The organism is Marivirga tractuosa DSM 4126, assembly GCF_000183425.1.
GTDB classification, from domain to species: Bacteria; Bacteroidota; Bacteroidia; order Cytophagales; family Cyclobacteriaceae; genus Marivirga; species Marivirga tractuosa.
Genome location: NC_014759.1, coordinates 1,441,781 through 1,903,153 on the forward strand (window position 1 = coordinate 1,441,781; position 461,373 = coordinate 1,903,153).

A 461,373-nucleotide genomic window follows, 5' to 3' on the forward strand; every position below is an offset into this window, starting at 1 on the left:
ATTTCCAAATCCCAATCCATTCATATTAAAATAAGGCTGAAATCTTGGATAACTAGTATAGCCAGAAAATGAGGATGCAATACTAAAATTATATTTTAGAGGTTTGTAATATGCTACTAAAGCCTGTGCGGATCCTTGATCTATGTCGTTAAATACCCCTAATCCTATTTTAGATAGCCTAGCGTCAATCAAGAAACCTTTTAAAGGATAATTATTTCTATCTCGGAAATCCCTCCTAAAAATGTAAGTCAGTCCAATAAAATCTTGTTCCATGTCTCTGTTTTGTCCTAAATAATCTTCATTGAACTGTAGCACTTCCTCAAGAATGGTGGTTCTTGAATAAGTCAGTCGCATGGTATGCGTATTATAATAGGACTCTCGATAATTGAAAAAAACATTGCTTGTTAATGTATTTGAAATTATTTTTCTACTATTATCATCTCCAAAAATACTATCAGCATCAATAAATAATCTTTTGTTCTCAACATTGGTGAAGTCTATTTGATCAAGTTCACTGTACGAAAAACTAAGCCCCATCCCGAAGGTTTGTTCTTTATTTAGATATGGAATGTTGTATCCAAATGCAAAACGTCTTTTAAATCCAAACTGAGCCATAGCGGATAGTTTTTCATTAAGCCCCCTTACATTAAATTGATCAAACTTAAAGCCATATTCAAAGCGATCAGTTGCGCCATCCTGATTAAAAAGCCAGTCACTAAAATTCCTGTCTGCCAGTTTAAAAATCACACTTGGCCATATATACCATCTTTCTTCCACAAAGAAGATCACATTCACACTGTTATCAGATTTGTCTGCAAATTCTATTTCAGCTTTTACGGTATTAAACAGGCCTGTATTAAATATTTTATTTTCATCTAATTTGATGAGCTCTTGTAATTCCTTAAACGTATAACTAACATTGGTTTCTAAATCGATTTCTCTGGTAATAATTCTTTTTTTAGTTTTTTTATTACCCTTGATTTGAATATTTTCCAAGAAAAGAATTCGATTTTGCAGACTATCAGCAGGACTGTTAATAACTTCTATTTTTCCTAAATCTTTGTCAATAGAAACCTGACTATAGGCACCAAACGTAGCAAACAGAAAAAAAAGAATACAAATAGCCATACTAAATGACGTATTTCTATTTATCCTGTGATTTATGACGCTATATCTGTTAAGATTTCTGATTTTATGAATAATTTTAAATACTAAAAAATCTATTTTGAAAAGACTCAATAAAGAAAAACTTACAAAAACCATACGAAAAGTTGCCATCTGGCCCGTATTATTTTATCAGTATGGTATTTCACCTCTCTTCCCAGCTTCATGCCGATTCACCCCTACCTGTTCAGAATATACCAAACAGGCAATTTTAAAATATGGTTTGCTAAAAGGTTCGAAATTATCAGCTAAACGGATTTCTAAATGTCATCCTTGGGGTGGATCGGGCTATGATCCAGTTCCTTAAATTCTTTTCTCAGCCCTAATTGACTGAACGATAAAATAAATACCTGCCAACACTAATGGGATGCTTAGCCACTGCCCCATATTTAATGCTAGTCCGTCTTCAAAAGCAACCTGATTTTCTTTTATGAACTCATATAGAAACCTTAAACCAAAACATGCGATCAGGAAGATACCAAAAAGTCTACCATCTGCCAATCCACTTCTATTTTTATTCCACAAATAAAACAAAAGCAAAAATATAAAAACACACGAAATTGCTTCGTATAATTGAGCAGCGTGTCTTGGAACACCATTTCCATAGGTTGTGGCATAAATAAAGCCACCTTTTTCGTTATATTCAAATTTGGTATTGCTTGAAAACTCAATATGCTGACTAATGGTTGATTCTTGCAATTTACTCAGCATTTGCGTTTCTGTAAATCTCTTAACATCTTCCAATTTGTTCTTATCATTAAAAGATACAGTCAACTTAACAGGATATTCAAAGTCACCTTCAGGCATACTTTCTAACGTAGCAGAAGATTTCGCTCTTTCCACCTCTACCTCTTCTATTGCAGTAGTTAGGTAGTTTAATCGAAGCTCTACCTCACGACCAAACACGACACCATAGGCTTTATCGGTTGGTTCTCCTATAATTTCTGAATTCATGAAATTACCAGTTCTAATTAAAGCACCCGTAATTGCCACCACAATCACTATTCTATCCAATATCCATAAATAACTTATGTCATTATATTTTTTTGCAAATAAATAAAGTGCTATAAGAATTCCAGCAGCCCCACCATGACTAGCTAGCCCGCCTTCCCAAACTTTTAAAATATCGATAGGATTGCTGAGGTATCGTGCTGGTTCATAAAATAAAACATGACCTAATCTGGCCCCTATAATTACAGCCAACACCATGTACAAGGTTAGCACCTCAACCTGTCTCTCTTTTTTACCTTCTTTTTTGAAGATGTGAAACATCACCTGCTGTGAGATGATGAAGCCCAAGGCAAAAAGTAAACCGTACCACCTTAATTCAGTAAATCCCAAATCCACAATATAAGGTTTGGGTGACCACACTATATAGCTAAGCATATTCAATTTTCGTTTTGCACAAAATTAGGGTAAAAACAATAATCTCAATGATTTATTCTGTTTTTTCCAATTCTTCCAGTTCTTCCTTGAATGATGATGACAAGATTGGGAATCTACACCAGGTTTTTGGATCGACATTATAATCATCTAAATGAAAAGAAACCGCAATTCTTTCCCTTTTCCATTGATTTCGAGACCAAAGTTTAAAAAATTTATGAATGGAAGGCTTTAATATATTCTGATTTTCTTCCCATGAAGTTTTTAGCTCATTATAAATCTCTACTGGAGAAAATCTTTCTCTGATGGCTAATTCCTCAATTTTTTGCAATAAAGGATAAGGCATTAAATCGGTTTCATCTGATTGAGCCTGATCTTCAGGTCTTAACTCTGCAGTAGGTTGCAGGCTATTGACATAACTTAAACTTTTATATCCCAAGTTATTTTCAGCCCATCTAAGCCATTGAATAATAAAAGGTTTGTCAATGGCCGCTATCGGGGCTATACTTCCACTAGTATCACCATCCATTGTGGTATAACCAACACTACCTTCACTTCTATTCGAAGTAGTGAGCAGCAAAGCATTTTTGATGTTAGCCAATATCCAAATAATGGGAGAACGTGCTCTCGCTTGTATATTTTGGAGAGCAATATCATCTTGATCCCAATTTAACTTTCTACCTATATTTTCTGATACCTTCTGAGTGTATCCTTTTACTTCGTCATCAATATTCCAATGGTAGAATATTGCTCCAATTTCGTTTGCTAGTTTCTTAGCGGACTCAAAGGTAGAATAACCAGAGTTTTCTGTACTTTGATAAGCAGTAGTTAGAAGACGATTGGCAATGGTCTTCCGGCAATCTTGCTCAGTTTTCAACGTTTCAAACCAGTCTGCTTTATTAATTTTTTTGAGAAATTGCTCCAAACCTAATTCCTCAATTCCCAAACGAATCATTTCAGCCACTAAAACAGCTGAAGTGGATGAATCTGCACCTCCGCTTAATGAAAGTATAAAACCATTACTATAGCTTTTCCTTAAATAATCAAATAAAGCTAAACTTACGGCCTTTCTAAATTCTTGGTTTGGTTTGGATTCAAAACTTTCTGCAATTTTTGAATGTTCTTTTTGAGTATCCCAAATACCTAACTGATAATTTCTAAAGGATAATAATTCATTTCTGAATTTTAGTTCTCCATTTTTAGCAATAATCAATTCGCCATCGTAGATCATTCTACCAGCCTCATTCCCCAGTAAATTGGCATAAATGTAAGTACAGTCATAGTTTTGCGAGCTGCTAACGACCAAATCTTGCCTACTTAACGATTTATCGATAGCAAAATGGCTTGCAGATGGATTCAAAATTAAATTCACCCCTCTTTTGCACAATCTATTAGCGGGACGGTCTTCTCTCCAAGCATCTTCACAAATTTCAAAACCAATTTTATACTCTTCAAAGTCAATTACATAATCCCCAATCAGAATATTAGTACCCTTAATATTAATTTCAGATTTCTTTCCAACCTCCCAAGCGGTAAACCACCGTGGCTCATAATGAACGCCATCATTAGCTAAATTTTGTTTAGGAATGATGTATTGAATTTCTCTGTTTTTGCAAAATGCGACACAGTTATACATCTTACCTTCAAACTTTACCGGCAAGCCAGCAGTAAAAGCAAATTTAGGTGCGAAAGGAAGAATCTTTTCTGTTAAAGTTTTAAAAGCTTTTTGCCACATCCACTCACTTAAAAACACATCCTCGCAACCATAGCCACAAATGCTCAACTCCGGAAAGCACAGTAGTTCAACACCCATTTCATCAGCATCATGTAATGCTTGTAAAACATTATGAGCATTTCCAGCCCAATCCATTGGGATCTGATTAAGAGTTGCACCTGCAATTTTCATGTGTATAAGTAAATTTTAAATTCGTGAACTCAATTATAAGTGGTAACTACGAATTTTTCTTTTCATTGTATTGAATGAATAGCTATTATTTTGCAATTAATTAAATCAGATTCAATTTACGGCAAGCTTTAAAGGCAGCATTTTGTTCTGCTTTCTTTTTGTTCAACCCAGCACCTTTCGAAATTTTTTCACTATTCACAAAAATAGCGGCTCTAAATTCTTTTTTGCTTCCTTCTTGCTTTTGGTCTTCGATATCAAACCTGATTGATTTATTCTCTTTCTGAGACCACTCAATTAAAATACTTTTATAATTGGTATTGTTTTCAATGATTTCATCTAAATCAAAATGAGGTATTAATAATTTATTGATAATGAACTTCTGGCAATATTTATATCCTCGATCAATATAAACAGCTCCAATAAAAGCTTCCATCATATCCCCGTATATAGATTTGAAATGATAACGGCTTCTGGAAAAATCAGATTCCAGCATTTGACTAATTCCGATTTTTTTAGCTAAAAGACTTAAAGATTCCCTATTGACAATTCGCGAACGAATTTCCGTCAGAAATCCTTCATCTTTGAAAGGATATTTTTTGAAAAGGTAATCAGCTACAACGGCACCAAGAATTGCATCTCCCAGATATTCTAATCTTTCGTTTGAAGCCCTAAATCCATTAGGGAGGGTCTTAGCCACACTAGAATGTTGTGTAACTAATCGAAATAATTCTAAACGAAAAGGCTTGTAGCCCACAATAGATTTAACTGCAGCTACAAGCCTTTTGTCTTTATTTGATAATTTTTTGAAGGAAGTGAAAAATCGCCTAACCAAAGTCGGAAATTAATCTAACTTTTTTAAAATAATCGAAGTATTGTGTCCACCAAAACCAAAGGTGTTACTCAATACAGTTTTCACTTCTCTTTGTTGTGCTTTATTAAATGTGAAATTCAATTTTGAATCAAATCTCTCATCATCCGTAAAATGGTTAATTGTGGGAGGAACCATTTGCTTTTCAAGAGCGAAAATACATGCTAAAGCTTCAATCGCACCAGCAGCACCTAATAAGTGCCCCGTCATAGATTTAGTTGAGCTAATATTCAGATTGTAAGCATGTTCTCCAAATACCTTTTTGATAGCCGTAGATTCACTTAAATCACCTAATGGAGTTGAAGTTCCATGTACATTGATGTAATCAACCTCTGAAGGATCAATTTCAGCGTCTTCTATTGCATATTTCATCACATTGGTAGCTCCCAAACCTTCTGGATGTGGGGCTGTCATGTGGTGAGCATCTGCAGACATTCCGCCTCCTATTACTTCAGCGTAAATTTTTGCTCCACGAGCTACTGCATGCTCATACTCTTCTAGAATTAAAGCTGCTCCACCTTCACCCAATACAAAACCATCCCTGTCCTTATCAAAAGGACGTGATGCTGTTTTAGGGTCATCATTTCTTTCAGACAAGGCCTTCATAGCATTAAATCCACCAATTCCAGATTCTGTAACAGAGGCTTCGGAACCACCAGAAATGAAGACATCAGCCTTTCCTAAACGAATGTAGTTATAAGCGTCAATTAATGCATTCGTGGCAGAAGCACATGCTGAAACCGTAACAAAGTTCGGTCCTCTAAATCCATATTTAATGGAAATTAGTCCTGCACAAATGTCAGAAATCATTTTAGGGATGAAAAATGGATTAAAACGAGGATTTCTATCGTTTGTAACGAAATTATCAACCTCTTCTTGAAAAGTTTTTATGCCTCCAATTCCTGAACCCCATATTACCCCAGCTCTATCTAAATCAATTTTAGATAAATCAAGCTTTGAATCTTGGATTGCTTGCTCAGCGGTAATCATACCGTACTGAGTAAACGGATCCATTTTTCTAGCTTCTTTACGGTCGAGATAATCTTCAGCCTGAAAGTTTTTTACTTCGCAAGCGAATTGCGTTTTAAACTTGGACGCATCAAATTTAGTAATGGGACCGGCTCCGCTTGTACCCAAAGCAAGGTTCTCCCAATATTCTTCGACAGAATTTCCAATAGGCGTCAAAGCACCCAGTCCCGTTACAACTACCCTTTTTAAATTCATAAATGAATTTTGAGCTATTAAATTATTTTACGTTTTCTTCTAAGTAAGAAATGGCCTGTCCAACAGTACCAATGTTTTCGGCTTGATCATCCGGAATAGAAATATTGAATTCCTTTTCAAACTCCATGATCAACTCCACTGTGTCCAGTGAATCTGCTCCTAAATCATTGGTGAAACTTGCTTCTGCAGTCACTTCTGACTCTTCTACTCCTAGTTTGTCAATGATAATTGCCTTTACTTTCTGTGCTATTTCAGACATTATTTTAGAATTTTAGTTTTAAATACTCCGCAAAGAAATGTATTTCCCTCATTAATGTCAAACTATTTTTTTCCTTTCGTTCAAGTATTTTGCTTTCTCGCCTAACTTTACCCCACAAGTTTTAGATTAAATTGAAATATTTATAACTTAAAACTATGAAATACGCATAAATTTCAAAATCCTCGTTACAGCAGTCGAAGGCTTTTAAAATTTATCGAATTCTTTGCGACAAAATAAGCAAACAAGAACGCACTCAAATGAACAAACAACTTTGGCAAGATACTTTCAGTGTAGATTTTCAATTATTGGCCATTTCTTCTCCTTTAGCTGATTTTCAAATGGCATGGCACATAAACGAACATGCTAAATTTTCTTTAGTAAGAGCTAAAGACCACTTTATAGAATTGAAAAAAGGACACTTTCTCAATACATCTTGCTTTCAACATCAAACTGAGAACATTTCCATAAAATTACTGAAAAATAAATTAAATGAAAGTGAAGGACCGCAAGCTTTCCTTATTCCAGAAATGAAAAACATCGACTATTTCCTTTTAATCCAAGATGATACAGAAGAATTAGAAATACTTAATGTAAAAAGTACACTAAGTAAAATAAAAAATGTAATTTTGGTTCAAATTTTGGATGCCAACCGACTAAAATCGGTTGTAAACTTAATGACTTAAATAGAGCCTATTGGGCAATTACTTGAGAAATTGTATTGATTTTCTGATAGATAGAATCAAAGTTCAAGCTCTTATTTAATTAATAGAATCAACTTAAAAGAATTTTAATAATGAAAAGAGAAAACATCAAATTCAACAAATCAAAAATTGTGGCAACAGTTGGCCCAGCTTCCAACACCAAAGAAATGCTGCAAAAATTAGTGAAAGCAGGAGCCGATGTTTTTAGACTCAACTTCTCTCACGGTGATCACAAGATTCACCAGCAAACTTTACAATATATTGAGGAAATCAATAAAGAATGGGGTACTAACATCAGTATACTTCAAGATTTGCAAGGCCCTAAAATTAGATGTGGGGAAATAAAAGACGGAAGTGTTGATATAAAGGAGGGAGATGAATTTATCATCACCACAAAAGAAATGGTGGGAGATGCCAAGAAGGTCTCCACTACTTACCAGGGCTTACCTTCAGATGTTAAAAAAGGTGATATCATTTTGATTGATGATGGAAATATTCAATTGGAAGTGATCTCGTCTGATAAATCGGAAGTAAAAACAAAAATCATTTACGGTGGAGAATTAAAGTCTAAAAAGGGAATAAATCTACCCAACACAAATGTTTCAGCACCAAGCTTAACCGAAAAGGACCTAGAAGATTTAAAATTCGGTTTAAAAAATGAAGTTGATTGGATAGCATTGTCATTTGTTCGTTCGGCAGCTGATGTTCTGGATTTGAAAAACCGAATCAGGTATAACGGAAAAGAATGTAAAGTAGTAGCAAAAATCGAGAAGCCAGAGGCTTTAAAAGATATCGATAATATTATTGCTGCAACCGATGCAGTAATGGTAGCACGTGGTGATCTAGGAGTTGAAATCCCAATGGAAGATGTTCCATTAGCTCAAAAAATGATCATCAGAAAGTGTAATGAGGCTTGCAAACCTGTAATTGTAGCAACTCAAATGATGGAAAGCATGATTGAAAATCCGCGTCCCACTAGAGCAGAAACCAATGATGTGGCTAATGCGATTTTAGATGGAGGGGATGCAGTAATGCTTTCAGCAGAATCTGCAGCGGGACAATATCCGGTAGAGTCAGTATTGAGTATGTCTAATACCATTGCAAGTATTGAAAAACATGATTCTATCTATCACAAATATGGACATGTATCGCGAAATTCCGATACTTTCAACAGTGATAATCTGGTTCAAACAGCCTGTAAACTAGCACAAGAAACGAATGCAAAAGCTATTGTTGGCATGACTAAATCAGGTTATACAGCATACAGATTAGCCAGCCATAGACCTAAAGCGGGAATTTTCATTTTTACTCCGAACCATGACCTACTAGAAACCATCAATTTGGTATGGGGCGTGAGAGGATATATTTATGAAAACTATGAAAGCACTGATAAAACCTTTGCTGACATTGAAAAAACCTTAAAAAAGGATAATCATGTTCAGAGTGGGGACATAATAATTTTAATGGCTAGCATGCCTATAAAAGACAAAAACCGTACTAACATGTTGAAGGTAACGGAAGTAAAATAATAGCTATCTAATCAAAAAAATAGCTGTTGAATTATTATTACAACAGCTATTTTTTTTTATCATATTCCAGAATGCCTATGAATATTGGTTTCGGTAAGATCTAGTTAAACTTACTCTTTAAATTTTGAAAAGCATTTTTTAAGCCGTCCAATTCGTTATCGGCTTTTGACTTCAATTCTGCCAAATCTTCCTCATTTGCATTTTCTACTTTCTCAATAAACGCTTTAGCTTTGTCCATTTTTGATTCCAAATCTTTTGCTTCTTGGCTACCTTCCAGCTGACCTTCTGCATAAGCGCCTTTAGTTTCGGCTTTCAATTTGTCAAAGTCTGCTTTCCATTCTTCATATTGCGAAACAAGCTTTTGCTTTAAAGCATCTTTAGTATCCATAATGTGTTATTATTAATTAAAAAAATATACAATATTTAACCCTTTAGATTAAATATTGTTACGTTCACATATTTCTATGGCTCAATTTCAGTTGATTTAACTTTCTTCTTAATGGGAATCTCCACAAAGACTAAAGTTCCTTCCTTTGATTCTATAGTCATTTTTCCCGAAAGACTTTCAGTTCTTTTGTTCATGTTAAACAAACCAAAACTTTTATCAGAATTAAGTTTTTCATCTACATCAAAGCCTTTTCCATTATCTTCAATTGTCAGCTGCAAAATGTTATCATGATAGGTTAATTGGACAAAAACTTCTGTTGCCTCTGCATACTTTATAATATTATTCAATGATTCCTGTGTGATTCTAAAAAGATTGTATTCGATATTTAGATCTGCGATTCTTTGTTCCAGATTCGTGTAAAAATTAAATTCAGTATGATCAATAGAGCTATTCAATTCCTCAATTAATTCCTTCAAAGTAACAACGAAGCCAAAGTCTTCAACTGATTTTGGTATTAATTCATAAGCAATATTTCTCGTCTCGTGAAGCCCCTTCCTTAAAAACCTAACCCCGCTTCGAAATTTCTCAAGTTCTTTTTCAGTAATTTTAATGGAGCCCTCATCCAATGACTCAAAATTCATGAGTGAAATGGTAAGTGTTTGTTGCAAGCCATCATGAATATCACGTGCAATCTTGCTTTTTTGCCTATCTTCAGCTTCAATTACAGCTGACATGATCATTTCTTCACGGTTTACCCTATCCGTTATGTCTTGGCTTACCATTAAAAACCCACTTTGCTCATTTTTTGAATGTAGTGGTCCAATTACTGTCGAAAACCATTGAAAATTCTCATAAAAATTAAAAGCCCGGGTTATAATGTTGTGACTCTTTTTTGTCCTAACCACTTTAGCCATGGTTTGAAAGAGTTTTTTCAATTCATCTTCAGGTAAAAAATTGGAGATGTTTTTGCCAACGCTTTCCACTGTAAGTGCGCTACTATCTTGATTCACTTCTAGAATATTACCATCCAAATCTGTATGAATAATTTGAGCTGGAACATTATCTGAAATGATTTTTAACTTTTCGGAGGTCTCTTGCAATTCCTTATAATAATAATCCTTCTGCCTCAAGGCATTTACCATTTGATATGCTTTATCAATATCAAATTTTAATCCTCCGAAATCATCGGACTTTTCATGAAACCGATAGATATTGACCTTATTTATAGCTTTTAGCATCACATCTTGATTTACTACACCAGTCAATAGAATTCGAGCAACCTCTGGCTGAATATTTTCGATTGCCTGCAAAAATTCAATGCCATCCATTTTGGGCATGATTTGATCCGTCAAAATCACGTCTACTTGAATCTCTTTGAGAAAATCAATTGCTTTATTAGGATCCGTAAAACCAAATATTTCGTAATATTCTTCTAAATTAGCCTCAAGAATGGCAAGATTGATTTCATCATCATCAAGATATAATATTTTTGGCTTATGATTATTTTTGTCTTCCATCGTTTATTTTTTACAGTTGTATAAAGTTATTATTATATTTCGAAATGATAAAAGTTTTGTTAGTTGATGACCACCGGTTGATTCGAGACGGAATCAGATTTTACCTTGAAAAAGATGGACATGACATCTCAATCGTTGGCGAGGCAAATGATGGCAAGCAAGCTTTAATTTTTTTAGAAAAAAATCCTGGTGAAGTAGATATCATGCTTACTGATATCAGTATGCCAGAAATGAATGGTGTTGAATTGGCAACTGAAGTAAACAAAAGCTTTCCGTCAGTCAAAATCATTGCCCTCACCATGATTAAAGATAGTCAGTATGTGAAGCAAATGCTACAAGCAGGTGCATCTGGATACCTATTAAAAAATGCTAGAGAAAAAGAAATAGTGGATGCGGTGAAAACGGTCTATAATGGTGAATCTTACTACGCTCAAGAAGCAACAAAAGCCATCATGGATTTTATGAGCAAGAAAAAGCAAGATTCTGATGTGGTAGCTATCTCAAAAAGAGAAAAAGAAGTCTTACGACTCATAATTGATGAATTAAGTAATCAAGAAATTGCCGATAAATTATTTATTAGCATTAGGACAGTAGAAGCACATAAAAGAAACCTAATGGAAAAAACAGGTTCTAAAACCTTGGCTGGATTGGTAAAATATGCCATCAATAATTTCTTATTTGAAGATTTATGATTTAGTCACTAAAGAGGAAATGAGATTTTCATGAAGAAACACTTAGATTCAATAATTTATTCATTTCCCTTTCAATTGGTTCTTAACCATTTTAAAAAGAATCAATTACTTCTACTATGCTGGGTGCTCTTGTTTTCAGTCATCAATGGTGGCTTTGCAAAAAGCTTAGGTATCCCTTTTCTATTTCTTTCACCAGAATATTTAAATGAAGTAAGTTTTCAGAGTTACTTCATTGTGGGGTTAACCCTGGGTGGTTTAATTGTAGCTTTTAACATAGCTTCTTATATATTAGATGGTTATAAATTTCATTTTATAGGCACTATTACTAAGCCATTCTCTAAATTCTCACTGAATAATGCTATTATCCCATTAGCCTTTTTAATAAACTACATCATTCAAATCATTAATTACCAGATGGTGTATGAATTTATGAGTTTCTGGCATGCTTCAGTTTTAGCTTCAGCTCTACCTGTAGGGGTTTTTGTCTCAATTTTCATTTTACAACTCTACTTTTGGTTTACAAATAAGGATTTTCGTGAGGTTTTAGCAGAGCGAGTAGAAAAGAGAATTAAAAAACTTAAAATAGGGCGAATTGCTGCTGTAAAATATCATCAAGATTTAAAGAGTAAACAAGCCGAGGTTGATGGATATTTTGATCTTAAATTTCGATGGATTAGAGTAAGTAAAAAAAGCAACCACAAGGTGTTCAGTGTTATAAAAGGCATATTCGATCAAAATCATTTAAATACAGTAATTGCCGAGCTTTTTATTTTTATAATCATTTTAATACTTGGGGCTTTCCGGGATTACCCTGCCTTTCAAATTCCTGCTGCAGCAAGTGCAGTGCTGTTTTTAAGCATCATTTTAATGGCTATAGGAGCTATAACTTTTTGGTTTAGATCTTGGGCTATTACAGGCGCCATACTAATCTTTTTCTTAATAAATTACCTTACCACCATCGATTTTTTAAGTAAAACGCATTATGCACATGGTCTTAATTATAAGACAAAAGCTGTAAATTATACTCAAACAACCATTGATGAACATGCGAGCCCTAAGGCTATAGCAGATGACAGAACCACTACATTAAAAATACTTGAGAATTGGAAAAGTCAATTTAAAGAAAAACCTAAAATGATCTTGCTTACGGCTAGTGGTGGCGGCCAAAGAGCAGCGTATTGGACTATGAATGCCTTGCAAAAAGCCGATAGTATTACAAATGGGCGTCTATTTAAACATACGGTGAGCATTTCCGGTGCTTCGGGCGGATTAATAGGAGCAGCATACTTTAGGGAATTGAAATACCTGCAGAAGAAGGATCGATCACTCAATGTTTATAGTCCAACGTATCTCTCTAATATTGGTAAAGAAGCCCTCAATCCTATCATTTTCAGCTTATTGACTAACGATATCTTTATTCGATATCAATCATTTGATTATGGTGGATACAGCTATCCAAAAGATCGAGGTTACGCATTTGAACAAAAACTAAATAAAAACTTAGAAGGTGTTCTTAATAAAAAACTCATCGATTATAAAAAAGCAGAACTAAATGCTGACATCCCAATGTTGTTCTTGGCTCCTACAAGTGTGAATGACGGAAGAAAGCTTTATATCACTCCCAATAGCAGCACCTATATGTCCAGTAAATCTATCCTAGATGATTCTCTGAATGCCCTAATGGAGAATAGAAGTATTGATTTTTTGAGGATGTTCAAAAATCAGGATGCTGAAAATTTAAGCTTTTTAACGGCACTCAGAATGAGCGCCTCTTTTCCTTATATCACACCGAACGTAAATCTTCCAAGTGAACCCAGTCTAGAAATAATGGATGCAGGCTTAGCCGATAATTTTGGAGTGAGTGATGCCGTTCTATTTTTATATAATTTCAAGGATTGGATAGCAAAAAATACTTCGGGTGTAATCATTCTAACCATTCGAGATTCTAAAAAAGCTGCTATTATTGAGAAAAAACAAAATTTGTCCCTTTTAGAGAAACTCTCAACCCCCATAAGCAATATTTATAATAACTGGTCAAATGTTCAGGATACTAGAAATGATCTACTCATCGAATATGCTGCAGAATGGTTTCAAGGAAATTTGAGTCATAGCATGCTTACTTATGATGCTGGAGTTGCCTTTTCAGAAGACCGTCTGGATAAAATGAAACATATAGAAGAAAGAGCTTCTTTAAACTGGAGATTAACAGGCAGAGAAAAATATAACATAAGAAATGCTATCCACAGCATAGAAAATCAAAAAACACTATCTTGGCTCAATCAATCATTAAGCTCAGATGATTGATCCATTACCAATCTGGTTTTGGGTAATGCATTAGGATATTTTTCTTGAATAAACACTAGCATTTTCTCTCTAACCAAACATCTCAAATCCCAGGCGGTTGGTGAATCTTTTGCTGACATCAACATCCTAATTTGCATAGTTTTTTCAGTGCAATCTGTAATCTGTAATACCTGAGCATTTTTATTCCAGAGATTCGTGGAAGCCAATATTGATTCAAATTCTTTTCTTAATGCATCAATTGGGATCGTATAATCAGTAAATAAAAAAACACTTCCAATGATATCAGCAGAATTTCTTGTCCAATTTTGGAAGGTTTGTTCCGTAAAATACGTAATGGGTAAAACCAATCTTCTTTGATCCCATATTTTCACTACAACATACGTCAAATTTATTTCTTCTATCCAACCCCATTCTTTTTCAACAAAGACTGCATCCCCAATTTTAATCGGCTGTGTAAAAGCAATTTGTATTCCAGCCAGTAGATTTCCAATCGTTTTCTGGGCTGCCAAACCAATAATAATACCTGCCACTCCTGCTGAAGTTAAGAAAGTGGCGCCATATTTTCTCACTCCGTCAAATTGTAATAGAAACAAGCTTAAACCTATCATCACAATCAAGAAAATAATGACTTTTCTTATAAAAGTAACTTGAGTCAAAACTTGTCTTTCTTTAATATTATCAGCTCTGTCAACCTTAAATTTACTATTCAATACATCCTGCAAAAAATAGACTACCCTTATGGCGATAATAGTAAATGAGGCTATAATTAAGGACTCTGAAATTAGCAACAGCCATTCAGTAAAGCTTGCACTAAGTTCAAAGCTAGGAATGAGATTATGCATTATGAGCATAGGAATAAAAAGAAATATACTTCCACTAAAGCGCTTTTCAAGAAGCTTTACCAGCTCCTTTTCCTCCTTTTTATTCAGAACGAATAAAGTTTTAAAGAATACAAATCGAACCAAAACCCCTACTAGTATAGAAAGTATCGTAAATAATACTAAGCGAACATAGGGTTGTTGTAAACCAAGTGAATCTAAAAAATCAATCATTTATATTTTTTAATATGTTATATTCCATGTCATTTCAACCTAATTAAGGTTAAAGTTTTTTGACACCAAAAACATGTTCTTAATCAAGAAAGTAAAAATTGAATATACGTGAAGATATATTAAAAATGTATATTTGGGCTACTTAGATGGGATAAAAGAAGCCGAGTAAAACCCGGCTTCCAAATCTATTTCAACTTATCTTTTGTCTGGTTTATGATATCTTTAAAAGCTTCTGTTGAAGAAAAAAATGCATCACTAAGCTCTTGAGCTGCTATATCACCAAAATTTTCGACTCTGGTATATTTTTCCTCTAGCTCATTTTGAAGTTTCTCTAACTTCTCTAGATTTTCTAAAATCTCTTCTTTTCGATCTGCTTGAGCATTTCTAGCCTCTGCTTTTAATAGTTCAAATTCAGTTTTTAATTCATTTATTTTCTCTGTAGAAGAGTTCTTGAATTCATCAAATTTTTCCATTAATCCGTTTGATTTAAATTTAAAAATTTATTCAAATGCTGGGATACCTGTAATCTCTTTTCCTAATATCAACAAATGAATATCATGTGTACCTTCATACGTTACAACAGACTCTAGGTTGGCCATATGGCGCATCATTGGGTAGTCTCCCGTGATTCCCATGCCGCCATGAATCTGTCTGGCTTCACGTGCTATATTAAGTGCTATTTCTACTGCATTACGTTTTGCCATAGAAATTTGAGGAGTAGATGCCTTGCCTTCATCCATCAATTGCGCAAGCCTATAATTCAATAATTGAGACTTGGTAATTTCCGTCAACATTTCAGATAACTTCTTCTGCGTCAGCTGAAAAGAGGCAATAGGTTTCCCAAATTGAATGCGCTCTAACGAATATCTTCTAGCTGAATCATAGCAGTCCATAGCAGCACCAATAGCACCCCATGCAATGCCAAATCTTGCAGAATCCAAACACTTCATTGGTGCACCCAAGCCAGATTTTCCTTCCAATAAATTTTCTTTAGGAACCTTTACATTATCAAAAACCAATTCACCAGTAGTACTCGCTCTTAAAGACCATTTACCATGAGTTTCAGGGGTAGTAAATCCTTCCATGCCTCGCTCTACAATCAGTCCATGAATTCTTCCTTCTTCATTCTTTGCCCATACTACTGCTACATCACATTTAGGTGAATTAGAAATCCACATTTTTGCACCATTCAAAAGGTAATGATCACCCTTATCTTTAAAGTTGGTAGTCATTCCGCTCGGATTAGAACCATGATCCGGCTCTGTTAACCCAAAACTACCTAGCCATTCTCCAGACGCTAATTTTGGTAAGTATTTTTTACGTTGTGCCTCGTTTCCAAATGCATAGATTGGGTACATCACCAATGAACCTTGAACAGAAGCAGTTGATCTCATACCTGAATCACCTCTTTCTATTTCTTGCATGATGAGCCCATAGGAAATATAATCTAAACCTCCTCCTCCATATTCTTGTGGTATTGTTGGGCCAAATGCCCCTACATCACCAAATTTCTTTACGATTTCATAAGGGAAATGAGCATTTTGTGCCCATTCTTCTATATTTGGACTGATTTCTTTTTTTACAAAATCCCTAACAGACTGCCTAATAAGTTTATGCTCTTCTGTAAGTAATCCGTCTAAGGCATAAAAATCAGGAGACTCAAATTGGTCGGTTGATTGATTATTCATAAGTATTAGTCGTTTTTATTTTTTGTAGCTTTGTAAGCTCATTTGAATAGTGCAAATTTAAAAGTATTTTCAAGAAACCTTCAAAAAAGGTGAAAATTGCACAGAACATTATTTTTTAACCTATGAACAAAGACCAAATCAACGGAAGTCTGGAAAAGTTAAATCTTAAATACCAGTCCATGGGGCAAGATTTATCAGCATATCTAGATGGATTGCTTTTATCTAATTATATCACCTATTGGGATTACATTAATGTTGATACATTATTGACTTTGCAAAAGCCCAAAACTGATTTCCCTGATGAAGAAATATTCATCATGTATCATCAAATCACCGAGCTTTATTTTAAAATGTGCTTAAATGAAATGGTGCAAATAGCCAATAACGGACAGATTATTGGTGAAAATGGAGAAGATTTAGGCTGGCATAAAGCATTAGATGTTGATTTCTTCATTAGAAGGCTTAATCGAATAAACCGTTATTTCGAGACTTTAACCCAATCTTTTGACATCATGGTAGATGGAATGGAAAAAGAACAATTTCAAAGGTTCAGAATGGCACTTTTACCAGCAAGTGGTTTCCAATCTGCTCAATACAGGCTGATAGAATTTGCCTCCACTCCTCTAATACAATTAGTCAGGAAGGAAAAGAAAAATGACTGTAAAGATGCTTCAATCGAAGAAAAATACGAACATATCTATTGGAAGCAAGGAGCAACTGAAATAGAAACAGGTCAGAAAACCTTAACTTTAGAGCAGTTTGAAAAAAAATATAAAAATGAATTTATCAATTGGATAAAACGTTTTGAGCAAAAAAATATCTATCAAAAATATTTATCAATGGATCAGGAATCCAAAAACAATGCCGATCTAAAAGAAGCTCTTAGGAATTTCGATATGAATGTAAATGTTTTTTGGCCCTTAGTCCACTATAAATCAGCAGTTAGGTATTTACAGGAAAAAAATAAAGATGTGGCTGCTACAGGCGGTACAAATTGGCAGCAATACTTGCCCCCAAGATTTCAAAAACGTATATTTTTTCCTGAATTATGGTCGGAAAAGGAAAAAGAAGAGTGGGGAAAAGGTTGGGTTATAAAACAAATTTTTGGAGAAGAATGAAATGAAATTCATTTTAAGCATCATACTAATAATATTTCCAACATTGCTTTTTGCGCAAAGCAAAGAAGTAAAGCTTTACTATGATGACGATCGTGAGCATTTAAAAGAACGCTATTTCGTTAAAGATTTGGATCCCAGCGTCCTCTATGGAACCTACGAATCCTATTACATTTCAGGTGAGCTTAAAAGTAAAGGACAATACATTGATGATGAGACTTATGGTCAATGGAGATACTATTACGAGACCGGAAAATTGAAAATGCAAGGGCAGTTAAAGGATAATTCTAACCATGGATTGTGGTCATACTATTTCGAGAATGGTGAACTTAGAATGACAGGAGAAATTTATGAAGGCTTGCGACAGGGAGAATGGAAATACTACTATGAAACTGGTGTCTTAAAAAGTGAAGGCGAATATGTTGATGATGTCAAGAATGGGTTATGGACCTACTATTCTGAAAACGGAAATTTAAAGGGTAAAGCAATTTACAAGAATGGCGATGGCGTATATAAAGAATTTTACCCTAATGGAAGTCTAAGATCTGAAGGATTTATAAAAGATGAAAAAAGTGATAGTCTGTGGAAAAACTACTATAAATCTGGGAGTTTAAAATCAAAAGGAAAATATGCTGAAGGAGCTAAAGAAGGCAAATGGACTTATTTCTATGAGGACGGTACTGTTTCTGGAGAAGGAGATTATATTAATAATCTAAATCATGGAAAATGGGTTTATTATCACCCAAATGGACAAGTAAGTGCTGAAGGTGCTGAAAGAGAAGGTAAAAAAGAAGGATACTGGAAACTGTATTTTGAAGATGGGGGGTTAAAAGGCGAAGGAGTGTATGATGCCGGCAGTGGAGAATATAAAGAGTTTTATGAAAGTGGCAAATTAAAGCTAAAAGGTGCAGTTGTAGATGGGAAAAGTGAAGGCAAGTGGAAGTATTTTTATGAATCTGGTGAAAAAGAGGGTGAAGCGACTTTTGAAAATGGGAAAGGTGAATATATCGGATACTATCGCAATGGTGATAAAAAAATGATTGGTGTAATTGAAGAAGGGGTAAAAGTTGGGACTTGGGAGCTATATGATCATAAAGGTGAGTTAGCAGGATATTACAAGCCTATTTATGAGGACTATGAACCATTATTAAGAACGGCCAAAAACAAGAATAACTTGTCAGAAGAAGGCCCAAAGTATACAAAACCTGACTATCGCTACAAATCTAAAGGGAGTTCTTATTTTAAATCTCGAAACAATGATTTCCCAACTGTAATACTTCAAGTAAATCCATTTAACATGCTTTTTGGTGATTTACAAGTTTCTTTAGAACACAACATTCAACAAAGGATTGGATACGAGCTTTTATATCACACTTTTAGAAATCCATTCTTTGCTAATTCTTTAAATTTAAGAGCTGGTGATGATTTTTTCGAAGGCTTTGGCTTTAGTTTTCGTCAAAGATTTTATCATAAAGATACCAAATTAGGAATGCCCTACTTCGGCCACTCAATATCCTACACAAATGTTGACAGATTTAAATACTATGAAGATGAAGCTCAAAGTGATGTGGTTTCGGCTGAAATGAATGCTCAAGGCATACGCTACGGACTTCTAATAGGAAGTAGAATTTTACAAAACCTAAATGATAATGGTTTTACATTTGATATTAATTTAGGTATCAATTTCAATTACTATTTCTTTGGAGAAGTGAAAAACGAAGGGCCAAGAGATCAAATATTTGACGACACCCTCAATCAACCATTTATGATTCAGCCGATTGTAGGGCTTTCATTTGGATATGTATTCAAGCTAAAAAATGTAAAAACCTTGAATCCATAACCTAGATTAACATTATCAAGATAATAATATTGAGCGAATAGATCACTTGGTGTTTTTATCATTATTAAAGTTTTAGAATCCATCTAAAAATATGATAGAAAAAGAAGTAGTTTTAAAGCCAGAAGAGGCTTTCAACGAAGAAGAGGTTTTGGCAATTATCCAAAAAAAACTTGGTTTGAGATCCAGCCAGGATTTTAGGATTGCAAAACGCTCCATTGACGCTCGGTCCAAGGAAGTTAAGGTGCGCATTAAAATAGATATTGCTGACAAAGGAACTCTCCCAGCTAGAATAAATTATAAACTTGAAGACTTACCGCTTGTCCATAATGCATCTCAATCTGCTGTAATAATTGGAGCAGGTCCAGCAGGATTATTTGCGGCACTTCGATTGATAGAGCTGGGCTGGAAACCCATTATTCTCGAAAGAGGAAAAGACGTTCGAGCAAGAAGAAGGGATTTAGCGGACATTAATAAAAAGCATATCGTAAATCCAGAAAGCAACTACTGTTTTGGAGAAGGCGGTGCTGGAACTTATTCAGATGGTAAGCTTTATACAAGATCCAAGAAAAGAGGTGACATTTACCGGATTTTGGAAATATTAGTGGCTCACGGTGCTAAGGAAGACATCATGATCGATGCTCATCCTCACATTGGCACGAACAAACTTCCCAAAATCATCCAAAGTATCAGAGAAAGCATTTTAGCACATGGAGGCGAAGTCAATTTTGATACTAAAGTCACAGGATTTAGGGTAGAAGATCAAGAACTTAAATCTGCTTCTACTGCCAAAGGAATAGAATTTAAGGCAGACGCTTTCATTTTGGCTACAGGTCACTCAGCCAGAGATATATTTTATTTATTGCACGAAAATAAAATCTTAATCGAAGCTAAGCCTTTCGCTTTAGGCGTCAGAGTAGAACATCCACAAAAAGTCATAGATCAAATTCAATATAAGTGCGAAGACAGAGGATCCTACTTACCCGCCTCCTCTTATGCCTTAGTCCATCAAACCTATTTCAACGACAAGCAGAGAGGAGTATTCTCATTTTGCATGTGTCCTGGAGGATTTATCGTTCCTGCAGCTACAGAAAGTGGTGAAATAGTTGTTAATGGAATGAGTCCATCCAGAAGAGACTCTAGATTTGCAAATTCAGGAATAGTGGCTGCCATTGAATTAGAAGACATGAAAGATTTCGAAGAATTTGGTCCTCTAAAAGGATTAGAATTACAAAAATCTATTGAACAGAATGCATGCAGAATAGCAGGGAATACACAAAGTGCTCCCGCGCAGAGGCTGATTGATTTCACTCAAGGAAAATTCAGCAAGGACTTGCCAGACACCTCTTATCAACCTGGCTTACATTCAGCTCGAATGGATGAAGTATTACCACCATTTATTGCTGAGAGGCTTAAAACAGCATTCAAAGCTTTTGGGAACAAAATGAAAGGCTACTTTACAAATGATGCTATCATTGTAGGAGTGGAAAGTAGAACCTCCTCCCCTGTTCGTATCCCAAGAGACAAAGAATCGTTAGAACATCCAAAAACTAAAAGACTTTTTCCTTGCGGTGAAGGTGCTGGCTATGCAGGTGGTATTGTTTCTGCTGCCATGGATGGCGAAAGATGTGCTGAAAAAGTAGTAGAAATTTATAAAAAATCTCATGAATAAAAAGACAGTTATCATCGGAGCAACTACAAACCCCTCTAGATATGCCTATTTCGCTGCAGATAGGCTGACTAATGCAGGACATGAAATTGTACCAGTGGGTATTAAGAAAGGAGAAGTTTTTGGCGAACAAATTTTAGATATTCGGAAATCCCCCAAAGTTGATAATGTAGATACTGTCACCCTCTATTTGGGAGCCAGACATCAGCCAGAGTACTACGACTATTTACTCAGCCTTAATCCAAAACGAATCATATTTAATCCCGGAACTGAAAACCCTGAATTGGTAAATTTAGCTAAGGAAAAGGGAATCGAAACAGAATATGCATGTACGCTAGTGATGTTGGGAAGTGGTGTATATTAAATAAATTAAAGCATGATAATTTTGCACTTTATATAGTAAATTAAATTTTTAATAATTTTATTTACTAATCGTAATTAAAGCGTAATAAAGCCTTTTTTTATCCTTAACAGCCTTCCTCTTTCCTGACCCTATCTTCGTATCAAAATTGATTACAATGAAGATAAGAGACCTCGCTATTCGGAAAAAATTCATCCTTTCCTTTTCTATTTTACTATTTATGATGCTTGCAGGAGGATTAGTAGTTGGGTATTTATGGAATCAAGTTGACGACTATCAACAAATAAAGTCCGATGTGGCTGAAACCATGATGCGTTTTGACAATGCTCAAAAAATAGAACAAGACTTTCTTATATTTGGATGGAAAGAAATTGACTTTTTAGAAGATGGCAAAAGTAACTTCACACAACAATTTTTTACTGAAGTTGAAACAGTAGAAATTTCATTAGAGCAAAAGTCTAATTCTGACTTTGTTAAAAGTAAAGGGCTAGAAGACGAATTTCGTTCAATTTTAATTTCAGTTAACCGCTACAAGTCAGCTTTTGACGACTTAAGAAAATTACTTTATACCAGAGGCTTCAAAGATCATGGTTTGGAAGGAGAAATGAGAAGCTATGTTCATGATCTTCAAAATTGCGAATCAGCTGAAGAAAAAGTTTTTGCCTTTAGCCTAAGAAGACATGAAAAGGATTTTGCCCTGAGGAAAGACATGAGTTATACTAGTAAATTACATGATACAGCAGATCAATTTATAGAATTTGTTAAAGAGGCTAGCATTGAAGAATTCCCTCACATGACCGACCGATATAAAAGCAAAACTATTGATGCTATTAGAACCTACAAGAATCATTTTGACAAAATCGTTCAAACTGAAATTGCCATTGGGCTCAATGAAAAGGCTGGACAATTTCTTCAGCTCAATAGAAATAAAAAGGAAACAGAACCGAAAATCTCCTTGCTATACCAAAAAATAAATAAACAAAATAGCTCTTTGAGGCAAACCGCTTCTTTAGTGATCGGATTTACATTAATTGTCTTGTTGTTGACAGTTTTTGCTCTGGTTTATTATCTCAGAAAAACCGTCTCAAAACCTATCATAAAACTAGATAATATTGTGAAAAAAGTATTATCTGGAGACGGCACTGCAGGCAAAGAATTGAATCATGATGGAAAGGATGAAATCGGAAGTTTAAACCGTAATTTCAGCTTGATGTTGGACAATCTGCGTGAAAATTTAAAATTAATTAAGGATAAGAACGAATCGCTGGAACTAAAGGCAAAACAAGATGAAATTAGAAGCTGGAATATTGAAGGTTTGAGCCACTTTTCTGATTTAATGAAGATAAATAGCAACAATTTAAGTGAATTCGCTAACTCTATAGTTAGTGAAATTGTCAAATATCTAAAAGCCAATCAAGGTGCTTTCTTTATTCTTAATGATGAAATGCAAGAGCCTATAATGGAACTAAAAGCTTGCTATGCCTTCAATAAAAAGAAATATGTGCATAAAAAAATTGAAAAAGGTGAAGGCCTAGTGGGACAAACTTGGCTAGAAGGCGAAACAATCTACATGACGGAAATACCATCTTCCTATATCAAAATCACTTCAGGATTAGGAGACGCACCTCCACGATCGATCATGATTGTACCGCTTAAAACCGAAAAACAAATTATAGGTGTTTTGGAAATTGCTTCTTTTCATAAGTTTGAAAAGCATGAGCAGGAATTGCTAAACGAACTAGCCAATAGATTGGGAAGCGTAATCGAATCCATAAAAATGCAAGAAAAAACTCAAAAATTGCTAGAGCAGTCACAGGAAATGACAGAACAAATGCAGGCTCAAGAAGAGGAAATGCGTCAAAACATGGAAGAATTACAAGCTACTCAGGAGGAAATGAATAGAAACCAACACTCATTGAATGAGGCTATCAATTTTAAAGATTTACAGATCAATATGATGAGCAACCTATTAGGTAAAGTCTATGAAGGAATTATATTCATCAATACAGACTATCAAATAGTGGCTTCCAATAATTACTTACTAGATGATCTTCATTACAACGAATTTGATTTAGTGGGCAATCACCCAGAACTCGTCTTCAAGACTTCCTTAAAAAAGAGAATAGAAGCACTTCAGAACGACCCCAACTTCATCTTAACGGGTGTATCTGAGAGGCAGGAAGCTAAGATCATGGATAAATTCAGTAATATTTTCGATTCCAGATTTGTGATTACTAAAATAGAGCATAAAGGAGAAATCTTTCATGCTGTCTTGTTCAATAAAAAAGATGCAGAATATGGGAAAACTGTATTAAAACATCTTTTCAATAGTAAATAATTCTAAATTTTATTAGCTATGAACTCACTGGAATTTAAGACTTCTATTTCGCTGAAATAGAAGTCTTCCTTATTTTCAGTAAGAATCACACTGCAATCTACCCGCTCGGCTGCGTAGTACTCAAAACCGTCTTCTAAATCGTTAATTTTTTTGTTGGATAATGCTTTTTCAACGCCCCTTTGATCAGCATCTGCTATACTAACATGCTTGCATAGCAAAAATATTTTTTCTTTGGCCTTTGACTCACTCACCTTCTTTGAGGCAAAATAAAAAGCAATCGCAAGACAAATGGGCGAAGTATAAAAATGGAAATGAGACTGACCTGCTAAACTTAGAATCCTGGCTGTGTGATTAAAAAGAGGAAATTCTTTATTCAGTACGGACACTAGAATATTGGCATCCAAAAATACTTTCATTTCTTGGACGATAAATATTCTGCCTTCATATCCTTTCTTTTACGGGCTTTCGTATGATACTCAGCTTTACCTTCTGCTACTTGATTCACCCAATCAGCAACGGGCAATTCATCTAATGATTTATATTCGCCAGTAGTGATTTGCTTATAAAGAAATTCCGTAAGACGAGACAAACTGATATTGTTTTGCTCAGCAAATTGCTTAGCCTTTCCAATAATCTCATCGTTGAATGATAAAGTTACTTTAGTGTCCATATACACTTTATTTTATTATACTACCAAGATATAATTCTTATACGTACAATACAAATTATTGTTAGAATCTCTTAGCATACTCTTCAGTTTCCTGAGCATAGAAAAGAATTGAGTAGATTTTACCGTCTTATACATGGGCTTAAAACCTGATAGGACTTTTTTCCTTGTTTACAAAGCTCCTTTAGTTGAAGGCAAATCATTCAATCGACTTTCATCACGGCTTACCGCCATTTTAATTGCTCTAGCCCAACCTTTAAAAATCGCTTCAATTTTATGATGTTCATTATTACCACTCACCTGAATATCTAAATTACATTGTGCTGCATCTGAAAAAGATTTAAAGAAATGGAAAAACATTTCAGTAGGCATATCCCCTACCATTTCTCTTTTGAATTCAGCTTTCCAGTTGATCCATGGACGACCACCGAAATCAATGGCAACTTGAGCTAAAGCATCATCCATAGGCAATAAAAATCCATAGCGATAGATTCCTTTCTTATTACCTAAAGCTTGCTTAAAAGCTTCTCCTAGAGCCAAGGCAGTATCTTCTATTGTATGATGCTCATCTACTTCTAAATCACCATTTACATGAATGGATAAATCTAAGCCTCCATGTTTTCCTAATTGATCCAGCATATGATCAAAAAATTTCAAGCCTGTTGCGTTTTTAGCTTTCCCGCTTCCGTCAAGGTCTAAATCGATTTTAATATCTGTTTCATTGGTTTTTCGAGAAATCGTAGCAGTTCTGGATGGCATGACCAAATATCTAGCAATTTCTCTCCAATCTTTAGAAGATAGAGTAGCTTCTGCTAATTCTTCTCCAATGAAAATTGACTTAGCTCCTAAATTCTCCGCTAACTGAACATCCGTTTTCCGGTCTCCAATTACAAAACTATTCTCAAGATCATAATCATCTGAAAAATACTTTTGCAACAGACCAGTACCAGGTTTACGTGTATCCTTACCTTCATGCTCGAAGGTTTTATCAATATGCTGCTCAACAAAGGTAATGCCTTCTATCTCTAATTGCTTTAGCATTTTATTATGGGCTGGCCAGAAAGTATCCTCTGGATAGGAGTCGGTTCCCAAACCGTCCTGATTGGTGACCATCACCAATTCATAATCTGAATTTTGCGCAATAAACTGAAGTGCACTAATAGCATATGGTAAAAACTCCAGTTTTTCTAATGAATCTACTTGATAATCAGTTGGCGGTTCCTGAATAATGGTTCCGTCTCTATCTATAAATAATACCTTCTTCTTCTTCATTTCTAAAATATTGTAAACTCAAAATTAGGGATTTGAAATTGATTTTAAACAGAATAACTAAAATGATATGAGGATAAACATAGCAAGTAGTACCAAATGTTTGATTTATAGATAAATTTCAAATTTTTATCGAATTATTCATAATCATTAACCAGAAGTAAGTTTTTTACCATATATTCAAGATTTGAAGAAAGAACAACTAAACCTATATGCAACTAAAACTATTAACAGGAATATTTTTAAGTACATTTTTTCTATATCAATCACAATCTGCATTATCTCAAGAAATCACACTCCACCAAGTCAATAAAGAATATCAAATAGGGAAATCTCTCCAAATTATAGTTGATGAGAATAAAAATATCACTTTTGAAGAAATCAAGTCAGGGAAATTTGATGACAAATTTGTAAAGAGCGAAGTTGATGTACCAAATTACGCTTATTTAGATGCGAATTTTTGGTTCAAAATCAAGCTCGATGATCAATCATCTAATGACAGTCGTTGGTATTTGGAAAGCTCAAGAACCCAAATAGACACTATCAAAGTCTATTTCGAAAAGGAAGATGGTTCCTTCATGGAATATGCCTCTGGAGATTTATATCCTTATGACAGCAGGATAATCAAACATAAGGATTTTGTATTTCCTATTCCTAAAACTGAAAATGGAAAACAAACCATATATGTTTGGTGCAAGGGAAACTTCTCAAAACAATTTCCATTCACCATAATCGAAGAAAGAACTTTTGCCGAAGCCTCGCATAAAACCGATCTTACTATGGGGATTCTTTTTGGGGTTTTCATTGCTATGGTAATTTACAACCTACTTCTATTCTTCAGCCTTCGTAGTCTTACTTACTTATATTACGTCCTTTACATGGGCAGTTTTCTGCTTGCGATGATGGCCTTAACGGGCTATGGATACGAAATGCTATTTAATTATTGGCTACGTTTTGCGAATATCAGCAATATGTTCTTCATTGCCCTGACGGTGCTTTTTGCAAGTCAATTTACTAGAAGGTTCTTAGCAGTTAAAAAGCATTCCAAGATTTTTCACTACGCCCTTTTTGCCCCTGAAGTATACAGTGTTTTTTTAATTGTAGTTAGTTTAACTGGTATTTGGATAGATGGATTTGTTTTATTTGCCAGTAAATCCGCAGCTTATTGCGGAATGATAGGTGTTTTAGTTTTCCTCCCAACAGGTATTGGCATATATAGAAAAGGATCAAGACCAGCCTATTTCTATTTGATCGCATGGACAGCACTTTTTGTTGGGGTCATTATTTATGTGCTGAAAAATAATGCCATTCTCCCTCAAAATACCTTTACAGATATGAGTATTATAATTGGGGCGGTGGCTGAAGCAATTCTACTATCATTGGGTATGGCTGATCGAATAAAAACTCTCGACAAAGAGCAGCGACAAGCACGGGATAAAATGATTAGTACACTTCAGGAAAATGAAGATTTAATTAAAAATCAGAATCAAATACTGGAAAAGAAAGTAGCAGAACGCACAAGTGAGATAATGGAGAAGAACGTGGAAATAGAGCAGCAGCTAGAGGAAATAGCAGCTCAGCGAGATATGCTCTCTGCTACAAAACTGGAACTTGAGCGACAAAATGATAATGTCACTTCCAGTATTAATTATGCGCAGCGCATTCAAAAAGCAATGCTTCCTCAAGAAGATCGTATCCATCATGTTTTTAGGGAAAGCTTTATCATGTTCAGACCTAGAGATATTGTGAGTGGTGATTTTTATTGGTACACAGAAATTGAAGGTAAGAAAATATTCACGGTGGCTGATTGTACTGGCCATGGAGTTCCTGGAGCGTTCATGAGTATGATAGGAATTAACCTTCTAAACGAAATTATTAATGTTCGAAATGTAACCGACTCGGGAAGTATCTTATACAAATTGAATGAAGGTGTTCAAAAATCCTTAAGCCAGGAATCCTCCAGCAACAAGGACGGTATGGACATGACTTTAATCGTACTAGATGAAGAAAAGAAAACACTCCAATTCTCGGGAGCAAAAAATCCTTTAGTATACATAATTAACGGGGAATTCAACATCATTAAAGGAAACAACAACCCTATTGGTGGAATTTCTAAAAATGGCAACAGAGATTATGATACGCATACAATTCCATATGAAAAGGATATGATGATTTATATGTTTTCTGATGGCTACCAAGATCAGTTTGGCGGACCAAATGATCGAAAATTTATGGTAAAAAGATTTAAGAAATTACTTCATGAAATTGCCAATAAACCATCTGAAAAACAACTTGCAATTTTGAATCAGGAAATGGATTGCTGGATGAAAAACACCAGACAATTAGATGATATTTTAGTTGCTGGAATCAGGTTATAATACTCTTTCGCTCTTGAATACTAATTAAACAAAAAACGCCAGTTCAATTGAATTTGAACTGGCGTTGTCGTTAAAACCTATATTCTTTAAGAGATGTTGTAGTCACAACAAATTCAAAAAAAATAAAATGAATTAACAGTAATGAAACGTAGATACTTCTTTGACTTCAACTATTAAATGCCTCAATCCATCAACATCACACCTGAAGCTACAAATTTATAATCCATTCTTGGTTCAGTGATCTTTGCTATCTCTTCTGCTGACTCTCCTCCGTCTTCAGCAAAATGCTTTAAGGTTTCTACATCCGTTTCCTCTATCTTTGCTACACCACTCATTTTAACTGATTTTCCAGATAAGTCTTTCGGCATAAAGAAACCATAATCCTTAAAAGTAACTCTCATAGATTCACCATTTGGTAAATCAACTTTCATCCAACATCCTTTAGCCTGGCAAACCTCTGTTACTTTAGCTTCCACAATTGCCATTACAGAATCATTTGAATTCATTTCACTAATCAAACTAGTCAACTGAATTTCATTTTCAACATCAAAAGATGCACCTAGGAAATCACTTTCAGCTTCAGCTGTAACATTTGGTGTTTCTTTAACTTCTTCAGATTGTTCTGAACTCTCTTTTTGCTGACAAGCATTGAATGCTATGGTCAATACCAGAATTGATAAAAATATTTTTTTCATAAGTTATTTGATTTTGAATACGAAGGTAAGTTCTAACACGTTAATAAAAAAGAAAAAAAATGAATGCAACTTTTTAGGGTTTGGCATAATCATTGTAAAAGAAAGATCATAAATAGGATGAAATGGAAAAAAGCAAAAATGTGAACCGAAACGTTTTCTTAGCTATTGGAATAATAGTGGGGTTATTGATTTTCTTTTTAGGTTCTCAGCTCAATGCCAATTTAAGTCATGCTCAAAAACATGAGTTCAAAAACGAACAATTGAAAGAGCCAAATCCTATTATCAAGAAGTTTTTTAGTTAGTTTTAGTTTAGTGATTAGTTGGTTAATGATTAAAGGTGCTTTCGAGCACCTTTTTTTATGCATTTTTAGAAAAGATTAGCTTAATCTATTCCTTCCCAATTCAAAAGCCTTAATTTTGCACTTTCAATAAAAATTAGAATCTTCAAAAGATTAACATATAAAGTATTATGTCAGAATATCAGTTCAGAGAAACCGAAAAGAAATGGCAAGCCTACTGGGAGAAAAACCAGATTTTCAAAGCAGAAGATGACTTCACTAAACCAAAATATTATACATTAGACATGTTCCCCTATCCTTCAGGAGCAGGTCTGCATGTAGGTCATCCATTAGGCTATATTGCTTCAGATATTGTGGCTCGCTATAAAAAGCAGCAAGGTTTCAATGTACTTCATCCAATGGGTTTTGATTCATTCGGACTTCCTGCCGAGCAATATGCAATTCAAACCGGACAACATCCCGCTATTACTACCGAGGAAAATATCAATCGGTACATTGAGCAATTGAAAAATATTGGTTTTGCCTACGATTGGGAAAGAGAAGTCCGCACTAGTGACCCATCATTCTATAAATGGACACAATGGATCTTTTCGCTTCTATTTAACAGCTGGTACGATCAAGTAGATAATAGAGCACGACATATATTAGTTTTAGAAGAACATTTCGAAAAGACAGGTAATCAACTGGTAAAAGCAGCTTGTGACGAGGACATAGAGCCCTTTACAGCCGAAGACTGGTTCAATTATTCTGAAGAAGAAAAACAAAAAATCTTATTAAAATACCGAATCGCTTATTTATCGGAAGCAGTAGTAAACTGGTGTCCGGCTTTGGGCACCGTACTGTCCAATGATGAAGTAAAGGATGGGTATAGCGAAAGAGGTGGGCATCCTGTTGAGCGCAAAAAAATGATGCAGTGGAGCATGAGGATTTCAGCTTTTGCCGATCGCCTATTAAGAGGATTAGAAGATTTGGACTGGCCAGAACCAGTGAAAGAAATGCAGCGCAACTGGATTGGAAAGTCGGTTGGAGCTCAATTAGCATTTCAATTAGCCGAAAACGAAGAGAAGATTGAAGTTTTCACCACTAGAATAGATACAATTTACGGTGTAACCTTTATGGTATTGGCACCAGAGCATGAGTTAGTGGAAAAAATCACAACTGACGCTCAAAGACAAGCCGTTGAGGAGTATGTAAATGTTGCAAAAAACAGATCTGAACGCGAAAGAATGACTGAAGTAAAACGCGTATCAGGAGTTTTCACTGGAGCTTATGCTGTTCATCCTTTCACAGAAGAAAAGATCCCGGTTTGGATTGGCGATTATGTTTTGGCAGGTTACGGGACAGGTGCGGTAATGGCCGTTCCTTCTGATGATGATAGGGATAAAGCATTTGCAGAGCATTTTGAATTGCCAATTGTAGAGGTAGTGGATGAGCATGAAAAGATTATCAACTCTGATTTCTTGACTGGTTTGAGTATTAAAGATGCTCAAATGAAAGCTATTGACTTTATGAAGGATAAAGGAATTGGCTATGCGAAAATCAATTATCGAATGAGAGATGCCATTTTTAGCCGTCAGCGTTACTGGGGTGAGCCCGTTCCAGTATATTTCAAAAATGAAATTCCTTATTTATTAGAAGAAGAGCAATTGCCATTGGAATTACCTGAAGTAGATAAATATTTACCAACTGAAGATGGAGAACCACCTTTGGCTAGAGCTAAAAATTGGAAAACGGAAGATGGCTATGAATTGGAGAAAAGCACTATGCCGGGCTGGGCAGGTTCAAGCTGGTATATGTTCCGCTATATGGATGCTCAGAATAAGGATGTTTTTGTTGATGAAGAAAAGCAACAATATTGGCAAAATGTAGATCTCTACATTGGAGGATCAGAACATGCTACAGGACACTTATTATATTCAAGATTCTGGACAAAATTCCTATATGATTTAGGCTATATCAGTGTGGATGAACCCTTCCAAAAGATGATTAATCAGGGGATGATTCAGGGAAGGAGTAATTTCGTGTATCGAATCGAAGGCGAAAATAAATTTGTGTCACATGGATTAAAGGATCAATATAAAACTCAAAGCCTGCATGTTGATGTCAATATTGTGCATAATGATGTTTTAGATTTAGAAGTTTTCAAAAAATGGCGTCCTGAACATGCTGATGCAGAATTCATTCTAGAAGACGGAAAATACATCTGCGGAGCGGAAGTGGAAAAAATGTCCAAATCCAAGTATAATGTGGTCAATCCGGATGACGTGATTGAAAAGTACGGAGCAGATACTTTGAGACTTTATGAAATGTTCTTAGGTCCTTTGGAGCAATTTAAACCTTGGAATACCAATGGAATTGATGGGACGGCAAAGTTTTTGAAAAAATTATGGAGACTATTCCACGATACGAACGGAAATTTCAAAGTAGAAGAAGGCGAAGCAGACAAAAAAGCCTTAAAAGCATTGCATCAAGCTATACAAAAAGCGGAATATGATATTGAGAATTTTTCATTCAATACGTCAGTTTCCACCTTCATGATTTGTGTAAATACTTTAACTGAATTGAAATGCAATAACAAAGCGGTATTAAGTGATTTAGTGAGAATTATAGCACCTTATGCACCTCATATTTGTGAGGAATTATGGTCATTATTGGGTAATGAAGGAAGTATTTCAGAAGCAGGCTGGCCAACATTCAATCCCGATTTTGTGAAAGAAGATGAGCATACCTATCCTGTTTCAGTAAATGGAAAACACAGGGATAATATGACTTTTGCATTGGATGCACCAAAAGAGGAAATAGAAAAGGCTGTTTTAGAAAATCCTAAAGTGCAGAAGTGGATTGAAGATAAGCCCATTAAGAAAATGATTATTGTACCTAAGAAAATTGTGAATATTGTAGTTTAAATGGTCCAAGCGAGACGCTTGAACCAGTATAAGCTTTGTTCGGTCTGACGCCTAATGCGTCTGACGGTTAATAGGTAGCGAAAAAAGAAGGATTTACCAAGAATTAGCATCACAGTTGGCGCACGCGTGTCGCGTGTGCCATGTGCCTTCAAAACATAAATCAGTTCAGTTTTTACTAAAGAAGTTATGAAAAGCAGCGCAGTAGTTCACGAATACTATAAAAGAGTTTTTGATGATTATATTGTTTTGGTGCAAGTCAATCCAATTGATTATAGTGGATTGGAATTAATAGTCCATCCCGACAAAAAACTTGAAAAGACCAAAATGCAATTTGATGAGGACATCAAAGAAGACTTGGAAGTAGATGAATTTAAACCCATTACATCTTTAGAATTTAATTTGTATTTGAAGGGCTTGGTTTAATTAAAGTTAGACAAAAGGTTCAAGCGGATGCTTGAACCAGTAATATACAGCTTTCTTTTACTGCAATAACAAATAACAGCTAGCGTAAGCATCTCGTCTGTGCACGTGCTAAAAGAAAAATGAGAACTTACAACCCAATCAGAAACCCAACCTGATTGGGACCTAATTGCACATGAGTTAAAAAATCTGAGATCTGGCTGCTTTGTTTGCTATGGATAGTGTGCAAAATGATATCAAAAACAAATAGGAAACTACCTTGCAAAATCACAGATTTACCATAACCTTTTAATCTTTCAGGTCTATTAGTAGTGCTTTTAGCTCTTTCCATTAAATAAAATCCACCAGCTATATAAGCCAAATCTAAGCCCGCATTGAATAGTAAAGTTTTTTGAAAGCTAACTTGATCATTCAACAAGGCAGAGGCGTTTTCTGGCATTTCACCAGTTGCAGTGAAATAATATCCTGCTCCAGCTATCCCTAAATTTACCACATTCCAAATCAGATTCATTTCATGAAAATAAGCTGTTTGTCCACTAGATTGACTTCTTCCAATAGCTCCTGTTATCATATTTCCAACCGCCCATGTACCCAAAATAGCCATTCCGGTTTTTCTGATTTTTACATCCTGTTTATAGGCTTCGGCAATAGATGAATTTTGAGCAAATGTGTCAAAAGTGAATAGAAATAAGACAAGGATAAGGGTTAGAAATAGTTTTTGCATAACAATTAATGATAATGTTCAATAGCGTGGTAAAACAGCCTAAATGAAAATAATATAAGTGCTACACCCACTATTTTGTTCATAATATTTAGCCTCTTTGGTGTCACCCAAGCTCTCAATCGATGAGAAAGTGCTACTTTTGAAAAATCAGTAATTAATAAAGTCCCGATTATTGCCGAGAAAAACACAATGACTTCATAATCATCATAAACATAGCTTTTTGTAACTAGGGTCATTACACCTAACCAATAAAGCAAAACAAAAGGATTTATCCCATTTAAAATAAACCCTTTGGCAAACTGCTTAAAGAAATTAGATTTTTGTGTGTTTACATTCTGTTCTTCCTGCTTTACACTCTTTTTTCGCAGACTCAAAATTCCTGTAACCAATATAATCAGACCGCCTATAGCACCCATCCAAACTGAAACGGTATCATTATTTTCGAAAAGCCTTACGCTGAAATACATCAAGAAAATATAGGCAGTATCTGCTACTGCAATACCTAAAGCCATATAAATCCCGGCCTTAAAACCTTTAATTATGCTATTTTGAATAAGCGCAAAAAATACTGGCCCTAACATTACAGCCAGCAGCAATCCAAACAATACACCTTTGGTGATAACTGCAAACATACTTTATTTGATACTTTTTTCAGCTAGATAATCCAACCACGCTTTTTGTTTATCTCCTTTCAATACTCTTGGAAACTTGTTTTGCCCTCCGACTTTTCCATTTTGCTCCATGAATTCAATAAACACATTATTAGGCAAAACTTTCACTGTAATATCTTTCAAAGCAGCAATCCTCTCTACTCTATAATCATCATTAAGCTCTTTTAATCTATTGTCCAACTTTTCTCTTAAAATGGTTTCATCAACAGATGCACTATCAGTTCCTACATACCAATCATGGCCAAATAAAGAGCCATGCTTTACACCCAAAACTGTAAATTCCTTTAAATCAAAACCCATTTCGGTAGAAACATCCAGAAGTGCATGATTCATATTATCTACAGAAAGGTGTTCTCCACAAAGACTTAGGAAATGCTTTGTCCTTCCTGTAATAACAATTTCAGAATCGGCTTTCGAAACAAATCTAATTGTATCACCTATTAAATAACGCCATGCACCTGAACAAGTAGAAATCAATAATGCATACTCTACATTTTCCTCGACTTCATCTATCATTAAAGTCTTAGGGTCTTCCACCATGTTCCCCTCATCGTCAAAATTTTTATCCGTAAATGGAATAAATTCATAGAAAATACCATTGTTCAGCACCAATCTCATGCTATCAACTCCCTGGTTAGCCTGAAAGGCAATAAATCCCTCTGAAGCTAAATAGGTTTCAATGTAATTAATATCCCTGCCAAGCAGTTTTTGAAAACCCTTCTTATAGGGTTCAAATGCCACCCCTCCATGAACGTAAATTTCAAAATTTGGCCATATTTCATGAATATTGTTAAGATTATAATGCTTTATAATTTTTTCTATTAAAATGGTGATCCATGCAGGCACTCCAGCAATGATGGTGATGTTCCAATCCTTAGCTTTTAAGGTCATTTGTTCCAGCTTATCTTCCCAATCCTTTTTTCTGGAAATAGCTTTGCCAGGTTTGTAAAAACGCTGAAACCAAAAAGGGATTCGTGAAGTGGTAATTCCGCTTAAATCTCCTTCGGCATAATTGCCATTATCCTGTAAATCAGTACTTCCCCCTACCATGAGAGTTCCGCCCTCAAAAACGGAAGAAGGTAAACCTTCATACCTTGAAAGTGATAATATTTGCCGAACACTGGTTTTCTGAATGGCTTTTACCATCTCTAAAGAGACAGGTATATGTTTTGAAGAAGCACCAGATGTACCCGAGCTTAATGCAAAATATTTAATGGCACCATGCCAGGTGACATCTTTTTCCCCTTCAAGACACTTGTGCCACCAGTTTTCATACATTTTATTGTAATCATGAACTGGAACCTGCGATTTAAAATCTTGATAAAAACTATTGTTATCATGCTTTTTTAAAGAATGTAGAATACCAGAGAAACTATAGGCCTTTCCAAATTGTGTATTACGGGCAGAAATAATCAATTTGCGAAATTCAGTTTTTTGCAATTCAAAAGGGGGCGTGAAATCCTGATCCAAACTCTCTCGAATTCGTATTCCCTGTTTAATGAGGTTTCCTAAAAGTGTCATTTATAATGTGGTTGATACTTAAAAGTTGAAAATTTAATCAATGTAAAAACTTAAACTTTTACCTTTGATATTAATTATTTATAATAGTCCAATAGACAAATATATAACATTCAAAATACATAAAAATAACTTTATCATAAAGTCACTATTAATTATTTATTGATTAAAAATCATAAAAGAAATTCAATGAGTATAGCGGGAAATTTATCGGCAGTAAAAGAATCTTTAGGAAAATGCCATTTAGTGGCCGTAAGCAAGACAAAGCCAAATGAAGATTTAATGGCAGCATATGATGCTGGTCAAAGAGCACTAGGTGAAAATAAAGTGCAAGAAATGACCGATAAGGCTGAAGTATTACCCAAAGATATTGAATGGCACATGATAGGTCATTTACAAAGAAATAAAGTGAAATATATCGCACCCTTTGTTCATTTAATCCATTCTGTAGATAGTGTTCGCTTACTTAAGGAAATCAATAAACAAGGTAAAAAAATCGACAGAGTGATTCCTGTTTTACTTCAAATCCACATTGCTGAGGAAGAAAATAAGTACGGCCTAGACGAGGATGAATTGCATGAACTACTATCTTCAGAAGCCTTTAAAGAAATGAATCATGTGGCAGTGCAAGGCTTGATGGGGATGGCTACTTTTACAGATGATACTGAAAAAATAAGAAGGGAATTTAAAAGTTTGAAAAAGCTGTTTGATAAAACTGCAGAACAATATAATGATGAAAAGCTCAATTTGAAGGAATTATCCATGGGTATGAGTGGAGATTACGAAATAGCTATAGAAGAAGGTAGCACAATGGTAAGGATTGGGAGTAAGATATTTGGGGAAAGAAATTGAATGAGTTGGAAGTATGAAGTTGGAAGCTCGAGGTTTTTCTAGTTCCTTTAAACTTAAAACTTATTGCTTATAACCTAATACTAATAAATTTAAAAAACATGACAAGTAAATTAATAATCATAATTGGAAGTATTTCAGGAGCTATTTCAGTGGTTTTAGGCGCTTTTGGAGCTCATGCTTTGAAAGATAGCTTAACTGCTTCAGGAAGATTGGAAACTTATGAAACAGCTGTTAAATATCAGATGTACCACAGTTTGGCAATGATTCTCTTAGGGATATTGATGATTCATTTTCAGCATAGATTTTTAAATTATGCATCTTATTCGTTTTTGATAGGCACTATTATTTTTTCCGGTAGCTTATATGTGCTTTGCGCAACAGGAATTACAAAATTAGGAGCTATCACTCCTATTGGTGGTTTATTTCTGATTGCTGCTTGGGTTCTTTTGGCAATTGGCGTAGGAAAAGCTGCATAAGATTTTAATAAAGTAAGAATAGAAAATCTAAATCTAATTTTGTTTATCAGGCATTTTAGTCTCCTTTAATTTATCGTTGAAATAAATTTCCGTTTTCAGCAATTCGCCTTCCTTATCAAAGTATTTCCATTCTTCAACCTTCTTACTACCAGCGTACTTAGCATTTAATGCCACTTCTCCATTTTCATGGTATTTAAAATGCTCGCCATGCGCTTTACCGAATTTAAAGATGGTAGTTTCTTTCTCTTGTCCATTTGGGTAATATAAAATCTCTAATCCAGACTTTTTACCTGCCTGATAATTTACTTCATATTTCAAATCTCCATCTGGAAAATATTCTGAGTATGGACCATGAAGTTGTCCATTACTATAATTTTCAATTTTTATCAATCCTCCATTTTCATTATAAAACTCCCACTCTCCAAAAGGCTGGTCACCTTTAAAATATTTCTTTGATTTTACCTCTCCATTTCCCCAATGCGCCTCCACTTCCCTATCCTTAGCTTCATTTGAATAGATAGTTTTAGTTTTTAGCTTCCCGTCTTGATTATATTCCTTGAATTCCCCGGATAAAAAACCTTCTTTATAGTTTCGTTCAATTTTCACATCTCCATTAGGATAATAAGAAGTATTTTCACCCTCTAATTTCCCCTCTTTATAAAAACCAATTAAAATTAAGTTACCTTCTCGATCATAAGTTCTAAACTCTCCGGTTTTTACGCCTTTCTGATTTTCAAAAACTGTCTCCAACTGTCCATTTTCAAAAAAGGTTTTAAATTCACCACTTAGCTTACCATCAACATAATGTTCCTCCGTTTTCATTTTCCCGTTAGGGTAATAACTTTCAGTTAAGCCATTAGGCTCACCACTTTTATATCTAATTCTTTGCGCTAAAGCACCATCCTCAAAATACTCCAAGACCTCTCCATCAGGTTTACCATCTTTAAAATCACTTTCGCTTTTCAATTGACCAGTTGGATAGTACAGTTTTAGTTTACCATTTAATGTGTCATCTTCAAAATAGGCCTCTTGGAGAATATTTCCTTCTTTACCATAAACCACAGTCTTTCCTGTTCGGCTCCCATCAGCAAATTCAGTGGTGCGCATCAGCTCTCCATCTGGATAAAACATTTCAAAAAGACCTTCCTCTTGACCGTCTTCAAAAGAGCCTTTTGCCATGAGTTCACCACTTTCGTAATATTTTTTATAATCCCCTTCTATTTGGCTACTATCTCCATTGGCTATGAAGTAAACTTCTTTAGTCTTCTTGTTTTCAACACTATCATAATAGTTAGTTATTTTTTGTAAATTCTGTGCATTAGCAGCAAAGCATGATAAGAAAACAAGAGAAAAAATCAGAAAATAGGATCGCATGTACAAATTTAAAATAGGGTTAATGAAAAACAGCTTGTAAAGATAACTTACAAGCTGTTGAAATATTATAGGATGACTAAAAAGTCGATTAAATTCTTGAATTCTTAGATGACAGAAAGATCACTAAGCAAGAATTTTTGATTTACATTTTCTCAATTACAATAGCAGAAGCACCGCCACCGCCATTGCAAATACCAGCTACTCCGATTTTACCATTTTTCTGGTTTAATACAGAATATAAAGTTGTCATGATTCTGGCACCAGAAGCTCCTAGTGGATGACCCAGCGCAACAGCTCCACCAAATACATTCACTTTTTCTGGATCTAAGCCTAATTCCATATTATTAGCAATAGCTACCGCAGAGAAAGCCTCATTGATTTCATAAAAATCCACTTCTTCTTTGCTTACCCCTGCCCTTTTCATAGCAATAGGAATAGCTAAAGAAGGCGCAGTAGTAAACCAAAGTGGATCTTGAGCAGCATCACCAAATCCTCTGATCTTAGCAATTGGCTTAATGCCTAAAGCATCAGCTTTTTCTTTGCTCATCAATACCAATGCAGACGCTCCATCATTAATAGTAGATGCATTTGCTGCCGTTACAGTTCCATCCTTTGCAAACACGGGTCTTAAAGAAGGGATTTTTTCAAATCTTACATTTTTGTATTCTTCATCTTCAGAGATCACTAATGGATCACCTTTTCTTTGAGGAACCTCAACTGGGACTATTTCTTCCTTGAAACTTCCGTCTTCGGTTGCTTTGGCTACTCTTTTATAAGAATTGATAGCATATTCATCCTGTTGCTCTCGAGTAATTTTCATCTCTTTGGCGGTATTGTCAGCACAATTTCCCATTGGAAATTTGTTATATACTTCCCAAAGACCATCGTTCAATAATCCGTCTATCAATTGACCATTACCATATTTATAGCCGTAGCGAGCTTTTGGAATATAGTAGGGAATATTAGACATACTTTCCATTCCTCCTGCTACGATAGTATCTGCATGACCTAGCATGATGCTTTGGGCACCAAACATAACAGATTTCATACCTGATGAACATACTTTGTTAACGGTTGTACAAGGAACGTTAAACCCAATTCCAGCAGCTATAGCAGCTTGCCTAGCTGGAGCTTGACCTAAATTAGCAGATACTACATTACCCATGAATACTTCATTCACTTCCTTAGCATCTACATTGGCTTTGGATAAAGCACCTTTAATTGCTGCAGAGCCTAAATCTATAGCGCTCAAGCTAGCTAAACTTCCTCCAAAACTTCCGATGGGTGTCCTTACCGCAGACACAATATATACTTCTTGCATTATTATTTTATTTTAGTCGTTTCAATGTAAAATTAATTAAAAAAAGCCTTAGATAAAACCAGAATACAGATTACCAATCTGGTTTTCCTGAATCTTGCTTTTTGGTAGCCTTTTTTCTTAGTTGTTGAAAATATTGAGATTCCTTATTTCTTAAAGCTTCCAAAATCATTTGTGCTTTTTCCTCTGAAATATTCATCTCTTCCAATTTCTGTTTGGTGCTAGGGCTCATTTCCTGTTCTTCTCCCTCTTTTTGCTCTTCACCTTCTTTTTGCTTTTGCTGCTCTTGCTCTTTTCCTTTTTCCTGATCGTTTTGTTCTCCATCCTGTTTTTCAGCATTTTCCTTTTGCTGCTGATCTTCAGCTTTCTGATCTTCCTGACTTTTCTCCTGATTCTCTCCTTTTTTCTGGTTTTCAGAATCTTGTTTTTCTTTATTCTGCTGATCTTTATTTTTCTGATCCTGTTTTTCTTGATCTTTTTGGTCTTGATTTTGATCCTTATTCTGATCCTGGTTCTGCTTTTCTTGCTCCTGCATTTTCTTTTTCAATAACTCATAATTGTAGCGTGCTTTATCATTAGTAGGATCCGCTTTTAAAGCTTCCTTAAAAAAAGAAAGTGCACTTTCATACTCTTTTTGCATTTCAGAAAGATTCCCCATTTGCAACATCGCTTTTGATTTTAACTGAGGATTTGAAGCATCCGCAACCCTTCTGTAAGCATCAAAAGCATTAACTGTATCCTTCAATTGAAAATAAGCATGTGCCCTGTTTAATTCTGCCGCAGGGCTCTCTCATAATTCAATGAATCCAAAAGGTAGGTGTAATGCTCTACTACCTTCTCAAAGTTGCCTATAGAAAATGCTTCTTCGGCTCTCTCCTTTGCTGCGTTTGCCTTGGCTATTTTCCCAACAGGGTCAACAGCTGATACTTGAAAAGAAGTTAATACCCCAATAAATATGATTACAATATTTTTCATATCTTAATGATTTTAAGTGTGGTCACTAAATCTAAGAGTAATAAGATGATAGCAGCCATCAAGAAATAAAAATACTTGTTGGCTGATACATCAACAGTTTTGGCATCTTTTAATTCCCCTTCAATGGCATTAATTGTTGAAATCAACCTACCCACTTCATTCTTATTTTTATTGATTTCAAAATATTCACCATCCGTTTGGTCAGCCAAATTCTCTAATGAACGAGAATCCAGCTTGGTAACAATATCATTTCCGCTCTTATCTTTTCTATAACCTCTTCTAGTTCTAATTTTACTACCTTGTTCTGTACCTACTCCTAGGGAGAATAAACGGATTCCTGAATCATTGATTTTAGATACAGCACCCTCAGTATCATCTCCAAAATCTTCACCATCACTGATTAATATAATGATTTTAGATTTTTGTTGACTTGAGGGCGCCGCTTCCGAAGTCAATTTTTCGTGTGCCATATTTAACGCACTACCAAAATCTGTACTGCTACCAGGCACCAAACCAGTATTCAGCGTTTCTATAAATAAATTCAACGCATTTTGGTCGTACGTGAGTGGACACTGCACAAACGCTTCAGAAGAAAATATAATTAAACCTATTCTATCAGAATTGAAAGCATCCACAATATTTTTCAATTCATACTTTATTTTTTCTAGTCTGGAAGGTGCTACATCATTAGCATCCATGGAAGCGGATAAATCAACGGATATCATAATATCCTTCCCCACGGCTTTAATTTCTTTCTTGTCGTCTCCAAAGGAAGGTCCTAGAAGCGCAACAATCAAGAGCGTGAAAATAGCTGATCTTAAAAGAAATTTCGGTAAGATATTAGAATAGGCCTGTCCAACCCTTCTGGCTACCGTGAAAACCCTATAGGTATAAGCCAAATAGAGCACTAAAAAAATGATGATAAAAATAATCTCTTCCGCCCCGAGGGAGTGAATCCAAGTCATAGATTTTAATTTTTACAAAAATATAAAAGCAATCGTAAAGGGCAACATTGAATTACTTCTAAGATTTTTAAAACGGAATAAAGATGGCCTTGTTATATATTTTCTGGATTAATATAGTTTTCTGAGAATACCATAAGAAATTCAGTGCTATTCCTGTATCTAAGCTAGATTGAACTGATATTGAGAAATGGAGTTGAAAATATTGAGGAATTAATTTACTGGCTTACAGTAGGATGAAAACTATCTCTAAAAAAAGTTAGATTTATTTTGATTCTGATTTGGTAGAGACGGAAAACTTCCTTTATATTTGCATCACTTTTCGGAAACGAGGAGGGGATTTGAGTTAAAAACCCGGAGAGGTGGGTGAGTGGCTGAAACCACATGTTTGCTAAACATGCGTACGTGTTAAAGCGTACCGGGGGTTCGAATCCCCCTCTCTCCGCAAGAGTTCTTAATAGAATTAGGAGATTAACAAAAAATCTCGGGGTGTAGCGTAGCCCGGTATCGCGCCTCGTTTGGGACGAGGAGGTCGTAGGTTCGAATCCTGCCACCCCGACTATTAGAGTTTAAACACTCACAAAAACCCCTTAAATTCAGTTTTAAGGGGTTTTTTATTTTATTTGTTTTCAAATAATACCAAATAAAAGCATTTGCCGAGTGAACAATTCGGTGAACACCAAAATTTGGCTGGTGAACACTTTTATTTTAAGTTTACTGTTGTTGTCTGCTGCTAATACTATTTAGTTGCTTTTGTGTCAGTGCTCATTTTGAGCAATAGGTAATGTTTAACCTAAAATTACTGACATGCAAAGTACATTTAACATCTCGTTTCTAATCAGAAAAGCAAGAGGTTCTAAAGAAAACAGAACCATCTATGTTCGTATTAATGTAAATGGAAAAAGAGCTGAGTTTTCCTCTCAACAGTCCATCCATGAGAAACATTGGGATTCAAAAAAATGCTTTCCAAAGAGCAACACAATCGAACTCAAAAGAATATGTAATCACCTAGACAGAATAAAATTCAATCTGTCTGAAATCTATCGTGAACATATTATTCAAAACCCTTCCATCTCTTCAAAGGATATCAAAAACCTGTTTTTAGGAAATGGTCCTTCAGAGGACAACTATCTTTCAGATATTCTCGCTTACCACGAAGAAAAAATGAAAAATACCTTGGCTCCAGGTACCTTGAAAAACTATGGTGCAACAGAAAATTATTTAAAACGATTTTTAGCAGCCAAGCATAAAACGGATGACATCAAATTAAAAGACATCACCAGTAAATTCGTTTTTGATTTCGAATATTACTTGAGAACATCCAAGCCCATTGACCATCACAACCCACTTTCTAACAATGGAGTGATGAAACACATGGAGCGCTTTAAAAAGCTGATCAATCTCGCATTGAAAATTGAGTGGATTGAGAAGAATCCATTTAGAAATTTCACTCCAAAATTCGACAGAGTTGAAAGAGAATTCTTAACCGAAGCAGAATTAACCAAAATTAAAGAAAAGGATTTTGGAAGAAGGTTAGAGCAAGTACGGGATATTTTTGTGTTCAGCTGTTATACAGGATTATCCTTTATAGATGTAGCCAACTTATCCGAGGAAAATATCATAATTGGAATGGATGGCGAGAAATGGATCTCAACCCACCGACAGAAAACTTTTAACAAAGTATTTCTTCCATTACTACCTCAAGCCGAAGCAATATTGGAGAAGTATAAAGACAATCCGCAAGCTCAACACAGAGGTATTCTACTTCCAGCAGCTTCCAACCAAAAAACAAACGCCTATCTAAAAGAGATTGCTGACCTATGCGAAATCAAGAAAAAGCTAACATTCCATATCGCTCGTCATACCTTCGCTACAACGGTGACTTTAACCAATGGCGTTCCTATTGAAACGGTGAGCAAGATGCTTGGCCATACAAAACTGGCCAATACTCAAATTTATGCCAAGGTAGTTGAGAATAAAATTGGAACTGATATGGCGGCACTTAAGAAAAGGCTTAGCACCAATAAATTAGTAAAAAAGGCAGATTGATCTGCCTTTTTTTGATTTAAGAGCACAATAAATATAATATTAAATATTTTAATTTATTGTTATTTAACTACTATCGTATATTTTTGAATTGTGATTTAACATAAATACATACAAACGAACCAATATTTCAGTCAAACAGAACCATTACTCCCCACTTTTGAACAAAACTATTTAAAACTATAACCTTAGTGAAAAGTGAGATATGAATTACAATTGTTTGATTATATTGTATCAAATTATATCAATCCTGTAAATAAGGGCAGCTGTCTTTCAAAATCTGAATTCGATCAGTGGCAAATAGATCTAGATAAAGAACTGGAGAGAATACAGCAAGCACTCATGATGCTAGTATTCAGCGACCACAAAGATAAGATCATAGAACGCCAGATTCAGCTGTACCAAAACAAGCTGATCCTCCTCTCGAATGAAATCTCACAATTAATTGGTCATCATCATGTAGAAGGCCAAGCTGAGATAGAGGGAAATGACCTCACTAAAAATCTGTCCATTCATACGTTAAAGTGTATAATGAGATTGCTGACCTTTATTGAGAAACACTTTAAGGATTATTTCAATCAAGATAATACAATCCCTGCCGCTTATTTCCTCAGCTTCCAGGCCACTCTTCAGCATAAACTTCTTAAGTTTAAAGAAATTGGTGCTAATAAGAATTTAGATCCAAACCTTGTCAGTATTATCAAGGATCATATAAAAACTTACCTTAACTCTCCCAAGGATTCTACCTACCGTCAATTAATCTATTGCAAAACATTCATTGATGAAATTTATCTTGTTGTCTCGTCTCAAGTGACCGGTCTAAAGCTCGAGAAACAAATTATTAACATCTTGATCTATCTTAACTTCAACGCCTTGGACATGTACCAATATCTGGCAATACGAATAAAAAAGCAATATCAATCAAAATCAAACTACCATGAGCAATTACTTACACTCAAATTATTCAAAAAGCTTATCAATCAATCGCAGATCAAACCTGGGTTCGCATTCAAGCAAGGCACTCAAACTTTAAAAGAAGGTCTAGGTCTTTGGATTGAAGAGGAACTACACTATTTCAAAGAGCGAAAACAGTTAGCCATTCACTTTGAAAATCGAATTAAAATAAATCAGTACCATCAAAAAAATCACAACAAAATTTACAGCGCTCTTTCTGTCGCACAACTTGCCTACCTCATGAAACTCATGGCTAAATCTAATATTATCGCTCCACAAGATACTGGTAAGCTTGTAGACTTCATTTGCGAAAATTTCTCCACGGAAACCCAACGAGACATTTCTAAAAAAAGCTTGAGAAACAAAATCTATTCTCCTGAAAATACCACCATTGAAAATGTTCAGGAAATAATGGAAACCCTGGTAGAAAAAGCCGAAAAAGATAAATCTTTAAATTAATTTAAATTTTTTTTCTGCTAAAATCGCTATTTCAAGCAAATTGAAGGGGGTTGCAGGGGGTTGCACAACCCCTTTGCAACTGTTTTTGCATTCCTTCTTTTTGCAGCTTTGCCGTGACAACAAAAACAACTAAAATTTATGGCAGCAGAAGTTATCACAACAGACGACTTAAGAGAATTCAAACTTGAACTCGTGGACGAGTTCAAAAAGCTCCTTTCAGAGCAAAAAGGAGTTTCAACCAAAAAATGGTTGAAATCAGATGAGGTTAGAAAACTCTTGGGCATTAGTCCAGGAACACTTCAAAACCTCAGGGTAAACGGCACCTTGCCCTTCACTAAAATGGGTGGGGTTTTATACTACGATTCTCAGGACATTCACAGCATTTTGGAACAAAACAAAATAAACTGATGGATACTCATGAAAAATCAACAAAGGAACCGGTGAATTTTATTCACCAGTTCCTCCTCGCAATCGACAAAATTCAAGAGACAGATGACATGAATCCTACTCATGTAAGCCTGTATTTTGGACTTTTCACCATGTGGAATTTGAATCACTTCAATAATCCCATTTCAATCAACAGAGATCAAGTAATGGAAGTGTCAAAAATAGGCTCTAAACGCACCTATTTAAAGTGCATAAGAGATCTGGAAAAGATGGGGTTTATTGAATACAAACCATCGAAAAATCCGGTGCGAGGCAGCTTGGTTAACATGTGCAATTTAGGGCCAAGTAGTGACCCTAGTACTGCACCAGTTAAGCAAAATAAGAGGTGCAAAAGTGAGCCTAGTAGTGGGTCAAGTACTGAGCCAAGTAGTGGGCCAAGTAGTGCACCCTTCATTAAACAATACAAACTATATAAACAGTATAAACAATATATATAATGAGCAAGAAATTTTTAAAGAAGAAAAAAAAGGAAAAATTAAAAGCAGCACAAATTCAAGAACTTCAGCTCCAGTCTCGGATTCTGGCAAAAACGCATCATCAAAAGATTCGCGTTTCACACCACCATCAAAAGAAGAATTAAAACCCTTCTTTGAGCAGCAAACTGAAGAGTATTCAATACCGCTTCGCTTCGCTCCCGTGGAGGTCGAGAAATTTTACAATTACTATTCCGCCAAAGGCTGGAAAGTGGGTTCAAAATCACCCATGAAAGATTGGAAAGCAGCAGTCCGAAACTGGCTCTTGAATTTTAAAAAATTCAACAACATCCAAGAAGAAAAAAACGCAGCCGGCAAACTCCACAACGATGAAAATAAAAGCTATGATGTGCCATTGTGAAAATTGATTAATAAAACTGAAAACTAAGGCACTTGCTTAGCATTTGCGCACTACCCCAGAGCGGGCAGGACTGTTAAAATGGCGGGCCTGCTTGTGCAGACAAGCCAGAGTTGGCCTTGTGGGTAGTAGCATCTTTTCACCATGCCTTTTGCTCCTCGTCCGACCACTGGCGGATACTTTTTATCAAGAAAAAGTATGAGGAAGAAAGCACAACAAAAAGATTTAAAAGATGAAAATAGAATTAGTTATTAAAAATGGACAATCAACCTAAAAACTACTCCTCCACCAAATTCCAATTCGAAAAATGCCTTGAATTCCTCCTCAAAGCAGGCCAATCAGAATTCGGTAACCACTTTCAAATCAGTGAGGCCGATCATGAAACCATCTTCAAAATACTAGCCTATTTCTATGAAGACGAAGAGATCTGCAAAAACTACAAAATCTCAACAAGAAAAGGATTACTCCTTACAGGACCAGTAGGCTGCGGCAAAACAACCCTCATGATGCTATTCCGACATTTCCTCCACTCAGTCCATAAATACCCGGTCAAATCAACCAGAGAAATTTCTTACGAATTTCTCGATCATGGCTTTTCCCTAATCAATAAATACTCAAAAGCCCACTTCCAACGCTACCAAGACCAAATGGTGCCTCGCACCCTTTGTCTTGATGATCTAGGCCTAGAATCCACCATCAAACATTTTGGAAATGAAACCAACACAATAGCCGAAATCCTCCTCAACCGTTACAGTCTTTTCACAACCAGAGGAATGATTACACATGCTACAACCAACTTAAATCCTGATGAATTGGAGAATCTCTATGGAAACAGAGTAAGGTCACGAATGAGAGAAATGTTTAATCTCATCTCGTTTAATTCAAAAGACAAAAGAATGTAGCATTGCACAATATACATATCTCTACTCCCTTAAAGCATCATTTTAATCCAATGACATTATTAGGAAGCCTTACTTTCTATTTTTACTTTATCAATAATATCTAGAATATCTTTTTCAATTGGCATGGATTGCAACGGAGGAACATTAGCTCCCCCTGTATTCCCCACAGGAATCCTTCCCACAAAAGATTTCACACCCCCTACAAGTAATCTAGGTATCTGCCCAATAATTTCTTTAGTGCTTTTTATTCTTATGCCAAATTTTAACATCAACCAATGAACTTCGGAATGTTGAAAAGGATAGGGCTGGCCTAAGACATGAGCCCGTTCTAACTGTTGCCAGGCTTTTGGCAATTCTTTTTTATTTAAGTATTCCCTATATAATTCCAATTCTTTGCAGTAATAAATTTTGAGTCTTTCAGGCATTAATGTATTGAAATTCATATCAAAATATTTTTTGAACGAAAATACAGGATAATTCAATGCAGTGGAATTGCAATTATTGGAAAGTAAAAATGCTTTATATTATTTCTTCAAATTGCTCTATGAACAAGTCTAGGCATACGGCCAAAAGTATAATTAAAGTTTGAAATTTTTCAAGCTTACCCACTATTAACAATCCATTTACAACTCAACTAGCGCATTTCCCGCAAATACCCTTTACTACCAAATTCGCCTCTTCTGATATGAATTTTTGTGGTAAACTAATCTCTGGGATTTTATATTTAGGTAGGCAAATGGTCTCATTACATTCCTTGCAATGAAAATGGACATGTAAGTCTCGCTCTAATTCACATTTGCAACCATCTTCACATAATGCATATTTGGGTGCACCTGTACCGTCATCAATGCTATGGACTAGCCCATTTTCCTGAAATGTTTTAAGCGTGCGAAATAAGGTCACTCTATCAGATTTTTCCACCTCCTTTTCCAAATCAGTCAAACTAATGGCAATTTCTTGATCTAGCAAGGCTTCTAAGACCAACAGACGCATAGCCGTTGGTCTAATATTCTTTTCCTGTAAATTCTTTTCCAGTTCCCTTATTTTCATTTCTTGATCTTTAACAATCATCTAACTCACAATTTTCCTCCATGCTTTCAGTTTCAATCGTAATATGATTAACAGATTCATCCTTTAATTCATTACGAGCTTTTTTCTTGATCTCTGAAAGCTCCGATAATCTAAAATCTTCTTTCAATCTTATGTGAATACTCATAATATGATAATTTCCGTCCAAAGACCACACATGGCAATCGTGCACATCTTTAATCTCATCAATCACTTCCAATTTCTTCCGTATTTTATCAATTGATACATCAGAAGGAATTCCTTGCATTACAACGAGCAAACTCTTTTTTAGATTCTTATAGACATTGTATAGCACGAATAAGGATATTAATACAGAAAGTAATGGGTCAATAAATGGAGCATCAAAATACATCATGATAATACTTCCTATAAACACGGCAACCCATCCTAATACATCCTCCAGTAGGTGCAATGAGACTACTTTTTCATTCAGAGATTCACCCTTTCTCAGTTTAAAGACAGCTGCTCCATTCACGATAATGCCCAGTATAGAAAGGTACAGCATTCCTTCCACATTGGTTTCTTCAGGATTGAAAAGACCGGGAATTGCCTTAGTTAAGATAAATATAGAGCCTGCCACTAATACTATGGAATTTATTATAGCACCTAATAGGGAAAATCGTTTATATCCAAACGAAAAGGTCATTGTTCTGCCTTTTTTGGACAATTTTTGAAAATACCAGGATAGGCCCAAGCTCAAGCTATCTCCCAAATCATGTAAGGCATCAGATAAAATAGCCAAACTATTGGTGTACAGCCCACCAATAATTTCAATTATCGTAAATGCGAGGTTGAGGAAGAAGGCTACTTTTACATTGCCTTCAGAATGATCGTGTGAATGTTCGTTATTATTTCCCATAATTATTTTGAAAGATTTAAGATTCTTATTGCGCCTCGAATCACAAAGGTGAAAACTATTCCACCAATTACTAAATCTGGCCATTTACTCTCTAATAAATACACCAGTACACCCGCCAAAATCACACCGCCATTCACAATTATATCATTAGAGGTAAAAATGCTACTCGCTTGCATGTGAGCCTCATTACTTTTTGCTTTATTGATTAGCCAAAGTGTCACTAAATTTCCTGCTAGGGCTAGGATTGAAATTATAATCATCCAGTGAAACAAAGGTGTTCCACTTTCAGTAAAAAATCTTCTCAATACCTCCAAAAAACCTAAAAGAGCCAAGCCCATTTGAAAATAGCCACTTATTTTTGCCACTTTCTTTTTCCTAGCAACAGCAGCACCAACTGCCAATAAACTAAGCCCATAAACAATAGAGTCTGCTAGCATGTCCAAGGAATCAGCAACTAAGCCCATAGAGCTTGAAATCCAGCCTGTAGTCATCTCAATTACAAAAAAGACTAAATTTATTCCTAACACCCACCAAAGTACTTTTCTCTGCTGCGTATGATCAATAATTTCTGGCAAGTCTGCTTCTTGGGTGTTTACTAATTTTTCATTCAGTTGAAGTTCGGCTAGGGCGTTTTGAATGCCATCAATTTCAGCACTATGATATACCTGCAATTGTCGATGGGGAATATCAAATTCAAGCTGCTTAACCTCTTCTAAACTTTCTAGCTTCATTCGAATCATCTGTTCCTCAGAGGCGCAATCCATTTTATGTATTTTAAAAGTGCTCTTATTCATATTTTGTTAAATATTAACTGATACAAAACCGCATGTTCTGAAAATTTTGAAATTCAATCTAATGTCCATGAGAAGCCTTACTTTTATTCATCTCTGAAATCAAATAGTAAGCATCACTCCATGCGACTAGCGCCCCTGCTGGAAGTGGCTCCAGAAGTTTTATCTCAACCCATCCATCTGCCTTCAACCCAGTTCGTATTTCCACAGCTTGAAAAGTCCATTCTGTTTCACCGTCTTTTTGAAGCTTTTCTGCAAGGAAAATATAAGGCTTTCCATCTTCTTCAATAATGGCTTCCTCTGGTAATGCTATGGCTTGCTTATTACTAGTTTCAATTCTAGCATTAATATACATACCGGGGATTAAAAAATTTTCCTTCTGCTCAATTTCTGCATGAACATGTACCGCTTTTGGGTTCTGCTCAAATTTCTTACCCACAGAATAAATTTTAGCAGTCAAATTTGCACCTGGCACTGAAGCAACCGAGAATTTCATTTGTTGGCCTACCTCCACTTTATGAACATCCTTTTCAAACACCATCAAATCCGCATGAACATGTTCTGTATTCACAATCATGAACATTTCAGTTTGAGGCTCAACATATTGGCCGATCTGAACTTTGACTTTTTCTATGTACCCATTTATTGGACTGACAAGAGGTACATATTGATAAATCTCACCCTCCTTTATGCTTTCTATATTTAAACTCAATTGCTTTAATTGAGCTTCATAGCCCTTTATTTCTCCTTTCACAGCTTGATAATTAGCCAAGGTCTGCTGATAATCCTTTCCTGAGCCTACTTCCTCCTCATAAAGGCGCTTTTGTCTTTGCATCTCTTTCTCAAGATACTGGAATTGACTATAAGCTTGTATATAGTTACTTTGAAGATTGCTGAGATTAGGGTGTGACAAGAAAGCCAATACTTCACCTTTTTTAACCTTATCTCCTTCAATCACTTTTATACTTGTTACATTGGCTCCTAATATGCCAGTAACGGTAGCTTCATGCTGTGGAGGAACTTCTAAATGTCCATTTGCCTCTACAATTCCAGATAGGTTGCGGCTAGGCATGGAATCCACCTTTATCTCAAGGCTTTCAAACTTAAGATTGGAAAGATGTAAAACAGACATTCCCGCTTCTTTTTGTCCAGCCTCTTCTGCTGATTTATCCTTTGTTTTATTTTCTATTCCAGTTGATTTACTGCCACAAGCTGTAATTGCTGTTCCGAAAAAGAAGAATACCAGAATATATATAATTTGATTTTTCATTGCTTTATGTTTTATAAATCTGATGATTTTATGACTTATTTTGATGTTTTTAAATAATATTCTAATTGATAGCGACTCTCCAGGTATTTACCGAAAGCATTCCATGAATCCACTTCTATACTTATCGCATCTTTTATATTTTGTAGAAAAGAAACATAGTCAATAGCTCCTTCTCTGTAGGCTGCAATAGCACCTTTTCGCTGTTCAGTAGCAAGAGGCAATGCTTCCTCATTATAATAATTCCATGAATTATACCACTTCAGGTATTGCGATCGAACACGATTATATTCATTATTCAATTCCAACTCAGCCTGCCGGTAATTTTGCTCAGCAATATCCTTTTGAATTTTGGCAGATTGAGATCTACCCAGTTCTGGCCCAAAAAATAATGGGATATTTATCCCTACCTGATAGGTATAAAATCCAGACTGGCCACCAATTTCTTGCCTACCATATTGTCCTTGTAATTTAGGCAGAAACTGTGAGCGCCTCTCTCTTATGACTGCATTTGCAACTTCCACTTCTTGTGCTGAAATATCCAATAATGGATGACTTCTTACTGAATCGGCTACAAAATTGAGTGGCTCGGCTAATCGCTCTGTCGGGATATCGGCAACGGTAAATAGGCTGTCATTAGCAAACCACAAATTCAATCGTTGCAGTGCACTTAAGTAATCTCTGTAGGCTTGCTCTCTTTCAATATGTACTTTGTTGGCCTGATTGGCTGTTGCTAGAAATTCTAACTTAGAAGTAGCTTCTGTTTCCAATCTGATTTTAGCCGCTCTCTCTATATCCCTAAAAACAGAATCAAGTTTATCGTAAACTTCAAACTTATTTTTTGCTACATAAAGCATTCCCCAGGCAGTACTTACTTCGCGCTCCAGCTCAATAATGGATAGCCCAAGTGCTTTTTCTGCTAATACCACCTGTTCCTTTTGAAGGTTTCGCTTAGAGGCCACACCAAAAACATCAATATTTTGCTGTTGAAACCCAATGCTTGTATACACTCCATTGGAACCATTGCCCGCTTCTTCTCTTCCTGTGAAAATCTGAGTATTCCCCAAATCCCAAGCTGTTTTCTTTAGTACTAGTTGCTTTTCAATTTCCAGTTTTGCCGATTTGATTTTAGGATAATTCTCGACCGCCTTTTTCTTAGCCTCATCTAAAGTGATTTCATTAAACGAATCTTGCTGAACACCTTGTGCATGGCCTGAGCTTGACAAACCAAATAATCCTCCACAAATGATAAGTATAATAATAACATTGACACTTGGTGATCTTAGTCCTTTTTTCCTGTCAATTCTTCCTTCAACAAAAGTGTAAAGCACTGGCAATACTACCAGCGTAAGCATCGTGGCAGTAAGCATCCCTCCAATGACTACTGTGGCCAAAGGCCGCTGTACTTCAGCTCCTGCGGAGGCAGAAAATGCCATCGGTAAAAATCCAAAAATATCGGTTGTTGCAGTAAGCATAATTGGTCTGATTCGTTCTTTGGTTCCTGTTAAAATTCGTTCTCTAATACTTGTAACACCTTCTTCTTTCAATGAATTGAACCGATTGATTAATACCAACCCATTCAAAACGGCTACCCCAAATAGTACGATAAAGCCTACCCCTGCTGAAATACTGAAGGGCATATCTCGCAGCCAAAGAGCAAAAACACCCCCAATTGCAGCTAGTGGAATAGCGATATAAATCATAATGGATTGCGAGAAGGATTTTAAGGCAAAGTATAACAGTACAAATATTAAGAAAAGCGCTATTGGGACAACAATCATCAAACGACTTTTTGCCCGCTCCAGATTTTCAAATTCACCGCCATAGCTTATATAATACCCGGGAGGTAAGTCAAGCTCGGCATCCAGCTTAGCTTGAATGTCTTTCACTACAGATTCAACATCTCTGCCTCTTGTATTGACGCCCACATAAGTTCTCCTATAAGTGTCATCGCGTGAAATCTGCATGGGTCCTGGCACATAACTAATGTCTGCTACCTCTTTAATGGGTACTTGCGTACCGTCTGGCAAATCTATATACAGGGTCTGCAAATCCTCTATACTTTGCCTGTAGGCTTCATCAAATCGAATGACTAAATCGAAACGCTTTTCTCCTTCAAAAATCACCCCCGCTACTCCTCCAGCAAAGGCTGAGCTTACATATTCATTCAGCTTTTGAATGTCCAATCCATATTGCGCAATCTTATCGCGATTATAGCGCACTGTCATTTGAGGTAAGCCTGATGTCCGTTCAGGATTAACATCTCCAGCACCAGGCACTGTCTCAATAATTTCAGCCATTTCCTGTACCTTCTTAGCAAGAATATCTAAATCATCACCATATAATTTAACGGCAATATCTTCCCGTACCCCCTCTAGTAATTCGTTGAATCGCAGCTCTACCGGCTGTGTAAAAACAAAATTCACACCTGTAAGATGCGTTTCGAGCTTTTCCTTGATTTTCGCTATCAATTCATTTTTTGTCTTAGCGGAAACCCATTGATCTTTATCTTTTTCCAATATTAAATACATATCAGCTATGTCCATTGGCATGGGGTCTGTTGGTATATCTGCCACACCAATTCGAGCAGTAACGGTTTTAATCTCAGGGAAATTTTCGAGCAAAAGTTCCTCGATTTTAATTGAAACCTTCTTCGATTCGCTAAGCGAACTCCCGGGGCGAACTAATGCCTGCATGGCAATATCCCCTTCGTCCAACTGAGGTACAAATTCGCCTCCCATTTTGGAAAATGTATAACCTGCCACCCCCAGTAAAGCAACGGCAAAGATGATAACCAGCATTTTGAAGCGTAAAGCTCCATTCAATAAAGGGAGGTAAGCATTATGAAAGGCGCTTATGATTTTATCGCTCACCTTTTCTAAGCCTCGCTCAAATCTGCCAAACCAATTCTTTTTATTCTGAATGGGTTTCATTAATAATGCCGACATCATAGGTACGTAAGTCAAGCATAGTAGAATAGCACCCATCATGGCAAAGCCAAAGGTATAAGCCATTGGCTGGAACATTTTACCCTCTACTCCTGTGAGAAATAAAATGGGAGCAAATACAATTAGAATGATGATTTGACCAAAAAATGCTGAGCCCATCATGGTGCTACCAGCATCATAAGCCAAATCATCCATCACGCCCTGATTAAATTTTACTTTACCAGACCTAATCCGCTTTTGTACTTCATAAACAGTTCCTTCAATAATGATGACAGCTCCATCTATGATAATTCCAAAGTCAATGGCTCCCAAACTCATAAGGTTGGCCCAAACACCAAATTGCTTCATCAGAATAAAAGCAAATAGAAGCGAAAGCGGAATAGTAGTGGCGGTGATTATTCCACCTCGTAAACTACCTAACAAGAGCACCAGTGCGAAAATAACGATTAAAGCCCCCTCTATTAAATTGGTTTTAACCGTATCGGTGGTTCTTGAAATCAAATCACTTCTGTCAATAATCGTATTGATGCTTAAACCTTCAGGAAGCGATTTCTCCACTTCTGCCATACGGTCTTTCACATCCTGAATTACCTTATTTGGGTTAGCTCCTTTCAACATCATGATAATTCCACCAACCGCTTCTTTTCCATCCTGCGTGAAAGCACCATAGCGCACTTGGTTTCCGAAATGCACTTTTTCCGCTACATCACCAATAGTGATAGGAATACCGTTTTCCGTCTTCACCGATATCTTACGGATATCATCTAATGATCTAATTAAACCTTCTCCTCGTATGAAGTTAGACATGTGGTTTTTCTCTATGTAGGCACCTCCCGTATTAACATTATTTCTAGCCAGTGCCTCATAAACTTGAGAAATACTTACGTTCATGGCATTAAGCTTTTCAGGATTAATGGCTACTTCATATTGCTTGATATACCCGCCAAAAGAGTTAATATCAACTACTCCCTTCAGTAAGGTTAATTGCCTTTTTACGATCCAATCTTGAATACTTCGAAGCTCCATTGGGGAATATACCGAGTCATAGCCCTCCTCTGGCTGAATGGTATATTCGTAAATTTGACCCAAGCCTGTTGTTATCGGCCCCATACTTGGGCTTCCAAATTTATCAGGGATGGTTTCCTGTAAGTCGTTGAGCTTTTCCTGTACTAATTGCCTAGGCAAATAAGTACCCATCTCATCTTCAAAAACGATGGTTACAACTGAGAGGCCAAACCGTGAAACTGACCTAATTTCATTGACTCCCGGCAAGTTACCCATAGCCAATTCCACAGGGTAAGTCACAAACTGTTCTATATCCTCCGTGGCTAGATTAGGCGAAACGGTCATCACTTGCACCTGATTATTGGTAATATCAGGTACAGAACCCAAATTGACCGTGTACATGGAGTATGTTCCAACTCCTATGAGTGCCATAGTGAGCAGACCCACAATAAATTTATTCTTTATAGAAAAAGAAATGATTTTATTAATCATAAGACTTTTAATTAGTTATTTAAAAAGAGGAAAATGGACACAATCTAATTTGAATGGTCATCTTAGAGACCAACTCAATAGACATCACCAATCCCTATTTAAAGCTTGATGAGGTGTTTATTTCCTTCAATTTTTAATGAATCATTTAGATTTTCCTCAGGCTGAAAGAATAAAAGAATCTTCCAGCTGTTAAGGCTTCTTGGAATTGATCATTCAATCAGTATAGTAGTACTCCTTGGCAATTTCTAAATGCCAATCATTATCAAAAGGGCGCACCTGTCCTGTTGAATAAAGCTTTATAGACGAGGAGGTTTTAGGAAGTCGAAGATTTCAATAGTTCTGAAATCCTGATAATAGAGAGAATAAGAACCTGATAATAGATCAGGATGTGAAAATGGAATTTCTGTTATAGGAAAGAAATGGAGATGGCAGCAATGACATACACAGAGCGGTGAACAAGCATCTTCTTCCTGATTATGCTCATGGCTTTGATTTTCATTTACTAAATCACGATAAGAAGTGATTTCTTGATCATTATTTATTGATTTAGCATCAGAGCAGGGTATCCCGCAAAGCGCAATCAAATAAAAACTCAATATGTAGCATAAAACTTTCACTAAAACAAAGGTAGAGATTAAATCCATGCAAGGCTATTGCATTTATGCAACTAGGCAAATCAAAAATATTTGTAAACCGAAATCAAAGCCGTTTTTGATAAATCACTCTTAACATATTAAAAATTTAACTTCTCCTAATCGAGCTTCCTGCGAAACAAAACGCATTGGTAAATTTTAAACTGAACTTTTAATCTCCTCTGGAACAAGCTCTCTAACTTCTATATAATCAATTCTCAAAATATCCCTTAAAGTGGGGGATAAACTCACACCCCTTACTCAGTCTCCTCCTCGGGAGAAAGATTAAGTATAGATTTCCAGCCATTAGATGCGAGCTAGTCCAATAGCCGAAATCCATCTCAATCGGTACCATTAACTTGAACATTCTTCAATTCTAACGAATAAATGGCGTGCAAAAACAATGATGTCTGATTTAATGTTGATTACCTGTGATTTTCTGATAACACCTTAAATTACCTAGCTTTTGCTTAGTAGCCTACAAAATAATTCGCAAGAAAATGGAGCAATTAGTTAAAGACGAAAAACTTGAATTAAAATATCAACCAGGAAAAGGCGCTTGGACTTACCATATTCAAATTCCGAACACAAAACACATAGTGGGGAAGTGGGGCTCTATGAAGGTTTCAGGGACAATTGACGACTATAAAATAGAGAGTCATAACTTAGCAAAAATAGGAGATCAGGATAAACTCATTTCTATAAATAGCACCATTAGAAAAGCAATCAATAAAAGCGGTGGCGACACGGTAACAGTAACTCTCTATTTACAAACTTCCAATGAGCAAATTACAGAAAAGGAAGTTTTAGAAACTTTCAAAGATTCAGGTGTATTGACAGCATTTAAAAAAATGCCAGAAGAAGAAAGAAATGAAATTATCGGGAAAATAATTCCTTTGAAATCAGAAGACAAGCAAGTAAAAATGATTTTGAAATATATTGACCAACTGAGTAAAAATAATAATTAAGCAGACTCCATTTGATTTGCTTTAATAGGATATTTAAGTACCTAAATCAAATTCATAATCCCTCATTTTACAACCTCCACCTCCTCCAAAACATCCAAACCCTCCAACAACCCGTTAATCTTCCGAACATGATTCTCTACAACCCCTTTATAAAACGCTAATTGCTCTTTATCATCATCAATATTTTCATACTGCTTTTTGAGTCTTTCTAACGCCTCAAACGCTTTTAAAACGGCAGGATCACTAGTCAACTCCTCCACATGAATTTGCCCATATTTAGAAACCAAAAATGTAGGGTAAAACATATTAACAGCAAGATATTCTTTTGGATCAGTGGTAAATAATTCATGAGCGCTTTTAGCACCATGTGCTTTTAAGATTTCAATAGCCTCCAAAAATGATTCCTCCTTCTGTCCAAAAACTTCATAGGCAGAATAATGAAGTGATTCGAGATCATCCAAAACAGTCTCAAAAGTCTCTGGTGTAATGGTATTAGGATTAGCACCCAATTCCAGAAATAATTTTAACCGCTCAGGATCTTCACTTATTGCCAGGGAATACAAACTGGTAACATACTCATCATCATGCTCATTAATATCTGCTCCGGCTTCATTCACCAAATAACGTACTACATCATGATCCAATTTACTATAATAACTTACAGTAGATTGAAAGATAGTTTCCTTATCTGAATTCCGGGCATTAATATCAGCTCCTTGGGCAATCAAAGGTTTTATCCTTTCCATAAAGCCTGGACCTATCTTTAAATTCTCATAGAGCTCATCATTCAGGGCTGAACCAAAGTCATATTGCGGTGATTTGCTTTCTTGATTTTCGAAGATGAATTGATTTAGTTTTAATACTTTATTGACTTGTACAAACTTATACAATTATCAACACTAAGACTAAACCTAAACGTTTAGCCTTCATATAAAATTCATATATTTGAAATCAGTAATTTCAGGATTTAGTCATATCAATCAATTTTTAAATGCCAACACTCAATTGAAAATAAGAGATAAAATCAATGAAAGCTTCAAACTCAAAAAGCAATTCGAACACCTTTTAGAAGTAGCTAAAAAAGCAGTAGAAATGGCAATAGAACAAGATGAAAATGCAGCCTCAGCTTGGATTAACGACCAAACGAAAGACCTTGAATTAAATTAAAAATGAGCAACAACCTTAACCCAAACCAAAGTGAATTCCTCCTCTACGTTTCTCAGGCGGGAGAAGTAAAGGTAGATGTCTTATTACAAGATGAAACCGTTTGGCTTACCCAAAAAGGTATGCAAGAGCTATTCGAAAAAGCCAAATCTACAATATCGGAGCATATTAGTAATGTATTTGAAGAAGGTGAACTGGATGAGAAAGTGGTAGTTCGGGATTTCCGAACTACCAGTCCGCATGGCGCTATCAAAGGGAAAACACAAGAAAACACCGTAAGGTATTATAACTTGGATGTCATCATTTCTGTGGGTTACCGAGTAAAGTCACAGCGTGGTACACAATTCCGTATTTGGGCAACCAAAGTTTTACGTGAATTCATTATCAAAGGCTTTGCTATGGATGACGAACGTTTAAAACAAGGTTCTGCCCAATTTGGTAAAGATTACTTCGATGAGCTGCTAGAACGGATTCGGGAGATTCGAGCAAGTGAAAGAAGATTCTACCAAAAAATCACCGATATCTATGCTCAATGTAGCATTGATTACGATCCTAAAGCAGAAATCTCGCAGACATTCTTCAAAACAGTGCAAAACAAACTCCATTGGGCTATTACGGGTCATACCGCAGCTGAAATTATTAAAGAAAGAGCGGATGCTAAAAAACCGCATATGGGCTTAACCACCTGGAAAAGCGCACCAAAAGGAAAAGTACTTAAAACCGATATAGTAGTAGCCAAGAATTACTTAGAAGAAAAAGAACTCAAAGACCTCAACCGTATAGTCACCATGTATTTAGATTTTGCTGAGCTTCAGGCAGAAAGACAAAACCCTATGAAAATGAGCGATTGGATAAGCAAACTGGATGGCTTTTTACAATTTAATGATTACAAAGTTTTAAAGGATGCCGGTAAAATCTCAGCACAGATAGCCAAACAACTAGCAGAAAAAGAATACCAGAAATTCAGAGTAGACCAAGATAAAAATTTCGAATCTGACTTCGATAAAGAGGTAAAACGCATCACCAAAAAACGGAATAAATAGCATGTAAAACACCTGAGGAAATGCAAAATATTCGAATCAAATCATCCCTTCAAGATTTCAATGAATCAATAGCACCTGTGATTGACCATTTAAAGGAGTTATACAAAAAGGAAATTAGAAGTGACCGGGGATTAAGAAATGCTATCGAGAAAAGAAATACTTTAGATGAACAATTGCAGACTATTTTTACCAAATCATTTTCTGATCCGGATAGTTGGTTATGGAATAATTATGAATCTTATGGCATTGACAAATTTATAGGGTGGCACTATATAGGCAAAGAAGATACTTTTCAAGATAAATGTAATAACATCAATAGAACCTTAAATAACAGGATAGAATTTTTAGATCAATTCTCATCGATACTTCCTCACTTAGATGTCATTCTGAAAAGAGAGCCTTTAATTGACATTGAAAACCCTAATATTGAAGATATTCTTTATCTGATACTTTTCAAATTAAATAATCTAAAAGGAAATAATCTAAATTCTGTCCAGTGGATTTTAGCAGGAAATGGAATTACTCTCCCTAGAGGTGATGATGAATTAAAAGAAATTATTCAAGAGCTTTTAAAGTCTTCTTTCATAACAAACGATTATAAATCATACCAAATTACCATTAAAGGAGAATTGCAACTAGGTAGATGGCAACGATCCAGAGAAAGAAAAACAGTTAAGCAAAGTAAAAATTCCATTGATGAAGTAATAAAAGAACTCAAAATACTGGGCCTTGGTCAAGAAATACTATTTAATGAATTAGAAGAACTCAATGCACTAAGTAAGACCTTAAACCAGAAAAATTGGAAGCAATTGGTGAAAGGAAAAATATTTGATCTCACCTTATCAGAAATCATCAATAAGGAAACAGCTTCTTTCATAGTTTCTAAAATCTTACCAAATGAAGATTTTAAATACTTATTATCAAAAGGCAGTGAGAACTTATGATTTATCAAGTTCAAAGTAAAAAACAAACTGAAGCTCCCAACTAGTACCGGTTACCTATTCAAAATAGTATAATCTAAATTCCACGTTTACCGTTAAGCACAGTTTAGTCAAGAAGGCAACCTTGTCCGCTTGTGCCCATCATTTCAAAAACCTGTAAATTACCCAGGGTGGTAAAAAATTAAATCAAACGCACCAGCCTTTCAATCTCCTTACCTTTTGGGGAAGGATTAAGGAAGGGGCTTTTTGAGATAGAACTAACAATGGAACACCATCAATTTTAAATAGTATTTTTATGCATTCATTATCGCTTTTCAATACTTTTTGCATAAAATCACTAAAGCGTTCTATCATTAAATTGATGCAGAAATCAACTCAATTCCCTCCCTTGGCAAGCGTGGTGATTGTGCCCAAACTACCTTAATTCGGTCAATAATATTGAATAGCTACAATATGCCTTATATCAAAATACTGTATTTAAGTATTTGCTTAAATAATGAACTTCATTAACTTGCATGCGTTATGGAAGTACAAATAAAGTAACCATGGATAAAAATCAATCATGTATAAGGGTATTGGCTGATGAAGTACAAATTCAGCAATGCAAAGAAAATCTCGAAGAAAACAAAGAATCATTCGGTAAGCTGAGTAGCATCCTGAATTTAGCCGGTAATGAGGTCAGACTGAAAATACTTTACCTTTTAGAACAAGAAGGCCAATTATGCCCCTGTGATCTTTCCGATATTTTGGGAATGAGTATTCCTGCAATATCTCAGCACATCCGAAAAATGAAAGACCGGAATATCATCACAGGAAAACGAAGCGGTCAAACCATTTTTTATGCAATTAATGAAGAACATTTAGAGCTTCTAAAACCCTTGTTTCAGGAAATCACAGTTGGTGACAAAAAAGAAATGATATGACTACGCAGGAAAACTCAAATATTGAATCCAATAATAACAAAAAACTTTTAGGGGCAGGATTAGTATCTGCAATTGCAGCATCAATATGCTGTATCACCCCGGTTTTAGCCCTGGTTTCAGGTGCATCTGGGATTGCTTCCACATTTTCGTGGTTAGATCCTTTGAGACCATATCTAATAGCAGTGACCATACTGGTTTTAGCTTTTGCCTGGTATCAAAAATTGAAACCCAGAACGGAAGAGGAAATAGCTTGTGCTTGTGAGGAGGACGAAAAACCCAATTTTTGGCAAAGCAAGAAGTTTCTGGGAATTGTAACGGTTTTTGTCGTGGTGATGATGGCTTTCCCTTTATATGCCGAGATGTTTTATCCTTCTCAAGATCAAAAACAGAACATAGTGATGGAAAGTGATAATTTAGAAACTGCTACTTTCGAAATTAAAGGGATGACCTGTAATGGCTGTGCTTCTCACGTAGAAAATGATGTTAATAAACTGAACGGTATAGTGGAGGTAGATGCAAGATACGAAGATGCTGATGCTACGGTAAGATATGATCAATCAAAAGTAACTAGTGAGGAGATTAAAGCTGCGATAAACGGCACAGGCTATAAAGTAATCAGTCAGAAATAATTATGAAGAAATACGATTTATTTGTGATTGGCTCGGGCATGGCTGGGATGAATATCGCCAATCGCTGTGCGTCAAAAGGATTGAAAGTAGGCATAACAGATGAACTGCCTTATGGAGGTACTTGCGCTTTGAGGGGTTGCGATCCCAAGAAAATTATGCTGGCAGCTACGGAATTAAGGCATTTCGCAACCAATTTGGAGGATAGAAACATCTCTGATATTCCGGAAATTTCATGGAAAGCTGCCATGAAAAGCAAACAGGAATTTGTGGAAATTATGCCTGCAAAATTAGAAAAAGGCTATGAGAAAAATGGGGTGGAGACCTTTCATTCTTCTGCCCGCTTCATAAAGGAAAATCAACTGAAGGTAGGAGATGAGATTATAGAAGCAGCTAAGATTGTGATTGCCACTGGAGCGAAAGCCCGTCATCTTGATTTTCCCGGTGGAGACTTAACACTCACAAGTACCGACTTTTTAAACTTCGAAAACCTTCCTAAATCTCTCATATTTATAGGTGGTGGCTATATAGCTTTTGAATTTGCCCACATGGCTGCTCGCTATGGCAGTAAAGTGACTATTATTCACCGGGGAGAGAGACCTCTAGAGAATTTTGATCCTTTTATTGTGGAACAAATCACTAAAGCCACGGAAGAATTAGATATAGAGTTAATACTTAACACAGATGTCAGCAAAATCGAAAAATCGGAAGCTGGATATAAAGTCACTGCAAATCCTGATGGTATTGAAAAGAACTGGGAAGCTGAAGTGGTAATTAATTCAGCAGGAAGGCTGCCTGCTATTTTTGACCTTGATTTAGTTAAAGGCAATGTGAAGTTCACTCAAAAAGGAATAGTCGCAAATGAATATCTGCAAAGTACATCAAACCCAAATGTATATGTTGCCGGAGATGCCGCTGCTACTGATGGCAAGCCTCTTACTCCTGTGGCCGTGATGGAGGGTCATATTGTGGCGTCCAACATTTTAAAAGAAAATAGCAAAAAGCCTGATTATCGTGCTATACCAACTGTGGTCTTTACCTCACCAGCAATGGCATCAGTAGGACTATCTGAAGAGGAGGCCAACCAAATGGGATTGAATATCATTGTTAAAAAGAATAGTGTTCCTAATTGGTTTACAGCCAAAAGGCTCAATGAAAAGACCTATGCTTATAAAACACTAATAGAAAAAGACAGCGGTAAAATTTTAGGTGCACATCTTATCGGGCCACATGCAGAAGAAGTTATTAATCTTTTTGCCATGGCCATTAAAGGAGGCCTGACTTCAAAAGACATAAAAACCATGATCCTTACCTATCCCTCAGCAAGTTCAGATATAGTGTACATGGTCTAAATATTAAAATCATAAAAATAGAATTCGAATGGAAGTAATACTAAAATCAACAATAAAATGTCCCAACTGCGGGCACGAAAAAACAGAAGAAATGCCAACAGATGCTTGTCAATTCTTCTATGAGTGTGAAAATTGTAAAACAGTTTTGAAACCACAAGCTGGTGACTGCTGTGTCTATTGTAGTTACGGAACAGTAGCATGTCCACCGATCCAACAAAACAAAAGCTGCTGTTAGTAAAGCTCCAAAAAACGAACGCATCAATAAACATAATACGTTCGTTTTTCCTTATTCCCATTTAAAGCTTTCTCTAAATGAATTATTAGGCAAAGACCATGCGCCTTGCCTAATTTCCCTACATCCCTTTCACTGTCCTAAAAATTAGCCAAAGCCCATGTCTCCCTCAGCCGAAAGCCTTTAATTTCCCTAAAGGGTAAATCAAACGCCCTCGGCTAACCAACCGCACTTACCCGCACAATCCTTCCCTCAAAGCTTTTGCTTTTTTTTCTGTTAAGCAGATAAAGTGGTAAAAAAGCAAAAGGAAGTGGTCTTTTTGGCTCCCAAGCCAAAAAGTTGTTGTTTGATATACCAGCCGCACGGCCAGGCACTATGGTGTGCTGCACTTGGGCTGCGGCAAAGGGCCTCGCCAGCATTGGCTTCAGGCTTTAAATAAGTATTAATTTATAAGGTATTTAAAGCCAAAAGCCAACCCCTTCGGGGCAAGTGCTGTCATGCCCCTTGCAGCTTAGCCCAAGTGCATCACGGCAACCTACCTGGTCTGTTCCTTTAAAATTCCGTAAACTCCATTTAAAAGCAACAGCACCCGGTTGCCCGAGTTAGGCTCGCCTGCGGGCGCCCCCGGGCTGCGGCTTGTCATGGTTTTTAAAAAAAGCTGTTAGAGTTTATGATTAAAACGGTTACAACTTTTTTTAACTAAAAACCACGCCAAGCCTTGCTCGCTCCGTTACTCTCCGCTCATAGCTAGCCCCCGTTTCCTTCGGTCACTCTCGGTCTACCACCCGGGGTCGCACTCGCAGACGGCTCGACACACAGCGGATTGCAAACCATTCCGTAAACTCCATTATTTGCAACCGCTCTTCCTGCGTTCACCTTCCCGCATCTTCCCGCATTAGTGCCTTGATCAAACTGTAGTGCCAATACGATAGGACAGTATTCCACATCCTTTCCCAAATTCCCCACCACCCATTTAAGGTGCGGCTATAGCCGCGTGGAATTAGCCCCAGGAATTTGGATTGAGGCTTTTAATAAGTATCGCAGGTAAATATTTCTTCAAAAATTAAATAAAAGAGGAAAGCAAATTAGGGATGAATTGCTTTTCGGCCGCAAGTCCAAGCCCTTTGGGTTTTTTGAAAAATCTCCTCCGCTCACCAGCGGAAGTATTTTTCAAAAAAGACTTGCCCCCGAAGCAATTCCCCCTGAAAGAAAAGCTTTCTCTTTTCTTTTTTTTGTTTTTTTTTCTTTTCTCTTTTGAAAATATTTCCCTGTAGTGTGTAGGTTATTTGATAGGTATTTTTCCATAGCTTACTTTACCGTAAATTCATTTACTATAGTCTACAAATATGAAAAGAAGCAATATCTTGAAAAGTCGACTCTAGATTTATAGTATTAAAGAATGTTTTAAAATCTATGCCTCTACCGACTAGCACACTTTCCAAAAACAAATTGACAGTTTTATTAAAATCATAAAATTTGCAGGATACTGAAAGTTGGGAAAAGTAACAAGTTGAAATTTTCGGACTTAATTTTTTATATCTTCGTTGACAGCTAACAGACCACGGTACAATGAAAAAAATATGGAAATTCATTAATGGAGTATTTAACAACAATGGATTGTTTTTTACACTCTTGATCGTAATCATCGGATGTGTAATTTTAGTATATTTCAATGATTACTTTATTAATAAATATAAAGTGCAAGAAATTATTCCACTCTATTCATTCGATAAAATCAATAAGACATTAAATTATGCTTTATCGGTGTTGACTGTAATGTTATTATATCTGAATTTCAAATTGCAGCAAGATGAATTTAGAAACATTCGTAATGCTAATGAGGAAATGGTCAAAGCCAATCAGTCTATGGTAAAAACCAATGAGAAGACCAATGAAATCCAAATTGTTTTAAGTGAAAAAGGTAAAATCGATGAATATATAACCGAGGACTTTGATAAAATCTCTACATCATTATTCGAAGCATTTAATGAATATAATTTTTTTCAGGTAACATCTGGCTACGATTTAGTTATGATGGGAAGAATTATAAATGAAATTAATGAAAAAGAGCTGAAGAAATTTTTAGAATCCTGTAAAATAATCGAAAGAAGAATTCAAACTCTTACAAAAATCATAGAAGACGAATTCAATTTAAAAATTATTACAAGTAGTTTTCATAATGATTTTATAAATCTTTTTGAAAGAGTAGAAGACAAAAAATTTGAAGATACAACTTTTAAGTTTCACTTAGCGAGTAATTTTAATGATGTTCATTTCAGGGAGAGTATTAGTAAAAAAATGCTAGATACTCATAAAATACTAATTAATTTAAATCACATTAAGAAGCTAATACATAGTGTATAATACTAAAAAAGCTCAATTTAAGGCATGCGATATTTTGCATTAAATTTTCATGATAGGCCATTCTCTATCTGTAGCCCTAATACTATAGAGAAACATTTTCAGAATTCTCTTGATTTCATTTATGGTAGGCCTAAAGTCAGAAATCTTAACCCCAGTCATTTGAATGAATGGTTTTTAAACATGCAAAATTCAATACACATTCCTTTAAAATATTTTATTTAAGGGGTAGGTATTCACGGAATAAAATTTTATTCCAAGTTGCCCACTTTCCCAAAAAACTTCGAGCCAGCTTCTCTGCAACTCGACAGTGAAAAAATCAATCCAAACATAGTGAAATTTACAGGCATGCGGATGAGAAAGATGACAAGAGTTCGCGTTGCCGGCTACAAAAATAATCTCCAGCATCCTTCCCGACTTCCAAACCCTTCATGCTCGTATTTTTTGTTGTGCCGCTCTTGCATCTATCTCACCGTTCCTGTGTGGAAGCGCACTATGTTTAAATTAATTTTTAGAGTGCGCATCGCCAGCCGGTGGTTGGTGGCGTACGTTCGTCTTCGTCCAGCGTTTAGTTTAACGCGGTTTCGTGTTCAGTCTGAAGGTTATTATTTCCTTCGGTTTTTGTGGTTTGAGATTAATTTCTCGCCATTGCCGTTTTAGTTTTATTTCCTGGTAGGTTTTGCCTGCCAGGTTTTTATTTTTTTGATAATTTCCCTGCGGTTTGGACATAAAAAAACCGTAGCTATGAACTACGGCCTTTCTTCCTGATTTTCTTGACCACCCATTTCATGGCCAAGGACATACAAAAACTGACTAATGCTCCGACAGCTGCTAAAATGCAAGTCTTGACAATATCCGCTGTTTGCAGATTGACCAGCACGGTGAGCAATGTTCCCCCAGCTGTGCCTGCCTTACCGTGGACTTGCATCTCCCTTGTTTTTGACCTCAGGCAGTGGAGGAATTTTGACCTCATTATCCACTGTCACCTGACTTACTGCAGTCAGGACACTGGCTCCAACCGTCAGATATCCTGCAACTGTAATCAAGCCAGCTGGCAATGTGATAGGCGCTCCTAAAATAGCACCCCCTGCAGCAGCCAATACCAAACCGATTGTCCGCAATTTTCTAAACAACTTTGGAGTGGGCTTTTTTACCCTTTCTAAAATATTGATAGCTGATTTCTCTTTAATTGTGATGTAAATATGATTCTGCTTCTCTTGAGCCTCTTCAAAGATTTCCAAAAGCTTTTCTAAAGCATCCCGAGAGTTGATTCCTTTTCCGATGCCTGTTAGCTCCGAGACTGGTGCAATACAGCCTTCCAATTCTGTCCTAGCATCATTCGCAGGATGGATTAAAATCCAACTCCTTCCCGGAACACTTTTCAATATCAGGTGAAATCCTCTTTCATGGGTAATCCTCTTTTCCAAAAGGTATCTCCCTTCAGGAATGCAGCTGAAAAAAGGTTGATTGTCCTTCCACGGAAGTTCAATAGTATGGCAGATTTTTTCACTGCCATACCTCAAGCTCCCATTGGTTCCGCCTGACCTATAATTTCGAATAAGTTCAAAACTCATTTCCAAATTCTATAAAGGTCCAGGAATAGTATTGTCAATCTCTACCAATGCAAGAGCATTGTACGCACCGTTTTTAAGCGGGTACATAGTTCCATTTACTTCCTGCAGGAATTCCACCCCAAAAAGTAAAAAGATTGGAAAATCTCCTGTTGTAGGAACCGTAGCGGTCAAGTTGATAGCTGATTCCGATTGAGGACCAATTGCAATATCACTGCTTTCATCAGTGTCCAAGTCGAAAGCTTCCCCTTCAAAGTCCACTTTACTTGCCGCTACAATCAAACGCATATGGGTAGCCCCTCCGGGAGCAGCAAAAGTATTCTGAGGAATAAACCCTGGAATGTTAACTGTTGCCTCACCACTTGCTCGATCAATGGCAGCCGAAAAAGGCGCATACATAGTTGCATTAAGCTTTCCGTTTTGATTAAACTCAAAACCTTTCAGCAACAAAACATCCCCTTCAGTGACCTTTCTTTCCCCTCTATTGTTAGAGGTATCGCTTTTCACGACCTTCACCATTTCTCGGGTCATTCGACTGGTCATCCGACTATCTGCAGCTTTCAAAAGCAATGGTCGAACAGAGGTTCTCAAAAGCCTTCCAGCCTTACCCGCTCTTCCAAATTCAGAACCATTTTCTCTGGTTCTCTGAAAGGCTGGATCATTTTTAATGGTTTCTTTTGAAACTCCTTCGGATTTCCTTGCCAAGTAGCCGTCCTTAGATTTGTAAAAGGACACTCCGCCCATTCTACCTGTAAAATTGATAATTCCATTTTGTCTTGCCATAATTGAAAAATTTATTTGATGAACCACCAAAGTATTTCTCAAATTAGCGTTTGTCAAAAACTGGCTTCCGTTAAAGGTCGTGTTGTCTTAATTGGCAAGTATTGTCGTTTTAGCTTCCAAGAAATTGGCTATATTAGTGTATAGCATCCTTATGGATAAAGTATAGATAAAGTATAAGCTTATGATATTGAAAAGAACCGTTATCTATCCAAAGGACATTCAGCGCATTACAGGAAAAAGCGAACGCACCGGAAGAAGATTATTAGAGAAGATTCGAGAAAGAAGAGGAAAAGAAAAACACCAAATGATCACCGTTTCGGAGTTCGCAGATTACACTGGAATCGATGCTGAAACAGTCCAGGAATACCTCACAGATTAAGCCGAATTATTAGGTTCTAATCCAGAAATTTCCCGCCTTTTCTTCATAAAATTTGCCCTTTTTTGCGTATATTTAACATATCAAAGAAAGGGTCTTTGATAACTGTTGCTTAATGAATCACTGATATAAAATCGACCATTTGAGACTAAAATAGTTGTGAACAATTAGGTGAACAGCAAATATTGAAAAAACTTAACTAACTGAATTATAGAGGTTAATATCATAGGGTCGCAATCCTGCCACCCCGACTAAGCCAGTAGGTATATTTCTACTGGCTTTTTTTATGCTTGTGTACTCCCAATCCCAAAATACAAGAAGATGTATCCTGCATTAAGCGATAATTCTGAAAATTTAGGATTGAGGTCTTTGCGACACCCACCATCTCACCGATGTCTTTACCAACACTCTCCTTTTCCCGTGATCTCTAAAACGCTGAGAATAAAAATCGCACCAGCAATGCTGTAATTACACTAAGCAGCAAGCCTTTAGTGTATAAAGAATAAAACACCTTTATGATCACATTGGTGATTTGTTATCTGGTCCAACACTCTAAAATCAACCCTCTCCAACTTTTAAACAAAGTAAAAACGACTTTTAAACAAACTTACTTCTTTTGTTTCTTCTGACCTTTGTTTCATATTAATTGAAGCTACTGACGTGTATCTCTCAGTAGGTTTTGAGAATCTATCTCATTTTTCATCTACATTTAAAAAAGCATTTGGAGTCAGTCCACGAAACATTAATTAAAAGATCAACAGATTTTAAAAAATACAACAATGGAAATTTTAAAAATTGCCCAGGAATGGGCCAGATCGGAGGTTTTCTCCACACGATTCTTCATCATTTTCGCCATTCTATTTTTAGCAGGAAGCGCAGGTTTTTGGCAGCTCGGAAAAACCGAATTGGCCAAGGCGTATATCATCCCCTTACTGGTAGCAGGTGTTTTGTTAATGACCATTGGACTTGGATTATTTTTTACCAACAAAGCCAGAATCACTCAATTTGAAAAGGCATATAATCAAGATACCACTACCTTTGCAGTATCCGAAGTGGAGCGTGCGGAAAGTACCTTAAAAGAATATATCACTGTTTTCAAGGTGGTTCCCATGATTATTATTGTAGCCGCTTTGATCATTATATTTGTCAATGCCCCTACATGGCGAGCTATTGGCGTTACCACTATTGCCATGATGATGGTAATTTTATTGGTTGATGGCCTCGCGCATGCCAGAATTGAAGCTTACCATAAGCAATTAATTATTTTGGTGAAGCAAAACGGTAATTAAGTAACCTGAGTCTGTACATTGAAATATAAAGTTCTTGACTATTCATAATCTCAGTCAATTCTAAGAACTCTCATAATAGCCCGTAACTATGAGGCTTTATGCTAAAAACATTATTAGGGTATCCAGTAGTTTTTGTTTTGTATTTTCCTTCCATCATAGAATAATTCCATTCACAGCTTATTAAATGAAGTTGATTTACAAAAATCCCAAAAAATAGACCTTTTGAAAACAAGAAAGGCACCCTGATGGGGTGCCTTTACTATAAGTAATACTATTAATTTAAAATTTCAAGACCTTAAATTCTGTCCGTCTATTTAATTGATGTTCTTCTTCGCTACAATTAACACCATTCCCACAGTCATTGATCAATTGTGTTTCACCATATCCTTTTCCACTAATCCTATCTTCATCAATTCCTTGAGATACAATGTATGCTGCCGAGGCTTTAGCTCTTTTATCTGATAACCTCAAATTGAAGGCGTCACTTCCTCTGGCATCAGTATGTGAACCTAATTCTATGACCATTTTAGGGTTTGCCTTCATCACTTCCACTATTTTATCTAATTCTTTCGCTGCATCTTTTCTTATTTCAGATTTACCCAAATCAAAATAAATTGGCTGAATATCAATTAATTTGCCAATATCCGCTCCTACTTCTATTTTGTCTAGAGCCAAATCCAAATTTTCAGACAAATCAAGGATTCCCGGTTTGTCCAGTTCCCGGTTGAAGGTCAATGTTTTAGATAAGAAACCCTCTTTTTCAATTTTAATCTGAAAGCTTACCCTATCATTAAGTTTTTTATCATTTAAACTCAAATAAAATTCTCCTGCTTTGCTTGTTATTGTATCAAGGACAACTTTTCCAGTAAAATTATCAATAAAGTGTACGCTAACGGAGTCTAATGGCCTATCCTGGTCACTTTCGACAATTACTCCTTTCAAGCCAAAATCGTATACCTTTAACAATTCAAATTTAACAACCCATTTATTACTATCGTTTTTTTGCGATATAAGCTCCTTGCTTTTAGATATATATCCTTTTCTTGAAACTTCAAGTAGATAAGTTTTATTTGGCTTAATCGAAAACTGGTATTGTCCAGCATCATTAGTGCTTACGCTAGATTTACTATTAGTGTCACCTGATAAAGTTACAGTTGAATTAGATAATGGAAAATGCTCCTCAGAATCAATAACTGAACCCACTAGCTTATAATCGGCAATTAAGCTTACGCTAGAATTAAATTTATAAATATCATCTTGATTTTTGCTTCCTTCTCTATTGCTAGATAAAAAACCTGCCGTACCAGTTTCATCAACAATTAAGCTAAAGTCATCCAAAGAACTATTTATGGGTACTCCTAAATTTACTGGAACCGATGCTTCACTATCTTGTAATTTTAAGCCAAAAATATCCAAGCCTCCTAATCCACCATGGCCATTACTTGCAAAATATAGATATTGGTCTTGCCAAACAAAGGGAAACATTTCATTAGCTGCGGTATTGATAGATTCACCTAAATTAATAGGCTGGCCCCAAGATCCAGTCGAATCAATTTTACTCTTGTAAATATCTGTACCGCCATAACCTCCAGGCATATCTGAAACAAAGTAAAGCGTTTTACCATCACCACTAATTGCCGGATGTCCTATGGAATATTCAGTACTATTTAGATTAATAGGTTGAGGTTCACTCCATTTGTCATCCAAATATCTACTGTGAAACAGTTGGAGCTTTGTAATTCCATCAGTGCTTTTCTTAAGTTTTTTCTTGTAATAATTATTTCGAGTCAATAGAAGCTCAGTATCATTATTATAAATCACCACTGGGCCTTCATGATATTTGGTGTTGATATGTTTAAAGAAACGACTTACAGAACCATTCGCTGAATTATATTCAAACAAATCCAAATAGTCCGATTCATCCCAATTGAAGTCACCATTAATCAACCGACTTTTTTTCCTTGATGAAACGAATAGAAGCAAACTGTCTCTATAAAAAGCTGGAGCAAAATCCATATTCGAGGCATTAAAGTCTGCTTTTTTGATATTCACTTGACCTACCTTATCGTAAAACCCTGATTGATTTTCTAAAGCCTTTAACTGAGCGGATGCAACTTCATCCCCTTCCTTCAATTCATCATACCACCGGTAGTAAATCTTAGCGTCTGCATATCGCTCTACAGCACTTAAGGCTTGAGCATAATGTAAAAAATATAGGGCTGAATCAGACTCTTGGCTTGTTAAAACTTTAGCATACCACTCCACAGCCTGTTCTGGATCATTTAACTTTCTATAACTCTCTGCAATTTTGAGACTGACGTAATTTTGTACGCTATCTTTATTAATATTTTCAAAAGCCACTTTGTATTTCTCTAAAGCTTTTGAATAAGAGAAATTGTCAAAGTACCTTTCGGCCTGATCCAAATTCGATTCCCATATAGCACTTAAATCTTGTGCGACAGACACAGTACTTATAAATGAAATTACTATAAAAATGTAAGTACTAATTTTTTTCATCTGATACTTATTTATAAATCTAAATTATCAATAATATAACTTGATACAATCTTGGATCATTAAGCTAAAAATACCTTGGGGTTACGACCTTATTCTTAGAAAAATCGAATCGATAATTTAACATTAACTCATGTGACCCCACATTTACTCTACTTAGATCTGTGGTGGTATAAAAATCATAGGCATATCCAATCTGGATCTTGTTGGAGACTTGCAATTGCAAAATGGCATCAATAGAATCAAAGGATCGCCAGGATACTCCCAACCATACCACTTCCTGAAATAAAACAGAGGCATTCACATCAAACTCTACAGGTGCACCTTCAACGTATTTAACTAAAAGATGCGGTTTTAATTTCAGAAAATGGTTTATATCCATCACATATCCTACAGATGCGAAATAATGACGAAGAAGTTTTGAATCAGAATCTTCATTATTTTTATCGAAAGTAGTTTCAAGCACTTGAGGTGTAGATATTCCAGCAAAAAACCGATCGGTATAATAGTATAACCCTAGCCCCACATTGGGTTGAAATTCCTTGATGTCTCCGCTTTGAAAACTGGGATCAACACTCGAAACCTCGCTAAATGCAGCATCGAAATAAGTAAACCCTCCTGATATACCCATGGATAAGGTACTGTTATCGTTAAAGTTAATCTTATAGGAATAACTTCCATAGGCGCCTGTTTGAGAAGTTACACCCACCTCATCATTTAAAAACAACAAACCTACTCCTATTCTTTTGCTTTTAATGGGAGCATGAGCACTAAAAGTTTGGGTGCTCGGAGCTCCATCAATTCCTATCCATTGTTCTCTTGCTAAAGCTGTAAGACTCAAGGTCTCGTGACTACCAGCATAAGCTGGATTGATAGCTAGACCATTAAACATATACTGGGTATACATTACTTGCTGCTGCGCATAAGCAAAACTAATATTCAGCATCAAAAACAATATCAGTTTGCTTACTCTTTTTGTAAAGCTTCTATTTTTCATTTTCAGAATCATTATCTCTTAATAGTTATGTACCCTGATAATGGCTTGCTACCATTACCTAAATCAATAAGGTAAAAATAAGTGCCATCAGGGACTGTATTTCCAGAAACAACTAGTCTGGCTTCCACTTCTCCTGCCCAACCATTATCGGTGTTATTATAAGCAGTAGTGCCAAATACTTCATTTCCCCATCTGTTAAATACTTTTACCGTATTGTTAGGATAATTCTCAATCCCTTTAATCTGCCAAACGTCATTTACCCCGTCTCCGTCAGGCGAGAACCCTTTAGTCACTTCAAATTCACCTGTAACTTCAATAGTTATCAGTTCACTCAAGTTATTTTCAAGATTTGGGTCGGCTTCATTACCTTCTATTTCAGCTTCATTCTGGATAATTCCAGTATTGTCTATTTGAGTTGTGATCAATAGGGTATCCGCCTGCCCATCAAGCATTTCACCAATCAGCCATATCCCACTTGCCTCGTTATAATTCCCGGTAGTTGATTCGGAGGCCAAGAAAATTAGATCCATAGAAAGCATATCAAATACTTCAACACCGGTGGCGTCTCCATCGCCATTATTTTTAGCAATTAGCATGTAAACCACATTTTCCCCTCTCAAGTACGGCCCTTCACTCACAGTCTTTTGGATTTCAAGATCAATAGAACTTTCTCTGTCATCTGTTGGATCCAAATAGTCTGGCACACCGTCTCCATCTGTGTCGTCATTTGTTGGGTCGCCATCTCCATCAGCATCCTCTTCTAAGGTTGGAATGCCATCACCATCATCATCTTCATCTAAGTAGTCTGGAATACCATCCCCATCAGTATCATCATTCGTTGGATCTCCATCACCGTCTATATCTTCATCTTCATTTGAAACCCCGTCTCCATCTGCATCCTGATCACATACATCACCTAAACCATCTCCATCAACATCTGACTGATCCGGGTTTGCGGTATCAGGACAGTTATCATTCTCATCGGTAATACCATCTCCATCAGTATCGTTGTCGATATCACATCCATCCTCTGCATCAAGATAGTTAGCGATTCCGTCCTCATCACAATCGTCATTGGTCGGATCTCCGTCTCCATCAGTGTCCTCTTCTAGCGTTGGAATACCATCGCCATCATCATCTTCATCTAAATAATCTGGGATACCGTCCCCATCTGTATCATCATTCGTTGGATCACCGTCTCCGTCACCGCCTATATCTTCATCTTCATTTGAAACTCCGTCTCCATCTGCATCCTGATCACATACATCACCTAAACCATCTCCATCAACATCTAACTGATCCGGGTTTGCTGTATTAGGACAGTTATCATTCTCATCGGTAATACCATCTCCATCAGTATCGTTGTTGGTATCGCATCCATCCTCTGCATCAAGATAGTTAGCGATTCCGTCCTCATCACAATCGTCATTGGTCGGATCTCCGTCTCCATCAGTGTCCTCTTCTAGCGTTGGAATACCATCTCCATCATCGTCCTCATCCAAATAATCTGGTATACCATCCCCATCTGTATCATCATTTGTTGGGTCTCCGTCACCGTCAATATCTTCAAATACGTCAGGCACTCCGTCACCATCGGAATCAATAAGGGTGTTATTTACAATCAATTCGTTACTTGTAGAATCTGTTATAGTAATTGTACCGTCTGTTGTGCTGACCACTACATCATAAGTTCCATTTGTTAATGGTGCAGCTAATCCGCTTAAATCTAGTGTCCAGTTGCCTGAGCCATCAGTTGTCAATTCTGAATCCACACCCAATACATAGGTTACCCCATCCACTGTTACTTCTAGCTCAGTAGCATTTACTTCGTCCCAGGTTCCCGTAATTACTGGGAGACCATCGGTGCTCGTTAAAGTATTGACCGTTGGCGTAGCAAGGGACGAACTATCTACTGTTAATTCATTCGTACTTGTATCTGAAGCACTATTGCCTGCTACATCTGATGTACTCACTACTACATCATAACTACCATCACTTAATGGTGATGCTAATCCGCTTAAATCTAGTGTCCAGTTACCTGAACCATCAGTGGTCAGTTCTGCATCTGTGCCTAATACATAGGTCACTCCATCTACCGTTACTTCTAACTCAGTAGCATTTGCTTCGTCCCAGGTTCCGGTAATTACTGGTAGACCATCGGTGCTCGTTAAAGTATTGACCGTTGGCGTAGCAAGGGACGAACTATCTACTGTTAATTCATTCGTACTTGCATCTGAAGCACCATTGCCCGCAGCATCGGATGTATTCACTGCCACATCATAACTGCCATCGCTTAATGGTGTAGCTAATCCGCTTAAATCTAGTGTCCAGTTGCCTGAGCCATCAGTCGTCAATTCTGAATCTACACCCAACACATAGGTTACCCCATTCACAGTTACTTCTAACTCAGTGGCATTTGCTTCATCCCAGGTTCCGGTAATTACTGGTAGACCATCCGTACTTGTTGTTGGATCTACTGTCGGAGTCGCTGGTGGTGTACTGTCTACGATTAACTGATTGCTGGTCGCATCTGATGAACTATTGCCTGCCGCATCTGATGTATTCACAACTACATCATAGCTGCCATCACCTAATGGTGTCGCTAATCCGCTTAAATCTAGTGTCCAGTTGCCCGAGCCATCAGTAGTCAATTCTGAATCTACACCCAACACATAGGTCACTCCATTCACAGTTACTTCTAACTCAGTTGCATTTGCTTCATCCCAGGTTCCGGTAATTATTGGTAGGCCATCCGTACTTGTTGTTGGATCAACTGTCGGAGTCGCTGGTGGCGTATTATCAAAGGTAGTTGTCGCTTGTGTGGCTGCTGTATTGTTATTGCCTGCTGCATCTTGTGCTACATTAGCTGCTACATCTACCGTGATATCGCCTGCTCCACTTGGCGTAATGTCTACTGTGTAAGTATTGCCATCAACAGCTACAAAGTTTGAAGCCGAGCCATTTCCTACTGTAATGTCTCCTACTACAAAGCCTGATACATCTTCACTGAACTCGATTGTAACATTATAAGCTGCTGTGCTGTTTACAATTGTTGGTTCTCCCTGTATGTCTACTGTTGGTGCAGTAGCATCAAAGCTAGTTACTGCTTGAGTGGCTGCTGTATTGTTATTGCCTGCTGCATCTTGTGCTACATTGGCCGTTACATCTACCGTGATATCACCTGCTCCACTTGGAGTAATGTCTACTGTGTAAGTATTGCCGTCAACAGCTACAAAGTTTGAAGCTGAGCCATTCCCTACTGTAATGTCTCCTACTACAAAGCCTGTTACATCTTCACTGAACTCGATTGTAACATTATAAGCTGCTGTGCTATTTACAATTGTTGGTTCTCCCTGTATGTCTACTGTCGGTGCGCTAGCATCAAAGGTAGTTACCGCTTGTGTCGCTGCTGTATTGTTATTGCCTGCTGCATCTTGTGCCACATTGGCCGCTACATCTACCGTGATATTGCCTGCTCCACTTGGAGTAATGTCTACAGTATAAGTATTGCCGTCAACAGCTACAAAGTTTGAAGCTGACCCATTTCCTACTGTTATATCACCCACCACAAATCCTGTTACATCTTCACTGAACTCGATCGTTACATTGTAGGCTGCTGTGCTATTTACTATTGTTGGCTCTCCCTGAATATCTACTGTTGGTGCAGTAGCATCAAAGGTAGTTGTCGCTTGAGTGGCTGCTGTATTGTTATTGCCTGCTGCATCTTGTGCTACATTAGCTGCTACATCAAGGGTGATATCGCCTGCTCCACTTGGAGTGATGTCTACGGTATAAGTATTAGCATCTACACTCACAAAATTTGAAGCTGAGCCATTCCCTACTGTAATGTCTCCTACTACAAAGCTTGTTACATCTTCACTGAACTCGACTGTTACAGTGTAGGCTGCTGTGCTATTTACACTTGCTGGTTCACCCTGAATGTCTACATCAGGAGGCGTTGTATCAGCTGCTGTAACAGTAATTGTAATAGCACTGCTGCCACTTACACAAGTCGTTGAGCTATTACTAACTGATAATGTAGCATTATATGTAGCTTCAGCGGCTGCTGCTGGAACAGTGATTGTGATTGGGCTAGCAGTTAATGCTGCATTAACAACATCTACGAAGCCTTGACCTTCAGCTGTGGCATCAAAATCAATACTATACTGATCAGGAGCAACTGTAGTAGCAGAATATGTTAAATCCGCAGTTGTTGTTCCTTGTGTAACACTTGGGTTAGCACCGAGCGAAATTGTTGGGTTTGCAGGATCAGTGAGTGTAAATGGTCCGTTTAATACATTCGACCCACATCCGTTTCTAATTACACTTATATTGGTATATGAACCTTCATCAAGATTTGGGATTACTAAATTTCCTAATCCATCACTGACAATTGAAAATGGACCAACACCAACACCGTCATCTGTGTAGCTAACAATATATATAATTGAATTAGCAAGATTTCTAATAGTAATAGAGCCTTCATTTCCCCCGCAAGTTGTTGGATTACTACTCGCATCAAAAATGATTGCTGGTGTTTCATTAACTGTAATCGAAATACTGTAGTTTGTACTTACACAGCCCGTACCACTGTTTTTTACAGTTAATATTCCGTTATAAGTCGCTGCTGATGCACTCCCAGGTACTGTTAAACTAATAGGGCTTGCTGGAATTGCGGCATCAAATACATCAGTAAAACCAGCTGCTTCTGCTGATGCATCATAATCAATACTATATTGATCAGGAGAGTTTGTTGTTGCACTATATGCTAAATTCGCTGATGTTGCACCAGAACAGATTGTTGGAGAACTCCCTAAGGTAATTGATGGCGCAGATGAATTTGTTAAAGTTATTGGACCTGAGATTGTATTAGAAGTACAAGAAGAAGCATCTGCCACTCTAATATTTGTATATTCACCTTGATCAAGAGAAACAATCTCTAATACCCCTGAGGCATCAGAATTCAAACTTTGCGAAACAGCTGCCCCGTCTAAAAGATAGTCTACTGTATAAGTTGTAGAAGCAGCTAAGCCTGTAAGTTGAATAATCCCATCGGGGCTTGCGCAATTAGTGGGTTGTACATGAGTACCCTCGGCAATTGTTGCACTTCCGGGATCTGTAAGGGATATAGGTCCGCTGATTATATTGGATTGACAACCAGATTCAGTAACTCTAATATCTGCGTATGACCCAGCGCTAAGATTATTAATCAATAAATTACCGCTCCCATCAGAACTAATTGTTCTTGTACCAACCGCAACACCATTTTCATCATAATCAACAGAATATGAAATAGAAGGTGTCAAGCCTGTTAATTGAATTGAGCCATCTGTCCCACCGCAACTACTTGGGTCTAAAATTGTACCCGATGCTATTTCAGGACTATTAATAACAATATTTATAGCAGTTGCAGTACCAATACATCCAGTCGTGCTGTTTTTAATAAATAAATTAGCATTATATATATCATTGGATGCTGCAGCAGGAACCACCACATCAATAGGACTCAAAGGAAATGTAGCGTCCACAACATCCACAAAACCTTGTGCTTCAGCAGCAGCATCAAAATCAATACTATACAAGTCAGGTGAATTAGTTGTAGCACTGTACGGAATTGATGCAGAGGTTTCTCCCTGACATAAATCTGTTATTGTTCCCACAGTAATAGTAGGCAATGGATTTACTGTAATGGGGGTTGTGCCAAATGTATTTTCACAAGTTATTCCAATCCTTAAAGCTTTAACGGATATTGAGGTCATGCTTGGTGTAAGCGAACCAGTATTGAGTGTTGTTGGAAAACCTGTACCAAGAAACGAGGATCCTGTATTATTCCCATCCTGATCCACTAGCTGATAAACCACCAAGTTTTCAGTATTGGTTAGGTCAAATGAAATAAATTCAGTTTCACAATCTTCAGTTGACCCTGAAGCAGATACAGTTTGCACAATTGGTGGCTGACATGCAATTATCTGCCCAGCTGACTCATTACTTTCACATAATGCACCATTCTTCGCAGTAACTGTTACTTCGCCACCCGCATACAGCACATCATATCCAGCTGAAGTTTCATCAAGTCCAGAAATTGTCCACACTCCACCAGAAACTGTAGCAGAAAATCCATCAATAGCTGTCCCATCTATATATAGCTGAATTACATTTCCGTTAGTACCGGTACCCGAAACACTTCCATCACCTGCTGTAATCGGACTGGTAGTAATTGTTAAAGAACCGTCTACAGTTTGGGATAAGATTTCAACTTCGTTCGATAAACTACTTTCTAAATCTCCTGTATCTTGAGCAGATGCTGCTATAAAAGTCCCGGTAGTAAGACTCAAACCTGTAACTGTCCAGCTACCATTGGCAGAAACCGTGGTGGTGCCTTCTACTGTAGAAGAGCTTGTTACCGGTGAAGTTGTATTAGAATAAAGCGTTATTGTACTTCCTGCTGGAGCCGATGATATTCCACTGATATTACCTATAGTAGCATTGGTACAATAGGTTCCTTTTATAATGGGGGACGTTGTTTGGGTTTGAACGGTAACAGGGGCCGATTCCGTGGGGCAATTACCTGGCTCCGCAGAAACCACACTTATAGCTTGTCCAACTTGTAAACCTGAAATACCTGTTATTGTAAAAGACCCTCCTGCAGCGGTTGCAGAAAAAGCAGATTTAACATCATCTATATATAGCGTTACTGTTGCGCCTGTTGTAGCAGTACCAGCTATTGAATTTGAAGTGGTTACTACTGGGGACGTGCTTATTGTTGGAACCGTTGAAGCTGCAGTAGTTCCAATACAAATAAATGGAGAAGGGTCTGAAGCACATTTCCCTGGCTCTTGAACCGTATAGTAATATATTCCATTTAAAGGCGTTCCACAATTGCCTCCTTGATTACAATTCGCAGTATTGAAGTTGCCATTACAACTATAAGCGTAGTTCCCCGCACCGTCCGCAGTTGCAAAGCCTACTGAACCTGCACCTACTTTATAAAATTCAACAGTTGCTCCAACAGGAAGGCCTCCTACCACAATTCTTCTGTCTGTATCAGAGCAGATAACATTTGCTGCTGTGGGTGCTTCTGTACAAATAGCACCAACATTAATTATACTGCAATTTGCAATAGAAGTGGATTCATTAGTAGCTTTTGCAGTTGCCGTAATTTCATCATTATCAACAAAAGCTGGCAAACCAGAAATACTCCATGCCCCTGCACTTACACTTGAAGTACCTGCAGAAATTCCATTTACAAAAACTTCAATAACTGTTCCATCCGCCTCGGTTGAAGTTCCCGATACTGATGTAGCTCCTACTGCTACTGGACCTGTTATGCTGGGACAGTCAGATCTTGGTTCAATTGTACCTCCCCCCGAAATATCATCACCCGAAGTTGGCGGGAAAATATCTATCAAATCTCCCCATAAGTCATCTGTAATCCCTGATGCATCATCTATTCCACCCAAATCGGAAATCCCATTATTACCTAGTGCAGGATTTGGATTTATAACAGTATTTCCTACCATTCGTACTTTTGTTGTACTGTTATACGGTAAGTCTACATAAGGAATGTAAAAATCATAAAAATAATCAGGATCTCCACATATTTCAGTTAGGGCGATAGATTTTTGAGCAAAATCATCATATGGTCTATCACCTGTAGCTGAGCCTATTTCTGTACCTGATGTAGTTCCGTCTACATCATATATTCCTACTCCAAAATTAGTCCTAAGTATAATTTCTATCTCAAATCCCGGATTCCCTTGTACTGCATTAGGATCCGCATTTGGACCCGTAAAGCCAAATTTCTCGTCTGTATCTACTAAAATACTGTAGCCTTTTGAGTTTGGAGCCGTTCCACCTAATCTAAACCTAAAAAACAGATTTGTGCCATTGCTATAAGTATAGATTGTTTCATTACCAGGTGATCTTACCAGGTCAGTGAATCCACAATCAGGACCAGGGCCCAAATCACTATCTGGTTCAGGATTAACAATAGGAAGCGGCACGTAAGGGATCTCGCTTTCATCTTGATCGTTAGAAGAAAACCCAAAATTAGTTGCTGAGCTGTAACCATCACCATTAGGATCCAATACAACTTGTCCTGCGCCAGCAGGTTTGTAAATTAAGCCTGGGGTTTGAGCTTGAACACTATTAAAATTAAGATAGGTAACCAGGCAAACCAATGTAAAAAATAGATATTTCTTTGTCATAATTTCTGTAAAACTCAACTATTTATAGCTTCTATTACTATACAAAATAATTAACAAAAATACGGATTAATGTCCACAACGTACTGAAATGTACCTATTTAGCGCACTTTACACTTAAGCCGCACAATTACCAGAAAAAAGATTTTATGACATTCAAATTTGGTCTTGCAAATGATAGTCTTCATCGTAAATATCCTTTAGGTAATCTTTATTGATGATTTACGAAGAAGCTCAGATTAATTAGAATCAGTTTTGAATTTGTACTGTAGCCATGTAAGGAAAACTTGAAACATCAAACTTTTAAAAAGTTGTTTGTTCATTAAATCTTACAAACACTAATTAAATCCCTTAGTGTAACCTACACTACATGTCATTTTTTTATATATTACTACTTATTCAACATATCTCAGTAGTTGTACTTTAAGCAGTTTGCATCATTTAAATAATTAAAATAACGTCACTTGATAACGTTCGAACCAACATTTATTAGTATCTTCTGAATGATAACATCATTTGACATTTTGTAATGGGGGAACTTTATAAAAAACTAATAAACCTAGGCTTATCACCTGGGCTTGGCCGACTAGAAGTTAATCGTATAAGATTAATCAATTCATTAGCCTTTTTTGCTACAACGCTCTGCATTGTAATGTCAATTGTGACAGTAATAGAGCAGCTTTATATCCAATCGCTTTATATTTTCATAAGTGGATTACTTTTTGCCTCTACCTTTATTTTTAATTACCATAAAAAACATGCTCTCGGCCGTAGCTATTATGTTGCCGTTGGTGGGCTATTGATAATTGGCCTTTCTCTTTATGCATATTCGCAAGCGCTTTATACAGATACTGAAAATATTTTGTTTGCATTTATGGCTATTTCAGTATTGATTTTTAAAGGAGCTGCAAGACATTATAGATTCTGGACAATATTTGCAATCGTCATTGTACTGAAATTTTACAGGCTGGAGTTCATGGGAGTGCAACCGAATTTTTCCTTTTATATCCTTATACAAAATACTACAATCCTTGCCGTTTTAATGTATTTCTTTCTTCTTTACTTTTACCGGGCGCTGGAAAATTCAGTTCAAGAAACTAAAAATTCTGAGAAAACCCTTTATAACCTAATCGATAACATATCCATATTTATTGCCCTATTCAATGCTGATGGTACTTATAAAATTGTTAATCGACATTACGAAAAAGCTCTAAAATTAAAACGAAGACAAATAATTGGAAAAAGCGCCCATGAGGTTTTTGATGAAAATATAGCCGACTGGCAAAATGAGATTGTCGAACAAGCGATCAATAAAAAGGAATCGGCTCGAACCAAAAAGATTTCCACCTTAAAAGACGGTAGCCCTTTCGTAGGCTATGGTCGAGCTAATCCAATACTGGATAAGCATGGTAACGTTATTGCTGTCGCAGGTTATATTGACAATATCACTGAATTAGAATTAGTAAAACAAAAACTAGATCAGGCAAACGAATCTAAAGACAAAGTGCTATCCATTTTGACCCACGACTTAAGAAGTCCTCTCAATACCTTTGAATCCATACTTAACTCAACCCAATATCAGATTATTACCTCTGATAATTTTGAGGAATTCATAGAACGCCTTAAAAATGAATTTCAACCTGTCAAAGAAACTATAAATGACTTGCTATATTGGGCAAAGTCGAATATGCAAGATCTTCATACTAATTTTACCACATTCCACTGTGACAAGATTATAAAAGAAATTATAGAAAGCAGTCGACTAATAGCCAGTCAAAAAGATATTGAAATTATAGTCCAAGGAGTCGATCAACAAATATCGATGGATTTAGACCACTTTAAAATGGCACTACGCAACCTAATTCAAAATGCCATTAAATTCTCTAATGAGGGTGGAGTTATCAAGATTAAGCTAGCTAAGAAAGACAAGAATATAAGCCTTTCCGTTCAGGACTCGGGAATTGGCATCTCTTCAGATAAAATTGAAGAAATATTACGAGGTGAAATAACAAAACCAGGTTTAGGAACCGCAGGTGAAAAAGGTTCGGGTATTGGACTGTCCATGGTGGTTGCCTTATTGCAAAAGAATAATTGCAACTTAGATATCCAAAGTACAGAAGGTAAAGGTTCTACTTTCACCTTACGTTGGGCTATTTGAGAAAATATTTCCCACCTTTTCTTGCGGTATCGAGTATTTCTAAAATAAATAAATAATGATTTTAAACTAACATATTACATTTTTCTCTTGTTTTAAGTATTTTAGGGACAATCTAAAAATGTGGAAATTCGCTTATATAATCTATTTAATCCCATCCATTTTTCTTTTTCCCATCCTGCCAGTTCGATCATGAGTACCTGTTAAGCGAGGAATAATTTTATCCAACACTTGATCAAATTTTTCCATTTGACCTTCATCACATAGCGATTTCATACCTTTTAAATGAAGGTAAGTTATCTGCAGTTTCTTAGATTTCACTTCCCTAATCTCTTGAAAAATCATATCCTGTTTATCCGCATCTTCAGTGCCTTCGCTGGATGACTTCAATTGACTGAAGTAGGATTCAGTTAGCTTACGTTCTTGATCATTTAGTGCCCTTATAGCAGTCCTATGCTTTCCCACCATATCTTCAAAAGCTGCTAATTGATCTTCGGTTAAATCAAGCTGTTCTGCTATTTTTTCCTTGAACCCATTTTCAGACCTAGATCTGTCTGGTTTTATGATAAATAGAATCACCACTGTCAGGTTAATCACTAAGAGCGCGAAAAAGCCAAACTTATAAAATTTAGTATTCATCTTCGTATAAATTATAGTCTGTTGTTATCTGTGAATAGGTTGAATTGCCAGAGTTCATATTATCACTACTTAAATAATTAGAAACTGCCCAAATATTAAAACTTAAAATGATGGCTATCATAGCTGCCAATTTGTAGATAGCCGTTCCAGTAGTTCTACTTGAATTCATCCCAGCATTCTTTTGAGCGGCAATTTTTTCTTGAATTCTACTAAATCCATCTTCAGGAGCTTTCGCTCTTTCCATTCCACTTAAGCTATTTAAAGCTTTATTTATTCTATCTTCAGCCTTCATATTCATTTTGACGTAATTTTCTATTTTTTCCCTCGCTCTGGAAAGAATTTTTTTAGCTCAACTTTTAAATTTGCTTTAGCTCTCTGCACTAAAGATTCTACCGACTTCCTACTTTGACTCATAATTTCTGCCACTTTATTCTGTGGAAGGCCTTCAATCTGAGTCAAAATAAATGCGGTTTTTTGCTTTTCTGGAAGTACCTCTAGTGCACCAAATAAAAAGCCCGCATCTTCCTTATTTTCCATTTGTATGCCCGGATGCACAAATTCAACGGAATCATATTTCATTTCACCTGATTCCTTCGAATATAGAGAAGTAAAACTACCAAAACGCTTTTTACTTTTTCTCTTTCGAATAAAATCCAATGCTTTATTAACAGCTATACGGTAAATCCATGTACTAACAGCAGAGTTATGCTCAAAATTGCCTGCAGAATTGTAAAGGGTCACAAAGACATCCTGGAGCAATTCTTCAGCATCTTCCGAATTTTTGGTATAGCTAATTAAAGTATTGTAAACCCGATCAGCATACTCATTATATAACTGTTCCAAAGCTTCTTCACTTCCGTTTGTAATAGCTTCTAAACAGTTTTTTTCGTTAATCATAGATTTAGAAAGTCCATCTTATGGAATTATAATTTATAAGCATTAGCCCAATATTTTTACAATAAAGCATCATTTTTTTAATCATTAACCTTCAAAACTATCTTTCCGTCAAAGCTTGAAATTCTCGACCAGTTTTTGCGCTTCTGCTACCAGTTCTAATTTCATAATTTTTCCGATAAGTGGTTTTATTTTTTACATTCTTTATCACATTGATTGTCATCTAAAATTTCGAAGTTGATAGGTAAATGTTAGCATAAAATAGCGTTGAAGAACTTGTGTTTGGCTTTCTTCCAGATATTGCGAAGTCACTTCTTGATTAAAACTTTGGTTTTGACCTAGTAAATCAAAAACAGATAATTCTAATTCACCTCTGTCATCTTTTAAAAATTTCTTGGCGAGGCCCATATTCCACAGTGTGTATTTTGTGTCAAAGCTATTATTTATTCCAGTGTATTTCTGGTAAGAAGCTTCATTTCGAAATACAAATCCCTTTGGAAATATCAAATTGACCGTTGAACCGACAGTCTGTGTGTAATATTGATTGTTTGTTTTGGATTGTAGGGAGTTTAGAACACGACTTCCTGCGACCTGATAATAGACATTATAATCTATATTTTCACTAATATTACTCACTAATCCCACCTTTAAATCAGCAGAATACGTCTCAGCTGTATTGCTTACCCCATTGGTCAGTCCTGGTAAATTAACATATCCAAGCCCTGCTGATAGATTCAAGTTATTTTTGATGGGAGATATTGGCACTCCATAGCTTGTATTATTTCGGACGGACCAATATCCATCGAAGTTGGTTGGACTTGTAATCTGAGCACCTTTTGTCAAAACAACTCCTCCAGCAGTGACAGAATCTTCTTCAATAATGGCTGTACTATTTCCAATATAATTATTGCTGGTTTTTATACTCGTTCTATTTGATAGCGTGGCATTTATGTCAAAATAATTCTTTTGAAGTCGGAAATCTAAATTATGATTGTAAGATAAATCTAGATTAGGATTACCCGCTGATAAGAACAAAGGATTACTATTATCTACCACGGTCTGAAGTTGGCTAGCACTTGGAACTGTGGTAGTGGCGGCATATCTTAGAAAGAAGTTACCTTCCTCACCTAATTGAAAGCGGGTAAGCAATGAAGGTAAAAAGTTACCAAAAGCTTGATTTGAACGCTCATTAGTTAGCGACAATAAGTTGCTATTTTTTAAAGCAGCATATTGATAGGAAAGCCCGACATCAAAGATATTACCATATTTATTATTTGAATAGTTAATACCTGGTAAATGGGTTTGGTAAACGCTCTCAATCGTATTCGACAATTCATTACTAAACACTTTGGCTGAAGCGTTCTCTTCTAAAAAGAAAGTCTCGGTTTCAATATTCCTGACTGAATTATTAAAAGTGTAGCTGGCTGCTACTTGACCAGTTAGACCCACAGGCTCAGTATAAGTGACCGTAGCTCCTGTTGACAGTTCATATTCTTCAGTCTTATAATCAATCAGTGAATCAAGTACTAAATCCTCAAATAAACTTTCACGTGTGGTCGGTTGATATTTAGTATTTAGATCAAGGGATACCGTTCTACCTACCTTTTCGAATTTATGTTGAAAGATCAGGTTATTGCTGAAGTTCAACGAATTGTTAAAGCTGTTATAGCTATTGGATGTTTCATTGATTGGCTCCTCCTCATCGTTTAATGTCTGGCCAAAGGTAGTTTCACTGCTTTCATTATCCTGATAGCTAATTGCGGATCTAAGCAATAAACTATTATTTTCATTAATTTCATGGTTAAGCCTCAAATTCAATCGATGATTGGTGTTATTAGTTGTCGTTTGTTGCTCTTCAGAATAAAATTGAGAGCCATTAGAAAGAAAAGTTTCTCGATTCAATAGTGCGTCATTATTATTGATGGAGTTATTAAAAAAGTAACTTCCTTCGAAAGTTGTTTTTGCCGATAATTCATCACTAAAATTTACGCCAGATGAATGAGTCGAAGTTATTCCATCTTGTGTCCCAGTAATGAAGGTCTGATCTCCTCCTCTTCGAGCACCACCTCTTCCTCCACCAGCACTAACTCCAATAAGATCTTCACTACCAAAATTCTGCTGATTGATATTATTTGACATTCCCAAGAAAGTTATTCGTTGATCTCCATCGAAGAAATTAAGAGTCGCTCCCGCTTTATATAATCCATTTTCTCCGTATCCAGCATATAGTTTTCCAAATTGACCATTTCTCTTGTCCTCTTTGGTGACCACATTCATTGTTTTGGTGGTATTACCATCGTCAAAACCCGCCAATCTAGCCTGATCACTTTCCTCATCATACACTTGTATTTTATCCACTATATCAGCTGGAATAGTATTAAGAGAGAGTAAAGGGTCTTGTCCAAAAAACCTCTTTCCATCCAATAAAACTTGCTCTACACTTTCTCCATTTGCCGTCACTCCTTCGCTGCTAACCACTATACCTGGCATTTTGCTCACCAGGTCTTTTGCTGAAGCATCAGGATTTGTTTTATAGGCAAGCGCATTGTACTGGGTGGTATCCCCAAGTTGCTGCACGGCAATTACATCTCCTTTAACAATAACTTCCTTCAAGGAGGCTACATCAGGCTCTAATTTGATGAGTCCCAAGTCTGTCTCCGCCAAAGTTATTCTTATGATTTTTGTGAAGGTTTTATATCCAACGTAAGAAATTCTTACTTTATAGAAAGCTTGTTCCACTTCATTTAATTGGAACTTACCCTCTGCATCAGCTACTGAATATTTTGAACGTGCTGAATCTTTCACATTAACCATTAATACCGTAGCTCCTACAAGAGGCAATCCATCTGAATTATCCTTTAAAATGCCAAAAACGGTCGATTTCTGTACTTGACTTTGTGCATTTAATTCTATGCAACTAATCCCTACTAAAAGTACCATTATCAAAGAGAACTTTTTCATTAGTCGATAGAATTTTGACCAGATTCCTGCTCCTTTCTTCTGGCTCTTGGTTTAGATATACTTTCATAGATCGCATATTGATCCTCATTTAAGACATCCCTAATTAATGCATCCTTTTCTGCTCTTAGAGTTTCCATCTTTTCCCTCATACCTTCTCTGGTGCCTGAACTTCTTAGCTCCTTCATTGTCTCCTCTAGTGTTACTTGAAACTCTTCATAAATCCCATCTAAAAGAAGCTTCTGATCACTATTCAGGTCTTCCACTTTTTCATATAAAGCTTGCTTTTCTCTTTTAATCATCTCCTCAGGTCCGCCCCCTGCTCTCCTTCCACCAGGACCTTGTGAAAAGGCGCTAAAAGAAAGTCCTAGAAATGCTATTACTGCTAAAAATTGGATCTTCTTCATCTTGTCTTTTTTTTTGATTCAGAGGTTAGACGGTAAAATCGAAAACATCCCTCGCAACCTTTGAAAAAAAATGATTGGAATAAAAAATTAGTAATTCAAGGGAAAAAGAAAAGGCGGACCTTCTACAGATCAAAAACATGACTATATGAAAAATTTACACTGTAGGTATTATATCAATTAGGGGAATGCAAGGGTTTCCTTGCTCGCTGTTTGCAAAAAAGGTGAGAGTAGTGCCATCAATAAACTAAGTTGGAAAATCCCAGCTAGCGCCAACTTATAGGTTTGTGCTCAATCCTTTTATCAGAAAACTTGTCACTTGTGACCAAACACCAAACCGTTCTAGAAAAAATAAACTTTAATTTCTAAAAATTTGAACTTCAAAAAATAGAATTTTAATCGAAATTTTCTGTTCAATCCCACTTCCAATATTATATTTTAATTATGTTTATAAGTAAAAGTATATTAAGCTACAAAACTATAGTTTTACTGAATGCACCAAAAGGTGCATTTAGCAATTCAATAGCAATATCCGATAAAATAGTCCACGATGGCAATAGCTAAGCCTTACAACTAATGGAAAAAGTCTTACTTTTTACAACAATATTCTTTAAAGCAAATCCTCATGAAAATGAAAAGTAGTTCATATGAATAAACTGAATCCATCTATCAAATACCACTTACTTGTAGGTGTATTCTTCGCCCTATGGGGTTTTCTTTTCATGTATATGGTAAAACCTTTTAGTGATCACACGACTGGTTTTTATTTTTGGATCCGATCCAGTATAGGTTTCAATCTGATTGCCTTCTTAGCCTATGGACTGATAGCCATTATCCAAAAAGCAATATTTGACAAAATCCAGAGGTGGTCTGTTGGCCTTGAAGTCAGTGTTCTCCTATTATTTTACATCATTCATACTATTGGCACATTTGTGTTTTATAAAAGCCCAGTAATTAATGGTGGTTACACTTTTCTTGAATGGAACACTGAAATCATGTTGAGGGCAGCAATTGTCAACCTCACTATTTTGGCCATTGCCAGAAGCTATCTCATTAAATTAATACCTGTCAAGGAAGACATCCTGATCATCAAGGGAGATAACAAACTCGATATATTAAAAATTAAGAAGGCGGAATTGATTTGTGTATCCAACGCTCAAAATTATGTTGAGATCTTTTTCACTCAAAGCAATACCCTTCATTCCAAACTCATTCGCACCTCATTAAAAAACATAAAAGCAGAATTTGATTTCTTATTGCAAGTACACCGTTCACATCTCATCAATCCTACTCATTTCAAATCGTGGAAAGACTCAAGTACCGTTTACCTGACCGAAATGGAGATTCCCGTTTCCAAAACTTTCAATAAGGAACTTCTGGCTGCATAGTTTTTTATACCTGTAAGGAGGCATTTCGTACCAGTGAATTTTTGGGTAAAATCTTCATACCTAAATATGGCGCTTTTATACCTAAACATCCTTAAAGTGTAAATTGACAAAGTTTTTGATCCACCTTTGTTTCAAATCAAAAACAAACGACTATGAAAAAAATTACCGTACGCCAAATATTAATTCCATTACTTACTGTTTCTATCATCTGCTTTTTATGGTTTGGGCCCATGGAAAGAATGATCATAGAGAATATCATTATTTCGATAATAATCATCATAGCTAATTCTATTGAATATAAAGGAAAGCCATTTTCAGCCCTTGGCTTTAAACGTGAAAATTTCACTTTCAAAAACATTTTCGTGAAGGCTCCAATAGTTGCTTTAGGGCTCTTTGCATTGTATGCCTTTATATTAGTTCCTGGCTACACAATACTTACTGGAGCTCCAATAGATTATTCAAATTTCGATCAATTGGAAGGAAATCTTATAGCCTGTTTAATTGCTTTACCTGTAGTATGGCTTACTGCTGGCTTTGGAGAAGAAATCATCTTTCGCGGCTACTTCATGCGGCAATTCGTGAAATTCTTTGGGGATAGCAAACTCAGTATTCTACTTAACATCATACTATTTGCTTGCTTTTTTGGCTTTATGCATAGCCAGCAAGGGATTACAGGGCAACTAGTTACAGGCACAGTAGGAGCTCTACTGGCCTTGATTTTCTACTTGCGAAAATACGACTTGTGGTTCGTAATTGCGGTCCATGGTTTTTTTGACACGATCGCTCTAATTTGCATTTACTTTGGTTTGGCATAATAGATGTTGGCAATAAATGGCTGATACAAAGCAATTGCCATCAAACACAATCATCTCTGAGCATAATGAGCTTTTTGTGAAGGCTGTCTCTATCGGATCCGTCCTAGAGATAGCTGCTGACTTTTTTATGCTTAGTCTTTTATATAAATTTGAATAAATTGTAAAAATGCCAACAATACAGAAAACCTTCAAGTTAAGGGCCTATTCTAGGGGCTTTCATTTAATAGAAAGAGAAATTGAAGAAAATATGCCTGATCTAAGGGATATAAAAGCTGGGATTGCCCACATTTTTATCCACCATACTTCCGCTGGACTTACTTTGAATGAAAATGCAGACCCTACAGTAAGAGGAGATTTTGAAAGACACTTTAACAAAATGGTACCGGAAAACATGGATTATTACCAACATACCCAAGAAGGGCCAGATGATATGCCCGCACATATTAAAGCTTCTCTGCTAGGCAGCTCGGTGAGTGTTCCAATTCAAAACGGTAAACTACTGACTGGGACTTGGCAAGGTGTTTATCTTTGTGAGCATAGAAACCATGCAGGTGGTAGAATAATCACGATTACGGTGATGGGTGATTAAATGTCACCTTCAATGATTTACCTACTATCAACCCTAAATTAAGTTATTTTGAATTTTAGGATTAAGTTCACTTAAATCTTTTGAAAAGGAAATTTTGTCCTTTGGTGAAATGATTACTCTTCCAAAGTCCCCATGTTTGATTTCAATCCTATCAAAAGATGGTGCTGGTGAAGACAGAATGCTACTTGTATTAGAAATCTTTTTTATCTCATTTATATTAATTACTCTAAAAGCAAAGAACCCCATCTTGATTTTCAACTGCCCATTTTCAACGGTGTAGACCGTCTGAAAAAACAAATATAAAATGAAACCATATAAAGCAAGTAACCCTACCAATACAATTGAAACCAAATGACCCAATCCGTTATTAAGAAGGTCAAATATAAATGGAGCAAAAAAGATCACGAATATAAATACTAACAATCCGTAGGATACTTTAGCGGGATGTTTTTTAGTCATTTTAGTAGTAATTGCAAACAATAACCTATTGAATTATCTACAAGATAGAAAATTCTGATTTAATTCAATGAAATTATTGGTCCACAATAGTCCGAAAGGTAAGGTTCACCCTTGGTGAGTGAATTTTCTTAGTCGGAGGCAGACGATGGAGCCAGTGAGATTGTGTTACATCTTTCATCACTAACAAACTTCCATTTTCCAACCAGGTTTCTACTTTTTCTTTAGATTCTTTATGCTTAAATGCGAATTTTCGTTCTGCGCCAAAACTGACCGAAGCTATGGCTCCATTTTTTCTTAAATCTTTTTCTCCATCACTATGCCAGGCCATCCCTTCTTCACCTGAATGATATAAATTCAATAAGCAAGAATTATAGGTTTCTCCTGACTGAAGCTCTACTTCCTTCTTTATCTGCTTAAGCGCCTCAGTCCATGGTTTCGCATATTTGGTCACTTTAGAGTAGGTGTAAGAAAATGGTTTTTCACCATACCAGGCCACTTTACGTTTAGTAATTATTTCCTTGCCAAACATGATGGCTTTATCATGCTCCCATTCTATTTCATTAAAAAGATTATTGTAGAAATGGAAAGTCTCTTTATCCTTGAAGATTCTTCCATAGTAATGTACAGTGCCTTCATAAGGCAATAGGTTTTTGTCAGGATTAAAGGGGTGGTCAAATAATTTCATCTTAAAAATTTCAGGCAATGAAGAGATAGATTTACTGAGATGTGGGTTTAGTAATAAATCTATTTGTCCTTAGGCAACTCAATCACAATCTCGTTTTTACGATTGAAAACTTCATATGGAGCATTATAACCAAAGAAATAAAATCTATTGGTATAGATGATGCCTTCTTCCTCTAATGCAGCTATTAGTTTTTCTTTGTATTTCTGAATCTTTTCATCATCGGCCCATCCTCCAAACGAAATAGCTGCCATCTTTTTTTCAGGCTCTTCTTTGAATTCTATATTTGATTCATTCGGATTTGGCAAGTCCTCCTTATTGTACTTTTTCGGCACCAGAAACATCATCGTCATAGAATCTTCTAAAGACATGCTGACAGGAGAAGTCATAGCTATTTTTTCATTGCTCTCATTACCACCGAAGATATAACCTGCTAACATAGAAAACCCCTTGCTAGACATCTTCTTATAATTATTACTCGGAAGTCTCACAGAAGTGAAAAGACTTGCTTCATAGCTACGAATTTCAAAATCTTTAAATTTCTTTTCAACCTTATATGGATAGGTTTCAATATCATTTTGACTGTTCATAGCAAATAATTGTACGACCACAAAGGCAAGTAATAGAACCCCCGATATAATTAGAAATATTTTCATTAATTATGTTACTTAAATTATTGTATAATTAACGAAGCATTAGGATAAGCGTTGTAGTTGTAAAATATACTTAAATATATGACATTCAGTAATTTCTCTAATCTAATGGAACCAAGAGCAGAGGTATTTTAGACCTCTTAATTATCCCAGCAGAAACGCTTTCCATAAATGCTTTATACAAAAAATTATGGTCATGATGCCCCGCAATAATCAAATCTGCCTTAAGCTTCTGAGCTTCTTTGATAACCATTTCCACGGTTGCCCCTTGCACCAATAAACCCTCGGACTCTACTCCTTTTGAAACTAACTTCTCGGTGTACTTTTGTAGTAACTGATGCTCCTCATGTAATTCAGATGCCCTCATGGCTCTCACGTATTGCGGACCTACACCGTAACCAACAAAATCGGGTTCAGGCGCTGCAATGTGAACTAGCCATACCTTAGCATCAAAGGCTTTACCTAGCTCAAAAGCCTTGTCCAACAAAAGCTTCTCTTGCTCATTGAAATCGATAGAAACCAGTATATTTTTCATAGCATTCAAGTTTATGATTTTACAACACTCCTCTATTAAAATATACGATTTATTGAAGGAAAAGATAGAATTTAGGCTTCAATCTACAACTAGCTCAATACTAAGTGCACCATATTCTTCATTAGGACTGTCGGTATGAATTTCATAAGTATAGTTACCGTTTTTCAATGGAGTTTCTCCCACATAATCTATAGGTTGTATTCTGAAAATATTTCCATTAATTTCTAGCTTAACATAAGCATAGCGATATGCAGTTTCAAATACTTTATAATCTGAAATGCTTCCAGACTTTAAGTCTCCAAAATTAACATCACCAGTAGTGGTATTGATAATAATATTTTCATAATCATAGATACTGGTATTAGCTAATCGTATGTTAACAGCTGATTTATTGACATCACTTTCTGAACAGCTCAAAAAGATTGTAATAAGGGTGAGTAATATCATCATGTTTTTCATACTTTGAAGACACCTAATTCATTTTTATGGTTGCAACAAGAATCAGCTTAAGCAGAAAAATCATATCAAATGCTAAACAAAAAAAGCCGGCTAAACCGGCTCTTCTATATTAATTTATGTTCTATTCTAATTAATTCAACTCACCCACTCTTTAACATCTTCCGGGCTTACACTCGGAATATCCAATTTCATTTTCTTTTTCAAGCCTGAAATCTGGTGATGCAATTTAGTATGTTTGGTTTCTTTTAATTCTTCTACCGTTTTGATGCCAGCTTCCATCACTACAGGTGCCCATTCTTTTGGCACTCCTGCTTCTACGAAATCGGCTTCTGTGGCAACTTTGGCTTTTTTCTCTGGCTTCATTTGCGGGAAGAACAAAACATCTTGTATGGAATTACTATTAGTCATAATCATGCTCAAACGATCAATTCCAATACCCAAACCTGCTGTTGGCGGCATTCCGTATTCCAAAGCACGCAAGAAATCTTCATCCAATACCATGGCTTCATCATCTCCTCTTTTGCCTAATTCCAATTGCTCTTCAAATCGTTGACGTTGATCAATCGGGTCGTTCAACTCAGAGAATGCATTACAGATTTCTTTTCCGTTACAAATAGCTTCAAATCTTTCTACCAAACCTTCTTTGGTTGGGTGCTTTTTCGCTAATGGAGACATTTCAATTGGATAATCCGTGATGAAAGTCGGCTGAATCAATTGCGCTTCACATTTTTCACCAAAAATCTCATCGATCAATTTTCCTTTTCCCATAGAATCATCTACAGGAACATGAAGTTTTTGAGCAGTTTTTCTTAACTCCTCCTCATTCATTTCTGAAATATCAATACCTGTAAAATGCTCAATGGCTTCGTACATCGTATAGCGTTTCCAAGGTCGTTGGAAATTAATGATATTTTCACCCACTTTTACTTCGGTAGTTCCGTGGATGTCCATTGCAACTTTTTCTACCATTTCCTCCACTAAATTCATCATCCATTCGTAGTCTTTATATGCTACATAAAGCTCGACTTGCGTAAATTCAGGATTATGAAATCTTGACATCCCTTCATTTCTGAAATCTTTAGCAAATTCAAAAACACCATCATAACCACCTACAATCAGTCTTTTTAGATATAATTCATTAGCAATTCTTAGATATAAAGTCATATCCAAGGTATTGTGATGCGTTTTGAATGGTCGAGCAGCAGCTCCACCATAAAGCGGCTGAAGAATAGGCGTTTCCACCTCTAGGTAACCTCTATCACCTAAGAAAGTACGCATTGAATTTACCAACTGTGTTCTTTTCCTGAAAGTCTCACGTACCTCAGGATTTACTATCATATCAACATAACGTTGACGATATCTTTGCTCTGAATCCGTGAAGGCATCATGTCTTTTCACGTTTCCTTGCTCATCAGTAGTTTCTTTAGTAATCGGTAATGGACGTAAAGACTTACTCAATACAAAAAGTTCTTTTACGTGTATGGAAATCTCTCCTACCTGCGTAGTAAAAACGTATCCCTTAATACCTATAATATCACCGATATCCAGCAATTTCTTAAAGACAGTATTGTAGAGCGTTTTATCCTCATCGGGACAGATTTCATCTCTATTCACATACACCTGAATTCTACCCGTGCTATCTTGAATTTCAGCAAAAGACGCTTTTCCCATGATTCTTTTGCTCATGAGACGTCCAGCAATGCTAATATTCTTATAATTTAGCTTATCACTATCGTAATTTTGTTTGATATCTTTAGCGCTAACATTGATATCAAATGTTTCTGCGGGATAAGGATTGATCCCCAGTTTCTGTAGTTCTTCCCGACCTTTTCTTCTTTCAATTTCCTGTTCGCTTAAATGCATCATTATTTGCTAAAATTTGTATTTTTTGTACAAAGTATTAGGTACAAAGTACAAAGATATGGTAAGTCTGTTTAAATTAGATATTTCTGACAAAGAATCTGCTTAAATGTCTTTGTAGAATGATAAAAGGTAGCATTAACATTTTGCATATCATCATCTGTCTGCTTTAGAGCTTTGAATTACCCTTGGTCTGACCTTCGGTACTGACCTTAGTGCAATAAACCTACACCCATCATCCTTCGACATGCCAACTTGAAAACTTGTCAACTTTAATCAACTTTTCTTCCGCTCTTCTCTTCTCCTCTGCATCTCTTCTTTAATCATAGAAAATTCTCTACTACTTTGTCCTGCCACCGAAGTATTTTCCTCGGCTCTTCTAAATAAATAAGGCATTACAGCTTTCACGGGACCATAAGGAACATATTTAGCTACATTATAGCCTTTGTCAGCCAAATTAAATGAAATATTATCGCTCATTCCATATAACTGAGCAAATGATATTCTACTATCATTTGGCTTAATCCCATGTTTATCCATCATATAGGCCAAGAAATAGTTGCTGTACTGATTATGCGTTCCATTGAACACATATATCCTTTCCAAATTTTCAACACAATACTCCAAAGCAGAATTATAATCGATATCTGTTCTTTCCTTTGATATTTGGATAGGATTTGGATAACCCATTTCTTCTGCTCTATCTGCCTCTTTCTCCATATAAGCACCTCTTACTAATTTAGCACCGATATAATAACCCTTTTCCAAAGCTCTCTTATGCGCTTTCTTAAGATTATCAAACATATCAGCCCTATACATTTGATAGGTATTATAAATAATGGCTGTTTCTTTGTTATACTTCTCCATCATTTGATAAACTATTTCATCAATCGGATCTTGTAACCAACTTTCTTCAGCATCAATCAATACTCTAACATTATTGTCATAAGCTGCTTTGCAAATTTTCTCTATTCTTTCTTTATCTCTTTGGTGAATTGCTTTTTCTTTTTCAGTTAGCTCTTTACCTGCCTGAATTTTCGTGAAAATTTTTCCTAGCGATACACCGGAAGGTTTAAAAACACAGAATGGTAGATTATCATCATTGGCTGCACGATCTATCGTTCTTAGAACTTCATTCATGGTTTTATCGAATCCCTTTTCATTTTTGGCACCTTCAACAGAGTAATCCAAAATGGTTCCTATTCCATGCGAAGCCAATTCATCAATCGTTCCTTGGCTATCTTTAATTGTTACACCTCCACAAAATTGATCATAAACTGTCCAATAAATTATTTTGCTGATTGGCAAATGCAAGGCAAATCCTAATTTCACAAAAAATTTACCTATAGCCACTAACCATCCCTTACCCATTAAGGTAAATAGCCAATAGGCTTTCCTTAATTGTCGATCCGACTTACTGGTAAATGCAATGGATACATCATCAAAAATTGGGTTTGTAGTTACTTCCATAAAATTCTTTTAAGTCCGCAAATATAAGGAAAACGAAGTCACGTCCTTTTTGTTAAATTCATTAAATTGCATCTTTTTACAAAAAATTTCATGAAGATTAAAAATTGGTATTCAGACGGCAAACCTTGGATAATAGCAGGACCTTGTAGCGTAGAAACAGAAGAACAGTTATTGGAAACGGTTGATGGATTGGTAAAAGATGGGATCACCACCATTAGAGCTGGGGTTTGGAAACCAAGAACCCGTCCCAACAGCTTTGAAGGCGTAGGGAAAATTGCATTTCCATGGATTAAAAAAGCTAAATCACTTCACCCCCATATTCAGTTTGCCATTGAAGTGGCTTCTGCTGAGCATGTGGAATTGGCTTTAAAAAATGATATTGATATTTTATGGGTAGGCGCTCGTACCACTGTCAATCCTTTTAATGTGCAAGAAATAGCTGAGGCAGTAAGAGGTGTAAAAGACATTCCCATTTTAGTGAAAAACCCGATCAATCCTGATTTGGCATTATGGATAGGTGCTTTGGAAAGATTTTATGCAGTAGGCATAGAAAAACTTGGAGCGATTCATAGAGGTTTTTCTACTTATCAGGAAAGTATTTATAGAAATATTCCATTGTGGCAGATTCCGATTGAATTGAAATCACGCTACCCTGAGTTGCTCTTGATAAACGATCCAAGTCACATTGCAGGAAAAAGGGATCTGCTTTTTGAAATTGCTCAAAAAGCCATGGATTTGCAATATGACGGGTTGATCATTGAATCTCATAGATCGCCAGATGAGGCCTGGAGTGATTCAGCACAGCAACTGACCCCTGATGCTTTGAAGGAAATGCTCAGCTATATTAAAATCAGAGAAAAAAACTTTCCCAATAAAGATTTTAAAAATGAATTAGAAGGCATAAGAGATCAAATTGATGAAACGGATAAAGAATTATTGGAAGTTCTATCGAGACGATTAGAATTGGTTAAAAAAGTAGGGCAATATAAAAAGGATAAAAATGTTGCTATATTTCAGTTGGAGCGTTGGAACAAAATAATAGAAAACCGTCCATTATGGGGCGAAAAACTGAATTTGAATGCTGATTTTGTGAAATCCATTTATCAGGACATCCATGACGAATCCATCAGAATTCAAACTGATATTTATAATAATGAAGAATAAAAAGAAAGTATATACGCTGGGACCCAAAGGTTCATTTCACCATCTAGCATGTGTTGAATATTTAGGCGGACAACAGGAAATTGAGTTCTGTGAAAGTTTCGCAGGCGTTTTTGAAGCCGTTAGAGCTGGACATTTGGGGTGGATTGCATTGTATAACAGTTTGGCAGGAGTGGTAGAAAATCATGAAACTGAGATTGAAAAAAATTTCACTTTGTTGGATGAAATGGATTATGAAGTGAAATTATGTATTTGTGCAGCACCAAAGACTAAATTGAAGGAATTAACAAAACTCTATTCCCACGAAAAAGCTTTTGGGGAAAGCAAGCGGTTTACATCCGAAAAATTACCTAAAGTCGAATTCATCAAATGTCCAAGCACTTCACATGCTGCACAGAAAGTAGCTCAAGAAAAAGAGGAAAATTCCGCTGCGATATGCCATGCAGAAACTGCTAAGTTTTATGGATTGGAAATTTTAGCTAATATCCCAAATAAGAGGAAGAATGAGACTAGTTTTGGGTTGTTTGCAGGTTAAAAACTTATTATGAATATTAGAGACTAATTTGAAATATAATCTGTATTCATCCTTCTTTGATATAAATTTTTACCTACTCTACTTATATGGTCAAGAAGTTCTGGATTCTTAATTTTATGATAAATTGATAGATCAATCTTATAGGGTAACATTAAATCATCTAAATCAAACTCAACTTGATTTATTAAGCTCAAGTCAATTTCATCGCCAATTAAAGAAATATCAATGTCGGATGCGGGTTTATAATTACCCATAGCTCTTGAGCCATAAAGCAGTGCTTCTTCAATTTGAGGGTAATTTGAAAAAACAGACCTTATGTTAAAAATATCATCTTTTGTTAAACCTGAATTTTCCATTTAAAACATTTTTCCTTGTTCCCCACTTCTTTTAGATTCCATATTTTTTTGGAATTCCAAAAATGCTGGATAATAATCATTTAATATCCTTTGATAAATTTCATCGGCAATATCTTCATCATAGGTATGTGAAGTTTTATTTCGGCTACCAATCATATCCATCCAAATTTTACCATCTGAAACAAGATTCAACTGAAATGCCTCTCTAGTAGCATCTCTACTCCCACCAACTTCAAAGTTCCCTTGATATTTGGCATAATCCTTCATTACATTCCAAGCTAATTCATGGGTATATTCAAAACGTTGAATTAAGCCTTCTTTTATCATTTCATCCAAAACATCATTCAAATCATTTTCATCAAGCGATTCTTCTTTATCCAAAACATTTTGTTTGATATATTGGATGGCTTGCGTAAGCTTTTTTAACGCTTTCACATAATTTGAAAATCGCTTCTCCCACCTGATATCTTGTTCCATATTATTTAAGATCAATATTAGACAAATTTTGAGTATAACAATGAAATCTAAAGTTTAATTGTTATAAAATAAAATTACAACCTAAATCAAAGTAATAATAATGACTTCCTAAATAATATGACATTACCTACTTATTCGAGTGAAAAGCAATCCTATTCCCCTCTGTATCCATACATATGCTACAAAAACCGTGTTCTCCAATTGGCTCTTTTTGTTGAATCACTTTACCACCAGCACTTTCCACTCTTGAAGCTTCTATTCCACAATCCTCACTTGTAAAATAAACTAATGTACCACCAGGTCCTGGTTTGATTTCCTTAGTTTTACACAGCGCTCCGCTGATATTACTACCATCTTCTGCCCATGGAAAGCTCACCATCTGCAAATCACCAAATCCTCCTGGCATTTGCATCGGTGTCATTTCAAATTGCAATACTTCTTCGTAAAATTTTTGAGCTCTGCTCATGTCTTCTACATAAATTTCTACCCAAGTAAATGGGTTCTTTGATTTAGATGCCATATAGATATATTTTTAATTTTATAATCAAATCATTTCGATCTTATCAGCTGTTCACTAAGTCTTTGGTCTCTTCTTGTTTCAATCCTGTAGCATGTAAAGTAATGCCATGTTCCAAAAATGCTTTTAAATTGGTCAACCAAAATGTCCAGCCTGTGCTACAGCCAACGTAAATTTCCATCTTGCTTTTTTCATCATTAGGTATGTCGCTTTGAGTTAATGTGACCTCTGTCATTCCATTGATTTCAGTCAGTTTTACATTTACCTTCCCTCCAGATCCAAATGTAAAGGATATAAAATCTTTCCCATTCGCTTCTAGGACTTCCCCTTTCTCTGTGAAGTTCCAATTGTTCCATTTCCAATTAAATCTATCTCCCTTCTGCACCAGCTCTTCAGGTTTTCTCTTTTCGCTACCCTGATAATAAGATGCTTCTTCAAGAAACCATTTTTCAATTTGATCTTGTGTTGCCCAGCATTCATATACAGTTTTAACAGCGTGATCAATTACTATCCTCATAGAAAAGGTATTCCAATTTTTCATGTCAAGTAATTTAGTGGCTTAGTGCAATTATGACTCTAATATCTTTTTCAATTCCTGTAAACCATACTCAAAATCTGCCCCTAACATTGCATCAAAATCCATGGTCAATAACATTAAATTCATGGGGTAATCCATTTTCCCTTTGAAGCCCCAAATAACTCTGGTCTGGTTTTCGCCAACAGATTCAAGCTCTATGTAAGCCTTTTCAGAGGATTCGAATGGCTCGAAAAATCTCAGCGCATAATCGATCCTTTTATCTTCTTCAATATTCAATATTTCCTGCTCCCCCACTCCCACATCACTATTATCACTTGTCCAGGACGAAATAAATCCAACAGTACCGTCCACACCCTTAAATTCCTTTTTCATATCAGGGTCCATGGAACTCCATTTACTAAAGTAATCTTGATTCTTTAAATACTTCACATAATCGAATACTTCTGATTTACTTCGATCAATTACAATATCACGTTCAACGGCATACTCTTTTTCAGTAAAAGCACCGACAATTAATACCAATAGGACGAATCCCAGAATGGCAAATCCAATAATCTTTAAAACCTTCATAGTTCAATAGTTTAAAAAGTGTTACCGAAAATAAAAATAATAATTGAACGGCTAGAAAATATTGAACAAATAAATACAACTGTAAATTGAAGTGCTATCAAATTTCAGAAGCATTAAACATCATTAAAATTAGCTTAGAAGCATTTTCTCATACATTATTCTGCTCTACAATCTTATACCAAATAAATAAAGCTAACGAACGTTAGATAAGTTCTTTTTCATGTATTTTGGAAAAATTTTCAGAATTTTATTTTGTTTTAAAAAATCAGTGCTCTACATTTGAAGCATGAAATACACACAAGGACGATTTTATTTTTACTTTTATTTTATCCCGCTCAGGCGAGTCGGTCCTTGTTATGCTATGTAATTACTAAACTAAATCATACTACAAGCCCGATTCGCAAGAGTCGGGCTTTTTTTTGTCCAAAATCTAAAAGCAGTAGAATTATGAATACTTTAAAAATGAAAGATTGGGGCTTAGGCCTTGGAAAACATGTAGTCATCGCAGGGCCTTGTTCGGTAGAAACAGAAAAGCAAATTGATGACCTATGCAACAGCTTTGAGCATGAACCGCAAATAGGTATGTTCCGCGGGGGAATTTGGAAACCTCGTACCCGACCAGGAAATTTCGAAGGATTAGGAGAAGAAGCTTTACCTTGGCTGCAAAAAGTGAAAAGTAGATTACATATTCCAGTTTGTGTGGAGGTGGCCAATACCAGTCATGTAGAAGCCGCTTTAAAGCATGATATTGATGTGCTTTGGATTGGAGCCAGAACCACTGTAAATCCATTCTCTGTGCAAGAAATTGCAGATTCGTTGAGAGGGGTTGATATCCCCGTAATGGTAAAAAACCCGATCAATCCGGATCTAGCATTATGGGTTGGCGCTTTAGAAAGAATGCATGATGTGGGCATTAATAAACTAGCCGCAATACACAGAGGGTTTGCTGACCCTTACGATAAAATTTACAGGAACAAGCCAAACTGGAATTTGGCAATGCAACTGAAACTGGAATTGCCTGAAATTGAAATCATTAATGACCCTAGCCATATTTCAGGGAAGTGGGAAATGGTGCAGTCTGTAGCCCAAAGAGCTCTTAATTTCGGAATCGATGGCTTGATGATAGAAACACATCCAACCCCTGCTGAAGCCTGGTCAGATGCCCGTCAGCAGTTAAATCCTGAGCAATTATTGACTTTACTAAAAGAAATCTCCTTCCGTGAACGGATTGATTTTGAAAATCAAATTCCTGAAAATTTGAAAGAAATGCGTAATTCAATCGATCATATTGATCAAAAACTAATAGATTTACTTTCTGATCGCTTCCATTTGATAGACAAAGTTGGAGCTTACAAAAAAGCCCATGAATTATCAGTTTATCAAGGAGGAAGATGGAAAGACGTATTGGAAAGCAGAATTAAGTTAGGTACTGAAAAAGATATGAGCGAAAAGTTTATGAAAAACTTGTTGATCGCTATACATGACGAATCCATTAAAAGACAGGAAAAGCAAATCGCCAATAAGGATGTTGAACCTTTAACCATTATATGAGCAAAGTATATTTTGAAGAATTAAGTTATATAGAAGAGCTCTTAGCTTCAATTGAACATTCGCAATTATTTGTTCTTGCGGATGAAAACAGCAAAGAACACTGCTATCCTCTGCTAAAGAATCACTTGGAACATCATCAAGTGATAGAAATCGCTTCTGGTGAAAAACATAAAACCTTGGATAGCTGCAATTTGATTTGGAATGCCTTGACTAATGCTACTGCAGATCGAAAAGCATTGCTGGTTAATTTAGGCGGTGGTGTAATCACGGATATAGGGGGCTTCTGTGCAGGCACCTACAAACGTGGTATTCGATTTATTAATATCCCCACTACCTTGCTCTCGCAAGTTGATGCAAGCGTGGGTGCCAAAACAGGTATAGACTATAATGAATATAAAAACCATATCGGACTATTTTGTGAAGCTGAAGCAGTATTAGTTAATCCAATATTTCATAAAACTTTACCTAAAGAGCAATTGGTATCAGGCTATGCCGAAATGCTAAAACATGGTTTGATTGCAGATGAAAAGCATTGGCAAGATTGTCTTGAAAATGGATCTGAAAAGTTCAGCAATGAATTGATTCAACAATCAGTAAAAATCAAAGAAGATGTGGTGAAGTCTGATCCTACCGAGAAGGGATTAAGAAAGATTTTGAATTTTGGACATACGATAGGGCACGCCATTGAAACTCATTTATTAAATACTGAAAATGAATTATTGCACGGTGAAGCAATAGGATTAGGAATGATAGCGGAAGCTTATATTAGTAAATCAAAAGGATTATTAAGCGAGCAAGAATACAAATTAATAGTAGAAGAATTATGGAAAATTTACAAAAGCCCTAAAATAGAAAAAGCCTCTTACGCTGAGATAAAAAGGCTTTGTAAACAAGATAAAAAGAATCAAAATGGTGAACTCAACATGAGCTTGCTCAAAAATATCGGACAAGCAATCTATGATATTCCTGTTGAAGAGGAACTGATAGATCAAGCGTTAAATGAAATACTATAATTTCATTTTCTCACGAAATGATTTTGCACTGTGAATGGCTGAATCACTCAAATCATTTAGCCAGTCTGAATCTAAACTTTCTTCAGTATGTCTTTTGATATTTCTTAACCGATCCGCTACAGTTCTTGTAACTTTTTTACCATTTTTACTTTTCAAAAGGGCTCCAGCTGCTACTACTGTAGCAGCACCTGCTAAAAATGAAAAAATTGATTTACTTGTCGTGCTCATTGTATTAAAATTTAAAGTTGATAGCTTGATAACGCTTAACTTATAAAAACAGTTTAAACTAATAAAGAATATTTTGAATTATTTTATAAAACAATATAAAAATTCTACCAATAACGGAATTTGTTCTATCAATCTTCCTAGCTCAAAAAGTGAATCGAATCGTTTATTGGTTATGAATGCACTTTCTGATGGAAAAATTGATCTTAACAACCTTTCTAGTGCAAGAGACACACAAACGTTGATCAAGCTTTTAGAAAATGAAAATGAATTAAATACATTTGATGTCTTGGATGCTGGAACTGCCATGCGTTTTCTGACCGCTTACTTTGCAGTTGCCACGAAAAACGAAGTAGCTTTAACTGGAACAGAGAGGATGAAAAAGCGTCCAATTAGAATTCTGGTAAATGCTTTAAGATCAATTGGGGCAGAAATTAGCTATAACAATGAAGAAGGATTTCCACCTTTGAAAATTAAGCCATTTCAAAAGCAAATAAGTTCAAAAATATCAATTCCTGGAAATATAAGTAGTCAATACATCTCCGCCTTATTGATGATAGCTCCTTCCCTACCTCATGGGCTAGAAATCAAAATTGAACCACCAGTTTTTAGCAAGCCCTATATCAACATGACTTTGGGTTTGATGGAATTATCTGGGATTCAGTATTCTCAAAATAAAAATACTATTTCTATACAGTATCAAAAATATCAAGAAAGCTCCCAAGGTGTAGAATCAGATTGGTCAGCCTCCAGTTATTGGTTTTCAATTATTGCACAATCAGAAATTGGCAAAAAGGTGTTTCTGGAAGGGTTGAAAAGTAAAAGCTTTCAAGGAGACAATGACATAAAAGAAATAGTTGGCAACTTTGGTGTAAGTTACAAATTTGAAAAAACTGGTATACTACTAGAGAAAATTAGTTCTGCAAAAAATAGTCTGTTAAAGTTAGACTTTAAAAAATGTCCTGATTTAGCTCAGACCGTTTTACCTTGCGCTGCTTCTTTAAATGTGGATTTGGAAATGACAGGTTTGGAGAGCTTAAGAATTAAGGAAACAGACAGAATTTCGGCTTTGCAAAACGAATTATCAAAATTCAATTGTAAACTTACAGAACCAGAAAAAGGCATTTGGAAGCTCGATAGCTCAAATTTCAAAGCGAAAGAAGGTATAATAATTGAAACCTATGAAGACCACAGAATGGCAATGGGCTTTGCACCATTGGCCTTAAAAACAGGAATCCAAATTAAAGATATTGAGGTAGTGAATAAATCTTATCCCAGTTTTTGGGAGGATTTAGAATTATTCGGTTTTGAGTTGGTCGAGCAATGAGTTGAAATACTGAGGAGCTTTTAACATTCTGCTACCGTACCAGCTGAACATTTCACCATCAACCATAATAAAATCCGCACGAGGAAACTCCTTTCTTAGCTCTTCTATATGTTTTGGCTCAAATGGAAAAGGCTCTGATGAAAGGAATATATAGTCAGGATGCTGCTTGACAATTTCATCCATCCCCTTTGCAGGATATCGATCCTTTTCCACTATATTTTTAAAACCTGAAAATTGCAGCATCTCAGAAATAAAAGTGTCTTTACCAGCCCACATCCAAGGGCTTTTCCAAATGCAATAAGCTACATTAATACTTGAAAGGGGTTTCTTTATGGAATCAAATTCCTGTATAATGCTATGTGTAATTTCTTCTGCCTTTTTAGATCTGTCTGTCAATTCTCCTATATCTTCCATCATTTCCAGAGCGGTTTCAAAACCATCAACATCTGAAACATAGACCGGACAGACTCTTGAAAGTTTCTCTACGTACTGTTTTACATTTTCCTCTTTACTTGCAATAATCAAGTCTGGCTGTAGGGATCTTATCTTATCTAAATGCTGTTGTTTAGTACCGCCAATGATTACCTTTTCTTCTATAAAGTTTTTAGGGTGAACACAAAACTTTGTAATACCCACAATCTCTTCACTTAAACCCAAATCATACAAATACTCTGTTATTGAAGGCACTAGGCTTACTATTCTTTTCGGATAGGAGTCTAATTGAACTAGGTTATTAATTTGGTCTTTTAAACTAGGCATAGAATAACTTATAATATTTTAGACATAAAAAAAGCTTCATCTTTTGGACGAAGCTCTACACGATAAGTTTTTAAAAAATTTAAATAGTAATTCCCATATTAACTAATTGACTAGATACTTTCAGATTACTATTCGTAAATGTAGCTTGGTTAATTTCAAATTTCAATTTCCCTCCAACTTCTCTGAAATTAATAGAAGATCCTTTTTTACCTAATCCTGATTTGTCAGTAATAATTAAAGTTGGCTTGGTATCGTATTTTTCTAAAATAGTCTCGAAATCTCTACTCTTATCAGCAGCCAAATAAATTATATGTGCAGTTTTTAACTCCGCAACATCTGAGATATTTACAATTTCAGCATTTTGTCCTTTCACCTGTCTTTGCCCATATAATTTGGACAATTGATCATAAACATCATCATCTCCATAAACTGCAATTATAAAGTCACCTGACTTGGAATCATCTGGCCACTCGATATATTTAATAAAATTAAAAATCAGCATCGAATGGATTTCATGCATAGGTCTTTGCGCATTTGCATCAAAGGAGTTGACAACAAAAGAAACAAAGAATACAAAAATGAATATTTTAAAAGTAAATTTCATAATTCAAGAATTTCGATTCCACTTAACAGCCAAAATTAACACTATTCTTTAGAAATTTATATTCAATTAAAGAAATAAGCCAATTTTAACAGCAAAAGATAAAATAAATACAACTATTACTGCTAATATTTTTATTTGAAGTAAAAAAACCCTAACTACAAGATTTCTATAACCTTCAGCTAGGGTAAAAAACTAAACTAAATCACTATGTCTTCTTAGATTAAAATCCCCATGCTGGTTAATTGATTTGAAATCTTCAAATTACTTCCCTTGATGGACTCCTGATTAATCTCAAATCTCAATTTTCCGTTAATCTCTTGAAAATTGATACAACTTCCTTTCTTACCAAGACCATTTTTGTCAGTAATCGTCAAAGTTGATTTTCCTGCAAACTTCTCTTGAGCTGCTTCAAACTCTCTACTTTTATTGCTTGATAAGTAAAGGACATGTGCATTATTTACTGCACTTACGTTATCAACATTAACAACTTTAACACTTTGACCTTTTACAGTTCTCTTAGCGTAAAAGTTTTGAATTGTACTTGCAACATTTTCATCACCTACCACAGCAATAACAAAATTTCCTGATTTGGTCTCTGTAGGCCATTCTACATATTTAATAAAATTAAACATTAACATTGAATGGATCTCGTGCATTGGTCTTTCTCCTGATTTAAGGTTAAAACCAATTACCATTAGTGCAATTACGATTAATACTCTACTGATTCTTTTCATTTTATAATTATTGATAATTTACACTACAAAGGTAGAACCATGATTTTTATCAGTAAATCGAAAAAGCACCAATAGCTTTCAGAAGTAATATTTTAAGGAATTAAGACAATTTGTATCTAAAATTATGCTTGTCCTTGAGGTTTACAACAAATGAATATAATAAATCAATAACAGATTGAACATCACTGCTGTGTACCATTTCTACAGTCGTATGCATGTACTTGAGCGGAAGCGATACTAAAGCCGATGGAACGCCCTCGTTGCTGTACGCAAATGCATCAGTATCAGTACCGGTAGCTCTACTAGCAGCCGATCTTTGAAAGGGTATTTTACCTTTTTCTGCCAATTCTATCAGCATTTTCAACAAATTATTTTGAACCGCAGGCCCATAAGTTAAAACTGGTCCTTTTCCTGATTTTTGATCCCCACTTTCTACTTTATTATAAAGAGGAGAATGCGTATCATGGCAAACATCAGTAATAACCGCTACATCTGGTTTGATTTGATGCGCTATCATTTGCGCCCCTTTCAATCCAACCTCTTCTTGCACAGCATTCACTATATATAATGCAAATGGAATTTGATCTTTGTTTTCATGGATCTTACGAGCTACCTCTGCAATCATAAATCCACCAATTCTATTATCCAAGGCTCTTCCTACAATATAATCTTTATCTTTAAGATACATTAATTCATCATCAAACGTGATCACACAGCCTACATGTATGCCCATTTTCTCCACTTCCTCTTTATTATTGGCCCCAACATCAATAAAAATATTCTTTAACTCGGGCTTGATGTCATTCTCTTTATTTCTCACATGAATTGCAGGCCAGCCAAAAATTCCTTTTACTATGCCCTTATCAGTATGAATATTGACTCTTTTCGATGGAGCAATCTGATGATCTGAACCACCATTTCTAACTACATATATATATCCATCATCAGAAATATAATTCACAAACCAAGAAATTTCATCGGCATGCGCTTCGATTACAACCTTATAAGGAGCATCTTTATTTATAATTGCTGCTACTGTACCGTAATTATCTTGAATAAATTCATCCGTATACGGTTTGATATATTCTAACCAAAGTTTTTGTCCACTGGTCTCGAATCCTGTTGGAGCTGCATTATTTAAATATTTAAAAAGAAAATCTTCTGCTATCTTATCCATAATTAAATTGTATGTTAATTAAATGTCAATGCTAAGATAAGCGTTGCTGATAGCAAAATGTTACTCAATCCTAATAAAATCTGAGAAATAGGACATTAATTCCTACCTGCTATTAAGAATGGGAGAAGAAATATTGCACCAACCGTAGCAAAAGATAAATTAATTGCGAAGCCCAATATTCTAAAGGGTAATAATAGCAACCAAATTAAAGGGTAAAGAAATAAGGCTAAAATTGCTAGCGGCCAACAAATAACCAAAAGAATACACCAAAGTAAGAATCTTATCATGACTGTTGTTTTTTTACTTTAGCTTTTTCAATTGATGTGCCAATATTTAAAATGCACTTTTTAATAGGTTGGACAAACACCAAGCTTTGGTGTGCATTAGAAATGAACAGTAAACTGTCCGAATTTGCACAGTATCAATGAAGTTTTTTTTGAACAAACGAAGAGGAATACTAAACTGAAAAGCCCTTAAATTTTTTGAGGCTTTAACGGCTTTTCCAAATGAGAAGCTTTTTTATTGATTTTTGTATACTACACCCTTTTTCATAACAAAATCAACCGACTCCATCGTCTTAATGTTTTCTGTTGGATCATCACTTACCGCAATAATATCTGCCATTTTACCCTCTGATATTGAACCATACTTATCATAAACCTTCAATAATTTTGCTGGAGTTACAGTAGCCGAAATGATTGATTCCATAGGTTTCATTCCTGCTTCCACCATATAACCAAATTCCTTTCCATTATCTCCGTGTTTAAAAACACCAGCATCAGTACCAAAAGCAATATTCACTCCCTTTTTATACGCTTTTCCAAATGTATCTTGAATTTTAGGACCGATAGCTTTAGCTTTAGGAACCACCACTTCAGGATAATATCCTTCAATTTCGGCCAGTTCTGCCACACTTTTACCTGCTGTAATAGTGGGCACATAATAAGCATCATATTCTTTCATCAGTTCCATTGTTTCTTCAGACATCAAAGTACCGTGCTCAATGGTTTTGATTCCCGCCCTGATTGCGCGCTGCATTCCTTCATCGCCATGTGCATGTGCTGCGGTTAGCATCCCATAATCATTAGCTGTTTCCACTATGGCTTTCAATTCATCTTCAAAAAACTGTGGGTTCTGACCATTTTTCGCCATACTTAAAACACCAGCTGTAGCCGTAATTTTAATAACATCAGCTCCATTTTTATAACGCTGACGAACTGCTTTTCTAGCTTCTTCAGGGCTATTCACTACACCTTCTGCTGGCCCAGGATTTCCCATCAAATCGTCTTTATAGCCATTGGTAGGATCGGCATGACCACCTGTAGTAGCAATAGATTTTCCTGCAGAATAAATGGTAGGGCCATCTACATAACCTTTATTGATAGCATCTCTTAAACTACTATTTACCCCACTTCCACCTAAATCACGAACTGATGTAAAACCAGCCATCAAAGTCTTTTTGGCATAGACAGTAGATTGAAAAGCCACATCCGCATCATTTAATGTAAATCGTTTGATATAACCATCTTTGGATGTTTCGCTCTCTAAGTGGACATGCATATCGAATAAACCAGGCATTACTGTTTTCGATTTCAAATCAATAGCTTTAGCATTTTCAGGAACATCCGAATAGCCCTTTTCGACCGACTTGATTTTATCTCCTTCTATAATAATGGTCATTTCTGTTAAGACTTTTGATTTCTCAACATCTATTACTTTACCGCAATGCAAATAAGTGGTTTGAGCTATTACGTTGAAGCTCACAGAAACCATAAATAAAAATAGATAAAGCTTTTTCATATATTTTTGTATTTTTTATTGTTATACTTTTCTGAAATTTTAAAGTAAATCATCAGGATTATTGATGTAGAGTCCTAATTCTTCATCGCTTAATTCTGGCTGTTTCTGTTCGTCCTTTGCTGTTACAATTGAATTAGTCATACTTCCAACTAATCCTCTGTCTAGCCCCATTCTTTCAGCTATTAAGGCACACATTTGAGCTTCTCTCTCATCTAGTTTATTATCAACCAGCATCATTTGGATATACTCATAGAGAAAAATTATTTTTTCTTTAAGGGTGTCAGGTTCATGAAATTTGACTTCTGATCCCTCATCAATAATCTCATCCACTTCTTTTTCTGCTACTCCATTTTTTCTACCCAAGGCATAGAGATATCTTTTTTCTTCCTTAACAAATCTATTATCAATTTTAGCAAGCTGATATAAATGAATAAGATGGGAATATATTTTTTCAGTTGTCAATTCAAGCTCAAATTTCATTTTTAAAATTCATCACATTAATAAGCAATATACAATTTGTTGCGGAATATTCCACCAAATTAACCTATATTGAAAGTCATGAATTTTTTGGCACACATATATCTTTCAGGTGAATCCAATGAATTAAAAATCGGAAATTTTATAGGTGATTTTGTGAAAGCTTCGGATATGGAGCACTACAATGATACAATCAACCACGGTATCAGAATGCATTGGGCAATTGATGAGTTTACTGACCAGCATCCAATTGTTCAGAAAAGTAAAGATAGATTAAGACCAAAATATGGTCATTATGCAGGAGTGATCGTAGATATCTATTATGATCACTTTTTAGCTAGGAACTGGAAAGAGTATCATGCCGAAAATTTAAGGCAATATGTTGATCAACAATATAAAATGTTAGAGAATCATATCAGCATCCTACCAAAAAAAGTGGTACATATGCTTCCTTATATGATAAAATATGATTGGCTATTTAATTATCAATACTTTGATGGCATAGACAGGGTCATGCATGGAATGGCGAATCGTTCCAACTTTAACTCGAGAATGGATGAATCTGTGGTGGAATTAAAGAAATATCATATGGAATTTGAGGAAGAGTTTGAAGAATTTTTCACTGAACTTCAGGCATTTTGTAATGATTTTTTGAAGAAGAAGTAAATTTTAGTAAAAGTGGTTTTCATATGCAATCATTTATATTTTAGGCAGGGCTAAAATCATTGGATTCCTGCCTGCGCAGGAATGAACGCACAGAACAAATCATATGCATTAATTCTATTCTTTTTCCCTTCCTTTGAATGATTTCCTCCTGTTTTCATTATAAGTCGATTTATTGTCAACTTATTTCAGGACGGGACACATTCACAAAAAAAAGCCAGCTCAATCTTTGGAGCTAGCTTTTATCTAATATGGAATTGTCAAATTTAGTTCTTCACCAATTTCTTCATCGCTCTTCCTTTGGAGTTGGTAATTTCCAGAAAGTACATATTGCTATGAAGCTCACTGATATTGAGTTTCAAATTATCAGTAAAGTTTTCTTCCTTTAATACTGTACCATTCATGTCAATAATTCTAGCAACTGCCTTACCTGGAATTTCAATATTCACGAAATCACGCACTGGGTTAGGATAAACGGCCACTTCGATTTCGTTTTCGATACCAAGTCCAAGTACCACTTCTTCTATATTGAATACAACGCCTTCCTCACTTACAGCTGCGGAGATTATCAATTCTGAGCCCTCTTCATCCATGGTGAAGGTAGAACCTTCCAGGTTTATATCTATGCCCACTACATCGAGTAAAAGTTGATACTCTCCCGCAGGGATACGTGTGATTTCAAAGTCTCCATTTGCGTCTGTCTCCACCTGCGTAAGAATTTCTTCATCTGATGTTCTTACTAAAAAAACCGTCACACCTTCCAATCCTTCTCCATCTAGAATTGCACCTTGCACAATTCTACCAGTTCCTGTTCCAGCGTCTACAACTCTTCCATTAACTATACCATTTCCAGTAAGTTGATTGGGATCAGATTTCTCAATCATCTGAATTTCAATATCTGAAACAGAACTAAGCACATGTCTACTCAATGTGGATCGATTGGCATCACCATAATAGGTTTTCGCATAACCCTGCTCAGCTTCGTTTGGCTCAATTATAATAGAATGAATACCCAATGGGATGTCTAAAGAGAAAGTACCTTCATTAGTAAGTTCTGCAGAAGCTCTTGTAATTATTGTTCCAAGGAAATTGAAGTTTGCTTTTACTGTTCCATTTGTGAATGGCTCGCCTTCTTTATTTATGGCTTTTCCAGCTATTGTGAATGGAGTTGCATTATCAAACTGCCATTTTAGAACGGGATGAAAACCAACACCTGCATGCGACCAAATATTATCTAAATCCCACCCTTCATTTACATAGGATTCTCGCTTGCGCATTTCAGAGGTAATAAGACCGTTACCTCCAATTATATTGGTATCTGTACCAGAAAGTTCAGTGTCCCAAAACGTATTAGTAAATTGAATAGCCTGAAATCGCGCCCATCCAAGTAAGCCACCACCATTTGCTCCAACCTTACCATTACTATAACAATTGGTAATCAAGGCTACATTATTAACAAAATTATCCACCTCTCCAATCAACCCACCATGATAATCATCGGATGAAACATTACCGATATTATAACTATTAGTAAGGTTAGTTGTATAGCGATCCATCTTACCAACTACCCCCCCTGCAAACTTGCTAGAATGAAGAGTTCCAGAATTAAAAGAACTCTCTATCACAGAAGTTCTATTTTCTGTTCCCGCGGCAAGACCTATTAAACCACCAACTAACTCACCATTTAAACTGCCATAATTTGCTGATCTTCTAATTAAAATAACCCCGAGCTGATAACCAACTAATCCACCTACAGTTACTTGGGAACCTGTTGGGCTATTCTGTGTAGCGGAAATAGATAAATCATTTGTACAATCTTCTATCAATAAATCCCCTCTTACAAATCCAACTATCCCACCATTTTGGAGGCCATCTTCAAATAATACATCGGGTCCCGAAACATGAACATTTGAAATTGTAAAATCAAATTCATTCGTTACTTCGAAACTACTAGCACTAGCAGCAAGAGCCGCATTAATTGACCCTCCTGATAAAAATTCAACTTCTAAAAGACTAAGATTACTTATCTCGGCATTCTGTTTTAGTTCATAAAACATAGCGCAATACGCATCACAATTTCCTATTTTCATCCCACTTATGAAATGATTATCTCCTTCATAAATACCATCAAAACCTTTTGGTTCCGCGGATTCAGAAAAACCTATTGGCGTAAATGCTTCGCTACCCATCTGAATATCCGAAATCTGAAGAAAATGGCTACTTAAATCTTCCGAAATAGAAGCAAAGTAACTGATTTGCCTTAAATCATCCTCATTCGCAATCAAGTAAGGATCGTCTTCCGTACCAGAACCTCCACTATATTTGAAATTAAGGATGGCGCTTGCAATAGTAGCTGTTTCATTAAAACTACCGGCCAAGTCTTCAAAAGCATCCGCTTCAATGGTAATAGTTATAGTGGCGCCTTTTTCTAATTCTTCATCAGCTGCTATACTAGCAGTAGCTGTTTGTTCATTAACCATCACAAAACCTGTTATGCTAGCATTATTGACTTGAACATCTGACAGCTCAAAACCAGTAATAGGCTCACTAAAGCTAAAAGTTACCTCAACTGGATCAAAACCGATTTCAGTAGGCAAGTTTTCGATAGTTACAGTTGGAGCAGAAGTATTATACAACAATCCTTCAATTATATTTGAAGAGGCTTCATTTCTAGCTGAATCTACTGCTCGTGCTGATAAATCATATATCCCTTCGCTTAAGTTTTCAAGGGTCAAGCTCCATGCACCATTACCTATATTCTCTTGTGGTATTATGTAATCGGTTGCTCCAACCCCTATAATTAAACTATCAAGATTTGTTTCTTCGATGGTGCCATTTAAAGTGATAGGGCCTGATTCAGTTACTGTTTGCTCATTTATTGATACTACAGGAACTGTATCATCATATTTAATCACATATACCTCAGAAGCTGCATTACTATTGCCAAATTTATCTTGGGCTATATTTGCAGGGAAGCTAACAAGAACATTATCTGCTCCACTCGGGCGTAACAATAAGCCCACGGCAAAATCAGATGGTAGCGTAACAAAATCTATTACTTCTGCATTATCAATATTATAGGATGATACCGGAACTCCCGCGTTTAAGTCTTCGCTCACTACAAAATCTACCTGAAAATCATTACTATTGGTGAATGCAGGTACATTTTCAAGGAATAATTCTGGTGGCGTATTATCAAACTGTGTTATTTGCTTATTACTTGCAGTATTAAAATTACCAGCTGCGTCTTGTACCCGATTCTCCGCAACTTCTAAAGTAACTTCTCCATCTGCTGAAGGATTAATTGTTACAGTAAAGCTAATACTATCCGGAGTTGTTAAGGCACCGATTGTTCCATTGCCAACAGTTATATCAGTTATGTCAAAACCAGAAACCACCTCGCTAAATGAAATGCTAGCATCAAAAGAAGTTGTATTTCCTACTGAGTCTGGAGCAGTAATAGCAACCGTAGGTTTTGTAGTATCTATATAAAAGATGGAATCAATTACTGTCTGATTATCTGCTGAATCCAGAGCAGTTACTTCTATGGTGTGCATGCCCTCAGTGAAAGTATCACCTCCGAAACTATTTGTAAACCAGACTGTGTCACTTATACCTGTTTGATATACGGTTGAACCACCGTCAATTCTTAAACTCACACTTTTTGGAAATGTATCTTTAATTGAACCAAACAAAAGAGGTGTAGTGCTATTGAATAATGTATCAGATAAAGAAATTATTGGCGCAGTGACATCATACTTTAGTATTAAGTCACTTTCTGAAGCTAAATTCGCATTACCCGCTAAATCATTGGCTACACCAGCAGCAACACTTACATTGATAACTCCATCTGCAGTTGGGGTAATCTCAATATCAAATACAATATTGTCAGAGGTTGAGAAATTGGATACTGTTCCGTTATTTACTGTTAAATCAGTGGACTCAAAACCGGCCACTTCTTCGCTAAAAGTAACGGTTACCAGTAATGGTGCGGTAGTTTCAAACTCAGGCTCTGATGTAGCAAAAGAAACTGTTGGTGCTTCTGTATCCGGTATAGGTGGCCCATATACTTTGACTTGTCCGGCAGTTTCTCCACCTGCCCCATTTAAAGGAGCTCCCACCACGAATTGCTCACCGGTGGTAGTGGCCGCCACTGATGTTCCAAAAATATCGCCCGAAGCATCTCCTACAATGGAATCTAATAAGTTCCAATCGGATGTAGCATACTCGTAAATATTAACATAACCATTGGGGCTGTCAGGATCAACAAAACCAGGCGCACCAACAATTAATCTTGCACCATCTCTAGAGAGGGAAAGACTTCTACTGAATTCGTCATTGAAGGTATTGGTTGTAACTCTACTTCCCAATAATTGCCATGAAGTGGTATATTCGAATACCTCAAAATAAGTATTGATAGGGCTAAAAAGGCTGACCATGGTTCCTACAGCTAACCTACTGCCATCATCAGAAAGTGAAACATCATTACCAAATAAAGCACCTAAATCACCTGTGAAAGAATCCATTAAAGACCATGCGCTACCATCAAAATTATATATTCTTACTTGCCCACTATCATCAAAATCACCTTCGACAGAAGAATAGCTGGGAGCGCCCACCGCTAAAACTGTATCAGTAGCGGTTACAGCAATATCTATACTGTTTCCGAAAAGTTCATTATCCTGAACTCCGTTAAGGTCACTACCAAATTGCAAATAATCATTACCCGATCTTTCATAAACCCTTACAGCACCTCTTTCGGATCCACCACCCGCTGCAAAGGGAGCAGTAACTGCTAAAATATCCCCATTCGCTGAAATGGATATAGCATCTCCAAAGGATTCACCAGAAGCTGAAGCATCTAAAGTAGCAATTTGAATGTAACTACTGCCAACCCATTCATAAACATAAATCCGGCCTGAATTGGAAAAATCACCAAAACTAGCCTGATTAGAAGGAGCTCCTATGGCGAGAATACTTCCATCTGCACTCATGCTTAAGCCTTTTCCAAAATTATCGGAATCTGCTTCTCCCTGCAAGGTAGCACCTCTTTGTACCAGGCTATTTCCTGATAGCTCGTAAACCTTCACTTCCCCGCGGAGAAATTCGGTTGGGCCACTAGCGGCAATGATATTTCCATCTGCCGAACTTGCTACTGTATTTCCAAAATTATCAGCTGGTGCACCTGTAAGGTCACTTCCTAATTGTTCATAGGTTTGGGCATTGACTATCATGCCAAGCAACGATAAGCTGATGATGAGTAGAATTCTATATTTCATATAGTTTTAAGTTTTTCAAAAACTAAAATTACATGAAACCTTGAGTTCATCATAAAATTTCATCGAATATAAATATACTGATCAGATGCTTTTTAGGCTTTAAAATGGCTTATAGACAACTTTAGCTTAAAATCTATAGAAATTTGTCGAATGAAAGACTTTATTAAGAGGAGAAATAAAAAAGCCAGTTGAAAATAATATAACTGGCTAAAATATAATCGATCGGTATTTTATAAAGGAATACTACTGAATCACAATAGCTACCTTATTCAATTTTTTAGCCTCAAGGGTATCCGTTTGAACACCTAAATTATTATTATTCATTTTACCTTTTTCAGCATGGACATGATAAACTTTAGGCTCTAAATCTTTAAAAGTTACTCTTCCTTTTTTGTCTGTCACTTGAGCATCTGCAACAGGATTTTCACTTTTTCTGTAGTCGTCTTTGTTTCCATAAAGGGTAACAGTTGCACCTTCCTGAATATTCCCTAAATCATCCTGAATGACAATTCTTAAGTTGGTTTTAAATAATTGAGCATCTTCAGATTTTGGAGTAAACTGAAAGAACATAAAAGCTGATACAATTAATAAACTTAATGCTAACGTTAATTTTTTCATAGTTTTTGATATTTGGGTGTTCTTACGTTGAATGAAATGAAATTGTTATTTTACTTAAAAAACAAAAAAAGCAACAAACCTCTCGATCTGTTGCTTTCTAATCTATTATTTAATCAATTAAGCTGTTTGCCCAATTAATTTTAAATGTCTTGTATGAGACCCCATAGCGGCTAACATTGATGGGAATTCATTGTAAGCTATATTGAATTGCTCACAAGTTTCTTTCACTAATTTATTGATTGCAGGATAATGAACATGACTTATCCTTGGGAATAAATGGTGTTCAACTTGGAAATTCAATCCTCCTGTGTACCAATTCAATATTTTACTTTTTGTACCAAAATTAGCCGTAGTTCTGATTTGGTGAATTGCCCATTCTGTAGGGATAATTTTCTCTCCTTCAACAGGTGCATCATGGAAGTCAGTAGACTCTACCACATGAGCTAATTGAAATACCACCCCAATTGTCCAGCCTGTTACAACAGACACAACTAAGTAACCCAAAATCGTTGCTAAAACACCTTTCATTAAAATAGGTAAAATGAAAAAGGTAGTAATGTAAGCGAATTTAGTAGCCCAAAAGATAATATGTTCTTTGACGCTCATTTTCGCCAATTCAGTATTCGCTACTTTTCTAGTGAAATACTTTTTAAAATCTTGAAAGAAAACCCAAAATGCATAAGAGGTAGCATATAAAGGATAAGCATAAACATGCTGAAATTTATGATACCATCTTTTCTTTTGGTGAGTAGAAACTCTGATAAAAGGACCGATATTAATGTCATCATCCATTCCTTCAATATTAGTGAAAGAGTGGTGATTTTTATTGTGCTTATTCTTCCAGATGAAAACTACCCCACCCATAAGGTTTAAGGTCAATCCCATCATATAATTTACATGCTTATTATTAGAGAAACTTCCATGAGCTCCATCGTGCATAACGTTAAAACCGATAGCGGCTAAATTCAATCCGAAAATTCCACATAAGGTTAAAGAAAGCCAAACTGGCATACTAACAAATACAATTAGACTGTATAGGGTAGCAAATGAAACCAATAAAATAGTGGCTTTAGTGTATAATTTTTTATTACCCCAAGTTTTCAAGTCGTTTTGTTTGAAATAGGCGTCAACTTTCTTTTTCAGTGTAGGGAAAAAGTTGTTGTCAGTGATTTTTGTTGCTGATACTTCTTGCATAGTTAATTCAATAATTGACTTGCTCAACGAGCAAAGCTAATGTTTCGTTCATAAAATTAGAAGTAATTCATAAGTACTCATAGAAATTAAGAAATAATTCGACAAATGTGGAAAAATAAATCAATTTGTTCAGTAATTTCTTTGGATACTTCTACATTTTTTAAACAAACACCAAATATTAATCATCAATATTTAAGCTTATCCCAATACTTTGAAGTGATATTAAAATCAATAATCTTTACTATAATTGGCAAAACTTCTATTTATTAATAACTTAGAATCGTAGCTTAATTGAAACAATTACAATTGTTTCATGTTCTTCAAGAACAATAAATCCCAGATTAATGAAAAGTCGTAGATGTGACAACACCTTTTAAAAATTAGAAGTAATTTTGTTATCCATTGGAATACAATAAAGACATAGCGCTCATATTCTTCAGTAGAACTTCCGTTGATGAAGCGAAGTATAAATTTTGGTTTAAGGGAAAGACGAAAAACCTTCATGCAGCATCTTTATTAATTAATAAAGCAGAAAGTTCCATTCAAAAATCTGGTATTCCTGTCTACCATTTTCATGAACAAAATCAAAAAGGAGATACTTTCGGAGAAAGAATAGCTAATGCCTATCAAGAGGTGTTTGACATGGGTTATGAGCAGGTGATCTCCGTTGGAAATGATTGTCCTGACTTAGAACATATTAACTGGAAGCAAATCTCCATAAATTTATCCAAAGGGAAATCAGTTCTGGGCCCTGACGCCAGAGGAGGAGCTTACCTTATTGGAATTCAGCGAAAATATTTTGATAAAAGTAAATTCGAAACCCTTAGCTGGCAAAAAAACATTCTGTACCAAGAACTCTCTTTGCTGTGTGAGCAATGCACTGATCTTGTCGAATTAAATCAATATAGAGATATCAATACTTTTTATGATATCCAATTGTTATACAAAGAAAAAATAGTTGATGGCAAATTCTTAAAATTGATTGCTCAACTTCTTCAATCATATAAGGGATTTTCGCGTAATCTGAGCATTACAGCACACGACTTTTTTATCTTCAAAGATTCTCCCTTAAGAGCACCCCCAATACAATAATTTCTCAAACCTTTTTACAGCCTTACCCAAGATGACATAGATTACTATGCATTTGTGGGGCGACTATTGCTTTATTTTCTACTAAAATCGTGATAAACCATTACTATGCAAAAATTCACTTCCTTTTTGCTGCTAGCTATTGCTGTTCTCTTAATGAGTTGCACAAAGCAAGAAGAATCAAAAAACTGGAAAACAGCTTCGTGGGACGAAATTACTCAAGAGGCAACTGGCACGTCAGTCAATTTTATGATGTGGCAAGGAAGTCCGGTCATCAATGATTACATCAACAATTATGTAAAACCTACTTTAAAGAAAAACTATAACATCACACTTAACATAAGCAGTGGTCAAGGTCCGGAGATTGTACAATTGATGATGGGTGAAAAGCAAGCCAATTCTAAAGAGGGCCAAGTCGATATGGTATGGATAAATGGAGAAACATTCTTTCAACTCCGGAAAATAGAAGCTCTTTGGGGCCCTTTCACCGAGAAACTTCCGAACTCAAAATACATAGATTTTAAAGATCCATTCATTGGTATTGATTTTCAGCAAGCAATTAACGGTATGGAATGTCCTTGGGGAATAAGTCAATTTGCCTTCGTATATGACACTGCAAAAACTCCTGCCCCACCCAAAACACTAGCTGAATTGGAAATCTTTGTAAAAACTCATCCTGGCACCTTTACGATTTCGAATGATTTCTCAGGTATGACCGTTTTAAAGTGCTTCATGGCTGAATTGAGTGGTAAGCCTGATGGATTAGATGGCGAATTTAATCAGCAAAAATACGACACGCTTTCAACGAAATTATGGGATTACATCAATCGTAATAGAAAATATTTCTGGAAAGAGGGGCAAACCTTTCCCAAAGAACATAGCAAAATGGATCAGATGTTTGCATCTGGAGAAATCCTTCTTTCCTACGGTTTTAGCGAAGGAGGAATTGAAGATAAAGTGTCACAAGGGCTGTTTCCAAAAAGTACTAAGGGCTATGCTTGGGAAAACGGAACAGTTTTAAATTCAAATTATTTAGGCATAACCTATAACGCAAAAAATAAAGCTGGGGCTATGCAGGTCATCAATTTCTTAATTTCACCAGAAGCACAATTGAAAAGGGCAGAGCCCTCGGGAATGAATGCTAACCCTGTATTGGATATTGCAAAGCTTCCTGAAGAGTATAAAACCCAATTTGAAAAAATTACCGCCAGACAATTCGCACCTTCTTTGGATGAATTATCTGAAAATGCCATAAAGGAGCCTGCTCCAGAATACATGCTTAATATTTACGAAGATTTTAGAACCTACGTCATTGAAAAATAAGGAGAAACATATAGGATTTATACTGTTCGTAGTATTTGCAATACTACCATTTACGCTAGCTTTTGGCTATGCTATACTCTATTCTTTTGGGATCATTGGAGTAGTTAATGAAGGCATTACTTTATCTTTTTGGAAAGAGGTTTTTACTTCAGATACACTTGGTATATCCTTTTTATATAGCAGTATAATTGCTGCAGTAGGTGTTTTTCTATCCGTTAGTTTAGCACTGTGGATAGTTTTGAAATTCAAAGAAAGCTTCAACAACAAGTACTTATCTTTTATTATTTATATGCCGTTGGCAGTTCCAGGCATTGTTTCAGCCTTCTTCACTTATCAACTTTTTGCACAGTCAGGATTTTTTGCTAGGCTAAGCTATCAACTTAATTGGATTGAAACTGCACAGCAGTTTCCAGATTTAGTAAACGATAATTGGGCTATTGGCATCATCATAACCTTCATAAGTTTACTTACTCCTTTCTTCATTTTGCTTTATTTAAATATTTATAAAGATGAAAGAATAGAAGAATTAAGCCAATTATCTAGAGCGCTAGGAGCAAACAAAACTCAAATCGCAGTCAAGGTGAGCTTGCCAATCATGCTCAAAAAATCATGGATTTTAATTGTACTTTACTTCATATTCTTATTAGGAGCTTATGAAGTGCCGCTAATTTTAGGGCAGGAATCTCCACAAATGCTATCGGTTCTAATTCTAAGGGAATTAAAACAATTTGACTTAACGAAAATATCAGAAGGCTACGTAATGGCGGTGGTCTACACAGTAGTCATCATGTCAGCGACTGTATTCATTTTTTCACGAAAAAAATTGAGAAACAATGCGTATTAGTCTAAAGCCGTTCTTTCTGTCCATCATGGTCTTACTGATACTCTTTCCATTTGTGTATCTACTATGGCTGTCTCTTTCTGCAGATTGGTCTTTTCCAAAAGTGATACCTGAGTATTTCGGTTTGAAAAATTGGAAAGCATTATTGATTTCCGAAACAGGCTTATTGTTGAGCTTTTTGCAATCGATTATTATTTCAGTTTCGGTGGGTTTTACCGCTACTTTAAGTGGGTTTGTCATCAGCCGAAATATCGCTTATCACCCGAAGAAGAATACATTAACGCTACTAAGTTATTTTCCCTACATCATTTCACCAGTTGTTTTTGGAGCATGCTTAAGTTACTTCTTTTTAAAACTGGGGATTTTTGGACAAATGACGGGAGTGATTGTTGCTCAATTCATGATCAGCTTTCCTTATGCGCTCATTTTCTTCAATAGTTTCTGGGGACAAAAGACTAAAAACATGGAAGATTTAGTCTCTACATTAGGTGGAAATCGACTGTACAGCTTTACAAAGGTTTTATTGCCACTTGCCAAAGGAATGCTGTTGGTCTGTTTTTTTCAGACTTTCCTCATTTCATGGTTTGAATATGGATTAACATCGGTAATTGGCGTTGGCAAAGTGCAAACCCTTACCATCAAAGTATTTTTATTCATACGTGAGGCCAATTACTTCTATGGTGCTTTAAGCTGTTGCTTATTGATTTTACCGCCTTTGGTGCTGATGTATATCAACAAGAAATATGTATTTAACAAACTGACCTGATGTTCTTAGAAATTCAACATATAAATAAAAGCTTTGCAAAAGAGCAGATCGTGCAAAATCTAAATTTTTCACTTGAAGCACACAAAACCCTTAGCATTTTGGGTAAATCCGGTTGCGGGAAAACTAGTATGTTAAAAATACTTGGGGGCTTACTAAAACCTGATACTGGGAAAATCATCCTTGATGGTCAGGATATCAGCAATCTGGACGCTGAAAAAAGAAATATTGTTTACCTCTACCAGGAAGATTTACTATTCCCTCACTTGAATGTATTCGAAAATATTGCTTTCGGACTACGAATAAAAAAACAGAAAGAAGAACATATTCAAAGTAAGGTGAAAGAGATGCTGGAACTTTTAGAATTGGAAAATCATGGGCAGAAAATGCCACATCAACTTTCAGGGGGCCAAAGGCAAAGGGTTTCTTTTGGCAGAGCCATCATCATCAATCCTGCTTTGCTCTTATTAGATGAACCATTCGGCAGCTTGGATGCCGGTACCCGACAGAGAATGCAACAGTTATTTAAAGACATTGCTCATAAATTTAAAATCACTTCGCTTTTTGTAACGCATGATTTGAAAGAAGCGATTCTGATGGGTGACGAAATCGCATTTATGGACAGAGGCAAACTAAAAGTATATAAAAATACAGAAGAATTTATAGCAGACCCCTCAACTGGAGTGCAAAGCGAGATTGGATTTTGGGAAAAGCTAATTCCAACAGCACAAAACATAATTTAAATCAATAAATAATGGAAACGAAACATATTTGGATTGATACTGACCTCTCCGTAGGTATGAAAAGACATAAGAGAGAAGGCTATTGCGATGTGGATGATGGCTATGCTATGTTACAATTATTCAAAGCGAAAAATGTCGAAATAATAGGTATAAGTGCTGTTTTCGGTAATACAAGAATTGATGATGCCTTCCGCCTGTGTCAAGAAATGAGTACAAAATTTGCAAAAAATCAAATCCCCGTTTACAAAGGAGCAGGCTCAGCTATTGATTTAAGCAAGGTAGAAACAAATAATGCTGTGGAAGCTTTGGCTAGTGCGCTCAAAGAAACTCAATTGACTATTTTGGCAATAGGTCCTGCTACCAACATTGGTATTTTACTTTTAAAATATCCTGAACTACAAACTCAAATCAAAGAAGTGGTTTTGGTTGCAGGCAGAAGAAAACCTACCGACTATTTTAAAATCGGGAACCAAGGAAATCACGCCAGGGATTTAAATTTCGATTTAGATAATCAAGCTTTCAACATCATGTTTGAAGTAGGTATTCCTGTTACATTATGCCCTTTTGAAATCTCAAGTAAAGTGTGGATTGGCGCTGATGATTTAAAAAAACTAGATAATGGGGAGGCCGGAAATAAATGGCTAGCAGAGCATTCTCTGCCATGGTTAGCACAATGGATCAATCAAGGAGCTACTGGTTTTAATCCTTTCGATGTTTTGGCTAGCCACTACATTATTGCTCCTGAAGATATTATCAGCGAAGATCTAAAGGCACAATTAGAAATTCACCCAGACGATACTGTCAAAGACAATAATAAGGAGGTATTTAAGAATTACCTGCTCTGTAGCAATGAAGGAACATTTCCTGTAAAATACTGCCACGATGTAGTATCAGACTACCATGAAAAATTAATGGAATCTTTAATCAAAAAAAGCTAAGCACAATGATTAAACTAGACAATCAACTAGAAACCATCAATAACTATTTACAGAATCAAAAATGGTTGGATGATAACGAAAAAGTCGAGTCTGTTGAAAAGCCGGGGGACGGTAATATGAACTTCACGCTTAGGTGCAAAACTTCCAATAACCGCACTTTCATAATAAAACAAAGTCGAGATTTTGTGGAAAAATTCCCTCAAGTGCCAGCTCCAGAAGAACGAGTTTTGAGAGAAGCAGAATTCTATGAAATCATTAAAAAGAACCCTGATTTAAGCAATAGGACTCCGGAAATTCTGGCAGTGGATGAAGAAAATAACATCATCCTCATGGAAGATTTGGGCGAGAGTAGCGACTATACTTTTTTATATCAGGAAGGTGAAAATTTATCTGAAGCTGAGCTTAAAGAAATCATGCATTTCATAGCCGATTTGCACACCCATTTCACTACCGAAACATGCTCAAAAATCATCTATAATAATGAGATGAGAAAACTTAATCACGAGCACATCTTCAAATTCCCTTTCATGAAAGACAATGGGATGAATTTGGATGATGTTATGCCTGGTTTGGAAGCCGTTAAGCAGGACATTATCAGCAATGATGCGCTCCAATTAGCTCTTAAACATTTAGGGGATCTGTATTTAGCGAATGGCAAACACCTGCTTCATGGAGACTACTTTCTGGGAAGCTGGCTCAATACAAAATCGGGCTTAAAGATTATCGATCCGGAATTTTGCTTTTTCGGCCCTAAAGAATTTGAAATCGGAGTATGCATGGCGCATTTGTACTTAGCTCAGCAACCATATCCTATCATTCAAAAAGCAATGGATTTTTATAAAGAAAAAGCGCCATTTGACGATGTGTTGATGATGAAATTTATGGCTGTCGAAATGATGAGACGAATTTTAGGTCTTGCACAACTACCGATCAATCAAACGCTGGAAGAGAGAAAGGCTCTAGTAGAAAGAGGCGTGATGATGCTTACTAAATATTAAAAAATAAATAATTTCAAATGAAAAAATCAATACTAATTTTGTGCTATCTACTGAGCTTTAATCTATTAGCTCAAGATAGCAAAACCTATTCATCAGTAGTCGTTGACTCAAAAGGAGAGCCCGTTCCAGGGGCAGTTGTCAATGAAATGGGAACCGATCAATTTGCTATCACATTAAATGATGGAAGTTTCAAGCTAAAAACCTCCACTAAAAATTTCACTTTAAGCATTCGATCGTTAGGTTTTAAAGATTTCAAGCTAGAAATCAGAAATGGAGCAATGCCACCTCAAATTATGCTAACCGAAGATTTAGAGCAGTTAGATGAAGTAGTGGTGACTGCACTCGGTATAGAACGGGAGAAGCAATCGCTCGCTTCCTCTATTGGGAAAATTGAGAATAGGCAACTTACTGATGTTCCTATGACAAATGTAGTTAACAGCATGGCGGGCCAAGTGGCAGGTGTTCAAATAACAAATGGTTCTTCAGGTGTGGGTTCATCATCCAGAATCATAGTTAGGGGTGAAAACTCTTTAACAGGAACAAATCAACCCTTATTTGTAGTAGATGGAGTCCCGATTAGTAATGAGCAAATAACTAGCGAGCTGGTCAATAACGGATCCTTGCAAGAAGTAGACTACGGTAATGGAGGTGCTGAAATTGACCCTGATAATATCGCTTCTATTTTTATTTTAAAAGGTGCTGGCTCAGCTGCTCTTTACGGATCGAGGGCTGCAAATGGAGTAGTATTAATTACAACTAAACGAGGTAGAGGAGCACAAAAAGGAATTGGCGTTACAACAAGTAGCTCTCTTACTTTTGAAACGCTTTTAACGCTGCCAGATTACCAAAATGAATATGGCGGTGGAATTGGTGATTTTGCATTTAACACTGGTTTAGGAGCCTTAGATGGCACCGCTGGGATTTTCAGTTATGGCCCAAAATTGGATCAAGGGACTTTAGTTCCTCAATTTGACGGCCCTTCAACAGATGTGAACGGAAACCCAGTTCGCGGAGGAGACGTGAAAGCTAGAACCCGGGCTGACGGTAGCTTGACTGATATTACCGCCACCCCTTGGGTATCTCGACCTGACAATATTCGAAACTTCTTTGAGACCGGACGTACAGCACAAAACAGCGTTTCTGTAAATTCTACTAGCGATAAAGGTAGCATCAGACTGGCCTATAACAATTTACGAAATAAAGGCATCTTACCTAATACTGATTTAAACAGAGATGGCTTAGCTATTAGCTTAGATCAACAATTGACCAATAAATTAAGTGTAAATTCCTACTTAAATTATATTAATACTCGCAGTAATAATCGTCCGAACTTAGGTTATGGCTACGAGAATGTCATGTATGGTTTCAACTGGACTCAAAGACAGGTAAATTTTGAACCATTGAAAAATTACTGGCAGGCGGGTCAGGAAGGAATTGAACAATTCAATTACAATTACGCCTGGGTTAATAATCCATACTTCACTTTATTTGAAAACACCAATAGTTTTGACAAACACAGAGTTTTAGGGAATTCGGCTGTAAACTATGATTTTACAGATAAACTCACTCTGACAGTAAGAACTGGTGTTGATATCTATAATGACAACAGGGCTTTTCGAAGGGCGTTAAGCACAAATGCCAATCCAACTGGAAGCTATAGAGAAGACGAAGTTTTTTATAAAGAGATAAATACGGATTTCTTACTCTCCTATAAAGACAGAATTAATGAAGACTTTACGTATGACCTGTCATTAGGGGCGAACAGATTTGACCAAACCATAAAATACAAATATACCGAGGCCTCTCAATTAGCATTGCCTAATATATACACTTTAGCCAATTCAAACGCCCCCTTAACTGGCAATAATGAGATTTACGAAAAACGCATCAATAGTATATACGGAACTGGAAATATCGGGTACAGGAATACCCTTTACCTTGATTTAACCCTTCGAAATGACTGGAGCAGTACTCTCCCTATTGACAATAATTCTTTTGCCTATTATTCAACGGGTTTAAGTTATGTTCTGTCTAATATGGTTGAGCTACCAGAAGTCCTAAGCTTTGTCAAGCTAAGGGCTAGTGCGGCTAGTGTGGGAAATGATACAGAGCCTTATCAATTACGCAACACATTCGCCTTTAATCAAAACTATGGAGAAAACCTTCGGGTAACGAATCAAAGTACACTAAAGAATCTTAATTTAAGACCGGAAAGATTAACTGCATATGAAACAGGTGCTGAAATTTGGCTCTTAAATGATAGAATTCAAACGGACATAACTATTTACCAGAATACCAGTACAGACCAAATTATTGCTCGCCCAATTTCACTAACAACGGGCTTTTCAAATAAATTGGAAAATGGAGGGAAGGTGCAAACAAGAGGACTTGAAGCCTCAATTAGTGCTTTAGCCATCAATCAAAGCGAATTTAAATGGAAAGTATCAGCAAATTATTCGACCTATAGAAGTAAAGTGCTGGAATTACCAGAGGGTGTTGATCAATTTGTAACAGGTAATGCCGCCTTTTTTGGAGGTGCTGGAGGGTCTAACTCACTTTTCTATATCGCCAAAGAGGGTGGTCTAGTGGGCGATATGTACGGCACCGGATTCAAAAAGGTAAATGGAAGAACAGTTTACGATAGCAATGGAGCCCCTATTACTGATGGAACCCTCAGACTATTAGGAAACTACAATCCTGATTTCTCTATTGGTCTTAACAATGAATTTTCCTACAAGCGAATTGTTATGAATGTTCTTTTTGACTTAAGATATGGTGGCATTATTTCTTCTAGAACAAGATCTTTAGGAAATACATCTGGTGTTTTAAAAGAAACTTTGGCTGGAAGAGAAGACGGCATTATTGGAGATGGAATCGTTAATATCGTTACAGAGGAGAATCCTAATTATGTAGAAAATACTACCACAGTTTCTGCTATATCTTACTACAATGCCATTTATTCGAGAGGTAATGAAGAAAGTTCAATTTACGATGCTTCTTACATAAAATTAAGACAACTAGGATTGTACTATAGCCTAGACAGTAAACTTAGCCAACGAATTGGTTTCCAAAGTGTTAAATTTGGTTTTATTGGAAGTAATTTGTTATTGTTTACTGAAAACCCTCATGTTGACCCTGAATTAAATGCCTTTCAAGGTAGAAACATCGTGCATGGGGTAGATGACATGTCATTACCTTCAACCAGAAGCTTTGGATTTAGCATAAAGACACAATTTTAAGAAAGAAAAAATGAAAATATTTAAATATACATTCACACTACTGCTTGCTGCAATTCTTCTGTCAGCATGCACTGATAATTTCGAGGAAATAAATAAGAATCCTAACGCCCCGGAAAGCGTTGAACCACAATTTTTGTTGACCAACATTATTTCTGTAGCCATTGATCAGAACACCTATTATCAAGGATTTGATCAATCTAATTATTTCGCGCAGTTTGTGGCCGCTATAGATTTCGGGTTTTTAGACCGCTACATCATCGGATCAAACTCTACCTATTGGGGCGTTATCAATAAATTGCTGACAGATATCAATTCAATGAAAGCTTCCCCTTCATCTAATGAAGCTTATGAAGCTGTAGGCGATATCATGCGTTGTTTCCTATTTTCACAAATGACAGACATGTGGAATGATGTGCCTTATACTGAAGCAAATCGGCTTGAAGAAGGATTTGATAAACCAAAGTTCGATACGCAGGAAAGTATTTACACAGATCCTGAAACAGGCATTTTAGCGGTTCTGGAAAGATCAGCAAATACCTTGGAAAACACAAATCAGGTCATTAGTGGCGATGTGATGTTTAATAATGATTTAGATAAATGGGTAAGGTTCGCTAATTCTCTTCGGGTTCGTTATATCATGAGAATCAGCAAAAGATTGACAGATTTTTCTGACCTATCTGCATTAGCAAACTCTGGTAAATTAATGCAATCAAATGCTGACAACGCAGTATTGCCTTATTTAGCCACAGCACCAAATCAGTTTCCATTTTTCCTATCATCAGTGGGTGGATTGGTGGAGCATGTAATGAGTAAAACTGCAGATTCCGTTCTTAGCCTGTGGGACGACCCAAGAATAGGAGTACTCTATCAACCTGTGGCAGCTGGGCTAGCAAATGATACTGTCTATTATAGAGGTATTCAAAACGGTCAAACTAACGAGAGGGTTCAACAACAAGGACTCGGAGTCAATGACTTATCAGTTGTAGGATCTATTTTTAGAGATGTACCTGATGGGGCGGATGCGCAATTCATGCAATATGCTGAAGTACAATTTGCTTTAGCGGAAGCTGTCCAAAGAAACTATATTTCTGGAGATGCTCAGCAATATTACCAAAATGGCGTGAGAGCTAGTTTCGATTACTATGGAGTAGAGGTTCCTGAAGATTATTTTACAAGGGAAGCCATTGCATTAAACGGAACAGATAATATTACCAAAATTATGACACAAAAGTGGTTGAGTTTAATCAATATCGGCCATGAGGCATGGTTTAATATAAGAAGAGCCGGTATACCATCTATTAAAGCTGGTCCTGATGCGGTGAATGAAGGCAGGTATCCTGTTCGTTATTTATATCCGGAATCAGAACAGGCCAGCAATGCTTCCAATTACCAGGAAGCAGTAGAAAGAATTGGTGGCGATAATATTAACAGTAAAGGCTGGTGGGAACGCGATTAATTTAACTAATAATTAGTAATTAATCGATTAGTATTTTTTTTGCAAAGACCTGTCAGGTTTTGGAAGTTCGCATATATTGTAAGTTCAATTATTATGCCCTTAGAAAAAGACAAACCTGACAGGTCTTATCTTTATTGAAAACTTATCACAATTAAAAAATTCGTAATTAAAAATATGGAATTAATATTTGTTTATAATGCAAATTCAGGCAAATGGAATGGCTATATGGATATCATGCATAAAATATTCTCGCCTAAAACCTATCCCTGCAGTTTATGTGATATCACTTATGGGACTTTTAAAATCCGTGAAGAGTGGGCTGAATTCAAAAACACTCTGGACATTCCTTTAACATTCTTGCATAAAGACGAATGGCTCGAGCAGTACGGAATAAAAGATAAATTGCCTGCAGTTTTTATAAAAGAGGATAATAAAATTAAAAATTGGATACCAGCAGAAACACTGGATCAGCAGGAATTAGGATCATTGAAAAATCTTATAAAAGAGAAATTGGAGATGATTAAAAAATAGAAACAGGCTGTTCTTGTTTCTATTTTTTAATTATTTATTACAATACATCATTCGCCAAATTAGCTAATTCAGATCTCTCTCCCTTTTCCAGCGTAACATGTGCATATAATTCATGTCCTTTTACCCTGTCAATAAGATAGCTGAGTCCATTAGATTGGGAATCCAAATAAGGCGTATCAATTTGATTTACATCTCCAGTGAACACAATTTTGGTGTTCTCCCCTGCCCTGGTGATGATGGTTTTCACCTCATGTGGCGTTAGGTTTTGCGCTTCATCCACGATGAAATATATATTGGATAAACTTCTTCCTCTAATATAAGCCAAAGGCTGAATGGTTAATTTTTCCTTGTTGACCATATCGGTGATATTCAAAAATTCTCTTTCATGCTCCTGAAATTGGTGCTGAATATATTTAAGATTATCCCAAAGTGGTTCCATATAAGGATTCAATTTGGATTTTATATCTCCAGGTAGATAGCCAATATCTTTATTGGATAATGGTACAATAGGTCTGGCTAAAAATATCTGTTTGAAATCTTTACGCTGTTCCAATGCAGAAGCTAGAGCAATTAAAGTCTTTCCAGTTCCTGCAACTCCTTGCAAAGTCATCAATTTTATTTCAGGATTTAGTAGAACATGAATGGCAAAAGCCTGTTCTGCATTTTTGGGCATAATGCCATAAGCAGATTTCTTCTCTACTTTATCAACTTGATTAGTAATGGCATTATAAAAGCCCAAAGCCGAATTTTTATTGCTTTTCAGTATATAGAAAGTATTATTCATGGGCTTTTTCTTGCCCATAATATCTGCTACCTCACAATGATAGGTATCATAAAGTTTATTGATAGTTTCCGTAGTAACGGTCTCTAGTTGTAGTTTACCAGAATGTAAATCACTGACATTCTTGACCTTACCCGTTTGATAATCCTCCGACCTCAATCCACAACTTTTAGCTTTTAGCCTTAAATTAATATCCTTGGTAACTAATATAACGGTTTTATCTTTCAACTCTTTCTGAAGTTGAACCGCACTCCCCAATATTTTATGATCAGGAATATCCTCTAAAAAAATATGGTCTGACTCAACAGATTCTTTGCTAGGCATCAAGACTTTAAAAACCCCTTTGGATTTACCATTAAGTGGGATCCATTCGCTTAAAGATCGTCCTTCAGCCAATTTATCTATCATTCTGATAAACTCACGTGCTTCAAAATTTTTGGTATCATTTCCTTTTTTGAACTGATCCAATTCTTCCAAAACTGTGATAGGAATAGCCACATCGTGCTCTGCAAAGTTCATGATGGAATCATGAGAATAAATTATAACTGAAGTGTCGAGTACAAATACTTTCTTTTCTTTCTTAGCCTTCGCCATATATAGTAAAGTTGATATGATTTTAGAATCAATTTAAAAAATTATTGGTATTGTCAACTAAAATTCAGCTAGTAAATATTTGAAAAATATATAAGTAACAGATAATCAATTGACTATAATTATAAAAATAATGATTTGGTAATGTACAAATAGGAGTTACCTAAAACATACCATAAAAATTGTAAAGAAAGCTGCGTTAAAAACTTTAACCAAAAAAGGTATGATTACAACTTAAACCCAAAATCAAAACCGATCCAATGAGTTCGGTTTTGAGTCTCTTTCATTATTAAAGGCAAATTCAATTGTGCTTCTTCATTAGAGAAATAGCCAATATTGTAGGACACCCCTACTAATAAAGGAGGAGCATATTTCTTAAATACATCATAACTCAAATTCAAAGAAATCCTACTGGTGGGCAGGCCTTGGGTCCACTTTTCCTCTCTTTGCATCAAATACAGTAAGTCGTGCGATAGGGAAACAGAATTATAGTGCTTGTTTTTATAATACTTTAATTCCAATCCATAGCCTGCTGTCCAATTGATATTTTTATTCCAACTATAATTATAACCTACAATTAAGCGGTTGAGCAAATACTTACTGCCATTGGAAACCGTTAAATAAGTATTCATAATCTCATTAGCGGCTAAGTTTCCTTCTCCATGACTAGTGTTAGTATTAATTAATCCGACAGGAATTCCTTTATTATCTTTACTCAAATTAATCAAACCAATTTGCCAACCATGATTCTCATTGGTGATATTCACCAGGCCTAGTTGAAAATGATCGCGCATAAAGAAGAATCCCTTTTCATACATTAAGCCTGCGTCAAATGAATAATTAAACAAGCCAATTTGAGCCATCGAGTTCCTTTTAGGAGCATAATTAATAAGTCCTCCAAGCTGTAGCCCCAACGCTCCTCTCTGAATGGCATTCATCATTCCAATTTGAACACCCTGAAAAGTTTTACTTACCCTATTGTAACTCCCTACTTGTAAACCTTTTCCATCACCTTCTACTTTATTGATCAAAGTTCCTATTTGTGCACCACGAAATTCAAAATCCAATTGTTTTTCAGGTCTGAATGCCAAATTTCCTGTCACATTTGAAAAAGCCGATAATTGTAATCCATTGGTATATAGAAAAGAGCGGTTGCTGATCCCACTGATTTGAAAACCTTGAATAGCCCCAGAATATCCGGATAGCAGATGTAAGGACAGATTGGATAGAATATAGTGGCTATGTTGGGAATTATCAGCACCTGAACTGATGCCTAATTGCACCTTCTGACGGACTAATTTTTTAACTTGGCAATGAAGATTGAAAAGCGGTAAAATCAGAAAACTTAAGAGTAAATAATAACGCATAATTTGTTTGTTGATAGTGAAACATAATGCGCCTGTGCTTCTACCTAATATGGTAAAGACAAAGAAATTCCAGCTCGGTTCAAGCCCGAAATTTATAAATGGAATTGGTTTTGCTAATTTGAAATAAAAGAAAGCTCAATATCCATACACCCATAAAATGCACTCACTTTTTGAAATGCATACAAACACAAACACAGTTTGAAAATAGATGGATTAAAAGTAAAAACCAAAAAACCATTAAGTAAAATAGAAATAGCAAAGAAAATCAGTACCTAAAATCCAATGACATCCGTATATCAAAATAACTGCCTAACAATCGGTAGGAAAAACAAAGAATTCCTTATTTTTGAGTTCAGGAAACGAAAAACAGATTAAAGCATGAGTGTCAAGACGGCTAAGAAAAATAAAACCACCCTATCAAACGAAATTTTAGAAAAGGCATATCGCTTAATGCATACTGCCAAGAGAATGGCTGAAATTTTCGATGAAAACAAAGCCATTGCCTCAAAATATGTGCATAGTACTTCTCGCGGACATGAAGCTATCCAGTTGGCTGCATCTATGCAATTAAAACCTATCGATTACCTAGCGCCTTATTACAGAGATGAAAGCATTTTGTTGGGTATCGGAATGGAACCTTATGAATTAATGCTTCAACTGATGGCAAAAAAAGATGATCCTTTTTCAGGGGGTCGCTCGTATTATAATCACCCTTCTTTGAAAAGAGAAGGCATGCCAACAATCCCACATCAAAGTTCTGCCACAGGTATGCAGGTTATACCGGCAACGGGTATGGCTCATGGACTAAAATTCAAAGAAGAACATGGATTGGGAAGTGAAGGTGAAAAACCAGTAGTCGTCTGCTCCTTGGGAGATGGATCTGTTACAGAAGGTGAAGTAGCGGAAGCTTTCCAGATGGCAGTACTGAAGAATTTGCCAATCATTTATTTGGTTCAGGATAATGATTGGGGAATTTCAGCCACAGGCAAAGAAATGCGTGCCATGGACGCTTATGAATATGCTGCAGGTTTTAAAGGCTTGAAAAGAATGCAGGCCAATGGCACTGATTTTGAGGATTCTTATACGAAAATGGGAGAAGCCATAAAACATGTTAGAAATCGTAAAGGTCCCGTTTTATTGCATGCTAATTGCCCACTTTTAGGACACCATACATCTGGGGTACGAAAAGAATGGTATAGAAGTGCAGATGATTTAGAACTGCATACTTTAGGTGATCCAATCCCTAAATTTCATAAGTACTTATTAACTAATAATTTTTCAGAAGAAGAATTAAACAAGCTTGAAAAAGAAGCTATAAAAACAGCCAATGAAGCTTATGAAAAAGCCTTAGATGCAGATGAGGTTGATGCCTCAGAAGTTGAATTACATGAATTTGCAGAAACACCTATCACCGAAGAAAAAGGACAACGCAAACCAAAAGGAGCCGAAAAATCTGTCATGGTAGATGCGGCTTTACATGCTGTGGATAATATTCTTCAAAATAATCCTGAAGCACTTTTCTACGGACAAGATGTGGGTGGAACATTAGGTGGAGTATTTCGTGAAGCAGCCAACTTAGCCAAGAAATACGGAGATGGAAGAGTGTTTAATACGCCAATTCAGGAAGCGTACATTATTGGAAGTACAGCTGGAATGTCAGCGGTTGGCGCCAAACCAATTGTGGAAATCCAATTTGCTGACTATATATGGCCGGGCATGAACCAGCTAGTAGAAGAACTTTCAAAATCTTGCTATTTATCATATGGAAAATTCCCAATTCAATCTCTTATTCGAGTCCCAATAGGTGCTTATGGGGGCGGTGGTCCATATCACTCAGGCTCGGTTGAATCAACACTCCTTACAATCCGAGGAATCAAAGTAGTTTACCCATCTAATGCTGCGGATATGAAAGGCTTAATGAAAGCCGCTTTTCATGATCCGAATCCTGTGGTGATGTTGGAGCATAAAGGTTTGTACTGGTCGAAAGTTCCGGGAACTGACGGAGCAAAAAACCATGAGCCGGATGATGAATACATTATTCCATTAGGTAAAGCCAGAATAGAGCAAGAAGCTGAACAGGAAATGATAGACAATGGAGAAAGTATGACCATTATCACTTATGGAATGGGAATCTATTGGGCAAAAGCAGCTTCTAAAAAATATAAAGGTCAAGTTGAAATTGTTGACTTGAGGACTTTGAATCCATTAGATTGGGAAACTGTAAAAAGCAGCGTAGAAAAACATGGCAGAGCCTTAGTTTTAACTGAAGAGCCATTAATGAATTCCTTTGCTGAATCATTAGCTGGAAGGTTAAACCAGCACTGCTTCGAATATTTGGATGCGCCTGTTAAATCTTACGGAGCATTGAATTTGCCAGCAATAGGCTTAAATGTAGAATGGGAAAAAGCCATGTTGCCAAACGCTGATAAAGTAGAGAAGCAAATTGGGGATTTGTTGGGGTATTAGCCCCCTTCCCCGCCAGCTGGCGAGGAAGACGCACGAAATATAGTTTGGAGTTGGATGAAGGGTGTGCTGCGGCAAGAAATGTCAGTACCGAAGGTCGGACATTGGAGCGTTGGAGTGAAAGTGGGAAGCGAGGTATTGGATTTAAATGATTGCATCAGCTATCCCTGTACTCTGTACCCTGTACTTAAAACTTATAATCTAAAACTTACTACTGTTATACAAAAAAAGCACCCACATTACTGCAAGTGCTCTTTATAAAAGAAATCTAAACTTATTTATTCTTCATCTGCAGCCAATCGAACCATGATGCCATCCATATCTGGATGTAGTCTGAGTTGGCAAGCTAAACGACTATTATGTTCAGCATTGGGTAATATATCCAATTGATCCATTTCTTGATCGCCCGGCTCATCTAAATCATCAAATCTTTCCTCCACTTTCACATGGCAAGTGGCGCATAAAGCCATTCCACCACAAGTAGCTAAAATAGGATATTCATTGGCTTTCAAAAACTCCATTAGGCTCAAGCCCATATCGGTTGGTGCCTCTAATTCTTGCACATCGCCTGAATAATCTTGTACTTTAATTTTTATATCACTCATAATTTATTGATTGCAGATTTTGCTTAACAGACCGCAAAGATAAATTAATTAGAAAGATTCGATACCGTTTACAGTAGTATATTTGAAACTTAAGTGCTTATCTGGATAGATATGCTTAAAAGCCGATTGTGCCATTAAAGCCGCTTCGTGGAATCCACATAAAATCAATTTTAATTTTCCTGGATAAGTATTGATATCTCCAATTGCATAAATTCCCGGCACATTAGTAGAATAATCTGTGGTATTAACTTCAATCTGGTTTTTATGAATACTCAATCCCCAATCAGCTATTGGTCCTAATTTCGGGCTTAATCCAAATAATGGAATTAAATAATCAGCTTCCAACTCTATTTCAGACTTATCAGCACCTTTCACTTTAACAGAGTTCAATTTACCGTTACCTGAAAGTGAAGCTAAATTACTTTTCAGTAATAAATTGATCTTCCCTTCTTTAGCTAATTCAAAAACTTTATCAGCAGAATCAGGTGCTCCACGGAAAGTCTCATTTCTATGAACTAAAGTGATCTTCTTAGCAATTTTGGAAAGCTCAATTGTCCAGTCCAAAGCAGAGTCTCCCCCACCCGCTAGAATTACATTTTTATCTCTAAATTGCTCAGGGTCTTTCACCATATAAGAAACTCCTTTGCCCTCGAACTCTGCAATTTCTTTCATAGGTGGTTTACGTGGCTCGAAACAACCTAATCCACCTGCAATAACAACCACTTTGCAATCGATTTCAGTACCATCAGAAGTCTTCAAATTGAAACCGGTAGCTGTTTTTTCTACTTTATCTAATCTTTCGCCTAAAGTATAAGTCGGATTAAATGGTTTTATTTGCTCAGTCAAATTATCTACTAATTCCTGTGCCTTAATGGTAGGGAAACCGGGAATATCATAGATAGGCTTTTGCGGATAAATTTCCGAAAGCTGTCCTCCAACTTGTGGAAGAGCATCAACCAAATGGCAACGCAACTTCAATAATCCTGCTTCAAATACTGCAAATTGACCTACAGGCCCTGCTCCGATAATGCAAATGTCAGTTTGTATCATTGTTTTAGTAAGTTATTATAGGTATAACTTCATTTCGCTGACAAAGTTCGTATAAAAATAGTTGTTTTACTAACTATATTGAAAAATCTTGATAAAGTGCTTTTTGCTAGGATTCTAATCACCTCAACATTTAAAGTATTTAAGATTTGTATTCAAGTCATTGAATTTTTAAAAAAGAACTAGTAAATAGATTTATTTAAGCTTTCCTTGAGTCAAGTAGAGTCATTTTAAATGCTAAAAAGTAAGTTAGCAAAGCTTTACAGTTAAAATTAGGTCAATTTATAACGTTAATTTCCGTTTATTTACGCTCCTGTACTTTTGCTTCCTAACTTATTTATTATTGCCTTAATTTGATTCATCAATGACAAACACTTTAGACATAGCGCAGAATAAAAGCAACTCTCTTTATTGGAAGTGTCAGTTTTTTGGATGGGGATTGGTGTCCCTTTTCTGGTTTTACATTGCTTTGTTCAGGGATGGTTTTGAATTATCTGATGCGATTATCAACTATATTTTTGATGTGGCTATTTGTATTGCCATCACACATGCATACAGAACCATAGCAGTAAAAAGAAAGTGGAACCAATTGAACATTAAAGATTTAATCTGGAAACTCATTCCAGCCCTTCTCATACTCTCCATTATGTTCATGATCATTATGAACATCAAAACGTCAATCTATATATATCTAGCAGATAGACAAAACGATTCAATTAAAGAACTCTTCGTTTGGAACCCATTTTTTGTATGGAATCCTGTATTAATAACAGGTTTGAGACATATGAGCATCTGGCTACTTGCCTATCATTTGTACCACTTTTACCAAAGAGAAGTACAATCAACAAAGATGAATGCGCAACTATCTTTAATAGCTAAGCAGGCACAGTTTGATAATTTATCGGCTCAATTAAATCCTCACTTCCTATTTAACTCACTCAATTCAATCAAATCGTTGATTATAGAGAATCCTAAAACTGCCAGACGGGCAGTAGACTTATTGTCGGATATTCTACGGTCATCTCTTTATGAAACGCAAGATTCAACAGTTTCATTGGAAGAAGAAATGGAATTAGTAAAAGACTATGTAGAGCTTGAAAAATTGCGATTTGAAGAACGTCTAAAAGTTAATCTGGAGGTAGATGAGTGCCTGAATCATATTCGAATCCTGCCCTTAAGTATTCAATTATTAGTTGAAAATGCACTTAAGCATGGTATCGATAAGCAATTAGATGGTGGAACACTTGAGCTATCTATTAAAAAGGAAGGTGATAAAGCAGTTATAAAGGTAGTAAACCCTGGTACATTAAATATTGAGGGTGATAATAGAATAGGGTTAAATAACCTAAAAAATCGTCTTCAACTGAAATATAAAGGAGCAGCACAATTTGAAATAAATCAGATAGAGAATGAATCTGTTCTAGCAAAATTAACAATCCCAATTATTGAATAATGGATACTTACAAAACTATAATCATTGATGATGAACGCCTGGCTAGAGAAGAGGTGAAAAGGGCACTTGAGAACTATCCTGAATTTGAAATAATTGGAGAAGCAAGTAATGTAGATAAAGCTAAAGCATTGATTGAAAGTACGCATCCAGACATTATTTTTCTTGACATACATATGCCCAAAAAGTCTGGATTTGATCTTTTGGAAGAATTGGGTACCGTGCCTGAGGTAGTTTTTACTACAGCTTATGACCAGTATGCAGTAAAAGCATTTGAGGTAAACGCTTTGGATTATATCGTAAAACCCATTAGAGAGGAAAGATTTGCCAAAGCGATTGAGAAGATAAAGAAAGGATTTAGCAAAAGAGAAGAAGAATCACCAGCACCATTTTTATTACATAAAAAGATTTTCATTAAAGATGGTGAAAGCTGCTACTTTATCCCTCTCTCAAGCATTAGCCTGATTGAGTCGGTGGAAAATTATGCAAAGCTACACTTTGATGGAAAAACGGTTTTAATCAAAAGGTCTTTAAATCTTCTAGAAGAGAAAATGGATCCAAGTTTGTTTTTCCGGATCAATAGAAGTCAAATTATTAATACTGAATACATAACAGAAATAAATCCCTATTTTAATAATAAGCTGCAAATCACCTTGGCAACTGGCGAGAAGTTAGACGTATCTAATCGACAGTCTGCAAAATTCAAAAAGTGGAACAGCCTGTAATAGTATAAACCTTAACAAATCTGAACATGAAAAAATATAGCGTAATATTTATTACCATGGCATTACTATATGCCTGTAATACAGCCCCTAAAGAAGAAAAAGAAAGTATAATTGCACAAAAACCTAGTTTAGAAGACTATCACATTGGAGAACAATGGACCTGGATGGAAAAAAGTGTTGCTGGCGAAAAAATCCGATGGGAAGGCCAAGACAAACGGGAAGTTGTTGCCTTTGAAGGAAGCCTAGGCTTTTGGAATGGTACTGACACAGTACTGATTTCCAATACCATCAAGGAAGAGACAAGCAACACTCCTTTTCGCGATTGGCCTTTGGAGGTAGGTAAAAAGTGGACTTTTGAAAGTAAGTGGGAAAATGCTGAAGGTACAGCTATGATCACCAATCAAGAGGTAGAAGTAGTTTCTTATGAAGAAGTAGTGGTTCTTGCTGGAAGATTTATGGCCTACAAGATTGAGCATAAAGGGACTTTCACCAATACAAAAGCAGGAAGTGGCAAAATGAATGATACCTACTGGTACGCACCGGCTTTGAAAACAAGCATCAAACACGCTCAAGATGATGGCTATGGTTCCTATATGTTTGAACTATACGATTATAAAAGCGGAAAATAATTAGGATGAAAAATTTACTAATTATACTGTTTTTAATAAGTATCAGCATGAGTGCTTTTAGTCAAAATCTGGATTTTGAGAAAAGAGCAATAAATGATACAGCTGCGCTTGATCTGGCAATGAATAATTTGGCCAATCGTTATTTGGAATACACTAAAGCTGAAGGCCTAAACATTGGCGATCGGGAGCTATTGAGATATGAAATGATTGCTGGCCACAATGAAGATGCTATCCAAACCATTAGAAATATTAGAGCTGGAAATACTTCGGAAGGTCATCTTACTTACTCGCAATACGAATTGTATCTTAAAGCGAAGATAAAGCAAAATAAGTCAGGCGAGAATTTTAACGATTCTTATCGGTTTGTCTTCTCTCAATATGTAAAAAACTGTACTGATATTATGGCCTCCACTATAACGGTTAATTTCACTACCTATGATGGAGTGGCTCAATTTACTGATGACTTTCAAGCTAAATACGATAGTGCTCCGGAGGAAAAATTAACAGCTGATGAAGCAAAGGGCATCCTAAATGCATATTTTCTCTATCATGTGTATTCCCTTACTGAACCTATCATTTTTGAGGAAACAGAAAGAGATGAGAATGATAGGTATTTAATTGAAGAATCACTAATCATCTCGGCAAGGGATAGTGCTGAAATTTCGGTCATCACCGTTCGAAAAAGAAAGATAGCAGCATTACCTGCTATTTTAATCTTCACTATTTACGCAGATAATTCCAATAAAAACCAGGCAATGATCGCAGCGTCAAAGGGATATGTTGGCGTGATTGCCAACTCTCGTGGCAAGCGAAAAAGCACCAATGCCATCGAGCCGTATAAACACGAATACAAAGATGTTTATGAGACTATAGATTGGATCAGTAAACAATCTTGGTGTAATGGAAAGGTAGCTATGTATGGGGGAAGCTATAATGGGTTTAGCCAGTGGGCTTCCATGAAAGAAAAGGTGCATCCCGCTTTAAAAACCATTATTCCTTCGGTTTCTGCAGCACCGGGGCTTGATGTACCCATGGAGAACAATGTCTTTCACAACTTTCCTTATAAATGGATTCCTTTTGTAACCAACAACAAGCTATTGGATAATGGTGCAAATTTTGATGCTGCCCGTTGGAATAGAATGCAAAATACCTGGTACACCAACGGTCTAGCTTACAGTAAGATGGATTCCATTGATGGTGTACCTAGTCCCTTATTTCAAGAGTGGATCAGCCACCCTACATACGATAGTTATTGGCAAGGCTTTATACCTTATCAAGAGGAATTTGCTCATATTGATATCCCTATTCTAACAACCACAGGTTATTATGATGATGGTCAGCGTGGCGCGATGTATTATTATTTGGAGCATTTAAAATATAATCCAACTGCTGAACATTATTTATTACTCGGGCCTTATGATCATTTTGGTGCCCAGACTGAATCGAGCGCCAATTTACGGGGCTATGAAATTGATAGTGTAGCCAACCTTAAAATTCAAACTGGGCTAGCTTTTGAGTGGTTCGATTATATCTTAAAAGGAAAGAAAAAACCTCGCTTACTGAAAGACAAGGTAAACTTTCAAGTCATGGGTGAGAATAAGTGGTTGCATAGGCCAACGCTTGCTGAAATGAGTAACGATTCTTTAGTATTCTATTTAAGTTCTAATGAAAAGGATTCGTCCTTTCAGCTTGCAAAGAAAATGAACAGGGAAGTTGAACCTATTCAGCTTAGCATAGACTTAGCAGATCGGTCAACACCCAACAATGCAGATTATTACCCTTGGCCAATTATAAAAGATAATATAAACTTGAAGGACGGTTTAGTTTTCAAAACCAATGCTTTTCAAGAGGAAGTGGTAATCAATGGCTCATTTACAGGAGAGTTTAAGGTATCAACCAATAAACAAGATTTTGATTATTCCATCAACCTCTATGAATTACTGGCCGATGGAAGTTATTTTCATTTAAGCTATATTATAGGCAGAGCTAGTCATGCTAAAAGCATAGAGGAGAGAGAATTATTAACTCCAAATAAGGTAACAACCCTTACTTTCAACAATACCCGTATTATTAGTAAAAAAATAGCTGTTGGCAGTAGACTGATAGCGGTCATAAACGGAAATAAAAATCCCTATTCACAGATTAATTATGGATCAGGAAAAGATGTAAGTTTAGAAAAATTAGAGGATGCTGATGAACCTATAATTATCAATTTTCACCCTGAAAGCAAATTAAGAATTCCTTTATGGCGAGAGCAATAAGGGAATTCTTCCTTAAGACATTATTACTGATTTATTAAAAATATTTAAATCGTATAAAATGAAAGAACTAAGTTCAACACAGCATCAATTAACTATAAAGCGAGGAATTTTGGCTATAGTTGCCATGTACGCATGTCAGCTTTTGGCAGGAATTTTCATTTCTTATGCCTTTAAATTGACCCCGACAAATAACACTCCAATTGAAATTATAGGATTATCTTCTACCCTGCTGAGTGGCATCATGATTTTACTGCTATTCTGGTGGGATTTGAGAAGATCGGGAGACTCTTTTTACTCTCAGATAGGTTTGCAAGCCAGTAAGATCAAAAATTGTAAAGCGGTTTTATTGGTAGTAGCTGTATTAGCATTAACTCATTTTTTAGCATGGATATACAGATCAGTGATTCTTCCAGCCTATGACTATGGCGGGATTATCGGAGGCGGCTCCAAGATGTTTAGCTTTATTCAGGAGAATGGAGGTGCACTTGAAATGAGCGGCTTTTTACTTTTGGCTCTAATTGTTGGCCCAATCATGGAAGAAGTTGTTTTTAGAGGATATCTGCAATCCTCCATTGCTAAGAAATTACCTGCTTGGGCAGCCATTTTGATTACCTCAGTTGTTTTCACAGCTGGCCACAGCCCAATGATTTTGTGGCCTATGTACTTCCTTTTTAGTATTAGTTGGGGATGGATCTATTTGCGAACCGGCTCTTTAAAAATGGCTATACTTATTCATATTTTAAGTAATTTATTTTATGCTATTGTAGGTTTTGCCGGTTGGAAGCTTTTAGCATAACTTTAATCACTCTCAAAAACATGGACGCTCTAATAGAAAAAGTAAATAAAAGTAATTACCTAGAAATAGTAGAAGTCTGGGAGGCTTCTGTAAGGGCAACACATCACTTCTTGAAAGAAGCTGATATTGCCTACAGAGCATAGAAGTGGATCATTCAACTATTCACCAAGAAACACAAAGCATATTGAAGTGGAAGGGAATTTAATACAGGACAAAATTATTTGTCTTAAAGTGCTGTAGCACAGGTAATAGCAAACAAAATCAAAAGTCAAGCAACTGTTGATTAAAGCTTAACATCAGCATAAGCGAATTGACAAGATAGATTAGCGAATTGAACTATTAGTCTTCGATTACTTATTGCATTTGCCCATATCAAGTAGTGTGGTTTTATTGAAATTGTCAAAACTACATTCGAACAATATCTTTATCGACAAGCATTTTTTTAATTTCTTCATGATTCTCCCAAAATTTGGTTCGGATTTTCTGTACTGTATTCTGAAAATCAGGGTGATTTTTCATTTTTAATAGAATCGGATCCTTATCAAGAAATAGAACGAACCAATATTGATAATTATCCTGTTTAGAAAATGCCTTTAAGCCGTTTATGCCTTTTTCGATATCCCCTTTGGCTGCATAATAGGCAGCCATAGTCAATTCTTGATAAATAGATTTATCCTTTTCTGCAAAAGCTAAGTAGCTCTCATAAAAGCTCTTGGCCTCCTGTTTCCTTCCAAGTTGTTCCAAAACAAATGCCATATTGAGATCATAATTATGATAAATATCTAATTTCAATGCAGACCTGATGGAAATAAGCTTTTCATAATAAAACCAAGCCTCTTGGTACTCTTCTAAGGTATAACAGACTTTAGCGACTTCGCTGATCACATCAATTTTAGTCGTGTCCTGATTAAAGATTTCGATCAGCGCAAATTTAGTTTGTCTCAAATCATTATGCTGGCCAAGCTTAATATATTCATGGAGGTATTTTGAATAATGATTTTGAGGATTATAGGCCTTCGATTTCTTAATATATTTCTCCGCTTCATCAACAAAACCTGATTGTACCAAAGCATTACTTAAATGTAAGTAGGTGATGCTTGCAGATACAGAATCTTTGTCTGAAATAGCTACTTCGATCCCTTGCAATGCATGGATCAAATATTTTTTAGTATTGGGAAGCATATAGGCGTAGATATCTGACAAGAAATTGTGAATCCACGCAACATTAGGATAATATTCCAAAACTTCTAATAAGGCTTCCTCTGCTTTACGGAAATCCTTGATTTGCATAAAATATAAAGAATTTGCAATCAGACTCTCACCCAAGTCAGCATCTAAAAGCATTGCCTTGTCAGCATAATTCTTAACTTCTTCTGTGTGCTGTTTTTCCTCTCGAAAAAGGTCTAAATAATAATATGAGATTGCGATATAGGCGTAGGCATTGGCAAATTCTCCATCTTCTTGAATCGCTTTCTTAAATTGAGTAATTCCTTCTTTCAGGCCATTGCCAGTATCATCATTTAATAAGGTCAATCCTTTTAAATAGTAGTCATAGGCCACTAAATTATTGGTCGGAATTTTGTCAATTCGCTCTTCTTCTTTTGGTGTGATTACGGCATTGATTTCTGCCGCAATGCTTTTAGCTACATCAGCTTGGAGCGCGAAAACATCATTTAGCTCTCGTTTGTATCGCTTCGACCAAAGATGTTTATCGCTTGGTCCCTCAATCAATTGGATAGTTAATACAATTTCATCCCCGATTTTTTGCCCGCTGCCTTCAACGAAATAATTGACATTTAACTCCCTTGAAAGCTCTGGTATTGACTTTAAATCATTTCTATACTTTTCAGATGTGGTTCTACTGGTTACTTTTAGGTCTTCTATTTTCTGAAAATTGTCTAATATTGCCTCCATTAATCCATTCATGAAATAGACATTAGTACTGTCGGCACTATCATTTTTAAATGGCAGAACAGCCACCGACTTGGCTAATTGTTTTGAAGGGGTATTATTCTTTTGATAGTAAATTACTAAAAGTGCTATTGCTACAATGGAGAGAATACCTATTCCGACCAGAATAGGTCGTTTTGATCTTAAACTTTTCTGTGAATCAGGATTGCTAGTTTCGCTTAGGTCTCTTTCAATATTTATTTTTGATGTATCTCCAGGAGTATGTCCATATAATTCCCTAAAGCATTTCGTAAAATAAGAGGTACTACTGAAACCTACTCGAAATGATATCTCAGAAACTGTGAGTTCACTTTCTTTTAATAATTGAAGAGCATTTTGTAATCTAACATTTCTAATAAATACACTGACTGATTCCCCTGTTTCCTGTTTGACTTTGCGAAGTAAGTTAGATCTGCTCATGTTCAAAGCTTCTGCCAGCTCGGTTACACCAAAGTGTTCATTGCCCAAATTGTCTTGAATTATAGCTACTACCTTTTGTAAAAAGGGGCTTTGATGGTTTAGATAGTCTAACATGAGAGTGCTGTGCTGATATGCAATATTCGGCAATTAAAATACCATTTACAACTGCTTATTTGACGGGTTTGCGTCATAGTTTATAGCCCTTCTCCATAGTTTGTATACAAAATGCATGACTTATATCTATTGAAGCATGCTTGCTAACTGTCATTCTTGTTTCCTGCAGACCTTTGTGTAAATCAAAAATTTATTAACACTAAAAATTAAAATCATGAAAAGAATTCAATTAAAAACATCGAAAGTACTTTGTGTATTAGCTATCACAGTTGCATTAAGCTCAACGGTAGCTTGCCAACAAAGCGAGGAAAAAAGTACTAAATCTGAGCAAGCAGAAAAACCAAGTACACCTATTCAAGAAGCAGCATTTTTCGGGAATGTAAAAGTTATTAAACAACATGTAGCGGCAAAATCAGACTTGAATGAAAAAGATGATTATGGTTCAACTCCCTTACATATTGCAGCCACTTTTGGAAAAACAGAAGCAGCCAAGCTACTTATAGAAAGTGGTGCTGATTTAAACGCAAAAAGTGCGGATGGCTCAACTCCTTTGCATACAGCGTCATTCTACGGTAGAGTTGAAATTGTCAAGGCTTTGCTTGAAAAAGGTGCAGAGACTTCAACAAAAAACTCGTATGATGCAACTGCTTTTGAATCCGTTTCGGCTCCATTTGAGGTGTTGAAACCAACCTATGATCAAATCAGCAAAGATCTTGGGCCTTTGGGTTTAAAATTAGATTATGAGCAACTAAAAGAAAACAGGAAGCATATCGCGGACATGATTAAGAATCATCAATAATCTGAAAAAATGCTAAGCGAAAGAAGATATGATATCGATTGGTTAAGGGTCATTGCTATTGGTTTATTGTTAATTTACCATATAGCAATTGGCTTTCAGCCATGGGGCGTATTTATTGGTTTTATTCAGAATGACAAATCATTAGAATGGATTTGGACTCCTATGTCCATGCTTAATGTATGGAGAATTCCTTTGTTATTTTTTGTCTCGGGAATGGGCGTCTATTTTGCCATTCAAAGACGAAGTTGGAAAGGATTACTGTTAGAAAGATCAAAGCGAATTTTGCTACCTTTTGTTTTCGGAATGTTAGTAATTGTGCCTTTGCATGTTTGGCTATGGCAATACTATTATCATCAGGACTTATCTTTTATGCTAAATCCTGCACATCTATGGTTTTTGGGTAACATATTTATATATGTCCTGATTTTTACACCATTGTTCTTTTACCTGAAGAGCAAACAGCAGAGCAAGCTATTGTCAGTCTTGAATAAATTCATGGCTAAACCAATAGCGCTCTTAGTTTTAATGATTCCGTTTATTACAGAAGGGTTATTGGTGCAACCTGAAAACTTCGAACTCTACGCTATGACACCTCATGGTTTTTGGTTGGGAATGCTTGCTTTTTTGACGGGGTTTTCATGTGTTTATTCTGGGCAAAATTTCTGGCAGAATGTTACAAAACTACGATGGGCAACACTTGCGATTGCTTTTACTTTATATCTTTTGCGGATACAAGGAGTCACTAGTGATCTGTTGAATTACTTCATCCCTGTGGAATCTATTTTATGGATATTTACGGTCTTCGGGTTTGGTCACAAATATTTAAATCACCCAAGCAAAGCACTAACCTATTTAAGTAAAGCTGCCTATCCGATCTACATAATTCATATGTTTTTTCTGTATCTTGCCTCTTTGGTAATCTTCCCATTAGGTATTCAGCCTTTTGCGAAATTAGTAGCAGTCATCTTAGCTACTTTTGCAGGATGCTTTATAAGCTATGAGTTTCTAATAAGAAGGATTAGTTGGATTAGACCACTTTTTGGCTTGAAAGAAAAGTTAAGCTCTAGTAAAAATTCAGTTACCCAAAAGAATGAATTGAAATTAGGAAGTTATGAATAATCCACACCTAAAAGTATTGATTGGTCTCATTTTAGGGCTCACTACTGTCGCTGTTTTTCTATGCGGATGTTCAAAGGATCTTTTTTACATACCAGGATCAATAGAGGAGGAAATGCAAAAAGCCGTTGAAGGCAAGTTTGATGGCATGATTGTTTATGTAAATCAATCAGGGAAGTCGTCATTTTACAGTGCGGGATTCAATAATAGAGAAAAACAAATACCAGCGGATCCGCATGATTTATTCAAAATCGGGAGTATCAGTAAGCTTTACATTGCTGCAGCATGCACAAAGTTAATAGCTTCCGGAGCATTAGATCTCGAGCAAAAATTGATTGATCTTATCCCAGAAGTGGTCACACATATTGAATATGCTGAGCAAATAACCCTACGAATGATGATTTCGCACCGTAGTGGAATTCCAGAATACATTTATGAGCCAGAATTCAAAGAAGGCACGACTGAAAGCTATTTGACCACAGCCAAATTGATCTATGATAAAGCTGCGGATTTTAAACCCAATAAAAAATATGCCTACTCCAATACAAATTATCTTTTGCTGGGAGAAATTCTTGACAGAACCCTTGGGTATTCTCATCATCAATTTATTCAGAATGAGATTCTTATTCCACTCGATCTAGATGATACATATAGCCTCTATAGTGAGGTTGATTCCAATCAGGTCATGAGTGGATACTTAAAAGGCTGGGAACCCGACCTAAAGTCTTGGGATCATACCAGGCCTGGAGGCTCCATGATTGCAACAGCCGAAGACGTGGGTACATTCCTTAGAGCCTTAATTGATGGAAGTTTATTTAGCGATGAGGAACAAGCTATTTATTCGTCTGTGTATGAATATGAACATACTGGTTGGCTTCCAGGATACACCAGTATTGCTCGTTACCACAGCGATATTGATACGATAGTTATTCAATTCGTGAATACAAGTGATAAGGAGTGGTTCTGGCTTGAACTTGAATGTGTATACAGCAGAATTTTGAAATCCATCGAAAAAGGACTTTAAGAAAAACAAATAATGAAATACTTTATCCTTTTTACGCTGATTAACTTAATGTCATTTGTAACGAATGCACAGTCAAGTGACTCCAAAGGAAGTTTTGGAGTTGCTTTGAACTCTAGTGTAAATGGTGAACTATATCCAATTCGGATTGTACCTAGCCTGACCTATATCAAAGAAAAAAATCAACTCGAATTGGGTTTAGGATTCAACCCTTTTAGCCGAACATCTCAAAAACTGTTGAGTACTGAATTTAACTATAAGTACTTTCCAAATGGAACCGAGAATAAATTCAATATGTACCTGATAGCTCGTTTTTCATACATCAAAAGTGCTCGAGACACCTACTACCCTACCGATTACAATTACCTGTTTTTAAACGGGGGCTATGGCATTGAAATCAAGGCATTTAAAAAAGTGTATCTTGGCACGAATATCAGCACTGGCATATACTCCTATAGTAAGAAGTCCGATATTCCATATGCGGCATTTGCTAGTCAAAAGCTGTTTGATACGTTTAGATTTAACCTTGCTTTTCAATTCAATTTAGGATACAGGTTCTAGCCATATGTCAATATTAGATAAGAGAATAAAAAAACAAGAACAGCTAAAAACGGATTATCTGTTGATTGAAAATTTTATCCTAAGGACATCCACGGTACAATTCCTTTTCCTTCAGTTACGGGCAGCATAATTTCAATTTTTGAATGGTATCAAATGGCAAATACAGATAAAATAAAATCATTTGACACTCCTAAAGGAGACCTTTTTATCATCATTAAATAGAGAGAAAAAGAACTTAAAGAAGCTATAACCTCGATACAAAAGAAAAAGAATAAAACCATTACACAGAATCGCTGAATATACAATAGCGATTTGAGTGCTAACTCAAGACATTTTTCAGTAAATTAATGTACATTGTAAGCTGAAAAGTAGTCGATTAAAATCCGATACCGCTCATATACAAGAACGTTATAGCTAATTAAAAGAAAATCATAAATAACCAATGGCAATTAGCAGAAGCCAGATAAAGTATCGAAGGAGATGAACGACCAGCTGTCCATATCATCATCCAATAAGTCCATTGTGGTTCTGCCTTTTGTTAATATGAGTGCTGACCCAGAAAACGAATACTTTAGCGATGGCATTACAGAAGAAATAATCAACGCCCTAACCAACGTTAAAGGCCTGAAGGTCATTGCCCGCACATCCTCCTTTGCATTTAAGAATAAAAATATAGACGTACGAACCATTGGTGATCAGTTAGGAGTAAGTACCGTTTTGGAGGGTAGCGTACGGAAAGCCAAAAACAGAGTTCGCATTACAGCGCAGTTGATCAGTACTGATGACGGGACTCACTTGTGGTCAAAAAATTTCGACCGGGATTTAGAGGACATATTCGCAGTACAAGATGAAATCAGCTTAAGCATTGCTGACCAGATCCGTGAAAACTTTGGTCACCTGAACATTCAAGAACATTTAATTGAAGCACCAACTAAAAATATGGAGGCCTATGACCTTTATCTTAAAGGTCGTCATCAGCATTTAATGTGGGATGGGCCTGGAATCACAAATGCTATAGAACTCTATGAAAAATGTATAGCGATAGACCCCACATTTGCTTTGCCTTACTTTGGTTTGTCTTATTGTTATACCATGGCTGGATCCTGGGGAAATAATGAAGGCTTATTACAGCTGTCAGAAGTGAACCTTAACAAAGGCTTTAAACTGGATAATCAATCCTATGTAGGGTACTTTAGTAAAGGAGAGTTGTCCTTTTGGGGGCATTGGGATTTCATCAATGCCCATAAGTCTTTTCATAAAGCAATAGAGCTTAATCCATCTTATACAGAAGCAGAAGAATGTTTAAGCGAATTGTATACAGCAGTTGGTTATTTCGATAAAGCACTAAGGCATACCAATAATATTCTAAGAATAAACCCTCTGTCTCCGAATCATTATTTCACCAAAGCGAATATTCATTATTTAAAAGAGGATTACACAAAAGCACTGGAATGTATAGAGACCTCATTGAGCATCAACCCAAATTTTACACATGCCATTGCACTAAAACAACTTTGCTTAATTCTTACAAAAGATCACCAAAAACTATATGACTTCTTAGATAAAACTCCTCTGGTAGAGAAACCGGAAGAATGCAGAGTATTATACAAATTGGTCAATCCGGAGGATAAGATCGATACTAATATCAGCATGGTCAGCTCAATGATAAAAGAGGATTCTGGGGGAGCACTTTTCCCCTGGCAACTTTTTCTGTTGGTCCATTTAGGAAAACACGAAATGGCATTAGACTTTTTGGAAGAAAACATCAGAATGCGTTCCGGTCAAATCATAAACTTTATGAATATTCCGCTGCTTAAACCATTACACCAATATCAGCGATTTCAGGATTTAGTAGAAGCGGCTTTCCGAGCAGAATTATTACCACCTAATCCCGAAATACAAATTGCCTCTCCTGCCTCCAACGCCTTAATGTCAGACGCTGAGATCGGTACGGTCTTAGAAGTTTTTGAAAAAGGAATGAAGCAAGAAAAGTGGTTTCTGAATACCTCTCTATCTTTACGTTCGCTTGCCGAAAACCTGAATATTAGCAGTAACAAGCTTTCTTGGTTGCTGAATGAACGAATTGGCCAAAACTTCAACGAATACATCAATAGTTTACGTTTGGAGCACTTCAAAGTGCTTGTTCTAGATCCTGAAAATAGCCACTTTACCCTGTTAGCTCTAGCCTACGACAGCGGCTTTAATTCTAAATCGGTATTCAATACCTTCTTTAAAAATAAGGAAGGAATGTCACCAAAAGCCTGGCTAAAGGCTAATCAAAATTAAGCCTATTTAAAGCAGGTTTAAATATCACTTTTAAGTTCGGAATTACATTTCAGGACGATTCGTCTTCCTTTTCAATCCATCTTTGTATTATAAATTCGATAAAGCAGAGTTGATAATCATAAAAGGAAGTGCTTTACAGAAATCGAATTTCTAAAAAATGCACATGAAAAAAGCATTATTAACCTTGACTTTGCGCGGACTATTTTTGCTCGCCAAATCTCAAGACACAAGTGTTGAATAATCAACGTTCGGAGTACAAACCGGAGTTTTAGGAATCTGATTTTATAATGAAGTAAAACTGCCAAAAAACATTAGTGATATAAGTGATATAGCAGAAATTCTGTTATCCTGATGTTAAGTGCAAGCAGGAAGAAAAAACCATAATAAGAAAAACTGAATGAGTAAAATACATATTGTTTTTGGACCTCAAGGGGCAGGAAAATCAACATATTCAAAGAAATTAGCAGACGAAGTTAAAGGAATTCATTTGGGAATAGATAATTGGATGTGGAAATTGTATGGAGATGATCTTCCTAAATCAATGAATCTAAAATGGATTATGGAAAGAGTTGAAAGATGCGAAAAGCTAATATGGGAATTATCAGAAGATATATCTAATCGAGGATGTGATGTGATACTTGATCTTGGATTTACTAAGCAAGAGAAAAGGAAATTATTCAAGCAATTAGCCGAAGAAAATGGTAAAGAGATTCAATTACACTATGTTTCTGCTAAACATCCAATTAGACGAAAACGAGTATTAGATAGAAACGTGAATAGAGGTAAAACTTTCTCATTCGAAGTAACACCGGGAATGTTTGATTTTATGGAAGGGGAATTTCATAAACCAACAGAAAGCGAATTAATGAATGCCGTAATAATAGATACCAACCCTAAAGAATAAGAGACAGTACGTAACATTAGAGAACTCAGAATGAAAGAAGCTGAAGAAATTTGTCCAAGTAGTAGAGAAGAGTGGAGAGACTGGCTCGAATTGAATCATAAAGAAAAGGATGCCGTTTGGTTGGTTTTTTATAAAAAAAGCACTCCTAATTTCAATCTCAGTTGGAGTGATTCTGTTGACGAATCTCTTTGCTTTGGTTGGATTGACAGCACTAAAAAGACAATAGATGATGAGCGATTCATACAATATTTTAGTAAAAGAAGGCCGAAAAGTAATTGGTCAAAAGTGAATAAGGATAAAGTAAAAAACTTAATTGACCAGGGACTTATGAAAGATGCTGGCTTTAAAAGCATTGAAGTCGCAAAAAAAAATGGCTCGTGGACAATTCTAGATACTGTTGAAAGGCTAGAGATACCTGAAGACCTAGAACGAGAACTAAGAAGAAAGAAAGGAGCACTGCAATACTTTGAAAGTCTAAATAAGTCTTCTAAAAAGGGATTTCTATACTGGGTTGCTTCGGCTAAGAGAGATAACACAAGAAATAAACGAATTTCGGAAATCGTTGAAAACGCGAGTGTACAGATGAAACCAAAACAGTTTAGATAAAACGGCTTACAATAATAAGCATACGAAATACTCTTTTAGCCACCGCGCTTGAGACTAACCTGTGATGAAATTTTAATGAAATAAAAAAATGAGGATAAATATGAAACCAGCAGTTGTAAAAAGCCTTTCTGAAACAAAGGTTGAGGTAATAAGAAGATTTGATTCATCAGTAGAATCTGTCTGGAAACCTTTCACCAATTCAAGCTTGGTTAGTCAATGGATGCTTGGCCCTCCTGGATGGTCAATGCCGGTTTGCGAAATAGATTTTCGAATCGGTGGTAATTATAGGAACGTTTTTCGAAATGAAGTAGAAGGCTTAGAAATCGACATTACAGGTGCCTTTCGTAAAATCGCAACACATCAAAAGATAGTTCAAGACGAGCAGCATAAGATTGGAAGTTCGAAAGGAGGAATCACAAAAAGTACTGTAGTCACCTTAACTTTTGAATCAGTAAACGAAGGTACCAACGTTAGAACATTGATTGAATATGGTTCCAAAAAGGAACGTGATGAAGCCTTAGCAACTGGGACGGGTGCTGCAATGGAAATGGGTTACTGTCGCATCGATGAGCTCTTGCTTAATTAATATTGTCAACAAAAAATATCAAAATGAATAAAATAAAAACGGCATAAAACGGGGTGTATAGTGGATAGTCCCCTGCGGGATGCTAGGACACCATGTACTAAACGTTGTGTGCCATCAGTGCAAAACTGCAACGAGTACCTTATTACATCTTCAGAATTAGTATAAAACATTGAAAACAAATAATTTATGGTAGGAAATACAGAACAAAAACAATTGATTAAAACTGCAAGGATAACTGGTGCTTGGTATTTAATGATGGCTATTTCAGGGATTTTAGGTTTTATGGTCTTTCATTCTCAAATATTTGTGTCTGGTAACCCTGAACAAACGCTAACGAATTTAATAGAGTTAGAATCTACTGTAAGAATTAGGCTGCTTTTAGAGTTTGCCATTGTAATATCTCAAGCCCTTACCGCTATTTGGTTTTATAAATTATTTAAAGATAGTTATGAATGGGAAGCTTGGACTCTAGGTATATGGGGAATGGTGAATGCTTTAGCCATTATGATAAGTGCAATTTCAATCGCCTCTGCTTTAGGTGTTGCTAATTCTGACATAGGTGCTATGGAAGACAAAGTTTTACTAATTCAGGGCTTTCAAAATATAATTTCAAATGCTTGGGGTATTGGTGGTCTATTCTTTGGACTTTGGCTATTTCCTATGGGATGCATAGTCATCAAATCAAAAAGAATGCCTGTCTGGTTAGGAAGAATTATTGTTTTAGGTGGTATTGGCTATCTAATTAGCACCCTTATCCACTACGCAGGAATTGATTTTAGCTTCAATAATTTTCTAACTCTACCCGCAACCATTGGAGAATTTTGGATGATAGGTTATTTACTAATTTTTGGCATAAGACCTATGAACGAGTAAAAGTTAATTAAAACGGCACAGAACAAAACCTATACGCAATGCCCTTCGGGACAGTGCGAATATCTAAACCGTTGAAAGATATAGAATGAAAATAATGAACACAAAAATAGTAATGATTTCAAGTTGTTTTTTTTTAGGTGCTCTAGGAATCACTTTCACGTTTATACCTGATGAAATTATCTCAAGTCTGAGCGCAACACCAAACCCAATATCAATTTTGTCACTACAATTATTAGGTGCACTTTATCTCGGATTCACAATGTTGAATTGGATGGCAAAAGGATCTCTAATTGGCGGCATTTACAATAGGCCTATCGCTATTGGGAATTTCATGCATTTTGCAGTTGGAGCATTAGCTCTAATTAAAATAATTACTAAAATTCATACCCATTCAGAAATAGTTATTTCGTTAACTGCAGTCTATTTCGTTTTCGCAATACTGTTTGGTTATGTCTTTATAAATAATCCATCCAGAATAGATAAGAAATCTTAAAAATTATGACACTAAAAAACGCAATTAACTTTTTTGAAAGTTTAGAAGCTGAGACAAATCGTAAATCTGAGAAAAAGGTTTACCAAGAATTTGTTCAAATTATAACTAGTTTACAAAAGAAAGATTTACCTGAAAGTGATATTCAATCTATAGAAACAGAATTAGATAATTTTAATCTAAAATCAAACTCTGTAAACAGAAAAAATATTATAAAAAAGCGATTAATGATTTTAAAAAATATTTAAAAGACGCATTTTCCTTAACTACAAAAGGGTATTACACAACTTTATATGGTGGCCTAGGATTAGTATTTGGTTTACTATTTGGAGTTGCGATTTTATCTAATTTAGAACGCTCAATAGGAGTTTCTCTAGGTTTAATTGGTGGAATGGTCATTGGTTCACTTATGGGGCGAGGCAAAGATGCTCAAGCTAAAATCTCTGGAAAGATGCTCTAACTTATAGATGAATACACAACCTAAGTTACGGAAGTCTGAACAAAACGGCAGGCTTCCGCCCTCTGACGGATTCGTTCAACAATGTATTCTATGTAAAGCCATAATAGTTCCAGCCAGCCATCAAGGGAGGATTTGTCCGAAGTCATAGAAAGTCAAAAAACAGAAACCTTGATCACCCTCACAAGAAAACTGAGGAAGAAAATACAAGCTTATGTGAAATCATAGCGACCGTACCCCTACCCTTCTCTTACTTTACATGCTATAGCCTAGCAAGTAGCTATCCACCCTAATCAGCATTCATGTATATTGAATGAATCTATTAGCAACAACTTCAACAAGTTTATCAATAAAAAGCGCATTGAACATTTCAAAAGCTAGTCTTGGATTCGGACAATTCACACATTTGCTTGATTGGGTTGGCCTACGTAAGTGGTTTTAACCCTAAGAGAGTCTTCAATACTACATTCAAAAAAACCAAGCAATGACACCCAGAGCCTGGGTGAAGACCAATCAAACTTAAGCCAGTTTAAAAAGTACCAAATATCACTTTTAAGTTCGGAATTTCATTTTAGGACGATTCAGCTTCCTTTTCACTCCATCTTTACATTATCAAATCGATAAAGCAAAGTGAAGAATCATTAGATGATTCATTTCCCCTTTAAAAAAATGGACTAATAATAAGGGGAGATACTTTGTGAAAATAGGAATTTAAAAAATGAAATTATGAAAAGGACATTATTAATCTTGACATTGTGCGGACTAACTTTAATTGCCAAGTCTCAAAATACTAGCGTTGAACAATCAACATTCGGACTACAAACTGGAGTTTTAGGAATCTGGGCATATAATGAAGTGAAACTTTCAAATAGCATTGCACTGAGAACAGAGCTTGGATTTGATTTTGGTATCTGGGAAACTACTTATTATGATGATTATAACTCTCCGTTTATCCTCACCCCTGTAATAGTTGTTGAGCCAAGGTTTTATTACAATCTCAAAAAACGCTCAAAGAATTCGAAAAGAATTGATGGAAACAGTGGCAATTTTATTGCCTTAAAAACTAGTTATCATCCCGATTTAGCCCTGTTCAATACTGACGATGCTCCGGTAGTAAGTGATTTCGCTATTATACCTACATGGGGAATTAGAAGAAATTTAGGGGAGCATTTCAATTATGAAGCAGGTATCGGAATAGGATACAGTTTCACATTTGCTAAGCGCGCAGGTTATTCTGAAGACAAAGGTGGACTAGAACCAAATATGCATTTGCGCATAGGGTATAAATTCTAACATAAGCAACAGTGATTCTCAATACTTACTGCCTAAAGTAGGGAGAGATTTATAACAAACAATATACACATGAAATTTAGAATTTTAATTTTGATACTTTTCTGCACATCCCAATTACATGCCCAGATATATACTATCAGTGGCTATGTAAAGGATCTTAGTTCGGGAGAAGTATTGATAGGAGCAACAGTGGTTGATAAGAACCAGCCTAGTATAGGAATGGCTGCCAATATATACGGTTATTATTCCTTTGAATTACCTAAAGGAGAGTATACGCTGAAAGCAAGCTATGTTGGGTATGCAATGAAAGAAGTAACTGTAAACCTAACAGAAGATATTTCAATAAATTTTAGTTTGGAAGAGGAAGCTTCAACATTGGAAGAAGTAGTAGTTTCTGCAACGCGAAGTGATGAAAATGTCAGTTCAGTAAAAATGAGCACTGAAAAACTTCAAATTCAAAGGATTAAATCAATACCTGCTCTTCTTGGTGAAGTCGATATCATTAAAAGTTTACAATTATTACCGGGCATTTCTACCTCTGGGGAAGGTACTTCCGGCATGTTTGTAAGAGGAGGCAGTGCTGACCAAAATCTAATATTGCTAGACGAAGCTACCATATATAATGCCAGCCACTTGCTTGGCTTCTTTTCTGTTTTCAATCCCGATGCAATAAAGAATGTAGAGATTTATAAAGGTGGAATCCCTGCGAAATATGGAGGTCGAATTTCTTCCATATTAGACATTCAAATGAGAGAAGGAAATAATAAAAAATTCCAAGCATCTGGAGGGATTGGTAGTATCAGCAGCAGATTGACAGCTGAAATTCCTGTTGTAAAAGATAAGTCTTCTTTGCTTTTATCGGGAAGAAGAACTTATGCCGATATATTCCTAAATTTTCACCCAGATAAAGACGTGAGTACTAGCACGCTCTATTTCTATGATTTCAATACGAAATTTAACTACAGGTTCAGCGATAAGGATAAAATTTTCGTTTCTGGTTATTTTGGTCGCGATAAATTGGGTCTCGGAGATTTATTCGGTTTTGACTGGGGTAATACCACTTTTTCTACCCGTTGGAATCATCTTTTCAATGAAAAATTATTTCTAAATACTACTTTACTCTACAGTGATTTCGACTATGGGTTCGACATAAGTTCTGCGGGTTCAGGCTTCAATTGGAATTCAGGCTTAAAAGAGTACAACCTAAAACTTGACTTCGATTATTTTCTAAATAATAATAACACATTGTTTTTTGGTGCTAATGTTATAAACCATGTATTTGCTCCTGCTGAAATCAAATCGGAAGATTTCAATGTTCAGGACTTCAGTCTCCAAAATGATTATGCATTAGAAACAGCACTTTATGTGAGTAATCAGCACACGATCAATGATAAATTGAGTCTGGAATATGGTGTTCGGTATTCCTCATTTGCAAAAATTGGCCCCGATTCGGTATCTATTTATGAAGAAGGTCTAAGAAAGAGTGCTGAGAATCAAATAGGAACTGAGGTTTTTGACGAAGGTCAGCTCGTTCAACATTATGGTGGATTTGAGCCGAGATTAGGAATTAGGTATATGGTTAATTCCAAGTCTAGTTTGAAAGCTTCTTACAATAGAATGCGTCAATATTTGCAAGTGGCAACAAACGCAACTGCCGGTTTTCCCACCGATCGATGGATCCCTGCTGATTATCATATCAAACCTGTAATTGGCGATCAAGTCGCGGTGGGTTATTTCAGAAATCTCAAAAATAATAAATGGGAAATCTCAGTGGAAGGTTACTATAAATGGCTTCAAAATGTGGTAGATTTTCTTCCTGGAGAAGACGTTTTACTAAATGACAGAATAGAGACCGCAGTAGCAGATGGAATTGCTTGGTCCTATGGAGCGGAGTTCATGTTGAAGAAAAATGTCGGTAAAACAACAGGCTGGCTAAGTTATACTCTTTCAAGAACTCAAAGACAAATTGAAGGTGTTGCAAGCGGAGACCCTTATTTAGCTCGCTACGATAAGCCGCACGATATTTCATTAGTTCTATCGCATAAGTTTTCTGAGCGCTTATCTTTCTCTGGAAATTGGATATATGCAACAGGTGCTGCTGTTTCATTTCCAGAGGGAAGATACAACATGAATGGACAGAGCATTCCTTTTTATGATGATAGTAAAAGAAATACTAGTAGGATGCCTGACTTTCACCGCATGGATTTAGGGCTAACATATCAATTGAATAGCAGGTGGAAGCATTACAATCATGAGCTTACATTTTCATTTTATAATGTGTATAACCACCAAAACCCCTTTTCAATAGAATTTAGAGAAGTCACTAATGAAAATCCAAGGTTTGATCCAACGCAAGATGGACCGGTAACCAGTACTAGACCAGCCGCAGTGAGAACTTCATTATTTGGAATTATTCCTTCCGTAACCTATAATTTTTCTTTTAACTAATGAGAGCAAATAGAAATAAAATATTGAGTGTACTTTTTGCAGTTCTACTTAATTGGAGCTGCCAAAACATTATTGATTTGGACTTAGAGCAATCTGACACCAGGTTAGTAATTGAAGGCGAAATCCTTGATAAAAACACGATTAAGCGAATCAGAGTATCGCAAAGTTTAAATTATTATGATACTGGTAGAATGAGCCCAGTTACAGATGCTGATATCAGTTTGCTAGATGAAAATGATAATCTGATTAGTAGCTTTTTTTATAATAGCCAGGATAGCATCTATCAAACACCCGATTCCTTGACTTTGGATGTTGGATCAGCGTATAAAATTCAAATAGAAGCGAATGAAGAATTACTGGAAGCAACAGGAAAAATCTTAGAAAACCCCACTGTAGACTCAATTTATTATTTGTCTGATCAAGAGCTGATGGAATTGGGACAGCCAGTATTCGAAGAGGGTTATTTTCTGTTTGTAAATGGTAAACTGAATAATGAGGGTGTGGAGTATTTTAAATTAGATATTTCGGTAAATGATACACTTCAAAACTCAAGAGACGATATTTCGAATTCAATTTTGTCTTCTGAGTTATTTGGAAAGGAATTTCAAGGACTGCCCATTCCTGGTTCTTTTGAAGAAGAAGATGAAATCTTTTTAGAATTTTACGCCATAGAAGAAGATGTTTACCAATACTATTTAGAATTCACCAATCTACTTTTTAATGACGGGGGCGTATTCAGTGCACCACCGGTGAATCCTTCAACGAATATTAATAATCTCACAAATCCTGAAAATAAACCATTGGGCTTTATTCAGTTTAGTTCAGTACAAACGAGAAGTATTATGATTAAGAAAGTGGAGTAAATGCATTTTAGTTTAATACATACCAATCGAGTAGAAAAATACTGATTAAAATGAATAGAAAAGTAGGTTGCAATAAATAATTCAGAATAATTACAGTTTTTTTAGCTCAATTGATTTGAATTATCAGCATACTAAACTAAAAAACAACTAGTCAATAGTAAACAATAAATAAACAAAAATTAAACATGAAAAATCGATCAATTCTATTTAGCTCAGTAGCTTTGTTGTTCATCCTTAGCTCGTGCGGTGTCAGTCATTCCTTTATGCTGAACCAGAACCAAAACACTACCCAGGTACATCTTGGCAGTAATAATTTCAGTGTGGTAGAAAAAGTAAGCGGTACCTCTGAAGTATCATATGTTCTGGCCTTTGGAGGGCTTAACAAAAGGCGACTGTACCAAGATGCTTACAGTGCGATGGTAAAGGATGCTAATTTGACTGGCTCGAAGGCCTTAATAAATATTGTGACCGAAGAACATATTGGTGGGTTTCCTCCATTTTTCACGAAACGAACACTCACTGTAAGTGCCAACGTGGTTGAATTTACAGATTGACGACTAAACAGATAATGTCTCAGCTTGAAAGTATAACTATTATAGCTATCAGTAATTGCTTGTTCTCGCCTTGTTTGGAAATCCTTGCAGAATTTTCAACTGGGTGTGTACTTGCAGATTTAAGTACAAAACCACGCTACTGCTCATAGCAGAGATCGGTAGCAGGCAAATAGGTTAATGACTTATATTAATTCAAAAACAACCTTCTAAAAAAGTGAAATAGCGGTAGACCTAGTCGATGAAGTACTTGTGGTTAATGTTTATATTACATTTACTAACTTGTTAGCCTTCATTATAAACAACTAATAACCAATATAATTTTTATTTTAACGTATGTATTTAGTCCTATTTAAATTCAAAAGAAATTAATGAAACATTACATCTACTTATTAGTACTTATCGGATCGATTTTAATGGTCAATCAACCTGCAATTGCACAAACAACTGAGTCCCAAACAGAGCAATTTCAAAATCGAATAGTGGATTCCATATTTTCTAAAACTTTAGGTGAAAGTCGTGACTTTTGGGTAAGATTACCAGATAATTTTCAGCCAGATAATGATGAAAAATACGCCGTGATTTATCTAATGGATGGATTTTCACTAGAAAGCACTTTGGAAGCTGTTTATGGTAATTATTGGGGGCATTACCTACCACATATGATACTTGTTGGGGTTTCTAATCGCAAGAACCGAACAAGAGATTTAACTACTTCGCAGATAAAAATGAGACGCGGCAGTGCATTTGATTATGAAACTGGAGGTGCAGAAACCTTTACTAAATTTATGGAAGAGGAACTCATCCCATATATTGATAGTAAGTATCCAACTATAGCCTACCGTACATTAATTGGTCATTCCCATGCAGGGCAGTTTACCATAAATATGTTGGTTAACCATGCACATCTCTTTGAAAATTATATAGCCATAGATCCAACTTTGGATTGGGACAACCAAAAATTATTAAAGCAAGCTAAAGAAAAATTTAAAATGGAAGATTACAATGGGAAATCGCTTTTTGTTTCACTTGCTGCAGAGATGTTACATATACAAAATGAAAGTATAACTATTGATAATGTAATGAGTGACACTTCAGAATTCTCATTGCCTGCACGTTCTATAATAGAATTCTCCCAACTTGCGAAGAGCCAAAATCAATTAAACTTTTCAAGGAAGGTTTATCATGAGGATTTACATGGTACTGTGCCTCTACCAACAATAAGAGATGGGCTGATTTTTCTTTTTCAATGGTATCAGTTCAAATCTCCTCAAAAATTTAATAATCCAGAGACACCTATAGAAGAATTGGTTTCGCTATTGAAGGAGCAGGAACAAATCTATACCGAACATTTTGGTGTTCCCACTGCACCAATGGTAGACGAAATGTTAAATGGTTACGGCTATATGAATATGCAAATGGGACAGCCTGAAAAAGCTTTCATGTTTTTTGAAATGAACATTAAACAAAATCCAAATAGTGCAAATGCCTATGATTCGATGGCTGAGTATTATGAATCTCAAAACGACAAAGAGAATGCCTTAAAATACTTAAACAAGGCCTTTGAATTAAGTGGTAAAGATTACTATAAAGAAAGAATTGAAGCACTAAATAAAAAATAACGAAAGGCTAACAACGTATATAAAAATAGTAGTTTATTCGCTTAAATAAATGAATATCAATAAATTATAGGTCATTTAAAACTGAAAAAATAGTGCGTAAAACCCGCTACTTTTCATATACAAGAACATTAGGCCAAAAGAGCACTGCGCTTATATCTAATAACTAGAGGTTAAAGGCAATAATTGCGTTTATTCAATTGTTAGCAAACATTAAGCAAAATGCAGTAGCAAAATAGTTTCTGAATTTTTTTACTCAAAAAACAAAAAATATGAATGAAAAAGAACTACAAAAAATAGGTGGGGCTTGCGCAATTTTTGAGGGACTTATATATATCGTTGCCTTTATTATTTACGGAGCTATACTAGTATATCCAGATGCTACTGCCAGTGCAAATGAAAGACTTAACTTCCTAACAGAGAATCACCTGACTTTTTCATTATTGACTTTTACCAGCTATATTTTATTTGGGATAGTATTGGTAGTATTGGTTATTGCAATCCACCATCGATTAAAAACTTATTCACTAATTAGTTCACAACTAACATCTGTTTTTGGTGTAATTTGGGCTGGGTTGGTTATTGCAGGTGGGATGATAGATAATATAAGTCTCAACGCTATCATTGAAATGGGAAGTAAAGAGCCTGAAAATGCAATGTTAGTTTTTTCCGCTACTAATATCATTACAGAAGGGCTTGGTGGTGGAAATGAAATAGTTGGAGGAATTTGGGTATTATTATTAAGTCTAGCTGCCTTGAAAGGGCATTTGTTTTCTAAACCACTAATTTTTTTGGGTATTCTAGTTGGAGTAGCAGGAATATTAACAATTTATCCATTAGATATTTTTACAGAGGTTTTTGGAATTGGTCAAATATTTTGGTTTTTATGGATTGGAATATTTATGATACGAAATCCATTGATAGAAAAGACTAATTAAAACGTTTGCTATCACTATATATGAAATCATGGCTCCCTTTCGGTCGTTACGCTTCATATACTCACCGTTGGCATTTATTAAAACGAACTATGAGAATCAGTTTAATATTATTTGTATCATCCATTTTATTAAGCTGTTCTAGTGAAGCTCAAATTTATCCAGACATAAATTGGGCAACTCATCAAAATCCGGTGGAAGCAGGTTGGGGTGATGCAGATAGTAGAACTTTCACTCGCTATATAATTGATAGCACCTATATTACTGGACTGGTCATTATTCATAAAGGACAGGTTGTACTTGAATTCGGGGATTTAGAAGAAAACAGCTATATCGCATCATGTAGAAAAAGTGTATTGGCTATTCTTTATGGGAAATATGTGGAAAATGGAGTCATTGACCTTGATAAGTCACTTAAAGAATTGAAAATTGAAGACCATACTCCATTTCTTGAACTTGAACAATCAGCAACTATCAAAGACTTAATATCAGCACGTTCAGGAGTTTTCTTACCTGGCTCAAATGGTGGTGATTTCAGAAGACTTGCACCTGAAAGAGGATCTGTTAAACCCGGTAGTTATTGGCTATACAGTAATTGGGATTTTAATTTGGCCGGATATATTTTCGAACAAGAAACGAATCGAAATATCTATGATGAAATAGAGGCACAGTTAGTAGAACCTCTTGAAATGCAAGACTGGGATAGATCTTTGCAAATAAAAAATGGAAATCTGGAAGTGTCGAAGTTTCCAGCCTATCATATATGGTTATCGACAAGAGATATGGCTCGTTTAGGTTTGTTGATGTTGAGAAAAGGTAAGTGGAAAGAAAAGCAAGTTGTACCACAGAATTGGGTAGAGGAAATGATTACTCAAAGAACCTCCCATCTTGAAGCCCAGAAAAATGCCCCTGTTCTAAAAGAAGACGGCCTTGATCTTGGATATGGGTATATGTGGTGGTTAATAGAAAACACAGAAGACTCTAGGCTAAAAAATGCTTATTCAGCTCAAGGTGCATTAGGACAAAACATTACTGTATATCCAGAAATAGATGTTGTTCTAGCTTTTAAAACAAAAAGCGATTATAGACGGAGAAATAGCATTCAAACACAAATGAATGTGATAAGAAAGGCGGTTGAAATCTACAATCCTAATTAAAAAATAACCCTAAGACTATTATGAAAATAGTAAATTACATAATCATTTTAAGCATATTTATACTAGCCTCTTGTAATCAACCAAAAAGCAAAATAGTGATTTTACGAAAGCTGCTAAAAAGGCCGAGATTGATACAGAGGAACTAATGGCCATGCTGGATACCATTTGGAGGACTGAACAGGAACCTATTCGACTGAGGGATTCTCTGGGCAAAGTATATGGTTATGAATCAGAAGAATTTCTGAAGCAAAATGAAATATACCATAGAAACCATGATATAAACGAAAAGAAAATACTTTAACTTTTGTAAAGTATGTGCCTTTACAATCATATAAAAATAAACAAAATGAATAAAAATATCATTGCAGTACTACTTTTACTAATAGGTATTAATCAGGTAAAATCACAAGATGCTGGACAAATTGTAATCGGCACAAAACATTCACTTAGGTCTAATATCTTGAATGAAGATAGAGCGTATTGGGTTAGTATTCCTGATTCATACCATGATAAAGCATCATCCCACAAGAGATACCCAGTGATTATTGTACTTGATGGAAACTCGCACTTTAAGCCCATAGCAGGAATCGTAAACTACATGAGTTCTGATGCGTATAGAAGCTTGACAATTCCAGAAATGATTGTGGTGGGTATTCAAAATGTTGATAGAAGAAGAGACTACACGCCAGACAAAGTCATTACAGTTAGAAAGAATAATACAGGTGGCGGAGATAGCTTTCTGAGTTTTTTGGAAGAGGAACTTATACCTGAACTAGATCAAAAGTTTAGGACTAGTCCATATAGAATGCTTTTTGGACATTCCTTAGGAGGTTTGTTGGCCACTCATACCTATATGAAAGAAAAGACAGTTTTCAATTCATTTATTGCAGTTGACCCAAGTTTTGGGACGTGGGATTCAGAAACCATGGACAAAAAATTAGATTCAATGACAGAACGACCATTTGAAAGATTTATCTACATTGCTACTGCTAATTGGGGTAAAAGGAATATCAGAAATCGTGATCGGCATGTACGGTTATATGAAGCATTGAATAGCAAATGCAAAGGCGAATTGCCTGCAAAATTAGAATACTTTGATAATGAAGACCATAGCTCAGTTCCAATCATTGCTTTTCATAATGGAATCTCTGCAATTTTTAAAGGCTATGGGATTTCCTATCGTGATGTGAAAGATAAAGATCAACTAACTAGGCATTTTCAAACACTTTCTAAGCGACTTTCATGGGACTTCCAACCTCCTGAATATCTTGTAAACCAATTAGGTTACAGAATGATACGAAGTGGAAATGATGAAGACAAAGCCAAGGCATTAGAATTCTTCACATTGAATGTAGAAAACTACCCTAAATCATCTAATTCCTATGATAGTCTGGGAGAAGCTTATGAAATATTAGGTGATACTCAAAAAGCCATCGCAAATTATGAAAAATCTCTTGAGCTAAACCCTAGTAATGAACACGCCAGAGTGAAAATAAAAGAATTAAGCAAGATAAAATAAATACGATTGGTAACATCCGCTTTAGCAAATGCGGGATAACGTGTGAAAGTAATTGCAAAAAAAACAAACTAACCAGAAAAATAAATGCTAGAAAATTTATCGGAACGTAAAGAAGCCTGGAAAACGATCTTTCTATTTCTCGCTCTCGTATTTGCGCTTACTTCACCTTTCCATTATGCCATTGTAAAATTATATCCATCGCGGATATATGTTGGAGCAATCATGTGGTGTCCTGCTATTGCTGCATTTATTACCTTAAAAATAAAAGGGCGTAAAATTTCATCTTTAAATTGGAATTGGGGAAATTGGAAATATATCCGATGGTCTTATTTCATTCCTGCCATATATGGCTTAATCACTTATATACTAATCTGGAGTTTCGGATTTGGAAGTTTAGCCAATGAAGAAGTAATTATAGACTGGGGAAAAGAACTTGGTTTGTTTGGAATAGGAACATTAAATCCAACGGCAATAACAATAATAGCCATTATTTTAATAGGTACTGTAGAAGTAATAAGAGCCTCAGCAACAACTTTAGGAGAAGAAATTGGGTGGAGAGGTTTTTTTATCTATGAATTGAGAAAGGTACTTTCATTTACTGGTGTATCTATTTTTAGTGGATTTATTTGGGCTGCTTGGCACTGGCCGCTGCTTGTTTACTATAGTAATAATGTGCTATTGGAATTTATAACATTCTTTATAGTAATTATTTCTATGTCATTTATTATGACATACTACACTTTTAAATCTAAAAGCCTATGGCCAGCAGTAATTTTTCACGCAGTAAGCAATGTGTATATTCAAAAATTATTACCACCTCTAACAATGAAAACTGTTGGAACTGAACATTGGCTTGGTGAAAACGGAATTATGTTTGCAATTGTGACTTGCGTTTTTGCAATTTACTTTTGGAGAAAAGCAATTAAAGATAAATTGTAAATATAAAACATAGCGCATTAAAACGCGCAATACATCAAACCGTTAATCGGCAAGCTGAGGATGACATAAAACCTAAGAAAAATTGTTTTAAACATTATTAAATAAGGATTCGGAATGAACTCATGAAAAAGAAATTTGTAGACTATTTTTCAAGAGGACTTCCACTTTCAAAAGAAAAGGCAGAGGCCATTGCCGAGAGTATGCAGACAAAGCAATTCAAAAAATCTGAGTTCTTGGTACAAGCAGGACAATTTAAGGAAGCATTGTAGGCTTTCTATTATCTGTTCTGAAATGAAACACGATTTAGCTCGCTTACACAGTTATAATCACATTCCCTCGTTTATGTCCCATTTCCACATATTCATGTGCTTCCGCTATTTTATCCAAGGGATAAACTCGGTCAATGACAGCTGTGATCTTGTCTTGCTCCGCCAAGGATTTTAAATTCATGAATGCCTCTTCAGGAGTTAATGGCGTTCCATGATCGATGGAGATGTATTTTCCTTCAGATGTCACTGCTTTTTTACTTGCTTCTTTGAGTGCCGAAGACTTATTGTTACCTACGGCATCAATAACATATTTGTATGTTGAAAGTTGCGATTCGGCATTATCTACCCTATAGTCAATCACTTCATCGCTACCCAAAGACTTCACTAAATCAAAGTTTTTGCTGCTGCAAACACTTGTGACGTGCGCCCCAGCATGCTTTGCCAATTGAATCGCCATGGTTCCAATACTACCCGAAGCGCCATATATCAGTACTTTGTCTCCATTTTTAATGGAAGTCTTCTTCAATAAATGAGAAGCAAGTAATCCACCATAAGGAATGGCTGCTGATTCTTGAAAACTTTTGTTCTTTGGTTTGTGTGCAATGTTCCAGTCCTGAGGCAAGCAGATGTACTCTGCATAAGAACCAAAATGACGTTTTGTTGGTGAAACTGAACCATATGCAAAGACCTCATCGCCTACATTAAACTTGCTTACTTCCTTCCCCTTGGCTTCAATAATACCCGAAGACACCATTCCCAAAATTGGGTTTCTTGGTTTACCGAAACCAAAAATCATCTGCAGAATAAATCTCGGAACGGCTGGTTCATTCAGTCTTCGAATAAGAACATCGCTGGTTGTTACCGAGGTAGCTTTGATTTTTATAAGTACTTCATTATCCTTTGGTGTTGGCTTCTCAAATTCCGTTAATACTAAGTTTTCAGGACCCCCATACTTTAAACATTCAATTGCTCTCATAATTTTGCTTTTTAGTGTATCAATATGGCAACAAAGTTATTAATGGTGCATTTCAATTTCATTGATTTGGGTTAAGAAGTGCAAGACTTTGATCTAACTCTCCCCGACCTAGAGAACATGTACTTGTATTTTCTTAGAAAAACTTTTTCTTTTAGGACGCCCTCATTGATTAACGGGGTGGCCTGAAAGAAAAAATTACCTCTTTTGAACACTTATCTTCGATGCTTGAATGCCTTATTTCCTCATTATAGTATTGGAAACTGACCAGGTCAAAGCGAACCTGCTTCTTGCGCCACCTTGGTTTAAACTTGCTTGTAAACCTGTCTGTCGGCAAACAGATTTTCTACATGTCAGACAGCTATTTTAATAGTCTTTAAAACTAAACTTACTGTCCAGTTTTTTGGGGAGATATCAGCCTGTCTTTAGAGAAGGACGGAAAATTGATAAAGTAACACTAGACAGATTTAATGAGAAAGTAAGTGGCAGGTCTAATGTGAAAGCCTCAGCTTTGAGATCTGCTAAAAATCTTTGAATAGAAAAATAGCGAATCATACCTCGCTTGACTAAACTGATGGTTTTTAAATATTAGCATTATCCATTTTCGAATTCGAAATTAATGACTAGGTTGCTTTGAATTTACAATTCAAAGAAAAGTTTAAGTATTTTGCTTATAACTTGACTTATAGCAGCACCAATTAATGACCGATAGCGTAATAGATTATTTTAAAAAGATTACTAATCTTTCATCTGAGGAAAGTAAAATTCTTTCAGAAAGCATGTTGCTTAAAACTTTTGAGAAAGGGAGCTTCTTAATCAAAGAGGGACAATACGAAAACGAGAGTTTTCTTGTCATGAAAGGGCTGGTTAGACAATATAAAAATGTTGATGGCAATGACGTTACCACTAATTTCTTTACCGAAGAACAATGGATCATCAATTTTGAAACGGTGGAAGGTAAATCAATTTCCAAGTATAACTTGTTGTGTGTGGAAGATACCACAGTAGTCATAGGTGATGAGAAAAAAGCCGTTAAATTATTTCAACAGTTTCCGAAATTCGAAAGGGTTTCTCGTCAAATAATGGAGACTGTCTTTAAGGAGCAACAAGAACAGATGGTCTCTCATCTTACTGATAAGCCAGAAAACCGATACTTAAAGCTTTTGGCTGCAAGACCAGATATTTTCCAAAGAGTAGCACAATACGATATTGCCTCATATATTGGTGTTAAGCCTGAATCTCTTAGTAGGATAAGAAAAAAATTAGCGCAAAAGTCTTAAAAATATCTAGTCACTTAAGTTTTTACATGACTATTTAGAAAGTGGGATAAAAATAGAGAGTAAAAAACTATTTATCAGAAATACAGAAACCGTTTAGATTAAGTCAGATTTTATGACTGGAAAGTTATCAGAAAACGACTGCACAACACTGAAATAAAGAGATTCAATTCTTACTATGAACCTTTATTAATTAATCATTTGCCAAGAAATATTTAATTCACGCTTTCTACAAGTCAATATGATTAATGGACAAACTTTATTCGAAATACTGGGACAAACTTTATTCAAACCCCACATTTAATTAAGCGCATTCAAAACTTCTCTCATTTGCATTCTAAATTCTTCTTCCTGTAATATTGCCAGTTCAAAAGCATTCATACTCATCTGCAATTGTACAGTCTCAAGAGCGGACAAATCACTTAAACAGTAACTCAAATTAATTCTATTTCCTTCCTTATCGGTTGCATACAATGCCTTTGTCAATAATGAGGCAGTCGAACCCCCTTTGGATCCTGAATGCTTAAGCCACTCTTGATTAAGTGGGTTTTCCATGACAAATTCTAAAATCGGATCAAGGTGTTGATGCACTTCTTTAGGCAAAACTGATTTAGTATTGAGCTTCTCCATTAATTTCCTGTATTCTTTAGCGGTTGAAGCAGGTAAGCGATCAGACCATACTTTCTGAACAGCCAATCCGAAATCGTTAAGACTATCATTTTCGAAAGTCCCATTTTTTAGCTTTTTATGGATTTGCGTGCTTGCTTTTCGATACTCTCCATCACTTAAATCTCTAATGCTTTCAATGGCCTCAATAGTACTTTTTTCAGGAAACAGATAGTCTCTTATAAACAGAGAGGAAACCAAATAATAAATAGAATCATGTTTTTCTATTCCCAGAAGCTTGATTCGGCTATTGATATTTTCTAACCCTAGTAAATCAATCAAGTATTCGGTATTAGCGTTAGAGCTATAATTGATCATACCCTTCGCTATTTCCCACAATGAAACACTGCTATCTTTTTCTAGTTCAAGATTGTTAAGCCAGGCTCTATGAGCACCGCCATCTGTCGCTGGATAATGATACTTTTTCAAATCTGAAACTGAGAGTTTTTGATCGGGATTCAATTTTCCCTCCGCAGCTTGATAGGCATATTCTATTGCAATAATTATTTTCACAGTGCTGGCAAGCGGCAGCATTTTAATTTCATTATGCTCTGCCAGCACCTTTTCGTTTTGACTTAAACTGATCGAAATTCGGTCTGGATTTCCTCTAATGAAATCTACAATCCGCTCTTTATCAGGCTTTACCATAAAGAACGCTACTCCAAAACCTGCAGAAAGGATTAAAATAATAGCACTACCTATTATTAGTGTTTTTTTAAGCATGTTCTTTTACTTTTCAGATGTTCCTAATTCTCTTTCAATTTTTTCAATGTCCACAATCACGGGCATCAAATCCTTAGCAATCGCTTTCATATTGAGTTTGTAGATATAAAAATAAAGCGCAGTTAAGAAGATAATATAAACAAGGTGACCGTAAATGTTTTCCGACAGCAAGCCTTGCAGAAAGCTATTTTCCCAATGAATATCACGGTGAAAATAGGCACTTGAAATCATAAGGAGTAAACCCGTATAAGGAGGCAACAAATACCAGTATAAAACACTTTTCAGAAGTTTTACCTCTTCCTCTACATATCTTTTTTGTTTATTCAATTGATGTTTCAGTGATGCATTGGTACCAAAATCAGTCTTTAATCCTCTTGTCTTTTTAAGTTTGTAGATCACGTATAAGAACCAAACTGCCATCAGAAGAACTCCTGACTTAAAGAGATAATAAGGCACTTCACAAAAAAGGTAAAGGGCGATGGGCAAGAGCAAAATGGCCAATCCTATCTCCAACTGATTCCTTTTTCGAATACTCTTATCCAACTGATTTGCTTTTCTTTTCAATTCATTAGCCAAATCATCATAGTTGAGGTTCAACTGAATATTTCGACTTGATCCCTTCCAAATGTTTATTAAATTTTGATCATTCATAATGTTCTAATTTAGGTGTAAGACAAGCATGCAAAATTTCACGAATTCGCTTCATTTTAACCGCCACATAGTTCTCACTAATCCCAATAGTTTCACTGATTTCTCTGTATGATAATTCTTCTAAAAAGAGCACAATTACTGCTTGATCAGCTTTATTTAGTTGATTGATGCAAGCCTGCAAGGCTTCATATCTGCTATTTTCATCTTGAAAATTTGAGTCAGCAAATTCCTCAACTTTTATAGCGTCAAGGCTAGTAATTTTATCGCTTGACTTTTTATGTTTCAAGATAGATTTATAGCAAACATTGAGTGCGATCCTGTAAATCCAAGTACTAACTTTGGATGTCCCTTTAAAAGATGGAAATGATTTCCATACTTGAAAAACTACCTCCTGAAACAAGTCTTCTGATTCAAAGGAATCGCTAGCATACAGTTTGCAAACTCTGTAAATGCTATGCTTATTTTTTTCAATGATGTCTGCATATTTCTCTTCAGTCATTAATCTATCTTTATCAAAAGTCCTCTTTTTGGGTTTCTACATAGTTGGTTCTTGATGGTCTGAAAATATGACAAAAAATATTAATAATTTTTGAAAAAAATTATTAAGAGGGTTTTGTGAGCGGTAGATAGGGCTGTTTTCTGTAGCAGAATATTGAAGTGTAATTCTTCCGGGTGGAAAAGACAGTAATACAAAGTAAAATAGAATTACGAAAATTGTTTCAAACGTATTTATTCTAATTACTCAATAGTTAATTTCACTTTAATAGCCGTTTTGTTTTATAAAAAATAATCTGCTCCGCTATTTCATGACGAGTAGTATCCCCTTCAGGATAATACATATCATAGTATAAATCTAAACGATGCTTTCCCGTATTGAGCTTGGAGACATCCACGATGGTTAGCAAGCCATCCTGACCAGTTAAGGAGTTGCGTTGGTAAATAAAATCATCTTGCAAAAGCTTTCCATCTAAAGCCACTCCATAAAAATTTTCAAGACAGGCCATTCGTAAAGAGTCGTAAGAAACGCCTTCTTTTTCCTTGGCATTATCGTAATCACAAGCGACCATAATACGTTCTTGCTCGAATTCAGGAGTATGGACAATAAACAATTCTAAATATTCCTCATCAATAACGTAGTCGCTAATATGCATTCTTTTCGAATAAAACCCGTCTGTAACTTTTGAGCGATATTTTGACTCATCTAACCGATATTCATTTGCTCCGTATGGTGCCAATGCAATAGTACGTCCAAATATAAAACCATCAGATCTTAAAAAAAGAACAGATACTACCGTAAATAAACCAAACAGAAATAAAATAAGGCTGACTTTCCATTTTTTATGATTAGAAATGACACCATAATAGATATTTCGGTACAAAAATGCTAATGTCAACCATCCAGCTAACCTATGTATGGGATAATAGACTTTGTTGATAAAAGGTATTTTTCTTAGACCACCCAAGCTAACAAAATCTGTGAAAACTAGAATGAGAAATATTGTAAGAACATTATTAAAAATTGTGTAGTCGTAGTTTCCTGGAAAAACTGACTGAAATATACTAATTGCACCCGCTATTATGGCTACAAACACAGCAAGGCCAGCCACCCACATAAACACCAAAAAGCTAATCGCAAAAATCACACTACAGATTTTCTCTAACTTTATAATTTGCTGCTGGTAATCACCTGATTTTCGAATTGTCCGCAGATATTTATCAGGATAGTTTAAATCTTCGTATTTAACTCCTGATTTATAGATATAAGATAAACCAACAAAGGCTGCCCAAACGGATCGAAATAAAATGTGAGATAGAAAACCGATGAGAAGAATAATATTGGCAAACTTTAAAATGGCAGTAAGCGCTTCATTTACAGTACCATCGGAGAAAATGGATGCCGAATTCATTTCCAAAAAGTAATTGAACTCTTCAATCAGTGGATAGATTTTAAACAATCCAAAAAGGACAATCCCAGATATTAATATTTCAGGCTCCCAGCTGCCTTCTTGAACTCTTTTTAACCATGCAGGTGTTTCATATGCACCTTTGTCTTTATCGCTATCGTTGCTACTCATTTTTCCTAGGTTCGTTTCTGTTATCCATATCAGCTGTGATCATCCATTTGCCATCTTCTTTTCTTAAAGTCAAAATATATTTACCCATAGCTGGCAAGCTCTCTTGCCCTTTATATCCTCCAATGATATAGCCAGTTGTGCCATCTATTGAATAATCGTATGCTTCTAATACTAATCTTCCGCCTGCACTTTGGTAGGCTTCTTCAATATTGGATCTGCCTTTGGTAATGGGTTTATTGGGCCGTAAAATGTACCCATCTTCAGTAAAAAGGCTAGCTAGTTGAGCTGCATCAGAATTTTGCCAATGTGTCTCATAATCGCGAAGTACTCGGTCTAATTCTTTGGGTAAGTCAATTGCTTTAGGATTTTCTTGTGCAGCTGCATTGCTCAATGCCACTGATAAATGTAATAATCCAATGAGCAATAAGTATTTTAAGTTGGATAGTTTTCTCATATCATTAGATATATAAACTTAAAAATAAATTGAATGATAAGGAATCACAAGCTAGCTAGTGTTTTTTTAGAATGTTTAATAAATCTACAAATCAAACACTTAAATAGTAACCACGCTCAACAACACTCTAGAAGATAATCAGTTGTGACTATAATAAAAGGAAAAACAACTACAATTATGGCAAGATATGCAATCAGTGATATACATGGATGTTATCATACCTTCAAAGAGCTATTAAACACCATTGGGCTGAACAAAAGTGATGAATTAATCCTTCTGGGCGATTACATAAATCGGGGGAATTATAGTAAAGAGGTTGTTGATTTCATTATGCAATTGGAAAGTGAAAAATACAATATTCACTGTTTAAAGGGTAATCATGAGGAGATGATATTTGACTCAATTATTTATGATGACAATCCCAATAGTGAGGATGTTACTCTAAAAAGCTTTGGAATAACTAACTGGAAAGAGATACCCAAAAAGTATATCAATTGGTTTCTTAAACTCAAGCCTTACCACATCTCAAGCAATTATATTCTGGTGCATGCAGGCTTGGATTTCAGCAAAGAATCCTATTTGCAGGAATATAGGAACATGTATTGGATAAGAGATTGGTATAAAGACATTGATTATAATCGCCTCGGGAATAAAAAAATCATACATGGACATCAATCCATCACCAAAAATGACATAATCAAAATGCGAGATGAGCTTGAAGATAGTCAGGTGCTAGGGATTGATAATGGTTGCTACAAGACAGACCAGTACGGATTAGGGAAACTTTGCTGCTTTAATTTGGATACCAAAGAGCTCTATTTTGAAGTAAATAAAGATTGAGGCACTATCATTGAAATTCTTCTCATTAAATTTAATTAAATCATGAGACTTCTGAAAAAGAACTTAATCATAATTTTAGCTTAGTTTTCTCTCTGTCCAAAAACTCCCGAAAATTAATCGGTTTCCGCTTTAAAAAATGCTCTACCTCTTTTGAAGTTTCAGGCGACTCCTTGAATCTAGGAAAATAATGCAGCATGATCAACACAAAAATATAGGTAAAACTGTGTCCCTCTTTCAGCTTTCTAACTATAAATGCTAACAAATTAGGCGAAATAAATTTCACTTCTTTATCAACGACTTCACTTATTTGTTCTGCAAATTCCGAGAAACTCAGTAACTCACTATTAGTCAATTCATATGCTTGATTTTGATGATCAGAAGCATTTAAGAGAATTTCAGCCGCTACTGCTCCTACATCTTTCACATCGACTACAGTGAATTTCGCATCACCTGCAGGTAAGTAAATCATTCCTTTACCCACTATATCCTTTCTTAAAGTAGTAATGAAATTTTGCATAAAATACGCAGGGCGCAAAAAGGTATATGGAATCTCACTTTCCACTATCAACTTCTCAATCTTATGGTGCGGAATATAAGATTGTTTTTCCGCTCCTTGTACTGATAGAAATACTATGTGCTTTACATTTGCTTCTTTTGCCGCAACAATTAGTGGTTTGAAAACGGCTTTCACATCTGCAATATTAGGAGGTCGAAGCAAGAACAAAACATCTATGCCATCTAAATACCTTGAAAATTTTTCCGTTTTTCCAAAATCAAATTCTTGTTTCAGAAAAGGAGGTGGAAGTTTCTCTTGCTCCTTGAGATCATCTGGATTCCGAATCCCAGCTATAATCTTTGCTTCAAAATTACCTATCAAAAATGATGATAAAATTGCTTGCCCCACATTTCCGGTAGCACCTGTTATCAGTATAGTCATATCTCAATTTTTATTCGCTTACAAATGGCATTTGATGAACAAATTCATCGGATTCGATTTGCTTCAATATGAAGTCAGCTAAATCTGCACGGCTAATTTTGGTCGAAGCATTCACTCCTACCCAACCCACCCTATACTCATTTTTGGGTTTTTCATTGGTCAGTCTTGGTCCGCGAACTATCATCCAATCCAAGTTACTTTTCCGCAAGATTGCTGCATGAAGTACAGCATCCTTTAAGATTTTGGGTACAGCAACTTTCATAATAAAGCGGATCATTTTATCCGCTAATTTTGGCTTATCCTTGTCAGGAACCGGGAGCCCTCCCCCTGAAAGTGAAATGATTTTTTTTACTCCTGCTTCCTTCATCGCTTCTACAATATTTTCAGTCCCATTAGTTTGTAACCATTGAGGTGATCCCTTCACATGACCAAACAAACTGAGTACAACATCAGCATTTTCTACTGTTCTTATCACATCATCTGCACTCAGAACATCTCCTTCTATAACTTCGAGCTTGGAATTTGCCAGTTCAACTTTTTTTGGGCTCCTTACTAATGCCTTAACTTTATAGCCTTCTTTCAATGCTGTTTCCAAAACTAGTTTCCCTGTCTGTCCAGTGCCACCGAATATCGCTAGTGTCTTCATAATAATCTATCCTTTTAACTAAATTAACGTAAAAATAGATAGTCTGATAGTAGATTTCATTTGAAAAGACACTTACCTTTTTGTTAGTAAAAGGCTAAAACAAACTTATTACATTTAACCCAGATGATTGATCACAAAATACAAATAACAGCACGATGCCCAATCCGAACAACCATGGAATTGTTAGGAGGAAAATGGAAGTTACTGATTATCCAGCAACTCAAAAGTGGCAAGAAAAGAAGTCATGAAATAAAAGAACTGCTCCCAGATATAAGTGAAAAAATGCTTTTTCAAGAATTAAAATCACTCTTGGAATCAGGTCTTATCAGTAAAGAAACAGAAAGCAAAAACCACTGAAGGTTGTTTACTCCATTACTGCAATAGGTGAAAAAACTTATCCACTTCTGAAGAGCATGCGAGATTTCGCTGTAGAATACGAAGAATTTATTAGCAAGAATAACTAAACGAATCCCTTCATAATAATTCTTTGAGTATGGTATTCTTGGTTTTCCTTCAATCCTAAAATTTTATTTATATTAATGTTTTATAACCTATAATTGCAAATGAAAAAGCTTCAAATCTTCTCTATTCTTCTATTTCTAAATATTTCAGTAGGATTTTCCCAAAACCATTATGGCAAAAATGGAATGGTAGCTAGCGCTTCCACTTACGCTTCCCAAGCTGGCTTAGAAATCCTAAAAGATGGGGGAAATGCAGTAGATGCTTCCATAGCCACAGCTTTCACATTGGCAGTTACTTGGCCCTTTGCAGGAAATATTGGGGGTGGCGGATTTATGGTCATTCATACAGAGGATGGCAATGTGACCACTTTTGATTTTAGGGAAAAAGCTCCTTTGGCCTCCACAAAAGATATGTTTTTGGATGAAAATGGAAAGTTAAAATCAGGCAGTAATCATAATACTGCACTTGCGATTGGTGTACCAGGCACCATTGCGGGTTTATATGACGCTCATCAAAAATATGGCGAAATAGAATGGGAAAAGCTTTTAGAACGAGCTATTCAGTTAGCTGAATATGGTTTTCCATTACCGCAATCCTTAGCGAAGGATTTCTTTTATTTTGCTGAAAACCCTGATCAATTTCCCGAAATGCAATCATTCATCACAAGAGATGGAAAAGTAGTGGGGTTTGGTGAATTCTGGAAGCAACCCGCTCTTGCTGAAACATTAAAAAAGATTCAAGATGAAGGAAAAAAAGCATTTTATGAAGGGGAAACAGCACAAACTTTAGTGGATTACATTCAATCTCAAGATGGTATTATCACCACGGAAGATCTTGCTGCATATGAAGCCATAGAACGACAACCCATTCATTCCACTTTTAAAGACTATGATTTATATGGTATGCCTTTGCCAAGTTCAGGAGGTGTGGCCGTCACTCAAATGATGAATATGTGGGAGCAATTGGATGAAGTTCCTGAAATGGGGTCAGTCGAATATTATCACACACTAGCAGAGATCATGAGGAAAGCATTTAAAGACAGAGCACAATATCTGGGCGATAATGATTTTATTGAAATTCCAGATTTAGAAAGATTGCTATCTAAGAACTATGCTCGAGATCTGTTAAAAGAAATTGATTTTGAGCAAGTCGGCAAAAGCGATAGTACGGCTATTCAAATAATTTCGGAAGGTCAAGAAACTACGCACTTGTCTGTGATGGACGAGACAGGAATGGCCGTATCGATGACCACTACGCTTGAACAAGGTTATGGTGTTAAGATGCAATCTCCCGAATTGGGCTTTCTATTGAATAATGAAATGGGAGATTTTAATGCTGTCCCTGGCGAAACCAATAATTCAGGACAAATTGGAACGCCTGCCAACACCATAGAACCCGGCAAAAGAATGCTTTCCAGTATGAGTCCATTCATAGTAAAGAAAAACAATCAACCTTTCCTGGTAATCGGAAGTCCTGGAGGAAGAACGATTATCAACACGGTTTTTCAAACTATTCTTGCGACCACGGTTTACGAATACCCCATGAATCAAGCAATAGAAGCACCCAAAATCCATCATCAATGGTTACCGGATAGAATCGTTTACGAAGAATACAAAATGGCTCCTGAAACATTAGAAGCTCTAGAGGCAATGGGACATGAAATCCACATGCGAAGTTTTTTAGGCAGGTTAATGGGGATTAAATATAATGCAGAAACTGGCTTTATGGAGGGTGCTGCAGATAGCGGAAGTCCTGATGGAGAGGTGGCTTCTTATTAATCCATTGTTTCTATCTCCTCATCTAACATAACCCTATATATCTTGTCTTCTGGAAAAATATAACCGTCATCTACAACATAGCCTTTGTTATAAAGAGCCAAAGCTTTCTGAAATTCTATTTTAGCCAACTGCAAATCATTTTCAGATTTCAAAACTTGTGCCATATAGAAATGATTTTCTGCAAGATCATTATATTCTTGTTGCTTTTGAAAATTTTCTTTTGCTTTCTCTAAATCTCCAAGCTCCATATACAATACTCCAAGATGAATGTAATCGTATATCCCTATTAAATAGTCTTCCGTTTTCATCTGCTTCTCCATAATCTCAATTGCTTTCTGATTTCTACCTAATGCTTTATAGCAAAGTGCTCTTATTACCTCTAGATGGTGATTTCCATTAGCCGAATGTCCTATATCCCCAACAAAAATTTCTTTCAAGTATTCAATATCAGTAATTGCGCCAGCATAATCACGGAAGAATTGATATCTACAGGAAGCCCTATAACCCAAATTTCCCAGGGGATCATATTTAACTGCTAAATCAATAAGTCTTTTCCATTCTATAAAATCACCACTTTTAAGATACGCTACTGATTTTGCTCTGTATGGATAGGCAAAAGTAGAGTCTATTGCAATAGCTGCATCCATAGCCATTTGGAACTCTTTGCTAAATTGATAGTGACCAGCAGCATTTTCGGTTTGCATACAAGCCTCATATTTCAGACTATCTCCAGTATGTATAAAATAGTTGCAATTAGGTTGAGAAATAGACAGGTGAGAAAAGAATAAAAAGCTGATGATTAAATAATATTTCATAAGTTTAAGGGCAAGGTTAAGGCATTATTTCAATGATTTCACCTCTGTCAATCTTGAAAATTAAGTATTGATAATAATCTAGGGTCATATTATCCATCTCTTCCATTTCAATTGGAAGCCAACCCTCCATCTTTTTGGTCAGCTCAAGGATTTGATCACTAATTTTAGCATCAAACTCCATCTCTTGGTATTCAGCATTCATTCCTTTCAAACGAAATCTGCCGGTATCACCATGACAATTTACAATGAATCGAATACGTAAAAGACCACTTTGATCTGAATCAACGTTTTGGTAATTTTCCTTGAAATACTGAATGATAGCAGGTTTTTCACCTCTATATTGCACTCCTTTGCTGAAATTAAAATACTGCCTGACTTCATCATCCGTATAGCATAATTTAAAATGAGGGTCATCAATTTCCTCGTCAAATTGGATATCACCAACCCAACGTAAATAGGGTTCTTTTACTACTTCCTTATTTTCACTACATGAAAACATGCCAACTGTAAAACACAAGAAGGTTAAAAATACTTTATTCAAAATAATAAATTAAGGTTGATAGTTAATAATAATGAATGCAATCTTGGGTGCTATTCTTCACAAGTTACATCCTGTAAATCTTCATTCCAGCAATGGAAGTTACTGTCTCCAAAGTGATTTGTACTCTTCACCCTGCCAAATTTTAATTCACTATTCCATTCTATTTGAATTAAATCATTCGACTGTGTATTAGAAATTTCCACTGAACGATTGTAATCGCTATCTTCATCTCTACTGTAGTCAATATAGCTTCCTAGTAATTCACCTTCTTTTTCAATAGTAAAGAGTGCGTTAGCTTCTGTTTGAGCTTCATTTCTCGACCATTGAGTACTTATCCAAGGAGACGGATTAGCTGGGCTTTCGATAAGCGTCCAACTTCCGCTGTTTCCGTCTACCGTTGATTGTCCTTCAAACCACAGAAAATTTTCAGGAGGTGTAAAAGAGGAAGTTGAAGGTGTTCCTGTTGAAGTGATATAACCTTTCCAATCCACATTACCATCAGCAACATCCGCAGTTAACCTAATTGTATAATCATTGGAATGGGCAGAAAATGAGCTCTCCCAGGTCCAAACTCCAGCATCAGTATCAAAAAATGGCTCTTGGCTTATGGTTACTTTAAAAGCCGTCACAGGAATCGCAAGACTCCCTTTCAAAATGGCTGAATAAACTCCTACATTCACAGCTGAATAAAACCAATTTTCAATTGTTTGATTACGCTGATTTCCATCAGTCTGAAAATCATCAAAATCGGGCGCCATACTATATTCAGGCGGCATCACTGGTTTTGGGTCTTGATTATTTTCATCATCAGGATTACAAGACACGAATAGCACCATTAAACTTAACAATAGACTCAGTAACTTTTTCATAATTTTCTTCTTTAAAACTCTTTCCAATAAATAATAGAAACGAAATTCTTGAAATTAGTTGGAATTTGATAACTCAAACGTTACAAAAGTTTTTAAATTGTATGAGTAAAAAATCAAATCTCAGCCCTATTAACTTAAGCAAATAAATTCGTTCCAACGGGAAAGACTTGTCGATACTACCCTGAAAATGTCTAATCTATGACTTATATACTGTTCATAAACGTACAAATTATAATAAATATTGACCTCTCCCGTACAAATTCGACCCTGTAGCTTCTATGATTTCTTGCTTTCAAAAATTTAATATAGCCTCCTATAGAGTGCTTAAAGGTGGTTTTCATGAATATATACATAATCAATGATCTTCCCAATTTGTAACTGGTACGCATCTTGGCATAGTGTATTGAGAATTGGCATAGCAGCCATAATTAATAATCATTAAAGGAAAATTTTATGATAGCAGAAAAGATAAAAGCACAATTGCGGACTGGGGTTCTGGAATATTGTGTGATGCAGATTTTGAGAAGAGGCGAAGTTTATGCCTCTGACATCATTGACGAACTTTTGGAAGAAGACCTAATAAAAGTAGAAGGAATTATTTACCCACTTTTGATGAGGTTGAAACATGAAAATTTAGTTCAATATGAATGGAGTGAAGCGCAAAACGGACTGCCTAAAAAACACTATCAATTAACTGATAGTGGACAGAATACTATAAAGGCATTGGATCAAACTTGGATTGAGATTAATAAATCAGCCAAAAAAATCAAAAAAAAGACTGATGAGCAATTAAAAACAGCCAAGGAAACTAATGAGGAAAAGTAAATGGCTGGTAATTTCTCATACAAATTAATCTAAAAATCTTAATTTTAAAGCAATGAAAAAGAATATAAGTATAAATATAGGAGGCATAATATTCCATATAGAAGAAGATGGCTTTGACAAGCTTAAAAACTATTTGGATGCCATTAACCGCTATTTTTCTGATTTCAAAGACAGTCAGGAAATTATAAATGACATTGAAAATCGGATAGCTGAAATCTTCTTAGCTAAATTAAAAGATGACAAGCAAGTCATTGAATTAGAGGACGTAAATGCGCTAATGGTTACATTAGGAAGCATAGAGGACTTTAAAAAAGCAGAAGAAACAGATGAAGCTTTTGAAGAGAATACATCTGAAAAAGCAGAAAGCCAAGAACCAACTGGCACCAAAAAACTATATAGAGACACCAAAAGATACATTTTTGGAGGTGTAGCAGCTGGTATCGCACATTATTTTAATATAGATGTTCTGTGGATCAGGTTACTTTTCATACTTGGATTTTTAGGACTATTCCCTTTCCATCCGACTTCAGCAATTATTTTATTAGCGTATATCGTCATGTGGATTTTCTTACCTGCAAATCCTGATTTAAAGGAAGATGAAAAGGTAAAGAAACTCTATCGTAGTCAAGAGAACAAAGTAATTGGTGGTGTAGCTCGAGGTTTAGCTTCCTATTTCGGAACTGATGTGGCTGTCATTAGGATATTATTTGTCTTGCTACTGATTCCTGGTGGAGCTGGTTTAATAATTTACCTAGTACTATGGTTTATCACTCCATCTGCTAAAACGGTTACAGAAAAAATGCAAATGGAAGGAACACCCATAACGCTAAGTAATATTGAAAAAAATATTAAAAGTAGCTTGAAAGTTGAAAATGGAGAAGAAACAACCTTAGTAAAAATCTTATTATTCCCGTTCCGATTAATTGCTATTATCTTAAATGGATTAGCAAAAGCTTTAGGACCAGTTTTGAATTTTATAGTCGAAGCTGCAAGAATTGTTCTGGGAATCATATTGAGTTTATTTGGTTTAGGATTAGGAGTTACATTTATCATACTTCTTTTTGTATCACAAGGAATATGGATTGAATCATCTAATATCAACTTTTTTGATATTCCGAATGAGTTGATCGCTAATACTTTTTCATTGGAATTAGTACTGATTAGTTTCTTGTTTTTGATCATTCCAGCCCTGTTCATCATGATTGCAGGAATTAGTGTAATGGCTCGTAAATGGTTAATGAACAGAACAGTATCATTTTCACTTTTAGCTGTTTGGTTTGTAAGTCTGATAGGTGCTGCCATCATAATTCCAACAACGGCTTTGAATTTCAGAAATGACGGAGAAGTTTACGAGACCTATGAATATGATCTTGAAGATAGAGTTGCGGTATTAAAATTAAAAGAAGTTGGTTTTGAAGATTACGATGTTACGAATCTAAAGATCAGAGGCTATGATGGCGATAAACTAAAACTTGAGAAAAGATATAGAGCGCAAGGTAGTAGTAGAATTGATGCTGAGCAAAATGCAAAAATGACTTACCACAACGTAGAATTAAAAGATGATAGCATTTTATGGTTTGATTCTAACATACGATTCTTGGAAGATGCAGCATTTAGAGGGCAAAGTTTAAATATGATTTTGTATGTTCCTTATGGACAAGAATTTGAGATGAATAGAAAACTGCGCCATATTTTACGTAATACTATCTACATCAATGGATATACGGTAAGTCAAATCCATAACAACCGATGGGTTTTTGAAGAAAACGAGGGGTTAAACTGCATAACTTGTAAAGTGAATAAGACTAAAAGTAGTATAACTTATTCTCAAGATATCGATTCAGATAATTTCTTCACTACACCCTTCAATTTCTCAAGTGATGCCTATGTTAGAACTTATGACATTGCTGATTTTAGTAAAATTTCATCAGCCACTGGCATATTTGTTGAAGTTAGACAAGGAAACGGTTACGACTTCCAAGTAATGGCCGAGGATCAAGAAGACCTCGAAGATTTTAGATTTGAGGTGAAAAATGAAAGACTAAAAGTGTATATAGAAAAGGAGGATTTCGACTGGAATATTTTCTCTAGCGATTCATGGAATTGGAAAGGGAACGTACCGCAAATACAATGCACCATAACTGTACCGGATCTAAAACATTTAGAACTTTCATCAGCTTCTCAATTGAATTTATATGGTTTTAAAGGAGATAAGCTTAAAGTAGATATAAGTTCAGCAGCTAAACTTATTGCTGATGTAACTTACAATAATCTAAACATGGATATTTCAAGTGCCTCAAAAGTTAAAATGAGAGGAGATGTAGAGAGTATGGATTTAGACATAAGTAGTGCTGCTAAAATGGAAGGCTTTGACTTAATTGTGAAAAATGCTGATGTTGATGCTTCCAGTGCGTCCAAAGCTGAGGTTCATGTAACCGGATACTTGGATGCAAGTGCAAGCAGTGCATCAAAAATAACGTACCAAGGACGTCCTCGATTAGAAAGCAGTAGCAGCAGTGGGGCAAAAGTCTCAGCTGATTAAAAAACCATTCATGCCATGATTCCTGGTCATGGCATGAATTTATTCTAGTTTCTTTCTATAAATAGCTCTACCGTTTTCTGAATCCAGTGAAAAGAGATTGTAAAGGTAATTATCGTAAACCCTTGATTTGCTAAATATAATATTTCCATTAATAATAATTTTTTCAAATTGAAATGTATTTCCTTGCCCAGTAATTTGGTATAAATCCTTATGGAAAATTAAATACATATTATCATTGACCGGATCTTTTCTTAGTCTTGCATCACTTAAATAAGTGGTAGTATTTTTTTCTTCAAATTGAGAAAAATCCACCTCATAAAGCTTATTTCCGTCAAAATCAAAAGCTAAAAATTTATGGTTGAAATTATCAACCAACAAAATTCGGCTCTCTAAAAACTCTATCTCTATGCGATCAGCATTATTTGAATAGGATAAATAATCGCTCTTAATTTTGGCTACATATAATGTGGAAAGGTTTTTTTCATCTTTGCCATACTGAATTTCTGTTTTTTGAAAGCCATTTTCTCTATCTAAACTGGCAAAGCTGTAAAAAGTATAATCCCTATAATGCAAATACTTATTAAAAAATTCACCCTTTCTCCGTTTGTTCCAGTTTAAAAGCCGATTCTTTTTCTTAAGTCTTTCCTTTTCAGGTATAATCCTACATTCAAATTTTTGCATTGGAGCAAAAGCTATATTTTTCTGATCAATATATAACTTTGGAAGACCAGGTATATGATTATTTCCTTTTATGCTTTTTGATTTCTCAATCAATCTACTTTCATTCAAAAAATGGATCTTGTAGTTCTCTCCCACACGCTCTGCTATAACCAAATCTCCATTTTGAATTACATAATCGTAAAACTCTATATTGTCACTTCCATAATATAATTCCCAACCATTATTCCTGAAAAATTCCTTTTTATCATCATCAATAAAATTTAAAATAGAATCTTGGGCAGTCACGCATAATGTATTAATTAAATAAAATAATATGCCGATAAATAATCTTTGCATTTTGTCTTAGTTCTCAGTTAAAATTGATAGTTTGCTTTAAATCCTTAAAACAATAGGAATTTTTTAGAAAATATGAATGTAAGAGTAAAATTTTTAGGAGGTGCACAATCGGTCACAGGTTCAAAATTCTTATTAGAAATTGATGAATACAAAATTTTAATCGACTGTGGACTTTTCCAAGGACTAAAAGCACTTAGACTAAGAAACTGGGATGAGTTCCCTATTGATGTTCAAGAGATTGATGCAATAATTCTTACACATGCTCATTTAGACCATTCTGGCTATGTACCAAGAATGGTTAAACAAGGTTACAAAAAGAATGTATTCTGCACAGAAGCTACTGCAGATTTGTTGGAAATCATGTGGATGGATTCTGCCAAATTGCAAGAAGAAGAAGCTGAATTTGCTAAACAGAAAGGCTATTCTAAACACGCTAATCCTTTAGCATTATATGATCAAAAAGATGCTGAAGCTGCTTTAAAAACAGTGATCCCGAAAGCTTTCAAAAAATCATTTGACCTTAGCGAAAACATCCAAGTGAAATTTTATCCAGCAGGTCATATTTTGGGAGCTGCTTCAGTGGAAATAATCCTAAAAGGAGCAACTCAGGAGAAGAACATTATTTTCAGTGGTGATTTAGGAAGAAATTCTGACCCTGTGCTCTTCCCTCCTACTTTTTTCAAAAATTCTGATGTGGTATTTCTTGAATCTACCTATGGTGATCGCTTAAATGATGTAGCTAAAGTTCAAGAGGAATTAAAACAGCATATTTTAGATCATATGAATGAAGGAGTCATTATGATTCCAGCATTTACAGTTGGCCGAACACAAAACTTGCTTTTCTATCTACATGAACTGATGAGAACTGGTCAAATCCCTCATATCCCAGTGTATTTGGATAGTCCGATGGCAATCAGTGTTACTCATTTATACAAAAAATACGGTGATCAGCACCGTTTACAAGATAAAGACATATTTGACGATAAAAACTTCCATTATATCAGAGAGCATCAGCAATCCAGAACATTAGATATGCTGAAAAATAGAGCCATTATAATTTCAGCTAGTGGCATGCTGACAGGTGGAAGAATTTTGAGCCATCTGTTTAAAAGACTTGGCAATAAAAATGACCTATTGCTAATGGTAGGCTTTCAGGCTGACGGAACTAGAGGTCGCGATATATTAGAAGGCAAAGAAAGTGTAAAAATCTACGGAGAAGAGATCCCAATCAAATGTCATTTTGCTAAAATAGATGGACTTTCCGCCCATGCTGATCAAACTGAATTATTGGATTGGTATGCTAGATTTGAGGAAGCATTAAAGTTTACATTCCTGGTGCATGGGGAAGTAGAAGCTATGAAAACTTTAAAAATTGAACTAGAGGAAAAGGGAGCTAAAAATGTCTTTATTCCGGATTATATGGAATCTTTTGAGCTATTTTCTGGGATTTGAGCTAAAATCCAATCAGGTCCAAGCGGACGCTTGAACTAGGCCCTATAAATCAGACTGCTATAGCGCAAACATCCTCTTGTGCTTTTGCCAATCTTCTGAGCTTTTTCAGCAGTATAATCATTTTATACTATAAAGCTTTCGGAATGAAATACTTTTCACCTCAGCCTTTCCAACCTAATAAAATTCATATTGATAGAACTCAAATATCATGATAAAAATCAATTAATAGGCAGATAAAAATCATAGCTCACAAAAAAGGCGACAAAAGTTATTAACTAACTGATTATCAATACGTAAATTTAATTAAAACTAAATTCTGAAAAGACATGAAAATAGAACAGATCTACACAGGATGTCTAGCACATGCAGCATATTATATTGAAAATAACGGAGAATCCGCAATTTTCGATCCCTTAAGAGAAGTGCAACCGTACATCGACAGAGCAACAAAAGACAAAGCTAAAGTTAAGTATGTTTTTGAAACACACTTCCACGCAGACTTTGTAAGTGGTCATTTAGACTTAGCCAAAAAAACAGGAGCTAAAATTGTATATGGACCAACAGCCAGACCTCAATTTGATGCCATTGTGGCGCAGGATAATGATATATTTGAAGTAGGGAACTATAAAATTAAAGTATTGCACACACCAGGTCACACCATGGAAAGCACTACCTATCTGTTGATAGATGAAAATGGCGATGACCATGGAATCATCACAGGGGATACTTTATTTATTGGAGATGTAGGAAGACCTGATTTGGCTCAGCATGTTATTGAAGATTTAACAGAAGAGAAACTAGCAGGTTATTTGTATGATTCATTGCACAATAAAATTCTTCCATTAGCTGACCATTTGATGGTGTATCCGAATCACGGAGCTGGAAGTGCTTGCGGTAAAATGATGAGTAAGGAAACCACTGATACTTTAGGGCATCAAAAAGAAACCAATTACGCATTACAGCCAATGGACAAGGAAGAGTTTATTGAGCAATTATTAACTGGACTAACTCCTCCACCTGGCTATTTCCCTAAAAATGTTTTGATGAACATTCAAGGCTATGAAAGCATTGACACTATAATGGAAAAAGCTAAACGGCCTTTAAGCCCTGAGGCATTTGAAGCAGCCGCCAATGAAACGGGTGCATTGGTTTTGGATACCAGAAATGCCGAAGACTTCGCCAAAGGTTTTATTCCCAACAGTATTAATATAGGATTGGATGGAAACTTTGCCATGTGGGTAGGAGAAATGATTCCTGACATACAACAAAAGATATTATTGGTTTGTGAGGAAGGAAAAGAGGAGGAAGCCATGATCAGACTATCACGTGTGGGATACGATCATACTATTGGGTATTTGGATAGAGGTTTTAATAGCTGGAAATATGCTCACAAAGAAATTGACAAAATAAAGAGGATAGATGCAAAAGTACTAGCTGAAATTATGGAGGCATCTCCTTTGATTATTGATATCAGAAAGAAAAGTGAGTTTGATTCAGAACATGTCATAGGAGCGCAAAATATCCCACTAAATCAAATCAATTCACATTTAGCAGAACTCCCTAAAGACAAAGCATTTATTATTCACTGTGCTGGCGGCTACAGAAGTATGTTGGCTTCGTCCATATTGAAAGCTAGAGATTGGGATAATTTTGTAGATGTTAGAGATGGCTTTAAGGGAATAAAGGAAACTAATATCCCTGTTTCGGAATATGTATGTCCCACTACTTTATTATAAATTATTTTATTCAAGCCATAGCTTCAAGTTATGGCTTGAATTTTACTTATAAATTAAGCTCTAGTGACAAATCTGGTATTTTAGTTTTTTTTAATCTAAGAAAGTCCAAGCGGACGCTTGAACTAGAAGCCGAATTGAACTGGAATACTATAGCGCAAGCGTCCGCTTGTGCTTTTATCGTAGAAAATTAGAGATTTTAAAATTAAAAGCATTTTCATGCTGAAATGTTCCTAGCGGACGCTTGAACTAGTAGTAGGGCTCCCTCGGTCTAAAGGTTAGAACCGTCCGACCGATAAATAGCCCCTATCTAGTCTAAGCGTCTCGCTTAGAATATGTGAGGACTAGGCAGCTATATCCCTAAAGCAGCCTTCAACTTTGGATAACCCGTTTTGCTAACTGGAATTTGTTCTCCACTTTTCAAGATTAGTATATGACTATCCTTCTTATAAGCTTCAATTTTAGTAATTTCTGCAATTTTAGCTACATAAGATCGATGAACTCTTACAAATTCCTCAGGATCTAAATTCCTTTCAAAATAACTCAAGGTTTTGTTTTTCAAATACTTCCCTTCTTTTGTATAAATATTTACATAATCATCATTCGCTTCCATATAGTTAATATCATTTGTTGGAATGATTTTTATATCATTACGGTCCTTTAATACAATTCTGCTTAAATATTCCTTTGCGTCTATTAACTCATTTTGCAATAAGCCTTCAACATTTTGAGCTAAACCACTTTGCTTGTATTTATTAATTGCTTTTTTAAATCTATCTTGAGAAAATGGTTTGAGCAAATAATCTATTGCATGAACTTCAAATGCCTGTAATGCATATTCATCAAATGCCGTGGTAAAAATCACTGCTGGGAGTTCGTCCAGCAACTCTAGCATTTCAAAGCCGCTGATTTTCGGCATCTGCACATCCAAAAAAATTAAATCAGGACGATGTTGCTGAATTGCCTTTAAACCTTCAAAGCCATCATGGCAAATAGCTAGTATTTCAAAATCCTTGCATTCTGCTAAATATTCTTGGACTATGCCGGCTGCTAATGGTTCGTCATCAATAATAATGGTTCTAATCATGATAGCTGTGGTATTAAAAGTTCAACGGTAAATTGTTGAGATACTGCATTCGTTTTCAATAAATCATACCTCCCAAAAATAAGAAAAAGTCTTCTACGAACTGCCTCCAAACCAAAGCCTGCCCCTTTGACTTGTCCTGCTTGTGGATCAAAAGGGTTTTTAATTACTACTTCAAGGTTCTTTTCTCTTTTTTTAAGATTAACTTGAATGGTAACTTCCCCAGTTAAACCATATAGACTGTGTTTTATAGCATTTTCCAATAATGGCTGCACCATTAAATGAGGTAATTTAAATTCTCTTATGCCTTCTTCAACTTTAAAATTAACTTGTAATCGATGTCCAAAACGAACTTTTTCTATATCAGCAAAGAGATTTAAAAAGCTAATTTCATCTTCAACTTTGATCCATTTATTAGCTTCCTTTTGTATGGTTCCCCTTAGAAAATCCGATAGTTGCAATACCATTTCTCTGGCTTTCTCGGGTTTCGCTTTTACCAGTGCGCTAATGGAATTTAAGCTGTTAAATAAAAAATGGGGCTGTAATTGTTGGCGTAATTGGTAAAGCTCTGCTTCTTTAGCCATCTGTTGCATTTTAATCTCCCTGTCTTCAGCAGCTGCTTGCTCTTCCAGTTTCCCTTGAAAATTTAACATCAAAGAATAGGCAGTAAAAATTAGCAGGATAATGAATCCTCGAATTATAAAAATAGAGTTGAGGAATTCAGCATTAAAGAAGGCCTCTGGAATACCCCATTTTATCAGAAAATCTCCTAAAAACAGAATTACTAAGGACAAAATAAAGGGGAGTATAAAAACAAGGATCACATTGCTTTTGGTGGGTAAATAAAATCTGAAAATATTTTCCAACAACATAAATCCAAGCAATAATAGCAAACTGAAAATTGTACTATCGATTAATGCAGAAGGGAATTGGAGTCCATAGTGCATCAATAAAAGCGTGCATAAGCTTAACCAAAGTAAAAGGATACTCAGAAGCTTAATCCACGCTTTATTCCGATGCCTTATGAATTGTAAAAACATTTGTAAATTTAATAGGATTTAAACTCTAAACCACCAAAACTAACCGAGCCCTTTATATACAAGATTTTTCTATCTGCTGCCTCAACTGAAGGAAATGCTCTTTTATCCTCGATGCCTGAAAACACATTGCTTACATCCGCTTGAATTTCCCAATGTGGTGGAATAATCAGTTTTAATCCGCCAAAAGTCACTTCAACATTTAAAACTGCGCTATCTTGAATTTCAGCTTTAGATAAGTCAATATCTGCCCCACCAAATGCAGTGGTTATTTTTCCGCCTTTAAAATCCTTGGTAATCAATCTTCTTTGCACAGAAGCAAAAACCGCCTCTGCTCTGATATAATCACTTTCCACTACTTTGGCATCAGAAACCCCAATATTTTCATCGAACTCTTTATCACTATCTATTTTAGAAAATCCAAACTTGGTGCTTCGGCTAAATACCAGATACAATCCTACTAAAATAATCCCTCCTGGTAATAGATAATCATAATATTCAACAGGAATAAAGTTTTCTCTCCTTACAAGAAAAAAACTTCCAAATAAGATCATAAACAATCCAAAACCATTGCTGGCCCCATGTCTAACAATGGAATAAATTCCCACTCCGATTAAAAGAAATGGCCAACTAAAAACCCAACTGAATTCAATAATATCCATTCTATCTAGCAATAGAATACTACCAATTATCAAAAGGACTACACCAAATGATATGTTATTTCTGCCTGAGTGTTGCTTTTTGTTTTTCATAATAAATTAATTTTAAATGATGAAACAAACCTAGTATGTTAATCTTTAATAAACTTTTATGAATAGGTTAAGAAAACTGAAAACTCGGTAATCAGCAGAAATGGGTCGGTGAAAAAATCAAGATGTTTTTGAATTCTATTCACTTTACCCACTTATAGGTATTTGTTTTTAATTACAATTGAGCTTATTTTGGTTAAACTAAAAAATTAAATACTATGCCAAAACTAATCTCACTATCCTCTTCGGATAAGAATAAAGCCAATCCGAAAGATCATGAAATTTCGGTTGGGGATGCTACAAAAATGGTGGCAAAATTTGACACTCGCGTTCGAAAATTGATCAAAAGAGAGTACAAAGACCCTAAAAACCCTCAGAAAGGTTTTGAAGACACTAAAAGTGTTTGGTTCAGTAAGGATGTCTTGGATGAATTATTTAGACAAGCTGAAGGCTGTGATGGGGTACGCATTTACTTGGGAAATCATCTCGAAAAACTACAAGATGGAACTAGTATCGGTCCTAAAGATAAATCCACCACAATTTTAGTAGGCACAAAATCTGGTAGTTGGACGCGCCCTGATGGAACAGTGGTAGATGATGTGCCAATAGACCAAATATCGGATAATAATAAAATAGCTATTGGTATGAGTTCAGATGATGTGATTTATGATTATGGCTCATTGTGCCCTTTTGAGTGTGATGGAAATAAATTATGATCAGTGAAAGAAACCCATTAGTGCTAACTTATTTGGTCATTTTATTGTGTATCACATTAGTTTACATCTATAAATTGATAAAAATAAAGCACCCAAGGAAGGAAGAACTAGGTATAACAGCCTATTTCTTCCTAACAATTATATCGGATTATACAGGTAGTTTTATTGTAAAAGAAAATAATAGTTGGGTATATAATACCTACATGATAGTTTCAATACCGATCATTATCTTCTATTTGAATTCTATAACTCCTAATTTTACTAAAAAATTATATGTTTTAGTAGGGGTGATTTTTACTGCATTTGCCATTTATAACATATTTATTCTTCACGGATTTTCTATTTTCAGTTATCAAACAATAATATTTGGAGATATAATTATTACTCCCTTATTATTTTTGTTTCTCTATTACCTGATGCAACAATTGGATGAGCCGCTACATCTAAACCCACATTTTTACAATGTGATAGGTTTCTTGATTTTCTTCTTGGGAAATTTCGCTTATTTTATGGTCAGATTAAACTTTCAGGATTTCAGTAAAGAATATAGTGATAACCTATTGATGATTATTCGAATAAATAATGTGTTAACTTACAGTATCTTTTTGATAGGTGCATTATGTTTGAAGACCAGTCGGAAATAGTTTTTACCGTTATTGTCAGCTCCATTATGCTGTTGATTATAATCTCTTTTATAATCATAATGCTCTTCATCCATCAAAAAAGAGTGTTGAGACATCAGAAAAACATTGCTAAACTCAAGCAAAAATACCAAGAAGAAATCATGCGGGCGCAAATGGAAATGCAGGAAGAAACTTTGGACTATGTGGGCAGGGAGTTACATGATAATATCGGCCAAATTCTATCTCTCATTAAGCTAAACTTAATGAATGCTCAGGATCAACAAATTCGTGAATCTCGCAAATTAATTGGGACTGCTATTCATGATTTAAGGAATATCTCACATACCTTAAACCTTACTTGGACTGAAAATATCAATTTAACTGCATTTATACAAAACACTGCTAAAAGCTTGGAATCAAGCAACAAATACAATCTGCAACTGAATCTGAAATCAGAATTAATCCTAAAGAATAAAGAAGATTATATTTTGGTTTATCGCATGATTCAGGAGATCATACAAAATATATTGAAACATGCCGAAGCTAATCAAATTCAAGTATTTATGGATGAAAAGCTATTGGAAATTAATGATAATGGAAGAGGATTTGATGTTAAAACCGCTTCATTAGGGACGGGAATAAAAAACATTAAAGCAAGAGCTTCACTAATTGGAGCTGATTTAGAAATAAAATCTAGTCAAAATAAAGGAAGCATTTTTAGAATAACTATCAACGATGGAAAATATGCAAATTAGCACAATTATAGCCGATGATCATAAACTTTTTGCTCAGGGCTTATCCAATATTTTAGGACAATCAGATGAAATTGAAATCAAAGCAATTGTTCATAATGGCAAAGCATTAGTGAAGGAATTGAAAAATGAAGCAACGGATCTAGCATTAATTGACTTAAATATGCCAGAATTAGATGGAATAGGTGCCATTAAGCAGATTCAAGCTTTAAGTCTTAAAACTAAACTCATCATCCTTTCGACCTATGCCGATGAAAAGTTAGTGGAAGAAGCTAAAAATCTGAAGGTTGATGCCTATTTATTGAAAGATGCAGAACCTGAAGAATTACTTTATACAATTAAGGAAGTAATGGAAAAACGCTATGAGTTCAATATAAATCACATCCTAAAACAAACTGAACCTCTTGAAAATTTTTCTGATGATTTTCTGAAGAAATATAAACTTTCAAGAAGGGAAATAGAAATTATCCAACTGCTCAAAAAAGGATTAACCAATCAAGAAATAGCGGATAAAATTTTCCTTTCTGTATTAACCATTCAAACACACCGAAAAAATATTATACAAAAGCTAGAGGTTAATAATTCGGCTGGGTTAATTGCTTTTGCTCATGAACATAATATTTGAAGACATAGTGGCTTTATGCTTTACAGGATTAATAGCAAGTGTTCAACTGAATTTTAAATTTTAGAGGACTAACTTTCCTGATTAAAATACTTTACTTGTGTTATACTCAAAAACTACAAATCAATGAAAACCTTAATTGTAGGAGCTAGCGGAGCCACAGGTAAACAGTTAACAGAACAATTATTAGCTGCCAAAAAAGAAGTGAAAATCATTATCCGACCTCATTCAAATATTCCTGAATCATGGAATCAACACAAAAAACTCCATATTATCCACAGGAATATCTCGGAAATGAAAGTAGAGGAAATGACTGAAATCGTTTCAGATTGTGATGCATTTGCCTGCTGTTTAGGACATAATTTGACACTTAAAGGAATATTTGGTAAGCCTCGCAAACTAGTTACCAATGCTGTTCAACTCATTTGCGAAGCTATATTAAAAAAGAATCCTTCACAGGCTACAAAATTTGTTTTGATGAATACGGTTGGAAATCAAAATAGAGACAAATGTGAAGAGATTTCACCAGCACAAAAAGTTGTAGTTGCCCTCATTCGTTTTCTAATTCCACCTCAAGCTGATAATGAAAAGGCATCTGATTATCTAAGACTAAAAGTTGGTCATAATAACCCTAAAATTGAATGGGTAGTCGTCAGACCTGATGCTCTTATCAATGAAAAAGAGGTGTCGCATTACAGTCTACACCCTTCTCCTATCAGAAGTGCTATTTTCAATCCTGGTGAAACAAGCAGGATAAATGTAGCCCATTTCATTGCTCAATTAATGCAAAATAATGCTTTATGGAATGAGTGGAAAGGACAGATGCCAGTGATTTATAACGAATAGAAATATTCAATCTAATCTGAAATTTAAGTTCAGCGGATCCATATTTGCAAGAACCATATACAAATTACAAAAGCCAGAACACAGAAATAATCTTCCTAAATCTACTTTAAAGCATTATTTTCACTAAATTTCAAAAAAACTTTAACAACCCACGCAACCGATCGCAATCGAACTGCATCTTCTTGATGTAACCAGCAAAAATGAAAGTGTTTATCAACAAATCTAAAACGGAAGAAGACTTAATAGCAGGATGCATTAAGCAAAAAGCAAGTGCACAACAAGCCTTGTTTGACAAATACTCCGGAAAGATGTTAGGCCTTTGCAGAAGATACGTGAAAGACGTTTTGGAAGCAGAGGGGGTAATGATAACTGCTTTCACAAAAATCTTCGAGCGTATTGGTCAATACACAGGAGAAGGGAATTTTGAAGGCTGGATGAAGCGCATCATGGTCAATGAATCTTTACAATATCTTCGGAAACATAAAAACATGCAACTGAATATGGATATAGAAGAAGCACATCATTTACCAAATTTGGATGCCATGGAAGATCATCTGCAAACAGAAGATTTAATGCAAATGATTGCAGAGCTACCGGTGGGTTATAGAACGGTTTTTAACCTCTATGCCATTGAAGGTTTTTCTCATAAGGAGATAGCCGAACAGTTAAAAATTAATGAAAATACGTCCAAATCGCAGTTGAGCAGAGCAAGAGTTTACTTGCAAAAACGCTTGGCGGAAATGGAACAAGAAATAGCAATAAGTCATGGAAACTCATAAAATAGATCAATTATTTAAGCAGAAACTAGATCGCTATAGCGAGCCAGTTTCAGCAGATGCTTTTGCAAAAGTGCAAGCCCAAATGAAAGGGAAGAAGCAAAAGAAGGGATTCCCGTGGATGATAGCCGCAAGTGTTAGCATACTTTTAGTTTTATCATTCGGTTTGGTGTATAATTTTAATCAATCTGAAGAAGTGAGCTTAGCTAAAATTGAGTTAAACAATGCTCAGCTTAGTTTTGCAGAAAATGATGGTATGGCAAAGCCAGAAATTGTAAAAGAAGAACCTAAGCAAATAGCGGCTCAAAAACAAAAGGTAGCACCATCTGTAAAGTCATTTACACAAGAAAAGATTGTGGTTGAAGATTTTAATAGAATGGCTTCAATAGAAAAGGTAAAAGGATTTGAAGCGGATCTTAATATCGATAGGATACCTGAATTAAAACTTTCACCTCAAAAGCATGAAAATAAAGTGATTGTGGAAATTCATTATGCTTATGCAGAAAGTAAAAAAGAAGAGAATTTAATAGTAAAAAGTAATAACAAGCTTAAATCACTGGCCAGTGAATTCAGTTTAGCGGAATTGAGAAGTGCAAAAAACGAACTGTTTGCTTCTGCACTACAATTTAACCGCAAGGGAAATAATTAATAATTAAAACAAAGACAAAGATGAAAAATTTAATAAAAATATCGATGGTAGTTTGTCTCAGCCTTTTCGGTGCACTTGGCTACGGACAAAATTTAAGCTCAGAAAATAGCGACTTGATATCTAAAGTTGCAGAGACAGAGAATACTCAAAAGCAAGATGGAGAAGTGTTTATAGTAAGAATATTTAAGTCTACTACAAAATCTGAACTAGAAGAATTTAAATCAGAGGCTGAAGAATTAAATATCGACATCACCTATGAAAACCTAGAATATATAAACGGTGAAATAGAAGCTATTACGCTTAAAGTAGATTGCAATGATGGTTTTTCTGGTACTGCTTCTACCACTAACATACCTGAATCAGGTATAGGTTTCATAAGAGATTATAGAGATGATGCTGATATCCCTTTTGTAATTGGGAGGATATTTGATAAAGATAAAAATATCACGTCTTCTAAATCAAAAGAGGAAATTAACTTGAGTAAAGAATTAAAAGAGGAGTTCAAAACAGCCTTTAACGAAGCAAAAGTGGTTGAAAAAGATAAAAACCGTTTCATAAGACATGATCATGATATTGATTTTTCAATGGGATTGAACAACTATTTAAATTCTAGCAATCAATTTCCTGATACTGACAACAAAGATTTTGCTTTAGATCCTTTAACATCATGGACTTATGGAATCCATTCCAACCATAAAATATCGGTTAGTCCATTTGTGAAATTCAATTTTCAATTAGGATTACTATGGAACAATTTTGCGCTGGCTGACAATAATTATCAATTTATCAAAGGCCCTGAGCAAGTAGAATTACTAGATACTGATCTTGCAAGACCAGACATCAACCCTACAAGAAGTAAATTGAATATTACTTATCTGAATTTAAATGTGGTACCTATGTTCCATTTCGGAAAAAGTAGCAATGCCTTCAGAATAGGTGCAGGGCCATTCGGAAGCTATAGAATTGCGAGTAAATCAAAATTCAAATATGATGACAACGGCAAAGATGTTGTGAAAAATAATTTCCATATCAATAACTGGAAATATGGCTTAAAAGCACAAGTAGGATGGAAAGGTGTGGATTTATTCGCTACTTACGATTTAAGTCCGATCTTTATAGAAGACAGAGGACCAGAAGCTGACTATCCGCTAAGAGCGATTTCCTTCGGGGTGATATTTTAAAAGAGATTTAAGATGATAGATTAAAAGATAATAGAATTTATAATTTAAGACAGCGTAAATCAAAATTTACGCTGTTTTTTTATGTCTACTGTATAAAAAGCTATGGTAGCTAATTGCTTAAATGATAGCCCCGGTCGGTGGCACACCGGTCGGAAGCAGAAAAGGCAGCTGATTGGCAGAGATGGTCGGTGTGCCACCGACCATGGAATCACATGGTGAAGACCAAAAACAGCATAGACTAAATGTTATGCTCTTTTCTATTCCTTGAATCCATTTTATGTGTTGTTACATCTAAACTTTAAAACTTTCTATCGAATATTTCTCAACCTTTATATTAAAGATTGTATATTTAATTTCACTTAAACACCAAAACAATCATCTATGTCAACAGAAATCATCAACATCAGTAAACAAGAAGGCAATAACCGCCTTTACTTAACAGATAATGAAGGTCACTCCGGTAAGGATAACATCACTACCAATGTAAATCCTGGCGATACGGTTACCTGGAAACTAGTTCCCAATGGAGGAATAGACCAAATAACAGGAATTACTGCAAAACCTGGTAGCCAAGATATTTTTTCAGTGGACCCTGCTCCCGTAAATCCAAATGATCCAGCTTCCGATTGGTCGGGAACTGTAAGCCCAGATGCAACAGGTTCTGAATCTTATAGTATTACTTATAAAATAGGGAATGATACTTTTGTGGATGATCCCAAATTGGATATAAATACATAATAGGAAAGTGAATGTTAGTTTCAACACTCTATTAAAATTACTATTAACTGTTAGTTTCTCAATTATTTATATTATTGGGATAAAAGCTCAAAATCAACAACTTGTTGATAGTTTATTACAGATAGAGAATAAGAAAAATTTACCTGATACAATACGTTTAGAAGTATTACGTGAATTAGCCTTTAATGAACGAAAACCTTCTTTAAGGCTTAGATATTCGGAACAGTTGATTGATTTAGCTAAAGAGCTAAACAATCAACTGTTTATACATAGAGGTTTTCTCCAAAAAGGACAGACATTAAGAAAAATAGGCGACTACACAGAAGCGATTAATTCTTTATTCAAAGCTCTAAAAGCAGCGGAGAAAGCCAATTATCAAGCTGGTATGGGCGGTGCATATGCAGCACTGGCAGATGTCTATTCTGTCAATAACAATCATAAAAACTCTGCTCTTTACTATAAAAAAGCAATTGAAATCCTACGTCAAGGTCAAGACTCCGTCACTTTAGCAACAATTCTATTAAATGCAGGAGATGAATATCTAAATGCCAAAAAACTAGATTCTGCTCTACTGTACTTCGAAGAATCAGGTAAAATATTTCAAGAAGTAGAATACTTAATCGGTACAGCCTACAATCTAGGTAATATGGGCATGGTGCATGCCTTAAAAGGGGAACACCAAGTTGCCAAAAACAAAATGGAATTAGCTACTGTCATCCTAAGAGACATGGGTGATTTTTATCCCATAGCCGTTTACGACCTATATATTGCCGATATTTATAAAGAAAATAATGATTTAGAACGTGCTATAGAATATGCTGAGCATAGTCTGGAGGTTTCTAAAGAACATTCGTTGAAAGAGCAAATCCGGGATGCCAATCTCAAATTATCCGAATTGTATGATGCTAAAGATGATTTCCAAAAAGCCTATTTTCATCAAAGTCAGTACTTAATTTACCGAGACAGCATCAATAGTGAAGAAAAGATTCGGGAAATAGCAGATATGAGAACTGAATACGAGGTTAACCAGAGGGAAACTGAAATTGAGCTCTTAAAAGCGGAGCAAAAGAACCAGTATATCATTTTTGCTTCTATGGCAATCATCATTATTCTATTAGCCATTGCCAGCTTTTTGTACTACCGAAATAGCAGAAGAAAACAAACGCTGAACTTAATATTAAAAGAAAGGAAAGAAGAAGCTGAGGCACAACGTGATCAATTGGAAGCCATTAATGAAACCAGAGAAAAGTTTCTTTCTATTATTGCACATGATTTGATGGGACCAGTGAATTCTTTCAAAGGATTATCCGCCATCATGAAAATGAGCATTGAAAAGCAAGACAAAAAGGATCTTTTGGATATTCACCAAGTACTGAATAAGACCATCAACAACATGTCAAATTTATTGACCAATCTGCTTGATTGGTCCGTCACTCAAAAAGGGAGCGTTCCTTACCTGCCCGAGAAACTATACATCCATCAACTTTCAGCTGAATTAATCGATTTATTTTTCAATACTGCAGAGAATAAAAAAATAAGTTTAAGATCTGAAATAACGACAGATTTGGCGGCTTGGGCAGATGAAAATAGCGTTAAAACTATTTTCCGAAATCTGGTAAGCAATGCGCTAAAATTCACTGAGGATGGTGGATCGATAGAACTTAGCGCAGAGAAAAAAGATGGCTTTATAGCAATTAAAGTGAAAGATACCGGCATGGGGATGGCTCAAGAAAAAATAGACATGCTTTTAGCTGAGAACCAATTTGCTAGAAGTAAGGGAACAAAGGGAGAAAAAGGAGTTGGCTTAGGGCTTCAGTTGGTGAAGGAATTTACGCAAATGAATAAGGGCAAATTAGAAATTGAAAGTCAAATACACAGAGGCACTACTTTTATTGTTTATTTACCGGATTACAGCCCCCTAACCACCAAAGGGGGAATATAAGCCCTGAAAAGCCTCTGTATTTTATTTTGAGACTTCATTGTTTCACATGATTTAGCAAATAGCGATAAATAATTTATTTATTGCTGTTCTTGATCTCTGTCTGTTCCCCCTTTGGGGGTTAGGGGGCTGGCTTACATCTCCATAGCCAAACTCTCCCACTCTTCCGTTAATTCTTCCAACTGTTTATTCACTTTCTCAAATTCCTGATTCACTTCAAATAGCTTATCAGGATTTCCGTAGACAGAAGGTTTAGCCAATTCTTCTTCCAGTACTTTCTTATCTGCTTCCAGCTTCTCAATACTTGCTTCAAGCTTAGATAACTCTTTTTGCTTGGCTTTTAGTTCTGCATCTTCTGGCTGATGTCTGGGCTTAGCTTGCTTTTCCTTTTTCTGTTCTTTTTTCAGTTCTTCTTCGAATGCTTTGTCTTCTGCTTTTGAAGCTTCTCTTTTGGCAAACCAATCTTGAAATTCATCATAAGTGCCAGGATATTCCTTTACCTGATAATCTTCTATCCACCAGATTTTATTTGCTACATTCGATACAAAATACCTATTGTGGGAAACCGTAATAAAAGAACCCTCATATTGCTGCAATGCCTGAATCAAGATATTCTCTGACTGCATATCCAGGTGGTTGGTCGGCTCATCCAACAGTAAGAAATTGGCATTGGAAATCATGGTTTTAGATAAAGCAACACGAGATTTCTCTCCCCCAGAAAGAACCTTAATCTTTTTAAAAACTTCTTCATCTCTGAAAAGAAAACAACCTAAAAGATTTCTCAACTCCATTTCAGTTCTGTCACTTCCCGCTTGTTTCAGTTCATCTAAAATCTCATTTTGTACATTCAGTGACTCTAGCTGATGCTGCGCAAAAAAGCCAAATTCTACATTATAGCCTTCTTCACGTTTTCCTTCATGCTTTTCTTCCCCAGCTATGATTCTGAGCAATGTAGACTTACCTTTTCCGTTTGCACCAATTAATGCAATCTTATCACCTCGTTCTATATGAGCATCTGCACCCTCTAAGATTTTGATGTCACCATAAGATTTAGAGACTTCATTCAATCTGACAATGTGGCGACCTGATTTATTATTGATGTTAAAGCTAAAATTGATGGTAGCATTGTTGTCGACAACAGCATCCACTTTATCCATTCTGTCCAAGGCTTTCACTCTGGATTGCACCTGCTTAGCTTTGGTGGCTTTTGAGCGGAAACGGTTGATGAATTGTTCTGTCTGCTTTATTTTCTGCTGCTGATTTTCATAAGCATTTTGTTGCAACTCAGCTCTAAGCGCTTTTTCTTCATTATAAAAGCTCCAATTACCAGAATATAAATTCAGTTGCTGTTGGTCAACTTCAACTGTGATATCAATTGTTCGATCCAAAAACTCTCTATCGTGAGAAACGATAATATAAGCGCCTTCATAAGACTTTAGGTAATTTTCAATCCATTGTATAGATGGCAAGTCTAAGTGGTTAGTGGGCTCATCCAGCATCAAAAGAGAGGGCTTTTCTAATAGGAGTTTTGCCAGCATCACGCGCATTCTCCAACCACCTGAAAAAGTCTTTAATGGTCGGCTTAGGTCTTCCGTTTTAAATCCAATTCCTTCCAAAATTTCTTCTGCTTTAGCTTGCAAGCTGTAGCCTTCCATCATCTCATATTTCTCCTGAGCTTTAGTCAATTTATCTACTAAATCATCAGAATAATCTTCTTCCATCTTCTTTAAAATGATTTCTATTTTCTCCTGCAATTTTAAGGCTTCTTTAAAAGCCTGCATGGCTACATGCAAAATGCTATCATCCGATTGAAAGGAAAGTAAATCCTGGTTTAAGAAACCAATGGTGCAATCTTTACTCATTTGGACTTCACCTTTATCGGGAGTAACATCCCCATTGATGATCTTGAGCAAAGTAGATTTACCTTGTCCGTTGAGTCCTATCAATCCAATTTTATCCTTTGGCTTAATATGAAGGGAAGCATTATTAAATAAGGCTCTGTCGCCTATGTAGTAGTCTAAATTATTAATAGAAAGCATGATGCAAAATTAAGTGGGATTTTGTCAGGATAAAATGCTTTGAGCGAATAGTTGAAAATAAATTATTGCTTAAACAAAAAAGGGATGCAAAACTGCATCCCTTTTTATAAAACCTATATATTCTATTTCTTATCGAACCATCAATCTGACTTTCTTATTAATATTGCCCTGCTTCACATTTACTATGTAAATACCAGAATTTAGATTTTGATTAATTGGCAATGGTTTATTCAAATCAGATGGATTGAGAATACCCTGATAATGCCTTCTACCTTGAACATCAAAAATAGTTACCTGTATTTTCTGTTCTGCATGGAAGCCAGATAATCTTAAATGAATATTTTGAGCTTGGGTCGGATTAGGAACAGCCACTAAATCTGAAGCTTCCTCCCTAGTAATTCTTACCACCTCAGAATATTCAAAAGCACCATCATAATCCACTTGTCTTAATCTATAGTACGAATCCCCAGCTAAAGGAGAATAATCATTGAAGCTATAATCAATTGAGGCAAGTGAATTTCCATTCCCTTCAACTGATCCAATTACTTCAAATTCTTTACCATCAAAAGAACGCTGTACTTCAAAGAAATCATTGTTAATCTCGGAAGCCGTTTGCCAACTTAATTCTACTCTATTAGATCTACTTTCTGCAGTAAAGAAAACCATTTCAACTGGAAGGGAATTATTTGAAGCATCCCCAGCACCGAATGTGACAAAATTGGTGGAGAAGTCTAATCGATTACTTGAAGTCAATTCTCCTCCACTTGCATTTCCTGAAACAGAAGAATTACCTTGGTCTTCCCAAACAGAAGAAGTGCCGGGCTTGAATCTAACTACTCGCAATTCACTTATCGATTGACCAACACTAGCGGCACCATCTGCAATATCACTATTGGAATCCCAGTAAATCTTCACATTTGCGAAATTTGTTAGATCGCTGGTTAATTCCCAGTACTGATTACCGCTCACTTTCGGATCTGGTCCTGCTAAATCACTATTTAAATTAGGTATTTGCGAATTCGTATCAGGACTTTCATCGTAAAAAATGGCAGTCCAATTATCGGTTACATCAATATCACTAATTTCAATTAAGCCGTAACGACCACCTTGACCAACAGGGAATTTGTCAAACTGAGAAGCTGTAGAGGCATTTAAATTACGGACTAGCGGGCCATTGACGTGACTGCTAGTTTTAAAGCCTGTTAGAGTAGCATTAGTTTGAATAATTAAGCTATTGTCTTCATCAGTATTAATTAAACCATTGGTGAAGATCAAATTTCCGCTCACTTCAACATCATCATTACCAGCATTAATTACTGACATGCTACCACTTGACTTATTAACTTCTAAAACATTGAAAGCCTCCAAACCTGTAAACTGTCCTTCAATTGTTTGATTAGAAATTCCGTCCATCACCACTTTGGCATTAGTAAATTCAGCATTAAAATTACTTCCACCATTCTTAATAATGTTACCTTTCACTCTTAATTCCGAGTTATTAGACATTTCAAAATCGCCTCCAGTCATTTCTAAATTCTCACAAATATTAACACTAACCCCATTCGACATGATTTTCTTTCCATTTCCACTCAATATTAGCTCTTTTAAATTCGTAAAACCTTCTGCTAACACTGTTACATCTGAGCCTATGTCATTATTCTCATATTCTAATCCTCCCCCGTCTGAGCAATTAGAATCAGGGAAGAAGTCTTCATAATCACCAGCAGGAAAGGATGCGTCATCTACTAATTTAAGAGTTCCATTTCCTTCAATAGTCCCTAGATTATGACCAAAAGTGCTATTGATTTCTAATGTTGCATTTTCTTCAATGGTTACCTTTCTAAACCTTCTGAAATTATCATTAAGAACAAGCGTGTAATCACCTCTCACAACCAAATCAGGCGATTGACCTACCGAGGGTGCAACACCTCCAGCAAAAGAACCACCAACATTTACATTTCCATCTGAAGCACCTATTAAAGTTTCAAATAAAGGAACAACATTTGGAATTGCACTACCGCATAATAGTGCGTCTCCGGCATCTCTCGTTATCCCAGCGGTATATCTACCTTCAATAGAAGCACTATTTAAACCACTATATTCATTGGATATATCAGATTGGAAAGTAATAGTGTTTGCTACTTCATCAAATAATTGTTCAGAATAGATTTTATCCCAAGTGTCGTCAACATTTAATAATCGAGCAGGGGCATAATTAGTTAAATCAAGACCTTCTGCATTATTAACTGCTTCTAAAGCATCATTGTGATACATCGTAAATGAACCATCAAAATTGGTGATCCCTTGCGACTTTACTAACCAGTAATACTGTAATACATTTTCTGTATCGTCATAATCGGCAGCCCCAGCACAATCCTCATCAAAATCATCTGTTATACCATCTGAAAAGTTATCAATAGGTTTGATGGTAATGAAACCATTTCCATCTATATCTGATGCTCCTATCACTGCAGGCGTATAATTCAGTAACCCAACCGGATAAAGGAAATTCCCGCTGAAATTATTAGGATATATCTTTCGCACGCCTTTATCGATCAAACTGGTATTTACTGTAATCATGTTATTAACATTGAAATCAGATACAGAGGTACCACCAGATCCATTTTCGAAGACAGCATCTTCATCCATGATCAAAAGATTCGATCCAATATCAAAAACCCCTGAGGCTAGAATAACCTTATGGTTGATTTCAAAATCATTCTGTCCAGCAGTTACCTCCACTCCATTGCTATTGTTAATTGTAATGGTTCCAAAGGTACTCTGACCATTCGTTGTCCGTGCAATATTTTGAGTAGCAGTTCCATTGAAAACAATTCCAGGACCAGCAACTGCAGACTGATGTTCACCATCATGGATCAAATCGCCTTCTAAGTTTAAGGTGCTACTAGTAGTATTTAATACTCCATTCAAAATATTTAGATTGTTTTCTATTGTAATATCATGATTTAGAGAAAGTGTACCTGTCCCATTTTTATCAACATTCCAAAATGAAATACTTCCGTTTCCTGAAATATTTTGAGAAGTGGTTGTATTAAAAAATGTTGTCTGCTGATTAATTCCATCCCCTTGATTGTTTAAAGTACCATTTACAGTTAAATCTTGGATGATGGTTAAATCTAAACCATTCGCTGAGAATCTTCCATTGTTCTCTACCTCCAAATTATTTACTGTTAAAGGGTTAATAAATGTTCTAGCATTTAGATTATTATTTCCAGTAATCAATAAAGTATTGATTGGAACCGTAGCATTTATCCCAAATTGGTTTTGACCAGCAGGAGTTGCTACTCCACCAATTGTGATAGTAGAACCAGTGAAATCATAACTATCAGGTTGTAATCTCAAAGACGCAGTAGTTGTTGAACCATTTTGTCTCTCCACAATAAAATCTCCTCCTAAATGATTGAATTCACTGCCAGTATTCAAGACTTCAAACACTGCTCTGTTCTGTTCAGGAGCAGTATTAATTCCAAATCGAGCTGTTCCACCACTTTGATTATATTTCAATACACCTGAACTCGAGAGCAGTCCTCTTCTAACTTGAGACCCAACATCTAAAACTCCATCGGTGATATCAATTTCAGCATTACCCGAAACTGAGTATTCTATGAAGTTGTTACCATTGCCTGCACCTGAGGCCATATCCAAAGTACCTCCTGAAACAGAAAGCAAGCCATCTAATACTAAGCCAGTGTTATCACCTTCTATTCTTAAAACACCTTGCCTTAATTCTAAACCTCCAGAACCTGAAGAGGCCTCTAGATTAGATAGATTTGGAAGATTAAAATTACCTCTAGCTGCATCCGTTAGCGTAAGATCAATATTTGGGTGATCTATAACTAATAAGCCATTAACAATTTCAATTGGCTGTTGAGCAATATCAGCTGGTAATGGAATAGTAATATCTGATTCAAATGTGAAACTCGAAGTTTGACCAGCTCCCTTATTTATTTCTACACTATGTAAATTTGGTATCGCCCCTGCTCTGTAATCAAAACTATTATTACCCTCTCCTTTCAAAACAAGCTTTACAAAATCTTCATTCGAATTTGAATAAAGTTGTAATCCTCCGCCTGCAATATTATCTTGTATGATATCACCATGAACAATCAAATTACTCTCGTTAATTGTTGTATTAGGATTAAGCACCCTGATCAATGCATTTTGATTTTCTAATCGTAAATCACCAAGAACTTCAATAGTTCTAGATGCGTCATTCGGAAAATCAATTCTACCATTTCCACCACTATCATTTCCATTAGCCGTGCTTCTAAAAATTCTTAAATTATTCTCGACAAGAAAATCACCAGTAGCACCTGAGCTTAACCTTAGGTTTACGTCACCAAGTAATTCTAAATTACCTTTAACATTTACATTTGTAGAAATTCTAAAATCGCGGTCTTGCGCTCCCCAGCCATTTCCAGCTAGTAACAGATTAGGAACAATTGCTGGTACATTATCAAAAACGAATCCATTCTGAGTATTCTCATACACTAAGTAAGAAGAATCCTCACTTATGAACCCTCCAATATCAATACCGGAAAAATCAGGATCCGATTGACCTGCTCCTTGTGAACGTAACCAAAACAAACCTTCGCCAGAAATTGAAGATCCATTAAGAAAACTATTATTGCTATTAATAACTACTGTTGGCCTGAACTGGAAATTGAATGCATATTGTCTCTCTACAGGGTTTCCAGATACATCTGTCATTTTAGTAAATCGAATCTCAGCAAAATTTGCTGTTATACCATCTATTGCGATTCCGTGTGGATCTCCATCTGTACCTCCTGGATCACCGAAAGGGACCCAACCAATCACAGCAATATCACCTGCTTGAGGAAAAGCTCCTGCAGCAGGTTGTCTAGAATCATGAAGTTCATCTTTATCTATCGTGGAATTACCGTCAATATCGTTTGGAGCTAAAGTCCAGTTTACTCCATTATTCCATTTTCTGGTAAACCCATCCCCTGGTCTGCGAGTGTAATAAACAGTAGGAGCCCCTGTGAATTTACTAGGGTCACCCGCTGTGTAATTAGCATTGATTAATTCAAAAGGTGTTGCACCAGAACCTGTATCACCAAAGAATAGTAATCTTACTTGTGGATTATCGGGATCTGTTAACTGGGAACTACCTCCCGTTTCAGCCGTTCTCGTATATGGATTCTCATCTAATACAAATGAAGGCTCCCAAACAGTTTGCTCATCGCCTGTATATCCATTTGGAAAATCCGCTTCAGTAGCTTCAAATCTGTGACGATCGACTATAGGTAAATCAGTAAATCCCTCGTATCTTACTCTCCAGTATTTATTTAAAACATCATTATTCAATGGATGTGGACCTGCTGTCTGCAATTGATCAGCAACAATATTGACTGTAACATATCCATCATCGAAGAATTGATCAAATCGTATATTGGCTGGATTGTAGCGAGAAGCAGGATACGTACCAGTTGAACCTACTCCAATTGGGAACAAATAAACTCTAGTATTGCCATGACTGGCAGGAAAGCTAGCCTCACTGTCAGAACTACCATGTCCTGGATTACCAGGGTTGTTTAGTCCACTAATCAATATAGAAAGGCCACCATCAGAGGCATTTCCATCCATAATGATCATATCTTCTACACCGAAATCATTACCGTTAACTTCGCCTCCAGCAAGATTATAAACAAATCTATCAACTTTAAGATTATGATTAAAGATGTTCATCCTACCGTGTCTATACTCAATTCTCTTTATATATAAATCACTTGTAAGATTAATAACATCACCAGCTGAATTCAGTCTAACATTTCCAAATTCGGATCCTTGTATAGAGTTGATTGTAATATCACCTCCCCCTTGTCTAAATTTCACTAAACTTTCAACAGGCGTGGTACCATCTTCATAATAAAAAACCGTTCCATTATTTGTGATTTCGGAGCCGTATAGCCTGATACTATAGGCAACTCCAGCAACAGATTCATCTCTTTGATCTAAAAAGCTATTATCTAAAACCTGGAATTGGTTAGTTACTTTGAATAAATTGGTTCTCCAATTAAATACATTCTTACCTCCAGAACCGGTTTTTACATCACCTGTACTGCCTGTATCACCTGGGTCTTTTGCAGCCATTTGCAAGGTTGAACCTCCTTTATCAATAATCATATTATAAAAAGGCTGTTCCCAATCTGCAAAGGCTGTTGCTCCTTCCGGATCTGTATAACCAACAAAAGCAGCATCATAAGTAGTAATATCACCTACATATAGAAGAGCATTTTTATCCGTATTAAAAGTGACAGTTGAGCTACCCGCATTATCAGCATTCCCACTCCAAATATCTAATACAGCACTATCCTCAATTCTCAGGTCGCCTCCCACAAACAAAGCATTACAATTACCACCGTTACAAAAATCAATATACGATCCGTAGGTATTTCCACTAGCGCTTCTTGTTGTACCGGTTTCTAAGATAAAATTATTCAATACTTTTAGTTCAGGATCCGTAATTGTTCGCGCTTCAGCTCCATTCCCTGAAGTTCCTGTAACAACCGCAAACTTTGCATTAGCATTTGTGCTATTATTTGTATTATCTAAGTTGAGATTGAAAAAAGGAGCATTAGAAGATATTTTCGCCAGATTATTATTTGATCTAAAAAGATTCACCTGACCGCCCGTAACATTAATATTTCCAGGATCACTATTGATAAATATCAAACCTCTTCCAGTAGCATCACTAACATTCAAGGTGCCGCCTGTCATAATAAAAGCATTTTCAGAATATGTTAATGATAAACTATAATAAGCTCCACTTGCACTTTGTCCACCCGTATTTTCAATATTTACTTGGCCACCATTAATCTCTAATCCACCCACATTAGTAACTCCTTGGTTGGACGTTCTAAATTGTGGTATATTGACAACCCCACCGTTTACCTTTAATATTCCAGCATCGCGTGAGGTAATACCACTATTACTTTCTACTTGTAATGTACCTGCATTCACCTCAATTTCACCATAAGGGGTAATTGCGTTACCACCTGTTTTTCTAGCAAAACCTCCATCTATTAAAAGTTTTGCATTTGTCCCAATGGAATAATTTCCTGTATTATTTAATGGATCTACATTAATGTTTGTCCCTAAAATAGCAGTACCTGTTATTAAACCGAATGCATTCTGATTATCATTTGGCACAGTAACATCACCTCCAATATTTTGATTAGCTCTACCTGTCAAGACAAAATTTGTAGGTTGACTTGCAGTGAAAGTAGCAGAGTAAGCAGGATCACCTTTATCAATGATTACTCTTAAAAAATATGTTGGACCATTAGCTCTAATAGTTTGGTTTCTATCTGTTGACAACAAATAAAAATCTGTAATTCCATTATTAGGATCACTACCAACAGTTTGTGTGGTTCTTTGAGAAAACCTTGCATTTCCATCATTGATAAAATCCCCATATAAATTAAAGCTGTGGCGGGCATCTTGCGTAGATGTTGAAATCCTACCATCTTGGGTTGTACCATTATTTTGGATTAATACGTCTCCAAATATTGTAAATTCTCTAGCTGCAGTAGTATTATCTCCGAATTGCCATGTACCTTTTCTGATCGTGAAATCTCCATTGAGCGTTAGGTCTGCACCTAAAATGGCAAGATCGGTGGGGTTTGTTATATCAATTCTTAAGTTTCTTAAAGTTAAATCCTGATCGAATTCCAAGCCAGATCCACTGACTACTAAAAGGCCTCCATTCAGTTCATTAGCGAAACCATTTGAACCAGTAGTATTCCCTTGTGGGAAATTAGAAATGCCCGCATTTCCCTGAATATTAATTGTTCCCTTACCATTAATAACATTAAAATTATGACCTGTAGTGTTGTTTAAATTGATTGTACCGTCCACTCGCAAGCTAGCGATTTCCAAATCATTGGTTCCAGTTTGGATATTTACGGTTCTACCGTTTCTTATCACAACATTGTCTTCAACACCAGGGGTATCACCACCTGGATTGTTGGGTGCTGGCGCAATCCCTGCATCCAATGTCCAAGTATTAGGATCAGTCCAATCCCCATTTTTCAAAACATACCAAGTTCGACTGATCAATTGATCACCCAAACCTACAGTGTAAAACCCGGATTTAATTCTATTGCCCGGAACATTAACTACTAATTGATCGCCATTTTCTACTCCATAACTGTTGGCAAAAACCCTTTCGTAGTTTCCTGAATTGGCAGATCGATATAACAAAACATAATTTGATGGGCTTCCAAGTGTAAAACCTGCAGTGCCAAAATCAAATATGATATCCATATCAGATTCGCCATTGTCAATTACGTTATTCTGACTATTCTCTAAATAAAAATCCTTACCCCATCTTGAAGTGATATTTGCTCCAAGGTCAGCGATCACGCCATCAGAATGAGCCACGGCATCATTATGACCTAGCGCAAAAAATTCTAAATTTGTATCTAATCCACCATTTGCCTCTCGAATCTGGAATGCATCTGAAAAACCAGATTCTGATTTTTTATCAGTTCCATTTGAGGTTCCAATCGCTCTGAAATCATTAAAATAATCTGAATCAAAATCTACATATTCACCGAAAATATCGTTCGTAATAGTTAAATCATATTTTTCGGCTAAATAATTTTCTACAATTAGTCTTTCCGCACCGTTTAACGCATCTCTGTATAAAATGATTTCTGCAACATCACCATTAAAGTATCTGGTATCCCCGGGTTCAAAAGTTCCTATAAATAGATCAGAGACTCTATTTAGTAAAACATTTGACGCACCTGTTTGCGTTCCTGCATCCGCAGTATTCAGGAAATTACTAATTGATTGAACCGAGCCATTAAAGACAGAGCTCAATAGTACGTTTTCTGAAGTTGAAATAGTTGAATTCTCACTATCTACACCATTATCACCATCAAACCTAGCTTCAAAGCCTCCTCCTGTTGTAAAAAATACGTAGGATTGTTCGTTATTATTGGCAACTCTTTTACTTAAAATAGCTTCCGTACCAATTGAGGAGGGAGTTCTTAGCACAAAAAATGCCGTTAGACCATCAGTATCATCAAGTAAATCATCATCCCCTATGGTCAAATATCCACCTGAAGAACCGAAATTAATGGATGGAAAACCATTTAAGTTTGCATTTGATGCAGTATAGTCAGCTTGTAGTCCCGGAGTTGATTGGCTAGCATCAAGATTATTTCCTGATTGGTCTGTCCAAGCAGAAACTTTTCCTCCTGATTCTGAAATTCCAATATCTGACCTAAGCCACAGAACATTTTGAGGCCCAGATGAGCCATCACCAGTTCCAACACCTGCTGGTCCCGATTGACCTAAACCAAGAAAAGGAAATAAACTGATAAAAACAATCGAAAGTAAAAAGTAGAATCTATTCATAACGGTTCTTATTTTCATGTAAGCTAACTGCAAATATACTATCTATACAGTAAAATAATGTATTTTTAAGTACCTAAGTTTACTTATTTCGTCAGGATTTAAGAAAAAAACGACCAAAATAGATTTTTCTTAGTTCGGAGGATAATCAACATTCTATTAAATATTGGATAATAATCTAACTACCAACATATTAATTTCATTTAAAAATATGAATATCCTAACAACCGTAAGTTAGACTATTGTAGAATAAAAGGAATATGGTGATCAATGAAAGACTAAAATTAGGATTTAAGAGAATAAAAAATGTAATTCCAAACAAAAATCAATATACTTAAAGCGTGTAAGATATATTAAGTAATGTTAACTCATTTTATTCTCCAGTCAAACCCCATAAAGAAATTTCGTCCCATCATACTCCCATAATTGTAAGCGGTATCAAAATATTCTCCAAAACCGAGAGGAGTGGTCTCGTCCTGCGTTCCGCTAAGCGGTGACACCCTTTGCACATTATCCAATACATTTCTGACACCTGCAAAAACCTCTAGCCTTTTGAATTCCTTTCTAAGTTTAAGGTTATGGAGTGTGAATTCAGGAGAAAAGTCTGATCTGGAGCTGATAATTTCACCCGTTGCACTCACATCATAAACCTCTGGCATGGCAGTAGGTCCATTCCAATTAAAACTATAATTCAACTTTATCCCCAAAGGAAAACTATATTCTGCTGAACCTACCGCAGACCAATCTCTTGAATACATAATTGGGTTCTCCTCTAATATTCCGTCCGCATTGCTTTCTGCCTGTCTTGCATTCTGCCATTGAGCACCTAAATTCAAATAGAGATGAGCGCCTATTTGGTGGTTAATATTCGCACTTAGGCCTCGGGTATAAGCATAAGCTTCGGAGTTCTCATAAATAATAAAGCCAGGTGTATTATAATCAGGAATAATTTTATTAGTAAAATAAGTGTAAAACCCATCCAACTCAATACTTCCCTGCTGATTTCCGACAGTATAAACATGCTGAAATCCCAAACCGACATTAAATGACCTTTCCGGGTCTAAATCTTCGTCAATCCGCAATTCCCTTTGTCCGGAAACAAAAGCGTGATCTTCAGTGAATAGATTCACTATCCTAAACCCTGTACCACTATTGAAACGAAAATTAGTCCATTCGCTTAATTGATACTGGACATTTAGCCTTGGGGAAAATATCAAACCGTGTCGATTGTAATAGTCTATTCTAGCCCCAGAAAGTGTTTTCCATTTTTCATTTATCTTCCATTCATCTTGAACGAAAACACCGGGGATAATTTGTAAATCAGGCTTATTACCTTCCTCATTTTCAGTTGCTGCTGAGTTATCGTCATAGTAGCTTACGCGCTGACTTAAACCTGATAAAAAGCTGTGATTTCCCCACGTTCTTTCATAAATGAAATTTGAGAATGCTTGATGTTGTTCCGCCTCATAAAATGTATCTCCGTAGAAACTGTCTTGCCAATGTTGGCTAGCTGAAAACTGCAATCTGAATGGTGATCCTCCAAATTTTTTACTCCCGAATAACTCCCAACGATGCGTATAAATACTTTCCCCATAAACCTCATCATTCCCTCTTAATTGCTTATAGTTTCGATCCAGCACGTATTCCACAACACCATTTCTTCTATCTTCAAAATAGTATTTACCACCTATTGACAATTGCTTTTCCTCATTTTCAGAGAAATTAAATATTGAAAAGCGATCTCTTAAAACCACATCAGAAAACAAATCATTATTTTCATCTATAAACTGATTTGCCACATCCCAGTGAAAACCCGAAAAGTGTTTCCAACTTTTAGCTTTATATTGGGTGATTAGATTTCCTTTCCATTCACCAAATTGCGAAATACTGGAATTCAGATTTACAGAATTAGTTTCTGCATGAGGAGTAATAATATTAATAACTCCTGCCATTGCTTCGGAACCATAAAGCGTTGAGCCCGGGCCTCTAACGACTTCTATTTTTTCCATCATATCTGTAGGGATGCTATTCAACCCATAGACTGTAGCTAAATTACCGTAGATCGGAATTCCGTTTATTAACAGTGAAGTGTAGGCTCCTTCTAATCCGTTTATGCTGATTTCATTGGTGTAGCAAACGCCACAAGCCACATTTTCTTGAATTCCATTTACCATAGAAATATTTTCCATCAAGTTACCCGAACCTTGCGAAAAATCATTTAGAAAATCTGCTTTGAAAACTTCGACTTTCACCGGAGAATTCCTCAAACTTCTAGCTTGCATTTGCCCACTCACCACCACTTCATTTAAGCCTAACTTATCTGGTAAAAGCTGGATTTGATGGAATTGCGATAAATCTATTTCCTCCATGTCAATTTTCTTCTTTTGATAGCCTACATGCGAAATCCAAATTTCTTTAGAATCAGTTTTTAAGTCTAATTTGATTTCACCATTCTTGTCTGCTGTTGCCCCATATCCAAGGTCATGGTCATAAGCTGTTGAAAACGGTAAAGGCTCCCCCTTTTCATCTTTAATAACAGCTCTGAATTCCTGTGCATTTATCAAATTAAGCCCTGATAACCAAACAATTAAAACAAATAACAACCTTAACATAAACTATTTTTAGATTAATCTAAATTTATTTTACTGCAAATATATTAATTATAATTAGATTACTAAATAATAAAAGAAAGGTTTACCAAAAAGATTACAAACATGAATTCTTAAATTTTACTATCTTGCAGTCAAAATAATCTATAAATGAGATATATCTTTTTCTTAACTTTCATTGCTAGTTCCTATCTTGTACAAGCTCAAGAAGACAGTATACAGATTTATACAGATAGACCTGGTTTTTCTGATTATCCCAAAACTATTCCCAAAGGATACTTTCAAGTTGAGGCAGGTTTTTCTTTTGACAGTGAAACAGTAAATCCAAATGATAAGAATCAAGTTATCAATTGGAATAATACACTGGTCAAATACGGATTGACATCTGGCTTAGAACTAAGGTTAAGCCAATCATACCAAAGCGTAAGATTATTAGAATCAGGTACTAGTCCAGAATTCAACTGGATTAGCAATTCGGGACCAATTGTAGTAGGATCCAAAGTAAACTTACTGGAAGAATCTGGTTTAATACCGCAAACCGCAGTTTTGGCTGAATATGGAATCAACACTGCTAATCCAAGCACTTTTGAAAACAATAGTTACTACAGAATTCAGATGTCTTCCATTTATCAATTAAATCCCCAATGGTATTTGATGGCTAATCTCGGATATGACAAGCTTTTCGAAAATTTAGGTCGGTTAAGATTCACCTTAAATTCTGGCTTCTCAATAAACGAGAAATTATCAGTGTATGCCGAGATATATGGTTTCAGATCTGAATCTCTAACTCCACTTAATTATTTTGATGGAGGTTTTACCTATTTAATCAATCCGAAATTTCAACTGGATCTCCATGCAGGCTTTGACTTGGTGCAGCAAGTCAATAATGTGGATAATTATCAGCAAAGCTTTTTATCAATAGGCTTAGGCTATCTTTTTAAAGTTAAAAAATGAGTTTAAAGGCTAACTTTAATAAAAACAATAAATTTGAGGCAGGTTGCGATGAGGTGGGGCGTGGTTGCTTGGCTGGGCCTGTAGTTGCATCAGCAGTAATTCTACCTACCAATTTTTCTCATCCCTATCTTACAGATTCCAAAAAACTGAGTGCAAAAAAGAGAGCTGAATTGGTAGATGTCATTAAAAAAGAAAGTATTGCTTGGGCAATTGCAGAATGCAGTCCAGAAGAAATTGATCAGGTAAATATTTTAAAGGCTTCATTTTGGGCTATGCACAAAGCATTGGATCAATTAAAACAAAAACCAGATTTCTTATTGGTGGATGGAAACCGATTTACCCCTTATCCAGAAATTCCCCATGAATGTGTTATAAAAGGAGATAGCAAATATTTTAGCATAGCAGCTGCTTCCATTTTAGCTAAAGAATACAGAGATAATCTTATGAGAGACTTAGCTGAAATTCATCCTCATTATGGTTGGGAGCGGAATGTTGGATACCCTACCAAACAACATAGAGCAGGTATTCAAAAATTTGGAGCAACTGAACACCATAGAAAATCATTTCAATTGTTGCCTAGACAATTAGAAATATTTGAAAAAGAGCATAAAGAAATCTCATCATGAAAAAGTTTAAAGTAGGCTGTGTACAAGCCACTCCTTCTCTGTTTAACAAATCCAAAACAATGGATATTGTACTAAAATGGATTAAGAAGGGTTTTGAACAAGGAGTTAAATTGTTGGTATTCCCCGAGAGCTTTATTCCTGCTTACCCAGCAGGTTTGGCCTTTGGAACCGTTGTGGGCAGCAGAACAGAGCCGGGAAGAGAGCAATTTCGAGAATACTGGGACAACAGTGTGGAAGTTGGAGCTGAAGAAACCCAACAGATTGCGAAATGGGCTCAAGAATATGAAATGTATATCACCATTGGCGTAACAGAAAGAGATTCTGTTAGTAAAACCTTATACTGCACATTACTTTATTTTTCTCCTCATGGAAAATTAATGGGGAGACACCGGAAGCTAAAGCCAACTGCTGCAGAAAGACTCGTTTGGGGAGAAGGAGATGGCACAACTTTAAGCACTTTTAACACTGAAATAGGTAAATTAGGCGGGTTGATTTGTTGGGAAAACTATATGCCTTTAGCCAGAATGTCCATGTATCAAAAAGGAGTGGAAATCTATGTTGCTCCAACTGCCGATTCAAGAGATAGCTGGAACAGCAGTTTGATTCATATTGCCTGCGAAGGCAGATGTTATGTTGTCGGTTCCAATCAATTTATCCGCAAAAGAGACTATCCTGAACATCTACAAAAAGAATTAGCTACAGATCGACCTGAAATTTTATCAAGAGGCGGTAGTGTCATTATTTCTCCTTTAGGGAAAGTATTGGCAGGGCCTTTGTACCATGAAGAAGGATTACTCACCGCAGAAATAGATCATGATGAAATAATTAGAGCAAAAATGGATTTTGATGTAATTGGACATTATGCCCGGAACGATGTTTTTGGGTTTGAGGTCAATGGGCAGCCGGATATGGAGAAAGAGGAATAGCAAATTCCTATCTCAGGCACTTGCGATTTACATGCGGCAGAAGCAACAAAGAAACAAGCACAAGAGGACGCTTGCTATTTGAGGGGGAGTGACACATGCGAACCACTTGCGCCAACTTTTGGAACACATTAATCTCCAGCGAGGCACTATCTCTAGTATCAGCCCAATGTCTGACATGAAAAATGTCCGACATTTCATACCTGCCTTTTATATTTCAACTTTCATACCTCATATTTCTAAAATTTCCTCATTTTTGCAATCCAAAAAATTAAAAGGAATGATCAGAGGAGCTATATTGGTATTTTTAGGTGCTTGCAGTTTTGGGGTTTTAACCACATTAGTTAAAATCTCCTATAAAGAAGGCTTCACTTTAGCAGAAGTAACAGGAGCACAAGTTTTCTTTGGTGCTATAATTTTGTGGCTTATTTTAGCTGGAAGGGCTTTATTTCAAAATATAAAATTTCATTTTACTTGGAAAAATAGCTGGAAAGTACTACTTACTGGAATAAGCACAGGATTGGTAAGCTTGTGTTATTATAAATCCATCCAAGAACTTCCTGCCTCGATTGGGATACTTCTATTAATGCAATTTACTTGGATCAGCATGCTTCTGGAAATAATCATTCACCAAAAATTTCCTACTCGAATGCAATGGATTTCAGTTATCTTCATCCTTTTTGGAACCTATTTAGCAGGTAATATTTACAGCTTAGACAATATCCCGTTTAGTTTAGAAGGTATAGGATATGGGTTTTTAGCAGGATTTTTTTATGCAGTATTTATTTGGGCAAATGGAAGGGTCGGCAATGCATTGGTTCCTGTTCAGAAAAGTGCAATGATGATAACGGGGGCATGCCTTTTCATCTTTGTGATTTTCCCTCCTGAATTTCTATGGAATGGAAGTATGTCTGCAGGATTATGGTCATGGGGATTAATTTTCGCATTATTTGGAACTGTAATTCCTCCTTTATTCTACGCTTATGGCATCCCGCAAACTGGAGTGGGGCTAAGCAGCATTCTAAGTTCAGCTGAATTACCCGTAGCGGTTTTCTTTTCTAGCTGGCTTTTAGCTGAAGAGGTGACAGCTTTGCAATGGATAGGAGTTGCTACAATTCTGTTTGCAATAGTGGTTGCCAATGTTAAGAAGGCTAAAAGCCCCCTAGCCCCCAAAGGGGGGAAGACGCCCTGAATTAAATCTGCTTTTTAATTTGAAAAATTGTAATTAATAATTTGTAGCTAATATTAGAAATAAAAGTAAAAAGTGATAAAGTTTATTGTCACTATAGATACAAATCTGTGAGACCAGTTCCCTTTTGGGGATTAAGGGGCTGCCGGACTCCAGTCAGAAGGATTATCTCGCCATTCCTTTAAGGTCGCTAACTCATCATTTTGAATTAATTTTTTTACTAAAGCCTCTTCAAGCAAATGCGGATAATCGCTTAAGCAGACCAACTTAATTTGAGCTTTTTCAAAATTTTCTACTGCCACATCAAAACCATAAGTGAAAATTGCTGCCATTCCCAACACATCAGCACCAGCTTCTCTTAAAGCTTCTGCTGCTTTGATAGAACTACCACCAGTAGATACTAAATCTTCTACCAATACAATTTTTTGACCCTTCTCTAATTTTCCTTCCACCAAATTCTCCATTCCATGCCCCTTTGGTTTGGAACGCACGTACATAAAAGGAAGATCTAATGATTCGGCAACCAAAACGCCCTGCGGAATACCGGCTGTGGCAACGCCAGCAATCGCTTCAGCATCAGGAAATTGCGATCTTATGACATCAGATAAATAATGCTTGATAATACTTCGTGTTTCAGGGAAGGAAAGTGCTAACCTATTATCGCAATAAATTGGAGATTTCCAGCCTGAAGCCCAAGTAAATGGTTTAGCTGGTCTGATTTGTATAGCTCCAACATCTAATAATTCTAAAGAGATGGCACGTGCAATTTCTGGTTTGGCGATGGTAATCATGAAAAAGTTTTGATTTAGATATTCTGCAAATTTAAGGTTTTTATTCGCAAGGCTGAAATAAAAGAAAGAATAAGGAATCGAAATTATTTTCACTCTTAGAATGATACAAGATGAATCCGTTAATTTACCAAACTCAACATCCCCAGTTTATCCATTTTCAATTTACCTTCATCATCCAGTTTTCGCACAGTAGAAATTACTTTCTCTTTGGCATAACCTTCAATGTTTTCTAAAAGTCTCTCAATATTCAAATGGGAATCTTTCAGGATTTGTAATACTTTTTGCTCCAAATCCTTATCCTGATGCAATGATTTTTTTTCATTGATGCAAACATCGCATACTCCGCATTTCTCTTCTTTATATTCTCCAAAATACTGTAGTAATTTTAAAGTACGGCAGACTAAATCATTTTCAACATAATTTTTCACTGCCATCAATTTCTCGTATTTGCTTTTCTTCCGCTCCTCCAATCGCTTTTTATTCAAAGGCAGTTTGTTAGCATCATGACGTGCTTCCAGAAAGGTTAACTGTGGAGAATCTGATTTGGGTGAATAATCCATCACTCCTTCCTTATCCAAATAATTTAATTGTTTTACTACTTCTTTCGGACTCAATTCAGCCATTTTGGCTATTTGCAATTCATTTATAAATATAACTTGTTGATAAATATCTCCGCCATAAATTCGCAATACCGTTTTAATCAGCTTTTCAAATTTGGCATTGGCAATTTCATAGGCATATAAATCCTTAAAATCCAGATTAATATGTAATCCAGATGGTCGGAAAAACTGTTCATTCAGTTGAATAAAGCCTTCCTCTTCTAGTACTTTTAACGCATGAAAAACTGGATAAACTTCATAGTTGTAATGCTGACAAAAATCCTGAATTTCAAAATTATAGCTTTGCATTTCGCCTGAGCCAATCGCTATTTTAAAGTAATTTGCCAGTGACTGATAAAGCTTTTTAAGGAAATCAAATTCAGGATGGGCCAACTCATGTTTCTCTTCCATCTCTTTGAAATCCTGAGGATGGTAAAGCGCAACAGCAAAAGCTGGTTTCTCATCACGCCCTGCCCTGCCCGCTTCCTGATAATAGGATTCCAAATTATCAGGCAACTCCCAGTGAATTACAGTGCGTACATCGGGCTTATCAATACCCATTCCGAAGGCATTCGTGGCCACAATAATTCTGGTTTTATCTTTCAACCAAGCATCCTGCTTAGCATTTCGATCAGCTTGTGAAAGTCCGGCATGATAAAAATCTGCTGAAAACCCATTTTTCTTCAAAGCTTCAGCTATTTCTTTTGTACGTCTTCGGTTTCTTGCATATATAACAGATGTACCTGATATTTTTCGTAAAATCTCAAAAAGCTTGGCTTCCTTATTTTCTACTTTTCTTACCGAGTAAGAAAGATTATCTCGTGCAAAACTCTTTTGAAAAAGCTTTCCATTTTTAAAATTCAGCTTTTCTTGAACATCGATTTTAACGTCTTCAGTGGCAGTTGCAGTTAAAGCTATGCAGGGCAAATCAGGAAATAATTCTCGGAAATTAGCAATCTCCAAATAAGGTGGGCGGAAATCATAACCCCATTGGGAAATACAATGCGCTTCATCTATTGCGAGAAGATTAAGATTCATTTTTTTAGCCCTTTCCAGAAATAATTCGGTTTTTAACCTTTCTGGCGAAACGTAAAGAAACTTATAGGCGCCATGAGCGGCATTATCCAATAGAATATCAATTTCCCTATAGGTCATACCCGAATAAACGGCAGCTGCAGGAATTTTTCTTCTCTTTAATTGCTCTACCTGATCCTTCATTAAGGCGATTAGCGGTGAAATTACTAAGCATAAGCCTTCGCTCATCAAGGCAGGCACTTGAAAGCAAATAGATTTTCCCCCACCAGTTGGCAACAAAGCCAAGGTATCATTTCCAGAGGTTACGGAATTGATAATATCCTCCTGCATACTTCTGAAGGCTTCATAGCCCCAGTACTTTTGGAGAACATCAATGGCTTTTAGGTTTTGCATGGAGTTTATAAAGATATTTTATGAAATTAAAATCCAGTTCTAAAATTTGGTGTTTGAACTATTAAACACATACGTTTATCTACAAAAATTTCATTTATTTAGATTCTTCATATTTCATATGTTTGGTTGATTACGGTTTTCCATAAAATCATCAGAAAACTTTCCCATGCTATCCAATAAGCTTTGCCATGGATCATCAAATGGAATAATATAAAATGCGTTTCCAAATTTTTTGAAATAAACTTTATCGCCTTTCAATTTGAAGTTTGTAGGTATTTTAATGAATTGTTCACCTTCAATATCTTTAATATTAACTATTTCAATCATAGACATAAAACGAAAAAGTGATTTACCTAATTTACAATTTTCATCAAATATTCACAGCACTTAAACTAAATCTCTATAGAATTAAAAAAACTTTGCGGCTTTGCGCCTCTGCGAGACATTTTTGCGTCAAAGACGCCTGCGTACTAGTTTTATTCTAAAGTAGATCTTAAAATCATTTTACCAACTAGGTGTCTCCTTATTCAAAAATGCAGCTATTCCTTTTTTACAATCTTCTGAAGCACGGGCTATGGCATTTTGCTCAGCTGCATATTGTAAGCCTTCTTCCAAGCCTTTTTCTTGCACTTCAGCTATCATTTGTTTAGTAAAAGCCATGGATTGACCTGAATTGTTTAGAATTAATTGTTGGGCAAATTCATAAACGGTTTCTGAAAGCTTTTCGGTTTCCACCACTTCATTGACTAAGCCCATTTTTTGGGCATCAACTGCTTCATATAATTTTCCGGATAACAACAATTCTTTTGATTTTCCTTCTCCTATTTTTCTTAATAAAAACACCTTAACTATAGCAGGAATAAATCCAATTTTCACTTCCGTATAGCCGAATTTTGCATGAGGTACTGTATAAGAAAAATCACAGACTGTAGCCAATCCACAGCCTCCGGCTAAGGCATGTCCTTGAATTTCTGCTATCACTACTTTAGGATAAGTGTAAATCTCATAGAAAAGCTCTTTTAAATGATTGGAATCTTCAAGATTTTCTTCATAAGTATTATTTTGTAACCCTTGTATATAAGCTAGATCAGCTCCAGCACAAAAAGCTTTTCCTTCAGCTCTAAGCACTATTACTTTTGCATTATTATCTTCCTTTAGTTGTACAAAAGCTTGCTTCAGTTCGCCCACAAATTCATAACTTAAGGCATTTCTCTTTTCAGGTCGGTTTAAAGTAATGTAGCCAATTCTGTCTTTAATTTCAATCTTAGTTAATTCCATAGTTTATAATTTCCATTCAAAAGCACCATTTTCGGGTACTATGTAATAGTCTAAATTTTCCTCCTCAAATTTAGCTTTAAAGTTTTGAATGTTATAATAAGAATTGGACGCATCCACAACAATCTTATTAGGATTGAAAAAATCCAGTAACTTCTCAGGTTTTTTTAATGTATTATTACTAATAATCAATAAATCAAGATCGATCGGATCCTTAAATGTGAAATCTTCATCTATTTCCTGATGCCAATGAATAATTCGTTTACCCTCCCAAATGGCTAACTTCAATCCATGGAAATCTTCAAACAATTCCTTTTGATTTTCTGGTTCAAAACTATCAGGATGAAAATCAGCTATGCCAGCTTGCAATTGACTTGGGTAAACGTGAAATCTAAGTTTATTTTTATCCTTAGCCAATTCATCTTCCACTTTCAGATATTGAGAGAATCCGTTCTTAATTGCCAGTGCATGATGCTTTCCAGTGTCATACACGATCAATTTCTTCTCATGAAAATTTTCATATTGACGCAAACAGATACTAGCACTCATGAAAAACAAGCTTAAAACTGCTAATTTCAAATAATTCAATTTCTTCTCTGATATGAAAAGGGCAATAAAGAAAATGGCAATGTAAATCAACCAGCTCTCTGGTGTATTAATAAAAATACCATCAATGGTGCTGTTAGGAAGATAATCCAGACTGAAAACCAAATAATTAATGACTTGAATAAAATGGTCAATAACATAGCCAATCCTTTCGGCTGCCCAATCCCAAATTGAAATAATCATTAAAAATAGACTACTGTTGAGAATGACAAATGCTGCAGGAATTACTACAAGATTGGACAAGAAAAAATAAGTCGGGAATTGATGAAAATACAGCAAACCTAAGGGAGCAGTGGCCAATTGCGCAGCTATGGAAACACAAGTAATAGCCCAGATTTTATCCCATAAAACATATTTGAACTGTAATAACCCATATAATTTGGGCTGAAAAAAGACGATGCCTAAAACTGCCAAATATGATAATTGAAAACCTACGGAGAAAAGTAAAAAAGGATCAAAACTTAAAAGCACAAAAGCCGAAGCTGCCAAGGTATTGTAAATATTGGTTTGTCTTTTCATGGCTTGAGCCAAAATGATAAAGCTAAACATCATAGCTGCTCTTTGAACGGATGGGGAAAGTCCTGTTATAAAAGCATAAGCCCATAAAACAGATATATTGATAATAGCAAAAAAGACTCTGCCTCTTTTACGATTTCGCCACTTCTTAAGCAGAGTGGAAACAATCAAAAAGATGATCCCCACATGTAATCCACTTACCGCCAAAACATGCATTGCACCTGCAGCCGCATAAGCATTTCTCAAGTCATTATCCAGTTCATCTTTTATCCCTAAAGTTAAGGCTTTGGCTATAGCTAAGGAGCGGTCATTTTGAATGTATTTATTCATAATACCCTCCAAGTATTGACCTATTTTAATGGAAGAAGCCATGACCAAATTCCCTTGTTCCTCATCAAGCTTTAGCCAATTCCTTGAATTAATATATTGTTGATGATAGATTTGATCAAAACCTAAAAATCGCTTATAATTAAATTCTAGTGGATTTTTCGGGGGCTCTAATTCACTGAGTTGAGATTTAATCAGTAATTGATCACCATATTGTAAAGCTTTTGAAAGGCTATCCTTTTGGAAATAAGTCATGGCATTTCCACTATAATTTTGCCATTCATTATTAAGTAAAACCTGTTGAATTTCTACTTTAAAGCCATACGTTTTCTCAGTGGTTTTTCCTGCATTTATCAAAATGGCTTCAAAAGCTTCAATTTCATCAGTATTTGCATTAAGCAAATGTGCTTCATCATGTTTTTCAGATTTCCAGAAAGCATTGAGATAACCAAAAGAAAAACAGATTAAAAAAGCTAAAACAGCAAAGGAAACGGATTGAAGAGCAGGAAATTGATAACCTCTAAAAAATTGAGCCGAAAGATACAAAACTGTTATCGCACCAAAAACAAGAAGAATTATTTGATAAAAATCAGAAAGGAAAGTACCAGCGACTATTCCAAGTGCCATGAATAGCACAAAACGGATAAAGGCATATCGGTTCCAGGCTTGTTGCATATACTAAAGTAAATAACATGCTTGAAATAGCCAATTGGTTTAACTAATAGTTTACTAACAAAACGAAAATAGCGTTTTCCGATTCTAATTATTCATCATCTCCATTTGGTAATGCATAATATTACACTCTTCAAACTGATCGCCTACTTTCTCAAAACCAAAACGTGAATAAAGCGATACAGCAGGAATTTGAGCATGCATATACATTTTTTTGCTGTAAGCTTTAGGATTTTCTTTGATGTTATCGATCACAGCTTTTACTAATGCTTGCCCTACTCCTTTTCCTCTGTGTGATTGCAAAACCGCAAATCGTTCCAGTTTCATCCCGTTTTCCGTAAAGCGCCATCTGGCTGTACCACACGGGTTTCCAATGTCATCAGTAGCTATGAAGTGAGTAGAAATTTCTTCATATTCATCATATTCCTCCTCTGGAGCAACTTTCTGTTCTTTAACAAATACTTCTTCACGGATAGCGAATATTTGTTTTAGTTCGTCTTGGGTCTCAACTACTTTTACTACAATCATTTGTGTTCTTTTTCAATCAGGGCATCATTTTTATCATAAGCTTCAATGATATGTTTTACCAATCTATGCCTCACTACATCTTCTCCCTTCAAGTGCACAATACCAATTCCTTTAATATCTTTTAAGATCTGAGTAGATTCAATCAATCCTGATTTTTGCTTTTTTGGCAAATCTACTTGACTCATATCTCCTGTAATGATTGCTTTAGAATGAGGTCCCATACGGGTCAAAAACATTTTGATTTGCATAGGAGTTGTATTCTGAGCTTCGTCCAATAAAATGAATGCATTGTGTAAAGTCCTACCTCTCATATAAGCCAAGGGAGCAATTTCTATCACTCTATTTTCTTGATAATATTTCAACTTTTCAGCAGGCACCATATCATCCAAAGCATCATAGATCGGGCGCAAATAGGGATCAATTTTTTCCTTCAAATCACCTGGTAGAAAGCCTAAATTTTCTCCCGCTTCTACAGCAGGTCGCGTTATAATAATTTTTCTTACTTCTTTATTTTTTAAAGCTTGCACTGCCATGGCAACAGAAACATAGGTTTTCCCCGTACCAGCTGGACCAATAGCAAAAACTAAATCATTTTTTCTAACGGCTTCTACCAACTTAATTTGATTGGGAGTTTTGGCCTTAATGGCATAGCCCTTTGTGCCAAAAACCAAAGTCTCATCCGCATTAACATCCAGTTTTTTCTGGCTCTCTTCATGCTCCTCATTCAAATAGGTTTTTACACTTTCTTCTGTAATTTTCCCAAATTTGTGGTAATGTGTTACCAGTGAATGCACAATTTGATTGATGCGAATAATTTCTGGAGTGCTTCCTTGTATTCTGATTTCATTTCCTCGTGAGATAATTTTAGATTTAGGAAAAGCGGACGAAAGTTCGTTGATATTACGATTTTCTACACCTAAAAAATCCACCAAGGATACATTTTCTAAAGTAATAACTTTTTCTACCAAATGATTTTCTTATTTATGATGTCTCAATATGTTAGTACTGAAATTTATGTAATTTTGTTTTTAACAAATTTAACAATAATTCAATTTTTTGTATGCCTTTAATCACTTTTCTATCAGATTTCGGTTGGCGCGACCATTATGTGGCAGCGGTAAAAGCCAAAATACTGAGTGAAGATACTAGTCTTCAAGTGATTGACATATCTCATAACATCACCAAGCACGATATCATTCATGCTGCTCACGTTTTAAAATCGGTTTACAACGATTTTCCTGAAGGAAGTGTTCATTTAGTAGCGGTAAATTCCCGTTCTGAGCCCAATGAAGCAATGATTGCTCTAGAAATCAAAAAACATTTTTTCCTAGGAAGCAATAATGGTTTACTAAGCTTACTAAGAGAAAAAGATCCCGATAAAATCATAAAAATATCTTCTGAAGAAGAAATTAAAGGCAATTTTCCAGCTAAGGATATTTTAGCATCATCTGCTATAAAAATCCTGAATTCTGGCACTTTGGATGGAATTGGAGAACCTCTAGCTATTGAAGAATTCAAGAAATTCATTACTCCTAAAGTAAAAGCCACAAGGGAAATTATTCAAGGGCATGTGGTACATATAGATGATTATGGAAATCTGATTACGGATATCCTTAAGTATGATTATGATATTCTAAGCAAAGGAAAAAGTGTCCAGATTAAATTCAGAAATTATTCTTTAACGGGTGTTCAAATGCACTATCATGAAAGTCAGGGTGGTGAAGCTTTTGCTATTTTCAATGACCAAGGCGTATTAGAGATTGGAATAAAACAGGGCAATGCAGCTGAACTACTTGGCATGGAATACAATAGTATGGTGAGTGTGAAGTTTGGGGATTATTGAAAAGTTGGAAGCGGGAAGTAGGAAGTTTGTTTGACCAAATATTCTAAGAAAGATGCCTTGTTGCCAGTTGAAATTTAATTGAGATAAATAGTTGGGTGAAGGATCTAGGATAATTAGGTCAGCACCGGAGGTCAGACCAGAAATAGTCTCCTAACCCACAAGGAGTATTCCAATGCTATTATGTTAAGCTTTAAAACCTTAACTTTTAATACTATCCTGAAAAATAACCTTGGTTATTTTCTCTGTGTTGTATTGTTTCTATTCCCGATAAATGCGGGACAGGTCGTGGTAAAATTTGCTGAGGTTGGCACCAATTAACATAGATTTTTTTCAACTACAATAGATACAAAAGAAAACAAAAGGTTTTTCGCTAAAGCGGAAACCTGAAATCCTCTTACCTTATTAACATTAAGAGGGATCAGAATTGGAACCTGAGAAGTTTGATTTTCCTAGGTCAATACTCAAATAGATTAACCGTCATCTCAATACCCGGTACTCACTACTCAATACTAATTAAATGCTATAGGCGCAGCCAGCAATTTATCTGGAATACCAAATGCATCAGTGAATCCGATGGCATCTTGTCTGGATTCCCAACATAATTGATTGACCATTTTACGGATCGCTTTAGTTTTCACACCTTCCATATAGCCTTGCTCTAAATACCAACCCTTGTTTTGCTCGATTGTGTGCAAAGCATATAACTGACATAACTGTTGCAATGCTTCCCTACAAGCTTTATTTTGTGTGGTCTCCACAGCCAATTGAAATCGTTCTAATACTTTTCTTTCAATATAAGAACGCCCAACATTTATCAGGTGATGTTGCGCTACGTTTACTGCATCAAATGAATCCATTCCTTCATCAACCAATCTTTTAATACGCTGGCCGGCTGAAGCCACTATTGCCCGTTCCCTGTACTTGAATGCATTTAAATGGAATTCAAAATCCAATAAATGCTTCTCATCAGTACTTCTTACAGTAATTGGATTCTTTTCTGTTATGGACGTTTTGGCTTGCTTACTTAGGTAATTAAAAATGGTGGTGAAATTCATATCCCCCATTTCTTGCTTGAATTCAGTCAACCGACTTTTGGCAACTAATTGCATCAAGACCGTATTGTCACCTTCAAAAGTGGTGTAAACATCCGTGTCACTTTTCAATGCATCAATTCTGTTCTCTGATAAATATCCTTTCCCTCCACAGGCTTCTCTGCATTCTTGCAGTGTTTCAGTGGTAAACCATGTTCCGTAAGCTTTCATGCCGGCTGCCAAGGCTTCAATTTCTTGCCCTTCCTCCTCAGATTTGGTAAGAAAACGATTGGTCAAGTATTTCAAAGCAAAATGCATAGCATAGCTTTTAGCTACTAATGGCATCAACCTTCTTTGGTGCATTCTATAATTTAAGATAGGTACTTCTCCCCCACCTTCAGGACCAAATTGCTTGCGTTGGTTGGCGTACCGAATGGCTATAGTCAAACCTGATTTGGCAGCAGATAATCCCGACCGAGGAACTCCAATTCTTCCACCTACTAAAGTTCCTAACATGGTGAAAAACCGCTTGTTATCCGATGAAATGGAGCTTTTAAATCTCCCTTCATCATCCACTGAGGCAAATCGATCCAGCATATCTTCTTTAGGAATTACTACTTTATTAAATGCAATTAAGCCATTGTCCACACCATTTAAACCCATCTTATGACCGCAATCTTCAATCTCTACTCCAGGATGCAATTCACCAGATTTATTTCGTAATGGAACCACAAAAGTATTGACTCCATAATCCTCTCCATCTATAATTAATTTTGCAAATACAGTAGCTTTCTGACCATGCAAAGCAGCATTGCCAATGTATTCCTTTCTGGCATCTTGGTGTGGAGTATGAATGGTGAATGTTTTGTCTTTATGATTGTAAGTGGCGGTTGTTTCCAATCCTCTTACATTGGAACCATGGTTAGTTTCCGTCATAGCAAAACAGCCAGGTAATTCCAATGAACCTATTTCTTTCAAATATTTTTGATGGTGCTTTTCAGTTCCCAAGAAATAGATGCTCATTCCCCAAAGCCCGAATTGCACACCGAATTTTATGACCATGCTCAGATCATGATAACTCAAGGTTTCCATAATGGTGAAGTAGCCTTCCATATCTTCTCTTCCACCATATTCTCTAGGAAAAGCCCAAGAACCATAGCCTTCTTTTGCTAATAATTTACACCATTCTAAAACTTGCCCTCTTTGATCCGCTATTTTTTCATGTTGATGATATGCAAATTCAGGTTTCGTTAAAGTATCTTTTACTTTTTGAATCAATTCAATTTTTGAGCCATCTAAAATCTCTTGCATCAATTTAGGATCAAAGGAAGATTTTGATTCCTGTTCGGAGGTAACGGTAGAATGGGTATTTTCAAATCTGTAGGCTGATTCATTAAAAATTAAGCCTAATTCCTTCTCAGCAGTTTTAAAAGCTTCTTTATCTTTTTCTGATATTTGCAATTCATGACGATTTCGATGAGCCTTCACCAGTTCCAAACCCAGAGCCGTCAAATTCTTTAAATTTTTCGGTTTGATGAATTGAATCTGGTTACGCCAATTTTTCAGTTCCTGAGCAGATGGTTTTTGATTTGGGTTCAAATATTGCTCAAGAAGTTCAACTTCTTCTCTTTCCAACCACGATTGCGAATTGACCAGCTTCCGCATGGTCTCAACGTCAAATTTAGACAAACTAAAATCTTCCCAAAGTGTATAAAATAGTGGTAAGAAAATGTACAGATTCGGGTTTTTAGAAAATTGGACAGAATTCAGCATAAACTCTAATTATTGAATTATTTTCCTAGAGTAAACGCAGGAGATGGGGCATAGTTTAGAAAGCCGCTTAATCCCCAAGGGGGAAATTAGGCCTCTGCTGCAGATTCAGTGATAGCAATGAAAACAAGTGGAAGTAGGATGTGGGGTGATGGGTGTTTAAGGTCGCTCTTACAGAGCTAAGGTTAAGCTAACAGATTGACGTTACTAGATGTGGACTCCGAAGGAGCCTGAAACTCATAGGTTTTGTTACCTTCAACTCAAATATATCTTTTCTCGAGTGAATGAACTAAGTCAAATTGAAAAATTTATCCTGAGTTCCAGAGGAACGAACTTATGGTAACAATAAGTCAATAAAATATCTGTAAGTTCCGCAGGAACGACCTTATATAGTTAGTCTTGAAGAGCAATACTGAATTCAAACAAGTAAATTACCGATTAACACTTCCATATTCTAAGTTCTTGACTCTTGGTCCTAGTTTCTCCTATTCACAATATTGTCTCAAATAATAATTCACACTATCATCCCCCATATTTTTAGCTCTTTCCCAATCTTCACATGCTTTCAAGTCATCTTCTAGCTGATAATGAATATTCCCTCTTAACTTATAGTAAGAAGCATCTTCAGAATTCAATTCAATTGCTTTATTCAAATCTTTTAATGCTGGCTGATAATTTTCTAGCACAGCTTTTACATTTCCTCTATAATAATAAGCTGATGCATCCTCAGGATTCAGTTGAACTACCTTGTCGTAATCTTGCAAAGCTCCTTCCCAGTTTTCAGTTTCTTCTCTTAAAATAGCTCTATTGTAATAAGCATCCGTATTTTCAGGTTCAAGGGTAATGGCTTTAGAGTAATCTTCAGCTGCATAACGCACATCTCCTAAATACAAATAACACTGCGCCCTATATAAATAAATGCTTGCATTAGATGGATCAGCTTCTGCTGCTCGATTGAAATCGTCTAAAGCGGCTTGGTAATCTTCAACCTCCAAATAAGACCTACCCCTTTTAAAATAGGAATCTGCTTTCACAACTTCCCCCTGAATAGATCTTTCAAAATAAGAAATTGCGCCAACCCAATCTTCTACGGCATAATATGATTCAGCTTTAATGTAAAAAGCGTTTGGGCCAGCCTCTTCTAAATCTTCCAATTTTTCCACATCCTCTATCACTCCTGCATAATTTTCCAGTTCATATCTTGCTGATGCCCTATTCTCATAAGCCCTAGCATATTCTCCATCAGTTGCAATTGCCTGATCATAATCTTCAATTGCCTGTTCAAGATTACCATTTAACTGTTTGGCTTTACCTCTATTATTGAAATAGATTGCTTCTTTAATACCTCCTGCAATCGCTATATTATAATCGTTGATGGCTCCAGTAAGATCATCTAACCGGAACTTGGTATTACCTCGTAAGGCATAGGCTTCATACAATTCTTTATCAGCAGCAATAGCTAAATTAAAATCTGCCAACGCTTTTTGCCAATTATCTAACGCATAATGTGTTTTAGCCCTTAGGAAATAAAGTCTTTCTGCTTTGCTACCATACTCCTCTGCTTTATTAAAGTCAGATAAGGCTAGTTCAAATTCTTCTTTCTGGAAATTAATTTCCCCTCTGTTGAAGTAAGTCTCAGGATGTTTATCACCAAAAGTAATCGCCTGATTTAAATCAGAATACGCCTTTTCAATCTCTCCTAGGCTATAATAAGCATTTCCTCTTCCGTAGAACACATCTGCTGATTGATTTCCAGTTTGATAAGCTTGATCCATCATGACAATTGCTTGCTCAAAATTCCCGAGCTTGTAGTAGGAAAGTCCCATTTTTGTAAATGTATCATTATCAGTTTGACTTAATTCCACAGACTTTTCAAAATCATTTAAAGCCTCTTGATAAGCTTCCATTTCGAAATAGGCATTTCCTCTATTTAGAATGGCTTGTCCGTAATTCTCATTAATAGATAGGGACTGTTTATAATCTTGAATAGCAGCTTCAAACTGCTCTAATTTAGCCTTAGCCTTTCCCCTGTTATTATATATCACTTCATCCCTTTGACCCAATCCAATTGCTTCATCGTAAGATTTGATAGCATCCTTAAATCTATCTTCACGAAATAAGGTGTTTGCATAGTGATAATGAGTTTTTGGATTTTGTGTACCAAATCCTATGGCCTTTTGCAAAAATTTACTAGCCTCTTCATATTTCTTTCCTTCATAAAGTGCATTCCCTAAATTCTCAATCACTTTTTGGTCTGAAACACCTTTATCTACTGCTTTTCTCAATTGCTCAGCTGATTGGCTGAAATTTCCCAATTCAAAAAAAGCATTTCCCATTTTAGCATATAAATCACCCTCACTTATTCCTCCTTCTTCTGCTTTTTGAAAATCGTTCACTGCCTGACGATATTCCTCTTTGTCATATAATATATTTCCTTTGAAATAATGCAGTTCAGCATTTTTCACCCCTCCACTGATGGCTAATTCCATATTCGATAATGCCTTTTCAAACTGTTTAGTTTTGTAATAAGCTAAACCTAACATTTCCGTCACTTCAGGACTTTTTTTCTCGGTTTTTTCTAAATCAGCAATGGAAGCTGAATAATTTTTTTGTTTATAGTGAGCAGAACCTCTATTCAGTAAAGCTTGATCATAATCAGGCTTTTCAGCTAAAGCCAAATCATAATCGGCTATGGCTTCTGAGATTTTATCCTGTAAAAATTTAGCTTTTCCCCTATTGTTATAAATAATGGCATCTTTTGCACCTAAACTGATTGCCTTATCATAAGATTCTACAGCTTTTAATAGATTTTGTTCTCGGAAATAGAGATTTCCCAAATTCACATAAACCTCAATCGTTTTACTCCCTTTTTCAGCTGCTTTAGATAGATCTGCAATAGCGGGTTCAGCCGATTTTAATTCATTATGAGCCAGTCCTCTTTTTTCAAATAAAATCAAACTACTTTCTCCTTGCTCTTCAGCCTTGGTTAATGCATCAACTGCACTTTTGAAATTTCCTTGCTCATATAATGATTGCCCCAAAGCAAAATATACCGATTGATTACTAATCCCCCCTTGAATAGCTGAATTTAATGATCTGGCCGCTTCCGCATAATTCCCTACCTCAAAATAAGATTGCCCCAATAATTCATAGTTTTCTGCAGATCTATCCCCAGCTTGTAAGGCTTGTTTTAAGCTTTCAATAGCTGAATTATAATCATCTTTATGATAATAGGCTTTTCCTGTAGCGGAATATAATTCTGCTTCTTTTACTCCTCCATCTTTTGCTTTCTGCAAAGATGAAATGGCAGCACCCCAATTTTCATCAGCTAATGCCAAATATCCTTTATATAGAAATAGCCTTTCTCCAGTTGCTCCCGCTGAAATTGCTCTTTCGATATTGATTTTAGCTTCTGGTAAATTTCCGGTTTCATATAAAAGCACTGCATATTGCTCAAAAACATCGGGAGATTTTGCCCCATTTGCTATGGCCTTTTTGAAGTAAGAGATCGCTCCTTCATTTCTATTCAATTTTTGACTTGCAATGGCTGCATTTTTATAAAGAGTACTATCGCTTACTTGAAATGAGATAGCTCTTTCTAAATTTTGAAGTGCTTCTTCATAAGTTCCTTTTTCGAATTGGGCTGTGCCCAAAAGCTGGAATATTTTACCATCATTAGCTCCTCTTTGAACGGCTGCATTGAAATCTGCTATTGCTTTATCATTGTTGCCTTCTTCTAAATGAGCAATTCCTCTTTTTCTGTAAACTTCAGCATCATTTTTACCAGCATTTATAGCTTTATCAAAATTTGTGATGGCGGAAGAATAATTTTCAGTTTTAAAATGAGCCTCGGCTAATTGTAGGAAAACATCGGCATCACTGGCACCCGATTGAATTGCTTTTTCATAATCCTTAATAGAATTATCCCAGTCTTCAATTTTGTAGTAAGCTGCTCCCCTATTCTCCAAAGCCGTTTGATAATTTGCTTTTAAACCCAAAGAAGTTGTATAATCCTTAATTGCTGCTTCATACTTTCCAAGCAGGAATTTGGCTTTACCCCTGTTATTGAAAAGTACTTCTGATTCGTAGCCTAATTTTTCGGATTGGTTGTAAGCAGTTATAGCTTTATCAAAAGCCTCTTTTTTGAATTGAGCATTTCCTAAATAGTAGCTTACTTGCGGATCTTCATTATTTAACTCTACTGCTTTTTCCAAATCAGGAATAGCCTGATCTAATTGCTCTGATTCATAATGAGCAATTCCCTTATAAGCATGCCATTTGGCTTCATCCACTTTTTCGGCTTGGCCCTGTGCAAAGTCATTAATTGCTTCCGTATATTTTTTCTGTTCAAAATAAGCAAAGGCTCTAATAGAGTAAGCTCTTGGACTAGATTTTATTTTAAATGCATTAGTCAAATTACTTATGACCTTATCATAATTTCCGGTCTCAAAAGCAGAATAACCTGCCATTTTCCATACAAAGTCGTCTTTGGAATTATTATTAGCGAATTCTTCAAACGCTTTTAAAGCAGTAGACCAATCTTTGTTTGCATAAGCATTCAGGGCAGATAAGAGATGTGCATTTTCGTTAATTCTTTGAGTAAAATTTGAAAATCCATAGGTAATGGAATTTGCTTTCTCTAAACGACTTAGGTCGACTATCACAGCACCATTCACACCATTCACTTTATTTAAAATAATACCGACAAAATCGTTACCTACAAGTACTGCTGCACCAATGGCAGATTTATTTAAGTTATCTGGAATTACAGCAAACTGACCATAACCCTCAATTTCTTTTGATTTAGATATCTTTACATCACTATTTTCTGTTTTTTGAATACCTGTAGTTTGCAATAGCTTTGCAGCACTTCCTTCCTTAAAATCACCTTTCTTAATAGGCACTTTCTGAAATTTGGTACTTAAATTATTGTCCACTGCAAATTTCACTAAACCACTTGCTGGATCATGGGCATTAAAAGTAGAAATATTATGAACAGTGCTGTCTTGCGTAAAAACTTTAGCACTAGTGGCACCTATAAACAAGTTTTGATGGGTGGTTCCCGTTCCCTGACCATCCAAAATTAATGCTGTACCCTTTTGTAATGGTTGGCCGGAATTGTCATAAGTCTGTACAAAATACAAACTCCGTTCTGCTTGCGAAAAAGCCAATAGCGAGAACATTGAAAAAATGATGGTGAGAATATTTCTATATATTTTCTGCATAAATCAAAGATTTAAAAAAAGATTCACGAAAATTATTGAATTTTTGGCGTTTATGGAAGAAAATAACCGCTTTAGTTATTCATCTTGGTTAAAGTCTCATAGTTAAGTATATTGAATTCAAAAATTACACAAATATGAAAAAGACATACTATTACTACTTAGCCCTTCTACTATTTTTCTTTATTGCAGCTTGTGATCCAACTACAAGAGAAGCTACTGAAGATAGGGCGATTGAAACAGAGGAAAAAGAAATAAAACAAGGGCCTATCAGTTTAGTGATTCATGGAGGGGCTGGCACGATAAAGCGTGAAAACATGACCGAAGAGCAGGATGCTGAATACAGAGCAAAACTATCTGAAGCTTTAGAGGCAGGATATGCTAAGCTGGAATCAGGAGCGCCTGCAATGGATGCGGTGATTGCCGCAATTCAGATTATGGAAGAATCTCCATTATTTAACGCAGGAGTTGGAGCCGTTTTCACAAATGAAGGTAAAAATGAATTGGATGCAGCAGTCATGGATGGTAAAACTCGAGACGCAGGAGCTGTAGCAGGAGTATCTACCATCAAAAGTCCAATTCTAGCAGCTCTTTCTGTGATGGACGATAGCCCGCACGTAATGATGTCAGGAACAGGCGCTGAGCAATTTGCAGGAGAACAAGGACTGGAACTAGTGGATCCGGAATATTTCTTTACGCAAAGCAGATATGATGCCTTGCAAAGAGTAAAGAAAAGAGAAGAGGAAAAAGACAGGAGTGCTGCCTTAGTAGATTTTCCTGATAGTAAATTCGGAACAGTTGGTTGCGTAGCATTGGATAAAGATGGAAATATTGCTGCCGGAACATCAACTGGTGGAATGACCAATAAAAGATATGGAAGAATTGGAGATGCACCCATTATTGCAGCTGGAACTTATGCCGACAATGAAACTTGTGGGGTTTCTGCTACAGGGCATGGTGAGTATTTTATCCGGTCTGTAGTGGCTTACGATGTAGCCGCTAAAATGAAGTATGCTGGCATGAGTTTGGATGCTGCAGCTAATAAAATAGTTTATGAAGAATTGGTGGAATTTGGAGGCTCGGGCGGCTTTATAGCATTAGACAAAGCTGGTAACATAACCATGCCTTTCAATACTTCAGGAATGTATAGGGGTTATATGAATGAAAAAGATTCTCCAAAGGTGTTTATTTATAAAGATGAGGAATAATAATTGAACAAATGTTTGATTTAAAATAAAGCCATGTCTGAAAATCAGGCATGGCCTTACTTTTCAAATGACAAAAACGCTCTATTATTCATCCGATTTATTTACATACGTATATTATTATTACTGCATTTTTTTGTTCAATTTATGTTTAGTTAATACACCAAATCATTAAACATAAATGTATTTTTCAAAGAAAACCTATCTTAACTTTGGTAAAATAAACAAACTCAATTATGTTAATAATTGAAAATCATCAATTCGATAATTATTATTAAAAATAGCTTTAATTTAATTAAATCAGCATGAACTTGATTAGTCAAATTCAAATAACGTAGAAAATATATTAAGTCAACCTGAAAGTCAATTAAAACAATCTTATTAGACTTCATAATGCAAAATGTACTATTCTAATATTGACGGTTTAATAAGATTGAAATTATGCAAGTTGGATACTTTCGTCTAAAAGTTGAACTCAAATGACATATTTCTTTGGATTTAGGCTACCTTGTAGTATTAACAATAATTTATGAACAAGAACACAGTAAAATTTAACGCGAACGACAACCCAGAATTTGTAAGCACCCTAAGAAAAAGAGTAAATCAATATTTTGCAGACAATAATTTGTCAAAATATGCAAATAATGCCATGAGAGCTAAAACTGTTTTCATGCTTCTATTGTACTTCATTCCATTGGCATTCCTCCTAAGTGGGGTAGTTAGCAGCTTTGCAATAGCATTTCCACTTTATATTGTTATGGGCTTTGGTATGGCAGGAATTGGACTATGTGTGATGCACGATGCCAATCATGGAGTTTATTCCAAAAACAATAAGATAAACAAAGCTTTAGGCTTTACAGCCAATTTCCTAGGTGCTTACCACATCAATTGGAAAATCCAGCATAATGTCTTGCATCATTCTTTCACCAATATTGATGAGTATGATGAAGACATTGATAAAAAAGGAATTATTAGATTTTCACCACATCAAGAACGCAAAGGTATATTTAGATTCCAAGCATTTTATGCTCCGTTATTATACGGCCTCATGACTTTCTATTGGCTAGTAGCCAAAGATATTGATCAACTTATTAGCTATAATAAACGAGGGCTTCTTAAAGGTCAGGGATTGACTTTCAAAAAAGGCTTGGGCTTAATGTTATTTAATAAAACATGGTATGTAGCCCTAACATTAGTAGCGCCAATTTTGATCACTGGAATAGTTTGGTGGCAAGTCATTTTAGCCTTTCTATTAATGCAATTTATTAGTGGTCTTGTATTGGCATTGGTTTTCCAACCCGCTCATGTTATTACTGAAACTGACTTTTATCAAGTGGACGAAAATGGCAGTGTAGAAAATAACTGGGCAGTTCATCAAATGCGTACTACCTCTAATTTCGGAAATTCTTCAAAATGGTTTTCTTGGATAGTAGGAGGATTAAATCATCAGATTGAACACCACTTATTCCCCAATATTTGTCATATTCATTATGATAAAATTGCGCCTATAGTGAAGAAAACAGCTGCAGAATATGGTGTTCCTTATCATCACCATAAATCTTTTGGTGTGGCACTGAAAAGCCATTTTTCTCTCTTAAATCAACTAGGAACTGGAAGTTATGATAAAAAGGTTAAGGAAATAAAAACTGCGCCTATTCCAGCGGTAGCATAATCCATTTCTAAATCGAAATTAAATTATATCTGAAATCCGTGATTTTAAGTAAGGCAAGACCTCTGCTTTAAACCACGGATTTTTGCTTTGCCATATATTGTTTCTTGGGGAAGGATGAGGTAGCGGTAAATATTCCGGCCTATACTCTTCAAAAGATTGCACTGTTTTAGTCAGAGATGATTTAGCTTGTTTCCCTAAGTAAAAACCCTGTGCATATTTCCCCAACAGCAAGGTCAATTTTACTTCGGTCATAGCCTGGAATAATCTTTTATGCCAAAGTGGGGCACAGATTTTCATGGGTGCTAGATCACCAGATTTCCCTGTTCCAGGATAACATAAGCCCATAGGAATTAAAGCAAAAACCTCCTCATCATAAAACTGATTCTTGTCCACTCCTAACCAGTTCCTTAAATTATCCCCACTTTTGTCATCCCAAGGAATCCCAGACTGATGAACAGCAATACCTGGCGCTTGACCAATAATGGCGATTTTACTTTGCGAAGATGCCTGCACTATAGGATTGGCTCCCATAGGCAGATCAGCTAGGCATTCTGTACAATTTCTTATATCATGAAGTAAATCATGCATACATCAATTCACATCCCTTTTAGCTATTAAATAATAATTCAATCCGACACTGATCGCTAACCAAGCCAATGCAATTAAGGCACTACTTACTTTCACAAAATCCTGAATTTCCATAAATACATAACGCTGAAAAGGAATTTCAATCAAATTGTTTACAGCATGGATCGGGAAAAGGGTAATTAACCAGTGATCATCAAACTTATAATTTAGTATTCCAACCACAGCAGGCTCTAAGAAAATAGCATAGAAACATAAGCCTATAATCGCAAAACCGGCTTTTTTCATTAGCACGGATATCAGCATTGCCAAATTCAAGAAAGTTACTAATTCAAGAAAGTGAGCCAAGAGAAATTCCATGTCCATCGTGTACAAACTAAAACTGAATCCTGAGCCATAGAAAAGCCCCATTAAGGTTCCTGATAACCAAATAACCAACATATTAAAAAGGCTAAAAGCAAAAATCATACTTTGCTTTGCCAATAAAAATTCAGTGGGTGACATTCCATCGATGATGTTCTGCCGAATTGTTCTATACGAATATTCATTTGTGACCGATATGATCACAATAAAAGCTAAGAAAAACTTTAAATAAGATGCTAGATACGTGAGATTCTGCCACACATCAGGGAAATTATAAAATGGGATGATATCAGGACTAATTCCCTGAAATTCTGCGCCCATGCTAGTCATCCATGAAAGGAGTAGTTTTACACTACTTAAAATCAATAGTAAAAGCAAAAAGTAAAGCGAGGCAAGCCTAATAAAAGTCTTATAGTTTTTAAGCTTCAACCATTCTATTTGTAAATATTTTAATATCATGACTCAGCGGATAAAAGTTGTAAAAATTGTTTCTCCAGAGATTTATTGATGTAAGCTAAATGTGTTAAAACAACACCCTTGTCAATTAAAAATCGGTGGAACTCCTGAATCGGACTTTCATTTGACAGCTGCACTTCCAATCTTCCCAAATTATTGAGTTTCATATCTACAAAAGATGGAAAACTACCTACTACGGATTTCAAAGTCTCTAAATCTTCTGCTAATAACTCTACTCCCTCATTGCCCATTAAGCTTTCAGCAACTGTACCTTGAAAGATCTTCTCTCCTTGCTTTAAAACCGCAAAATGAGTACATACTTTTTGGACTTCATCCAATAAATGACTTGCTAAAATGATCGTTTTTCCTTGCTCGGCAATATTAACAATCAGCTCTCTGATTTCTGCAATTCCTTGGGGGTCTAAACCATTTGTAGGTTCATCCAAAATCAAAACTTCTGGGTCAGAAAGCAAGGCAGAAGCAATGGCTAATCTTTGTTTCATACCGAGTGAATAGGTTTTGAAAGGAGATTTTGCTCTTTGCGCCAGTCCAACTTGCTCCAAAACTTCCATAATTCTGCTGTCAGAAACCTTTTTAATCTTGCAGACGATCTTCAAATTTTGAATTCCAGAAAGATAGGGATAAAAAGTAGGGCTTTCTAAAATGGCTCCCAACCGCCTTCTTTGGGCTGCAGTGGGTTCTTCTCCGAACCATTTGAACATACCAGAATCCTTTTGCACAACACCTAAAAGAATTCCTAATGTTGTACTTTTACCACTTCCGTTGGGGCCTAAAAGCCCAAAAACAGTTCCCTTCTCAACTTTTAACTCGAGATCATTTACTGCCTGAATATTTCCATATCGCTTATTCAGACCTGAAATCTCTAATATATTTTCAGCCATAAATCTATTCTTCAGTGCTTTCAGATTGTTTCTCAGTGGAATCGCCCTTCATTTCCTTATGCATCTTTCTCACCTTCTCTCTATGTTCCTTTTGCTTTTCTTTGTCTTGAATAAAGTCGCCTATAGGGCCTAAGTCTAAATCTGCTTTCATTAGAGCTGGAACTTGTGAAATATCGAATGTTCCTTCCAGAAAACCAACAAAAAGACCGTCCTTGGTGTCAGCAGAAGCAAAGAGAATATCTTTCCTACCTTCTGGTGCTTTAATTTCAATATCCGCATTTTCCATTCTAGCAGAAAAAATAGATTCCCAATCGTTGAAATCTTGCTGACTTTTCCATTCAGCATAGTCCGCTTTTTTAGATTCCCTATCCCATTTTATCTGTAATACATGCAGTTTTTGAATACCTTTCGTTGCCTCAGCAAAATTAGGATCATTTTTGGTATTGATCATTTTCAAATTGCTAGGATAAAGATTAATGTTTAAGGTATGGATTTCCTTTTCTTGAAGACTTTTAAGTGGATCTTCAATTTTCTTCTCACAAGCAGAAAAAATAAGAATGCTGAGTATAGATAGAATTAAAATTCGCATGGTCAAATTAGTTTAAATGAAAAAAGCAAGGTAAGCATAAGCCTATCCTTGCTAAAATTAAGTTTATTTTTTGAGATTACTTTTGGTCATCTTCCATATTTTCCAGTTGCTCTAAATTTTCCATTCCTGAAATATTTAAGCCTTTCGCCATTTTCGACATTTGCTTTAAGTCGATTTCACCAAAAATGCTAGCCGCTACGAAGCTGCTGTCACTTCCTACTAACATGACCAATTCATTCACCATGCCTCCTTTTTCTTGTATTAAGAATCGAATATCAGAATCACCATCTCTTACGGTCATCAATTCATCATATCCTTTTAAAAAGGCAGCATTTGCTTCTGAAAATAAAGCTGCGCCATTACTAGTTTTGCTATTGGCAATCAATTTAATTCCTTTCAAGCCTGAAACTGCTTTCTTCATGGCTTCCTCTTCTTCTCCTTCTACTTCAAAATTGGAGAATAATTCAATCATTCTTTGATTCACTGAAACTATAGTAAACGTCTCGTCACCTGAGTATTTATTATAAAATTTCATGAATTCTGAATTCTGCGCTTGTGCTGCTATGCTTACTAAAGCTAATGCAACTATTAATCCTATCTTTTTCATTTTTTTTCGAGTTTTAAGTATTAAGTAATAAGTATTAGGTACTTAGATTTAAGATGTAAGACTTTAAGATCTAAGATCCTATCTCCTGTCTAGATTCTAGACTCTAGACTCTTGATTCTATCTAATCATCCGTCCTGTCCTTCTTTTTTATTTTCTTTTCTATCCGGTTGAAAAGTGTTTTTCACTTTCTCTTGTGCCGTATTAATCATTTCAAGAGAGCTTAAATGCTTTTTTCCGTGATTCATCATGGAAGCCATCAACTCTAAAGTAGCTTTTGCTTCTTTATAGGCTTTTTCTTCTTGCTGAGCCAATTGCTTTTGCTCTTGCTGCTGTGGCATCCACCAAGCGAAGAAACCTAATGCGAATACTACCAAGATGGAGGCGGCAACCTTCATCCAATTCCAGCTGTCTTTTGGCTGTGATTTTTGATGAATCTTGTTCATAACTTTTTCATCAAAATCATCATCCAACCTTAAGTGCTCTTTGACTTCTTCATGGCTTTCAAACCATTCAGCCATCTGTTTAAGCTCACCCTTAAGGCTTCCCTTATTGGCTTTCAGTTCGCTTTTGAACTGCATTTCCTCTACTTGGCTGAGTTCTCCCAGCCAGTATTTTTCAAGCCATTGTTCGAGTTTTTCTAATGCCATGGTCATTTATTTTTTGCATGCTTGCTTTCAAAAATTTTCTTGAGCGAAAGAGATCAGATTTCACTTGTGCTTCGGATATTTCCAAAGTCTCTGCTATTTCCTGATAACTATTTCCTTCCACTTCTCTTAAAATGAAGACTGTTTTTTGCTTTTCGCTCAACTGCTCCATCACTTCCTGCATAATTTTCCATTGGTCTTGCCAAAGGGAAATTGTGCCAGGGTCTTGTCCAAAAGTCTTCTCCAATTTGAGCGAATCCTGATGCTTTTGGACAGTTTTCTTCTTCCGTAATCTATCCAAGCAAATATTCTTCACAATTTGCATTGCCCAAGCCTCGGGATTATCCACAGACTCCCAGTCTGTTCGCTTGTCCCAAATCTTGATTAAAGCTTCTTGAGTCGCATCCTTAGCTTCCTCCTCATCTTTCAGAAAAAAGAAGCCAAAGCGGAAGAGCTTATTTTTCTGGCTCAGGTAGATATTTTTAAAGTAGTTTTCTTCGCTCATTACAATAGGTAGATGCACAACTGAAGTGAAAGTTACAGAGAATTTAAATTTATTTTAATAAATATGGATTTAATGAATTATTTTACTGATAATCAGCTATATAAATATTATTTTATTTAGCTTATTTTTCTATCAACACCCCTATAATCCCCTCAAGGGGATAATTCTCACAGATTTTATTTTAGTAGAAAGCAATAGGTTTCATCACTATTATTAAATAATACCTTTTGAAAATATTTTTTTACTTTGATACAAATCAAATTAAAAAATAAAAACAAATTCTGTGCGTCTTCCCGCCAGCTGGCGGGGGCTAAGGGGGGTGTCTTATTGGCTATGATCATTTTTTTAAATCAAAATAAATATGGTAAAAACAAGCCAAAGAAGTATCTTTCGAACTTTACTATAAAATCCTCAACATGAAATTCCTTTTTAGCCTAACAATACTATTATTTTCTTTTAGTTCCTTTTCTATCGCCCAAGAAGAAAAAGCCAACCACCTCCTTTTCTGGGAAAAACTAGAGCAACATTGCGGAAAAGCATATGCTGGGAAAGTGGTCACTGCTCCGGTTCCTAAAGACTTTCAACAGCAAGATTTGGTGATGCATTTCCTTTCTTGCGGAGAGGGCCAAATAAGAATTCCCTTTGTGGTCGGTGAAAACCGCTCCAGAACATGGGTTTTCACTTTGAATGATCAAAGTATTCAATTAAAGCATGACCATAGACATGAAGATGGAAGTCCAGACGAAATTACCATGTACGGAGGCACGAGCCCAAATACAGGATTTGCTGAATTACAATATTTCCCCGCAGATCAAGAAACGGTAGATCTTATCCCTTATGCAGCTGGAAATGTTTGGTGGGTAAGTATTACAGATTCTACTTTTACCTACAACCTTAGACGGGTAAGCAGTGATAAACCAATCAGAGTGGAATTCGATTTGACCGAAGAAGTGGCAGCACCCGAAGCACCATGGGGTTGGGAGAAGTAATAATTTTCAGATTCTTGAAAAAACTTAGAACCGCTAATTGGAGTTTAACAGATTTAAAATCAATCTTGTGATATGTCAAATATTTCTTTAATAATAGAAGAACGCGCTGCTGATATCGGCAATTTTATGGTAGGCAGATTGCTGCCTTTCAAGCAAAAAAGAGCTGTCGGTCCTTTTGTTTTTATAGATCATATGGGACCTGCCGCTTTAAATGATCATGAAAACTTAGATGTTCCTCCACATCCCCATATTGGCTTATCGACCTTAACCTATCTATTTGAAGGGTCTATTATGCATAAAGACAGTATCGGGAGCGAAGTTGAAATTAAACCCGGAGCGGTCAATTGGATGACTGCTGGAAAGGGCGTTGTACATTCAGAACGAACACCAGAATATTTAAGAAATTCTGATAAGCATTTACACGGCTTACAAATTTGGGTAGCTCTCCCCAAAAGCCTGGAAAATTCAGATCCTTCCTTTACGCATATCGATGCAGATAAAATTCCACAATGGAATGAGGATGGCCTTGAAATCAAATTAATTGCTGGGAAAGCCTTTGGAAAGGAATCGCCTGTTCCCGTTCACAGCAATCTCTACTTTATTGAAATTAAAAGCAGCAAAGCGCAAAAAGTAAATATTGGCAAGGACCTGTTTGGCGAAAGTGCTTTGTATATTTTAGAAGGAAATGTAAAAAGCGAAGGCAATCAATACAATCCCAAGCAAATCTTAATAGCTAAAGATAGCTCCTTATGCCAATTTGAAATGGACAAAAATAGCACAGTCTACATCTTTGGAGGAGAGCCTTTTCCAGAGGAACGTTATATAAACTGGAATTTTGTTTCTTCAGATAAGGAGGTATTAAGGCAGGCTCGCCAAGACTGGATTGATAAAAAATTCCCGAAGGTTCCCGGAGATGACGGTTATGTACCGTATCCTACATTTAAATTAAAATGATTTAAATGGATCCATAAACTTTACTCTGTAATGACCGTATTTATATTCCATGGAACATAAATCCATGGAATGCTTATGGAAATAGAAAAAATCATAAATCATCAGTTTCAAAATGAAAGTCAAAAACTTATTGCTGAATTATTATATTCAGCTAACTGGCTAGACAATCTGATCACTAAGGCTTTAAGCCCTTTGGATATTTCGTTCCAGCAGCTGAATGTACTGCGCATCATTCATGGGCAGGCGGAAAATAAAGCCAATGTGCAGGTCATTAAGGATAGAATGATTGATGACCGCTCCAATGTTTCCCGATTGCTCAATAAGCTATGCGAAAAGGGGCTTACTCTTAAAGATAGATGTACACAGGATCAAAGAGTGGTGTATATAGCGCTAACTGAAAAAGGTAAAGCAGTAATGAAGAAGGGAAAAGAAAAGATGGAGCAAATTCAATTTTCATTGGACAGCAAAAATCTTCAAAAGTTAAATAATCTATTAGAAGAACTTAGATCTTAAATTCAATCAAGCAAAATTTAATTACATAAAAATGAATACAAATCAAGCATTACTAAAACCTATTAAAATAGGAGATTTAACACTAAAAAATAGAGTCATTATGGCTCCGATGACAAGAAGTAGAGCCGATAATCCTGATAAAATAGCTACTGCAGAATTACAAGGGACCTATTATCAGCAAAGAGCTTCTGCTGGATTAATCATTACTGAAGGTTCTCAAGTTTCAGAAAAGGCTGTGGGATATATTAACACACCAGGTATCCACACAAAAGCACAAACAGAAGGATGGAAAGAGGTTACCAAAATGGTGCATGATGAAGGTGGTAAAATATTTATTCAACTTTGGCATGTAGGCCGGATATCGCATCCTGATTTTCACAATGGAGAACTACCACATGCTCCTTCAGCTCTTAATCCTGAAGCAAAATCATTTACTCCAGATGGCTTCAAAGAAACCGTTACTCCAAAAGAGATGACTGTAGAAGACATTAAGCAAACTGTACAGGATTTCAAAAATGCAGCTGCCAATGCATGGGAAGCAGGATTTGATGGAGTTGAAATTCATTCATCAAATGGTTATTTATTGCATCAATTCTTTAGTTCTACCTCTAATATTCGTGACGATGAATATGGAGGTTCTATAGAAAACAGAGCCAAGATACTTTTTGAAATAATTGATGAGATTAAACAGGTGATGCCTGAAAACAGAATTGGATTAAGATTAAATCCTTCCTTACATGGTATTTTCGGTATGACTTTAAATGAAGAAACGATTCCAACTTTCGATTACATCATTGAAAAATTGAATGAGTATGATTTAGCTTATTTACACTTATCAGAACCTTTCAATGATGTATCAGATGTAGAAGGAGCCGTTACTGAAATAGCCAAACGATACCGACCAATGTACAAAGGCAACTTGATGATCAACGCACATTTCGACAGGGAATCGGGTAATAAAGTAATTGAAGATGGAGATGCAGATATGGTGGCTTATGGAAAGCCTTACATCTCAAACCCTGATTTGGTAGAACGCTTTGAGAGCGGTGGTGAGCTTGCAGAATTTAACACTGATACTTTCTATACGCCTGGTTATAAAGGTTATACAGATTATCCGAAATTACAGGAAGTAGAAAATTAATGTTTAGTAGTTTACAATGGTTGAGCCACGTTGATGAGAATTGAGGTGGCTTTTCTATTTTATAATTTCCTTTTTGCTCAAGGCTATTCCAAGACGGGACACCCCCTAAAACCAAAAAAGCCTCTTCAAATCAATGAAAAGGCTTTAATTGTGGAGTTGGCTAGACCATAAACTCTTCTATCTACCTTACTGTATTTTAATCAATTACCACTTACCTTAAAATTTTTGGTACAACTTTTAGTTAGTTTTTTGCCTCTTTCACCAACTTTCTCAGTGATTTACTTTCTCTAAGATAACACATTGAAATTGTATGATAAAATAATGAGAACTATCAAATTCTTCACTGCGTTAAATTGGATATGCAAAGATATGACAAAGTTTTAATCAACTACCGAAGACTGCAACATCGGATAGCACGTGGTGAGAGTTTATCTCCTGATCATCAACGATATTATGATGGTGCAGGTAAGCTACTTTCTGGTATCATCAAAAATGGTAACCTTAATAGTGGTAACGGCTTAGATACCAATAATAAAAAATTATAATATTTTATAAAATCTACTTTTAGCTAAACTTCTACTTAGAAGTTCCGCCTGTAGGCGGGCACGGGGTACTACCCCCTGCATACCCCCTCTAGTAATGATGAGGGGATACTCCCCCCACCATTACAATGTACAAGATATCAATTAGGATTTACTAGTAATAGATGGATGTGAGATGCTGATGATTGTAAGTGTGATGTTCTAGAATATTAAATCTTGCTTTAAATGACTTAACACTGTTATGCATATTTACATATCACTCTCACTTACTTTAAACCCAGTTTTTAACATATGATGTATAGATTGATTCTATTAGATAGACCATCTTCAAATATTGAAAATGGGTAATTAGGGGTACATTATTCTTTTCCTTTTACCCATGCACCAGTGTTTACCCATTTTATAGTTATGAAAATGAAATACCTCATTAGAGGTGTTTTATTTGATAGTGTATAGCTTATCTTTAATTGAATAAAGTATATCAATTTAGATTTAGAGATATTACCATTAGATCATTAGTGATACAGTATTCAAATTGATCAACATAATATTTAATCTCTTCTGGAGTAAACTCATCTACTTTCTTTACATTCTTCATCAAATTACGATACCTGACAAATGATTGCTTATGCTCACATTCTAATATCATGTAAGCTCTTCGGAATGTAGCCAGTGAAGTGTATGCTAATCTTTCATCTGGTAGTAGGTGCATCTCTCGGATTCTCATGATAGTGTGGGTAAATAAACGTTCGGTTTTTTGGTAACTGATTAACAGGGGAGGATATATGAGTTGAAATACTAATTTAAGTGTCAAGTCTAATAATGAATTATTTAGGAGGAGTATTATTTGCTTTCGACAGCAGTTTCTTAGCCTCTCTCAATTTATAACCATCGGTCTTACGCTTCTTAGTATCTTTTGAGCCTATTGGTCTTCCTAACTTCTTTGTTTCGGCTACTCGAGCAAGCCCTTGTTTAGTTCTTGCCACTATAGTACTACTCTCTCCACTTTTATTGTATCATTGCTTATAAAAAAGCATCGAAATAATTTAATTTATTTCAAAAGTTTGAACTTTTAATTTAATTACTAAGTTCGTTAGCTTGAAAATTTGATTCAAACCATAAAAAGGTCATCATGAGAAAAATGAATTTTTTAAGAGTACTAATTTTATTGCCCTTGGCATTTACTGCTTGTACAACTGATGAAAATAGTGACGAGGTTGTCTTGAAACTTGACCCAGTTAATTTTTCGGTTGACGAAGGTAGCTATCAAGAGCCGCTTACAATTGATCTTTCATCAGACGAAAGTGGATCTACAATACTATACAGTATTGATGCATCACTTGAAGATAATTCTCAGGTTTACAACGACCCTTTAGTGCTATCTGAAAGTGGTACGTATATCGTACGGGCTAAGACTATCAAATCTGGATTTGAAGACAGTGACATTGTTCAGAAAACATATACATTGAATATTCAATCTAGTGCTTGCTTACTGAAGAAAATACAGCACGATGACAGATATTATGACAGTATTGTATATAATAATCAAAATAAAGTTACAGGAACTTATAGAGTTTATTCTAGTTATGTAAACTTTACAAGACTTGATTATGATGGTGATACCGTAAAAATGTATACTTCTCGTGATAACGCCTCGATTGACAATATATCGAATTCATTCGATGAAGATGGGATGTTTGTACAGAATAGTGACAACCTACTTCAGGCAGTTCTTTTTAATGGACAAACAGACCCATATGAGGAATTTAATTATAACGAAAATAATAAATTAAATTACGCTTTACGAGGAGAAGTATCTCCGAAAGACTCTCTTATTTTTAATTACACTGGTGAAAACTTAACAGAGATAATAGTTTTTTATCGTAGCAACGAGACTTCTGAAGTTTTCAGTGCAACGCATGATGACAAAATTAATCCGTTTTATAATAATTTCTTTCTAAGTTTACAGGCAGGAAGTGATGACGTATTTTCATATTTCAGGCTCTTTAGTCAAAATAATGTAAAATCAATCTCTAGTCAAGAGGACACCTATAATCAAACTTACATTTATAATGAATATGATTTTCCAATCACATGGACAAAAGGAGGTTTTACCTACCACTTGTCATATAATAATTGTAATTAAAAAGTCTAATCTTACTAAAAAAGCCTTATAAGTAGTTTATAAGGCTTTTTTATTTACAAGCAGTTCCCTCTAGGTACAAAATTTACAGGTTTTAATTACCAATAAATACACTCAGTTCGATATAATGCAGGTAGGATTGAATAAGGTGAAATTTTTAGAAGCTTAAATTATTGAAGAAAAATATAAAAAGATATAGAATGCAAAATAATTTTAAAAAAATAAGTTTTGTTACACTCCTATGATATCGTTTATACAAATCTTCTAAACCCATCAAAGCGTATTTATCGTTATATTTGGGAGCTTTATGACATTTTTTGAATAAAAAAAAGAGTTCTACATTGTATAAAAATAAACATAAAATCAATGGAGAACATAAACATCGCCTTTCAGGAAAAATCTGATTTAGTTAATTCTTTAGTGAAAAATGATGACAACGGTACAGGCATCTTAGAAAAGAAATTAATAAGTTTTTGCCTTGAAAAGAATGCCGCTCGAACTAAAGTCATTTTTGAAGATAATTTCCCAATAGAAGACAGTGAGGTAGATTTGGTGTGCAGTCATTTAAGCAAAATACAGGATGAAGTATTTTTTGATATCCATTTATTTGATTTGAATCTTGAGGGGATCACAATATCAGGAATTGAAAGAATATTGAAATATCGATCTTATCTGATCGGATATTTAAGACAGAGAGGCTATTTGGAAAAGGAAAGTAGATATCCGAAATTTAGAATTAAATGTCATCTAATTGGAAGTTACAGCGATTGGACAGAAGAAGAGTTCAATATTATGGCTCACTTACAATCTGCTTTTGATCTCTATAACCATGAATACTATTTTAATCCATTAAAAGGACTTTGCTTTAATTCCTATCGATCTTGTGAAAAACCTGATGTTTCCAGAAAGAATGAAAATTTAGACAACTTATTAGATTGTCATTGTGACTTCAGTAAGTCATAATAATACTTCTTTAAAAAAGAATCGATGGACTTAGTCTGGTAAATTTTAGATTAACTCTTGAATTTAAATACTCATGGTTCTATTTCTATGAGCAGGAATGAAATTACTTCTTAAAGTGACCGTCATACCTAGAGTAGTTAGTTTGTAAAATATCATACCCTATTGAATCCAGTTGGGGAAATATCGAAGCTTTTGTTATTCCCAGTTTACGTAATTTCCATCGCATTGAAACTTTACTTTCATAAGGTATAATATATTTATTCATTACAAATTTAAAGTCTTCCTGATAAGGAGTGGGATGAATAGAGAAAAGTCCATTTTGTGATAAATATCTTTTATTATCAAGAGTAGGAATCACACCCAATGACATCCCTACTTTAAATGGATTCTGTGTTTTCATCTGTTCTGAATTTATGTAAGTATTAAACATTCCTTGATATACACAAGCATCAGATTTATTTTCATTTTCGATTGCAAAATACAAAGCCACAAGTGGATTATATGTCCAATCTAAAAGTCGGGTAGGTAAACCATAATGTTGTGCCAATATCAACCATTCGTATTCATTATCGGGTATTTTGTCCATAAAAAGAGGAGCTTTCCTTTTGAAGCCATGAAATATCTCTTCTTCAAATTGACTTAATATGTTTTCTGGTTCTTTAAAGGGAATCCTACCGATAGCTGGGATTAATTTAAAATCAACATCTGGCTGTCCTCTAAAAACATCAGTTTCATCTAAGAAAGTTAATTTGGATATGAATTCCTCAATAGTATGTATCGTAATTTCGCTCATCTTTTAGTAAATCTGATTGATTTCGTATGATCGATTATATATTAGAAGAATAAATAATTAATTGATCAAAAACTTAAAATATGGTCGGAAACTAATAAGAATAATTGACAATCAATACTTAAATTGATTTAAAGCCATACACCTAAAGAACAAATATCTACGTTGTTCGCCAACCTCAATACGAGCAGCAAAATAAATTGATCTCTTTATTACAAGGGACATTTATTTGATTTTTGCTATATTGAAATTTAATTGAATTATATAATCATAAAGTGTAAATAACTATCTGAAAATCAATTTTCATTTTATATAAATGACAGTTGTAAAAATCAGGTAACAAATAAATTCATGATAACAGGAGAACTAAAATCTCAAGTAGATAAAATATGGGAATCATTCTGGACTGGTGGTATTGCCAATCCTCTCACAGTAATAGAGCAATTTACCTATCTTTTGTTCCTGCGAAGGATGGATGAACGCCAGCAGCTTGAAGAGCGTAAAGCTAATATGATAGGTGAGCCTATTGAAAATCCTATCTATAGCGATGAACACAAGGAATTACGTTGGAGTCATTTTTCTAATGTTGATCCCAACACTATGTTTGATCTGTTTACCAAAACGACAGAGAAAAGACCTCTAACCGTGTTCGAACACATGAAGCAAATTGGTGCTTCGGTGGGTGTCTTCGGTGAATTTATGAAAGGAGCTACCTTCATGATTCCAACTCCGAAGTTACTTGACACTGTAGTGCAAATGATCAAGAAAATACAAATGGATGATCGGGACACAAAAGGTGATCTCTACGAGTACATGCTCTCAAAAGTAGCTTCTGCAGGTCAAAATGGACAGTTTCGAACCCCACGGCATATCATTAGGATGATGGTGGATATGGTAGAACCCAACGAAACAGATACTATCTGTGACCCTTCCTGTGGTACTGCAGGCTTCTTAGTTGCTGCAGGTGAGTACCTGCATGACATGCATCCTGACTGGTTTAATGACAAGAAATTCCGTGAGCACTACAATAAGGAAATGTTCACGGGTATGGAATTCGACTCCACTATGCTCCGTATTGGTGCTATGAACCTGCAACTCCATGGTATAGAAAACCCACAGCTTATTGGTGTAGATTCTTTAAGTGAAGGCAATTCCAATATTAAGGAAAAGTTTTCATTAGTCTTGGCTAATCCTCCATTTAAAGGCAGCCTTGATTATGATGGTGTGGATGACGCACTATTAAATATCGTAAAGACTAAAAAGACAGAATTACTATTTCTGGCATTAATGCTACGTACCTTAAAAACTGGTGGTAGGTGTGCCGTTATTATTCCCGATGGTGTACTCTTCGGTAGTTCTAAAGCCCATAAGGAGATCAGAAAAGAGATTATAGAAAAGAATAAACTAGATGCTGTTATATCCATGCCTAGTGGAGTCTTTAAACCTTACGCAGGAGTAAGCACTGCCATTCTTTTCTTCACCAAAACTGGTACAGGTGGTACAGATAATGTCTGGTTTTACGACATGAAAGCCGATGGTTACAGCTTAGATGACAAAAGAAGCTTACTAGTGAATACTGAGGAATTCGAGCAGTGCTTTACTGCACCTGAGAAGGCAGTAGAAAAGGCTAGCATCAGAGATAAATGCGACATTGCCGATATACTGTTGAGATGGGACACCGTGAACCCTATGAGACATGAAAAAGAAGCCTCACCTGAGAAAGATAGAAAACGTACCGATCAGTCCTTTTTAGTGCCCTTTGAAGAGATCAAAGCCAATGATTGGGATTTAAGCATAAACCGATACAAGGAAATTGAATATGAGGAAGTAGAATATGATGCTCCCAAAGATATTATTGCAGATATAGAGCAATTAGATGCTGACCGTACAAAAGCCTTAAATCTTTTAAAGGAGGTTTTGGGATGAATAAAGTTAAACTAATGGATATTTGTACCAAAATCACAGATGGTACACATCATACTCCGAAGTACACTGAAAGTGGTGTCCCTTTTTTTAGAGTTACTGATATAACAGCAAGCAATAATTCTAAAAAATATATCTCAAATGAAGAACACTTAGAGTTAATTAAAAGATGCCACCCAGAAAAGGGTGATATATTATATTCGAAAAATGGCACTATAGGGGTAGGAAAAATAGTAGACTGGGATTTCGAATTCAGTATATTCGTGAGTTTATGCTTAATAAAGCCAAATCATAAAATTGTAAATACCAAGTACCTTAATTACTTTTTAAATACATCTTTTGCTCTAAGACAAGCTCTAAAATATTCGAAAGTTGCAACCATAAAGAATCTGCATCTGGTTGAAATAAAAAAACTTAAAGTACCACTCCCTCCATTAGCAGTTCAAGAACGCATTGCTGCCATACTTGATGCTGCCGATGAACTAAGACAGAAAGATCAAGCACTTCTCAAAAAATACGATGATCTCATCCAAAGTCTTTTCTTGGATATGTTTGGTGATCCTGTGTCTAATAGTAAAAACCTTAAGGTTAAGCCATTAGGAGAGCTTTGTGATTTTTACTCAGGCAAGGCATGGAAGAAAGCGGAGCTTGGAAGTTATGGCTATAAACTTGTTAGAATTTCAAATTTACATAAGCCAAATTTTCCTTACTGGCTCTATGAGGGAGAAATGATTGAGAAGTTAAAAGTTGAAGCAGGGGACTTATTGTTTTCATGGGCAGGAGTACAAGCGTCTATAGATGTGTATCTATATGATGGAGAAACTGGCATGCTCAATCAGCACATTTACAATTTAAAACCAAAAAAGAATAGTCCAAATAAAGAATATCTGTTCAATTTGTTAAAACTTCATCTGAGAAATCTTAGAAGTTCCTTGGGTGGTGGAGTTGGACAATTTCATCTTAAGAAAAGTGATATTACATCTATCAAAGTATTGATCCCCGATGAAGCTACGATGCAAGTATTTTTAGATTCACTATCAATACTAAATGATCAAAAACAACAAGCTCAAGCCAACATTAAAAAGTCAGAAGAATTATTTCAGAGCCTATTGCAAAAAGCATTTAAAGGGGAATTAGTAAGTGAATTAGAATCAAAAGTATCTAATAAATAACGTCAATGAATATACACCAGCAATCAAGCAAAGCACAAGACAGAACGCTTTCTGTATGGTTTCAGAAGGTTCAAAATGGTGAAATTAAATTACCAAGGTTTCAGAGGCATCAAGCATGGGATAAAAAACGCATCACCAGTTTATTAGATACCATATCTTATAACCTTCCCCTCGGTATTACGCTCGTGCTGGATGTAGGTAATGAGGAAAAATTTGATTCAAGGTATTTGGTTACTGCACCGCAAACTGGTGGTAAGGTAAATGAACATTTATTGGATGGTCAACAAAGACTGACTTCGCTATGGCGATGCATGAATAATAATTACGATTCTGAAAAATACTTTATTTATATACCAGAGTTTGATAATGAAGATGATGGGATGAAGTTTGACCAGATGACCGCCTATTGCCAGAGCAGATGGTTTAAGCGAGATAAGCTATATCCATTGTGGGCAGATTCCCCAAAGTTCTGTTTCAAAAAAGGATTAATTCCAGTAAACCTGCTGCTGCCATTTGATATAAAGACCAAAATTGATGATTGGATTAAGGAAGCAATAGGTCATTTAATGCCTAAAAAAGGGGATGAAGCATTCGAAGATAAATATGAGTACTACTATGAAAAGAAAACGCAGCTCGACAAGAAAATTACGGAGTTAAGAGAGATCATTAGTCATTACAACTTGCCGTATCTCGCACTACCATCCAGTACCTCTATTGATATTGCTCTGCAGGTATTCATTAACATGAACACCAATACTAAACCGCTTTCATTGTATGATGTAATAGTAGCAGAGGTGGAAAGTGTAAAGAGTGTTTCATTGCATGAATTGCAAGCAGAACTAGATGAGAAATATCCTAGAGTGAAGGACTATTTTAAATTAGAGCAGTTAGTGCTCGTCACATCGGCACTACTTCAAGATAAACTACCCAATAACAAAGGTGCATTGGAAATGAGCAAAGCAAAGATGGTGGACAATTGGGCTACCCTCATGGATGGACTGAATAAAATGGTTGTTTTTATGGAGAATGAAGGCATTTATTCAAGGCAAATTTTACCCACCAATGCCGTTTTAGGTGTGATTGCTGCTCTTTATGCCGTAATTCCTGAATCTTTAGATGAAAGAGGAAAAGCTGAAATTTTACTGAGAAAATACCTATGGTCTTCATTTTTTACCGATAGATATGAAAATACTGCGGCATCACGTGCATATCGTGATTATCTAATGCTCAAGAAAATTATCCAGAAAGAACATAAAGAAAATGGTCAGCCATACATTGAACAGGATGTGCCTGTTTTGGATCGTGAATTCTTTGCCATTTCTGACATGGATTTTCTCGCCAAAACTGGATGGGCAAAAAGAGAGAACATCCGAGCTAGAGCCATTATCTGTGTAGCCTCAAAGTTAGGTGCGTATGACTTTTCGGACGGTCAGAAATTAACTAGGTCAAATCTTAAAAACAGAGATTACCATCATATTTTCCCTAAAGCATTTCTGCAAAACCTCGATGTAAATCCTGATCTAGCGTTGAACTGTGCCATGATTTCGTCATCCACCAATAAAAGCTTGGGTGCTAAATCTCCATTAAAATACATCAAAGAAAAAACAGAAGTTTTCGATAATGATACCATCAGACATAGGCTAAACAGTCATTTAATCCCAATGACCAGACTAGTTGAAATTGAAGAAGCCAAGGCATTAGAGAGCAAATATATTGAAAGACAGTATAAGCAATTCCTCAAGGAGAGAGCAGCCATCATGTTAGAAGCTGCTGAACAACTTTGTGAAGGTAAAAACATTACTATTGACAGTATACTATCAAGTAACTCAACATTCTCTGCTGAAGTAAAAGAACTGGACGAAGAGGTGAGTAAAATAGAGCTTGCTACACGTAGATTAATAGCAGAAAAACTCGGTGGGAATAAGCATGCAAAAGAGGTATTCAATGACAAACTGGTGGAGTCTGCAGAGGGCAAGTATAACAGTTGGTTAAAGAAGAATGCTGGTGTTGAGAAAGAAAATCCTATTAGTGTGAGAACGGCATTAAATAACTTAACCTTATCCGATTATAAAGACATACTTACTTCGAAACAACATTGGCAGTTGTTTGAAGATGTTTACGGAGCTAAAGGAAATGTAATGAACCGTTATACTCAGTTGGGTACAATGAGAAATCGTATCAGACATGATAATGAGCTATCTACAGTTGAAAAAAAAGATGGCGAAGCAGCAATTGAATGGTTTAATACCGCATTAATGGAATATTTAGATTAAATAAATACATTATGAGCAACTTCAACTTTCTAAAAGATGAGTGGTCAACACTGTACCAAAACATGGTATTGGCTGAGCAAAGAGTATTCTCTGAGCCAGAGTCTACCGCTATGAAGTGCCGTGTAGCCTTGGAAGAAGTAGTTCACCGTATTTATGAATTGGAATATTTGGATTTACCATTCAATACCGACTTGTTTAGCATGATGCAAGAGCCTGACTTTAGGAATACGATTTCTTTTGACTTAAGGGAGCTAGATATTATACGAAAGACAGGAAATAATGCTGGGCACTATAAAACCCGTAGAGTGACCAAAGAGGATGCCAAAGTAAGCCTCAAATATTCTTTTAGCTTATTAAAATGGTTTGCGGAGACCTACAGTGAAGTGCAACCTGAAACTCCAACACATTTTGATGAAACTGTGATACCGAAAATAGGTGGTGAAGGTCGAAAGATTCAGGAGCAGAGAAAGGAACATGAAGAAGAGAAAAAGAAGCTTCAAGAGCAAATAGATCAATTAATAAAAGAGCAAAAAGAACAGCTTGAGAAGGCAAAGGATTCTGAGAACTCTCTGTTGGAATATAAGCAAGAGATTCAAGCCGCCAAAGCCGCAGTAACTGAGCAAAAGCGAGAGAGACAAGTAAAACCATCTAAGGAATTTTCAGAAGCTGAAACACGTCTTCACCTGATCAACATTGATCTCAAAGAGGCAGGCTGGAATAATTTAAGCGAAGGAAGAGAGCTGGAGTTTCCTGTCAAAGGAATGCCTATTACAAAAGATAATCCCAACGGAAACGGTTATGTTGATTATGTTTTATGGGGAAGCGATGGTAAACCATTAGCACTGGTGGAAGCTAAAAGAACCTCCAAAGATGTTGAAATAGGTAAACACCAAGCGTATTTATATGCTAATTGTCTGGAGGAGATGTATGGGCAACGTCCAATCATCTTCTATACCAATGGCTATGATACCCGATTGTGGGATGACACCTTTTACGCTGGCTCACGAAGAGTGCATGGTTTTTATACCCAAGATGAACTTCAGTGGTTGATCCAGCAGAGAGGGTCACGTAAGGATATCAGACAAGCGAAAGTCGATACAGCAATTGCAGGAAGACCCTACCAGATAGAGGCTATTAAACGTACCGCAGAAACTTTTGTGACTGATAGTCAGGAAGGACTTAGGGGTAATAAAAGAAATGCTCTTTTGGTTATGGCAACAGGATCGGGAAAAACCAGAGTTTCAGCAGCTTTAGTAGATGTATTGTTTAAAAATAATTGGGCAAAGAGAGTATTATTTCTTGCCGATAGAAATGCACTCGTAACCCAAGCCAAAAGAAGTTTCTCAGAGCATTTAAATGACCTATCATCTGTTGATTTAACTCAGGAAAAGGAAAATGACACTACTAGACTGGTCTTTTCTACCTACCAATCTATGATGAATAAAATCGATAATTCCTTTACCGAGGATGAGCGATTTTACGGTGTAGGGCACTTCGATCTTATAGTAATAGATGAAGCACATCGTTCGATCTATAATCGTTACAAGGCAATATTTGAATATTTCGATTCTCTATTGGTTGGCTTAACGGCAACACCAAAAGACAGTATTGACCACAATACTTTTGAGCTTTTTGATTGTGGTAGTGGTGATCCGACATTTTCTTATGAGCTGGAAGAAGCTGTATCCAGTAATTACCTAGTGCCTTTTGAGAATCTGGACGTTTCCACCAAGTTTTTGCGTGAAGGGATTAAATATGCTCAGTTATCTGCCGAAGAAAAAGCTAAATATGAAGAGACCTTCAGGGACTCTACAACAGGTCAATTTCCTGATGAAATTCGATCATCGGCAATCAATAAATGGTTGTTCAATAAGGATACTGTTTACAAAGTCCTCGACCAGTTGATGGAGAAGGGATTACGAATAGAAGGAGGTGATAAACTCGGTCGTACCATTATATTTGCAGTAAATCAAAAACACGCTCAATTTATTGAAGATTGTTTCAAGGAGCGTTATCCAGAACAACCATCTAACTTCATTGCCACCATTCACACGCAGGTCTCACATGCAGAAAGCATGATCAGAGCATTCTGTAATCAGGAAGAAGAAAAACTTCCTCAAATAGCTGTGTCTGTTGATATGATGGATACTGGTATTGATGCACCACGAGTGCTTAATTTAGTGTTCTTCAAAGTGGTGAGATCATACGCAAAGTTTTGGCAAATGATAGGTCGTGGCACTCGATTATGTCCAGATGTGTTTGGTTATAAACAACCCAAAGAGAAATTTCTAATCTTTGATGTTTGCCAGAACTTCGATTTCTTTTCGATAGAGCAAAATGGAAAGTCAGGTACGATAGGAAAGCCACTAACGCAAAGAATTTTCGAGAGCAGATTGCAACTAAGTAGGCTACTAGCAGAGACAGGAGAACCTGATCACCTAGAGCAATCTAAAGAACTTCGTGACATGCTGCACTCAGCTATTGCCACACTGGATAAAAAAAGATTTCAGGTGGATATGCAATACCAATATGTGGAGGAGTTTGAGAAGCGTAAACGATGGAATAATCTGAATGCTGAAGATATACATATCATTGAGGAACATCTGTCTGATTTACCAGTACCTGAGTCCACTAACGAGAACGCTCGGATTTTTGACTTAATGATGCTAAAACTCCAGATCGCACATCTCCTGATTTCAAGTGCCCAAAAAGGCTACCACCAGAAGTTGATCGAAATAGCTGAAGAACTTTCAACCAAATATAATATTCCTCAAGTGATGAAATCACGTACTTTGATAGAGTCGATGAAAGACCCTGATTTTTATAAAACGCTGACCCAGCGAAAAATCGAGGAAATTCGTGTTGAGGTTAGAGAGTTAGTTCAATACCTTGAGAAGGATAAGCAGCCCATTATATACACGAACCTAACCGATTCGGATGCTGAAACAGTTGCTGGTGAGCCATTACCTAAATTTGAAAATGTTGGCATCTATAAGCGAAGAGTGGAGTCTTTTATTAGAGAGAATCAGAATCTTTTGGTGATCTCCAAAATAAAGTCAAATGAAACCATCACTATCGAGGAATTAAAGCAATTGGAAAGCGTTCTATTCGATGGCAGCGAACGTGGTACAAGAGCAGACTTTGTTAAAGAATATGGTGAACAACCATTAGCTAAGCTGATACGGAATATTATTGGATTAGATGTGGCTGCTGCTCAACAGGCTTTTGCAGATTTTATCCAGTCAGGAAACCTAACTGCAAACCAGATAAAATTTATTAACACCATTATTTCCTTCCTCACCAAGAACGGCACTATTGAAAAGAGGATGCTCTTCGAGCCTCCGTTTACGGATATGAATGACCAAGGAATATTAGGTGTATTTGAAGATGCCGAGGCTCATAAAATCATCTCCATTATTCAGGAGATTAATGAAAATGCTGAGGTGGGGTAAGGTGAATAATAAATAGAATGATATCTTGTTTGAAGGTTTAAGTTTCAAAAAATAATTTATTGTCAATCAAGAACAGGCACTTGCTGCTTCTGATGAGCATATTTCATTATATTTTCCATTTGAGCTTTACATATTCGGAATTCGGACTCATTATGTTCATTGAATGACTTAAAATCTGTAAAACCATTGTATCTAACATCTCTACTTGCTGAGTAAAGGGCATAATACATATTCCAACAAGATTTTGATACTGGTGAGCTATTACCTGCTTTTTTGTGGCTAATAATATTGATTATTTCTTCATGGCTAGAAACATTACGACTCAGCTTCTTACGTAATATAGCTTTAATGCAATGTATAGTGACATAAAAAGCAATTGTGATTTTCCAATCAAAGTAATTTTCAGGGAATTTCTCTTCTAAGGCTTCTAGCAACTCTACATTGTATTTGCATTGTTCAATGTATTCTTGCATTTACAATTCAATATTTTCAACAACATTGATTTTATCTGCTAAAGATTTAGAGACGAAAGAGAATATTATTGGATATCGTTTTGAGAATGAGAGGCACTCATACTCTTGTGCGAAGTCATAAAAGGCAAGCCTATTATCAAAGGAATCATCCTTCAGAACTAGCGAAATTTTAAATGAAGTATCTTCAGGACTACTAATTACTGCCTTTTCAATTTTATCTTTTTCAGTCTGTAGAAAACTAATAACAAACCCTTTAACCATTTCTTTTACACTTGATTCAAGAGATTCCCATGTTTTTAACATAGCTTCAAGTGGGGCAGTTCTTATTTTTTCTATTTCTTGAGCGAAAGAATCAGTAACACCAAAACCTAGAAGCTCCTTGCTTGAGCCAGCTTTTTTAGTCAAATGCGATAAAAAATCATGTATTTTATCAACATCATTTTTTAGTGTAGTTTTTTTAACTTCAACTTCTTGTGTCATGATTTGTAATTTATATATACTTATAAATTAAAAGGTCTGCAAAGTTAAAGGAATTTGCAGGATCTACTAGTGATAATAACTTAAATATATAGTATTTAGTTTAGTAATAGCAAAATAATACTTAAAAATAATAAGGATATAAGAAATAAGGTAGTTTCTAGTTCTTATGAAAGTTACTACATTAAAATTAATGATTATTAAATAATAATCGATCTATTCTGTTCTTCATTACTCTAAGAAGACTAGAGATCGCTATAGAACTCCCAATTCTCCAAAACATAATGAAGTGTATTTTCTCCTTTTAACATTTGATATTCCATCTCCAAAATTTCATCAGTAATTTTCAAAGGTGCATTTTCCTGATACTGATATTGAATGTATGTTCTCATTAACTGTTTATAACTGGCATATTGTTTTGGGTCTGTGTAAATCGTATTTTCCATAACCATAAATACGTAGTAGTATGAAATATTCTTAGACACAGACCAAATTGATGAAAAATACTTTTTTTGATGCAACGACTGGGTGACTCATTTGGATTGACATTTATTGTATTTTGAGATAGTAGTTCTGCCACTAAGTTAAGTTTAAAAAGTGAACCAAAAGGTTCGAGAAATGCAATTTTTCATGAATTATTGTAACAATTTATTGATAGTGCCGTATAAGACAAAGTATCTCGGAATTTGGAATGTATTAACAAAGCAGACCTAATTTAATTTAAGACCCAGATTTAAATCTGGAAAAATAACAGAAATAACAAAAAGTATAATAAGGTTGATTGTAATAGTCAATCACAAGTAGTTGTAATTACGGGCTTATTTTAATCGTAGCCAGATTATGACAACATACTCGGATGGAAAACAAATGACGCCTATTTGGATAAGTGTCTTTGGGGAGTAATTACTTAGAATCTATCAGAGAGTTGTTATAATCTGGCTTTTTTATGCCAAAATAATAACTGTTAGAATATATAAATAATATGATTAGAATGAGAAATCAGAATTTGAAAAGTCAAGGACTTTTTAAATCTGGGCACGCATTGCCAAAGTATGCACAAGTTAAAGAAGTATTAAAATTTAAGACTAAAAGTAATGTATAAAATAGAGAATGGAGATTTTGGCAACCTGATACCAGTGACCTCCGAAGAGCACCGAATAATAGTTATGGTCAGAGAAAAACTAATTGAACATGGTATTCCAGTTCATGAATTGTATCAATATGCATTTGATCACAAGAAACAGAAACAATTAAAACGACTTGGATATAAAAAGGATAAAGTCAAAGAAATAAGGCAAGCAGCACTCAATACATTCCTAATTGAGCAAACAGAGAAAGTCCATCTGTATATAATTAAAAGTAATGTAGTCACTCAATTGAGTACTGAAGAATTTATAACTGGCATAATTAAGAGTGAGGCTGATACTGTCTTTTTCGAGATAGTAAATGGTCAAATAGAACTGGCAAAATCAAATAATTTTAATTTGATTAATATCGATCTTCAAGTTCCACCATCTTTCCAGAATATATATGATTTAATAGAATCAGGTGTGAATGTTTCATTGGTAACCACAGAATCTGAAACATTTCGTCCATTGATAACTGAATTTAGGGACTCATCAGAGGGTAAGTTAACTAGGAAAATGTTTACTGACTTTAGTGAAATTGAAGTTGAAATGAACCCTGTTAGAAAGGAAGGAACAGTGTACAGCAGGGATGATTTTGATAGTGATGGTGAAATGTTGATGAATGTGATTGCATCTCAATATGATTTAAAAACGAATCAGGAATCAATTAGAAAGGAAGTTGAGAAGCTGGATCGAAGTGAAGGATACCTCACTAGATTCATTGGAATATCATTCCTACTTCATAATCTAGATGAGGTGAATGACTTATCAAATATGTTAGTTCATCATCTTTATATTTATCATTTAGCAGTTTATGAAGTGCTGAATCCGAAAAATGACATTCCTGATGAAGTAATTGTTGAAATTGAAAAATTGAAACAAGGAATTAATTTCACAAATAATGAGATGATTGAAGCTTTGAGAGATATTTTAGCATATTCAGTCAGTGATAAAATTGGTGATACTTATAATAAAATGAATTTTTTTATGCTATTACAAACTGAAATAAGCATATCAGAAAAATCTGAAGAAGAACTACAAAGCAATATCTTATTGTTGGATAAATTAGAGACTGATATTGAAAAATTAGTAGGAACAATTGTATTGTTTAACTACTATGATATGTACAATCCTGAAGGTTATGATTACATTGAGGGCTTATATTATGCTGCACTTGATGAGATAGGTGATTATATCCATGGTGAATTAGATCTTGATAAAATTGGGCATTTAATGCAATATGTTGATGATGAGAATGGTGAGGATTTAGGTGATGTATTAATGGAGCTGCAGGACGATTTAATTGAAAAACTCATGTACTTCAAGCACAGGCAATTATTTGAAGTACGCATATAATAGATTACTATTAAAAATAGTAAAAGTGGAACAAAACCACTGATTTAAGTTGGTGGTTTTTTTTAATTCTCTACAATATTTAGAAGCTGCAATTTTAATCTTTCAAAGCATGGTATTACTGCCAAGTATACCCATTCAAGAGTATGCAGTCCTTCATGAGAAGTTAATTGTTAAAATACAGCAGGACTTAATTTAAATCTTAAGATGTTGTAGCAACTTATTAAAATATGAAAACTAGACATATATTTCTTAACTATTACCGCAAATTAAGTCAATCACGAGATGGTGATTTGGTTACGTTAGATGATGTATTGGATTTTATAAAGCAACCTACAGGCAGACTAGCAGTCCAGATGCTGAATAAGTATGAAAAGGTGAGCAATATTCCAGAATATTCAGTAGAAGGAAATGAGTTAATTATTATCAATGAAAATAATGAAGTAGAGCAAGTTGATACTTCAGTTGAGAAATATGAACTGCAGGGTGATGAATACTCTAGGAGAAAAGAAAGCGAAGTCGGCTACACCTGCTTCAACTCTTTTTCTAGAATAGGTCGCAGAAAAGGAGACATGTCTTCTCCTACCAATTTTGTTTTTTTAGATATTGACGGCATTGGTAATCCACATAAAGCATCTGATTTAGCTCGCACAACAAGAGAAGTCGTAAAAAAGGCTCTATTGCAGAAATTTGACTTTATCTATTCCATATGGATTTCACTTTCAGGCTTTGGTTTAGGGTTCATCGTTAAATGTGATGCGATACAGAGCAAGAGGCATTATGAAGTAGTGTATGATGAATTAGCCAGTCAATTCGATGATTTTCTTATGAGCTACGGGCTGAATACTGACCCTAATGCAAAAGGATTTACGCAACCAACACTTCTGCCGTATGATCCATCAATAATTGTGAGAGCAGATGCTTCATTATATCCAGCCAAAGATGTTTTGGTGAATGTTAATGAACAGAAAGGTAAAGAAGGAAGCATAGATGCTGGAGAGGACTTAGATTATAGCATGCCGCTAAAAGAACAAGTTTCCAAGGCTATTATATCACAAAAAGTAACTTACTACAGCATATTCCGAAGATATACCGAGTATCCAAATGATAGTATCATCTTGGCAAGGTTAATCGAGGAAAGATATGACATAAATGAAATTGATTATAACTCCTACACGATCTTGAATGATCAAAAATCTGATGTCTATGATGCCAAAGAACCTCTACCTGTGACCAAGAGAATGTATTTTGAAGGTGAGGTAAAAGAAGGGCTACGTAATAACATGATCGGGCTATATGGAATGAAGCTAATATTCAATAACCCGTTCAGATCACCACAAAGATTATTAGATCACCTACAATACGTAAATGCTAATCATTTTCAACCACCATTATCAAAAAAGGAGGTATATAATTCTTTCATTTATAATTACAGGAATTATATGAGTGGAGACCTAGACTTCTCTGGGATAATAGATAAACATGTATATCATCTTTTTCCAAGAAGAGTTGAAGATTACGGAAATGATATTGATGCACGGAAAGCAAAGCAGAAGTTAGCTTCACAGGTACACCATAATAATAAAAAGAGAGAGAAAATTGAATCTATTAAGAATGCAATAATTCTATTAGAAGACACAGGGGGAAAAGTAAACCAAATTAATCTTTCAGAAATAACTGGTATTACCAGAAAGACTGTTTCTAAGTACTTGAAGTTAATCAAAGAGGAAAAGGAGTAATTAGGGTGCATTTTTCTTTTTCTTCTTTCAATGCATAAGTGTTTACCCATTTTATGGATCAGAGAATAAAATGCCTCGCTAGAGATATTTCATTTAATGGGACAGCCATAATGTTTCTACTAACAGAGATACAACAGGTAATTTAGTGCTCAAGGTTATAAAGGTTATATTAGAAGAGACCAAGACTAAATTGCTTACTACCATAAAGATGGATGAGATGGCATCTTAGTGGTATTACTTCAATAGACTTTCAGATATTATAATTCTAGAAAGAAATTCTTCATATCAATATCTAAAGCATCCAACAGCTTGAGAAAGGTAGACATTTGAAAGTTACTTCCGTTTAACACCTTGTACAAAGTAACACGATTGATTTGGTGATCATGGGCGAAATGTTCCATATTAACATAACCCTTCGCTTTAATCAATTCTTTTAGTTTAGCCCCAATGCTTACCAGCCGATTATCCTGTTCCATATACAAATATATGAACAATAAAATATAAGTATGTATACTATTATATGTATATTATAATATGTATATTTACATGTTCTTTAATATGGGTTTAAGTGTTCCATAATTGTAAATACTAGACGCAAAACTATTGAAAATAAAGGTTCAATATTTCTAGAAAGTTACCCTAACATGTTTTTAACCCAATAATGAAGCTGGTACATTCAATAAGTTTTCACTTTTTAAAATATAAAAGAAATGAAAAATCAAAAATATGCTCTCTATGCCCGTGTCTCAACTAGTGATGGAAGACAATCAAACGATAATCAAAAAATTCGCTTGAAAGAGTTCGCTGAGTCCAAAGGTTGGGATTATGAGTTATTTGAGGAACAAGAATCCACAAGAAAAACAAGACCTGTTAAAGCTAGACTACTCCAACGCTTAAGAAATGAAAAGTTTGCGGGTATTGCCGTAGTAAAGCTTGACAGATATGCCAGATCATCAACCGAGTTACTTCTAGAGGTACAAGAGTTATTGGATAGAGGAATAGAATTCCATTCTATCACAGAGAATCTAGACTTTTCTACTGCAACAGGTAAATTACACTTTACAATTTTATCAGCCTTTGCCGAATTTGAAAGAGACCTCATTAGACAAAGAACCATCGAGGGTTTAAACAGAGTAAAAAGTCAAGGCAAGAGTTTAGGAAGACCAATAGGCTCAAAAGATACTAAGAAGCGTAAGACCGATGGTTATAAATTGAGAGAGGCTAAGAAACTGCTGTCGAAAGCAAATAATACTCCTCCTAAATAATTCATTATTAGACTTGACACTTAAATTAGTATTTCAACTCATATATCCTCCCCTGTTAATCAGTTACCAAAAAACCGAACGTTTATTTACCCACACTATCATGAGAATCCGAGAGATGCACCTACTACCAGATGAAAGATTAGCATACACTTCACTGGCTACATTCCGAAGAGCTTACATGATATTAGAATGTGAGCATAAGCAATCATTTGTCAGGTATCGTAATTTGATGAAGAATGTAAAGAAAGTAGATGAGTTTACTCCAGAAGAGATTAAATATTATGTTGATCAATTTGAATACTGTATCACTAATGATCTAATGGTAATATCTCTAAATCTAAATTGATATACTTTATTCAATTAAAGATAAGCTATACACTATCAAATAAAACACCTCTAATGAGGTATTTCATTTTCATAACTATAAAATGGGTAAACACTGGTGCATGGGTAAAAGGAAAAGAATAATGTACCCCTAATTACCCATTTTCAATATTTGAAGATGGTCTATCTAATAGAATCAATCTATACATCATATGTTAAAAACTGGGTTTAAAGTAAGTGAGAGTGATATGTAAATATGCATAACAGTGTTAAGTCATTTAAAGCAAGATTTAATATTCTAGAACATCACACTTACAATCATCAGCATCTCACATCCATCTATTACTAGTAAATCCTAATTGATATCTTGTACATTGTAATGGTGGGGGGAGTATCCCCTCATCATTACTAGAGGGGGTATGCAGGGGGTAGTACCCCGTGCCCGCCTACAGGCGGAACTTCTAAGTAGAAGTTTAGCTAAAAGTAGATTTTATAAAATATTATAATTTTTTATTATTGGTATCTAAGCCGTTACCACTATTAAGGTTACCATTTTTGATGATACCAGAAAGTAGCTTACCTGCACCATCATAATATCGTTGATGATCAGGAGATAAACTCTCACCACGTGCTATCCGATGTTGCAGTCTTCGGTAGTTGATTAAAACTTTGTCATATCTTTGCATATCCAATTTAACGCAGTGAAGAATTTGATAGTTCTCATTATTTTATCATACAATTTCAATGTGTTATCTTAGAGAAAGTAAATCACTGAGAAAGTTGGTGAAAGAGGCAAAAAACTAACTAAAAGTTGTACCAAAAATTTTAAGGTAAGTGGTAATTGATTAAAATACAGTAAGGTAGATAGAAGAGTTTATGGTCTAGCCAACTCCACTAAAGTAACCAACCTGACTGAAAAATGGCGTCTCGGACACCATTCTTCAGGGGTTGATTCCTTTCCTGTTTTTGCAGGAATTCCTCCTTCATTTCATTATAACCACGATTATTGCTTTTAATCCTATGAAATCCATGTCCATACTATTTCTGTTGCGGGCGATGGATTACAGTAATTATAAGGCTAAAAAAAGGTGAACTACAAAGCACACACTTAATTTTCATCTATAATAATTTTTTCTAATCGATAGTCTTATTGTTTAACTCTTGTAAAGTACCTTCGCTAAATTTAAATTTACTGTAAGAATTTTCTACATTAGGTTCTTCTATATTCATCTGCATCTCAACTGTACTCACTTTTCCTTCAGCCACCTCACTTAGTTTTTTTGTTGACTCTACAGTAGAATACCTTGTTTCGTTATTACCTAGATAAATAAGATCATAGACGTATTTAGAATTTTTATATTCACGATATTGTACCGTAAAACTTATTACGAATCTGCCCTGTTTATCATAGAGTCCAATTTGATACATATTATCGTACTTTCCTTGCAATGTAAATACTTTTGCAGTATTACCATTATTCTCAAAACGACTCCAATTTCCATACTCTCTTGTTGCAGATTCTATTTTCATATATTCTGTTTGATCCTCAATAAGATCTTCTGAATTTTGCAGTGAGTAGCCGTCCCAAACAGTAAATATTAATAAGCAAACTAATAAGTAAATAAATTTTTTCATTTTCCTTTTTTTAAATTTTTATTTGTCTAACATCATTATATAAAGCTTCCCAACTCTTTCTCACATATTATTTTACAATGTATCTTTGTCAAGATCCAAATGAACTACAGTCTAATAGACTATTTTTTTAGTAGTCACATGAAATCTTTCATAGAGAAACTGGAACACAATAGTGGAGAAGTTTTCATGAAAAACTTAACTCCTCTCACATAGGTACTAAATAAAACTTATTATGAAACTTGTCAAACCTGTCAATTCTAAAATGAACGGCTTAAAATTGGTTCTTTAGATTTTGAAAATCCTTTTTAAGCTTCTCATTTGTGATGGAAGAATAGGCATCAACAGTCACCTTTATACTTCCATGTCCTAATAATAGGCTTAGGGTTTCAATTGGAACAGCGTTATTTAAAATAATGGTAACGCTGAAGGATTTCCTTGCAAGGTGGAAATGCAGTTTCTTTTTGATTCCGCATACATCCTGAATCTCTTTCAGGTAGGCGTTTACTTTCTGATTGGAGGGAACAGGAATCAGCTTTTTCCTCTTTTTGCTGATTGGGTGGTGCTTATATTTCTCGATTATAGCTACTGCTTTGGGTAGCAAAGGTATCTTTATGCTTTTTTTAGTCTTTTGACGGGTTAGGTTTAGCCAAACTTCTCCGTCATCGGCAACCTCTAAATGCTGCTCGGTCAAGTTGTACACTTCGGTATAGGCTAGTCCAGAATAGCAGCTTAAAATAAATATGTCTCGAATGATATTGAGCCGTTCCATATCAAATTCTGCATGCTCGATTTTATCGATTTCTGCTTGGGTTAGAAATTCTACAGGCTTCTTGGGCAGTTTAATGTTGAAATTATCAAATGGATATTTCTCTAAATAGCCTTTACGCATGGAGATTCGTACTACTCTTGTAAAGCGTTGAAAGTGTTTATAACAGGTGGTTTGCGAATTACTATATCTAGTCTTCAGGAAATGGATGAACTGGTCTAAGAAGTCATAATCCAGTTCGAATAGCTGAATATCCTCTCGCTTGAATTTCACTTGTATAAATTTACCAAGTCGCTGCTTGGTCTGAGAATACTTGACCAGTGTGGGTTTAGAGTAATCGATTCCGATTAGTGATTCAATGTGATCCAGATATTCCTGAAAGGCTTGCATCAGGGTAGTACGCAGAGCCTCATCTCCTTGCAGCTTATCTTTTACTATGTGAGCATTGAATGGCTGTCCTTCCAGCAGTAAGCGGTTGACTATTTTCAATACTTTGGTCTGAAGGGCGACTAGGTTTTGGTTGATGGCTTCAGCAGACAAGTCGCCACCTATTATCTTTTTTCTTCTCTTATCCCATTTACCTGCCAGCACAAAGTGACCAGTAGAAATTTGCACTGATGTATTTGCTGCATGAATACGCAGATAAATAGGGCATTCTCGGTGCTTATTTTGCTTACTTTTTACTAGCCAGAATGATGTTTTTACTCGATTTTCCATGGTGATTTTTTTAAAAACTAACTTTTGGTTTTCTGTAAATCACTGAAAAAGAGTGTAATAGGAGGAGGGAACTAACTTTGTATCATTTTCGGACACTTTTTTAAAACTAGGTACAACAATTAGTCACTTTTTTTAGCCTTATAATTACTGTAATCCATCGCCCGCAACAGAAATAGTATGGACATGGATTTCATAGGATTAAAAGCAATAATCGTGGTTATAATGAAATGAAGGAGGAATTCCTGCAAAAACAGGAAAGGAATCAACCCCTGAAGAATGGTGTCCGAGACGCCATTTTTCAGTCAGGTTGGTTACTTTAGTGGAGTTGGAGGGATTCGAACCCTCGTCCGGATAAGGAAACGATGCATCTTCTACATGCTTAGTTACTAATTAGGTTTTCGAGCCTGTTATGGAAAGTAACAGTCCTGTTGCAGGCCTTAGCTATTTGAGTTTCGCAATGGCTTAATAGCATCACCACGCTAGTTTCTCCTTTCGACACTCCTTGACCGCTCCCGGAAAAACGAAGGAACGAGGAATGTGGCTGGGGAATCCTTTTGGGGACTCAACCCTTAAAGCTTTATCTTAATAAATTAAGATTATGCAGCCATGGCGTAATTAGATTCGCCAATTATAGTTGGAATGAATTACTTAAGGATGTACATTCTCCACCCTGCATGCTAATACATAATTCACACTTACCGTCAATACCGGTCAACCCCATATGTCAATTAATTGCTGCTTCCTTTTGAAGGACTGCAAAAATACAACTTAATTAAAGAATCTCATCATATTAGTCTGTTATACACGATATATTTAACAAATAGATACGTTAAATTTTATTATTTCCATAACACTCTTTCAATCAGTCATATAAAAATTGTTTTAGATTTTTTACAATCCAGGGTTTACATTCCCAATCATTCTTCCTACCTTTGCATCGGCAAATCGGCACGACCAGCTCCTGCTGAACTCCCCCAGGACCGGAAGGTAGCAAGGGTAGGCGGTCGTAGCGGTGCGATGTTGATTTGCCATTTTTACTTCCTTTCCATTTCTACCTACCATTTTTTTCCTAATTATTCTCGCTTGTAGGTTCAATATGTCAGACATTAGTATTTGAACACTGGTAAACCAAGCTCGTATTGATTTGCCCTCAAAAATTAAAACTATCGGTCAATTCTGAATGTCAGACATTCGAGCTTCTTCAAGAAATATTAATGCACAGACATTTTCAATGTCTGACATAAGCACTGATTCCACTTTGGTAGTTTATGGTAATTACTAAATAGATGATTGCCCGTTTTTATTCTTTGTTGTTTATCAGTCCGCATAACAAAGCTGAAAGGTTTCTAATAAGACATTTTCAGATTAAAACATTACCTTTGCGCAAGATTAATTGAACTCAAAAATAACCTTACCAATGAAATTTTTTATTGATACCGCAAACTTAAACGAAATCAAAGAAGCCTATGACATGGGTGTTTTGGATGGCGTAACCACCAACCCTAGCCTTATGGCTAAAGAAGGCATCACTGGAGATGCTAACATCAAAGCCCATTACAAAGCTATTTGCGATATCGTGGATAACAATGTTAGTGCAGAAGTAATTGCTACTGACTACGAAACCATGATGAAAGAGGGCCGAGAGCTTGCTAAAATCGATGACAAAATCGTAGTAAAAGTTCCTATGATCAAAGATGGTGTTAAAGCCATCAAGCAATTCTCAGCTGAAGGCATTAGAACCAATTGTACTTTGGTGTTTTCTTCTGGTCAGGCATTATTGGCTGCTAAAGCAGGTGCTTCTTATGTTTCCCCATTCATAGGTAGATTAGATGACATTTCTACTGATGGCTTGACTTTAATTGAAGATATCATCCGGATTTATGATAACTATGCTTATGAAACTGAAGTTTTAGCTGCTTCTGTCCGTCATACTATGCACTTAATCGAATGTGCCAATATGGGTGCAGATGTAGTAACTTGTCCATTGAAAGTAATTACCGGATTATTGAAACATCCACTTACGGATTCTGGTTTAGCTCAATTCTTAGCAGATCATAAGAAAGGAAATAGCTAAAAGTTGAAATTGGAAATATGAAATATGAAAAATTGCATCTTCATATTTCATATTTCTCCTCTCATATTTAAATTATGTATATTATAAAAGTAAAAGGCAAAGCAAAAATACCTGATTATATCCAGCTTCGGGATGATAATTTTGTGCTAATTGCCTATTTTAGAGCTGACCGTCCGTTAAAAAATTTAGACAAATATGGATTGGAGGGCAAGGAAGAAGCCTTGCAAGAAGTTATAAATCAGTTACCTTTCGGTAAAATTCAAGCTTTGGATATTTAAATAATTCCTAATCTGTGTAAATAAACCTTAGAATCTATAAAGATGTCATCATTTTCCAACGAGCCCGTAATCCGCATTGAAAACGCTACAATCTTTCAGGAAGATAAAGCTATTTTAAGTGATATTTCCTTAAGTATTGGCAAGGGCGAATTTGTGTATCTAATAGGTAGAACAGGAAGTGGGAAAAGTTCACTGATGAAAACGCTCTATGCCGACCTGGATTTAAGATTGGGTCAAATGGAAGTGGCTGGATTTAAAATCAATGGCATTAAGTCGAAGCAAATTGCACAACTTCGCAGGAAGATTAGTGTAATCTTTCAAGACTTCCAGCTTTTGGCTGACAGAACCGTTGCTGAGAACCTATATTTCGTGATGAAGGCTACTGGTTGGAAAGAAAAATCTAAAATGAAAACCCGCATGGCAGATGTTTTAATGCGTGTAGGTTTGGGAGCTGTTGATAATAAAATGCCTCATCAACTTTCGGGTGGTGAGCAACAAAGAGTGGTAATTGCCAGAGCATTAATAAATGAACCTGTCCTCTTAATTGCAGATGAGCCTACAGGAAACTTAGACCCTGAAGTTTCAGAAGGTATATTCAAACTATTCACTGACATTAACAAAAGTGGGACAGCCATTTTGATGGGAACACACGACCACAGTTTTTTAGACACCCACCCCTCACGGGTATTAAAATGTCAGCAAGGTAAACTCTTAGATTCAGATCAAGAAGACTTCGATTTCAAGAGTAATTATTAAATAAATATACAACCATAACGGTTCAATTATATAAGTATATTTTATCTTGCTATATACACTGTTAATCGAATAGTCCCCTTTTCGAACTACCTATATTTAGGTATTTTTAGAATAAACGATATCATTATAGATTGATTTTCATTATCTTACTTATAAAAATTTAAGTATAGAAAATGAAAAAACTTTACATCACACTCGCTTTAAACTTTATTGTATTGATAAGTTTCTCTCAGAAACTACCATTCCAAGGCTACTTAGAAGAATCTGGAGTACCAGTAAATGGTACCAGAACTTTCAATTTTGAATTAACTGACTATGGATGGTCAGAGACGATAGCAAATGTCCCTATTGATAATGGGATTTACAATGTGGTGTTAGGAGAAATTACTTTACTACCAGACACATTATTCTCAAATTTAAATGAAACATCCTTAAATATTACAGTAGATAGCACAAACATAGGCAGTGTTACGCTTTACAAACCTTTAGTGAATGGCCAATCATTACTTGGAAATGAAGCCCCTTTAATAGTTAAAGGGCCAAATGGAGAAACAAAAGCAGAGCTTAATTACTTTGCAAATAATAATGCAGGGAGCCTAGTGTTAAACGGAGCCAATGATTCTACAAAAGTAATCTTAGGGTCAGCTGCAGGAGGTTATGGCGGATTTTTAGGGTTATATGATTCATTAAGAAATATTGGAGCACAGTTAAGAGTAACCAATAAAGGCAGAGGAAATTTATATACTTATAATGAAAATCATAATAATGTAGGCTGGTTTGGAGGTATTGGAAATGATGGCTTCTCACAATTAGTCTCCTATGACAGTACTGGAACTTTAAGCGGGGCTTTATTATTAGGGTCTTTTGCTGATGGAATATATCCTGAAGTTTATTTAGAAGGTGCTGCTCAAGCAAACTTCGGATTAGGTCGCTTTCGAGTAATTCAATTACCGGGTGGAGAAGAAACCACTCAACTAGAAATAAATAGATCAAATGGTGGTGGTCAAGCCAGATTACAAATTAGTCAAGACAATGGAGGTGCTGATCCAACTGGTGTTAGTGGTACATTAGATTTATTTGGTGATTCCTCTCCTAATTTCCTATTTGGGTCTGCAAGCTGGGAAGATCATGATTTGGCGAATATGTCTGCTTATGGTTCCATCCCAGACGGTACTGGTTGGTATTATTCTGCTCTGGATCTTGGTGCATCAAAAACTGGAGATGGTTCTCAGGAATATGGCTTTTTGAATTTTCATAATAACCAAAATGGTAATAGTTATAACACAGTTTCAATATCAGGAAACCTATACGAGTCTAGTGCTGGAGGTATAGATTTAAAAGATAGTTTAGGTACCACAACTGCAATTTTAGAGGCAAGAGGAAACGGCAATTCTGGTCAATTAAAATTAAGAGGAAATAATGGACTTGATATCGCTGCAGTTCAAAATAGAGGAGGAAATAGCGGTCAGGCAGTATTTTATGGAAATGATAGCGGCCTAAAAGCAGAAATTGGTTCATTTGGTGACAATTCTGGCTTTTTAATCACATACGGACAAAACGGTAATAAAAATGTACAATTAGACAGAGATCCTGGCAACACAGACTTAGGGCAATTAACTCTATTTGGCGTAGATGGAATTACACCAAGAGTATTTGCGACCAGTGGTACTGACGGATTGAATGAATGGGGCTCAATTACATTAGACAGTCCAACTGAACAGATTATATTAGATGGCCAGACAAGCACTATTACCGCCACAACAATCACTGCATCCTCAGATAGAAGACTAAAGAAGAATATATCAACTCTTGAAAATTCTCTAGCTAATACATTAAGATTAAGAGGAACAACCTACTATTGGAAAAATGAGAATAGTTCAACGGAAAGACAGATCGGATTAATTGCGCAGGAAGTGGAAGAAGTTTATCCTGAATTTGTTCATACGGATGCAGAGGGAAAGAAATCAGTAAATTATTCGCAGATGACTGCTGTTTTAATTGAAGCCATTAAGGAATTAAATGCTAAAGTTGTTGAACTAGAAAAAGAAAATGACACTTTAACTTCTGCACTCAATGAAACTATGGAGTTATCAAAGAAAATTGATAAGCTGGAAAAACTATTATTGAATGACCAAAAAGTAGCTTCAAATTAATTGAACATTTTTTTTAATTGATTTAACATCAAGCTTATGAAACGAATTTTAATATTTTTTATATTCAGCATTTTATTAGGTAGTCAATTTCTGATTGCTCAAGAGCAAAAAAGGTATAACTACGGAAACATTGCAACTAAGATAGAAAGTGGTAATGTAAGCATGCAGGTATCATCTTCTTCTTATAATACACAAAACCTACAGTCTGGAAGCTTTAAATCAAAGCAAGGGTTCTTATCTATTTTAGCAAGTAGTAATTTTGCAGACTCCTTAGCATTAGTTGATTTATATAATGCGACTAATCCTGGTGACACTACTTGGAATGTTTCAACTGGTTGGCTTACTGCTCCTTTAAATGAATGGCATGGAATAGGACTAAATGCTGAAGGAAGAGTAAATTATCTAGACTTAAACAATAACAATTTGACCGGAACTTTACCGGAAAGTTTAAAAAACTTAGATTCGCTAGAATCCTTCTTTTTTTATGGTAATGCAAATCTTGAAGGTAACCTATTCGACTTTCTTGTAAACTATCCGAATCTTGTCAGTGTAGTCACGCATGATTGTAATTTTACGGGAACAATATTGCCTGAAGCATTCCATCCAAATCTTTCAGAAATTAGATCTTTCAATAACCAATTGACAGGGTCAATTCCCGCAGAGATCAGCAACGCTACAAATTTGGTAGAAATTAATTTATCTGGAAATCAATTAGAAGGTGCTATTCCAGCTGAAATCGGATCACTTGCAGCTTTATTTGAACTTTCACTTGGACAAAACAAGTTAAGCGGAGCAATTCCTACGGAAATAGGGAATCTTACAGGTCTTAGATTCTTAAATTTAGCGAATGATAGCTTGAGTGGCAACATTCCAGTATCATTAGGCCAATTGGATAACTTAGAAGAATTGAACCTCAGTGGAAACTACTTAACTGGTAATATTCCTGAAGAGATTGGACAATTGTCTAATCTTCGAAACCTATTTTTAAATAATAACCAATTATCAGGACAGGTACCTGCCTCTTTAGTGAATTTAGGAGCTCTTGAAGCATTTATTATATACCAAAACCAGCTAGAGGGAACTTTACCCGATATTCTGCACCTGCCAGCTCTTAGAGATTTTGATGTTTGGGGTAATGGAAAGCTTTTTGTAGAAATCCCAGACGATTTAGGAACCTTAACCAACCTTAACACTTTTGCAATAGGAGCTACAGTTGCCAACAGAGGAGAGTTTCCAGAAGGCTTTTATCAGTTGACCAACCTAGTTCGATTAGATTTGGGAGGTCAGCAGTTCACTGGAAGTCTTACTTCAGCGGTAGCAAATTGGACAAATCTAGATAATATCTACTTATGGCAAAATCAACTAAACGGAGCACTTCCACAAGAGTTTACTAGCATTTCCACTTTAAGAACGCTTGACATAAATCAAAACTCCTTTACTTCTATTCCTGATTTTTCAGCAACTAATATTGTTCAATTAAGCGTAATTGGAAATAGACTTAGTTTTAATAGCTTAATTCCAAATTTAGGATTAGCTGAGTTCATTTTCAGAAACCAAAGAAGAGTTGAAGAAGATCAAGATGTGCAACTAAACATAGGAGAAAATTATGAAATAACAACTTCCATGCAAGATCAGGAAGGAAACCAGTATACATGGGTTTTCAATAATGATACAATAGCAACTGATCAACTCAATTTAACTGTAAACAACTTTTCCATAGCTAATTCAGGAAGTTACAGGCTGCTTGCTACTCATCCTGATATCGCTGATTTCTTCATAAGTTCAGGATTCACTAATTTAAAAATCAATGGTGAGCCTAGGACTTGGTATGTTGATAATCGACCTAATACGGCAAAAGATTTTAACAGTCTATACCAAGCCATATATGCAAGTAAAGCTAATGACACTATTTACATTGCAGGTTCACCTGAACCCTATCAAACCTCAGGTGGTTTACTTTTAAATACTCCCAGAGTAATCTATGGCCCAGGATACTTTTTAGACCGAAATGAAGGACTGCAATTCAATACTGATCCCGCAATCATAGGCGATGGATTAACATTAGCCCCAGGTTCTGATGGAACACAAATCTATGGGGTAAGCTTTAGTGCACCTGTTCGTCTTAACAATACCTTTTTTACAGAAGGAGATACCCTGAAAAATATTGGTTTTATTGGAAACCGATTCTTAGAAGGTAGCAATTTTGGTTTTGTAAGTCACATAGATGGACTAACATTTAAAGGAAATTACAACCCAATTTTTGCATTCTATATCACTGATGCACAAGGAGAACAGAGTGGGCTCTATGCCAGTTATGAGAATTTTGATGTTTCTAATAATATTAACATTAGCGTTAGACCATTCAACTTTCAGTTTGCAACATCTGCAAACAACAATGGCATGGACAACATAGTATTCTCCCACAACCTCATTGATACAATTGCAAATATTAATGATGCTGTATTCGAAAACAATATTATTAAAACACATAGCTCAAGCGGCAATACATTTAATAACAACATTGATTATGCAGATAATCTGTTTGAAAATACTTCTGGTAATTTTAATGTAGATAATGATTTCACACCTATCGACACTGGATTACCACAAGGTCCTTTTTCCGGGGAAGATCCATATCAATTAAGTGGTTTGCCTCCAATTCCATCCATCAACAACATCCAAATTGGCAGCAGACTTTCAGCCATTGTGAATGTCAAGAGCAATAATCAAAACAATATACAGCGCCTTAGGTATCAATACAGGAGAAACAACCAAGCCTCCTCGCCATTTAGCGTGCGAGGATTCGAAGCCAGCCCGCAAGTGGAAGTAGAGTTTTTACCTAATCGCAGTGTAATTCAACCAAATCAAACCTATGATTTGATATTTATTGCCATAGACGAGACTGGTAAAAGAAGTCACAGAACCTATATTCCGTATGAAGCAATTGCAGCCAATCTTTCAGGAAATGTGGTGGATGTAGACAATATAAATGTAACTGCAGGGAATGTTAGGCTCTTTGCCATTAACCCATTTGCCAACAAATATGATACAGCGGCAGTCCAATCCCTAGCAGGAAGTAACTCATTTAATTTTGAAAATCTCATATTAGGGGATTACATCATTCTAGCTGATCCTGATGCAAATGAATATCCAAATTTGATTCCCACATATTTAGGAAACACTTTGGATTGGCAAGTTGCTGACACTTTGTTCTTGCAGGAAAATACGAGCGGTATAACCATCGAAGTTGAGAAAGAACCGGAGCCATTAACAGAACCTGGCTCCGAAATTTCAGGTTTTATTGAAGAAGAGTTTGAGGAAGCAGATTCTTCATTAAGGGTTTTACCAAGAAGAAGGGTAAGTGGTGCTGGCGTAAGTGTAAGAACATTATCTGCCTCAACAAGAGAAAACTCAAGTCTGAGACTTTTAAATGACGAATATGAGCTAGTGGCTTATGTTAAAACCGATGAGAATGGAGAGTTTTCATTTCCTAATTTACCTTCTGGCGATTATCGTATTAGGGTTGAATATCCCGGTGTAGAAAATGATGAAACATCTGACATTGATTTCAATTTAAGTGGCGAACAAGGGGAAGTAGTCAGTGTTGAGGCTATAGTAGAAGACGGTGTGATCAAAGTGACCGAAACAGGCCGGGTTACTGCCAATGAACCAGACAAAATAAAGCGCTTTAGTTTTTATCCCAACCCTGCTAGTAATGAACTCAACTTGAAATTAGAAAATTATTTAGAGGCAAGTGAGCTGACTATCTTTGACCTAAAAGGGATTGTTTACAAAAGAATAAAACTAAAAAATAAACAAACAAAAATCGATATTCGTGATTTACCTACAGGTACATACATTCTAAGATTGCAAGATATCGAAGGAAATCACATCATGACCAAAATGATCAAAAATTAAAATCAAGCTGCTCATTCTTAATTCAAGCTTAAGAGTGAGCAGTTTTTAAAACACAAATGAAAAAGGAAATAAGTCTGTAGGCTTGTCAATAATCACGAATTTCCCATCTGCATCAGTGAAAAGTAACTCAAATCCTTGCTGATGCCTTTTTTCAAATTCCAACATCACCTGTCTGCAACCTCCGCAAGGTGGCGCACTTGCCAACTGATCTGAATCCCTCCTACTGGCAGCAATCGCAATCCTCTTAAACTTTTTATCGGGTGCTTGAATACCTGCTCTATACATTGCAGTTCTTTCAGCACACAAACCAGCAGGAAAGGATGCATTTTCTTGATTGGTTCCAGTAATTATTTGTCCATCTTCCAATTCTATTGCCGCCCCTACAGTAAAATTTGAGTACGGAGAATGAGAAAATTTTCGAGCCTCAAGGGCTGAATTCCATAATTTCTGATAATCTGAAGATAAATCATCTACGGATTCATACTTTTTATATTCTATTTGAATTAAATTTTTACTCACAGTAAGATTAATTTTAATGGTTCACAATATACTATATCTTGTAATTTTTGTTCGGAAATTGAACACAATAATTTTAAAGATAAACGTTTTTAGGGCATGAATAGAAAGTGCATTGCAATTATAGTTACTGTTGTTTTTTTTTCTTCTTGCCAAAAACAACCCATCAGTCAATCTCAACCTAGTTATAGACAAGAGACCCCTTCTAGTCTTAACCCTGAAAGCAGGCAAAATTACGGTCAACGACCACAGCCTAAGCATGAAACTTGGTTTTTTGGTTTATTCAAAAAGAAACAGAAATTAAGTTGGGGAGACCAACTTATTGTGGAATATGAGGAAAGAATGAAGGAAAATGTGAAAGAAAAACGAAAAAGAGCCAAAAAAATGGAGAAGCCTCAATATTCCGATTGGACCTATTTTGGGCATAAGAGGAAGCCAAAAAAGCGACCACCTGAAAAAATGAAATATTGCGAAGAGTGTGGCATTAGACATTAAATTGACCATTTAACATCAAAAAACCTTCTGAATTTATAGAATTGGTTATATATTTGGAAAAATATTACTGAATGAAGCGCAGATTTTTCCCTTTTGATAAAAACTACTTGTTGGAAAATGCTCAAATGGAGCTAAAGGATTCCTTGTTGAATCAAATGGTTGAAATTGTTAAAGATATTTATCTTTTGCGCTATAACCCATTGGGTTTGAAAGATAAATCAATAGAAAAAATCCTCTCTACCACTCAGTACAATCTGGAGGAACTTTCCATTTTTTATGATGAATTAGCAGGCTTATACCGATATAAATACAGTTCTAATCAACTAGAATTATTATTTGACGGAAGAGATCATCAAGAAAAATATCAAGAAGAATGGGAAGAAGCTCTAAAGAAATGGATAGTTAATTTCTCTAGGTCTAAAAGCTTTTTGAAAGCAGTTTTAGAAACTGCTATATTTTTCCCAGACGACAAACAGTCACAACGGGCTTACTCTAGACTAAAAAATTATATTTCTGATCATTTTGGCATTAAAATTTACAAGCATAAAGGAATTGTGCCAATGAAAATTGCTAATTAACCAGAGATCGATTTTTAGATACACCCTCATTCCGGAAAATTAAAACTTAAATTTCAAAAGTATTAATCTGATAGTCCTGTATCATATTATTGGTAAATCTCCTTCAAAATGATATAAATTTTGAATAATTACATGTTTTTGAAAATATACCTCGATTGATCGAGACCTAAATGACACTTTGAAGGAATTTTAAAGGGGTTAAACTCAGCTTAATTAGATACTTTTACAAATTTCAGGACCCGAAGAAGTTCCAATTCGGTCAGCACCAGCTGCTATCAATTCCACGGCCTGGGCATGATTTTTTATTCCACCACTTGCTTTTATTCCTACATGATCTGGTAAAACAGAGCGCATTAATTTAATGTGTTCAACTTTAGCTCCAGATGGAGCAAACCCTGTTGATGTTTTGACAAAATCAGCTCCTGCATCAGCGCAGATTTTACAAGCATTTTCAATTTCCGAATCTGTCAAATAAGCAGTCTCAATAATCACTTTTAAAATCTTTCCACTTTCGTGTGCTAATTTACCCATTTTTGCGATTTCAATTTTTGGCCACATCATCTCTGATTTCACAGCTGATATATTTAAAACCATATCTAACTCATCAGCACCATCTTTAATAGCTTGGATGGCCTCTGCCTCTTTGGATTGACTCATCTGATATCCTAATGGGAACCCGATTACTGTGATTAATTGAATATCTGATTCACCAATGTCCCTTTTTGCTTTTTTCACCCAAAATGGGGGAACACAAATTCCAAAAATTTTATTTTCTTTCGCTTCCTTTAATAACAATTCAATATTGTTTGAAGTTATTGTGGGTTGAAGATTCGTATGCTCAATGTATTTTTGTATATTTCTCATGTCTTTCTTTAATTACAAATTATGATTAAAAAGTGTACCCTCTATACTTTTTTAACCTTCTTTATATTAACCGCTGAATTTAAAAAAGTTTCAGGGCAAAACTTAAAATTTGGCTTTGAAATAAATGACAACAGAAAATCCACCATCATTCCATTTGAAATGAACAGCAATTTGATCATTGTGAATGTTCTTTTTGAGGGTGTTATTCCATTAAAGTTTATTGTAGACACAGGAGTTTCAAACACCGTTCTGATTGATAAAACCTATAGCGACATACTTAATATTGTGCCTGACAGAAAATTAACATTAGTAGGAGCTGCTGGAATCAAAGAAGTAGAAGCTTACATTGCAAATAAAACTAGTATCAAAGTAGGAAAAATAACTGGAAGTAACATCCCTTTATTAATACTTAAAGAAGATTATTTGAATCTTCAAAAAACCTTGGGTATCAAAATACATGGCATTTTGGGCTACGACTTTTTTAAAAATTTTGTGGTGAGAGTAGATTATAAAAATGAGGTTATGAAATTCTATCGTCCCGAAAATTTTAATCGACCAATGTTATTTTACAAATCAATCGATATGGAAATCCAACAAAGTAAGCCCTATATATTTCAACGACTTCAAGTAAACGACTCTACAGAACTATTAAGTAAACTGATGATCGATACGGGGGCATCTCATCCGTTAATGCTTCACAAAAATAGTAGCAAATATATTCAACTTCCTGAAAAAAATGTTCGAGATATTTTAGGTGCTGGAATTGCAGGTTCCATTGAGGGACATGCTGCAAGAATTCCACGATTGTCTATAGATAAATATAATTTAGAAGACATAACTACTAATTATCCTGATTCTGGTGCTTATGAAGATATTATTAAAAACACTGGACGTAATGGTACCATCGGAGGTGGAGTTTTAAAACATTTCAAACTATTTTTCGACTACGGAAATGAAAAATTATACATCAGAAGGAACAGCATCGCAAAAATAAAATTTAAACACGACATGAGTGGTCTCACTGTCGTTGCCAAGGGAGAATATTATTTGGAGCCCTACTATGAAATTGAAAAAGTACGAAAGGATACTCCAGCTTACAAGGCAGGCTTAAGAGAAAACGACAAAATCATTAGCCTTAATGGTAATATGGGAAAAGACTTAAGTTTAGATTTAATAAATAGAACCCTAAAGCAAAAAGAAGGTAAAAAAATAAGAATAAAAGTAAAAAGGGGACAAAAAATATTATCATTTACGTTCTATTTGGAAGCATTTATATAAACATTCTTTTAATGCTTCTTTTACCCGAATAATATTTAATCCTAAAAAATTGCTGTGTTTTCTTAAATTTCAATGCATTTCTTAAAGCATTATAAATTTTTATTCCATCCACACCTTCTTTCATTAAATAGCCTTGAACACCAGAAGTTATCTCCTGCCTGTTATGCGACTTTAATAAAGTAATAGATATCGCCTCTGTACCCAACTGATTTACACTGTTAACAATCGCTTTCAAAGGATTAAGTCCAATATTATCGTCTAAAAGCAGGCAATTAGGATGCATAATATTGATCTTCTTTAACATGTCCTCATGAGAAAAAGCAGTCTCAATATTTTTGATTTTATGTTTTAGGTCATAAAGTTTTTCATAAATAAAGCTCATCTCAATAGGATTGTTTCCCACCAATAGCACATTTATTTCATTACTAGAAGTATGTTTTTGTCCAAAACTCTTAATTTTTAAACCCTTCATAATTATTTATTTAATACAATTATTTATAAATATAATTAAATATAGTGAAATAGACCTAAATTCACTAGAAAAATTCTACCATACCCAATTAATACTCGATAAACGAAAATCACAACTTTTCGGATTCCCATTGGTTCTAAGAGTATGAAGATATTGTTGACAGGAGCTAATGGATACATCGGAAGAAGACTTCTTCCGGTTTTAGTGATGCAAGGGCATGAGGTTATTTGTTTGGTGAGGGATAAAAGAAGGATAGAACTTGAAGATAAGATTATTGACAAAGTGCAATTCTATGAAGCAGATTTGCTTAAACCAGAACAACTTCAAAACCTTCCCAAGGATATAGAAGCTGCTTACTACTTGGTTCACTCAATGGGCAGCTCCTCCAAAAGTTTCCAAGAAATGGAGAAAAACACGGCCTTAAATTTTGTTGGAGCAATCAACGAGACAACTTGTGAGCATATTATTTATCTAAGCGGTATTTCTAATGACGATTCCCTTTCAAAACACTTAACATCTCGTAAAAATGCAGAAAGCATTTTGGCTGAAGCTAATGCCTCTCTGACGGTTTTGAGAGCTGCCATTATTATTGGATCAGGCGGTGCTTCATTTGAAATTATTCGGGATTTAGTAGAGAAATTACCTATTATGGTTGCCCCGAAATGGCTAAGAACACGTTGCCAACCCATAGCCATTAGAAATGTCATCAACTACCTTTCAGGCATAATTGGTAAAGAGGAATCTTTTGGAAAAACTTATGATATAGGTGGCCCTGACATTCTTACTTATAAAGAAATGCTTTTAATCTTTGCTCAAGTGAGGGGATTAAAAAGATATATTATAACCCTACCTGTTCTAACTCCTCGCTTAAGCTCCTACTGGCTTCATTTTGTGACAGCCACAAGCTATAAAATTGCCAGTAGCTTAGTAGATAGCATGAAAAATGAAGTAATAGTAGAGAATAAAGGAATAGAAGATATTGTACCCCAAAAGCTCATTGCCTATTCTGAAGCAGTAAAGATGGCTTTTGATAGAATTGCCCAAAATGAGGTAGTATCCAGTTGGAAAGATGCATTTGCCAGCTCCAAAATTGACACTGAATTAATGGAATTTGTAAAAGTCCCTACTCATGGCTGTTTTATTGACAAAAGAACCGCAACATTCGAAAGAGATCGATCTGAAGTATTGCAAAATATTTGGAAAATTGGAGGAGACAGAGGATGGTATTACTGGAATTTTTTGTGGAAAATAAGGGGATATATGGACAAAGCTGTCGGTGGAGTTGGTTTAAGGAGAGGCAGGAGAAGTCCAGATCAATTAGTAGCTGGTGATTCATTGGATTTCTGGCGAGTTTTAATTGCAGATAAAAAAGAGGGTAGATTATTATTATATGCTGAAATGAAACTTCCAGGAGAAGCTTGGTTAGAATTCAAAATCACCAAAGAGAACGAAAAAAATAAGATTATTCAAACTGCTACATTTAGGCCACACGGCTTATTCGGAAGATTATATTGGTATAGTGTCTATTTATTTCATGAATTTATATTCAAAGGAATGATGAACAGAATCATTCATCACCGAGAAAATGAAAAGGAATCAGTAGTAACCACATAACCTGATGCTACATTTTCGAAAACTAGTTTTCTGATGATTTCATCAGTTTGATTTGGGTAATTAACATTAACTTTTTCATTAGAATTGAAAAAATCATCTAAACCCTTTTTAGAGCTTGCTTTCAAAGACTCTATGACTTTTACACCCATTTTTTCTAATGCAGCTGCATTACATTGCTGCTCATATTGTCCTTTCATTGGAATTACTAGTAGTTTTTTTTGTAGAAATAATGCCTCAGCAGGGCCTTCAAACCCAGCCCCACAAATAACCCCTTTGCATTTTGCAAGACTCTTGAGATACAAACGATTATCAATTGGTATAATCTCAATATTATCGCACTGACTTTTTACCTTACTGTGCTTTGAAAACACTTTAAAATGCACTTTAAATTTTGATAATATTTTAATGATTCTTTCATCACTGTATGCTGGTAAATAAACTGTATAAAAATCATCCTCTCTAGTTTCTAAATTCCTGATTTCTTGTCTAATTACCGGATTATAAATTCTATCGGCATAAGTTCTAAAATGAAATCCATAAGAGTTATTGACAGGGGCGTAATATTTTAGAACTAAGTAGCCCAACCAATCTGTTTTAATTGGCTTGGGAGAAAATGGATGCACAACGGCAGACTGATGACTTAGCCCTATACATTTTTTGGCTTTCAACATACAAACCCAAGCAGAAACTGGCTCAAAATCATTGATAACTAAATCATACTGAGCAACTTTCAGATTCCAGATTTCAGAAAGAAACCGTAAACATTTCACTTGTTTTAAGGTTTTAAAAAAATCCACCCCTCCTCTTTTTCCAAAAACAAAACTCAACCCATGGAATTGATATTTAATTTTGCAATCTAAATTAACATCCGCTTGTGTACCGCTTATTAATACATCCACTTCGCCATACTGCTCTAAAATTGGAATAACATCTCTTGCACGACTAATGTGTCCATTGCCCGTTCCTTGGATAGCATACAATATCTTCATGTTTTTTTTATGAAGATAAAGCACTAAAGTGAACTAATTATAACGTAAAAATCATGAAATCATGAACAATTAGATTTCTTAGAATAGCATTTTCGAACAGCCTCATTAATATTCAATTCATAATATTTTCTATGCATTTACTTATCTTATATTATATATTTAAATTTTTAATACTTAATTTTGAAGTATAGTAAACTATAAGTGAAAACTACTCAAATCACCATATCGGCTTTCTTTTTTGTCTGCCTATTTAATGTGGCTTTCATTCCCCAACTATGTCTCAATGCAGTTGAGGATTTGCAACACAAGGAGATTACAAATAATATTCTGGGAGAAGAATCTACAAGCGGATTGAATATTTTTGAGGAAGAAAGTAAAGAGTCTTCAAAAGAAAGTAGCGAAAACGAAAACAATAATCTTAATTTAAAAGCATTAGGTCAGTTTCGAGCTTCTCTACATAATATTATTCATGAATCACTGGTAAATAACATTTTTCGCTCCAATTTTTACCAATCCATTCCGATACTAAAAACCACTCCCCCACCCAAAGTTTAATCAATTGATCAATATCTTTTATTGCGTTTAGTATTCTTATATGCAGTAAAAGAATTATGCTAATACTTTTTCAAAAAAATCAATAATTGATTGAGCAATGAGTGAATCAAAATTTACAAAATTTACAGGAATAACATTTAAACACCTCAAAAATGACTCTTTATCGAGTATAGTAGTATTTTTAGTGGCCATGCCTCTTTGTCTGGGCATAGCCTTGGCTTCAGGTGCACCACTTTTTTCTGGCTTAGTAACAGGTATAGTGGGTGGTATAGTCGTAGCACTACTGAGTGGTAGCCAATTAGCCGTATCGGGACCAGCTGCCGGATTAGCTGTAATTGTTTATAACGGTATTGAAGACATAGGCTTTTTTGAAGGCTTTTTAGTTGCAGTAGTTCTAGCTGGTATTATCCAGTTAATTTTAGGTTACTTAAAGGCAGGAACTATAGGGAATTACTTCCCTTCATCCGTAATCAAGGGAATGTTAGCTGCCATTGGTATTTTGCTAATTATTAAACAAATCCCACATGTATTTGGCTATGACGAAGACTATTTAGGCGACCTAGACTTTTGGCAAAATAATGACGAAAACGCACTAAGTGCACTAGTTTCGGCCTTTGAGAATATTGACCCAACTGCGTTTATCATTTCAATAGTGTCATTGATCATTTTAATAGGATGGAATTATATTAAAAATAATACTATAAAATCAATTCCTGCCCCTTTGATAGTTGTATTTGTTGGAGTTGCGATTAATGCCATATTTATTGCATTGGACAATGGAATGGCACTAGCACAGAAGCACCTTGTAACAATCCCTGTTCTTGGTGAAGATACTTCCTTCGAAAATCTATTCGTATTTCCAGATTGGTCGATCTTAACCAAACCTGTGGTTTATACTGTGGCTGTTACCATAGCTATTGTAGCCAGTTTGGAAACTTTACTTAGTATAGACGCTGTTGATAAGTTAGACCCCCAGAAAAGAAGGACACCTTTAAACAGAGAAATGAAAGCTCAAGGTGTGGGTAATATCATCGCAGGTTTACTAGGAGGCTTACCCATGACTGCTGTAATTATTAGAGGGACAGTTAACATTAACTCCGGAGCCAAAACTAAATTATCCGCTTTCTTGCATGGTATCTTATTAATAGTGGCAATTCTTCTTATCCCAACTATTATAAATATGATCCCTTATGCAAGTTTAGCAGCTATTCTATTGGTAACGGGATATAAACTAGCCAATATCAATTTGATTAAGGCAATGTACAAGGTAGGTCCAAGTCAATTCTATCCTTTCATCATCACAATTGTCGCTATTGTTTTTACAGATTTACTAATTGGTATTATCATTGGGTTACTAGCAGGATTCCTTAATATATTGCTTAAGAACATGAAAAACACCTATTCTTTTGATAAAGATTCTCATAAAGAAGGAGAACCAATAAGATTAGTATTATCAGATGAGGTTTCTTTCTTGAACAAAGCCAGTATGGTGAAAACTTTAGATGAAATACCTGAAAATGCTAAGGTGATCATAGATGCTAGAAAATCTAAATTCATTGATTTTGATGTAATTGAAGCAATTGAGTTATACTCCAATGAAGGAGCAAAATATAAGAATGTAGAAGTTGAATTATTAGGCTTCGATGAATTTCATAAAAAATACAGTTTAAAATAAAAAAAACATGGAACAACAATCATATTCAAAATTATTTGAAAACAACAAAAAATGGGTTGAAGAGAAATTAAATCTTGATCCGGAATATTTTGAAAATCATGCAAAAGGTCAAAAACCAAAATATCTATATATAGGTTGTTCAGACAGCCGTTTGCCAGTTAATGAAATGACTGGCACTTCTGCAGGTGAACTATTCATTCACAGAAATGTAGCCAATATGGTGGTACATACTGACAACAACTTGATGTCAGTACTGCAATATGCTGTGCAGGTTTTAAAGGTGGAACATGTAGTTATCTGTGGGCATTACGGTTGCGGGGGTGTTGCAGCAGCACTTGATAATAAAAGTTTAGGCTTAATTGATTCGTGGTTAATGAACATTAAAGAAAGCTATCAAAAAAATAGAAACTTCGTGGATAGCGCTGAAAGTAAAGAAGAAAAAGTAAACCGACTAGTTGAAAGCAATGTCAAAGAACAAGTTTATAATCTATACAAAACCAGCTATGTTCAGGAAGGCATAAAATCTCAAGGACTACAAATCCACGGATGGGTTTATGATCTAAAAGAAGGACTTCTTAAAGACTTGGAGGTAAATGCTGATAAGGATTTTGAAGAAAAATCAGTTTATACTTTTAATTAAGAGAAGCATGCTCAAAGATAGGTTTATCATTAGATGGTAAATCTATCTTTTTACCATTTTTATTGCCACCCCTGCTCACCCTTCAAAGGCACAAAACTAAAATTTGAGAAAACTTCCTTTACAATTTTCTTTTCAGACTCTTTAGTTAAACGAAGCATCTGCTGAATTTGATTATCCCCTACTGGAATTACGAGGCATCCTCCAATATTCAATTGCTCAAGCAAAGCGGAAGGCACACTTGGGGCACCAGCCGTTACAATGATTTTATCATAAGGAGCATGAGCAAGAATTCCTTTAGAGCCATCACCACTAAAGAAATGCGGTTTATAACCCATCTGAGGTAAAAATCTTCGGGTGCGCTCATATAAATCCTTTTGATATTCGATGGTATAAACTCTTGCTCCTAATTCACAAAGCACACAGGCCTGATAACCAGAACCTGTCCCGATTTCCAGAATTTTATCTCCTTGCTTTACTTCCAAAAGTTCAGATTGAAATGCCACAGTATAAGGCTGGGAAATGGTTTGACCATGCCCAATTGGAAAAGCTTTATCTTGATAGGCATGTTCTAAAAACGCATTTTCAAAAAAAACATGCCGTGGAATTTTTCCCATAGCTGACAATACCCGTTCATCTTCTATGCCTTTATCACGCAGTTTCTGGATCAATTTCCTGCGCATTCCCTGATGTTTATAACTGTCTTCCATCATAAATCAAACTTATGAAAAATTCAGGATAGGAGGAGAATAAAAATTGAAATAAAAAAACCTGCCATCTTTTAAAAGCTGGCAGGTTTAATGGAACAAGCATGATGTAAGTTTTGGTGAAAACACCAAAACGTGGAAGTGGGTTGACAACTCTCCCCTTTGAAGGTGTTTTCACCTTCAAACCATGAAAAAGTATTGTTTTGGTTTTAACTTACAATTTCTAAGGAATGTTCACCGGCTCTCTTTGCAGCCTATCCTCAATCACTTTCTCAATATGAGGAAGTGAGCTATATAATTGCTCGTAATCATCAATAATAAAGTATTTGGTCTGGAATTTATCCTTTCTGTAACTGCTATCTATTATAGCTTCCACATTATAATCAAAATGTTCTGGCTCATCCGAAATAGAGAATTTTGTTTCTCCCGGAGAAGAAATAATCCCTGCTCCATAAATTCTTAAATCCCCTTCTTCTCTAATCAAGCCAAATTCAATGGTAAACCAGTAAATTCTACTTAACAAATGGATAGCCCATTCATTATCCAAATGCTTTAACCCAATTTTAGCCAATCCTTGCAAGAAGTCAACAAAAGGCTGGTTTGCCAGCAATGGAATATGACCGAATACATCATGGAACATATCAGGTTCTTCTAGGTAATCCAACTGCTCACGAGTTCTTAACCAGGTTGTAGCAGGGAAAATCCTGTTGCTTAGCAGCTCGAAAAATTTATCATCATCTACTATACCTGGTACAGCAGCCACCTGCCATCCAGTTAATTCCTTCAGGTGTTTATTTGTTTCCACAAAATTAGGAATAGCCTTTTCAGTGAAATGAATTTTATCAATTCCATCTACAAACTCTTTAGTGGCTACTTTCTTGATATTTTGAAATTGTCTCCCGAAAAGGATTCCCCAGACTTCTTGGTCTTCAGTTGTGTAATTGTCATAAATTTGCTCCATGATAATAGTAATTAATTTTTAATGTTAGTGTTTAAAATTTGGACAAAAAAAAGCCCGATTCCATTGGAACCGGGCTTGGTATATTTTCTATTTGAAATTTGTCTTACATCATATGCATAACACTACCATTACCGATTCCTGTCGGGGATTGATAATAGTAATAATATGTGTTGTGCGTGAAATTCATTTTGACAAATGTAAAACGTCTTATTTTATAATCAAAGGAAAAATTAATTAAACGTAATTATTCAACATCACCGGCATAACCAATAGTAAGATATCTTCGTTCTCGTCCATATCAGAAGGGAATAATAAACCAGCTTTATTTGGTGCTGACATATCGATACTTACTTCTTTGCTATCCAGATTATTTAGCATTTCTACTAAAAACTTAGCATTAAAGCCAATTTCTATATCATCACCTTGATGCTCACATGCCATGATTTCATTGGCCTCATTAGAGAAATCTAAATCTTCAGCAAAGATTTGCAATTCACTTCCGTTGATTTTCAAACGCACCTGATGAGTGGTTTTATTAGCGTAAATGCTAATCCTTTTCAATGAAGACATGAACTCCTGACGGTTGATAGTCAATTTGATATTGTTCTCTGCAGGAATTACATTTTCGTAATCAGGGAAACGCTCATCTACCAATCGGCAAATCAATTTGATATTGTTGAATTTGAAATAAGCATTGGACATATTGAATTCCACTGCAACATTTACATTCTCCGCTGGTAAGCTGTTCTTCAATAAGGATAATGCCTTTCTAGGGATGATGATGCCCGTTCCTGAATCAGAAGCTACATCTACCCTTCTGTAACGAATCAAACGGTTACCGTCAGTTGCTACGAAAGTCGTATTGGTTTCATCAAACTTCACATAAACACCACCCATAGCTGGACGTAATTCGTCATTGCTGGTAGCGTAAATGGTATGATTAATAGCAGTGGCTAAAACATCTGCTGAAATATCTACTGTGTCAGGATTCTCAACTTCCTGTACTTTAGGGAAGTCTGTAGCATTCTCTCCTGCTAGTTTATAACGACCATTATCAGAGCTAATTTCGATGCTGTATGTTTCCTCGTCAATAGAGAAAGTCACAGGCTGCTCTGGAAGGTTTTTCAAAGTATCCATCAAGATCCTAGCTGGAACGGCAATGCTTCCGTTTTCAGATGATTCCACATCAATCTCAGTAATCATGGAAGTTTGCAAATCCGAAGCCGTGATTGTCAAAAGACCATCTTGAATCTCAAATAAGAAATTCTCTAAAATAGGCACCATGGGATTGGTTGAAATCACCCCATTGATGGATGAAATTTGCTTTAATAATGCAGATGAGGATACTAAAAATTTCATAGTTTTTTATTTAGGGCTCGCTTTTAAAATTGATTAAAAGCTTAGCTATAAACTTCTTGATTTTGTATTACCAACAAAGTTAAAAATTAATTTGCAAATCTATACTTTATAGTGCATTAAGCAATAAAAAATTCTTAAATGGGAGGCAAAAGTTGAAAAATGGGTTTATGAGGGGTGATGGATGTGGGAAGTGGGAAGTTTGAAGTCGGGAAATTCAGTTTACGAATGGACCTCAGTGAAATACGGTTGAAATATGATAGAAATAAGTTGGAAATAAGTTGACTGGTTATCAGGTTGTCTGGTTTGCAAGTTAAAGATTAACAACTTGGTTTGTGATTGCAACCTGCAGTCTTATTTACATTGAATTAATACTCCACAATCTGGACAACTAAATTCTGTTACAAAGTCATTTTCGGTCAAACAACCATATCTTTTTTTGAAGGCTTTTTCTCTTAAATCGTAAACCCTTAATATTAGGTAACGCATATCAAAATATTCCTTTTGCATTTCTACTTCTATATTTAATGAGGTATCATTCCTTTTGGAATGATCATAATAATTAAAGGAAAGAGTTATCTTTTTAGTTAATTCAGAATTTATTTCTTTCCAATCTTCATGATCTAGCATTAATTCTCCAGGATAGTATCCAATTAGATTTCTACTCTTCGTTCCATCTGTAGTTTCAAAATTCAGATATGCTCCTACAATATCACTCTCAACTAATCTGTCATTTACTTCTATAACCATATTTAGATTTTGCCCTTTTCCAAAATAGGTAATGAAAACAAGTAGCCATAAAAATAGATTGAACCTCATTAGTATTATTTAATTTTTAGTTGTTGGTGTTAAATGAATGAATCTTAGTTTTTTTGTGAATCTTTCATTTAGAGATTTAATTTCAAAAAATAAATTTATTTAAGACTCATCCAATCTATTTTTCAAATCCATTCTTCCGTACAAAATTCTTATTATTTCAATCGGTAGTGCATTAATTTTACGATAGAAAATTATGTGTCGGCTTGCTTTAAATCCAAACAAGTCTGTTGTAATTCCATCATAGTTTTTGCCTAAATCAGGATTATCGGCTATATATTGGCATCTATTAAGCAGCATTTCGTAATATTTATCTGCTTGTTCCTCAGACCATTCATCTGCCGTATATTCCCAAATCTCGTTCAAATCAACAACAGCTTTATTGGTCAATTTGTATTCAGCCATTCTTTCTCCTTTTGGCTTTTAATTCCTCTAGGTTCTTTTTTGGGTCGAAATCATGGGCTATCCCACTATCAATTCCTTCTTGAATTGCATTTCTTAATGCTATTGCTTTGCTTTCTTCATTTTCCAAAAGCCGAAGACCTGCCCTAATTACTTCACTTACATTTTTGTATCTACCGGCTGAGACTTGAGTGCTAACAAACTGGTCAAAATATTCCCCAAGTGATATAGACGTATTTTTACTCATTTTATTAATCTTTACTTAAAAATACCAAAAATTGGTAATAAGTTCAAAATTAAAATAACATACTCTCACACTTAAAACCTAAAACTTACTACTTAAAACTCCCTAAAGCTTCTCCAACTCAATCCAAATCTTCTCCATCCTCTCATTTCTTATTGCCGCCCATTCCTTGCCATTGATATGGACTAAGTAAGCATTGAATTCAGGGTTTTTAAAGAGTTCCAGCTTCAAGCTTTTGTCTTTATCTAAGCCTGCAATTTCAATGGTACCAGCTTTATCAAAGCTTTCCTTTTTCTGTAAGGCTATATGATCTTCGGGTAGGAATTGATCCACAAAGAAATAATTAAAGCGTTCTACGAAATTCATGACTTCTGCTGTGTCCGCCTGCTGGTTTTGGATGCGCATTAATCGGTCATCATATTTAAATTCCACGGTTTCTATATTAGGTCTGTTGATTTTCAGACTGACCATATCCTGCCATATTCCATCAAAAACCACACGGTCGCGCCAATCATTTTCAGGAACTTCAAAAATCCCCGCCACATAGCTTTGATAGCCTGGCAACTGTATTAAATAAACCTCTTCTCCCTTTACGAAATATGAGCGCATGGCTTGAAAATCTCCGCCTACAGTGTAAGAATTTACTAATCCCTCATTTCCATAAATATTGACTTGCACGCCTGAATCCAATACATTTTGCTTAATCTTAGCCGAATTCTCCCCTACTATCGGCCTTTGAATGCTGATTTGCTCCAACAATTTGAAAAACACTTGTTGCATGGAAGCATCCAGAAGATATTCCTTATTTACAGACCACGAATTTCCTGTTTTCTCTAAAGTATTACTGAAATCCTGTCCATTTAATTCGATGCGGGAAATTGTTTGATTGGCATTCTCAACAGCAAATAAATCCTTTTCAAAAGAAGTGGATTTTCTTTCATAAGGATTATAGCTGTAGGCTAAAATAGTCAATAGCACTAAAACGATCCAAACGGATAATAAGACGATATTTTTTTTAGATTGAGACTTAGCCATTGAATTTTGAATATTTTCTCTTCCTCCAATAATATCTTAAAATGCCAAAAAGTATAATCAAAACAATTGGCAAAGCTACGTTTACAAATTGTAACCATACTTTATCTTCCGATACTTTCACTTTATCTAAAGGACGGATTTTCAAATCCTTATTCCTCGAAATGAACAAGCCATCTTCATCTAATAAATAGTTTAACATATTGAGAATCAATTGGTCGTTGGCAAAATTTGATGGATGCTTTGCATAAGGATCTACTCCCAAAGGAAAAGGCTTATCATTTTTTCTATCGATTTCACTTAACAATAAATCGCCATCCGAAGCGACTATGATTGAGTTGTCAACGCTTTTGTTCTTTGTATTAGAAGCCTCTTTTCCTTCGGGTGCTAAACGGTTTTGATAAGCTGAAGTGAATTCACCTTCTAGCAAATAAGCTACTGGTACATTTTTCAAATTGAAATTTTCAGGCTTTATATCTTCTTTTAAATTCTCAAAACTGATATGAATAGGCCCTTTCAGTTTTCGCGTATAATCGGAAGTAAAAATCAATGGCGTTTTCTTAATCCCGCTTGCGGTTACTGTATCAATTGAACTCACAAACTTGCCATAAACTGCATTCATGTTTCGTACAATCGGATGATCCGCATATTTATTCAAAATGATATAATAAGGCCAAGGCAATAATTGAATCTGTGGGTCTTTACCCAAATTGCCTGTTACTATAGGGAAATTCCCACTATTGACATCCTGCAAAACATCTTTATTTACACGAACCCCATATTTGAATAACAAATCATCAAGCCCTGTTTCAATAGGTAAAGCCATGGCTCCATAATCTTTAATGGAATCCACATCCATCATTAAGCCATCCAGGAAAAATAAGCTTTTTCCTCCATTCATGATGTATTGATCAATATCGTAAAGCTCAGTATTGCTAAAATCCTCAGTAGGTCTTAAAAATATGGTCGCATCAAAATTGGACAATCTTTCCGTATTTTGAACAGGAATTAAATCATATTTAGAGCTGACCGCATCATTCAATCCCTTCAAGACTTTCCCGGAAGGAGCTCCTTTTCCTTGAAATAAAGCCACACTCTGCCTATTAGGATTTGCAAGGCTTTTGACAGTGCTGGCTAATTCATATTCCAAATTTTCAATAGATTGGGTAATAGCTTGACTTGCTCCTGCAGCATTATTTCCATTCAATAGAATAACGGGCAAACTTCTTCCTCCATAAGAAATCTCGGCTCCAGGAAAAATTAGCTTTTGAGTTTTCTTTCCTTCCGAATTATCAAAAACAGTGGTAGGTTGAATGCCTTTATCCACTAAATATCTGTAAAATTCATTTCGTGCATTGGCCGAACTGGCTTCATCAGGATTGATGAAACTATATTGCAGATTCCCATAAGCATAGGTTTTAAATTGCTCTAAAGTCTGCTTAATAGCGGTCTGCAAACGACTAAACTCCGCATTAATATCACCAGCCAAATAAACCTCGACATAAACCGGTTCTTCTAGGTTTTGCAACAAGGAAATAGTCGCTTCATTCATGGAATAGCGCTTTTCTTCTGTCAAATCCCAACGGAAAATCTGATGACGCATGGCAAGGTTTACCAATATCACCAAAGTGAGCAGGATCAAAAACTTGAGCGTATATTCTGTTGTCTTTCTATTTAAGAATTCCATTTCCTCAATTTTAAAACCCAAAAAGTAGCTCCTAAAAACAATGCTGTTATAGCAAGAAAATACAGGATATCTCGAAAATCAATTACTCCCTTCCCTAAGGAATCATAATGCGCTAGCATTCCAATTTTTTCAAGCTGAAAACCAGCATTTGCTAAAAATGGCAGATCAGATACTGAGGAAAATCCCATAAAAAAGATAAAGCTGATAAAAACAGCAATGATAAATGCCACAATCTGATTTTCAGATAAGGAAGAAGCAAATATTCCAATGCCTGTATAAGCAGAAACTAAAAACAATAAACCTACATAAGCGCCCATTATCCCTGCTGAATCAATATTGCCTACCGGATTACTGAGATAGGACAAAGAAAAATAATAAACCAAAGTGGGAATCAATGAAATCACAACAAGTACTAATCCCGCTAAATATTTTCCCAACAATAATTTTAGTTCTGTGATCGGTTTAGTCATCAACAATTCAAAAGTGCCGCTTTTCGATTCTTCAGCCAATGCTTTCATGGTGATGGCTGGAATTAAAAACATCAATACATAAGGCGCCAAATTGAAGAAAATGCCCATATCGGCATAACCATATTCAAAAATGGCGGTATCAGGAAAAACCCAAACCAACAATCCCATGCTGACCAAAAAAACACCCATGACTAAATAGGCGATGAGTGAATTTAAAAAGCTGTTAATTTCTTTTGTAAAAATACTCCACATAGGCTCAGTTATTTTGGGTGAGTTTGTGAAACACTTCTTCCATATTGCCTTTTTCCAGTGAAATTCCGACTAAATCCACATCGTTTTGCGTAACCCAATTCAAGATTTCTTTTCTGATATCTTTTGTGGTTTCTAATAAATATTCCGTTTCAGTTACCAACTTCAATGTATTGACTTCTTGGTGAGTAGTCCAAAATGATAGATCCGCCTGTTTTTCCAATTCAATTTTTATGGTAAACTTCTCTTTTTCTTCTGTCAGTTCATTTACTGACTGATCTGCAACCAATTTCCCTTCTTTGATAATGATAGCACGATTACAAAGTGCTTGCACTTCCTGCATTATATGCGTGCTAAGCAAAACCGTTTTATCCTTGCTTATCGACAATATCAAATTTCTTATTTCAATAATTTGATTGGGATCCAAACCTGTAGTGGGCTCATCTAAAATCAAAACAGAAGGATCATGCACCAAAGCTTGAGCAAGTCCGACTCTTTGTCTATAGCCTTTGGATAAGGCACCAATCTGTTTGTTTTGTTCTTTTTGCAATCCGCATAAATCTACCAAATCAGCTACTCTACTTTTTAAGCTCTTGCCGGACATCCCATAAACTCCTCCGCAAAAGCGTAGAAATTCATGCACGTACATATCCAAATACAAAGGATTATGCTCAGGTAAATAGCCAATATGTTTTTTGATTTCTAAGGGTTGTTGACCAACATCAATTCCATCTACTTCCACAATTCCAGCATCCGCAGGCAAGGTGCCTGTGATCATTTTCATGGTGGTGGATTTTCCTGCTCCATTTGGCCCCAAAAAGCCTACAATATTTCCTTTCTTGATTTCAAAGGAAACATCATTGACAGCAGTTTGCTCTCCGTATTTTTTAGTAAGACCCTTAACGAGAATGGACATTCAGAATTTTATGGTTTGTTGTTGTAATCGATGAACGCAAAAATAGCGTTTTAATTATGAAAAATTCAAGTTTCCAACGGAGTCTTATTGTCTGCTATAACTTTCTTTCTGCTAATTGTCTTTTAAATTTTCATCTAATCAATCGACACCCCTATAATCCCCTCAAGGGGATAGATCTCACAGATTTATTTTTGCATAAAATGAATAGTTTGATCACTATTTCCTAAGATATCAATCTGAAAATTTCATAAAGTGGTACAACAGCAAATTATTAGGTGAAATTAAGTCATGGCGACTCCCCCCTTGAGGGGGGCGTAGGGGGGTGCTCCATATTCTATCAATTTTTATTGCAATATCTTCCTCAAATCGACAATAAATTTCCTTTAAACTCTTTTCTGCAGGCTCAGTAATCACTACCTCCATGAATTACCACTTTTTCATTTCCTCTCTGACTTGATCAATGCTTTTAGTCTTACCGTCTTTAATCGATTGATTGGCAATTTGAGCGCGCTTCACTAATTGTGATTTTGTGATTTTACTTCCATCAGCATTATATCCAATAACTTCACTTTCATTTGATGTATTTAAAACATCCTTTACTTTTTGAATGATATCGATATCCTCAGTATTGGAAAGCTGTTCAATCAATCGTTTTCTTTCTTCTGCAATGTCCATGGATTTATATTTAATGGATTAATAAATATAACAAAAATTCTTAAGATTAAAGTTTCAATTACTCCAAAACCAATGGCTCAAAACTAAAACAAATAATAAAAATGATGAGACAAATCCAGCCTAATACTTTTCTGCCTGTGCTTAGTGGTCTGTCATCGGGAGCCACTGGGTGTTTAACTCCAATCAATCTTCCTAAAAGGAATACAAACAGTAAATAACCAGAAAATCCAGTAACCGATGGAAATAAATAAGTAGTTAAATATTGTGCTACAAACATTCCCACTGCAATCATTAAAGTAGTGGATTGTTGAAAACCCAGGCCTTTGAATGAGAAATACAAAAAGCCTACATACATAGCACTGTATAAAGCAAAATCACCTAAATCAATTCCTGCAGTAATTAATCCTAAGCCCGCAACAAAAGTAAAAATCATATAGAGCGTAAAGGCTATAATTTGATGATTCTTAGCTCCAAATAATCCATAAATCACATGTCCGCCATCTAGTTGACCAATGGGGATTAAATTTAAAGCCGTAAAGAACAAAGCTAAAAAGCCTGCAAATAAATAAGGATAATGAATTATTTCCCTGTGATTAGGCAGTCGCTCAGGATCAGCAACATTTTCCTCAAACCAGCTGAACAGTAAGTTATTCCCCAAGCTGATCCCCATCATCTCCTCTCCATTATCATAGACATGATCAGCATAATCCAAGCCATACTGCTCGTATTCAGGGTGAATTTCAAATATATATTCAGGTTCGGGCAAGTTGGTAAAACCATAGAATAATACTCCCAATGCCACCACAAAACCAGCAATTGGGCCGGCTATGCCAATATCGAAAAATTGTTTTCTTGATCTAATTGGACCAACTATGCGGATTAATGCTCCAAAAGTACCAAAAGAAACTGTTCCCAAAAATCCCAGCCAACCGGGAATATAATTCGGTAAAGTAACTTCTACTTTATGATATTTTGCAGTAAAAAAATGACCGAATTCATGGACGGTTAAAATGAAAAGGAAAGGAATGGAATAGTGCATTCCTGTTAAGAAATCAGCCCAAGAATAATCTGGAGAATAAAATAGGATGCGGTTTGTTATCCACTCCGACCCAGCCAGCGTGGTGCTAATGAAGGTTAGTACAAATAGTACTATCTTCTTTGCATAGTATTTTGTATTTTTTTCTATCATATTTCAGATAATTTCTTCTCCAACAAGGTTATAAATCCACCATTCCTAGGAATGTGGAGTGTATGAATTCCCATTTCAGCAGCAGAATCCAGATTTACTTGACCATCATCCATGAACAGTGCTTCTGTTGATTGTGTTTGTGAAAGATTTAATACATTTTGATAAATCTCTTGATCAGGTTTCCGCTGATTTAAATCATGAGAAAAATATACTTCATGAAAAAGATCACTTAAGTGCTGATATGGAAAAGATGCTGATAATATTTTATGAAATGCTTTTTCGTGTATAGCATTAGTATTACTCAAGACGATGCATTTATAATTTTGCTTTAAACTTTTTATAGATTCAATTCTATCTCCAGGAATTTCACCTAACATGGCATCCCAAGCATGGTCAATTTCATCATCCGTAGCTTTTAAATTTAAGCTAATTCGTAAGCTATCACGAAATTCATCATCAGTAATCAAACCCTTTTCATACTTTTTAAAAACATTAGCTGATAAATAAGCCTCTTCCACTTCTTTTTCGGACAATCCCGATAGTTGAGCAAAAGCCGAGATTGTTTTCTCCACATATAAGTTTATGATTACGCCTCCTAAATCGAAAATGATGGTTTTAATTTTTTGCAACAGCTTAATGATTTATGAATTGCAAATATGGCTGAAAAGGTGTTGCTAAGCAAAATTTACAGGCCGCAGAAACACAAGCTTTATAGAATTAAAAACCGCTGTGATTTTTCTTCACCACTTTTGAATGAAGTTTGCAAAAAGTATATTCCTGGTTTTAAAGTATTGGGTAGTGTAACTTCTATTTTATTCTCACTAAAGTAAAGCTTTTGCCATTCTATACTTCTTCCCTCTTGATTAAATACTCTCAGATATTCCAATTCTTCTTGCTTTCGTGATGACATTTTCAGGCTAAATGAAAAATCACTTTTTATTGGATTAGGATAAATTGTTTCATTTAGTAAGGAATCAATTTCTATTTCCACTATTGGGACTTCCTCTTCTTCCTCTTCTTCTGTTTCTCCACTACAAACTGACAACTGCTCATCTACATTCAGCCGTATTTCTGGCAATAGTGTATAAACATTTTCACCTGGACATGCTGTACTACAACCGTCACGATGTCCTGCTATTACGCCCAGATTAGAATTTAATGGATGAGCATCACTCTCTAAAACATTTAAACCGTCTTTAAAAGCTTTCCAACTTAAGACCTCTTCTAAACTATTCAACATAGCGGAAGTTGGCACAGCGGTCTCATAATTCCCTAAAAGACAGACGCCCATAGTATTCGAATTGGAGCCACAAAAATGCGCCCCAATTACTTCATCTTGAGCTCCTGTACCAGGATCTCTTCCTGCATAAATGACTCCATCCGGTGCAACCAAGTAATTATAACCTATATCAGACCACCCATTTTCCTGAGTATGAAAAATGTATATATCTCGGACTGCCTGTGTGAAATCACTTATATTGTTTGAGCCTGCGGAATGATGAACTATCAAATTTTCGGTGCTTGTAAAACTTCTATTGTAAGAAGGCTCTGGTAGTCCTGCTCTCCATTCTGATTGCTGAATCACTCCAGTTAATTCACAATTGTTGTACTGCTTAAATTGATTTTCCCTTGTAGAGAAATCAGCGTAAATTCCACTTCCATTAATTAGAACAACCTCAAGATCATTGGTTTTTTCTGGAATCACTAGTTGAATTGCCGTTAAAGCCTCATTGAAATGAATAAGACTTGAATAAAAATACTCAGAGCCTTCTTTTGAATGCAAATCATTTGAAAACATGATGGTGTCTGATTTATTTATGAATTTCATCACAGAAAAATCTTCAACTTTTTCTGATTTTAAAGCTATTGCGGTAAAAGCAAATGATGTCTCTTGATTGTATTTATGGCTTTCTTCAGAAGAAATCGAATATGACAAATGTATATTATCAGTTTGTGCTTTTAGTTGAATGCTAATTAAAAAAAGAAATGAAATAAATATTAAACGCATATAACTTTCAATTTGACTAGCAATATAACTTTCTAACTGTTGAAATATTGAATGGGAGTGAAAAATAAAATAGGTTAGCCGCAATTGACTAACCTATTCATTAATAAAAATAGAAATGTAAAAATTACTCTTTTATCAGTTTATTCATGCTGTGAAAACCATCTTCCCAAATAATTTGCATAAAATACATCCCGTTTGGATAATTACTAAGATTTACTTCAACTTCTTGAGCATAGCTATTAAAATCTGACAATTCCTCAATCAATCTCCCTTCGGAATTAATTATTTTAATGTTCGAAATGGATTCAGTCCCATTTATATAAAATTGACCATTGGAAGGATTAGGATATACAGTTACATTTTTTATTAACTCAGCTCTATTGGCAGTGTATTTAACTCGGCTGACAGAAATCTGACCATTATCAGAAACAGCGGCTATTTCAAGAGCTTCCTGATCTTCACCCGTGAAATTAAAATTAATATCTGATTGAGTATTCATAGGGACGCCAGGGATATCAAACTTAATGGTGTAATTACCTGCGGGTAACTTAGGTATAGCAAATTCACCGTTGTCATCAGTTTCTATATATGCTACAAGCTCACCATTTAAAATTGCCTCATAAAGTGAAATCTCACGTGTGGAAGCTGACAAAGTCCTTACACTTACTCCTGCACCGCTAACTCTTCTCCTAGGCAAAACCCTTTCTCCTTCCTCATATTCTTCTTCTAGGTAACCGCTAAGTACAGAAGTACCTGTCAATTCTTGAGGTTCTCCCTCCATTGTAATAAGATTATCTATGATATCCGACCTCAATTCAACAATTTCTGCAAGCTCCCAATCAATTGTATTAGGATAGTAGGTATTTAACAGATCTGGATAATTATTTTCATCATTATCAACAAAAATCACATAATCACCTAATTCAATATTCTGAAATTCAAAACTACCATCACCTTGAACATTTTGAAAGAAACTTCCATTTTCTAATCTGACACTATCGTAGGATTTCTCGGCTGACACACTGAATAAATACACTCGCCCACTCTCAGTCGCGAATTCATTAGCATCTTGGACACTACCAGATATAGAAGAAGTTGCAATTATTTGGACTGGATTAGAATTCAGTCTGAAATCTGGATTTACGGCATTAATTATTTCATTGCTTACTTCTAACCTATATTCGCCCATGCTCTCAAAAGTGATAGAATCAATAAGTATTGCGCTTGAATCAGCATTGCTCACTAATTCATCGTTTCTAAACCACTGATAAATGTTAGCAGAACCTGAAATGTCAAAACCTAAATTAAAATCAGAACCCTGTGGTATTTTTTGATCTTGTTCATTTCCAAAATTTGCTTGATTACTAAATTCAAAACCCTCAATTGAAATGTTTCTTTCCAAATCATCCATACCTAAAGCATTTCCACTTAGCAACAATTGGGTTAAATTAGGTAAGGCAGTCAAATCAGTAGCGCTTTCAATAGCATTACCCGACAAATCAATACTTCTTAACCCCCTAACATCATTGAGCACAGCTGGAATTGACCCCGTCAAATTATTCTCTGGTAAATTAACCTCAACTACCCTATTATTCTCCACAATTATATCCTGACCATTAGCAGACCAAGCAGTTGGATCTTCTGATGTAGTATCCCAAATTATGGTACTCCATCCAGCTCCATTAGTTGAATCATAAAATTGACGTAGGGCTGCAACGTCTCTTTCTAAGGAAGAGATTTTGACTTCGCTAATCTTTGAAACCAAAGTTAATTCAGGCAAAACGGCATTATTAATTTCAACGTAATAGAGGCCTTCATCTGATCTTTGCGCATTAGTTAAATTAAGAATTGAAACGGTCTCTCCAACCATCTGAACTGAATCTTTGTACCACTGAAAAGCGTTGTCAAGAGAATTTGCTTCAACTGAAATCGAAATATCAGTGCCCAAATTTTCAAATACTATTGCAGGTAAATCATATTTAAAATCTTGATTAGAATAAATGAAATCAGGTACTGAGCTCAATCCTTCCAATTGTTCAAAACTCAATGAATTACCACTCAAATTAAGAGCGTTCAAACCACTGGCTTGAGCAATTAATGCTGATACATCTGTTAAATTATTGTCAGAAATATCTATATCCTTAATAAAATTCAAATTATTAAGATCACTTGCCAATACTCCTTCCAACTGATTAGATGGTAAATTAATTGCAAATAATGAATCTGCATTCATTACTAGACCTTCCCATGTATTCAATTTACCAGTCATCCAGTTTTGATTATTGATCCAATTTGCACCACCATTGGTTTCATAAAGAGCAACCATAGCTAAGGAATCTTGCTGCAGGTAAGCAGAGACAGGCAATTTAACAGCATTAAGATCACTGAAAGCACTAGTATCCGAAGAATTTGAAATGGATCTAACATAATAATAATAAAGCTCAGAATATTCTGGTGCTTTATAAGTCACACTGGTATCAGAAACAACAAAAACTGAATCGTTTTCATTTAAAACACTATTTACACTATCCAATCCTACATAAACTTGATATTCATCTGCTCCTTGAATTGCTGACCAAGAAACATCAAATTGTGTTGAAGAAGCATTACTGCTACTAGGTTCTGGGGCAGCTAATTCTAATAATTCAATAGTTAGTGAATTGCTATAATTTGAAGTATCACCTGCAGCAGAAATAGCTCTTCCAAAGACATAATAAGTTTCAAATGGTACTGGTGCCTCAAAAGTCAATGCTGTGTCACTCAAAATGAATAATGAATCTGAAGCCAAGGAGGAAATTGTATCGTTTTCGGTAGACACGAATATTTCATATTCAGCTGCAAATTCCACACTATCCCAAGATAAATCGAATCCAGAGGTCGAGATACTCGATGCACTTATTATCGGTGCAGTCATTGGCTGGTTGAGTTCATAATAAGCTACAGAAAGCTGACCTCCTTCTTGCAAGATGAGAAAATCTTTGACTCCGTCTGCATTTAAATCTACTACATCAAAATCTACAATGATACCACCTGTATACGACAAGGATAATTCTTCAGTTAACTGACCGCCACCATCATTTAATAACACATGAAGGGCTGTTGAATCCTGATCAGAAACAATTAAATCTTGAAATCCATCACCATTAATATCTTCCGAATCCATTTTTGCTGGTCTAAAACTTAGGGACACGGTGCTTATTTCAAATAATTCAGTTGCACTGTTGAAACTATAAATTTCGATCTCATTTGTTGATTGATTAGAAGCTACAATTTGACTAATTCCGTCATTTGAGAGAGAAATTTTGTCGATCTCATATATTTGCCCACCGGATCTAGAATTATTGCTATAATAATTTGCTGTATCTAAATTATAAATATCTATTAATCCCATCATGCTTTCACCATCAATCAAATAGGCAATAGAAGTATTGTTATTACCAATAAAATCCCCTCTGATAATTTGATTCATCTCCTTTCCATCAGGCTGTAAGAAAGGTAAAGCCGTCTTTACATACGGACTACAATCATTGACACCAGAACTTTCTCCACTGAGAATACTTGTTGATGAACTCAAATCGACTGCACTAAGCATAGCATCCGAAAAGCCATCATAATCAATGTCGAAAACTAAATAATCATTATATTTTGTTTCGCTGTCCACATTACCATCACCAGCAGGACTAAAATTTCCGTTTCCATCATTGGCAAAATAGATGATCCCGTTTTCAGAATTATATTCAAATTCAAAAAATGCCCCATATCCTAATGAACCTGTTATTTGTGCTAAGTCTAGCTTAAAATCAGTTGGATTAATTGTGAGTCCTTCAGTGATTAAATCAAATTCCTCTTTTGAAGCAGTTCCTGCTAAATTATTAATAACCGTTACTGGTTGATAATCTTGACTAACAATCATAGCATCATAATTATTGTCGCCATTAATCAATCCAAGTTGCATTTTAGTTTGCCCCAATGTCACAGTACCATTGATATTCTCTAGTGCTATTAAATTGCTATAATTATTAGGTATTAAAGTCAATGGGGTATTGTAATTCAAGGTAAAAGAACTCTGACCATATAGAATTTTTTCATCCTCATATACTATTTCAATATCACCAGATTTTGAGCCTGATGGAACAGTAACCGTAATTGAACTATCTGTATTACTTACATTATTAGCTAGTTTCCCACCTATGTAGACTTTATCGGTAGGAGATGCAAAAGGTCCTGAATAATTAATGGTAAGATTTTCTCCTTCAGCGGCCGAGTATGAAGATAAACTTGCTATTTTTCTCTGAAAGTAAAACGGATTTTCTGCTTCTAAATTTGATGCTAGGCCCAATCTTGCAGTATCAGCTATTACAAGTTCATATTCTATTGCCGTTTGAAATGAAGAATCGGTAATTAACCCATTGCCTAATGAGCTACCATTTGAGAAGTCAATAAGTTCTAAACTGCTTAAATCTGTAATTCCTTCAGCATTAGCATTAGCTATAATAGGTTCAAAAGTAGCCGTCATATTATTACTAGATAAAATTGACGTAATCTCCCAATACTCTTTAGTACGATCTCTAGCAAGAGATGAATTTGTTAAAAGGGAATCAGTAAGACCACAGAAGTTATTTACAGGAAATACTCTTACCAAATCAGAAACTTGAAATTCATCATTGTTTAAAATGCGAATCTGTCTCAATCCTGCATCCTGTCCAACAGGATAGGTAAAAGGTGTATTCCCAATCTTGCTAGCCACACCATTAACGTAAGAATTTTGATTTACACCTACTACAGATGCATTTTGTCCAAAGACTACTTCATCATACCCTAAAGTAAAAACATCATTTTCTGCCTGAATCAAACCATTAATCAAGTTCAACTGACCTTCAATTAATACCTTTGAAATGGATTCTCCATTCGAGGGTCTTATTTCTAAAACAGGGTGATCACGGTCGGAATTAGGGTCATTAGTTATATCTACGATTAAATTATTATAAATGATAGAATCTTGAGAATCTCCAGCCCCTGCTATTTCTTGGTAGCCCAATCCATTAAATTGCAATGATGATTGATCTGTGAATTTGATTTTACCGCCATTTCCAATCCTTCTGAAATCAAACGCCAGATTAAATTCGGTAGTACCAGTAAAGTTAACCTGAAAATTTCCATTAGTATTTTCTAGTGCATTTAATTCAAATACATCAGCAGTAATTCTGGAGTCTTGAAATACTGCATTAAAAGGCTGTGAACTGTTAAAATTATCATTGTACAAGAAAAAATTACCGCCCACAGTTAGATCTACAGATCTGAAATCAATATTTGGCTTATCGTATAATTCTAGACTATCAGATACAGAATGCCTGAAAGAAAACTCATTAGCGACATTGATTTGTAGAGAATTCCCATCATTTACTGCTAAAAACCTAATAGGTTCACCATTGTTAATTTCTGACAACTCAAAAATCATATTTCTTCCCACATTCAGATTAGATGAATCTGTCCCATTTGTAAACATAAACACACCAACTGAATCTGTATTCAAACTTGAAAGATGTCCTACCCTAACATCTCTATCAACATTCAAATTACCATTTACTATCCACAGACCAACATTCGTCTCCTCCTCAAAACCACCTGCAACATTTACTCCTTTAACATCAAAACTTTCTCCTGGATTTATGTTTACTTGGTGATAAATATTTACTGCTGAATCTTGTGCTGGCACACTGCCACCTGCCCAAATATTAGGATTAGACCAGTTACCATTTGCAATTGTGTTAATAAAAAATGGCTCTGTTTCCACTTCGAAAATCGTAGTATCACTATTTGTTCGGTTTCCATCTGTACTAAAAATCTGGAAATAATAGGTTGTGGCGGGAGCTAAGCCTGTGACACCAAACTGACCTTGATAAGAACTGATGGTTGCTGGATTATAGCCAGGTAAAAAAGTTTGAAAGCTATCTGCAGAAATCTTAACATCATAAAAAAATTCAGCATCTCCTGAGATGTTTGTAAAACTAACATGAAGAGAATCTGTGAACATGGTGATATCAGTTTCTGGAAATGGCAACGGCTCAGGCTCTATCAACCTAACGTTCATCAAGCCACTGTTATCTCCATTCCTGTCCCATAACCTAATAAAAACTTCTTCTCCTTGTGGTAATCCTCTAATAGTATCTTTCTGATGTGCTTCTACCTTATCACTACAATAAAACTCTGTAATGCTTCCGCATAAGCCCGTATAAACAGAAAACCGTGTTTCCAAGGCTTGATCTGCTGAGGCTGAAATATCATAATACTCTCCAAAAGTCTCAATTACTAAATCTCCACTTGTAGGAACTTGCGCCTTAACCCAAACATCTCCTGTTCCTGCAGTAAAAATAGAATCTTGGGAACAAGGGATGCCGATTCCTGAATTAGTATTATTAAAATATGGAATAGAGGTGATTGAAGATGAGGCAGTACTTTCACCATAACCGTAAACATCAAGTGCCAACGCAGTTTCGCAATTTTGATTTCCTACTGTCGTTTGGCTACTCTGTGTTTTAACTGAAACATAAAATTCATCTTCATAAAATGCAGGTGGAAATATCTTTAAGCGATAAGTGCCTGCTGCTAAATCATTATAGGCAAAAAACTTCTTGATATCCGCAAAAGCCGCCCTTCTGTACACAAGCTCTGGTTCCTCACCACAATTTTCCATTTTTTCCAATTCAACAAAAGCAGAATTATATAAATCATAATCCCCCAATTCAACTAGTATGGATTCTTGAGTTGCTAAAGTGAAATCGTAAAACAAACTATCCCCATCCGCTGTATAAATTTCGCCATCTTGAGTTTGCATATTAAATAATGGGGTCGTTAAAGGAGACACTTGTGCTGTTCTACTATATAAAGAATCGCCATCTACCGTGAGGGAAAATGCACTTGCACAACTAATATTAGTTGGACTACCAGAATAAGACACATTTAAATTACCTTCAATAAAATCGATTCCAGTATCCGCAGAATTATTTGAAATTACTATGTAATAGGTATTACCAGCTGTTAAATTCTCATAAACCTCCATTAAGTTATTATCAATACCGGTGCTGTCAAATGCAATACGAGTTGGGGTGTTATCATAACAATCATCAAATAATTGTAAGGAACCTCTATCTAAACTAAGAACATCTGCAAATGTAATAGCATATTGTTCACTGATTAGGGGAGTAAAACTAAATATTGCCTCATTTCCTGAATCAAATAAGGGATCTAAAACATAGGAATTACTGTAAAGTTCCGTGCTGACATTTACGGTTTCACCCACTGATATTTCTTTTGGCGAACTGCAATCATCACCAGGTCTATCTCCAGAGGTAAAAGAATAGGACTCTTCCAAATCAGCATTTGAACTTGTTTCACCTCCATTATTTGGCATTCCACTATTGATAATAAAACCATCATCATAAAAAATTGTATAAATAGCATCATTCCATCCATCGCCAAATGTATCATATGCCTCAAAACGATAATTCACTCCATCTTGTAAACAAAGCGTATCTCTTTCTGTGGCCCCACTCCCTAAAAATCCATCAACTGTTTCGGATACTAAGACTTCTGTATCATCATTAAATAGTCTCCAAAAAATCTCACTATTATATTGACCTGCAGACCCATCTATCTCTATTATCACCTCTGATTCTCCAACCTGACATTGAGCCAAACCACTATTAACTGAGACCACAAAACTCATTAATAGTACTAGTACACTATATCTCATAATCTTTCTTAGTTATACCAATTCAAATAATTTTATCTATACTTAATATTTACAAAATAAAACATTTTATTATATAAATCCTAATTAATATTTTTTTATTACTATTTTTTTATGCTATATTTATCCTATAAAAATGCTTAAATTTTCATTATGAAAAAATTAACTTTACTACTTTTGGTTGGTCTATTCTACTCCATCGCAAATATATCAGCCCAAAATCATAATTCAGACCTTTTCAGCAATATGAAAACTGCCTTTGATGCAGAAGATTATGAAAAGATTATAAATCACAAAGTTAAAATTATTCAACAAGCAAATCAAAGAACAGATTCAATCTCTGCTGAATTACTTTATTTTTTAGGGGATGCTTATTTAGCTTTTGATAGTTTAGATAATGCTTTGGCAGTCATGCAAAAAGAACTAGATCTACGGAAAAAACTCCCAAAGATCGACCCTGTAATGATTGCCGACATCCATTTTAACTTAGGCTACTACTTACAATTTGTCAACGATTTTCAAAAATCAAAACAAAATTTTTCTGAAGCTTCCGATCTATATAAAAAGCACCTAGGTACTGCCAGTGCTGCATATGTTGAAAGCGAAATAGAACTAGCTAAAACTCATGGATTTTTGGGTGAGCACAGAATATCAATGGATATTCTGGAGGGATTATTAGAGATTGATTTTGTCAATGAACAATACCAACATGTCGTAAACAAAGAACTTGGAATGGCTTACTTTGATATAGGCTACTATTCTAATGCCGAAGAAATACTTAAAAAGAATCTAAAGTTCATTGAAGAACATTTCGGAAAAGAAAGTATTGCCTATGCGGAAGCCCTAGTAACTTTAGCAATTCCATATTATTACCGTTCTCAATATTCTGAAGCAGAATTACTTTATACACAAGCATTAGATATTATTTCTAAAATATCGGACAATCAATTATTAAGAACAAAAACTAAAAACAATTTAGCACTGCTATATTGGAAAATAGGCTTATATGATGAATCCATAGATTTATTTAGACAGATTATCTCGGATAAAGAAACCTTGGACAATGCAATAGCCTACAATAATTATGCTCAGAATCTTGCAGCTACTGGTCAAGAAGATTCAGCACTATACTACATCAGCAACTCTTTGAGAATAATTGAAAATGAATTAGGGAAAAACAGCGAACTCTATGTACGCCATTTGAAAGAGAAAGCACAAATTCTAAATCATGTTAATGACTTGACTGGCTACAAAAAGTTAATGGGAGAGAGCTTTGATGCCTCACAGTCGATTTTAGAAAAAAGCAACCCAGAATATTCTAAATATGAACTTAATTGGGGGATTGCAAATTTCAGAGTAAACAATCTTAAAAAAGCTGAAAAACATATTAAAAAAGCTCATGATTTGCGATCAGAATATTTAAGTAAAAACCACCCTCTTTATGCAGAAAGCAGCAAAGAGTTAGCTGAGCTTACTTGGTTTCAAGACAATCCCAAAAAAGCTAAAAACTATTTCAATGAAACTTTTGCTAATTATTTTGCGCAGATTGAGGCCTATTTCCCAGCTTTAAGCGAGCAGCAAAAAGCAAATTTTTACACCAACACTTTACGATCAACCTTTGAAGAATACAATTCATTCGCTATTGCCTATAAAGACAAAGACCCTTCTTTATTGGGCGATATGTATAACTATCAATTAGCCACAAAGGGCATAATTATGTATGCGACCGCTAAAGCTCGAAAAAATATTTTTAATAGTGATGATGAAGACCTTAAAAATAAGTATCAAAGCTGGATCAATACAAAGGAGCTTATCGCCCAACTCTACTCCATGTCCGAAGAAGAAATTGCTCAGCAAGAAATGCAGTTGGATTCACTGATTTCTACCTCAAAAGATTTGGAAAAGGAATTAAGCAGAGCCTCGTCCGATTTTGAGGAAGCTTTTGTTGCAAAAGATTACACTTGGAAAGACGTTCAAAATGAATTAAAAGAAAATGAAGCTGCAATTGAAATGATTAGGTTTAGAAAATTCAAACCTGACAGTAGTGGAATTTTTCAACATCAAATTAATTATGCCGCATTACTAATTGATAAAAATTCAAAACAGCCAAAACTCATATTATTAGAAAATGGGCTGGAATTAGAAAACAAATACATTAAGAACTACAAAAACTCAATCAAATATAAAGTCAAAGATCAATACAGTTACGAGTTCTATTGGAAACCTATAGCAGACAATACAAATAAGTACAATAAAATATATCTATCACCTGATGGCATATACAATCAAATTAGTATTAATGCCTTATATAACTCCAAAACAGATAAATATGTATTGGAGGAGCAAAACATCCAATTGGTAACCAATACAAAAGATCTAATCGCCTTCAATAAAAGGAAAAATTCTAATCTAGCTTCTGCACCTAGTCTTTTTGGGTTCCCTAATTACAATAAGGGGATAACGGAATCAAAAGAGAAAAACGATAATGTTGCCGAAAAAATTGTGGAAAACGCAAGTCTTAACAGAGGTCTACGAGGTAATCTACAACGTTATATCAGAGGTAATTCTTTAGTGACTTCATTACCTGGCACGAAAGAAGAGGTAAACAAAATCAATGAACTCTATGGTGAAAATGCCTCAACTAAACCTAATACTTATTTAGAAAACGAAGCAGATGAAACCCAGTTAAAAAGCGTAAAAAATCCTAAAGTGTTGCATATTGCCACGCATGGATTCTTCCTTGAAGATAACGAAGCAAGCACTAGTGAATCTGAAGTTGATAAATATTCCCAAAACCCACTTCTTAAATCTGGTTTAATAATGGCAGGTGCAAATTCATTTATCACTTCTGGAATTAATGAAACCAACCAGCAAGACGGAATTTTAACAGCATATGAAGCCATGAACCTCAATTTAAATAACACCGAATTGGTAGTACTTTCAGCTTGTGAAACTGGTTTGGGAGAATTAAAAAATGGTGAAGGTGTTTATGGATTAAGAAGGGCATTTCAGGTTGCTGGCGCAGATGCTATAATAATGAGTTTATGGTCTGTTGATGATGAAGCTACTCAAGAACTAATGACTAATTTCTATCAAAACTGGATTGGCGGAAAAGATAAATTAACTGCATTTAATGACGCTCAAAAAACCATAAAAGAGAAATATGAATCACCATTTTATTGGGGAGCATTTGTAATGGTCGGAGAATAAACATAATAGATAAAATCATTTTTAAGAAAGGCTTCGGTATTGATCGAAGCCTTTTTAATTTTGTAACATGCCAAAACAGAAAAAGTGGATTATAGCGTCAGAACCTGAACAAAAAATGATTCATGAATTGAGTCAATCCATCAATATAAATCCTGTCCTATCAAAAATTCTCCTATCAAGAGGCATCAGTAATTTTGAAGAAGCAAAAACTTTTTTTAGACCTTCAATTGAAGACTGCCATGATCCGTTTTTGATGAAGGATATGCCAATCGCTGTTGAGCGACTAATAAAAGCTCTTGACAATCACGAATCTATTCTGGTATATGGCGATTATGATGTGGATGGATCTACCTCAGTAGCTATGATGTACAGCTTCTTAAAAAGCTATTGTAAAAATCTTTACTACTACATTCCTGATAGGTATGTGGAAGGGTATGGGATTTCCTATAAAGGCATTGATTATGCAAAAGAGAAGAACTGCAGCCTAATTATTTCTTTGGATTGTGGCATTAAAGCTATAGATAAAGTTGATTACGCAAATTCTGAAAATATTGACTTCATAATATGTGATCATCACAATCCAAGTGAAAAACTACCTCAAGCCGTAGCTGTTCTGGATCCAAAGAGAAAGGACTGTCCCTACCCTTTCAAAGAATTATCCGGATGCGGGGTCGGTTTTAAGCTCATACAAGCATTTTGCATTCAAAAAGAAATCCCTGAACATCATGCTTTTGAATTACTTGATCTAGTTGCCATAAGTATAGCAGCAGATATTGTGGCAGTGACAGGAGAAAATAGAATACTTGCATTTTATGGATTGGAGAAAATAAATTTCAATCCCAGACCAGGGATAAAAGCTTTGATTCAAGCCTCGGGATTGAAAGAAAAAATTACCATTTCAAATTTAGTATTTCAACTTGGCCCCAGAATAAATGCTGCCGGCAGAATTGATCACGCTCATTTAGCGGTAAGATTATTAACCGCCATTCATGAAGACGAAGCACTCATTATAGCAGAAAATGTTTCCCATAAAAACACCACAAGAAAAGATTTTGATCAGAACATTACGAGTGAAGCTTTAAGTACAATTGAAGAAAACACCAGTATGCTTTCGGCAAAAAGTACTGTGTTATTCAATAAAAATTGGCATAAAGGTGTTATTGGAATAGTAGCTTCTAGATGTATTGAACATCATTACCGACCCACTATCATTATGACTGAATCCAATGGAAAAGCAACGGGTTCAGCTCGTTCTGTAGACGGGTTTGATCTATATTCGGCTATTGAGTCATGTAAAGAATATTTGGAACAATTCGGAGGACACAAACATGCAGCAGGATTAACACTTGCAATAGATCAAATACCTAGTTTTGCTGCTGCTTTTGAAGCTGTAGTTCAAAAAAATATTACCGAGGATCAACTTATCCCAAAAGTAAAAATTGATAGCTACATTGAAATAGATCAAATTACGGATAAGTTTTATTCCATATTAAGTCAAATGGATCCTTTCGGACCAGGCAATATGCAACCTGTTTTTGCTGCAAAAAACTTATCTGTTTTAGGTGAACCTTTAATTCTTAAAGAAAAACATTTAAAACTTACTGTAAAGGATCGAAGTGGAAAAAATAAAATCACTGCCATTGGATTTGGAATGGCAGAATATAAAGCACTTATTATGAATTCAAATGCATTTGAGTTAGCTTTTACGATACAAGAAAACCACTTTAATGGTTTGAAATCTTTACAGCTTTATTTAAAAGATATCCGCATTGATTAATTATTTTCGTTAATTTGCTGTTTAGGTATGTTTGTTGCTTTCATGCTTCAAAACAAAAAAATAAAAATGATATTAAGAGCTGAAAATCTGGTAAAGAAATATTCAAAAAGGACTGTAGTTGACCATATTTCTGTAAGTGTAGAACAAGGCGAGATTGTTGGACTTCTAGGGCCTAACGGTGCCGGAAAAACTACTTCTTTTTATATGATTGTGGGCCTGGTTAAGCCCAACTCTGGAGAAATATTTCTAGACGAACAAAATATCACTGGGCTTCCTATGTATAAAAGAGCTAAAAAGGGAGTAGGCTATTTGGCACAAGAAGCCTCTGTTTTTAGATCACTTACTGTGGAAGAGAACTTAATGGCCGTTTTGGAAATGAGGAAAATCAGTAAGGCCGCCAAAAAAGAAAAAATGGAGAGCCTCTTGGACGAATTTAGTCTTGGACATGTCCGTAAAAATAAAGGCATGGTGCTCTCTGGTGGAGAAAGAAGAAGAACCGAAATTGCTCGAGCACTGGCAATGGATCCATCATTTATATTATTGGACGAACCCTTTGCCGGTGTTGACCCTATTGCCGTAGAAGAAATTCAAACAATAGTAGGGAGATTAAAAGAAAAAAATATTGGCATCCTCATTACAGATCACAATGTGAACGAAACCTTATCCATCACAGACAGAGCTTATTTAATGTTTGAAGGAAAACTATTGAAAGCGGGAACTGCTGAAGAATTAGCGAATGATGAACAAGTACGTAGAGTATATTTAGGCAAGCATTTCGAATTAAAACGCAAACTATAAACTATGGAATTCCTCCACTCTATAATGACTTGGGTAATGAAGAAAAGAATTCACGAAGTGGAGCTTTTCATGAAGTACCCAAATGAAATGCAAAGCGAAGTACTTCAAAAGTTGATTTATAGAGCAAGGAATACCAAATTTGGAAGAGAATATCAGTTTGAAGATCTAAAGAACTTCCAACAATATCAAGAAAGAGTTCCATTACACACTTATGAAGAATTATTTCCTTATATCGATCAACTCCTAAAAGGAGATCAAAACATATTATGGCCAACCGAAATCAGGTGGTTTTCCAAATCCTCTGGAACCACAAATGACAGAAGTAAATTCATTCCCGTTTCGGATGAAGCGCTAGAAGATTGTCATTTTAAAGGTGGAAAGGATTTGTTATCGATCTATCTTAACAACAACCCCGAATCCAGGCTTTTTACTGGCAAAAATTTGAGTATTGGTGGAAGCCAGCAGGTCAATCAATTTGACAATAACTCTAACTCATTTTATGGGGACGTTTCAGCCGTAATCATGAAAAATCTGCCGTTTTGGGTGCAAATAATTAGAACACCTAGTCTAGAAATAGCCTTGATGGACGAGTGGGAAGGAAAAATTGAAGCAATGGCCAATGCTACCATGAAGGAGGATGTCACAAGCCTCACAGGTGTACCCACCTGGACTGTAGTTCTTTTGCAAAGAATTCTGGAGCTAAGCGGCAAAGACGATATTTCTGAGGTTTGGCCCAATTTAGAATTATTTATTCATGGAGCTGTTTCATTTGTGCCTTATCAGCCTCTTTTCAGGGATTTAATAAAATCCCCGAAAATGAATTATTTGGAAACCTATAATGCTTCTGAGGGCTTTTTTGGAATTCAAGACAGAATGGATTCTGATGAAATGCTTTTGATGCTGGATTATGGAATTTTCTATGAGTTTATTCCTTTGGAAAATATAGATGAAAAACAACCCAAAACCATTCGATTGGCTGATGTAGAGCTCAATAAGGTTTATGAAATTGTCATCAGCACTAATGCTGGATTGTGGAGATATAGAATCGGAGACACCATTCGCTTTACCTCATTAAACCCATATAGAATAAAGATCAGTGGTAGGACTAAGCATTTCATCAATGCATTTGGTGAAGAGTTAATGATAGAAAATGCTGAAAAAGCGATTGCTACAGCTTGTAACAAAACAGGCGTTATTATTGATAATTTTACAGCTGCACCAAAATATTTAAAACAAGGAAAAAGCGGAGCCCATGAATGGGTGATAGAATTTTCAAAAGAACCCGAAAATCTTGAAGAATTCTCCAAATTACTTGATGATGAAATCAGAAAAATAAATTCTGATTACGATGCCAAAAGACACAAAGATATTGCTCTGCATTGCCTCGTCATTCATAAAGTCTCTCAAGGCACATTCTATGAATGGATGAGGAAAAGAGGTAAATTAGGCGGGCAGAATAAAGTACCTAGGTTGTCTAATAATAGAAAATACTTGGAAGACTTATTGGAGATGGTAGAGCAAAACTAAAATAAGCACAGCTGCCAAAAACAACTGTGCTTTAAATCTATTTCATTCACTGCTTAAAACTCAAAGCCAATAAAGAATTGTAATACTGAGTTTTTTCCATTGTCTAATCCATTTCCATTAGGTGCTACATCAACTAGTCCATAATTATAGCGAACACCAGCTGTTCCGCCTGTAAAGTCAAAGCCTACACCTGCTGCAACACCATAGTCAAATGTATTAAAATCATCTCTATCATACTCTTCAACATTATTGACTGTTCCATCTCCATTCACATCTTTTACTTTTACTGCAATTAAAGAAGCGACATAAGGACCTGCACTTAAATACAAGCTTTCTCCTAAATGAATATTTGCTAAAACTGGTATCTCTACATAGGATAGATTATATCGGTACTTCCCAGTTCCACTAAAAAAGCCATCATAATTGATTTGTGATCCCTTTAAGCTATAATTAATTTCAGGCTGAATACTTATTTGATCTGATAAGCCTTTACGGAAATATACCCCTACAGCAAAGCCAGGCTTTGTATTTTCATCATCGACCTCATCAACATATAAATTTGAAAGGTTTAAAGATGCTCTTATTCCATTTTGTTCCTTTTGAGCATTTACAAAAAGTGAACTTAAAATTAAAAAAGGTAATACTAAAATTACTTTATTCATCTTTAAAAAAGTTTGGTTATGCATCATTTAAGCGGAACTCATCGGAAATGGTTACAAATGATTTTATCTCGTTAAATTTGAGTGAAATTTATTGTCAAGCTTATAACATCAAACAAGCTGAGTATCAAACAAAAAAAGCTAACATAAATGTTAGCTTCTTAAATCACTTTTATTCTGAAATATTACGATGCCCACTTGATTGTGCATCCAATTGCCTTGGTCTTCCTTTCTAGTACTTCCTTACCATTCAACACTGCATCTACTGCATCTTCAACATACTTCTTATCAGCTTTTTCCGCTGATTTAGTATTATTGTCAATAGCTCCAATGTATTTCACAGTCCTATCTGCATCTAAAACGTAAACATGAGGAGTATTAGTCGCACCATAAGCTCTTGTGATCTCTTGGGTTTCATCATAAACATAAGGAAAGGGAAATCCTTTTTCTTTTGCTCTTACGATCATCTTTTTAAATGAATCTTTTGGAGATTTCTCATCATCATTTGGATTGATTGCAATAACTGGAACTCCTTTGTCAGCATATTTTTCATGCAATGCAATAATTCTGTCTTCATAAGCAACGGAATAAGGACATGAGTTACATGTGAAAATTATCATAAAGCCTTTGGCCTCATCATAGTCATCCATAGAAACCATTTCTCCATTCACATTTTTAAGCGAAAAGTCCATGGCTTTATCCCCAATATCGTACCCATCATTTTTAAAGCTAAAAGCCACTAAAGCGATTAGTAAAATTGAAAATCCTATTAACTTTTTCATAGCAATATTAATTTAGTTTTTGTTTTATCAACTCTTCCAGTTCTCCTTCATGAAATTCTTTTTCATAGAAATATTTCTTTCCATCCTTCATGATCAAAGTAGCGGGTATAGCTCCTGACCAATCGGGAGACACTTTGTCTATCCAAGAATTATAATCCACATCATCTATTAAATACAAACCTGAAGGATTCAACCTCTTCTTTTGAGCAAATTTTTCTGCCTTAGCAGCACTTTCAGAAAAATCGATACTCATATAAATAAATTCTACATTTGGAAATTGACTTTGGGCATTCACAAAATAAGGAAGCTCCTTAACACAAGGCTTGCACCAAGTAGCCCAAAAATTAATTACTTTAAGCTTTTCACCATCGGATTGAGCCATAATTTTCTCCAATTCAGGCACATCAATAATTTTCAAACCTCCACTTTGAGCATAAGCTTCATTTGAAATGAACATTGATATCAATAAAATTAAACCAAAGAGTATTTTTTTCATAGCAAATGGATAACGATTAATCTTTTAAATTGTTGAAATTATAAAATTTCCAAAATCTCCTCTTTAGGAATTTTCAATAGGTTTATTCTTTCCTTTGCCCCTGCAATAATGATTTTAGACAATATTGCCATCCCTTCGTCTTCTGTTGGTATAATCTCTACAATCTCCAAGGGATCAACGCCACCTAAATACTTAATAGCAACTTGTTTCCCGCTTTGAGAATTGTAAAAATTAAGTTTTATTCTACCATCTAAAGTAGAATATGCATTTACAAGATACTCCGCAGTACCAACCGTAAAGGTGAGATTTAATGAATTCTCAACAATCAACCGATCTTGTACTATTTCACCACCTAAAACTTGTAGATTAATAGAATCTTTAGCAATCGGTTGATAATTATTAACAAAATAAGCTTGATTTCTAAAGATGTAATTCAATGCAAGCAACCCATCACCCTGTGGTAATACAGAATTGATCATATCTCTCTGTGAAGCCCGTATTTTACCAGTTTCTATTCCTTGAATATCTGTGTATGTCAAATTCATCCCATCATTTCTCAGGGAATTGAAATAAATTACCGATCCTGAATTATAAGACCCTACAAAAAAGTCAGCCATATTAGAATTTTGAAAATTTTCTAGTTTCTGATCTGCATTTTTAATGTTATCATATCTCCTAGCCCATTCCATCGCAAAACCATCTAAAATCTTACTTAATACTGTACCCGTTGTATCATTATAGGTTAAAAGCAAATATGATTCTGGAGTTAAACCATTAAATGCCAATGGGTTTCTATAAGCAGTGTAGGTTCTTACTGCCTCAATTGATTGTTCCAAATCTTTAATCTCAAATAAAGTAGCTGCATAATCTGGTAAAGTACTTCCCATGAAATAATACTGCCCCTCTTTTTTAATTAAGTGAGGCACAGCTTTAGCATATTGGGCTTCTAATTGACTGCTCCATTGAAAATCACCTCTGTTGCTGATTTTCAAAATAAAAATTTCCTCATTTGCTAATGCAGACAACACCAAAAAACCTCCATCTTCAGTCTCAATTGCATCTAAAGGTTTAAAATCTAGCCCTTCTGACGGATTGTCAAAAATACTATTGAACTTTTCGGTAGGAGTGAATTCCATTAAATCTTCTGTACAGGAAGAAAATAAAACTATAGCCGATATTATGATTAATAAACTTCTCATATCTCAACCGGCATGAATTCCTTTTTACTTAAATATTTTAATGGAAAAATAATCCCAATTAAACCCTCCACTGATTGAAAGCTAAAATCATCCATGATGTCATAAGCTTCATTCTGAAGGTTGTCATTCTGATATCTTGCATTCTGGCTATTGGCATTACTTAAACCCTGCCTGAAATTCGCCTCTGCAGTTATATAAAAAGTCCCGACTCTAAATCTTGCGCCTCCTCCAATAAATGCTCCCACCGTAAAAGGTGACATTATAGATTTAATGTTTGAATTTTTTTCATACTCTTTACTCTCAATTCCATTTTGTGTTGTGTATTTAGAATATTCTTTATCCGCATTCATCAAGACTGAAAAGCTCAACCCAATCTGTGCAAATGGAATAATTGCCGGAACAGTTGGTTTTCGACTAGATTTATCCCAAAAACGGCTATTGACTTTCCTGAACATAAACCTAAAAAAAACAGGGACATCCAAATAGTTTAGATCATGATTGTGAATATATTGCACACTTCTGCTAGAACCAGGCTGATCTTGCTTATACTGAAATCGTATTTGATTGATGGATGCATTAGCACCTACTACTAATCTTTGTTCAAATTGATAAAGAAAGGTGATCCCGTAAATAACTCCGATATTTTCTACTTCTTGATACTTTTTATCATATAAACCTTCGTCTAACCTGGTGGTGGGCTTGATTACAGAATAGCGATTATTCACATTAACCGTGTTAAAATTAGCACCAGCCCTAAAACCTACGTACACTTGCGAATTTTTAAAAGGGTCTTTGTTCAACTTCTCCCAAACAGATTGGGCTTGACAAATAACCGCTGACAGTAATAACAGTATACTGCAAAAATATCTTAACATCCTTTTATTTCCATACACCACAATAAATATCTTACTTTTTATACATCAATCAAAATAAATGAAGTATTCGTTCACACTATCTTTTTACTAACTTTACACACTGTAAAAATACTATGCAAGAAGATATATCAAAAAATGAGCAAGAAGATGATGGATTGTTTGAACATCATCAAATAAAAGTAGATCCTAAACAAGATTTATTAAGAATAGATAAATTCTTAATGGACAGATTGCCGAATGTGACCAGAAACAAAGTGCAAAAAGCTATAAAAGATGGTTTTGTGCAGGTCAACGGAGTAACGATCAAACCGAATTACAAAGTCCATCCCGATGATAATATCCGAATTGCCTTGCCTGAGCCACCACGAGATACAGAAGTAAAACCAGAAAACATTCCTTTAGATATTGTATATGAAGATTCTGATCTCCTGATTGTAAATAAAGAAGCTGGAATGGTAGTGCATCCAGCACATCAAAATTGGGAAGGCACTTTGGTTAATGCCTTAGCATACCATTTTCAGCAATTGCCTGAAATGCAAGGGAATGAGGGGAGACCTGGACTTGTTCACAGAATCGATAAAGATACTTCCGGCCTATTGGTGATAGCAAAAACTGAAAAGTCCATGACAGCACTTGCCAAACAGTTTTTTGATCACAGCATTGAAAGGACTTATTACGCCTTGGTATGGGGTGAGTTGGAAGATGAAGAAGGCACTATTGATGTAAATTTAGGTCGAAGTTTTAAAGACAGAAGGATCACAGATGCTTTTCCGGAAGGTGATTTTGGCAGAACTGCCATTACCCACTACAAAGTGCTGGAAAGATTAAGATATGTGACGCTTATTCAGTGTAACTTAGAAACGGGAAGAACACACCAAATTCGTGCTCATATGAAATATATTGGGCATCCATTGTTTAATGATGCTACTTACGGAGGAGATCGAATTTTAAAAGGAACTCAATTCTCCAAATACAAATCCTTTGTGGACAATTGCTTTAAAATTATCCCAAGACAAGCTTTACATGCCAAATCACTAGGTTTTATTCATCCTTCCAGCAACAAGTCGGTCCATTTCGAATCCGAGTTGCCAAAAGACTTTGAAGAAGTACTAGAAAAATGGAGGCATTACATCCAATTCCATTGATCTTCCGTATTTACTAGCAAACCAAATATTTTTAATTTATGAGAAATATTTTTTTAATCTCTATTACCGCATTTCTATTTTTTAGTAGCTGCGATATTCAAGAAAAACTAGATAAGATTGCTACTTTTGACATACGCAACTCTGCAGAATTTACAGTGCCCTCTGCATCAGGGATCAATATTCCATTGGATTTCCCAACGCCAGACATCAATACTTCTTCAGAGCAAAGCTTTGAAAATAATAACACAAGTGCTAATCTTGTTGAAAATGTGAATTTAACTGATTTAAAGCTAACTATTACAAGTCCTGACGGCCGGACATTTAGCTTCTTAAAAAGCTTAGAAATATATATCCATAATAATAGCGAAGGTTCTACTTTAATAGCAGAGATTCAGGATATACCTGACAATGTAGGTAGCGTATTAGATCTACAAACTACTGAAGCCAACTTAGACGAATATATCAAAGAAGACAGTTACAGTTTGCAATTTGAAGCCGTAACAGATGAAACCACTAATTCTGAGACTGATATTTCTGCCGAAATGATATTTGAAGTAAAGGCCAAGATATTATAATTCGCTTTCTGCCAATCCTTCTACCTTTAATTTGTTTTTTACAGGATTGGCATACATAGCCAACAGAGGATCCTTTAACTCATTAAAATCAGCAGAAAAATTTTGAGCTTGTTTTCGAAGATAAGTTTCAAATTTTTCTGCTTCTTCTTTTGTGTAATGATCTGAAAACCGCTCTTCATACAACAAATCGTAAGCTATAAAATTATTAGGCCAAAGTTTGTAGCTTTTATGCACTCGCTCATCAATCAAATCGGCTAATGCCTGCATTTGATCATTCTTATTTTTGACTTCACGAATCTCCTGTAATTTTTCATCAACAATTTTACCAATGGAAATATGAACCCTTCCTTTTACTCCCGTTATACCGGCAATCATACTTTGCAGGTCATCTTCAGGTGTTTTTTCAACCGGTTTACCTGCCAATTTAGAAGCTACTTCACGTGCTTTTAAAACATCGCAAGGGTCGTATTCATAAGAAATTGCCATAGGAGCAATTCTTAAGGGAGCATAGTTTTCATAAAAGTTCTTATCTCCACTAAGCCCAATCATTTTTAGTAATCCTTGTTGTGTTTGATCATCTCCATCTTTCGTTCTTCCTTCTCGCTGAGCAATCCAAATGGATGTCTTTCTATCTAAAATAGTATGTCGAATATAAGATGATAGTGTTTGAGAATAAGAATACATTTCCCTTGGTGGGATGTTACGATTGACGATAAAGTTCTTATTCAGTTTTGCCAGATCAGTTACCCATTGGTTCACTAAAAGATTATTTCCGATTGCTACTTCAGTTGTATCAACTCCCAATTCAAACAACAAAACATTTAGAATAGTAGAATCCAAAACAATATCTCTGTGATTGGAAATAAAAAGATAAGATTTGTCAGGATTAATTTTATCAAATCCATCATGAGAAATTCCCTCAGAACTATTATCAAGAACCCTTCTGGCCGTTGGATACATCATTACTTTCTGGAAATCCTTAACAGTTTTCACTTCAGACAAAGCCATCTTAAGCTGATCCATAGATTTTTCAGGAAAAACCTTTTTGGTTACTTGATCAAAAAATGGATGCTGAATCAAGCGCTGAACAGCTTCATTCACTTCTGAATCTTTATAAGGTCTAATCGAATCAAATGCTTCCAAATACTCCATAAATAAAAAATAGAAACACGAAATAAGCGAAATTTATGATAAAAACCGTGAATTACCTTAAAAATTGCCTGTTTGAACATTTACAAGCCTAGTTAAAGAATTTCATAAACTATTAACAAACACTTAATACTAAGTCGGTTATAAATTCCTACATTTGTAAAAATAGAAAATCAAAAACAATGCTAAAAGCAAGTCCTAATTTCCACCAAGGCATCAATTTCATTCAGATTTCTAGCTTGCCTTACGATCAACGAGAGCTTTTCAACAGTTGGGTTCCTCAATCTGCAAAAATGAAATTAGAAATCAATAATATCTCGCTCCCGGATTGTGTGGAGTACCAAGATTATGCTTATTGGTTCGATTTTCAATACCAAAACCAAAATTCCATATTAGACGCTAGTCTTTAATAATCGCAATTGAATTTATAGTTTTGTGGTAAACACCAACTGATGGATTACCAAAAAGAACTCATTACCGTATCCCAAAAATTAATTCCTGACTTTGAAATCACTCAGGAGCAATCTTTCAACAAACAGAGCTTTATTGAAAAGCTCAGCCCCTATATTTCCCACTTATTAGATACTGACTTTCAACAACTGGTGCAGATAATGTACCGCATTGATGTGTCGGAAAAAGAATTTGCCTTAACTTTGCAGCCTGGAAATGAAAAAATCCCTGAAAAGCTGGCGGAAATGATATATGACCGCCTTTGCTTAAAGGCAAGAATTAGAGCAGAATACAAAGCAAAATAAACTTTACTTACCAGACCATGACCGAATTATTAATTGAGTATGGAGGTAGCAATGATTTTACTTTAGATCAAAAAGTAAAAAATCTAGCTAAAATTGTAAAAAAATGTTGAAAATTGCAGTTGATTTTGATGGCACAATAGTAGAAGACCGATACCCAGGTATCGGTAAGCCTCAATTATTTGCTTTTGAAACTCTAAAAGCCCTGCAGCAACAGCAACATCAACTAATTTTGTGGACGGTGCGTGAGGGTAAAGCTTTACAGGAAGCAGTAGATTTTTGCAAAAAGCATGGGATTGAATTCTATGCTGTTAATAAAAACTTTCCTGAAGAGGAACTAGAGCAGGGACAAAGCCGAAAACTTAATGTTGACTATTTTATTGATGATAGAAGTATTGGCGGATTTTTAGGCTGGAGCAAAGTTTGGGAACTATTGGGCAATAATCCAGTTGAATACACACTTCCGAAAAAGAGCTTTTGGGAAAAATTAAAAGATTTGATGAGATGATTCATTTGAAAACGAAAGAAGAAATTGAAATAATGCGTAAAAGCGCATTGCTGGTATCCAAAACCTTAGGTTTAATGGCTGAAATGCTTGAACCAGGGATTTCTACTTTGGAACTGGATAAAAAAGCGGAAGAATTCATTAGAGATCATGGTGGAGAACCTGGTTTTTTAGGTTTATATGATTTTCCAAATACGCTTTGCATGAGCCCTAATGAGCAGGTAGTGCATGGTTTCCCCAATAATGATCCTTTGAGAGAAGGTGATATTATCTCTATTGATTGTGGCGTAAAAATGAACGGATTTTATGGTGACCATGCCTACACATTTGCTGTGGGTGAAGTAAAGTCAGAAATAGAGCAGTTATTGAAAGTCACTAAAGAATCATTGTATTTAGGGATAGAAGAGTGTAAAGCTGGAAACAGAATTGGCGATATTGGTTTTGCTATTCAACAACATGCTGAAAAACATGGCTATGGAGTGGTAAGAGAATTAGTTGGCCATGGCTTGGGTAGAAAAATGCACGAATCGCCTGAAGTACCGAATTATGGTAAAAGAGGCAGAGGAGCCAAACTAAAAGAAGGCATGGTATTAGCCATTGAACCTATGATTAACCTAGGTGGAAGAAGCATTAAGCAATTAGCTGATGGCTGGTCAATTGTAACAGCTGATGGTAGATATTCTGCACATTTCGAGCATGATGTAGCGATAGTGGATGGTAAACCTGATATTCTTTCCACTTTTGATTATGTGGAAGAAGCATTAGAAAAAAAGGGGGTGGCCATATTTTAAAAGCAACTGCCTGCCAAAAACAGCAGGCAGCTGCTTGACTTTGTTGTCTATTCGACAGCCGTGACTTCATATCCAGCCTTTCGCAACAAGGATATGACGCCTTCATCACCAGGCAAGTGACCTACGCCTACTGCATAAAAAACTGAGGCATCCTCAGAGTACTCCTTCATTCCTGAAATCCATTTTTGATTTCTCTCATCCAACAATTTTTCATTGAATCCGGGTACTTCCTCATGTTCCGCCATTAATGATGCAATTTCTTCCAAATCTTTATTCAAATAAGCCGACTGCATCTGATCCAGAAGTGCTTTTGTTTGCTTGGGATCTTCTATGCTCTCGACCAAAGACGCTACCTGGCTTTCATAATCCAAATCATCAAATAAGCCAATTTGGAATTCAACAGTTTCTAAACCCACGACTTCCTTCTCCTGCTGTTGTGCCAATTTTACAAATTCTGCTTCATACTGTACTATTTCGCAATCAGCGCTTTTTAGCATCACCATAGAGCTTAAAACAAATGGCTTTAGTACCCCAACTTGTGCAATTCCAGTACCATAATTTGTTTTAAAATAATCATCGACAATTTTCTCTTGCGCTGCTGATAGACTCCCCTTAATATTTTTCATTTCCAGACTGACAGATAGTTTTTGCATCTTAGCGTTCAACTGTGGGTCATCCATATCCAATTCAAGAGCAACTTTATCAGATTTTTCGACTGCTTCAATAACCAAATCCGACATTTCGTAATCCTCTTTACACATCATATGAATGGTTCCAAATAAGTAGGATGATTGAGACAAACCATTTCCACTTATCTTCCATAGCGTAGCATTTTCTTCAGGGGTTTGAGATTTTAGATCTGAGGTAATTGCTATTACGGCAAATAACAGAAGTGATAACTTAAGGTACTGACTAAATTTGTTTATCATGATTTTATATTTTTGTTTTTCATTTCATTAGTATCGAATTTGTGGTATTTATTACAAATATTTCAAACTTTCTGTAATAATTTCATGATTTGAGCGACTAACCGGGTAACCGGTTAAATTTTATGGAAAACAAAGCCTACAAAGAACTTCTTAATGAAAACAAACTGATAATATCAAAGATCTGTCGTGCCTATTCAAACGATAGTGCAGAGTTTGAGGATTATTTTCAGGAGGTTGCTATACAATTATGGAAAGCATATAATAACTACAAAGGCGAAGCAAAAATATCCACTTGGGTCTACAGAATTAGTTTGAATGTTTGCCTTACTCAAGTAAGAAAGAAAAACCGACAAATAGTTACTTCAAGCCTAAACTTGGCTTACGACCATATTAGTGAAGAGGATATAGCTGGTCAAGACCAGTTAGACAAATTATACGATGCAATTCGTTCACTGAAGAAAATGGACCGAGCAATCATTCTACTGTACTTAGAAGAAAAAAAATACAAAGAAATGGCAGAAATTCTGGGAATAAATATTTCAAATATTGGAGTTAAAGTCAATCGAATTAAGAAAGAATTAAAAGAAAAGCTTAATGGATAAAGATCTAAAAGAAATCTGGAAATTAGAAAGTTCTAAGGAACGTATAGAGGAGGAAGCAGTAGACAAATTACTACAGCAGAGCTCTACTAATATGTTGGATCGCATCATTAAAACGATTAGAAAAGAACACAAGTTCAATTTCGTACTGTATCCAATAATACTGGCGAGTTTACTTTTTTATGAGCTGTTTTTAGCGGCAGGTCTTTGTCTTGTTATTTTTATTTCAACTGTTTATTACTACAATAAATTACTATCTCAACTTAGTGTAAACTTCATCACTTTAAGTACCTATGAGTATCTAAAACACTCATACCGAATACTAGAAAAGTTCATGAACCACTACAAAATTTCAGGCGTAATTTTAACTACAGCCGGATTTGCATTTGGTTTACAGTTCAGCGGTGGTTGGGAAAGTCTCTCCAATAAATTTAGTCAAGCTACTAGCAAAGAAATATTGATAGCAATTACCTTGATCACGGTAGGATTAGTTATTTCAATTGGTATTTTTTTAAAGCTTATAGATCTTATGTATACCAAAAAAATGAAAAGCCTCAAAACACTTATATCTGACCTAGAAGAAAGTCTATAATCATCCCCATAATCCCGCGGGTACTATCTCCAAAACATGCCCTTCAGGATCTTCAAAATAAGCCGATAACTTTCCATTGGGCCACTCATGCTCATAGGTTATGCTAATGCCTTGCGCTTCTAGTTCCGCTTTCGCTGAATCATAATCATCCGCAGGAACCTCAAAGGCAATATGCTGTTTTCCTCTTGCAAAATGTGGCGGAGGAACATCCTGATCTTCACTAAAATCTGGATTAAAGCAAAGCAGCACTGAGCTGCCCGAACGAAAGAAAATTAATTTTTCAGGGGCATGAGTTATGATGGGCAAACCTAGCTTTCCGTGATAAAATTCTTTGGCCTTTTCCAAGTCTTTAATATAAAGGCAAGTCTCTTTGATTTGATTGATTTGCATAAAATCAATTTATGAAATTTTGATTATAATTACGAATCAACTCTCAGAAATGTCGGACATTTATACCTCTAGCCAGATTAGTCAATCTGTATGAATCTATTTGCAAATATTAAAGCTGATAGCAACAATTGAGTGTCAGACATTGGGATTTTACTAGATGATTAATGTCCGACTTTTTCAAAGTCTGACATAAGCACGGAAAGTCCCTTGCATGAAGCTTTTGCAATCGCATTTTTTATCAGCTTCCTTTGAGGCAGTTTGGTAGAAACGACCTTATGGTAACCAAAAGCAATACAACAACCAAAGGTTCCAGAGGAACGACCTTATATTTCCATACAATTGTTATAACAGAAAAACAGTAATATGACCGATATCCGAGGAAAATCCAATAGCGGTTAGACTGTGGAAAACCGGCAAACCGCATCCAGACTGTTGGCAAATGAGTTTAGCATGTGCCAATTATACCGAAAATCCTGTCAAAACTTAACTATTTCTTCTTCTTAAAAACCCTTGCAATCCATCTAGGCAAAACCAATGCCCCTAAAAATAAATAAGGGTAATAAGTCATCAAACGCCAGAAAATATTAGTGATAAAGGTAACCGAGCCCAAATCTTCCTGAAAGAATTGAGTAAATATAAACTCCGCTGTGCCGCTACTACCAGGAGTCGGAGAAACCAACATCGTAATCCAAATGACCACATGGCGAGCAAAAATCACAATATGCTCGAAGAAAGACTGGTTAGAAAAGGCTTCTATCACACAGTTCAACATAGCATAACGTGCCGTCCATATAAAAATAGTGGAAAGTGAAATCTTTAACCAATACATAAAATCCCTGCCTCTTAGCTCTTTCGAGGCCATCATGATTTCAGAGCCTTGTTCATAAGCCCCTTGTCTCCATCTTCTAAGAAATTTTATGGAAGTAATTTTCAATAAGATCCACCTAAACCATCTTGGATTGACTAAAACTGCAAACGCCATCACAAAGGTATAAACTGCAATAAGAGAGTAACTTATAATGAACAATGTAGGCAAGCTCCTACCAAGTTGTGTCTCTATCATTGAATTTTGTGGGAATATATGACCTGAGGCGATCAAATACACGATTGGAGCCATCACCACAAAATATAAATTATCAAAAATAGCGGTGATCATTGTATAGGCCAAAGCTTTCCCTAACTTCAAGCCCTCTTTCATTAAAATAAAGACGGCTACAGCAGTTCCTCCAACAACCGAAGGGGTTACGGCAGAGGCAAACTCCCACAGAATTATAACATAAATACTACTTTTCCATGTTAGTTTTTTCCCGGTAATCATTCTGATACGATATACATAACCGACATCTCGAGCAAATAACACTAAAAAGGCAAGTGCCACCGGTATGATTTCAGCTTCAAAAATTAAAGACAGATTTTCGACTGTTACCGAATCATCCTGATAAAACAAAAAAGCTACAATAGAAACACCCAATAATACAGGAATCCATACCTTATTGGGATTGAGGGTCTTGAAAATTTTCTCCTTCTCTAATTTCATTCAGCAACTGTTTCAATTTTTTCGAGCCAAAAATTATTAAAGCCTTCTCCGACCGTAATGGTAATCAAAGAACTTTGCAATAACTCTAATATGGCTAGAAAATTAAAAATCACCGCTATTTTTTCGGGTTTCTCTTCAATAAATTTAGTGAAAGCTAATTTACCATCTCTTTCCAGTTTTCCAATGATATGATCTTTCTGACCTTCGATGGTATACGGATATTGAACCACCTTATGAGAAGGTTTGTTTTTTTCGAGTTCATAACGTGCCATCACGTCCCTAAAAACCCTTAAAAGTTTATATAAATCTACATTTTGAAGCTCCGCTTCCACATTGATAGTTTCAGAAAGTGACCTTACTTCCCTCTTCACATTTCCTCGCTTTTCCTTTTCTTGCATGATACCTTCCATATCTGAAAGCTCTTGCAATACTGATTTATATTTTTTGTATTCTAATAAATGTCTAACTAATTCCTCTCTAGGATCAATCTCATTGCCCTCTTCATCAATCTGAGGCCTAGGCAACAACATTTTTGCCTTAATTCGCATGAGCGTAGAAGCCACCAAAATAAATTCACTCGCCACTTCAATATTCATTTGCTCCAAATGCTTCAAATAATCCAGAAAATCATTGGTGATTTTAGAAATAGGGATATCATATATATCCAATTCATCCCTTTCAATAAAGAAAAGGAGTAAATCGAAAGGTCCTTCAAAAAGCGGAAGTTTTATTTCAAAACTCAATAGTGACGATTATTTAGGTGTTCAAAGATTTCAAAGATAATCGATTTTGAAAAGATTGCAGATGAATGGCCGGATTTTATTGTAAATTTGCCTTTTATAAAACAAATTTTTCGGTAATTTGTGGATTGAAACGTTTTGTGTCTAACTTCTTCATTGAATACACTCTACGTAAAGATTGAATTGACTCATAAATAAAAATATTTAGAGGGAATATTTAATCAGATGAAACATTTACATATTGTATTTGTTTTCAGCATTAAACATTTTAATACACTATGCTTATTCAACCCGGAGAACTTTTATCAAAGATTGACAGTCCTGCTGATCTCAGGAACCTCAATCAATCTCAACTAGTACAATTAAGTCAAGAGTTAAGACAATTCATTATTGATAACGTATCGATATATGGTGGTCATTTTGGTGCAAGCTTAGGAGTTGTAGAATTAACTACTGCCCTTCATTATGTTTTCAACACCCCAGAAGACCAAGTAATTTGGGATGTGGGTCATCAAGCATACGGTCATAAAATCTTAACAGGAAGAAAAGAAAAATTCCATACTAACCGGGTTTATGGAGGAATGTCTGGTTTTCCTAAAAGAAAAGAAAGCGAATATGATGCGTTTGGAGTAGGCCATTCTTCTACCTCAATTTCAGCTGCTTTAGGTATGGCATTAGCATCAAATTTAAAAGGTGAATTTGATAAGCAGCACATCGCAGTAATAGGTGATGGCGCCATGACTGGCGGAATGGCTTTTGAAGGCATGAATCATGCTGGCGCTTCAGATGCGAACATGATCATTATTTTGAATGACAATTGCATGTCAATTGATCCGAATGTTGGGGCATTAAAAGAATATTTAACCGACATTACCACATCGCACACCTACAATAAGATGCGTGATGATGTTTGGAAATTATTGGGAAAAGTAAGTGGTTTCGGAAAAAGTGCTCAAGAGGTTGTAGGAAAATTAGAGAATAGCATCAAATCATTCTTATTAAAGCAAAGTAACTTATTTGAATCTCTAAATTTAAGATATTTTGGCCCTGTTGATGGTCATGATGTAAATCATTTAGTTCATGTATTAAGAGATTTAAAAGATATCCCTGGACCAAAAGTGTTACACTGTGTCACTACTAAAGGTAAAGGTTTTGGTCCAGCTGAAAAAGATCAAACCAAATGGCATGCACCAGGTAAATTTGATAAAATAACTGGAGAGATTCAGAAAAAACCTGTTGAAAAGCCCTCTGCTCCAAAATATCAAGAAGTATTTGGTCATACAATAGTAGAATTAGCAGAACAAAACGATAAAATTGTGGGAGTTACTCCTGCAATGCCCTCTGGTTCTTCGTTAAATATCATGATGAAAGCCATGCCAGACAGAGCCTTTGACGTTGGAATTGCAGAACAACATGCTGTAACCTTTTCAGCAGGATTAGCTACCCAGGGCTTAATTCCATTCTGTAATATTTACAGTACCTTTATGCAAAGGGGTTATGATCAAGTAATCCATGATGTTTGTATTCAGGATTTACCTGTTAATTTCTTCTTAGATAGAGCAGGATTTGCAGGTGCTGATGGTCCAACTCACCATGGTAATTACGACATTGCATATATGCGTTGTATCCCAAATATGATTGTGGCTGCCCCAATGAATGAGTCAGAATTAAGGAATATGATGTTCACTTCTCAATTACCAAGAGAAGGAAAAGCATTTACCATCCGTTATCCTAGAGGAAAAGGAGTTATGCCCGAATGGAGAACACCTATGGAAGCCATGGAAATAGGTACTGGAAGGAAACTGAAAGAAGGTAAAGATCTAGCAATTTTAAGTATTGGTCATATCGGAAATTATGCACTCGAAGCAGCAGAAAAACTTGCGGAACAAGGAGTTGAGGCAGGTGTTTTTGATATGCGATTTGTAAAACCATTAGATGAAAAATTATTGCATGAGGTATTTTCCCAATATAAAAAGGTAATAACCATAGAAGATGGTTGCCTTATGGGCGGATTTGGTAGTGCAATACTTGAATTTATGGCAGAAAATGATTATTCTTCACAAGTGAAACGCTTAGGTATTCCGGATCGAGTTGTTGAGCATGGTGAGCAACACGAACTTCATGCAGAATGCAATTTTGATCCAGAAGGTATTTTTACTACAGCGCTTCAAATGGTTGAACATTCATTACATGCTAAACTATGACCATTCACTATGAAGTATCCGGAAAAGGTTATCCGGTAGTTTTTTTACACGGTTATGGGGAAACCCATAAAATATGGAACCATTACAGGGAAAGATTATCTAAAAAATATAAGGTAATCACTCCTGATTTACCTGGTTTCGGAAAAAGCGATAGCTTACCATATGAGCACAGCCTTGATATGGTAGCTAATTCCATATACGACTGTCTCAAAAGATTAAATGTTTCCGAATGTATCATTATGGGACATTCACTGGGCGGATATGTAACATTAGAAATAGCCAAAAGATTTCCTAATATTGTTTCTCACATCGGACTGATACATTCTTCTGCATTATCTGATACAGAAGAAAAAAAGGAAGGACGGGAAAAATCTATTGAATTCATTCAAAAGCACGGTGTCGGTAAATTCATTGAAAGTTTTGTTCCCATGTTGTTTCACGAGAATCACCGTGTTAAATTACAAGACACAATTCAATCAATAGTAGAAGAAGGAAGTAAAATTCCTGAAAAAACACTTACTGACTACATGCTAGCCATGCGTGACCGTAGTGATAGTCTGGACTTTATAAAAGAATTTGAAGGCTCTATTCTATATATCTATGGTGAAGAAGACCCAAGCATACCAGTTGCGCTTAGTAAATCTCAAATTAAATTTATGAAACACCCTTATTTAAAAAATCTGCCAAAAACAGGGCATATGGGGATGTTTGAAGAAGAAGAAGAAGTTTTTCTGGCTATCTCTAAATTTATTGAGGTTACTCACAAGTAAAAAGACAATTGACAAATTTTAGCTTAACTAAAATCAGTTGACAAGAGGCCGCCAATTAAATCTCGTCAATAAACTGAAAGAACCTTAATTGTTAATTCAATAATTCGTACTTATTTAATTAAGGCCTGCTCCCAGTCCCACGCAGATTTCAACATTTCATCTAGTCCTCTTTTAGTACTAAAGCCTAACTCATTATTAGCCTTTGAAGTATCAGCATAAACGGCCTCAACATCGCCCGGCCTTCTGTCTACTATTTCATAAGGAACTTTCACTCCTGTGGTTTTTTCAAAACTCTTTACCATCTCCAATACAGAATAACCATTACCGGTACCAATATTAAATACATTGAATGAGTTGTCTAATTGTTCTATTGCGTATTCCATGGCATTGATATGAGCTTCTGCCACATCTGAAACATGTATATAATCTCGAACGCAAGTACCATCCGAAGTATTCCAATCGCCTCCAAATATGTTTAACCTTTCTCTTTTTCCGCTGGCTGTTTCAGTTATGTAGGGCACCAAATGATGTGGCGGGCCTGATTGAAACTCTCCAATTTCGGAAGATTTATGAGCCCCTATAGGATTAAAATATCTTAAGGAAACCACTTTAATAGGATGGGCAATGCTGGCATCTTTTAAAATATCCTCACAAACTTTTTTTGTGTTTCCATAAGGTGAAATGGCAGGTTTTATGGGCGCTTTTTCACTTACTGGTAATTGATCTGGATTGCCGTATACCGTACATGAAGATGAAAACACTAAGGGCTTTACATCAAACTCATTCATGCACTCAAGTAAATTTATTGTTGAAGTAAGGTTATTGAAATAGTAATGTAATGGCTGTTCTACCGACTCCCCTACCAGCAAAGCAGCTGCAAAATGGATGACCCCTTTAATTTGATTGTTGTTACTCCAAAATACTTCTTGAAGTTGCTCCTTATCACGCATTTCAACTTGCTGAAATTCAGGTCGCTTCCCTGTAATTTTTTCCAGCCTCTCTAAAACGGAAATATCACTATTCGACAGATTGTCAATTATTAAAGGTTCATAGCCCTGATTGATTAACTCAACCACCGTATGAGAGCCAATATATCCTAACCCACCCGTAACCAATACTTTATTCGCCATTACTTCACTATATATTTCTCAAAATCTTTATGTTCCTTCTGGAACAGTTTCTCCTTGTCCAAGGATTTAAAGTATTCATAAGTAATCTTTAAACCTTCTTGCCTGTTAACCTTCGGTTCCCAACCTAACAATTCCTTTGCTTTGGTAATGTCTGGCTGTCTTTTCTTAGGATCATCTCTGGGAAGATCTTTATAGATCACTTTTTGCTTTGTTCCCGTCAATTTAATGATTTCCTCAGCAAATTCCGAAATTGTGATCTCATCAGGGTTTCCCACATTTACTGGATGAGTGTGATCGCTCAACAATAATCTGTAAATACCTTCTACCAAATCATCTACATAGCAAAACGAACGCGTTTGAGAACCATCACCAAAAATAGTTAAGTCTTCACCCCTTAAAGCTTGGCCTATAAAGGCAGGCAAAACTCTTCCGTCATTCAGTCTCATTCTTGGTCCGTAGGTATTGAAAATTCTTACTATTCTTGTTTCCAGTTTATGATACGTATGGTAGGCCATTGTTATGGACTCCATAAATCGCTTAGCTTCATCATATACTCCTCTAGGGCCAATTGGATTTACATTACCGTAGTAATCCTCCGTTTGTGGATGAACCAATGGATCTCCATAAACTTCCGATGTAGAAGCCACAAGGATCCTTGCTTTTTTGTCTTTAGCGAGACCTAATAGATTGTGCGTTCCATGAGCTCCAACTTTTAAGGTCTGTATCGGTATTTTCAAATAATCTATTGGACTGGCAGGAGAAGCAAAATGCAAAATATATTTCAATTCACCGGGAACATGTACGTATTTGGAAACATCATGATGATAGAATTCGAAATTCTCCTTCCCCATCAGGTGAGCAATATTGTCCATAGAACCTGTAATAAGATTATCCATCCCTATTACATCATAACCTTCCTGAATGAACCTATCACACAAATGTGATCCCAAAAATCCTGCTGCCCCGGTAATTAAAACTCGCTCTTTAGCCATAAATATTATCTTCCAATACTAAAATAAGTAAAGCCTAATTCTTTCATTTGCTCCACATCATACAAATTTCTTCCGTCCAGAATCAAGGGCTCTTTTAAGTCCTTTTTGATTGTATCAAAATCTGGAGTTCTAAAAACTGGCCACTCAGTCATGATCATTAAGGCGTCTGCTCCTTTCAAAGCTTCGTAAGGATTTTCTGCGTAGGAGATTTTATCACCGATCTGCCCTTTAACATTCTCCATAGCCTCGGGATCATAAGCCTGAACCTTAGCTCCAGCTTCTACCAAAGCTTCAATATTGTACAATGCAGGAGCTTCCCTGATATCATCAGTGTTGGGCTTAAAAGCTAATCCCCACATGGCAATGGTCTTACCCTTTAAATCATTTTTGAAATAGCCATTCAGGTTATCCATCAAGCGGGTTTTCTGGGAAGTGTTCACATCCATTACCGCATTGAGGATCTTAAAATCATAATTGACATCCTTGGCCGACTTCGCCAATGCTTGAACATCCTTTGGAAAACAACTGCCTCCATACCCGATTCCAGCGAAAAGGAATCTTTTCCCAATTCTGGTATCAGTACCGATGCCCTTACGTACCATATCTACATTGGCACCTAGTTTTTCGCAAAGATTGGCAATCTCATTCATGAAAGTGATTTTGGTTGCTAAGAATGAATTAGCTGCGTATTTGGTCAACTCTGCTGACTTCTCATCCATAAAGATCACAGGATTGCCCTGACGAACCAAGGGAGCATAAAGCCTTTCCATGATTTTGGTTGCCTTTGGAGATTGGGTTCCAATCACAACTCTATCAGGTTTCATAAAATCATCTACTGCTACACCTTCTCTTAAAAATTCAGGATTAGAGACTACATCAAAATCTACTTTGGCGTTTTTGGCAATAGCCGCATGAACTTTATCTGCAGTTCCAACTGGCACTGTACTTTTATCCACCACAACTGCATAATTTTCTAATATGTGCCCCAAATCATCGGCTACTTTTAAAACATATTGCAAATCTGCAGCTCCATCACCACCTGGAGGAGTTGGTAATGCCAAGAAAATCACCTCGGCACCTTTAATACCTTCTTTTAGGCTGGTTGTGAAATCTAATCTCTTCTGCTTAATATTTCTTTCAAAAATCACTTCCAATCCGGGCTCGTAAATAGTTACTTTGCCTGATTGTAATTTCTTTACTTTTTCTTCATCTATATCTACGCAGGTTACATGATTACCTGTTTCTGCAAAACATGTCCCTGTTACTAATCCTACATAACCTGTACCTACTACTGCTATTTTCATTTACTGAAATTTAATTTTGAGTCACGATTTTAGACCAAAACAAAAGATATTTTGCCCTGATTTTAACGAAACTCAAAATTAAACTATTATTTGAAAGAATAGAAAGTATTAAAGCATTAATCAAAGATGTTTTTAGAAATCAATCACAATACCCAGATTAGGCAATAATGAACTATTACTAACATCTGTAACTCGAACCAGTTCTCTTGGCTGCTGCACTTCTCCATCATCGTTTCTTCGTAGTCCAAAACTAGGCTCTGAAGGTAGATCCTGCACAAATGCATTTTGTACTTCAAAAAAGACATTGAAAGTCCAATTATCAAAATTCCACTTTTTGTCAATTCTAATATCGGTTTGGTTAAATGGATCTAACAAGAGATCTCCTTGCCTGGAATAATCTCTTATGATATTTGGATAAGATTGCAAGGTGGCTTCTTGGTCAACTGGTGCCAAAGGAGTTTTACCCAAGTAGCGAACCCTTGCACTAATTTCCCAGTTATTTCCAAATTTATACCCGCCTGTGAAAGTCAATAAATTCCTGTTATCCCATGTTGAGCGTAAGTATTCGTCTTTATCAAAACCTGTGAATTCACTTCTATATAAAGTGTAAGCTAAAATTGCATAGAAATCCTTGGTCAGTTTTCGTTGATACAAAAACTCCATTCCATAAGTCCTTCCCAATCCTACACTTTCAATGTTTTCATTTCCCAATACCGAAAAACCACCACCTAGATTGGCTAAAGAAACACTGTCAACCACTGAAACAGGATAATTATCGTATTTCTTATAAAAGCCTTCAATACTGAATCGAGATGACGGAGTTACTAAATATTCAATTCCTGCAACCAAATGATCACTTTGAATATACTCAGCATCTTTATTAGCGTAATTATTATTTTGATCTGTAAAACCTAAAATGGTATACGGTGGAATTTTAAAATATCTACCTACAGATGCATTTACTGTCCATTTTCTCTTTTCATCAAAAGTATAGGATGCGGAAAATCTAGGACTGAATGTTCTGTAAATTTCATTTCCAGTTTCTGTAAAAGTATTCCCATCCACTCTAAAGCCAGCAGAAAGGCCTAATCTATCATTTACAAAATTTCGAGAGGCTTGAGCGTTCACTCCATATCGAGTGAAATTAAAACTATTATCGTAATTAAATCCTCTGTTTGGATCTAATAATTCAGAGTTATTGGAATATATGGCTTCCTGAACAATAAATCCAGTATTAAAAGTCCAATCTTCCATAAACTTAGTCAGGTTATAGCGCAATTTCACTTCCTGCTCCTGTGAATTATTACTGAATACTAAACCTTCTTGATTTACATTATCTTCAAATTGCTGGAACTGATTATTCAAAATATTGGTGCTCAAGGCAGTTGTCATAAAACCGGAATTATCCTTAAACCTACGCTTCCAACTTAAACCAGAAGTAGTGCTCCATTGCTTGATGACAGGAATTTGATCTAAAACTGCTTGTTGCTCCGCATCAAAATCATCAGGAGCATTAATGGTTAAATCATCTAGAGAACCCACTCCAGTGAAAACCAGCTCATTGTAATCGTCAAATTTATGGGTCAATTTATATTGATAATCCCAATAATCAGGTAAAAATGGTAAATCAATAGCTTGAAATAATAATTGTAAATAAGATCTTCTGACAGAAGCAATGAAAGAGGTATTACTTTTCTCTTCATCCTTCTTCTTGAACAAAGGACCTTCAGTAGTAATGGCAGCTTCGCTACTACTCAATCTAAAATTATTTCTAAACTCTCTTCTGTTACCATCTCTCTGGTCAAATTGCAAAACCCCAGAAAGCACATTGTCATATTGACTAGCGAATGCACTAGAAGATAAAGTAACCCCTTCGAAAAATGACACATTTAGTAATCCAACCGGACCACCCGCACTTCCTTGTGTACTGAAGTGATTAATGTTGGGAATCTCAATTCCGTCCAAATAGTAAACATTTTCATTAGGAGCACCTCCTCTTATAATAATATCATTGCGGAAACCACCAACAGAACCACTAACGCCCGGCAAAGATTGGGCGACTTTAGCTATATCGTTATTTCCACCAGGATAAGTAGCGATTTCTTCAGGAGATAATTTCTGAATAGAAAGTGGTGTTTCCTCATTTTTCTTAAAAGGATTGGCTCGAACTGTTACTCCCTCTAACTGTTCCACATCTTCGGACAATTCAAAGTTAACATTGGGGATTCCCCCTGAACGCACTGTCACATTGAATTTTGAAGCTTTTTCAAAACCAACAAAAGAAGCACTAACGGTATATGACTTTGGTTCAATATTTTTGATTTCATAATAGCCGTCTACATTAGTCACTGCACCTAATTCGGTTCCTTCTATAATTACAGTTGCTCCTATCAAAGGCTCTTCTGTTTTTGCGTCCCTAACATAGCCACCAAAACTAGCTTTCCCTTGTGCAAAAAGTGATTGTGAAAAGATTACAAAAACTATAACAGTACTTATTAACCCAAAAATGTTACGTTTCATTTTTAATATTTAAGTTTATGATTTAATATTATTACAAATTCATAACATTTTTGTTACAAAGTTGTTTTAATATTATAATAAAATTTTTCAAAAAATGTTAGACAATGGAATTAAGCTTCTTCAACTCTATCAAGATTTTTTAAAAAAGAATCCGAATGCAACTATGAGCGAGTTTGGGAAAAGTTTGATCGAGGATGAAAAAGAAGAGAATACTGGAAATGAATTAGATGAAATGAGTAAAAAAATGCCTTTTCCATTTCCAGCGCAATCGCCAGATGAATATATAGGATGGGTTTGGGGAAGAATGATGAGTTTTACTCAAATCTGGGAAAAAAAAGCTTTTGCAAATCAGCCTATTCATAATTTAACAGAATTTGGAGTAGCTTTATTTGTGATGAGTCATGAGGGATGCAGCAAATCTAAAGTTGCCAACCATTCGCTTCAAGAAAAAACAACCATATTCGAGACGATAAACAGATTAGTGAAAAATGGAATTTTGGAAGAAAAATCAAATGAAACGGACAAGCGAAGTAAGCATTTGAAACTTACGGAAAAAGGACAAATGGCTAGTTTTTCTGTGATGAATCGTGCAAATGAAGTCAGCCAACACCTAGTGGGGAATTTAAGTGATCCTGAAAAGGTAAAACTCTTTGATTCTCTGATTAAACTTGATGGCTACCACCAACATTGTTATCAGAAGTATAAAAATGAGGATTGGGAGAAATTGAAGGAAGAGATGTTGGATTAGAAGTTCTGTATTACTAAAATTTAGATTTAAGCATTTTTAATTTCTTCACTGCATCTTCTCCATTTTCTAAAGTCCAAACAGGGAAATTCGTAAACTTATATGAATTAGTAGAAGATTCATCCGAAAGCTTTGTGTAAATAATACAAGGATCGGTTTTACTTTCACATTCGAATTTCATATAATATTGAGGTTCACCTTCAATATAATTGTCTTTTTTCCTCTCTTCTAAAGAAATCTTCACGTTAGGCAATCTGAACACTGCTCTATAACTATTTTTTTCATCTCGGTAGTGTTTTGTGTAGGTGACCACCCCTTCATCACTTATTGCGATAGTAGCATTTTCCTCAACACCATTAAGATACGTCTGTAATTTAGAAACTACTTCTTTCATATTTAAATCTTGAGCACTAAGATTTAGTGAACAGAAAACGATCAGAAATAAACTCAATAATATCTTTTTCATGGCTTGAAATTTTTAAGTCAACCTAATTATATCAACAAATTTAAACTTTTGATTTACTTTTCTCTTCTTTGGGCTCGTATTTTTTTGGGGCATAAAGAAAACCAAAAGCTTCGGCACCTTCTTTGGTATGAACCTCATGATGGATATAATGCGCTCTCATCATTCTTTTCAGATATGAATTTTCAGCTTTAAATTTTATTTTCACTCTTCTATGCACCAAAATATCATGAAACAACACATAGAAAATTCCATAACAAGCCACTCCTATCCCCACAAATAATAACCATCTCACCTCTGGAAATTCAATTCCCGACATGATCAGAGCTGCAGATGGTACGCTAAATACAACAGCAAACAAATCATTTCTTTCCAGTTTATGATTATGCACTTTATGATGCGATTTGTGCCAAGTCCACAGAACCCCATGCATGATGTATTTATGCGTAAACCAGGCCACTCCTTCCATAAAGAAGAAGGTTCCTACAACTAAAAAGGCATAAAATAAAATGGTCAAAACTTCAGACATGATAAATATTCTACAAAATTAAGCTTAATATTTCAATAATTCATCTCGAACTTGTTCCATCAACCACATTGGAGTGGAAGTAGCTCCGCAAATTCCTACTGAATCATTCTCTTGAAACCAGCTTTTATCTAATTCAGTAGTATTGGAAATGAAATAAGTATTCGGATTTTTATCCTTGCACACGTTGTATAAAACCTTCCCATTGGATGATTTGGTTCCTGAAACGAATATAACTTTATCAAATTCTCCTGCAAAAGACCTAAGTTCTTTGTCTCTGTTCGAAACTTGTCGGCAGATGGTATCATTAGCATTTACACTGATACCTGCCTCCGTTAAGGTTTCTTTTATTTTATAGAAATTATCTGTACTTTTCGTGGTTTGACTATATAAAGTCATTTCTCTTGGCAAATTATCAATATCCAATTCGTTGATATCTTGAAATACCACCGCTTCCTGATTGGTTTGTCCTAATAAACCTTCCACTTCAGCATGACCGTGTTTTCCGTAAATATAGATTTGTTCTTTTTTATCAAATGAATTTTTGATCCTATTCTGTAGTTTCAACACAACAGGACAAGATGCATCCACCAAAGTAAGATTATTTTCTATTGCTAGTTTGTAAGTGGAAGGGGGTTCGCCATGAGCACGAATCAAAACCTTCTCATCTCTTAATTCCTTTAGTGCAGTTCGGTCGATAATTTTAAGACCTTTCGCTTCTAATCTTTTCACCTCCTCATCATTGTGCACAATATCACCCAAACAATAAAGGTAGCCTTGCTCATCAAGCATATCTTCTGCCATTTCAATGGCATAAACTACGCCAAAACAGAATCCTGAGCTATTATCGATTTTAACATTTAGGTTCATCATGGGGTTAATTTAAAGCGTATTGAACTGATGTTTAACATAACTACCCAACAGCAGAAATAGTTTTTTAGAATCTGGAACTCTTACCCTTTCTTCCAAAATTTTATTAGGAGGAAATCGCTTAATCTTATCAAATAACTTTAAATAATAAGTGTAAGCAAGGTATACGCCCCATCGTGCACCTCTTGGCAATTTAACTATTCCTTCATACGCATGGTCGAAATCTTTTTGTATATCGGCTTGAATTTTTTCTTTATGCGAAACTGAAAAATCATTGAAATCTACTCCAGGAAAATAAACTCTACCCCTTTCGTAATAATCTGATTTGATATCACGCAGAAAATTTACTTTCTGGAATGCTGAGCCTAAACTCTTAGCTGAAGGCACCAGTTTTTGATACTCATTTTCATTTCCTTCACAAAAAATCTTTAAACACATCAATCCTACTACCTCCGCTGAACCATAAATATATTCTTCGTACGAGGATTGCTCATAATCAATATCAAGTAGATCCATTTCCATGCTATGCAAAAATGCCTCAATTAAGTCATGATCAATTTGATATTCGTTCACTACCATCTGAAAACAGTGCAAAACAGGATTCAAGCTGATTTGACTTTCAATGGCTTCATAAGTTTGTGCTTTAAAGTCTCTTAAAAGAGCAGATTTATCTTTTTCATGAAAGGTATCCACAATTTCATCCGCATAACGAACAAAACCATAGATAGCATAAATTGGGTAATGAAATTTTTTGTCCAGACTTTTAATACCTAAGCTAAATGACGTACTATACCGGTTCGTAATTAGCTTACTGCATTCAAATGTGGTTTGGTTAAATAATTCTCTAGCATCCATGCTGTTAATTCTTAATGAAATCTTTCATTACTTCTTTGCCCACTACCTGTCCTGATATTAAAGATGGTGGCACTCCAGGCCCAGGAACAGTTAACTGTCCAGCATAATAAAAGTTTTTCAACTTTTTATTTTTTAAAGCAGGCTTCAAAATAGCCGTTTGCTTTAAAGTATTCGCCAAGCCATAAGCATTTCCTTTAAATGAGTGATAATCATTAATGAAATCATTATGCGCATAACTACGCTTATAAGTTACATATTTCTTAATGTCTTCTCCTAATATTTTCTCCATTCTATCCATAATAAGGTCATAATATTTTTCTCTTATTTCCTCATTATCTTCTAAACCGGGCGCCACAGGCATTAATATAAATATATTCTCTTTACCCTCTGGAGCCACGGTATCATCAGTTTTTGATGGTGCGCTTACGTAAAATAAAGGTTTATCCGGCCATTTTGGCGTTTCATAAATTTCTTGGGCATGCGGACCAAAATCATGGTCGAAAAATAAATTATGGTGGACTAAGCCCGCTATTCTTTTATCTACACCTAAGTAGAAAATTAATGAAGAAGGCGCCATTGTTCGACTTTCCCAATATTTGGAATTGTAATTTCTAAAGTTCTCAGGAAGAATTTTTTGATCAGTATGCTCATAGTCAGCAGAAGACACTACAACATCCGCCTCATATGTTTCGGTTTTGGTTATTACTCTTTTGGCTAAGTTCCCTTCGCAATCAACAGAAAGCACTTCCTGCTGGGTCTTAAACTTCACTCCCTTTTCTTCAGCAAGCTTCACCATTCCCTCCACAATTTTATGCATACCGCCTTTCGGATACCAGGTACCTAAGCTGATATCAGCATAATTCATCAAACTGTAAAGTGCAGGTGTGTTTTCTGGAAGGGCACCTAAAAAAAGAATTGGGAATTCCATCAGGCGAATAATCCGTTCATTCTTGAAAAACTTTCGAACATGACCATAAATGGAAGAAAAAATATCCATTCTGACCATATCAAAAAGCAATTTTATGCTCATAAATTCAGTAAGTGAGCGACCCGGTTTATAAACCAGATCGTTTATTCCCTTTTCGTATTTATAAGCTGCCTGCTCTAAGAATTTGTCTAATTGGTCGCCACTGCCTGGCTCAAGTTCCTCCAGCATATTTTTGAATTCCTGCATCTTAGCAGGAACCTTTAATACGTCATCTTTTCCGAAAAGAACATGGTAGGAAGGATTTAGTCTTTGAAGCTCGTAGTAATCGGATACTTTTTTACCGAAGGTTTCGAAATACTTTTCAAAGACATCCGGCATCCAGTACCAACTTGGCCCCATATCAAAAGTAAAGCCCTCAGCTTTGAACTGACGGGCTCGACCTCCTAAATCTTTATTTTTTTCCAAGACTGTTACATCACAGCCTTCATTGGCAAGGTATGTTGCAGTAGATAAACCCGCAAAACCTGAACCAATTACTACTACTTTTCTATTTGCCATTCAATGATATAGTTAAGCATAAATCTTAAGAGCATCTTTCAACTCCTTTCTGGCAATATGGATTCTATTTTTAACAGTTCCAATTGGAATTTCTAATTTTTCAGCAATTTCATGATATTTAAATCCTCTGTAGTGCATCATGAATGGTTCTTTATAAACATCATCCAATTTAGAAATTTGGCTTACAATATCCGCCATAGCAAAAGAACCATAAGCAGAATTTTGTGCTATATTCTCAGTAGAATTTATGAAATGTAAATTTTCAGTCGTATCAATGAATGTTTTTCTTCTTACCATTCTCTGATAATTCGTGATGAATGTATTTTTCATGATAGTAAACAACCATGCTTTCAAGTTTGTACCCTCAGAAAATTTTTCTCGGTTTGAAAATGCTTTTAAAACAGTTTCCTGAATTAAATCATTTGCCTGTTCCATGTCTTTCGTCAGCCTTAATGCGAACGGTTTCATAGATTTCGTCATGTTATTAATCGCGTAACCAAATTCTAATGCTGTCATGATTGTCGGTGTTTAATCTTGTTTAACAAATCTATACTTTAATTAAACAATATCCAAATATTTTGTTGAATTATTTTCAATATTAACTAAACAAAATACCGCAAAATACCAAGCCACATTGCTACAAAATAGGTTAAAACTTCTTTAAAAGGCTCTAAACGCATATTTTTACATGTATATACATACAAAATAAAAGTTTAATAAATGTTGAACAAAACTAAAAATCTACTTAATGCTATTCATTTAGTAATAACATATTATAAAAGATGGAGAAGGAAACTTAAAAGATTGGACATAAAAAAAGCCATCTTCTCGGGATGGCTTTAAATTAATCACTGAATTTTATTTACTATTCGTATTTCATATTTTTCTGACCTTCAGGCCTTTTCGGAGAAAGCTCTATATCCTTTTCATTAATAAAATCTAGCAAATCTTCCATTTTCATAATGAACTCTACATTCTTTTTTCTTTTTATATCCTGACCGATGACTTGAAAACCACCTACGAACAAAGTAGCGCTACTAAACAAATCAGCTACTTCATCTATATATTCTTGCACTTCAGATTTTTTAGGGGCAGCTGTACAAATTGTTAACACATAATCTGGTTCATGTATTTCCTTCACAGAATATAAATCTGATTTAGGAAGATTTTGACCTAAGTAAATCACTTTGAATTTTCTCGCTCTCAACAAGAATGCTGAAAACATTAAAGACAATTCGTGTAACTCTCCTTCAGGTAAATACAACAACCACTTACCTTTTGATTCTCTTTCTGTAACGTACTGCCCATCAATAGCAACCGTCATTTTTTGGCGAATCAAATTGGATATGAAATGTTCCTGTGCAGGTAAAATACTCCCTGTTTGCCAAAGCATTCCAATTTTGGCTAAAAACGGATAGATGATATTTAGCATGGTTCTTTCAAAACCATACTTAAGAATATTGTTGTTGAGGATGCTTTCAAATCTATCTTCATCCATATCAATCATACTCAAAGTCAATGAGTTGATTTGATCAGGAAATCTCAGATTAGTTTCTGCTATTTTCAAAACCTCTTGACTTAATTCCTCCTCCCCCATTTTGGCAATTTTGGATATTTTATATCCATTTTCCTTAAGAGTGGAAATATTTAATACCAACTTTAAGTCTTCATCACTGTAGTAACGAATATTAGTATCAGTCCTTTTAGGCTCTATAAAATTATAACGCTGCTCCCAAATCCGTAAAGTATGCGCCTTAATTCCTGATAGGTGTTCTAAATCTTTAATTGAATAACTGCTCACTTTGCTTCTCTCCTTTCTACTTACCTGTTTAAATTAAAGTTTAATAATTTTCACTCAATATGTTTTGGGTTGATAAGTAAAAAAATAACCACAAGACGTTAAAAATGTTTTTTAGAAACGATAATATATTCCAAATTTGTAAAAAAAAATCGAAAAAAACGCCATGATTATTTATAATGTTACTGTGAATGTTGATAAAGAAGTAGAAGAAAGTTGGTTGAAGTGGATGAAAGAAGTTCATATTCCAGATATTTTGGCCACTGGATTTTTCCACGAGCATAAAATGCTACGCCTTTTGAATGAAACAGAAAATGAGGGAGAAACTTATGCAATTCAATATTTTACAGATGAATTGGACAAGCTAGAAAAATACATGACTGAAGAAGCTCCAAGATTAAGAGAAGAGCACCTTAAGAAATTCCAAGATAAATGCCTGTCATTTAGGACTTTCTTAGAAACGGTATAAAGTAAAAAGGCTCATTTTCATCAATGAGCCTTTTCTCTTTTAGGAGCTTTGCTTTTTCAGAGACTTGACTAGCATTTCTATCAATCGGTAAGCTAAAAACAACCAGGGTGCTCCATGCATTAATAAATCAAAGTAATCCCCTGCAGTCATTCCTTCACCTCCTCCTAAAACCCATCGAACTTTACCAAAGAAATGAGGCTCAGGAAAATAAGGAGCTAGTCCTAAAGTAAGGACAGCTAAGATGGGAAGTAACAATTTATTTTGCTTCATATCAATTGCTTAAATTGTTAATCTGAGACATAATAGTATTGGGATCTACTACTCCAGCCTGCCTCCATTTAATATGTCCATTTTGAAATAAAATCAAAGTAGGAATGCTTTGCACTTGGTATTTAGCGGACGCTTGCTGATTTTTATCAACATCTACTTTTATCACTTTCACTTTCCCCTTCATTTTCTGAGCTACCTCTTCCAAATAGGGTGCCATCATCTTGCAAGGCCCACACCAATCGGCATAAAAATCTACCAATACTGGCGTCTCACTTTTAATCAAATCTCCAAAACTCCCCATAATTATGATTTTGCTGGATAACCTAGTTTATCCAATTTTTCTTTCACTTTATCTAATGGGGTTGTTCCATTACTTTCAAATTCTAGTTTAGCAGTAGGGATGTCAATATTTTTCACATCTATTCCCTCAAGTTCTGCCAAACCATTTTTAATAGCCTCTACACATCCTCCACATTTAACGTTTTTAACTTCTAAAATTTCCATAATGAAAAATTAAGAATTAGAATATTGATTCCAAGCCTGAATTCCGCCATCCAAATTATAAAGCTTATCGAAGCCATTACTTGCCATGAAACCACAAGCAGTGCTACTTCTATTTCCGCTTCTGCAGTACACCAAATAGGTTTTGTCTTTATCTAAAGCTTTGATATCTTCAGCAAAAGTAGGCCCCATGATATTGATCACTTTAGCACCCTCAATAAACCCTTCTACTTCTTCTTCAGGAGAGCGAACATCAATTATTTCTGTATTTGGCTCTTTTGAGAGCTTGTCAAATTCCTCTGGACTAATATTTTTATGGTTCATAAAGATTATTTATTAATTGAACATTATTTTCCACAAAGATACGGTTTTTGGTAAAGCTTTGTTTGTAACAGGTGTTACAATTCATAAAATCAATAGCAAATTCCAACGTATTAGTTCACTACTGAGTCCTTACAAAAAATAAAAACTATGAAATTAAAATTATTAAGCTTAATCATCTGTTCTTTTTTAATTATAAGCTGCAAAGAAGATATGGATAGTAAAGTAGAAAGCGATGTAATCAAAGTTACACTTAAAGGAACTGAGCTATTTGAATATAAATTTTCTGATTCTCATCCAATCGAAGGTGCTTATAATATTCGAAAACAAGCACAACATTTTCAAATAAGCGAAATACAATGGGCAACGTACAATTATCAGGCTAAAGAAGGCTTTGAAGGTTTTGAAACAGTTGAGATTGTATTAACAGGAAGCCCAGGGGATGATAATTTCACAGATTATCAAAAATGGGTATTTGAAATTGAAGTGAAATAATATAGCCTCCTGATAAGAATTTCAGGAAGCTATATTTTTATTTACTTACCGTAAAGTGCTTTACCAGCTTCATAATATTTATCGCCTTCTACCCAAAAAGGAGTTTCTGCATCATTTGCAATTAGTCGAGCCGATAAAACAAAAGCTCTAAAAAACTGCTCCATATAATCATAGTCTATGCTTTCAGGGTTATCTGATTGCTGATGGTAATATTTCCCAATTTCTGCATCAAATGCGGTGAATCCTAAACTAAAGGTTGGGGCAGGTATTCCCTTTTTGGCAAAATTCACATTATCACTTCTATCAAAAAGCCCTTGTTCACCAGCAGGATCATCAATCGCTTTCAGCCCAAAACTTTCTGAGGCCTTTTTCATATGCTTGCCTGCTGTAGTTCTTTCCAATCCAATAATAGTTGTTAAACTAGTATCATTATAACCTCCATTATCACTGTTAAAGCAATATACCATTTGATCTAAAGGCAAAAGTGGATTTTCAACATAATATTTACTTCCCAATAGTCCTTTCTCTTCAGCTGTAAATAGAATAAATAATGCAGAGCGCTTAGTTGGATTTTTAGCAATACTTTCCGCTGCGCTCATTACGGTTACTACACCCACTGCATTATCTCTAGCGCCATTGTAAATAGAGTCACCTTCTGCATTTGGTTTCCCTATTCCTAAGTGATCATAATGCGCAGAGTAAATAATAAATTCGTCTTTTAAATCAGGGTCCGTACCTTCTACCATCCCCACCACATTTTTAGAAGGTATTGGCAACTGCATGGCTTCACCAATAGTAACTGCCATTTTTTGCTTCATTTTCAAATTAATACGTTTAGTCCAACTTCCATCGGGATCATTTACCCATAATTTGAAGAAACTATTCTGATTTTTTTCAGATGCAAAGCCTATAGAAGACCCTCTATTCATAAAACTCTGAAATGTTTTCCAATTGTCTGGGTTATCTTTATGTAATTCCACAAGCCCTACTGCACCTGCTTCTTTTGCTAAATTCGTTTTTTTGCCACTAGCTTGATACACAAACCTATAATCTTGATTATCCTTTTGCCCAGCAAAAACTACTACAACCTTACCTTCAATATCTGCATTATTAAAGTCTTCTTCAGTTCCGTAATTAAGAAAAACAAAATCTGATTCAACATTCACTGCAGAACCTTCCAGTCTGAGAATGTCTTCAGCCCCCACTGCTTCTTTCCCGATTTTAATTCCATAAGCTTCAGGGGCAATATTTTTCACTAATGGGACTTCCTGAAAATAACCATCAGTAGCTCCTTCAACAGGTGAAACACCATATCTTTGAAGGCTTGTAGCTAAATAACGAGCGGCTACGTCTATCCCGTGGGTTCCTGTCTCCCTGCCGGCTAATTCATCAGAAGCCAAGAAATAAATATGACCTTTAATCGTACTCTTTTTGATGGTATTTTCTACCAATTCGGCTTGATCTTGCGCAACAACCCAAAGGGAAGTCAGCATTAAAGCACTGATAATCCATAATTTTTTAGTCATGTTCAGTAATTTTAGATTTTAAGATAAAGATAGTTCTTTTAAAGCCTCCTGCGAGTTTTGTTTTTTAGAAATCAGTATAACTACAGCAGCGGTCACAAACATCAATAAGCTGTAGATAGCGGCTGGCACTGCCATTTGAGTATTATTCAAAATAGCTGGACTTAAAGCTAATGCTATGGCTAAAGTTCCATTTTGAATACCGGTTTCAATTGCAATTGAGCTCCTTTGTCTTTTATTCAAGCCAAATAGTTTACCCAAAATAAAACCCATCAATAAAGCGGATATATTCAAAATAATTGCGGCTACTCCAGCTTGTTCAAAATACGGGATGATATTTTCTCTTTCCTTTAAAATAGCAGCCAGCAAAATCAAAACGAAGAAAAAAGTGGATATAATATTCATTGCCCTTTCAGACTTAAGGGCAAAATGTGGGCGCTTCTTCTTAATGATCATCCCAATTACAACTGGGAAAATGGTTACTAGAAAAATCTGAATGAAGGTTTTAAAGAAAGGTAGAGTGATCGCTTTTTCCCCAGTCATATAATGTGCTAATGCAATATTCAATAAAATTGGGATACTGAAATTAGTAATGATACTGCTGATAGCCGTTAAGCTAATTGACAAGGCTAAATCTGCTTTGGCTAAATGAGAAATTAAATTAGATGTTGCTCCACCAGGACAAAGCGCAATTAAAATCAAGCCTACAGCAAGTTCAGGAATCGTAAAAAATAAAGCGGCTAAACCAAATCCAATCAATGGTAAAAGAATCAATTGACTAACTAAGCCTATTACAGCAGCTTTTGGGTATAAAGCGACTTTCTTAAAATCATTAAGGGTGAGGGTCATACCCATTCCCAACATGATGATTCCTAAAGCTAAAGGAAGAAATATGGCAGTTACAGCACTTTGTTCCATGATGAATCGTTTTTTTTCATGTAAAATGCTGAATTATTTTCTTTTCTGCAATCAAGTACTGAAACTTTAATTCCAGTAAAACATTAGAGAGATGATTCTTCTTTACAACTTCAGGTTAATTACAAGCTACAACAGCTGGCTTTTCTAAATCTGGAAGAAAATCAGTTTCAGAGGGATCTAGCAAGGTGAAGCCATATTTATCTTTTAAATGTTTTTGTAAATCTTCTAACTCCACACCTTCTAGGTCGAAGGTGTACTGGAATTCAGATTCTTTAGGGTAAACGATAAAATTCGCATTATATACCTGGCTTAATGCTTTTGCTATTTGAGGTAACTTAGCACTTGAAAAGCTTAATTTTTTACTAATTGTATTGGTCTCTACTTTTGATGAGGAAATTCCTTTTTCCACTATAAGGTTCCTTTTTAATGCTTCTTGATTTGAAGCCATCAAACAGTAAGAATCAGCAGGAAACTCTCTTGAAACCTTAAAATTCATTTCTTTCTCCAATAACTTTAATAGCTCCTCTTTGCTTTGACTCAAATTAGCATCGCTTCTTAAATTTCTGTATTCTGCTGTTATGATCAAGCCCTTTTTGAAATTATCTTCCATAAAAATATCGGCTCTGTCAAGGTTTAGCAGGCCTGCCAAGACGTCTTCAACCTCACTGTTTACAAGTACAATTTCTAGTTCACTAAAACTTAATTTCCTGTTTAAGGGATTAGTGTCATATTCATATTGCAGAGTTAGTGAATAATCATCCGTTTCAATAGAAGAATCCAGCTGTGAAGTGCAGTTGAACAGTGAAAAAGCGGTAATCAAGAAAATAAAATTCCACTTAAAAATAATATTCGATATTGATTTCATTGATAGTTTTTTAAGGAACAAACTAAATTAAAGTAGAGTACAACATAGTATTAAGAATATACTTCTAAATATATTCATTTCATTTTCATATTTCCCGCTTCAAAACAGCTTTATTTATTTGTTTTATTAGAGCAGGGCCTTCATAGATAAAGCCAGAATATAGCTGCAATAAACTTGCCCCAGCCTCTAGTTTTTCTAGGGCATCTTCAGCTGACATAATTCCTCCAACTCCTATAATTGGAAAAGCCGCATTGGACTTATCATATAAATAACGAATTACTTCAGTGGCTCTTTTACCTAAAGGTTTTCCACTCAAACCACCATTACCAATTTTGTCAATAGTTGATTTTGAAGTTCCCAAACCATCACGATTGATGGTGGTATTGGTGGCAATAACCCCATCAATTTTAGTTTTAGCTACGATTTCAATTATATCATCTAATTGCTGGTTAGTTAAATCAGGAGCAATTTTTAATAATATAGGCTTAGTCTTGATCTGCTTTTGGTTCAGATCCATTAAATGGTTCAACAACTGCATTAAGGGTTCTTTTTCCTGTAATTCACGTAAACCTGGGGTGTTAGGAGAACTCACATTCACTACAAAGTAGTCTACATAGGGATAAAGCTGCAGGAAGCATTTTTCATAATCATTAAATGCTTCTTCATTTGGCGTTATTTTATTTTTCCCAATATTTCCGCCTATTATGACATTACTTTTCCTGTTCTTCAATCTTTCAATAGCCGCATCAATCCCTTGGTTATTAAATCCCATTCGATTTATGATTCCGTTATCTTCCTTTAATCTGAATAGTCTTGGCTTTGGATTGCCCGGCTGCGCTTTTGGCGTTATGGTTCCTATTTCAATAAAGCCAAATCCAAGAGAGGCTAGCTCATCTATTAATTTAGCATCTTTATCAAAACCTGCTGCTAAGCCTACTGGATTAGGAAATTTCAATCCAAACAATTCTCTTTCAAGTCTGGGAGAATTTATCTGAAACAAACTTTTATTGACAGATTTCACTCCAGGAATATTGAAGAAAAATTTAGTTAAAGAAAAAGTAAAATGGTGGGCTTTTTCAGCAGAAAGCTGGAATAATAAGGGTCTAATTATGGATTTATACATCAAATCAAAGTTCAGAAATTTGAAATTCTACTATGAAGCCCAAAGTTCTGACATAGAACTTATAAATCCTTGTATTTGATTGAAAATTAAATACCAATCAATTAAAAGAAGAAATAAAGCTCCTTGAAACAAGTGGGAGCTTTACTATGTATGAAAATTTTTGGATTAGTATTAATCCCAGCTTAAATCATCATCTTCATCTCTATCGAATTGAGTAAAGTCGAATTCTGGCATTAAATCAGTTTTGATATGCTCAACACTTTCATTCAATGCATTCACGAATTTGTTAAAATCTTCCTTATACAAGAATATTTTGTGTTTCTCAAAAGTAAAACCATCATCCTTAGGTTTTCTTTTGCTTTCAGTAATGGTTAAATAATAATCATTCGCCTTCGTTGTTCTTACATCAAAAAAATAAGTTCTTTTTCCTGCTCTTACTCTCTTTGAAAATAATTCTTCCTGTTCTCTTTCCATAAACTCTTTCACTGCTCTTTCTAAATGTTGTTTTTTATTATTTGGCTTAAATATAGTATAAACCCTTACACTTTTGCAAATTGACCTTACTAAATTGCCAAAACATAACTTTAAATAAATAAGTATATAATATTAATGGATATATCGTTAGAAAATCTTCCTGAAATACCTTCTTTAGACTTATTGGCCAAACAGCTAGTAGAAGGCTTTATTACAGGGATGCACAAATCTCCCTTTCACGGTTTCTCTGTAGAATTTGCCGAACATAGATTATATAATACTGGAGAAAGCACTCGTCATATTGATTGGAAAGTTTATGCAAAGACGGACAGGCTTTACACGAAAAGATACGATGAAGAAACCAATTTAAGAGCTTATATTTTGTTGGATAATAGCTCTTCTATGTATTATCCTACGCAAAATAACGGAAAAATCAGGTTTAGCATTCTAGCAGCCTCTACCCTAGCTTATTTGTTGCAAAGACAAAGAGATGCAGTTGGATTGATTAGCTTTTCTGATAAAATTGATGTTTTCACAGAAGCCAAATCAACCAGAGCTCATCTTCAAAATATTTTTGTGCATCTACAACATATTTTACAACAAGATCAGCAGCACAAAAGCACTGAAATTAGTCAAAGTCTTCATGTAGTAGCCGAAAAAATCCATAAACGCTCATTAGTCATAATTTTTAGTGATTTAATGACAAAGCCCGAGCAATTGGAAGAATTTTTCAAATCTATTCAGCATATTAAACATCGCAAACATGAAGTTCTTTTCTTTCAAGTAAATGAACCATCAACTGAGCTTGATTTTGAATTAGAAGATCGCCCTTATGTCATAGAAGATTTGGAGAGCGGACAAAAAATGAAATTAAATCCTTCTCAAGTTAAAGAAACGTATCACAAAAAAGTGGATGAATATTATAAGCAAATTGCCTTGAAATGTCATCAATACAAGGTAGATTTAACTAGAGTAGATATCAACGAAAATATTCAAAAAGTATTAGCTGAATTTTTGATCAAAAGAAATAAAATGAATTGAATTGATTTGCTTTAATGTAAACTATTTGAGTTTAAAGCAGTTTTTCAAACCATTTACATTTATTAATATTACAGGATGTTTACAGGAATTATAGAATCGTTAGGAGAAATTAAATCAGCCGAGAAAGAAGGTAGCAACTTAAAGTTGACCATCAAAAGCGACATCTCTAATGAATTGAAAATAGATCAAAGTATTTCTCACAATGGGGTTTGTCTCACCGTCACAGAATTGCACCCAGATGCACACACCGTTGTAGCTGTTAACGAAACTTTGCAAAAATCATCTATAGGAAATTTGAAAGAAGATGATTTTGTGAATCTAGAACGTTGCATGGTAATGAACGGAAGGTTAGATGGCCATATAGTTCAAGGGCACGTAGATGGAAAAGGAAAATGTCTCAACATAAAAGATGAAGATGGAAGCTGGATTTTTGAGTTTTCTTATGATTCAACTGAACATGTACTGGTTGAGAAAGGCTCTATCTGCATAAACGGTGTCAGTCTGACATGCTTCGATGTTTCAGATGAAAAATTCAGTGTTGCCATAATTCCCTATACTTTTGAGCACACAAACTTCAAAAAAATGAAAAAAAACGATGAAGTGAACTTAGAATTCGATATAATTGGGAAATATGTACATAAACTAATCAATAAAACTAACTAACCAACTACACTATGGCTTCAGAATTGAATTGCATGATAGTGGATGACGATCCAATATTCAGACAATATATTTCTAAACAGATCAAAGAAACTAATGGATTAAAATTAGTTACAGAGGCTGAAAATGCAGCAAAGGCACTTGATTTATTAGAAGAGCATGAAGTTGACATTATTTTTCTTGATGTACAAATGCCTGAAATGTCGGGTATTGAATTGACACAAAGATTGAATAATGGATATGAAGTAATCTTGGTCACAGCCAATGATAGCTATGCAGTAGATGCCTTTGAGCAAAAAGTAACTGATTATCTCGTCAAGCCATTTGAGTATGAAAGATTTGTTCAGGCTATTAATAAAGCTCAGAGAAATATTGAAGCATTCCGTAAAAAGAAGAACATCATAGAACATATTTTCATCAAAAGTGATGGAAAAATAGTCCATTTGCGATTACAAGACATTCTTTTTGTGGAAGCCTTGGCAGATTATGTAGTTATTAATACAGAAGCTAAAAAATATATCGTTCATCATACGATGAAAGGTGTAGAGAAAAAATTACCTGTTCATCGGTTTGTTCGTGTACATCGCTCTTTTATAGTAAACATTGAAAAAATTGATTATATAGAAGATTTAACCGTACATATTAAAGTTAAATCAATTCCTATCGGGGCTTCTTACAAAGAAACATTATACAGTACTATGAATTTTCTCTAAGTGATTAGGGAAAATTCTTTTATACAAATGATAAGTAATTAAAGCTGCAATCACCCCTAAAATAGCTCCCATTATAATATCTCCTGGATAATGGACCCCTACATAAATTCTGGAGTAGGACACTACCACTGCCCATCCAATCATCCATTTTGCATATACATTTCTATAAATAAAGAATAGGAAAAATGCTAAAGCAAATGTATTGGAGGCATGACTTGAGGCAAACCCATATTGTCCACCACAGCCCTTGACCATATGCACCAAATCTTGAATTGCAGGTTCGTGACAAGGACGTAATCTTTCAAAAAATGGCTTGAAAAAACCTGATGCTGCCTGATCAGCCAAGGTGATTAATAAAGCAAAAGCCAACATCATAGACCAACTTTGCCATTTTAATTTTCTAAAAACAAAAAATAAGATCACCGCATAAAGTGGAAGCCATATATTTCTTCCGGTTATTGCTAACATAATAGGATCTAGCCAGTCGGCATAAAGTCCATTAAGCCAAAGGAAAAATTGCTGATCGAGTTCGATAAGGGATTCTAACATTCTTTTAGATTTTAGGAAAATTACTGCTAAACTTAGAAATGACCTAAAATGAACTTACAGAATATTCACCCAGTCCACCTCTTTCTTCAATAAAGCTGCAGTTTCCTTTTCAAAATCCTTCTCTAATTGATAATCATAAGCCCAATTGGCTTGTGGTGGCATGCTCATTAAAATGGATTCTGTTCTTCCGTTGGTTTGTAAACCGAATTTCGTACCCCTATCCCAAACCAAATTGAATTCCACATATCTGCCTCTTCTCAGATATTGCCATTGTTTCTGTTCATCATTAAAACTTTTATCCTTATTGATTTCCATCAAATGGCTGTAAACAGGTGCAAATAAATTACCAATATCCTGCACAAAGGCAAAAATTTCTTCCTTACTGTGCTTTTCATTTTCAGACAAACGATCAAAGAAAATTCCTCCTACTCCACGGGTTTCATTTCGATGAGGAAGGTAAAAATAGTCATCTGCCCATTTCTTGAAGTTAGGATAATAGTCCATGTCATGCTTATCACAAACTTTTTTAATCTCCTTATGGAAATATTGCGCTTGTGATTTATCAATAATATGAGGAGTTAGGTCAATTCCTCCTCCAAACCAGTAAGTGCCATTGCTCAATTCGAAGTAACGAACATTCATATGGATAATAGGCACCATCGGGCTGAATGGGTGCATCACTATGGAGACCCCTGTGGCAAAAAAGCTTAGGTCATCCGTATCACCTGCATCAATTTCCAATGTTTTCAAAAGCCCTTCAGGAGCAGGGCCTTCCACAGCAGAAAAGTTAACTCCAGCTTTTTCTAAAATATTTCCATTTTGCAGCAGACGAGACTTACCCCCACCACCTTTTTCATGTCTCCAATCATCAATTTCAAATCTCCCTTTTCCATCAGTTGCTGAAATTTTATCGCAGATATCAGCTTGCAATTCTTGAAAAAAATGTCCTATGGATGCTTTGTCGGTATTCATTAAAAAAGGATTATATGGATTCTAAAATTAAATTGCACAAACATGTGTCATTTGCTACTTGTTTTCAATTCACTGCAAATGATTTCTCAAGTTATTGGCTAATAAACTCTATTTATAAAAATTCTGAGACCGTTTTCATTAATTCTTCAAGATACTTTTGATCGATTTCATCAAAAGTATTCAACTCATCACTATCAATATCCAAAACCAATGCTACCTCATTATTTTTAAAAGCGGGCACCACTATTTCAGATTTTGAAGCCGAACTGCAGGCAATATGCCCTGGAAATGCTTCTACATCTGGCACTACAATTGTTTTAGCATCAGCCCAAACTGATCCACATACGCCTTTTCCTTTTTGAATGCGAGTACAAGCTATTGGCCCTTGAAATGGCCCTAGCACTAATTCTCCATTCTTAACTACATAAAAACCTATCCAGAAATAGCCAAAAGCTTCTTTCAATGCCGCTGTTACATTGGCTAAATTTGCCACTACATCTTCTTCACCATCCACTAAAGCATTTATTTGTGGAATTAAGGCTTTGTATTTCTCTTCTTTGGATGCATTCACATCTATTAATAATGATTCTGACATATTTTGAGATTATATGTTATTAGATTTAAGATTATCGACTCATGTTTCGATAAGTAGTCAAAACATCTGTCTGGTTTTTGTCTTGAATATTTTCTTGGGAAACGAGCTGATGGCTTTTTAGTTCCGCTGCTTTAATGCCTTTCTCAAAGCTAACAGACGCAGTAAAGATACGGGCTTCATCCCACAAACCAGCATCGATAAAAGATTGTACAGTTTGAGCTCCTCCTTCTATTAATACTGATTGAATTTTTTCTTGATGCAAATAATTCAGCATATCTCTTAGGAAATCCTCCTTGCTTAACTTGATGGCTGCAATCCCTTTCCTTTCTATTTTTTGATCCTGAGAATGAAAAAAAATGGTCTTTTGTTCCCCATCAAAGATTTTTAAATCATTACCTAAAGTCAAATCATGATCAATTACCAACCGAATAGGATTTTTACCTGACCAATCACGAGCTGTTAGCTGAGGATCATCATACTTTGCAGTATTCTTACCAATCAATATAGCATCAGTCTCGGTGCGCCATTTATGTACTATTTGCCTAGATAAGGGATTACTAATCCATTTGGAATCAAAATTCTCTCTTGCAATAAAACCATCAGAAGTTTGCGCCCATTTTAAAATAATGTAAGGACGTTTTTTCTGCATATAAGTGAAAAAGGCTTTATTAACCTCTAAACATTCTTGTTCCAAAACCGCAGATTCCACTTCAATTCCTGCTTTTTTTAAGATTTGGATTCCTTTTCCGGCCACTAATGGATTTGGATCAACAGCACCTATCACTACTTTTTTTAGCTGCTTTTCAACCAATAGTTCCGCACAAGGTGGTGTTTTACCATAATGAGCGCAAGGTTCTAGGGTGACATAAGCAGTAGATGATTTTAAAAGCTCTGGATTTTCAACAGAACGAATTGCCATCACTTCAGCATGAGGCTCACCAGCTTTTTTGTGCCAACCTTCTCCTATTACTTTTCCATCTAAAACTATTACACAACCCACCATCGGATTAGGGCTAGCAGTAGCTTTGCCGTAACCAGCCAATTGCAGGGCACGTTGCATAAATAATTCATCTTGTTTACTCATCACTGGCAAAACTAAATAAAAATTCATGAACTTTGTGGAAAGGAATCTGAAATGAACAGTAAATTACTTCTAGAAAAAATTAAAAAAACGATAGCTGAATTTGAAACTGATGGTGAAGCAGAATCTATTGCATTTTTGATACTTGAAGATCAGTTTCAGATTTCCAGAATGGATGTTTTAGTGGAAAAAGAAATTGAAACTTCTAAGTCAATTGATGAGAAGTTAGATTCTATTTTAAGTGAATTGAAAAGTGGGATACCCATTCAGCATATTCTGGGAAAAGTAGAATTTTATGGTAGGCAATTTCTAGTCAACCCTAATGTTTTGATTCCAAGAAGAGAGACAGAAGAATTAGTACATTTAATCTTAGAAAACCATCCTGATTTGAGCGAGCAGATGGTTGTTGATATTGGAACTGGTAGTGGAATAATTCCTATCACCATTGCCAAGGAAAGGAAACACTGTGAGGTATATGCTGTGGATATCAGTTCCTCAGCTCTGGCAACGGCAAAAAGAAATGCTCAACTCAATCATGCCAACATAAATTTCATTCAAGCTGATATTTTAGAAGAAGAATTGGAATTGCCTAAATCTAATATTTGGGTTAGTAATCCTCCTTATGTTTTGGAAAAAGAAAAAGCTGAAATGCAGCCTAAAGTATTTGAGCATGAGCCTTCCAATGCATTGTTTGTTCCTGACCATGATGCCTTAATATTTTATGAGAGGATTTCTATGCTAGCTTTCAAGCATTTAGTGTCTGGTGGTGAATTATACTTTGAGATTAATGAACAATTTGGTAGAGAAGTAAAAAAAATAATGGAAGACAAAGGTTTTCAGGATGTAAAAGTTATGAGAGATATGCAAGGGAAAAATCGGTTTGTATATGGGAGACGATGAAGCTCACAGAAAACAGGGAAGAACACAGAAAATAAATGTATAAATATGCTTAGTGGAGATTTATAATAGATATTTGGGCTAGAGCGGGCTTTGTTTGATTTCTCACAGAAATTTGGCTCACAGAAGATCACAGAAGATCACAGAAAAATAAACTTAAATGCAATTAGTGGAGATTATATAAAAGAGACCTTTGGGCTTGGGCTGGCTTTGTATAATTTCTCACAGAATACATGGAAAGTCACAGAAAATAATACTGCCTTACTACTATAGTGGAAATAAATACTTTTCATTCTCTATAAAATCATATGGTTCTCACAGAGAAAATAAGATGATTCACTGAAAAAACATTCAAAATACAATTGCTTGCAACAAACAATACTTAAAAATCATCCAAAATCCTCTTTAAGAATATTCAAAACTTTTAAACCTCCTTTTCTGTGAACTTCTGTGCTTTCTGTGAGCCAAATTTCTGTGAGAGAAAATAATAACTATTATTTTCTCTTTATCTTATCCTTCAATCTCTGAAAAAGTCCTTTTTTGCTACCCTCACCATCTTGAAAATTAGAATTACCAATTAATAAAGCTAATGGCTGCAGTGGTTCATATTCTTCGCAAACTACTTTCAGCATAGCAGCAAATGGCAGAAATAAAACCATGCCTGCAACACCCCAAATAGAAGCACCCACAATCAAACTTAAAATAGCAGCAAAAGCATTTACATTCACACTATTGCCCACTACTTTAGGACTTAAAAAATTACTTTCAATCAATTGCACCGCCCAAAATAAAATTGCAACAGCTAATGGAACCAATAGGGAATCATGTGACATAAAAGCATATAAAACAGGAATTGTGGCGCCTAATGTTGTGCCGATATAAGGAATTATGGAAAGCGAAGCGGCTAAAAAGCCAAACAGAAAAGGGCTGTCAATGCCAATTATCCATAGTCCAATACTATTGGCAAAACCCAGAATAACAATCAAAACTAACATGCCTGAAAGATATTTTTGACCTACCTGTTGAACGCCCTTTAGCATTTTAAAAAACTCTTGCTTTTTATCCTCAGGGGAAAATTTCATAAAAGCTCTAACCAAGCCCTTATGATAAATCAGGAATAAGAACATATAAATAAACATGGTGATTAAGCCTGTAAAGAAATTGGCGGTACTATTGAAAGTGCCGCCCAAAAGACTACCTGCTGAATCTTTCAACCAGGATTTTAGATCGTTTAATAATTGATCCTTATTTAGATCTTCTACAAGGCTCACATTCTGATTGACAAAAATGATAACATCAGTATAGAGCTTGGATAGTTTTTCGCCAAAATTGCTGATTTCATCTGATAAGGCTATAATTTCGGCTGAGAAAAAAGTAATCCCTCCTCCTATAATGATAATCAGTAGTAAAATAGAGAAAAACGCAGCTAAAATATTTCCTACTCCCCACTGCGAAAATTTCTTATGAACCGGATATAAAATAAATGCCAGCAATAAGGCTATACCAAGTGGAATCAAAATAGATTTTGCTATCACTAAAAATGCTATTAAAACAGCTACAAATGCTAGGGTAAAAAATGAATTTTGGAATGATAATTTCATAATTCTCTAATTAAAAGTCTTTCTTAAATTCAGATTCAATTGTTTTCAGGGCCGGTTTATTTTGAGGAGTATACGCTTTAAAGGTTCTATTACTATTTTTAAAAGCATACAAATGCCACTTCCATATGAAACCACCTGAAAACCATGATTCTTCACGAAAGGAATCGAACAATGCCTCAAAGGCAATTTCTTGATTTTCAAAATTAACTGATAAAGTATCTTTTGATAACTTCCAATGTCCCATGGTATTATAATCAATACTTTCATATCCATATTCAGTAAACAAGATCGGTTTTTGGTATTCATCAGCTATTGCCTTTATTTCCTTTTTAGGTTTCTTCCATGCCTCCATCAGTTCATGCTTGGTAGGAGATTTATTTTCGCTTAAAGGGAAATATGCATCTATCCCAATATAATCTAACTCATTCCAAAATTCTATCTGATTGTACTCATCCCAATTTGCTGCGTAGGTTAATTTACCTGAGAAATCATGGCGTGTAGTTTCAATTAAATTAAGCCAAAAGGCATTTCTATTTTTTGTAGAAGTTCTAATCTCAGTTCCTATACAATACAATTCTACATTCATTGAATCTGCAATTTTTGCATAGGTGCCAATATATTCAGCATACTTCATTTCGAAAACTTGCCAAAGACTGTCCGATTCAAAATCAAGATCCCCAGCCCAGCCTTGTCCGCCTACCCACAAGTGTGGCTTTAGCATTACCTTTAAACCTAATGATTTAGCCATTGCAATTGACTCTTTTACACCTTCTGGTTTTTCTCCCCACCATTGCCTAGGATTATCAAAGACGATTTCAGCGGTGTTAGCATTGCAAAATGCATAAGGCACTATCGATACCCAATTCGCACCTAAACTCTTGATTTTATGCAAAGAATCAACAGTAAAAGGCTTAGGAGGAGCAACTAAATTAAAGCCTTTTATTCTTGGGTTTTGAATAGTATCTTCCTCTTCGAAAAACAAAGAACTGCTAAATGCTACAATAGCAATTAAGCCAATTAGGCCGATCAAAATTTTTATTTTATTCACTTTCTTCATCTTTCCCGAAACCTATCTTTTGCCAAATACTTTCTTCCTTCTTATCCAATTTTTCAATTCTGGAAGCTTTTCCTATCCCGACAGTAGACTGAAAACCTGAAACTAAACTGTTTGACCAATAGCTGAACATAGATTTACGGGTATCTCTATTAAACTCGATCTTTCCAATTCTAAATCTACCATTATCCCGAGGGTTTTGCTGCGGTAAAGCAACATTTGCCAACCAACTTAAAGCTTTGTCTCCTTTTTCCTCTTCATTTAAAATTTTGTGAAACTTTATTTTTAAATCTGAATATTTAAATCTCATCTCTCCACTAACCGCCTTATTACCACCAGAATAACTAAAATATAATTCATCAACTGTTCCTGAGCTAATTTCAACTGGATAGGATTTTGACATATACTGGTTTATAGCGCTTATGGACATAGGTTCCAAGCTACCTCGAACGCTAAAATAGCCATAGTTGGAGTTTAAATTATAACGGATCTCTGCCTTTAAATTACCTTCATCATAAAGATCTCCATTTGCCTTAATAATCAAATCAGTACCGTATTTATCTACACTATCTTTTCTATTGGTAATATTTTCAATTACACCCAGAATATTAGCAATCCTAACTAACCCTATTTCCTCGCTCCCATCTGGAATTTCATAATAGCTTAAATTCATATTTTGAACAACACATTCCCTGACATCAATCGAAACATCACTATTTTTTAACAGCTCGACTAAAACTGGTACAAATCTATCATCCGGTAAAGGGTAATTTTTATCCTTCGTGACATTTAATTCAATATTTTTAGCAAAAACATTATGTACGCTAATCATACTATCGCCTTGCCAATTAATTTCATTCAACTGAATACTATCCAATATTATATCTATATGATTGGCTTGTTCTTCTTTCAATTCCGCAAATTTATCAGGTGAGTATATTGGTCGGAAATGTGAGGAAATCAATGTGATATCCTGCTTAAACAAATCAAATGACAGTGTTTCGATATCTACTTTATGCAGATCATCTTTCAGAAAATAAGTTAAATTATGAAATTCCAGAAATATATCTTTTGCCACATCCTGAAGTTTCTCTGGGATTTCTCCTTTCTTGAAATGGAGATTTTGAGCTACCAACTTGTAATCAGCATTTAATCTTCCTGATTTTTGATTGAGTTGATCATAAAACAAAATTTCACCATCATCCACTATAAGTTCCTTTATTGCTAATTCGAATTTTCCATCAAATGAGGGTCTGGAAGCCTTCTTTCTTTTGATTTTTTCAAAATCAAGTGGAAGCAAAAGCTTGGCACTTTTCAACTCTAAAGAATTGAATTTATATAGTTGATTATTAAAAGACTTCCAGTAATCATCCCAAGAAATATTGAGGTCTGGTAATTCAAGGCTGGCAATCGTATCCTTTTGATCTGCGATTAAATTAACCGCTACTTTCTCCAAAACTATCTTCTTTTCAAAAAACCGAACAGATATATCTTCAATTTGAAAATGAACTGAATCCACGAAGTAGTGATTTAGTTCGGTATGTATAGACTCTACTACAAAGGCTTTTATTTTAAATTCCTTAAGCAATTGCCACGCTATAAAAAGTGCCACAGTGACACTGATCAAAACAATTCCAGTTCTTTTGAAAAGTCTTTTTTTCGACATAGGAAATTTAATCACCTAATAGTTTCATTGAAAATAGTAAAAATATCTGAAGGATTCATCACACTACTACAAATGATTGGCAGAAGGTTGAGAACCATGGAAACTAAAATAAGTGGTTAGCATCAAAAATGCACTTTGCTCCAAAAGCATTCCTTCTCGCTATGACATTAACTTAGCAAACTTCTTCCCCCCTGGAAATTCGTTCAGAATAGTTTTGAAAAGCACGGTTAACGGGATTGATAATATCAAACCAGGGACACCCCAGATAAATCCCCAGAACATCAGCATCACTAATACGACTATAATGTTGATGGAGAAAGATCGACCCATAAAAATGGGTTCCAGAACAGCTCCGAATAGTATCTGAGCACCTGTAAATAATATAGCTGCTAGCAATAAAGTTCCTGGGCTTTCAATTTCTATAAATGCAAAAAGCATGACTAAGATAGTAGAAACAACAGAACCTACCATTTGAACAAAGTTGATAACGAAGGCCAATAATCCCCAAAATAGCGGGAAACTAATACCTAATGACCAAGCTATAACCCCAAATGAAACCCCAGTTAGGAAGCTCACGAAAATTTTTACCTTTAAGAAATCAGAAACACTTCGCTCTACTTTCATAAAGGTTTTAACCGATTGAGTACCGCCCGAAAACAGTGTACTTTGAAGAATATCTTTAAAATTGAGTGAGCCCGCCAACAAAAGCATCAAAAAGAAGAGCGTCATCAAAATATTAACTACTGTGCTTTGAATAAAAGAGATAGTAATAGTAAAATTATCTAAAATAAAACTCTCAATTTTATCGCTTTTCAATAAGCCTTTGATAGTACTATCGCCATTATTTTGATCAAGACCTAATGTTTCTGCAAAAGGTGTAACTACTTGCTCCACTTTATTATCCAATTTCTTAAAAATCTCAGATTTTCCTTCTTCAATCTGTTTCCCAGACATTTGGACTATTTTAATTGCAGAAAAGCCTGTTAAAGTTAATATAAGTATGACGGTTCCTAAAGCAATAAATTGTGGCACTTTCCTTTTCTTCATCCATCGCATCATCGGAGTGAAAAGTAACGCAATAAAAATTGCAAACATCAAAGGGATGAATATAAACGATAATAACTGTAGACTATAAAAAATAACAGGTATTACCAGTACTAATAATAATTTATTGGTGGTTGATTGTTCGTTTAACTTCATTTCAAAATTGAATCTATGTGCAAGCTAACGAAGAAGTTTAGTTTTGGATATGTGATTTTAAATAATTTACGTAAATTTTAATCTTATATTAATTATCCTATGCGACAAACAAGCTTATCCCGTAAAACAATTACTTTTTCTCCATTTATAGTCGGAACCATGCGTTTAGGAAAATGGGGTGAAAATTTTAATTCTAAACAATGGATTGAATTTGTTGAAAAATCACTAGAACTTGGATTGAAAGATTTTGACCATGCTGATATTTACGGAGATTATACCACAGAAGCTGATTTCGGAAATGTGTTAAAAGAAAAACCACATTTAAGAGATGAAATGCAGATCACCACTAAATGTGGAATCAAAATGCCAGCCGAAAACCGTCCTGCAAACAGGATTAAATCTTATGATAGCAGTGAAAAACATATAATTCAATCCGTAGAAAATTCATTAAGAGACCTTCAAACGGATTATATAGATGTTCTTTTATTGCATCGGCCAGATTTCTTGATGAATCCCAATGAAATAGCAGAAACATTTGAAAAATTAAAGGATGATGGAAAAGTAAAATATTTTGGAGTATCAAATTTTTCAACTTCTCAATTTGAAATGATCAATTCGGTTTTTCCTTTAGTAACTCATCAAATAGAAGCCTCATTAAACCATTTGGAGCCATTTGAAGACGGAACTTTAGATCAGTTGTTAATGAAAAACATTTGTCCTACTGTATGGTCTCCATTAGGTGGAGGGCATTATAGACACAAAGGAAACTCAAAAGCTGATCAAAAGCAGGATGAAACTTTCCGAAAGCTTAGTGAAAAATATGAATTGAATAATGCGCAGCTAATGCTATTGTTTTTAAAAAGACACCCATCAGGTATCATTCCTGTATTGGGCACTTCCAAAACAGAAAGACTGGAAGAAGCTTTGAAAGTGGAATCTAAAACCTTGGAAAAAGAAGATTGGTATGCTTTATATTCAGCAGCTAAAGGAGAAGAATTACCATAATGCAAATAACCATTTTATAATCGCCAAATATTCATGAAATTTGCAAGATGTTAGATCAGTTGAAGGAAACCATCATTGCATTATCTACTGCACCTGGAGTTGGGGCAATTGCCGTCATTCGTCTTTCGGGAGAGGATGCCATCACAATTACTAATAGCGTTTTTAAAGGAAAAAATCTTTTACAACAAAAAAGCCACACAGCCCATTTCGGTACCATACGAAATGACGAAGGTGAAATCATAGATGAAGTTGTGGCTACTTTGTTTATTGCACCTCATTCCTTCACCAAAGAAAATGTAGTGGAAATTTCCTGTCATGGTTCACCTTATATCGTGCAAAGATTAATCAAATTGTTTTTAACTAAAGGAGTTCGTTTGGCCAAAGCGGGTGAATTTACCCAAAGAGCTTTTCTGAATGGTCAATTTGATTTGGCTCAAGCTGAAGCCGTGGCCGATTTAATTAATGCCGATACAGAAGCCTCCCATAAAGCAGCGCTGAACCAAATGCGCGGTGGTTTCTCTGAACAAATAAAGCAGTTAAGAGCCGAATTGATTCATTTTGCTAGTATGATTGAACTGGAACTCGATTTTGGGGAGGAAGATGTGGAATTTGCCGACCGAGATGATCTGAAAAAGCTAGTCAATCAGTTGTTAAGCGTCATTACCGCTTTAGTCAGCAGTTTTGATTTAGGGAATGTAATCAAAAATGGAGTACCAACTGTAATTGCAGGGAAACCCAACACGGGAAAATCTACTTTACTGAACGCACTGCTCAACGAAGAAAAAGCCATTGTTTCCGATATAGCAGGGACAACCCGTGATTTCATAGAAGATGAAATTAATCTGGAAGGTGTAGTTTTCAGATTTATCGATACTGCAGGCTTGCGAGATACGGAAGACAAAGTTGAGGCTATAGGGGTTCAACGAACAAAAGATAAAATGAAGCAGGCTTCATTGATCGTTTATATGTTCGATTTGAAAAACGATACTTTAACCGAAGTTAATCGCGATATCAATATGCTGGAAAATTTGGGGATTCCTTTTATTAAAGTCGGGAATAAGCTCGATGAGGCTCAGCAAGATCTTTATAATGAAATGAAGAAGGATAAAAACACACTCTTTATTTCTGCCATCAACAAAGAAGGCTTGGAAGCTTTAAAAACAAAATTGGTTGAAACCGTAAACCTCGATAATTTCAAAACAGGCGATACGGTCGTAACCAACATTCGCCATTATGACAATCTGGTTCAAACTCAAAATAGCTTAAATGCGGTATTACGTGGCTTGGATGATAATATCACAGGAGACTTCTTGGCTTTGGATATACGCCATGCTTTACGCTTTTTAGGTGAGATTACAGGAGAAATTACTACTGATGATTTGTTGGCTAATATCTTTTCGAAGTTTTGTATCGGGAAATAATCATAAAACTTTCAAATCGAGACAAAGTATATCCTTCTAAATTAAATAACAGCTTTCAGGTGATCTTGATAGGCTTATCAAAATACGTTTTTTGGTATTTTGATAAGCCTAGATATCATTTAAGCACTGCTTTTTCTATCTATTCCCAAACTTTCTAAACAGAAATCTAAAGGTTCGGTTAGTACTTATAACTTTTAATAAAAATTATTCATTTTTAAACTTTAGAATATGTTATCACACCTAGTTTATGTCAGCGTTAGAAAAAAAGAATGCACAGAAGAAGAAATTGATAAAATTCTTGCCGCTTGCAAAAGAAACAATCCAGAATTAGATGTTACTGGCGTTCTCCTCTACTCCAAAACGCACTTTTTGCAATATCTTGAAGGGGATTATAAAGAGATAAGTGGTCTCTACGAAAAAATCAAAACTGATGACCGACATAAAAATGTGGTTCTTATAACTACTGGCCAAATAAAAGAGAGAAGCTTTCCAAGTTGGGAAATGGGTTCTAAGGAAATCAATGAAGAAAAAGTTGAATTCCAAACTGACTTAAGTAAAGAAGAAGCAAAAACTTTTCAGGATATTATTTCAGGTAAGGATCAAGAAGGAAATAGATCAATTCAATTAATTAAGAAATTTTTCAAATAATTATGGATATAGAAAAAGAAGAGCTAGAAAGAAAAATAAAGGATGTTGAAGCAATCGAATTTGGTGATTCCCTTGAAGACGTATCTTCAAGTTTACTGATAGTTATGACCCTATTTGAAGTTGACGATGATCCTAAGGTAATCAAAGCATGCAAATACAAGCTATTTGAAGGAATTTCGCTTTTGAAAAAGCTTGGAGACAAAGAAAAAGCTTCAGAAATTGAAAATAAAATCAAAAATTAAAATCAATCATCTAAGACCGTAGATTAAATACTTTATTCAAAATTAAATAATAAGCTCGGAAATACTTCGGGCTTTTTTTTACATTAATTTAGACAAGCCTTTTCTAGACCTTATGTACTTATATCTATCTTTTATTGAGCATTAATTTAAACCTATGCGTCACACTGCTAAAATTAAAATTGCTTGTTTTTAGAATTAAAAACTGATGTGATCATTGGGAATTAGGTCAGTTTTAATTGGTTATCATCAAAAAAACATGCTTAACGTTTTATTTATAGTATAATTATTCTTATAATAGATTGATTTTTAACTTTTTAAACTTAACCTAATAAAACTATGGAAACTCAAAACCAGAGTAGCACACAACCATTATCGACCAAAGATTGGTTAATCACTTTAATTATTGCTGCAATTCCAATTATCGGATTTATAATGCTTTTTGTATGGTCTTTTAGCGGAGGAACAAACGTGAACAAGGCCAATTGGGCAAAGGCAGCCTTACTTTTAATGGCGATAGGAATCGCATTAGGTATTTTGTTCAGTTTAATATTTGGAGTAGGTCTATTTGCTCTCTTCAATGGATCAGGTGGTGCAAGCTACTAAATACAAAAAAAAGCCGTGATTTTTGATCACGGCTTTATTATGGTTCTTTTACTTAAAATACCTATCCAAGTAATTAATGTAGTTATTCATTAAAAGTAAATAACTTGGAAAGTTGTAAGCAACTCCATGTGCACCCGGAGGGAAAATCTTCAGATCATGATCTTTACCATTGTCAATTAAACCTTTTACTAATTGAAATGTATTTTGAACATGTACATTTTCATCCATTGTGCTATGCGCTATGAACATATGACCCGTTAAGTTTTTAGCATAAGTAGTGGGCGCTGAATTAATATACCCTTCTTCATTCTCTTCTTCCAATCCCATATATCGCTCCGCATAAATACTATCATACAACCTCCAATCAGTTACAGGGGCTCCAACTAATGCTACCTTAAAAACATCAGGATGGTTCAAGATGGAAAAACTACTCATATACCCCCCGTAACTATGTCCTCTGATCGCTATTTTTTCAGCATCAATATAACCTTGATTTATCATGTGCTTTGCTGCTTCTGCAAAATCTTGTGCCTCGGCATGCCCTAAGTTCTTATAAACAATTTTCTCAAACTCGCGACCATAACCTCCACCTCCTCTATTGTTTACTTGAATAACCACATAACCATTATGAACTAAATATTGGTGCCAAGCACTAACGCTCCACTGATTATAAACCGACTGTGCTCCTGGCCCTCCATAAACATCCAAAACCATAGGATATTTTTGAGAAGCATCAAACCCTACTGGTTTATAAATAGAAATGTCTATTTTATCCCCTTCACTATTTTCAAAACTGCTCAATTCAGGTGTCACAAAAGCCACATTTTCTAGAGCTTTCTTAACCTCTTGATTTTCTTCCAACATTTTCACCAATTTACCAGAAGCATCTCTTAGCTCAATTTTAGTTGGAGTCTTCACATCTGAATATCGATCAACAAAATAAGTAGCTTCAGGAGCCATATCAATATTATGTCGACCTTCCATTTCGGTTACTTTCTTCTTTCCCCTGCCATTGAAATTCACTACGTAGAGCTGTCTCTCCAAAGGAGAATCTTCAGTTGAGCTGTAATAAATCTTCTTCTTTTTGCTATCTACTGCATGAACATAAACTACTTCCCAATCTCCCTTCGTCACTTGATTTTGCAATTTACCTTCATAATTATATCGGTATAAATGTGCATAGCCGTCTTTGTCGGTAATCCAGAAAAACTCCTTGGCATCTTTTGGGAAAAATGCATAATGCATTATGCCAGCAAAAAAGTCAAAAACATCGATCCAAGCATCAGAAGATTCCTCCAGAATCATTTTTGCTTTACCTGAAGTCGCATCTGCCATGTAGAGTTTCATATTGGTTTGTGCTCTATTAAGATGCATCACTGCCAATTTTTCCTTCTCAGCAGTCCAGTAAATTCTAGGGATGTAACCATCTTCCAATGGCACTTGCATCCATTCTTTTGATTTTTCCGCTACATTAATCACTCCGATTTTCACTGTAGGGTTAGTGTCCCCCACCTGTGGATAAGGTAATTTCACCCATTCTTTATGCGTACCTTGATAATCCGTCATTTGAAAAATGGGCACTTCCCTTTCATCCGACTGCCAAAAAGCGATGTATTCACTATCGTGCGACCATTCCCAAGCCTGAGCAAGCCCAAATTCTTCCTCATAAGCCCAGCCAAAACGGCCATTGTAAAAGCCATCTTCAGCATCATCTGTTAATTGGGTTTCTTCCTTTGAAGCCAAGTCGAAAACGAAAAGATTTCCACCTCTTTCATAACCAACTTTTTTGCCGTTTGGAGATAATTCTGCTGTTTGAGCATCTTTTGCGACTAAATCCAAAGTTTTATCTTCGATGGAATAGTAGTAATAATCCGATATACCAGACCTTCTCCAAACAGGACGGAAATTGGTTTGGAATAATAAATATTTAGAGTCATCTGACCATTGAAAAGAAGCATATTGGAAAGCATCCTCTGAACCAGGAACTTTCATTCCTTCAGTAGAAAAAATTAGTTTCTCTTCCTGGGTCTTAGGATTAAAGGATTTAATTATTTGAGCCCCATTTTCTCCTCTTTCGGTAAATGAATAGGCTTGGCCATCATTAATCCAATTGATATTACTTGGTCCCGAATTACCGTACATTGGTCTAATCCCACTCATTGCTTCCTGAAAGCTACTGAAGGTCTGCTTTTCCTGCGCTTGAAGCGAGAAAGTGATCGTTAATAAAAGCAAGCTAAAAGCCTGCATAAATCGTTTCCTTACCATGATTTTATTTTTCAATTTTAATTAAGGCTTGAATTTAGTAAAAATGAGTGGGAAAATTGGTTGGCAGGTTGGCAAGTTTTCAGGTTTTGACGTTTGTAAGTTTCGAAGTCTTTTGGTTCTGACTATTATGATGAATGGGTTGGTAGTTAGAAGTTTGGGTGACCAAGAGACAGTTGACAGTAGTCAAAATGTTCTAATCCATTATTGAGATTGGATTCTTGAAGAAGTACGATGAGTAGCCTTTTGTCAACTGTATAATTCGAAGTCTTATTTTGTCAACTGTCTATTTTTCAGATCAAAGTGAATATCTTTCATCTAAGGTCTAGACTCTTGAATCTTGATTCTATCCTAAAACAAACTAAAAGTACTTAATTGATCTATAAAGTGCATTATCACTCCTGGCCAGATAGCAACCGTGATTAAGACACCATAAAGTGCCCCAAATAAATGGGCATCATGATTGACGTTATCCCCTTGCTGTTTACCTTTATAGTAGGAATAAATTACATATATGGCTCCAAAAATAAAGCCTGGGAGACATAACAATCCATACAAACATAAATCAGTCATAGGATTGAAAAGAATACTACTAAAAACAACAGCTGAAACTGCACCCGAAGCCCCTAATGCATTATAATTTGGATTCTCCTTATGTTTTATCAAACTTGGAATATCAGAAACTACAATAGCGGATAAATATAATCCCACATAAAGAAAGGTTCCGTAGTTGGTCAATTGGTTAAAATAGTATTCTACTGCATCTCCAAAAAAATACAAAGTCAACATATTAAAGATCAAATGCACATAATCAGCATGCAAGAAACCTGAAGTGATCATTCTGTAATATTGCTTCCGATAAACCACCTGATAGGGATTAAACATCCAAGCATACATTCTGGATGGGTTACTGAATGCTGGGATACTAATGATACAGGTAACGATTATTATGATTAAAGTAGTACTCATTATTGTTCTCTATTGATAAGATAATTAAAGAAATCTTTGATGATATTTTTCTTTTCAGAAGGCGCATCCAAATCTTCCAAATTTGTAAATGCTTTTTCAAAATATTCATTCATTTTGGCTTCAGTCAGCGTTTTAATATGAAGTTCATCATAAATGGATTTCACTGCATTAACCTTTTCTTCATTGTCGAAATCCTGTGCTTTCAACCAATCGTGAAGTTTAATAGAATTTTCTCCTTGAGCTAATTCATTAGCTTTGATTAGCAAGTAAGTTTTTTTATTGGCTATAATGTCTCCTCCTACTTGTTTTCCGAATTTATCTTGGTCTGCATAAACATCCAGTAAATCGTCCATTAACTGAAAACCAATTCCGGCATTGACTCCCATTTGATAAAGTAAAGCTTGATCGGCTTCATTATCCATTGCTAAAATTCCACCAAATTCAAGACTGAAACCTAATAGAACTGCTGTTTTTAAGCGAATCATTTCGATATAATCAGCCTCTTGAACTTGCTCTTGCTCCTCAAAATTCATATCTATCTGCTGACCTTCACAAACTTCTATTGCACATCGATTGAACTTCTCTAAAATTTCAGTCAACTTTTCTGTAGGGCTATTTGCAATTAATTGCTGATAGGCTTTCACCAACATCACATCTCCGGAAAGGATTGCCACAGGCGAATTCCATTTTTCATGGACGGTTTGCTGCCCTCTTCTCAATGGTGCATTATCCATTATATCATCATGCATCAAAGTGAAATTATGGAAGATTTCCACAGCAATTGAAGCGGGAATCACTTCTTTTATGTTATCCTTATATAACTGATAAGACAGTAAACTTAAAAGAGGTCGCATCCTTTTCCCACCCAATGACATGATATATCGAATAGGCTCGTAAAGTTCTTGCGGTTTGTCTCCAAAATCCTCTTGCTCAATTGCTGAATTGATGGAAACTATATATTCTTTGATGGATTGATTCATTACGTATTAGAATTTAAAGCTTAAAGATATGGTAATAAAAAGGGATATAAAAAGTAAATTTTACAAGAGGATTCCTCCTTACTTAAACTCTTTTTTATCATAGATTAAATTGATAATTCGATTAGTAATATCAATGGAAACTTTTACAGCCACAATTGCTAATCAATTATTTGGAACTTACCTTTGCACTTGATTTCAGAACGGAGATCAAAATCTTTAAATAAATCATTATTTCTTGCTTTAAAACGCTTATTTCAAGTATATTTTCTGTTGTTAGTACTGACAGAAAATAAAAAGAAAATAGAGCTAAAATTAATTCGTATACGAAAAACATCAAATGTATTTTGTCGTAAGCTGAAGTAAGTATAAAATGTAGTAGTCAATATTTTTTTAACAATAAATTAAATAATAGAGTATGTCTTTAGTAGGAAAAAAAGCACCAGTATTTAAAACAGGAGCAGTAATTAACGGAGAAGAAATTGTAGAAGAATTTTCTTTGGAGCAATATATCGGCAAAAAAGATGTGATTTTCTTCTTTTACCCAAAAGATTTCACTTTTGTTTGCCCAACTGAAATATTGGCTTTCCAAGAAAAATTAGCTGAGTTCGAAAAAAGAGGTGTTGCCGTTGTAGGTGCATCTACTGATACTGAAGAAACTCACCTTGCTTGGTTATTAACTCCACAAGAAAACGGTGGAATTGAAGGAGTAAACTATCCATTAGTTGCTGATGCGTCAAAAACAATTGCTAATAATTATGGTGTATTAGCAGGTGACTGGAACTACAATGAAGAAGGTGAATTAATCTTCGAAGGAACTCCTGTTGCTTACAGAGGAACTTTCTTCATTGACAAAGAAGGAATTGTTCGTCATGAAACAATCAACGACTTACCATTAGGTAGAAATATCGATGAGATGTTAAGAATTGTTGACGCATGGCAACATGTTGAGAAATATGGTGAAGTTTGCCCTGCAAACTGGGAAGAAGGAAAAGAAGCAATGGAAGAATCCAGAGAAAGTGTTTCTTCTTACTTAGCTAAAAACAAAAAATAATTTGAATTGATTGTAGTTTTTAAATCCTGCTTGGGCAACTGAGCAGGATTTTTTGTTTTCACTCCCTTCTCAACTGAATTTTTATTAAATCTAGTTATGCTTTGTTGTAAATAATTTTAGCTACTCTATTAATAACAAGAATTAGTAAAGTGGCAGTAATTGCAAGAACATATTGTTCTAATGCAACTGCAATGCCGATTCCGGCAGAAAAGAGTACTGTTGCTGCAGTAGTAAGATTATACACTTTGTTTTCATCACTAGCTTTTAAAATAGTACCTGCTCCGATAAAGCTAATCCCTAAAATAATGGCTTCTAAAATCCTAGTGGGGTCGGGTTGAATAATATTTTCCATATCGCTTTGCACATAGTGCTCTACGAGTATTTGACCTAAAGACAAAAGTAAGGCCGAAGATCCTCCTACAATCATATTAGTTCTAAAGCCAGCAGGTTTATCTTTCACTTCTCGTTCCAAGCCTATTAAGCCGGTCAATAATGCTGCAATGCCTACGTCTAAAAGTATGAGCAATTCACTATTCCAGTTAAATTCAATCATAAAAAAATATTTTAAAGCTTATTGCTAAAAAATAACGGAAATAAAACCGCTATCGTTAGGTATTAATTCTTCAAATAGATCAGATTTACGATTGAAAGGGTACTTTCAGAAGTTGATAAAAATTTCTAGAATTTCACACACCAACTTATACAGTTCATTAATCCGCCATCTTTTCCAACTGCATCAATATTTATAGGGATTATTTTCCTGTCTGGAAAACTATTATGCATAATCTCCAAAGCTGCATTATTCCTTTCCTTAGGATGGTTGAAAATGGGAAATAAAATAACGTCTGCTATTTCCAGAAAATTTACATAAGTACCGATAGCCGAATAATGGTTCTCGCTATCATCAATAAAAAACGGCAAATCGATATAATTGAACTGATGCTTCGAAAGCATTTTTTCCATATTCTCCCTAATAGGTTTCAACTCATCACTCAATTTGTTGCCGATGAGTGTGTTTTCATTAACAAAACGTAACATCCCGTCAGCATGACCAATCATATCATGTTTTTCCTGGTGAGCTTTTACGATGATTACTTCTGTCTGTAAATCTTCCGCAATCCTTTCATAAAGCAAATTGGGGTCTTCATGATAGATATGGTTTTCAGAAACAACACGATCGGTAATGATTACCTTGTCTTTCCATTTCACTACATTCCCCCCGTCCAAATTGATATTGTGTTTAGAAAAATCAGCTCGCAATCTGTTCGCTTTTAAAACTTTCGAAGGTTCAGTCCATTTTGCTCTTACTTCATAACTTGGTTGATAGCGAAATTTCACCAACCTTTTATCAGCGGTTTGAATTGGCATATAGTCTCGAGCCCATTCATCTTTCGTTCCTTTTAATAATTTAAGATTGATGTAATCGAATGGAGAAAGTGCCTCAGAAATTTTTGAGAATTCTTCTGGGAAGTTTTCTTTAAGCTTTTCGGAAAAGTAGACGGTATTACATTCGGAATCTATAATCATTAAACTAAATAAGTCAATGCATTATTAAAAAGCTAATCTGGATTCTATATCCAATAAAACTCTCAATTAAAGATCGGAATGGTTTGAATATCTGAACTAGAATAATTTACTTGAAAACCTAATAGCAAAAAACAAACTATGCACAACCAAAACAGAGGCGAAGAAGAAAGTCAAAGAAAGCTGCAACAGGAAAACGAACTTAAAAAATTAAAACTTAGAGCTGAATTTGGGGCGAAATTCATGGAAGATCATCAAGAAGAATCAGAGCTTCCAGCGGAAATAGAATCTCAATTTTTAGATTATGTACAAAAGTTTGAAGAAGCTGCGGCAAAAAAAGAAGTTAAAAAAGTAAAGGAAGTACTGGGGAATCCTAGCTTTAAAAAACTAGAGGAGTTAAGTGAGACTCAACTAGAACAGGAATTGGATAAAATCCTAGAGTTTATGAATCTGCACAATCTCCAATTGGATGCGATTTATGAAGTAGCGGATAATGAAATTTACCGATTCATTACCGAAGAATTAATGGAAGAAGAAATTAATATCATTGAGGTACCAGGAATGAATACCTGTTTCATTTATGAAGAATTTCATCCTAATCATGCAGAAGACCTTAATAGAGAAAGCGAAGATTTCCTTAAAATGCTATTAAAACAAGATTTTGAATTCATAAATTTTCATTGTGCAGATCGCTTAATTTACAATGAAAAGGAAATCCCTTTGGATCAATTCATAGAAAAAGCAACAGAGCTTTTAGAATCTCATCAGGAAATTATTCTACCAGAAGTAGATGTCCAAAAGGTTGAAATTAATGAAGATAAAGCTAAAGTTAGCTGCTCAATTCAATTTGAAAGTATTTCAGAAAAAACAGACACCCAACAACAGAAAATAGAAGCTGAAATTTTCCATTATCTTGAATATGGATTTTGGAATCTAAACCAAGTTAAAATTCCTGAGTTGGGCTTTATATAAACTGCTATACTTTAATAACAAAAACAAAAGGTAGCCAAAGGCTATTATTTCTTTAACCACTAAGTGACACAGAGGTTTACACTAAGTTTCTCTAAGAAATTCCCAAGGAATTCAAAGTGACAGCTAAAGCTGATGATTAACTCTGAAGTAGATAAATCTGAGGGTCTGTAAGCATCCTTCCATACATTTATGCGGACTTGTCTTCTCAGGCAGACACAAATGTGAGCAAAAAAAGGATGGAAAATACACTAACTTAATGACATTGATTGATCACAAACCTCTGATTCAATGCATATCATACTTCTATTTCCCACGCCATTAGCCCTTTAATACTTTCAACGTCCCTAACTTGTACGCTCTCTTTCTTTTCTAAACTCATTTTTAAAAATTCAGCCGTAGGTTTCATCCAAGCCTCATTTGTATCCTCCCAATTATCCAAAATCAGGCTTAATTGAAATAAAGTAGTCAGCTTTTCAAAGAAATATTTGGCATGAAGCTCCAATTCATCCTGCTCCATTTTAAATAAGCTTTTTAACTTACTTTCAAGTTCTTTTAAATGCTCCAAAATGGTATCATCATATTGGGATATTTTACCCAATGATTTTTTTATTTCTTCCATCATGACTTTCAATCCATCAGATTTAAAACTTGCCCTAAGCATGTCCAAGGTCATAATATTCCCTGCTCCTTCCCAAATGGGCAACACCATTACATCCCGCATGATTTTTGGAATTACTCCATCTTCAATATAACCAATTCCGCCCATCAACTCCATGCTTTCTCGGGTGATGTAAACCGCTTTTTCCGCAGACCATTTTTTCACCATTGGCGTTAACAACCTACCCAAATGCTTTTCATTCTCTGTCTGCCTACTGGCTGATTCATTTCCATTATCGGCTTTATCCAAAGCTTCTATTGCTCTCCAAGTCAAATAAAAATTGGCAACATTTAAACTCCCCAGTTCAAATAGTTTTTCTTTAATAAGGGGATGTTCAATTGCAGTTTTACCAAAACTCTTTCTGAAAAGATTAAAGTTATAAGCTTCTACTAAAGCACGTCTGGCTCCAGATAATGCTGCTATGGAATTATAAAGACGTGAAAGATTAATCATATCTGTCATGATTTTAAAACCGTTGAATTCATCTCCAACCAACATCCCAACAGTTCCATCTAAAATACATTCTGCACTTGCCATGGAGCGCACTCCCAATTTATCTTTCAATCGAACAATTGGTAATTTATTTTTACTACCATCGGGTAGAGTTTTTTCTATTAAGAAAATAGATAGGCCACGAGTTCCTTCTTTACTTTCATCAGTGCGAGCCAATGCAAAAATGAGCTCTGCATTCACATTGCTGCAAAACCATTTTTCACCACTCAAAAGGTAACTGCCATCTTTTTGTTTTTCGGCTTTCACTAAATTTCTACCTACATCAGAGCCCCCTGATTTTTCTGTTAAAAACATGGCCCCAGTAAAGAAATCTCGTAATTCTGTAGTATAAATATGTGGAAGCAATCTCTTTTTATCTTCTTCAGTACAATGGAGATCGATCAGTCGAGCTACTCCGTCCGTCATGCATAATGGACAATATTGCCCTAACTCACTCATAGCATAAAGATAGCCTGGTGCAAACCCTAAACTGTGCCGTTCGTGTTTAAACGCTTCCTTTAAATTCGGCTCCCATTTTACTTTGAACATTTCAGAGTCAATGGCGATTTGCATCAATTCCTGATAAGAAGGGTGAAATTTCACTTCATCTATATCCTCGCCAAAGAAATTTCTTTTGACTAACTGAGGCCCATTTTTATCAGCATCCAAGGAAAGCGTATCCATCCGCGTGGCTGCGGCTTCACCCGTTTTATTGAGTTTAGGTGTCAGGTAATCTAACCCCTTCTTGCTGACTTTCCTTTTCAGATAATCTTGAAGGATTAAATCACTTTTAAAAAAATTTTGGCTGGAGCGATATTCTTTTTCAACAACCTGATTTTGGACTGATTGATTCTTTTTTATGTTTCTCACGGCAATTTTGATTTTCAGGATAAAAGTTAAATCAAATATTTGAGAAACAATAGGCTTTTATGCCTAAAAAATTACCGGTAAGAAGGAACACGTAACTTGTAGACTAGGTAATAGTGTAGCGCTGGATTTAGGATTTATTTTTGGGATCATGTTTCAATTCACCCTCATTTCTCCATCCGTAAGGATTCGCATCAGCAGTAGTGATTTCAGAGTCAATTTTATTATGGGAAGGGTCTTGCGTGTACACCATGGCACCAGTGGTCCATTTCAATAACTTGACTTCATCAATGAATTTGTTATCACTACCACCAAATAATTGCTTTATCAAGTCAGTTTTATCTTCAGCACTACAATTCACTGTCGTTCCATCTTTATAAAAAACTTCATATTCTCTCATAGCTTTTATTTTAAATAACAGTTTATAGATAAGATTGTTAAGTAAGTACTTTTTGGAATAGGACTAAAGTGATCAATTCTTATCATTTAGACTCCAACTCATAATTTCAAAAGCCGTATCTTTGAAGATGGCAAAACCCAAGAAATATACAGAAGGGAAAATATTAAATTCCTTGGTAAGTCTGGCTTTCCCTATCATTATGGCTAATGTGTTGCAAACTGCCTATCAATTAATCGACACATTCTGGTTGGGTAGATTAGGAGCCAACGCAGTAGCAGCAGTGAGTTTAAGTTTCCCCATTCTCTTTTTGGTTTTGTCTTTAGGCGGTGGATTGACCTTAGCTGGAACAGTAATGGTTTCTCAACATAAGGGAGCCGAAAATCAGGGAAAAGTAAACTACGCTTCCTCTCAAACAGTTTTTGTCATTTTTTTTATTTCCATTTTATTAGCGGCAGTTGGCTATTTTTCCGCTGAACCTCTCATGAAAATAGTAGGTGCGGGTCCTGAAATTTTAAAAGACTCTATCAGTTATTTCCAAGTCTCTTCTTTCGGATTTGTATTCCTATTTATGTTTTTTGTTTTCCAATCATTGATGCGAGGAATTGGAAATGTGTATCTCCCCATGTTCATAATCTTAGGAACTGTATTTTTAAATCTGGTTTTAGATCCGCTCTTTATTTTTGGTTGGGGGCCAATTGAAGGAAATGGTGTAGCTGGAGCAGCCATTGCCAGTGTTTTTACTCAAGGCATTTCAGCGGTTATCGGAATGGCAATTCTTTTTAATGGAAAACGTGGAATAAAAATCAAGTTCACTCATATGAAATGGGATTTTCTCTGGGTGAAGAAATTATTCGAATTAGGTATTCCTTCCAGCTTAGACCAATCAAGCAGAGCTGCAGGCATGACTTTTATGATTATGCTAGTGACTAGTTTCGGAAGTGAGGTAGTGGCAGCCTACGGAGTTGGGGCAAGAATTTTAAGTTTGGTAGTAGTACCAGCTTTAGGTTTTGCCATTGCTACCACCAGCTTGGTCGGACAAAACATTGGGGCTAATAAAATTAAAAGAGCCGAAAAAATAGGTGATTTGAGTAATAAAATAGGTTTTTTCGGACTGACTGGAATTGGTGTATTATTATTTATTTTTGCTGAACCCATCACAGCTTTTTTCATTCCCAATGATCCAACAGTAATTAAAAATGGTGCTTTATTCATTAAAATAATGGCCCCAAGTTTTGGTTTGCTGGGTGTACAGCAAATTTTGAATGGTGTTTTTAATGGAGCAGGATTTACCCAAGCTTCCATGCTAATATCAATTTTCAGCTTGTGGATTGTCCGTTTCCCAACAGCCTTCATGTTATCCAATAAAACATCTTTAGGATTTGAAGGGATTTGGTGGGCATTTCCCATTTCTAACTTTTTGGCAGCGATTTTAGCATTTGCCTATTATAAAATGGGTTACTGGAAATTGAGAGTGATCAAGAAAAGACACGAAATTTAATTCACCCGTCATCCATCACTCTACACCCAACTTTCAACTTGTAAACCTAAACCCGTCAACTTGCCAACCTATCCACAAAAATTTGTAGATTTGCGCCAAAATAAACGTTAAAATGAGTAAAAATAAACCTTCTATCCCTAAAGGAACCCGTGATTTTGGACCAGCTGAAATGGCTAAAAGACATTTTATTCTGGATACTATCAAAAAAGTATACCAAAAATACGGCTATGCGCCTATAGAAACCCCTGCAATGGAAAATTTAAGCGTATTGCAAGGAAAATATGGAGATGAGGGAGATCAATTGCTTTTTAAGATATTGAATTCAGGGGATTTTCTTTCCAAAACTGACGAAAGTGATCGCAGTGATTCGAAAGCCCTTCAACCAAAAATTTCCGAAAAAGGTCTCAGATACGACTTAACTGTTCCTTTCGCTCGCTTTGTAGTGATGCATCAGCATAATTTAACCTTCCCATTTAAGCGCTATCAAATCCAGCCAGTATGGAGAGCTGATCGACCACAAAAAGGACGATATAGAGAGTTCTATCAATGTGATGCGGATGCTATTGGCACTAATTCTATGCTTTGTGAGGCGGAAATTGTTTTGATGATTCAGGAAGTTTTCAAAAGCTTGCAGACCAAAAAAGCCAACAGCTTGGATTATGCCATCAAAATCAATAACCGGAAAATATTGTCGGGAATAGTGGAAGTAATGGGCGCTGAAGGCAAAGAAACTGATTTTGCTGTAGCCATCGATAAATTGGATAAAATTGGCGAAGATAAAGTTAAGGAAGAATTACTGGAAAGAGGATTTAATCAATCTTCTATTGATACCTTATCCCCTTTATTTACTTTAAGTGGAGATAATACAGAGCAACTTAATTTCCTAAAGGATTTCTTAAAAAACTCTGAAAAAGGACAAAAAGGATTGGAAGAACTTAATGAGGTATTCGATATTTTAGATTCTTTTGGAGCTAAAGTTCCTCAGCTTGAATTGGATGTTACTTTAGCACGCGGACTTTCTTATTACACTGGAGCCATATTTGAAGTGAAACCCAAAAATGTGGAAATGGGTAGTATTTGTGGTGGTGGCAGATATGATGGCTTAACTGATACTTTTGGTTTACCAGATGTTTCTGGTGTAGGTATTTCATTTGGAGTTGATCGCATTTACGATGTTCTAGAAGAGCTCGATCTCTACCCCGAAAACGCAGAAAGCAGCACCGAAGTATTGATGGTGAGTTTTGACGAAGAAAGTTGGAAATACAGTTTAAAAGTATTGCATAGATTAAGAACAGCCAACGTAAAAGCTGAACTTTACCCTGAGCCTGTTAAGTTGAAAAAGCAAATGAAGTATGCTAACGATAAGCAAATTCCATTTGTGATTTTGGTAGGTTCTGAAGAAATGAAAACAGGCGATTTAACTTTCAAAAACATGAAAGAAGGAACGCAAGAAAGCTTAAATGCAGAAAGCATTTTAAAACGATTTTTAGGATATGAGTAATTTTTTTATACTTGGCGAACACGACCTGACTTTAGCGGAAATAAGAACAATTTTAGCGGATAATAAAAAGCTTAAATTGGCAGATAAGGCTGTGGACGCAATTGTAAATTGCCGGAAATTTTTAGACGAACATATTCAGTCTTCCGAAGCCCCAATTTATGGGATTAACACAGGATTTGGCTCACTTTATAGCCGCAATATATCCAAAGCTGATTTGGAGCAATTGCAAGCTAATTTGGTGATGTCCCATGCTTGTGGAACTGGTCCTGAGATCGATAAACGCATAGTGAAAATCATGCTATTGCTCAAAATCCAATCTTTGGCTTACGGGCATAGTGGGGTACAATTGGCTACTGTTGAGCGCTTGTTGGATTTCTATAATGAAGACATTTTACCAATCATTTATGAATCTGGTTCTTTAGGTGCATCAGGAGATTTAGCTCCACTGGCACATTTATCTTTGCCACTACTCGGAAAAGGAGAAGTCTTTTTTCAGGGCGAGAAAATAACTGGAGAAAATTTATTAGCTAAAAAGAAATGGGAACCTATTCACTTAAAGGCTAAAGAAGGTTTGGCTCTTTTAAATGGAACCCAATTCATGAATGCATTTGGTGTTCATGCGGTTTTGGCAGGTGAAGATATTTTAAACTGGGCCAATACCATTGGTGCATTATCATTAGATGCTTTTGATGGTCGGCCTGAGCCTTTTGATCATAAAATTCATATGATTAGAAATCAGGATGGTCAAAAAATAGTTGCCGAAAAGATTCTGGAGCTGCTTAATGGTAGTGAAATTATTAAGCAAAGTAAAGTACATGTCCAAGACCCCTACAGCTTTAGATGTATTCCGCAGGTTCATGGTGCTAGCTATGATGCTATAAAATATGTCACCAGTATTGTGAGCAAGGAATTAGCTGGTGTAACGGATAATCCTAATATTTTTCCTGAAGAAGGTGAAATTATATCAGGTGGAAACTTTCATGGTCAACCTCTGGCACTTTCTCTAGATTTCTTGGCAATAGCTTTAGCTGAATTAGGAAGCATTTCTGAAAGAAGAACCTATCAATTAATATCTGGGAGTAGAGGATTACCCGATTTCTTAGTGATGAATCCTGGATTAAATTCCGGTTTAATGATTCCACAATACAGTGCCGCAAGCTTGGTAAGCCAAAGCAAGCAATTGTGCACACCAGCCTCAGTTGACAGTATAGTGTCCTCTAATGGTCAAGAAGACCATGTTAGTATGGGAGCAAATGCAGCTACTAAATTATATAAAGTGGTTGAAAATACTTACCAAATAATAGCAATCGAATTAATAAATGGCTCGCAAGCTTTAAAATTTAGACGACCGCTAAAAACAAGTTCACATTTAGAAGAATTAATTCGTAATTTTAGACAACAAGTTCCGTTAATAGAAGAAGACAGAGTTCTACATGAGGATATTGTCAAAGCGGTTCATTTTATCAAAACCCATAGAGCTTGAAAAGATTAATTCTTATCATATTAATTTCATTTTGCTACTTGAATTTGTGGGCACAGGGTAGCTTTCAAAGTGAGAATGGCTTATTTACGGTAAATTATTTGAAAGGCTGTGAGTTTACGGAAATAATAGTAACAGAAAATAATACCCAAGGAGGCACCCAATTCATTTGCTTTGATGCAGACCTCTCTGACATAGGAAGTAATAATAGTTGCTTTGGAAGTGCTGTACAAGACCCAGAAGACTACAGGTTTATCTACCAGGATGCAGGGACCTACAATATTTTATTATTAGATCAAATAGGCAACAATCAAACATACGACAGTATTACAATTGAAATCATTGAGCCGCAATCACCTAATATTGCACTTGCCAATTGTGACAATGGTTTAGTTTTTAATTTAAATCAGCAAGAAGAAGTTTTTGATATTTATACTATTGATTTTGGTGATGGTTCTGCTGCTCAAAATCATCCTATTACCGCATTCCCTCTAAGCTACAACTACGGAGATCCAACGCAAGAATATACAATTACCGTGACAGGCTCATTTAACAATACTGGGAATAATAATTGTGGAAACGACACTGAAATAAAAAACATTGTTCCTGAAGAACAAATAGAAAGTGAGGCGAATATCACTTCTATTAATTTATTATCAGAAAATAGTTTTGAGATTGAATATGAAGCTAGTCAAAATCAGCTTTATCAACTTCAGATTAAACAAAACAGCAACGGGATTTATCAAACTATAGATAATATTTCAGCCACAACTGGAGGAGTTTATACTTTTCAGGATCGAAATTTAAATGAAAATTTTTATTGCGTTAGAATAGTAAGCACTAACAGTTGCGATGGTTCAGAACTTAATTCCAATGAAGTCTGTACCGTCCGATTTAATGCAACAGCTGAAAATAATGGAAACCTTATAGATTGGAATCATTTTAGCTTTGAAAACTCTAACCTTCTTAAAAATGGTGAAATTATATATAGTGGCAATGCTCCTTATGTTGATGCTAATGTTTTATGTGGACAAGTAGATGTTTATTCTGTAGTTACCAGAGATCAAAACGGCATCCTCGTGGAATCTTTACCGATAGAAGTATCTGCCATAACAGGTTCTCCTTCAATTCCTATTTCACAGATTGCCACGAAGGTACTGTCAGACTCAGAACTTGAACTAAACTGGGAAGTTCCAGAAGGCCTTCAACCTTCTAATTTCGTTATTTATAAAAAACGAAATCTTGACGATGACTACTTTCAGGTAGATACTACTGGAACAAATAGTTACATTGACATTGGCACAGCATTTAATACACGTAATTTTTACTATTCCATTGCCTACACGAATAGTTGCGGGGGAATATCACCCTTAACAACAACTGCGCCCAACATCCTATTAAATGTAAATCAGGAAGAATCAATTATTAATTTCACATGGAATTCTTATACTGGCTTTGATACATTATTAAGTCGATACGTCATTAAAAAATACGATGAAAATATGACGCTTTTAGATGAAAATGATGTTGCAAATCAAACTAGCTTTAGCGAAAATATTGCTCAAAGTGAAGATCAACTTGCATTTTATCAAATAGAGGCCTATTCTGAAAATGGACTAGTTGCATTTTCGAATACATTGAGGTATAAAATTCCATCTAGCTTTTTTGTACCAACAGGATTTACCCCTAATCAAGATTCATTTAATGAAGAAATAAAAGTAGTTGGAAAGTTTATAGAAGAAGTCGAATTTAGCATTTATAATAGATGGGGTACATTAATTTTCAGGAGTAATGCATTAGAAGTTGGCTGGGATGGCTATTTAACTACCCGACCTGCTCCAGAAGGAACCTACAGTTATACTGTGCGTGTAAAAGATAAATACGGTGAAGAATATTATAAAAGTGGTGTTTTTAATTTAATAAGATAAGTATGTTCGATATGATGAAAATGATGGGGCAGATTAAAGAAGTACAGGGCAAAGTGAAACAAGCTCAAGAAAATTTAGTCCACATCACAGCAGAAGGAGAAGCCGGTGCTGGAATGGTAAAAGCCAAAGTGAATGGTAAGAAACAATTAATCAGCGTTGAAATTGACGATTCTTTAGTCAATGAAAATGACAAAGAAATGATTCAAGACTTGACAGTTGCTGCAGTAAACAAAGCCATGGAAGAGGTAGACGTCTTGGCCAAGGAAGAAATGAGAAAAGCTACGGATGGAGCCCTTCCTAACATTCCTGGGATGGATTTAGGCAATATGTTCAATGGCTGATAGCGTAGCAGTAGTCATACTCAATTACAACGGCAGGAATTACCTTCAAAAATTCCTGCCGAATGTAATTCAAAATTCTAGCCCGCACGAGATAATAGTAGCAGACAATGCCTCCACAGATGATTCCGTTCCTTACCTTAAAAAAAACTTTCCCGAATTAAAGCTTATTAAAATACCCGAAAACCTTGGCTACGCAGGTGGTTATAATTATGCTTTAAATCAAATCCAGACTGATTTTTATGTTCTGCTCAATTCTGACGTGGAAACTACTCCTGATTGGATTAACCCTGTAATTAGGTTAATGCAACAAAATGAAGATATTGTTGCCTGTCAACCTAAGATAAAATCTTACCACAATAAAGATTCATTTGAATATGCTGGGGCAGCAGGAGGTTTTATTGACCATTTAGGCTACCCATTTTGCAGAGGAAGAATTTTTTCCCATCTGGAAAAAGATCAAGGTCAATATAATGACAATACTCCTGTTTTTTGGGCAACGGGAGCTTGCCTCTTCGTAAAATCTAGAACTTTCCATGATTTAGGGGGGCTTGATGATCAATTTTTTGCGCATATGGAAGAAATAGATTTCTGTTGGAGAGCAAAAAATATGGGCTATGAAATTTATTATTGTGGCGAAAGCACTGTTTATCACGTGGGTGGTGGTACGTTGCAAGTAGAAAGCCCATTTAAGACCTATTTGAATTTTAGAAATAATTGGTTGTTGCTCTATAAAAATCTTAGTAAAGAAGAATTTAAAGCCATCAGAAAACGAAGAAAAAGATTAGATATCTTGGCAGCAATTCAATTCATAGCAAAAGGAAAAAAAGCCAATGCAAATGCTATTTTAAAAGCCCATCGTGATTTTAAGCAAAAGAAAAAGCAGTACAATCATTCTCAAAAACATGGCTTCATACATTCCGAGGTTTTTAAACATTCTATCATTAAAGATTTTTTTGTCAAAGGGAAAAAGAGATTCTCGGAACTTTCTTGGAAATAATCGAAGCTAAAAATTGATGATAATCCTTTAATTTGTTAACTTATTTCAATATTTATCTAATCATTTTAGTTCTATGGAAACTGTAGCATTAAGGGAAGACAAGTTAATCAATGAAGGTAATATACTTCGACATCATAAATTTGCCACTACCTACTATGATGAGGAATTAAAAATAGCAGGAGTAAAATGGCATGGCTCTTTTTCAACAGAAGAATACATTGAGTTATTTAATCAGTTTATTGAAGATGTAAAAGGCAAAGAGGTGATTGGCTTTTACAGCGACATAAGAGAACAAGGAGTTGTTCCTGTTGCTGCAAGAAAACATTTTGAAAAAGTCTTCTCCCCTAAAGGAAAAGAAATAGGCATAGATAAAACTGGAGTGGTCACAGATGCCTCACCTTTCAAGAAATATTATTTAAACACCCTCATAAAAGTAACAAAACGACCTGCAAAACTATGCTCTAATCCCGAGGAGGCCTTGGAGTTTATTCTTACTTAGGAAAAATTGATTTGATTCAAAACAACGCTTTCAGGGGGGAAATATTAATTACACTTTTCATTAAAGTAATTAGCCATCTCTTCGGGAGTATCAAAAAAGCCTTTTTTCATGAGGTTTACTAAGCTGGGGCAATCTGCAAATAAATTAGCTAGATGTTTTTGTTTAAGCCCTAGAATTCCTTGAGTAACACGAATCAATTCTTGAGATTCAGCTCGTTTAAAAAAAGGTATTTCCATTTCATACCCACTGTCAGCATCTCTATACTCATCCCAATATAAATTCACCTCTCCACCAACCGCCAAACGCATGAAAACTTTTTCACCTTGTCCAGGAATACTCACATGAAAGATTGAAAATAATTTACTATAACTATCATACCAAATAGACTGGTAAATATCATTCCCTATTTTATATGATTTCAAATCATCTGGTCCAAATCTTGTCTCAAAGATCCAAAAGCCTTTCATTCTTACCTTCTTAAATATTTTACCAAATGGTTCGGGACTTCTATCTCGTAGTTGACCATAAATAGTATCCTTCTGATTGGTAACAACATATCCATTTTGATATTTTGACTGCCCAAAAACAATAGTTGATTCAAGCCCAATTAATAAAACAAAAAATAAGTATAGATGATTTCTCATTTAATAGATCTTTGCACCAACCTCATCACATCATCAATTTTCGAATTATCAATCCATCGGGTTACTACCACTAAATCATTGGCATTATCAATAATGATATAATTGCCTCCGAAGCCAGCTGCATAATATACTTCTCTTGAAACCCCTTCCCAAGATTCTTGACTATTGTTCCACCATAGATAGCCATAATCAGATTTTACCTGAGAAGATAGTTGAACACTTTCCACCCATTCTTCAGAAATCAACTGTTTTTCTTTCCACTTTCCGTTTCTTAAGAAAAGCAATCCAAAACGAGCATGGTCAAGCGTACTAATGAAGATACCACCACCAAAATGACCGCCACCACTTACAGATTGAACTTGCAATCCGTCTACATTTACGTATGAATTATGATAGCCTAACCATCGCCAAGTAGTAGAAGCCCCGATAGGATCCATGATTTCCTCTTTCAAAACCTGAGGTAGCGATTTTCTCCAAACCTGCAATAAAGAATAAGCCAAAACATTCACCCTAACATCATTATATTTGTAATGAGTCCCAGGCTCATGAAGCTCTCGTGCCTTCCAATCATCAACTCCACCTTCTTTCGGAGGTCTATCAGCCCAATCATACAGTCCAAATTGTTGCCCAGACCAATCCGAGGATTGAGTTAGCAGATGATCCCAGCTAATTTTTTGATTATGAACACCATCGAAAGTGCCATCCCATACATATTTTGCGACTTTATCATCTATATTATGGATTAAATTTTGATCCAAAGCCAATCCTGCTACGGTGGATAGATAACTTTTAGCAACACTGAAAGTCATATCTACTCTATTAATATCTCCCCATTCAGCAACAATGTAGCCATCTTTAATAATTAATCCGGAAGGCTCTCCCCTCTCTCTAGTTTTACCTAATATTTCAAAATCAGGTTCGCTCGAAAAAGCATCAATTATAGCAATTCTTAAATCCCTACTAATCGAATTTTCATTTCGAGCAGCGACACTGACTGCACTATCTAATAAGAACTGATCCATACGGACTGATTTAGCAGGTCTCCGCTGCCATTCATATTCAGGATAATATTGTCCAAATGAAGTAAATGAAAACAGAATCAAATAGGTAAATACAGAGCTAAAAAGCTTCATAACATTCAAAATTTACGTTAGAACATGAAATTTATAAATAAAATCTAAATAATGATCGGAAACTAAATATTAATTATCTCAAAACACACTACTATTAGAAATATTCAATTAACAAGATAAATTTCAAATATTATTATAACATAACTTTTCCGTTCGTACATGTTTTATAAAAATAAATATTTTTTATAAATATTACATAAAGCTATTATCCCTTACATATAGATCAATAACGCCTTTTTTCAAAAATTTCATCTCGTACATCCAAATCTTCACAAAATATTTATTAGCAAAAATTTTACTTTACAATAATAAAATTCTTATAATTGTGATTAAATGAAGTTAAAACTTACAATAATAGCCGAAACCCAGTATAAGATATCAATGAAATTCGATAATAAATATTTTATAGAAATCAACTTCTTTAATTCAAAAATATCACTTCAACACAGTGTACTTACATCTTCTAATAAGGAACTAGAAACTCCCTTCACTATGTCATTAGAAGATTTTCAATTTAGATGACCTTTTTCGATAAATACTTAATATTAAAATAATCATATTTTAAATTACTATGTTGAATAAAGAATTCAGCATTATTTTCAAACAAACCAAAAACGAAATGAATACATTTTTTACTAAACTAAATTTATTAGCCATTGGCTGCTTGTTTTTAGCAAGTTCAGCTATGGCACAAACCAATCAACAAAGAGCAAAAATCACTAATCAATACAACAAGCAAGTGTTGTCAGAGCTCGAACAAACTTTTTCAACCAAAGCCAAAAAAGAAAAAGAAGAAGCTATTAAAATGGCTCAGCAAAAAGGCTGGGAAGTTAAAATGACATTAAAAGATGGTAGATATGCAGAACTACAAAAAGTAACTCCATCTGGAGAGCCTATCTATTACATTACCTATAATGTTGATGCCGCTGAATCAACAAGAACTAACTGGTTGAATTCAGGCGGAGGATTAGGTTTAAATCTTAATGGAGACAACATGACTGCTCACGTTTGGGACGGTGGTTTAGCTCGTGCATCTCACCAAGAGTATGATGGCGCTGGAGGCTCCAACCGTTTCTCAGTAGGTGATGGCTCAAGTACTTTGAATTTCCATGCTGCACACGTAACTGGAACTATCATTGCATCAGGAGTTCAAGCTGCTGCAAAAGGAATGGCTCCTCATGCTAATGCTGTCGGATATGACTGGAACAGTGATCTATCTGAGGCTACTAATGCAGCAGCAAATGGAATGTTAGTGTCAAACCATTCTTATGGGTATAGAGGAGATCAATTACCTGATTGGTATTTTGGTGCTTATATAGCTGAATCAAGAGATTGGGATAACTTAATGTATAATTCTCCATATTATATGATGGTTGTGGCCGCAGGTAATGACGGTAATCAAAATAGTTATAACGGCAGTCCATTAGGCGGCAATAGTTCATTTGATAAATTATCTGGTCACTCAACTGCAAAAAACAACCTAGTAGTTGCAAATGCACAAGATGCAAATATTGATAGCAACGGTAACTTAATTGGTGTAAGCATTAATAGCTCTTCAAGTGAAGGACCAACTGATGACTACAGAATTAAGCCAGACATTACTGGAAACGGAACTGGAGTTTATTCAACTTATGAAAGCAGCAACTCTGCTTATAATTCTATCACAGGTACTTCAATGGCTTCACCTAATGTTGCAGGATCTATTTTAGTTTTACAAGAACATGCTAATAATGTATTCGGAAACTATGTGAGAGCTGCAACGCTTAAAGGTATTGTTTTGCACACTGCAGATGATGCAGGAATTACAGGCCCTGACGCTGTTTGGGGATGGGGCTTAATGAATGCTAAAAGAGCTGCTGAGACCATGACTGGAGCAGGTGATATTTCTAGAATAGAAGAATTAACTTTGAATAATGGTCAATCTTACTCAATGACTGTTGAATCAGATGGAACTAGTCCACTTTTGGCTTCCATTTCTTGGACTGACCAAGGCGGAACTGCCAATACCGGAACTACAAACCTAAGCACTCCTGTATTAGTAAATGACTTAGATATTAGAGTAACTAAAAATTCAACTACTTACTCTCCTTACAGACTAACGGGCGTAAATAGTAATTCAAAAGGAGATAACAATGTAGATCCTTTCGAAAGAGTAGATATTAATAATGCAAGTGGTTCTTATACCATCACTGTTACACACAAAGGTTCGTTAGCTAGTGGAAGCCAAGACTTCTCTTTAGTAGTAACTGGTGTTTCTGGTGAACCTGTTGTTTGTGATGCAACTACTCCTACAAGTTTCTCAGCGTCAAATGTAGGGTCAAATTCTGTTGATCTAAATTGGGATGCTGTGACCGGAACTACTTATGATGTGCGTTATAGAGTTTCAGGAACTTCTTCTTGGACTACTGAAAGCACTTCTTCAAGTTCATTAACACTTACTGGTTTAAGTTCAACTACTCAGTATGAGGCACAAGTAAGAAGTAAATGTTCTGATGGAACTTCATCTGCTTATTCTTCAAGCGTAAGCTTCACCACTACTGAAGTACAATTAGTCTACTGCGACTCAAATGGAAATAATGTTTCTGATGAATACATCGGTAGAGTGCAATTAGGAAGTATCGATAACGCTTCTGGCGCTGCTAGTTCTGGATATGCTGACTTCACTTCTCAATCAACTGATTTAGGAAAAGGTGATGCAAGCACTATCACAATTACTCCAGAGTGGACAGGAACAGTTTACAATGAAGGTTACAGCGTTTGGATCGACTACAACCAAGATGGTGATTTTACTGATGCAGGCGAGCAAGTTTGGACACAATCAGCTACAAGCAATACGCCTGTAGGTGGAAGCTTTACGGTGCCATCAGGAGCACTTTCCGGGAATACTACTATGAGAGTTTCCATGAAGTATAATGGCATCCCAACATCATGTGAATCCTTTTCATATGGTGAAGTTGAGGACTATACAGTAAACATCACAACTGGTACTCCTGAAGTATGTACAGTTCCTTCAAGCTTAAGTGTTTCAAGCATTGGAGAAAATACAGCTACACTTAGCTGGTCATCAGAAAGTGCTGCTAACGACTACACTGTTAGAATTAGAGAAAATGGAACAAGCTCATGGTCAACACTATCAGCTTCTTCAAATTCAACTGGAGTAAGTGGACTAGCAGCAGATACTCAGTATGAGTGGCAGGTAAGAAGTAATTGTTCAAGTAGCAATTCTAACTACTCTTCATCTGATTTATTCACAACAGATGCACCAGTTGCAGTTACTTATTGTGATGCAAGTGGAGATGACTCGAGCTATGAGTGGATCCAGAGAATTGTATTAGGATCAATTGACAACACAAGTGGCGATAACGGTGGTTATGGTGATTTCACAAACCAAGTGGCAAACGTGCAACGCGGTACGTCTACAAGCATGAATGTTCAGGCAGGATTTAGCGGAAGCAGCTATACCGAATATTGGAGCGTGTGGATTGACTTAAACCAAGATGGTACATTCTCTTCTGGTGAAAGATTGGTGAATGGTTCTTCAAGTAGCAGTAATCTATTGAGTGCTACTTTAAACATTCCTTCTACTGCTTTAACTGGTAATACGAGAATGAGAGTAATGATGAAATATAATGCTCAAGGCACTCCGTGCGAAACCTTCAATTATGGAGAAGTTGAAGATTATACTGTTAATATAACCAACAGTACTTCTAGCATGGTGGCAATGACCAACGACTTAGGTGGTGAAACTTTAGGCAATGAAAGAAATATTGCAACTTACAGTTTATATCCTAATCCTGCTCAGGATAAATTGAATGTTAATATTAAAAACATTGATGCATCTAAAGGTATTCAGATCTATAGCAGTAATGGTGTTTTGGTTAGATCAATCAAAACTGATAAAGAAGTAAATGCAATTGATGTAAGCACCTTAGAAAAAGGGATGTATATCTTAAAAGCAAACACAGTGAAAGAAACTGTCAATGCAAACTTCATTGTAAGATAAGAAGTAAAGGTTGAATAAATTTGAAACGCATGGAGCATTGCTTCATGCGTTTTTTTTTATTTCTAATCAATTAACTCTCTTCTTGCCCCATGCGATTACTTGAACACCAGAGGAGTAATGCAGTAAATCAGGATCCTTGTTTAGTAATGTTTTAAACTTGGGATATATTATATCAATTTCCTTAATGTCGAATTTTTGAATTGGCCATTCAATATGATGAATCTCAAACTTGTTAATTGAGGTCTTTGTATCTTGAAATAAAGCATATCTTTCAGTTAACCACTTATCAAGTAATGTCTTGTGCTCAAGAGTCTCTCCTACTTCATACTTTATAAACACTCTATCATCAAATTCTTTATTCTCCGAGCAGTATATAGAATCCGCTCTATTCATTTTTGAATGCCGGTATGGCAATCCCGAAAATGCCTTGGCAATATTACAAGAAACCCTATTTCCACCTTCAATACTCAAAAAATAAACTCCCGCCTTGCTATTTTTCTTCACGTATGTCCTAATATTTATCTCGTGAAAATTAGATATGGGTGAAAAAGCGGGTAGAAATCTAGGTCTTACCTTCTCCATTTTAAATGCCACAAGTGAAACCCAAGACTGTCCATTATAGAGATCAATCTCTAAATCATTGGGGACAAATCTCCTTAATTCATTTGGATCAACCTTCCTATGAAGAAATAATGTATCATTCCATTCTTGGTAATATTTCCATCTTTCATTTGGTAAGTCCCACGGTCTGTGCTTGGTATTATTCAATATTTCTTCAATAGTCATATGATTTACAAATAAGCGAGATTAGAAATATTAAAGCTCAATATTAACACCCTTCAAAAATACCTTTCCCAAACTCCTTAAGTGTTGAATATCCTCCAATGGATTTTCCTTTAAGATGATGATATTGGCTACTTTTCCTTTTTCTAGGCTTCCATATTGGTTTTCCAAACCGAAAAAAGCAGGCCCATAAATCATGGAAGTTTTCAGCGCTTCAGCAGGAGTTAAGCCAGCTTCTACTAAACTAAACAACTCACCCCAAAGTGCTTCACCAGGATATACAAAAGAATTAAATGGGCCACAATCAGAACCTGCTAAAATAGGAACACCGGCTTCAAACATTGGTCGAATCATTTCCTTAGCTAAGTTTGAGACTTTCTCACGCATCTGACTTCCAGATGACTTTGCTCTTTTGGCTGATTCAACTCTTCCTTCATAGGTTTTTTGTATGCCCACTCCTATTTCACTTAATAATGTATCAGTGCTGTGATCTTCATCTGCTATATTAGAAAGTACTTTCCCAATGTATAAGGTAGGAGTGATAAATACTTTCTTTTCAGCTAGTTCGGCAAATAATTCATTTGCCATTTGCTTATCATAGGTTTCTGTAATGGTTTCCATCATGCCATAGCCTAAACCTAATTCGGTTAAACTATCGGCTTTAGGTGAACAAGCTTTCATAATGTAATACATGTGTTCGCTTCCATCCATACCCAAAGAAACTGCCTTTTGGAAATCAGCAGACATCGGCATGTGCCCTGTTACTTTCATGCTTCTTTTTTCTGTTGCTTTAATAATAGAATAGAAATTTTCTGCACTAAGACTTCCATCATAAATCTTCACATAATCAACATTGATAGATTCCAATGAATCCAAAGCCATTTCAATATCATTCAGGTTTACGATTTTTATGGATCCTTCCCAAGCTGGTTTTGGTCCATCAAGCTTAGGACCTGAAGTGAAAATTTGTGGCCCTAGCAATTCCTTTTGATTGATTTTTTTTGCCCATCCCATTGCAGCTGGGGTCATGTCACCACCAGCATCTCGAACAGTGGTCACTCCAAACTTTGGAAATAAGCCTAAAAGATCTTGATTTTCGGCTATTAAATCCGTTCCACCTCTAAAATGCACATGATTATCCCAAAGGCCTGGCATAGCGAATCTTCCTTGTAAATCCATTGATTCTTTGGAATCATAAGCTGGTATTTCTTCCATAGAACCTGTTGAGAAAATAGTATCTCCTTTAATCGCTATGAATTGGTTTTCAAGGAGCTGAATATTTTGGACATCAACTATTGTGGTGTTGAGTAAAACTAAATCAATTGAGGTTTTCTCTTTGGTTGTACAAAAAGAAAGCGTGAGTACTATGATAATTGAATAGAATATTGTGGAGATTAATTTCATGGCAGTTTTACTTATATAAAAGGAAGATAACTATTAAAATTTAACCACAAAAGAGACAAAAGAACACAATAGAAAATAATCAAGATTATTTTTAAAAGACATAATTCTTTTTCGATTAGGTTACAGCAGAATTTATAGGGGTAGCATATTTTATTTTATGCAAAGCATAAAACCTTATGTGTTCTCTTGTCTCTATTGTGGTAGAAAAAAGTCTGCGCAATTTGCAGTTTAGGCTCGTAATCAATGAAGAGGTTAATAAGGGAAAATCAGAAAAAACCCTCCCCAGCAGCTTCCTCAGTCACTTTCTCTGCATTTTCTTTTCCTAAGTAGCGGTCTATCAAGAAATGAGCTACATACAATAATGGGGTAAGTAAAATGGCTAAGGCGCCTTTGTAAATGTAATTAATTACACCTACTGAAAGGACTTGCTCTATACTCCAGTTGCCAAAAACAAAGAAAGCGATCCATAAGACAACAAAACTGTCAATTAATTGGCTGACTAATGTAGAACCAGTAGCTCGAAGCCAAATCTTGCCACTACCAGTAAATTTTCTTAGATGCTGAAAAACCAATACATCTAAAAACTGGCCTATCAGGAAAGCTGTTAAAGATCCAATTATAATTCCTAGTCCTTGTTGGAAAATTACTCCATAAGCATAATTGATATTGAATTCATTACCCTGTGGATCCGGTGAGTTAACATTTAACCAGAAATCAGCGGGAGCTAATTTTGTAACACCATAAATCACAAAAAATGAATAAAGGATAAAAAGTGCAGTCAAAAAACTGATTCTGCGGACTCCTTTTTTACCAAAATACTCATTGATGATATCAGTAGTGATAAAAACTATAGGCCAAATGATAACTCCTGCTGTGAGATTAAAATCCAGAACGAAATCTCCAAATAGTTTGATCTGGGCTGGTGGAAAGCCCAAGGTAGCCTCAGCTGAAAAAATCTTGACTCCTAATATCTCAGCCAATAAAGCATTGGTCAGAAAAATCCCGCTTAAAGCAATGAAAAGATTTCTTTTCTTTCTATTGAGCGATCCATTTGGCTTTACCGCATCCATATTATTCCTCTATGGTAAAAACTTTTCCCTCCTCTGCTAAAGCAGTATTGGTAAATTCCTTTTGGGCTTCCTCCAATAAAGGTTGTAATTCTTTATATCGATTGGAAAAGTGACCAATCAATAACTGCCCTACATTTGCTTTTTGGGCAATAATACCTGCTTGCTTTGCTGTGGTATGGAAAGTAGATTCTGCCCTTTCTAAATTATCATGCAAAAATGTACCTTCATGATAAAGCAAATCCACTTCCTTAACCAAAGGAATTATATCCTCATTATATTTGGTGTCAGAACAATATGCATAGCTTCTGGACTTTTTGGCCGGCAAGGTATAATCTGTGTTTTTAAATTTTAGATTTCCCGATTCATCCAACACATCTTCTCCCTTTTTCAGAATATTAATATCTCGAACTCTTAATTCGGATACTTTTTCCTTTTTCAACCGCTTGGGTTTAGGTTTTTCTTTTATCAAAAACCCTGTGCAAGGAATTCTATGTTGAAGTGGAATGGTATGAACTGTTATTTTTGGGTGATCCAAAATCAATTCGGATTGATCTCCTTTTAACTCCTGGAAATGAATGGGATAACTTAGTCGGGTATTGGCATACTTCAAATGCAAACTGATAATCTCAGACAAACCCACAGGTCCATGCAAATATAATGCAGTTTTTCTGCCGTTCAAGTGCATGGTGGACAATAAGCCCATTAGTCCCAAGAAATGATCCCCGTGCAAATGACTAATAAAGATATGGCTTAAGCGATTTTTTCTTAAGCCATATCTTTTCATTTGCAATTGTGTAGCTTCCCCGCAATCGATCATAATTTGCATATCCTGTATGCGCAATACTTGGGAAGTATGATGCCTCCCGTGAGCCGGGGCTGCAGAATTGGAACCTAATATGTGAACTTCAAAAGACAAGGAATTTTACTCGCTATCGCCTTCTTCACCCAAGGCTTTTTCCAATTCATGCATGAAAACAGATTCCACTGCTTCGTGCACGGTAGGTAAAATATCAAACACCTTATCTAATTGAGAGATTTTAATTAATTTCTCAGTATGCTCAGTGGGTGCTGCAATAATAAAAGCCCCTCCGTTTTCACCTATCACTCTATTTCCTACCAATAAAGCGCTCAAGCCTGATGAATCTACATATTTCACTTCTGACATGTCAATCACCATGTTTTGAACACCTTCTGCCTGCATGGTCACCAAATCAGACTTGAAGCCCGAAGCTACTGAAGAATCAAATTTCTCTTCCTTTATCTTTATTAATGAGTACTTCTCTTCTTTATCAATTGAATATTTCATGTATCTGTTTTTAAAAATTTCACAAAAAAGTAACTTCCGTAAAAGTAACTCCTTATTTAATACTTTTTAGGATATTTTGTTCAATCGTTTTTAATACGTCATTGTAATCTCTAGGTTTGAATTTTTCACCCGTTACTTTTTCGTACAATTCTATGTAGCGATTAGAAATTTCTTCCACTTTCTCATCCGTCATTTCAGGAATCTTTTGTCCGTCTTTACCTTGAAAACCATTTTCAATTAGCCACTCCCTTACAAACTCTTTTGATAACTGTTTTTGCTTCAAACCTTTAGATTGGTTTTCATCATAAACATCGGAATAAAAAAATCTAGAAGAATCTGGTGTATGGATTTCATCTATTAAATAAATTTTATCTCCTACTTTACCAAATTCATACTTTGTATCCACTAAAATCAATCCATTTTTAGCAGCAATTTCAGTCCCTCTTTGAAATAATTGCTGAGTATAACTTTCTAGTTTCTCATATTCTTCTTTGGAAACCAAACCTTGTTTTAAAATTTCTTCTCTGGAAATATCTTCATCATGTCCTTCGTGGGCTTTGGTTGTTGGTGTAATTATTGGACTTGGCAATTTATCATTTTCTTTCAAGCCTTCTGGTAATGAAACTCCACAAACACTGCGTTTCCCATCTCTGTATTCGCGCCAAGCATGACCCGCCAAATAGCCTCTTATCACCATTTCTACAGGATAAGTCTCACAATTAAATCCTACACTCACATTGGGATCAGGATTTGCTATTAGCCAATTCGGCACTATATCTTCGGTATCCTTTAATGCTTTTGCAGCTATTTGATTTAGCACCTGTCCTTTGAAAGGAATAGCCCGCGGCATCACCACATCGAAAGCCGAAAGGCGATCTGTAGCCACCATGATTAATTGATCGGGCGTGGTATAAACATCCCTTACCTTTCCTCTATAAAAATTTTGCTGATTGGGCAGCTGAAAATTGGTTTCTCTAATTGCTTCCATTAGGGCAAAAATAGCTAAGTGTTTGCAGATATAAAACACTGCATTGAAAAAGAAAGAATATATGTCCAAATGAATAGCTTAAGAGATATTTGCAGTCAGGAATTAAATGAATTTCATTTTTTTTAAACTTTCTCATTGTATTACCAATATTTATTGCAAACCTTTGTAATTCAAATTGAAAGAAAATAACACCATAGCGCAAAATTTTACTTCATCAGCAATTATTGCTGTTGATGCTGTGGCTGTATTGCGTAGTCGCCAGACTCGCAGGTTTTTCTTTAGGGCATAGCCCTTTTCTATTCTAGGATACCCTATGCGGGAATCCAATACCCCAATTATATCATATTATAAAATTCAATAATGCTTAATTGCTAAATCCTCTTTTCATTTGGAGAAGGATTAGGGATGAGGCTCTTCAATTTTTCATTCAATGGAAAAATCCAAGTTTATCATACGAATTGCTAAAGAAGCAGACCAAATTTACGCATATACCATTATAGAAGAAATGGCAGCATCAGCTGCTAAAAGAGGGACTGGTATTGCCCGTAGATCAGTTGAATATATCGAAAAAAAGATGCTGGAGGGCAAAGCTGTGATTGCTTTGACTCAGGATAAAACTTGGGCAGGCTTCTGTTATATAGAATCTTGGGATCACGAGAAATATGTTGCCAATTCAGGATTGATTGTTGCGCCCGAGTTTAGAAATTCCGGTTTAGCCAAAGCCATTAAATCCGAAATATTTCAGTTGAGCAGAAAGAAATACCCTGAGGCTAAAATTTTTGGTTTGACCACTGGAAGTGCTGTGATGAAAATCAATTCAGCTTTAGGCTATATCCCCGTGAGCTACTCAGCCTTAACAAAAGACGAGGAGTTCTGGAAAGGCTGTCAAAGCTGCGTGAATTATGATATTCTGCAGTCTAAAAACAAGCAGAATTGCATTTGTACCGCCATGTTATACACGCCCAAGCCTGAAAGCAAAGGCAAAGCACTCAGGAAGAATTTCACCAAAAACATCAAACTATTTGAGCGCTGGACCAGGATCAAAAAGCATGTGATGCTGAAGCTTAAAAAGCATTCAGATCATCTTGTGAATCTGTTTTAATCTTCCAGCAAAGCCCTATAGAGACACTGACTGCGAGATGGCCGGGTGATTGGATCATTGGAAAACCAGCTTAAAAATTAAACAGATCTGCTTAGTTATATTAAGAGCTTAGCCAAACCTGTCAGGTTTCGAGAAATTAATAAAACTGAAATGGATGTGTTCTCCATCGCTAAGATCAAGGACAAACCTGACAGGTTTCCTTAATATGTTAAGCTTGAAAAAGTAGGAATAGAATTGAAATAAATACATTAAAAATATAAAAAATGAAAAAAGTTGTTTTAGCCTATAGTGGAGGATTGGATACCACCTTCTGCGGCTTATACTTATCAAAAGAATTAGGCTATGAAGTACATGCCGTTTTAGTCAATACAGGAGGTTTTTCTTCTGAAGAATTGAAAGCCGTAGATGCAAAAGCCAAAAAATTAGGGATTGCTTCCTTCACGGTCATCGATTGCCTGGAAACTTTCTATCAGAATGTTATCCGATTTTTGGTGTTCGGTAATATTCTTAAAAACCAGACTTATCCTCTTTCGGTCAGCACAGAAAGAATAGTGCAGGCGCAGGCCTTGGCTCAATATGCAAAAGAAATCGGAGCTGATGCTTTGGCACATGGAAGTACGGGAGCGGGCAATGACCAGGTAAGATTTGATATGATTTTTCAAACCTTACTACCTGAAATCGAAATCATTACTCCGATTAGAGATTTAAAACTTAGCCGAGAACAGGAGATTGATTTCCTCAAGAAGCAGGGAGTTGAAATGGATTTTGAAAAATCTAAGTATTCTATCAATAAAGGAATATGGGGAACTTCTGTTGGAGGTGCAGAGACTTTAACTTCTGATCAATATTTACCAGATGAAGCATTTCCTACTCCTATCACTAAGAAAGATGAGGAAGAAATTTCTCTGTCTTTTGAAAAAGGGGAGCTGATTGGAATCAATGATAAAGTATTTTCTCATCCTACGGAAGCTATTCAGGCTTTAGATAAAATCGCTTCGCCCTTCGGAATCGGCAGAGATATTCATGTGGGCGATACCATAATCGGCATAAAAGGAAGAGTAGGTTTTGAAGCAGCTGCAGCATTAATCATCATCAAAGCGCATCATCTTTTGGAAAAACACACCCTTACCAAATGGCAAATATTCTGGAAGAATCAGCTATCGGAATTTTATGGTAATCACTTGCATGAAGGACATTATTTAGACCCTGTGATGCGAAATATTGAAGCCATGCTGTTGGACAGTCAGCAAAAAGTATGCGGTAAGGTTTATGTGAAATTGAAACCTGAACATTTCGTGCTAAAAGGAATCGAATCACCTCATGATTTGATGTCGGCAAAGTTTGGCAGTTATGGAGAAATGAACCTTGCCTGGACAGCTGAGGATGTAAAAGGATTCACCAAAATCATAGGCAATCAAACTGCAATTTATCACCAAGTAAACAAAGAAAATGGATAAGCTAAAAATTGGAATAGTGGGAGCCGCAGGCTATGCAGGGGGTGAGCTGATAAGATTATTATTGCATCATCCTAAAGCAGAGATTGATTTTGTTTTGAGCAACAGCCAAAATGGAAAAAAAGTTAGCGAGGTCCATACAGATTTAATTGGTGAGACAGACCTAGTATTCACTCAATCACTGAAAGAAAGTGCTCAAGTCATATTCTTGGCATTACCTCATGGGAGATCACAGCAATTTCTTCACGAAAATAAAATAGCCGATCAGGTTTTGGTGATTGATTTAAGCACTGATTTTAGAGATGAAAAAGAAGATTTCGTTTATGGTTTGACCGAAGTTTTTCCTGATAAGATTAAATCTTCCAAGCGAATTGCGAATCCAGGTTGCTTTGCCACTGCCATTCAGTTGGCATTAGCTCCCGCAGTTGCCCAATCCTGGACAAAGCAAAGCATTCATGTGAGCGGTATTACAGGGAGCACGGGAGCTGGCGTAATCCCTTCGGATACTACCCATTTTAGTTGGCGAAATCAGAATATATCTTCTTATAAATTATTCGAACATCAACATTTGCATGAAGTCAAGCAGACTTTCACTCAATTGGATTCATATTTCAAGGAAGAAATCCTATTCGTGCCTTACAGAGGCAATTTCTCTAGGGGGATTTTGACAACAGTCTATTTTCCATTTGAAGGAAAACTCGAGGACGCTAAGAAGGAATTTATAAAATATTACAAATCCTCAAGCTTTGTTCATATATCTGATGACTTAATTGATTTGAAACAAGTGGTCAATACCAACAAATGTCTATTGCATCTAGAAGTAACATCAGGTCAGTTGATTATTACTTCCATCATTGACAATCTACTGAAAGGAGCTGCCGGACAAGCAGTGCAAAACATGAATCTACACTTAGGCTGGGAGGAAAACTTAGGTTTACAACTAAAAGCCAACGCCTATTAAATTAAGAGAAATGCAAAATTTTATAAAATTTGAAACTCAATCCACAGCTGAAAAATTAATTCAATCAGCACTTCAATTTAAGGAAAAGCCTTTTTTGCAAAAAGAATTGGGCAAAGAACTTAGAATAGGACTAATTTTTCTAAACCCCAGTTTGAGAACCCGTGTGAGCACACAAATTGCCGCCAAAAATCTCGGGATGGAGGCAATTGTTTTCAATATCGACAAAGAAGGCTGGGCACTGGAATTTGAAGAAGGCGTCATCATGAATGAAAACAAAGCAGAGCACATCAAAGAAGCGGCATCGGTATTAGGTAGCTATTTTGATATCTTGGCTATCCGTGCCTTCCCCACTTTAACGGATAAAAAGCAGGATATGGCTGATAAAGTTATCCATCAATTTATCAAATACAGCCAAAAACCAGTGGTCAGTTTGGAAAGCTCAAGTCGCCACCCGCTCCAATCTTTAGCTGATATGATGAGCATAAAAGAAACTTGGAAGAATGTTTCAAAACCAAAAATAGTTTTAAGCTGGGCACCGCATGTTAAAGCATTGCCGCATGCCGTCCCAAATTCCTTTGCTGAGTGGACTTTGGGTCTTGGGCACGATTTGACCATAACCCAACCCCAAGGCTATGAATTAGAGGAGCAATTCACCAAAGGAGCTGAGATTGAATACGACCAAGAAAAAGCAGTTGCTGATGCTGATTTTGTATATGTGAAAAATTGGAGCAGTTACCATGATTATGGAAAATTGCCAAAAGTGGAGGGCGATTGGTTATTAAAAGATCATCAATTAAAAAAAGGTGCTAAAATCATGCACTGCCTGCCCGTGAGAAGAAATTTGGAATTGGCAGATGAACTTTTGGATGGCAATAAAAGTCTAGTGCCTTTACAAGCTGAAAACAGAATTTACGCAGCTCAGGCTGTGCTTTTTGAAATTATTTCAAATATGGAGTCATGAAGAAAGAAGTCGTAAATATCATTAAGATTGGAGGCAAAACCATTGATAATGAAGAAGCTTTGGCTCAGTTTATCAAATCCTTTTACAGAATACCAGGCAAAAAGATATTGGTGCATGGCGGAGGCATTTTAGCTAATCAAATAGGCGAGAAAATAGGCATTAAACCAAATTTTCATGAAGGCAGAAGAATTACGGATACCGAAACACTGGATTTAATTACTATGGTTTATGGTGGATTGGTCAATAAAAAAATAGTGGCAAAATTTCAAGCACAAAATGTGAATGCAATTGGTTTAAGTGGTGCTGATGGAAATTTGATAGTAGCGAAAAAAAGAGCTGTGCAAAAAATTGATTATGGCTTTGCAGGAGATATCCAAAAGGTGAATAAGGATTTATTAATCAACCTATTATCCCAAAATTTAACGCCTGTCATTTGTCCTATAACACATGACGAAAAAGGACAATTGCTCAATACAAATGGCGATACCATAGCCAAGGAAATTGCCTGTGCATTACAAGCTTTTTATGAAGTGAATTTATGGCTTTGCTTTGATAAAAAAGGGGTTCTGTTGAATGTCAATGATGAAGAATCAATTTTACCAAAGCTAAACCCGAAAGCTTATGCTGATCTATTGCATAAATCCCTGATTCATGATGGCATGAAACCCAAACTGGAAAATGCATTTCAGGCATTAAAATCAGGAGTTTCAATAATCAGAATTGGATCAGCTGATGATATTGATATTGCTATTAAAGAAGAAAATACGGGGACTTTTATTTGTGCATAATGGAAAATACTAATCTCAATAATGTGAAAACAAAAGCTATTGATTTATTAAAAGAATTGATAACCATTCCTTCATTTAGCAAAGAGGAGCATGAAACTGCTAATTCAATCGGTAATTTTCTGAAACATCAAGGCATAGAATTCAATAGAATGGGAAATAACATCATCGCCTATAACCTTCATTTTGATAAGCAAAAGCCTTCCATCTTGCTTAATTCTCATCATGATACTGTAAAACCAAATGCTGGCTATACTAAGAATCCTTTTGAAGCCATCGAACAAAATGGAAAACTGTATGGATTAGGAAGCAATGATGCAGGTGGCTCACTGGTCAGTTTATTGGCAACTTTCATTCATTTCTATTCGCAAGAGATTACCGACAATTTAATTTTTGTTGCTTCAGCAGAAGAAGAAATAAGTGGTAAAAATGGAATTAGCAGTGTACTTGAACATATTCCAAAATGTGAATTAGCCATAGTAGGTGAACCTACAGAAATGAAAATGGCTGTTGCGGAAAAAGGCTTGTTAGTGATTGATGCAGTTGCTATAGGGAAAGCAGGACATGCCGCAAGAAATGAAGGAGAAAATGCCATCTACAATGCCATGGAAGATATTTTGAAAATCAAGGATTTTAAATTCAAAAAGTGTTCCAACTATTTAGGGGAGAATAAAGTCAGTGCCACCATCATAAAAGCTGGTCAACAGCATAATGTTGTGCCTGATAGTTGTGAATTCACAATGGATGTTCGTGTTACGGATGCCTACACTTTGGAAGAAGCTTTCGAGGAAATACAAAGCCAATTAAATGCTAAGCTTATTGCCCGATCATTCCGATTGCAAAGCTCTTTTCTTCCTGAAAACCACAAAATGATGGAGGTAGCTCATGCTTTGGGATTGGAAAAATTTGGAAGCCCAACATTGTCTGATCAGGCACTTATCCCATTTGATTCGGTAAAAATTGGCCCAGGAAAATCGGAACGCTCTCATACGGCAGATGAATTTATTGAGTTGAAAGAAATAGAAGAAGGCATTAAGATTTATATCCAATTGCTGGAAAAATATATGAACCATAAAAATATTGCAAAATGAAAATCTGGCAAAAAAATACAGACTCCTCTAAAGAAATAGAGCAATTTACCATCGGCAAAGATACTGAGTTTGATCTTTTACTGGCTCCTTATGATGTTATAGGGTCATTAGCTCATATCAAAATGTTGGCAAAAATCGACTTGATTTCTGATGAAGAATTGGAGGCTTTATCAAAAGAATTGAAAGCCCTTTATCAGGAAATTAAAGAGGGCAAATTCCAAATTCAAGAAGGCGTAGAAGATGTCCACAGCCAAATTGAGTTTTTGCTGATCGGAAGACTGGGAGATGTGGGCAAGAAAATCCACAGTGGACGATCCAGAAATGATCAAGTATTAGTGGATCTGAAATTATTTTATCGCGATAAAGTCAAGGAAATAGTGGAGTCCGCAAAGCAATTATTTGATTTACTCCTCCACTTAGCTGAAAAACATAAAAATGATTTGATGCCAGGCTATACACATACTCAATTGGCGATGCCTTCCTCTTTTGGTTTATGGCTGAGCAGTTTTGCCGAATCAATGGCGGAGGATATGGATATGCTTTATGCTGCATATCAAATCATCAATAAAAATCCACTAGGTTCTGCTGCGGGCTATGGCTCCTCCTTTCCTTTGGATAGAACCTACACCACGGAATTATTGGGATTTGAAGATATGCATCATAATGTGATCAATGCACAAAACAGCAGAGGCAAAACGGAAAAAACTTTGGCTTTTGCCTTAAGTGGAATAGGCAGTACATTGAATAGAATGGCATCGGATATTTGCCTTTTTATGAATCAGCATTTTGGATTTATCAGCTTCCCTGATGATTTCACCACAGGCAGCAGTATTATGCCCCATAAGAAAAATCCTGATGTTTTTGAATTGGTAAGAGCTAAAAGTAATCAATTGCATTCAATTCCGAATGCTATTATCTTAAATGATACCAATTTGACTACTGGCTACCACCGTGATAAGCAGCTACTGAAGGAATACATTTTCCCAGGAATTCAAACCACCTTGGATTGCCTGAACATCACTCATTTTATGTTAAAGGAAATTAAGGTAAAGGAAAATATTTTGAATGATGAAACATACCAGCATCTTTTCAGTGTGGAAGAAGTAAACAGATTGGTAAAAAGCGGAGTTTCTTTTCGCGATGCTTACAAAAAGGTAGGATTATCCATTGAAAATGGGGATTTTAAAGCATCAACTCATTTGGAACATACTCATGAAGGAAGCATTGGGAATTTATGTTTGAATGAGATATCAGCTAAAATGGTCCATAAAATTAAGCGATTTGATTTTAGTAAGATTGAGGGAAGTAAGGAGGGGTTATTGGGTTGAGAATAATCAGACTATTTTTTATGCGATTGACTGATGGTCGGTGTGCCACCGACCATGGGTAAGTGATTTGTAAGCCATTTAATATTTGTTGAGAATTGAAACTAAGTTTCAATTAGACTAGATTCCTGTCTTCACAGGAATAGCCTGTCCCGAATTTTAATTGGGAACGCACAGAGGAAAAAAACTGCTTAATTAACAATTTTCAACTTTTTGAAAAGCAGTAAAAAATAAAAAGACTGCCCTAAAAATTAAGGCAGTCTTTATTTACAATTTTTTCAAATAAACAGATTAAGCCATTTGAGCATCAATTTTATCAGCTAAAACTTGTTTTGGCACAGCGCCAATTTGTTTATCTACTACTTCTCCTCCTTTAAATACTAATAAAGTAGGGATACTTCTGATACCGAACTTAGCGGATACATTAGGATTTTCATCAACATTTACTTTACCTATAACCGCTTTTCCATCGTAATCGCCTGCTAATTCCTCTACTAATGGGCCAATCATTTTACATGGTCCACACCACTCTGCCCAGAAGTCAACCAATACTGGTTGGTCTGATTTTAATATTTCTTCAAAATTGCTGTCAGTTATTTCTACAGTACTTGCCATCTTATTTTCTATTTAATTAATTTCTTATTGTGTGTTTCAAAACGTAAAGATAGAAAAAATTGTTGCTACACACATTTCTATTTCAGTAACAAATGTCACATCCGCGACTATTGCTAGGTGTATTTAAATTTTTATAAAAGGAAAACCCTTCATATTGAGCTAAAATCAATGAATAATATTGATGAAATTGATTCGCTCATCAGAAAATTCTATTTAAAAAACTGGTATCCTCTTTTCTTTTTTGGAGCATTCACCTAAACCTCAGCGAATATTGGCTCATAGGAACTTGTAGGTGAAAACACCTACAAGAGGAAGTAGGTACCTCCATTGTGGTATTTTCACCACAGCATCCTTTTAAAGCTCCTCTTGAACTTTACCGCACTTCAACATTTTGTCTCCGAAATAAGGATTACGGATTTCTTCTTTATCACTTAACCAAAATGCACCTTCATTATTAAATGCCATAGGGCAATACTGCTTATAGACAGTTTGATCCTTACTTTCAGAATTCTCTTTTACTAAAACGTAAACCTGCTCACTTAAATCATCAAAATCAGAACGAATATCCTCCACATCTTCTTTATCATGCATCTGCTTTGCTAAAGATTTCATTTGTTCAAATTCTGAACCAATACTTTCCAATAACTTAGCTAAGGCAGATTTTGCCTCAGCAGCATCTGTATCTACTAATGCATCTTTTACGTTGAAGTAAGATGACAATATACTTTTCAATTGCTCTGAACTCACTTCTGAAGTAGAAGCTTGCATCACTTGTTCCTCTTTGGGCGCTTCTTGAGCAGTTTGATTTTCAGACTTCTTTTCTTGACTACAGCCGAAAGTTAAAACAGCTAATGTTACTAAACTTATGATTACTCTCTTCATTTTATTATTATTTACTTTGGTTACAAATTTAATTTTTCTTTTGTGATTTTTTAGACTTTTTCTTTCGCTTCCTCTTGGTGGTAACGAAAAATAATAAAAAGCCCGAGCTTACCGTCAGTAATCCAAAAACTGAAAATGCTCGGATTAAAGTATTATTGAAATCATCTCTAGTTTCATAATCCATGGTATGGGTCATCCATAAAAAATCGAACCAGCGCCAATCTCTATGCCTTACGGTTTGAAAATCACCATTTTGAGCATCAATATAAGCTTTTAGAGATTCCCCACCCTCAAATTCAATTTGCCAAACGGGCAGATCTCTTCCTCTGTACTCGTGATGAGCATCCGTTTCGGTCAATAAATTAACATCTTGGATTTTATATTCAGGTTTAATTTTATCTCTAGCTATTGATTTAGCCTCCTCTGCTGATATCTCTGTTTTTGGATCCCCACTTGCTACATGAATTAAAATAGAGTCATTTACCCAATAATAAGCTTCTTGATTAAGAAATTTCAACTCCATTGAATGGATTTCCATTGTATCAGAAAGCAGATTTAAGTTTTGAGAATTAACAGAGTTTTGTTCTGATGCCTCTTTTAAAAAATGATCGCCATGAATTTCGTCTAAATCTGTCCAGGTGAAATAAAGCCCGCTGATGGTCCAAAATAAAAATTGAATACCTATCAGGACACCTAAAAATCGGTGTGCTTTTCGAATATAATATTTATTGTTTTTTCTCATACTAGTTTGATTAATCTGCCTTTCTCAAAAACAACTTCTCTCCAACAAAAACAATTATTATTGAAGATATTGAAACAATTAGAATCAATGGGTCAGAAGTAGCTTTTATCCATAAAAAAGCTGACAAAACTACAAAATCTAAAACTAAAGCCGTTAAAACAATTACTCCATTTGCCTTCACTTCTTTTATTAAATATTTGTAAACACCCCAATGAATAATCATGTCCATAATAAGATAAAAGATTGCGCCCATAGAGGCAATTCTGGATAGATCAAAGAAAATTGTCAATACTATAGCGATAACCACTATGTAAACTAACATATGCTTTTGAACTCTTCCTGGCATTCCAAAATGGCTATGCGGAATTAGCTTCATATCTGTAAGCATAGCAGTCATTCTTGAAACCGCAAAGATACTGGCAATTACACCTGAAATAGTAGCTATAATGGCAATTCCTACTGTGAAATAAAGTCCATAATCACCTAAAATAGGTTTAGCAGCTTCGGCAAGTGAGTAATCTTTTGCAGCAATAATTTCTGAAATTGTCAGACTAGAATTAACTGCAAATGCCACCAAAAAATATACTACTGTGCAAATCAATAAAGAAAATATAATTGACCTCCCTACATTCTTCTTTGGTTTCTTTATTTCATCACCACTATTGGTTATTGTAGTGAATCCTTTGTAGGCTAATATTGAAAGTGCTAAAGCACCAATATAACTAGTGGCTTTATAATCCGCATTATCCAGAGGTTTTGGAATTAATCCATCCAATGAAAACTCAGCTGCCCATAATGCGCCTAAAGCAAAAATCACAATCCCTACTATTTTGATAAAGGACATGAATTGTGATGTTTTCCCTATGATCTTATTATTCGAAATGTTGATTATAAAAGCAAAAACCAATAATGCCACACCCAAAATTGGAATCCAAAATTCTTTATTTTCAACATCGAACAGTTGAAGTGTATAGGAACCAAAAGTTCTGGCCACCAGACTTTCGTTTATGACCATTGATAAAGCCATTAATAGCGATGCAGATGCTGCTATGGTAGATTTTCCATAGGCTTTTGTTAAAATCATAGCAATACCACCGGCCGAGGGATGAGCATTGGAAACTGTGATATAGGAATAGGCACTAAAGCCTGAAATGACTGCCCCCAATAAAAATATATATGGAAACCATGTTCCTGATAATTCTGCTACTTGTCCTAACAGTGTAAAAATTCCAGCTCCGATCATCACACCGGTTCCCATAGCTATGGAACCGGTTAAACTTAGGCTTCCTTTTTTATAATTTTCTTCCATAATTACAATTTCTTACCTTATATCAAAATCATTTTAAAGTATGGATTTCAAAGCTATCAATCCAATTAATTGATTTTCTTCTTCACTTCCCCACAACTTAACATGCTTTCGCCAAAATAAGGATTTACGATTGGCTCCTCTTTGCTCAACCAATCAGCTCCTTTGTCATTATCCGCCATTGGACAATGCTGTAAATAGAGTGTTTCAGAAATTGGACTAAAAGTTTCTGTCACTTGAATCATCCAATCCGATAGGGCGATGAAATTTTTACGCAAGTCCTCAATATTATCATGATGGTGAATATGTTCTAATACTTTCTCCATTTTACCATGGTAACTCATCCATTTTTCGTGGGCATCATCTTTAAATGCTTTCATGTCAATTTTACCAAAAACAGCTTTTAACTCCTCTGCTTTGGCTTTTGCAGTTTCAAAATCGTCCTCCGTTAAAGCATCTTTCAACTCAAAATATTTAGTATAAAGCGGGTTTAATTCAGCTTTAGCATCATCTGAAATATCAATTTGATCTCCTTCCCCTTTATCCGCACTCATCATGCTTGTTTTGCCAGAAAGCTGTGTCGCTGCATCTATACTAAACACACCTTGAACTGCGATTTCCTCGCCTTCTTCTAATCCTTTTTCAATCACAAATGCATCATTTAAAGGCAATCCCAGCTCTACATTTCGCATGACAAAACTCACTCCTTTTTCCGTATCTTCCTGCACATAAACCACTGACTTTTTACCAGTCCACATTACAGCTGATTTAGGTACAATAACTGCTACATCGGAAGTATTTTTGAATTGTATATTTCCCTTTGCCAACATCTCAGGCTTCAATTTGCCCTCTAAATTTTGAATTTCTGCACGGGCTTTAACTACTCTACTTTGAGGATTAAGGCTTGGATCAATAAAATTAATTTTCCCTGAAAACTCCTCATTAGGAAAGGATGAAATAGTAAAACTCACTTCACTCCCCACTTTAACAAAAGGAATATCTTGTTCATAAACATCAAATAGTACCCATACTCTAGAAAGATTATTGACCTCAAATAAAGATTGTCCTAGCTTCACATAGTCTCCCTCTTTAACTTTCTTTTCAGTTACATAGCCAGAATAATCCGCCCTCAATTTAAATTGCTCTTTAGGTTTGCCTGAAGCAATAATACTTTCAATTTGAGCATCTGTCAGTTTCCAGTTTTTCAATTTCTCTATAGAAGCTTCAAAAAGCTGAGGCTGATTTTCTTTATCTTGATAAGCCTGAAGTAATTCCTCTTGAGCCGTTAATAATTCAGGAGAATAAAGAACTGCCACTACCTGACCTTTTTGAACATATTCGCCAACGTAATTCACCCTCAAGTCTTCAACTCTTCCGGGGAAATGTGCTGTTTGTGCATAGTTCAATCGCTCATCTTCCTGAACTTTAGCAGTCAATCGGATATCCTTTTCGACTGCTTTTCGCTCCACTTTTGTTGTGCTTACTTGTGCTAATTTCATAGCCGTAGCCGACATACTTATGGCATCTTCACTTAGCACATCATCTCCGTCTGCTTCATCCAATGGGATTAAATCCATTCCGCAGATTGGGCAATCGCCTGGTTCATTTTGTCTCACCGATGGATGCATGGAGCAGGTCCAGATTTGGTCTTTCGATTCCTCCTCAGTGTGTTGATGGGGCGATGTGCTGATTTCTTGATTTGCTGATGTGCTGATGAAATAGCCAACTATACCTCCAGTAATAACACTGATTATGATAATTAATATAATTGATTTATTGATTTTCATGATTTCTATTTTCTGCTAGTGGAAATAATCTTTGTCAGTAACTTTTGAATAGAAAGTAGCATTGCTTTCATTTCAACATTCGGATTTGGGTAACTTGCTGCTTTTTCGCATAGCAATAACCAATAATCCGTTTCTTCAGATTCTTTATGTGAAATTTTTAATTTATGTATAAAGTCTGCCTTGCTCTCACAACTTTGAGCTTCCCTAATATTTGCACCTATGCTTGTACCAGCCTTCAATAATTGTCTAGCAATAACATATTTTCTTCTCTCCTCTAGTAATTCTGAATAATTTATAATCTGTAATGCAAATTCAAAACTTAGTTCTAATACTTCATTTCTCTTTTTCATAATTAATTCTTTTTAAATCATACAATAATTTAAATGACATTCATTAATTGGTTTAGCCTCAACCATCAGCATATCAGCACATCAAAGCATCATCTCATCTGCTAATTAGATAGTTATACTTCTGAATTGATATGCTGAATTCAGCTTCCGCCTTAGCTTTTAACTTCCTGTATTTTAAGAATTGCTGTTGAATGCGAAGCACCTCCTCAAAATCAGCTCCTGAACTGGAATAACTCTTCCATATAATTTCCAATGTATTCTCCGTTTTCTTGATTTGTCGCTCGTACAAATTCAGTAATTCCAGTTGCTTCTCAATCTCAAAAACAGTGGATTCATAATCTGTGTCCAACTGGTTTTTTACATTTTGCTTTTGCAATTCATAACTTTCCTGCATGAGTTGAGCTTCCTTTTTTTGAGCATTATATTTCTTTCTGAAAATAGGCAAACTCACTGTCACCATTGGCATTAAGACATCTTTACCATTATCAGCTAAATCCATATCCTGCCTTTCTCCTACTATTACATAATCCAGACCCAAGCCAATTTTAGGTAAGCCTTGTTTTTGCACTACTCTTTCATTCGCCTCTGCGGATTGCATTTTGTATTCTAATGACTGAATTAATGGATGATCATCAAAAAGGGAATCTTTCACGAGCGAAGGTTCGAAATTTAAAGGAGTCAATTCTTCTGGTATCTCTAGCTCTACTTCTTCATGGAGTACATTTTGAAAAGCAGATAGCAAAGGCTTCTCTTTTTGCTTGAGTATTTCCAGATTGGTTTCTGCATCATCTATCATGATATCAACTCTCAGTACATCCACCATGCTTCCACTTGAACTACTGAATTTTCGCTCTGCTAAAGATTTATAGGATTTCAGAATTTCAATATTCTCTTGTTCTATTTGTACTAATTTTTTTAGCTCATAAAGTGGATAATATTGAGAGGCTACTTCCCAATACAATTTATTTCGTACATCTAAAAAAGATTGAAACTTAGCTTCTGCTTCCAAAGCCACTACATTTTCCTGTGCTTTGAGCGTTCCAAACCAAGGAAATATTTGCGTCAAACTAAATCGAGCCAATTGTGGACCTACTCGGGTTTCAACTGGAGAAATGAAATACCCAATGGACAAATTAGGATCTGCCAAAGAAGAAGCCTGAGGCAATTTCTGCAGTACTGCTTCGTAGGCTTTGTATTCGGCCTGAAGTTTCGGATTATTCTCTACAGCAATTTTGAAATATTTATCCAGATGATTAGCATGGTCTTGTCCTTTGGCAGAAAAAGAAAGTAACAGTACCAAGTTGGTTACTATAGTAATATATATATATCGATGTCTCATTTTAACCTAATTTAAAGTTCTTACTTTTGGGTATTCTTTAATTTATGTTCCTCCTTCATAGCATAAAGCACCGGAATCAAAAAGTATGTAAGTGCCGCCATCAACATTCCTCCAAATGCAGGAATTGCCATAGGTACCATAATATCAGAACCTTTGCCTGTTGAAGTCAGAATTGGAAACAATGCAATAATGGTTGTGGTGGAAGTCATCACTGCAGGCTTAATTCTTTTTTGTCCTGCTTCAATTACTGCACTCCTAATTCCTTTGATATTGTCGGTCTTATTTTTATCGAAACTTTGATCGAGGTAAGTCGCCATTACCACTCCATCATCGGTGGCTATTCCAAAGAGTGCAATAAAGCCCACCCAAACCGCTACACTCAAATTGATCGTACTGATTTGGAATAAGGACCTGAAATTGATATCAAACCATTCAAAATTGAAAAACCAATCTTGTCCGTAAAACCAGAGCATTATAAAGCCACCGCTAAATGCCAGGGCAATTCCGGAGAAGACCATAAAACTGGTCAGTACAGACTTAAACTGGAAATATAGAATCAAGAAAATGACCAATAGGACAATCGGAACAATGATACTCAGTCTTTTCTCCGCACGAACCTGATTTTCATAGCTACCAGAGAATTTATAATTCACGCCTTTTGGCACTTCCAATTCACCATTATCAATTTTCTCTTGAATCAGATTTCGGGAATCTTCTACTGCGGTAACTTCGGCAAAACCATCTTTCTTATCAAATAAGACATAGCCTACTAAAAAGGTATTTTCACTTTTTATTGCTTGTGGACCTCGTTCATATTCGATATCCAGAATTTGCCCTAATGGAATTTGAGCGCCAGTTGGAGTAGAAATCAACATGCGTGAAAGCTCCTCTGGATTTTCTCTCAACTCTCTAGGATACCTCACCCTCACTGGAAAACGCTCTCTGCCTTCTACTGTGTTAGTGACCGTCATGCCACCAATTGCGGTTTCAATAAATTGCTGAACATCCTCTATGCTTAAGCCATAGCGAGCAATTTCTTCTCGGTTGATATCCAAAAGCATATAAGGTTTCCCTACAATTCTATCGGCAAATACTGCCTCTGATTTAACAGAAGGAACTTCTTGCAGAATATTTTCTAGTTGCAATGAAAAGGATTCTATGGTTCTTAAATCCGGACCAAAAACTTTAATCCCCATAGGTGCTCTCATGCCAGTTTGAAGCATTACCAATCTGGTTTCAATAGGCTGAAGTTTAGGCGCAGAAGTCACCCCAGGAATTTTAGTCACCTTAGCAATTTCTTTCCAAATGTCATCGGGACTTTTGATTTCCTCTCGCCAATTTCGGAAGTACTGTCCATCTGAATCTTTTACCAAATATGCTTTAAAATCACCTCCAACTTGAGTTGAAATTTCATTTTGCAGTTCATCACCTAAGGCCTTGCCTTCTTCATCTGTGAATTTTCTGGCTTTAGTATTAAAGAAGATTTCTTTGGAATTTCCATTTGAATCATAATTCAAATCAGATAATTTATTATCGGTGCTGATTTGAAAATCGCCTATTTCATTAACCTTAAACCTTTGCCTCTTTCCCTTTCCATTCAGAATATATTCCGGCTTATAATTAATGACATTCTCAAACATCGAAACCGGTGCAGGATCTAGGGCAGATTCTACTCTTCCAAGTTTTCCCACAGTGAGTTCCACTTCAGGAATATTAGTCAACATCATATCCAGTTGACCTAAGACCTTTCTGTTGTATTCCACACCCGAATGTGGCATGGAAGTCGGCATTAATAAGAAACTACCTTCATCCAAGGTAGGCATAAACTCCTCTCCTATTCCAGGAAAAGTTTCGGCAATTGCTGACCAAACCTTAGTTTCTTGTACATTCCAACCGACTTTTTCAAAGCCCTTAGATACAAAGCCAAAAACAGTATTAAATCCTAACCAGATTACAATTCCTAATAGGATAAAAAAGGTGGGAATGGATAGAAAAGTCTTTTTATGTTCTAAACATAGACTCAGAATATTTTTGTAATAAGTTTCAATTAGTATAAATAAGGCTAAAATCACACCTACAATTACGGCCACAAAAATAAAATTGCTGATGAGGGATTTAGCCGGACCCAGTGGAAGCCAATACTCAGCCAACAGCCACAAGACTGCAAAAACAGCAATAATCAAATCTGAGCGTTTCAGAATCCAAGCAAAGACATTAGGTAATTTAACTTCTTTTTTTACAATTATCTGATTTACAATTCCAAATAAACCAAAAAGCAAAACAACTACTCCTGCCCAGATATATCCGAAAATTAAACCTATTAAACCCAACAAAATTAGCCCTGGATTTGCCAATTTATTGAATCTCTTATTTTTAATTTTAAAGCCAAAAAAGAGATGAGCTAAAGCAGGCAGGATTAATAAACTCACCACCAAAGCAGCTACTAAAGCAAAAGTTTTTGTGAAAGCCAATGGGCTAAATAGTTTACCTTCGGCTGCTTGCAAAGTAAATACCGGAATAAAACTGACTATAGTGGTAGAAACTGCAGTCAAAATTGCTCCTGAAACTTCCGATGCACCATTATAAATGGTCTCAATTAGTTTTTGCTCTTTGGGAGCATCATCCAAATGCTTGATAACATTTTCAGTTAGAATAATCCCCAAATCGACCATGGTTCCAATGGCAATGGCAATACCTGAGAGTGCTACTATATTGGCATCCACTCCGAAATAGCGCATGGCAATGAAAACCATTAAAACGGCTATGGGTAATAATGAAGAAATTAAAATAGAGGCACGCAATCGATAAACCATAATGGTAATGACCAAAATGGAAATCAGAATCTGTAAAGTCAGCGCATCTTCAAGCGTTCCTAAAGTCTCATATATCAGTTCAGACCTATCATAAAAAGGGACGATAGTCAAAGTGCTTTTGGTACCATCCGCCAATGTTTTACTTGGCATTCCGGGAGCTATCTCTTCAATTTTATCTTTGACATTATTAATAACCTGCAAAGGATTGGCACCATACCGTGCTACTACTACTCCACCTACAACTTCAGCACCATCCTTATCCAAAATCCCTCTTCTAGTTGCTGGACCTAAGGAAACTTTGGCAATATCTTTAATCTGAACTGGAGTATTATCTACTACAGCTACCACAGCCGATTCAATATCTTCAATGTTTTCAATATAGCCTAAACCTCTAACCAAATACTCCGCCTGATTAATTTCAATCGTTTTAGCTCCCACATCTCGGTTAGAATTCTTTACTGCACTCATTACCTTGGTAAGGGAAATATTATAAACTTTTAGTGCATCTGGGTCTACATCTATTTGATATTCTTTTACGAATCCTCCTATGGAAGCTACTTCCGAAACATTCTCAGCGGCATTTAGTCCATATTTGACATAGAAGTCCTGCACTGAGCGAATTTCATGTAAATCCCAGCCACCTGTCGGGTTGCCTTCTGCATCCCTTCCTTCAATTGTGTACCAATAGACTTGTCCTAGAGCAGTAGCATCAGGACCTAAAGTTGGCTGTACAGATTCAGGCAATAGTCCATCAGGAATTGAATTGAGCTTTTCAAGAATACGAGATCGCGTCCAGTAAAATTCCTTTTCTTCATCAAAAATGATGTAGATACTAGAAAAGCCGAAAATAGATGAGCTCCGGATGGTTTTCACACCGGGAATCCCCAATAAATAAGTAGTTAAAGGATAAGAGATTTGATCTTCAATATCCTGTGGTGAACGACCAGACCATTGCGTAAACACAATCTGCTGGTTTTCACCATAATTGGGAATTGCATCTACTGGAACCGGATCAGAGGGTAAAATATTAACATTCCATCCAAAAGGTGCCACAGCTATACCCCAGGCTACTAATCCGATTAAAAGTAAAAAGGTGACTAACTTATTATATAAGAAATATTTGAGGATTCGATTTAACATAAAAAAACCATTGATTTAAACATAGAAAGTTGAATCGAGGGAAAATACCCTTCGATTATTCGTTTAAAACAATGGTAGTATTAAATCAAAAAGCTTTGGTATAGTACTTGTAATGGCGCTTTGTAGAGCGGTGGACTATCAAAAATGAGGATAGATGATTGTGCTTGTGAATCTAAAGGATTAGAGAATAAGTAATTCACTAATACGTAGATTACAGAAACAAATGAAGCCCCTGATTTTAAAATAGAGTTGTTTTCTTTTTGTTGCTGAACATCATCTACTGCTATTTTTTGAGTTTCTGTTTTACAGCAATCTTCTTTTTCAGCTTCGTGCTTATGGCAAGGCGGCACTTCTTTACCCTCTGCATGATGTGTGCAATGTTTATCTTGCTCAGCAAATGCCACTTCCTGCAAGGCATCACCACAATAATGCTTATACATTACTGCTCCTAAACTAGTGCTTAGAATCAACACTGATAGTAATATGGCTAGTATGGATTTTTGCTTAAACACAATCTTCAATTACGATTGTAAATTTAAAAGGTTTTATTTGAATTAAAAAATTATAACCTACTGAAAAACAATAATCTACAATTTCTCTATCATTTGCTTCACATGCTGATCTGCCGTAAACATATTTTCATAAACAGCTTTAATCCTTAAATCTTTGTCCAATAAATAGGTAATCCTCCTGTTCATTCCTATAACCGGTATCGTAGCTTTATAAAGTTTAGCTACTTTTCCTTTTGGATCACTTAGCAATTCAAATGGTAATTTATTTTCTTTCTTAAATTTCTGATGAGAGGAAATAGTATCCTGACTTACCCCAACAACTTTGACATTCAAATCTCTAAATTCAGAAAAAGCATCACGGAATTCACACACTTCGGCTGTACAAACCTTTGTGAAATTTTTAGGATAAAAGAATAATATTATCGGTTCACCTGCTTTTTCCGACAGTTTGAAGTTTTTTCCTGAAGTTGATTCAAGTTCAAAGTCTGGTGCTTTTTGCTGTTCTTTTAATGCCATAAAAATATTTTGAAGTATAGATTTAAAACTATTTTCTATTCAAATGGTTTACTAAATGTTATTTCAGATAACAATTTAGTTTTCATGTTCAATTAGGTTTGGCAACACGTTTAAAAGCGTGTTGCTTTTCTATTTTTATCGATTACAAATAGTCTTGTAGGCACAATAAGTACAATTTTCAAGCTTTTCGGTTTGCTCAAATGCTTGTTCACTTATGAAGATTTCAGTTAAAAGATTTTTCAACCCTTTCTCAAATTCCTCCATTAGAACTTCTGCATTATTCAGCTCCTTTTTGTTCAGTTTCAATTTTTCGGAAAAATCAGAATTAAATATTCCCTTTCCATTATAGAGTCCTGGCACCACATTTTTTCCTTCCTCAAATTCATCACTTTTGATAAAAAGATAGGAGTATATTAATGTCTGCATTGCCGCACCATTTCTATCTTTATGGTTTCGATCAAATAAACTTTCTATATCAGGGAATTTGACCTCATCTCCCCCAGATTTATAATCAATTACTCTAATGCTAGTACCCTGTTCATCTAGCCTATCAATTGAACCTTGCAGTCTAATTTTTTGACCATCTTCAAGTGCTATTGCGAACTCATATTCACCCTCAACCTTTTTAACAGTAAATGGAGCAATTTGAGCATCATAATTCAAGATCTGAACCACCATTCTTTTTACTACATCTCTGATAATTATATTCCTGCCTTCAAATTCGAACTCAGAAACTTTTTCTTTTTTCCCATAAAGCTCTGCAAACTCCTCTTTTATGAATTTATCAATATCTTTCTTTAAAAGGATGATTTTATTAGCATCTAGCAGTTGATTTAAAACCGAACCATATAATTTTTCCATTACATGATGAAGGATGTTTCCAAAATCCGCTGCATCTAAATCTTCACTGACTTCATCCCTTTCTTTCAAACCAGCAATGTAACGGAAATAAAATTGCAACCTGCAATTCAAATAAGTCTTCAAAGCTGAAGCGGACAGGAATCTTTTCTCATTATATGATTTTAGAATCTGCCAAATCGCCTCATTTTTCTCGACAGTAATAGATACAGGAGATGCCGCTTGTGGGTCTTGATTGAGGCTTTGTAATTTTACTTTTTGAGTCTGAATACCCAATTCATACTGCAATTGTAAAAGATAACGACTGGGCTCACCACCTTTTCCACCACTGTTATCGCTATTGTACATTAAATGTAACTGATTGGATCGCTGCAAAAGACGATTAAACAAATAGGCGTAAATTGCATCTCTTTGCTCTAATGTCGGCAAACCATAAGCTTTCCGGATATTATAGGGAATAAACGATTGATTGTTTGCCCCACCTGGAAAGTTATCTTCACTCATACTCAGAAAATAAATATTTTCAAAATCCAGATTTCGAGATTCCAAAACTCCCATGATTTGAATGCCTTCTAATGGTTCACCTGAAAACGGCACTCTGATAGATTGAATTATGCGATTGAATAATCGGATAAAAGCATTGATATCCAAAACCAATTTGAACTCACTTATGATTTGTTCTAGCTGATTAATCTGTTTATAAATTTCAGATATAAATTCCTGCTCGGTGGATTCAATTTGCTCTTGATGGACATATTGCAATATGGTTCTTAAATATAAAAAGTAGTTATCTGAACCATCATTAAATAGGATTTCCAAAAGAGTATTTTCTTCTTCATTTTCCGAATACAGATCTCTTAATTCCAAGCGGATAATATTGTTGGATTCTATATGATGGATTTTTGTTTTAGCAACATCACCCAATAAATTTCCTACAAAAGGATGCTTTAAGATTTTCAGAACATCCCTATGATTGAAAGTAATTTTACCAGTTTCTTCTCTTTTATTCTTTTGCAGATACAGACAAATATTCATTAACTGATAGATGGAAGCAAAGCGAAGCGGATACCCCATGGTAACATTTACCTTTTGGATGGCTTCAGGAAGCGCATACAAGACTGGAAATAGTAAACTTTCATCTCCCAAAATGATAGCCGTTTTTTCAGGCTGGTCAATCTTCTGTTCGCTTAGTAATTGGCCTAAAAACTTGGCCTGAGCTATATTACCTTTAACTTCCGTGATGTTAATTTGTGGCGTTTCCTTAATGATTCTATCAGGCAGCACTTCTGGAAAAGTCTTCCCTAAAATAGGGTGTTTGGAATATTCCCTAAAAAAATTTCCCGCTTCTTGCATAGTGTTTTCGGGAGCGGCATAATAAGCATCCATATCCCAATAAATCTGTGCGCCTTGCTTAACGGCTTCTGAAATAATGATTTCTTCTGTTTTGGTTAATGCATTGAATCCAGCAAAAATCAAATGCACTGAAATCTGTAATTCTCCTGCTTTTAGCTTTTCAGCATAATCTCTATACAGCATGCCATTATAGGCTTGATTTTCAGCTTTCAATTTCTGCTTAAAATCCTGATAAACTGGGAAAAGTATATTCCAATTTCGGGCAAATTTCTCTTGAGCGTCTTTAGGTTTAGCTTCAAAACTCTTCCAGAATTTTTCAATTAACTGAACCTGATCTTCCGTTAAAAAATCAGTATCTGCCAGTTTTTTCCACTCTAATAAATTGGCAAAAAGTGGTCGAGCATCCGCCATATAATGGTCTACATCGTTAAAATCTTTCACCAACATATCTCCCCAAAAATAGAACTGTTCAAAGTCTTCTTTGAATGGTGCATGCTTTTGAAAAACCTCATGAAGAGAGAAAACTAAACTTAATTGATCAGGAACTGCATAATTACTTTTTTGTCGAACGAAATCTTCAATTGCCATGGCTTCTGGTGCCCAAATGGGTTCATTAATTAGCTTTCGAAGTGCTCGATTGAAAAATAAGCCTGCCCTTCTATTAGGGAAAATGACGGTATAGTTGGAAATGTCTTTTCCTAACTGAGTGTATAATGTATGGGCTAGTTCTTCTAAAAATGTGTTTTGCATTGTATGTTTTAATGTAAGCTGTTTATCAATTATATGATTATGTACCGGCAATATTTTTTCTAGAGTAAAATTACACCTCAGCTTTCAAGCGATAAGGTCACTCCTACGGAGCTTAGCATTCAGGTTTTTATACTCATTACCATAATTAGACCCCTCTGGAGCCTTAGATTGATATTCTTCTTTCCATACTAATAATTGTTATTTCTACTTTTCAAATTCATTCAGAATCAAAAAATTACTACATATTTTAAGTCCCATCGGGACGAGCTTATGGTAACTCAAATCTTAGCTCGCTCACAAGTTCCGTAGGAACGACCTTACCATTTCCCGTATAAAATTAGCAGATACTAATCTCAAAGATTTAAATTAGCAATAGACAGAAAACCCTTAAATAATCAATTCTCAATCCAAAACCTTAAACCTCAACAATCTCCAAAGGATTTAGATAAGCGATGTAGGCTGTGACTTTTTCATAGCCCATTTTCTTCAATGTATTTCTATAAAAATTAAGCTGCTTTTTATCGTGATCTGATTTTTTACCTGTTTTAAAATCTAATATTCTCGCCTCATAATTTTTCAGCAAAACCCTATCCAGTCGGATTAAGGAACCATCAGTTAGTAGAACAGGCACTTCTGTTTTCACGTCCCAATCCGTTTCAAACCAAGGCAATAAGTCACTTCCTTTTTGAAGATTATCTTTCACAAGTTTCTGAATAGATTCATAATCCTCGCTATTGAGCATTCTCTCGGCTTTTACTTTTTCAAGTAGAACAGGAATTTCGGATATATCATTTAATTGAGAAAAAATGTCGTGTACGTAAATTCCCAAATCCGTTTTTGATAAACCTGAATCATCCAATATCAAATTTCGAGAATGTTTTATTTGTAATTTCTCTTGCCAATTATGGCTTTCATAATAAGTCAGATTCACTGATTCCTTTGAAAACACCTCTTCTTCTTTATCCTTCTGAGCAGCCATTAAAGTAAAATCTGATTCAAATCCAATCGCTAATTTTCTATCCGCCTCTTGCCAACTTTCTTGTTGCTCTGCAAATTCCAATAATAATTTAGAAACGTAGCCTGTTTTTCCTTTTGCATGGGTATTGACTAAGAGTGCATCCCCTGCACGCGTCATGGCAACATACAAGAGATTGAGATTGTCCAGATAACTTTTTACTTCTTCTTCCCAATAGGCATGAGCAAATACAGAATCCTTCAATGAAGAAGTTTGCTTTACAGGCAAATAGGGGATTTCTGAAAATTGAGTACCTTCTGTATTTACCCAAAGTGTAGGTGCCATTAAAGCATTAGGGCTTAATGTCCATTCCAGAAGTGGAATCATGCATACCTTAAATTCCAATCCTTTAGCTTTATGGATGGTCATCAATCTTGCAGAATGCTCATCTGATTGCAATTTAATGGCGTAGGATTGATTATTTTGTTCCCACCATTCCAGAAAATCAGGAACCCCTCCTTTATTACCAAAATCTAATAATACATCTTGAAAAGCCGATAGATACGCTTTTTCCTTTTTAATTTCTTTGAGTTTAAAAATTTGTATCAGTTTTTCACTCATCTCTAGTAAACTCAAACTCATCATTTCTTTCTGGACAGATAAAAATTTATTAGGCAGGAAATCTTCTTTACCATCCACCTTCACAATCTCGTGTATTAGCGAATTGTCCTGATTGATGATTTTCTGATAAAAGAATTTAATTTGGGAAAGCGCTATTATATCTCCCGTATATAAGTACTGGAAACAGTTCAATAAAAAATTTACAATGTGGGCACTGGACAACAACAAGGTTTCATCAGATATTATGTTGTACTGGTACTCCTTTGCTTTCTGTGGATTATCATTTTTGTATTGCTCTATAAAATCCTGAATTTCTATTCCTTCTGCTTTTTTTCTTACTAGAATTCCAACATCCTTGAGTTTGAGACCTGATTTCTGTAAACGTTCTAAATCCTCAACAAACTTTTCTAAAGCATTTTCCTTCCAGCTAGTTTTTTCTCCTTCTTCTGTATCCTCTTCCTCAAAAAACTGTAGTTCTACAAATCCCTTATAAGGATAATCGTTTTTCTTTTGCTGCACTACTTCATTATAGGCATCTGGCAGATCTTGCAACAAATACTCAACTTCCTCGGTGAAATTATTTTTTTCCTTGTTAACTGCATTTGATTTGATAATAGAAGGTAAGGCAGAAAATAAATCGTTGTTAAAATCTATAACATTAGGCTTACTTCGGAAATTATGACTTAAAGCATCTTCATGATAAAAAGCTGGAGAAATATCTTCTTTCAAACCTTTCAATAATAATCTCCAATCACCGCCTCGCCAACGGTAAATAGATTGCTTTACATCTCCTACCACTAAATTCTCGTTTCCCTCCGACAGGGAGTTTTCTACTAGCGGTTTGAAATTTTGCCATTGAAGAGTGGAAGTATCCTGAAACTCATCTATCAGAAAATGATCATAAAAACTACCCATTTTCTCATATACAAATGGACTTTCAGCTGGGTCTGTGCCGATTATTTGATTCAAAAATTGAGTGGTATCAGAAAGAAACTGAATACCCTCTTCCTTTTTATAATCCTGCATTTTTCGATTGAAATGTTGGGTAATCCCAATCAAATAAATATTCTTAAGGATATTTTCAGCTGAGCGATACTCTCCAATATTTTTTTGAATGAAGTGAATGGCTTCATGGAAAAAATCAATTAAGCCTTCTGATGCCGTTTGAAGAATAAGTTCTTTTTTCTTGGAAGACTTGGCTGCTAAAGTTTCGCCATTTGATTCTAAGGCCTTTTGAACTGTAGCATTTAATAAATCACTTAATTCGTATTTATTCTTTGTTTTACTTTCCTTACTGATTTTATTGAAAAAATTCGGTGCAGATCTACCTTTCCCGCTAAAATCATCAAGAGTTAAACCCCTGTTTTCAATAACTTTAAAAGCACTTTTGCTAATCCTATCCAATACATTTTCAAACTGAACAATAATTTTATTGAGCTTGTTTTTAAATATTTTCAGCTTCTCATAATCACTTATCTCCTTATCTAAAGCATCTTCAATGACCTTAAAATCATCTTTCATTAATTCCTCAGTAAAAGAAAGAATATCCTTTCTGACATCCCATTTGCCTTTATCTTCCAACTTATTAACTGAGAAATCTATTATCCAATTTTTTAATGCAACATGTTTTGGATCACTTATGTCTTCCATCATCAAATCAAGCACTGCTTGCCTTACTTCATCAGTATTTAAAAGCAGCTCTCCATCACCTTGAAGACTTAATTCCCTTGCAAAGGAGCGCATTACATTTTGGAAGAACCTGTCTATTGTTTGAACAGAAAATCGGCTGTAATTATGAAGTATTGAAACTAGCAGCTTCTGAGACTTTTCTTTCAATTCAGTATCTGTTAAATCTAAAATACTTTTTAACTGCTCTCCCATATCTGAAGGAGTCTTACGAGAAAAGTCAAACAGGTTCTGAATAATCCGCTCCTTCATTTCCTGCGTAGCTTTATTAGTAAAAGTAACCGCTAAGATTTTTTTAAAATGATCAGGATTTTGAAATGCTAATTTAAGATATTCCCTAGTTAGAGTGAAGGTTTTGCCACTACCAGCAGATGATTTATAAATTGTGAAAAGATTTTCCTTATGCATAAAGGAAAATTAAGGGAAGTTACAGTAAATTAAAAGGGCTTAGTTCAATATATTACCTAAAATCACAGAAGAAGCTATAATACATTCAATGCAAATAACCACAGCAGAAATTACATCACCTGTAGAACCGCTATCAATAATTGCCCTATATTTCGCTTTTACGTTCAAAACTTCTCCCCTCGCCATAAAATTTTTTACTATAAACAAATATAATAACATACATTGCTCTTAAAAAACAAGAAAGAGAATTTAATTTATTTTTATTGCTTTATTATTATTTATTATTTTTTTATTTATATTTAACACCTAAATTCAAATATTTTTGCATTTTTTCTATACTATTTATTACATATCCTCAAAACCACTAACACCTCCTGAGACAATAAACTTCATAGCATTAGTACTATTCACATCCCAAGGACGAACCAAATCATTTTTAACGACAATTATATTCCCAGAGAAATTATAAGAATGGGGCATGTATACTGAACAGTATCCATCTAGTTCAACTTTACTCAAATCACTTTGAGTGATGAATCCAGGTTTAAATATTTTACCAGATTCGTCAAACTGCACCATTACTGGTTCATTAAATTTCTTCTTATCACCCACAAAAGCACCAACCAAATCTTTAATTGAATTATATATTAGACTTAATAAGGGGATTTTTGTGATAATTTGCTCAAACATCTCAAAAAATGGCTTCATAAAATAGGTGCTCCCTAAATAACCTATCCCTATGATAGCAGATACAAGAATTACAATCCCAAGGCCAGGAATATTAACTGGCAATAAGCCGTCCAGCCAATTAAAAACTGCCTGAATCACTAAAAGTGTAAATGCAATAGGTGCTACAAATAGTAACCCCCTGAAAAAATAACCTGCTATTTTGGTAAGAATTCTTTGTCTCATAAATAAAAATGTATGTCTGTACTAACGAAAAAAGCCCTGATGTAGTCCATCAAGGCTTTGAAAATATCTTTTATGTATAAATATTAAATAGAAATACCCATAAATGACATAAATGCAATACCCATCAATCCTGTTATCAACATTGTGATTCCTAAACCTTTTAGGCCATCTGGTACATTTGAATATTTCAATCTTTCACGAATTGCTGCCAAAGCTATAATTGCTAAGAACCAACCTATTCCTGACGAAAAACCATAAACGGCAGATTCTGCTAATCCATATTCTCTTTGATCCATAAACAAAGAAGAACCTAAGATAGCACAGTTCACAGCAATTAATGGAAGGAAGATACCTAAAGAGCCATATAAGGCAGGAGATGTTTTTTCAATCACCATTTCTACTAATTGCACCATAGATGCAATTACAGCAATATACATGATAAAGCTTAAGAAGCTTAAATCGATACTAGCAAAGTCTTTACTAATCCAAGATAATGCTCCCTCATTTAATACGAATTCGCTTAATAACCAGTTTGTTGGGACTGTAATTGTTAAAACGAATACAACAGCTAATCCTAAACCGAAAGCAGTGCTTACCTTTTTAGAAACCGCCAAAAAAGAACACATACCTAAGAAATAGGCAAAAACCATGTTCTCTATAAAAATTGATTTTATTCCTAAGTTAATTAAATCCATTGTTAAAAATTTTAGCGATTAATTTTCTACGTATCCTGTTTTATTTCTCTGCACCCAGATAATCAGCCCTAATATAAAGAAGGCTCCTACTGGGGTTACCATAATACCATTAGCTTGGTAATCCATTCCAACCCAACCATCTGCTGAGAAGCCAATTGCTTTAAATACCTCGAAGCCAAAAATTGCTCCCGAACCAAAAAGTTCTCTAAAGAAAGCAACAGCCAAGATAATCCAAGCATAGCCTAGTCCACTACCTAAACCATCAAGAATTGAATCATAAGGTTTATTTGCTAAAGCAAAGGCTTCCAAACGTCCCATGATGATACAGTTCGTAATGATCAGACCTACGAATACACTTAATTCTTTGTACATGTCATAAGCAAATGCCTGCAACACTTCATTTACCAATGTTACCAATGTTGCAATAACTGCCAATTGCACAATAATCCTAACACGGTTAGGAATTAACTTTCTTATTAATGAAATAGTTAAGTTTGAGAAAACTATTACAAATATAACCGCAATTGACATTACCATCGTAGGCTTCATTTGCGTAGTTACTGCAAGTGCAGAACAAATACCTAAAACCTGAATGGTAATTGGGTTATCGTCATTTAAAGGATCGGTTACAATCTTCTTCCTTCTCTTGGAAAGAAAAGATTCTGACTCTTTTTTAACCGGCTTATCTACAGTTTCTGTACTCATATCTTTAATTTCTTTAAATTATAAAGTGGCAGTAGCACCTTTTTTGTTAAAATATGATTGGTAATGCTTGAAGTAATTTTTCAACATATCATTTAAACCATTACCCGTAATTGTGGCTCCAGACATTCCATCAACGTGGTGTTCATCCAACTTACTTTCAGGATTATTTTCGCCCTTAAGCATCTTAACAGATACTAATTCACCTTGATCATTGTATAATTTTTTACCTTCAAATCTAGCTTGTACTTGATCCTCAGTAATTCTTGCACCTAAACCAGGTGTTTCACCTGCGTGAGCAAACACAGCACCTTTGATTGTCTTCCCTTCAGTATCTAAGGCAACATAACCCCAAATATTATCCCATAAACCACTGCCATAAACAGGCAATATATAAGACTCTATTTCTTCACCTCCATCTTTACCATAATATTTGAATACAGGATAAAGTCTTTCTTCTGGAGATATTTTGTATTGCTTTGCAACATTAACATCCTCAGCAATTATTGGCTCCCCTTCTTCATTTTCGGTTACGATATTACCCTCGTAATCTGTAACTTCAGATTTAATAGCTTTATCGTAGGTTTCAATCACATCCATTTCGGATGTCACTTCCATTACTGCACCCAAAATTTGTTTTTTCGTATCCAACTCGATTGACTTTTGCTGGATAGGGCCTAAGCCTTCAGATGTGGCTGCTAATAATCCGCCTAATACTACTGTTAGTATTACGGAAAATAATATTACATAATAATTAGACTGTCGCACGTTTTAACCTCCTCTTTTTATTAGATTCTACAACATAATGATCAATTAATGGCGCAAACACATTCATTAAAAGAATGGCAAGCATAATTCCTTCCGGATAGGCAGGGTTTACAACTCTGATAATAACAGTTAGTATCCCTATCAATAATCCGTAAATCCATTTACCAGTTTCTGTATGAGCAGCTGATACAGGATCAGTAGCCATAAACACAGCTCCGAAAGCCAGACCTCCTATTACTAAGTGATAATGAGCTGGCATATCCATAAAAGCATTGACTCCAATTGCATTAAATCCTAAGCCCATTAACCAAGCACCGGCAAATACACTGAAAATAATTTTCCAGCTTCCAACTCCTGTAGCGATAAGAATTAAGGCACCAATTAATACCATCAATGTAGAGGTTTCACCAATAGAACCTGGAATTGCGCCAAGGAACATATTTTTAAATGAATACATTCCTTCTGCCCAGAAACTTGAGAAAGATTCCAACACTGTACCAGTACCATTTAAGCCCGTATCATAAGCAACCGCCAAGGCCGTTGCTCCTGAATAACCATCTATGGCTGTAGCACCCCCTAAATAAGTCCATACTTCACCAGAAATATCTGTAGGGTAAGCAAAATATAAAAATGCCCTAGCAGTCAAAGCTACATTAAGAACATTCATTCCTGTACCACCGAAAACTTCTTTTGCAATAATTACAGCAAAAATTGTTGCCAAGGCCACTTGCCATAATGGGATACTTGGTGGCATAATTAAAGCTATCAACATCCCGGTTACCAAATAGCCTTCATTTACTGGGTGGTTTCGGATCACGCAAATAGCAAATTCAGTCCCAAGCCCTACTGCATAAGAAACAATAATGATTGGAAGAGCCTGAATAGCTCCAATTCCAATTTTCTGGATAAAGGTTGCTGTTTCACCAATTGCTAAAAAATGCTGGTGACCTATGTTCCAAATCCCAAACAGTAAACATGGTATCATGGCGATTACAACCGTAATCATTGTTCTTTTTAAGTCGTTGGCGTCCCTAATTTGAACACCCTTCTTACCCGTTACTAACTTAGGTCTGAAGAGAATCGTTCGGTGACCTTCGTACAATGTATAGTACTTCTCGTATTTCCCCCCTTTCTCAAAAAGAGGTTCAATTTTATCGAAGAATTTTTGTATTGGATTCATATTTTATAGTATGATTATATTTATTGATATTAACCCTAAGGATTAATTATCTTTTATCCATTTATCATTAAATTGATTCCTTTTCTTAAGATGGCTTGCAGCTCATGCTTAGAAACATCTATGAATTCGCATAAAGCTACATCCTCTTCCACTAATTCAAAAATACCTAAAGCTTCCATCTCATCATAATCTTCAGCCATAATCGCTTTAAACAAGTAGTTAGGCAGAATATCCATTGGAAGAACTTTTTCAAACTCTCCAGTTAATACAAATGCTCTTTCTTCTCCATTAGTATTGGTATTTAATACATATTCTTTCTTTTTGTTTAAGAAAGATAACAAACCAATAGCTCTATGAATACTTAATTTCGAAGTAGTTGGCTTAATCCATCCTAATAATTCTTCAAAATCTCCTTCAGGAACAACCGTTATCTGCTCATCGTAATAGCCAATATAACCATCGGCCTCAATTCTTTCACCAGTTAGTGGGTTTCCAGAAATATATCTTACGTGATCGCCAGAGATGTTGTCCTTGATGATATTTTTAATCGAAGCACCAACGTATGTTTGATAGTATTGCGGCTCACTTACTTCCGAACCTGTCAATGCTACTTTTTTGGAAGCATCATACTTTCCAGTTAAGAAAAGCTTACCAATTTGGATTACTCCATATGGTTTTACAGTCCATGCAATATCTCCCTTATTGATAGGGTCAATATGATGAATTTGAACTCCAACATTACCTGATGGGTGTTTACCAGAAAATTTATTGATTTGGACACCTTCTGCTTGGCTGAACATCTTTAACATTTCTTTATCTTCAGAAATATTAATATGTACTTTACCTTCAGTGAATTTTTTTATCACCTCTAGACCTGCTGCAAATGCTTCTTCTTCCTCTTTATAAATGAAGTTATAATCAGGCGCTAAGGGATGCGTATCAAATGCAGATATAAAGATTGCTTTTGGCGAATCTTCAGGATTTGCAACAATACCGTATGGTCTTTGGATAATGTTAGGCCAAACACCACTTTTCAGCATAGTTTCTTTAGCTTTTTGAGCATCTAATGACTTCAGATCAGATTTGGAATGCTTTCCGTAATCCTCGAATTCATTTTCTTTATCTGCTAAAATCCTTAATTCTAATAGCTTTCGCTTTTCACCTCTTTTGATTTCAGCTACTTCTCCACTCACTGGAGAACAATACAAGACATCTGGAGCCATTTTATCATAGATAAGTGGAGAACCTGCTTTAACAGTGTCACCTTCTTCTACTAATAACTTGGGCCTTGTAATAGCCGGGAAATCAGTTGGTTTTATCGCGAATGTTTCCGGTTTAGGTGCATTTGATATCTTATTCTCTGCTTTACCAGCTAGATTGATATCAAAACCTTTTTTAAGTTTAATGGTATGAGACATGTCTTTATTTAACAATGAACCCTTATTTGAAATTGAGGCAAAATTAAGAATTATTTTGCTAAAAAAAATCTTTTAGCGCATTATTAGCACGTATATTAAAATGAAATTTAAACTTTTTTGTTAACAGCTTTGAAGGCTTTGGTGTTCAATATTTTCTACAAAATTTTTCACTTTTTCCATTAACCACATTGGCGTGGAAGTAGCACCGCAAATTCCAACTGTATCAAAGCCTTCAAACCATGTGCTATCTATCTCATCTTCGCTTTCAATAAAATAGCTATTGGCGTTTTGAGCTTTACATACTTGGTACAATGCTTTCCCATTTGAGCTCTTCTTACCACTTACAAACAATATCACATCATGCTGCTGGGAAAACTCGTTCAACTTAGGCTCTCTATTGGATACCTGCCTACAAATACTATCATTGGCGCTAAGTTTTGCAGCTTTCTCTTCTTGTATTCCTGATTGAGCTAGTTTCAACCTGCTCTCAATTTTCTGTTTGATATCGTAGAAACCAGTTGTGCTTTTGGTTGTTTGACTAAATAATGTTACTGGTCTTGTAAAATCAATCTTATCCAAATCTGATTCATCCATTACGATGATGGCATTTCCATTTGTTTGCCCATTTAAACCTGTAACTTCAGCATGGCCTTTTTTACCGTAGATAACAATTTGACCTTTATCAGTGCACATCTTATCATGGGCATTTTTCACTCGGTTCTGCAATTTTAAGACCACTGGGCAACTAGCATCAATAAGTTCGATATTATTTTCCATAGCTACTCTATAAGTTTCAGGAGGCTCTCCATGTGCACGAATGAGGACTTTACAATCATGTAGCTGTTTCAATTCGTCATGATTGATCACCCTTAGTCCTTTTTTATAGAGTCTCTTGACTTCCATATCATTATGGACTATATCTCCCAAACAATATAATTTTTCAGAATCCTCCATTGCGTCTTCTGCCATTCTTATAGCATACTCAACTCCAAAGCAATAGCCGGAATCTTGATCAATTGTTACCTTAAGTTTAGCTGTCATGTTTAATCATTTTTTCTGTTGCCAATTGCAAAACATATTCTACTTGCTCGGGCAATGTCAATTCACTCGTATCTAAAATATAAGCATCATCAGGGATTACCAATGGGTTTTCCTTTCTTTCAGAATCCATTTTATCACGCGCCAATAAATTTTCTTCAATCTCAGGGATTGGCACTAATTGATCCTTCTCTAACAACTCCTTTTGCCTTCTTTCAGCTCTTATTTCCAGACCAGCGTTCATAAATACTTTTAATTCAGCATCAGGAAATACATTTGAACCAATATCCCTTCCATCCATTACCACCCCTTTTTTCTTCCCTAATTTTCTTTGTTGGCTGACCATGCTTTTACGCACCTCCGAAATTGCACTTATTTTACTTACTTGATTAGAAATGTACATTTTTCGAATCTCCTCCTCAACATTCAAGCCATTCAAATAAGTTTCACTGGATGCCTTTCTTTCATTAAAAACGAAAGAAATATTGATTTTATCTAAAGCGTTTGAAACGTCTTTAGGATTATCAACGGTAACATAATTTTCATGAAAATACAAAGTTACTGCTCTGTACATTGCTCCTGAATCAATATAACTGTACCCCAACTGGCTTGCTACTTCTTTTGCAGTACTGCTTTTACCGCAGGCTGAATATCCGTCTATGGCAATAACTATTTTTCTCATAAATTAACAATCTTTCACAGGACAGGGTAATGGTTTTTTCTTCGGCATTGATTTACGTCCTCCTTGATTTACGCAAGCAGACATCAATACTGCAATTATCAATAAGGATATAAAATTTAATTTAAGTGCTTTTCGTGGCATCGAAACCTCTTGTTGAATCTTCGACTGCAAATATAAAGGATAAGCAAGGAAATTCACGGATAATTCGATGAAATGCTATAATTAATACCTAGCACGATTTAATCTGAAAATGGATATGATGTAAGAAAGCAACAACAATTACTGTGATGCCGTGTTAAATACATAACCAATTATTAAAATGCAATGAAAAAAGATTCAATTGAATACAATGGAATTATTGGAGGAATAATTGTTTTTATAGGTCTTGTTGCCTATTTCCTCATTATGATGGCAGCAGGATTAGAACATAATTTAGAATTACGAACCCTCAATATAATTATCATGGGGGCGGGAGTATTTTATTCCATCAAATCAATCAAAAATAGAAATAGTGATTTCGACTATTTTAAAGGAATAGGTACAGGCATGTTTACTGCGGTTAGTTCTTCACTAGCATTTGCAATTTATATTTTCATTTATTTGCTGTCGAATCCTGAGTTTCTACAAGAAATAAAGAATGTAGAGCCATTTGGCAATTATCTCAACGCATTTTTGATTTCTTTTATCATTATTATGGAGGGCTCTGGTTCAGGCTTCTTTCTAAGTTTTGGAATTATGCAGTGGTATAAGAAAAGGACACCAGAAAAATTTCTTAAAGAGCAAAAAGACAGTAAAAAAAGCAAATAGAGACATCTACTTCCTAGTATTTTAGTAAAAGAGTCTTTCAATTTCAATCATAAAAATTGTTAGCTTTAAGTAGTATTTAAAAATCAAATATAGATGGAACACAAAAGAGGCAAGGCTGAAGAATTCTTTAGCAAAGCAGGAAAAAAATAGACAGTTTATTTTCCGAAATCAGTCAAAGCAATATTTCAGAAAAGTTAGAATTAAAAGAGCGATTACAAGAATTAAAAAAAAGTAAGGAATCGCTTGAAAAAGATTTTGATCATTTCACCGAAGATAATAAAGAGGTAATTAAAGATATTGCTGATAGTTTCGAGGAATCGTTTGAGGATATAAAGAATATCTTCAGGAAAAAGAAAAATCAGAAAGGATAACCAATCCCTATATTTAAGGCTGGCCCATAATTATCTCTTGTCCCTAGGTTCCATTCATCTATCGTCCAACGTTCGCCTGTTTCTCTTGCAGGATCATATAATTTAAAGGCCAAATCAAAACGCATAATTAAAAAAGAAAAATCAATTCTTAAGCCAAAACCTGTTCCTATGGCGATTTCATTGAAAAATCTATCTAATTTGAAATCACTACCAGGTTCATCGTTTTCAGAAAAAGACCAAACATTTCCTGCATCGACAAAAAGTGCACCATCTAGAAAACTTATCAAATTGCGCCTTACTTCTATACTAGTTTCCAGTATAATTTCTCCTGGTCTTTCAAAATTATAAATAAAATTCCCTTCCTCATCTGTTTCCACAAAACTTCCTGGTCCTAGCCTTCTTGGAGCCCATGCTCTAATACTATTGCTACCTCCTGCAAAATAGTATTTTTCGTAAGGTAGTAAGCCTCGTGAAAATTCACCATAGGGTTTTGCAGCTCCAATATGAAATCGATAGGCAAAGGTGCTTTCTCTACCATAAGGAATATAAGTCCTGTAATCAACAGAAGCTTTCAAAAACTGAAAGTAAGCTAATGAATCATCATTTATATTATTACTGATGGCATTTATATTTAAAAGATTCCCACCAGTTTCTACAAAGAATTTTATAAAACTTGCCCGACTATTAGCTTGCCCATAGTTATTGAAGTTTTTAGAAATATTGATTGAACTGCTTGAAACAAATGATGGCAGAAATGATCTACTCAGCTGCCTTCCAAAGGTAGCTTGCTCATCTAAAGCTTCTCGAAAATCATCTTGTAAATCTGACTCAATAAGATTAATATCAGTAATCGTCAGGTCAAATATCCATCTCTTTTTATTTTGCCAGGAATAACCATAAGAACCATTTAAATTACTTCGAATATATTCTGGTCTTTTAGTATAATTAAATCCCAATCCTGTTTTGGTTTTGGGATTTAATAATGCAAAGCGAGATTTAAGCTGGGTTCCAAACGGAAATAAAAAGTGCGGAAAAGTGAAAGACAAATTTGCTCGTGCTTCTGTGGCTGTGGTAACATCTGTTTGATCTGATAAGTTGGCCACTCCTTCAAAACCCAAACGACCAGAAAGCTCCATAATCTCAACACGACCAAAAGGATTCCTGTTTTTTAAAGATACATTATAAAAAGGACCCGGTAGACCGAACGTCACATTTACATTTACACCTACTTCATTGCTCAACTGATACTTCTCTAATGGACTAGTGAAAATGTTTGCCACAAAATCACCTCCTGCTGTATCATATTTTACATTCACAAATCGGAACATGTCAAGATTAGCCAATTGACGTTGGGTATTTAAGGTTTTTTCAAGGCTATAATATTCACCTGGTCTTAAAAAGACACGCTGATCCAAAATCCTCTTTTTATAAGAATATTTATAATATGAATAATTAATGGAATTGAATTTCTCGACTGTCCTTTTTACCCCACCAAGTTGTGTATTTACATCAGTCGTAAAATTTACCGCATCTAAAGTATATCGTTTATGTTGCAGAGCATCCTGGGGTCTGTTAATTAACACTTCTAAACCTAAGGCTGTGGTGTCTGGATCACGAAAGACATTGAATTCTACAAATTGTCGAGAGAAGGTATAATACCCATTATTTTTCATCAATGTTTCTATTCTCTCCCGCTCTGAAGTTAACTTGCTTTGATCGTAAATATCACCTGGCTTAACCAATCTATTCCTTGCGCCACCCACAAGTACACTCATCATTACTTTATCATCGCCTACATCATAAAAAACAGTGTCAATAAAATAGGGTTCATTTTCTTCAATCTTATAAGTCACTGTTACCCTTCTATCTTTAAGCCCTCTTTCACTGGTTTCATAATCAACTTTTGAATCAAAATACCCTTTTGACTCTAGGAAGAGTTTAATCTGGTCTTTAGTCCTTTCAGTTGCAGCCGAATCATAAATAGCCAAAGGTTCACCCCAGCGCATCAAAATATTACCATCTTCTAATTTGGTGCTCAGCTTATCTGATTTCCTGTTTAATTTTCTCTCAAGCCTTGAGGCTTTGGCAAACTTCTCATGCTCTCGAGCCATTTTAATTCTCTCTGATAAAGACTCTTGTACTTGCTCTTTTTGCTGTTCAATTTGATCCTTGTTATAAAATTGCTTCCCTATCTCATAAAACGCTACATAAGGTGATATCGGAAGTAGGAGAATTCTTCTATTGGCTTTTTGCGTAAATAAGTCATCTAACCTATCAGAAGAAATATTTTCATTACCTTTAATCCGCTGTTTATACAGAAGTTTTTCATCTTTTTTCAAATAGCTTGTGCCAACACAAGATGTGAAAAATATGATACTGACCAGTAGAAAGGATTTTATTATTTTTATACTCAATTTTAGTGCTATCGAATAAATGCTTACTAAGAATAATACAAAGTTCATCAAATCTCTTCAATTAAAGAAATTCCGACAAAAAGAAGAGCTATTTATAGTTGAAGGAGCCAAAAATACCCTTGAATTATTAAATTCTTCCTATAAACTGAAATATTTAATTGTCAGCGAAGATTTTTTAAGTAGACATCAAAAGGAGATTAATAGTTCTGAGATTGAGCCAATCATTGTAAAAGAAAAAGAATTAAGTGCTTTGGGAGCTTTTCAAAGCAATACCGATGCATTGGCTGTGGTGCATGAAAAAGCACCTTCAAAATATGATTCAAATGGCTTTGATTTAGTTTTAGATGACATTAGAGACCCAGGAAATTTAGGCACTATTATCAGATTAGCAGATTGGTATGGCATCAAAAACATCATTTGCTCGGAAACTACTGCCGAATTTTATAATCCTAAAGTAATAAGTGCTTCCATGGGCTCCATATTCAGAACTAATTTGTATCGAAGAGATTTGAAAGAATTTTTAGGAAAAAATCAGAACAGAAAAATTTATGGCGCTTTGCTAGAAGGGAAAAATGTGCATCAAGTTAAATTCGAAGCTGATGGTCTGTTAGTAATTGGAAATGAATCACACGGAATTCAAAAGGAACTTATTCCATTGATTTCAGAGAAAGTAACCATCCCAAAAATTGGGCAAGCTGAGTCTTTAAATGCTGCAATGGCTACTGCTATTATTTGCGATAATGTTTATAGAAATAAGTAAGCATAAAAAAAACCTGCTCTCAGCTTGAAAACAGGTTTTATACAATAATTTATAAATTTTTATTGCACGCCAGCTTCAATAGTGGCTTCCATAGTAAAAGTAACGGTATAATCCATTGGAACATCTGCAAATCCTTCAAGAGTAATTTCTAGTAAAGTACCATCATCAAGTACATATGTCTCAACTGCATTTTTCAATTGCGTAACATACTCAGAACTAAGGCTGTTTAATTGTTCTTCAAATGTTGAACCACTAAGAATTCCAGTTCCAGTTCCCACTCTATTATCCCCTGCATAGAACAAAAGCTCTAAATTAGTAGGAATACCACTACCTTCTTCTAAATTATCAACTACTGCAAAGTTAAAAGACTCAACTGTGAAATCCTTCATCTGCTCACGTCTTTCGGCAATCTCATCAGATGCCAAATCAACTTGTTCTACAATTTCAAAAGCACCAGTTTCTGTACTTGATACTCGAAAAGTTTTTGTTAAATCAGTTGGAACATCTACAGTAACTTCTTCTGATAAATCTTCACAAGAAATGGCAGTCAAACTAAATAATGCTATAAGTGAAACTGAATAAATCAATAAATTCTTAAATGTGTTCATAATTTTTTCTTCTTTAAAAGCGATGTATCAAAACTACGCATTAAAATTAAAATAATTATTTCCAGTAGATTATTTAATCAAAATATTCGATGAAGGAGGACAAACAACAGTTTTTCAGTCTTATTTAAGTCATAAAAATCTGTAATGATTAAAATAAATAGTTTCATTATTCTATAATATCAATATTTAAACTACGTTTGTATCTAGATTCAAAAACAGTAAACTATCAACCTAACTCAAGCTTAATGAAAAACTGCATACTACTGCTTATCCTGATTAGTTTCGGGTTGCATTCTCATGCTCAAAACAGAATAAGTGGCTATATAAAAGATGCTAAAACAGGCGAAAATTTAATCGGTGCCAATATTTGGCAGCCAGCCACAAAGAAAGGAACTGCTGCTAATAATTACGGCTTTTATAGTTTAAACATTCCGGGAGACACTGCGACTTTAGAAATTTCTTACGTGGGATATGCCACAATCAAAAAATTCATTGAATTAGATGGTGATACACAGCTTAATTTTGAATTGAAGCTATCCGATGCATTGTCAGAAGTTGTGGTTAAAGGCACTAGACCTGACTTGGAACTCACCAAAATGAGCAGCATGAAAATTACTTCGGAAAACATTAAAGCAATACCCGCTTTACTTGGAGAAGTAGATGTCTTGAAAACTATCCAATTGATGCCGGGCGTACAAAGTGGTTCAGAAGGTAGCAGCGGGATTTATGTTAGAGGTGGTGGCCCTGACCAAAATTTGATTTTACTTGATGGCGTACCAGTATATAATGCTTCTCACCTATTTGGATTCTTTTCCGTTTTCAATGCTGATGCCATTAGCAATGTAGAAGTAATTAAAGGCGGCTTTCCTGCAAGATATGGTGGAAGACTTTCCTCTGTAATTGACATCAACATGAAAGATGGTAATATGAAAAATTGGCAAGCAGAAGGCGGGGTTGGTTTAATTGCCTCAAGACTTTCAGTGGAAGGGCCAATTAAGAAAGATAAAGGTTCCATAATTTTATCAGGAAGAAGAACTTATATTGATGTATTGGCAAGACCCTTTATAAGAATGGCTACAGAAGGCGCTGATGTAGGCTATTATTTCTATGATTTCAACGGCAAAGCAAACTATATAATTTCAGATAAAGACCGAATCTATCTTAGTGCTTATACTGGAGCAGATAAATTTTATGCTCGTTATGAAGAAGAGTTTGATGATGGAGGCTCCATTTCAGAATACAGAGATGAAGCTGGAATCAAATGGGGAAATTTCACTACAGCTGCAAGATGGAACCATCTATTTTCTAATCGCTTATTCCTCAACACCACAGCGACCTATTCAAAATATAATTTCGAACTTTTTAACGATAGTTATTATCGTTATGCCACTGCCACAACTGAGGAGGAAGAAAGCTTCTATGCTGCTTACAATTCTGGAATTCAAGATTATGGCTTAAAAATGGACTTTGACTATTTTTTAAATAATGATCATAGTCTAAAATTTGGAGTGAATTACATTTATCACATTTTTCAGCCAGAAGCTTTTAATATTGAAGCAGATTTTTCGGATGATTTTGATATCCCTAAGAGTAAAGCTGTTTACGGTAATGAATTTTCACTTTATGTAGAAGATGAATTCGAGCCTTTTAATAATCTCAAAATAAATGCAGGTATTCATACTTCAGCTTTTGCAGTAAAAGATGAACTATATCCTTCCTTCCAACCTAGAGTGTCAGCACGGTATCTGGTCAACAAAAATTTATCTTTTAAAGCCTCTTATGCTGAAATGGCTCAATTCCTTCATCTTTTAACTAATTCGGGCATTGGTTTACCAACCGACTTGTGGGTGCCAGCAACAGATAACATAAAACCACAGTTTTCACAGCAAACAGCAATAGGAATGTCCTCCTTATTAGCGGATGGTAAATACGATTTCTCGATTGAGGGATATTACAAAAACATGAACAACCTCATTGAGTATAAGGAAGGATCAAATTTCTTAAATGTTTCTGAAAGTTGGGAAGATAAAGTAGCCGTTGGAAACGGGTGGAGCTATGGAGCTGAGTTTTTAATAAGAAAAAAAGAAGGCAAATTTAACGGTTGGTTAGGTTACACCCTTTCCTATAACAACCGACAATTTGAAGAATTAAATTTCGGAAGAGTTTTTCCTTATAAATATGACCGAAGACACGACCTCAGTTTGGTCATGAATTATAAAGTTGGGGATGATTGGGAAATCAGCGGAACTTGGGTCTATGGGACTGGAAACTCAATCACTTTACCTATAGCACAATACCCGACTTTAAATGAAACTCCTGAACTTCGAAATGAATACGGCTATGGAAACACTGACATCTACCAATACAGCGACAGAAATGCCTATAGAATGCCTGCTTATCACCGGGCGGATATTGGAGTCACTTGGTACAAAGATAAAAAATGGGGTAGCTCAAGTTGGACTTTAAGTGCCTATAACTTATACAACAGAAGAAACCCTTTCTATATCGAAACGCGAACAAATTCAATTGGAGAAACTAGCTTCAATCAAATTAGTTTGTTCCAGTTCATTCCTTCAATTACTTATAATTTCAAAATCAGACCTCATGAAAAATAGTATCAAAATAGCATTTTTCAGCTTACTTAGTATTTCATTTTTCTCTTGTGAAAAAGAAGTTGAAATTGATATAGATGAAGAAGAACAAAAATTGGTTCTTAATACTTGGTTAAAACCTAATGAAAGTCCCGAGGTTCAAATAAGCTATTCTTCATTTATATTTAATAAAAGAGGGACAGGCTTCATTGATAATGCTCGTGTTCTCATCTTCGAAGACGGCATTGAGATGGGAGAATTGAACCATATTAATCAAGGGTTTTACAATAATGAAAGTATAGAATTGAAAGCGGGTAGTAATTATGAATTTGAAGTGCTCCATGATGATTATCAAAGGATTTCTTCAACTGAAAAAATACCCAGTAATTTACAAGACAATGAAGTTGAAATAGCATATGAGATAAATCCAAATGGAAGTTATTCTAGCAACTCTTACAACACTACTGTAACCATCAAAATACAAGATGATGGAAATGAAGAAAATTATTACTTGGCTAGAGTTGCGCAACGTACTACTTATTGGAACATGGGCGATGAAGATACTACTAGCGTCAGAAATTTTGTGTATTTGGAGCCAATAGACCCACAAACCCAAGACACCTATTTACCTAACTCAGGGGGCCACTTTATTCTTTCAGACGACATCTTCAATGGCAAAGAGTACGAGATGAAGCTTGGTGCGTATAATGATTTGAGAAGCTATGAATCGATATCAGACGATTCTACCTATTATCAAGCTACTAACTATGAAATAGAGTTCCATAAAATAAACCGAGCGCTTTACCTCTATTTAATCACTATCGATAACAATCAATATCCCGGGCCTTTTACTGAGCCTACCCAAATGTATTCAAACATTGAAAATGGGTACGGAATATTTGCAACTTCTAGTTATACAACATATATAATTGAAGAACCCAATGATAGTTGGTACTATTAAGTGTGATTAATGTTAAATACTTGGATAATATCAGATGCTTTAATTGCGCAACTATGATTTACAGTTAGTTTCTCCTTGACCAGCTGCAATGGAAAGGGTAAAAGATGTCAGAATAGAAAAAGAAATTTAAGAAATCACATTCTTTTTGGTTTCATAATCTTGGATCACATCTAGTTTCCTTTCCCAATCAAGTTGTAAAAAATTAATTCTTAAATGCTTTACAATTTAAATTTTCTAGTAAAAGAAAAAGTAGGAAATGCTATCATTCTCGTTTCGGAATTAAAGCTGTTGGTTTCCCATTGAGGAGAATCGTAGGGAGCTGGTGCTTTAGCACTTACAAATAGCATATGAGTCAGACCAAATTGCCAACTGACTAATTCATTGCTTTTTCTGACAAAACGAATGCCAGTTAACCCATACCAAATGTTTCTACGCGTCTCATATTCTGCGCTTTCAAACAACCATGTTCCATCCGATAATTGAGTACTTCTAGTGGCACTTTCTGTTGCTTTAAAACTGAATAAATAATTCTCTGAAAGGAAGTAAAAATATGTTCCTGCTCTCACAATACCCGATAAATTCCCCACTATTGAAGAAGAAATTTCAGAACCATCTTCTGGACTGAAATATAAATGACCAGCGCCTATGGAAATATTATTATGACTATTGCCATAGGTATAGGTTGCAAAAGCCAAATTCCCAAAGAAATTAGTTCCATAAGTTCCTACCATTAACAAATCACCAAAAGCTAAATGAGAATTTTCCTGAATGGGAATACTATACTTTGCGGTTAGGTAAAATGGAAATCCAAATATCGTGGTGCCCATCCCAACCGTAAGATGATCATTAATTCCATATTGAATATCATGAGCCAAAAAATAAAGAGAGTTATAATAAAGCTCTCCTTTTTTAAGGGGAAGAGCAGATGGAGCAAAGAAATAGCGGGAATCATGTTCAGAATATACAGCATTCGCATAATTCTCAGCATCCTCAACGTCAGTCGGCTTAGATTCTGACTTTATTTCAGGGTAAGTTGGATTTTCAATTATCTCCCAAAGATTATAAAAAACAATAATCTCTTTTTCCTGATCTGAGATGGATCCTAAATTGGAACCAGCGAAATATGACCCGAGCAAACGATCATCGCAATCTCTTACCTCAAACAAATAACCTTTAGTCTCCTTGGTAATGGAGGCGAAATAATAATTGCACTTTTCTCGAAAATCTACAGAATTAGTCAAAAACAAATTCTTTTCCAAAAACTTTTGCTGCAGCTGCTTTTCAATTTGAGCGTTAAGGATGGATGTTCTATCGTCAATTACAATTTTATTTTGTGCAAAAGCATAGCTTGAGATAAAAAAGAAAAAAATACAGATAAATATCTTAAAAATAGATTTCATTTGTGATTATTGATAGTTTCCTATGAAATTAATCCTTTAGTCTATAACTTCAAACTATTGTATCTTATTTATTTCACTGCCCAAACTTTATTGTTTAAATCGCATTAAAAAACGAAATAAGGTCAACCTAAGAATCAATCTAAAATTCTATAACTCTAAAATATTCTTTATCAAAAAGCCAAAAATAAAACCAATGAGGATAGTATTCATAAGCAGGCAAAAACTTTCGAATATTTTTACGTTCATTCTCTAAATAGGTCGATAAAAACATTTTCTTTTTCCAGGAATTGTCATAAATATTTATTTGCACATGAGGTTCAGGCATTCCATCAATTTTATACATCTGCTTTGCAGTAAAATAGGGACTAGGATATTTTCCAGCTCTATTGTCCAAATCGGGAAATAATGCAGCCTCATAGGAATCTGGAAAAACGGATTGATATATCTTCTTAACTGATCGTTTATCCTCTTTACATATTTCCACGATCAAATCACTTATAAATGTATGATCCGGATGACCATATCCTCCTAGTACATTATCCAGACTAAAAATAATGCTAGGTTTGAAGTCAACTATCTGTCCTACCAAATACTTTTTAACTAAATCTTTTTGGTAAACCAGTGGAAAACTCTCTTTGGGGATCGGCATCCATGAATATTGAATGCTATCATGTAATTTTCGGTAGCTCACTTCTCCAAGATCAATGAATAAAGCTTCATCCATTATATAACTTGCAGCCTTTAGATGTGCTGCATTTCTTGCCCGATCTTTGGAATCAAAACAAAGTTGTTTAATCTCCCAACCTGCTTTATTTAATTTGGAGATAGTCCCAGACATGGCACAGATATCATCGTCATGTGCAGAAATCACCAGTGCTTTTTTTACCTCCACTCTTGAAAGATAGATGTCCTCTGGAAATTCTTCAGATGGTACATATCTATTAATATAAGCGATATGCGCAGACAACAACAATAAGAACATTGATGTTACAATAGCTAAAAAGACCCATAACTTTTTCATAATACAGCGATAAAAATAAATAGTTACAACTACATAGTTATATAATACATCATAAATCTATGTATTTTAAAATTTAAATACAACTGTTAAAAAAAAATAAATAGTAACTAATACTTTTTTGAGGTTCCGATGAAGACAAAAAAAAATGGCCATGCTTTCACAAGGCCATCCTAAAACAATTGTCGGTAATAAATTAAGCTACTTTCTCAGTGCTTCCATTCAACCATTCAGGTTTTGTAATTTTCACTTCAGCATCTAGCTGATTGAGCATATTGTAAAGTCCAAAATAAGTTCTATTCACATACAAACCATGTTTTGAACCTCTTGCACCATTGCTGTTGCGCACTTCTTTCATGTTAGATACTCGCTCTCCCATCGCATAGATTTCCTCGAAGAAAGCATTATTGCCAAAATTAAAGGTATCATACTGAAAGGGTTTACTGAGCATTCCTATCATTTCCAAAAACACGCTACTGAAAATTTTTCTTTCTGCTGGTGAATCTTTTTCATGGAAGAAATCTAAAGCCTTAAATCTTTTATCGATTTCATCCTTATCCTGCATGAAACCAGGCCTAAGCAGAGCGAAATAGTTTTCATAGAAATCATCTGGGATTTCTTTTATACATCCAAAATCGATGATTCCCATGGTTCCATCATCCATAAACATGAAATTGCCTGGATGTGGATCAGCATGTACTTGTCTTAATTCATGAAATTGAAAGTTGTAAAAATCCCAAAGTGCCTGACCAATTTTATTTTTAATTTTCTGAGAAGGGTTGGTAGCCAAAAACTCTTTTAGGTGGACCCCATCCAACCAATCCATTGTAATTACCCTATCACCTGATAACTCTTGATAATACTTAGGAAAATATAAACCATCAATTTTTCCAGCCATAGCTTCAGTAATTTCTTTGGAACGCTGGAGTTCTAAGCCGTAATCCGCTTCTTCCATCAATTTCCCCTCAACCTCGCTCATATAGTGATCTAATTCCGCATTACTCATGTTAAATAAGCGAGTAGCAAATGGTCTCACTAATCTCAAATCAGAGCTGATACTATCGGCTACACCTGGATATTGAATTTTAACGGCATATTTTTTATCTCCTTTCGTTGCCTGATGCACCTGCCCCATAGAGGCAGCATTAACAGCGCTTTTAGTGAAGGTATCAAAAATAGCATCCGGACTTTTGCCCAATGTTTTTTGGAAAGTTTTCACCACTAAAGGATAAGACAAAGGCGGAGCACTGTACTGAGACATGGTAAATTTCTCTTGGTAAGCTGGTGGTAATAAATTCCTGTCCATACTTAACATTTGAGCTACTTTTAATGCACTACCTTTCAATTCACTTAATGATTCGTAAATATCTTCGGCATTATCCAAATCCAATTGGGAACGATCCATTTTTGGATTGAAAGCCTTTTTGGAATAATGTTTTATATAATTTCCCCCAACCCGAGCACCAGTTGATACAAACTTGCTGGCACGTTGAATTTTCGAAATAGGTATTCTGGATTGTTCTTTTCTATCGCTCATTACTATCGGTTTTGAAATATGAATTTGGCAAAATCAAACATTGAATCTAATGGACTTTTCCCCATCAGATCGTAGGCAACATTCACTGCTTTTTCTATGGCAGCATCTGTTTTTTCAAAACCTTTGCTGTCATCATTTGCCCAAAATTGAAGGATAAATAATGTTTGTATCCATAGTCCTTCCGAATAACGATCTCCAATCACTGGTCTATCAATGATTTCCTCCGTCTCCTTTCCTTGAAGCAAAATTTCATCTACAAATTTGTAAAAGTGCTTTTTGAAAGCTTCTAGGAAAGCTGGCTTCATATCGCCTTTTCTCATTTTCTGTAGATTCATCATAGCATAAGAACGATTAGCCTTCAAAACTTCAATTAAAGTAAAGTATAAAGCCAACAATTTCTCACGAGACGAATACTCTACAAAGGCTTCTTCTGCATGTAAATTCTCAATGGTTTCCTTTAAAAAATCAGCCCAGATATGCTTTTGCAAAGCTTTAAAAGAATTAAAGTGATTGTAAAAATCTACTTCATTCATTTTTAAGTCCTTAGCGAATTTGTAAATAGAAGCAGGTTCTTTTCCATGCTCTAAAACATAGTCTACATAAGCTTCCTTAATTTTTGTATCAATTGGTTTTGCTGTTTGCTTTTTTGCCATAAGTCAAATTGTGATTATGGTGATGTAACAGCCTGATAATGGGAAAGGTTTTGAGAATTGGAAAGAAAATGAAAACAGCTGTAATTGCAGCATAATAAATCCAAATAATGGCAAGAGCACGAGCAAGGAAGCTCGCCTAGCTTGCCATTTTTACCTTCATCGCTGGTTCGAGCTTCCAAGCCCGAACCTTCGTTCCTTTTCTAAATGTAATAGAGAGGATAATAGCTACTTATATATATAAGTTTTCAAAGCCAAATCAGAGCCTACCACTCCTCTATACATTCCTTCTGAATTGAAGCTAAAATCATAATTACCAGCAGCATCTAATGCTATCAGACCACCTTCTCCTTTCATCGCCACAAGTTTCTTCATCACCACCTGCTCACAAGCATCTTTCAATGAAAGACCCTTATATTCCATTAAGCAAGAAACATCATATGCGACTATAGCTCTGAGAAAAAACTCTCCATAGCCAGTACATGAAATTGCGCATGTATTATTATTGGCGTAAGTCCCACTTCCAATTACCGAGCTATCACCAATTCTCCCGTATTTTTTGTTGGTTAATCCACCAGTAGAAGTAGCAGCAGCTAAATTTCCATCAATATCTAAAGCTACAGCACCTACAGTTCCAAACTTTTTGTCTGCGTCATGATCTAGTAAAACTTTACCTTCTCCTTTTGCTGCCAACCACTGTTCTTCTCGGAAACGAGTTTGAAAATATTCGTCCGCAGCTTTTTCCAACTTCCTGTTGTCGCCATATTCTTCAGCGCCCTTTCCAATCAAATACACAAAATCATCATCAAAAAGGATAGATTTAGCTAATTGGATCGGGTTTTTAATATTTCTGACTCCTGCTATAGCCCCAGCCCTCAATTTGGCACCTTCCATAATAGAGGCTTCCATTTCATTTTTTCCACTATTAGAATAAACAGAACCTTTACCTGCATTAAAAAGCGGACTATCTTCCATTGCGCTTACTGCAACGGCAACTGCCTCAATTGCTGTTCCTTTTTTATTTAAAATATCTTCTCCTGCTTCTAAAGCTTCCCGAAGTGCTTCATGGTAAGCTTCTTCTTTCTCTGGGGTCATATTTTTTTTAAGGATGGTACCCGCACCACCATGAATGGCTAATACAAATTTCTTCATTATTCGATTGTAGAGTAAAATTTAAATTGAAAAGGAGTGTTTTGAATTCAACACTCAAAAAAGCATGTAAAAGCCTATTGACTAACAATCGAAGATGGGCTGTAGATTCTGCAATTCAAATCTTTTCACTTCCAATTGGGGAATTGGTTTTTGAGCAGAACTAGAAATATTGAAGTATTTTAACTTTTCCACATTCAATAATAATATTTTCCTGGATGAATGCCAAATCATTTTTTGAAGAGTACTACTATTTAATTTCCTCCAATTCCCTTCCTTTGGTTTCAGGCATAATGAAAATTGCCCATAGTAATTGAATCAGCATCATGGCGGCAAAAAACCAAAAAATAACAGAAGACCCGAAAGTGCTGGCAAAATAAGGGAAAATATTAGCTATGATGGCAGCAAATAACCAATGCGTGAAACTCCCCATAGACTGTCCATGAGCCCTTAATTTATTCGGGAAAATTTCCGCTATGAAAGCCCAAATAATGGATCCACTTCCTACTGCATGAGCAGCAATAAATAGAAACACGAAAAAAGGAAGTAAATTAGATGGGATAATATTTCCGCTAAAGCTTATCGCCATTAAGCTCAAAGAAATTAAATATCCGGCTGAGCCTAAATAAAGCAAAAATTTCCTTCCCATTCTATCGATCAAATATAAACCCACCATAGTAGCGATCACATTGATAAATCCAATTCCCATAGTGGAAAGCAAACCATTTTCTGTACTTATACCAGCCGATTCAAAAATCCTGGGAGCAAAATATATGATAGCATTGATCCCAGACAATTGATTAAAAAAAGCAATTAAAATCGCCATTAATGTGAATTTGAAATACTTCTTTTTGAAGAGCGCAAAAAATCCTTCCTTGCGCTCCATTTTGGCTTTTTCCTTTTCAATATTTTGGATAATTCGATCTACATTTTCTGGATCTGTTCTAGTTAATACAACTCTTGCCTCTTCATAATCATTTTGATTAGCAATTAACCAACGTGGACTTCGAGGCAATCGAATACTTAATAAAGAATATAATACAGCCGGAATTATTTCAACGCCCAACATCCACCTCCAACTACTATCTAAATCAGCTAAGGCTATTAAATAATTAGAAAAATAAGCGATTAGAATCCCTAGGACTACATTAAACTGAAATAAAGCTACTAGCATCCCTCTTTTTCCTGCAGGGGCAATTTCGCTTATATACATTGGCGCAATAACTGATGAAGCACCAACTCCTAAACCTCCTAAAAAGCGAAAAAACATAAAACTATTAACTTCTGGAGCTAGTGCTGAGCCCATGGCAGAAGCTGTATAAAGCACTCCAATAAGCAAAAGCATAGGTTTTCTTCCGAATCTGTTGGCAGGATAGCCAGCAGCCAAAGCACCTATAACCGTTCCATAAAGTGCAACTGCAATAGAAAAGCCATGCATCCAGTCGGATAGCCGCCAGATTTCCTGAATGGCTTGTTCAGCGCCTGAAATTACAGCAGTATCAAAACCAAATAAAAAGCCACCTAGAGCAGCTGTTAACGAAATGAAAAATACGTATGAGTTTTTAAACATCCTTTCCTGAATCAATTAGCGTTCGCTAAAAATAGGAAAGTAAATCGAGAATGGAAAGTAGGCAGGGGACGAGGTGTATGGAGTTGCAAGTTGGAAGTTGGGTGATGGAAGTAAGGACACAAGAAAATGATCGAAATAAATAGAAATAAAATTAAAACAATAGGATCATAACTATTTATTTCAATTTTATTTCTACATTATTTCAACGTTAAAATCGGAAAATCTTCCAAAATTCTTTAGAACAAATTCACCCCACTAACCTGACCACTTGTAAACATGTCAACTTGCAAACCTTAGTAAGCTCTCACTTCTTTTCCTTCCATAAAGTTCACAAAAGCTTTATTTACCACTCTATTTCCACCTTGAGTTGGGAAATCACCAGTAAAATACCAATCCCCAGTGTGTTCTGGGCTGGCTTTATGTAAATTCTCTACGGTTTGGTAAATCACTTCCACTTCTGCTTCAATGGTATCGATTTTCACCAACTCTGCTATTTTTTGAGAGATTTGTTCATATGTGAAAGGTGCAAAAACATCCTTAACATGATTCTTGGTGTTGTCGCTATTCAAGCACTTTTGATAAGCCTCCTCTAAAATATTTTCTTGCTTAGTCTCTTCAAGCAATGCTAAAACAGCTCTGAAGGCTATAAAATCTTTCATTTTGCTCATATCAATTCCATAGCAATCAGGGAATCGGATTTGAGGAGCAGAAGAAACGATGATGATCTTCTTAGGTTCTAATCTGTCCAACATCCTTAAGATACTTTTCTCCAAAGTGGTTCCTCTCACGATAGAATCATCAATTACCACAACAGTGTCAACCTTCTTTTTAATCACTTCATAAGTAGTGTCATAAACATGTGCAACCAGGTCGTCTCGGTGCGCATCATCCGTGATGAAAGTACGTAATTTAGCATCCTTAATGACTAATTTCTCCACTCTTGGGCGAAATGACAATAATTTTTCTAACGCTTGGTCATCTTCTCGAGCACTTCTTAATTCTTGCAGTTGCCTTTTAGCCAAATGCTGTTCCATTCCCTCCATCATTCCTAAAAAGGAAGTTTCAGCTGTATTGGGGATGTAAGAGAAAACCGTATTTTCTAAATCGTAATCGATTGCATCCAGTATTTTGGGAACTAGAAGTTTGCCTAACATTTTTCGCTCTGCATAAATTGCAGGGTCGGAGCCTCTAGAAAAGTAAATCCTTTCAAAGCTACACGATTTTCTTTCCAAAGGTTCAATAAATTGCTCCATTTTATAATCACCATTAGTGTTGATTACTAGAGCATGAGCGGGCTTTATTTCCTGAATATCAGCATAATTAACATTAAAAGCTGTTTTAATAGCAGTTTTCTCCGAAGCTACAACCACTACTTCGTCATCAGCATAATAATGAGCTGGTCTGATTCCAGATGGATCTCTTGCTACAAAAGCATGTCCTGCTCCAGTTATTCCAGCCATAGCATATCCACCATCAAAATCGCGACATGCCCTTTGTAAAACATCCAATAAATCTAGCTTCTCCTCAATTATCTGGGTGATCTCAGCATTCGTGTATTCATCCTTATGCGCTTCAAAAATCCTTTGGTTTTCTTCATCCAAGAAATGACCAATTTTTTCCATCACTGTAACAGTATCCACCTTTTCTTTAGGATGCTGTCCAAGCTCCGTTAGAATATCAAATAACTCTTCAACATTGGTCATATTGAAATTCCCTGCCACCATCAAACTTCTGTTCTTCCAGTTATTTTGACGTAACATTGGGTGACAATTTTCAATGGCATTTTGTCCGTGAGTACCATATCTCAAATGTCCCAACCAAACTTCTCCCGTAAAAGCACAATTTTCCTTCAACCATTTCTCTTGGTTAAACCATTTCCCACCTTCTTTTTTGGCTTTTTTATACTTTTTGGAGATTTTCTTAAAAATCTGTGTGATAGGTTGATTATCTACTGACCGATATCTGCTTATATAACGATGACCTGGATCCACATTAAGCTTCACATTTCCTACTCCAGCTCCGTCTTGTCCTCGATTATGCTGCTTTTCCATCAACAAATAGAGTTTGTTCATGGCATAAAGTGGTCCATATTTATCAATAAAATATTGAAGTGGCTTCCTTAAGCGGATAAGGGCTATTCCGCATTCGTGTTTGATAATATCGCTCATGATTCTTTACTTAAGACACAAAGTTAAGTTTATTATAATTGATGTTCAATGTTTTTCTTCTAATAAGACCACTCCTTAAAATAATCCAAGTAAGATATTCGACCGAAGTATGGTTTTATTGGGATGAAATTACTTAATTGTTACAGGTTAAGTTTGAAAATAATCCTATTTTTGAGTTTAACTTTTTGATGCTATTCGCTTCAAACCAAAACATAAACTAAGCATAAAAGTGATAAAGGCTGTTTTATTACAAATATCCATACTTTTTTTAACTATATCATTAGGTTTTACCCAAGATATTACTTTCGATTCTTTAACTCGGTTCTATAATTATGAACTTAAAGAAATAGAGAAAAGTAATATTAACCACGAATTCTTAGTTAAAAAGGTTGAAAATTATTCGACCTCAGAAATCACCAAGTATCCACAATTTCAAAGCTCCTTAGAATTGATTGCTTTGATGGAAAAAAACAAGGAAAATGAACTAGCAGTTCAGCTAATTTCAAAAATAATTCCAAATACCAATTCCGTTCAAGAATTTCAAGCATTCCTTTATTTGAAGCTTGCTCAATTTTACTATAAACTTGACAAGGCTGTACAATCCTTGGAATGCTATTTAAAGGCTTCTACATTAATAAAAAACATAAAAAACCCTTCGTTCTTAGCACATGTTTACTATAGAATTGGCATTATAAATTTGAATGGTTGGAACAATGTAATAAGTGTTGAATACGCAGATAAGGGATTAAGCACTTTAAATAAGATCGAAACATTCAATAGAATGGATTCAATGTCTTTACTAGGATTGTATGAAATAAAAGGTATTGCATACAGAAGAATTGAAAAGTTTGACGAGTCCTTACTAAATATAAACAAAGCTGTAGATATATCTAAAGCTTTGAACGACTCCGTTCGTCTGGCTCTTAATAATGGAAATAAGGCTACTATACATTATGAAAGAGGAGATTACAATTTAGCAATCCCATTGCTTCAAAAAGATTTTGAGACCAGCATTAATGCAGGTGTTTATAATAGTGGAATGAATGCCCTGATTTATTTAAGCTGGATATATTTAAAAACGGAAGAATTCGACAACCTTCTTAGCACTTTTAATAAAATGCAAGAAATTGAAGAAAAGTATCCTATAACCAATCCTAAAACAAAGGCCGAATACTTGAAAGTCGGAGCAAAAGTTGCTGAATTAAATGGAGATACAGCATTAGCCAATCAATATTTAAGAGATTATATCAAGCAAGATCTAATTAGGGACTCTATCAACCTCAGTAATGATGTCGCCAGCTTACATGAACGCCATCTAATGGAGCAAGAAATAAGTAAATTAGAACTACTTCAAAATACTAATCAGCTGCAAGCTTCCCATTTAAAGTTGAGGACCGCACTTTTGATAATTATTGCTATAGCATTATTGGTAGTCTTATGGTATGTATTTATGCTTAGGAATAAAAATAAGAAAATTGACAAGTTAAATGAGCTTTTAGAAGCCAAGGTTTCAGAAAGAACTGCTCGATTGATGGAAATAAATAAGGAACTTGACACTTACCTTTATCGAGCCTCGCATGACATCAGAAGACCTATAAGAACATTGTTAGGTTTGAACAATATTGCTCAAATAAATTCAGACCCGGAGCAAATGAAACTGCTATTTAGCAAAGTTCACAGCACAGCGATGAGTATGGATAAGATGTTGTTTAAATTGCAAATGGCTTATGAACTTAACAACACCCATACCATTGAAAAAGTTGACCTTGAGGAATTGACAAACGAGTGCATTGAGGATATGTCTATGGAAATTGCTGATCAAAATGCTCGCATTACAGTTAATATAAATCAAAATGCAAGAGCTGTTCAGGGAAATAAGGCACTACTTAGAATAGCACTAGATAATATATTAGAAAACGCATTGCTTTACCAAAGTGAAGAGGAAAATGAAATAGAGATTTTTACAGATGAAGGAAATTATTTTTTCTACATTCACGTCAAGGATAATGGTTTTGGAATTCCTGAAAAGTATTTTGATGACTTATTCAAACCCTATTTTAAAATCAGCAATAAAACCCAAGGTTCTGGCTTAGGTCTGTTTTTGGCACATAAAGCTATTTCATTCTTAGCAGGAGAAATTTCAGTTAGCTCAACCGTTAACCAAGGAACTCAATTCACAATTAAGATACCTGTTAATCCCAAATAGGGAATTTTTCTAAGTGCACTTCTTCGTGGAAGAAAATTTTTGCTGAAGCCTCAAATGAAGCCGTAATATCTGAAACTAAAAATCTGTCTTTTCTTATTTTATTTTCTGACAAGAGTGTATGCTCTTTTAAAAATTGCTGTAATCTTTTCGCCACTATTGTTGCCGAATCTAAAATATCTACTTTTCCACCGTAAAATTTATCAATCTCATTTTTAATTAGCGGATAATGCGTACAGCCCAGAATTAAGGCCTCAATCTCCTCTAATGCTTCATCATGGAGATAAGCTTCGATTATATCATGACTTATTCTATTTTCAAAGAACCCTTCTTCAATCATTGGAACCAAAAGTGGGGTAGCTAAGCTTTTTAATTCAATATCAGGGTTAAGTTGCTTTAATCTGGATTCATACGCATTAGAGTTGACCGTTTGTTTAGTGCCGATTAGTCCTACTTTTTGTTTATTATAATGCTGCGAAACATGTTCAACCACGGGATCAATTACATTGAATACTTTTGCTTTGGAACCTACATACTCCCTAACTAATTCAAAAGCTGCTGAAGAGGCAGAATTACAGGCAATCAAGATCAGTTTACAACCTTGCTGGAGTAAAACATCTGTGACTTTAATACTGTAAGCCTGAATGGCCGCTGCAGATTTATCGCCATAAGGCAAATGGGCAATATCACCAAAATAGACCATACTCTCATTTGGCATCAATTCTTTCACTTTATGTGCCACTGTAAGCCCGCCAATTCCAGAATCAAAAATACCTATTGGTGCTGAATTATCTTTCGTCATTATGCAAATATGGAAAGTTGCTGTGGATTTTTAGAAGATGAATGTGAAAAATCTACAATTCCACGTCTAATTGGTTACCCGCTAATTTGACTTCTTTATCTTTTTGAGCACCAATAGCCACACCAATTGCTAAGCCTACTCCTATTCCAGTTCCCATGAAGGCCATATTATCCAAGGCCATACCAAAAGCAGCACCAAATGGAATTCCGAAAGCTGCCATTCCAATAGCCAACCATTTAAAAGTATAGTGGTTTTTGGCTAGTAAATCCAGTTCTTTTTCCGCAATCTTCAATATTTCTTTATAAGATTTTCCCAATTGAGCAGTCAATAAAGGTTTGGTTTTCGCATTATTAACTTTTTCAATTTCTTCATTAATTGTGCTTAAGACGGGATCAGGAATCTCTTTATCCGACAAAGCTTTCAGTAGTTTTTGAAATCCTTGGATTTGTCGTTCCAAGCTCTTTGTTCGTTCTCCCTGATAGCTCGGATTAAATGTAGTAAATGGCATTATTGACTTTTTATTTGTCCTAAACTAAATAAATCAAGCCCAATTAAAAAATAAAACTGGTGGCAAAAGCAGTAGCATGGCCAAAATCGAAAAGACAACTATGATCGGCAGCGCCAAATTCAACTACTTATTTCTTCATGGAAATAATAAAATGAACACTATACACCTGATTTCCATTGCAGCGAATAAAAAACCCTTGACATTAGCAAATATCAAGGGTTGGTTTTAATGTTTTTACTTAAGAATAGCTTAAAATCTTTTGATTTCATTTAGATCATATTCCGGTCGGTGCGCCACCGACCGGGGAAGTTGATCTCCATGGTTGGTGTTCCATCAACCATTTTGATTTTACAAGAAGTAATTATCTAAATTGAAAAGCTTTCTCCGCAACCACAAGTTCTGGTGGCATTAGGATTAATGAATTGAAAACCTTTTCCGTTTAAGCCGTCTGAGAAATCTAAAGTAGTTCCTAAGAGGTACAACATGCTTTTCTTATCTACTAAAAGCTTCACTCCTTTATCTTCAAAAATTTCGTCCCCATCTTTAACTTCCTCATCAAAGCTTAAATCGTACATCAAGCCAGAACAGCCTCCACCTTTAACAGAAACCCTGACATTGCTGTTCTCAGCATGCCCTTCTTCACTTCTCAATTTTCCCAATCTATCTTTTGCTTTGTCTGTAACAATAATCATGATTATAAATATTTATTTATGATACTGGATTTAGCACTACACTAAAAACGGTTATGGTATTACGATCTCTTCCGTAGTAAAGTTTGTCTAAACTATCTAAAATATTGCTCGCTCTAAAATAAGAGGTATGCAATTGTTTATCATCTTTTGTCATCCACTGAATGGTATAAGAACTTTCCCTATCTCTGTAGTTTTTGACATAATCCATCATTTTCTTTAGGGCTTCTAATTTATCATAGCCCGATTCTGAATGAAATAAAAAGGATTGGTTGTGCCTTGGATTAATGGTAATCAAATCGAGTTTCACTTTCCCGTCTTGAGAACCAAACTCAAAAACCAACTCACTATCATTCAAGCCAAGATAGTTTATGATTTCTTTCTGCAGCCTGGCACCTTCTATATGTATGTCTGTTGATGTTTCCATCCTTAATTATTTCCTTTTTGAAATTTAAATAATGATTTTGAGTATCCCAACTTTTTTATCCATGGAAAAGTTTCTGCATTTTTGCATTCTCAAATGCAAAGTTAGTCAATTAGTCGCACAAAATTAAACAGCATGTTGAAAGTAGAACATATCGGTATAGCGGTAAAAAATATGGAAAGTGCCAACTCACTTTTCAGTAAGCTATTCAATAAAGCCCCTTATAAACTGGAAAAAGTGGAAAGTGAAGGTGTTGCTACCTCTTTTTTTCAAATGGGCGAAACTAAAATAGAACTGCTAGAGGCAGAAACTGAGGATAGTGCCATTGCTAAATTTATTGAGAAAAAAGGAGAAGGCATCCATCATATTGCTTATGAGGTTGAAAATATTGAATCAGAAATGAAAAGATTGAAAGCAGAAGGTTTTCAATTAATCAACAAAGTGCCTAAAAAAGGAGCTGATAATAAATTAGTCTGCTTTTTACATCCTAAAACCACTAATGGCGTACTAATAGAACTGTGCCAGGAAATCAAAAATTGATTATTGGTGCTGAATGGAATTATAATATTTCAGTTTTTTCTTTCCTTTTCTGGTTTGAAAAGAGCTTTTATTACAGGCGGAAAATAAAAATGCGCCTAAAAGCAAGAAAATGAATGCCTTAAATAATTTCGTCTTCATAATACAAAAATAAAAAATTCAATTTAGAAACTCAAAAATACTAAAATGAGCGATCAAAATAGAACAGAAATAAATAAACTAGGTGAATTTGGTCTAATCGATAAAATCGCAGAAAAGTTCAGCAAACAGAATAATTCTACAAAATATGCCATTGGAGATGATGCAGCGGTGATTGATGTGGGCGATTATTACCAATTAGTTTCCACTGATATGCTCGTAGAAGGCGTTCATTTTGACCTTTCTTATTTTCCTCTGCACCATTTAGGATTTAAAGCGGTAGCGGTAAATGTATCCGATATTGCCGCCATGAACGGAATAGCAGAACAAATCACGGTAAGCTTAGCATTAAGCAATAGGTTTTCATTTGAGGCCATAGATGCATTTTACGAAGGCGTGAAAGCAGCTTGTGATGCTTACAAAGTTGATTTAGTTGGTGGAGATACTACTGCTTCTCCTTCTGGTTTGATGATTTCGGTTACGGCAATAGGAAAAGTTGATAAAGATAAAATTGCTTACCGTTCAGGTGCAAAAGTGAATGATATCGTTTGTGTAACCGGAGATTTAGGCGGTGCCTACATGGGCTTGCAAGTGCTAGAAAGAGAAAAGCAAGTGTTTTTAGAAAATCCTGACATGCAACCGCAGCTGGATAAATACCAATATATTGTGGGAAGACAATTAAAACCTGAAGCCAGAATGGACTTGGTTCATGAGCTGTTGGATTTGAAAATAGTTCCGACTTCCATGATTGATATTTCTGATGGATTAGCTTCAGAATTACACCATATTGCCAAACATTCAGATGTGGGCATCAACGTGCATGAGGATAAATTACCTTTTGCCACCAATACGCAAGAAACAGCACTTGAATTCAAATTAGATCCAAATACTGCAATTTTAAATGGTGGTGAGGATTATGAATTGCTTTTCACTATCTCTCAAGATGATTTTGAAAAAGTAAAAAACCATCCTGATATCCATTTTATCGGCTATATCAACGAAAAATCTAGTGGCTTGAATTTGGTAACCACTAAAGGAAATCCAATTCCGTTGAAAGCACAGGGCTGGGATCATTTTAGTTGAGAATTAACTACAAGAGACAGAAAAAGACAGCCTAAGGCTGTTTTTTTTTAAACCACAATGTTTCTCTGAGATTTTCACTAAGGGCACTGAGGGGTAGTTATTTTCAATGTTGGTGCGAGCTTCTTATCCCGTATTTTCTTTTGCAATTTTAGAGAGAGCACAAGCTAGAAGCTCGCGCTAGCATTTACGGAAACTGCCAACTTTTCCAAAGTTTAGAACATTGGAAAAGTTGTTAACCTTTGCTATAAGCCGTCAAAGCCTGATAAACCTTATGAATCGGTAAGCCCATCACAGTAAAATAAGAACCTTCAAGCTTTTCAATATGCGTTAAACCAATGCCTTCTTGAATACCGTAAGCTCCTGCTTTGTCAAATGGCTTATTATTGCGGATATAATCCCAAATAACTTCTTCTTCTATAGGATTGAAATAAACTAAAGTCTCGTCTGAATATTTTTCAAATTTTCCATTTATCAGCACACAAAACCCTGAAACCACCTGATGTGCTCTTCCGCTCAATTTGCTCAACATACTGAAAGCTTCATCCTCATCCTGTGGTTTTTCCAATAATTCATTATCGATTAAGACCGTAGTATCAGCCGTTAGAATGATTTTATCGGTATACTTTTCATCTTGGGCAAAGGCTTTGGCTTTCTTTTCTGCCAAAAAAGAGGCTACTTCAGTATGAGGCATATCCACAGGATATGATTCTTCCGTATCCTTAGCTTCGGTAGAAAATTCAAAGCCTGCTTTGATCAGTATTTCTTTTCTTCTGGGCGATTTAGACCCTAAAATAAGCGGGTAATTCAAATTCATCTTCTTGTATTGAGCCAAATAAAAATCCACAAATGGTTTTAGGATAGAAATAAGTCGATTTCTGGGGCATGGTATAGCCTGTATTGCAGACTTTTTTCACCTGCTCCATGCTTATTTCCTTTGTAATTAATGCACACTGCACTTCTTCTTTCAATAATTTACGAATGCAAGCCGTAAAATTCCTTTCAAACTGGATAGATTCAGAGCTTCGCTGCTCTTTTCCTTTTATTCCTAAAATTTTCTGTATGAAAAAGTAATGCAATACCGTCAAATCCAAATGCTTTACTTCATCAGGGAAATTCCATTTCAATTCATCTATTTTCTCAGGTTTCAAGCGGATTTTATAAGTATTCTCCTTGAACAGCATACCAAAAGCCCACTTTTTCCCTAAAATAATTTCATGAACATCTTCCGGATTTTCCAATGTTTTAATAATGAAATCCTCCTCTAGTTTCTTCAGAATTTCCTTTTCTGATAAATCAGGAATATCTTTTATTAATCGGTGAGTGGGCAAAATTCTCAAATCATCAGAATCGGAATTGGTCAGGTACATCATATGAAAATTATAACCTTCCTGTCCGGTATGATTTGGATTTTTCTCCGTCATCTTTTTTCTATAGAGCAAAGAACCTTCATAGCGGTGATGTCCATCCGCTAAAATGATTTGCTGAGGCGCAATTTTCTCTATGAATTTTTTAATGATTTTTGCATCATGAATAACGCTGACTACTTCCCGTACACCTTGATAATCTTCTAACTCACCTAAAGGCATTTCCATGCTCTCATCCATATAAGTCTCCAACTCAAATTCAGGATCGGAATATAAGCCGTGAGTAGCACTGACATTCAATTGGGTTTTATCCAAGAGCTCAATTCTGTCATTTACCGACTTGGGAATCGTATTTTCATGCCTTAAAATAACTTTTTCATCCCAATCATAAGCTTTTATAAAGGTGATAAAGCCCTTTCTAACATGCTCCCGAGTAGAGCCAGGTAGGGTGAAATATTGATAATAAACGTAAATTCCAGGCAGCGGATCTTGCTTTAAAATTCCTTCTTTCTTCCATTTTGCTAATCGCTCTGCCGCCATATCAGCAGATTCTTCCCCGCCTTTGGGCACAGATAAATGGATACTATTTAAAGGGTTTTTATAAAGTGCCTCTCTTTGCTTGGCTGATACCACATCAAATAAGGGGCTGGTCAAACTCTCAATTTCCTTTTGGAGCTCGGCATTATAACGCCAAGCTTTTATAGGCTTAATTTCTGCCATTATATGGATTTATAAATTAAACAAAATGTATTTGGCATTAAATTCAGTCCTTAAGATTCCAGATTCCGGTCGGTGTGCCACCGACCGGGGATAGGTACCCTTAACCAGATAACATGGATGGTGTGCCACCAACCATGTTAAGCTTAAATATCTGTAATAAACTTAATACAGTAGGAATTACAGACCTTATCTATAACCTATTCTTTTTCCACAATGAGACCTTTTTGCCATTAGCTTCCTGAGCTGTTTGCTTTTTTTGTCTCTCAGACCACAATTTTACTGCTAAAGCCGCTGCGATTTCCGTTTCCACATCAGATACTTTTTCATCCAAATCGCTTGGCTGGAAATATTTTTCAATGAATTTGGTATCGAAATCACCGCTAGTGAAAGCCTCATGTTTTAATACATAATTTACAGAAACTTAAAGTGGTTTGAATTCCTACAATCTCATATTCATCTATAGCACGAATCATTCTGCTAATGGCTTCTTCTCGATTGTCAGCGTAAGTGATCAGCTTTGCAATCATAGGATCGTAATGAATTGGGATATCCATTCCTTGCTCAAAACCATCATCTACTCTCACACCTGTTCCTTGTGGCCTTTTGTAAACTTTTAAATTCCCTATATCAGGCAAGAAGTTGTTTTGCGGGTCTTCTGCATAAACCCTAACTTCTACCGCATGTCCCTTTATAGTTAAATCTTCTTGCTTAATGGATAATGCCTTTCCTTCTGCAATTCTGATTTGTTCTTTTACTAAATCAACTCCAGTGATTTGTTCAGTTACTGGGTGTTCCACCTGCAAGCGCGTATTCATTTCAAGGAAGTAAAAATTCAACTTATCATCCACAATGAATTCGACAGTTCCTGCTCCATAGTAATTACAAGATTTAGCCACATCAATTGCTGCTTGTCCCATTTGCTCTCTAATTTCGGGAGTCAAAACGCTTGACGGTGCTTCTTCAATAACTTTCTGGTGTCTTCTTTGGATTGAACATTCTCTTTCGAATAAATGCACCACATTTCCTTTTTGGTCTCCCAAAACCTGAATTTCAATATGACGAGGAGAAGTCACAAATTTTTCTAGAAAAACAGCTCCGTTTCCGAAGGCATTTTTAGCTTCACTTACCGCTCTGTCCATTTGAGATTCAAAATCAGCAGGATCTTCCACTATCCTCATTCCTTTACCACCACCACCGGCACTGGCTTTAATTAATATAGGGTAGCCAATTTCATCTGCTTTTTCTTTTGCCAATTTTATATCTGTAATGGCTTTATCTAAACCTGGCACCAAAGGCACATCTCTTTTCAGTACAGCCGCTTTGGCAGACAGCTTATCTCCCATTATTTCAATAGACTCGGCAGAAGGCCCTATAAAAATGATCCCTTCTTTCTCTACCTGCCTGGCGAAATCAGCATTTTCAGATAAGAAACCATATCCAGGGTGGATGGCATCTACTTTTAATTTCTTACAGGTGTCAATTATTTTATCTATCCTCAAATAACTTTCTGAAGAAGCTGGTGGTCCAACGCAAACAGCTTCATCTGCATAGCGCACATGAAGTGCGTTTCTATCCGCTTCACTATATATTGCTACAGTTTTTATACCCAATTCACGCGCAGAACGCATCACTCTAAGGGCAATTTCACCTCTGTTGGCAACTAAGATTTTTTTAATATCCGGCATATCAATTAGTCTTATAATATCAAATGAAAATTGAAGTACAATGCTACATAATTATTGTCTTTTTTACTAAAAATTACGGCTTTAAAGCGGGGGAGCTATTTTTTCAGTAAAACCTTTTTTGTTACCTTTGGTTTTTGATTAGAATAATTATAGATACAATAAAATAGATAAACGTGGATTTATTTGAGAAATTGAAAGTGGATCGTGGACCATTAGGTAAGCATTCCAACGTAGAAGAGGGTTATTTTATGTTCCCTAAATTGGAAGGAGAGCTTTCTCCTCACATGAAATTTAGAGGAAAAGAAGTTTTAACCTGGAGTTTAAATAACTACTTAGGTTTAGGTAACCATCCTGAAATAAGAAAGGCTGATGCTGAATCTGCTGCCAAATGGGGATTAGCTTACCCGATGGGAGCTAGAATGATGTCGGGAAATACTTCTCAACATGAAGAATTAGAAAGACAATTAGCTGAATTCATCAAGAAAGATGAAGTAATGCTTTTAAATTATGGTTACCAAGGCGTTCTATCTATTATAGATGCTGTAGTAGGCAGAAAAGATGCTATCGTTTATGATGCAGAATGCCATGCTTGTATAGTAGATGGTGTTCGGTTGCATATGGGGAAAAGATTTGTTTACCCACATAACGACATAGAAAGCCTAGAAAAGCAATTACAAAGAGCTACCAAGCTGACTGAAGAAACTGGTGGCGGTATATTAGTTATTACTGAAGGTGTATTCGGCATGACTGGTGCTATGGGTAAATTGAAAGAAACCCTTGCGCTAAAAGAAAAATACGAATTCCGTTTATTATGTGATGATGCCCATGGTTTTGGTACAATGGGAGAAACAGGAGCAGGAACAGCTGAGCAGCAAGATGTAATGGAAGAGGTAGATTTATACTTCAGCACATTCGCGAAATCAATGGCTTTGATCGGTGCTTTTGTTGGTGGCGATCCTGACATCATCAAGTTTTTAAGATTTAATATGCGTTCGCAGATATTTGCGAAATCATTACCAATGCCAATGGTAGAAGGTGCTCTAAAAAGATTGGAATTATTAAGAGACCAACCAGAGCATAAAAAGAATTTGTGGACAATAGTGGACGCACTCCAGAGTGGCTTGAAAGCAAAAGGATTTAGCATTGGCACAACTCAATCCCCTGTTACTCCAGTAATGCTGAATGGAACAGTTGGTGAAGCAGCAGCTTTGGCTTATGACTTAAGAGAGAATTTTGGAATATTCTGCTCTGTTGTGATATACCCAGTGGTTCCAAAAGACACTATTTTACTAAGATTAATCCCTACGGCCTCTCATAGTTTGGAAGATGTTGACCGTACGATTAAAGCATTTGAAGCTATAAAAGATAAGCTAAAAGAAGGTCATTACAGGGAAAATGAGCTTGCAAAAGCATTTAAAGAGTAATTTTTTAGGAAAAATGTTGCCCTAATTGTTGTTTTTATATGTTTTTGCCTATATTGCTTTCAATTAAATAATTTATTTAGTCAACCGTAAACTAAAATAAGAATGAAAAGATTCGAACAAGTAAGAGACCTTATCATGGGTCTAGAAGGTGATTTTGAAAAATTCTACGACAAAGAGAATCAGGCAGCTGGTACTCGAGTTAGAAAAGGAATGCAAGAGTTGAAAAACTTAGCGCAAGAAATCAGAATTGAAGTTCAAGATATCAAGAACAAATCTTAATTAGAATTTGAATGATTTCGAAAGAGGCTG

406 protein-coding genes, 2 tRNA genes, 2 other RNA genes and 2 pseudogenes (1 of these 412 running past the window's edge) are annotated in these 461,373 nt (G+C 35.5%); 189 read left to right on the forward strand and 223 right to left on the reverse strand.

The features are described from left to right. Positions 1-1,128, reverse strand: partial view of a BamA/TamA family outer membrane protein gene (locus FTRAC_RS05860; RefSeq protein WP_013453311.1) — the 5' portion only. 366 nt of this gene lie to the left of the window's left edge; 1,128 of the gene's 1,494 nt are visible here — the first part of the coding sequence; it begins with the start codon at positions 1,126-1,128; the stop codon falls past the left edge of the window. A gap of 97 nt (positions 1,129-1,225) precedes the next feature. Here FTRAC_RS05860 and yidD point away from each other — a divergent pair, with 97 nt between their 5' ends. Further along, complete coding sequence (gene yidD, locus FTRAC_RS05865) at positions 1,226-1,471, forward strand: membrane protein insertion efficiency factor YidD (protein ID WP_013453312.1); 246 nt, start codon at positions 1,226-1,228, stop codon at positions 1,469-1,471. Here yidD and lgt read toward each other — a convergent pair. The 5 genes from lgt to FTRAC_RS05890 form a co-directional block, all read right to left on the reverse strand. After that, entirely contained in the window at positions 1,468-2,550 is a 1,083-nt protein-coding gene (lgt, locus tag FTRAC_RS05870) for a prolipoprotein diacylglyceryl transferase (protein ID WP_013453313.1), read from the reverse strand. The genes yidD and lgt overlap by 4 nt on opposite strands. Before the next feature lie 52 nt (positions 2,551-2,602). Further along, positions 2,603-4,453: an NAD(+) synthase gene (gene nadE / locus FTRAC_RS05875; protein WP_013453314.1), complete on the reverse strand. Its 1,851-nt coding sequence runs from the start codon at positions 4,451-4,453 to the stop codon at positions 2,603-2,605. Positions 4,454-4,553: 100 nt separating this feature from the next. Then, positions 4,554-5,285 (reverse strand): ribonuclease III, encoded by a 732-nt coding sequence (gene rnc, locus FTRAC_RS05880; protein WP_013453315.1) that lies wholly within the window; start codon positions 5,283-5,285, stop codon positions 4,554-4,556. 9 nt (positions 5,286-5,294) lie between these two features. Next, entirely contained in the window at positions 5,295-6,545 is a 1,251-nt protein-coding gene (fabF, locus tag FTRAC_RS05885) for a beta-ketoacyl-ACP synthase II (protein WP_013453316.1), read from the reverse strand. A 22-nt stretch (positions 6,546-6,567) separates the two neighbouring features. Next, a complete protein-coding gene (locus FTRAC_RS05890) occupies positions 6,568-6,804 on the reverse strand; it encodes an acyl carrier protein (RefSeq protein ID WP_013453317.1) in 237 nt (78 codons plus the stop codon). A gap of 257 nt (positions 6,805-7,061) precedes the next feature. Between FTRAC_RS05890 and FTRAC_RS05895 the strand changes: the two genes are divergently transcribed. Both FTRAC_RS05895 and pyk read left to right on the forward strand, forming a co-directional pair. Beyond that, a complete protein-coding gene (locus tag FTRAC_RS05895) occupies positions 7,062-7,487 on the forward strand; it encodes an IPExxxVDY family protein (RefSeq protein ID WP_013453318.1) in 426 nt (141 codons plus the stop codon). Positions 7,488-7,597: 110 nt separating this feature from the next. After that, positions 7,598-9,034, forward strand: a complete 1,437-nt coding sequence (gene pyk / locus FTRAC_RS05900) for a pyruvate kinase (RefSeq protein ID WP_013453319.1) — start codon at positions 7,598-7,600, stop codon at positions 9,032-9,034. Positions 9,035-9,134: 100 nt separating this feature from the next. Here the strand turns inward: pyk and FTRAC_RS05905 are convergent, their stop codons facing one another. Both FTRAC_RS05905 and FTRAC_RS05910 read right to left on the reverse strand, forming a co-directional pair. Then, positions 9,135-9,422, reverse strand: a complete 288-nt coding sequence (locus FTRAC_RS05905) for a sll1863 family stress response protein (protein WP_013453320.1) — start codon at positions 9,420-9,422, stop codon at positions 9,135-9,137. Positions 9,423-9,496: 74 nt separating this feature from the next. Beyond that, positions 9,497-10,939, reverse strand: a complete 1,443-nt coding sequence (locus FTRAC_RS05910; RefSeq protein ID WP_013453321.1) for a response regulator — start codon at positions 10,937-10,939, stop codon at positions 9,497-9,499. A 44-nt stretch (positions 10,940-10,983) separates the two neighbouring features. On the opposite strand from FTRAC_RS05910, the gene FTRAC_RS05915 reads away from it, so the two are divergent. Beyond that, positions 10,984-11,631, forward strand: coding sequence for a response regulator transcription factor (locus FTRAC_RS05915; protein WP_013453322.1), 648 nt, complete (start codon positions 10,984-10,986; stop codon positions 11,629-11,631). Positions 11,632-11,661: 30 nt separating this feature from the next. After that, positions 11,662-13,935, forward strand: a complete 2,274-nt coding sequence (locus FTRAC_RS05920; protein WP_013453323.1) for a patatin-like phospholipase family protein — start codon at positions 11,662-11,664, stop codon at positions 13,933-13,935. On the opposite strand, the gene FTRAC_RS05925 is transcribed toward FTRAC_RS05920, so the two are convergent. From FTRAC_RS05925 to FTRAC_RS05935, 3 genes are all read right to left on the reverse strand, one after another. Beyond that, positions 13,911-14,987 carry a mechanosensitive ion channel family protein gene (locus tag FTRAC_RS05925; RefSeq protein WP_013453324.1) on the reverse strand — a complete coding sequence of 359 codons (1,077 nt, stop codon included), beginning with the start codon at positions 14,985-14,987 and terminating at the stop codon, positions 13,911-13,913. The genes FTRAC_RS05920 and FTRAC_RS05925 overlap by 25 nt on opposite strands. A gap of 185 nt (positions 14,988-15,172) precedes the next feature. After that, entirely contained in the window at positions 15,173-15,460 is a 288-nt protein-coding gene (locus FTRAC_RS05930; RefSeq protein WP_013453325.1) for a sll1863 family stress response protein, read from the reverse strand. A 27-nt stretch (positions 15,461-15,487) separates the two neighbouring features. Further along, a complete protein-coding gene (locus tag FTRAC_RS05935; RefSeq protein WP_013453326.1) occupies positions 15,488-16,675 on the reverse strand; it encodes an acyl-CoA dehydrogenase family protein in 1,188 nt (395 codons plus the stop codon). Positions 16,676-16,797: 122 nt separating this feature from the next. On the opposite strand from FTRAC_RS05935, the gene FTRAC_RS05940 reads away from it, so the two are divergent. From FTRAC_RS05940 to FTRAC_RS19200, 5 genes are all read left to right on the forward strand, one after another. Beyond that, positions 16,798-17,793, forward strand: coding sequence for a tryptophan 2,3-dioxygenase family protein (locus FTRAC_RS05940; protein ID WP_013453327.1), 996 nt, complete (start codon positions 16,798-16,800; stop codon positions 17,791-17,793). Next, entirely contained in the window at positions 17,780-19,630 is a 1,851-nt protein-coding gene (locus FTRAC_RS05945) for a toxin-antitoxin system YwqK family antitoxin (protein ID WP_148230046.1), read from the forward strand. The genes FTRAC_RS05940 and FTRAC_RS05945 overlap by 14 nt, the downstream gene beginning before the upstream one ends. Before the next feature lie 91 nt (positions 19,631-19,721). Further along, positions 19,722-21,299: an NAD(P)/FAD-dependent oxidoreductase gene (locus FTRAC_RS05950; RefSeq protein WP_013453329.1), complete on the forward strand. Its 1,578-nt coding sequence runs from the start codon at positions 19,722-19,724 to the stop codon at positions 21,297-21,299. Further along, positions 21,292-21,660, forward strand: a complete 369-nt coding sequence (locus FTRAC_RS05955; RefSeq protein ID WP_013453330.1) for a CoA-binding protein — start codon at positions 21,292-21,294, stop codon at positions 21,658-21,660. The genes FTRAC_RS05950 and FTRAC_RS05955 overlap by 8 nt, the downstream gene beginning before the upstream one ends. 154 nt (positions 21,661-21,814) lie before the next feature. After that, positions 21,815-23,995, forward strand: coding sequence for a GAF domain-containing protein (locus tag FTRAC_RS19200; protein WP_013453331.1), 2,181 nt, complete (start codon positions 21,815-21,817; stop codon positions 23,993-23,995). 2 nt (positions 23,996-23,997) lie between these two features. Here FTRAC_RS19200 and FTRAC_RS05965 read toward each other — a convergent pair whose 3' ends face one another. From FTRAC_RS05965 to hisB, 3 genes are all read right to left on the reverse strand, one after another. After that, the gene (locus FTRAC_RS05965) at positions 23,998-24,411 is read right to left on the reverse strand and encodes a type II toxin-antitoxin system VapC family toxin (protein WP_013453332.1); all 414 of its coding nucleotides are present in this window, start codon (positions 24,409-24,411) and stop codon (positions 23,998-24,000) included. Continuing rightward, complete coding sequence (locus FTRAC_RS05970) at positions 24,408-24,665, reverse strand: DUF6364 family protein (RefSeq protein WP_013453333.1); 258 nt, start codon at positions 24,663-24,665, stop codon at positions 24,408-24,410. Before FTRAC_RS05970 ends, FTRAC_RS05965 begins: the two co-directional genes overlap by 4 nt. A gap of 168 nt (positions 24,666-24,833) precedes the next feature. Next, positions 24,834-25,934, reverse strand: a complete 1,101-nt coding sequence (gene hisB, locus FTRAC_RS05975; RefSeq protein WP_013453334.1) for a bifunctional histidinol-phosphatase/imidazoleglycerol-phosphate dehydratase HisB — start codon at positions 25,932-25,934, stop codon at positions 24,834-24,836. Positions 25,935-26,143: 209 nt separating this feature from the next. Here hisB and FTRAC_RS05980 point away from each other — a divergent pair, with 209 nt between their 5' ends. Further along, a complete protein-coding gene (locus FTRAC_RS05980) occupies positions 26,144-28,309 on the forward strand; it encodes a 7TM diverse intracellular signaling domain-containing protein (protein ID WP_013453335.1) in 2,166 nt (721 codons plus the stop codon). Positions 28,310-28,491: 182 nt separating this feature from the next. Here FTRAC_RS05980 and FTRAC_RS19980 read toward each other — a convergent pair whose 3' ends face one another. After that, positions 28,492-29,004, reverse strand: a complete 513-nt coding sequence (locus tag FTRAC_RS19980) for a DUF4920 domain-containing protein (protein ID WP_013453336.1) — start codon at positions 29,002-29,004, stop codon at positions 28,492-28,494. A 122-nt stretch (positions 29,005-29,126) separates the two neighbouring features. Here FTRAC_RS19980 and FTRAC_RS05990 point away from each other — a divergent pair, with 122 nt between their 5' ends. The 3 genes from FTRAC_RS05990 (at position 29,127) to FTRAC_RS06000 (ending at position 32,632) form a co-directional block, all read left to right on the forward strand. Beyond that, positions 29,127-29,306: a hypothetical protein gene (locus FTRAC_RS05990; protein ID WP_013453337.1), complete on the forward strand. Its 180-nt coding sequence runs from the start codon at positions 29,127-29,129 to the stop codon at positions 29,304-29,306. Between the two features lie 167 nt (positions 29,307-29,473). Then, the gene (leuS, locus tag FTRAC_RS05995; RefSeq protein WP_013453338.1) at positions 29,474-32,209 is read left to right on the forward strand and encodes a leucine--tRNA ligase; all 2,736 of its coding nucleotides are present in this window, start codon (positions 29,474-29,476) and stop codon (positions 32,207-32,209) included. 186 nt (positions 32,210-32,395) lie between these two features. Then, complete coding sequence (locus FTRAC_RS06000; RefSeq protein WP_013453339.1) at positions 32,396-32,632, forward strand: hypothetical protein; 237 nt, start codon at positions 32,396-32,398, stop codon at positions 32,630-32,632. A 127-nt stretch (positions 32,633-32,759) separates the two neighbouring features. On the opposite strand, the gene FTRAC_RS06005 is transcribed toward FTRAC_RS06000, so the two are convergent. The 3 genes from FTRAC_RS06005 to FTRAC_RS06015 are packed head-to-tail and all read right to left on the reverse strand — an operon-like array spanning position 32,760 to position 35,545. Then, positions 32,760-33,353 (reverse strand): DUF6992 family protein, encoded by a 594-nt coding sequence (locus FTRAC_RS06005; RefSeq protein ID WP_013453340.1) that lies wholly within the window; start codon positions 33,351-33,353, stop codon positions 32,760-32,762. Positions 33,354-33,358: 5 nt separating this feature from the next. Beyond that, positions 33,359-33,985: a LysE family translocator gene (locus tag FTRAC_RS06010; protein ID WP_013453341.1), complete on the reverse strand. Its 627-nt coding sequence runs from the start codon at positions 33,983-33,985 to the stop codon at positions 33,359-33,361. A gap of 3 nt (positions 33,986-33,988) precedes the next feature. Beyond that, complete coding sequence (locus FTRAC_RS06015; protein ID WP_013453342.1) at positions 33,989-35,545, reverse strand: GH3 family domain-containing protein; 1,557 nt, start codon at positions 35,543-35,545, stop codon at positions 33,989-33,991. 186 nt (positions 35,546-35,731) lie between these two features. On the opposite strand from FTRAC_RS06015, the gene FTRAC_RS06020 reads away from it, so the two are divergent. Both FTRAC_RS06020 and FTRAC_RS06025 read left to right on the forward strand, forming a co-directional pair. Further along, positions 35,732-36,394 carry a YggS family pyridoxal phosphate-dependent enzyme gene (locus tag FTRAC_RS06020; RefSeq protein WP_013453343.1) on the forward strand — a complete coding sequence of 221 codons (663 nt, stop codon included), beginning with the start codon at positions 35,732-35,734 and terminating at the stop codon, positions 36,392-36,394. 98 nt (positions 36,395-36,492) lie between these two features. After that, positions 36,493-36,870: a DUF423 domain-containing protein gene (locus FTRAC_RS06025; RefSeq protein ID WP_013453344.1), complete on the forward strand. Its 378-nt coding sequence runs from the start codon at positions 36,493-36,495 to the stop codon at positions 36,868-36,870. 33 nt (positions 36,871-36,903) lie between these two features. On the opposite strand, the gene FTRAC_RS06030 is transcribed toward FTRAC_RS06025, so the two are convergent. The 5 genes from FTRAC_RS06030 to FTRAC_RS06050 all read right to left on the reverse strand — a co-directional run bounded on the left by FTRAC_RS06030 (position 36,904) and on the right by FTRAC_RS06050 (position 41,502). Next, on the reverse strand, positions 36,904-38,244 hold the full coding sequence (locus FTRAC_RS06030) for a toxin-antitoxin system YwqK family antitoxin (RefSeq protein WP_013453345.1): 1,341 nt from the start codon (positions 38,242-38,244) through the stop codon (positions 36,904-36,906). 142 nt (positions 38,245-38,386) lie between these two features. Further along, positions 38,387-39,565 (reverse strand): acetyl-CoA C-acyltransferase, encoded by a 1,179-nt coding sequence (locus FTRAC_RS06035; protein ID WP_013453346.1) that lies wholly within the window; start codon positions 39,563-39,565, stop codon positions 38,387-38,389. A 70-nt stretch (positions 39,566-39,635) separates the two neighbouring features. Continuing rightward, on the reverse strand, positions 39,636-40,307 hold the full coding sequence (locus FTRAC_RS19650) for a tetratricopeptide repeat protein (RefSeq protein ID WP_049784052.1): 672 nt from the start codon (positions 40,305-40,307) through the stop codon (positions 39,636-39,638). 23 nt (positions 40,308-40,330) lie between these two features. Further along, on the reverse strand, positions 40,331-40,537 hold the full coding sequence (locus FTRAC_RS06045; RefSeq protein WP_013453347.1) for a hypothetical protein: 207 nt from the start codon (positions 40,535-40,537) through the stop codon (positions 40,331-40,333). Beyond that, positions 40,534-41,502, reverse strand: coding sequence for a vWA domain-containing protein (locus FTRAC_RS06050; protein ID WP_013453348.1), 969 nt, complete (start codon positions 41,500-41,502; stop codon positions 40,534-40,536). Before FTRAC_RS06050 ends, FTRAC_RS06045 begins: the two co-directional genes overlap by 4 nt. Before the next feature lie 353 nt (positions 41,503-41,855). Between FTRAC_RS06050 and FTRAC_RS06055 the strand changes: the two genes are divergently transcribed. The 7 genes from FTRAC_RS06055 (at position 41,856) to FTRAC_RS06090 (ending at position 47,138) form a co-directional block, all read left to right on the forward strand. Beyond that, a tRNA-Ser gene (locus FTRAC_RS06055) sits at positions 41,856-41,944 on the forward strand. A gap of 40 nt (positions 41,945-41,984) precedes the next feature. Next, positions 41,985-42,058: transfer RNA gene (locus tag FTRAC_RS06060), tRNA-Pro, on the forward strand. 248 nt (positions 42,059-42,306) lie between these two features. Beyond that, positions 42,307-43,548: a site-specific integrase gene (locus tag FTRAC_RS06065; protein WP_013453349.1), complete on the forward strand. Its 1,242-nt coding sequence runs from the start codon at positions 42,307-42,309 to the stop codon at positions 43,546-43,548. A gap of 213 nt (positions 43,549-43,761) precedes the next feature. After that, positions 43,762-44,958 carry a hypothetical protein gene (locus tag FTRAC_RS06070; RefSeq protein ID WP_185094439.1) on the forward strand — a complete coding sequence of 399 codons (1,197 nt, stop codon included), beginning with the start codon at positions 43,762-43,764 and terminating at the stop codon, positions 44,956-44,958. Positions 44,959-45,096: 138 nt separating this feature from the next. Next, positions 45,097-45,366 (forward strand): helix-turn-helix domain-containing protein, encoded by a 270-nt coding sequence (locus FTRAC_RS06075; RefSeq protein ID WP_013453351.1) that lies wholly within the window; start codon positions 45,097-45,099, stop codon positions 45,364-45,366. 372 nt (positions 45,367-45,738) lie between these two features. Then, complete coding sequence (locus tag FTRAC_RS06085; RefSeq protein ID WP_148230048.1) at positions 45,739-46,239, forward strand: hypothetical protein; 501 nt, start codon at positions 45,739-45,741, stop codon at positions 46,237-46,239. 254 nt (positions 46,240-46,493) lie between these two features. After that, entirely contained in the window at positions 46,494-47,138 is a 645-nt protein-coding gene (locus tag FTRAC_RS06090; RefSeq protein WP_013453352.1) for an AAA family ATPase, read from the forward strand. Positions 47,139-47,197: 59 nt separating this feature from the next. Here FTRAC_RS06090 and FTRAC_RS06095 read toward each other — a convergent pair whose 3' ends face one another. From FTRAC_RS06095 to FTRAC_RS06125, 7 genes are all read right to left on the reverse strand, one after another. Next, positions 47,198-47,581, reverse strand: coding sequence for a DUF3703 domain-containing protein (locus FTRAC_RS06095; RefSeq protein WP_013453353.1), 384 nt, complete (start codon positions 47,579-47,581; stop codon positions 47,198-47,200). A 187-nt stretch (positions 47,582-47,768) separates the two neighbouring features. Then, complete coding sequence (locus tag FTRAC_RS06100) at positions 47,769-48,209, reverse strand: Fur family transcriptional regulator (protein WP_013453354.1); 441 nt, start codon at positions 48,207-48,209, stop codon at positions 47,769-47,771. Next, the gene (locus tag FTRAC_RS06105; RefSeq protein ID WP_013453355.1) at positions 48,199-49,086 is read right to left on the reverse strand and encodes a cation diffusion facilitator family transporter; all 888 of its coding nucleotides are present in this window, start codon (positions 49,084-49,086) and stop codon (positions 48,199-48,201) included. Before FTRAC_RS06105 ends, FTRAC_RS06100 begins: the two co-directional genes overlap by 11 nt. Positions 49,087-49,088: 2 nt before the next feature. Then, positions 49,089-49,880, reverse strand: coding sequence for a cation transporter (locus FTRAC_RS06110; RefSeq protein ID WP_013453356.1), 792 nt, complete (start codon positions 49,878-49,880; stop codon positions 49,089-49,091). 58 nt (positions 49,881-49,938) lie between these two features. Continuing rightward, the gene (locus FTRAC_RS06115) at positions 49,939-51,147 is read right to left on the reverse strand and encodes an efflux RND transporter periplasmic adaptor subunit (protein ID WP_013453357.1); all 1,209 of its coding nucleotides are present in this window, start codon (positions 51,145-51,147) and stop codon (positions 49,939-49,941) included. 35 nt (positions 51,148-51,182) lie between these two features. Beyond that, positions 51,183-55,589 (reverse strand): CusA/CzcA family heavy metal efflux RND transporter, encoded by a 4,407-nt coding sequence (locus FTRAC_RS06120; RefSeq protein WP_013453358.1) that lies wholly within the window; start codon positions 55,587-55,589, stop codon positions 51,183-51,185. A 296-nt stretch (positions 55,590-55,885) separates the two neighbouring features. Further along, positions 55,886-56,233, reverse strand: a complete 348-nt coding sequence (locus tag FTRAC_RS06125; RefSeq protein WP_013453359.1) for a DUF6660 family protein — start codon at positions 56,231-56,233, stop codon at positions 55,886-55,888. Positions 56,234-56,721: 488 nt separating this feature from the next. Here FTRAC_RS06125 and FTRAC_RS06130 point away from each other — a divergent pair, with 488 nt between their 5' ends. After that, positions 56,722-57,189 carry a DUF1905 domain-containing protein gene (locus tag FTRAC_RS06130; protein ID WP_013453360.1) on the forward strand — a complete coding sequence of 156 codons (468 nt, stop codon included), beginning with the start codon at positions 56,722-56,724 and terminating at the stop codon, positions 57,187-57,189. 62 nt (positions 57,190-57,251) lie between these two features. Here FTRAC_RS06130 and FTRAC_RS06135 read toward each other — a convergent pair whose 3' ends face one another. Continuing rightward, positions 57,252-58,079, reverse strand: a complete 828-nt coding sequence (locus tag FTRAC_RS06135; RefSeq protein ID WP_013453361.1) for an ankyrin repeat domain-containing protein — start codon at positions 58,077-58,079, stop codon at positions 57,252-57,254. Between the two features lie 55 nt (positions 58,080-58,134). Here FTRAC_RS06135 and FTRAC_RS06140 point away from each other — a divergent pair, with 55 nt between their 5' ends. The 7 genes from FTRAC_RS06140 to FTRAC_RS19985 all read left to right on the forward strand — a co-directional run bounded on the left by FTRAC_RS06140 (position 58,135) and on the right by FTRAC_RS19985 (position 63,473). Continuing rightward, the gene (locus FTRAC_RS06140; protein ID WP_013453362.1) at positions 58,135-58,356 is read left to right on the forward strand and encodes a hypothetical protein; all 222 of its coding nucleotides are present in this window, start codon (positions 58,135-58,137) and stop codon (positions 58,354-58,356) included. A 2-nt stretch (positions 58,357-58,358) separates the two neighbouring features. Continuing rightward, positions 58,359-59,396 carry a virulence RhuM family protein gene (locus FTRAC_RS06145; protein WP_013453363.1) on the forward strand — a complete coding sequence of 346 codons (1,038 nt, stop codon included), beginning with the start codon at positions 58,359-58,361 and terminating at the stop codon, positions 59,394-59,396. A 20-nt stretch (positions 59,397-59,416) separates the two neighbouring features. After that, entirely contained in the window at positions 59,417-60,340 is a 924-nt protein-coding gene (locus FTRAC_RS06150) for a hypothetical protein (RefSeq protein ID WP_013453364.1), read from the forward strand. Between the two features lie 542 nt (positions 60,341-60,882). Beyond that, a complete protein-coding gene (locus FTRAC_RS06155) occupies positions 60,883-61,260 on the forward strand; it encodes an ArsR/SmtB family transcription factor (protein WP_041650451.1) in 378 nt (125 codons plus the stop codon). Further along, a complete protein-coding gene (gene merTP / locus FTRAC_RS06160) occupies positions 61,257-61,889 on the forward strand; it encodes a mercuric transport protein MerTP (protein WP_013453366.1) in 633 nt (210 codons plus the stop codon). The genes FTRAC_RS06155 and merTP overlap by 4 nt, the downstream gene beginning before the upstream one ends. A gap of 2 nt (positions 61,890-61,891) precedes the next feature. Next, complete coding sequence (locus FTRAC_RS06165) at positions 61,892-63,238, forward strand: dihydrolipoyl dehydrogenase family protein (protein ID WP_013453367.1); 1,347 nt, start codon at positions 61,892-61,894, stop codon at positions 63,236-63,238. Positions 63,239-63,266: 28 nt separating this feature from the next. Continuing rightward, positions 63,267-63,473, forward strand: coding sequence for a GDCCVxC domain-containing (seleno)protein (locus FTRAC_RS19985; RefSeq protein ID WP_013453368.1), 207 nt, complete (start codon positions 63,267-63,269; stop codon positions 63,471-63,473). 215 nt (positions 63,474-63,688) lie between these two features. Here the strand turns inward: FTRAC_RS19985 and FTRAC_RS06170 are convergent, their stop codons facing one another. After that, positions 63,689-63,889, reverse strand: coding sequence for a hypothetical protein (locus FTRAC_RS06170; RefSeq protein WP_013453369.1), 201 nt, complete (start codon positions 63,887-63,889; stop codon positions 63,689-63,691). Positions 63,890-64,217: 328 nt separating this feature from the next. Beyond that, positions 64,218-64,436 carry a hypothetical protein gene (locus FTRAC_RS06175; protein ID WP_185094440.1) on the reverse strand — a complete coding sequence of 73 codons (219 nt, stop codon included), beginning with the start codon at positions 64,434-64,436 and terminating at the stop codon, positions 64,218-64,220. Between the two features lie 603 nt (positions 64,437-65,039). Between FTRAC_RS06175 and FTRAC_RS06180 the strand changes: the two genes are divergently transcribed. Beyond that, entirely contained in the window at positions 65,040-65,834 is a 795-nt protein-coding gene (locus tag FTRAC_RS06180) for a hypothetical protein (RefSeq protein ID WP_013453371.1), read from the forward strand. A 908-nt stretch (positions 65,835-66,742) separates the two neighbouring features. Here FTRAC_RS06180 and FTRAC_RS20145 read toward each other — a convergent pair. Continuing rightward, positions 66,743-67,405 (reverse strand): DUF5675 family protein, encoded by a 663-nt coding sequence (locus tag FTRAC_RS20145; protein WP_013453373.1) that lies wholly within the window; start codon positions 67,403-67,405, stop codon positions 66,743-66,745. A gap of 9 nt (positions 67,406-67,414) precedes the next feature. Beyond that, positions 67,415-68,185 (reverse strand): hypothetical protein, encoded by a 771-nt coding sequence (locus tag FTRAC_RS06195; RefSeq protein WP_013453374.1) that lies wholly within the window; start codon positions 68,183-68,185, stop codon positions 67,415-67,417. Positions 68,186-68,366: 181 nt separating this feature from the next. Between FTRAC_RS06195 and FTRAC_RS06200 the strand changes: the two genes are divergently transcribed. The 3 genes from FTRAC_RS06200 to FTRAC_RS06205 all read left to right on the forward strand — a co-directional run bounded on the left by FTRAC_RS06200 (position 68,367) and on the right by FTRAC_RS06205 (position 69,850). Beyond that, positions 68,367-68,564, forward strand: coding sequence for a hypothetical protein (locus FTRAC_RS06200; RefSeq protein WP_013453375.1), 198 nt, complete (start codon positions 68,367-68,369; stop codon positions 68,562-68,564). A gap of 657 nt (positions 68,565-69,221) precedes the next feature. Then, positions 69,222-69,311 carry an AraC family transcriptional regulator gene (locus tag FTRAC_RS19685; protein ID WP_245546023.1) on the forward strand — a complete coding sequence of 30 codons (90 nt, stop codon included), beginning with the start codon at positions 69,222-69,224 and terminating at the stop codon, positions 69,309-69,311. 29 nt (positions 69,312-69,340) lie between these two features. Further along, a complete protein-coding gene (locus tag FTRAC_RS06205) occupies positions 69,341-69,850 on the forward strand; it encodes a hypothetical protein (RefSeq protein WP_013453376.1) in 510 nt (169 codons plus the stop codon). A 279-nt stretch (positions 69,851-70,129) separates the two neighbouring features. Here FTRAC_RS06205 and FTRAC_RS06210 read toward each other — a convergent pair whose 3' ends face one another. The 3 genes from FTRAC_RS06210 to FTRAC_RS06220 form a co-directional block, all read right to left on the reverse strand. After that, on the reverse strand, positions 70,130-72,367 hold the full coding sequence (locus FTRAC_RS06210) for an OmpA family protein (RefSeq protein WP_013453377.1): 2,238 nt from the start codon (positions 72,365-72,367) through the stop codon (positions 70,130-70,132). Between the two features lie 64 nt (positions 72,368-72,431). Further along, positions 72,432-73,361, reverse strand: a complete 930-nt coding sequence (locus FTRAC_RS06215) for a PorP/SprF family type IX secretion system membrane protein (protein ID WP_013453378.1) — start codon at positions 73,359-73,361, stop codon at positions 72,432-72,434. Positions 73,362-73,372: 11 nt separating this feature from the next. Further along, complete coding sequence (locus tag FTRAC_RS06220; protein WP_041649577.1) at positions 73,373-81,568, reverse strand: Ig-like domain-containing protein; 8,196 nt, start codon at positions 81,566-81,568, stop codon at positions 73,373-73,375. Positions 81,569-82,226: 658 nt separating this feature from the next. On the opposite strand from FTRAC_RS06220, the gene FTRAC_RS06225 reads away from it, so the two are divergent. After that, complete coding sequence (locus FTRAC_RS06225; RefSeq protein WP_185094441.1) at positions 82,227-83,723, forward strand: sensor histidine kinase; 1,497 nt, start codon at positions 82,227-82,229, stop codon at positions 83,721-83,723. Positions 83,724-83,864: 141 nt separating this feature from the next. Here FTRAC_RS06225 and FTRAC_RS06230 read toward each other — a convergent pair whose 3' ends face one another. From FTRAC_RS06230 to FTRAC_RS06250, 5 genes are all read right to left on the reverse strand, one after another. Further along, positions 83,865-84,359 carry a hypothetical protein gene (locus FTRAC_RS06230; protein ID WP_013453381.1) on the reverse strand — a complete coding sequence of 165 codons (495 nt, stop codon included), beginning with the start codon at positions 84,357-84,359 and terminating at the stop codon, positions 83,865-83,867. Next, positions 84,349-84,657, reverse strand: a complete 309-nt coding sequence (locus FTRAC_RS06235; protein WP_041649579.1) for a hypothetical protein — start codon at positions 84,655-84,657, stop codon at positions 84,349-84,351. The genes FTRAC_RS06230 and FTRAC_RS06235 overlap by 11 nt, the downstream gene beginning before the upstream one ends. A 14-nt stretch (positions 84,658-84,671) precedes the next feature. Next, on the reverse strand, positions 84,672-85,256 hold the full coding sequence (locus FTRAC_RS06240) for an RNA polymerase sigma factor (RefSeq protein WP_013453383.1): 585 nt from the start codon (positions 85,254-85,256) through the stop codon (positions 84,672-84,674). A gap of 216 nt (positions 85,257-85,472) precedes the next feature. Beyond that, a complete protein-coding gene (locus tag FTRAC_RS06245) occupies positions 85,473-88,214 on the reverse strand; it encodes an outer membrane beta-barrel protein (protein ID WP_013453385.1) in 2,742 nt (913 codons plus the stop codon). Further along, positions 88,214-88,618, reverse strand: coding sequence for a hypothetical protein (locus tag FTRAC_RS06250; protein ID WP_013453386.1), 405 nt, complete (start codon positions 88,616-88,618; stop codon positions 88,214-88,216). Before FTRAC_RS06250 ends, FTRAC_RS06245 begins: the two co-directional genes overlap by 1 nt. Before the next feature lie 644 nt (positions 88,619-89,262). On the opposite strand from FTRAC_RS06250, the gene FTRAC_RS06255 reads away from it, so the two are divergent. The 3 genes from FTRAC_RS06255 to FTRAC_RS06265 all read left to right on the forward strand — a co-directional run bounded on the left by FTRAC_RS06255 (position 89,263) and on the right by FTRAC_RS06265 (position 91,407). Beyond that, a complete protein-coding gene (locus FTRAC_RS06255) occupies positions 89,263-90,003 on the forward strand; it encodes a LytTR family DNA-binding domain-containing protein (protein WP_013453387.1) in 741 nt (246 codons plus the stop codon). 152 nt (positions 90,004-90,155) lie between these two features. After that, on the forward strand, positions 90,156-90,818 hold the full coding sequence (locus FTRAC_RS06260; protein WP_013453388.1) for a CPBP family intramembrane glutamic endopeptidase: 663 nt from the start codon (positions 90,156-90,158) through the stop codon (positions 90,816-90,818). 166 nt (positions 90,819-90,984) lie between these two features. Next, a complete protein-coding gene (locus FTRAC_RS06265) occupies positions 90,985-91,407 on the forward strand; it encodes a secondary thiamine-phosphate synthase enzyme YjbQ (RefSeq protein ID WP_013453389.1) in 423 nt (140 codons plus the stop codon). Positions 91,408-91,440: 33 nt separating this feature from the next. Here the strand turns inward: FTRAC_RS06265 and FTRAC_RS06270 are convergent, their stop codons facing one another. The 7 genes from FTRAC_RS06270 to FTRAC_RS06300 form a co-directional block, all read right to left on the reverse strand. Then, entirely contained in the window at positions 91,441-91,866 is a 426-nt protein-coding gene (locus FTRAC_RS06270) for a PH domain-containing protein (RefSeq protein ID WP_049784059.1), read from the reverse strand. A 73-nt stretch (positions 91,867-91,939) separates the two neighbouring features. Further along, on the reverse strand, positions 91,940-92,551 hold the full coding sequence (locus tag FTRAC_RS06275; RefSeq protein ID WP_041649581.1) for an alpha-ketoglutarate-dependent dioxygenase AlkB family protein: 612 nt from the start codon (positions 92,549-92,551) through the stop codon (positions 91,940-91,942). Between the two features lie 59 nt (positions 92,552-92,610). Further along, complete coding sequence (locus FTRAC_RS06280) at positions 92,611-93,204, reverse strand: SOUL family heme-binding protein (RefSeq protein WP_013453392.1); 594 nt, start codon at positions 93,202-93,204, stop codon at positions 92,611-92,613. A gap of 97 nt (positions 93,205-93,301) precedes the next feature. After that, positions 93,302-93,736, reverse strand: a complete 435-nt coding sequence (locus FTRAC_RS06285; RefSeq protein WP_013453393.1) for a universal stress protein — start codon at positions 93,734-93,736, stop codon at positions 93,302-93,304. Between the two features lie 78 nt (positions 93,737-93,814). Beyond that, positions 93,815-94,186 carry a hypothetical protein gene (locus tag FTRAC_RS06290; protein WP_148230050.1) on the reverse strand — a complete coding sequence of 124 codons (372 nt, stop codon included), beginning with the start codon at positions 94,184-94,186 and terminating at the stop codon, positions 93,815-93,817. Positions 94,187-94,330: 144 nt separating this feature from the next. Continuing rightward, complete coding sequence (lysS, locus tag FTRAC_RS06295) at positions 94,331-96,058, reverse strand: lysine--tRNA ligase (RefSeq protein ID WP_041650469.1); 1,728 nt, start codon at positions 96,056-96,058, stop codon at positions 94,331-94,333. A 273-nt stretch (positions 96,059-96,331) separates the two neighbouring features. Beyond that, positions 96,332-97,525: a proline dehydrogenase family protein gene (locus FTRAC_RS06300; RefSeq protein ID WP_013453396.1), complete on the reverse strand. Its 1,194-nt coding sequence runs from the start codon at positions 97,523-97,525 to the stop codon at positions 96,332-96,334. A gap of 90 nt (positions 97,526-97,615) precedes the next feature. Here FTRAC_RS06300 and FTRAC_RS06305 point away from each other — a divergent pair, with 90 nt between their 5' ends. Then, positions 97,616-98,689, forward strand: a complete 1,074-nt coding sequence (locus tag FTRAC_RS06305; protein WP_013453397.1) for a bifunctional 3-deoxy-7-phosphoheptulonate synthase/chorismate mutase type II — start codon at positions 97,616-97,618, stop codon at positions 98,687-98,689. After that, positions 98,679-99,221 (forward strand): prephenate dehydratase domain-containing protein, encoded by a 543-nt coding sequence (locus FTRAC_RS06310; RefSeq protein WP_013453398.1) that lies wholly within the window; start codon positions 98,679-98,681, stop codon positions 99,219-99,221. Before FTRAC_RS06305 ends, FTRAC_RS06310 begins: the two co-directional genes overlap by 11 nt. Before the next feature lie 23 nt (positions 99,222-99,244). Here FTRAC_RS06310 and FTRAC_RS06315 read toward each other — a convergent pair whose 3' ends face one another. From FTRAC_RS06315 to FTRAC_RS06335, 5 genes are all read right to left on the reverse strand, one after another. Next, complete coding sequence (locus tag FTRAC_RS06315) at positions 99,245-99,577, reverse strand: nucleotidyltransferase domain-containing protein (RefSeq protein ID WP_013453399.1); 333 nt, start codon at positions 99,575-99,577, stop codon at positions 99,245-99,247. Further along, positions 99,578-100,054 (reverse strand): nucleotidyltransferase substrate binding protein, encoded by a 477-nt coding sequence (locus FTRAC_RS06320; protein ID WP_013453400.1) that lies wholly within the window; start codon positions 100,052-100,054, stop codon positions 99,578-99,580. Between the two features lie 127 nt (positions 100,055-100,181). Next, the gene (locus FTRAC_RS06325) at positions 100,182-100,574 is read right to left on the reverse strand and encodes a VOC family protein (protein ID WP_013453401.1); all 393 of its coding nucleotides are present in this window, start codon (positions 100,572-100,574) and stop codon (positions 100,182-100,184) included. A 43-nt stretch (positions 100,575-100,617) separates the two neighbouring features. Continuing rightward, the gene (locus tag FTRAC_RS06330; RefSeq protein ID WP_013453402.1) at positions 100,618-101,112 is read right to left on the reverse strand and encodes an SRPBCC family protein; all 495 of its coding nucleotides are present in this window, start codon (positions 101,110-101,112) and stop codon (positions 100,618-100,620) included. A gap of 27 nt (positions 101,113-101,139) precedes the next feature. After that, positions 101,140-101,679 carry an SRPBCC family protein gene (locus tag FTRAC_RS06335; protein ID WP_013453403.1) on the reverse strand — a complete coding sequence of 180 codons (540 nt, stop codon included), beginning with the start codon at positions 101,677-101,679 and terminating at the stop codon, positions 101,140-101,142. 447 nt (positions 101,680-102,126) lie between these two features. Here FTRAC_RS06335 and FTRAC_RS06340 point away from each other — a divergent pair, with 447 nt between their 5' ends. Then, positions 102,127-103,230 carry a chorismate mutase gene (locus FTRAC_RS06340; protein WP_013453404.1) on the forward strand — a complete coding sequence of 368 codons (1,104 nt, stop codon included), beginning with the start codon at positions 102,127-102,129 and terminating at the stop codon, positions 103,228-103,230. Next, entirely contained in the window at positions 103,227-104,243 is a 1,017-nt protein-coding gene (gene aroB / locus FTRAC_RS06345; RefSeq protein ID WP_013453405.1) for a 3-dehydroquinate synthase, read from the forward strand. The genes FTRAC_RS06340 and aroB overlap by 4 nt, the downstream gene beginning before the upstream one ends. Here the strand turns inward: aroB and FTRAC_RS06350 are convergent. Next, positions 104,238-104,471, reverse strand: coding sequence for a hypothetical protein (locus FTRAC_RS06350; RefSeq protein WP_013453406.1), 234 nt, complete (start codon positions 104,469-104,471; stop codon positions 104,238-104,240). The two genes, aroB and FTRAC_RS06350, sit on opposite strands and share 6 nt — an antisense overlap. A 73-nt stretch (positions 104,472-104,544) precedes the next feature. Here FTRAC_RS06350 and FTRAC_RS06355 point away from each other — a divergent pair, with 73 nt between their 5' ends. Continuing rightward, the gene (locus FTRAC_RS06355; RefSeq protein ID WP_013453407.1) at positions 104,545-105,795 is read left to right on the forward strand and encodes a 3-phosphoshikimate 1-carboxyvinyltransferase; all 1,251 of its coding nucleotides are present in this window, start codon (positions 104,545-104,547) and stop codon (positions 105,793-105,795) included. Here the strand turns inward: FTRAC_RS06355 and FTRAC_RS06360 are convergent. The 6 genes from FTRAC_RS06360 to FTRAC_RS06385 form a co-directional block, all read right to left on the reverse strand. Continuing rightward, positions 105,766-106,554, reverse strand: a complete 789-nt coding sequence (locus FTRAC_RS06360) for an ABC transporter substrate-binding protein (RefSeq protein ID WP_013453408.1) — start codon at positions 106,552-106,554, stop codon at positions 105,766-105,768. The two genes, FTRAC_RS06355 and FTRAC_RS06360, sit on opposite strands and share 30 nt — an antisense overlap. Before the next feature lie 79 nt (positions 106,555-106,633). Further along, positions 106,634-107,158, reverse strand: coding sequence for a YfiR family protein (locus FTRAC_RS06365; protein WP_013453409.1), 525 nt, complete (start codon positions 107,156-107,158; stop codon positions 106,634-106,636). A gap of 215 nt (positions 107,159-107,373) precedes the next feature. Then, a complete protein-coding gene (locus tag FTRAC_RS06370) occupies positions 107,374-107,892 on the reverse strand; it encodes a YfiR family protein (RefSeq protein WP_013453410.1) in 519 nt (172 codons plus the stop codon). A 100-nt stretch (positions 107,893-107,992) separates the two neighbouring features. Continuing rightward, a complete protein-coding gene (locus tag FTRAC_RS06375; RefSeq protein ID WP_013453411.1) occupies positions 107,993-109,069 on the reverse strand; it encodes a M42 family metallopeptidase in 1,077 nt (358 codons plus the stop codon). Positions 109,070-109,588: 519 nt separating this feature from the next. After that, the gene (locus tag FTRAC_RS06380; protein WP_013453412.1) at positions 109,589-110,869 is read right to left on the reverse strand and encodes a metal-dependent hydrolase family protein; all 1,281 of its coding nucleotides are present in this window, start codon (positions 110,867-110,869) and stop codon (positions 109,589-109,591) included. 39 nt (positions 110,870-110,908) lie between these two features. Further along, positions 110,909-111,349, reverse strand: a complete 441-nt coding sequence (locus tag FTRAC_RS06385; RefSeq protein WP_013453413.1) for a hypothetical protein — start codon at positions 111,347-111,349, stop codon at positions 110,909-110,911. A 78-nt stretch (positions 111,350-111,427) separates the two neighbouring features. Here FTRAC_RS06385 and FTRAC_RS06390 point away from each other — a divergent pair, with 78 nt between their 5' ends. Beyond that, positions 111,428-112,012, forward strand: a complete 585-nt coding sequence (locus FTRAC_RS06390; RefSeq protein ID WP_013453414.1) for an acyl carrier protein phosphodiesterase — start codon at positions 111,428-111,430, stop codon at positions 112,010-112,012. A 263-nt stretch (positions 112,013-112,275) separates the two neighbouring features. On the opposite strand, the gene FTRAC_RS06395 is transcribed toward FTRAC_RS06390, so the two are convergent. The 3 genes from FTRAC_RS06395 to FTRAC_RS06405 all read right to left on the reverse strand — a co-directional run bounded on the left by FTRAC_RS06395 (position 112,276) and on the right by FTRAC_RS06405 (position 119,100). Further along, positions 112,276-117,288, reverse strand: a complete 5,013-nt coding sequence (locus FTRAC_RS06395; protein WP_013453415.1) for an Ig-like domain-containing protein — start codon at positions 117,286-117,288, stop codon at positions 112,276-112,278. A 243-nt stretch (positions 117,289-117,531) separates the two neighbouring features. Then, positions 117,532-117,906 (reverse strand): hypothetical protein, encoded by a 375-nt coding sequence (locus FTRAC_RS06400; protein ID WP_013453416.1) that lies wholly within the window; start codon positions 117,904-117,906, stop codon positions 117,532-117,534. A 117-nt stretch (positions 117,907-118,023) separates the two neighbouring features. Beyond that, a complete protein-coding gene (locus tag FTRAC_RS06405; RefSeq protein ID WP_013453417.1) occupies positions 118,024-119,100 on the reverse strand; it encodes a fatty acid desaturase family protein in 1,077 nt (358 codons plus the stop codon). A gap of 402 nt (positions 119,101-119,502) precedes the next feature. Here FTRAC_RS06405 and FTRAC_RS19205 point away from each other — a divergent pair, with 402 nt between their 5' ends. The 10 genes from FTRAC_RS19205 to FTRAC_RS06455 all read left to right on the forward strand — a co-directional run bounded on the left by FTRAC_RS19205 (position 119,503) and on the right by FTRAC_RS06455 (position 131,021). Further along, positions 119,503-120,192 carry a DUF2064 domain-containing protein gene (locus FTRAC_RS19205; RefSeq protein ID WP_013453419.1) on the forward strand — a complete coding sequence of 230 codons (690 nt, stop codon included), beginning with the start codon at positions 119,503-119,505 and terminating at the stop codon, positions 120,190-120,192. A gap of 105 nt (positions 120,193-120,297) precedes the next feature. Beyond that, the gene (locus FTRAC_RS06415) at positions 120,298-121,512 is read left to right on the forward strand and encodes an ABC transporter substrate-binding protein (RefSeq protein ID WP_013453420.1); all 1,215 of its coding nucleotides are present in this window, start codon (positions 120,298-120,300) and stop codon (positions 121,510-121,512) included. Continuing rightward, positions 121,502-122,356, forward strand: coding sequence for an ABC transporter permease (locus FTRAC_RS06420; RefSeq protein ID WP_013453421.1), 855 nt, complete (start codon positions 121,502-121,504; stop codon positions 122,354-122,356). Before FTRAC_RS06415 ends, FTRAC_RS06420 begins: the two co-directional genes overlap by 11 nt. Then, positions 122,346-123,119, forward strand: coding sequence for an ABC transporter permease (locus FTRAC_RS06425; protein WP_013453422.1), 774 nt, complete (start codon positions 122,346-122,348; stop codon positions 123,117-123,119). Before FTRAC_RS06420 ends, FTRAC_RS06425 begins: the two co-directional genes overlap by 11 nt. Next, positions 123,119-123,859 (forward strand): ABC transporter ATP-binding protein, encoded by a 741-nt coding sequence (locus FTRAC_RS06430; protein WP_013453423.1) that lies wholly within the window; start codon positions 123,119-123,121, stop codon positions 123,857-123,859. The genes FTRAC_RS06425 and FTRAC_RS06430 overlap by 1 nt, the downstream gene beginning before the upstream one ends. An 11-nt stretch (positions 123,860-123,870) precedes the next feature. Further along, positions 123,871-124,797, forward strand: a complete 927-nt coding sequence (locus FTRAC_RS06435) for a nucleoside hydrolase (RefSeq protein WP_013453424.1) — start codon at positions 123,871-123,873, stop codon at positions 124,795-124,797. 5 nt (positions 124,798-124,802) lie between these two features. Continuing rightward, entirely contained in the window at positions 124,803-125,795 is a 993-nt protein-coding gene (locus FTRAC_RS06440; RefSeq protein ID WP_013453425.1) for a phosphotransferase, read from the forward strand. 17 nt (positions 125,796-125,812) lie between these two features. Beyond that, positions 125,813-129,034 (forward strand): SusC/RagA family TonB-linked outer membrane protein, encoded by a 3,222-nt coding sequence (locus tag FTRAC_RS06445; protein WP_013453426.1) that lies wholly within the window; start codon positions 125,813-125,815, stop codon positions 129,032-129,034. 10 nt (positions 129,035-129,044) lie between these two features. Next, positions 129,045-130,490, forward strand: a complete 1,446-nt coding sequence (locus FTRAC_RS06450) for a SusD/RagB family nutrient-binding outer membrane lipoprotein (RefSeq protein WP_013453427.1) — start codon at positions 129,045-129,047, stop codon at positions 130,488-130,490. Between the two features lie 174 nt (positions 130,491-130,664). Further along, the gene (locus tag FTRAC_RS06455; RefSeq protein WP_013453428.1) at positions 130,665-131,021 is read left to right on the forward strand and encodes a hypothetical protein; all 357 of its coding nucleotides are present in this window, start codon (positions 130,665-130,667) and stop codon (positions 131,019-131,021) included. Between the two features lie 37 nt (positions 131,022-131,058). On the opposite strand, the gene FTRAC_RS06460 is transcribed toward FTRAC_RS06455, so the two are convergent. Continuing rightward, positions 131,059-132,396 carry a PhoH family protein gene (locus FTRAC_RS06460; RefSeq protein WP_013453429.1) on the reverse strand — a complete coding sequence of 446 codons (1,338 nt, stop codon included), beginning with the start codon at positions 132,394-132,396 and terminating at the stop codon, positions 131,059-131,061. 224 nt (positions 132,397-132,620) lie between these two features. Beyond that, a complete protein-coding gene (locus FTRAC_RS06465; RefSeq protein ID WP_013453430.1) occupies positions 132,621-133,760 on the reverse strand; it encodes a hypothetical protein in 1,140 nt (379 codons plus the stop codon). Between the two features lie 378 nt (positions 133,761-134,138). Between FTRAC_RS06465 and FTRAC_RS06470 the strand changes: the two genes are divergently transcribed. After that, a complete protein-coding gene (locus FTRAC_RS06470) occupies positions 134,139-136,226 on the forward strand; it encodes an alpha-ketoacid dehydrogenase subunit alpha/beta (protein ID WP_013453431.1) in 2,088 nt (695 codons plus the stop codon). Between the two features lie 275 nt (positions 136,227-136,501). Here FTRAC_RS06470 and FTRAC_RS06475 read toward each other — a convergent pair whose 3' ends face one another. Beyond that, entirely contained in the window at positions 136,502-136,828 is a 327-nt protein-coding gene (locus FTRAC_RS06475) for a 2Fe-2S iron-sulfur cluster-binding protein (RefSeq protein ID WP_013453432.1), read from the reverse strand. 48 nt (positions 136,829-136,876) lie between these two features. Next, positions 136,877-137,878, reverse strand: a complete 1,002-nt coding sequence (locus FTRAC_RS06480) for an NAD(P)/FAD-dependent oxidoreductase (protein WP_013453433.1) — start codon at positions 137,876-137,878, stop codon at positions 136,877-136,879. Positions 137,879-138,239: 361 nt separating this feature from the next. On the opposite strand from FTRAC_RS06480, the gene FTRAC_RS06485 reads away from it, so the two are divergent. Genes FTRAC_RS06485 through FTRAC_RS20095 form a run of 6 tightly spaced genes read left to right on the forward strand, consistent with a single transcriptional unit; the run spans position 138,240 to position 143,879 of the window. Continuing rightward, entirely contained in the window at positions 138,240-139,328 is a 1,089-nt protein-coding gene (locus FTRAC_RS06485; protein WP_013453434.1) for a sensor histidine kinase, read from the forward strand. After that, entirely contained in the window at positions 139,328-140,050 is a 723-nt protein-coding gene (locus tag FTRAC_RS06490; RefSeq protein WP_013453435.1) for a LytR/AlgR family response regulator transcription factor, read from the forward strand. Before FTRAC_RS06485 ends, FTRAC_RS06490 begins: the two co-directional genes overlap by 1 nt. 26 nt (positions 140,051-140,076) lie before the next feature. Beyond that, positions 140,077-140,679: a hypothetical protein gene (locus FTRAC_RS06495; protein WP_013453436.1), complete on the forward strand. Its 603-nt coding sequence runs from the start codon at positions 140,077-140,079 to the stop codon at positions 140,677-140,679. Between the two features lie 5 nt (positions 140,680-140,684). Next, positions 140,685-142,940 carry a CocE/NonD family hydrolase gene (locus FTRAC_RS06500; protein ID WP_081457016.1) on the forward strand — a complete coding sequence of 752 codons (2,256 nt, stop codon included), beginning with the start codon at positions 140,685-140,687 and terminating at the stop codon, positions 142,938-142,940. A 58-nt stretch (positions 142,941-142,998) separates the two neighbouring features. Beyond that, positions 142,999-143,736 (forward strand): CPBP family intramembrane glutamic endopeptidase, encoded by a 738-nt coding sequence (locus tag FTRAC_RS06505; RefSeq protein WP_013453438.1) that lies wholly within the window; start codon positions 142,999-143,001, stop codon positions 143,734-143,736. A gap of 20 nt (positions 143,737-143,756) precedes the next feature. Continuing rightward, positions 143,757-143,879, forward strand: a complete 123-nt coding sequence (locus FTRAC_RS20095; RefSeq protein ID WP_013453439.1) for an acetyltransferase — start codon at positions 143,757-143,759, stop codon at positions 143,877-143,879. 262 nt (positions 143,880-144,141) lie between these two features. Here the strand turns inward: FTRAC_RS20095 and FTRAC_RS06510 are convergent, their stop codons facing one another. Next, entirely contained in the window at positions 144,142-146,220 is a 2,079-nt protein-coding gene (locus FTRAC_RS06510) for a helix-turn-helix domain-containing protein (protein ID WP_013453440.1), read from the reverse strand. 214 nt (positions 146,221-146,434) lie between these two features. Here FTRAC_RS06510 and FTRAC_RS06515 point away from each other — a divergent pair, with 214 nt between their 5' ends. The 21 genes from FTRAC_RS06515 (at position 146,435) to FTRAC_RS19765 (ending at position 167,512) form a co-directional block, all read left to right on the forward strand. Beyond that, complete coding sequence (locus tag FTRAC_RS06515) at positions 146,435-147,019, forward strand: ankyrin repeat domain-containing protein (RefSeq protein WP_013453441.1); 585 nt, start codon at positions 146,435-146,437, stop codon at positions 147,017-147,019. Between the two features lie 9 nt (positions 147,020-147,028). After that, the gene (locus FTRAC_RS06520; protein ID WP_013453442.1) at positions 147,029-148,138 is read left to right on the forward strand and encodes an acyltransferase family protein; all 1,110 of its coding nucleotides are present in this window, start codon (positions 147,029-147,031) and stop codon (positions 148,136-148,138) included. Next, positions 148,131-149,159: a serine hydrolase domain-containing protein gene (locus tag FTRAC_RS06525; RefSeq protein WP_013453443.1), complete on the forward strand. Its 1,029-nt coding sequence runs from the start codon at positions 148,131-148,133 to the stop codon at positions 149,157-149,159. The genes FTRAC_RS06520 and FTRAC_RS06525 overlap by 8 nt, the downstream gene beginning before the upstream one ends. A gap of 12 nt (positions 149,160-149,171) precedes the next feature. Beyond that, positions 149,172-149,717, forward strand: coding sequence for a hypothetical protein (locus FTRAC_RS06530; RefSeq protein ID WP_013453444.1), 546 nt, complete (start codon positions 149,172-149,174; stop codon positions 149,715-149,717). Positions 149,718-150,197: 480 nt separating this feature from the next. After that, positions 150,198-152,003 carry a helix-turn-helix domain-containing protein gene (locus tag FTRAC_RS06535; protein WP_221405921.1) on the forward strand — a complete coding sequence of 602 codons (1,806 nt, stop codon included), beginning with the start codon at positions 150,198-150,200 and terminating at the stop codon, positions 152,001-152,003. Between the two features lie 397 nt (positions 152,004-152,400). After that, positions 152,401-152,907, forward strand: a complete 507-nt coding sequence (locus FTRAC_RS06540) for an AAA family ATPase (protein ID WP_013453446.1) — start codon at positions 152,401-152,403, stop codon at positions 152,905-152,907. Positions 152,908-152,937: 30 nt separating this feature from the next. Beyond that, the gene (locus FTRAC_RS06545; protein ID WP_013453447.1) at positions 152,938-153,513 is read left to right on the forward strand and encodes a YdeI/OmpD-associated family protein; all 576 of its coding nucleotides are present in this window, start codon (positions 152,938-152,940) and stop codon (positions 153,511-153,513) included. Between the two features lie 100 nt (positions 153,514-153,613). Beyond that, positions 153,614-154,099, forward strand: a complete 486-nt coding sequence (locus tag FTRAC_RS06550) for an SRPBCC domain-containing protein (RefSeq protein WP_041649590.1) — start codon at positions 153,614-153,616, stop codon at positions 154,097-154,099. 186 nt (positions 154,100-154,285) lie between these two features. Next, positions 154,286-154,972, forward strand: a complete 687-nt coding sequence (locus FTRAC_RS06555) for a DUF4386 domain-containing protein (RefSeq protein WP_013453449.1) — start codon at positions 154,286-154,288, stop codon at positions 154,970-154,972. A 94-nt stretch (positions 154,973-155,066) separates the two neighbouring features. Beyond that, positions 155,067-155,465 carry a hypothetical protein gene (locus tag FTRAC_RS06560; RefSeq protein ID WP_013453450.1) on the forward strand — a complete coding sequence of 133 codons (399 nt, stop codon included), beginning with the start codon at positions 155,067-155,069 and terminating at the stop codon, positions 155,463-155,465. 5 nt (positions 155,466-155,470) lie between these two features. Beyond that, positions 155,471-155,710, forward strand: coding sequence for a hypothetical protein (locus tag FTRAC_RS06565; RefSeq protein WP_013453451.1), 240 nt, complete (start codon positions 155,471-155,473; stop codon positions 155,708-155,710). Between the two features lie 935 nt (positions 155,711-156,645). Beyond that, positions 156,646-157,212 (forward strand): hypothetical protein, encoded by a 567-nt coding sequence (locus FTRAC_RS06570; RefSeq protein ID WP_013453452.1) that lies wholly within the window; start codon positions 156,646-156,648, stop codon positions 157,210-157,212. Positions 157,213-157,281: 69 nt separating this feature from the next. Continuing rightward, positions 157,282-159,660: a TonB-dependent receptor gene (locus tag FTRAC_RS06575; protein WP_013453453.1), complete on the forward strand. Its 2,379-nt coding sequence runs from the start codon at positions 157,282-157,284 to the stop codon at positions 159,658-159,660. Next, a complete protein-coding gene (locus FTRAC_RS06580; protein WP_013453454.1) occupies positions 159,660-160,523 on the forward strand; it encodes a DUF4249 family protein in 864 nt (287 codons plus the stop codon). Before FTRAC_RS06575 ends, FTRAC_RS06580 begins: the two co-directional genes overlap by 1 nt. A gap of 185 nt (positions 160,524-160,708) precedes the next feature. Then, entirely contained in the window at positions 160,709-161,077 is a 369-nt protein-coding gene (locus FTRAC_RS06585) for a DUF6567 family protein (RefSeq protein WP_013453455.1), read from the forward strand. 368 nt (positions 161,078-161,445) lie between these two features. Continuing rightward, positions 161,446-162,696 (forward strand): alpha/beta hydrolase-fold protein, encoded by a 1,251-nt coding sequence (locus tag FTRAC_RS06590; protein ID WP_013453456.1) that lies wholly within the window; start codon positions 161,446-161,448, stop codon positions 162,694-162,696. Between the two features lie 269 nt (positions 162,697-162,965). Beyond that, complete coding sequence (locus FTRAC_RS06595) at positions 162,966-163,631, forward strand: DUF4386 family protein (RefSeq protein ID WP_013453457.1); 666 nt, start codon at positions 162,966-162,968, stop codon at positions 163,629-163,631. 89 nt (positions 163,632-163,720) lie between these two features. Then, positions 163,721-164,785: a serine hydrolase domain-containing protein gene (locus FTRAC_RS06600; protein ID WP_013453458.1), complete on the forward strand. Its 1,065-nt coding sequence runs from the start codon at positions 163,721-163,723 to the stop codon at positions 164,783-164,785. Positions 164,786-165,131: 346 nt separating this feature from the next. After that, on the forward strand, positions 165,132-166,304 hold the full coding sequence (locus tag FTRAC_RS06605; RefSeq protein WP_013453459.1) for an alpha/beta hydrolase-fold protein: 1,173 nt from the start codon (positions 165,132-165,134) through the stop codon (positions 166,302-166,304). Between the two features lie 84 nt (positions 166,305-166,388). After that, on the forward strand, positions 166,389-167,243 hold the full coding sequence (locus FTRAC_RS06610; RefSeq protein WP_013453460.1) for a CPBP family intramembrane glutamic endopeptidase: 855 nt from the start codon (positions 166,389-166,391) through the stop codon (positions 167,241-167,243). A gap of 122 nt (positions 167,244-167,365) precedes the next feature. After that, a complete protein-coding gene (locus FTRAC_RS19765) occupies positions 167,366-167,512 on the forward strand; it encodes a hypothetical protein (RefSeq protein ID WP_185094442.1) in 147 nt (48 codons plus the stop codon). 43 nt (positions 167,513-167,555) lie between these two features. Here FTRAC_RS19765 and FTRAC_RS06615 read toward each other — a convergent pair whose 3' ends face one another. Further along, the gene (locus FTRAC_RS06615) at positions 167,556-168,488 is read right to left on the reverse strand and encodes an NAD(P)-dependent alcohol dehydrogenase (protein ID WP_013453461.1); all 933 of its coding nucleotides are present in this window, start codon (positions 168,486-168,488) and stop codon (positions 167,556-167,558) included. 698 nt (positions 168,489-169,186) lie between these two features. Between FTRAC_RS06615 and FTRAC_RS06620 the strand changes: the two genes are divergently transcribed. Further along, positions 169,187-169,765, forward strand: a complete 579-nt coding sequence (locus FTRAC_RS06620) for a Crp/Fnr family transcriptional regulator (RefSeq protein ID WP_013453462.1) — start codon at positions 169,187-169,189, stop codon at positions 169,763-169,765. Between the two features lie 297 nt (positions 169,766-170,062). Here the strand turns inward: FTRAC_RS06620 and FTRAC_RS06625 are convergent, their stop codons facing one another. The 5 genes from FTRAC_RS06625 to FTRAC_RS06645 all read right to left on the reverse strand — a co-directional run bounded on the left by FTRAC_RS06625 (position 170,063) and on the right by FTRAC_RS06645 (position 174,331). Further along, positions 170,063-171,151, reverse strand: a complete 1,089-nt coding sequence (locus tag FTRAC_RS06625) for a serine hydrolase (RefSeq protein WP_013453463.1) — start codon at positions 171,149-171,151, stop codon at positions 170,063-170,065. 6 nt (positions 171,152-171,157) lie between these two features. Next, positions 171,158-171,802, reverse strand: coding sequence for a hypothetical protein (locus FTRAC_RS06630; RefSeq protein ID WP_013453464.1), 645 nt, complete (start codon positions 171,800-171,802; stop codon positions 171,158-171,160). Next, positions 171,795-172,301, reverse strand: a complete 507-nt coding sequence (locus FTRAC_RS06635; RefSeq protein ID WP_013453465.1) for an RNA polymerase sigma factor — start codon at positions 172,299-172,301, stop codon at positions 171,795-171,797. The genes FTRAC_RS06630 and FTRAC_RS06635 overlap by 8 nt, the downstream gene beginning before the upstream one ends. 256 nt (positions 172,302-172,557) lie before the next feature. Next, positions 172,558-173,877: a hypothetical protein gene (locus FTRAC_RS06640; protein WP_013453466.1), complete on the reverse strand. Its 1,320-nt coding sequence runs from the start codon at positions 173,875-173,877 to the stop codon at positions 172,558-172,560. Continuing rightward, a complete protein-coding gene (locus FTRAC_RS06645) occupies positions 173,870-174,331 on the reverse strand; it encodes a YybH family protein (RefSeq protein WP_013453467.1) in 462 nt (153 codons plus the stop codon). Before FTRAC_RS06645 ends, FTRAC_RS06640 begins: the two co-directional genes overlap by 8 nt. 177 nt (positions 174,332-174,508) lie before the next feature. Here FTRAC_RS06645 and FTRAC_RS19210 point away from each other — a divergent pair, with 177 nt between their 5' ends. Further along, positions 174,509-175,171: a metallophosphoesterase family protein gene (locus FTRAC_RS19210; RefSeq protein ID WP_013453468.1), complete on the forward strand. Its 663-nt coding sequence runs from the start codon at positions 174,509-174,511 to the stop codon at positions 175,169-175,171. Between the two features lie 67 nt (positions 175,172-175,238). Here the strand turns inward: FTRAC_RS19210 and FTRAC_RS06655 are convergent, their stop codons facing one another. Together FTRAC_RS06655 and FTRAC_RS06660 are read right to left on the reverse strand one after the other, a co-directional pair. Further along, positions 175,239-176,108: an NmrA family NAD(P)-binding protein gene (locus FTRAC_RS06655; RefSeq protein WP_013453469.1), complete on the reverse strand. Its 870-nt coding sequence runs from the start codon at positions 176,106-176,108 to the stop codon at positions 175,239-175,241. A gap of 10 nt (positions 176,109-176,118) precedes the next feature. Continuing rightward, positions 176,119-176,754, reverse strand: coding sequence for an NAD(P)-dependent oxidoreductase (locus FTRAC_RS06660; protein ID WP_013453470.1), 636 nt, complete (start codon positions 176,752-176,754; stop codon positions 176,119-176,121). 174 nt (positions 176,755-176,928) lie between these two features. Here FTRAC_RS06660 and FTRAC_RS20000 point away from each other — a divergent pair. Both FTRAC_RS20000 and ggt read left to right on the forward strand, forming a co-directional pair. Continuing rightward, positions 176,929-177,218, forward strand: a pseudogene (locus FTRAC_RS20000) (winged helix-turn-helix transcriptional regulator). Positions 177,219-177,317: 99 nt separating this feature from the next. Further along, on the forward strand, positions 177,318-178,994 hold the full coding sequence (gene ggt, locus FTRAC_RS06670) for a gamma-glutamyltransferase (RefSeq protein WP_013453472.1): 1,677 nt from the start codon (positions 177,318-177,320) through the stop codon (positions 178,992-178,994). Here ggt and FTRAC_RS06675 read toward each other — a convergent pair. Genes FTRAC_RS06675 through FTRAC_RS06685 form a run of 3 tightly spaced genes read right to left on the reverse strand, consistent with a single transcriptional unit; the run spans position 178,991 to position 181,219 of the window. Further along, a complete protein-coding gene (locus tag FTRAC_RS06675) occupies positions 178,991-179,809 on the reverse strand; it encodes a tetratricopeptide repeat protein (RefSeq protein ID WP_013453473.1) in 819 nt (272 codons plus the stop codon). The genes ggt and FTRAC_RS06675 overlap by 4 nt on opposite strands. A gap of 16 nt (positions 179,810-179,825) precedes the next feature. Further along, entirely contained in the window at positions 179,826-180,350 is a 525-nt protein-coding gene (locus FTRAC_RS06680; protein WP_013453474.1) for an immunoglobulin domain-containing family protein, read from the reverse strand. A 50-nt stretch (positions 180,351-180,400) separates the two neighbouring features. Continuing rightward, positions 180,401-181,219, reverse strand: a complete 819-nt coding sequence (locus FTRAC_RS06685; RefSeq protein WP_013453475.1) for a hypothetical protein — start codon at positions 181,217-181,219, stop codon at positions 180,401-180,403. A 453-nt stretch (positions 181,220-181,672) separates the two neighbouring features. Between FTRAC_RS06685 and FTRAC_RS06690 the strand changes: the two genes are divergently transcribed. Both FTRAC_RS06690 and FTRAC_RS06695 read left to right on the forward strand, forming a co-directional pair. After that, the gene (locus tag FTRAC_RS06690; RefSeq protein ID WP_013453476.1) at positions 181,673-182,044 is read left to right on the forward strand and encodes a PadR family transcriptional regulator; all 372 of its coding nucleotides are present in this window, start codon (positions 181,673-181,675) and stop codon (positions 182,042-182,044) included. 52 nt (positions 182,045-182,096) lie between these two features. Continuing rightward, on the forward strand, positions 182,097-184,586 hold the full coding sequence (locus FTRAC_RS06695; RefSeq protein WP_013453477.1) for a PspC domain-containing protein: 2,490 nt from the start codon (positions 182,097-182,099) through the stop codon (positions 184,584-184,586). Positions 184,587-184,625: 39 nt separating this feature from the next. Here the strand turns inward: FTRAC_RS06695 and FTRAC_RS06700 are convergent, their stop codons facing one another. After that, positions 184,626-185,603 (reverse strand): hypothetical protein, encoded by a 978-nt coding sequence (locus FTRAC_RS06700; RefSeq protein ID WP_013453478.1) that lies wholly within the window; start codon positions 185,601-185,603, stop codon positions 184,626-184,628. Between the two features lie 72 nt (positions 185,604-185,675). Here FTRAC_RS06700 and FTRAC_RS06705 point away from each other — a divergent pair, with 72 nt between their 5' ends. Both FTRAC_RS06705 and FTRAC_RS06710 read left to right on the forward strand, forming a co-directional pair. Beyond that, positions 185,676-187,055 (forward strand): MBL fold metallo-hydrolase RNA specificity domain-containing protein, encoded by a 1,380-nt coding sequence (locus tag FTRAC_RS06705; protein ID WP_013453479.1) that lies wholly within the window; start codon positions 185,676-185,678, stop codon positions 187,053-187,055. 326 nt (positions 187,056-187,381) lie between these two features. Next, positions 187,382-188,791: an MBL fold metallo-hydrolase gene (locus FTRAC_RS06710; RefSeq protein WP_013453480.1), complete on the forward strand. Its 1,410-nt coding sequence runs from the start codon at positions 187,382-187,384 to the stop codon at positions 188,789-188,791. A 349-nt stretch (positions 188,792-189,140) separates the two neighbouring features. On the opposite strand, the gene FTRAC_RS06720 is transcribed toward FTRAC_RS06710, so the two are convergent. The 3 genes from FTRAC_RS06720 to FTRAC_RS06730 form a co-directional block, all read right to left on the reverse strand. Continuing rightward, positions 189,141-189,875: a LytR/AlgR family response regulator transcription factor gene (locus FTRAC_RS06720; protein WP_013453482.1), complete on the reverse strand. Its 735-nt coding sequence runs from the start codon at positions 189,873-189,875 to the stop codon at positions 189,141-189,143. Further along, positions 189,872-190,819, reverse strand: coding sequence for a sensor histidine kinase (locus FTRAC_RS06725; protein ID WP_245546031.1), 948 nt, complete (start codon positions 190,817-190,819; stop codon positions 189,872-189,874). The genes FTRAC_RS06720 and FTRAC_RS06725 overlap by 4 nt, the downstream gene beginning before the upstream one ends. A 101-nt stretch (positions 190,820-190,920) precedes the next feature. After that, positions 190,921-191,661, reverse strand: coding sequence for a LiaF transmembrane domain-containing protein (locus tag FTRAC_RS06730; protein ID WP_013453484.1), 741 nt, complete (start codon positions 191,659-191,661; stop codon positions 190,921-190,923). 215 nt (positions 191,662-191,876) lie between these two features. Between FTRAC_RS06730 and FTRAC_RS06735 the strand changes: the two genes are divergently transcribed. From FTRAC_RS06735 to FTRAC_RS06780, 10 genes are all read left to right on the forward strand, one after another. Beyond that, complete coding sequence (locus FTRAC_RS06735) at positions 191,877-192,374, forward strand: hypothetical protein (protein WP_013453485.1); 498 nt, start codon at positions 191,877-191,879, stop codon at positions 192,372-192,374. Then, positions 192,371-193,018 carry a hypothetical protein gene (locus FTRAC_RS06740; RefSeq protein ID WP_013453486.1) on the forward strand — a complete coding sequence of 216 codons (648 nt, stop codon included), beginning with the start codon at positions 192,371-192,373 and terminating at the stop codon, positions 193,016-193,018. The genes FTRAC_RS06735 and FTRAC_RS06740 overlap by 4 nt, the downstream gene beginning before the upstream one ends. Continuing rightward, positions 192,994-193,752: a sensor histidine kinase gene (locus tag FTRAC_RS06745; RefSeq protein ID WP_013453487.1), complete on the forward strand. Its 759-nt coding sequence runs from the start codon at positions 192,994-192,996 to the stop codon at positions 193,750-193,752. The genes FTRAC_RS06740 and FTRAC_RS06745 overlap by 25 nt, the downstream gene beginning before the upstream one ends. Then, positions 193,742-194,374, forward strand: coding sequence for a response regulator transcription factor (locus tag FTRAC_RS06750; RefSeq protein WP_185094443.1), 633 nt, complete (start codon positions 193,742-193,744; stop codon positions 194,372-194,374). Before FTRAC_RS06745 ends, FTRAC_RS06750 begins: the two co-directional genes overlap by 11 nt. A 123-nt stretch (positions 194,375-194,497) precedes the next feature. Next, positions 194,498-195,217: an NAD(P)H-binding protein gene (locus FTRAC_RS06755; RefSeq protein ID WP_013453489.1), complete on the forward strand. Its 720-nt coding sequence runs from the start codon at positions 194,498-194,500 to the stop codon at positions 195,215-195,217. A 200-nt stretch (positions 195,218-195,417) separates the two neighbouring features. After that, positions 195,418-195,996 carry an RNA polymerase sigma factor gene (locus FTRAC_RS06760; protein ID WP_013453490.1) on the forward strand — a complete coding sequence of 193 codons (579 nt, stop codon included), beginning with the start codon at positions 195,418-195,420 and terminating at the stop codon, positions 195,994-195,996. Next, positions 195,983-196,642: a hypothetical protein gene (locus tag FTRAC_RS06765; RefSeq protein ID WP_013453491.1), complete on the forward strand. Its 660-nt coding sequence runs from the start codon at positions 195,983-195,985 to the stop codon at positions 196,640-196,642. Before FTRAC_RS06760 ends, FTRAC_RS06765 begins: the two co-directional genes overlap by 14 nt. Positions 196,643-196,662: 20 nt before the next feature. Then, positions 196,663-197,823 (forward strand): outer membrane beta-barrel protein, encoded by a 1,161-nt coding sequence (locus FTRAC_RS06770; RefSeq protein WP_081457018.1) that lies wholly within the window; start codon positions 196,663-196,665, stop codon positions 197,821-197,823. A 381-nt stretch (positions 197,824-198,204) separates the two neighbouring features. Next, on the forward strand, positions 198,205-198,561 hold the full coding sequence (locus FTRAC_RS06775) for a hypothetical protein (protein WP_013453493.1): 357 nt from the start codon (positions 198,205-198,207) through the stop codon (positions 198,559-198,561). A 7-nt stretch (positions 198,562-198,568) separates the two neighbouring features. Continuing rightward, positions 198,569-200,503, forward strand: coding sequence for a tetratricopeptide repeat-containing sensor histidine kinase (locus FTRAC_RS06780; protein WP_013453494.1), 1,935 nt, complete (start codon positions 198,569-198,571; stop codon positions 200,501-200,503). A gap of 131 nt (positions 200,504-200,634) precedes the next feature. Here FTRAC_RS06780 and FTRAC_RS06785 read toward each other — a convergent pair whose 3' ends face one another. The 3 genes from FTRAC_RS06785 to FTRAC_RS06795 all read right to left on the reverse strand — a co-directional run bounded on the left by FTRAC_RS06785 (position 200,635) and on the right by FTRAC_RS06795 (position 214,559). Then, entirely contained in the window at positions 200,635-202,539 is a 1,905-nt protein-coding gene (locus tag FTRAC_RS06785) for an ABC-F family ATP-binding cassette domain-containing protein (RefSeq protein ID WP_013453495.1), read from the reverse strand. A gap of 129 nt (positions 202,540-202,668) precedes the next feature. Beyond that, entirely contained in the window at positions 202,669-211,950 is a 9,282-nt protein-coding gene (locus FTRAC_RS06790) for a T9SS type A sorting domain-containing protein (RefSeq protein ID WP_013453496.1), read from the reverse strand. Between the two features lie 365 nt (positions 211,951-212,315). Beyond that, on the reverse strand, positions 212,316-214,559 hold the full coding sequence (locus FTRAC_RS06795; RefSeq protein ID WP_013453497.1) for a TonB-dependent receptor: 2,244 nt from the start codon (positions 214,557-214,559) through the stop codon (positions 212,316-212,318). Positions 214,560-214,706: 147 nt separating this feature from the next. Here FTRAC_RS06795 and FTRAC_RS06800 point away from each other — a divergent pair, with 147 nt between their 5' ends. The 4 genes from FTRAC_RS06800 to FTRAC_RS06815 all read left to right on the forward strand — a co-directional run bounded on the left by FTRAC_RS06800 (position 214,707) and on the right by FTRAC_RS06815 (position 218,251). Next, positions 214,707-215,510: a transporter gene (locus FTRAC_RS06800; protein WP_013453498.1), complete on the forward strand. Its 804-nt coding sequence runs from the start codon at positions 214,707-214,709 to the stop codon at positions 215,508-215,510. Further along, positions 215,507-216,136: a ribonuclease HII gene (locus FTRAC_RS06805; RefSeq protein ID WP_013453499.1), complete on the forward strand. Its 630-nt coding sequence runs from the start codon at positions 215,507-215,509 to the stop codon at positions 216,134-216,136. Before FTRAC_RS06800 ends, FTRAC_RS06805 begins: the two co-directional genes overlap by 4 nt. Beyond that, positions 216,133-217,062 carry a carbon-nitrogen hydrolase family protein gene (locus FTRAC_RS06810; protein ID WP_013453500.1) on the forward strand — a complete coding sequence of 310 codons (930 nt, stop codon included), beginning with the start codon at positions 216,133-216,135 and terminating at the stop codon, positions 217,060-217,062. Before FTRAC_RS06805 ends, FTRAC_RS06810 begins: the two co-directional genes overlap by 4 nt. Positions 217,063-217,315: 253 nt before the next feature. After that, a complete protein-coding gene (locus FTRAC_RS06815) occupies positions 217,316-218,251 on the forward strand; it encodes an EamA family transporter (protein WP_245546033.1) in 936 nt (311 codons plus the stop codon). 131 nt (positions 218,252-218,382) lie between these two features. Here the strand turns inward: FTRAC_RS06815 and pyrE are convergent, their stop codons facing one another. The 7 genes from pyrE to FTRAC_RS06850 form a co-directional block, all read right to left on the reverse strand. Beyond that, on the reverse strand, positions 218,383-219,039 hold the full coding sequence (gene pyrE / locus FTRAC_RS06820) for an orotate phosphoribosyltransferase (RefSeq protein ID WP_013453502.1): 657 nt from the start codon (positions 219,037-219,039) through the stop codon (positions 218,383-218,385). Between the two features lie 119 nt (positions 219,040-219,158). Continuing rightward, positions 219,159-221,066 (reverse strand): RecQ family ATP-dependent DNA helicase, encoded by a 1,908-nt coding sequence (locus tag FTRAC_RS06825; protein ID WP_013453503.1) that lies wholly within the window; start codon positions 221,064-221,066, stop codon positions 219,159-219,161. Positions 221,067-221,180: 114 nt separating this feature from the next. Then, positions 221,181-221,399 carry an antitoxin gene (locus tag FTRAC_RS06830; RefSeq protein WP_013453504.1) on the reverse strand — a complete coding sequence of 73 codons (219 nt, stop codon included), beginning with the start codon at positions 221,397-221,399 and terminating at the stop codon, positions 221,181-221,183. A gap of 171 nt (positions 221,400-221,570) precedes the next feature. Then, complete coding sequence (locus FTRAC_RS06835; protein WP_013453505.1) at positions 221,571-222,344, reverse strand: enoyl-CoA hydratase/isomerase family protein; 774 nt, start codon at positions 222,342-222,344, stop codon at positions 221,571-221,573. 3 nt (positions 222,345-222,347) lie between these two features. After that, entirely contained in the window at positions 222,348-224,465 is a 2,118-nt protein-coding gene (locus FTRAC_RS19220) for a ComEC/Rec2 family competence protein (protein WP_013453506.1), read from the reverse strand. Positions 224,466-224,549: 84 nt separating this feature from the next. Beyond that, positions 224,550-224,990: a GNAT family N-acetyltransferase gene (locus FTRAC_RS06845; RefSeq protein WP_013453507.1), complete on the reverse strand. Its 441-nt coding sequence runs from the start codon at positions 224,988-224,990 to the stop codon at positions 224,550-224,552. Continuing rightward, the gene (locus tag FTRAC_RS06850) at positions 224,987-225,958 is read right to left on the reverse strand and encodes a PhoH family protein (RefSeq protein ID WP_013453508.1); all 972 of its coding nucleotides are present in this window, start codon (positions 225,956-225,958) and stop codon (positions 224,987-224,989) included. The genes FTRAC_RS06845 and FTRAC_RS06850 overlap by 4 nt, the downstream gene beginning before the upstream one ends. A gap of 92 nt (positions 225,959-226,050) precedes the next feature. On the opposite strand from FTRAC_RS06850, the gene FTRAC_RS06855 reads away from it, so the two are divergent. After that, positions 226,051-226,833 (forward strand): SAM hydrolase/SAM-dependent halogenase family protein, encoded by a 783-nt coding sequence (locus FTRAC_RS06855; RefSeq protein ID WP_013453509.1) that lies wholly within the window; start codon positions 226,051-226,053, stop codon positions 226,831-226,833. A 509-nt stretch (positions 226,834-227,342) separates the two neighbouring features. Here the strand turns inward: FTRAC_RS06855 and FTRAC_RS06860 are convergent. Both FTRAC_RS06860 and FTRAC_RS06865 read right to left on the reverse strand, forming a co-directional pair. Beyond that, positions 227,343-229,637, reverse strand: a complete 2,295-nt coding sequence (locus FTRAC_RS06860; RefSeq protein ID WP_013453510.1) for an acyl-CoA dehydrogenase family protein — start codon at positions 229,635-229,637, stop codon at positions 227,343-227,345. 482 nt (positions 229,638-230,119) lie between these two features. Beyond that, positions 230,120-234,859: a tetratricopeptide repeat protein gene (locus FTRAC_RS06865; RefSeq protein WP_013453511.1), complete on the reverse strand. Its 4,740-nt coding sequence runs from the start codon at positions 234,857-234,859 to the stop codon at positions 230,120-230,122. Between the two features lie 134 nt (positions 234,860-234,993). Between FTRAC_RS06865 and FTRAC_RS06870 the strand changes: the two genes are divergently transcribed. Together FTRAC_RS06870 and FTRAC_RS06875 are read left to right on the forward strand one after the other, a co-directional pair. Then, complete coding sequence (locus tag FTRAC_RS06870) at positions 234,994-236,064, forward strand: isoaspartyl peptidase/L-asparaginase family protein (protein ID WP_013453512.1); 1,071 nt, start codon at positions 234,994-234,996, stop codon at positions 236,062-236,064. Positions 236,065-236,590: 526 nt separating this feature from the next. Beyond that, positions 236,591-237,733, forward strand: a complete 1,143-nt coding sequence (locus tag FTRAC_RS06875) for a fatty acid desaturase family protein (protein WP_013453513.1) — start codon at positions 236,591-236,593, stop codon at positions 237,731-237,733. An 18-nt stretch (positions 237,734-237,751) separates the two neighbouring features. Here FTRAC_RS06875 and FTRAC_RS06880 read toward each other — a convergent pair whose 3' ends face one another. The 7 genes from FTRAC_RS06880 to FTRAC_RS06910 form a co-directional block, all read right to left on the reverse strand. Next, positions 237,752-238,321, reverse strand: a complete 570-nt coding sequence (locus FTRAC_RS06880; protein WP_013453514.1) for a uracil-DNA glycosylase family protein — start codon at positions 238,319-238,321, stop codon at positions 237,752-237,754. A gap of 3 nt (positions 238,322-238,324) precedes the next feature. Further along, entirely contained in the window at positions 238,325-239,140 is an 816-nt protein-coding gene (locus FTRAC_RS06885; RefSeq protein ID WP_013453515.1) for an ABC transporter permease subunit, read from the reverse strand. Continuing rightward, complete coding sequence (locus FTRAC_RS06890; RefSeq protein ID WP_013453516.1) at positions 239,137-240,039, reverse strand: ABC transporter ATP-binding protein; 903 nt, start codon at positions 240,037-240,039, stop codon at positions 239,137-239,139. Before FTRAC_RS06890 ends, FTRAC_RS06885 begins: the two co-directional genes overlap by 4 nt. 4 nt (positions 240,040-240,043) lie before the next feature. Further along, on the reverse strand, positions 240,044-240,628 hold the full coding sequence (locus FTRAC_RS06895) for a DUF4252 domain-containing protein (protein WP_013453517.1): 585 nt from the start codon (positions 240,626-240,628) through the stop codon (positions 240,044-240,046). Between the two features lie 76 nt (positions 240,629-240,704). Further along, on the reverse strand, positions 240,705-241,235 hold the full coding sequence (locus FTRAC_RS06900) for a DUF4252 domain-containing protein (protein ID WP_013453518.1): 531 nt from the start codon (positions 241,233-241,235) through the stop codon (positions 240,705-240,707). A gap of 125 nt (positions 241,236-241,360) precedes the next feature. Further along, positions 241,361-241,882, reverse strand: a complete 522-nt coding sequence (locus tag FTRAC_RS06905; protein ID WP_013453519.1) for an anti-sigma factor — start codon at positions 241,880-241,882, stop codon at positions 241,361-241,363. Next, entirely contained in the window at positions 241,851-242,384 is a 534-nt protein-coding gene (locus tag FTRAC_RS06910; RefSeq protein WP_041649597.1) for an RNA polymerase sigma factor, read from the reverse strand. The genes FTRAC_RS06905 and FTRAC_RS06910 overlap by 32 nt, the downstream gene beginning before the upstream one ends. A gap of 416 nt (positions 242,385-242,800) precedes the next feature. Here FTRAC_RS06910 and FTRAC_RS06915 point away from each other — a divergent pair, with 416 nt between their 5' ends. The 5 genes from FTRAC_RS06915 (at position 242,801) to FTRAC_RS06935 (ending at position 246,526) form a co-directional block, all read left to right on the forward strand. Next, positions 242,801-243,373 (forward strand): hypothetical protein, encoded by a 573-nt coding sequence (locus FTRAC_RS06915; protein ID WP_013453521.1) that lies wholly within the window; start codon positions 242,801-242,803, stop codon positions 243,371-243,373. A 72-nt stretch (positions 243,374-243,445) separates the two neighbouring features. After that, positions 243,446-244,327, forward strand: coding sequence for a pirin family protein (locus FTRAC_RS06920; RefSeq protein ID WP_013453522.1), 882 nt, complete (start codon positions 243,446-243,448; stop codon positions 244,325-244,327). A gap of 75 nt (positions 244,328-244,402) precedes the next feature. Next, positions 244,403-244,840: a MarR family winged helix-turn-helix transcriptional regulator gene (locus FTRAC_RS06925; protein ID WP_041649599.1), complete on the forward strand. Its 438-nt coding sequence runs from the start codon at positions 244,403-244,405 to the stop codon at positions 244,838-244,840. A gap of 31 nt (positions 244,841-244,871) precedes the next feature. After that, positions 244,872-245,981, forward strand: coding sequence for an alkene reductase (locus tag FTRAC_RS06930; RefSeq protein WP_013453524.1), 1,110 nt, complete (start codon positions 244,872-244,874; stop codon positions 245,979-245,981). A 359-nt stretch (positions 245,982-246,340) separates the two neighbouring features. Beyond that, entirely contained in the window at positions 246,341-246,526 is a 186-nt protein-coding gene (locus tag FTRAC_RS06935) for a hypothetical protein (RefSeq protein WP_013453525.1), read from the forward strand. 478 nt (positions 246,527-247,004) lie between these two features. Here the strand turns inward: FTRAC_RS06935 and FTRAC_RS06940 are convergent, their stop codons facing one another. Both FTRAC_RS06940 and FTRAC_RS19770 read right to left on the reverse strand, forming a co-directional pair. After that, positions 247,005-247,250: a hypothetical protein gene (locus tag FTRAC_RS06940; RefSeq protein ID WP_041649608.1), complete on the reverse strand. Its 246-nt coding sequence runs from the start codon at positions 247,248-247,250 to the stop codon at positions 247,005-247,007. 100 nt (positions 247,251-247,350) lie between these two features. Then, on the reverse strand, positions 247,351-247,509 hold the full coding sequence (locus FTRAC_RS19770) for a hypothetical protein (RefSeq protein ID WP_185094444.1): 159 nt from the start codon (positions 247,507-247,509) through the stop codon (positions 247,351-247,353). A 146-nt stretch (positions 247,510-247,655) separates the two neighbouring features. Here FTRAC_RS19770 and FTRAC_RS06945 point away from each other — a divergent pair, with 146 nt between their 5' ends. Then, positions 247,656-248,669, forward strand: coding sequence for a chitobiase/beta-hexosaminidase C-terminal domain-containing protein (locus FTRAC_RS06945; protein ID WP_013453527.1), 1,014 nt, complete (start codon positions 247,656-247,658; stop codon positions 248,667-248,669). A gap of 363 nt (positions 248,670-249,032) precedes the next feature. Continuing rightward, a complete protein-coding gene (locus FTRAC_RS06950; RefSeq protein WP_013453528.1) occupies positions 249,033-249,629 on the forward strand; it encodes a hypothetical protein in 597 nt (198 codons plus the stop codon). Positions 249,630-249,732: 103 nt separating this feature from the next. Here FTRAC_RS06950 and FTRAC_RS06955 read toward each other — a convergent pair whose 3' ends face one another. Beyond that, a complete protein-coding gene (locus tag FTRAC_RS06955; protein ID WP_013453529.1) occupies positions 249,733-250,422 on the reverse strand; it encodes an FRG domain-containing protein in 690 nt (229 codons plus the stop codon). 348 nt (positions 250,423-250,770) lie between these two features. On the opposite strand from FTRAC_RS06955, the gene FTRAC_RS06960 reads away from it, so the two are divergent. The 4 genes from FTRAC_RS06960 to FTRAC_RS06975 are packed head-to-tail and all read left to right on the forward strand — an operon-like array spanning position 250,771 to position 259,239. Further along, the gene (locus tag FTRAC_RS06960) at positions 250,771-252,345 is read left to right on the forward strand and encodes a type I restriction-modification system subunit M (RefSeq protein WP_013453530.1); all 1,575 of its coding nucleotides are present in this window, start codon (positions 250,771-250,773) and stop codon (positions 252,343-252,345) included. Further along, on the forward strand, positions 252,342-253,514 hold the full coding sequence (locus tag FTRAC_RS19225) for a restriction endonuclease subunit S (protein WP_049784062.1): 1,173 nt from the start codon (positions 252,342-252,344) through the stop codon (positions 253,512-253,514). Before FTRAC_RS06960 ends, FTRAC_RS19225 begins: the two co-directional genes overlap by 4 nt. Positions 253,515-253,519: 5 nt before the next feature. Continuing rightward, positions 253,520-255,787 (forward strand): DUF262 domain-containing protein, encoded by a 2,268-nt coding sequence (locus FTRAC_RS06970; protein WP_013453532.1) that lies wholly within the window; start codon positions 253,520-253,522, stop codon positions 255,785-255,787. Positions 255,788-255,798: 11 nt separating this feature from the next. Beyond that, a complete protein-coding gene (locus FTRAC_RS06975) occupies positions 255,799-259,239 on the forward strand; it encodes a DEAD/DEAH box helicase family protein (protein WP_013453533.1) in 3,441 nt (1,146 codons plus the stop codon). A 62-nt stretch (positions 259,240-259,301) separates the two neighbouring features. Here FTRAC_RS06975 and FTRAC_RS06980 read toward each other — a convergent pair whose 3' ends face one another. The 3 genes from FTRAC_RS06980 to FTRAC_RS06990 all read right to left on the reverse strand — a co-directional run bounded on the left by FTRAC_RS06980 (position 259,302) and on the right by FTRAC_RS06990 (position 260,635). Further along, entirely contained in the window at positions 259,302-259,712 is a 411-nt protein-coding gene (locus FTRAC_RS06980) for a hypothetical protein (protein ID WP_013453534.1), read from the reverse strand. Beyond that, positions 259,713-260,192, reverse strand: a complete 480-nt coding sequence (locus FTRAC_RS06985; protein ID WP_013453535.1) for a hypothetical protein — start codon at positions 260,190-260,192, stop codon at positions 259,713-259,715. Positions 260,193-260,434: 242 nt separating this feature from the next. After that, a complete protein-coding gene (locus tag FTRAC_RS06990; RefSeq protein ID WP_041649605.1) occupies positions 260,435-260,635 on the reverse strand; it encodes a hypothetical protein in 201 nt (66 codons plus the stop codon). Positions 260,636-261,283: 648 nt separating this feature from the next. Between FTRAC_RS06990 and FTRAC_RS06995 the strand changes: the two genes are divergently transcribed. Beyond that, entirely contained in the window at positions 261,284-262,672 is a 1,389-nt protein-coding gene (locus FTRAC_RS06995) for a hypothetical protein (RefSeq protein WP_013453538.1), read from the forward strand. Between the two features lie 227 nt (positions 262,673-262,899). Beyond that, entirely contained in the window at positions 262,900-264,408 is a 1,509-nt protein-coding gene (locus FTRAC_RS07000) for a BT4734/BF3469 family protein (RefSeq protein ID WP_013453539.1), read from the forward strand. Between the two features lie 257 nt (positions 264,409-264,665). Here FTRAC_RS07000 and FTRAC_RS07005 read toward each other — a convergent pair whose 3' ends face one another. Next, on the reverse strand, positions 264,666-264,884 hold the full coding sequence (locus FTRAC_RS07005) for a helix-turn-helix domain-containing protein (protein ID WP_013453540.1): 219 nt from the start codon (positions 264,882-264,884) through the stop codon (positions 264,666-264,668). A gap of 234 nt (positions 264,885-265,118) precedes the next feature. On the opposite strand from FTRAC_RS07005, the gene FTRAC_RS07010 reads away from it, so the two are divergent. After that, the gene (locus FTRAC_RS07010) at positions 265,119-265,673 is read left to right on the forward strand and encodes a recombinase family protein (protein ID WP_013453541.1); all 555 of its coding nucleotides are present in this window, start codon (positions 265,119-265,121) and stop codon (positions 265,671-265,673) included. 100 nt (positions 265,674-265,773) lie between these two features. After that, positions 265,774-266,019: a hypothetical protein gene (locus FTRAC_RS07015; protein WP_041649608.1), complete on the forward strand. Its 246-nt coding sequence runs from the start codon at positions 265,774-265,776 to the stop codon at positions 266,017-266,019. 478 nt (positions 266,020-266,497) lie between these two features. On the opposite strand, the gene FTRAC_RS07020 is transcribed toward FTRAC_RS07015, so the two are convergent. From FTRAC_RS07020 to ssrA, 4 genes are all read right to left on the reverse strand, one after another. Then, positions 266,498-266,683 carry a hypothetical protein gene (locus FTRAC_RS07020; protein WP_013453525.1) on the reverse strand — a complete coding sequence of 62 codons (186 nt, stop codon included), beginning with the start codon at positions 266,681-266,683 and terminating at the stop codon, positions 266,498-266,500. 448 nt (positions 266,684-267,131) lie between these two features. Next, on the reverse strand, positions 267,132-267,632 hold the full coding sequence (locus FTRAC_RS07025) for a hypothetical protein (RefSeq protein ID WP_013453542.1): 501 nt from the start codon (positions 267,630-267,632) through the stop codon (positions 267,132-267,134). Between the two features lie 271 nt (positions 267,633-267,903). After that, a complete protein-coding gene (locus FTRAC_RS07030; RefSeq protein ID WP_013453543.1) occupies positions 267,904-269,115 on the reverse strand; it encodes a site-specific integrase in 1,212 nt (403 codons plus the stop codon). Positions 269,116-269,432: 317 nt separating this feature from the next. Continuing rightward, positions 269,433-269,834: a transfer-messenger RNA gene (gene ssrA / locus FTRAC_RS19590) on the reverse strand. 218 nt (positions 269,835-270,052) lie between these two features. Between ssrA and ffs the strand changes: the two genes are divergently transcribed. From ffs to FTRAC_RS19235, 6 genes are all read left to right on the forward strand, one after another. Beyond that, an RNA gene (gene ffs / locus FTRAC_RS19540) (signal recognition particle sRNA small type) lies at positions 270,053-270,150 on the forward strand. A gap of 382 nt (positions 270,151-270,532) precedes the next feature. Then, entirely contained in the window at positions 270,533-271,189 is a 657-nt protein-coding gene (gene fsa / locus FTRAC_RS07040; protein ID WP_013453544.1) for a fructose-6-phosphate aldolase, read from the forward strand. A gap of 74 nt (positions 271,190-271,263) precedes the next feature. Beyond that, positions 271,264-271,467: a hypothetical protein gene (locus FTRAC_RS07045; RefSeq protein WP_013453545.1), complete on the forward strand. Its 204-nt coding sequence runs from the start codon at positions 271,264-271,266 to the stop codon at positions 271,465-271,467. 42 nt (positions 271,468-271,509) lie between these two features. Continuing rightward, on the forward strand, positions 271,510-272,223 hold the full coding sequence (locus FTRAC_RS07050) for a cell division ATP-binding protein FtsE (RefSeq protein WP_013453546.1): 714 nt from the start codon (positions 271,510-271,512) through the stop codon (positions 272,221-272,223). 173 nt (positions 272,224-272,396) lie between these two features. Further along, positions 272,397-274,376, forward strand: a complete 1,980-nt coding sequence (locus FTRAC_RS19230) for a tail fiber domain-containing protein (RefSeq protein ID WP_013453547.1) — start codon at positions 272,397-272,399, stop codon at positions 274,374-274,376. A gap of 36 nt (positions 274,377-274,412) precedes the next feature. Continuing rightward, a complete protein-coding gene (locus tag FTRAC_RS19235; protein ID WP_013453548.1) occupies positions 274,413-278,294 on the forward strand; it encodes a T9SS type A sorting domain-containing protein in 3,882 nt (1,293 codons plus the stop codon). A gap of 45 nt (positions 278,295-278,339) precedes the next feature. Here FTRAC_RS19235 and FTRAC_RS07065 read toward each other — a convergent pair whose 3' ends face one another. Then, positions 278,340-278,813 carry a cytidine deaminase gene (locus FTRAC_RS07065; RefSeq protein ID WP_013453549.1) on the reverse strand — a complete coding sequence of 158 codons (474 nt, stop codon included), beginning with the start codon at positions 278,811-278,813 and terminating at the stop codon, positions 278,340-278,342. Between the two features lie 96 nt (positions 278,814-278,909). Between FTRAC_RS07065 and FTRAC_RS19240 the strand changes: the two genes are divergently transcribed. Both FTRAC_RS19240 and FTRAC_RS07075 read left to right on the forward strand, forming a co-directional pair. Further along, positions 278,910-279,305 (forward strand): hypothetical protein, encoded by a 396-nt coding sequence (locus FTRAC_RS19240; protein WP_013453550.1) that lies wholly within the window; start codon positions 278,910-278,912, stop codon positions 279,303-279,305. 71 nt (positions 279,306-279,376) lie between these two features. Further along, on the forward strand, positions 279,377-279,883 hold the full coding sequence (locus FTRAC_RS07075) for a hypothetical protein (protein ID WP_013453551.1): 507 nt from the start codon (positions 279,377-279,379) through the stop codon (positions 279,881-279,883). A gap of 213 nt (positions 279,884-280,096) precedes the next feature. On the opposite strand, the gene deoC is transcribed toward FTRAC_RS07075, so the two are convergent. Then, positions 280,097-280,747, reverse strand: coding sequence for a deoxyribose-phosphate aldolase (deoC, locus tag FTRAC_RS07080; RefSeq protein ID WP_013453552.1), 651 nt, complete (start codon positions 280,745-280,747; stop codon positions 280,097-280,099). 21 nt (positions 280,748-280,768) lie between these two features. Here deoC and FTRAC_RS07085 point away from each other — a divergent pair, with 21 nt between their 5' ends. Further along, positions 280,769-282,025, forward strand: coding sequence for an aspartyl protease family protein (locus FTRAC_RS07085; protein ID WP_013453553.1), 1,257 nt, complete (start codon positions 280,769-280,771; stop codon positions 282,023-282,025). Here FTRAC_RS07085 and FTRAC_RS07090 read toward each other — a convergent pair. Beyond that, positions 282,018-282,497: a hypothetical protein gene (locus FTRAC_RS07090; protein ID WP_013453554.1), complete on the reverse strand. Its 480-nt coding sequence runs from the start codon at positions 282,495-282,497 to the stop codon at positions 282,018-282,020. The two genes, FTRAC_RS07085 and FTRAC_RS07090, sit on opposite strands and share 8 nt — an antisense overlap. A 144-nt stretch (positions 282,498-282,641) precedes the next feature. On the opposite strand from FTRAC_RS07090, the gene FTRAC_RS07095 reads away from it, so the two are divergent. Beyond that, positions 282,642-284,111, forward strand: coding sequence for an SDR family oxidoreductase (locus FTRAC_RS07095; RefSeq protein WP_013453555.1), 1,470 nt, complete (start codon positions 282,642-282,644; stop codon positions 284,109-284,111). Here the strand turns inward: FTRAC_RS07095 and FTRAC_RS07100 are convergent. Next, positions 284,072-285,100: a glycosyltransferase family protein gene (locus tag FTRAC_RS07100; protein WP_013453556.1), complete on the reverse strand. Its 1,029-nt coding sequence runs from the start codon at positions 285,098-285,100 to the stop codon at positions 284,072-284,074. The two genes, FTRAC_RS07095 and FTRAC_RS07100, sit on opposite strands and share 40 nt — an antisense overlap. 201 nt (positions 285,101-285,301) lie before the next feature. On the opposite strand from FTRAC_RS07100, the gene FTRAC_RS07105 reads away from it, so the two are divergent. From FTRAC_RS07105 to FTRAC_RS19905, 3 genes are all read left to right on the forward strand, one after another. Further along, entirely contained in the window at positions 285,302-285,655 is a 354-nt protein-coding gene (locus FTRAC_RS07105; RefSeq protein ID WP_013453557.1) for a hypothetical protein, read from the forward strand. Between the two features lie 97 nt (positions 285,656-285,752). Next, complete coding sequence (locus FTRAC_RS07110; RefSeq protein ID WP_013453558.1) at positions 285,753-287,330, forward strand: SulP family inorganic anion transporter; 1,578 nt, start codon at positions 285,753-285,755, stop codon at positions 287,328-287,330. A 7-nt stretch (positions 287,331-287,337) separates the two neighbouring features. Beyond that, a complete protein-coding gene (locus tag FTRAC_RS19905; RefSeq protein ID WP_013453559.1) occupies positions 287,338-287,970 on the forward strand; it encodes a carbonic anhydrase in 633 nt (210 codons plus the stop codon). 59 nt (positions 287,971-288,029) lie between these two features. Here FTRAC_RS19905 and FTRAC_RS07120 read toward each other — a convergent pair whose 3' ends face one another. The 15 genes from FTRAC_RS07120 to FTRAC_RS07200 form a co-directional block, all read right to left on the reverse strand. Beyond that, positions 288,030-288,677, reverse strand: coding sequence for a protein-L-isoaspartate(D-aspartate) O-methyltransferase (locus tag FTRAC_RS07120; protein WP_013453560.1), 648 nt, complete (start codon positions 288,675-288,677; stop codon positions 288,030-288,032). A gap of 220 nt (positions 288,678-288,897) precedes the next feature. Beyond that, the gene (locus FTRAC_RS07130; protein WP_013453561.1) at positions 288,898-289,635 is read right to left on the reverse strand and encodes a phenylalanine 4-monooxygenase; all 738 of its coding nucleotides are present in this window, start codon (positions 289,633-289,635) and stop codon (positions 288,898-288,900) included. Positions 289,636-289,869: 234 nt separating this feature from the next. Next, entirely contained in the window at positions 289,870-290,994 is a 1,125-nt protein-coding gene (gene dnaN / locus FTRAC_RS07135) for a DNA polymerase III subunit beta (RefSeq protein ID WP_013453562.1), read from the reverse strand. 351 nt (positions 290,995-291,345) lie between these two features. Then, positions 291,346-291,810, reverse strand: a complete 465-nt coding sequence (locus FTRAC_RS07140) for a hypothetical protein (protein ID WP_013453563.1) — start codon at positions 291,808-291,810, stop codon at positions 291,346-291,348. Positions 291,811-291,909: 99 nt separating this feature from the next. Further along, a complete protein-coding gene (locus FTRAC_RS07145; RefSeq protein WP_013453564.1) occupies positions 291,910-292,212 on the reverse strand; it encodes a type II toxin-antitoxin system RelE/ParE family toxin in 303 nt (100 codons plus the stop codon). After that, the gene (locus FTRAC_RS07150; protein ID WP_013453565.1) at positions 292,205-292,456 is read right to left on the reverse strand and encodes a type II toxin-antitoxin system ParD family antitoxin; all 252 of its coding nucleotides are present in this window, start codon (positions 292,454-292,456) and stop codon (positions 292,205-292,207) included. The genes FTRAC_RS07145 and FTRAC_RS07150 overlap by 8 nt, the downstream gene beginning before the upstream one ends. A 102-nt stretch (positions 292,457-292,558) precedes the next feature. After that, on the reverse strand, positions 292,559-293,488 hold the full coding sequence (locus tag FTRAC_RS07155; protein WP_013453566.1) for a hypothetical protein: 930 nt from the start codon (positions 293,486-293,488) through the stop codon (positions 292,559-292,561). After that, entirely contained in the window at positions 293,481-295,172 is a 1,692-nt protein-coding gene (gldG, locus tag FTRAC_RS07160; RefSeq protein ID WP_013453567.1) for a gliding motility-associated ABC transporter substrate-binding protein GldG, read from the reverse strand. Before gldG ends, FTRAC_RS07155 begins: the two co-directional genes overlap by 8 nt. Continuing rightward, positions 295,160-295,894, reverse strand: a complete 735-nt coding sequence (gene gldF, locus FTRAC_RS07165) for a gliding motility-associated ABC transporter permease subunit GldF (RefSeq protein ID WP_013453568.1) — start codon at positions 295,892-295,894, stop codon at positions 295,160-295,162. The genes gldG and gldF overlap by 13 nt, the downstream gene beginning before the upstream one ends. A 4-nt stretch (positions 295,895-295,898) precedes the next feature. Then, positions 295,899-296,807, reverse strand: coding sequence for a gliding motility-associated ABC transporter ATP-binding subunit GldA (gldA, locus tag FTRAC_RS07170; RefSeq protein WP_013453569.1), 909 nt, complete (start codon positions 296,805-296,807; stop codon positions 295,899-295,901). A gap of 426 nt (positions 296,808-297,233) precedes the next feature. Further along, positions 297,234-297,482 (reverse strand): hypothetical protein, encoded by a 249-nt coding sequence (locus FTRAC_RS07180; protein WP_013453571.1) that lies wholly within the window; start codon positions 297,480-297,482, stop codon positions 297,234-297,236. Between the two features lie 58 nt (positions 297,483-297,540). Beyond that, entirely contained in the window at positions 297,541-298,671 is a 1,131-nt protein-coding gene (locus FTRAC_RS07185; RefSeq protein WP_013453572.1) for a site-2 protease family protein, read from the reverse strand. Then, entirely contained in the window at positions 298,668-299,300 is a 633-nt protein-coding gene (locus FTRAC_RS07190; protein ID WP_013453573.1) for an HAD family hydrolase, read from the reverse strand. Before FTRAC_RS07190 ends, FTRAC_RS07185 begins: the two co-directional genes overlap by 4 nt. An 80-nt stretch (positions 299,301-299,380) precedes the next feature. After that, on the reverse strand, positions 299,381-300,679 hold the full coding sequence (locus FTRAC_RS19245) for an N-acetylmuramoyl-L-alanine amidase (RefSeq protein ID WP_013453574.1): 1,299 nt from the start codon (positions 300,677-300,679) through the stop codon (positions 299,381-299,383). A 124-nt stretch (positions 300,680-300,803) separates the two neighbouring features. Further along, a complete protein-coding gene (locus tag FTRAC_RS07200) occupies positions 300,804-308,432 on the reverse strand; it encodes a T9SS type A sorting domain-containing protein (protein ID WP_013453575.1) in 7,629 nt (2,542 codons plus the stop codon). A 150-nt stretch (positions 308,433-308,582) separates the two neighbouring features. Here FTRAC_RS07200 and FTRAC_RS07205 point away from each other — a divergent pair, with 150 nt between their 5' ends. The 4 genes from FTRAC_RS07205 to FTRAC_RS07220 all read left to right on the forward strand — a co-directional run bounded on the left by FTRAC_RS07205 (position 308,583) and on the right by FTRAC_RS07220 (position 315,741). Further along, complete coding sequence (locus tag FTRAC_RS07205; protein ID WP_013453576.1) at positions 308,583-311,639, forward strand: CHAT domain-containing protein; 3,057 nt, start codon at positions 308,583-308,585, stop codon at positions 311,637-311,639. Positions 311,640-311,706: 67 nt separating this feature from the next. After that, on the forward strand, positions 311,707-313,416 hold the full coding sequence (gene recJ / locus FTRAC_RS07210; protein ID WP_013453577.1) for a single-stranded-DNA-specific exonuclease RecJ: 1,710 nt from the start codon (positions 311,707-311,709) through the stop codon (positions 313,414-313,416). 66 nt (positions 313,417-313,482) lie between these two features. Beyond that, positions 313,483-314,214, forward strand: coding sequence for an LPS export ABC transporter ATP-binding protein (gene lptB, locus FTRAC_RS07215; protein ID WP_013453578.1), 732 nt, complete (start codon positions 313,483-313,485; stop codon positions 314,212-314,214). A 3-nt stretch (positions 314,215-314,217) separates the two neighbouring features. After that, positions 314,218-315,741, forward strand: a complete 1,524-nt coding sequence (locus tag FTRAC_RS07220; RefSeq protein ID WP_013453579.1) for a GH3 auxin-responsive promoter family protein — start codon at positions 314,218-314,220, stop codon at positions 315,739-315,741. Positions 315,742-315,794: 53 nt separating this feature from the next. Here FTRAC_RS07220 and FTRAC_RS07225 read toward each other — a convergent pair whose 3' ends face one another. The 5 genes from FTRAC_RS07225 to FTRAC_RS07245 form a co-directional block, all read right to left on the reverse strand. Further along, a complete protein-coding gene (locus FTRAC_RS07225) occupies positions 315,795-316,403 on the reverse strand; it encodes a porin family protein (protein ID WP_185094445.1) in 609 nt (202 codons plus the stop codon). 182 nt (positions 316,404-316,585) lie between these two features. Further along, a complete protein-coding gene (locus FTRAC_RS07230) occupies positions 316,586-317,182 on the reverse strand; it encodes a thioredoxin family protein (RefSeq protein WP_013453581.1) in 597 nt (198 codons plus the stop codon). 7 nt (positions 317,183-317,189) lie between these two features. Next, complete coding sequence (locus tag FTRAC_RS07235; protein WP_013453582.1) at positions 317,190-317,678, reverse strand: TlpA family protein disulfide reductase; 489 nt, start codon at positions 317,676-317,678, stop codon at positions 317,190-317,192. Between the two features lie 38 nt (positions 317,679-317,716). Further along, the gene (locus tag FTRAC_RS07240; protein ID WP_013453583.1) at positions 317,717-318,877 is read right to left on the reverse strand and encodes a hypothetical protein; all 1,161 of its coding nucleotides are present in this window, start codon (positions 318,875-318,877) and stop codon (positions 317,717-317,719) included. Then, the gene (locus FTRAC_RS07245) at positions 318,874-319,752 is read right to left on the reverse strand and encodes a porin family protein (protein WP_041649616.1); all 879 of its coding nucleotides are present in this window, start codon (positions 319,750-319,752) and stop codon (positions 318,874-318,876) included. Before FTRAC_RS07245 ends, FTRAC_RS07240 begins: the two co-directional genes overlap by 4 nt. A gap of 113 nt (positions 319,753-319,865) precedes the next feature. On the opposite strand from FTRAC_RS07245, the gene FTRAC_RS07250 reads away from it, so the two are divergent. Both FTRAC_RS07250 and FTRAC_RS07255 read left to right on the forward strand, forming a co-directional pair. Continuing rightward, positions 319,866-320,897, forward strand: a complete 1,032-nt coding sequence (locus FTRAC_RS07250; protein ID WP_013453585.1) for an RluA family pseudouridine synthase — start codon at positions 319,866-319,868, stop codon at positions 320,895-320,897. A gap of 38 nt (positions 320,898-320,935) precedes the next feature. Beyond that, positions 320,936-321,472: a hypothetical protein gene (locus FTRAC_RS07255; RefSeq protein WP_013453586.1), complete on the forward strand. Its 537-nt coding sequence runs from the start codon at positions 320,936-320,938 to the stop codon at positions 321,470-321,472. Here FTRAC_RS07255 and FTRAC_RS07260 read toward each other — a convergent pair. Beyond that, positions 321,467-322,624 carry a 1-acyl-sn-glycerol-3-phosphate acyltransferase gene (locus FTRAC_RS07260; protein ID WP_013453587.1) on the reverse strand — a complete coding sequence of 386 codons (1,158 nt, stop codon included), beginning with the start codon at positions 322,622-322,624 and terminating at the stop codon, positions 321,467-321,469. The two genes, FTRAC_RS07255 and FTRAC_RS07260, sit on opposite strands and share 6 nt — an antisense overlap. 179 nt (positions 322,625-322,803) lie before the next feature. Between FTRAC_RS07260 and FTRAC_RS07265 the strand changes: the two genes are divergently transcribed. From FTRAC_RS07265 to map, 4 genes are all read left to right on the forward strand, one after another. Further along, positions 322,804-323,031, forward strand: coding sequence for a hypothetical protein (locus FTRAC_RS07265; protein WP_013453588.1), 228 nt, complete (start codon positions 322,804-322,806; stop codon positions 323,029-323,031). Between the two features lie 42 nt (positions 323,032-323,073). Continuing rightward, on the forward strand, positions 323,074-323,376 hold the full coding sequence (locus FTRAC_RS07270) for a hypothetical protein (RefSeq protein WP_013453589.1): 303 nt from the start codon (positions 323,074-323,076) through the stop codon (positions 323,374-323,376). Positions 323,377-323,479: 103 nt separating this feature from the next. Beyond that, positions 323,480-323,881 carry a BT0820 family HAD-type phosphatase gene (locus FTRAC_RS07275; RefSeq protein WP_013453590.1) on the forward strand — a complete coding sequence of 134 codons (402 nt, stop codon included), beginning with the start codon at positions 323,480-323,482 and terminating at the stop codon, positions 323,879-323,881. Then, the gene (map, locus tag FTRAC_RS07280) at positions 323,878-324,669 is read left to right on the forward strand and encodes a type I methionyl aminopeptidase (protein WP_013453591.1); all 792 of its coding nucleotides are present in this window, start codon (positions 323,878-323,880) and stop codon (positions 324,667-324,669) included. The genes FTRAC_RS07275 and map overlap by 4 nt, the downstream gene beginning before the upstream one ends. A gap of 47 nt (positions 324,670-324,716) precedes the next feature. On the opposite strand, the gene FTRAC_RS07285 is transcribed toward map, so the two are convergent. Next, positions 324,717-325,598: a TraB/GumN family protein gene (locus tag FTRAC_RS07285; protein ID WP_013453592.1), complete on the reverse strand. Its 882-nt coding sequence runs from the start codon at positions 325,596-325,598 to the stop codon at positions 324,717-324,719. 122 nt (positions 325,599-325,720) lie between these two features. Between FTRAC_RS07285 and FTRAC_RS07290 the strand changes: the two genes are divergently transcribed. Both FTRAC_RS07290 and FTRAC_RS07295 read left to right on the forward strand, forming a co-directional pair. Further along, positions 325,721-326,200, forward strand: a complete 480-nt coding sequence (locus FTRAC_RS07290; protein WP_013453593.1) for an RNA polymerase sigma factor — start codon at positions 325,721-325,723, stop codon at positions 326,198-326,200. Beyond that, positions 326,193-326,789 (forward strand): hypothetical protein, encoded by a 597-nt coding sequence (locus tag FTRAC_RS07295; protein ID WP_013453594.1) that lies wholly within the window; start codon positions 326,193-326,195, stop codon positions 326,787-326,789. Before FTRAC_RS07290 ends, FTRAC_RS07295 begins: the two co-directional genes overlap by 8 nt. On the opposite strand, the gene FTRAC_RS07300 is transcribed toward FTRAC_RS07295, so the two are convergent. The 3 genes from FTRAC_RS07300 to FTRAC_RS07310 all read right to left on the reverse strand — a co-directional run bounded on the left by FTRAC_RS07300 (position 326,790) and on the right by FTRAC_RS07310 (position 329,459). Beyond that, positions 326,790-327,179, reverse strand: a complete 390-nt coding sequence (locus tag FTRAC_RS07300) for a VOC family protein (RefSeq protein ID WP_013453595.1) — start codon at positions 327,177-327,179, stop codon at positions 326,790-326,792. A gap of 487 nt (positions 327,180-327,666) precedes the next feature. Continuing rightward, positions 327,667-328,716, reverse strand: a complete 1,050-nt coding sequence (locus FTRAC_RS07305) for a lysylphosphatidylglycerol synthase transmembrane domain-containing protein (protein ID WP_013453596.1) — start codon at positions 328,714-328,716, stop codon at positions 327,667-327,669. Then, complete coding sequence (locus FTRAC_RS07310) at positions 328,713-329,459, reverse strand: segregation and condensation protein A (RefSeq protein ID WP_013453597.1); 747 nt, start codon at positions 329,457-329,459, stop codon at positions 328,713-328,715. Before FTRAC_RS07310 ends, FTRAC_RS07305 begins: the two co-directional genes overlap by 4 nt. A 275-nt stretch (positions 329,460-329,734) precedes the next feature. Here FTRAC_RS07310 and dxs point away from each other — a divergent pair, with 275 nt between their 5' ends. Beyond that, positions 329,735-331,660 carry a 1-deoxy-D-xylulose-5-phosphate synthase gene (gene dxs / locus FTRAC_RS07315; protein WP_013453598.1) on the forward strand — a complete coding sequence of 642 codons (1,926 nt, stop codon included), beginning with the start codon at positions 329,735-329,737 and terminating at the stop codon, positions 331,658-331,660. Then, positions 331,657-332,430: an alpha/beta fold hydrolase gene (locus FTRAC_RS07320; protein ID WP_013453599.1), complete on the forward strand. Its 774-nt coding sequence runs from the start codon at positions 331,657-331,659 to the stop codon at positions 332,428-332,430. Before dxs ends, FTRAC_RS07320 begins: the two co-directional genes overlap by 4 nt. 110 nt (positions 332,431-332,540) lie before the next feature. Here FTRAC_RS07320 and galE read toward each other — a convergent pair whose 3' ends face one another. From galE to FTRAC_RS07340, 4 genes are all read right to left on the reverse strand, one after another. Then, positions 332,541-333,560, reverse strand: coding sequence for a UDP-glucose 4-epimerase GalE (galE, locus tag FTRAC_RS07325; protein WP_013453600.1), 1,020 nt, complete (start codon positions 333,558-333,560; stop codon positions 332,541-332,543). Then, a complete protein-coding gene (locus FTRAC_RS07330; RefSeq protein ID WP_013453601.1) occupies positions 333,560-334,552 on the reverse strand; it encodes a UDP-glucuronic acid decarboxylase family protein in 993 nt (330 codons plus the stop codon). Before FTRAC_RS07330 ends, galE begins: the two co-directional genes overlap by 1 nt. 5 nt (positions 334,553-334,557) lie before the next feature. Next, entirely contained in the window at positions 334,558-335,856 is a 1,299-nt protein-coding gene (locus FTRAC_RS07335; RefSeq protein WP_013453602.1) for a UDP-glucose dehydrogenase family protein, read from the reverse strand. Positions 335,857-335,988: 132 nt separating this feature from the next. After that, the gene (locus FTRAC_RS07340) at positions 335,989-338,376 is read right to left on the reverse strand and encodes a TonB-dependent receptor (RefSeq protein ID WP_013453603.1); all 2,388 of its coding nucleotides are present in this window, start codon (positions 338,374-338,376) and stop codon (positions 335,989-335,991) included. Between the two features lie 94 nt (positions 338,377-338,470). Between FTRAC_RS07340 and FTRAC_RS07345 the strand changes: the two genes are divergently transcribed. Further along, positions 338,471-339,124 carry a MarR family winged helix-turn-helix transcriptional regulator gene (locus FTRAC_RS07345; RefSeq protein ID WP_013453604.1) on the forward strand — a complete coding sequence of 218 codons (654 nt, stop codon included), beginning with the start codon at positions 338,471-338,473 and terminating at the stop codon, positions 339,122-339,124. 13 nt (positions 339,125-339,137) lie between these two features. Here the strand turns inward: FTRAC_RS07345 and FTRAC_RS07350 are convergent, their stop codons facing one another. The 7 genes from FTRAC_RS07350 to FTRAC_RS07380 form a co-directional block, all read right to left on the reverse strand. Further along, complete coding sequence (locus tag FTRAC_RS07350; protein ID WP_013453605.1) at positions 339,138-339,587, reverse strand: hypothetical protein; 450 nt, start codon at positions 339,585-339,587, stop codon at positions 339,138-339,140. A 40-nt stretch (positions 339,588-339,627) separates the two neighbouring features. Beyond that, on the reverse strand, positions 339,628-340,113 hold the full coding sequence (locus FTRAC_RS07355; protein ID WP_013453606.1) for a sterol desaturase family protein: 486 nt from the start codon (positions 340,111-340,113) through the stop codon (positions 339,628-339,630). Positions 340,114-340,137: 24 nt separating this feature from the next. Further along, positions 340,138-340,983 (reverse strand): 4-hydroxy-3-methylbut-2-enyl diphosphate reductase, encoded by an 846-nt coding sequence (locus FTRAC_RS07360; protein WP_185094446.1) that lies wholly within the window; start codon positions 340,981-340,983, stop codon positions 340,138-340,140. A gap of 9 nt (positions 340,984-340,992) precedes the next feature. Beyond that, positions 340,993-341,835, reverse strand: a complete 843-nt coding sequence (locus tag FTRAC_RS07365; RefSeq protein WP_013453608.1) for a phytoene/squalene synthase family protein — start codon at positions 341,833-341,835, stop codon at positions 340,993-340,995. A 4-nt stretch (positions 341,836-341,839) separates the two neighbouring features. Continuing rightward, positions 341,840-343,321, reverse strand: coding sequence for a phytoene desaturase family protein (locus FTRAC_RS07370; protein WP_013453609.1), 1,482 nt, complete (start codon positions 343,319-343,321; stop codon positions 341,840-341,842). A 12-nt stretch (positions 343,322-343,333) separates the two neighbouring features. Further along, complete coding sequence (locus tag FTRAC_RS07375) at positions 343,334-343,837, reverse strand: RNA polymerase sigma factor (protein WP_013453610.1); 504 nt, start codon at positions 343,835-343,837, stop codon at positions 343,334-343,336. Positions 343,838-344,186: 349 nt separating this feature from the next. Continuing rightward, positions 344,187-345,122, reverse strand: coding sequence for a MerR family transcriptional regulator (locus FTRAC_RS07380; RefSeq protein ID WP_013453611.1), 936 nt, complete (start codon positions 345,120-345,122; stop codon positions 344,187-344,189). A gap of 163 nt (positions 345,123-345,285) precedes the next feature. Between FTRAC_RS07380 and FTRAC_RS07385 the strand changes: the two genes are divergently transcribed. Next, complete coding sequence (locus FTRAC_RS07385; RefSeq protein ID WP_013453612.1) at positions 345,286-345,588, forward strand: DUF4286 family protein; 303 nt, start codon at positions 345,286-345,288, stop codon at positions 345,586-345,588. A gap of 39 nt (positions 345,589-345,627) precedes the next feature. On the opposite strand, the gene FTRAC_RS07390 is transcribed toward FTRAC_RS07385, so the two are convergent. From FTRAC_RS07390 to FTRAC_RS07405, 4 genes are read right to left on the reverse strand one after another with little or no spacing between them, the layout of a single operon-like run. Beyond that, positions 345,628-345,858: a hypothetical protein gene (locus FTRAC_RS07390; protein ID WP_013453613.1), complete on the reverse strand. Its 231-nt coding sequence runs from the start codon at positions 345,856-345,858 to the stop codon at positions 345,628-345,630. Between the two features lies 1 nt (position 345,859). Further along, positions 345,860-346,159, reverse strand: a complete 300-nt coding sequence (gene trxA / locus FTRAC_RS07395; protein ID WP_013453614.1) for a thioredoxin — start codon at positions 346,157-346,159, stop codon at positions 345,860-345,862. A 2-nt stretch (positions 346,160-346,161) separates the two neighbouring features. Next, complete coding sequence (locus FTRAC_RS07400) at positions 346,162-346,362, reverse strand: heavy-metal-associated domain-containing protein (protein WP_013453615.1); 201 nt, start codon at positions 346,360-346,362, stop codon at positions 346,162-346,164. 9 nt (positions 346,363-346,371) lie between these two features. Continuing rightward, a complete protein-coding gene (locus FTRAC_RS07405; RefSeq protein ID WP_013453616.1) occupies positions 346,372-346,683 on the reverse strand; it encodes a rhodanese-like domain-containing protein in 312 nt (103 codons plus the stop codon). A gap of 147 nt (positions 346,684-346,830) precedes the next feature. Here FTRAC_RS07405 and FTRAC_RS07410 point away from each other — a divergent pair, with 147 nt between their 5' ends. Continuing rightward, positions 346,831-347,175 carry a hypothetical protein gene (locus FTRAC_RS07410; RefSeq protein WP_013453617.1) on the forward strand — a complete coding sequence of 115 codons (345 nt, stop codon included), beginning with the start codon at positions 346,831-346,833 and terminating at the stop codon, positions 347,173-347,175. Positions 347,176-347,216: 41 nt separating this feature from the next. Here FTRAC_RS07410 and FTRAC_RS07415 read toward each other — a convergent pair whose 3' ends face one another. From FTRAC_RS07415 to FTRAC_RS07435, 5 genes are all read right to left on the reverse strand, one after another. After that, on the reverse strand, positions 347,217-348,701 hold the full coding sequence (locus FTRAC_RS07415) for a M28 family peptidase (protein ID WP_013453618.1): 1,485 nt from the start codon (positions 348,699-348,701) through the stop codon (positions 347,217-347,219). Positions 348,702-348,719: 18 nt separating this feature from the next. Further along, positions 348,720-349,616, reverse strand: coding sequence for a bile acid:sodium symporter family protein (locus tag FTRAC_RS07420; protein WP_013453619.1), 897 nt, complete (start codon positions 349,614-349,616; stop codon positions 348,720-348,722). Between the two features lie 115 nt (positions 349,617-349,731). Further along, a complete protein-coding gene (locus tag FTRAC_RS07425; RefSeq protein ID WP_013453620.1) occupies positions 349,732-350,481 on the reverse strand; it encodes a hypothetical protein in 750 nt (249 codons plus the stop codon). A gap of 85 nt (positions 350,482-350,566) precedes the next feature. Continuing rightward, positions 350,567-351,604 (reverse strand): quinone-dependent dihydroorotate dehydrogenase, encoded by a 1,038-nt coding sequence (locus FTRAC_RS07430; RefSeq protein ID WP_013453621.1) that lies wholly within the window; start codon positions 351,602-351,604, stop codon positions 350,567-350,569. 171 nt (positions 351,605-351,775) lie between these two features. Then, positions 351,776-352,078 carry a DUF3276 family protein gene (locus tag FTRAC_RS07435; RefSeq protein WP_013453622.1) on the reverse strand — a complete coding sequence of 101 codons (303 nt, stop codon included), beginning with the start codon at positions 352,076-352,078 and terminating at the stop codon, positions 351,776-351,778. Between the two features lie 135 nt (positions 352,079-352,213). Between FTRAC_RS07435 and FTRAC_RS07440 the strand changes: the two genes are divergently transcribed. The 3 genes from FTRAC_RS07440 to FTRAC_RS07450 all read left to right on the forward strand — a co-directional run bounded on the left by FTRAC_RS07440 (position 352,214) and on the right by FTRAC_RS07450 (position 354,492). Further along, positions 352,214-353,119 carry a DUF58 domain-containing protein gene (locus FTRAC_RS07440; RefSeq protein WP_013453623.1) on the forward strand — a complete coding sequence of 302 codons (906 nt, stop codon included), beginning with the start codon at positions 352,214-352,216 and terminating at the stop codon, positions 353,117-353,119. A gap of 75 nt (positions 353,120-353,194) precedes the next feature. Beyond that, complete coding sequence (locus FTRAC_RS07445; RefSeq protein WP_013453624.1) at positions 353,195-353,782, forward strand: riboflavin synthase; 588 nt, start codon at positions 353,195-353,197, stop codon at positions 353,780-353,782. Positions 353,783-353,793: 11 nt separating this feature from the next. Continuing rightward, complete coding sequence (locus FTRAC_RS07450) at positions 353,794-354,492, forward strand: LytR/AlgR family response regulator transcription factor (protein WP_013453625.1); 699 nt, start codon at positions 353,794-353,796, stop codon at positions 354,490-354,492. Here the strand turns inward: FTRAC_RS07450 and FTRAC_RS07455 are convergent. The 4 genes from FTRAC_RS07455 to ribD form a co-directional block, all read right to left on the reverse strand. Beyond that, positions 354,466-355,041, reverse strand: a complete 576-nt coding sequence (locus tag FTRAC_RS07455; protein WP_013453626.1) for a phosphatase PAP2 family protein — start codon at positions 355,039-355,041, stop codon at positions 354,466-354,468. The genes FTRAC_RS07450 and FTRAC_RS07455 overlap by 27 nt on opposite strands. A gap of 54 nt (positions 355,042-355,095) precedes the next feature. Further along, positions 355,096-356,013, reverse strand: coding sequence for an oxygen-dependent coproporphyrinogen oxidase (gene hemF / locus FTRAC_RS07460; protein WP_013453627.1), 918 nt, complete (start codon positions 356,011-356,013; stop codon positions 355,096-355,098). Between the two features lie 112 nt (positions 356,014-356,125). Further along, positions 356,126-356,608 carry a GAF domain-containing protein gene (locus FTRAC_RS07465; protein ID WP_013453628.1) on the reverse strand — a complete coding sequence of 161 codons (483 nt, stop codon included), beginning with the start codon at positions 356,606-356,608 and terminating at the stop codon, positions 356,126-356,128. A 31-nt stretch (positions 356,609-356,639) separates the two neighbouring features. Further along, complete coding sequence (gene ribD / locus FTRAC_RS07470; protein WP_013453629.1) at positions 356,640-357,719, reverse strand: bifunctional diaminohydroxyphosphoribosylaminopyrimidine deaminase/5-amino-6-(5-phosphoribosylamino)uracil reductase RibD; 1,080 nt, start codon at positions 357,717-357,719, stop codon at positions 356,640-356,642. A gap of 24 nt (positions 357,720-357,743) precedes the next feature. On the opposite strand from ribD, the gene prmC reads away from it, so the two are divergent. Beyond that, positions 357,744-358,589, forward strand: a complete 846-nt coding sequence (gene prmC, locus FTRAC_RS07475) for a peptide chain release factor N(5)-glutamine methyltransferase (RefSeq protein ID WP_013453630.1) — start codon at positions 357,744-357,746, stop codon at positions 358,587-358,589. Positions 358,590-359,080: 491 nt separating this feature from the next. Here prmC and FTRAC_RS07485 read toward each other — a convergent pair whose 3' ends face one another. The 4 genes from FTRAC_RS07485 to FTRAC_RS07500 all read right to left on the reverse strand — a co-directional run bounded on the left by FTRAC_RS07485 (position 359,081) and on the right by FTRAC_RS07500 (position 364,107). After that, positions 359,081-360,187: an AI-2E family transporter gene (locus FTRAC_RS07485; RefSeq protein WP_013453631.1), complete on the reverse strand. Its 1,107-nt coding sequence runs from the start codon at positions 360,185-360,187 to the stop codon at positions 359,081-359,083. Between the two features lie 10 nt (positions 360,188-360,197). Then, positions 360,198-361,235 (reverse strand): glycoside hydrolase family 113, encoded by a 1,038-nt coding sequence (locus tag FTRAC_RS07490; protein ID WP_148230052.1) that lies wholly within the window; start codon positions 361,233-361,235, stop codon positions 360,198-360,200. After that, positions 361,228-362,907, reverse strand: a complete 1,680-nt coding sequence (locus FTRAC_RS07495; protein WP_013453633.1) for an AsmA family protein — start codon at positions 362,905-362,907, stop codon at positions 361,228-361,230. The genes FTRAC_RS07490 and FTRAC_RS07495 overlap by 8 nt, the downstream gene beginning before the upstream one ends. Positions 362,908-363,066: 159 nt before the next feature. Continuing rightward, positions 363,067-364,107 carry an AI-2E family transporter gene (locus tag FTRAC_RS07500; protein ID WP_013453634.1) on the reverse strand — a complete coding sequence of 347 codons (1,041 nt, stop codon included), beginning with the start codon at positions 364,105-364,107 and terminating at the stop codon, positions 363,067-363,069. A 99-nt stretch (positions 364,108-364,206) separates the two neighbouring features. On the opposite strand from FTRAC_RS07500, the gene FTRAC_RS07505 reads away from it, so the two are divergent. From FTRAC_RS07505 to FTRAC_RS07525, 5 genes are all read left to right on the forward strand, one after another. Further along, positions 364,207-365,112 carry an aldo/keto reductase gene (locus FTRAC_RS07505; protein ID WP_013453635.1) on the forward strand — a complete coding sequence of 302 codons (906 nt, stop codon included), beginning with the start codon at positions 364,207-364,209 and terminating at the stop codon, positions 365,110-365,112. Between the two features lie 47 nt (positions 365,113-365,159). After that, positions 365,160-366,533, forward strand: coding sequence for a tRNA uridine-5-carboxymethylaminomethyl(34) synthesis GTPase MnmE (gene mnmE, locus FTRAC_RS07510; protein WP_013453636.1), 1,374 nt, complete (start codon positions 365,160-365,162; stop codon positions 366,531-366,533). A gap of 228 nt (positions 366,534-366,761) precedes the next feature. Next, entirely contained in the window at positions 366,762-367,181 is a 420-nt protein-coding gene (locus FTRAC_RS07515; RefSeq protein WP_013453637.1) for a BLUF domain-containing protein, read from the forward strand. A gap of 2 nt (positions 367,182-367,183) precedes the next feature. Then, positions 367,184-367,423 (forward strand): hypothetical protein, encoded by a 240-nt coding sequence (locus tag FTRAC_RS07520; protein WP_013453638.1) that lies wholly within the window; start codon positions 367,184-367,186, stop codon positions 367,421-367,423. Positions 367,424-367,759: 336 nt separating this feature from the next. After that, positions 367,760-368,026: a hypothetical protein gene (locus tag FTRAC_RS07525; RefSeq protein ID WP_013453639.1), complete on the forward strand. Its 267-nt coding sequence runs from the start codon at positions 367,760-367,762 to the stop codon at positions 368,024-368,026. A 48-nt stretch (positions 368,027-368,074) separates the two neighbouring features. On the opposite strand, the gene FTRAC_RS07530 is transcribed toward FTRAC_RS07525, so the two are convergent. Next, the gene (locus FTRAC_RS07530) at positions 368,075-370,306 is read right to left on the reverse strand and encodes a S9 family peptidase (RefSeq protein WP_316928289.1); all 2,232 of its coding nucleotides are present in this window, start codon (positions 370,304-370,306) and stop codon (positions 368,075-368,077) included. Positions 370,307-370,334: 28 nt separating this feature from the next. On the opposite strand from FTRAC_RS07530, the gene FTRAC_RS19775 reads away from it, so the two are divergent. Then, on the forward strand, positions 370,335-370,499 hold the full coding sequence (locus tag FTRAC_RS19775) for a hypothetical protein (protein WP_185094447.1): 165 nt from the start codon (positions 370,335-370,337) through the stop codon (positions 370,497-370,499). 140 nt (positions 370,500-370,639) lie between these two features. Here the strand turns inward: FTRAC_RS19775 and FTRAC_RS07535 are convergent, their stop codons facing one another. Continuing rightward, positions 370,640-371,257, reverse strand: a complete 618-nt coding sequence (locus FTRAC_RS07535) for a rhomboid family intramembrane serine protease (RefSeq protein ID WP_013453641.1) — start codon at positions 371,255-371,257, stop codon at positions 370,640-370,642. Further along, positions 371,257-372,237 (reverse strand): polyprenyl synthetase family protein, encoded by a 981-nt coding sequence (locus FTRAC_RS07540; protein ID WP_013453642.1) that lies wholly within the window; start codon positions 372,235-372,237, stop codon positions 371,257-371,259. Before FTRAC_RS07540 ends, FTRAC_RS07535 begins: the two co-directional genes overlap by 1 nt. Positions 372,238-372,652: 415 nt before the next feature. On the opposite strand from FTRAC_RS07540, the gene FTRAC_RS07545 reads away from it, so the two are divergent. Continuing rightward, entirely contained in the window at positions 372,653-373,288 is a 636-nt protein-coding gene (locus tag FTRAC_RS07545; protein ID WP_013453643.1) for a peroxiredoxin, read from the forward strand. Positions 373,289-373,382: 94 nt separating this feature from the next. On the opposite strand, the gene FTRAC_RS07550 is transcribed toward FTRAC_RS07545, so the two are convergent. Next, positions 373,383-373,841, reverse strand: a complete 459-nt coding sequence (locus tag FTRAC_RS07550) for an MgtC/SapB family protein (protein ID WP_013453644.1) — start codon at positions 373,839-373,841, stop codon at positions 373,383-373,385. 125 nt (positions 373,842-373,966) lie between these two features. Continuing rightward, positions 373,967-374,815 (reverse strand): agmatine deiminase family protein, encoded by an 849-nt coding sequence (locus tag FTRAC_RS07555; RefSeq protein WP_013453645.1) that lies wholly within the window; start codon positions 374,813-374,815, stop codon positions 373,967-373,969. Positions 374,816-374,953: 138 nt separating this feature from the next. On the opposite strand from FTRAC_RS07555, the gene FTRAC_RS07560 reads away from it, so the two are divergent. Further along, a complete protein-coding gene (locus FTRAC_RS07560) occupies positions 374,954-375,784 on the forward strand; it encodes a hypothetical protein (RefSeq protein WP_013453646.1) in 831 nt (276 codons plus the stop codon). 295 nt (positions 375,785-376,079) lie between these two features. Here the strand turns inward: FTRAC_RS07560 and FTRAC_RS07565 are convergent, their stop codons facing one another. Further along, positions 376,080-377,804: an acyl-CoA dehydrogenase family protein gene (locus FTRAC_RS07565; protein WP_013453647.1), complete on the reverse strand. Its 1,725-nt coding sequence runs from the start codon at positions 377,802-377,804 to the stop codon at positions 376,080-376,082. 127 nt (positions 377,805-377,931) lie between these two features. Beyond that, entirely contained in the window at positions 377,932-378,201 is a 270-nt protein-coding gene (locus tag FTRAC_RS07570) for a hypothetical protein (RefSeq protein ID WP_013453648.1), read from the reverse strand. A gap of 127 nt (positions 378,202-378,328) precedes the next feature. Here FTRAC_RS07570 and FTRAC_RS07575 point away from each other — a divergent pair, with 127 nt between their 5' ends. The 7 genes from FTRAC_RS07575 to FTRAC_RS07605 all read left to right on the forward strand — a co-directional run bounded on the left by FTRAC_RS07575 (position 378,329) and on the right by FTRAC_RS07605 (position 386,445). Beyond that, positions 378,329-379,699: an MATE family efflux transporter gene (locus FTRAC_RS07575; RefSeq protein WP_013453649.1), complete on the forward strand. Its 1,371-nt coding sequence runs from the start codon at positions 378,329-378,331 to the stop codon at positions 379,697-379,699. A gap of 112 nt (positions 379,700-379,811) precedes the next feature. Then, positions 379,812-381,200 carry a histidine--tRNA ligase gene (hisS, locus tag FTRAC_RS07580; RefSeq protein ID WP_013453650.1) on the forward strand — a complete coding sequence of 463 codons (1,389 nt, stop codon included), beginning with the start codon at positions 379,812-379,814 and terminating at the stop codon, positions 381,198-381,200. Further along, positions 381,193-382,683: a histidine ammonia-lyase gene (hutH, locus tag FTRAC_RS07585; RefSeq protein ID WP_013453651.1), complete on the forward strand. Its 1,491-nt coding sequence runs from the start codon at positions 381,193-381,195 to the stop codon at positions 382,681-382,683. Before hisS ends, hutH begins: the two co-directional genes overlap by 8 nt. Continuing rightward, positions 382,680-384,608 (forward strand): T9SS type B sorting domain-containing protein, encoded by a 1,929-nt coding sequence (locus FTRAC_RS07590; RefSeq protein WP_041649624.1) that lies wholly within the window; start codon positions 382,680-382,682, stop codon positions 384,606-384,608. The genes hutH and FTRAC_RS07590 overlap by 4 nt, the downstream gene beginning before the upstream one ends. Before the next feature lie 2 nt (positions 384,609-384,610). Next, positions 384,611-384,949, forward strand: coding sequence for a YbaB/EbfC family nucleoid-associated protein (locus FTRAC_RS07595; protein WP_041649626.1), 339 nt, complete (start codon positions 384,611-384,613; stop codon positions 384,947-384,949). After that, positions 384,942-385,946: a glycosyltransferase family 2 protein gene (locus FTRAC_RS07600; RefSeq protein ID WP_013453654.1), complete on the forward strand. Its 1,005-nt coding sequence runs from the start codon at positions 384,942-384,944 to the stop codon at positions 385,944-385,946. The genes FTRAC_RS07595 and FTRAC_RS07600 overlap by 8 nt, the downstream gene beginning before the upstream one ends. A 73-nt stretch (positions 385,947-386,019) precedes the next feature. Then, entirely contained in the window at positions 386,020-386,445 is a 426-nt protein-coding gene (locus tag FTRAC_RS07605) for a hypothetical protein (RefSeq protein ID WP_013453655.1), read from the forward strand. A 44-nt stretch (positions 386,446-386,489) separates the two neighbouring features. Here the strand turns inward: FTRAC_RS07605 and FTRAC_RS07610 are convergent, their stop codons facing one another. Together FTRAC_RS07610 and FTRAC_RS07615 are read right to left on the reverse strand one after the other, a co-directional pair. Next, positions 386,490-387,089 (reverse strand): hypothetical protein, encoded by a 600-nt coding sequence (locus FTRAC_RS07610; protein ID WP_013453656.1) that lies wholly within the window; start codon positions 387,087-387,089, stop codon positions 386,490-386,492. Next, positions 387,086-388,222: a serine hydrolase domain-containing protein gene (locus FTRAC_RS07615; protein ID WP_013453657.1), complete on the reverse strand. Its 1,137-nt coding sequence runs from the start codon at positions 388,220-388,222 to the stop codon at positions 387,086-387,088. Before FTRAC_RS07615 ends, FTRAC_RS07610 begins: the two co-directional genes overlap by 4 nt. A 571-nt stretch (positions 388,223-388,793) precedes the next feature. Here FTRAC_RS07615 and FTRAC_RS07625 point away from each other — a divergent pair. Then, positions 388,794-392,225: a GEVED domain-containing protein gene (locus tag FTRAC_RS07625; RefSeq protein ID WP_013453659.1), complete on the forward strand. Its 3,432-nt coding sequence runs from the start codon at positions 388,794-388,796 to the stop codon at positions 392,223-392,225. 66 nt (positions 392,226-392,291) lie between these two features. Here the strand turns inward: FTRAC_RS07625 and FTRAC_RS07630 are convergent, their stop codons facing one another. The 6 genes from FTRAC_RS07630 to FTRAC_RS07655 all read right to left on the reverse strand — a co-directional run bounded on the left by FTRAC_RS07630 (position 392,292) and on the right by FTRAC_RS07655 (position 397,776). Then, on the reverse strand, positions 392,292-393,011 hold the full coding sequence (locus FTRAC_RS07630; RefSeq protein ID WP_013453660.1) for a YqjF family protein: 720 nt from the start codon (positions 393,009-393,011) through the stop codon (positions 392,292-392,294). Between the two features lie 30 nt (positions 393,012-393,041). Continuing rightward, positions 393,042-394,412: an amidohydrolase family protein gene (locus FTRAC_RS07635; protein ID WP_013453661.1), complete on the reverse strand. Its 1,371-nt coding sequence runs from the start codon at positions 394,410-394,412 to the stop codon at positions 393,042-393,044. Between the two features lie 266 nt (positions 394,413-394,678). Next, a complete protein-coding gene (locus FTRAC_RS07640) occupies positions 394,679-395,482 on the reverse strand; it encodes a queuosine precursor transporter (protein ID WP_013453662.1) in 804 nt (267 codons plus the stop codon). A 1-nt stretch (position 395,483) separates the two neighbouring features. Next, positions 395,484-396,398 carry a ribonuclease Z gene (locus FTRAC_RS07645; RefSeq protein ID WP_013453663.1) on the reverse strand — a complete coding sequence of 305 codons (915 nt, stop codon included), beginning with the start codon at positions 396,396-396,398 and terminating at the stop codon, positions 395,484-395,486. A gap of 6 nt (positions 396,399-396,404) precedes the next feature. Then, positions 396,405-396,788 carry an STAS domain-containing protein gene (locus tag FTRAC_RS07650; RefSeq protein WP_013453664.1) on the reverse strand — a complete coding sequence of 128 codons (384 nt, stop codon included), beginning with the start codon at positions 396,786-396,788 and terminating at the stop codon, positions 396,405-396,407. Between the two features lie 52 nt (positions 396,789-396,840). Next, positions 396,841-397,776, reverse strand: coding sequence for a phosphoribosylaminoimidazolesuccinocarboxamide synthase (locus tag FTRAC_RS07655; RefSeq protein WP_041649628.1), 936 nt, complete (start codon positions 397,774-397,776; stop codon positions 396,841-396,843). A gap of 430 nt (positions 397,777-398,206) precedes the next feature. Here FTRAC_RS07655 and FTRAC_RS07660 point away from each other — a divergent pair, with 430 nt between their 5' ends. The 7 genes from FTRAC_RS07660 to argH all read left to right on the forward strand — a co-directional run bounded on the left by FTRAC_RS07660 (position 398,207) and on the right by argH (position 405,458). Beyond that, positions 398,207-398,878 carry a GNAT family N-acetyltransferase gene (locus tag FTRAC_RS07660; RefSeq protein WP_013453666.1) on the forward strand — a complete coding sequence of 224 codons (672 nt, stop codon included), beginning with the start codon at positions 398,207-398,209 and terminating at the stop codon, positions 398,876-398,878. A 263-nt stretch (positions 398,879-399,141) separates the two neighbouring features. Beyond that, a complete protein-coding gene (gene argG, locus FTRAC_RS07665; protein ID WP_013453667.1) occupies positions 399,142-400,335 on the forward strand; it encodes an argininosuccinate synthase in 1,194 nt (397 codons plus the stop codon). Beyond that, positions 400,328-401,293 carry an N-acetyl-gamma-glutamyl-phosphate reductase gene (argC, locus tag FTRAC_RS07670; RefSeq protein ID WP_013453668.1) on the forward strand — a complete coding sequence of 322 codons (966 nt, stop codon included), beginning with the start codon at positions 400,328-400,330 and terminating at the stop codon, positions 401,291-401,293. The genes argG and argC overlap by 8 nt, the downstream gene beginning before the upstream one ends. A gap of 10 nt (positions 401,294-401,303) precedes the next feature. After that, positions 401,304-402,254 carry a Rossmann-fold NAD(P)-binding domain-containing protein gene (locus FTRAC_RS07675; RefSeq protein ID WP_013453669.1) on the forward strand — a complete coding sequence of 317 codons (951 nt, stop codon included), beginning with the start codon at positions 401,304-401,306 and terminating at the stop codon, positions 402,252-402,254. After that, positions 402,251-403,042 carry an acetylglutamate kinase gene (argB, locus tag FTRAC_RS07680; RefSeq protein WP_013453670.1) on the forward strand — a complete coding sequence of 264 codons (792 nt, stop codon included), beginning with the start codon at positions 402,251-402,253 and terminating at the stop codon, positions 403,040-403,042. Before FTRAC_RS07675 ends, argB begins: the two co-directional genes overlap by 4 nt. Beyond that, positions 403,042-404,130: a M20 family metallo-hydrolase gene (locus FTRAC_RS07685; RefSeq protein ID WP_013453671.1), complete on the forward strand. Its 1,089-nt coding sequence runs from the start codon at positions 403,042-403,044 to the stop codon at positions 404,128-404,130. The genes argB and FTRAC_RS07685 overlap by 1 nt, the downstream gene beginning before the upstream one ends. Then, a complete protein-coding gene (argH, locus tag FTRAC_RS07690; protein ID WP_013453672.1) occupies positions 404,127-405,458 on the forward strand; it encodes an argininosuccinate lyase in 1,332 nt (443 codons plus the stop codon). The genes FTRAC_RS07685 and argH overlap by 4 nt, the downstream gene beginning before the upstream one ends. A gap of 288 nt (positions 405,459-405,746) precedes the next feature. Here the strand turns inward: argH and trxA (FTRAC_RS07695) are convergent, their stop codons facing one another. The 20 genes from trxA (FTRAC_RS07695) to cmk form a co-directional block, all read right to left on the reverse strand. Beyond that, positions 405,747-406,070, reverse strand: a complete 324-nt coding sequence (gene trxA / locus FTRAC_RS07695) for a thioredoxin (protein ID WP_013453673.1) — start codon at positions 406,068-406,070, stop codon at positions 405,747-405,749. A 354-nt stretch (positions 406,071-406,424) separates the two neighbouring features. Then, a complete protein-coding gene (locus FTRAC_RS07700) occupies positions 406,425-406,952 on the reverse strand; it encodes a DUF3347 domain-containing protein (RefSeq protein WP_013453674.1) in 528 nt (175 codons plus the stop codon). A gap of 28 nt (positions 406,953-406,980) precedes the next feature. Then, on the reverse strand, positions 406,981-407,694 hold the full coding sequence (locus tag FTRAC_RS07705) for a PepSY domain-containing protein (protein ID WP_013453675.1): 714 nt from the start codon (positions 407,692-407,694) through the stop codon (positions 406,981-406,983). Between the two features lie 10 nt (positions 407,695-407,704). Beyond that, complete coding sequence (locus tag FTRAC_RS07710) at positions 407,705-409,003, reverse strand: APC family permease (RefSeq protein WP_013453676.1); 1,299 nt, start codon at positions 409,001-409,003, stop codon at positions 407,705-407,707. Positions 409,004-409,068: 65 nt separating this feature from the next. After that, on the reverse strand, positions 409,069-410,787 hold the full coding sequence (locus FTRAC_RS07715) for an efflux RND transporter periplasmic adaptor subunit (protein ID WP_013453677.1): 1,719 nt from the start codon (positions 410,785-410,787) through the stop codon (positions 409,069-409,071). Between the two features lie 5 nt (positions 410,788-410,792). Next, positions 410,793-411,137, reverse strand: coding sequence for a four helix bundle protein (locus FTRAC_RS07720; RefSeq protein WP_013453678.1), 345 nt, complete (start codon positions 411,135-411,137; stop codon positions 410,793-410,795). A 94-nt stretch (positions 411,138-411,231) separates the two neighbouring features. Continuing rightward, positions 411,232-412,476: a TolC family protein gene (locus FTRAC_RS07725; protein WP_013453679.1), complete on the reverse strand. Its 1,245-nt coding sequence runs from the start codon at positions 412,474-412,476 to the stop codon at positions 411,232-411,234. A 20-nt stretch (positions 412,477-412,496) separates the two neighbouring features. Continuing rightward, a complete protein-coding gene (locus FTRAC_RS07730; RefSeq protein WP_013453680.1) occupies positions 412,497-416,429 on the reverse strand; it encodes an efflux RND transporter permease subunit in 3,933 nt (1,310 codons plus the stop codon). An 80-nt stretch (positions 416,430-416,509) separates the two neighbouring features. Next, positions 416,510-416,941 carry an HYC_CC_PP family protein gene (locus FTRAC_RS07735; protein WP_013453681.1) on the reverse strand — a complete coding sequence of 144 codons (432 nt, stop codon included), beginning with the start codon at positions 416,939-416,941 and terminating at the stop codon, positions 416,510-416,512. A 75-nt stretch (positions 416,942-417,016) separates the two neighbouring features. Next, positions 417,017-417,457, reverse strand: coding sequence for a peroxiredoxin (locus FTRAC_RS07740; protein WP_013453682.1), 441 nt, complete (start codon positions 417,455-417,457; stop codon positions 417,017-417,019). A 135-nt stretch (positions 417,458-417,592) separates the two neighbouring features. After that, positions 417,593-420,418: a PD-(D/E)XK nuclease family protein gene (locus FTRAC_RS07745; protein WP_013453683.1), complete on the reverse strand. Its 2,826-nt coding sequence runs from the start codon at positions 420,416-420,418 to the stop codon at positions 417,593-417,595. Between the two features lie 415 nt (positions 420,419-420,833). Beyond that, on the reverse strand, positions 420,834-424,088 hold the full coding sequence (locus FTRAC_RS07750) for a UvrD-helicase domain-containing protein (RefSeq protein ID WP_013453684.1): 3,255 nt from the start codon (positions 424,086-424,088) through the stop codon (positions 420,834-420,836). Positions 424,089-424,433: 345 nt separating this feature from the next. After that, positions 424,434-425,000 (reverse strand): DUF502 domain-containing protein, encoded by a 567-nt coding sequence (locus FTRAC_RS07760; protein WP_013453686.1) that lies wholly within the window; start codon positions 424,998-425,000, stop codon positions 424,434-424,436. A gap of 83 nt (positions 425,001-425,083) precedes the next feature. Further along, positions 425,084-425,695 (reverse strand): NADH:ubiquinone reductase (Na(+)-transporting) subunit E, encoded by a 612-nt coding sequence (gene nqrE, locus FTRAC_RS07765; RefSeq protein ID WP_013453687.1) that lies wholly within the window; start codon positions 425,693-425,695, stop codon positions 425,084-425,086. A gap of 18 nt (positions 425,696-425,713) precedes the next feature. Continuing rightward, positions 425,714-426,400 (reverse strand): NADH:ubiquinone reductase (Na(+)-transporting) subunit D, encoded by a 687-nt coding sequence (locus FTRAC_RS07770; RefSeq protein WP_013453688.1) that lies wholly within the window; start codon positions 426,398-426,400, stop codon positions 425,714-425,716. 18 nt (positions 426,401-426,418) lie between these two features. Then, positions 426,419-427,165 (reverse strand): NADH:ubiquinone reductase (Na(+)-transporting) subunit C, encoded by a 747-nt coding sequence (nqrC, locus tag FTRAC_RS07775; RefSeq protein ID WP_013453689.1) that lies wholly within the window; start codon positions 427,163-427,165, stop codon positions 426,419-426,421. After that, positions 427,152-428,345 (reverse strand): NADH:ubiquinone reductase (Na(+)-transporting) subunit B, encoded by a 1,194-nt coding sequence (locus tag FTRAC_RS07780; RefSeq protein ID WP_013453690.1) that lies wholly within the window; start codon positions 428,343-428,345, stop codon positions 427,152-427,154. Before FTRAC_RS07780 ends, nqrC begins: the two co-directional genes overlap by 14 nt. A 53-nt stretch (positions 428,346-428,398) precedes the next feature. Further along, complete coding sequence (locus FTRAC_RS07785) at positions 428,399-429,763, reverse strand: Na(+)-translocating NADH-quinone reductase subunit A (protein WP_013453691.1); 1,365 nt, start codon at positions 429,761-429,763, stop codon at positions 428,399-428,401. A 120-nt stretch (positions 429,764-429,883) separates the two neighbouring features. Next, positions 429,884-430,804, reverse strand: coding sequence for a 4-hydroxy-3-methylbut-2-enyl diphosphate reductase (locus FTRAC_RS07790; protein ID WP_013453692.1), 921 nt, complete (start codon positions 430,802-430,804; stop codon positions 429,884-429,886). Continuing rightward, entirely contained in the window at positions 430,794-431,483 is a 690-nt protein-coding gene (cmk, locus tag FTRAC_RS07795) for a (d)CMP kinase (RefSeq protein WP_013453693.1), read from the reverse strand. Before cmk ends, FTRAC_RS07790 begins: the two co-directional genes overlap by 11 nt. Positions 431,484-431,807: 324 nt before the next feature. On the opposite strand from cmk, the gene FTRAC_RS07800 reads away from it, so the two are divergent. Continuing rightward, the gene (locus FTRAC_RS07800; RefSeq protein WP_013453694.1) at positions 431,808-432,290 is read left to right on the forward strand and encodes a DUF4199 domain-containing protein; all 483 of its coding nucleotides are present in this window, start codon (positions 431,808-431,810) and stop codon (positions 432,288-432,290) included. A gap of 358 nt (positions 432,291-432,648) precedes the next feature. On the opposite strand, the gene tamL is transcribed toward FTRAC_RS07800, so the two are convergent. Next, positions 432,649-435,075, reverse strand: coding sequence for a translocation and assembly module lipoprotein TamL (gene tamL / locus FTRAC_RS07805; protein WP_185094448.1), 2,427 nt, complete (start codon positions 435,073-435,075; stop codon positions 432,649-432,651). 19 nt (positions 435,076-435,094) lie between these two features. Here tamL and FTRAC_RS07810 point away from each other — a divergent pair, with 19 nt between their 5' ends. Next, a complete protein-coding gene (locus tag FTRAC_RS07810; RefSeq protein ID WP_013453696.1) occupies positions 435,095-435,835 on the forward strand; it encodes an RNA methyltransferase in 741 nt (246 codons plus the stop codon). 59 nt (positions 435,836-435,894) lie between these two features. On the opposite strand, the gene FTRAC_RS07815 is transcribed toward FTRAC_RS07810, so the two are convergent. Beyond that, positions 435,895-436,443, reverse strand: a complete 549-nt coding sequence (locus tag FTRAC_RS07815; RefSeq protein ID WP_013453697.1) for a hypothetical protein — start codon at positions 436,441-436,443, stop codon at positions 435,895-435,897. A gap of 245 nt (positions 436,444-436,688) precedes the next feature. Here FTRAC_RS07815 and FTRAC_RS07820 point away from each other — a divergent pair, with 245 nt between their 5' ends. Next, positions 436,689-439,058, forward strand: coding sequence for a TonB-dependent receptor (locus tag FTRAC_RS07820; protein WP_041650529.1), 2,370 nt, complete (start codon positions 436,689-436,691; stop codon positions 439,056-439,058). After that, the gene (locus tag FTRAC_RS07825; protein ID WP_013453699.1) at positions 439,048-439,995 is read left to right on the forward strand and encodes a DUF4249 domain-containing protein; all 948 of its coding nucleotides are present in this window, start codon (positions 439,048-439,050) and stop codon (positions 439,993-439,995) included. The genes FTRAC_RS07820 and FTRAC_RS07825 overlap by 11 nt, the downstream gene beginning before the upstream one ends. A 218-nt stretch (positions 439,996-440,213) precedes the next feature. Here FTRAC_RS07825 and FTRAC_RS07830 read toward each other — a convergent pair whose 3' ends face one another. From FTRAC_RS07830 to FTRAC_RS07860, 7 genes are all read right to left on the reverse strand, one after another. Then, entirely contained in the window at positions 440,214-441,395 is a 1,182-nt protein-coding gene (locus tag FTRAC_RS07830) for a hypothetical protein (RefSeq protein ID WP_013453700.1), read from the reverse strand. A gap of 139 nt (positions 441,396-441,534) precedes the next feature. After that, on the reverse strand, positions 441,535-442,416 hold the full coding sequence (locus FTRAC_RS07835) for a PIG-L family deacetylase (protein ID WP_041649631.1): 882 nt from the start codon (positions 442,414-442,416) through the stop codon (positions 441,535-441,537). A 193-nt stretch (positions 442,417-442,609) separates the two neighbouring features. Then, the gene (locus FTRAC_RS07840; RefSeq protein ID WP_013453702.1) at positions 442,610-443,950 is read right to left on the reverse strand and encodes an ABC1 kinase family protein; all 1,341 of its coding nucleotides are present in this window, start codon (positions 443,948-443,950) and stop codon (positions 442,610-442,612) included. 2 nt (positions 443,951-443,952) lie between these two features. Next, entirely contained in the window at positions 443,953-444,603 is a 651-nt protein-coding gene (locus FTRAC_RS07845; protein WP_013453703.1) for a TetR/AcrR family transcriptional regulator, read from the reverse strand. A gap of 225 nt (positions 444,604-444,828) precedes the next feature. After that, positions 444,829-445,752, reverse strand: a complete 924-nt coding sequence (locus FTRAC_RS07850; RefSeq protein WP_013453704.1) for an isoaspartyl peptidase/L-asparaginase family protein — start codon at positions 445,750-445,752, stop codon at positions 444,829-444,831. 247 nt (positions 445,753-445,999) lie between these two features. Continuing rightward, complete coding sequence (locus FTRAC_RS07855; protein WP_013453705.1) at positions 446,000-447,319, reverse strand: sugar porter family MFS transporter; 1,320 nt, start codon at positions 447,317-447,319, stop codon at positions 446,000-446,002. A gap of 293 nt (positions 447,320-447,612) precedes the next feature. Then, positions 447,613-449,487 carry an amidophosphoribosyltransferase gene (locus FTRAC_RS07860; RefSeq protein WP_013453706.1) on the reverse strand — a complete coding sequence of 625 codons (1,875 nt, stop codon included), beginning with the start codon at positions 449,485-449,487 and terminating at the stop codon, positions 447,613-447,615. Positions 449,488-449,716: 229 nt separating this feature from the next. Between FTRAC_RS07860 and FTRAC_RS07865 the strand changes: the two genes are divergently transcribed. Further along, a complete protein-coding gene (locus FTRAC_RS07865; protein WP_013453707.1) occupies positions 449,717-451,693 on the forward strand; it encodes a tetratricopeptide repeat-containing sensor histidine kinase in 1,977 nt (658 codons plus the stop codon). Here the strand turns inward: FTRAC_RS07865 and murI are convergent. The 4 genes from murI to FTRAC_RS07885 form a co-directional block, all read right to left on the reverse strand. After that, positions 451,680-452,492 carry a glutamate racemase gene (gene murI / locus FTRAC_RS07870; protein ID WP_013453708.1) on the reverse strand — a complete coding sequence of 271 codons (813 nt, stop codon included), beginning with the start codon at positions 452,490-452,492 and terminating at the stop codon, positions 451,680-451,682. The genes FTRAC_RS07865 and murI overlap by 14 nt on opposite strands. A gap of 52 nt (positions 452,493-452,544) precedes the next feature. After that, positions 452,545-453,000 (reverse strand): hypothetical protein, encoded by a 456-nt coding sequence (locus FTRAC_RS07875; RefSeq protein ID WP_013453709.1) that lies wholly within the window; start codon positions 452,998-453,000, stop codon positions 452,545-452,547. A gap of 365 nt (positions 453,001-453,365) precedes the next feature. After that, positions 453,366-453,692 (reverse strand): HesB/IscA family protein, encoded by a 327-nt coding sequence (locus FTRAC_RS07880; RefSeq protein WP_013453710.1) that lies wholly within the window; start codon positions 453,690-453,692, stop codon positions 453,366-453,368. Between the two features lie 16 nt (positions 453,693-453,708). Then, on the reverse strand, positions 453,709-454,116 hold the full coding sequence (locus FTRAC_RS07885; protein WP_013453711.1) for a hypothetical protein: 408 nt from the start codon (positions 454,114-454,116) through the stop codon (positions 453,709-453,711). A gap of 132 nt (positions 454,117-454,248) precedes the next feature. Between FTRAC_RS07885 and mce the strand changes: the two genes are divergently transcribed. After that, the gene (gene mce, locus FTRAC_RS07890) at positions 454,249-454,653 is read left to right on the forward strand and encodes a methylmalonyl-CoA epimerase (protein ID WP_013453712.1); all 405 of its coding nucleotides are present in this window, start codon (positions 454,249-454,251) and stop codon (positions 454,651-454,653) included. Positions 454,654-454,836: 183 nt separating this feature from the next. Beyond that, positions 454,837-455,871 (forward strand): thiamine-phosphate kinase, encoded by a 1,035-nt coding sequence (gene thiL / locus FTRAC_RS07895; protein WP_013453713.1) that lies wholly within the window; start codon positions 454,837-454,839, stop codon positions 455,869-455,871. A 232-nt stretch (positions 455,872-456,103) separates the two neighbouring features. Here the strand turns inward: thiL and FTRAC_RS07900 are convergent, their stop codons facing one another. The 3 genes and pseudogenes from FTRAC_RS07900 to accC form a co-directional block, all read right to left on the reverse strand. Beyond that, entirely contained in the window at positions 456,104-456,685 is a 582-nt protein-coding gene (locus FTRAC_RS07900; RefSeq protein ID WP_013453714.1) for a Maf family protein, read from the reverse strand. After that, a complete protein-coding gene (locus FTRAC_RS07905) occupies positions 456,651-457,955 on the reverse strand; it encodes a DUF1015 domain-containing protein (protein WP_013453715.1) in 1,305 nt (434 codons plus the stop codon). Before FTRAC_RS07905 ends, FTRAC_RS07900 begins: the two co-directional genes overlap by 35 nt. Positions 457,956-458,145: 190 nt before the next feature. Then, positions 458,146-459,640 (reverse strand): annotated as a pseudogene (gene accC, locus FTRAC_RS07910) (acetyl-CoA carboxylase biotin carboxylase subunit). A 173-nt stretch (positions 459,641-459,813) separates the two neighbouring features. Here accC and FTRAC_RS07915 point away from each other — a divergent pair. Further along, a complete protein-coding gene (locus FTRAC_RS07915; protein ID WP_013453716.1) occupies positions 459,814-461,064 on the forward strand; it encodes an aminotransferase class I/II-fold pyridoxal phosphate-dependent enzyme in 1,251 nt (416 codons plus the stop codon). Between the two features lie 102 nt (positions 461,065-461,166). Beyond that, the gene (locus FTRAC_RS07920; RefSeq protein ID WP_013453717.1) at positions 461,167-461,343 is read left to right on the forward strand and encodes a hypothetical protein; all 177 of its coding nucleotides are present in this window, start codon (positions 461,167-461,169) and stop codon (positions 461,341-461,343) included. Positions 461,344-461,373 lie beyond the last annotated feature (30 nt).

What these genes read in the sequence shown, in the direction of transcription:
- lgt (WP_013453313.1), bottom strand. Translation starts at nt 2,550, where the DNA reads ATGCTTAGCTATATAGTGTGGTCACCCAAACCTTATATTGTGGATTTG.
- nadE (WP_013453314.1), bottom strand. Translation starts at nt 4,453, where the DNA reads ATGAAAATTGCAGGTGCAACTCTTAATCAGATCCCAATGGATTGGGCT.
- fabF (WP_013453316.1), bottom strand. Translation starts at nt 6,545, where the DNA reads ATGAATTTAAAAAGGGTAGTTGTAACGGGACTGGGTGCTTTGACGCCT.
- FTRAC_RS05890 (WP_013453317.1), bottom strand. Translation starts at nt 6,804, where the DNA reads ATGTCTGAAATAGCACAGAAAGTAAAGGCAATTATCATTGACAAACTA.
- FTRAC_RS05895 (WP_013453318.1), top strand. Translation starts at nt 7,062, where the DNA reads ATGAACAAACAACTTTGGCAAGATACTTTCAGTGTAGATTTTCAATTA.
- pyk (WP_013453319.1), top strand. Translation starts at nt 7,598, where the DNA reads ATGAAAAGAGAAAACATCAAATTCAACAAATCAAAAATTGTGGCAACA.
- FTRAC_RS05905 (WP_013453320.1), bottom strand. Translation starts at nt 9,422, where the DNA reads ATGGATACTAAAGATGCTTTAAAGCAAAAGCTTGTTTCGCAATATGAA.
- FTRAC_RS05910 (WP_013453321.1), bottom strand. Translation starts at nt 10,939, where the DNA reads ATGGAAGACAAAAATAATCATAAGCCAAAAATATTATATCTTGATGAT.
- FTRAC_RS05915 (WP_013453322.1), top strand. Translation starts at nt 10,984, where the DNA reads ATGATAAAAGTTTTGTTAGTTGATGACCACCGGTTGATTCGAGACGGA.
- FTRAC_RS05920 (WP_013453323.1), top strand. Translation starts at nt 11,662, where the DNA reads ATGAAGAAACACTTAGATTCAATAATTTATTCATTTCCCTTTCAATTG.
- FTRAC_RS05925 (WP_013453324.1), bottom strand. Translation starts at nt 14,987, where the DNA reads ATGATTGATTTTTTAGATTCACTTGGTTTACAACAACCCTATGTTCGC.
- FTRAC_RS05930 (WP_013453325.1), bottom strand. Translation starts at nt 15,460, where the DNA reads ATGGAAAAATTTGATGAATTCAAGAACTCTTCTACAGAGAAAATAAAT.
- FTRAC_RS05935 (WP_013453326.1), bottom strand. Translation starts at nt 16,675, where the DNA reads ATGAATAATCAATCAACCGACCAATTTGAGTCTCCTGATTTTTATGCC.
- FTRAC_RS05940 (WP_013453327.1), top strand. Translation starts at nt 16,798, where the DNA reads ATGAACAAAGACCAAATCAACGGAAGTCTGGAAAAGTTAAATCTTAAA.
- FTRAC_RS05950 (WP_013453329.1), top strand. Translation starts at nt 19,722, where the DNA reads ATGATAGAAAAAGAAGTAGTTTTAAAGCCAGAAGAGGCTTTCAACGAA.
- FTRAC_RS05955 (WP_013453330.1), top strand. Translation starts at nt 21,292, where the DNA reads ATGAATAAAAAGACAGTTATCATCGGAGCAACTACAAACCCCTCTAGA.
- FTRAC_RS19200 (WP_013453331.1), top strand. Translation starts at nt 21,815, where the DNA reads ATGAAGATAAGAGACCTCGCTATTCGGAAAAAATTCATCCTTTCCTTT.
- FTRAC_RS05965 (WP_013453332.1), bottom strand. Translation starts at nt 24,411, where the DNA reads ATGAAAGTATTTTTGGATGCCAATATTCTAGTGTCCGTACTGAATAAA.
- FTRAC_RS05970 (WP_013453333.1), bottom strand. Translation starts at nt 24,665, where the DNA reads ATGGACACTAAAGTAACTTTATCATTCAACGATGAGATTATTGGAAAG.
- hisB (WP_013453334.1), bottom strand. Translation starts at nt 25,934, where the DNA reads ATGAAGAAGAAGAAGGTATTATTTATAGATAGAGACGGAACCATTATT.
- FTRAC_RS05980 (WP_013453335.1), top strand. Translation starts at nt 26,144, where the DNA reads ATGCAACTAAAACTATTAACAGGAATATTTTTAAGTACATTTTTTCTA.
- FTRAC_RS19980 (WP_013453336.1), bottom strand. Translation starts at nt 29,004, where the DNA reads ATGAAAAAAATATTTTTATCAATTCTGGTATTGACCATAGCATTCAAT.
- FTRAC_RS05990 (WP_013453337.1), top strand. Translation starts at nt 29,127, where the DNA reads ATGGAAAAAAGCAAAAATGTGAACCGAAACGTTTTCTTAGCTATTGGA.
- leuS (WP_013453338.1), top strand. Translation starts at nt 29,474, where the DNA reads ATGTCAGAATATCAGTTCAGAGAAACCGAAAAGAAATGGCAAGCCTAC.
- FTRAC_RS06000 (WP_013453339.1), top strand. Translation starts at nt 32,396, where the DNA reads ATGAAAAGCAGCGCAGTAGTTCACGAATACTATAAAAGAGTTTTTGAT.
- FTRAC_RS06005 (WP_013453340.1), bottom strand. Translation starts at nt 33,353, where the DNA reads ATGCAAAAACTATTTCTAACCCTTATCCTTGTCTTATTTCTATTCACT.
- FTRAC_RS06010 (WP_013453341.1), bottom strand. Translation starts at nt 33,985, where the DNA reads ATGTTTGCAGTTATCACCAAAGGTGTATTGTTTGGATTGCTGCTGGCT.
- FTRAC_RS06015 (WP_013453342.1), bottom strand. Translation starts at nt 35,545, where the DNA reads ATGACACTTTTAGGAAACCTCATTAAACAGGGAATACGAATTCGAGAG.
- FTRAC_RS06020 (WP_013453343.1), top strand. Translation starts at nt 35,732, where the DNA reads ATGAGTATAGCGGGAAATTTATCGGCAGTAAAAGAATCTTTAGGAAAA.
- FTRAC_RS06025 (WP_013453344.1), top strand. Translation starts at nt 36,493, where the DNA reads ATGACAAGTAAATTAATAATCATAATTGGAAGTATTTCAGGAGCTATT.
- FTRAC_RS06030 (WP_013453345.1), bottom strand. Translation starts at nt 38,244, where the DNA reads ATGCGATCCTATTTTCTGATTTTTTCTCTTGTTTTCTTATCATGCTTT.
- FTRAC_RS06035 (WP_013453346.1), bottom strand. Translation starts at nt 39,565, where the DNA reads ATGCAAGAAGTATATATTGTGTCTGCGGTAAGGACACCCATCGGAAGT.
- FTRAC_RS06045 (WP_013453347.1), bottom strand. Translation starts at nt 40,537, where the DNA reads ATGAAAAATATTGTAATCATATTTATTGGGGTATTAACTTCTTTTCAA.
- FTRAC_RS06050 (WP_013453348.1), bottom strand. Translation starts at nt 41,502, where the DNA reads ATGACTTGGATTCACTCCCTCGGGGCGGAAGAGATTATTTTTATCATC.
- FTRAC_RS06065 (WP_013453349.1), top strand. Translation starts at nt 42,307, where the DNA reads ATGCAAAGTACATTTAACATCTCGTTTCTAATCAGAAAAGCAAGAGGT.
- FTRAC_RS06075 (WP_013453351.1), top strand. Translation starts at nt 45,097, where the DNA reads ATGGCAGCAGAAGTTATCACAACAGACGACTTAAGAGAATTCAAACTT.
- FTRAC_RS06090 (WP_013453352.1), top strand. Translation starts at nt 46,494, where the DNA reads ATGGACAATCAACCTAAAAACTACTCCTCCACCAAATTCCAATTCGAA.
- FTRAC_RS06095 (WP_013453353.1), bottom strand. Translation starts at nt 47,581, where the DNA reads ATGAATTTCAATACATTAATGCCTGAAAGACTCAAAATTTATTACTGC.
- FTRAC_RS06100 (WP_013453354.1), bottom strand. Translation starts at nt 48,209, where the DNA reads ATGATTGTTAAAGATCAAGAAATGAAAATAAGGGAACTGGAAAAGAAT.
- FTRAC_RS06105 (WP_013453355.1), bottom strand. Translation starts at nt 49,086, where the DNA reads ATGGGAAATAATAACGAACATTCACACGATCATTCTGAAGGCAATGTA.
- FTRAC_RS06110 (WP_013453356.1), bottom strand. Translation starts at nt 49,880, where the DNA reads ATGAATAAGAGCACTTTTAAAATACATAAAATGGATTGCGCCTCTGAG.
- FTRAC_RS06115 (WP_013453357.1), bottom strand. Translation starts at nt 51,147, where the DNA reads ATGAAAAATCAAATTATATATATTCTGGTATTCTTCTTTTTCGGAACA.
- FTRAC_RS06120 (WP_013453358.1), bottom strand. Translation starts at nt 55,589, where the DNA reads ATGATTAATAAAATCATTTCTTTTTCTATAAAGAATAAATTTATTGTG.
- FTRAC_RS06125 (WP_013453359.1), bottom strand. Translation starts at nt 56,233, where the DNA reads ATGGATTTAATCTCTACCTTTGTTTTAGTGAAAGTTTTATGCTACATA.
- FTRAC_RS06130 (WP_013453360.1), top strand. Translation starts at nt 56,722, where the DNA reads ATGGAGCAATTAGTTAAAGACGAAAAACTTGAATTAAAATATCAACCA.
- FTRAC_RS06145 (WP_013453363.1), top strand. Translation starts at nt 58,359, where the DNA reads ATGAGCAACAACCTTAACCCAAACCAAAGTGAATTCCTCCTCTACGTT.
- FTRAC_RS06150 (WP_013453364.1), top strand. Translation starts at nt 59,417, where the DNA reads ATGCAAAATATTCGAATCAAATCATCCCTTCAAGATTTCAATGAATCA.
- FTRAC_RS06155 (WP_041650451.1), top strand. Translation starts at nt 60,883, where the DNA reads ATGGATAAAAATCAATCATGTATAAGGGTATTGGCTGATGAAGTACAA.
- merTP (WP_013453366.1), top strand. Translation starts at nt 61,257, where the DNA reads ATGACTACGCAGGAAAACTCAAATATTGAATCCAATAATAACAAAAAA.
- FTRAC_RS06165 (WP_013453367.1), top strand. Translation starts at nt 61,892, where the DNA reads ATGAAGAAATACGATTTATTTGTGATTGGCTCGGGCATGGCTGGGATG.
- FTRAC_RS19985 (WP_013453368.1), top strand. Translation starts at nt 63,267, where the DNA reads ATGGAAGTAATACTAAAATCAACAATAAAATGTCCCAACTGCGGGCAC.
- FTRAC_RS06170 (WP_013453369.1), bottom strand. Translation starts at nt 63,889, where the DNA reads ATGCTGGCGAGGCCCTTTGCCGCAGCCCAAGTGCAGCACACCATAGTG.
- FTRAC_RS06180 (WP_013453371.1), top strand. Translation starts at nt 65,040, where the DNA reads ATGAAAAAAATATGGAAATTCATTAATGGAGTATTTAACAACAATGGA.
- FTRAC_RS20145 (WP_013453373.1), bottom strand. Translation starts at nt 67,405, where the DNA reads ATGAGTTTTGAACTTATTCGAAATTATAGGTCAGGCGGAACCAATGGG.
- FTRAC_RS06195 (WP_013453374.1), bottom strand. Translation starts at nt 68,185, where the DNA reads ATGGCAAGACAAAATGGAATTATCAATTTTACAGGTAGAATGGGCGGA.
- FTRAC_RS06200 (WP_013453375.1), top strand. Translation starts at nt 68,367, where the DNA reads ATGATATTGAAAAGAACCGTTATCTATCCAAAGGACATTCAGCGCATT.
- FTRAC_RS06205 (WP_013453376.1), top strand. Translation starts at nt 69,341, where the DNA reads ATGGAAATTTTAAAAATTGCCCAGGAATGGGCCAGATCGGAGGTTTTC.
- FTRAC_RS06210 (WP_013453377.1), bottom strand. Translation starts at nt 72,367, where the DNA reads ATGAAAAAAATTAGTACTTACATTTTTATAGTAATTTCATTTATAAGT.
- FTRAC_RS06215 (WP_013453378.1), bottom strand. Translation starts at nt 73,361, where the DNA reads ATGAAAAATAGAAGCTTTACAAAAAGAGTAAGCAAACTGATATTGTTT.
- FTRAC_RS06220 (WP_041649577.1), bottom strand. Translation starts at nt 81,568, where the DNA reads ATGACAAAGAAATATCTATTTTTTACATTGGTTTGCCTGGTTACCTAT.
- FTRAC_RS06230 (WP_013453381.1), bottom strand. Translation starts at nt 84,359, where the DNA reads ATGAATACTAAATTTTATAAGTTTGGCTTTTTCGCGCTCTTAGTGATT.
- FTRAC_RS06235 (WP_041649579.1), bottom strand. Translation starts at nt 84,657, where the DNA reads ATGAATATGAAGGCTGAAGATAGAATAAATAAAGCTTTAAATAGCTTA.
- FTRAC_RS06240 (WP_013453383.1), bottom strand. Translation starts at nt 85,256, where the DNA reads ATGATTAACGAAAAAAACTGTTTAGAAGCTATTACAAACGGAAGTGAA.
- FTRAC_RS06245 (WP_013453385.1), bottom strand. Translation starts at nt 88,214, where the DNA reads ATGAAAAAGTTCTCTTTGATAATGGTACTTTTAGTAGGGATTAGTTGC.
- FTRAC_RS06250 (WP_013453386.1), bottom strand. Translation starts at nt 88,618, where the DNA reads ATGAAGAAGATCCAATTTTTAGCAGTAATAGCATTTCTAGGACTTTCT.
- FTRAC_RS06255 (WP_013453387.1), top strand. Translation starts at nt 89,263, where the DNA reads ATGAATAAACTGAATCCATCTATCAAATACCACTTACTTGTAGGTGTA.
- FTRAC_RS06260 (WP_013453388.1), top strand. Translation starts at nt 90,156, where the DNA reads ATGAAAAAAATTACCGTACGCCAAATATTAATTCCATTACTTACTGTT.
- FTRAC_RS06265 (WP_013453389.1), top strand. Translation starts at nt 90,985, where the DNA reads ATGCCAACAATACAGAAAACCTTCAAGTTAAGGGCCTATTCTAGGGGC.
- FTRAC_RS06270 (WP_049784059.1), bottom strand. Translation starts at nt 91,866, where the DNA reads ATGACTAAAAAACATCCCGCTAAAGTATCCTACGGATTGTTAGTATTT.
- FTRAC_RS06275 (WP_041649581.1), bottom strand. Translation starts at nt 92,551, where the DNA reads ATGAAATTATTTGACCACCCCTTTAATCCTGACAAAAACCTATTGCCT.
- FTRAC_RS06280 (WP_013453392.1), bottom strand. Translation starts at nt 93,204, where the DNA reads ATGAAAATATTTCTAATTATATCGGGGGTTCTATTACTTGCCTTTGTG.
- FTRAC_RS06285 (WP_013453393.1), bottom strand. Translation starts at nt 93,736, where the DNA reads ATGAAAAATATACTGGTTTCTATCGATTTCAATGAGCAAGAGAAGCTT.
- FTRAC_RS06290 (WP_148230050.1), bottom strand. Translation starts at nt 94,186, where the DNA reads ATGATGATATTACTCACCCTTATTACAATCTTTTTGAGCTGTTCAGAA.
- lysS (WP_041650469.1), bottom strand. Translation starts at nt 96,058, where the DNA reads ATGCATTTAAGCGAACAGGAAATTGAAAGAAGAAAAGGTCGGGAAGAA.
- FTRAC_RS06300 (WP_013453396.1), bottom strand. Translation starts at nt 97,525, where the DNA reads ATGGAAGTAACTACAAACCCAATTTTTGATGATGTATCCATTGCATTT.
- FTRAC_RS06305 (WP_013453397.1), top strand. Translation starts at nt 97,616, where the DNA reads ATGAAGATTAAAAATTGGTATTCAGACGGCAAACCTTGGATAATAGCA.
- FTRAC_RS06310 (WP_013453398.1), top strand. Translation starts at nt 98,679, where the DNA reads ATGAAGAATAAAAAGAAAGTATATACGCTGGGACCCAAAGGTTCATTT.
- FTRAC_RS06315 (WP_013453399.1), bottom strand. Translation starts at nt 99,577, where the DNA reads ATGGAAAATTCAGGTTTAACAAAAGATGATATTTTTAACATAAGGTCT.
- FTRAC_RS06320 (WP_013453400.1), bottom strand. Translation starts at nt 100,054, where the DNA reads ATGGAACAAGATATCAGGTGGGAGAAGCGATTTTCAAATTATGTGAAA.
- FTRAC_RS06325 (WP_013453401.1), bottom strand. Translation starts at nt 100,574, where the DNA reads ATGGCATCTAAATCAAAGAACCCATTTACTTGGGTAGAAATTTATGTA.
- FTRAC_RS06330 (WP_013453402.1), bottom strand. Translation starts at nt 101,112, where the DNA reads ATGAAAAATTGGAATACCTTTTCTATGAGGATAGTAATTGATCACGCT.
- FTRAC_RS06335 (WP_013453403.1), bottom strand. Translation starts at nt 101,679, where the DNA reads ATGAAGGTTTTAAAGATTATTGGATTTGCCATTCTGGGATTCGTCCTA.
- FTRAC_RS06340 (WP_013453404.1), top strand. Translation starts at nt 102,127, where the DNA reads ATGAATACTTTAAAAATGAAAGATTGGGGCTTAGGCCTTGGAAAACAT.
- aroB (WP_013453405.1), top strand. Translation starts at nt 103,227, where the DNA reads ATGAGCAAAGTATATTTTGAAGAATTAAGTTATATAGAAGAGCTCTTA.
- FTRAC_RS06350 (WP_013453406.1), bottom strand. Translation starts at nt 104,471, where the DNA reads ATGAGCACGACAAGTAAATCAATTTTTTCATTTTTAGCAGGTGCTGCT.
- FTRAC_RS06360 (WP_013453408.1), bottom strand. Translation starts at nt 106,554, where the DNA reads ATGCCTAGTTTAAAAGACCAAATTAATAACCTAGTTCAATTAGACTCC.
- FTRAC_RS06365 (WP_013453409.1), bottom strand. Translation starts at nt 107,158, where the DNA reads ATGAAATTTACTTTTAAAATATTCATTTTTGTATTCTTTGTTTCTTTT.
- FTRAC_RS06370 (WP_013453410.1), bottom strand. Translation starts at nt 107,892, where the DNA reads ATGAAAAGAATCAGTAGAGTATTAATCGTAATTGCACTAATGGTAATT.
- FTRAC_RS06375 (WP_013453411.1), bottom strand. Translation starts at nt 109,069, where the DNA reads ATGGATAAGATAGCAGAAGATTTTCTTTTTAAATATTTAAATAATGCA.
- FTRAC_RS06380 (WP_013453412.1), bottom strand. Translation starts at nt 110,869, where the DNA reads ATGAAAAAGCTTTATCTATTTTTATTTATGGTTTCTGTGAGCTTCAAC.
- FTRAC_RS06385 (WP_013453413.1), bottom strand. Translation starts at nt 111,349, where the DNA reads ATGAAATTTGAGCTTGAATTGACAACTGAAAAAATATATTCCCATCTT.
- FTRAC_RS06390 (WP_013453414.1), top strand. Translation starts at nt 111,428, where the DNA reads ATGAATTTTTTGGCACACATATATCTTTCAGGTGAATCCAATGAATTA.
- FTRAC_RS06395 (WP_013453415.1), bottom strand. Translation starts at nt 117,288, where the DNA reads ATGAAATATAGAATTCTACTCATCATCAGCTTATCGTTGCTTGGCATG.
- FTRAC_RS06400 (WP_013453416.1), bottom strand. Translation starts at nt 117,906, where the DNA reads ATGAAAAAATTAACGTTAGCATTAAGTTTATTAATTGTATCAGCTTTT.
- FTRAC_RS06405 (WP_013453417.1), bottom strand. Translation starts at nt 119,100, where the DNA reads ATGCAAGAAGTATCAGCAACAAAAATCACTGACAACAACTTTTTCCCT.
- FTRAC_RS06415 (WP_013453420.1), top strand. Translation starts at nt 120,298, where the DNA reads ATGCAAAAATTCACTTCCTTTTTGCTGCTAGCTATTGCTGTTCTCTTA.
- FTRAC_RS06425 (WP_013453422.1), top strand. Translation starts at nt 122,346, where the DNA reads ATGCGTATTAGTCTAAAGCCGTTCTTTCTGTCCATCATGGTCTTACTG.
- FTRAC_RS06430 (WP_013453423.1), top strand. Translation starts at nt 123,119, where the DNA reads ATGTTCTTAGAAATTCAACATATAAATAAAAGCTTTGCAAAAGAGCAG.
- FTRAC_RS06435 (WP_013453424.1), top strand. Translation starts at nt 123,871, where the DNA reads ATGGAAACGAAACATATTTGGATTGATACTGACCTCTCCGTAGGTATG.
- FTRAC_RS06440 (WP_013453425.1), top strand. Translation starts at nt 124,803, where the DNA reads ATGATTAAACTAGACAATCAACTAGAAACCATCAATAACTATTTACAG.
- FTRAC_RS06445 (WP_013453426.1), top strand. Translation starts at nt 125,813, where the DNA reads ATGAAAAAATCAATACTAATTTTGTGCTATCTACTGAGCTTTAATCTA.
- FTRAC_RS06450 (WP_013453427.1), top strand. Translation starts at nt 129,045, where the DNA reads ATGAAAATATTTAAATATACATTCACACTACTGCTTGCTGCAATTCTT.
- FTRAC_RS06455 (WP_013453428.1), top strand. Translation starts at nt 130,665, where the DNA reads ATGGAATTAATATTTGTTTATAATGCAAATTCAGGCAAATGGAATGGC.
- FTRAC_RS06460 (WP_013453429.1), bottom strand. Translation starts at nt 132,396, where the DNA reads ATGGCGAAGGCTAAGAAAGAAAAGAAAGTATTTGTACTCGACACTTCA.
- FTRAC_RS06465 (WP_013453430.1), bottom strand. Translation starts at nt 133,760, where the DNA reads ATGCGTTATTATTTACTCTTAAGTTTTCTGATTTTACCGCTTTTCAAT.
- FTRAC_RS06470 (WP_013453431.1), top strand. Translation starts at nt 134,139, where the DNA reads ATGAGTGTCAAGACGGCTAAGAAAAATAAAACCACCCTATCAAACGAA.
- FTRAC_RS06475 (WP_013453432.1), bottom strand. Translation starts at nt 136,828, where the DNA reads ATGAGTGATATAAAAATTAAAGTACAAGATTATTCAGGCGATGTGCAA.
- FTRAC_RS06480 (WP_013453433.1), bottom strand. Translation starts at nt 137,878, where the DNA reads ATGATACAAACTGACATTTGCATTATCGGAGCAGGGCCTGTAGGTCAA.
- FTRAC_RS06485 (WP_013453434.1), top strand. Translation starts at nt 138,240, where the DNA reads ATGACAAACACTTTAGACATAGCGCAGAATAAAAGCAACTCTCTTTAT.
- FTRAC_RS06490 (WP_013453435.1), top strand. Translation starts at nt 139,328, where the DNA reads ATGGATACTTACAAAACTATAATCATTGATGATGAACGCCTGGCTAGA.
- FTRAC_RS06495 (WP_013453436.1), top strand. Translation starts at nt 140,077, where the DNA reads ATGAAAAAATATAGCGTAATATTTATTACCATGGCATTACTATATGCC.
- FTRAC_RS06500 (WP_081457016.1), top strand. Translation starts at nt 140,685, where the DNA reads ATGAAAAATTTACTAATTATACTGTTTTTAATAAGTATCAGCATGAGT.
- FTRAC_RS06505 (WP_013453438.1), top strand. Translation starts at nt 142,999, where the DNA reads ATGAAAGAACTAAGTTCAACACAGCATCAATTAACTATAAAGCGAGGA.
- FTRAC_RS20095 (WP_013453439.1), top strand. Translation starts at nt 143,757, where the DNA reads ATGGACGCTCTAATAGAAAAAGTAAATAAAAGTAATTACCTAGAAATA.
- FTRAC_RS06510 (WP_013453440.1), bottom strand. Translation starts at nt 146,220, where the DNA reads ATGTTAGACTATCTAAACCATCAAAGCCCCTTTTTACAAAAGGTAGTA.
- FTRAC_RS06515 (WP_013453441.1), top strand. Translation starts at nt 146,435, where the DNA reads ATGAAAAGAATTCAATTAAAAACATCGAAAGTACTTTGTGTATTAGCT.
- FTRAC_RS06520 (WP_013453442.1), top strand. Translation starts at nt 147,029, where the DNA reads ATGCTAAGCGAAAGAAGATATGATATCGATTGGTTAAGGGTCATTGCT.
- FTRAC_RS06525 (WP_013453443.1), top strand. Translation starts at nt 148,131, where the DNA reads ATGAATAATCCACACCTAAAAGTATTGATTGGTCTCATTTTAGGGCTC.
- FTRAC_RS06530 (WP_013453444.1), top strand. Translation starts at nt 149,172, where the DNA reads ATGAAATACTTTATCCTTTTTACGCTGATTAACTTAATGTCATTTGTA.
- FTRAC_RS06535 (WP_221405921.1), top strand. Translation starts at nt 150,198, where the DNA reads ATGAACGACCAGCTGTCCATATCATCATCCAATAAGTCCATTGTGGTT.
- FTRAC_RS06540 (WP_013453446.1), top strand. Translation starts at nt 152,401, where the DNA reads ATGAGTAAAATACATATTGTTTTTGGACCTCAAGGGGCAGGAAAATCA.
- FTRAC_RS06545 (WP_013453447.1), top strand. Translation starts at nt 152,938, where the DNA reads ATGAAAGAAGCTGAAGAAATTTGTCCAAGTAGTAGAGAAGAGTGGAGA.
- FTRAC_RS06550 (WP_041649590.1), top strand. Translation starts at nt 153,614, where the DNA reads ATGAAACCAGCAGTTGTAAAAAGCCTTTCTGAAACAAAGGTTGAGGTA.
- FTRAC_RS06555 (WP_013453449.1), top strand. Translation starts at nt 154,286, where the DNA reads ATGGTAGGAAATACAGAACAAAAACAATTGATTAAAACTGCAAGGATA.
- FTRAC_RS06560 (WP_013453450.1), top strand. Translation starts at nt 155,067, where the DNA reads ATGAACACAAAAATAGTAATGATTTCAAGTTGTTTTTTTTTAGGTGCT.
- FTRAC_RS06565 (WP_013453451.1), top strand. Translation starts at nt 155,471, where the DNA reads ATGACACTAAAAAACGCAATTAACTTTTTTGAAAGTTTAGAAGCTGAG.
- FTRAC_RS06570 (WP_013453452.1), top strand. Translation starts at nt 156,646, where the DNA reads ATGAAAAGGACATTATTAATCTTGACATTGTGCGGACTAACTTTAATT.
- FTRAC_RS06575 (WP_013453453.1), top strand. Translation starts at nt 157,282, where the DNA reads ATGAAATTTAGAATTTTAATTTTGATACTTTTCTGCACATCCCAATTA.
- FTRAC_RS06580 (WP_013453454.1), top strand. Translation starts at nt 159,660, where the DNA reads ATGAGAGCAAATAGAAATAAAATATTGAGTGTACTTTTTGCAGTTCTA.
- FTRAC_RS06585 (WP_013453455.1), top strand. Translation starts at nt 160,709, where the DNA reads ATGAAAAATCGATCAATTCTATTTAGCTCAGTAGCTTTGTTGTTCATC.
- FTRAC_RS06590 (WP_013453456.1), top strand. Translation starts at nt 161,446, where the DNA reads ATGAAACATTACATCTACTTATTAGTACTTATCGGATCGATTTTAATG.
- FTRAC_RS06595 (WP_013453457.1), top strand. Translation starts at nt 162,966, where the DNA reads ATGAATGAAAAAGAACTACAAAAAATAGGTGGGGCTTGCGCAATTTTT.
- FTRAC_RS06600 (WP_013453458.1), top strand. Translation starts at nt 163,721, where the DNA reads ATGAGAATCAGTTTAATATTATTTGTATCATCCATTTTATTAAGCTGT.
- FTRAC_RS06605 (WP_013453459.1), top strand. Translation starts at nt 165,132, where the DNA reads ATGAATAAAAATATCATTGCAGTACTACTTTTACTAATAGGTATTAAT.
- FTRAC_RS06610 (WP_013453460.1), top strand. Translation starts at nt 166,389, where the DNA reads ATGCTAGAAAATTTATCGGAACGTAAAGAAGCCTGGAAAACGATCTTT.
- FTRAC_RS19765 (WP_185094442.1), top strand. Translation starts at nt 167,366, where the DNA reads ATGAAAAAGAAATTTGTAGACTATTTTTCAAGAGGACTTCCACTTTCA.
- FTRAC_RS06615 (WP_013453461.1), bottom strand. Translation starts at nt 168,488, where the DNA reads ATGAGAGCAATTGAATGTTTAAAGTATGGGGGTCCTGAAAACTTAGTA.
- FTRAC_RS06620 (WP_013453462.1), top strand. Translation starts at nt 169,187, where the DNA reads ATGACCGATAGCGTAATAGATTATTTTAAAAAGATTACTAATCTTTCA.
- FTRAC_RS06625 (WP_013453463.1), bottom strand. Translation starts at nt 171,151, where the DNA reads ATGCTTAAAAAAACACTAATAATAGGTAGTGCTATTATTTTAATCCTT.
- FTRAC_RS06630 (WP_013453464.1), bottom strand. Translation starts at nt 171,802, where the DNA reads ATGAATGATCAAAATTTAATAAACATTTGGAAGGGATCAAGTCGAAAT.
- FTRAC_RS06635 (WP_013453465.1), bottom strand. Translation starts at nt 172,301, where the DNA reads ATGACTGAAGAGAAATATGCAGACATCATTGAAAAAAATAAGCATAGC.
- FTRAC_RS06640 (WP_013453466.1), bottom strand. Translation starts at nt 173,877, where the DNA reads ATGAGTAGCAACGATAGCGATAAAGACAAAGGTGCATATGAAACACCT.
- FTRAC_RS06645 (WP_013453467.1), bottom strand. Translation starts at nt 174,331, where the DNA reads ATGAGAAAACTATCCAACTTAAAATACTTATTGCTCATTGGATTATTA.
- FTRAC_RS19210 (WP_013453468.1), top strand. Translation starts at nt 174,509, where the DNA reads ATGGCAAGATATGCAATCAGTGATATACATGGATGTTATCATACCTTC.
- FTRAC_RS06655 (WP_013453469.1), bottom strand. Translation starts at nt 176,108, where the DNA reads ATGACTATACTGATAACAGGTGCTACCGGAAATGTGGGGCAAGCAATT.
- FTRAC_RS06660 (WP_013453470.1), bottom strand. Translation starts at nt 176,754, where the DNA reads ATGAAGACACTAGCGATATTCGGTGGCACTGGACAGACAGGGAAACTA.
- ggt (WP_013453472.1), top strand. Translation starts at nt 177,318, where the DNA reads ATGAAAAAGCTTCAAATCTTCTCTATTCTTCTATTTCTAAATATTTCA.
- FTRAC_RS06675 (WP_013453473.1), bottom strand. Translation starts at nt 179,809, where the DNA reads ATGAAATATTATTTAATCATCAGCTTTTTATTCTTTTCTCACCTGTCT.
- FTRAC_RS06685 (WP_013453475.1), bottom strand. Translation starts at nt 181,219, where the DNA reads ATGAAAAAGTTACTGAGTCTATTGTTAAGTTTAATGGTGCTATTCGTG.
- FTRAC_RS06690 (WP_013453476.1), top strand. Translation starts at nt 181,673, where the DNA reads ATGATAGCAGAAAAGATAAAAGCACAATTGCGGACTGGGGTTCTGGAA.
- FTRAC_RS06695 (WP_013453477.1), top strand. Translation starts at nt 182,097, where the DNA reads ATGAAAAAGAATATAAGTATAAATATAGGAGGCATAATATTCCATATA.
- FTRAC_RS06700 (WP_013453478.1), bottom strand. Translation starts at nt 185,603, where the DNA reads ATGCAAAGATTATTTATCGGCATATTATTTTATTTAATTAATACATTA.
- FTRAC_RS06705 (WP_013453479.1), top strand. Translation starts at nt 185,676, where the DNA reads ATGAATGTAAGAGTAAAATTTTTAGGAGGTGCACAATCGGTCACAGGT.
- FTRAC_RS06710 (WP_013453480.1), top strand. Translation starts at nt 187,382, where the DNA reads ATGAAAATAGAACAGATCTACACAGGATGTCTAGCACATGCAGCATAT.
- FTRAC_RS06720 (WP_013453482.1), bottom strand. Translation starts at nt 189,875, where the DNA reads ATGATTAGAACCATTATTATTGATGACGAACCATTAGCAGCCGGCATA.
- FTRAC_RS06725 (WP_245546031.1), bottom strand. Translation starts at nt 190,819, where the DNA reads ATGCACTATGGACTCCAATTCCCTTCTGCATTAATCGATAGTACAATT.
- FTRAC_RS06730 (WP_013453484.1), bottom strand. Translation starts at nt 191,661, where the DNA reads ATGAAAAACAAAAAGCAACACTCAGGCAGAAATAACATATCATTTGGT.
- FTRAC_RS06735 (WP_013453485.1), top strand. Translation starts at nt 191,877, where the DNA reads ATGCCAAAACTAATCTCACTATCCTCTTCGGATAAGAATAAAGCCAAT.
- FTRAC_RS06740 (WP_013453486.1), top strand. Translation starts at nt 192,371, where the DNA reads ATGATCAGTGAAAGAAACCCATTAGTGCTAACTTATTTGGTCATTTTA.
- FTRAC_RS06745 (WP_013453487.1), top strand. Translation starts at nt 192,994, where the DNA reads ATGTTTGAAGACCAGTCGGAAATAGTTTTTACCGTTATTGTCAGCTCC.
- FTRAC_RS06750 (WP_185094443.1), top strand. Translation starts at nt 193,742, where the DNA reads ATGCAAATTAGCACAATTATAGCCGATGATCATAAACTTTTTGCTCAG.
- FTRAC_RS06755 (WP_013453489.1), top strand. Translation starts at nt 194,498, where the DNA reads ATGAAAACCTTAATTGTAGGAGCTAGCGGAGCCACAGGTAAACAGTTA.
- FTRAC_RS06760 (WP_013453490.1), top strand. Translation starts at nt 195,418, where the DNA reads ATGAAAGTGTTTATCAACAAATCTAAAACGGAAGAAGACTTAATAGCA.
- FTRAC_RS06765 (WP_013453491.1), top strand. Translation starts at nt 195,983, where the DNA reads ATGGAAACTCATAAAATAGATCAATTATTTAAGCAGAAACTAGATCGC.
- FTRAC_RS06770 (WP_081457018.1), top strand. Translation starts at nt 196,663, where the DNA reads ATGAAAAATTTAATAAAAATATCGATGGTAGTTTGTCTCAGCCTTTTC.
- FTRAC_RS06775 (WP_013453493.1), top strand. Translation starts at nt 198,205, where the DNA reads ATGTCAACAGAAATCATCAACATCAGTAAACAAGAAGGCAATAACCGC.
- FTRAC_RS06785 (WP_013453495.1), bottom strand. Translation starts at nt 202,539, where the DNA reads ATGCTTTCTATTAATAATTTAGACTACTACATAGGCGACAGAGCCTTA.
- FTRAC_RS06790 (WP_013453496.1), bottom strand. Translation starts at nt 211,950, where the DNA reads ATGAATAGATTCTACTTTTTACTTTCGATTGTTTTTATCAGTTTATTT.
- FTRAC_RS06795 (WP_013453497.1), bottom strand. Translation starts at nt 214,559, where the DNA reads ATGTTAAGGTTGTTATTTGTTTTAATTGTTTGGTTATCAGGGCTTAAT.
- FTRAC_RS06800 (WP_013453498.1), top strand. Translation starts at nt 214,707, where the DNA reads ATGAGATATATCTTTTTCTTAACTTTCATTGCTAGTTCCTATCTTGTA.
- FTRAC_RS06805 (WP_013453499.1), top strand. Translation starts at nt 215,507, where the DNA reads ATGAGTTTAAAGGCTAACTTTAATAAAAACAATAAATTTGAGGCAGGT.
- FTRAC_RS06810 (WP_013453500.1), top strand. Translation starts at nt 216,133, where the DNA reads ATGAAAAAGTTTAAAGTAGGCTGTGTACAAGCCACTCCTTCTCTGTTT.
- pyrE (WP_013453502.1), bottom strand. Translation starts at nt 219,039, where the DNA reads ATGATTACCATCGCCAAACCAGAAATTGCACGTGCCATCTCTTTAGAA.
- FTRAC_RS06825 (WP_013453503.1), bottom strand. Translation starts at nt 221,066, where the DNA reads ATGCAAAACCTAAAAGCCATTGATGTTCTCCAAAAGTACTGGGGCTAT.
- FTRAC_RS06830 (WP_013453504.1), bottom strand. Translation starts at nt 221,399, where the DNA reads ATGTCTATGATTGAAATAGTTAATATTAAAGATATTGAAGGTGAACAA.
- FTRAC_RS06835 (WP_013453505.1), bottom strand. Translation starts at nt 222,344, where the DNA reads ATGGAATTAACTAAGATTGAAATTAAAGACAGAATTGGCTACATTACT.
- FTRAC_RS19220 (WP_013453506.1), bottom strand. Translation starts at nt 224,465, where the DNA reads ATGCAACAAGCCTGGAACCGATATGCCTTTATCCGTTTTGTGCTATTC.
- FTRAC_RS06845 (WP_013453507.1), bottom strand. Translation starts at nt 224,990, where the DNA reads ATGATTGTAGTAAAAGTAGTTGAGACCCAAGACGAACTAAAACAAATA.
- FTRAC_RS06855 (WP_013453509.1), top strand. Translation starts at nt 226,051, where the DNA reads ATGCCTTTAATCACTTTTCTATCAGATTTCGGTTGGCGCGACCATTAT.
- FTRAC_RS06860 (WP_013453510.1), bottom strand. Translation starts at nt 229,637, where the DNA reads ATGCTGAATTCTGTCCAATTTTCTAAAAACCCGAATCTGTACATTTTC.
- FTRAC_RS06865 (WP_013453511.1), bottom strand. Translation starts at nt 234,859, where the DNA reads ATGCAGAAAATATATAGAAATATTCTCACCATCATTTTTTCAATGTTC.
- FTRAC_RS06870 (WP_013453512.1), top strand. Translation starts at nt 234,994, where the DNA reads ATGAAAAAGACATACTATTACTACTTAGCCCTTCTACTATTTTTCTTT.
- FTRAC_RS06875 (WP_013453513.1), top strand. Translation starts at nt 236,591, where the DNA reads ATGAACAAGAACACAGTAAAATTTAACGCGAACGACAACCCAGAATTT.
- FTRAC_RS06880 (WP_013453514.1), bottom strand. Translation starts at nt 238,321, where the DNA reads ATGCATGATTTACTTCATGATATAAGAAATTGTACAGAATGCCTAGCT.
- FTRAC_RS06885 (WP_013453515.1), bottom strand. Translation starts at nt 239,140, where the DNA reads ATGATATTAAAATATTTACAAATAGAATGGTTGAAGCTTAAAAACTAT.
- FTRAC_RS06890 (WP_013453516.1), bottom strand. Translation starts at nt 240,039, where the DNA reads ATGGCTGAAAATATATTAGAGATTTCAGGTCTGAATAAGCGATATGGA.
- FTRAC_RS06895 (WP_013453517.1), bottom strand. Translation starts at nt 240,628, where the DNA reads ATGCGAATTTTAATTCTATCTATACTCAGCATTCTTATTTTTTCTGCT.
- FTRAC_RS06900 (WP_013453518.1), bottom strand. Translation starts at nt 241,235, where the DNA reads ATGAAAAAGATAGGATTAATAGTTGCATTAGCTTTAGTAAGCATAGCA.
- FTRAC_RS06905 (WP_013453519.1), bottom strand. Translation starts at nt 241,882, where the DNA reads ATGGCATTAGAAAAACTCGAACAATGGCTTGAAAAATACTGGCTGGGA.
- FTRAC_RS06910 (WP_041649597.1), bottom strand. Translation starts at nt 242,384, where the DNA reads ATGAGCGAAGAAAACTACTTTAAAAATATCTACCTGAGCCAGAAAAAT.
- FTRAC_RS06915 (WP_013453521.1), top strand. Translation starts at nt 242,801, where the DNA reads ATGAAATTCCTTTTTAGCCTAACAATACTATTATTTTCTTTTAGTTCC.
- FTRAC_RS06920 (WP_013453522.1), top strand. Translation starts at nt 243,446, where the DNA reads ATGTCAAATATTTCTTTAATAATAGAAGAACGCGCTGCTGATATCGGC.
- FTRAC_RS06925 (WP_041649599.1), top strand. Translation starts at nt 244,403, where the DNA reads ATGGAAATAGAAAAAATCATAAATCATCAGTTTCAAAATGAAAGTCAA.
- FTRAC_RS06930 (WP_013453524.1), top strand. Translation starts at nt 244,872, where the DNA reads ATGAATACAAATCAAGCATTACTAAAACCTATTAAAATAGGAGATTTA.
- FTRAC_RS06935 (WP_013453525.1), top strand. Translation starts at nt 246,341, where the DNA reads ATGCAAAGATATGACAAAGTTTTAATCAACTACCGAAGACTGCAACAT.
- FTRAC_RS06940 (WP_041649608.1), bottom strand. Translation starts at nt 247,250, where the DNA reads ATGAGAATCCGAGAGATGCACCTACTACCAGATGAAAGATTAGCATAC.
- FTRAC_RS06945 (WP_013453527.1), top strand. Translation starts at nt 247,656, where the DNA reads ATGAGAAAAATGAATTTTTTAAGAGTACTAATTTTATTGCCCTTGGCA.
- FTRAC_RS06950 (WP_013453528.1), top strand. Translation starts at nt 249,033, where the DNA reads ATGGAGAACATAAACATCGCCTTTCAGGAAAAATCTGATTTAGTTAAT.
- FTRAC_RS06955 (WP_013453529.1), bottom strand. Translation starts at nt 250,422, where the DNA reads ATGAGCGAAATTACGATACATACTATTGAGGAATTCATATCCAAATTA.
- FTRAC_RS06960 (WP_013453530.1), top strand. Translation starts at nt 250,771, where the DNA reads ATGATAACAGGAGAACTAAAATCTCAAGTAGATAAAATATGGGAATCA.
- FTRAC_RS19225 (WP_049784062.1), top strand. Translation starts at nt 252,342, where the DNA reads ATGAATAAAGTTAAACTAATGGATATTTGTACCAAAATCACAGATGGT.
- FTRAC_RS06970 (WP_013453532.1), top strand. Translation starts at nt 253,520, where the DNA reads ATGAATATACACCAGCAATCAAGCAAAGCACAAGACAGAACGCTTTCT.
- FTRAC_RS06975 (WP_013453533.1), top strand. Translation starts at nt 255,799, where the DNA reads ATGAGCAACTTCAACTTTCTAAAAGATGAGTGGTCAACACTGTACCAA.
- FTRAC_RS06980 (WP_013453534.1), bottom strand. Translation starts at nt 259,712, where the DNA reads ATGCAAGAATACATTGAACAATGCAAATACAATGTAGAGTTGCTAGAA.
- FTRAC_RS06985 (WP_013453535.1), bottom strand. Translation starts at nt 260,192, where the DNA reads ATGACACAAGAAGTTGAAGTTAAAAAAACTACACTAAAAAATGATGTT.
- FTRAC_RS06990 (WP_041649605.1), bottom strand. Translation starts at nt 260,635, where the DNA reads ATGGAAAATACGATTTACACAGACCCAAAACAATATGCCAGTTATAAA.
- FTRAC_RS06995 (WP_013453538.1), top strand. Translation starts at nt 261,284, where the DNA reads ATGTATAAAATAGAGAATGGAGATTTTGGCAACCTGATACCAGTGACC.
- FTRAC_RS07000 (WP_013453539.1), top strand. Translation starts at nt 262,900, where the DNA reads ATGAAAACTAGACATATATTTCTTAACTATTACCGCAAATTAAGTCAA.
- FTRAC_RS07005 (WP_013453540.1), bottom strand. Translation starts at nt 264,884, where the DNA reads ATGGAACAGGATAATCGGCTGGTAAGCATTGGGGCTAAACTAAAAGAA.
- FTRAC_RS07010 (WP_013453541.1), top strand. Translation starts at nt 265,119, where the DNA reads ATGAAAAATCAAAAATATGCTCTCTATGCCCGTGTCTCAACTAGTGAT.
- FTRAC_RS07015 (WP_041649608.1), top strand. Translation starts at nt 265,774, where the DNA reads ATGAGAATCCGAGAGATGCACCTACTACCAGATGAAAGATTAGCATAC.
- FTRAC_RS07020 (WP_013453525.1), bottom strand. Translation starts at nt 266,683, where the DNA reads ATGCAAAGATATGACAAAGTTTTAATCAACTACCGAAGACTGCAACAT.
- FTRAC_RS07025 (WP_013453542.1), bottom strand. Translation starts at nt 267,632, where the DNA reads ATGAAAAAATTTATTTACTTATTAGTTTGCTTATTAATATTTACTGTT.
- FTRAC_RS07030 (WP_013453543.1), bottom strand. Translation starts at nt 269,115, where the DNA reads ATGGAAAATCGAGTAAAAACATCATTCTGGCTAGTAAAAAGTAAGCAA.
- fsa (WP_013453544.1), top strand. Translation starts at nt 270,533, where the DNA reads ATGAAATTTTTTATTGATACCGCAAACTTAAACGAAATCAAAGAAGCC.
- FTRAC_RS07045 (WP_013453545.1), top strand. Translation starts at nt 271,264, where the DNA reads ATGTATATTATAAAAGTAAAAGGCAAAGCAAAAATACCTGATTATATC.
- FTRAC_RS07050 (WP_013453546.1), top strand. Translation starts at nt 271,510, where the DNA reads ATGTCATCATTTTCCAACGAGCCCGTAATCCGCATTGAAAACGCTACA.
- FTRAC_RS19230 (WP_013453547.1), top strand. Translation starts at nt 272,397, where the DNA reads ATGAAAAAACTTTACATCACACTCGCTTTAAACTTTATTGTATTGATA.
- FTRAC_RS19235 (WP_013453548.1), top strand. Translation starts at nt 274,413, where the DNA reads ATGAAACGAATTTTAATATTTTTTATATTCAGCATTTTATTAGGTAGT.
- FTRAC_RS19240 (WP_013453550.1), top strand. Translation starts at nt 278,910, where the DNA reads ATGAATAGAAAGTGCATTGCAATTATAGTTACTGTTGTTTTTTTTTCT.
- FTRAC_RS07075 (WP_013453551.1), top strand. Translation starts at nt 279,377, where the DNA reads ATGAAGCGCAGATTTTTCCCTTTTGATAAAAACTACTTGTTGGAAAAT.
- deoC (WP_013453552.1), bottom strand. Translation starts at nt 280,747, where the DNA reads ATGAGAAATATACAAAAATACATTGAGCATACGAATCTTCAACCCACA.
- FTRAC_RS07085 (WP_013453553.1), top strand. Translation starts at nt 280,769, where the DNA reads ATGATTAAAAAGTGTACCCTCTATACTTTTTTAACCTTCTTTATATTA.
- FTRAC_RS07090 (WP_013453554.1), bottom strand. Translation starts at nt 282,497, where the DNA reads ATGAAGGGTTTAAAAATTAAGAGTTTTGGACAAAAACATACTTCTAGT.
- FTRAC_RS07095 (WP_013453555.1), top strand. Translation starts at nt 282,642, where the DNA reads ATGAAGATATTGTTGACAGGAGCTAATGGATACATCGGAAGAAGACTT.
- FTRAC_RS07100 (WP_013453556.1), bottom strand. Translation starts at nt 285,100, where the DNA reads ATGAAGATATTGTATGCTATCCAAGGAACGGGCAATGGACACATTAGT.
- FTRAC_RS07110 (WP_013453558.1), top strand. Translation starts at nt 285,753, where the DNA reads ATGAGTGAATCAAAATTTACAAAATTTACAGGAATAACATTTAAACAC.
- FTRAC_RS19905 (WP_013453559.1), top strand. Translation starts at nt 287,338, where the DNA reads ATGGAACAACAATCATATTCAAAATTATTTGAAAACAACAAAAAATGG.
- FTRAC_RS07120 (WP_013453560.1), bottom strand. Translation starts at nt 288,677, where the DNA reads ATGGAAGACAGTTATAAACATCAGGGAATGCGCAGGAAATTGATCCAG.
- FTRAC_RS07130 (WP_013453561.1), bottom strand. Translation starts at nt 289,635, where the DNA reads ATGGAGCAAATTTATGACAATTACACAACTGAAGACCAAGAAGTCTGG.
- dnaN (WP_013453562.1), bottom strand. Translation starts at nt 290,994, where the DNA reads ATGAAATTTTTAGTATCCTCATCTGCATTATTAAAGCAAATTTCATCC.
- FTRAC_RS07140 (WP_013453563.1), bottom strand. Translation starts at nt 291,810, where the DNA reads ATGAGGTTCAATCTATTTTTATGGCTACTTGTTTTCATTACCTATTTT.
- FTRAC_RS07145 (WP_013453564.1), bottom strand. Translation starts at nt 292,212, where the DNA reads ATGGCTGAATACAAATTGACCAATAAAGCTGTTGTTGATTTGAACGAG.
- FTRAC_RS07150 (WP_013453565.1), bottom strand. Translation starts at nt 292,456, where the DNA reads ATGAGTAAAAATACGTCTATATCACTTGGGGAATATTTTGACCAGTTT.
- FTRAC_RS07155 (WP_013453566.1), bottom strand. Translation starts at nt 293,488, where the DNA reads ATGGCTAAGTCTCAATCTAAAAAAAATATCGTCTTATTATCCGTTTGG.
- gldG (WP_013453567.1), bottom strand. Translation starts at nt 295,172, where the DNA reads ATGGAATTCTTAAATAGAAAGACAACAGAATATACGCTCAAGTTTTTG.
- gldF (WP_013453568.1), bottom strand. Translation starts at nt 295,894, where the DNA reads ATGTGGAGTATTTTTACAAAAGAAATTAACAGCTTTTTAAATTCACTC.
- gldA (WP_013453569.1), bottom strand. Translation starts at nt 296,807, where the DNA reads ATGTCCATTCTCGTTAAGGGTCTTACTAAAAAATACGGAGAGCAAACT.
- FTRAC_RS07180 (WP_013453571.1), bottom strand. Translation starts at nt 297,482, where the DNA reads ATGGACATTGCAGAAGAAAGAAAACGATTGATTGAACAGCTTTCCAAT.
- FTRAC_RS07185 (WP_013453572.1), bottom strand. Translation starts at nt 298,671, where the DNA reads ATGATAGAAAAAAATACAAAATACTATGCAAAGAAGATAGTACTATTT.
- FTRAC_RS19245 (WP_013453574.1), bottom strand. Translation starts at nt 300,679, where the DNA reads ATGCGTTTAATATTTATTTCATTTCTTTTTTTAATTAGCATTCAACTA.
- FTRAC_RS07200 (WP_013453575.1), bottom strand. Translation starts at nt 308,432, where the DNA reads ATGAGATATAGTGTACTAGTACTATTAATGAGTTTTGTGGTCTCAGTT.
- FTRAC_RS07205 (WP_013453576.1), top strand. Translation starts at nt 308,583, where the DNA reads ATGAAAAAATTAACTTTACTACTTTTGGTTGGTCTATTCTACTCCATC.
- recJ (WP_013453577.1), top strand. Translation starts at nt 311,707, where the DNA reads ATGCCAAAACAGAAAAAGTGGATTATAGCGTCAGAACCTGAACAAAAA.
- lptB (WP_013453578.1), top strand. Translation starts at nt 313,483, where the DNA reads ATGATATTAAGAGCTGAAAATCTGGTAAAGAAATATTCAAAAAGGACT.
- FTRAC_RS07220 (WP_013453579.1), top strand. Translation starts at nt 314,218, where the DNA reads ATGGAATTCCTCCACTCTATAATGACTTGGGTAATGAAGAAAAGAATT.
- FTRAC_RS07225 (WP_185094445.1), bottom strand. Translation starts at nt 316,403, where the DNA reads ATGAATAAAGTAATTTTAGTATTACCTTTTTTAATTTTAAGTTCACTT.
- FTRAC_RS07230 (WP_013453581.1), bottom strand. Translation starts at nt 317,182, where the DNA reads ATGAAAAAGTTAATAGGATTTTCAATTTTACTAATCGCTTTAGTGGCT.
- FTRAC_RS07235 (WP_013453582.1), bottom strand. Translation starts at nt 317,678, where the DNA reads ATGAAAAAAATACTCTTTGGTTTAATTTTATTGATATCAATGTTCATT.
- FTRAC_RS07240 (WP_013453583.1), bottom strand. Translation starts at nt 318,877, where the DNA reads ATGAGAAGTTTATTAATCATAATATCGGCTATAGTTTTATTTTCTTCC.
- FTRAC_RS07245 (WP_041649616.1), bottom strand. Translation starts at nt 319,752, where the DNA reads ATGTTAAGATATTTTTGCAGTATACTGTTATTACTGTCAGCGGTTATT.
- FTRAC_RS07250 (WP_013453585.1), top strand. Translation starts at nt 319,866, where the DNA reads ATGCAAGAAGATATATCAAAAAATGAGCAAGAAGATGATGGATTGTTT.
- FTRAC_RS07255 (WP_013453586.1), top strand. Translation starts at nt 320,936, where the DNA reads ATGAGAAATATTTTTTTAATCTCTATTACCGCATTTCTATTTTTTAGT.
- FTRAC_RS07260 (WP_013453587.1), bottom strand. Translation starts at nt 322,624, where the DNA reads ATGGAGTATTTGGAAGCATTTGATTCGATTAGACCTTATAAAGATTCA.
- FTRAC_RS07265 (WP_013453588.1), top strand. Translation starts at nt 322,804, where the DNA reads ATGCTAAAAGCAAGTCCTAATTTCCACCAAGGCATCAATTTCATTCAG.
- FTRAC_RS07270 (WP_013453589.1), top strand. Translation starts at nt 323,074, where the DNA reads ATGGATTACCAAAAAGAACTCATTACCGTATCCCAAAAATTAATTCCT.
- FTRAC_RS07275 (WP_013453590.1), top strand. Translation starts at nt 323,480, where the DNA reads ATGTTGAAAATTGCAGTTGATTTTGATGGCACAATAGTAGAAGACCGA.
- map (WP_013453591.1), top strand. Translation starts at nt 323,878, where the DNA reads ATGATTCATTTGAAAACGAAAGAAGAAATTGAAATAATGCGTAAAAGC.
- FTRAC_RS07285 (WP_013453592.1), bottom strand. Translation starts at nt 325,598, where the DNA reads ATGATAAACAAATTTAGTCAGTACCTTAAGTTATCACTTCTGTTATTT.
- FTRAC_RS07290 (WP_013453593.1), top strand. Translation starts at nt 325,721, where the DNA reads ATGGAAAACAAAGCCTACAAAGAACTTCTTAATGAAAACAAACTGATA.
- FTRAC_RS07295 (WP_013453594.1), top strand. Translation starts at nt 326,193, where the DNA reads ATGGATAAAGATCTAAAAGAAATCTGGAAATTAGAAAGTTCTAAGGAA.
- FTRAC_RS07300 (WP_013453595.1), bottom strand. Translation starts at nt 327,179, where the DNA reads ATGCAAATCAATCAAATCAAAGAGACTTGCCTTTATATTAAAGACTTG.
- FTRAC_RS07305 (WP_013453596.1), bottom strand. Translation starts at nt 328,716, where the DNA reads ATGAAATTAGAGAAGGAGAAAATTTTCAAGACCCTCAATCCCAATAAG.
- dxs (WP_013453598.1), top strand. Translation starts at nt 329,735, where the DNA reads ATGCTTATTCAACCCGGAGAACTTTTATCAAAGATTGACAGTCCTGCT.
- FTRAC_RS07320 (WP_013453599.1), top strand. Translation starts at nt 331,657, where the DNA reads ATGACCATTCACTATGAAGTATCCGGAAAAGGTTATCCGGTAGTTTTT.
- galE (WP_013453600.1), bottom strand. Translation starts at nt 333,560, where the DNA reads ATGGCGAATAAAGTATTGGTTACGGGTGGGTTAGGATATATTGGCTCT.
- FTRAC_RS07330 (WP_013453601.1), bottom strand. Translation starts at nt 334,552, where the DNA reads ATGGCTAAAGAGCGAGTTTTAATTACCGGGGCAGCAGGATTTTTGGGA.
- FTRAC_RS07335 (WP_013453602.1), bottom strand. Translation starts at nt 335,856, where the DNA reads ATGAAAATAGCAGTAGTAGGTACAGGTTATGTAGGATTAGTAACAGGG.
- FTRAC_RS07340 (WP_013453603.1), bottom strand. Translation starts at nt 338,376, where the DNA reads ATGAAACGTAACATTTTTGGGTTAATAAGTACTGTTATAGTTTTTGTA.
- FTRAC_RS07345 (WP_013453604.1), top strand. Translation starts at nt 338,471, where the DNA reads ATGTTAGACAATGGAATTAAGCTTCTTCAACTCTATCAAGATTTTTTA.
- FTRAC_RS07350 (WP_013453605.1), bottom strand. Translation starts at nt 339,587, where the DNA reads ATGAAAAAGATATTATTGAGTTTATTTCTGATCGTTTTCTGTTCACTA.
- FTRAC_RS07355 (WP_013453606.1), bottom strand. Translation starts at nt 340,113, where the DNA reads ATGTCTGAAGTTTTGACCATTTTATTTTATGCCTTTTTAGTTGTAGGA.
- FTRAC_RS07360 (WP_185094446.1), bottom strand. Translation starts at nt 340,983, where the DNA reads ATGATGAACCTAAATGTTAAAATCGATAATAGCTCAGGATTCTGTTTT.
- FTRAC_RS07365 (WP_013453608.1), bottom strand. Translation starts at nt 341,835, where the DNA reads ATGGATGCTAGAGAATTATTTAACCAAACCACATTTGAATGCAGTAAG.
- FTRAC_RS07370 (WP_013453609.1), bottom strand. Translation starts at nt 343,321, where the DNA reads ATGGCAAATAGAAAAGTAGTAGTAATTGGTTCAGGTTTTGCGGGTTTA.
- FTRAC_RS07375 (WP_013453610.1), bottom strand. Translation starts at nt 343,837, where the DNA reads ATGACAGCATTAGAATTTGGTTACGCGATTAATAACATGACGAAATCT.
- FTRAC_RS07385 (WP_013453612.1), top strand. Translation starts at nt 345,286, where the DNA reads ATGATTATTTATAATGTTACTGTGAATGTTGATAAAGAAGTAGAAGAA.
- FTRAC_RS07390 (WP_013453613.1), bottom strand. Translation starts at nt 345,858, where the DNA reads ATGAAGCAAAATAAATTGTTACTTCCCATCTTAGCTGTCCTTACTTTA.
- trxA (WP_013453614.1), bottom strand. Translation starts at nt 346,159, where the DNA reads ATGGGGAGTTTTGGAGATTTGATTAAAAGTGAGACGCCAGTATTGGTA.
- FTRAC_RS07400 (WP_013453615.1), bottom strand. Translation starts at nt 346,362, where the DNA reads ATGGAAATTTTAGAAGTTAAAAACGTTAAATGTGGAGGATGTGTAGAG.
- FTRAC_RS07405 (WP_013453616.1), bottom strand. Translation starts at nt 346,683, where the DNA reads ATGAACCATAAAAATATTAGTCCAGAGGAATTTGACAAGCTCTCAAAA.
- FTRAC_RS07410 (WP_013453617.1), top strand. Translation starts at nt 346,831, where the DNA reads ATGAAATTAAAATTATTAAGCTTAATCATCTGTTCTTTTTTAATTATA.
- FTRAC_RS07415 (WP_013453618.1), bottom strand. Translation starts at nt 348,701, where the DNA reads ATGACTAAAAAATTATGGATTATCAGTGCTTTAATGCTGACTTCCCTT.
- FTRAC_RS07420 (WP_013453619.1), bottom strand. Translation starts at nt 349,616, where the DNA reads ATGGAACAAAGTGCTGTAACTGCCATATTTCTTCCTTTAGCTTTAGGA.
- FTRAC_RS07425 (WP_013453620.1), bottom strand. Translation starts at nt 350,481, where the DNA reads ATGAAATCAATATCGAATATTATTTTTAAGTGGAATTTTATTTTCTTG.
- FTRAC_RS07430 (WP_013453621.1), bottom strand. Translation starts at nt 351,604, where the DNA reads ATGTATAAATCCATAATTAGACCCTTATTATTCCAGCTTTCTGCTGAA.
- FTRAC_RS07435 (WP_013453622.1), bottom strand. Translation starts at nt 352,078, where the DNA reads ATGGAAAGAGAACAGGAAGAATTATTTTCAAAGAGAGTAAGAGCAGGA.
- FTRAC_RS07440 (WP_013453623.1), top strand. Translation starts at nt 352,214, where the DNA reads ATGGATATATCGTTAGAAAATCTTCCTGAAATACCTTCTTTAGACTTA.
- FTRAC_RS07445 (WP_013453624.1), top strand. Translation starts at nt 353,195, where the DNA reads ATGTTTACAGGAATTATAGAATCGTTAGGAGAAATTAAATCAGCCGAG.
- FTRAC_RS07450 (WP_013453625.1), top strand. Translation starts at nt 353,794, where the DNA reads ATGGCTTCAGAATTGAATTGCATGATAGTGGATGACGATCCAATATTC.
- FTRAC_RS07455 (WP_013453626.1), bottom strand. Translation starts at nt 355,041, where the DNA reads ATGTTAGAATCCCTTATCGAACTCGATCAGCAATTTTTCCTTTGGCTT.
- hemF (WP_013453627.1), bottom strand. Translation starts at nt 356,013, where the DNA reads ATGAATACCGACAAAGCATCCATAGGACATTTTTTTCAAGAATTGCAA.
- FTRAC_RS07465 (WP_013453628.1), bottom strand. Translation starts at nt 356,608, where the DNA reads ATGTCAGAATCATTATTAATAGATGTGAATGCATCCAAAGAAGAGAAA.
- ribD (WP_013453629.1), bottom strand. Translation starts at nt 357,719, where the DNA reads ATGAATTTTTATTTAGTTTTGCCAGTGATGAGTAAACAAGATGAATTA.
- prmC (WP_013453630.1), top strand. Translation starts at nt 357,744, where the DNA reads ATGAACAGTAAATTACTTCTAGAAAAAATTAAAAAAACGATAGCTGAA.
- FTRAC_RS07485 (WP_013453631.1), bottom strand. Translation starts at nt 360,187, where the DNA reads ATGAAATTATCATTCCAAAATTCATTTTTTACCCTAGCATTTGTAGCT.
- FTRAC_RS07495 (WP_013453633.1), bottom strand. Translation starts at nt 362,907, where the DNA reads ATGTCGAAAAAAAGACTTTTCAAAAGAACTGGAATTGTTTTGATCAGT.
- FTRAC_RS07500 (WP_013453634.1), bottom strand. Translation starts at nt 364,107, where the DNA reads ATGAAGTTAAACGAACAATCAACCACCAATAAATTATTATTAGTACTG.
- FTRAC_RS07505 (WP_013453635.1), top strand. Translation starts at nt 364,207, where the DNA reads ATGCGACAAACAAGCTTATCCCGTAAAACAATTACTTTTTCTCCATTT.
- mnmE (WP_013453636.1), top strand. Translation starts at nt 365,160, where the DNA reads ATGTTAGATCAGTTGAAGGAAACCATCATTGCATTATCTACTGCACCT.
- FTRAC_RS07515 (WP_013453637.1), top strand. Translation starts at nt 366,762, where the DNA reads ATGTTATCACACCTAGTTTATGTCAGCGTTAGAAAAAAAGAATGCACA.
- FTRAC_RS07520 (WP_013453638.1), top strand. Translation starts at nt 367,184, where the DNA reads ATGGATATAGAAAAAGAAGAGCTAGAAAGAAAAATAAAGGATGTTGAA.
- FTRAC_RS07525 (WP_013453639.1), top strand. Translation starts at nt 367,760, where the DNA reads ATGGAAACTCAAAACCAGAGTAGCACACAACCATTATCGACCAAAGAT.
- FTRAC_RS19775 (WP_185094447.1), top strand. Translation starts at nt 370,335, where the DNA reads ATGAGTGGGAAAATTGGTTGGCAGGTTGGCAAGTTTTCAGGTTTTGAC.
- FTRAC_RS07535 (WP_013453641.1), bottom strand. Translation starts at nt 371,257, where the DNA reads ATGAGTACTACTTTAATCATAATAATCGTTACCTGTATCATTAGTATC.
- FTRAC_RS07540 (WP_013453642.1), bottom strand. Translation starts at nt 372,237, where the DNA reads ATGAATCAATCCATCAAAGAATATATAGTTTCCATCAATTCAGCAATT.
- FTRAC_RS07545 (WP_013453643.1), top strand. Translation starts at nt 372,653, where the DNA reads ATGTCTTTAGTAGGAAAAAAAGCACCAGTATTTAAAACAGGAGCAGTA.
- FTRAC_RS07550 (WP_013453644.1), bottom strand. Translation starts at nt 373,841, where the DNA reads ATGATTGAATTTAACTGGAATAGTGAATTGCTCATACTTTTAGACGTA.
- FTRAC_RS07555 (WP_013453645.1), bottom strand. Translation starts at nt 374,815, where the DNA reads ATGATTATAGATTCCGAATGTAATACCGTCTACTTTTCCGAAAAGCTT.
- FTRAC_RS07560 (WP_013453646.1), top strand. Translation starts at nt 374,954, where the DNA reads ATGCACAACCAAAACAGAGGCGAAGAAGAAAGTCAAAGAAAGCTGCAA.
- FTRAC_RS07570 (WP_013453648.1), bottom strand. Translation starts at nt 378,201, where the DNA reads ATGAGAGAATATGAAGTTTTTTATAAAGATGGAACGACAGTGAATTGT.
- FTRAC_RS07575 (WP_013453649.1), top strand. Translation starts at nt 378,329, where the DNA reads ATGGCAAAACCCAAGAAATATACAGAAGGGAAAATATTAAATTCCTTG.
- hisS (WP_013453650.1), top strand. Translation starts at nt 379,812, where the DNA reads ATGAGTAAAAATAAACCTTCTATCCCTAAAGGAACCCGTGATTTTGGA.
- hutH (WP_013453651.1), top strand. Translation starts at nt 381,193, where the DNA reads ATGAGTAATTTTTTTATACTTGGCGAACACGACCTGACTTTAGCGGAA.
- FTRAC_RS07595 (WP_041649626.1), top strand. Translation starts at nt 384,611, where the DNA reads ATGTTCGATATGATGAAAATGATGGGGCAGATTAAAGAAGTACAGGGC.
- FTRAC_RS07600 (WP_013453654.1), top strand. Translation starts at nt 384,942, where the DNA reads ATGGCTGATAGCGTAGCAGTAGTCATACTCAATTACAACGGCAGGAAT.
- FTRAC_RS07605 (WP_013453655.1), top strand. Translation starts at nt 386,020, where the DNA reads ATGGAAACTGTAGCATTAAGGGAAGACAAGTTAATCAATGAAGGTAAT.
- FTRAC_RS07610 (WP_013453656.1), bottom strand. Translation starts at nt 387,089, where the DNA reads ATGAGAAATCATCTATACTTATTTTTTGTTTTATTAATTGGGCTTGAA.
- FTRAC_RS07615 (WP_013453657.1), bottom strand. Translation starts at nt 388,222, where the DNA reads ATGAAGCTTTTTAGCTCTGTATTTACCTATTTGATTCTGTTTTCATTT.
- FTRAC_RS07625 (WP_013453659.1), top strand. Translation starts at nt 388,794, where the DNA reads ATGTTGAATAAAGAATTCAGCATTATTTTCAAACAAACCAAAAACGAA.
- FTRAC_RS07630 (WP_013453660.1), bottom strand. Translation starts at nt 393,011, where the DNA reads ATGACTATTGAAGAAATATTGAATAATACCAAGCACAGACCGTGGGAC.
- FTRAC_RS07635 (WP_013453661.1), bottom strand. Translation starts at nt 394,412, where the DNA reads ATGAAATTAATCTCCACAATATTCTATTCAATTATCATAGTACTCACG.
- FTRAC_RS07640 (WP_013453662.1), bottom strand. Translation starts at nt 395,482, where the DNA reads ATGGATGCGGTAAAGCCAAATGGATCGCTCAATAGAAAGAAAAGAAAT.
- FTRAC_RS07650 (WP_013453664.1), bottom strand. Translation starts at nt 396,788, where the DNA reads ATGAAATATTCAATTGATAAAGAAGAGAAGTACTCATTAATAAAGATA.
- FTRAC_RS07655 (WP_041649628.1), bottom strand. Translation starts at nt 397,776, where the DNA reads ATGGAAGCAATTAGAGAAACCAATTTTCAGCTGCCCAATCAGCAAAAT.
- FTRAC_RS07660 (WP_013453666.1), top strand. Translation starts at nt 398,207, where the DNA reads ATGGAAAAATCCAAGTTTATCATACGAATTGCTAAAGAAGCAGACCAA.
- argG (WP_013453667.1), top strand. Translation starts at nt 399,142, where the DNA reads ATGAAAAAAGTTGTTTTAGCCTATAGTGGAGGATTGGATACCACCTTC.
- argC (WP_013453668.1), top strand. Translation starts at nt 400,328, where the DNA reads ATGGATAAGCTAAAAATTGGAATAGTGGGAGCCGCAGGCTATGCAGGG.
- FTRAC_RS07675 (WP_013453669.1), top strand. Translation starts at nt 401,304, where the DNA reads ATGCAAAATTTTATAAAATTTGAAACTCAATCCACAGCTGAAAAATTA.
- argB (WP_013453670.1), top strand. Translation starts at nt 402,251, where the DNA reads ATGAAGAAAGAAGTCGTAAATATCATTAAGATTGGAGGCAAAACCATT.
- FTRAC_RS07685 (WP_013453671.1), top strand. Translation starts at nt 403,042, where the DNA reads ATGGAAAATACTAATCTCAATAATGTGAAAACAAAAGCTATTGATTTA.
- argH (WP_013453672.1), top strand. Translation starts at nt 404,127, where the DNA reads ATGAAAATCTGGCAAAAAAATACAGACTCCTCTAAAGAAATAGAGCAA.
- trxA (WP_013453673.1), bottom strand. Translation starts at nt 406,070, where the DNA reads ATGGCAAGTACTGTAGAAATAACTGACAGCAATTTTGAAGAAATATTA.
- FTRAC_RS07700 (WP_013453674.1), bottom strand. Translation starts at nt 406,952, where the DNA reads ATGAAGAGAGTAATCATAAGTTTAGTAACATTAGCTGTTTTAACTTTC.
- FTRAC_RS07705 (WP_013453675.1), bottom strand. Translation starts at nt 407,694, where the DNA reads ATGAGAAAAAACAATAAATATTATATTCGAAAAGCACACCGATTTTTA.
- FTRAC_RS07710 (WP_013453676.1), bottom strand. Translation starts at nt 409,003, where the DNA reads ATGGAAGAAAATTATAAAAAAGGAAGCCTAAGTTTAACCGGTTCCATA.
- FTRAC_RS07715 (WP_013453677.1), bottom strand. Translation starts at nt 410,787, where the DNA reads ATGAAAATCAATAAATCAATTATATTAATTATCATAATCAGTGTTATT.
- FTRAC_RS07720 (WP_013453678.1), bottom strand. Translation starts at nt 411,137, where the DNA reads ATGAAAAAGAGAAATGAAGTATTAGAACTAAGTTTTGAATTTGCATTA.
- FTRAC_RS07725 (WP_013453679.1), bottom strand. Translation starts at nt 412,476, where the DNA reads ATGAGACATCGATATATATATATTACTATAGTAACCAACTTGGTACTG.
- FTRAC_RS07730 (WP_013453680.1), bottom strand. Translation starts at nt 416,429, where the DNA reads ATGTTAAATCGAATCCTCAAATATTTCTTATATAATAAGTTAGTCACC.
- FTRAC_RS07740 (WP_013453682.1), bottom strand. Translation starts at nt 417,457, where the DNA reads ATGGCATTAAAAGAACAGCAAAAAGCACCAGACTTTGAACTTGAATCA.
- FTRAC_RS07745 (WP_013453683.1), bottom strand. Translation starts at nt 420,418, where the DNA reads ATGCAAAACACATTTTTAGAAGAACTAGCCCATACATTATACACTCAG.
- FTRAC_RS07750 (WP_013453684.1), bottom strand. Translation starts at nt 424,088, where the DNA reads ATGCATAAGGAAAATCTTTTCACAATTTATAAATCATCTGCTGGTAGT.
- FTRAC_RS07760 (WP_013453686.1), bottom strand. Translation starts at nt 425,000, where the DNA reads ATGAGACAAAGAATTCTTACCAAAATAGCAGGTTATTTTTTCAGGGGG.
- nqrE (WP_013453687.1), bottom strand. Translation starts at nt 425,695, where the DNA reads ATGGATTTAATTAACTTAGGAATAAAATCAATTTTTATAGAGAACATG.
- FTRAC_RS07770 (WP_013453688.1), bottom strand. Translation starts at nt 426,400, where the DNA reads ATGAGTACAGAAACTGTAGATAAGCCGGTTAAAAAAGAGTCAGAATCT.
- FTRAC_RS07780 (WP_013453690.1), bottom strand. Translation starts at nt 428,345, where the DNA reads ATGAATCCAATACAAAAATTCTTCGATAAAATTGAACCTCTTTTTGAG.
- FTRAC_RS07785 (WP_013453691.1), bottom strand. Translation starts at nt 429,763, where the DNA reads ATGTCTCATACCATTAAACTTAAAAAAGGTTTTGATATCAATCTAGCT.
- FTRAC_RS07790 (WP_013453692.1), bottom strand. Translation starts at nt 430,804, where the DNA reads ATGACAGCTAAACTTAAGGTAACAATTGATCAAGATTCCGGCTATTGC.
- cmk (WP_013453693.1), bottom strand. Translation starts at nt 431,483, where the DNA reads ATGAGAAAAATAGTTATTGCCATAGACGGATATTCAGCCTGCGGTAAA.
- FTRAC_RS07800 (WP_013453694.1), top strand. Translation starts at nt 431,808, where the DNA reads ATGAAAAAAGATTCAATTGAATACAATGGAATTATTGGAGGAATAATT.
- FTRAC_RS07810 (WP_013453696.1), top strand. Translation starts at nt 435,095, where the DNA reads ATGCTTACTAAGAATAATACAAAGTTCATCAAATCTCTTCAATTAAAG.
- FTRAC_RS07815 (WP_013453697.1), bottom strand. Translation starts at nt 436,443, where the DNA reads ATGAACACATTTAAGAATTTATTGATTTATTCAGTTTCACTTATAGCA.
- FTRAC_RS07820 (WP_041650529.1), top strand. Translation starts at nt 436,689, where the DNA reads ATGAAAAACTGCATACTACTGCTTATCCTGATTAGTTTCGGGTTGCAT.
- FTRAC_RS07825 (WP_013453699.1), top strand. Translation starts at nt 439,048, where the DNA reads ATGAAAAATAGTATCAAAATAGCATTTTTCAGCTTACTTAGTATTTCA.
- FTRAC_RS07830 (WP_013453700.1), bottom strand. Translation starts at nt 441,395, where the DNA reads ATGAAATCTATTTTTAAGATATTTATCTGTATTTTTTTCTTTTTTATC.
- FTRAC_RS07835 (WP_041649631.1), bottom strand. Translation starts at nt 442,416, where the DNA reads ATGAAAAAGTTATGGGTCTTTTTAGCTATTGTAACATCAATGTTCTTA.
- FTRAC_RS07840 (WP_013453702.1), bottom strand. Translation starts at nt 443,950, where the DNA reads ATGAGCGATAGAAAAGAACAATCCAGAATACCTATTTCGAAAATTCAA.
- FTRAC_RS07845 (WP_013453703.1), bottom strand. Translation starts at nt 444,603, where the DNA reads ATGGCAAAAAAGCAAACAGCAAAACCAATTGATACAAAAATTAAGGAA.
- FTRAC_RS07850 (WP_013453704.1), bottom strand. Translation starts at nt 445,752, where the DNA reads ATGAAGAAATTTGTATTAGCCATTCATGGTGGTGCGGGTACCATCCTT.
- FTRAC_RS07855 (WP_013453705.1), bottom strand. Translation starts at nt 447,319, where the DNA reads ATGTTTAAAAACTCATACGTATTTTTCATTTCGTTAACAGCTGCTCTA.
- FTRAC_RS07860 (WP_013453706.1), bottom strand. Translation starts at nt 449,487, where the DNA reads ATGAGCGATATTATCAAACACGAATGCGGAATAGCCCTTATCCGCTTA.
- murI (WP_013453708.1), bottom strand. Translation starts at nt 452,492, where the DNA reads ATGACGAAAGATAATTCAGCACCAATAGGTATTTTTGATTCTGGAATT.
- FTRAC_RS07875 (WP_013453709.1), bottom strand. Translation starts at nt 453,000, where the DNA reads ATGCCATTTACTACATTTAATCCGAGCTATCAGGGAGAACGAACAAAG.
- FTRAC_RS07880 (WP_013453710.1), bottom strand. Translation starts at nt 453,692, where the DNA reads ATGATTATTGTTACAGACAAAGCAAAAGATAGATTGGGAAAATTGAGA.
- FTRAC_RS07885 (WP_013453711.1), bottom strand. Translation starts at nt 454,116, where the DNA reads ATGGAAACATCAACAGACATACATATAGAAGGTGCCAGGCTGCAGAAA.
- mce (WP_013453712.1), top strand. Translation starts at nt 454,249, where the DNA reads ATGTTGAAAGTAGAACATATCGGTATAGCGGTAAAAAATATGGAAAGT.
- thiL (WP_013453713.1), top strand. Translation starts at nt 454,837, where the DNA reads ATGAGCGATCAAAATAGAACAGAAATAAATAAACTAGGTGAATTTGGT.
- FTRAC_RS07900 (WP_013453714.1), bottom strand. Translation starts at nt 456,685, where the DNA reads ATGAATTTGAATTACCCGCTTATTTTAGGGTCTAAATCGCCCAGAAGA.
- FTRAC_RS07905 (WP_013453715.1), bottom strand. Translation starts at nt 457,955, where the DNA reads ATGGCAGAAATTAAGCCTATAAAAGCTTGGCGTTATAATGCCGAGCTC.
- FTRAC_RS07920 (WP_013453717.1), top strand. Translation starts at nt 461,167, where the DNA reads ATGAAAAGATTCGAACAAGTAAGAGACCTTATCATGGGTCTAGAAGGT.